The following is a 461,373-nucleotide window of genomic DNA, read 5'->3' as shown; positions in this document are numbered from 1 at the left end:
ATTAAATAATCCAGATGATCCTGACGTATATCGTGAATTTATTTCTACAATAAATTATCTTACAGTTAAGTCTGGTACTAATGCTTTTGGTAGTTTGGCTTATTATGATGATTATCAGACAGAGACAAAAGAGTCTGTCTGGCAAAAAATTACTAAATTGTTTAATAAACCAGCCTTTGCTTTTGAAGATGGTGTGCTTTTATGCGGTCCAGTTACGCCACGTAATTTTGCCATCACATTTGATGGTATAAATGCGCATTTATCTTGGAATCAACCAAACTATGATCCAGATCTTAATGGACCGACCAGCGGGTTTTTAGTTCAAAGAATGTTGATTGGTGATGATGTTGATTGGCAAAATTATGCTACAGCACCAGCTGGTGCTAACTCTTGGACTGATCCTGAAGATTTGGAACTGGATAGAGAATACCGCTATAGGATAGCGGCCACAAGCAACACTTGTGATGATTTTCCATCGTCGAATTGGGCTGGGCCAATCACCTTATATACTAATGCCAGTCATTCCTTGGTGGATATTATTGGTATTAGAGTGATACAAAATTCAGAGCACTTATCAGTAATGGATTGGTATTTGAAAAACGCCCCAAATCCATCTGATACAGGCTCTCTAGTATCAATTGATGGTTATGAGGCACTGAAAGTGGGCAACACTTTATATATTGCTGCTAGTAACGTAACTACAAATATATACACAAATATTTATATAATAGCTCACAATATAGGGGCTAGGCCAAGTACTATAAATATTTTTAATCAAATGGTTTCTAATTTTAAACTAAATATAAACATTACAGAAAATACAGCTAATATATGTAATATTTCCGGTTTATCCTGCTCTACAGATTATGATTGTCCAGGAGAAAATGATTATTGTGAGGCTAGGAAATTAAAATTACGACGTGACACCAAGAGGCTTTCAGATTTGATAGCTATACAAAGATCTATTATGTCATACGGTGAGGCGCATGCCAGCTGTAGCTATGATAGTAGTATATCCTGTAATGACTCTACGGATTGTCCAGGGGGAGAATGTATAAAACAATACCCACCATTGAACGCTGGTTCATATTTACAAGGGTTGACAAATAGTCGCTGGCCGTCCTGGACAGCTACATTAGGAAGTGCTTTGGGTATGTCTATCCCAAGTGACCCTATAAATCGTTTTAATATAGATGGTTGTAGTGATCCGTATAATACAGATACCTGTTGGTCTGAATCAACTTTAGAATTTTTCTGTCCGACAAATTCTTTAATCTATTATTATAACTCGCTTGATTTTGGTAGAGGTTTTACTCTACGAGCTAATTTTGAATATGATATGTATGATACTGGCGGTGTTACTTTTGCCAGTAGTCTTGTACCGTCAGGCTGGTCTACTCTTTATGGTTTAGCGTCCGATTTGGGTATATATTGTGATGATGCAGTACAAAATTCTCCAGGAGCAGCTGCTTGGCCAAACTGTGGTAATGGCATTGTTGATACAGAACCATATTGTACAATTTCTTGCCCTAATTGTGATAATTCTGTTGATTGTGTCAATTCTGGCGGACGTTGGGTTCAAGAGGAGTGTGATGGTAACTTTTGGTCTTATGCTTGCTCTCAAGATGCTCCCAACTCTAATCCGGATATTCTTACCAATGGCAATCATCCTTGGTGGAATGAGCAGACTATTGGTTGCTATCCTCCTGGTTCACTTGACTCAGTCGGCAACTCTATTGGTTGTCAGTGGTATCCTATAGATAGATCCCAAGCACCATTTACTGCTAGCCAGTGTGGAGGTTATTGTGGCGATGGCGCAGTACAAACTTTTTATGAAAATTGTGATGGCAATCTGCCGTCTGGGTATTCTTGTGATGATGGAGATTCTATCAGTTGTAGTGGTTGTCAAGTGATGTGTACGGGTGATGGGGGCTCATATCCGGCGGCTTTATGCGGAGATGGAATTTGGACACCCGGCGTAGAAGAGTGTGATAATAGTGCCAATCCTAATGGCTTGGACACTTGGGATTGTACAGAGGGCGGGGCTGTGCGTTGTAGTAATAGTTGTGTGGTAGAATGTACTGTCGGTGATCCTTATACTGGAGCCTGTGGCGATGGTGAAGTAAATTTTCCAGAAGAGCAGTGTGATTATGCTGGTTATGTGGCGCCCGGTCCAGATACTTCTGGTCCGGCCAATACATACACTTGCAGCAATCAGTGCCAATTTACGGGTGATTATTGTGGTAATGGAATATTAGAATATGCTTTTCAGGAAATATGTGATACCAACTATGAAACGCCTCTGCCAGAATATTCTTCAAAATTTAATCAATATGAGTGCCGTATGTCTGGTATTTTTTGGGATTTTGACACTGGCAATGATTATGGTCGCTGTACTGCCACTGAAGCGGGTTGGTGTGGTGATGGTTTTATTCAAGATATTTATGAAGAAACCTGCGATCCTGCTATAGCTGGCGACCTCTATTCTCCAAATGAGACTTCTCTAATAAATCAGTATGTCTGTGATGATTATGATTGTGACGGCCGTGTTGGTGGCTACTGTGGAGACGGCGAAGTACAGAGTGATTACAATGAAATTTGTGATGGCCTTGATTATCCCGACAGGCCGACTCCGGCAGAATCTGATTTCACCCGTACTTATACTTGTGATATGACGAGTAATAATAGATGTCAACAGAGTGCTTCAGGTGGTGGCTATTGTGGAGATAATATCCAACAAACTCTATTTGGTGAAGGCTGTGATTGGAATGTGGCTGATCCAGAATTTTCTTATCCATGGCCACGTCAGAGAGATAATATTACTATATTTTCAGACCCCAGCTTCCAATATGAGTGTAGTGACTGTCTAAATACCGGGGGATACTGCGGAGATGGTGTAGTCCAGAGCTATGAAGACTGCGACACTGGATTTGATCCAGCTTATGAAATAGAAAAAAATATTGATTTAGTTTATGTTTTTGATATGTCTGGCAGTATGAGAGGTGATGCGCAAGCATTGTGTACTGCTACTCAGGGAGTGGTTGCAAATTTAGAGGAGGATCATCAGGAGATTGACTATCGTATTACTATATATGTACTGGGTGACAATGATGGAGGAGTGGCTTATGACGATAGTGATGGTACCGACACACCAGATCGTCCATATACACCTGTGTATCTGACGGATGATGATGCTGATGATATTGAATCTATATTCCCTAATAACGGTGGCTGGCTGGACGAAGCTTTGCAGGTATTTAGAGCTCTTTATACAGACTGTGCATTAAATGATAATGTAAATTATCCAAAGGTTAGGTATTTGAGCTTTTATGACAATACAAGTAATGATATAAATGTGCCAGTCACTATAAATGGTGATATACCAGATTTTGATGAAGCATGCCATAGCAATAATTCTGATCAGTTTGCCGGACGTTTGGAAAACTGGGGTTATGCTATTAGTAAAATTATAGAGGGGTATAATTGGAAACCTGGATACCAGAGAGTGGTACTTCCAGTATCTGATGAAGCCGCTTATTGCGGAGGAAATTCAATTATTCATGAAAACGAAGATTATGATGCAAGTTTACCTGATGTTCTCTATTCAGCCTCACAAGCGGCCAGATTATCTGATCCGGCTGTACATATTAGTCCAGTTCTGAGAAGATTTACTCCTATTTATGATATTGGACAAAGATTAGCCGATGACACTGGTGGTTTATTTACCAATGAGGTTACAGGTTGGGCTGCTCAGACTATCAAGGTTATCAACTCTAGTTTCTGTGACGGAAATGGTGATGCACATATGGATTGTACTTTAGAACCATAATTAATAAATAATTATAATATTTTAAATTATGTTTGATGATTTAAAAGACAGTAGTCAAACTGGGCAGACACCTGTTTCATCTCCTAGTCAACCAGTCATGCCTGAGACACCAATTGTTTCCCAAACAGCCAAAAATAATACCCCAGTTGCACCATCTATGGCAGGAAAAATTGATGACATGTTTGGCGATGTTGATCCTACACCCGAAAGACCAAGTCCGGCAGTGGAAAAACCAAGTGCTGTAGCATCTGGCAAAATAAAACCTCTTTCACAGACCAGACTGCCTTCTAGCAGTACAATGCCAACTACTCAAGAGCCTTCAAAATCGGCCGAAGCTCCTTCACCACTAGCTGGGCCACCACAATCCATAAATGCCGATTATAATTCGGGACCAATGAGAAAAATAATAGTGATAGTTTCAGTTGTTTTGCTTTTGGCAATTATTGGAGGGGCGGTGTATTATTTTGTGATTATGCCTAGATTAAATCAGTCTGTTATTGTAAGCAATGAAAATATCAATAACAATGAAAACGTCAACACCAATGAGGTGATGGTCAATGAAAATATCAATAACAATGAAAACATCAACACCAATGAGGCGGTGGTTGATGAAAAAAATTTGGACGATGACTCAGATGGCCTGACTAATAAGGAAGAAGAAGAATTGGGTACCAACCCGTTTGATCCAGATACTGACAATGACGGAGTATTTGACCAGGATGAAGTAGAAATTTATTTTACCGATCCACTATCAGATGATTCAGATATGGATGGCCTGACAGATTATGAGGAGGTTCGTATTTGGAAGACCGACCCAAACAATATTGATACTGATGGTGATGGTTTTGCAGATGGTTCGGAAGTTTTAAATGGTTATAATCCTAATGGAGAAGGCCGTTTAAATGAGAATGCCACCAGCACTAATGAAAATAGTAATATAAATAATAATACAAACACAAACACTAACCAAAGCTAAATTAAAAAAAATTATGAATGATCAAAGAGAGTCAAAGGGTCGGGTATTTAGCCACTTGGCCAATAAAGATGATGTAAAGCCAATGACAACTGGTAATTTAGACAATGAAAAAGCCACTATTGATGATATAAAAAGAGAAGTGGGGGCAAAAAAAGAGATTATTACTGTCCATGCTATGCCGGGTAAATTTGTTGCTCAGAACCATACCAACCCTGGAGGTCAACCCAGAAAAAAAGGCATGGGTAGTGGCCAGAAAATAGCTTTGATTTCTATTATTATTCTTATGTTTGTGATAGCAGTGGTAGCCGGAGGTTTGTGGTTTATTAGTCAAAATAGAGCAAACACCAACGTCAACACCAACGTCAATACAAATACCAACGTTAACACCAACGTCAATCAAAACCAAAACACCAACGTTAACACCAACGTCAATCAAAACCAAAACACCAACGTCAATCAAAACCAAAACACCAACGTCAATACCAACGTCAATACAAATACCAACGTCAATATCAACCAAAACACCAATACAACGGTTATTATCCCAGAAAATATAGATGCTGATGATGATGGATTAAGTTATGAAGAAGAATTGACTTACAACACTAACATCAACCTAAAAGACACTGATCGTGATGGTTTCAGTGATGGACAAGAAATAATGAATTTGTACAATCCATTGCTACCAAATCAGAAATTAGTAGACTCGAGCTTGGTTACTAAATTTATAAATAATCCTTATGATTATACTTTTTTTAGACCAAGTAAATGGTTAGCCGAAGGTTTGGCTGGCTCTCTTGACCAGGTGACCGTAATACCGGATTCAGAAAGCGGGGAATCATTTTTGATATCAGCTACGGCAAATGACACTAATTTAACTTTGGAGCAGGCCTATCAGGAGCTGGTACCGACTATAGGTGGAAATTTGAATTTTGAAAATTATAGTTTGGGCGGGCGCCCGGCTTATAGGCTTTTGGACGGAACTATGGTTTTATCAGTTAGTTCGGATTTTATATATTTGATATCTTATGATTTGGGTCTTGATGAAGAATCAAATTATTTTGATAGTAGTTTTGAAATGATGTTAAATAGTTTTGTCTGGTTGGAAGATGAAAACTAATTTAATAGTTATTGATAAGAGAGGATTGTCAGCTGATTTCTCATGGCTAGCAAATCTGGAAAAGATATTTAAAAAAAGATTTTATTTAAAAAAAGAAATTTCCATTGCTTTATTGTCGCCCTTAGAAATAAAACAGCTTAATCATGTTTATAGAAACAAAAATAAAGTAACTGATGTTTTATCTTTTCAAATAAATAGTAAAGATATTTTGGGTGAAGTTTTGATTTGTCTAGACCAGGCCAAAAAGCAAGCCAAAAAAACCATCAAATCAGAACTACAGCTTTTGACAGTCCACGGCATATTACACCTTTTGGGTTATGATCATGAAAAAAATCTAGCTGAAGAAAAAAAACAAAATAAGGAACAAGAAGAAATATTGACTTTGTTAAATAAGTAGAATTTATGAATAAGTTGGATTGGCAGTTTTATAGAAATTTTAAATTCGCTTGGCGTGGCTTAAAGACAGTTTTTAGAACAGAAAAAACTTTTAGGTTACATATTTTGATAGCTATCATTGTTATTGCCTATAGTTGGTATAAAGATTTGGACAAAGTATATTGGGTAGTAGTTTTGATGATAATAGCTCTTATTATGTCCTTAGAGATATTCAATTCGGCGATTGAAAGACTTGTGGATATGCTGGCTCCTAGGACACATAATTTTGCCAAGGAAATAAAAGATCTTTTGGCCGCTATGGTGCTTTTAGCTAGTCTTTTTGCGGCTGCTATTGGTTTGATAGTATTTTTATGGTAAAAATATTTGGCAAAAAGACATTATTTAGTTATAATTAATCATTATAAGTCTTAATTTTTAATCTATAAATGGCCACTAATCGAGATATTATTACTAGCCTGGATGTCGGTACAAATGCCGTCAGGATTGTCATGGGTCAACGTTTGGCCGATGGTCGTCTCAAGATAATTGGCGCGGCTGAAACTCCATCTCAGGGTGTGATACGAGGCTCTATCAATTCGGTTGAAGAGGCTGTTTCGGTTATTTCCGAAACAATTGAAAAATGCGAGAGGATGACCGGATTAAGAATAGACAAAATGGTGGTCGGTATGAGTGGCGCTCACATCAAGACTATTGCTAGTCGGGGTGTGGTGGCAGTGGCTAAGGCCAATGAGCAAGTAGAAGATTCTGATGTTGAGAGAGCTTTAGAAGTGGCCGAGAGCACTACGACCTTGCCAAACTATGAGATATTACATGTATTACCGATTAGCTACAATTTGGATGATCAAAAAGGAATAAAAGAGCCCCAGGGTATGAGTGGCGTAAGGTTGGAAGTAGAAGCACAGGTAGTAATGGCTATGTCTTCACAAGTCAAAAATTTGACCAAAGTAATATACAGGACTGGCGTTGACATAGATTTTATAGTTTTTTCAATCCTAGCCACAGCCGAGGCTGTTTTAAATGCCAAGCAAAAAGAATTGGGTGTTGTAGTGGTCAATATTGGATCCTCTACTACTTCTTTGGCTATATTTGAAGAGGGTAATATTTTGCATACTGCAGTATTACCTGTTGGAGCGGGGCACATTACCAATGATTTGGCGATTGGCCTAAAAACTTCTGTAGAAGTAGCCGAGGCAGTCAAGATTGATCATGCTCAGGCTATTAGTGAAAGTGTATCCAAGAGAGAAGAAGTTGATTTGCACAAGTATTCTGAGAATGAGAAAAAAGGCTCTTATGTCTACAAAAAAGATATTTCAGAAATTGCTGAGGCTAGGCTAGAAGAAATATTTTCCATGGTTGCCGATGAGCTCAAAAAAGTTGATAGAGATGGCAAGTTGCCCTCTGGTGTAGTTTTGACTGGTGGAGGAGCCAAAATGCCGATGATTGTAGATTTAGCCAAAAATATTCTCAATTTACCTGTATTTTTGGGACTGCCAATTGGCAGTAATTTCCCAATTGATAAGTTAAATGATTCTGAATATACTACTGCTTTAGGGCTTGTTATTTGGGCAGAAAAAAATATAGAATCAGGTGGTAGTTTTATGCCAGGATTTTCAATGTTAGGCAAAACCGGCGACAAGATGAAAAGATGGGCTAAGTCGATATGGCCGTCTTCATAAATTAAAAATATTTATTTAAATTAAAATAAATGACAAAGAAGAACTTAAAAGAAGTGATACCTCCGGTTGAGACATTTGCCAATATCAAAGTAATCGGCGTTGGTGGTTCGGGAGGTTCGGCTATAAATCGTATGGTAGCCTCCAAGATAAGGGGGGTAGAATTTATTGCAGTCAACACAGACGCTCAGGCTTTGCATACTTCGGTTGCACCAAAAAAGATTCATATTGGCCGTAATACTACTAGAGGTTTAGGAGCTGGTATGGATCCGGAATTAGGTTTAAAGAGCGCCGAAGAAAATGAACAAGATATTATTAGCCATTTGGAAGGCGCAGATATGGTTTTTATTACTTGTGGTTTGGGTGGTGGTACTGGTACCGGGGCGGCTCCATTGATTGCTGATTTAGCTCGTGAATCTGGAGCTCTGACAGTTGCTGTTGTGACCAAACCTTTTACTTTTGAGGGAGTACAGAGAAAAAATATTGCTCAGCGTGGTTTGGAGCGTTTGGCTGATAAGGTAGATACTATTATTACTATACCCAATGACAGGTTGCTCCAGATTATTGATAAAAAAACTTCACTTTTGGAAGCTTTTTCTATAGTTGATGAGGTATTAAAACAGGGCGTACAAGGAATATCAGAAGTTATTACAGTACCGGGGTTGGTCAATGTAGACTTTGCTGATGTCAAGGCAATTATGAATCAGGCTGGCTCAGCTTTGATGGGTATTGGTAGTGCCAGTGGAGAAAATAGAGCTAGTGACGCTGCCAAAGCAGCTATTGATAGTCCGTTGTTGGAATTATCTATCAACGGAGCTACAGGAGTCTTGTTTACTATAGCTGGTAGTAGTGATTTGTCTATGTATGAAGTTAATGAAGCAGCCGAAGTCATCACATCTAGTTGTGACCCGGAGGCCAAGATAATTTTTGGTACAGTTATTGATGAAAATTTAGGAGAAGAGGTGAAAGTGACGGTGATCGCCACTGGATTTAGAGGAACTGAAGATACTCCGGCCAAAAGTAACATCTCTGAGCCAGCTATGGGCTATCCAGAGGCTTTTGCCAAAAAAGAAGAAGAAAGGAAAGTTAAAAGAGCTTTTGAAAAACCAAAGCAAGAGACTGAAGAAGAAATCATTGATGTGCCAAAATCTAAAGAAGAAGAGGAGCTTGATATTCCGGCATTTTTAAGAAAAAAATTAAAGGGCCGATAGGCCTATGAATTTCTAATTGGATGAATTGTCCTGTTTGTAATGCAAAAGATACCAAAGTAGTAGACTCCCGTTTAGGTGGCGGGGGTTTTAGTATTCGTCGCCGTCGGGCTTGCCAGAAATGTCAGTTTAGATTTTCTACCATGGAAGACATGGAAATTCTTGATTTGGCAGTAATAAAGCGTGATGGTCATCGTGAAAATTATAGTAGAGACAAGTTGATTCGGGGCATGAGAACATCACTGGAGAAAAGACAATATTTAGAAGAAGATTTTCATAAATTAATAAACGAAATAGAAAGGGACATACAAAAGAAAGCCCACGGAGAGATAACCTCCAAGCAAATAGGAGAAATAGTAATGAAAAGGTTAAAAAGTTTTGATCAGGTGGCTTATATCAGGTATGCTTCAGTTTATAGGTCATTTAAAGATGCCAAGACTTTTCAAAAGGAGTTAAACGAGCTCTTAAAAAAGAAGGGTAAGAAATAATTATGAGAATTTCTATTTTGATTATATTATTGGCTATTATAGCCTTTTTATTTTATCAATATATATCCAAAGGCTGGTGGAATGACCCTATTTTAATACCCGAAAATGTAGAAACACCTGCAGACAATATAAATTATGTTAACGAGACTACTAGAAAATTTGGTTTAGAAAATTGTCTTAGACTTTGTATTATGTCCGAACAAGAGGATCAATCAAGCTGTCAGGCTAGTTGTAATGATGAATTTAGCCAATAACTTATCAACAATGTATAAGGTCACAGACAGTTGTCAATCGTTTTACTCTGTGTTAAGATAAATTCACTTTGACAATTCAATCAGGGAAGTGAGGTGCAAATCCTCCGCAGTCCTAGCTACGGTAAGTCTCCAATGTAGGGAGAACAAGTCCGACACCTGAGTTTTATTCTTTGCCTAAGGAGCAAAAGGATGAATTTATTAAAGCTTAATAATTTTGTCACCACTCTCCTTAGTGAGAGTTTTTTTGATAGTTTCAAAGTTTGTTCTTTTCAAGGAGGTAGATGGCATGTACAGGCGAAAGTTTCTGACTCTTGTGGCGTTGTTTTTTTCGGCGCCTTTAGTCGGTTGCGGTCGTAGAATTTTAGAACCGGAGGCATCAGACACCTCTGAAACCAAAGCACAGATTCAGGATTTTATAATGGCTGGCAGTATAGCGGCTTTTATGCAATCCGAATCTTTGGATCTAGTGTTTGACCATAACACTGATTGGAGTTTTCCCCAGGGTGATTTCAGTGGGCTACTGTTTATCACGAATTTTGAGGGGCATGGTCTTTATGGTTATGAGGTGTATGTTGACGGACAATATATACCGACAGCCATAAATGTTGTGCCTTTTAATTCCTGCTTACAACGAATGAGAATTACCCGTTTCGGCCAGACAGTTTGGAGATACAGCCCGCCACCGTGTCTTGATATCAGAACACGTCCTCATATCACGAAACAGGAACGATAGTCTGGTTCTCAATGTGGGTAGTTAAAAAATTACCCACATTGAAAAATTTGATTAATAATTTATAAAATAATTATGAAAAATAAAATTTTATTTTTAATTCTAGTCTGTTTATTGGCATTTAGTCCTAACCTAATTTTTGCCCAATATGATGATAGCGTTGTTTATTTGCAGGGTCAAAATCAAAATGCTTGGATTACTCAAGCTTTGATAGCGGCTCAGGTAGTTGATCCAGATATTAGTTATATAGAGGTTGAGAATCAGGATTTGATGACAGTAGTCAAAAATATTTTAGTTTTGGCAGCAGTTGGCAGTCAGGAGACAGATAGCCTAAATACATTATTAAGTACCTTGGAAGCCAATATAAACAACGGACAAATTGGATCAATAGATCTTTTAAATGATGATTTTTGGGGATTGATGGCTCTGAGTTCTGTTGGGCATTCAAGTAATATAGAAACAATAAAAAGTTTTATTTTGAGTCATCAAAACAACGATGGGGGTTGGTCTTGGGCCACTACAGGTGCTTCAGATAGTAACGATACGGCTGCAGCTGTGATGGCTCTTTTGGATACTGGCTTAAATTCTTCTAGCGCTGAAATACAGAGTGCCTTGGCTTATTTGAGGAGTTTGCAGAATGAGGATGGCGGTATTGGATATGATGCTGGTAGTCAATCAGACGGGGCATCAACTGCTTGGCTCATCAGCGCTTTAAATAAGGCGGGTGAAGATGCTAATACTTGGCAAAAGGGTGAAAATAATCCAGTTATTTTTTTGGAAAGCTTAAGACAAGACAATGGTTCATTTTTATGGATGTCTAGCGATGAACAAGGTTCGGCCATGGTCACCGCCTATGCTTTGGTGGCCTTAACAAATAGCTCCTACCCAATAAATTATATTGAAATAACTGAAGAAGAATTACCACTAAGTGGCCATGATATACGTATAGAAGGGCCTAGTCAAACAATTTGTCTAGCCAGTAATTTGGAAGCTGAAAATGTTTTGGAGCTTTTGGAAGCAGCCTCTAGTGTTTGTAACTTTGAATATACTACAGAAAATAGTGCTTATGGAGTTTATGTTTCATCTATAGATGGCGTGGCAGCTCAAAGTATGGATGGCTGGCAATATTTTGTCAATGATTTGGGTGGAGCCGTGGCTGTGGCAGATTATCAGCTGACAGGCAATGAAAGAGTTTTATGGGGCTATGGTGCTTGGCCACTTTATGCTTCTAAGATAGAAATCAGTAGTAATCGTATAGAATTGGGAGGTCAGGCTACTATTGAAGCCTCTTACTATGATGGACAAAACTGGCAGCCTTGGTCGCAAGCACCTGTTTATATTGGTCAGGATCAATTTCAAGCAGATAGTGCCGGACAATTAATTGTTACTATGCCAATAGGTGGTGTTTATTCCATCTGGTCTGATGATGATATAGAGAGGATAAGGAGCAACAAGTTATATCTGACAGTTGGCAGTGGCATATCAGAGACAGTGGATTTGAGTGTCAATGTCCAGACAGACGGAGGAGAGGATAATGACAACGATGACACTATTGCTTTTTCTCTGGATCAGTCCAACATAAATTTTGGAGACTTATACCCTGGACAGTCGTCTGAGACAATTCTTACATTGTCCAATACCGGCAATGTCGATATATATATTGAAGCCAGTGTGATAGGTCAGGATATTTTTACTGATTATACTAGTTTGAATCATTTTACTTGGACAGAATATAATCTCAATTTGCCTGTTTCTCAAAATCAACCTGTCAACGTTGGTTTGAGTGTGCCTAGTAGCTACACAGCTAGTGGTCAAAAAAACGGCCAGTTGATATTTTGGGCGGTTAACCAATAGTTATGACAAATTTTATAGAATATTTTTTGTTTATATTTTTAATTTTTCCTTTTTCTTGTCAGGCAGTCGGAATTTCAGTTAGTCCTTCGTCTCTGGAAATGTTTTATCCTTCGGTGGGTGATAGCTATATTGATATCCAAAATATATCAGAAGAACCCATAGTAGTTTATATTTATACTGATGATTATAAGGATAATTTTGTGTTTAATGTACAAGAAATGGAACTTTACCCAGAAGAGATTAGTCGTGTTGCTTTGTCTGTAGATTTCAAAAATAGTCCCGAAGGTCTAAAATATACCAATATCTCTGTTCTTACTAAGGCTTTGGATAAAAAAAGTTTCAATGCTTTTTCCGGACTCAAGATTCCAACCACTGTCTATGTTACAAAGTCATTTTTTTATTGGACCAAGGAAGCAGTTTTTGTAGGAGTATTTTTTGGTATTTTACTTTTACTGGGAATATATAATTTGTTATTTATAATCATCAGACATTTTAAAAGGAAAAAACATTTTTTATCCTCCAATTTGTTAAAAAAACATAAAAAATGGTATAAACTTTGGTAAAAATCCCCAAAAAGACGGCAGTTAACTAATTGCTGTTTTTTTGTTATAATTTAAGAGAATTTAAATATTAATTTTGACATCATATGATTGATGAAGAGCTTAAAAAAGCAATAATAGAAAATAAAGAAACCTTAGCAAGGCTTGATCAGAGATTGCACAGAATTGAGAAAAAATTTATCTGGAATACTATTTTTGGATTTTTAAAATTTTTGGTAATCTGGGGTCCGATTATTGCGGGTATAATTTATTTTACCCCAGTCTTAAAAGACTATATTAAAATTTTTGATCCTCTATTGGATCCCTTTAAAGAAAGGGCAGCGGGAATAGTACCTATAAATAACTCCAATGCTAGTCAGAATGATTTTGCAATTGAAGTGTTTTGTGACCCCGAAGCTAGAGATGCGCTAATCAACCAGCTGTGTCAATAATATTGTGGAAGAACTCCGTCAAAAAATAGAAGAACTTAAAATAAAGATAGATAAGGCCTTGTCTATCCTGTCTTTAGACAAGAAGAAAAAAGATTTGGAAGAATTAAAAATTTATATGTCAGCTCCTGATTTTTGGTCTGATCAAGACAGGGCTAGGAATATTAGTACTAAAGCTAGTTTTTTGGAAAATTCTATACACGATTGGCAGGAGTTGTCCCAAGCTGTGGATAGTCTGATGTCTTTAGTAAAGGATAAAGATGCGGCTAGTTTGATCAAAGACATAAGTTCTGGTTTTGATGACCTAGAAAAAAAATATATAGATCTGTCAGACGAGCTTTATTTGTCAGGAAAGTATGATAATTTTCCAGCGATATTGACTATCAACGCTGGAGCCGGGGGAGTGGACGCTCAAGATTGGGCAGCTATGCTGGAGCGTATGTATTTTAGATTAGCCGAGCAAAAAGATTGGAAAACAAATATTTTATTCCGTTCGGCTGGTGCCGAGGCTGGTGTAAAAAGTGTTACTTTTAAAATAGATGGTCCACAGACCTATGGGTATATAAAAAATGAGGCTGGTGTGCATAGATTAGTTAGACTTTCGCCTTATGATGCTGATCATGCTCGTCACACTTCCTTTGCTATGGTGGAAGTATTACCTGAGTTATCAGAAGTTGATTTTATTATTAATGAAGATGATCTAAAGATAGACACTTTTAGAGCTTCAGGGCATGGTGGCCAGTCAGTCAATAAAAGTGACAGTGCTGTTCGTATCACTCATTTACCGACTGGTATTGTGGTTTCATGTCAAAATGAGCGCTCACAGATGCAAAATAAAAAACAGGCAATGAGCCACCTCAGGAGCAAGCTGCAAAAATATTTTGAAGCCGAAAAAGATGAAGAAAAAAAATCTCTAAAAGGTGAATATACAGAAGCTGCTTGGGGTAATCAGATTCGTTCTTATGTTTTACATCCTTATAAAATGGTAAAAGATCATCGAACTGGTTTTGAATCCACTGATCCAGATAAGGTATTAGATGGTGATTTGATGCCTTTTATAAAAGCCAAGTTGGAATCAGACGTCAAAATATAAGTAGTTTTTGTGTATATTTTGTGCTATAATATGATATATGTTTGAGCATCTAGGACCCACACCAGAAACATACAGACAAAAAAAAGTCACAAATTTTAAAGTGTATTTATCTTTATTATTGATGGCTATTTTTGTTTTTGTTTTTTCCCTCAGCCTCAAAGAAGGTCCGGTCTCCGGTGCTTATGGTGTAGACTCGGCTAGACTCTCAGCCAAAGTTTTAGCTAACACAGCAGACAAAAAAATAGTTTATCAGGCCAACAATTTTTCGGTTTTTGATTTTATTATTGAAACAGAAAAAGATAATATTTCTTTGCAAAAATTAGAAGTAAGAGTTGATGGTTTGTATGACCTTAGCCTTATAGACGATCTTAAAATTTTCCATGATGGTATGCAATTGGGTGAAGTAAAGGAAATTGATCAGAGTGGACATATATATTTTGACCTTGAAGATTATCCTCTTAAAAAAGGTCAAAATTTGTTTAGATTTTTATTACCAAATAATAATGTAGTAAATACTGGCGATGTTTTGCAATTAAGTATTGAAAATGATTGGGATGTTTTCTTGAGTTATCAGGAGCATTTATTTACTCCTGACGGACAATTCCCTGTTCAGAGTGGTTTGATATCTTTTGTAGAAAAAGGCCAGATACTGGCTAGTAATCAATATATTGACAACAATTTTTTGATAAATACTAATATACCCCAGCAGTTATCTAGATTTTCATTGACTACTGATAGTGAAACTTTTGATGTTTATAAAGTAATAGTAGCTTATGAAGCCCTTGGAGATACTCGGACTATAGATAAAGCTGACTTTGTTTTACTAAAAGATGGTCAGCTTCTATCCCAAGCTAGTCTCGATGATCAATCATCAGATATAATCTTTTATTTAAACAAACCGATTTTTATACAAAACAATGGTTTGGAGTATTTTGATTTGCACACTTTGGCTCTACCGACTGGTCAATACAAATTTTATCTAAAAAATGTCAGCGCTACTGGCTCAGTCTCTGGTCAGGATTTGAGTCTCCATAAAGATTTGTATTTAAGCACAGTTGATAGTCGGGACTACTTTTTACAAATCAATTCACCAGATCAAAATAAAAGACTTTCCCAAGGTTGGAACGAGCTTTATAGAATGAAATTAACAGCTAGAGGTGTTGATAGTTTGGAGTTAAATAAATTAACTTTTGCTGTAGATAAATATGGTTTGGATATTAGTCGGGTAGATGTTTTAATTGATGATGAACCATATATAGCTGATATAGTAATAGAAAATAACAAAATAATAATAAAGTCAGACATACAAAACCCAATAAAAATATCAGACAAAGGAAATGAAATTTCATTGCTTGTCAAAGTAGATAATCTAGATAGTTCAGCCAAGTTGAGTGCTAGATTATTGACTGACGATCAGCCAATTTCTGAAGATAGAAATGGTAATATTATATGGTCATCAGGTGATATATTTTTCAATTCTTATATGCTTCCATATTTGCCTTTAGAGCCGAGTATTTTGTCTTATTGATTTTGATTTCTCGGTCTATGTCCCTTCGGTCTCGAGCTTAGGGTCAAGAGGCCGGCACAGGTTAATTTTTGACAAATTTTTTAAAATAGGTTTAAATATAGTTCAGAAGAATTAAGCGATTTTGATGAGCAAAAGCCAAGGCTTTTTAGGGGTTAGTTTTATTTTTTTGGCACTCAATTTTGTTTGGTTGCTATATTTTGACAATCGGGAAAATAATCCCGGTTTTATTTTTGATAATTTTTATAGTTTTAAAGCTAAAGTAATAAATACCGACAAAAAGATAGATGGTTGGAATATATTAGTAGAGCCTTTGGATTTAGATAATTTTTCCGGAAATATTTTAGTCTATATTCCTTTGTATCCAGAGTATTATTATGGTGATGTTTTAGAACTATCAGGCAAAGTTTACAAACCAGAGCCAATAGAGGATGATGAAGGCAAAACATTTTTTTATGATAAATATTTAGCCAAGGACAATATATATGCTACTTGTTTTCGTCCAAAGGTAAAATATATTTCTCAAGATAAAGGTATTTCTTTTTATATTTTTCAAGCCAAAAATTATTTTTGGAAAAATCTTGACATTTATCTTCGTGAGCCGGCTTCATCACTAGCCAAGGCTATGCTTCTGGCCAGTCGTCGGGAAATACCTGGTGATACCAGAAATATTTTTGCTCAAGTGGGCCTGAGTCATGTGGTAGCTATTTCCGGACTGCATATGGCTATTATAGTTTGGCTAGTCAGGAGTTTTTTGTTTGCTATTGGTTTGTCTAGAAAAAAAGCCTTTTGGTTTTTAATTTTAATATTATTTTTATATTTATATTTGATAGGATTTCCAGCTTCGGCAGTTCGAGCCAGTTTGATGCTATCTATATTAATGTTAGGGCCTTTTTTGGGCAGGGATACAGAATCTATATATAGCCTTGTTTTGGCTGCTGATATATTTGTCTTACTCAATCCATATTTACTTTTATATGATATAGGTTTTCAATTGTCATTTTTGGCAGTCTTGGGTTTGCTTTATTATGTAAAATTTTTCCAGAAAGTTTTGTTTTTTGTACCCCAAAAATTTAAGTTGAGAGAAGTAATGTCTGTGACCCTAGCCGCTCAAATATTTACCTGGCCTTTGATTGTTTATTATTTTGGTATTGTGTCAATTGTAGCGCCCTTGGCTAATTTTTTGATTTTGCCCTTTTTGCCATTGGTTTTGGTATTTAGTCTGTTTTTAGCGGGGTTTGGTTTTTGGCCATTTTTGGCAAAATTATTAGCTTGGCCGCTTTTTATTATTTTAAAGATAATTGTTGTCTTATCTTTTTATCTTTCCCAATTACCCAGGGCTTATATTGAAGTACAAGATTTCAGTAGTTTTTATATGATTTTTTTTCTTTGTTTTATGTTTATTTTGACTTTTATAATTAAGCCTCAAAATTATGAATAAAGAATATTATGTTTATATTTTAACTAATCAAAATAATAATGTTATGTATATTGGTGTCACTGGCGATTTAATAAATAGGATAAAACAACACAAAAATAAAGATATTATTGGTTTTACTAAGCCATATAATGTTATAAAGCTGGTTTATTATGAGGTATATCAGCATATGCATGATGCTATTTGTAGAGAAAAACAATTAAAAAATTGGCATAGAGATTGGAAGAACAATTTAGTGGAATCGGTTAATAAAAAATGGGAGGATATTAGCGATGATTTTTTGTGATATTTTTGTTATGCCGAATTCCTGCCCGACATGCCTGACAGTAGTCATGGCAGGCGGGTATTTCGGCATCTCCAATCGGAGATCCTGAAACAAGTTCAGGATGACAAATATAAATTTGGTATAGTGGGTTAATTTATATAAACATATGAATAAAACAATATTTTTTATAACCCTAATAATTTTGTCAGCTTTATTTTTTTCTTTTTATAGAATAGAAAATAAACTAGCGATTAATTTTTTGGATGTTGGGCAAGGTGATGCAATTTTAATTCGTACTCCTGATGGTCAAAATATTTTGATAGACGGCGGGCCGGACAATCTGCTCTTGTCCCAAATGGCCGACAAACTTCCTTGGTGGGAGGACACGATTGATTATTTGATTATTACTCATTGGCATGATGATCATATGATGGGTTTTGTAGAGCTTTTAGAAAAGTACGAAGTAAAACATGTTTTGGTGAGTAATCACCAGCCCGATCATTTTTTGTATAATATCTTTACCCAAAAATTACAAGAAAATAATATCCAACCACAAATTGTACAAGCAGGCGAGAGTTTTATGTTTTCCGATGATTTATATTTTAGGGTTCTTTTAGCTGACTACTGGCATGAAGATTTCAATGAAAACTCAGTAGTTATAAAACTAAGCTATAAAGATAAAAATGTTTTATTGATGGGAGATTTGCCAATAGAAGGGGAACAAAAGTTATTGTCCGGTGGTTTTGATTTAAATTCCCAGTATCTAAAAGTCGGCCATCATGGTAGTAAATATTCTTCATCACTAGAGTTTTTGCAGGCTGTACAGCCCGAATTTTGTATTATTCAATCTGGCTTGGACAATAAATTTGGCCACCCGCATCAGGAAGCAATAGAAAGATTGAAAAAAGTAGGGTGTGAAATAGAAAATACTCAGGACTTAGGTACTATTAGTTTTAGTTTTTAAAATTTATTGACTAATTTAATAGCGATTGATATCTTAAGAGAGCCACTCCTGCCAGTAATGGTGGGAACGACGTATGAAGTGACTCGACGAAAGGAGCCATATCGTGGCTATCCGCATCCGTGGACGTCCCATCGGGGACAACGCCTGACTTCCTAAAGTTCCCAGCGTTAGTTGGAGAGGATGACCTTCGCTTACGAACCAGTCAACTCTCACGATCCCCTCGTAGGGGAATATTACCTGGGGTCAGGTGAGACTATCTACAGCGATGCAAGCCGGGCAAGACTTAGCTCCAAGAGCGAGTTTTGTCCGGTATTTTTTTGTTTAGATTATTATATTGACTAATTTTAGGGCACTTGGTATCATAAAAACAGCCGTTCTCGCTAGATCTGTTGGTCTATAGGGGAGGGCAGGAGCCCAGCCGATATTGGAAGGAGCCACATCTCCTATGCCGCTAATTTTGGCGGGAATTTTCTGAAGCGACTCGAGGAAGGAGTCTGATCATGAAGATTCGAAACACTGGACCCCCGAGGGAGACCGTCGCCGAGCTGCGTCGCCGTACAGCCACGAAGGCCGCATGAACCGCCTGACCAGCGAGGTCGCCGATGAAGCTTCGATTCCACCTTTAGCTCGGCCAGAGTAATCGGGCCAACTGACCGGGCACTTAAGCGACTCAAGGCCCATCTCCAAAAATCCCAATATTCTTTTCTTCGAGCCCAATGGCTCAAAAAATGATCGCACAGCGATCCGGTGGCCTTCGGGCCAACCACCTGACCGGGCGAGACAAGCTTCACATAGTGAGTTTCGCCCGGTTTTCTTTTATAGATTTTATCCAAAAGTGATGAAGATTAGCTATAAAACTTAGTAGCTTGGGTCAGGGTAGAATTTTTTATAGTTATTGACAGAATTTACAAAATATTGTATGTTCAAATATGTATTGTACAATTTCACGAGTATATTTCCTATGGAAGTATACTCATTATAGTGAGACCAAAAGCCAAGGAGGTTTTTTAACCGAGTATCATTCGCCGGCTACCTTAGGTAGTCATTTTAGTCCCCATTCAGGGAGGAAGACATGCATCACATTCGTGGACCCTCGCGTCTGATGATGGGCGCCGCTCTGGCTCTGGTGGCCGTCATCATGCTGCTTGCTTGCGGCGCGATGGCCAGCCAGGTCAGTTACGCGAAGAACGACCTGTGGTATGCGGTCACCGACGGCACGGACATCGCCGTGGCGATCGCCAATCACATGGACACGACGGCGAACACTACGACCGTCGTCCTGAAGAAGATCAACGAGTCCTGTAACATGAGCGCACTGTGTGTGGCGGCTTCGGCCGGTGATGCCGTTGGGCTCTACTACAAGAGCTCCAGCGTCGTCAGCAATCTGGATCCGGTATATATCAAGATTCCCAGCTCACTGAGCGCACTGTGTGTGTCGGCTTCGGCCGGTGATGCCATCTGGGACTACTACCAGGTGACGATGAACAAGAGCTCCATCCTCGGCCATTACGGCGGCAGGGAAGACGTCCCGCCCGGCAATAGGCCTGGCCGCCTGATGGCGGCCTAACACCAAAACCGGCGGGTCTCAGCGAGCTATAAAAGGGGCAGACACTGCCCCAATTGAACCCAAAGATGGGACGCTCGCCAGGGGGCAGCGCGTGCGTTGCCCCCTCTTTTTATTACCTTGATTTTTATATTCACTTAGCATATAATATAGGCATAAACATTAAATTTTTAAGCGTTATGGCAGATAATAAAACAAAAATTTTGCTTATTGAGGACGAGGAAATGCTCGCCAATATGTATGAAGTAAAGTTTAACAACGAAGGCTTTGATTTGACCAAGGCTCTTGATGGAGCAGACGGTTTGGAAAAAGCCAAAACTATTCATCCGGATTTTATTTTACTTGATATTATTATGCCAAAGATGGATGGTTTTTCAGTTTTGAAATCTCTCAAGGAGGATGCCGCTACCAAAGATATTCCTGTAATGTTGTTGACCAACCTAGGGCAGGATGAGGATATTGAGCGTGGTAAAGAGTTGGGGTCAGTTGGCTATTTAGTCAAGGCAAATATTACCCCATCGGAAGTAGTGGCAGAAGTTAAAAAGAAAATGGCTAAATAATTATTTTATAAATTTGTAAATATGAATGATAAATTAGAAAGAAGTTTAATATTACTCAAACCCGATGCTATCAACAGAGGCTTGATAGGGGAAATACTACATCGTTTTGAAAGAACTGGACTCAAAATTGCCGGACTAAAACTTGTCCTGTCTGATCAAGATACTGCCCTCAAACATTATAGTGAAGATTTGGCAAAGAGACGCGGACAAAAAGTAAGAGATATGATGGTGGAGATGATTACTTCCGGACCAGTAGTAGCCATTGCTATCGAAGGCGTGGAGGCAGTGACCATTGTACGCAAGATGGTCGGAGAGACTGAGCCAAAAAGTGCGGCTCCAGGTACTATCAGAGGTGATTATGCTCACTTGTCTTTTTCTCATGCTGACAAAAGCAACAAAGCAGTTTTTAATCTCATTCACGCCTCTTCAAGCGTAGAAGAAGCTAAGATGGAGATAAGTTATTGGTTTCAGGATTTTGAATTATGTGATCATCAGCCTGATTATACTAGGCATACACTGTTGGAAAAATAATCTCTCGACGAGTTTTAAAATAATCAATTTAAAAAGAGCTAAGTCTAGCTCTTTTTTTGGTTTGTTTTTGACCCGTTAGAAATAATATTTCTAACGGGTTTTGCAATGATTTTTAAAAGATGTTATATTATAAATGTAGCTTCTTTTTAACATATGTAACTCTACAACATTATTGCCTTGGTGCTTTATATTGTCTTGGGCTGGGGCCTTTAGTCTGCGAGCACCACCCTTTTACAAAGGGGTTATACATATAAAAAAGCAAAGCTACAATAGTCATTAATTACTAAGGCACAAATTCATGCAACAAAATGGCTAGCAAAAAGGTGTTTTATTAGTTTTTCAAACTATAACAACGCCTTTTTGTTTTTACCCCGAGTTTAGGCCAGGGGTTTTTATAATTGACCAAAATTGCAAAGAGTGGTATTGTAAAATATATTTTGTTCATCCCGTGGCTTTATCAGCCACATATATTGGCCCAAACAAACACTGGAGGTTACTTGTGTCGAAACAAGCTGGGGCGACGATTGACGGACGCCGTTGGGTGCCTTTTCCCAACAATTTTTCATCGGTTGAACTGGTGGAAGAGCAGAGCTATGATGGAAGAGACTATGTCTCGACCGGTCGTCTGCGCAGAGCAGGCCAACCTTGGCCCATCTGGGATACGCGGACCCGTCTGGTCTATCTCGATCCTCATGGTGAGGGAAGACACTACCAGATCATCGGCGATGAGCTGATCAGGGCTCACCCTGTCAGGAGACTGATCAAGAAGATCGTCATGGCCTGCGCTAGTAGCAGGTAGTTTGGCCCAAGACCCTTTTCCGGGCGCCACTTTTGCATCATGTATGTCATCAGGCGCCCGCTTTATTTTTATTCAAAAAATTAAAAAACCGCCCCCTGCTATGAGGGGACGGTTGAAAAAAATAATTTATTTTATAGTTTGATTTTTTCTAAGTTTGTTTAGAGTTTTCAAACAAGAAGTGCAAACAGTCATTTTGCTGTTGCCAATTTTTTTGGATTGCAAATTCAGCTTCATGGTTCTCTTGCTAGCAATATTGGAATGACTGCGGGTATTAGCACTTAGTTTACCTCTATTACAAATTTCACATACTTTGGCCATATACTTTGAATTTCTATGTTAATTAGGCTATAATACTATTATTAAGCTTTGATTATGCTACCATCAATTTATAATTTTGTCAATAATATATGTTAATTTCCACATTATTTAGCGATCCAAAAATATTTTTAATAGTTATTTTATCTATTATATATGCTTTAACTATTCATGAGTTTGCTCATGCTTTGGCGGCTCATTATTTGGGAGACAATACCCCTAGTCAAAATGGTCGTTTGACTCTCAATCCTTTGGCTCATATGGAGTTTTTGGGTACCTTGATGCTCCTTTTCGCCGGTTTTGGTTGGGGCAAACCAGTACCGGTCAATACTTATAATCTTCGTTGGCGTCGTTGGGGAGATGCTTTTGTGTCACTGGCTGGTCCGCTTTCCAACTTTATTAATGTAGCTTTATTTATAATAATTGCTAATTTTTTGCTCAAGTTTTTGCCTATTGATAATCTAGTTTTTATATTTTTGTTTTATTTGATATTAGTCAATCTTATATTGGGAGTTTTTAATCTTATACCTATTCCACCACTTGATGGCTCCAAAGTGCTTTTTGCCTTTTTGCCAGCTCATTTTGACGAATTTAAGCGTAAATTTACTATAAATGGGCCTTGGATATTGATAGTTTTGATAATTTTGGATAATTTTATGAACATTAATATTTTTGGGCATATTTTTGACTTTTTTATCAATTTTATTTCTAGATTTATATAAAATACCCATTTTTGGTATTTTTAAAAGGTTTGTCAGGGGCTCTTGACAAATTTTTTATTTGTGCTATAATACAAAATCGTGATTAAAAAATATTTTTAGTCGCCCGATCATTTCCTAGTGAATACGCAACAAGTCTAAGCAACGGAAAATGGTATCCCCAAGTGGGATGTAGCGTCCAGCTAGTCTGGACAAAACCTGCCATGATGCAACGACGGGAGGATCCCAATGTCGATCCACATCCGCGGCCGTCCGGTCGCCACTTACACGAACTATTTCGTGCTCATGGGCAACACCTCCACGACCGACGTCCGCGGCCGGCGGCGCGGCAGCTAGACCTGGGCGCCAGCGCCCCGGCGGCTAGCTAGCCGCACCATGTAGCTCCACTTCGGAGCTACACAACCAGTCGAAAGGAGAAGCAGTGCTCTACTGGCTCCTTCCCGACGATTCGGGTGCGAACCCGGCGACTAAGCTCGTCGGAAACAGTTCGTGCCACAGGTGGTACCGCGCCGTTGAGGCCGGCGTATGGACCGAGCGCTACAGACAACCTTCGGCAGTTGCCGGAAAGGAGCGATGATGCTCTTCTGGACCCTGCCCGATGTTCCTGCCGAGGCGTCCGACGCGCCTCCGATGACCACGCCTGTCACCCCTGGGCTGGAGACCCAGTAAGGTGACGCGCTTCGGCCTGTCGCCAGCGTCTTCACGGGCTATACGCCCATCGCCAAGCTGGCCAATCAGGCTGCTGGCCCCCGCGGGGCACCCTCTGCACGCGATCTCAGTATCGCGCCCAGTGAGGTGCTTCCGCGGGGGCTCTTTTTTATTGTTTGTTTTTTTTGCTTATGTTATTATAAATATACTCGCGTGCTGGCTATCATAGTCAGCACATTTGTCTGTCATTGTGATACCATAAGGAGGATTCCCAATATGAATCGACGAAGACCCAGTGTCCAGATGCAGATGAAGATGGTCGCCAAGAAGGCTACCAAGAAGAAGACCGTCAAGAAGACGACGGCGAGCGAGGTGACGATCGCCTGACCCAGGCCGCATTGGCCTCACGTGGTCGTAGAGTGATCGACAGGCCCCCACGGCTTATGCTGCGGGGGCTCTTTTTATTGACAAGAATTTATTTTTAGTGTATTTTTTATAATTGTTTGTAAAAGTTCGTTGCATTTTTTCCTGGTCACAGGATTAATTTATAGATTTCACGCAACTTTTGCTCGACAACTTGCCTTGAACATGGAAATTGATTTGCCTTGTAAAGGAGTTAAAAAGCGTTAAGGGGGGTTGCGCTACCCGTAAGAGCATGAACAGCAGTGTATTCACACCTGCAGTTTTTCGAAGCGCCTCAATGAGGCAAAACTATTGTATCTGAGACAAGGAGAAGTCTAACCATGAAGCGAATCATCGCAATCACTTTAATGCTGGTTTGCCTCGCCTGGCTGACCGGCTGCAGCAACATGGACCAGACCACGGCTCCGGAGACCTCGATCGTCGATCAGGTCAACGCGACCAACCAGAGCGGCGGCTTCGAGGATGTCATGAACGTGGCCTCTCGGAGTGCGGAGGACAGTTCGACCTGGCAGGGTATTCAGTCCGTTCTGAAAACTGCCGATCCTGACACAATCATTCTGACTCGCTCCCGTTCGCCCTACGGTTACGCCACTGGCTACTGGGCAGTGATGTTTTACCAGAAGGTCTATCCTTCTGGCGAAGCTCGGGGCTACCAGCTACCTTTCACCGTGACCACCAGCGATGTCAATGGCTGGACTCTCGTCGACAGTGGTTTAGGGGCTGTCTACAGCACTGAGCCGGGCTATCCTTGGGGCTACACGGGAGAATCGAATGGTGTGCCATTCGGTGATCACGTCAAGATCGGAGGGGATTACCCGACCTGGACTACTCGCGGCGAGTACGCCTGGTTTGAAGTGCGCAACAACACTCAGTTCGGCACGCCTCCGACCTTTGTCGGAGCCTGGGATGAGGACAATATCAAGGTCCGCGATGTCTACAACGGCGACATCACCGACTACGTCCTGATCGACTAGTCAGGTCTCTCATTAGGGCCTGAAACCCGCCCCTCCTCCAAAGATTCACAAAATCTAAGGGGGAGGGGTATTAATTTTGGCTATTATTCTTGACTTATATATTTTTTTATGCTATTTTATTGGGGACTTTTCCCGCGTAGCGGGATCCCGCTACGCGGGAAGAACAGTCGTATTTTTTATTTTTTAAGTTAAATATGCCAACAGTAAATCAATTAATCAAAAAACCTAGAAAACAGCAAAAGGCCAAGGGCACTACCCCGGCTTTAAAAACTGTTTTAAATAGTTTGAAAAGAAGAAAAAGAGAAATGCCACAAGGCTCTCCTTTTAAACGTGGAGTATGTTTAAAAGTTACTACCACAACACCTAAGAAACCAAACTCAGCTCTTCGAAAAATTGCCAGGGTTAGATTGTCAAATGGTATGGAAGTGACTGCTTATATTCCAGGTGAAGGCCACAATTTGCAGGAGCACAGTATTGTTATGATTCGCGGCGGTAGGGTAAAAGATTTGCCAGGTGTCCGTTATCATATTGTTCGTGGTATTTTTGATACTCAGGGCGTAGCCAATAGAAAGCAAGGTCGCTCAATTTATGGCGCCAAAAGAGAAAGAGCAGCTAAAAAATAAATTAATATTTTGATAAAATCATTATAAAATTATGAGAGGAAAACCAGCACCAAAAAGACCTATCAATCCAGATCCAAAATTTCAGAGATTAGATATTGCCAAGCTGATAAACAAGATCATGGAACGTGGTAAAAAAACCACAGCTCAAAAAGTAGTTTATGGAGCTTTTGAACATATATCAAAAAAAACCAAACAAGACCCTATAGCTATTTATGATGCTGCTATTAGAAATATTTCCCCAAACCTAGAAGTAAAAGGTAAGCGTATTGGTGGCGCTAACTATCAAGTACCAATAGTAGTGACTGGCGATAGAAAAATGACTTTAGCACATCGTTGGCTCATTGAAGCTGCCAAAGCTAGAAAAGGAGCTTCCATGGCTGTCCGCTTAGGTGAAGAGCTTATTGCTGCTGCCGGCGGTGAGGGTGCTGCTATGAAAAAACGTGAAGATGTGCAACGTATGGCCGAATCAAACAAAGCTTTTGCTCACTTCGCCTAAACAGTTATTAATTTAAATATTAGGCGCTTTAGCCGCCTTTTATTTTTTAAAAAATCTAAGTTGTAAACAAAACTATGCCTCGACATCCACTTGAAAAAATAAGAAACATTGGAATTATTGCTCATATTGATGCTGGTAAGACTACCGTGACGGAGCGTATTCTTTTTTATACAGGAAAAAAACATAAAATCGGTGAAGTCCATGAAGGGCAAGCTGAAATGGATTGGATGGAACAGGAAAAGGAAAGAGGTATTACCATTACTTCTGCCGCGACTACTTGTTTTTGGAATTTACCTGACTGGTTGGGTGGTGACAAAGCCAATATCAATATTATTGATACCCCAGGTCACGTAGATTTTACTGTAGAAGTAGAAAGATCATTGCGCGTGCTTGATGGTGGTGTGATTGTTTTTGATGGAGTAGCTGGAGTAGAACCACAGTCGGAGACTGTCTGGAGACAGGCTGACAAATATCATGTGCCCCGCCTAGCCTTTGTAAACAAGATGGATAGAATGGGTGCGGATTTTTATTATGATTTAAAAACTATTCATGATAGATTGACAAAATCTGCCCATCCAATGCAGTTGCCAATTGGAGCAGCTGAAACTTTTGAAGGCATTATCAATCTTTTAGAAAGAGAAGCTTGGTATTATCTTGATGAAGACGGTAAACAATTTGAAAAACGTGAAGTACCAGCTGACATGAAAGATAAGGTAGAAGAATTCCGTGGAAAACTTATTGAAGCGATTGTAGAAAACGATGAAGCCTTGATGGAAAAATATCTTGGCGGAGAAGAACCAGCTATTGAAGATTTGAAAAAAGTTTTGAGACAGGCCGTTATTGGCAACAAGATTGTGCCAGTTTTTGTCGGTTCAGCTTTAAAAAACAAAGGAGTTCAGTTTTTGCTAGATGCCATTGTTGCGTATTTACCATCTCCACTTGATGTACCAGAAATTGTCGGACACGAACCAAGAAATGAAGAAAATCATATCACGGTCTTGGCTAAAGATGAGGATCCTTTTGTAGGTTTGGCTTTTAAAGTGGCGACTGATCCTTATGTTGGTAAACTGACTTTTGTAAGAGTTTATTCTGGTACATTAAAATCCGGCTCTTATGTTTTTAATGCCAATACCGAGAAAAGAGAGAGGATTGGAAGAATTCTTAGAATGCACGCCAACTCTCGTGAAGAAGTATCTGAAATATTTACTGGTGATATCGTAGCTGTTGTTGGCCTAAAAGATACAACTACTGGTCAGACTCTTTGTGATGAAAAAAGAGAAGTAGTCCTTGAAAGTATGGATTTCCCAGAACCAGTTATTCATGTGGCAGTTGAACCAAAAACCAAAGCTGATCAAGAAAAGATGGGTATGGCTCTGGCAAAATTAGCCGAAGAAGACCCAACCTTTACTGTCCGATCAGATGAAGAAACAAATCAAACTATTATTGGTGGTATGGGAGAGCTTCATTTGGATATTATTGTGGATCGTATGAAGCGTGAGTTTTCGGTTGAGGCCAATGTCGGTGCCCCACAAGTCGCTTACAAAGAAACCATTACGGCTACTGCCGAGGCAGAAGGAAAATATATCAAACAATCTGGTGGTCGTGGTCAGTATGGTCATTGTTGGTTGAGATTGGAACCACTTGAAAGAGGTACTGGATTTGAGTTTGAAGAAGAAATCAAAGGTGGCGTTATTCCAAAAGAATATATTCCGGCTATTGAAAAAGGTATCAAAGAAACCATGGACAACGGAATATTGGCTGGTTATCAAATACAAGATGTTAAAGTAGCTGTTTATGATGGAAGTTACCATGATGTTGACTCTTCTGAAGCTGCTTTTAAAGTAGCTGGTTCAATGGCTTTTAAAGAAGCTTTCAAAAAAGCTACCCCGGTTATTTTAGAGCCAGTCATGGCGGTAGAAGTAGTCACTCCCGAACAATACATGGGCGATGTGATTGGTGATTTGAATTCCAAGAGAGGACAGGTTCATGAAATGAGCGATAGAGCTGGTGCCAAGGTTATTGATGCCGAAGTGCCACTATCTGAGATGTTTGGTTATGCTACCGCTCTAAGATCTATGACTCAGGGACGAGCTAGTTATTCTATGGAGTTCAAAAAATATGCTCAGGTGCCTCACAATGTTGCTGAAGAGATAATTAAGAAAAATTAGATTATATAAATTTACCCAGTTCTTCGTGCTTTGCCTATCGGTAGGCAGGAAGGACTGGGTTTTTTGTTTACCGCGTTAGAAAAAATTTTTCTAACGCGGTTTGACAGAAAAATATTTTATTGCTAATTTATAGCCAGTTTAGTTCTGTCCAGAGGTATATGGCACAAACGAGGAGGCTAGTCATGCAGGCAAGCAAGATTCATCGGGTCGGGGATGTGGAAATTTTCCATTTTTCTGACATGTCGTCAGCAGACGGGCGTGGCCTGGTTCAGCAGGCTATCAATGCTAGGCGTAATGCCTATGCTCCGTATTCCGGTTTCAAGGTGGGCTGTGCTCTGGTCAGTCAGAGTAACGTCGTTTTTTACGGATGCAATGTGGAGTACGCCCACTACAAAGTCACTCATGCCGAGCGTTCAGCTCTAGCGGCCATGGTAGTCAGCGGACAACTCAATATTAGGATGTTGGTTTTGGCTGGTGCGACTGCTGATCGTGAGTTCAATCTGACACCCAAAGACATTGATCTGGGCAAGATTAATGTCAGTAGTATGGTCACATCATGTGGCGATTGTCGTCAGATTATCAGCGAGCACTGCAACGGCGACAATAGAGTGCCGATTCTGTCGGTCAACACCGAGGGCTTTGTTTTTCGGGCAAGTATCGGGGTGCTTTTGCCTCATGTTTTCACCCTCAGGTGAGGATTCGGTCGGGAGCGGGCATCAGTCCGCTCCTTTTTTGTTACTTTTATTTTATTTTTTCGTTGTATATTATAGCTAATTAAAATATATGTTTATGCTAAAAAGAAAAATAAAAATATGGCTAAGAGGCTGGGATTTTTTTGCTGAAAGTAATTTTGAAAAGTATTACAAAAAGTCTTTACTCAAAAATTAAAATAAAAAAGAAACCCCGCCTCACGCTTGATAGCGTTCGGCGGGGCGAGACTCAGGCCATTTTTTGCTGATTGCAGTGTTCATAGCCGCAAGCGGCCATATTGATGATTTGTCTCAATACATTCTCAGATACAGGAAGATCATTCCAATTGATGTGACATTGCTGGATCTCCTCCATGATGCAGCTCAGTTTTTCCGCGTCATCAAAATTCAGCGGTGTGTACTCATTTTTGGCCAGGATGGCCTGAAGTTCACGTCTCACCTGGTTTTTGTGACAGACGCGCATCAGCGTCTGCATGTCGACTTGGGTCGTGCCAATTTGTGGCCAGCAAGCACCGGCCTTTATCTGGCACAGACACTGTACCAAGATACGAAACACAAACCCGGGATGAGAATTTTCGTTGAGCTGAGCCACGTATTGGCGTAGCTCAATCAGTGACAAAAGCTGAAATTCAAGTGGCATGAACTCACTCCTTTGAGTCTGAGGTTATCAATTGACAGGGAACATTACAGAGAGTTATCATAGTATATTGTATAGTTTTTGTCAACTAATAAAAGTTATTTTATTTAAGATATCTTCAAATATAAAACCACCCAATCTTCCGTGAAGTAGGTGGTTTTAGGTTGTTGGTAACATGTTTAGGCCTTTCTCCTTAGGGTAGCCAGGATAATAATTCAGCGTTGGTTGTGCCGATTTCTTGGAAATCATTTATTATATTTTCTCGGCGCATTTGCATAGCGTACAGGATAATTTTTTCTATCTGTACTGGATTAGTTATTTTTTTGATACGAATTTCTCGGATTTGCCTTGTCAGGCCTTCGATTAAACATTGTTTTTGTTTTATGCCCAGCATGGTTTCACCTCCTCAGGTGTGGGTGGTGGAAAGAACTAATTTTATTATATATTTTTTTAAAAATAAAATAAAGACCGGTAAATAATTACCGGGCCTTATTATATCCCTCCCAAATCTATAATTTTTTATAGACTTAGGAGGGGGCCTATTCGAGATAGGTCTTTGAAAGGTGGGATCCTGGCGGGTGTTGGTGTTGTGTTCAGATCTTTAGAGGTGCAGGGAGTAGATCATCCCTGCGATCATGGCGGACAGGAGAATCAGGGTCGGGCCGACCATGGTGCAGAGCATCAGGTAGGAGACCTTGGCCGCGGCTCGGGGAGCCTGCTTGCAGAGGCAGTAAGCCAGTACCAACATGGCGTTTCCTTCCTTGGATGGGTTGAGCTGTACCAGGAGTATTTTTCCAGGCACAAATTTGGAGGAGAGATGTCTAGCTTTTGGCCGAAGCCAGCTTAGACCAGATAATTAGGCTGAAATTGTTGAGTAGAGACCCAATAAAATCTAGCTAGTTTATCTGCTCTCCAACCTCCAAGTTTGTACCTGGGAAATCCCACTTTTAAAGAACTTTTTATAGTAATGTAATATTATATCACATATTTATTATTTTGTCAATAGAAAAAAGCAACCTTCGAGGTTAAATCTAACCTCGAAGGTTAGATTAAAATTTGACAAAAGCCTTAATTTTACTATAAAATACTAGCACTTTAATCAGTAAAAAGTTAAAAAGTTCAAAGTTAAAAAGTAGAAAAAATGACTTTAAATTTTATAACTTTCAAACTTTAAACTGAAAATATATGCCAAATTACAAACAAATAGACAAAGTTTTGGAACTAGCGGCCAAAACCGGTGACAAAGTTATTGTTTTGTCAGACAACCATGAACCCTATGTAATCATGACCGTCAAAGAATATGAGGCTTTGTTGGCTGGTCCGTCATCAGTCAAAGGATTGTCTGAAGACGAGCTTTTGGACAAGATAAATCGTGACATTGCCGTCTGGAAAGCTTCTCAAGAGCACTTAGATGACTATAGCCTGGAAAATTTCCGTGTGGACACTCTAAGAAAGGATGAAAAAAAGCCAGAAAATACTGATGACAAAACTACTGTTGATAAGTCAGCAGTGGGTGATGATGATAGGTATTATATAGAGCCAGTTGACTAGTTTTTTTGCTAATATTAGTCAATATAACAAAAAAATAGATATACTGCGCTTAGGGGCTTGCCAAAATCAAAAAACAGTGCTATAATCTGTGTGTTTTAAATAACGATAATTAAGTAATTTTAATCAAGATAGCTGGCTCACAAACCCCACATTTTTGCGGGGGGCTATCATAGGAGAAAGAATAAAAATGGCAGAAGCTTTTAAAAGAGAAAAGCCACACATAAATGTGGGTACTATTGGTCACGTAGACCACGGTAAAACTACCCTGACTGCCGCCATTTTGAAGGTATTAGCCGCTCATGGTGGTGTTGCTCAGCAAAAGGACGTTGATCAGATTGATAATGCTCCTGAAGAAAGAGAACGTGGTATTACTATTGCCACTGCTCATGTTGAGTATGAGTCAGAAAAAAGACATTACGCTCACGTAGACTGTCCAGGTCACGCTGACTATGTCAAAAACATGATTACTGGTGCCGCTCAGATGGATGGTGCTATTTTGGTAGTATCAGCTGCTGATGGTCCAATGCCTCAGACTAGAGAACATATTTTACTTGCTCGTCAGGTTGGTGTCCCATACATTGTTGTATTTTTGAACAAAATGGACCAAGTTGATGATCCAGAACTCGTAGATCTAGTTGAGGAAGAAATTAGAGATTTGTTAAAGAAATATGAATTCCCAGGCGATGAAACTCCAATTATCAGAGGTACCGCTTTGAAAGCCTTGGAAAATCCATCAGGTGATGATTCAAAACCAATTTTGGATTTGATCAAATCTTTGGATGAGTATATCCCAGAACCAAAACGTGATACTGAACACGCATTCTTAATGCCTATTGAAGACATCTTTTCAATTGAAGGTCGTGGTACTGTAGTTACCGGACGTATTGAAAGAGGAGTTGTCAAACTAAATGACGAAGTTGAAATGGTCGGTCTACAAGACACTAGCAAGACTGTTGTTACTGGTATTGAGATGTTTAATAAGCAGTTGGAAGAAGGTAGGGCAGGAGACAATGCTGGAATTTTGTTACGTGGTACCAAAAAAGATGAAATACAACGTGGACAAGTTTTGGCCAAACCAGGTTCTATCACTCCTCACACTGAATTTGAAGCTGAAGCTTATATCTTGAGTAAAGAAGAAGGTGGACGTCACACTCCATTTTTCAAAGGATACAAGCCACAGTTTTATATCCGTACTACTGATGTAACCGGTGAAGTTGAATTACCAGAAGGTACTGAGATGGTTATGCCAGGAGATACTATCAATTTGAAGATCAAATTGATAGCTCCAGTAGCTTTGGAAGAAAAATCCAAGTTTGCTATCCGCGAAGGCGGACGTACTGTTGGTGCTGCTGTAGTAACCAAAATTTTAAAGTAAATTTATTTTCCCAGCCCCTCGCGAGGGGCTGGGTTATAAAATTGTCCATTTAAGTAAATTTAATTCGTACAAATTAAATGTCAGCCAAAGATAAAGAAGTAAAAGAAGAAATTCAGTCTAGGATTCGTATCAAAATCAGAGCCTATGACCACAAAATCATTGATCAGTCTACCAAGACTATTATTGATACTGTTGATCGTAGTGGTGCAAAAGTGATTGGTCCTATCCCACTGCCAACTGAAAAGAAAAAGTTTACAGTGCTTAGATCAACTTTTGTCCACAAAGATGCTCGTGACCAATATGAAATGAGGGTTCATAAGAGGCTGCTGGATATAATCAACCCAACCTCACAGACTATTGATGCTTTGCAAAATTTGAATTTGCCAGCTGGTGTAGATTTAGAAATAAAAATGTAACCCCTCGACTTCGCTCGGGGTGTAACGAAATTAAGAAAATTATATTTGTCCGTGCAACCCTATTATTAAGGAAGTACACAGATAGATATAGTGTTCTAGAAGGATTAAAAATCGCAAAATAAACAAATCAGACAATTTACTATCATTTTGTATAGTAGTCGCGATTTTGTCCTTAAATTTTTTGAGAATAAAGTCGCGATTTTATTTAACAAAGATTAAATTATATGGCCAAGTTTATTTTAGGAAAAAAATTGAATATGAGCCAAAAGTTTAGCCAAGACGGCCGTGTTGTCCCAGTCACTGTAGTAGAAGCTGGACCATGTACAGTTGTCCAGGTAAAAGGTGAAAAGGACGGCTATCAAGCTGTTCAGTTAGGCTTTGGCACCAAGAAAAAAGCAAATAAACCAATGGCAGGTCATCTAAAAGGTTTAAATACTTTTAGATACTTGAAAGAATTTAGGTTAGAAAATGCAGAAGGTTTTGAAAGAGGCAAAGTAATAGATCTTACTAGCTTTGAAGCTGGTGATAAATTGAAAATTACTTCTACATCCAAAGGAAAAGGCTTCCAAGGCGTTGTTAAGCGTCATGGTTTTCACGGTTCACCAGCTAGTCATGGTCATAAAGACCAATTGAGGATGCCAGGTTCTATCGGCGCCACTGATTCAGCTAGAGTTTTTAAAGGTACTCGTATGGGTGGTCGTATGGGTGGTGATACAGTGACCGTAGCTAATCTAGAGTTGGTAGAAGTAGATAATGATAAAAACCTTTTATATATAAAAGGAGCAGTTCCAGGTGGAAGAAATGCTTTAGTATTTATTTTAGCTGATGGTGATATCAAATTTGCAGAATCAAAGGCTGTCAAAGAAGAAGTTAAAGAACAGCCAGTTGAGGCTAAACAGGATAGTGAAGTCAAAGAAGATAAACTAGCTGAGGATAAACCAAAAGAAGTAAAATCAGAAACCCCGAGCAAGACCGAAGGGGAAGAACCAAAGGCCGAAGAAGAACCTTCAACTAAAATTCAGGCTGATAATATAGCAGAAAATAAAGAATCAAAGACCCTGAGCGAAGTCGAGGGGGAAAAGAAATAATCCTTCAATAAATTCAGGATAATAATATGGCAGATATTAAAGTAAAATTATACGATTTCAAAGGAAAAGAAGTTGGTACCGAGTCACTTGATCCAGCATTGTTTGGATTAGAATTGGATCCGGTTTTGGTTCAGGAAGTGGTAATTGCCCAAGAGAAAAACGCTCGTCAGGTTTTGGCTCATACCAAAGGTAGAGCTGAAGTCAGAGGTGGTGGTAAAAAACCATGGCGTCAAAAAGGCACTGGTCGTGCTCGTCACGGTTCTATCCGTTCCCCGTTGTGGGTAGGTGGTGGTATCACTTTTGGTCCTACTAAAGAACGTAATTTTTCCGTCAAAGTGAATAAGAAAGTAAAAAGCAAAGCTTTGGCAATGGTTTTATCTGATAAGGTAAAAAATGAAAAATTAGTTTTGGTAGATTCATATAATTTACCAGAAGCCAAGACCAAGAGTCTGAAATCTTCCTTGGATGCACTGCCTATCAAAGGAAAATCAGTATTAGTAATTACCAAAAACGCTCAGGAAAATTTAGTTAAGGCTGCTAAGAATTTGACTAAAGTAGACACTATCAATTTTGGCAGTTTAAATGTTGTTGATTTGTTAAAAAGAGAATATTTGATTGTTAATAAGGAGCTACTAAAAAAAGTGGTTGAGCATTACAAGAAATAATATGGGATTATTTAATAAAAAAAATACCGAAGCCAAAAAAGAGGCTGATAAAAAACCAGAAAAAAAGACGGTTGTCAAAAAAAGTGACAATGTCAAAAAAGATATTGGTAAAGTAGCTAGGGCTGTTGACAATAAAGTTGCCAAGGCTGCCTATCGTGTACTTATTAAACCCGTTATTTCTGAAAAAGCTACTATTGGTGCATCTTTAAACAAATATACTTTTGAAGTAGCCGGATTTTCCAACAAAGTACAAATAAAAAAAGCAATTGAAGAAGCTTATGGAGTAATTCCGGTAAGCGTAAATATTGTTAATCAAAAAGGTAAGAGTGTCCGCTTTGGTCGAAAATTTGGTCGCAAAAGTGACACAAAAAAAGCTATTGTTACTTTGAAAAAAGGTGACAGTATCAAGCTTTATGAAGGAATTTAATATATCTAATCATGCCAATTAAAGTTTACAAACCAACCACTCCAGCTCGTCGTAGGACTAGCGTAGTAATCAATAAGGAATTATCCAAGAAACGTCCTGAGAGATATTTGGTTACCAAAAGAAAAAAATATTCTGGACGTAACAACCAGGGCAAAATTTCAGTTAGGCACAAAGGCGGCGGAGCCAAAAGGATGATTAGATTGGTTGATTTCAAGAGAGAAAAATTTGATATGCCAGCCAAAGTAGAACATTTGGAGTATGACCCAAACAGAAATGCTAATATTGCCTTGGTGCTTTATCCAGATGGCGAAAGAAGATATATTTTAGCCCCCGATGGTTTGAAAGTCGGCGATAAAGTAATCTCTTCACAAAAGAAAATTAGTATCAAAATAGGTAATAGATTAAATTTGAAAAATATACCAACTGGTACGACTGTCTATAATGTAGAAATGTCACCAGCCAAAGGCGGTCAGTTGGCTAGAAGCGCTGGTAATGGATTGGTGCTGATGGCTATTTTTGAAGGCAAAGCACAACTCAAAATGCCAAGTGGTGAGGTCAGATTTGTATCGGCAGACTGTATGGCCACTATTGGTGTGCCGAGTAATCCAGAAGCCAGAAATGTAAGAGTAGGTAAAGCTGGACGTAAACGTCATATGGGTATCAAACCAACTGTTCGTGGTAAGGTTATGAATCCGGTAGATCACCCTCATGGTGGTGGTGAAGGAAGTAACCCAATTGGTATGAAACATCCTAAAACCTACAAAGGTAAACCAGCCTATGGTGTCAAGACAAGAAAGAAAAATAGGCTTTCCGATCATTTAATTGTAAAACGTCGTCCATCAAAGACTCGTAGAAAAGTAAATTAAATAAGTTATGTCAAGAAGTTTAAAAAAAGGACCATTTACTGATCCCAAATTGCTCAAAAAATTAGAGGGCAAAAAACCAGAAAGCACTAAACCAATTAAAACTTGGTCAAGGTCTTCAGTTATTACTCCTGAGATGGTAGGTTTTACTTTCGCAGTCCATAATGGCAAGGATCATATAAATGTTTATGTAATAGAAAATATGGTCGGTCATCATTTGGGAGAATTTTCTCCAACCAGAAAATTTATTTCTCATGGTGGTAAAATGGCAAAGACACAGTCCAAGGCCAAATAAAATAATTTTAAAAAAGACAATATACAAATATGGTTGAAGTAAAAGCAAAATTGAAACATGTCAGGATTTCACCAAAGAAAATGCGTTTGGTGGCTGATCTTGTACGTGGCTTAACTGTCACTGAAGCTTTTGAGAAATTACCGGTTACATTTAAAAGATCAGCTCCTATAATCAGTAAGCTTCTAAAATCAGCAGTAGCCAACGCTATTGATAGATACGATGTAAAGGAAGAAGATTTACGTATCAAAAGCATCATTGTAAATCAAGGTGTTGATTTGAAACGTTGGAAGCCAGCGGCTTTTGGACGCGCTCATCCATATAAAAAACATTCTTCTCATGTAGAGATTATGCTTGTCACCAAAGAAGGTGTCAAAGCAACTCTAAAAGACAAAAAGAAAGAAGAAGTTGAGACTGTTGATCTGACAAAAACTGATAAGAAACCAACAACTAAAGTTGATAATAAAAAGAGCGCCAAGCCAAAAGAAGAAAAGAAATCATTCAAAGAAACCAAAATGGGTAAGGCCAAAGATAATAGTAAAGTAAAAAAAGGTTAATAGTATGGGAAAAAAAATAAATCCAACAGTATTTCGTCTGGGCATGAGTGAGAAATGGAGATCTCGCTGGTATGCTGGTCGTGATTTTGCCAAATTTTTGGAAGAGGATATTACTATCAGAAAGTTTTTGAAGGTTACTTTGAGAGATGCCTCTATTGACCGTATTGATATAGAAAGAAACCGTGGAGAACTCACTATCAATGTCTCAGCTGCCAAGCCAGGGTTAATAATCGGACGTGGCGGTAGTGGTATTGAAGATTTGAAGAAAAAGATCAGAGACAAATTTTTGGACAAGAATATTAAATTAAATATCAACATTACTGAAGTTTCTGTACCAAATCTATCAGCCAACGTAGTGGTAGATTCTATCAGAAATGATATTGAAAAACGTATACCATTCCGTAGAGTAATGAAGCAAAATATTGACAAAGTCATGAAAGCCGGAGCTAAAGGAGTAAAAATCATGGTAGCCGGAAGGTTGAATGGTGTTGATATTGCCAGAAGAGAAAAATTGGTAGATGGAAAAATTCCTCTTCAGACTTTGAGATCAAACATTGATTATAGTCGTGGTGTAGCCAGGACTATGTATGGAGCAATTGGTATTAAAGTATGGATTTATAAAGGGGAATACTTTGACAAAAAAGCAAAGACAGACTCTAAGGTCAAAGTGCCTACCAAGAGCGCCAAGCTTTTTGGGGCAAAATTTGAAGTTCAATCTATGGAAAAGCCTGGCGTAAGGAAAAGCAAAGAAAAGAAATAATTTTAGAGTAATTTTAGTATAATTATGTTAGCACCAAAGAAAGTAAAACACAGAAAATGGCAAAGAGGAGACAAGGTCAAGGGCAAAGCAACGCGAATGACCAAGGTTTCTTTTGGCGAATACGGATTAAAGAGCTTGACTACTGGTTGGGTTACAGCCCGTCAAATTGAATCTGCCCGTCGTGCCATGGTAGGTCATATCCAACGTGGTGGAGAAATATATATTCGCATTTTTCCAGACAAGCCTATTACGGCCAAAGGTAATGAAATGCCAATGGGTAAAGGTAAAGGCGCAGTTGACCATTATATTGCTGTAGTCAAACCAGGTACTGTTATGTTTGAGATGAAAGGTGTTGATGAGGCCACTGCTCGTAGAGCAATGCAATTGGCTGGTTATAAATTGTCGGTCAAGACTAAATTTGTAAGCAAAGAATTAATATAAAATCATGAATCCCGTTAGAAATTTATGTTTACTGGCGGGGCTAAAAATAAAGGACAAAGAGTTAATTTCACTATAATTTCTAACAGGATGAAAATCAAAGAATTAAGAAAATTGGATAATGCTAAGCTAAATGAAAAATTAGCAGAGCTGCGCAACAAAACCCGTGAGTTTAGATTTTCTATTGCCAACAATCAATTGAAAAAAGTCAGAGATTTGAGGGTTGCCAAACAAGATATTGCCAAGATTTTGACTGTTTTAAATGAAAAAAGGTTGGGTAAAAATGTTGCTCCAGCCAAAGAAGAAGTGTCAGAGGAAAAGAAATAATATTTTAAGATATGGATAAAAAAATAACTAAAAGAAAGCTGGAAGGAGAGATAATGAGTGACAAGATGGACAAAACTGTCGTAGTGCTTGTCACCAGTATCAAAACTCACAGTAAGTATAAAAAACAATATAAGTCATCCAAGAAATACAAGGCTCATGATGAAAAAAATGAGTACAAAACAGGTGATAAAGTTGTGATAGAAGAATGTCGTCCACTTTCCAAAGACAAAAGATGGCGTGTTATTAAAAAAGTAAAATAACAATACTGATATGATTCAAGAGAGATCCATGTTAAAGGTTGCTGATAATTCTGGTGCAAAATTGGTACAGTGCATCAGGGTTTTAGGTGGTTATAAAAAAAGATATGCCCGTATTGGTGATCTAATTACTATTACTGTGAAATCCGCTCAGCCACATAGCGCCGTCAAAAAAGGTCAGGTTTTACACGCAGTGATTGTCAGACAGAGAAAAGAAATACGTCGTCCTAGCGGTATTTATATCCGTTTTGATGATAACGCTGTAGTTATTGTAGATAAAAAAAATAAAGAGCTAAAAGGAACTCGTATTTTTGGACCAGTTGCTCGTGAATTAAGAGCCAAAGGATATACCAAACTTATTTCCTTGGCACCGGAGGTATTATAAAAATATGGATATCAAGATAAAAGTAAATGATAAAGTACAAGTAACTACCGGCAAAGACAAAGGTAAAACCGGCAAGGTTATTCAAATTTTGCCAGAAATGAAAAAGATTGTCGTTGAAGGTATAAATGTAATGTACAAACATATTCGTTCTCAAAAAAAAGGAGAAAAAGGTCAACGTATTCAGTTTAATGGCCCTCTTGATTTGAGCAATATAATGTTGATTTGTCCAAAGTGCAACAAAGCCTCCAAAGTAGGCGTAAAACTTGGTGAAAACAGAAAAGCCAAGGCTAGATTTTGTAAAAAATGTAAAGAAGTAATTGATTAATTTGATATATGGCTTATTTAAAAGAAAAATATAACAAAGAGATCAGAAGTGAACTCAAAAATACTCTAGGCCTAAAAAATATTATGGCTGTGCCTAAGGTAGAAAAGGTAGTTCTCAATATTGGTATTGGACGTGCTACTCAAGATAAGCAATGGATTGATATTGCCACTTCTATTTTGGAAAGAATCTCTGGACAAAAACCAATTAAAAATAAGGCTCGCAAGGCTATCTCCAACTTTAAAGTTCGTGAAGGAATGGTAGTTGGCACTAAAGTAACTTTACGTGGAGACAGAATGTATGATTTTTTAGAAAGACTGGTCAACATTACCTTGCCTAGAATTAGAGATTTCTATGGTTTGGATTTGAAAAAAGGTTTTGATAATCACGGTAACTATACCATTGGTTTTAAAGAACACATTGTTTTTCCGGAAATTAGTATGGATGATGTAGATAGAACTCATGGTATGGAACTGACAGTAGTCAGTAACGCTAAAAATAATCAGGATAATCTAGCGCTATTGAGAGCCTTGGGATTTCCTTTTAAAAAAGATAAGAAAAAATAATCACTATGGCAACAGAAGCACAAATTGTAAAATCCAAAAAAAAGCCAAAATATTCTACACGTGTCGTCAGACGCTGTTGGCGATGTGGTAAACAACGTTCTTATATGAGAAAATTTGATTTATGCCGTATTTGTTTTAGAGAGTTGGCTGACAAGGGAGAAATCCCAGGTATTAAAAAATCAAGTTGGTAATTAATTTAAATAAAATAACATGACAGATCCTATTGCAGACATGCTAACAAGAATCAGGAATGCCGTGGCAGTCAAAAAGCCAGAGGTGGTTTTGCCTTACTCAAATTTGAAATTTAATGTTGCCAAAATTTTAGAATCAGAAAATTATATTGGCAAAGTATCCAAAGTAAAAAACGGCAAATTTGATGAGTTAAATATTGAATTAAAATATACCAATCATGGCCCGACTATTCGTCACATCAAAAAGATTTCTAAGCCGGGACAACGTATTTATGCTTCTGGTAAAGAATTGCCACATGTATTAAACGGTTATGGTATCGCTATACTATCAACTTCCAAAGGTATTATGACCAACAAAGAAGCTAGACGCCAAAATATTGGTGGAGAATTAATGTGTGAAATATGGTAGTAAAAAGTTCTAAGTTAAAAGTTCAAAGATTTGTATAATATGAACTTGAAACTTTAAACTTTAAACTTTAAACTAAATTTTATGTCAAGAGTAGGAAAAAAACCAATTGAAATAACCAAAGGTGTAGAAGTAAAGGTTAGCACCAATGATTTGGGTAATGCCCAAGTAGCAATCAAGGGCCCAAAGGGCAACTTGAGTGTTGATTTGCCAAAAGGCGTTTCAGTCAAATCAGAAAATGACCAGATAATTTTTTCTGTAAACAATCCTGATTCCGGACAAGAAAAAGCTCTTTGGGGCCTGAGTCGTACTTTGGTACAAAATGCAGTATTAGGAGTTACTGAAGGTTTTTCTAAAGAACTGGAAATAAATGGAGTTGGTTTCAAGGTGGCTTTGCAGGGTAAAAATCTTGTTTTAAATGTAGGCTTTTCTCACCCGGTAAATTATCCGTTGCCAGAAAGGATTAGTGCCGAAGTAGAGAAAAACCGGATTAAAATTATTGGAATTGATAAACAGTTAGTTGGGCAGACTGCGGCAGAAATCAGATCAATTAAAAAACCAGAACCTTATAAAGGAAAGGGTATAAAGTATGTTGACGAGCAAATCAGAAGAAAAGCTGGTAAGGTTGTCAAATCATAATATTCCCTATAGAAATTAGATGATAGACAACGGGAGTAATAAATTAGGAAAAGTATATTTAGATAATATATAAAGAACAATTAGATATTTTACAAAAGTAATTTCTAACGGGATGAAAGATAAAGCCAAATTAAAAAAAGATAAATTTATCAGAAGACAGCGTCGTACTCGTGTCAAAATGACAGGTACTCCAGAAAAACCACGATTGTCAGTTTTTAGAAGTTTGATGCACATTAGTGCTCAAGCTATTGATGATATAGCTGGCAAGACTTTGACGGCTATCAGTGATAAAGAAATCAAGGCCAAGGGTAATAAGACTGAAAAAGCTGCTTTGGTAGGTGAAGCTATTGGCAAAAAATTGATGGACAAAAAAATTGATAAAATAGTTTTTGATAAAGGTGCTTATAAATATCATGGTAGAGTCAAGGCTCTAGCTGAAGGCATCAGAAAATCAGGTGTAAAATTTTAAAATATGGTAGATGATAAATCAAAGACCCCGAGTAAAGTCGAGGGTAATCAAACAATAGAAAAAAAGAGTCAGCCTGAATCTAGAGGTCAAAATTTTGTTGGTTCAGATAAAAGAGGGGCTAATCGTGGTAAACGAAACTTCGGTAATAAACGTGGCCCAAAGACCAGAAAGAGGTCAGACAAGCCGGCTGATGATTTTGAACAGAAGATAGTTGACTTGGCTCGTGTTACTCGTGTAATGGCTGGTGGCAAACGTATGAAGTTTAGGGCCACTATGATTATTGGTGATAAAAAAGGTAAAGTAGGCGTTGGTATTGCCAAGGGAGTGGATGTATCTCAGGCAATTTCCAAAGCTGTCTCCAAAGCCAGAAAAAATATGTTTGAAGTACCTATTATAGAAGGCACTATTCCTCATCAGGTAAATATCAGACAAAATTCGGCCAATATAATGATTAGACCAGCTAAAGCTGGTAGTGGTATCAAAGCTGGTGGTGTTGTTCGTATTGTTTTGGAGTTGGCTGGTATCAAAGATGTAGTTGCCAAAATTTTGGGCACCAACAACAAAATAAACAATGCTAAAGCTACTATCGAGGCACTGCAATCATTTGTACCAAAAGCTGTTGATGCTTCTAGGAAGAGGTCAGTCAAGGTAATTGATAATAAAAATGAAGTAAGAAAAACTGATAATCATAAGCCAGTTAAAAAAGATAAAATCAATAAATAACTATGTTGAGTCTGCATAATTTAGAAAAACCAAAAGCCAATCGTAAGCCCAAGAGAAGACTGGGACGCGGTAATTCTTCTGGTTTAGGAACTTATTCAGGAAAAGGTTTGAAAGGCCAAAAGGCGCGTTCAGGCGGAAGGGCAGGTATAGCTGGTAGAAGTATCAAGAGCTATTTGCTTCGTATTCCAAAAGTACGTGGATTTAAGTCAATCTACAAATCAATGGCTACAGTAAATATTGGTGATTTGGAGAAGGCTTTCAAAAATGGTCAGACTGTCAACGATAGGGCAATATTAAAAGCCGGAATTGTAGAAAATATTGACAAAGGTATTAAAATATTATCTTCTGGTAAACTCACCAAAAATTTGACAGTAGAAGCTAATGCTTTTTCTCAAAGTGCCAAAGAAAAGATTGAGTCAGCCGGCGGTAAAGCCATAATAGTTGGAAAGTTAAAAAGTTCAAAAGTTGAAAAGCCAAAAGATGAGGGTGTCTCTAAAGATGAAAAAAATAAATAATTTTGAAACTTTCTAACTTTAAACTTTAAACTAAAAATATGTTAGCTAAACTACAACAAATTTGGAAGGCCAAAGATGTCAGAAACAGTATTTTTTATGTTTTAGCCCTGTTGGTTGTTTTTAGAATTGCTGCTCATATTCCTGTGCCTGGTATTAATGCCAGTGATTTGGAGCAGTATTTCCAGGGCAATCAGGTTTTGGGTATGCTTGATTTGTTTTCAGGCGGTGCCATGCAGAATTTTTCTGTAGTTATGCTTGGGGTTGGTCCTTATATTACGGCCTCAATTATATTTCAGCTTCTGGTTATGATTGTACCAAAATTAGAAGCTATCCAAAAAGAAGGAGAAGCCGGATCACAAAAAATAAACCAATGGACAAGGATGCTTACTATACCTTTGGCTGCTATACAGGGTTATTCATTTATTAGACTTATTTCCAACCAGACTCAGGGCAGACTTTTGGCAGATATTACTGCTTTTCAATTGATAACTACTATAATTATTATTACGGCTGGCACTATATTTTTGATGTGGTTAGGTGAGCTTATTACTGAACGTCATATTGGTAATGGCATATCACTGATTATTTTTGCTGGTATTGTGAGTAGCTTACCGCAGTCCATCAGGAATACTTTTATTGCCTTTGACAATACCATGGTATTAAGTTTATTGGTTTTTGTTATTATCTCTTTGATAACCATTGCCGCTATTGTTATTATTACTGAAGGTACTAGAAATATCCCAGTGTCTTATGCTAGACACGTGGTCGGTCAGAGAAATGTGGGAGGAGTAAATACTCATTTACCACTTCGCGTAAACCAAGCCGGAGTCATCCCAATCATTTTTGCTATTTCAGTTATTATATTTCCGCCAATGGTTGCTCAATTTTTTGAGAGATCACAGGTTGCTTGGATAGCCAGCTCTTCTCTATGGATAAAAGATTTGTTTGCCAATGGTCTTTTTTATGGAGTGTTCTATTTTATAATGGTTGTATTATTTACTTTCTTTTATACTTCAGTAATATTCAAACCAACTCAGATTGCAGAAAATTTGCAGAAACAGGGAGGTTTTATACCGGGCATTCGTCCAGGACGTTATACTTCTGATTATTTAAACTCTGTCATGTTGAAGATTGTTTTGGCTGGGGCTATATTTTTGGGTCTGATAGCTATACTTCCTTTGATTGTCGGACCTTTGACCGGCATTGCCACTTTGTCTATCGGCGGCACTAGCTTGTTGATTACAGTCGCTGTAGTTATTGAGACAGTAAAACAAATTGATGCTCAATTGGTAATGAGAGATTACGAAGGATTTTAAAAATAGTATAAAACAACCTTCGAGGTTAGATTAACCTCGAAGGTTGTTTTTTTATTAGGACTTTGCTTTAGAAGCCTTTATTTGTTATAATTTTGGTTGGTAAAGGTAAAATAAATATATGGAAAAGAACTTAAAAAAAATAGTTTTAATGGGTCCTCAGGCTTCCGGAAAAAGCACCCAAACCAAAGTAATTACTGATTTTTTGGGTGTTCCAGCTATTTCAACTAGTCAGGTCTTGCGTGATGTGGTAGAAAAGGGTAGTGAAATGGGCAAAAAAATAGAAGTTATTATGGACAGAGGAGACCTGGTCCCTGATGAACATGTCATCAATCTAGTTTTAGGTCAGCTTAATGCACCGAGTTGTTTACGTGGTTTTTTGCTGGATGGTTTTCCTAGAAATTTGGTTCAAGCCAAAGCTCTGGATGATAGTTGTGGTGTAGATATGGTTTTTAGTATTGATATATCCGATAATGAAGCAATCCGTCGTATTTCGGGCAGGCGTATTTGCCGTGAAGGTCATGTATTTCATACTGAATACAAACCTTCTAGTCAAGGTGATATTTGTGATATTTGTCAGGGAGAATTATTTCAAAGAGAAGATGATAAAGAAGATGTAGTCAAAAAAAGATTGGCAATTTATCGTGACCAGACAGAGCAGCTTTTGGCTTATTATTCCAAACAAGGTAAACTAAAAGTTTTTGATGGTGAAAAGCCAATTGAAATGTTATCTCAAGATATATTAAACTATTTGAAAAAATATGTTGGATCAGAAAAGTCCTGAAGAAATAAAAATTCTTCGTCAGGGCGGAAAAATACTAGGAGATATATTAAGACAGTTGGCCAGAGAAACTAAAGTTGGTCAGACTGGCAAAAATTTGAATAAACTGGCCGAGGACTTGATCCACAAAGCCGGTGGTATTCCGGCTTTTAAAAATTATCATGGTTTTCCGGCTGCTTTGTGTGTTTCTGTAAACAGTACAGTAGTCCACGGTATTCCAAATGACACACCTTTTGCAGAAGGAGATTTGGTAGGTTTGGATATTGGTATGAAATATAGAAATTTATATACTGATACAGCTTTGACTGTCGGAGTAGCTAGGGTCAGTCCGGAATCAGAAAGACTTTTATTTGCTACCAAAAAAGCACTGGACATTGGTATAGAGCAGGTAAAGGTAGGTGGCTATATTTCCGATATTGGTAAAGCGATTGAAAAATTTATAAAGCCATATGGATATGGTATAGTGCGAGATTTGGCGGGACATGGTGTCGGTCGTGAGATTCATGAAGACCCGACAGTTCCCAATTTTAATCCTGGTAGAAAAACAGAAAAAATGTTTGCAGGTTTGGTCATTGCTATTGAACCAATGATTATATTGGGAGGAGATGGTCAGGTTACTACTCACCCAAATAGATGGGATGTTGTATCAAAAGATAAAACTATGACTGCCCATTTTGAGCACACAGTAGCTGTGACCAAAGACGGGCCTATTATTATTACCGAATGATATAATGCAAAAAAGACTTTTGGGCATTGACTATGGAGATAAGAGATTAGGTCTGGCGCTTGCTGATGAGCTGGGGCCAGCCTTGCCTTTTAAGATTCTAGAAAATAGCCAAAATATTTTGCAAAATATAAAAGATATTATCAAGGCAGAAAATATAGATATAGTGGTAGTTGGTTTGCCACATAGCTTGTCGGGGCAGCACAACGACAGATTGGAGATTACTCAAAATTTTGTTGATACTTTAAGAAATGATTTGGATATTCCTGTGGAAACAATTGATGAGCAGATGACTTCCAAGCTATATGAGAGGATGGGAGTCAAAAAAGATATAGATAAGCATTCGGCTACAGCTATACTTGATACTTATTTATCCAAAAATAATGCCAGTTAATATTGAAAAATTTTTTTTCGTTTTCTTTTTATCTTTTGTGCTATCTTTTATATTTTCCAGACTGTTTATATTTTTAGCCAATAGATTTAATATTTTAGATAGGCCACATTTGGAAAGAAAGATACATCAAAAACCCATACCTCTTTTGGGAGGTATGGCTGTTTATATAGCTTTTGTTTTGACTGTTTTGATTTTATGGCAAAAAGGCCAGCTTCTAGATCCTCGTATGGACATGAATTTAGTCTGGATTTTCCTTATTTCAGGCCTTATTTTGGCTCTAGGAGGCTTTTTGGATGATAAGATGTCTCTACCACCCTATATTAGTATTTTGGGGCCTATTTTGGCTTGTTTATTGATAGTGCTGGCTGGCTTAAAAATTGCCTATATTACCAATCCAGCTGGTGGGATTTTATATTTGGAGTATATATTTCCTTTGGATTTTATACCTATTGTTCTGACATTTATCTGGCTTTTGGGTATTACTTATACGACCAAGCTTTTAGACGGTATAGATGGTCTGGCGTCAAGTATTGGTCTGATAGCCAGTTTAGTAATTTTTATTGTTAGTCTTTCTTGGGATGTAGTCGGCTCTACTACTTCTATATTGTCTTTGGCTTTGGGCGGATCTATTTTTGGATTTTTGATTTTCAATTGGCATCCAGCCAAAATATTTTTGGGGGAAGGCGGTAGTACTTTTATAGGCTTTGCTTTGGGAGTTTTATCTATAATATCGGGCAGCAAAATTGCTACTGCACTTTTAGTCATGGGTTTGCCAGTTTTGGATATCTTTTGGGTTATTATTAGAAGGCTAAAAAGAAAACAAGCAATTTGGCAGGGTGATCAAGATCATTTACATTTTCGTTTACTTAGATCTGGATTTTCTCAAAAGCAGGTAGTTTTATTTTTTATAGTAGTTAGTCTCTGTTTTGGTTTGATATCAATTGTCTTTACTACCAAAGCAAAAATAGGAGCTTTGTTTATGATATTGGCTCTTATGTTTATATTATCAAGCTGGTTAAATTATAAATTGAATGGAGCTGATGAAAAAAATTAGTATTTTGTGGTTTTTGTTTATCTTTTTTGTGGTTGGTATATACTATTGGTCTGATTCTGATAAGTCAGAAGAAAATTTGCCCAAAGCTTATATAGCCGGCCAAGCCTTTGATCTGGAGATTGCCAGCGACAATCAAAGTCGCCGATTGGGTCTAGCTGGGCGTGATTTTTTGGCCGACAATCAGGCAATGCTATTTATCTTTCCGGAAAAAAGCAAACCAGCATTTTGGATGAAAGGCATGAAATTTGATATTGATCTTTTATGGATTGATAATCAGACAATTGTAGATTATGAAAAAAATATGCCGGCGGTGGCCAATGATTTTGAACTCAGGAGATATTATCCGGTTTTAGAAGTAGACAAGGTTATGGAGTTACCAGCTGGAACCATAGATTCTTTAGGAATAAAAAAAGGTGATATTATTAAATTTTCACCCCGTTAAATAAATTTAAATTTTAGTTATATTATTATGTATTTATATATAAAAAATAAAAATTATATTAATAAAATATTTGTTTAATTTAAATTTAATATTAAGCTAATGGCTTAATATTATTTAACGGGGTAAATATATGACCAAAGATCGTTGGAAGGAGTTAAAAATACAAATAAGACAAACTTTTGGTTTTGAAAATGAATATCAGGAGGATTTGGCTCCTGGTACAGTAGAGGTTATTGAATTTTCAGGTCCAAGCGGAAAAATGATGGTCAAATTTGTAACTCGGCCAAAAGTGTTGGATAAAAAAACCAGCTATTCCAACCGACCGGGTTCAGCTATTACAGTTGATTATGTATATTCTGAAGATGAATTTGTTTCTCATTTGGAAATATACCAGTGGCAGGAGTCATCAGAGTCTTGGGACAAGCTAAATAATGAGTCTTTATTTTAAAAACCTGACAAGGTATAATAAGGGTACGAAATTATGAAATTTTCAAAAACAAAAAAAGTTTTTATATTATTTTTATTTTTTATGGCCGCTGGGCTGATTATTGTTTTAGTTACGCACGAAAGTGGACAAGTTTTTAACAATAAAATAGAAAATTTGCCGCCTTTGGTTTCAGTTGAGGATTATGCAGAGCATATCAGACCGTGGTTGACCAGAATATCGCAAGATCCATCTTTGGAGAATATTTCTCAGACCAAGCAGGATCTTTTGGATTTTCGCTCAAACAACAAAGATATCGGTCAGGTGCATATCAAATTATTTTTGGCTATAGACGCTTGGGAGAATTATCTTTTGACTAATCAGGTGCAGATGAAGACTTTGGCGCAAGAAAATTTATTGGAGATATCAACTGCTTTGCCACAGTTGTCAGTAGAAATAGAAAATCTAAGAAATATTTTATCAAATGTTTAGATATTTAGCACCATTTTTTAGTCCGCTAGTAATCTTATTTACTTTTTGGTTGTTTTTTAAAAATCAAGATGGTATTTGGTGGTTTGTTGCGATTTCATGTTTGTCTATATTATTTGTCGGACGTATATTGGCTAGGTCTAGATTTTTTAATTTTAAATTGTTGTGGCTAAATCTACTGGTGGCTTATATTTCTCAGTTTTTGTTTTTAATTATTTTAGATTCAGATGCTTTACGTTATGTTTTATCTTTTATCTTATCTGCGGCCTGGCTTCTGGTGTGGCATATTTTAAAAAAATATTTTAGAGATATAAAAGATATACAAAGTAGGGAGTATTTAGCTGTCAACAAATTTTTCTATTATTTATCTTTCTGGTTTTTGTCCGCCAGTCTTTATTCGCTGATAATTTTTGTAAATTTTCCAGCTCTTTATGCTTTGGTAGTTGTATTTTTGGCGTCATTTTTTTGGTCTCTGGAGATTATAAGGACCAGAGAAGATTTTAATTGGTATTATGCTTTTTTTGCTGCCTTTTTGTCAGCTCAGCTGAGCTTTGCTTTATATTTTGCCCCACTTAGTTTTTATGTGACCGGCACTATTGCAACTTTGTGGTTTTTCTTTATAATAGATAACACAGCCAATCAATTGAAGTATTTTAAGCTATATTTGGGCTTATTTATGCTGTCAGTGACACTTTTATTAATTACTTCGCTAAGATAATTTAAGTATGGAAGAGAAAACAAAGCATTTTGAAAGGCCTACTACCAATCGTCCGCCATCTTTATTTAATCTGACTTTTTGGGCAGTTTTTGTGGGATTAATAGCTGGTTTTGGTGGTTATTTGGTGGCCAATTATTTTTTACCAGCAAATTCTGTCAATTATTTTAATTCATCAAATACGCCAACTGATATAAAAATCAATTTGGAGCAACCGTTGACCAATTTTGCCAAAAAACAATCAGCCAACGTAGCTGGAGTGTATAAGGCAGTCCAGCCAATTGCCGCTGTTGGTGAGCCGGTTTTTTCCCAAGCTGATTTTTTGGGTTCAGCGATAGTGGTGACTTCTGACGGCTGGTTGATGACTACCAACCAAGTAGTCAAAAACAGCCAAGCTAAAGTGGTCTTAGGAGATAGGATTTACGATATTGTTGATCTAAAAGAAGATAAATTTTCGGGAGTCGTTTTTATAAAGATTGATGGCAATCTGCTTAGTCCGGTCAATTTTCAGTTTACAGATGACGCCAAGGTAGGGGAAACACTTTTTAGTAATATAGATATACCAACTAGTATTGATCACGCTTTTTATGTCAGTACTTTAAGTAGTAATCATTTTATTTTAAATAAATACTTGTCTACTGACTCAATAGATTATTATCTAAAAATAGCTGATTCAAAAGCTAGTATGGGGGCACCTTATTTTAATATGAATGGAGAGCTTTTGGGCTTGGTATATAAAATAGGTGAAGATTCTTTGCTTATTCCAGCCGAATATCTAAAACAGGCTATCAAAAATTTGCTAAATGGTACAGAAAGAGTGATAGCGGGTATTAGCTATTTGGATATGGAAAACAACAGCGGTTTTAATAGAAAAGGGGTTTTGATATATAATCCTGGGCAAACTGCCTTGACCTATAATCTACCAGGTCAAAAAGCCGGTCTAAAAGTAAATGATCAGCTAGTAGCCGTCAATAATGATATTATTACAAGTACCAGGAGCCTGACTTCTATATTACAAAATTATCGCCCTGGGGATCAGGTGATAATTAAAGTATTGCGGGATAATCAAGAAATAGATATTAATCTTAGTTTATAATAAAAAAAACAACCCGACGGGTTATACGTCGGGTTGTTTTTTGTTTAGCCAATTCTAATAAATATAATTGCTAAAATAGCCAGAAATAATAAACTTATTTTGTATTTGGTGAGTTTTTCTTTAAAAAAGAAATAGCCAATAATTGATCCACCAAATATATAAAAAGAATGTATAGAATATACTAGTGTGAAGGGGCCTTTTGCTAAGGCATGCATAATAGCCCAATTTCCAAAAAAGGCCGGTATTGATATCATTAACCCTGATTTGTATGACCTAGAAAATATTTTTTTTGCCCAAGATTTTCGGTGGTACATTATATTGGCTAGCAATAAGAATAAACTGGCAAATAAAAATTGGTATATTATCAAAATTTTTATATCAATGACATGGTCTACGGCAATTTTTTGGACTACCTTGGAAAATACTGATAGAAAAATCATCACTAGACCAAATTTTAGAGTTCCTCGGGAATATTTTGCTCCTCTACTGCTAAATAGGAAAAAATACAGAGTGACTATGGCAATACTAATGCCTAGACCCTGTAGTATAGAAATTTTTTCTGCAAAGACCAAAAGTCCAAAGGCAACTACAAAAATCATACTGAGGATAGTGTTTATAGGAAAAAGGGTGTTTATTTCTATTCGAGACAAAAGATATATCTGAATTGCAGTAAGGGTGGCAAAGCTACAGCCCCAGAGTAGAGCAAAAAATAAAATTTCTGGGTTTACGCTAAAGGCTAATTTATTGAATATCATAATAGCCCATAAAAAAATAAAGCCCATCATCCAAAATGTAGTAGCTAGTCGGCTTTGATTTTTATACGTAGGGAGTTTGTAAAGCCCTGTCATACCGCTAAATAGCAGCATTGAGCTAATTGAATATATAAACCATTCCATAAATAATATTATATCAAAAAAATTGTACTAGGGCGATAGTTTTTCGGGCTTATCTTTTTTATTTTGTTTAGTCAGAGCCAGTTTAGGATTGGGGCTAAATTTTTTATTGGACATTTTCCATTTATCTATATATTGACCAATACCTTCTTTGGCTAGTTGGTTTTTGCGTCTGGTAGATTTTTGAGACCATTCTACCAGAGAAATAAAATTAAGCTTGTAGCGACCATTGACTACAATGTAGCGAAGCTCTTCATTTTTGATAGTTTGTCGGATGGTTTTGGAGGAAACCCCAAAGAGTCGGGCGGCCACAGATACAGATATACGAATTATATTTTCCATATCTTTAGCTTATTAATAAGCTTATTAATACAATTTAAGTATACACTATTCTACACCTTTTATCAAAAATGTGGATAAGTTTGGATTATCTAAACTGTAAATAAAACTATAAATAAGTCGGTAGTCTTGTAAGGAGAAAGACAATTTTACTAGGTGTGGATAACTATTTTTAGAGTAAAAAGTTACTAAAATCTAGAGTCAATGATTTTATCAGAAAAAGCCTGAATATATTGATTTTATACCTTTACAGTAGGTATAAAAAGTGTTATAATCGGTGGGATTTGATCTAAATTTTTACTAAAGCTCAAGTAAAATCAAGCGCGATAATTATTAAGTTACAGCTTATTTTTGCTAATATTAGCCAATAAATAAAGCTAGCAAAATCCAAAATTATCAAGCCTCGGCTTGGTGTAATATTTTGGCTATTTTTGCGTCTATATCTATGAAGACATTACGTAGTAGTTTACAAGAAAAAATAGCTTTTTTAAGGCTCAAATCTGGTGACTCAGAGGCTTTCGGTTTTTTTTACGATAAATACGTAAAAAACATATATAGATTTATCTATATAAAGGTAACTAATAGACAGTTGGCTGAAGATTTGACTCAAGAGGTTTTCCTTAAAGTCTGGCAACATTTGGTAGATAAAAAAAATATCAAAAGTTTTCAGGCCTTTATATTCAGAATAGCTCGTAATTCAGTAGTTGATCATTATAGAGCATCTAATAGTCAAGAATTACCCCTAGAATATATTAGTGAATTAGCTGATATGAGCAAAAGTATCACCACTGAAGTTGACAAATCCATTGATGCTGCTGTCCTACTCCAAGAGATTCGCAAGCTAAAACCTGAATATCAAGAAGTCTTGATATTAAGATATATAGAAGATCTTTCCATTGATGATATATCTGATGTAATGCAGAAAGACAAAAATAATATCAGGGTGACACTACATCGGGCTCTAAACAAGCTAAAGCAAATTATCCAAGAAAAAAATAATCGCTAACCTCTTCTCGTCATTCTCGCGCAAGCGGGAAACTAAAAGTTTGTAGATTCCGGAGCGAGTCCGGAATGACAAGGAGTGCATAAAATAATCGCTAACCTCTTCTCGTCATTCTCGCGCAAGCGGGAAACTAAAAGTTTGTAGATTCCGGAGCGAGTCCGGAATGACAAGGAGTGAATAAAATAATCGCGCATAAAAACTATGAGTTTAACTAAAAAAATCTCCCACATTAGAAATCTCAAGTCCATTCAACCGGATAAGAGATGGGAGTCCACAACCAAATTTGATCTGTTGTCAGAAATAGCTTCTCAAAACAGACTGATGCAGGCACAAAAGCTGGACCGCAAGGAAAAGCTGGATTTGTTTGCTTCCAGACTTTTAAATAAGTTGGCTCCTTCTTTTAGTAGAGCGGTAGCGGTTTTTTTGATCATAGTGATGGGTACAGGTGTTAGCTACACTGCTCAGGCTTCTGTGCCAGGTCAGGCTTTTTGGCCAATCAAGAGATCTATAGAAAAAGCCGAAATTACTTTGACTTTTAGTCCAATCAAAGAAACTGAAATCTATATCAAACATATTAATGAGCGTTTGAATGAAATTGATAAAATATTGGGCTCTGAAAATAGCACTCCAGAAAAACAAGAAAAAGCTATCAAACAAGCTGTGATTCATTTTACCAAAGATGTGGTAGCAGTTGATAGCTCACTAAAAATAGCCAAAGAAGAAAAAAAACCTCTAGAAGTAGTGGAATTGGTAAAAAAAGTCACTGATGCTAGTAAAGAAGTTGATAACAATCTAAAAAAGAAAAAAGAAGTTGCCTCAGCTGACCAAAATATTTCCGATGCTCTCAATAGTGCACAAGCAGCCAATAAGGTGTCCAAAGACAAAGCGGTTGCTCTAGCTCTGGAAGTTCACGAAGAAGTATTGGCCGCTAGTCATGCTGAGCAGGACAAGACTGATGTTGAAAATAATATAAACAATGAGACTACTACCAGTGAATTTGTTGGCAACACCAATCATAATACTACCAGTGAAAAAGATGCTGAATCAGTCAAAAATTTAGTCAAAGGAATAATTGCTTCAGAAATAGATGAAACTAGCCAAGAAGTTGATACTGTAAAGCAAATGGCTGAGGTAGCCGGAGCTGAAGATGGCTCCACTTTGAAAAAAGAAAATATGGCTGTCAATCAAGCTAGTGGTGAGCTGGAAAGGCTAGATATTAATAATTCAGAAGAAGTAGCTTTGATACTTGATGAGGCCAAAGCTTTGCTAGAAGATGGATTTTTGCGCAATGCTTATGAAATGATTGCTCAAATAAAAGAAGAATATCAAAGAGCAGAAGTGGTATTAAAAGAAATTGAGGATGCCATAAATAATAATAATATCTTGGGAGCAGATTTACTTGAAACAAGTGATGACAACACATCTAGTACAGATGAAAATGACTCAGAGACTGAAACCAAATCAGATGATGTGCCTCAAACTCCGGAGATAAATACTGATTTGCAAGCCTCGGCTATAAAGGTAGATCCACTTTTGGATCCCAAACAGGCTGTGACTGATAACGAACTTTACTAATTCAATATTAATAATTAACAAAGCTTAGGCTTAGTCGAGTCCGAGCTAAATAACTTACATAAACCCTATATTTGCCTGTGTCCACGTAGGACGCGTCGCGATAGGTTGTGGGTATCAGATTTTTTAAAACAGAAGTTTGATATCCCTAACTTATCGCTAATCGCGCGCGAATTAGGGTTTGTATCCCATAAGCGTACGTACGCTTATTGGGAAATTTAATTAGTGTTCCTAGATAATTTATTTTTTCCAGTTTGATTTGTAGGCCTATTACTTTAGTTGACCAGAAAGGTCGGCATGGCACATGCCGTGGGCGCTAAAGTCAATGGTTTTAGCCCGCTGATATATCGCGTACAGAGGGTGTCTATAATTCAACGGTTAAGATGGTATCTAGAGAACTTTTAAAAGGAGAAAACAAATGAGCTTAGTAAAAAAATTATTGGTGTTTTCTTTAGTGGTTACCACTGTCCTATGGTCCCTTGGTGGATTAACCGTAAAGGCAGAAGGTAACTATGGAGCAGGCTCACTGCTTGCTCTAGAAGGAGTTTCAGGTGCTGCTGTTTACTACATTGGTTCAGACGGCATGAAATATGTCTTCCCAGATCAGAAGACATACTACACTTGGTACGCAAACTTTGACGATGTTGTCAGAGTTCCAGTTTCAGAATTGGATATGTATCAAGATGGTGGTGCTGTTACCTATAGACCAGGTACTAAACTAATCACCCACTCTAATACAGCTAAAATTTACGCAGTAAGTCCAGGCGGAGTACTACACTGGATTCCAACTGCTGAAGTAGCTGAAACACTATACGGTGCAACTTGGTATACAAGAGTTTTGGATGCTATTCCAGGCTACTTTTCATCAAGCTACACTTCAGGTTCTGACTTATCAAACACCTATCCAGATGGTACATTGCTCAAAATGGGCAGTGACTACTATTATGTAGAAGGTGGAATGGTCAGACCATTTGCTGACGGAGATGCTTTTGAAGCCAATGGCTTCGTATACAGCAATGCTGTCACAGTATCAAGCGTATCAGGTTATTCAACTGGTGAATCTATCACCGGTGAAGAAGCCGCTTTGTCAGGCTATATGCCAGGCGAAACATCACAACCTCCAGTAGTTATTGGTGGTGACGTAAGTGTTGCTTTGTACAACACCCCAGGAGCTAGTCAGATTTTATCTGATAGTACAGCCAATGAATATCCACAAGCTTTAATTCCATTTACAACAGTAAAATTTACTGCTGGATCTGAAGCTTCACAAGTAAACACTCTTAAGTTTACTCGTACTGGAATTGCTTCTGATGCTGACTTAGGCACTTTGTATCTATATGAAGGTGATACTCGTTTAGCTGAGTACACTTCATTCAGTGATAAAGTAGTTACTTTCAGTAATTCAGCCGGTCTATTTACAGTGCCTGCTGGTTCAAGTAAAGTTATTACTTTGAAGGGTGATTTGGCCAGAGGCTCTACTTCTGTAGTAGCTGGCAAAACCATTGCTTTTGGTCTTAATAGCGCTTCAGATGTAGTTACTGCCGGTGGTGCTATTAATGGTAGTTTTCCATTGACAGGTAATGTCATGGAAACAACCGCTGTAGCTGACCTAGGTCATGTACATGCTACATCTTATAAAACTTATCCAACAACTGTTAAAGCCGACGAAGCCAATAGAGAGCTTTGGAGGATGAATTTGACAGCTACTGATCAGGATATGGAAATAAGTCGCATCAGAATGACTATGGTGGGCACTATTGCTTCTACTGATATTCAAAATTTGAAGTTAGAAGTAGCTGGTGTTCAAGTTGGTAGTACAGTTGAAATTGGCGCTGACAACTCAGTTGTCTTTGACTTATCTGGTGATCCATTAACAATCACTTCAGGTCAAACTAAAGTTTTGATTTTACGTGGTGATATGATGGGCGGTGCTGGTCGCACCTTTAAATTCACTATTCAGAAATCATCAGACGTTTCAGTCTATGACACTGAATATGGTGTATTTAATACCTTCACAATCACTGGCACTATTACTGCCTTTGGTGTAGTACAACCAACCACAGGTTCTGGTACCACTATTGATAGTGGAACCATTACTGTTGGTCTGGCCACTGACTCGCCATCAGGCAACATTGCTGATGCTGCCAGTGGAGTTACACTTGCCAAATACAGCTTTTATGCTGCTGGCGAGGATGTAAAGGTTGAGAGCTTAACAATTGATTGTTATAGTTCTGATGCTGTTAGTTATTTAGACAATGTAAAATTGTTATTGGATGGTTCACAGATCGGTACTACTGACTCCACTTTGAAGTGCGATGACGGTACTGATTCAACCACCTATAGTTTTGGTAATACTTTTGTAGTACCAAATGGTGAGTATAAATATGTTACTGTAGTAGCTGATACCAGCGATTCTACAGTTGGCGTAAATGATACTTATAGGATCGACTTGCAAGCTGGTTCATCCAATGCTGTTGGTCAGTCAACTTTGACTTCTTTGAGCACCACTGCTCAAGCTGGCCGTCTATTGACTGTCAAATCAGGTACAGTCTCTGTAGCTGAAAATACAGCCTTTGGTGACAAGAGCTCAAGCAATCCAACTGGTGTAGCTGGTGCTACTGGAGCAAAGATTGCTTCATTCACCATCACCGCTGGTTCTGGTGAAGCTGTTGATGTCACTCAAATTGCTATGTTGGATGCTTCAGCTGTTTCTCAAATGGGAGACAACTTCCAAAACTTGAAGTTGATGCATAGCAGCACTCAATTGGGTACAACCATTGGTAATTTGAATGCCGGTGGTACAGCCACTTCATATTCATTCTCACCAAGCCCAGCTGTCAGAATCGCTTCTGGCGAACAATATGTAGTTGATGTTTATGCTGACATTAAATCATCAGTCCAAGACTCGGCTACAGTTTTGAGTCCAGTCATCATAGTGGATTCTATCACAGCTACTGGTGTTAACACCTCTGCTGATGCTAGCTATTCAACTGATACAAATTTGCAAAATGGTTATATTGCCGCTGCTGGTAATTTGACCATTACTGCTGATCCAGATACAGCCATTGCCCAGCAATTGGTCATGGGTGCTACTGGTTATGAAGTAGCCAAGTTTAGATTGACCGCCGATGCTTCAGAAGCTGTCAATATTACTGAATTGGTAATCAGCGACAATGTTTCTGATGCTGCTACTGGTACTTTGAAGAACCTAAAACTTTATGTTGGTGGTGAGCAGGTTGGTAATACTGTGCAGTTAGACACTACCAGTGCTACATCTACTTATGTTCATGCCACATTTAGTAGTTTGGATATCAATATCCCAGTTTCTTCTACTGTTATAGTTACTGTGAAAGCTGACGTTTCACCATATAGCGACGGTGCGGTTTCTGCTTCCACACACACTTTGGCTATTTTGGCCAACTACAGTAGTGGCAATGAGGGCGTCACAGCCTTCGGCGTTGGTTCTGGTACTGAGTTAACTGGTGGTACTTTGGACTTCTCAGCTTCTCCAGATGCTGATGTCACTACTAACCAAATGACAGTATACAGAACCAAACTAACAGCTACCTTTGCCTCTGATTCTCCATCAGGTGCAAGCACAGGTGGTACTGGTAAAACAGTAGCCAAGTTTGTAGTAACAAATAGTTCTAACGTAGGAGCTTATTCAGCCACTATAGAGACTATGAATGTTGGTATGGATCAGACTGGTATTTCAATCCCAGCTGCTACTACCCGAGCTTTGACTATCTATAAAGACAGTCTAGCCACTACAGCTTTAGCTACAACCAATTTTGGTGGTGGATCTAATCAAAACTTTAGTGATACAGGCATTAGCACTTTCATTGATGTTGAGATTACTGCTGGTGCTTCTAAGACCTTCTGGGTAACCTTAGACACCAACGACGCTGCTTCAACTGATAGCTTGTCTATTAGTTTAGAAGCTGGCGATGTTATATGGACTGATGGTGTGACTTCTTCAATCACTACTGTCAATTCATTACCTCTAACACCTTATACTTTGACTTACTAATTTTAGCCAAGTTTTAGTATCTAGGTTGCTAGATAAAAGCCCCGCCCTCTTACGAGGGCGGGGCTTTATTTTTGTCTTATTTTAAGCTATTATATAGTTATGAATTTAGAGAAAATAAGAAACTATTTACTTCTAATACCGGCCATTTTGCCGCTTGTTTTTACTTCTTTTACGTTCCAGCCCTGGCATTTTGGCAAGACGATTTTGTTTGTTATTTTAGTTGATATTATTGTGGTTTTAGTTGTTATAGATTTTTTGAGAAGAAAGGAATTAGAAATTAGATCATTTGATAGATTGGATATATCCATTTCTATTTTATTTGGTATATTTTTATTGTCGAGTATTTTTGCTTTTGATGTAGAAAGAGCATTTTTTGGTACCATGGTTCGGGCAAACGGATTTATAATACTCATTCATTTTTATATTTATTATTTATTACTCAGGCAATTTTTTGTTATTCAAGACTGGATTAGGATTTTCAGGATCATAGCAGTGGTTGGGTTTTTATCTATTATCATTGCTTGGTTGGGGCCTATGATCCCTTTGTTTGAGGGCATAGTAGTTGGAGGATACAGTCGTTTAAATGGAATATTTGGTAATTCTATATTCTTAGCTTCTTATTTGTGGAGTTTTATCTTATTAATTTGTTTGGCTATATTCAAAGATAAATATTCCAAAAATTGGCAATACTTTTATTATTTGAATCTTATATTCAGTGTACCGACTATCTTTGCTTCTGGTTCCAGAGGCGCTGTATTAGCTTTTTTTGTAGCGCTATTATTTTTATTTATTGGCTGTATATTGCTTTTTAAAAATAAAAAGATAAAGACGGTAGGAATAGCGGCATTATTAATAATGGTTAGTATAGTAGCTTATCTTTATTCTCCATGGGGTAGTACGGTCAGACAGCATCTCCCAGCCACTATAGCTCAAATTTTTAATTTATCAGTAGACAGTTTAGGAGCCAATACCCGACTTATGGCTTGGGATATAGCTTGGCAGGGATTTTTGAATAGGCCTATTATGGGTTGGGGGCTTAGTAATTTTCAACATACTTTTGATAAATTTTACAACCCCGATTTTTTGGATTATGGCTTAGGAGAAACTGTTTGGGATATACCCCACAACGAATTTTTAGAAGTTATGGTCTCTGGTGGTATCTTTGCAATGTTGTCAGTTTTGTTTATTATAATATTGGTATTCAAAAGAATTTATACTCTTATTTTTAAGGAAAATAAATTTTTGTTTATTCTGATGGTATCAGTTGGTGTGGCTTACATAATTCAAGCTATGTTTGTTGCGGAGACATCAAATACTTTATGGGGGTTGACTATTCTTTTAGCTGGATTACAGTATGGGCAAGGAGAGAAAAAAGAATTTAGGAAGAATGTGTATAAGAATTTTTTAGGTGCAATCTTACTATGCCTCGCAGTATTGTCCTTATTTTGGAGCTGTAGCACATTAAAAATGTCCAATAATTTACTCGCCGTCAGAAATTATGCGGAAACTGGTGAGATTGTAAAATGGCAGAGCCAGGCAAAAAATGCTTTGGAGTATAAAGGTTCTTATGATTGGGAGCAATCCATTCATGTATCTGTAGACTTATTAAAATTTGATAGAAGCTTAAGATCTGTAGTAGATCTATCTGAAATAACTGATGATTTAATTTTAGTTTTAGAAGACAAAAATAATAGTTTGGGGGATAATTATTTGATAAATTTTTGGTTAGCTAGACTTTATGGCGATAAAGGGGAATATGGAGCAGGTAATATTTATTTTGAAAAAGCTTTAGAGCACTTAGAAAAGGCTAAAACTTTTAATAATGATCATCAGTATGTAGTTTTTCTTGAGTCCAGATATTTATTATCTTTACAGAGAATAGATGAAGCGGAGAATGTACTGCGTGATTTGATAAAACAGGATGATATGTTGGCCGAACCACACTGGCTCTTGGGAGCTGTTTTATTTGCTAAGGATGATTTGTCTCAGGCAGCACTTTTTTTTGAACAAGCCATTGATTTAGGTTTTGAACTAAGTAAGAAAAATAATATATTGTTTTTGATTGACATATACGCTGAACTTGAAGAATATGAAAAAATAGTGCCTTTATATGAGTTGTTGATACAGCGTGAACCAGATAGCGCGGATTGGTATGCTAGGTTGGCGGCTGTGTATGTAGCCATTGGCAATGAAGATAAAGTAGTGGAATATATATATAAGGCAGTGGAAATTGATCCAAGCTTAGTAGAGGAAGCGAAAGCTTTTTTGGAACAAAATAATATAAAATTATAATTAATTTAATTATGAGTATGAAAAAAATAGGATTTATATTGTTAGTATTAATAGTGGCTGTATTAATGGTATTTTTTATAATCAGAGATAGAGACAGTGGAATTATAGGGGAGCAGCGTATTATCGAGTTATCAGGCGATGATAGGACGACAGAATCTATAGCAGAGCTAAAAGAACTTAATAACTCCTCATATAATGAAGAGGAGGCTATTGGGCACTTTATCAAAATGGGTTTTTCCTGGAAATCAATAGCAGACGTGACCAAAGATAATCAGGATTATCAATATGCCATAGAAGCTTATAAAAAGGCAGAAGATTTGGCAGGCGACACTAATATTTTGCCTATAAATAATATAGGCCTTATTTATGAGATTTTAGGGGATTATGCTTTGGCAGAAGAGCAATATTTGAGAGCCCTTGATATAAGCCCAGCAGAATTTGATACCAATAAGAGATTATTTGATTTATATCGTTATAAATTGGATAAAAGTCCAGAAGAGATAATTGGTTTATTGGACAGAGCCTTGGCCAGAGCTGTAGAAAAAGCGCCATTATTACAATTGAAGGCTGGTTATTTAAAAGATACGGGTGATTACCAAGGAGCTTTGGATATTTATGAAAGTTTAGTAGATAATTATCCACAGTTTCAAGTATTTATAGATGAATTAGAAGATAAATTAAAATAATTTTTTGATGTTTAATAAGCAAAAAATTCTTTTGCTAATAAAAATTTTACTATTTGCTATATTAGCGATGCCTTTGATAGTGGATGCTAAAGTTATTTTTCCTTTTATCTTTACAAAAGTTATTTATTTTAGGGTTTTAGTAGATTTGGCTTTTATTTTTTATTTAATTTTAGTTTTAAAATACAAAGAATATTTACCGTGCTTTAATTTTTTTACTATTAGTGCTTCTTTGTTTTTACTATTAGCTATAATAGTCTCTTATTTTGGAGTAGATTGGAATTTTAGTTTTTGGGGTGGTCACGAGCGAATGGATGGCCTATTTTCCTTGCTGCATTATTTTATTTTTACTATTTTACTGATTACTATATTTGGTGAGAAAGACTGGTACATCTTTTTGCGTTCTCTTTTGGTAGTTTCTATTTTTGTACTACTAAAAGGATTTTATGAAGCTCAAACATTGGGAGTATCTAGAGTCTCTGGTACTCTAGGCAATCCAATATATTTTGGTGAATATTCTTTATTTTTATTTTGGTTTAGTATTTTGTTTTCTTTTTTAACCAAGATAAAATGGGAAAGATATAGCGCCTATGCCTTAGCCTTTTTATCAATATTGGGTATTTTTGTTTCAGGTAGCAGAGGACCATTTTTGTCTTTGGTTTTAGGGCTTGCTGTGTTTTCTTTGTTTTATATCTTTATAGCCAAAAACAAACAGATTAAGTTTTCCTTTTTGGGAATTATCATCATTGGCATATTTTTGGTTTTGGGAGGTATATTTTCACCAGAAAATGTTTTGATAAAAAATATTCCCATTGTAAATAATCTTTCAGATATAAAAAATCTTGGGGAAACAGTCTCTAATCGTATTTTGGCAGCTGATATTGCTCTAGAATCTTTCAAGGAAAGACCTCTGGGTTGGGGTTTTGCTAATTTTTCTACAGCTTTTCATCTGCATTACAAGGCAGAATTTTTGCGTCGTGGTTGGGGGGACACTTTTTTTGATTCAGCTCATAACTATTATTTGGATATTTTAGTGGGCTTGGGTATTTTGGGTGTTGCTTCTTTTTTATCTATTTTTGTTTTAGCTATTATCAAGTTAATTAGAGAAATAAAGCAATCGCAATATAAAATATTTTTTAGTTTACTTTTGGCTTTGGTAATTTCTATACTAGCTCAATTATTTTTTTCCTTTTTACATCCAGCTTTTTATTTTTGGTTATTTTTATCTTTGGCTTTTGTAGTTTATGCTAGCTATGGTCACAAACAAAATGAGATAGAGATGTCGCAGACAAAGATATGGTTAGTAAATATTTTGGCTTTATTACTAATAGTATTTTCATTGTGGTCACTTTTTTATGGTAATATCAAAACTTATCAAGCCAATCGTCTTGATGATAAAGTCAGGGTGTTAATTCAGTATCGAAATATTGTAGAGGCCATGGAGCTGACAGAAGATAGTTTGGATTCCATGGGGCCAATGCATAGAGAGATAGTTAGAGACTATATAAAATATTGGATAGGAGCTAGCGTCAGTGCAGAGCAAAAAGAAGACTATGTAAGTTTGTTGTATTCTTTAGAAGAAAGAGTAGATAATAATTTGCAAAACTATAATCCAAACAATACTTTTGATTATTTATTTTTGTTGCGGGTAAATATTATTTTAAATATTTTTGAAGACAGAACAAAAAAAATAGAATCGGTTTTTGCTAGAGCTAGTCAAGTCAGTGACAAAAAACAAGAACTCAATTTTTTGTATTTTAATTATTTAATACAAGAGGAAAGAATTGATGAAGCTAAAAGTTTAATGGAAAAAATTATTAATGATGATCCAGAGCTTTATTATGGCTATTGGTACTTAGCTAAAATTTATATATTTTTGGGAGATATAGAATTGGCCTATGATTACTACCAAAAGGCGGTTGATAGAGGATTTTTACCTGGTGAAGATGATCAGGGTATAGTAGATCTTTTATTAGATAAAATAGATTAGTACTATATCATATCTTTATTAGATAAAATTATCTATAAAACATAGAAACATGTTTAATGGGTTTGATAAAAATAGAGGAAGATCTAAGGAGTGGGCTAATGAATAATTTATAGAATTATGTTAGTAAAAAATTTGGATAATATGATTGAAAAGGTTATTAAATTACTAATGCCGATTATTTTCTTTTTGCCTTTGTTTATAAGTAGTGATTTTTATTTTCCTTTTATTGGACCACGCAATTTTTTGTTTAGAATAATGGTTACAGTTATTCTCGGTCTTTATCTTTTTCTTTTTATACGCCAACCAAAAAAATATAAACCACTTAAAAGTAATATCTTAGTAGCTTATTTAGTCTTGGCATTTATTTTGACAGTTTCCAGTCTAATAAATAGGGATTTTCTTTTTAGTTTTTGGAGTAATTATGAAAGGATGGATGGTCTGGTTACTCTTTATCATCTTTTGGCGTTTTTTGTTGTGATTTTGGGCTTATATTATCGCAAAAAAGGCTGGTTGCTTTTGCTTCGGACTACAGTCTTTGTCTCATTTTTGGTTTCTTTTGTAGCCCTTGGTCAATTTTTTAATTTTGGTTTTTTCTTTGCTCAAGAGTCTGGTAGAGTATCAGCTTTTTTTGGTAATCCTGCATATCTAGCTACTTATGCTTTATTTCATTTTTTCTTTGCCCTGTATTTTTTTCTAAAAGAGAGGTTGAGTATTTTGCGTTTTGAGTTGGTCAGTTTTTATATTTTAGATATATTGTTGATATTTTCTCTTTTTAGCAATATCGTTGGATCGGATAGTAATATTTTTTCCTTTTTGAAAAATTTTATGATGGCTATGTTTTTTATAATACCTCAGATATTTCTGAATATAAATTGTTATTATCAGGATAAAAAAATAAAAAAAATAAGTAGTAAATATTATTTTCTGGTAATAGCTTTTTTAAATTTTCTGGCCATATTTTATAGTCAAACCAGAGGAGTGATAGTGGGGTTGGGGTTGGCTGTTTTGTTTGTTTTATTTTTTTTACTTTTATCAAAAAAAGTTTCCACGCAATATAAAAGAATATCAGCCTTATCTTTATTGTTGTTGCTGGTGATGACCACTGTATTTTTTGTGTCACGGGATAGCAAATATATACAGCAAACTCCTACTTTAGGAAGAATTGCCAGTATATCTATCAATGATACAACAACCCAATCTCGTATTTTGACTTGGAGTGCATCTCTGCATGGCCTAGTTGAAAAGCCTGTTTTGGGTTGGGGGGAAGAAAATTATTACAAAGTTTTTAATAAATATTTTCCTACAGAAATACTTAGAGAGTCTGATTCCAGAGTTTGGTTTGATAGGCCTCATAATATATTTATTCAATACGCTATAAGCGGAGGTTTGCTTGGCCTACTGGCATATTTGTCTATTTTTATTTTTGCTTTTAAATCTTTATATCTTTATTACAAAAAAACCAATGATATTCAAACTTTTTTGCTTTTTAGTTCTTTGATTATTGCTTATTTGGTACAAAACTTTTTTGTGTTTGACAGCCTAAACAGTTATATACCATTGGTATTATTTTTGGCAATTATTATTTTTATTAGCCACAAAGAAAATAAAATAAATTTTGATTTGCAATTTCCCAAGAGGCGACCATATTTGCCCGCTATATTGGTTTTTATTTTGGTGATTTCACTCGGTGTTTATCTGACTGTGCCAAGAGCTATGGCCAATCGTAATTTTTTTACAGTTTTTAGTAAAATGCGTTATCAAGACGTTTTTTCATTTTCCTATCAAAATCATTTGGATTTTATAGAGCATATAAATAAGTATTATCTTGGGAAGTTTGAAGGTAGACAGCTTTATGGGGAATATGTGGAAAATCTTTTGTCTAAAGATAATATCTATATTAATGACAGACAAAAGGCACTGAATTTAGCCGAAGAGCAATTGCTATTAAATTGGCAGAGCCAGCCGGCCAGTGTGCGTTCTGATAGTTTTTTGATAAATCTGTATCTAAAGGCAGGTTATGAAATCAATCCTTTGTATAATCAGAAAAATATAGATTTTATAAACAAAGTATTACCATATAGCCCAAGCAGAACTAGATTATATTATGCTCTGGGTAATTCCTATATAGGGGTTGGTAATTATCCTGAGGCTGTAGCTCAATTTGAGAGAGCTAGAGATATGTCGCCATATATATTTGAGTCATACTTTCATTTACTTGTAGCTTATTTGTATGCAGGGGATTTGGAGGCGGCTAGTCAGTTGGTAGCTCAAATGGAAGAAAATCTAGCTCAGTTTTATACACAGGTATTAAAAAACACGCCCTTAGACGCTGATATAAAGGTATCTGCTCACTTGGGTCAATTGGCTGATGTCTATGTTTCCTTTGCTTATTTAGATGAGGGTATAGATTTATTGGAAGAGTCTTTGATAAAGTATCCAGCTCAGAGTAATTTTTTGGCCAAGCTAGCCCTCTATTATCATCAGCTTGGCCAAGAAGAAAAATCTGCCCAGTATTTGGGCAGACTTCGCGTATTGGATCCGCTGTATGCAGAGGAGATTAAAAAATTATATTTAAAATAGTTTAAGTATTGTTGGGAAAAGGCTCTAGTGACATAATAGTTTGAGTTTCTTTTTTTGATATTACCTTTTTATTTTCCAAAATTTTTACTAAAGTACCCAATTTTTTATCTTCTTTTCGGATGGTGACTATTAGATCGCCTTTTAGATCAAGTAGTTTTTCGTCCAAATATTCTTTGCTGACCATTGTTGTTTCAATTTTATTGAGCCGTTGGTCTATTTTCTCAAAACGTTGGTCTATTTTCTCAAAACGCTGGTCTATTTTCTCAAAACGTTGGTCTATTTTCTCAAAACGCTGGTCAATGCCATTGAAACGTCCTTCGTTGTCGTCGGCAAAAATATTAATAGCACCAGCTAATTTATCAAGATTTGCGCTATTTTTGTTGACCTTTTTATCCAATACTTGTATGGCCTTTAGTATCTGTTGATTAGTAATCTCACTTTTCTTCTTCATAGTTTTTTGTTAATTATTTAGGTTAATTCATTATAAGTCATAGCTTATTTACTTGTCAAATTAGAACAATCCTAAGTATATTTTTTCTGTTTTTTCCAGAGTATTTGTAAGGTTAAAATTGTTTTTTATATTCTGATAATTTTGATGAGCTATGTTATTGGCCAATTCATTGTCAGATGACATTTTTTCCATGGACTCAACCAGTGATAGGGGATCGGCTGGGCTGACAAGCAGACCTGTTTTTTGATCAGTAATTATTTCAGATATTCCACCTACTCGGCTAGCGATAGTAGGTACTTGGGCCAATCCAGCTTCCAAAATTGTAAATGGCAGACCCTCTTTGACTGATGGCAGAACAAAAATATCAAAAGCAGGAAGATATTTATAGGCATTATCAATTTGTCCCAAAAATTTTATATAATTTTCTACACCCTGGTCTTTGGCCAATTTTTTTATATTTTCCATTTCTGGTCCGTCACCAATTAGTGCCCAGTTATAATTTTTTATAATAGGTGAATCTTTGGCCAGTAGCATTTTGATAGCCTCTATCAGATATTGATAGCCTTTGGTCGGATAAAAACTGGCAATAGTACCAAAATATTTTTTGTCAGGATTCAGGCTCAGTTTTTTTAGGGCTTCTTTTTTTTCATAAAAATTGTATTTGTCAAAATCAAGTCCATTATGAATAGTAATCATCTTAGCGTCAGGAGTGATTTTGTTTTCTATGGCGCTTGCTTTGTCATAATCTGAAACGGTAATTATGACATTTTGGATAGCAGTAGAAAATTTTTCAGAAAATCTGTAGAGTTTTTTTCTGGTTTTGGAAAGTGGCTCATTGAAGACAAAACCATGGGCAGTATAAACAACTCTTATTTTTGTGTTGATTGGATTGCTAGCGTATAGTCTGGCAGCTAATGCGCCGAGTAGTCCGGTTTTGGAACTATTGAGATGTATGATTTCGTACTGTTCCTTATTGAGTAATTTATAAATGTCTATCATTGCTAGATAGTCTTTGCTCAAATCTATATTTCTGACCAGATATGGTAGTTCTATTGTTTTGATGTCCAGCTTTTTGGCACTATTTAAAAATCTTTGGTCATCAGTAGAGCTTTTCCCATGGGCAATGTGTATTTCATTGTGCTTTTTGAAATAGCCAGCCATTTGCAGGACATATTTTTGGGCACCGCCCCATTTGGTCTGGGTGACCAAATATAGGATTTTTTTGCCTTCTAAATGTGGTGTATTTTTAGCATTTTCGCTAATTTTAGTCATTTTTTTGGTTGATTTATTTTGTAAATACTGGTATAATTTTATAGTATTTATTAGTCTAAAGCAAGCGTTTTATGAAGAAAATTCTTATTTTTTCTCTGGCCTACCATCCATATGTTGGCGGAGCAGAAGTAGCAATTAAAGAAATTACTGATAGGTTGCCAAATTATGAGTATTATATGATTACCAATCAGTTTGATGCTACTTGGTCCAAAGAAGAAAAAATTGGCAATATTAATGTCCGTCGTATTGGTAATGGTAAAAAATGGGACAAATATATTTATCCTTTCAGGGCAACTATTTATGCTATCAATTTGAATAGAATTATAAAATTTGATTTTGCCTGGTCTATGATGGCTTTTTATGCCGGTCTGGCAGCTTTACTTTTTAAGTATAACACAAAAGTCCCATATCTACTTACCTTGCAGAGCGGAGACAGTGACGCATTTTTGAGAAAAAGAACTTGGTTTTGGGATTATTATTACAAACGTATTTATCGTGAACCAAAAGTAACTCAGGTAATTTCCAAGTGGCTTGGCGAAAGATCACGCCGGATGGGTAATAAAGGTGAAATATTACTCGTGCCAAATGCGGCTGACTTGAATGTTTTCAAAAACACTCTTGATCAAGACGGTATTGCCAAGATTAGAGAGGAACTAGGAGTGCAGATTGATCAGACTATGATTGTCACCACCTCTAGATTGGTTTTAAAAAATGGAATAGATGATTTGATAAAAGCTGTTCATTTTCTGGTTTACAAAATGGGTATCAATACTAAGCTTGTTATTTTTGGTTCTGGACCTGATGAGCAAAAACTTCGTAATTTGGCTGTTGAAAAAAAAGTCACTGACAATGTTTTGTTTATGGGCTATACCGATTACAAAAAATTACCGCCTTATGTAGAGTCAGCTGATATTTTTTGTCGTCCGTCATTGTCTGAAGGCTTTGGTAATTCTTTTGTAGAAGCTATGGCAGTTGGTACGCCCATCATTGCTACTAGAGTCGGTGGTATTCCTGATTTTTTACAAGACGGTCAAACTGGATTATTTTGTGAAGTCAGAAATCCGGCTTCCATTGCCGAGGCAGTATCTAAATATGTCAAAAATCCAGAGCTTTACAAATCAATTGTCCAGCGTGGTCAGGAATTAGTAAAAGAAAAATATTCTTGGGATAAAGTAGCTAGTCAGATGGATAGAGTTTATCAAAGAATGTTGGGAAAATAATTTACAATTAAATATGAAGAAAAGCGATGAGACAATATTTTGTTTATATTTTGGCTAATCATAAACAGGGTACATTATATACAGGAGTAACAAATGATTTAATTGTTAGAGTATGGCAACATAAAGAAAAACTAGATAATAAATCATTTACATCACGATATAGTATCAATAAATTAGTATATTATGAAATATATGAAGATGCTTATGAAGCTATATCTAGAGAAAAGCAAATTAAAGCGGGGTCAAGACAGAAAAAGATTGATTTAATAGAAAAATATAATAAAAATTGGGCTAATTTATATAATAAATTGTAATATTTGTCATTGCGAGCCCGAAGGGCGTGGCAATCTAAAAGCTTGTAGATTGCTTCGTCTCCGCCAGCTGGCGGATCCTCGCAATGACAAAAGGATAAATTTAATAATTAATTTCTAACGGGGTGAAAATAGTGATAGCAACAGGAATTTTTGTGCCAGAGCTTGGTGGCCCAGCTACTTATGCTCCCAATATTGCCAGAGAATTTATAAAAATGGGGCACAAAGTAGAAGTACTTACTTATTCTGACAAGGCTAGGTATGATTTTGACAGTGGTTTTGGCTACCCTGTTTTTAGGATAAAACGAGCCAATAAATTGCTTAATTATTGGAGATATTTTCAAAAGCTTCAAAAAATAGCCAAAAACGCCGATATTATATATAGTTTTGATCATTTTAGTGCCGGTATTCCTACAGCTTTATTTTGCCGTATTTATAAAAAGCCATTTTATATTAGGGTCGGTGGTGATTTTATTTGGGAAAGATATTTGGATATGACAGGTGCCTTGGTTACTTTACATGATTTTTATAAACGAGGTATTCATAAGCAAGCAGAAAATTTTAGGTTCAAAATCATAAGATTTATTTTCAGGCAGGCTACGGGCATTATTTTTACTACTAGTTTCCAAAAAGAAATTTTTAAAAAATATTATGAATTAGCAGATAACAAACTTTTTATTATCAAAAATCCAATTGTCTTATCAGATGCTATTGTCAGAGAGCAAGTCAGTAAAGAAATAATTTTTTCAGGACGCTTTATTCACAAAAATAATATATTGAATTTTATCAGAGCCTTTCATGATATTCATGATCATTCATACACTTTGGTACTCATTGGTGAAGGGCCTCTCAAAAAAGATATACAAAATTTAATTGCTGAGCTTGGTGCCGATAATATTCACATGGAAGAAAAACTTTCTCGTCAGGATTTGAAAAAAAGAATTGCCAATGCCTATCTGCTAGTCTGGCCGTCACTGACTGATATCAGCCCCAATTCAATGCTTGAAGCAGTCAGTCTCAATGTGCCAATACTAAGTACCAGTGAAATTGGTTTTTCTTGGTTGCGTGATAAGATTAGAACTTTTGATCCATTGAGTTATCAGGATATGACTAGGGCCATTGATGAACTGCTTGATGAAAAAGTTTACCAAGATTATACAAAAGTTATTTCAGAGCTTAATTATGATTATTCTTATAATCAGGCAGCCAGAGATACTATAACTATTTTTGCTAAATAAAATTTACCCCGTTAGAAATTCACTCTAGCAGGGGAGATTGGCAAAATAATAAATAAATGATTATATATTCCACTTTATGGAAAAAGTAGAGCAAAAAATAATTTCTAATGGGGTGATAGATTTGAAAGACATTTCAATATTAATGATTAGTTTTGATACTGGGCTCTTAAATAGCTCTAGTAGTGGGGACTCTATTAGCCGTCATCGAGAGTATGCCAAGAGCCTCAAACGTCTGGATATCATTGTCTTGGGTAAAACCAATAATTCCGGCAGTATTTTATCTGACAATCTTCAGGTCTATGGAGTGGGCAACAAATTTTTGTCTTTGTATCAAGCTTGGGTTTTGGCCAAAGATTTGATGAAAAAAAACAAATATGATTTGGTTGACACTCAGGATCCTCATTTGACTGGGCTTTTGGGCATGTTTTTAAAAAAGAAATACAAAATAAAATTTGAGCTTCATTTTCACGGTGATTTTTGGGACAATCCACGCTGGTTAGCCTTATCTTTTAAACATCGCATTTTCAATATTTTGCAGAAAAAAACAGTCAAAAATGCTGATGCTATCAGGGTAGTAAACAAAAAAATAAAGGAAAAGCTGGTTTTTTCAGGTATTAATGAAAGTAAAATACAGGTGATTAATACCCCGGTTGATACGGAAAAATTTGTATTGGACCTAGATAACCAGCAGATATCCGATATAAAAAATAAATATTCCAATAAAAAAATAATACTTTTTGTCGGTCGTCTGGTGCCAGAAAAAAATCTCACTTTCCTTTTGGAGCTCATTAAAGAACTGAAAGAAAAAAGAAATAATTTTGTTTTGCTTTTGGTTGGCGAGGGCACAGAGCATGACAAATTAATAAATTTTGTTAATCAAAATGATTTGCAGGATTTGGTATTTTTTTTGGGAGCCAAAGAGCATAATGAATTATTGGTTTATTACCAAGCCGCTTATTTATCTATTCTCTTGTCAGTTAGTGAGAGTTTTGGCAAAGTGATTATTGAATCAGGTTTGTCTGCTACACCTACTTTGGCATCCAGATCACTAGGTCCTTCAGCTATTATAGAAGATGGTCAAAATGGCTGGCTGGTGGATATAAATGATTTGGAAAATACTACTGCTAAATTAGTATACCTCTTGGATAATGAAGATTTGGTAAAATTAATTGGTATCAAAATCAAACAGGAGTTTGCCGATACTTATAGTCGTGGTCGGACATTTGGTCAGGTAAAAGACTTTTGGTTTAAAATAGTAAATAATCAGTTATGAAATACTTGGTAGTTATACCAACCTATAATGAAAAAGAAAATATATCTGATTTGATAATAGCTATCAAAAATTTGTCCTTGTCTTTGGATATTTTGATAGTTGATGATAATTCTCCAGACAATACAGCCGGCCTGGTAGAAAATTTGCAAAATAAATATAGTGATAGTTTATTTTTAAAAAAACGTCCTGGTAAGCTAGGTCTTGGTTCAGCCTATCAAGAGGCATTTGAGTTTGCTAGAGAAAAAAAATATGATTTTGTGATATCTATGGATGCTGATTTTTCTCACAATCCAAAAGATATTATAAAGTTGGTAGAGCAAAGTCAAAATTTTGATATAGTGCTCGCTTCTAGAAAAATAAAAGGTGGCCAGATTGTAGGTTGGAACGCTTGGCGTCATTTGACCAGTAATGGTGCTATGGCAATTTCTAGATTGATATTGTCATTAAATACAAAGGATGTCACTGCTGGATTCAAGTGTTACAATAGAAAGTTTTTGGATTTTCTGAAAGACAAAAAAATAAAAAGCAATGGTTATGCTTTTCAGATTGAGATGATATATATTGCTGAAAAAAATAATTTTAGGATAAAAGAAATACCTTCGGTATTTTTGGATAGAGAAAAAGGAAAATCAAAGTTGTCCGCCAAAGATGCTATAGAATTTTTTATTAACGTTTTTAAATTAAGATTTACCCCGTTGAATAAATTTAAATAACTGTAAAATATGTACTTGATATATTATTTATTATTTATAAAATTTAGAAAGTTGGATATATTTTTTAATAATTTAAATTTAATATTTAAGTTTAGCTTAAATATTATTCAACGGGGTAAAAAAATATGAGTCCCGTTAGAAATTCACGGGGCAATAGGTTATAATTATAAATGATTATTTATATAGTTGATAATAAAATAATTTGCTAATAGGTATTATTTTTTACAAAAGTTTAACAAAATAAATTTCTAACGGGATGAGACTACTGATGATTACTAGAAAGGTAGATAAAGACGATGGTTTGGCCGGTTTTAGTTTTAATTGGGTCAAAAAATTGGCTAATAATATAGAAAATCTGGATGTGATTTGTCTGGAAAAGGGGAATATAGAAGGCCTACCTGACAATGTGTCTGTATATTCTCTGGGCAAAGAAAACGGCAAAAATCGTCTTAGGGAATTTTGGCGTTTTCAAAAACTAGCTATCAAACTAGTACCTCATGTTGATGGAGTGTTTGCTCATCAAAATCCTGAATACGGGTTGCTCATTTCTTTTTGGACCAAGCTTTTTAGAAAAAGATTAATTGCTTGGTATGCTCATGGATCTGTATCAATGCGTCTTAGATTGTTAAATTTTTTGGCCGACAAAATAATAACATCTACCCCTTCTGGTTTTAAATTATCTAGTAATAAGTTAATTATTCTCCACCAGGGGATTGATACTGAAATGTTTGCTTATACAAATAAGGTCAGCGATGGTACTTTAAAATTTTTATCTGTTAGTAGAATATCTTCTACCAAGAATATTCATCTGATGATTGATTTGGTAAGGGAGTTAAAGTTAGAATATAACAAAAAAATTATTTTTAATATTATTGGTGAATCTAGTTTGGGTAGGGATAAAAAATATTTACAAAAATTAAAAAAACAAGTTTTAGATCAAGGTTTAGACGCTGATGTCAGATTTTTAGGTTCAGTAGCTAATTATAAAACACCTGAACATTATCAATGGGCCGATGTATTTTTGAATTTTAGTAATACTGCTAGTTTAGATAAAACAATTTTAGAAGCTATGAGTTGTGGTACTTTAGTACTTACTTCCAATGAATCAGCTAAAGTTATTCTTAGCAAGATAAATAAAGCACTATGTTTGGAAGATATGAGCAAAGCTAGTAGTAAGATATTAGAGATAGAGGTTTTAGATAGAGATGCTTTGGGCAAAAAATTGAGAGAAGTAGTAAAAAATGAACATGGCCTGGATGATTTAATGAAAAAAATTATTTTTCAGTTTAGATAATATTATGAAAATATGTTTTCTTACTAATAATTTAGATACTCAGAATGGAGGTGGGCGTTTTTCTTATGAATTGATTGAACATGTCAGAAAAAATATTGATGATGTTGTAATTTTGACTACCGTCAGTAGCGGCTACGACAAAGAGCATAGCATTTTATCTACCAGTAAAATAAAATTGTTATTTTCTATTTTTAAAATTAGGAAAATAATTAAGCAATGTGATATTATTTATGCTTTAGACGGTTTCCCTTACGGTATTATTGGGGTTTTGACTAGTTTAGGCTTGAAGAAAAAAATAATTATTACGGCTATTGGTAGTGGCTCTATTCGGCCTTTATATGGCAAATGGAATTTTCTACTTACTTGGGCTTATAGAAGGGCTGATGTTGTCACGGCTATTAGCAGCTATACAGTAAATGAAATTAATAAAAAGATAGATATAGATATAAAAATAATTACACCCGGTATAAGTTATCAGTATTTTCTTGATAGCTATAATCAGGTCGATGACTCGGCTCTCAAATATAAACCATACATCCTTACTGTCGGCCGTTTTAAGAAAAGAAAAGGGCAATTGTTGAGCCTAAAAGCTTTTGCAAAAATTGCCAAAGAATTTCCGGATTTAAAATATGTATTTGTAGGTTCCAGCCGTAGTGCTTATTATCAGCAGGTAGCGGATTTGTCTAGGAAGTTTAGTTTGGAAAATAGAGTTATATTTAAGGAAGCAATTAACGATAATGAATTAGTATCATTTTATAAAAATGCTGAACTGTTTATTTTGTTGCCTCAGAATGTAAATTTTGACATTGAGGGTTTTGGATTGGTATATCTTGAAGCAGCCGCGTTTGGTTTGCCAGTGATAGGCGCCTTGCGAAGCGGAGCTACTGATGCTATATTAGATAAGCAAAATGGTTTTTTAGTAGAACCACAGGACGTTGATGAAGCCGCCGAAAAAATGAAACTCATTTTGGAAGATTCTAAGCTCAGACATAATTTTAGCCATAATTCTATAGTCTTTGCCAAAAGCCTTGATTGGTCAACAATAATAAAAAAATATTTGAATATTTTGAAATGAATAAGAAAAAAATAGCAAATCTCCTCCAGAAATATTTTTCCAATGTTTGGTATTACTATTTATATTATAAAGCGGCTAAAAAAATTGGTTATAATAATAAACAGAAAAATGATGCTTTTGCCAGGTTGCTGGAATTAAGCAAAGATAAAAAATGTCTGCAGATAGGTGTACGGCGTAAAAAATTCAGCCAAAATTGGGTAAGTGTTGATTTGTATGACAAGTCTGATTGTATAGATTATAATTATGATATACATGATTTAAAATTTGTTGACAATACTTTTGATGCAGTAGTCTGCAATGCAGTTCTAGAGCACGTAGAGAATCCCCAAAAAGCGATTAGTGAGTTACACAGAGTTTTGAAGCCGGGAGGTTTAATTTGGGTAGAAGTGCCTTTTAATCAGCCGTATCATGGATCGCCAAATGATTTTTGGCGCGTTACACTTGCTGGGATTCGTATTTGGCTTTCGGATTTTGAAGAAATATCCGCTGGATATTTTTCTCCGACCAAGAGCCCAATTCACAACGGAGTTTATTTTAATGGAAAGAAATAAAATTATAAAATTATGCTAATAAGAAAAATTTTAAAAAAGATTGGTATTTTACCAAAACAAGCTCGTCGTTATAGTCAGTTGTATACTATAATTGATAAAATTCAACCTAAAAAAATAATGGAGATAGGTACTTGGAACGGTAAGCGGGCTATTTCTATGATTGAAGAAGCCAAAAAATATCATAATAAGGAGGAAATCCATTATTATGGGTTTGATTTATTTGAAGATTTATCAAATGAAGAATATGAGCGCGAGTTATCAAAAAAACCGCCAAGTAAGCAGATAGTCAATGATGCTATTTCACATAGCGGAGCTAATATACATTTGTATCAAGGCAATACCATGGAAGTTTTGCCGGCCGTAGCTTCTGAATTACCTAAAATGGATTTTGTTTATATAGATGGTGGTCATAGTTTGACTACTATAGAAAGCGATTGGCTCAACACTATCAAAGTTATGGATAAAAATACCGTAGTGGTTTTTGATGATTACTGGGTCAATAGAGAAGACGGCGGTTGTAAGCCTATTGTGGACAAAATTGACAGAACAATTTTTGATGTAGAAATTTTACCTATTACAGATAAATTCAATAATTCTGATTTTGGTAAATTGGTAATCAGGTTTGCCAAAGTTAGTTTCAAAAAATAAATGTCCGAGAGTAAAGATTTTTTTTATATTGCCAATGTCCGTTTACCTAGTGAACGGGCAAATAGTTTGCAAATTGCCAAGATGTGTGAATCTTTTGCCAAGGCAGGAGCGAATGTATGCCTTGTGGCTCCCAAAAGAAAAAATAACATAAATGAAGACGTTTTCTCTTATCACAAAGTAAAAAATAATTTTAAAATTATTTATTTACCTAGCATAGATTTGGTTGGTAAGGTTCCCAAGCTTGGTTTTTGGCTACAGAGTTTGACATTTTCCATATCGGTCAGAAAGTATCTTAAAAAAAAATATAAAGGATCAGTTATATATACACGCGATGAATATTTGCTTCCTTTTTTGCAAAGATTGAACTGTAGAATTTTTTGGGAGGCACATGCCTTGCCCAAAAATATAAAATTTTACCTTAAATACTTGAGTAAGTGTGAAAAAATTTTTGTTTTGACAAAAACAATAAAAAATAGATTGATTAGTTTGGGCATTAATTCTACAGATATTTATGTCTCTCCTGACGCGGTGGATTTGTCTATTTTTGATATTCTTTTTTCCAAAGATAAGGCTAGAGAAAAATTTAAGTTGCCCCAAGATAAAATTATTTTAGGATATACAGGCAGTCTCACTACCAAAGATATGGATAAAGGTGTTTCGTGCATTCTTAGAGCGTTGTCTTATCTGCCACACGAAATTTTGTTTTTAGCAGTCGGAGGAAATGGAGAAGATATAAAAAAATATAAACAAAAGACAGCGGACTTAGTTATAGATGAAAGGGTAATTTTTTTACCCAAAGTAAGTCAGTATGATTTAGCTATTTATCAAAAGGCTTTTGATATATTACTTATGTCCTTCCCTAATAAGGAACATTTTGCTTATTATATGTCTCCACTAAAAATGTTTGAGTACATGAGTGCTAAGCGTCCCATAATCACTTCTGATTTGCCTTCAATAAGAGAAGTATTGACCGAAAAAAGCGCCATTTTTTTTAGACCGGACGACCCAAAAGATTTGGCTGAAAAAGTCAGTATGATATTGTGTAATAGCAAATTAGCTGAAGAAATATCGGAGCGGGCTTATCTTGATGTACAAAATTATAGCTGGGATAAAAGGGCAAAGAAAATTTTGGAAGTTATTAATTTTTAGATTGACTAAGAGCTGCAAAAATGGTATTTTTTAACTTATATTATCAATACATTCAGACTTATTTTATATAATAAAGTTGAGGGATAAAAGTAAATAAAAATTTATGAAAAAAGCGTTGATTACCGGAATTACCGGTCAGGATGGGGCCTACCTAGCAAAATTTTTATTGTCCAAAGATTATAAAGTCTATGGTTTAATTAGGAGGATTGTCAATCGTGATTTTTCCAATTTGGTTTATTTGGGCATTGATAAAGACATTGACTATATTGACGGCGACCTCACCGATGAAGCGTCGCTTATTCACGCTATTAAAACAATCAGACCGGATGAAGTTTATCATTTGGCCGCTCAATCTTTTGTTGGCACTTCTTGGGATCAGCCAATTGTGACCTCAGAAATAAATGCTATTGGCACTTTAAAATTATTGGATGCCATTAAACATCATCATCCTTCGGCCAAGTTTTATCACGCCGCTACCAGTGAAATGTTTGGCAACAGCAATTTTGACGGCATTCAAACTGAAGACACACCATTTCACCCGCGCAGTCCTTATGCCATTTCCAAACTTTTTGCTTATTGGATGACGGTAAATTATAGGGAAAGTTTTAGTATGTTTTGCGTCAATGGCATTTTGTTCAATCATGAATCGCCCATTAGAGGCAAGGAGTTTGTTTCTAGAAAAATTACCGACGGAGTAGCCCGCATCAAGCTGGGCTTGGCAAATGATATTAAGTTAGGCAATTTAGATAGTAAAAGAGATTGGGGCTTTGCTGGCGATTATGTAGAAGCAATGTGGTTGATGATGCAGCAGGATGAGGCCGATAATTATATAATCTCTACCGGTCAAACGCACAGCATTAGAGATTTTTTGGATATTGCTTTTAAATGTGTTGGCATTAATAATTGGCAGCCATATGTGAAGATAGATCCCCGCTTTAAAAGGCCAGCTGAGCTTTTTACTCTGCAAGGTCAAAATAGTAAAGCTAGGGAAAAATTGAGTTGGAAACCAAAAGTGAATTTTGAGGAATTGGTCAAAATGATGGTTGAAGCTGATCTTGAGAGGCTAGGTAAAAAATAAAATGAAAGTCACTGTTATTACCAATAATATAGATAGTTTCAGCGGCTGGGGAGTTTATTCTTTGGCTATTGTAAATGGTCTCAAAAATCTTGGTTTAGATCTACGGGTAATAACCGAGAAAAAAAATATGCGCCCGCTTACGGGGGCGTTTAGTTTTTTTTATAATATATATAAAATCAAAAAAATGTCGTCATCAAGTGACGTGGTGCATGCTTTTGACGGATGGCCATATGCGGTTTATGCTTATTTTGCAGTTTTAGGGACAAATAAAAAATTTTTTATAAATGGCGTTGGTACTTATTCAGTAGCACCTATGGGCAGTTTTGTAAAAAGATTTTTTTTAACTTTGGCTTATAAAAGAGCACAAAAGATTTTTTGTATTAGTAACTATACTAAAAGGAGAATTTTGGAAAAAATAAAGTTGGACAATTTAGAGGTAATACTTTTGGGCAAGCCGCAGATAACTGGAACGTCCGAAGAAATTATTGGCAAATACAAAATAAGATATAATTTAATAGAAAAGAATTACCCTATTTTTTTGACAGTAGGCGCCGTCAAAAAACGTAAAGGCCAATTGTATACTTTGAAGGCTATTTCAAAAATTATAAAGCAATACCCTGATTTCCGTTATTTTATTTTAGGATCAGGACAAGACAAAATTTATGTTGATTCAATAAAGCAATATATTGAAGAGAAAAACATATCAGATAATGTTTTATTTATTAATAATGCCGATGAGGAAGAGTTACTATTTTTTTATTCCATAGCTGACATATTTTTGTTAAATTCTATAAATGACAAGGAACATTTTGAAGGATTTGGTTTGGTTTTTTTGGAAGCGGCTAGTTTTGGTTTACCGGTTATTGGGAGCAAAGGTTGCGGAATCGAGGATGCTTTGTTTGATGGTTATAATGGATATTTGGCAGAGCAGAAAAATAGTGAGGATATTTATGAAAAAATAATAAAAATATTGGAAGGGGATATAAAAAAAATTGGTGAAAACTCCAAGGAGTTTGCTTCCAGATTTTCCTGGGAAAATACAGTAAAGGAATATTATAGATATTATAAAGCAAATGGATAAAGATAGAAAAATCAGCATCTCAGTATGTAATATAGTCAAAAATGAGGAAAAACAAATTGGCGGTTTTTTATCATCTTTGGTTAATTTTGCTGATGAAATAATAATAGTGGATACCGGTTCTACAGATAATACTTTGAAGATAATCAATAGTTTTATGGCTAGTCATGGCAATATAAAATTATATGAGTACAAATTACCTGGCGTTTTTCATTATGGCAAAGCTAAAAACTATTCAATTAGCAAAGCGACTAAGGACTATATAATTATTTTAGATACCGATGAAAGATTATCTGAAGATTTCAAGTCTAAAATAAGAGACTATTTGTTGGAGCATGATAATAAAGTTTTTAGGATAAAAAGAGTTGATGAATCAGTGACGCATTTGATAGATAACCCGGAAAGAATATTAAAAAATAATTGTGGGATTTTGTATTGTGAACAGGAAAAAAATAGGGTGCATGAAAATTTGAATTACACGGGGGAGGAAGTAGAAATTTTTGAAGAAATAGTATGGCATCAACAAAGATGGCAACATTATATTTATCGTCCACAAAGAATTTTTCCTCAACTTGAATTGCAGATTGAGAGAACGCCAAAGACAAAAAGTTTTTTTAGACATCTGATTAGGGGTATATGGTATTTTAATTATAGATTCAAGAAACTCTACTTCAAAAGAAAATTATATAAAGATGGTAAGGCAGGTTTTAAATATGCCTTTATTAGAGCTTTTGATGCATTCTTGATACAATTTTTTGTCGGGCTAAAACCACAAGACGGGCAAAAATATTGGAAGGATGAATCAGAAAAATAAGATTATGGCACATAAAAATATTACAATTTTTGCTAACATATTTGTAAATAATCAAAGAAGATTTCAACATTTGAAGGATTCATTTAATTCTTTTAAGGATATATCCGATAATTGGCTGATAAATGTACGAGGTGATCTAAGGGAGGATGTTATAGATTTTTTAAAACAGAGTTTGGGTAATAAAATGGTTTTATTTGAGCTCTTAGATGACAATAGACCTGGAGGTGGTTGGTTTAGAAATGCTTTGGATATGGTGGGCGAGGCTAAACATGATTATATTTTAGTTTGGAATGAGGATCATGTGAATTTAGCACCCCAGGAAGTCTATCCGGAAATAATAAAAGAAATGAAAGAAAATAATGTAGATTACATGATGTATTCCTGGTGGGTCTTTGGAGAATATCGTAAAAATTTTTTAGCTGATAATTTAGAAGAACATGAGTATATAGATACGGTTTATTTGACCAAAAAATTATGGAAACACCAACTAGATAAAGGATATGATAAATATATTATCTCTATGTCCGGTATTTTTAATAAAAAATTTTTAATAAAATTATTAAAGCAAGAGAGGTATAAATTGCCACGATGGATTACTACCAATCTTTTCAGGGTAATGATACTATTAGATAGGTTGGGTTTTAAGTTTAATCATCGCAAATATTACGATTTGATAAATAGATTGATTTTTGGTAAACTGACAAAATGGCAAAACAATTATCCCTTTGAATTGGAAAAGTCGCCTTATCGTTGGGATATTTTGCCAATTAAAATGGGTCTGGCAAAATATGAATTGTTTGCCTGTATAGATGATAATTTGGGTTATCCAGGTAGCGATTTAATTAGTAGAGGTTTATATAAAGAGGATAAAAAATATGATAAAAGAGATACAACACATTGACAAGCCTTGGGGTTATGAAGAAATATTAGAGACCAATGATAAATATACTGTCAAAAGATTAATGATGAAAAATAGTCATCAATGCTCATATCAGTATCACGAACATAAACTTGAAACCATAGTAGCTTTGTCTGGCAAATTAGTTATTATTTATGAAGATAAGGAAGTAATCTTAAATCCGGGAGAAGTTGCTACCATTGAGCCGTTTGAAAAACACCGTATGGCCGCTCGCGAAGGAGATGCTCTTTATTTGGAGTGTTCTACTTCGGAGTTGGATGACGTAGTGAGAGTAGAGGACGATTATGGCCGCAGTTAACTATAAAGTATTGATACCGGCTGCTAGTGCTAGCCGTCATTTGGGAGATTTAGTAAAATATACTAACCATTCTTTGATTAGGATTGGAAAAAAACCCACTTTATCATATATCATAGAAGCTTATCCTAAGGATATAACAATAGTTATAGCTATTGGTTATTTTGGCGAGCAGATAAAGGATTTTGTTAAACTAGCTTATCCTGATAGAAGATTTGAGTTTGTTGAGGTTGATAAATATGAAGGACCGGGCAGCAGCTTGGGTTATTCTATGTTAAAAGCCAAAGATAAACTACAGTGTCCTTTTATATATCATGCCGGGGATACTATAGTTAATGATGAAATACCCAAGCCAGATACTAATTGGATTGCCGGTTTCCAAAGTGACAATACTGCTAATTATGCCTCTCTAAATATTGTGGGTGAAAAAGTAATTCATATTAATGACAAAGGCTCCACCGATTATGGTTATATACATAGTGTGCATATAGGTCTGGTTGGTATTAATGATTATGTTAAATTTTGGACTACTTTGGAGAATTTGTATAGTCAAGATAAAAATAGTCGTACTTTAGGTGATATGGGGGTTATTAATGAAATGTTAGGCAACCAGTCCGTGTTTCATTTTAAGCCGTTTAATTCCTGGTTTGATGTTGGTAATATAGATGCTATTAATCAGGTAAGGAAAAAAATCCATGACCCATTTTTCATTTTGGATAAATTAGCGGAGTCAATTTTTATTTTTGATAATTTTGTTATTAAATTTTTTCATAATAAACAGGACGTAGAAGATAGGGTAGCTAGAGCCAAAATTTTGAAGGCGGTGATACCTGAGATAGAGGGTGTCCAAGGAAATTTTTATCGTTACAAATATGTCGACGGACGATTATTGTCAAGAGTTATTACACCACCGGAAATAAGCAAATTTTTTAAGTGGGCTGAGAAAAATTTGTGGATTGATAGCAATAATAAATTGAGTAGTGAGGAATTTAAAACAAAATGTTATGATTTTTATTATAATAAATCACTAGAAAGAATACAGCAGATGATCCAGAGCGCCAATATTGAAGATAAACAAGATATAATAAACGGCGAAGAAGTCCCCAGTATTAAAGAGATGTTTGAGCAGCTTGATTTTGACTGGTTGACGGATGGTAAATATTCTAATTTTCATGGTGATTTTGTTTTGGATAACATTCTCAAGACCGATAAGGGGTATTGTCTCTTGGATTGGCGTCAGAATTTTGGGGGGCTTTTAGATGGCGGAGACAAATATTATGATTTATCCAAATTCAACCATAATTTGGTGGTTAACCACGATGTGATTAATAATAATCTGTTTACTATAGATATTGATGAATTGGGAAAGGTTAATTGCGATATAATGCGTCGGCATAATTTGGTGGTTTGTCAGGAAACTTTTCATCGTTGGTTAGAAGATAATGATTATGATTTGAAAAAGGTAAAGGCGCTGACAGCTTTAATTTGGCTCAATATGTCGCCATTGCACCATCATCCTTTGAATTTATTTTTGTATTATTTTGGTAAATTAAATTTATGGAGAAGTCTAAAAAAATAATTAAAACACCTAAGTATTTTGTCGTAGATGTAGACGGAGTTCTGACCGACGGGCAGTATCATTATACCAGCGAAGGCAAAGTAATGAAGATTTTTGGTCCGGATGATAATGATGCCTTATGCTTGTTAAAAAGATATTTACAGATTCATATGATTAGTGGTGATAAACGCGGTTTTGATATTACAAAAAAAAGAGTGCAAGAAGATATGAAGTTCCCTTTAGATTTAGTCAGTACTTTTGAAAGAGTAGAATGGATAAAAGAGAGATATCCATTGGAAGAGACTATTTTTATGGGAGACGGGATATTTGATGCTATAGTATTTGATAAAGTAGCTTATAGTATTGCTCCAGCTAATGCTTTTTATACCACAAAAAATAAAGCAGACTTTGTTACTATATCTAAAGGTGGTGATAAGGCGGTTGCTGAGGCATGTTTGCATATTATGGAAAAATTTTTTGAGCCATTTGATCCCTTGAATGTCAAATTAGAAAAAGGAGAAGGGGTTTGGGGGAATAATTTATAGAATATGGCAGAATATAATTTTCAAGATCGTAGTTCTATATCTGGACAGGATGATCAATGGATAAAAGATTGTCAAGAGTTCGCTGATAATGATTCTTTTAAGGAATTTAGAAACCATCCGACAGTTTGTCGTATAGTAGAGGGCTCTCCTATCAGAGCAGGTAAATGGAATTTGAGAAGGTTAAGACGTAATGAAGTTTTTCATATGATGGCTAGAAAATTTTCTACATCAGATATAGTAGGTAACCCAAAAAATTTAATATGTTTAAAGTTGCGAGGGAATAAAATAAATTTTAATCCTACAACTTTGCGCTATATAAATAATATATTTAACTTAATGGATTTGTTTGGAGTAGATATTTTTGCTAAGCAGAATATTATTGTAGAAATTGGAGCGGGCTATGGAGGAGAATGTAAAATAGCCAATGATTTTTCTGTGGAAAAATTCCAAGAGGAAATTAGAGAGAGATGGAAAATATTTGATTTGGAGAGTTCGTTACCTTTAATATCTAAATGGTTAGAACAATTTGGCTATAAAGCATCTTTGAATCCAGAAATATGCTTTTCTGGTAATATTTCGTTAGTAATTTCTAATGCAGCTTTTTCGGAAATGTCACGTGATTTGCAAGAAAAATATTTTAAAGAATTAATTTTACCGGCATGCAGTGGTTATTTTGTGGAAAATTTTAGCATTTATAGCAGTCCTTTTGGCGGATTCAGTAGGGGTGAATTTATAGACAGATTAAAAAAGGCTGGTAAATATGTTTTTGATTTAGACGCTAGGACATGGCTTTCTAATTTTGATAGGGATGCTAAAAGTGGTTTAATAATTTTTTCTAATGAGGATATTGTGTTGCCAAAGCGTAATATGTCAATAGTAGATTCATCTCAGATATTATTTAGAAAATTTTTATATAAAATTAGGCTGGCAAAGTTTCCAGTATTAAAAAAATATTTAGATAAGATAGGATAAATGAAAATATATAGCAAATTAGGCGTTGGTCCTATGAGTAGTGAAATAATTGAAGCAGTTTTTCGTTACTCAGAGAACAAAAATGAGCCATTGATGCTCATTGCCTCAAAAAATCAAATAGATTGGGACAGGGGTTATGTAAATACCTGGAGCACCAATGAGTATGCAAATTATATTTCCCAACTAAAAAAACAATATCCCAGGTCTAAGGTGTATATATGCCGTGATCATTGCGGACCAGGCTTTAAAAATGATGACTTAGAGGATGTTTATAAAACCATAGATAGTGATATTGCAAATGGTTTTGATCTAATCCATATAGACTTTTGCCATTTCAAGGGTAACTATCAGGAAATTTTAGCAGAATCTAAAAAGGCAATTGAATATATACAAAAAAAGAATCCAAATATTTTGATAGAAATAGGCACTGACGAAAATGAGGGAGTTTTTTTGGATGATATTAAGAAGATTGAAGAAGAAATGGAATATTTTTCTAAATTTTCAAATTTGATATTTTATGTTTGTCAAAGTGGTAGCTTGATAAAAGAAATTAATCAAGTTGGAGATTTTAATATTGAATTTTTGAAAAAAGTAAGAAAATTAGCTAATAAATATAATTTATTTCTCAAAGAGCATAATGCTGATTATTTGGATGCTGATAGTATAACTTTACGTAAAGGTTTGATTGATGCTGTCAATGTAGCTCCTCAGTATGGAGTAATTCAGACCGAGCTGACTATCCAGAAAGCTTTGACATACGGGATTGATATCAGTAAATGGTTAGAGCAGAGTTACCAAAGTGGCAAATGGGGTAAGTGGCTACACAATAATAACAAAGATAATAAATTTTTGTGTTCTGTCATTGCTGGTCATTATAATTTTTCTTCGGATGCTTACCAGGATATATACAAAAAAATAAATAATTATGAAGATTTTAGGGAATTAATTATTGAAGAAGTAATGAATAACCTTGATATTTATCTAAACAACTTATAAATAATAAATGACAAATGATGACTATAAAGTATTAATTACAACCTCAGGCACTGGTTCACGTCTTGGCGCTTTAACAAAAAATAAAAATAAAGCACTGGTGGAGATAAATGGCCACCCGATTATTTATTATCTTCTCAAATCATATCCGATTGATGTTACGGTGGTCATTACCCTAGGGTATTTAGGTAGTCAGGTTAAAGAATTTTTGTTAAAAAGTTTTCCGGAGAGAAATTTTGAATTTGCCTTAGTGGATAATTATGAGGGTGCTGGCAGTAGTTTGGGCTATTCGCTTTTACAAGCCAAAGAAAAATTGCAGTGCCCTTTTATTTTTCAGGCCTGCGATACAATTGTAGTTGACCCTATACCACAGCCAGATAAAAATTGGATTGGTGGCTATGTGACCGACTGGGCAAAGACAGCCCTTATTCTTGATCAATATCGCACCCATACAGTCAAGGATAATAAAATTATTCAATTAAATGAAAAAGGAGTCAATCCTTTTGATTCTATTCATATTGGTTTGGATGGTATTTATGATTATAAATTATTTTGGCAAGCTTTGGAGAGTATTTATAACACAGATAAATTGAATTCCGGTTTATCAGAGGTCCATGTTTTGGAAAAAATGCTAGAGCAAAAGATTGATTTTAAGTGGATACCATTTCCAGTTTGGCTAGACACTGGCAATATCTCGGCTTTAGAAAATACGCAGAAATATTTGGCAAATTTAAATTAAAAAAGAGAGGCTCGCCGTTGTTGCGGAGAGCCTCTTGTTTTTCATCGAAGGACTTACTGACCATTGATGGCCAGGATAGCCTCGGTGAGAGTTTTGACAGTTTGTTGGCTGTTGCCAGTCACCAAAATGTCGTAGGAAAGAACATCCAGGGGATCGACCTTGGTGAGTTGTCGGTCGTGCCCCATGGACAGACCTTGGGCAGCGCCACCAGCTTGGAGTACCAGTAGTGCGCCACAGACATCCCAAGGACCACCGATAGCCGTGGTGATAGAGCCACCCAGCTTCTGTCCGCCATTGGCCACTAGTGCTTGATGCAGGCCGTTGGAGCCAGGCATGAGGATGGGTGCTGTCTGGTTGAGGTGGCGAAATAGCAGAGCGATTTGTTGGTCAGTCAGGATCTGTTTGCCACGACTTACGAAGCCATGTGACAGATCCCACAGAATTGTGCTCTGCATGTTCAGTGGCCCATCCCAGACGGTGGCGTAGCGCCAGAAGGTAGCTTCCCTACTGCACGGCTCGTCGAAGAGATGGACTTGAGTGAGTTGGCCAGAACTAGCTGTCCAGACTCGGCCGCTGATTGGTTCGCCGATGACACAGCTGACCAACTGCTTAATGTAGCGGTCGTAGATGCCGACAATGACAGTGGAAGTGGTTAGACCGTTGGTAAAGGCCCGAGTTCCGTCCAGCGGGTCAGGTAGAATAAGCAGGGAGCTTTGGCTGGAAAATCCATCCATGTCTTCACCATGGATAGCCAGTTCAGGCAGGAATTCCCGGAGCACTTCTCTGATAGCTTCGCCACTTTGGCGATCGGCCTGAGTGACGAGGGTCTGATCAGTGTCCTTGACTTCTGCCGGCGGTGCACCTCTTAATTGAAATTGGCGCACCACTTTCATGCCAGCCAGCACAGCATTTTTACTGGCTGTCAGTAGTTCCTGTTGCGAGTACATGACTCTTTCTCTCACTTTCCGCTTTACAGCAAGTAGGTTCCTGGGCTTGTGGGCGGGATAGGCGGGACCGTGCGTCCCACCAGCAGTATCATGGCTTGCCAGAGGAAGCTGAAGTAGTTGAACTTCATGCTCTGGCCGTATTGTTTCACGATGTCGGAGAGACTCAGCCATCGTTGGTTGCTGACCTCACCGTCGTTTTCGCTCACCCTCTTGGCTTGCGAAACATCGGCGAGGAAAAGCGTGAGAATGAAAGGGGCGGTTGGTTCGGCCTGCTCATTGGTGATGGTCAGCGTAAAGCTGGTAAAACCATCATCATGGCTCATGGTGGAGCGGTAAAGCTCTGGTCCCATAATGGAAAGGAACTGCATGTCGCTCGGCTCCAAAATAAAGCCGGTCTCCTCTCTGACCTCGCGTCTGGCCGCAGCCATTACATTTTGGTCGGTCGGCTTGATGAAGCCACCATGGTGGCTTTGCTTGTGACCCTTGACCGCGCCCTGCTGTCTGGTCGTGACCAGGAACTGGGTTTGGGCCAGCGTCTGGCCGCGTTTGCAGAGGATAGTTGCCACTACCGCGTAGGTGAGTGGGTCTTTCCAGCCAGCCTCTTTTTCAAGTTGCTTGGCTCGTGTGAGTTCCTCAAACATCTAGTCGCCTCCTTTTCGGTATGATTTTGCAGGTTTAGGAGTTTGGGAAAGACCTATAAATATAACATATAATTTTGATTTTGTCAACGCCAATTTTATTGTAAAGATAATATTGGTATGATAAAATATGTAAGCAAAATTAAACAAAATTTATGAATTATATTATTCGTGATAAGAGTTTGTTAACGGGGGAGAAAAATCTTGAACATCTTTATACACTCAAAAATTTTCCGGTATTTATGGGCTGTGTTGATACGCCAGCTGATGAAGATATTAAAGCCGATATGGTGTGGGATATTTGTTCTGATACTGGCTTAATTCAATTAAGAAAATTAATACCTTTGGATATTTTATATCTTGACCAGCACAATGATGGTGTAGGTAAAGTTTGGCAGGATCATTATCGGGCTTTTGCTAAATTTTTATACAAAAATAATCCCGGTAAAAATATTTTGGAAATTGGTGGAGCTCATGATATTATTGCTAATAATTGTCTGGAGCTTGATGATAAAATTAAATGGACTATCGTTGAGCCAAACCCTCAGTATATAAAAAATAAGCAAATCAAAGTTATTCAAGGCTGGTTTGATGATAAATTTAGCATTCACGAGTCAGTTGATACTATTGTTCATTCGCATGTTTTTGAACATACTTATGAGCCATTTAAATTTATCGAGCATATAGCCAAATTTTTAAAACTAGGTCAGAAACATATTTTTACTTTTCCCAATATGGAAGAGATGTTAAAAAATAATTTTACCAATTGTCTCAATTTTGAGCACACAGTTTTTTTGACGGAAGCTGTAACTGAGTATATTTTAGAGAAGTGTGGTTTCAAAATTTTATCCAAGGAGTATTATGGCTCCCCGCACAGTATTTTTTATGCTACAGAAAAAATAGCTTTGCCAAGCAACCCTTTGGTATTAGAAAATAAATATAATGAATACAAAAAACTATTCATGGATTTTGTTAATTATCACTTAAATATGGTTGCTGATTTAAACAAAAAAATTGATTCAGCAAAGGAACCGGTGTATATGTTTGGCGCCCATATTTTTTCTCAATATTTAATTGGCTTTGGTTTAAATACTAAAAAAATTGTTAAAATTTTAGATAATAGTGCTATAAAAAATGGCAAGCGTCTATATGGTACCTCTCTAATGGTTGACTCGCCAAAAATTTTGGCAGGCCAAGGTAAAGTCAATGTTATTCTCAAAGCCGGTATTTATAATGAAGAAATAAAAAAAGATATTTTGGAAAATATCAACAACAAAATATCTTTTTGGTAAACTTTATTTTATTTCCAGTTTTTTTATTTTATTCCAGATAATCAGACCGATTATGGTAGTGGTTAATGTTGCAGCCAAACGGCTGAGGATTATCCCCATAATGCCTATATAATTTATCAATAGGAATGCTGAAAAAATAAAAATAATTCCAGGTATGTTCCACAAATAGAGCATTTTTTTTGGTATTATTGTCAGTCGTGAGTTTAGAACAGGGCTGATGAAAGACTGTGCTAAGGTGAGTATAATGGTAAGAGAAAAAATTTGTGAATAAAAAATAGAGTCTAAATATTCGGGGAAAAATATTTTAAACAATATTGGTGACAAAAAAATATAAACTAGAGAAATAACTGCACCAATGATTGATAAAAAGATAACTCGGCGCCAGAATATCTGTTTTATTTCATAAATAGTTCTTACGGCCAATTTTGGTAGAGCTAATGTTGGCAATTTGTCAAATAAAGAACTAAATTGATTGACCGGCGATAGAGCAAAGGAATATATAGCCAATTCGGCGGCACCAAAATAATGGAAAAGTAGCAAAGCATCAATAGAACCGATAAATGAGGCCAGTACATTTATAGCTGTGGAATGCCGACCGTAGGAGATTGCTTGTGGCTCTTTTTTTTTGTTTGGCGGAAATTTTTTGATAGTTTTTATCAAAAAATATATTCTTAAAACACTCCATGAAAAGAAATAAACCAAAATAACAGTGAATATATTCGGTATAACAAATAAAGCAACAATCATTAATAGAGTTGTCAATATCTGGCTGCTTGATTTATAAATTGTTGATTGTCGGAATTTTTTTTTGGCCAGCAAATAGTTATGATAAATTCCCAAAGGCTCAAAAAAAGGAACGAATACGGATACAATAAAAAAACAAACAGATAGGATATTATTACCATTGACGTAATAGTAAACACCTAGTATAAAGCTAGCTAGAGCTCCAAAAAATCCGTATTTTATTTTTTCTTTTAAAATAATAAGGAAATCGCCCTCATAGTTTTTGGCTATAGATTGTGACAGAGGAGATTCTAAGCCCCTCAAAGTACTGATAGTCAATATGCCAAATATAGATAAAATATATTTGTATGTGCCATAAGTTTCTTTTGGTAATAAATTAGCAAAGGAAACAGCCAGGAAAAATGTAGAAGCAGAAGAAAGAATCTGACCACCAATTAACCAAAACTCTCCTTTAGCCAAATAGACCATATCAGTCTTTGTATATTTTTCACTTTTTTTGAGTAACTGGAAAGACCAGTTTTTTATTTTTTGGATCATTATATTTTGTAATATTCTTTGTACCAAGAGATAAATTTTTTAATGCCATCTTCAATACTTGTTTTCGGGCTGTAATTTAATTTTTCTTTGGAACTGTCAATATCGGCACAGGTTGAAGCTACGTCGCCAAGTTGCATATCCAGCATTTCTTTTTTAGCTTTGAGTCCAAGCTCTTTTTCAATCAGCTCTATAAAATAATTTAGCTTTATAGGTTTGTTGTTGCCGAGATTGAATATTTCGTATGGATATGATTTTTCCAGGCTGGCAATAATACCGCTTACTATATCATCAATATAGGTAAAATCTCTTTCCATATTGCCGTGGTTAAAAACTTTTATAGGCTTGTCTTCCAAAATAGCTTTGGTAAAAAGAAACAAGGCCATATCAGGACGGCCATAAGGACCATATACAGTAAAAAATCGTAAGCCTGTACAGTTGAGGCCGAATAAATGATGATAAGTGTGAGCAATGAGCTCATTGGCTTTTTTGCTGGCAGCATACAGAGAGATAGGATGGTCTACCTTGTCTTCTATTGAAAAAGGGCTTTTTTTGTTTTTACCGTAGACAGAGCTAGAAGATGCATAGACAAAATCTTTTATACCATGATTTTTGGCTTCGTCAATCAAATTGCTAAAGCCAACTATATTTGATTGTATATAAGTATGAGGGTGAGTGAGGCTGTATCTGACGCCGGCTTGAGCCGCTAAATTGCAGATTTTATCAATCTTGTTGTCGTCCAATACTTTTTTGACAAAATCAAGATCTTCTAGATTGCCTTTGTAAAATTTGTAATTTGAAAATTGGCTTAGTATTTTATGACGGTCTTCTTTTATTTGAGGATCATAATAATCATTGATATTATCAAGTCCAATGACATTAATATTATTTTCCAAAAGTTTTTTTGACAAATGAAAGCCTATAAAGCCGACGTTTCCGGTAACAAGTATTGTTTTTCCTTTTAGTTTATCCATAATTTACGTGTCTATTGCGAGCTAGATAAAATGAGGTGTTGTATTTTTATAATCTGTCATGCTGAATTTATTTCAGCATCTCCTATAATTATCTTTTTACATTGGAGATGCCGGATCAAGTCCGGCATGACAGTAGCATTATCTACCCAAGCTTTTATTAAATACAGTATTTATAGTTTTTAAAATTATAGAAATATCCAATGCTATGGATTGATTTTTGATATAAAATAAATCATACTGCAATTTTTCTTTGGCATCTTCTACACTAGCACCATAAGGAAAATTGATTTGAGCCCAGCCAGTAAGACCTGGTTTGACTAGATGTCTTTCATTATAAAAGGGGATAGACTCTTTGAGTTGGTTTACAAATTTTGGTCTTTCTGGACGCGGTCCAACAAAACTCATTTCTCCTTTTAAGATATTTATAAACTGAGGTATTTCGTCCAATCTGCTTTTTCTTATAAAACGGCCGACTTTGGTAATACGAGCATCATTTTCTTTGGCCCATTGGGCACCATTTTTTTCGGCATCTTGGCTCATGGAGCGTAATTTTAAGACGGTAAATATACGACCATTCAAGCCGACTCTTTCTTGTTTGTAAATAAGCGGACCTTTGGAATCAAGTTTTATCACAATAGCTAGCCACGGCATAATAAATATCAAGGAAATAAGTCCACCAAAGCCAGAAAAAAACAAATCAATTATTCTTTTGGCGGTATTAAACCATTGTTTGTTTTTTTGGGTGACATTTTGTAAAAACCAGTGCTTTTCCAAAGATGTAACTGGAACCTTACCAGTTATTTTTTCGTAAAAGTCGGTTAGATTAAAATATTGTATTTTTAAAATTATATTTTCAAAAAGATAGCGAGCTACCTCAGGGCTATAGCCAGCATTGGTCACTGAAACTACAGTATTGATTTGATATTTGCTGAGTTGATTTTTTAAATCAGGCATATCCCGAGTGCTATTTATGATCTGGAATTTTTCGGGAATAGGCGAGCCATCGGGATTGATGATCAGTTTCAATTTGTAACCTAATTGTGGGTTGGTGATTATCTCTTGAGCCAAAAGCAGAGATTCACCACTCACGCCTATGATGGCCAGATTATTGCCAAGTTTGTCGCTGGAAATGAGTTTGTAAAAAACTTTTCGCCAAGCAATAAATAGTATGGTAAATATTCCTAAAAGTATTATCAGTACTGTCTGAGGTTTCAAAGTGGTAAAATGTCCCAAAATAAGATAAAAAAACAAAACAGCCAACAGACCGTTTATAAAAATGTTTTGTACTAGTATCCCGTAAAATTTAAATCCCGGACGGGCTTTATTTATGTCATATAGTCCATTTATAAAAAAGACCATCAACCAGATAGCAAAAATAACAGAAAAAGGCATAAGGTGCCTTGTCCATAATTCGTTGTTAAAGTGGCCGTAACGTAAATAGAGGGTGAGAGCCAAACTGGAATAAAGCAGTACTATATCACCAAAAAGTAGGACTAATTTCTTCATTTTAATTTTTTAATGCTAGAATATATTATAATAAAAATTTGGTGTTTTTGTCAAATCTAAAAAAATCAACCTCCGAGGTTAATTTAAGCTCGGAGCTTGGGTATAAAGTTTTGTTTTTGAAGGCAAAATATGTTATAATTTATGAACTAAAACAAAAATAAATTTGGCATTGTGAAATTGTTTGAAACAAAAATTTATCTTAGATTTATTTCCTGGTTTGTTTTGGTTTCACTCCTGCCTTTGCTAGCTTTATTTGTAGCTGTTTATATATTTAGTCCTGAACAGTTTTTGTCCGCTAGCCTAGAATTAAAACAAGCAATCCTTTTTGCAATCTTTGTGTCTTTGGCCTTGGTGCTTATCTTGTCCTTGATAGCTACCAGAAGACTCAGTAAAAGCGTCACATATCCCGTCCATATTTCGGTTTTGGAGCTATCAAAGGTAGTAACCGAGCTTTTCAAATCAGTAGAAAAACTATTAGCTATTAGTAATCAAAATAGTGAATTATCTCAATTTTTGATTACTAGTAGTCAAAATCAGGATAAAGGCTTAAAAGAAGGTACAAAATCAGTAGATGATATAGTAAAATCTCTCAATAAAATTGCCAAAAAGACCAAGGCTTCTGCCAAAAGGACAAGTGATATCAATATTTTGGCTACTGATGGACAAGCCAAATCACAGCAGGCTCTAGATAGTCTCAATCAGGTAAAAAATCTGGTAACTGACAACCAAAAGTTGAGTCAGGCATTGGATAATTACGCTCAAGATGTAAAAGACATTGCCAATAGAGTAGCTACTTTAGCCGAAACAGCCAAATTTTTGAGTCTAAATGCTTCTATTGAGGCCAGCAAAAATTCTTTTAGTGAAGATTTTTCTTCTTTGGTATCACAGATTAGGGAATTAAATATTACCAGTGAGCAAGCTGCCTCGGCCATTACTGCTTTGGCTGATAATATGCAAAAACAAATAGAAGAGTCGCGGGAGTCTTCAGTCAATCAATGGGAAGAAACCAACAAAACCATTAAAGTGACTGGACAAAATATTCAGTTTTTGACTCAAATAGTCAGTGATATAGCTCAAGTCTCATCTAGTATGCAGATTATAGACCAAGAGACTCAGGAGACTAGAGAGGATGCCGGCACTATAAATACCATGATCAAATCACTAAACAAAGAATCCAGGTCTTTGGTCAAGCACGTTGATGATATTTCTAGGATTATAAATGAACAAATGGTCATTACTCGGGCGCTTAATCGTTCTTCAGAATCTTTGACTAGCGTGACCAAAACCCTTGATGATTTGGTAGGAAAAAATAATGATTAAAAAATCTTCAAAATTTGTTTTGTTTTCTTTGGCAGATTATACATATGCCCTGCCTTTGGCTACAGTTGCTAAATTTGTGGAGTTTGATTCGTTTTGTGCTATCCCAGGAGCTGACAAAAACATAAAAGGTTTGATTTATTATGAAGGCAAAATAATTACTATATTTGATAGCGCCAAGCTACTTGGCTTGAGTATAAAATATCCGGATAAGTTGCAGACTTTGTTATTTTCTCATCAGGACAAGTCATATGGTCTTTTGGTATCAGAAGCTTTAGAAACTGTGAAATCTGCCCAAATTTTTGTTGATAAAAAGAAAAAACAGTTTAAAAAATATATAAAAATAAAAGATAACAAAATATATATTTTGGAACCGGAAGAAATTATTCAAATTTTAAATATCAATGATTAGCGAAAAATACAAGGATTTATATTTGAGCACAGTCAAAGAACAAATGAAAAAATTGGCTGATTTGCTTTTGTATCTGGAGAAAAAACCAAACAGTCAAAATGTCATTGAAAATATTTTTAGGCTCATTCATTCCATGAAAGGAGCGGCTGCTACCATGTCTTACAAAAAGACAGTTGATCTTTTACATAGTATGGAAAGTGTAATAGATGCTGTTTATAATGATCGTTTGGAAATAAATAAAAAAATACTGGCTATGTTTTTTTCGGCGATGGATGTTTTGCAAGATAATTTTGAATCCATAGAAAAAAAAGGCAAAGAAATAAACTTGAATAAAGAAATCAAAAATTTTAGGACATTGGTTTTAAAAAAGGGTAAAAAAGTGAGCAAAAACCAGCTGGTAAAAAAGGAAAAACATATCTTGGGTAGCCTACCTTCGGTGGCTGAGATTTCTGTTTCAACTGAAAAACTAGACAAGATGCAAAACTCTTTGGAAGATTTGCTTATAAATTCCATGGAGATAAAATCCAGAGTCAAGTCTCTGGGCGATGGTGAGCTTTTGAAGTTGTGTGTTTCTAATGATAAATTTTTGGGAGATTTGCGTCGTCAGTTGGAAAAATTAAGGATTGTATCTTTGTCTCAGGCTTTTTCCTCATTTCCATATTTGGTCGGTGAGATATCAAGAGACCAAAATAAAAAAGTAGATTTTATAATAAAAGATAATAATTTATCTTTGGATAAGGCGATTTTGGATGAAATAGTAGAGATTTTGATACAACTCATAAAAAATGCAGTCTCACACGGCATTTCAGACAAGCAGAAAAAAGGTACAATAACCATTGAAACAGCCCTGATAAATGATAAATTGCAAATTAGTGTAGAAGACAATGGTCAGGGTATTAATTGGCCAGATATTGTCCAGATGGCTGTCAAAAATAAGATTATTAGCGCTGCTGAGGCCAAGCGTATCAAGCCTGAAAAAATGCATAATTTGGTATTTGTTCCGGGTATTTCCAAAGGTAAAGCCTTGACTACTACTTCCGGTAGAGGAGTGGGTCTGAGTCTGGTAAAGAGTAAGGTCAAAGAATTGGAGGGCCATATACACTTGGATAGCCGACCAGGTAAAGGGACAAAATTTATCATTATGATACCACAACCTTTGTCTATATTTCGCAGTATGACTTTTAGAGTTTTAGATTACAACCTAGCGATACCTTTGTCGCAGGTTGAAGGTCTCGTCAAAAGTGAAGAGTTAAGAGATTTTTCTAAACAAAAATATTTTTCTTATCAAAAGAAAAAATATAAATTATTGAGTATGGAAAATTTTTTGGGCTTAAAAGGTCTCAGTAAGTTAGTAAAGTATATAGTAATTCTAAAAGATGAAAATAAAAATTTGGCTCTTCCTCTGGCGTCCAATATTAGTGAGGATGAATTAATTATGAAAACCAGGCCGGATGTTTTAAAAAATAATAAATATATAAAAGGAGTAGCCATCTCTGCTAAGGGACAGCCAGTTTTGGTGATGGACACAAGTAATTTAGAATAAAAATATGGAAGGAACAAAAGCAAAAATACTTTTTGTAGATGATGACAATTTTTTGAGAAAAGTATATCAATCCGAGCTTAGTGAGCAGGGTTATGAAGTGATTTTGGCCGCTGATGGTGAAGAGGGCTTGGAAAAAGCTCAAATCAGTGATCCAGATTTGATAATTTTGGATATGATAATGCCCCAGAAAAATGGTTTTGAAGTCTTGACTGAGTTGCAGAGTAATCCGTCTACTCAGGACATCCCAGTTATTATTTTGTCCAATTTGGGTCAGGATGATGACATTAAAAAGGGCTTGGATTTGGGTGCAGTAGACTATTTGGTCAAAGATAATATTACTTTAGCTACAATTGTAGAAAAAGTCAGTCATTATTTACACTCCAAGACTCAGAGTAAAGAAGCCAAAAAAAATGGCAACAACCATAATGCTAATGGTCAGAACAGTGAATATTATAAGCCAGAGCCACATAGAGAATAAAATTATTTTACTAGAGTATAACAAACTAAATTTCTAACGGGATGAAAGTCATCAGTGACGAAAAAATTTATAAAATAATTACCAAGATAGGCTTGATTGAGCAGAGTGTCTTAGATACTGCTCTTAGTGCTGCCAAGGAAAAGGGAGAGGACTTTGTGACTTTTTTGATCAAACAAGACTTAATCAAATCTCATGAAATCGGACAACTTATTGCCAATGATCTACACATAAAGTATGTCAATTTAAGTAAAGAAAGTATTAGTACTGATGTGCTCAATCTTTTGCCTGAGGTAGTAGCCCGTCGCCAAAATATGGTTGTTTTCAAGCGTGACAAAGATGGTATAAAAGTAGCTATGGCCAATCCTTTTGATTATGAGATGATAAAGATGCTAGAGAAAAAAGTGGGTGACAAAGTGATACCTTATTTTTCTACAGAATTTGATATAAAAAATAGTTTTGGCTTGTATAGAAAATCTATCCAGCAGGAATATGCCACCAATATTCAAAAACAGGCTATCCGAGCTCAGGGAGAGCAGGCTGAAAGTGTCTCGGTAGTCAAATTGGTGGATGATCTTTTTAGTTATGCCTATACCAATCATGCTTCCGATGTACATATTGAGCCAGAAGAAAAAGATATCAAGATTCGTTTTAGGATAGATGGTTTGCTTTATGATGTGCTCACTTTAAATAAAAATATTTTGGATATTATAGTTACTAGGATAAAAATTCTTTCTCAACTTAGGACAGATGAAAGCCGAGCTGCTCAAGACGGAAAGATTGTGACCAATGTAGAAGGTGAAAAGGTAGACATCAGAGTTTCGGTTGTGCCAACTACTCATGGTGAAAAAATAGTAATGCGTCTTTTGTCATCAAAGGGAAAACAGTTTAGTCTGGAAGACTTGGGTATGAATGAAAGAGATTTGGAAATTGTCAGGCAAGCTGCCAAGCGTCCTTACGGCATGATACTATCTACCGGACCTACCGGTAGTGGTAAGACTACTTCTTTGTATGCCCTTATAAAATTGTTGAATAAAAGAGATGTAAATATTTGCACAATTGAAGACCCAGTTGAGTATGATTTGGAAGGTGTCAATCAGATTCAGGTAAATAGCAAAACAAATTTGACTTTTGCCAAAGGACTGAGGTCACTACTTCGTCAGGATCCGGATATTATCATGGTTGGTGAAATTCGTGATGAAGAAACCGCCGGCATAGCCGTCAACTCAGCTATGACAGGACACTTGGTCTTGTCAACCTTGCATACCAACGATGCTTCTACTTCACTACCTAGGCTTTTTGATATGAAGATAGAGCCTTTTTTGGTGGCCTCTACGGTCAATGTCATTATTGCTCAGAGGCTAGTCAGGCGAATTTGTATGAAATGTATTGTCTCTTATACTTTGAATGATAAAGAAGTTTTTGATTTGAAAAAAGAAGTACATCTAGATAAATTTTTAAATACTCAGAATATATCAGATATTCGTTTTTATAAAGGCAAGGGATGCGAAGCCTGCAATCACAGTGGCTATACTGGACGTATTGGTATTTTTGAGGTTTTGGAAGTGATAGATAATATCAAAGAGCTTATTTTAGCTAGAGCTGATGCTGACAAAATTAGGAATATGGCAATCAGCAATGGTATGACTACTATGTTTGAAGACGGTTTCAACAAAGCAGTATCGGGTAAAACAACACTCGAAGAAATATTTAGAGTTACCAAACAGTAATATTTATTTTAAAACTTTAGACTTTTAACTTTTGACTAAAATATATGTGGTTTTCTTATCAAGCATCCGACAAAGAAGGTAAAATAAAAAATGGTACGATTGAAGCTACTAGTCGTGAAGAAGCTAGAAATAAACTCACCCTTAGGCTCAAAGATGATGTTTTGATTTCTCTGGCTGAGGGTAAGACTAAACAAAAAAAGAAAAAGGGCGAAGAAATAGTATTTGGTCGGGTAAGGCTTTTGGAAAAAGTAATGTTTGCCAAGCATTTGTCAGTCATGGTCAAAGCTGGTATGTCTATTGATAATGCTTTAGAGACTCTAGCTGGCAATGCATCACCTATCATGGCCAAGCGTCTCAAATCAGTTTTGGATCATGTCAGGCGTGGTCATACTTTATCCTCGGCTCTGAAGGCCCATCCCAAAGATTTTGATATGCTTTTTGTAAATATGGTGGCGGCCGGAGAAAAAGGAGGTAATCTGGCCAAAAATCTGGATTTACTTTCTATCCAACAGAGAAAATCATATGAACTAAAAAATAAAATAAAAGCAGCTGCTATGTATCCGACGATGGTTCTTATTGCTATCGTTGGCTTGACGGCTGTCATCTCAAAATTTGTCCTGCCAAAAATAGTCAATTTTTTTGACAGCTTGAGGATAGATCTGCCGACAACCACTAAAATATTGATGGCCGTGGCCAGTTTTTTTGCCAATTATTGGATCTGGGTGATTTTAGGTCTTGTTATTTTAATGCTTATATGGAATTTTATGTTAAAAATCCGACCTAGTCGTTTATTTTTACATAAAATAATAATAAGCTTGCCAATTACTGGCAAAATTACAAAGAATATGAATTTGGCTCTTTTTTGTAGGACATTATCATCACTACTTAGTAGTGGTATTACTATTGATCAATCTTTGCAAATTGTAGCTGAGACTTTGACCAATGATGTTTTCAAAAATGAAACAATTGCTCTTTATCATAAAGTGTTAAAGGGAAATTCACTGGCTGATGCTCTGCGAAGTAAAAGTCATTTTCCTAGTATTGTATCGCGCATGACCAAAGTAGGCGAAGAATCCGGTAATTTGGGTGAAGTTTTAGACTATTTAGCGGATTTTTATGAACTAGAGGTTGATACTGACACCAAAAATCTTTCTACTCTTTTGGAACCAATACTTTTGGTAGTGATTGGTTTGGGTGTTGGTTTTGTAGCTATGGCTATTATCAATCCAATCTATGATTTGACTAGCCAAGTTGGCAGATAATTTTTTTAAATAAAAAGTGGATATAAAGAAAAAAGAAAAAAATGGATTTACACTTATTGAAGTTCTACTTATAGTAGCTGTATTTGTGATTCTTTTGGCTGGATCGGTTTCTTTGGTAAATAATAGAGTAAACCAGGAGGATTTGACTTACAAAGTTAAGCAAGTAGCTGATATGGTAGCCAAAGCACAGAATTATTCTATGACCGGTTATCGTGACGATGTCTGGGGCATCAAGGTGCTTGATTCAGACTCTCACTGTGCTGATAGTGCTGATTGTGTGGTGATGTATAAAGGGGTTATTTATTCGGATAGAGACGCTAGTTTTGATCAGGTGGTAGAATTGTCAGGTACTACGGGAGTATATCTTGAGGCTAGTCAGGTAAATGAATTTTATTTTGCGCCTTCATCAGGCTGGTTAGCGACTACGACTGGCACTTCTACTGACCAGTGGATAGTTTTGAAGAGTAATTTTGGAGATCAAAAATCAGTAGTAGTAAATACTAGCGGAGTCACATCAATATTTAGCTGTGGAGAAAGTCAAATGTTTGATGATCAGGGTAATGCCTATGATACAGTTAAAATTGGCAGTCAGTGTTGGATGGCACAAAATCTTAATATTGGTACAATGTTGGCCAGTGCAGCTACTGATCCAACTGACAATGGCTTGATAGAAAAATGGTGCAATGGAGATTCAAGTGCTAATTGTGCTGTGACAGGTGGTTTGTATCATTGGGATGAGGCCATGGGCTATGTTACTACTGAAGGAGCGCGGGGTATTTGTCCGGCTGGCTGGCATATCCCTTCTGATTCTCAGTTAGATATTCTTGAGGCAAATTATTCGTCTGCGTCTGACGGTACGGAATTAAAAATTGGTGGTAGTTCAGGATTTAATCTATTGGAATCAAATGAAATGAATACTGTTACCGATACTTATGACGATGCTGATATAAGTGCGCTTTGGAGCTCGACTGATAATGATGCCGCGCCCACAGAAGCTTATGTACATTATACTGATACTTTGACAGCTACTATGGATGAGACTAGTAATAGTCAGGCCTGGGGTTTTTCAATCAGGTGTTTAAAAAACTATTAAAATGAATAAAATATACAAAAATAAAAAAGGTTTTAATCTGGTAGAAGTCATACTGGCTGTTGGTATTTTTGTAATTTTAGCTTCTGGTGTTTTTTCAGTGGTGACCAATTCTTATCGTAATTATTCTGGTAAGGGTGACAAGCAGACTGTGGTTGAGTTTGCTCAAGAAGGTATAGAAATAACCAAAGCAATTCGTGACAATAGCTGGCAGAAGATTGAGACAGTCTCGGGCACTGGCAATCAAGGCGTAGCTCAAAACGCCAATGGTTATTGGGAATTTAGCGGTACCAGTAATACTTTGGGAGATTTGACTAGGACTATTGTGATAAGTGATGTTGAGAGAAATAGCACTTGGGAAATAGTTGATTCCGGAGGCACAGTAGATCCCAACACCAAAAAAATTATAGTCACAGTCTCGGCTACGGGAATGGCTGATTATGTACTTACTACTTATATTACCAATTGGTCATACAAGACTTGGGAGCAATCAGATTGGTCAGGAGTGGGAGATAGGGAGTTTTGGTCAAGTTTGACTATGGCTTCTTCATCATATAGTAATGTCAGCACTACAACTGTTGGAGAATTGGTTTTGTCACAGACAGCTGCTCCGGGGGCTATATATGGAAATTTGACAAGCTTTGCTACTACTACTCAGTATGATTTGGGAGCTTGGCGGCAAATGCATGGATATGTAGAATCACCAGACGGTGATACTCTGTATTCTTTTGGTCAAACAAATGTTGATATAAAAGCTTTGGATATTACAAATATAAGAGAAAATATATTCAATGCTTTATTATGGGAAAATGCTATGCCTGAGCAGGTAGGAGCTATGACCATAAACCCAAATGGTAGGTATCTTTATGCTTTAAATTATGATCTTGATAATGCTGAAATCGCTACAATACCTTTTGTATGGGTAATAGATACTAGCGATGGTAGCATAGTAGATTCTGAGTTATCTGATGATTATATGTCTGGTGATAGTCTAGTTGGTAAGGATATAATATTGAGCTCAGATGCTAGCATGCTTTATGCTATCAGTAGTTATGGCGGATTTTATGCTTATGAGGTATCGGCAGATGGCTCTACCTTGACTGCCAAAAGAGATGGCGGTGGTGGAGACGATAGTCTGGTTGTACCATCTTGGAATCAGTGGGGCACTGCACCAAATAGAATGTGGCTAGATGATTCGGGAGCTACTCCTTATATGTATATTGTGACTGATTATGCATCTTATGCTCTAGCTAAATGGGATATCTCATCAAGTACAGTACCAAGCTTGTCATATGCTTATGAAGGCTCGGGGGATTGTGATGACCTAGAATCTTTGGGTGATAATGGCAGTGGAAATGAATTTGTCATAGTTTGCGCTGACTCGACATCTGAAATAAAAACAATAAGAGATACAGGTAGTGCTTTGACTGTATTGGATACTATTGATCCGGGTACTTTCAATGATACAGCTGAATTAGAATATGATGGCGATGGTGAGGTTTTGGTGTTAGCCAAAACATCTGGTAATCTGGCTATTATTGACGTATCTGATGTTTCAAATCTAAGCCAAAGTTTGACCGAGGATTCTACTACTATTGAAAGTATACTTAGTACTTTGCCTCATCATTTTTTACAATATGTTTCTTCCAAAGGGGGCTATCTTTTCCAAGATTATGGGCAAGCGGCAGTAGCTGACGGTATTAGCTGGTTGCCCCGTCCAGAAACCAGAAATACTGGTTCTGGTTATGATTATAAAAGAACTATTACTATTGATTCTGGTGGTACCAAAGTAATCAGCGGTCCTCACAGCAATTTTCCGTTTTTGTTTGCCGAGACACAGGATTATCTAAAAACAACTACCAATGGCGGTAATGTAGAAAGTGATAAGGGTTATGATATTATATTTACCTCTGATTCAGCTGGGACTACAATCTTGGATCATGAAATAGAAAAATATAGCTCCAGCACAGGCGAATTTGTTGCTTGGGTAGAAGTACCAATCCTAAGTACTAATAAAGATATTTATATGTTTTATGGCAATAGTAATATAGAGAACACCCAAGAAAGGATGGAGGGCGTTTGGAATAATAATGATTATAAATATGTAAATCACATGCAAAAGCACCATGAATTATTAAATAAACAAGGAGACAGTTCGGCTTTTCATAATTATTTGACCAATTATAACAATGTCGCAGAGAATACTTCTGGTAAAATTGGTACAGCTTTTTCTTATGATGGGGATGCTGATTATGGCTATGCTGTCCATTCTGATAATTTTGGTTTTGTTGATCAGTTTACTTGGTCTTTTTGGGTAAATATAAGTGGTGTTAGTGCTAGTACTTTGAATGGTTTAGTAAGTATAGCTGGTAGTAGATTTTTTGCTAGCGAAGCAGACCCCTCTTATTTAAGATTACAAATATGGGATGATACTAATACTCTTAATAGTTATGGTCCTTATAATAATGTATTTAATTGGGGAGAGTGGACAAAAATAGATGTGGTTTTTGATAGACCTGTTACTACAGTTTATAAAAATGGATCATATCTTACTGAATATGCTACTGATTATAATTTATTAAATACCACAGGCGGTATTATCACGGGAACTATTCAGACAAATGCGTATTGGATGAACGGCTTACTTGATGAAGTTAGGCTGGCTAATACTGCCAAAACTGCCGGCTGGGTAGAAACTGCTTATAATAACGAAAATACTACTTCCACTTTTTATAGTATTGGCAGTCAAGCTTTGGCCAGTGGTTATGAGAGCCCAGGTAGTCTATATTCTTCTATTTTAGATTTGGGGTCATCTGATAAAGAACTCAAGAGTATTACAGTAGAGCAAAATTTGCCTACTGGCTGCGCTTTGCAAATTACAGCTGAGGTGAGTGATGATTCTACTTTTGCCTCTGGCAATGTCATCAGCGAAGTATATAGTGATACTAGCGTAAGCTACTATACCAGTAGTACGGATGCTACTTTAAATGGCAAAAGATATTTGCGCTACAAAGTTGATATGACAGCTTGCAATAGCAACACGGAAACGCCTACTTTATATGGAGCAAAATTTAATTATCGCTAATGATAATAAAAAATCAAAAAGGAATATCAATTATTGAGACAATTATTTATTTGGCTATTGTGGGGATACTTTTGACTGCAGTGGTAAATTTTTATTTGACTTTGGCCAATACTTCTTCCAAGCTAGCGGCCAATGTTGATGTGTCACGCAATCGTCGAGTGGCTCTTAGTGCGGTTGATTATCTGATGGCCAATTCAGATGGCCTACTCAAGGATACTGATGGCTATTGTTCGGACTTTGGAGCTTCGCCGCCTAGCTTGGCTCTTTATTTTAATAATGATAATTATCTACCAGGCAATTGTGTAGAAACTGGCGGGGGAGTGAGAATTACGGTAGATGACAGACGTCTAGCTATGACTTGCTATCCCAATATGAACGGCAACGGCCATCACAAAAATTGTGACACTACTGTGTATCCGGCAGTAAACACTTATTATCTGACATCAATGGATGTGGATATATTAAATGGCAGCTTGGTATTTTCTAGCTCTACAGCTACCTCAACCTCCAATCCCTATACAAGTGTTACCACTTTATTATCAGTTGGTACTTTATCTGGCGGACAAATAAATAAACGAGCTACTTCCACGGCCTCTAGTACAGTAGTTATGTACAGTGAACCGCCAAGTGGGCTGGTGTCTTTTTGGTCTTTTGAAGAAGGTAGTGGCACTACGCCGACTGATTATCAGGATAGCAACGATTTGACTTGTGCGCCTGGTGGAAGCGAGGCAGCTTATATTACCGGTATTGTAGACGGAAGCAGTTATGGTCTTGATTTTGAAGCAACCAATAGCAATCTTTGCACACCAACTAGTCCGACTAATCCTAACAATCTTAATTTTTCCGACCAGTTTACTATTTCATCCTGGATGAAACCGGAATCATTACCAACTGAAGGAGACATTGTAGCCAAAGAAACCGGCGCTAGCAATCTGGGCTACAAGCTTTGGATAAATAGTTCAGGGGATGTTTATTGTCGGGTTTATGACAGTACTGCTTCTCAAGATACAAATACTTCAGCTACTGTAGCAGCCGATGGTAGTATATATTTGGTGACTTGTGTGTATGATTATCCCAACAATCGTTTTCAGGTTTATGTTTACAAAAAAGCCAACAGTGGCGTGGCTACTTCCACTTCACCAGGTACAGTGTTAAACTTGGTAAATGATTCGGGAGATTTCAATGTATCACTAGGTAGTGCAGCTTTTGACGGTATCATAGACGACTTGCGTATTTATAACCGGGCACTTAGTGAAGCAGAAATCTGGGCTCTGCAATCACAAGGGGATTATTAATAAAAATTCATGATAAATAATAAAGGAGCTATAGCCTTGATATTTGTGATAATGATTACTACTTTGACGATTGTAGCTGGTTTGACTGTATCATTATTGAATATTTCTGATTTGACTTCCAGCTATCATGTCAGTGAATCAGAGCAGGTATCAGTAGAAAACAATGCTTGTATTGATGATGCACTATATAGGATAGCATCAAGTACTGATGCCACAGGCACTTATTATTTGTCTGAGCTTGGTACAAAATGTTATTATGAAATAAGCTCGGTTATAGATGGAGGCTTAAAAACTGTGACGTCGACTGCCAGTACCACCTCTGACGTGGGTTATTGGGAAGATACGGTGATTGTAATGGTCAATGTTTCTACTACACCTGTTTCTATATATTCTTACAAAAATTCAAACATGTCTTATAATTCTTTTACTTATTGTGGCGACAGCTCTTGTAATGGTATTGAGACTTGTTCAACCTGTGGAGCTGATTGTGGAGTTTGTGCAGTCTGTGGCAATGGTACTATAGAAGGCGATGAGGCTTGTGATGATAGTAATACAGTGACAGAGAGCTGTGGTGATGGTGATACTACTGTAGGTGGTTGTAGTGCCGACTGTAGTGCCAGTTTGGGTCTCAATGAAACTTGCGATGACGGCAATGTAGTGACAGAAAGTTGCGGTGATGGTACGCTACAATCAGGAAGTGGCTATTGTAATGCTACCTGTAGCGCTGCTTATGCTGGCGGGGAGGCCTGTGATTATACTGGAGTAAGTTGCGGTGGTTCTAATCTGACTTTTACCTCTCCGGTTGGGTGTACAAGAAATCCATATTGCGCCGTTGATTGTGGTAGCTGTGTTTCGGAGTGTTTGTAATAAAATAAATTTTTAATATGGCAAAAAATACAATAGGTATAGATATTTCAGATTTTTCTATTGAGGCTGTGGCAATAGACAAGTCCCGAGGGCATTTTGATATAGATGCTTATTCTCGTTTTCGTCTTTCTCCTGAGATTGTAGATGATGGTAGGATTTTGGATAAAAATAGATTGAAAGAGGCCATCTTAAAAATGCTCAAAAACGGGCAGCCACATTCAATGGAAAGTTACAAAAAAGTGGCACTGTCTGTTCCAGAATCAAAAATCTATTCCAAAGTTTTTACCTTGCCAAAAAATCTCAAAGACAAGGATTTGATAAGAGCAGCTAGCAATAAAGCTGAAGAATTATTTCCAGAGAATAGGGCTAGTTTGGTATCAGCAGCCAAAATTCTCAAATCAAATGGAGAACAGAGAGAGGTTTTTTATTCGGCGGCTGAGATAGATATAGTTTATGATTTGGTAAAAGTTTTTTCAGAGCTTGGTATTGATATTCAATTTATTACTTCAGAGGCTGTCAGTTCATTTGCTGGATTAGATGATGAGTTCAAAAAAAATATCACTTTACTTTTGGATATTGGCGCCAGGACAACCATTGCTTCTGTCTTTGATGATAATGGTATTTATTCCAGTATAAACATAAATATTGCCGGAAATAATCTGACCAGCGCTATTGCCAAAAAACTCAATATATCTCATAGCACTGCTGAAGAAAAGAAAAGAGACATTGGCTTAACTCCAGATGGCAATGGGGAAATTATGCTTATTATTCAGGGTCAATTTCAACCGCTGATAGATGAGCTAAAAAGATTTATTACGCATTTTGAGGATAATTCTGGTAAAAAGATAGAGCAAGTTGTCTTGGTTGGCGGTCTGGCTCAAATGAAGGGCATTGATCAATACTTTGGCCAGAATTTAAATTTGCCGGCATATATAGGCCAGCCTTTTGTGCATAGTAATCTATTTAAGCAAGGAATATCACCAAGTAAATATATCAATGCTATTGGTCTAGCTAGGTTAGCTCAGGAAAATACAGAAATAGACTTTTATAGTAATTTGCCAAAAGATAAATCATCTGAAAATGATAAAACAAGCAAAAATAATAAATCAGAAGATAGTAGTAAAGATTCTGGAAAAAAACAAGCAAAAAAATTAAAATTTAACTTCAAAAAGATTTGGCTGTTTTTGCTAATGGCCTTGTTGATTGTTGGTGCTTTGGCTATATATATTTTCAAAGATAATATCTCTGGTTATTTTTCCAAGCCAGTTGAAGAAATATCGGTTGTGCCAACAGAGCAGGCTAGTCCAGTAGACAATATTCAGCAGACAGAAAGTATGACCCGTCATATTTTCGTCAGTAATGCTAGTAGAGGTGATATTGACAATTTTGTTTTAGGTGAATATTTTAATATAGATTTTGAATATGAAATACTTACTGACGCTGATTATGAGAGCTCTTTGGACTCATTGGAAAACCAAGCTGGCGAGGCAATACTGCCTTATCTAAACCAGCAATATGCCAGAGAAGGGTATTATATTATCCCTCAGGTATTGTCCTCCTCACTTATATCAGCTGACCCTCCGGCCGAGGAGTTTGTGCCAGGAGACACACTAAAAGCTACTATAAAATTTATATTTTTGATGGCTAAAGATGAGTATATATTAAATATTTTATCTAATATTAGCCAAATAGATAAAGAAAAAATACAACTTCAGGGCTACCAAATTTTTAGTTACACCATAGAAAACGGTGCTGATTTATTTGATATAAATGTCAAATTTCAGGGTATATAGAGAAATCTAAATATTTATGATATAATATAAGCTGTTGATATTTCCTATTTTTTTTGGCGAAAGTATGCTATAATAATATTAATATAAAATATTAATAAATAAAATTATGAGACAAAAAGGTTTTACTCTGGTAGAGCTCATCATCGTAGTAGCCATTATTGCTCTACTAGCGGCCGCTACCTTTGTAGCTTTAAATCCTGCCAAGAGAATTGGTGAAGCTTACAATGCTCAGCGTTGGGCTGATGTCACAGCTATTGCCGATGCCTGGAATACTTATGTTGCTGATAACAATGGTACAAATCCTACCAGTTCAGCTACTTGTATTGATGGGCCAACTCCATGTATGGTTGCTAATTATGCAGGTACTGATACAGGCTATGATTGTTCTGCTTCAGCTACCACTACCAATGGGCTAATTTGGTTAGATCCTTTGGTGACCGCTGGATATTTGCCAGCCATACCTTATGATCCAAAATCAAGTAGTGCGGCTACTACCAATACGGGGTATTATCTTATGAAGGATGCTAATGGTGCTCTGCATGTGGGAGCTTGCGAAACTTACAACAGCCAGACAATCAAGGTTTTGAGGTAAGTTTGATATTTTTTAGAAAAAAAGCCTACTCAAAATTTTTTTGAGCCAGGCTTTTTTGTTGTTTGGAAAACATTTGTTTTTGAGGTATAATTATAATATAAGGTAAAGAAAAATAATTTTAAAATTATGCTTAAATTAGTAAAGAAAAAATGGTTTTGGGCTATAATTGTTGTTTTAATTATCGTAGCAGTTGTAGTTTTTAGCCGTTTATCCAAAACCGAGGTTAATTATGTGACCGAAACGGCCTATATAGGTGATATTAGGCAGACTGTAGAAGTGACTGGCTCGGTTGAAGCAGCAGATGATATTGACCTAAATTTTAAGACAGCCGGCACTTTGCAGGAAATGTTGGTAAAGGCGGGCGATGAAGTGAGATCTGGGCAGACTCTGGCTAGATTATTTGCCGGAAATGTGTCATCCCAAGTATCTGATGCCAGAGCCAGCTTAGAGATAGCACAGTTGGAGCTGGACGAGCTTTTGGCTGGAGCCAGTCATCAGGATCTCAAAGTTACCGAAGAGGAAGTAGCTACAGCTCAAGTTAGCTATAATACAGCTATTGATAATTTGGCAAATCTAGAATCAACCAGAGACAACGAGCTAAAAAGTTTGAGACAGATTGCCATCAATGCCTTAAATGATAAATATTCTATTATCTTGTATTCTTTGGAAACGGTTTATGACGCTATTTTAGATGACGATGCAGATCGTGATCTTTATGTCAGTGATATTGTGGCTTTGACTGAAGCCAAAAATAATTATTATATTGCCAAAGCAAGCTATGATGAAGATGTAGATTTGATTGCTCAGGCTGAAGAGACTAGTAGTGATGAAGATATTTTAGCGTCTTTGGATCATTTACAAAGCACTTTGTCTTTGACCCTTGATGCACTCAACAAATCATTTGATTCTATGGTAGCCGCTTTGATTTATGGGCACTACTCAGACACCAATATTGACGCTTATAAATCAAATATTAGTACCAAAAGTACAGCTATTAATACTGGTATAGCTGTGATTCAGAGTGCCGCATCTGATATTAGAACCAGAAGCTTGTATTATCAAAATCAGATTGTAGATGCTAATAATGCACTTTCTAGCGCTCAAGCTAGTCTCAATTTAGCCGAGGCTAAGCTAGATTTCAAAAAAGCGCCACCGCGTGATTTTGAGATAGAAGCTACCAAGGCTAGAATCAAAAGAGCTGAAGCAACTTTAAATAGATATCTTAGTGATTGGTCAGAGACTGTCATCAAGGCACCGGTAGATGGCCTAGTTACCAAAGTAAATTTTGATGTGGGTGAGCAGACAGCAATGTCTACGCCGGTTATTTCTATGATAGGTATGAGTAATATGCAGATTCAGGTAGATGTGCCGGAGTCAGATATTGTAAAATTGGCAGTCGGGCACCAAGTAGATGTAACTTTAGATGCTTTTTCTTCAGAAGACAAATTTTCTGGTACGGTTACTTTTATAGATCCGGCCTCTACAATTATTGACGGAGTGGTTTATTATCAAGTAAAAATTTTTTTTAATGAAAAAGATGAAAGGATAAAATCTGGTATGACCGCTGATTTGGCGATTGGTACAGATAGTCGTGAGGGTGTGCTCATTGTGCCTTCAAGAGCAGTGATCTACCGTGAAGGCAAAAAATATGTCCAGATATTTGACGGCAAGAGTCTGTCAGAAGTAGAAGTTGAGACAGGATTGAGGGGAGATGGAGGCTTGATAGAAATAACTTCTGGTTTAAATGACGGTGACCAGGTAGTAACTTATATAAAAAATGGTCAATAAACTATGATAGAATTAAAAGACATATATAAAGAGTTTGTAAATGACGAAGTAAAAACCAAAGTCCTACACGGTGTAAGTCTCAAGATTGACCGTGGCGAGTTTATTGCTATTATGGGTCCCTCTGGATCTGGTAAATCAACTTTGATGCATATCCTAGGGTTTTTGGATACTCTGACCAGTGGTAAATATTATTTTGACAACAAAGATGTCAGTATTTTGGATGATGACACTTTGGCAAATTATAGAAATAAACGAGTTGGTTTTATTTTTCAAAGTTTTAACCTGTTGCCCAAGACTTCTGTCTGGGATAATGTCAAACTCCCTTTGCTTTATAGTAATAGTAGCAGAGACACTCATGTGGTAGAAGAGGCAATCAAAAGTGTCGGTTTGGAACATAGGCGTGATTATTTATCCAACCAGCTTTCAGGTGGCGAAAAACAACGCGTGGCCATTGCTAGAGCTTTGGTCAACAAACCAGATATTATTTTTGCCGATGAGCCGACTGGAAATTTGGATTCAAAATCAGGCATACAGATTATGTCTATTTTGGCGGAGCTAAATAGAATAGGTAAGACAGTAGTATTGGTAACTCATGAATCAAATACAGCCCGTTATGCCAGACGTATTATTACTATGATGGATGGTAAAATTACCACTGATGAAAAAAACAAAGATGTTGTAAGAGCCGAATCTATACATGGTCAATTAAAATAAAATGCGTCCCGTTAGGAATTTAAAATCTTCTGCGGGATTGTAAAATAATTAATAAATAATTTTTGCCCTAATTTCTAACGGGATGCGCATTGATTTCAAAACTTATTTAGGTACTATTGCTGCGCTGAAGGTAAACAAGATGCGCTCTTTTTTGACGTCTTTGGGAATTGTAATTGGTATTTCTTCAGTAATTATTATTATGTCAGGTGGGGCTGGTGCACAAAGTCTTATTACCAATCAAATTAATGGTATTGGCAGTGACCTTCTAGGTATTTTACCAGGTGGTAGTGATGAAGATGAGCCACCTGCTTCAGTGATGGGTATTAATATCACTACTTTGGTCCAAGCCGATATAGAGGCTATAGAGGAGCAAGTTGATAGTGTGATAGCGGCTGCCTCTTATGTCAGAGGAGTCTGCACTACTTCTTGGCAAAGCAAAACATCAGACACTAGTTTTTTAGGCACAACATCAAATTATTTATCTGTAGAAACAGGAGCAGAGATTGTCTCTGGTCATTTTTTTACAGCCGAGGATGATAAGACCATAAGTAGAGTGGCAGTATTAGGAAGCAAAGTAGCCGATGATCTTTTTGGTGGTACATCTAATCCAATTGACCAGCGTATAAAAGTAAATAAAGAGTCTTTTAGGGTAATAGGAGTCATGAAGGAGAGGGGCACGGTAGGATTTCAAGATCAGGATAATCAAATCTTTATTCCCCTTTTGACCGCTCAAAAATTGATGTTGGGTATTAATTATCTCAGTTTTGCTAGAGCCAAGGTAGACCCAGGAGCTGATGTAAACTATGTGATGGAAGAAGTCAAATCAGTACTTCGTAGTCAGCACAATATAGATGATCCTGAGCAGGATGATTTTTCGGTGCGTAGTTCTGAAGAAAATCTTAATACTTTGACTGACATTACAAATGCTTTAAATTATTTTTTGGGTTTGGTGGCGGGCATATCTCTGATAGTAGGGGGTATTGGTATTATGAATATTATGCTTGTTTCTGTTACTGAAAGTACCAAAGAAATAGGACTGAGGAAAGCAGTCGGTGCCACTCGGCGAGATATTAGTATGCATTTTCTGATTCAGACTATTATTTTGACTTTTTTAGGTGGTCTAATAGGCCTTATTTGGGGTGTTTTTATATCATTTTTAATAAGTATTGTAGCCAATACTTTGGGCTATGATTGGGATTTTGTGATACCAGTATCATCAATATTATTGTCAGTATTTTTTACGGTTTTAGTGGCTTTGACTTTTGGTTGGTATCCAGCTAAAAAGGCAGCTTCTTTGCAACCAGTAGAAGCTTTGCGTTATGAATAAATTATGAAATTTTTAGGTGCTATTTATATTGCAACCAACGCACTGAGCAAAAATAGGCTTAGGACTTTTTTGACTATTTTGGGTGTGATGATAGGTATTACTTCAGTTACGGTCATAGTTTCGGCTGGTGATAGTATAAAATCTTTTGTTTATGATCAGGTAGCTAGCTTTGGTGCTGATTTTATACAATCTGAAGTCAGGGTTCCAAAATCAGGAGGTGGCAGTTTTAGCCAAGCTCAGGGAGTGGTGATTACCACTATGACTGAAAAAGATCGTTGGGATATTTTGGATTTACCGTATATAGACAAGGCTTATTCTGCAGTGACGGCACAAGAAATTGTCTCTTGGCAAGGTAATATCAAAAAATCTTTGATATACGGAGTGACCGAAGATTTCATTGATATTGATGCTACTGAAATAGCTGAGGGAAGATTTTTTACTCAGGAGGAAGATGACAATTTGTCTCAAGTAGTAGTTTTAGGTAGTGAGGTCAAAGAAAAATTATTTGGTGTTTCACCATCAGTGGGCGAAAACATAAAAATAAATAAACAGAATTACAAAGTAATTGGAGTAGCCGCACCACGAGGCACTGTGTTTTTCTTTAATATGGATGAATTGGTTTATATACCACTACAGACCACACAAAAGAAACTTTTGGGCATTGACCATGTGATGTCTATTACTTCCCATCTGACTGATCCCAATCGTGAGGATGAAGCCGTAGATACTATACAGAAAATTTTTAGAGAAAATCATGACATTAGTGATCCAGATAGGGATGACTTTGAAGTAATGTCTATGGCTGATACTCAAGATCTTTTAAATACTATCATTGGTGGTGTTACTTTACTTTTGATTGCTTTAGCCGCTGTATCACTGGTAGTGGGAGGAGTGGGCATTATGAATATTATGTATGCTACAGTAGCTGAGCGTACTTTTGAAATAGGATTGAGAAAAGCAGTTGGTGCCAGTAAATCTAGTATCTTAAAACAGTTTTTAGCTGAGGCAGTGGTAATTACTGTTCAAGGCGGATTTTATGGGGTAATTTTTGGTATTGTTTTAATTTATTTTGTTTATTTGGTAGCCAATTATTATAATTTTGATTGGGCATTTTCTCTTTCTATACCAGGTATATTTTTGGCGCTTGGATTTTCAGTAATAGTTGGTCTGATTTTTGGCCTTTATCCAGCCAAGCGAGCAGCTGACCTTGATCCAATCACAGCTTTAAGAAGAGAATAATAGCTAAAATTAGATAAAATTTATTTATTTGTTAGCACTCCTTGACGGCGAGTGCTAATTTGTTTATAATGTATTGTACGTGTCCCGTATAAAATTTAATAAAATTTTTCGGGATAAAAGTAGAGTTAATGAATAATATTAAATTTTTGTACGGGATGGAAAATAGAAGTCAAAAACTGCTCAAGGCAATTATTGATATATATATAAAAACTGCCCGTCCGGTAGCATCAAAAACTTTGTGTGACGAGGAGAGCTTTGAGGTGTCATCGGCTACTATCAGAAATGATATGTATGAATTGGAGTCTCAGGGTTATATTGCACAACCTCATACGTCTGCCGGACGTATTCCTACTATTTCTGGATATAGGTATTATCTGGACAATTTGTTGTCTATAAAATCTCCAAATAGCAATGAACAAAAGGAATTGGAAAAAGCTTATAAAAAGGATATTAGAGATTTGGCCAAGCTTTTGGTAGATAAGACAAATCTAGCTACTATCGTAGGACTAGCTCCGAATGATTATTATTTTACTGGTCTTTTCAATTTGTTTTCTCAACCAGAATTTGAAGATTACAAAATGGTATTGTCTATGAGTCAGGTAGTAGACAGTTTGGAAAAAGCTATTTCAGAAATTTATAACAATATAACTGCTCCAGAGATATTGATTGGCCCTGACAACCCATTTAGTGAAGACTGCTCAGTGGCCATTGCACCCTTGCCGGATAATATGCTTTTAGCTATTTTGGGACCAACTAGGATGGATTATAATAGAGTATTGGGATTATTGGAACAAACAGTAAAAATTATCAAGTAAAAAATTTACTATAACTTGGGTTTGGATATAAATTGAAAGATAAAAATATTTATTTAATTAATTTTTAATGGGTCTAACGGGATGAAAGACAAAAAACATAAACATGAAAAAATAGACTACAAATTGATGGCTGATGAGAATCTAGCTGGCTGGCAAAAAGCTCTGGCTGATTATCAGAACCTTCAGAAAGAGACAGATAAGCGCCTAAAAGATTTAAGTATATTTGTCAGATCAGATATTATTTTGCAGCTTTTGCCCATATTTGATAATTATCAGACAGCTATCAATCATATTCCGAAGGATCAAAAAAATGAATCATGGGCAGTAGGCCTAGAACATATCCTGAGGATGTGGGACGGCTTTCTAAACGAACGCAACGTTAAAAAAATAAAGGCTGTCGGAGAAAAATTTGACGCCAATTTACACGAATCAGTCGGACAAGTAAGTGATGACAAAAATGAAGATCACATAATAGTGGAAGAAAAGCAAATAGGTTATAAAATAGATAATATGGTCATCAGACCAGCCAAAGTGATTATCAATAATATATAATTAATTTAATAATAAATTAAGAACCCGTAAATTATACAAATATAACAACGGGTTAGGAAGGAGAAGATAATTATGACATTAATACCATGGAGTCCATTATTAGACACTTTTGAAAATTTGGAAAATAATTTCCAAAATTTTGTACCAGCCATTGATGTGTATGAAGAAAAAGACAATGTTGTAGTTGAGGCAACACTGGCCGGCATTAAGCCTCAGGATGTGGAGATAAACGTCCACGATGATGTTTTGACCATTGAGGGCAGACGCGAGACTTCTTCAGAAATTGATGAAAAAAATTATTACCGCAAAGAAGTTAGGAGTGGATCCTTTCATCGCAGTATAGTTTTGCCAAGCTCTGTCAAAGCTGACAAGGCACAGGCTGATTTTGAAAATGGTCTCTTAAAAATCAGTCTGCCAAAAGAGATTGATGCTAGAGCAAAAAGTATCAAAATAAATGTAAATAATAAAAAATAAATGATAAATAACCTAAATTCGCCTCTCAATCTGCGGCTGATAAAAAACTGTCCAATTTGTTCGTCAGAGTATAGGCAACCAAATATACAGGTTTTGGATGAGTCAGAATATAGTGTTTTGACTTATGCCAGTTGCCATAGTTGTGGAGCAAACCTTTTGACAAAATTTGCCGGCTTGCCACAAGGAGTGATAGGCAACGCAATTTTGACAGATTTGAGTCCGCAGGAAGTAATGGATTTTGCTTTGTTAGACGATATGGATGCAGATGATGTCTTAGATATCCAACATCTCTTGTCAAAAAAAGAATTAATAAATAATTTAAAGAAATTAATATAATAAATAATAATTTGTCATCCTGAACTAGTTTCAGGATCTCTAATGAGGAGGTGAGATTCTGAAATAAATTCAGAATGACAATATAGAGGAATAAAATAACATGTCAAAAATTATAGGAATTGATTTGGGTACAACCAACTCAGCAGTAGCTATTGTCGAAGGGGGTAAGCCAAAAATTTTGGAAAACAAAGAAGGTAATCGTACTACTCCTTCTATAGTAGCCCTGTCAAAAAATGGAGAGAGATTGGTCGGTTTGCCAGCCAAAAGACAGGCAGTCACCAATCCAAAAAATACAATTTTTTCGGTCAAGCGTTTGATTGGCCGAAAATATAGTGACGGTGAAATCAAAAAAGATATTGATACCGTGCCTTATGAAATTAGTCAATCAGGCGAAGGTGTAAAAGTCAAAATGGGGGACAAGCAGTACAGTCCGCAAGAAATATCTGCTATGATTTTACAAAAGATAAAAGCTGACGCCAGTGAAAGATTGGGCGAAGAAGTCACTGAAGCAGTTATCACTGTACCAGCTTATTTTGATGACTCTCAGCGTCAGGCTACAAAAGATGCCGGTAAAATTGCCGGATTGGAAGTAAAGCGTATTATCAACGAGCCAACAGCCGCAGCCTTAGCTTATGGCTTTGACAAGAAAAAAGATCAGCAAATAGCGGTCTATGATCTGGGTGGTGGTACTTTTGATATATCTATTTTGGATGTTTCCGCTGACACAGTAGAAGTAAAAGCCACCAACGGTGACACTCACTTGGGTGGTGATGATTTTGATCAGGTGCTTATCAATTGGATATTGGATGAATTCAAAAAGCAAGAAGGCATTGATTTGAGCAAAGACGCTTTGGCTATGCAAAGGCTCAAAGAGTCTGCTGAAAAAGCTAAAGTAGAACTTTCTTCATCAATGGAAACAGAAATCAATCAGCCATTTATTACTACTGATGAATCAGGCCCAAAACATTTAGTCATGAAAATGACCAGGGCCAAACTAGAAGAATTAGTAGGCGATTTGGTAGCCAAGACTTTGGAACCATGCAAAAAAGCTCTGACTGATGCCAAATTGTCTGTCACTGATATTGAAGAGGTGATAATGGTCGGTGGTATGACTAGGATGCCTTTGGTACAAAAGAAAGTAGAAGAATTTTTTGGCAAAAAACCAAATATATCTGTCAATCCAGATGAAGTAGTGGCTCTTGGAGCAGCTGTCCAAGCTGGAGTATTGCAAGGGGATGTCAAAGATGTTTTGCTACTTGATGTCACTCCGCTTACTTTGGGGATTGAGACTTTAGGTGGCGTACGAACACCGCTTATTGAGAGAAACACTACTATTCCGGCTTCCAAGACTCAGGTTTTTTCTACCGCAGCTGATCATCAGGATTCTGTAGAAATTCATGTACTTCAGGGTGAGCGTCCAATGGCTCAAGACAATAAGACGCTTGGCAGATTTACACTATCAGGTATCCCGCCAGCTCCCCGTGGTGTACCACAGATTGAGGTTTCTTTTGATATTGACGCCAACGGTATTTTAAATGTCAAAGCAGTAGATAAGGCTACTAGTAAAGAACAATCTATCACTATCAAGTCTTCTTCAGGACTTTCAGAAGAAGAAATAGAAAAAATGAAAAAAGATGCTGATCTTCATGCTGAAGAAGATAAAAAGAAAAAAGAAGAAGTAGAAGTCAGAAACAACGCTGATAATATCATTGCTCATACAGAGAAATTCATCAAAGAGAGTGAAGCTAAACTCAAAGATGAAGATAAGAAAAAAATGGAAGAGAAAATGGAAGCTTTGAAAAAAGTCAAAGATTCTGCCGATATTGAAGCTGTCAAATCGGCTATCAAAGAAATGGAAGATACTGTCCAGGCAATTGGGGCAGCTATGTATTCCGCCTCCGCTAACGCTTCGGCGGACGCGCAGCAAAATGATGAACCAAAAAAAGATAAAGGTCCAGTTGAAGGAGATTTTGAAGAGGTAAAAGACGACGAAAAAAAAGATAAATAATGCCCAAAGATTACTATAAAACATTGGGAGTAGAGAAAGGTGCGACTGATTCTGAGATCAAGCGCGCCTTTCGTAAATTGGCTCACCAATATCATCCCGATAAAAACGGTGGTGAAGAAAATCTAAAAAAGTTTAAGGAAATAAACGAAGCTTATCAGGTACTGTCCAACAAAGAAAAACGTCAGCAGTATGACCAGTTTGGCGCCAACTTTGATCAAACCGGTGGATTTTCCGGCGGAAATCCTTTTGGCGGCGGACAGGGTTTTGGTGGTTTTGATTTTTCTGGCGGGCAAAATATGGATTTTGATCTGGGAGATATTTTTGGTAGTTTTTTTGGTGGCGACAGCCCTTTTAGGTCTGGTCGTAATCAAAGAGGCGAGGATATTCAAGTTGATATAAATATTAGCCTCAAAGATGCTGTTTTTGGATTATCTGAGAGCCTATCTTTGCGAAAAAAAATAAAGTGTCAGTCTTGTGAAGGCACTGGTGCTGACAAAGGTACATCTTTTGAGGAGTGTAGAACTTGTGGTGGTAGTGGGCATATTACTAGTACAGTACTTGGCACATTTCGCACTCAGACAGTTTGTCCGGATTGTCGGGGTAAAGGTAAATCCATAAAAAATAAGTGTGGAGCCTGCCATGGTCAGGGCTTTGATACTGAAAATGTAGATATCAAAGTAGAAATTCCAGCCGGTATTGATGATGGACAATCTATCCGTCTGTCTGGGCAGGGAAATGCTGGTAAAAATGGAGCTGTGTCTGGAGATTTGTATGTCGTAGTCCATGTATTGCCGGAGAAAGGTTTTGAGCGTCAGGGTGATGATTTGATAACTGAATATGATATTCCCTTTACCATGGCAGCTCTAGGCGGACAAATAGAAGCTAGGACTATAGATGGTAAAGTCAAACTAAAAATTCCGTCTGGTACACCTAGTGGCAAAAAATTTGTTTTGTCAGATAAAGGTGTGGCTCACCTCAAAGCTAGGGGTAGAGGAGACCAAATAGTAATAGTCAATGTAGATGTACCGAGTAAATTGACCAAAAAACAGAGGAAATTGTTAGAGGAATTAGACAAGGAATTTGATAGTAAATTGTAATGCTTTAAGAGATATATCCTTTGGCTTACTTATTTTGTTCAGATCGCTTTTTGGAAGAGTTAAATGAAAAATTTACTAAAATAAATTTTGGTTTTATTGACTAAAAATAATTTTTATGGTATTGCTAATTTATAAGTTTTAAAAATAAGTTCCCTGTCACTAATAACCATAGCCTCAGGAGGAAGTCGTGGAAACAATTAGGGGCACTATCTGCGGTGAAGTTGTTGTGGTCGATCAGGCAGGTCATCGTCTGCATGGCCAGAGGTTGAAGATTATCTACAAGGACCCCAAACACAACATCGGTGAGGGGGCCCAAGTAGTCTGCGAGTGTATAGATCATGGTGCACACGGCTTGAGTGCCTTTGATCCCAAGCTCAGACATCCCAAGGCCTCTACCGGCCTGTAAGGCTAATAGCGCACCCTCACTTTGCGGAAAGTGGGGGTGTCTTTTTATTTTATATTTGTTATAATTTTGGTATGCCAGACGATATAATACTCGTAGATAAAAATGATCAGCCAATTGGTACTGGTCAGAAGATGGAAGTACACAAAAAAGGTCAGCTTCATCGAGCTTTCTCTATTTTGATTTTCAACAGATTTGGTCAACTGCTTTTACAAAAAAGAGTAGACAGCAAATATCATTGTCCTGGTATGTGGACAAATACTTGTTGTAGCCATCCCAAGCCAGAGGAAGATACTTTGTCAGCAGCTCATCGTCGTCTCAAAGAAGAGCTGGGGTTTGATTGTGATTTGGAAGAAAAATTTTCTTTTATTTATAAAGCCGAGTTTGACAACGGTCTGACGGAACATGAATATGACCATGTGTTTTTTGGATACTATGATGACCCAGTTGATTTTGACAAAAATGAAATATCTGATATCAAATGGCTTGATATCAAAACTATAAAAGATCAAATCAAAAACCAGCCTGATATATATACTGACTGGTTTAAGATAATTATTTCTAAATATTTTTAGGATTCTCTGAGGTAGCCCCAGTTGTGCAGTTTGTCGCTGTCTTCAAACCAGCGGTCGCCTATATCATCCCGGTAAAACATATTTGGTATTAATATATTTTGAATTCTATGATAGACCTGTTGCTGGGCTTGCTTCATAGTAGAACCAGTGCCGACTACTATCAAAGCCACTCCGTGATCGCCAGTTACTATCCATTCTCCGTTTATCAATTTGGTCTCTACAATGTGAATACCTTCCGAAGCTGGTTTTTTAAATATTATAAGGGCATTTTTGTATTCAGCTAGCTCAGTTTTGATGCTTGAGCCATAGGGATAAGGAGGGACTACCAGTCTGACTCCGACTTGAAAGCCGGTTTTTGTTTTGAAATTTTTTAGTGTGCCAGTAGCCATTTCATAGAGCCATTGTCCAATAGGCATAAGTATGCCATCCATTTGTATCTGGATAGTTGGATAGCCAAAGCGAGCAGTAAATTCTAGGGGATAAATACCATTACCATTTACAATACAATTGAGATCAATATAGCCGGTGTATTTTTCACGACGCAGAATCGGCTCCATTTTTTTCAGAGTATTATTAAATATTTTATTTTGGCCTGACCAAAACATAGATGTACCCATTTCCCCAGTAGATGGGCCAATATTGCCAGGAAACATTTTTTTGTGCTCAAAGTTGATATTTATTGGAAAGACAAATTCATAACCGTTAAAAAATGCTCCGACGGCTACTTCTACTCCTGACATTCTTCTTTGTAGTTGAAATTCTTTTATCTTCTGACTCCAAACTTTTTTGTAAGCCTCTAGCATCTGGATGACGTCTTTACCGTCTTCTTCTTGACCGACAAAAAGAAAATGTTTGGTATTTTGAGCTTCGCCGCTAGGTTTGATAACATAACGATTTTCATTTTTTTTGACATAATCAATGGCAGCATCAAAATCAGTAAATGTTTCGTAAGGGATTATAGGAATGCCAGCCTTTTTTAATTCCTCCTGACCAAAAGAACGGTCGTCTTCTAATTGGTCGGTATATGGTGTGCCACCAATGACTGGAATACCGCGCTTTCTGACTTTTTCAGCCATAGTTCCCATACCAAGGACATCATCAAAAACAACAATGTCTGCCCAGTCTAGGTCTTTTTCCCAATCATCGCTTTTTGGCACAAAGCCGTCGGCTACATCTTTGATAGCTTGATTTTTTATAAAATATTTAGCTTCATGACCCTCTTTTAGGACTTGCCAGGCCACGTCACTTATCAGCGCATCAAAAGAAACAAAAAGAAATCTTTTCTTTTCAAAGGGCGCCGATGGAGGCTTTTCGTTATTCATTTTCTTAGTTTAGGTTTGTTAATAATATTATTATAGCACTTTTTTGGAATTTGCAAATATCTATATTTATATTGACAATGAAGCTATTACATAGTATCCTGACTAGTTAGAGGTTGCTGGTGTACACTTTTCATAAAGGAGCAGGTCATGTCCAACTGGCAAAAAGTCGTCAAGACCATGTCCGGAGATTTCGTTTTCAGTAGTTTGGGACCCATCAACGGTGACTTAGGAGCGCGTCTCAAACGCGAAGTGGACAACACAATCCAGGGTCAGGTGACCATCGTCGGCTTTTTTGATGCCGACTACAAAGATCTTTTGGTCAAGGCTTTGGAGACAAATCATGCCAAATAGGCATGAAAAAACACCCTCGTTCTAGTAGCGAGGGTGTTAAATTATTTATTTAATAAAAATTTTTGAGGATCAAGCCATTTTTTTAATTCATCCTGGCTTTGTGCGTAGCCTTGGACATTGATATCAGTGCCGGTATAAATGGCAAAATGAAGGTGTTTTCTTTCGCCATCAGTATCATAGCTGTATCCCTGGCCTAATAGACCAATCACTTGGTTTGATTTTATATCAGATTCATTTTTTTCTAAAGTATCTGGCTTGAGGTGTCCATAAATAACTATATAATCTTTCCCTTCTATATTGTGCCTGATAGCAATCATACCACCATAGCCACTGACCCAGCCGGAGCGGACAACTTGGCCGTCAGCTATGGCATGGACTGTTATGTCAGCATCTGGCATATCTGAATATTCTACATCAGCTCCCGTATGATAGCCAGTGAATTTTTCTGGCTGAACAGGCGAATCTTTTGGTGTGATATATATGCTAAATGGTTTTTTGCTAATTCTTTTGTCAAACTCAGCTATTGGCTGGATGAGTTTGCCTATTTCAGGACAGGGAGCAAAATTACAATCAGGCGCAACTCTAGAAACATAAGTACCGTCCGGACAAAGCATCGCATCCATAGTGCAGACAATATCTTCATTTTTTGGCTCATTATTTTTTTCTGGTGTAGTATTTGTTTGATTGTCGTTGGCAGTATTAGTATTAATTACCGTTATATTTTGGGTGTCATTAATAGGGGCTTCTATTATTTGGCAACCGTATAAAAATATAGCTAGCAAAAATATAATTATTTTTTTCATATCAGATTATTTGTTGGAAAAGTTAAGCATTTGTTTATACAATCGAATATTGGAAAAATTATGCAAAGGAATAAAATTTATTTTTATTTCTTCAAAAGGAATATTTTTGATTGATTCATATTGGCTGATAGACAATACATGTTCTATATATTTATCATTTCTTTTTTCTAGCACTCCTGTACCAACCCAAAATCTGACTACAGAATTTTTAGTGACTCCTATAGGGACTACTGCAGAAAGCGGTGTAGTAAAGATAGCTATTTTATCAGGAGTAGATGACCATTGCCTTATAGTGGGCATTTGTACCAGGGCATCGTGATAGAGGACACTCTGTTTTATCTTTTCTTCTTTTTCAGAATCTGACAGTTTGGTCAAATCTTCTACGCCGTTCCAATTTATATTCATTTCGGATGTTTTGAGGGCGGCTTCTAGAGGTTGGCTTTGGCGTTTGATGTCCCAATTTTCTTTTTTGGCTGCATTTTTGACAGATTGATCAAATTCAAGCTCAAATTCTTTTCTGGATTTAAACAGCGAACTATGCCTTATCATATCCACTTCAAAATTTTTGGGAATATATTTTCTGAATTGATTTAGTAATTTTTGAAAACTTTGATAGTAAGCTTCAGTGTGTGATTTGGGTATGTTGTCTAGGCGTTCTACAAATACATCATCTGAAGCAAAATAAAGTTTTATACCAGGCTTGTAGGCGGCTATGATAGGAGCTAGATACTCAATATAGTGGCAGAGCATAAAAAATTCTGCCCAATCTACTTCGGGAGTAGTCGGAAAACGCCATAATTTGTAGCCACCGAAACGAGAACGAAAAATTATTGGCTTATTTTCAGCCAGACAATAGTCAAGCGCTTTGTCTATTTTTTCACGAGCTGGATCAGACAATTTCCAACGCCTAAATTTTTTTCGACTTATTTCTTTGAAAAGAAAATCTTTTAATGAGTATTTTTCAATATACTCTTGGTCTTCTTTTGTTAGTGCATATTGTGAACAGTTTTTTAGCTTACTTTCCAAATATTTATGTATTTCCATGTTTTTATTATAGCAGATTTTGGGAATTAAAAAACAGCCAAAAGAGGCTGTTTTTTAATTTAGTTGCCTGAATTTATAGAAATAAGTTTGACAGTAAAGATCAAAGTTGCATTAGGTGGTATCGAACCGCTACCGTATGAACCGTACGCTAGATCAGAGGGGATAGTGAGCTTTCTTTCTTCGCCAACTTTCATACCAATCAAGCCTTGATCCCAACCTTGGATAACTTGACCCTCGCCAATAGTAAAGGTAAATGGATCTTTGCCAACACTAGAATCAAACTGTGTGCCATCTTCTAAAGTGCCGGTATAATCCACAGTGATATTGTCACCGGGGGCGACTAGTTGATCACCGCTACCCTCGTTTAAAATTTCTGTTTTTAGTTCCATGTTGTTTTGGTTATTAGTTCCTGAGTTTTCCTGAGCTAATTTTTCAGTCAGCTCATCAACATCTATGGCTTCTGGGAAAAATAGCTTACCATCTCTGGTCAGATAAGTATTTATGTTAGTGCCATCTGGCAGAGAGATTGGTATTTTATACATCCCGTTTTCTTCCACAGCTTGGCCGATTTCGGCGCTAATGCCCGGTTGTAGTAAAATCTCGTTGACTAGTTTGCCAGTTCTGGTACTAGCATTTTCCAAACCAATACCTTTATTTTGTGAACTGATAAATCCAACATATACAGCCAGAGCAGCTGAGATTACAGCTAATACCACAATGATGATATTTTTGTTCATATTTGCTTTAGTTTAATAATAGTTTGTTAATTATACTATATTGAGAATTTAGGTCAAATTAATATTATTGACAAAAAAGCTATTTTATGCTATATTAATTTAATGCTAAAAATAGCCAATTCCGGCTAATAGCTGTACACAAACAAGGAAGGATGCCATGTCTGGTATGTTGCAGTTCATTCTCGCGTTGTTGATCTGCCCTTTGGTCACCAACATCATCGACAGGAAGATCGTCCAGATCAACTGGGACGAGCATCCGGAGTGGCATCAGCCGCTCTACAAGGTCACTTACGTGATCATGGGGGTCCTCCTCGGTATCGCTGGTGTCCATGCGGGGATCTATCACTAGTTTGGCTCCACGAGCCGGGTAAGGCCGTCCACCTTCAAGAGACGGTCTTTTTTTAATCAAAAAACACCAATTTTTGTAATCGGTGTTTTTTGGCAGGGACTGTGGGTTGGTGTTTGAACTTTTTTTGATAATAAGGATTGACAAAAACAGTAAAGTATATTAATATAATATGATTTGTTCGTACGTTGACCATCAACCCTTTCTGGAGGTACAAGAATGGGAATCATCGTCTTAGCCCTGCTTATGTTCGTGGTTTGGGTGGGTATTGTTTTGGATAGTAAGAGAGGCGCCTCATCTAGACAGGGCAAAAACATCACACTTTGTAGTAAAGGCATTTGTGATAAATGCAAAAAGAAAAAAGAAACAATCTTCACCAATTTTCACGGGAAAAAACTATGCCCTAAATGTTTTGACAAACAGCTTAGTGAAGAAGTAAAGAAATATGACATAATAACAAAAGAACGGGAAGTAAACAGAGAAGAGCGTTATAGATTAGAAATGGAAAGGATAAATAAAGAGTCATTAAAAGCTCAGAGAGAAGCAAAAGAAATAGCCTTAAGAAAAGAAAGGAAGGTAAATGAAGCAAGAGAGAAGGGTATATGTCTAAACTGTGGCAATCCAGCAACAAAGTTAGATAGTGATGGCTGGTGTGATGAATGCGAATATCAATGTCGCATTTACAATGATGATGATTAAGGAGATTTATGAATTCAAAATTCGTGAGTCTCCTTTTCTTTTGCAAACAAAAAAACCATCTCAAAAGATGATCTTAAGCTGGCAGGGGAGGTAGGAATCGAACCCACGCTAGAGGTTTTGGACCCAGCCTCTCGCGAGCGGCTGGGTGGAGACCAGAAATTTTTAATTAAAAAATTCACTAACAAATGGCAGGGGTGCTAGGATTCGAACCCAGACTTACGGTTTTGGAGACCGACGTGCTAGCCATTGACACTACACCCCCTCCAACTGTTAGCGAATTTTTAACCTTTTTAATAATCCATGATAAGCTGATCCGTATTGTTTGAGTTTTTTCTCTCTTTCTTGAGCTGGGTATATCTCATTATAAGCTTCAAAGTAGATTAATTCAAAACATTTTTCTCGGCCAGTTATGTAAGATTTTTTTCTTTTGTGTTCAGATAATCTTCTTTTTATATTTTTCGTATAACCTATATAAAATCTGCCGCTATTTAATTTTAAAATATACACATAATAAATAATCGCTTTTCTTGTTTTAATTATGCTTTTTTAGGTTTTGGACCCAGCCAACAATGGTGGCTGTGGTGGACCCAGCCCTTCGCGAAGGGCTGGGTGGAGACCCCTGTCCCAGCTGCTCGCGAGCGGCTGGGTGGACTACCACTATACTACTCCCCCTCAAAAGACCAAATTATTTAGTCTCTTTGTGCATAGTATGTTTCTTGCACTTTTTGCAATACTTTTTCATTTCCAGTCTTTCTTTGACTGTTTTTTTGTTACGATGACTGTGATAATTGATAGTTTTGCAATCAGTGCATTCCAGTTTGGCTAGATTATCTTGTGACATAAAAATTATTAGGTTAATTGATTAATAGGTTAATAGTATAATAGTTTTTTGTCTAATATCAATTATTCAATTAAACAATTATACTATTAGGCAATTATTATATGGAGCCGGGAAGAGGATTTGAACCCCCGACCCACGGTTTACAAAACCGTTGCTCTACCAACTGAGCTATCCCGGCGGATTTTTTAAATACGGGGTAAATTATAAACAAAAAGGCTGCAAATGTCAATGTTTATTGTGTTTATATAAAAAAGTAGGCCGGAGTCCCATATGTGGGACCCCGGCTGTCTAGGTATGAACTCCATCAGTCGAGGTTCTAGATGTGTTCATCGACGAACGGATAGGAGTCCATCATGTCGTGGGTCGGGATGGGACAAAAACATCGGTTGTGGTGCTGATCATCATACCGAAGTCAGACTCCTGCAGTGCCTTTATGATTTCCTGGATCATGTGGCTATCATCACATTGAATGATCAGGCGCCCCCAATCGTGAGGGTAGGCCGAGGCGTTGTTCAAATTGATTAGGCACTTGACCTCGATGATCTCCAGAGTAGCCTCGCGAAGTTCCAGTTTTTCGGCGACGTCGGTTATTTTGAACTGTATTTCTGATTTGAAATGGCCGAGACTGGACGCCAGCAGGTGCAGCTCAAAGTGAATCATGGCAGACTCCTTGTTTTAGACCTTTTTTGGCCTGTTGTAATGGCTAAGGCTCTAGAGCAGTGAGGCGGCTCTGGCCAACTGCTCTTTGCTCAGGATGTTCTCAGGATCCATCAGCCAGAATTGGCGGTCATCGTGGGAGACCTGGTATTTGATACCTTGACAAGCCGGCGTCACTGCTTGACGCAGAGTTTTTTCTTCGATCGGCGAGCGAGGCAAATCATCCGGAATACTCAAGACCTCTTCGGGTCTATCCACGATCAGCGCGAAACTATGCAGATTGGGTGCATCCACTTTGATGACGATGATGCATTCGCTGATTCGCGGCTCGCCAGTGCGGAATTCAAAGACCGGTATGTTGCGACCTCGCAATGCGAACACGCCCAGCAGACCGTCGCCAGCGTTGGGTACCAGATGAATATTTTGCATATCAGAGATTTCTTTAATTTGCAGAACCCATAGTGCAATGATCTGTCCGGACATTTCAAAAGTCAGGTATTTCCGTTCCATGTACTTTCCTCCAGGCTTGTGTGAACAATTTAGCAAGTTAGCATATAGCTTTCTTGCGCTTGGAAAACAATATATAGTATAATTTTTTAGATTTTTTGTCAATATATGAGATTTTTGACAATATTTTATATAGCAGGTTATAATTTAGATATATTTGGCTAACAATTGCTTTAAATATATGAAAAATAACAAATCTTTTGTTTTAATGGGCACCTTATTTTTGGCCCTTTTTGTTTTTTCCGGCTGCAGCAAAGGAAAAATAGAAAAATTTCAAAAACCAGATATCAAAGATGATTTTTGCGGGGTGGTGATGAATTTTCAGTATTGTAAGTGTGCTTTTCACAATGAATATTGTGACAATATTGGCTTGGATAAGTCAGCAGCCAATAGCTATGTCCAAGATGAATACGACAAATGGGCACAGGGTCTACTTGATACTTTTGCCGACAATTGTGAGCTAGCTGGCGGTATTTACAAAAATAAACAGTGTAATTACTGTGAAGATCCTTATATCAAACAAGGAGACAAATGTGTAAAACCAGAAGAAAATGATTCCAAAGAACCCCCAGATGCTGATACAGCTGGTTTTGTCCCAGACGGTCCATTTGATAGTGATTGCAATCTGATAGAAGGACAATTTGATACTGATTGGAAAAAGTATTCTGATTTTGATTATCGTCTAGAGCCAGGTGTCAGAAGCTGGGAAGTGCAACAACACACAGCTACTTATGAAAAAATAATTGAATTGATGGCTAGAAATGCTGAGCTTGAAAGAGATATGGAAATTGATAGGGAGATGCGCCTAGCTTTGCGGGAATATAAAATGGCTTTGGTGCAAAATATGAGAAACAATTTGATAAAAGCCACTACCCGTTTGGCTTATATTACTTATACTACAATCAAGTCTGGCATTGGCACTGGTCAGTCATATAGTAAGGTATTGTCTGGTACTGAACAGATTGAAAGAATTGGAGCGGCATTAAAGGTATTTCAAGCCAGTGTTCCGGCTAATTCCAAACTAGCAATAGACACTAGTGATGCCAAAGGTAAAGTAGCTTCTATAGGAGTCAATGCCGCCTTAGAAGCTCTAGAGAGCATAGGTGATCCTACGTCAGTAGTAAAACAAATAGCCACTGATTCTCGCAATGCAATTTTGCCATCAGCTGATATTAGTCAGGAGGAATTTGATATTTTGCGTGACCAGCGTATTACCAATCAGTTTTTGACCGAGGCTATCGCTGATAGTTATCGGGAAAATGCCGCCCGTCGGGCAGAGCTTTTGGCCAATGAAAAAGAAATAGCTAGATTGCAAGCCGAAGCAACTGGTTGGGAAGCCAAAGAAAAGACCAGAATAAAAGATATTTTGGAAAGTCAGTGTAATGAGCAAAAAGCTAATTGGCAAAAGGACAAAGATACTTCTTGGCATTTTCTAAATAGTGCTTTGGCTCAGACTGAAGAAAATCCGGAACAGACAATTGTCTTTGCCAGCTCCAATATAAATTATGATAGATTGGAAGAAGAGGACGGTAGTAAATTGTATTATAATGGTGATAAATTGCTTTTGGCAGTCTACGATAGCGACAGTAATAGTCAGGATGATACTTGGCTTAGATTTGATGATGATTTGTATCTTATGACCGAGGCTCATGATACTACAGGTGACGGTCAGCCAGATACTTATGTGGAGTTTGATAAAGATGAAAACATAAAAAGCATTACTGAGCCAGAGCAGCTTGTAGATAATACGCCAATAGATAATCAAAATACTGATAGTATTTTTTTGGAAGATAATTCTTCAAGTAATAATAAAAATATGATTTGGGGAATAGTAATTATTTTGTTGGTGGTTGCTGGATTTATTTTTAAAAGAAAGAGAGCTTAGGTTTGACAGATAAGCTTTTATCAACTAGTCTATTCAATTAAGTCCTAGTATTTACTAGGACTTTTGATATAATACAATTATGAATTTAGAAAATTTATATGAAGTCTTGGCAGAACAGCCTAAATATAGGGTAAAACAGGCCAAAGAGGCTATTTTTGAGAAAATGGTCACCAATTGGTCTGAGGCTAGTAATATACCCAAGGATTTGAAGGAAAAATTAAATGAAGTTTGTCCTTTAGAAATTGATGGGCAAATTTTTGCTTCCAAAAACACTCAATCTACCAAAGCTTTGATTACTTTGTCTGATGGTTTGAAAATAGAGACTGTACTTTTGGGGCACAAAGACGGGCGCTTTACAGTCTGTGTGTCTACTCAAGTTGGCTGTCCTTTGGGCTGTACTTTTTGTGCTACCGGTAAAATGGGTTTAAAAAGAAATCTTGATTATAATGAAATCATAGAGCAGGTTTTATTTTTTAGCAGATATTTGGCCAAAAGTAATGATCGTGTTTCCAATGTGGTATTTATGGGGATGGGGGAGCCATTTTTAAATTATGAAAATGTGATCAAGGCTATCAAGTATCTTAATGAAGATTTGCACATTGGAGCCAGACGCATTTCTATTTCTACCAGTGGTGTAATTCATGGTATCAAAAAATTAGCTAGTGAAAATTTTCAAGTCAATTTGGCAGTGTCGCTTCATGCACCAAATGACAAATTGAGAAGTGAACTCATGCCTATAAATCGTGGTTTTAATATTACTAAACTACTAAAAGAGGTTGACGAATATATTGCCAAAACCGGTCGTCGGGTTATGTTTGAATATTTGATGATCAAAGGAGTAAATGATCAGCCAAAACATGCTGAAGAATTGGCTCGGTTAATGAAAAAACCTTTGTATATGGTCAATCTTATTTCTTATAATCCGACAGATGTCTTCAAAGCCAGTGACGTCAAAGACATACAAAAATTTCGTCATCTTTTGGAAAGAGAAGGAATATCAGTTACTCAGCGTTATAGTTTTGGTAGAGATATAGAGGCAGCTTGTGGACAGCTGGCTACTGATAAAAAATAATTCCAACACAAAAAGGGTTTTTCTTTTGACAAAAAAAAGAGCCCGACCCACACGTTTTGTTCCATTGTGTAGTATCGGGCTCCAAGCAGGAGCGGGGACTTGAACAGGCGATGTGCTAGTTCAAATAGCTATCCCAGGTGACCTGATTTGCTGCGCGAGGTGTCAACAATCCCGCAGTGTTTGAGCACTTAAGAATTGGACAGCGCTAGCGAGAGCCGCGCGGCAATCTATCACCTAAATTTTTCTCCTGCGAATTGAAAGAAAAGTTATTATTAGTTGAACCTTGCTATATTAACATATATTTAGTTTTTTGTCAATAGCATTGGGAAACTAATTATTTATATTTTGCATATTTTTGTGTCTTGTATTATTATATATACTCACCCCAAAAAAACTTGGGGCCTTTGTGCTATTTATATAAATTTATGAAGGATAAAATATTTAAAATAAAGTCAAAATTTGAACCGGCTGGTGATCAACCACAAGCTATAACCAAGTTGGCCGGTGGCTTAGAAAGAGGTCACGACTTTCAGACACTTTTGGGAGTGACTGGATCTGGTAAGACTTTTACCATGGCCAATGTAATTCAAAAATTCAATCGGCCTGTTTTGGTGATTGCTCCCAACAAAGCACTGGCCGCTCAGCTTTATCATGAATACAAAATGTTTTTCCCTGAAAATTCAGTGAATTATTTTGTTTCTTATTATGATTATTATCAGCCGGAAGCTTATATGCCGATTACTGACACTTACATTGAAAAAGAGGCAATGATAAATGATGAGATTGATAGATTGCGCCATCAGGCTACTAGTGCGCTTCTGACTAGAAAAGATGTGATTATAGTGGCTTCGGTTTCTTGTATTTATAATTTGGGAATACCACTAAATTATTTGGAGCACGCTTTGCGTCTGGCGGTTGGTCAGCCTATTGTCCGTGGTGATCTTATTAGGCAACTTATCAAAATGCAATTTGAACGCACACCCGGAGAACTTGGTCGAGGTAAATTTAGAGTACGAGGTGATGTATTTGAGATAATGCCGGCCTCTGAGGAGACTGTCTATCGTATAGAATTTATTGAACAAAAAATTAGTTCAATAGATTTGTTGGAAAAATTGAGCAGAAAAATATCTAGTAGCCTAAAAGAGATAGTAGTTTTTCCGCCTAAACATTTTGTTTCTTCTCAGCCCGAGATTGAACAGGCTATCAAAGAGATAAAAGATGAGCTCCAAGAACGTTTAAAATATTTTAATAAAAAGAAGCTTTATCTAGAAGCTGAAAGACTAGAGCGTCGTACACGTTTTGATATGGAGATGATGAAATCTTTGGGCTACTGTCATGGTATAGAAAATTATTCTAGGCATCTGACTGGTAAGTTGCTTGGGCAAGCACCGGATACACTTTTGGCTTATTTTGATAAAAAAGATTTTTTGACAATTATTGATGAATCACACATTGCTTTGCCACAAATCAGGGGTATGTATATGGGGGATAAAAGTCGTAAGGAAATATTATCTCAATATGGCTGGCGTTTGCCGTCAGCTTTGGATAATAGACCACTCCGTTTTGAAGAATTTTTGGATAGAGTGGGGCAGGTTATTTTTACTTCGGCTACTCCCGGTAATTGGGAAATAGAACACTCCAAACAGATTGTCCAGCAGCTTATCCGACCCACTGGCTTGATTGATCCACCAGTAGAAGTGCGACCAATTTTTGATAAAAAGAAAAATCGCACCCAGATAGATGATATAGTATCCGAGATAGGAATATTGGTAAAAAGCCATGACAGGACAATAGTAAATACTTTGACCAAGAAGCAGGCCGAAGATTTACACAGTTATTTAAAATCTAAGAAAATTAAGTCAAATTTTCTTCATTCTGATATAAAAACCGTAGAAAGAGCCGATATTTTGATGGATTTTAGGAGCGGAAAATTTGATGTATTAGTTGGCGTTAATTTGCTAAGAGAAGGATTAGATTTGCCGGAGGTTAGCTTGGTGGCCATTCTTGATGCTGATCGTGAAGGATTTTTGAGGAGTGAGACATCTTTGATGCAAATTATGGGTAGAGCAGCCAGAAATGTAAATGGCAAGGTCATTTTGTACGCTGATAAAAAAACTGGTTCTATAAAAAGGGCTATGGCTGAAGTGGAGAGAAGACGGGAAAAACAAATTGCCTACAATAGAAAGCACGGCATCAAGCCAAAGACAATTAAAAAAGAAATTTCCAGATTTTTGGATATTGAGAATAAACAAAGAAAATAATATGGATGAAAATATAATAATCAAAGGTGCGCGCATGCACAATTTGAAAAATATAAATTTAACTATACCGCACAATAAGCTGGTTGTTATTACTGGTGTGTCAGGCAGTGGTAAGTCATCTTTGGCTTTTGATACTATCTTTGCCGAGGGGCAACGCAGATATATTGAATCTCTTTCCCCTTATGCTCGGCAATTTTTGGGACAGATGAAGCCGGCCGAGGTTGATGAGATAATTGGTCTAGCTCCATCTATTTCTATAGATCAAAAATCATTGAGTCACAATCCGCGCTCTACAGTCGGTACATTGACTGAAATATATGATTATTTGCGTGTCTTATTTGCTAGGTTGGGTGAGGTATATTGTCCAATTTGTAAGACCAAGATAGAAAAACTGTCGGTGGATGAGATGATAGACATAATAAGTAAAAAAGCTAAAGACCGAGGTGATAAGTATATTACCATCCTAGCTCCAGTAGTTCGTGGCAGAAAAGGAGAATATTACCAACTTTTGTATGATTACTTGTCTTTGGGTTATTCTCAGGCTAGAGTAGATGGCAAACTTCATAATTTGCACGACAAAATAAATCTGGCTAGGTACAAAAAACATGATATTGATATTGTAGTAGATAAAATAATGCTCAGTGATCGTACCCGTCTTTATGAGGCAGTAGAAAGTGCTTTGGACTATGGTCAAGGAGTAATTACAATCCTGTTTGACAGTCAAAAGAAAAAATCCGAAGAAATGCTTTTATCAGCCAATTGGACTTGTCCCAAAGACAATTTTTCTTTTCCGGAAATAGAGCCAAGACTCTTTTCTTTCAACAGTCCACACGGTGCTTGTCCAACTTGTCATGGCCTAGGTATGGTATCTTGGGAAGATGAAGATACTTGCGGTGATTGTCATGGTCTGAGGCTTAGACCCGAGACTTTATCAATCAGAATAAACAAGGTTAATATTGCCGAGATTAGTGCTTGGTCAATTGATAAGGCGCACAAATTTTTTGAAGATTATTTTACTAATATGCCGGATAATCATCGGGTTATTGCTGAGCCGGTAGTGGTTGAGATTATTAGTCGTTTGGAATTTTTACTCAAAGTTGGTTTAAATTATCTTACTTTAGACAGACGAGCTCATACATTATCTGGCGGCGAGGCACAGCGTATCAGACTGTCATCCCAGATCGGATCACATTTATCCCGCACTTTGTATGTTCTTGATGAGCCAACTATCGGCCTTCATGAAAGAGACACTTCTAGATTGATTGAAACTCTAAGATCTTTGCAAAGCAAAAACAACTCAGTAATAATAGTAGAGCACGATGAACAGACTATCATGTCATCAGATTATCTTGTGGATCTTGGACCGATGGCCGGAATACACGGCGGTGAAGTCATGATAGCTGGTGAGACTAATAAGATTATAAATGTGGCCAATAGTAAAAAATCATTAACCGTTGACTATTTGGTCGGCAAGAGGCGAATTCACATTCCTGATAAGCGTCGGGAAAAAAGTACCGAGAGTCTAAAATTGATAGGTGCTAGAGCCAATAATCTAAAAAATTTGCAAGTAGAGATACCTTTGCGTAAACTAGTGGGCATTAGTGGTGTGTCTGGTTCTGGCAAATCAAGCTTACTTTATGATGTGCTTTACAAAAATCTCAGTGCTATCAAAAATCGTCCTGGCAAATTTAAGCTCCAAGATGTAACTAGGATAGAGGGTAGTGAATATATCAGTAAAGTCATAGTGATAGATCAATCACCAATTGGCAGGACGCCGCGGTCTAATCCAGCAACTTATACTGGAATTTTTACACCAATTAGAGATTTTTTTGCCCTGCTGCCAGAAGCTAGAGAAAGGGGATATTCACTTTCCAGATTTTCTTTTAATCGTCCGGGTGGACGGTGTGAGGCCTGTGACGGAGCGGGTGCCAAATTGATAGAAATGCATTTTCTGCCGGCAGTTTATGTAGAGTGTGATGTCTGTCGTGGTAAAAGATTCAACCGTGAGACTTTGCAGGTAAAATACAAAGGTAAAAATATTGCCGAAGTGCTAGCCCTGACAATTGATGAAGCTATAGATTATTTTGATGCTAACTATCGTATCGCCGACAAACTCAAAGTTTTGCAAGAGGTGGGTTTGGGTTATCTACAGCTAGGACAAAGTGCCACTACTCTTTCTGGCGGTGAGGCTCAGCGTATCAAATTAGCTCGTGAGCTGACTCATACTTTAGGTAAACGCAGTCTATATCTTCTGGATGAGCCAACGGTGGGTTTACATTATCATGATGTGGAGATGTTACTTCAGGTGCTAAATAAGTTGGTGGTCAGACAAAATACCGTAGTAGTAATTGAACATAATCTTCATATGTTAAAATCTATGGATTATTTGTTGGATTTGGGTCCAGAGGGTGGCGATGAAGGTGGAAAATTAGTGGCCTCTGGTACACCTGAGGAAGTAGCTAATAATCAAAAATCAGTGACGGGTTATTATTTGAAAGAGCAAATAAAAAATGATAAAGTTAAAAGAAAAAATTAAAAAATTTCCTGATAGTCCCGGAGTTTACCATTGGCTTGATGATAAGGGTCACATTCTTTATGTCGGTCGAGCTGCATCTTTGAAAAAAAGAGTGGCACAGTATTTTAGAAAAGATATAGAAAATAGAATTGCCGAGATGGTAAATCTGGCTAGTGATATAGAATATCAAAAAACTGACAGTATTTTGGATTCAGTTGTTTTGGAGGCTAATGATATAAAAAAATATTGGCCAAAGTACAATGTCATTCAGCGTGACGATAAGTCGTTTTTGTATCTGGTAATAGCCAAGACTGATTATCCACATCCTATACTTATCCGTGGTCGGGATTTAAAAAAGTTTCCCCAAGGCAGTGTCAGAGTTTTTGGGCCATACCAGGCCGCGGCATTACTCAATAATGCTCTGAAGATTATCAGGCGTATTTTTCCTTACAGTAAATGCCGTCCTGATCAGACTAGGCCATGTTTTGATCACCAGATTGGCTTGTGTCCAGGAGTATGTGTAGGGAAAATTAGCAAAAAAGATTATCAAAAAAATATAAATAATATTATTTTGCTTTTGTCCGGTCAAAAGACAAGGTTGATGGCTAAGCTGGCCAAAGAAAATCCGGAGCAGGCAAACAGCTTAAGGCATTTGCAGGATGTGTCGCTTTTGACCAATGAAGATTCTGTGCTGGGTGGCATCAATAGAATAGAGGGTTATGATATTTCTCATTTTTCGGGCAAAGAAACTTATGCCTCTATGGTAGTATTTTCTGCCGGGGTGGCTGACAAAAATCAATATAGGCTTTTTAAAATAAAAAATTCTCCGGCTAATGATGATTTGCGTTCTTTGGAAGAGGCCTTGCTAAGAAGACTTACTCATAAGGAGTGGACTCGGCCTGACCTAATGATGATTGATGGCGGTCGTCCGCAAATAGATTATGTTGATAAAGTTTTTAAGGCTCAAAATATAAATATTCCTATTGTTGGTATTTCCAAATTTTCTGGTGATAAATTGGTGTATCCAAAAGGAACTAAAAAAGAATTTAAAGAGATGACTGAAAATATAAAAAATACCTTACTTAAAGTAAGGGAAGAAGCCCATAGATTTGCTTTGTCAGCCGGCCGTCGTCGTCGCAATAAATATTGACGGGTATAAAAAAAGAAGACCCCGTCGTACAAGTTTGCGCGACGGGGTCGAAAGGAGTTGGCGAGAATCAGGCCGAGGCCTGATTGTGAGCAAGTGATTCGTTGAGAGACCTCACGACTGAGGAGAGTATCGGATCGTTGTCGGGAGCGATCTGGTCCATCTTGGCGACCATGGCTGTTGCCAAATGGTGACAATGGTCACCATTCATCCGAGCCAAGCGCCCAGCTTCGTGGCGACTTGCTGGCAAGTTGCGATGGGCAGCTGCCAGCAGTTTGCTGTTTTTTTGCCAGACGTGGACCAGTTGCATACCGAGTCTTTCGGCCTGCTCATTGTTGAGCGGCCTCTGTCGGCTCGGCACTCCCAGCGTGTCGAGGAGCTGATTGAAAATAGCAGCACTTGCTTGCATTTTGGAACTCCTGTTCCTAGGGTTTGTTTTGTGCTAGCTTCAAGAGCTAGCGTTCATCCTTGAACTGTCAAAACCTCCTTTCTATGTTGCAAATGAAAAGGGCCGAGATTATTTAAATAATGTAACCTAAAAACCACCTTTAGTCAATATTTATTATATTTATCTGTAAAATATGTTATAATTTAATTATGAATATAAAAGTATTTATATTTACAGCTGGCCTTTTTTTATTTTTTCCTGGTTTATGTTTGGCTCAAGTTTTGGCGGATAGTGACGGTGATGGTTTAAATGATTTATATGAAATCCAGATATATTATACTGATCACAAAAATCCAGATACTGATGGAGATGGTTTTTCTGACGGTGAAGAGATAAAGTATGGTTATTCGCCTCTCAAAGGCGATGGCGCTCGTTTGATGCAGATTGACTCAGATGGTGATAATCTCAATGATAATTGGGAGCTTTTATTGGGCACTGATTTGATGGACACTGATACTGACCATGACGGCTATAGTGATGGACAGGAAGTACTCAACGCTTACGATCCTTTAGATATGCGTCCAATACAGATAGAGAAGCTTATCAAAGTAAATATAAAAGACCAAAGTCTATCTTATTATTTTGGTGATAAGATGATGGATTCATTTAAGATATCGTCCGGAGTAAGAGGGATGGATACTCCAGTTGGAGATTTTGAGGTTATGCAAAAATTTCCCACCAAACATTATGGAGGTATAGGCTATGATTATCCCAATACCAAATGGAATTTGCTTTTTACCAAGCGTATCTACGGATATTATATCCACGGAGCTTATTGGCACAACAATTTTGGTCACCCGATGAGCCATGGTTGTGTCAATGTAGCCTACGAAAACATGGAACCCCTATATTGGTGGTCCCAGGTTGGTACAAAAATAGTTATTGAGTAAATTATTTTTTATTTATTTTTTTAATAAAAGGAAATTGAGCTTGACGATCTAGGAGAGAGATGGTCGTTTTTTTTCCTTTTGGAGTAAGTCTGACTTGGTTGATAAACAATTTGTGTTGGGTTTTTTCGCCGAGTCCTATTAGTAATCCGCGATCAATCAATCTTTCAATACTCTTGGTAATAATATTGGCTCTTATCTTGGCAGCTGGTGGATTTTTTTTAGAACTATAAAACGAATCAAAAATTTGTCGGGAAATTGTATTTTTTTTATTTTCCCAAGTTTTAATGAGGATAAACTTTTGTAAAATTGACAGCTGCACTTTTATTTTATTACTAGGGATGGTTTTTTTAATTTTTGTCCATAATTTGTTTTATTCCACATCCTTTCGTGTATATAATAGAAAAGAGCTTTTAATATTTGTACAAAAATAGCCTCCCATAAGCCAGTACGCCAATCTTGATTCAATATAGACAAGATAACGAAAGTAATTATAAAAGCCAAAATAAACCAGGTAATTGATTTTAGTAGACTTCTTGAATAATGTTCATGAAACATATTTTATTTTTTACTTTTTATAATTATATTATAGTCATATTTGCCATTTTTAGCAAAATGCCTTATACTACTTGTAGTAAAATTTAATATAAATTATCAAGAGAACGGGGAGAGATTTGGCTCTATGATCCGTCAGCAACCTACTTTTAGAAAGGTGCTAAGTCCAACCCTATTTGGAGGGAAAGATGACGAATCTACTCTCTATAATAAAAAGAGAGTTTTTTAATTAATAATTTAATTATACAAAAATGTTGAAAACTGCAGAACAAATTACTTATGGACATCCTGATAAAGTATGTGATCAAATATCGGACGCTATTTTAGATGAATGTTTGCGTCAAGATCCTACTAGTCGGGTAGCAGTGGAGGCTTTAGGTGGTCATGGAAAATTAGTCATAATGGGAGAAGTGACTACAACTGCCAAATTTGATGCCGCTCAAATTGCCAGAGATGTATATAAAGATATAGGTTATAAAGAAGAATTAGAGATATTGGTAAATATAGTAAAACAAAGTCCAGATATTGCTCGTGGTGTTGATACCGGTGGAGCAGGTGATCAGGGTATTATGGTCGGCTATGCTACCAGTGAAACTCCTGAAATGTTGCCTATAGAACATGTTTTAGCCACAAAACTAGTCAGAAAACTAGAAGAAATTCGCAATGAAGCTAAAACAGAATTATCTCAATATCTTATGCCTGATGCTAAAGCTCAGGTCACTTTAAATGACAATCAAGTAGTGGATACAGTAGTAGTTTCCACTCAACACAAGGCTGATGTTGATTTTGAAAAACTAAAACAATTAATAGAAGAAGAAGTAGTAAAACCTATAATCCCAGAATACAAAAATATATTTATCAATCCGGCTGGCCCTTTTGTCCAAGGAGGTTTTGAAGCTGATACTGGCTTGACCGGTAGGAAAATAACCGCTGACAACTATGGCCCTCAAATCCCAGTTGGTGGAGGTTGTTTTTCAGGTAAAGATTCCACCAAAGTAGATAGATCCGCCGCTTATATGGCTCGTTATTTGGCAGTAGAGTATCTCAAAAAATATAATGCCAAAGAGGTCTTGGTAAAATTAGCTTATGCCATCGGACACCCACAACCAGTCATGGCCACAGCTTTAGTTGACGGCAAGTCCATAGAAATAGAAGGTTATGATTTGTCCCCTAAAGGTATTATAGAAAAGTTGAATTTGAGGAGCCCTCAATTTAGAAAAAGAGCTCATTATGGTTTTTTCTTGGATTTTGATGTTAAAAATTAAAAAACATTTGACAAGATATTTTAAGCTATGATAAGCTAAATTCAATATGATAATAAATTTCACAAAACTAAATCACACCTATATTCGCATTTCATTTATTTTGGACGCTCAGACGACCTAGTTTTGTGTAATCATATATTTCAAAATTTATAAATTATACAAAATAAAGGTCGCCTAACAGCGGCCTTTTTTGATAGAGTTCATTGACATAAGCATTCAACCGCACTTAGTGCACAAAGGAGGGTGGTCATGCGTCAGAAAATCCCACATCCCAGCGGCGGATTTATGGAAATCTGCTATTGTCGAAACTGTCTGCGTGGCCGCTATGATCAGTGTCTGTATCTGGAAAATACGGATAAAGAGGCGCCGACAGTTGCTCAGGAAATTGTCTCCAATTCCAGTTTGCCTAACGGGCAGATAAAGGGGGATGGGTTTTGATACTATTGACTACTAAACTAGGATAGGAGGAAATCTCTGATAAAACTGGGGGAGCTCCAAGATGAGCTCTATCATTACAATCACGGAGGTGTTGACATGGCTAAGAGGCTGGCTCTTAGGTCAGGAGAGGGAGTCTGTACAATCTGTGATCAATCGGGCGTCAGTCGTCCGGCAACGGTTCGCTACCAGAAAGGGTGGAGCATTATTGATGCTTGTGCAGAACACGAGTGCCAGGCCAGCTTAGATGTTGAGTCTGGAGATCCAGTGTTGGGGGTTTCCAACGAGAATATTCTCAATACTCCTGCCCTGGGATTTTGGCGCGGTTAGCAGTGCTTTGGCGGCTGGTTTTCCAAAGGAAAACCAGCCGCATCTAAATATTGACAGTCTTTTTTAGTGGTGATATTATTATTTATATAAATATATGTTTAGAAGTTTGATTATCATTATTAGCATTATTTTGTTGACGCCTTAGGCGATTGCTTTTTTGCTAGTAGTAATTATTTAACTTCTAAACATCAAAAAATGCAGGTCGCCAATAAGGCGGCTTTTTTGGTGTTTTAGAAGTGTACATTCCACCACAAGTCACTAACCATCAAACAGAGGAGTTCTGACAATGAGCAACAATTTTTTCGGCTATGACGCCAGCGACGACGAGCTGTTTGACAGCTACTTTCCCACTACCTTCGGCTGTTAGTCGGAGAACAATCAAGGAGGATGACTGATTTGTCCAAGGAAGCAGAAGCTGGGGACGATTGCCAAGGCAATCGAAATCTGCCAAAAGGGAAATGGCGTTGTAATTTTTGCGGGCAGGAATTTTGCACGCCAATTTCTTGCCTGGAGAGGCTCAAAAAACTCAGACAAGAGGAGCTGGAAGCAGCAAAAATCGCTGCGGTATCTGTGGATGCGGCAAATATTTAGGAGGTAGGCTGATGTCCAACGAAAGAAGGTACAATATGAGCGACAAGCGTGAGGACACTACTGTTACTCAGGAGGAGCGTCAGGCAGCAGATACGAGACGAGACATCTGCCAGGAGTGCAAATGCACAGATGGTCAGCACAGACGCAAGTGCAGCTACAACATTGCCAACCTGATCTGAATTGGCACTTCTCTCTGTTATTGATGATGGTGATGGCCCCGTAGTCTTTTTGACTCCGGGGCCTTTCTTTGAAATAAAAATAAAAAGCAAAAAACCCAGTAATTTGACAAATTTTTGTAACTGTGTATAAGTTTTCCCCCATTTTTATTGACAAATATTCACAAACTTTTTTAAATGTGCTATATTTATTGATGAAAAATAATAATTAATAAGTTAATATTACGCTTATGGCAAAATTAACCAAGTCACAATTGTTTAATGTCTTGTCAGAAAAGACTGGACTAAGCAAAAAAGATGTAACCAGTTTAATGGATACATTAGGAGAGTTAGCCTACAAAGAGGTCAAAACAAGTGGTGAATTTACTGTCCCAGGTTTGGGTAAACTAGTAAAAAAACACCGTGCTGCCCGTGACGGCCGCAATCCGGCTACTGGCGAAACTATCAGAATCCCAGCTAAAACTGTAGTAAAATTCCGTGTAGCTAAGGCTTGTAAAGACGCTGTACTTTAAAGCATCTAAAGCTTAAAACAAAAAAAGGCTTCCCATAGTGGGACAGTCTTTTTTTGTTTTCTATATTTTTTAGCGATTATAGATAAACACAGTATTTATTCCATTATCTATAGATAATTTCTTGTCAGCAGTCTCTTCGGCCTGCTTAATGGCTTGTTTGGCGCTGTGCCAATAGTTGTTGACTACAAAATAAACTTTATCCACACCGGCTTTATCCATCGCCATAACCACTTCTTCTACGCTAGCCTCATTTTCTATCATATTGAGAAAATTTTGGTAAATATTATCTGAACCAAGCGGCATAGAATAATAAAAATTTTCATTATAGTAATTTCGGAAACCATATTGGTATATAGCCGCTGCTCCTAACATTTGATTGGCTAGTACTATATAGTTTTGACCTTGAGCATCATTTTCTATAGCCTGGACAGTTTTTAGGTCAGTAGAAGTGATATTAAAACTTTTGCTGTTGGCATGTTGGTCATATACAGGATAACTAAAATAAGTGCTGACAGATATCACCATAGTAGTTAAGACAGCAATAAAAGTTTTTTGGCTTAGTTTGTTTTTCTTCAAAACAGAACTCCACCAAAAATAAACAGCAGTTAGAAATATAGGTAAAAGCATAATAGCCAGCATAAATACTATTCTGTTGATGTAGTCATGTTTTTGATAGCTAATTTGTAGATTAAAAGACAAAAATATGGAAGCTAGTAGATAATTAGCCAATATAAGACCGGAAAATATCAGGAGTCTTTTGAAAAAAATATATTTGTTTTCTCTGAATATGGCATAAACGCCCAATAATACTATCAGAGAGTATATCCAAAACTGGTTGGCTCCAATATTGTGGATCATATCAAGGGGAAAGCTATAGCTTTTAAACCAAAAAATACGAGGTAGATTTATGATTGGCCACCAGTTTATCTTTATTATTTCCTGCCAGCTAAATTGATTTATTTTTTGATATATTGCAAACAAAACTGGCAATATCATAATTGATGATCCGTAGGCAATGACTTTTAATATAAGGTTTGTTTTTTTGTGTTTTTTTAATTTCCAGATAGCTAAAATAGTCGTAAAGAAAAGCATTGGTATACCCACTAAGGGGTGGATAGTAAGAGCCATGAGACTTAATAACAGGGTAAAATAGAGACTAATAGTCTTTTTGTTTATTTCCGGCAGTATGAAAACAAAAATAGCCAGCAGTAAAAAAGTCAAAGATTGGGGAGTGGTCATGATAGCAAAGTTGAAGCCAATAAATAGACTCCATAAAACTGCTAGGTAGCTAGCTTTGTATGACCAGTTAAATCCGTATCGTAAACCATAATATAGACTGGTTGGCCAAAAAATACTAAATAGAGCCGGCATCAACAGTTTGTTGGCAGTAGCAATAGATATTTGCAATATATTGCTAAGGAAAAATGTCAAAGCATATTGTCCAATATAAAGAAAAAGACGTGGTTCTATAGTGCCTGTCTGGTTGATATTTTCTAAAACAGCTAGATGTATAAAAGAGTCATAGCCATAGCCTAGGGGATATAAAATAATTCCAATACTAGAAATAAGGAAAAAATGCCAACAAATAAGTATTATATTTTTATAAGATTTTTGGTCAATAATACTGGCGGCCAAACTGAAGTTTGAAAGGGCAAACACCAACCAAAATCTAAATCCAACTAGCTCCCAAGGGGATCGTATAATGCCCAGACTGGCTTTTTTAAATAGAGCTGAAACAAGTATTATATCCAAAACAATTACAGCTAAAGGTAAAATAGTTTTTCTGATATGACTGATTTTGAGAAAACCAAAATTAGTATTGGTCAAAAAATAGTGTCGGCTATTTTGGTAGTAAGAAAGTATCTCAACAGCTAGTGGTATAGATAAGAAGACAAATAGCCAGATATAAATGTTTATTTGCCACAAGTGGTAGGCCATGGTGTATACAAGTGATATATAAGCTAAGATAGTCAAAAGCCCCATCACATTTTTTAGGCCTTGGTGGATATTGGAGGCATACATATCGGCTATCTTTTTACTGTTTAGCCATAGATAAAATAGACCAAAAATAAGGCCTATTTTAGTATTGTGGAATAAAAAAACGTTGCCCAATATAACAAGAGCCAATAAAAGTTGAGAAAAAATATTTTGTATTCTACTGAAACTAAGCATAATCTTGACTTTATTTTAGCAAATACTTTGGTAAATAGTAAAGTTTCTGCTAAAATATATATATATGACTTTAGATAAAAATTCAATAGTTAAGGTTTTTCGTTATATTTGGCTGATTTTTTCCCTTCTTTTACTTTTGTTTATATTGAATAAAGGGATTTATACAAAGCGTGATTTGAAATATCATTTGGATTTTTCGCAATCTCTTAGCCGTGATATAAGAGGCTGGTATCCGGAATCTAGATTGACTCCAGTTTTTGATCGTTTGGAAGGTCAAACTTTTGATATCCTAGGCGAACCAATTTATATGAAAATTTATACACCAGTTGATTTTGATATGATGACTATAGAGGGTAGTTTTTATTTTGATGAAGCGACAGAAATAAATATTGGTCTACGCCAAAAAGACGGATCTTGGCAATGGAAAAATATAGCCAACAATAATTTTTCTTTGACTTTTGCCCTAGCTGATGCTCTGACAAAAAATAATCAACTGGAGATTATTTTATCTTTACCTAATATATCAGATACTTCGGTAGTAAGTCTAATAAACAATTGGCAAATAATACTTAAAAGATAATTTCTGTTGAATTTAGAAATAAATTAAAATATAAAAATACTTATTTAATTAATTTTTAACGGGTCTAATGGGATGAAAACTTTACATCTTATTTTAAATGATTTTTTTCAGATAGCATTTTTTACATGGATAATTCTTTTATTCATGGAAGTTTTTAATACTGGTATGGTAAATCGTTTTATAAGTTTAGAATATTATTTTTATGGATTAATTTTTGTTTATATTTTAAATAAGATAACTGATAAATAATTTTTTGGTTTATGATAGTAATTTGTGGTATAATAATACTATAAACCTTAGAGGGGCTACTTAGAAGTCTATTTTTTAACGCCTTTTAATTAATTTTTAACAGGTCTAACAAAGTGAATAAGAAAAAGAAATTAGCCAAGAAAAAACACCGCCGCAAAGCTGGTAAAGAAATATCTAATATTAGAAATTAGACGAATCTTTTTAGTAGGAGAGTAAATAAAAATAAAAATGTCAAAACAAAAAGAATTGATGCACGTAGTGGCAGTTGATATGGGCTACGGTCATCAGCGCGCGGCTTATCCTTTTTTGGAGAGTGCTTATCGTGGTATTACTAATGCCAATCATTATCAGGGTATTAGTAGAAGCGAGGAAAAACAGTGGAACAGCGGACGCAGATGGTATGAAATAATATCTCGTTTCAAAAAAGTACCATTTTTGGGCACTACGGCTTTTAAAATAATGGATAATTTTCAAAAAATAGAGCCGCTTTATCCACAAAGGGATTTGTCCAAAAATTCTCAGCAACAAAAATATTTTTTCAATCAAGTCAAAGGTGGACTGGGGCGTCATTTGGTGGAAGAGCTCAATCAGCGTATTCCCAAAAATTATGACAAGCCATTGCCATTTTTAACTACTTTTTTTGTACCAGCTTACTTTGCGGAGCATCATGGTTACAAAGGAGATATATATTTGATAGTTTGCGATGCTGATGTGGCTCGTGCTTGGGCACCTTTTTATCCGGGTAAAAGTAGGATTAAATATTTGGTTCCAAATAAGCGAGTGAAGCAAAGATTAAAACTCTATGGTGTGCGTCCAGAAAAAATTTATGTGACAGGTTTTCCCTTGCCAAAAGAAAATATCGGTGGCAGCGCTCAAAAGATACTTCGTAGTGATTTGAGCGCCAGAATATTTAAACTTGACCCTAGGGGTATTTATAGAAAAAAATATGCCAAATTGATAGAAGATTATCTTGGTCCTGTCAAAAATATAAAAAATCCCAAACGGCCATTGAGTATTACTTTTGCTGTCGGTGGAGCTGGTGCTCAGCGTGATATTGGAGTAATTATTTTAAAAAGGCTACACAAATACCTCAAAGCAGGAGAAATAAGGCTAAACCTCATTGCCGGAGTTAGAAATGATGTTTATATTTACTATCAGAGTGTAGTCAAAAGTTGTGGTCTAGGGAATTGTGAAAATGTCCAATTGATTTATGCTGAGGACAAAATGGATTATTTTAAAATATTTAATAAACTCTTGAGAAAGACAGATATTTTGTGGACCAAACCGTCAGAGCTTACTTTTTATAGTGCTTTGGGATTGCCTATTATTATGACTGAGCCGATTGGCTATCAGGAAAGGTACAATCGAGGTTGGTTGTTGGCTATCGGGGCGGGTGTAGACAGCATGGATCCAAATTATGTGGATGAATGGCTGTTTGACTGGCTCAACTCTGGCTGGCTGGCTGAAGCGGCTATGGAAGGATTTTTAGATGCTCCTAAAATGGGCACCTATCATATAGAAAATATAGTATTACGTAATAAAATAAGTGAGATAGACGAAGTACACCTCTTGTAGTATGACTATAAAAAAAATAACCATCAATTATTATAAAAGCATCAAAGAGCCGATGATTTTAGATTTTAATCAGGTGGCTATTTTTATTGGGCAAAATAATAGTGGTAAGAGTAATATTTTAGATGCTATTGAGTTTGTTTTTGATGGGGCATTTACGGATAAAAATCTTGTTTACGACAAAGCTGATATAGAGCTTGATTTGGAGTTTGACAGCGATGAGCAAATCAAAAATCAATTTCCGGAAAAGTCAGCTAGATTTATTTTAAAAAACGGTCAGCGACATCTAAGATTTGTTGACAAAGAAATAACTTACAATAAAGCTTTGTCTGTTTTGTTGTCTTCACAGGTCAAGAGATTGGACTATGTTAATTTTCATGACTACCAGCAAATAGAATTGGATTATCATTCACTTTTTAATTTCCCCAGTAATCTGGAAAATTTTCGGTCTTATCTTAAACATCATTTTCCCAAAATATCAGCCACCAAAAATGCCATGGATGTTCGTTATGAAAATGAGGGTATTATTGAAGGCAAGAGAAAAGCCACTATTGATAGACTTGGTTCCGGTTTCCGGCAGATTTTTACAATCTTGCTTTATATTTTTCATCCAAAATATTCAGTGGTAATGATAAATGAGCCGGAGACTCACCTTCATCCGGCTATGGTAAAAAAATTACTTTGGGCTATTCAAAATGCCAATGCTGGACAGATAATTTTTTCTACCCATAGTCCCTTGTTTATAACTCCGGCCACTTTACCCCAACTTGTCAGAGTAGAAAAAGATAATAATAATCATACCAGAGCTTTTACTATAGAGGGGCATTACAATTATAAGCGTCTTATCCAGGAGCTCAATGCCGATAATCTAGAGATGTTTTTTACGGATAAGGTAATTTTAGTAGAAGGAGTATCAGATCGCTTGCTTTTTAGAGGTTTGATAGATAAGTTTTATCAGGGCAGCAAAGATGTCAAAGTAATCCAGACTGACGGCAAGGGTAATATGCAAATTTATATAGATATTTTGACTACTTTTAAAATACCTTTTATGGTAGTTTTGGATCGTGACGTCATGAAAACCCAGCACCTTAGAGATTTGATGAGAGATCTGAATATAAAATTGGCGCCTTTACATGATACAGAACTAATTCGAGCACTTAAGCAGTATGATATTTATGTATTGGATAATGGGGATTTGGAAAATAATTATCCACGCAAATACCAAAATGAAGACAGTAAATCTCTCAGTGCTCTCAAAGCGGCTAGTTTTATCAGTTGGCAGGAATATGATTCTAAAGTGATGCGAAATTTAAAAGAAGTAATAGATAATATATGAGTTGGCTGCTAGTTGCCATTTTAGCTTATTTTGTACTGGGTTTGGTCAATGTGGCTGATAAATTTATTTTGGAAAATGTCATACCTGGTCCGAAGACTTATACATTTTTGGTGGGCGCTACCGGAGTAGCAGTGGTCTTGCTAGCACCTTGGTTTTTGACTTGGCCGGGCTGGGGTTTGTTTTTCTTTGACTGTTTGGTGGGATCTTTTTTTGCCGGTGGTTTGTTTTTTTTGTACCGTGGTCTCAAAGGTGGTGAAGCCAGTCGGATTTTTACTTTGGTAGGCGGTATGGTACCGGTTTTTACAGTGTTATTTTCTCTACTTTTGTTTGCAGAAAAATTCAGCAATTATCAATGGCTGGCTATTTTATTTTTGATATCAGGTACTATAATAATTTCTAGGACTTCGGTTCATCATAATATTTGGTTTAATATTAGAAAGTTTTTAAATATTTTAGATCCATATCAACTACCGAGTATTTTTTCTACTATTATAGCCGCTTTATTTTTTGCTCTTTTTTGGGTTGGTACCAAGCAAGTTTATAATACTCAAGAATTTGTCAGTGGATTTATCTGGGTCAGAATCGGTACATTTTTGACGGTTTTATTTTTACTTATAAAACAATCTTCTCGGCAGGAAATATTTTCAGAAATAAAAAAATCAAATAAACAAAAAAATAATAAATTTATTTATGTAGGTACGCAGGGTATGGGAGCGTTGGGCTCTGTTTTACAAAATTATGCTGTAGCTCTGGGTTCTGTAGCTCTGGTGACATCCCTACAAGGTTTACAATATGCTTTGGTGTTGCTATTTAGTGGTCTGCTTACATTTTTTTATCCTAAGATAGCAAAAGAAGATTATGGTCATGGGCGTCTGTCCAAAAAAGTGCTAGCCATTATTTTTATAGCTTTGGGTTTATACTTTATGGCTATTTAATTTTTATAATGAAAAAGATAAAAATAAAAAAAAGATATTGGATACCACTCGTAATTATATTGATATTATTGTGGTCTTTTAAGATAGATAGTCATTATCCGACTAAGATTGATTTGGAGGCCAAAGAAAATTATTGGGGGCTGACTTATTCACCAAAATTTGCTACTGAGCTGGGTTTGGACTGGAAAGAGGTATACGTAGAAGTTTTGGATGATTTGGAAGTGAAAAATATACGCATACCTATATATTGGGACCAGATAGAAAAAGAAGAGGGTGTCTTTGTCTTTGATGATTATGATTATATATTTGATGAGGGCGCCAAAAGAAATGTAAAGTTTATCGCCAATATCGGCTGGCGTTTGCCACGTTGGCCGGAATGTCATAATCCGGTCTGGTTGAACAACGATGAAATAAATGATATCAAAGGGCAGACTTTATTGTTGCTTGAGAGGCTGGTGAATAGATACAAAGACCGGCCGGAAATTGTGGCTTGGCAAGTAGAAAATGAACCTTTGCTTGATTGGTTTGGCAAATGCCCAAAAGGTGATAAGCAGTTTTTGAAACAAGAAATAGAATTGGTAAAAAGTTTGGATGACCGACCAATCATTATCTCTGCCTCCGGCGAGTTGAGCTCTTGGCGTCAGGAAGGGCAGCTAGCTGATATATTTGCCACTACGATGTATCGGGTAGTATGGAATCCCTGGTTTAGATATGTCAGGTATCCAATTCCTGACTGGTTTTATGGTTTTAAGGCTGATTTGTTTGGTATAAATAAGCATTCGTCAATTATTAGCGAGCTTCAGACTGAACCATGGGTACCAAATGGTACTTTGGCTGATCTTGATTTCAAGGAATATAACAAGTCTTTTTCAGTGGAGCAATTTGAAGCCAACTTACAATTTGCAATAAATACAGATTTTAGGCAAGCTTATTTGTGGGGAGTGGAGTGGTGGTATGTCCAAAAAGAAAAAGGGCATTCAGAATATTGGTATCTTGCCCGATCTTTATTTAGAAATGCTAATTAATAAAATATAGCACTTGAATATTTTGTCTATCCATAATATAGTATGGATAGTTTTAAAAATATAATATTTATATATGGAAACTTTAGAAATGAAATCTCAAGAAATAAATGCCCAAGAACAAGAAAAAACCTTTGAGACAATAAATTTTCATGATATAAAAGGTCGTTTTCATGAAGTTGTACATCCACGTATATTGGGGGAATTTTCTGCTATTCCACGTGAAAATGATGAAGTGGAAGTAGTCTTGTCCGCCAAAAATCAGACTATGACTTTTGGTGAGTATTTACAACGTATCGGGGTAAAGTACGATTGGTTTTTTAAAACCAAAAAAGAGGAGCCGGATAAAAATCTACAGGATCTTTTGAGAGATCTTCATCAAAAGTCAGTTGATAATCGCACAGCAGCTTCTATACGCCAACACCAGAAATTTACTCATGAAGGGGCTTCGTATGATAATCTTCAGCAGGAAACAGCACGTAACCATAGCCCTGTGTTTACAAAAATAATCAATGATTTGGGTATTGATGGTTTGGAAGCTAAGGAGGCAAGACCAAGGCAGGATTATTTGGATGGTATAGATGAAATATTGGAGTTTGATTCTACTAGTTTATCCACTCAAGGAGATGAAGAGGGAGAAAAAATAATAATTGGTATTCAAAGATCTTTTTCTGATAAAAAAAGACATATTACTAAGGATCCGATTAGATTTTTTCCTGAAAATCCAGAGGCAGGCGCTATTTTTAGAGTTTTTATTCAGGAAGATTTGGATGATTATATAGACAAGTTGTCAGGTATGAGTTATATGCAAAAACTTTTGGAAATCAGAGCTCAAAAAGCCAGACAAGCTGGCCAGAGTCCTAATCAATATGCCAAATCCCAACGAAATGATGGATTAGCTCCTATATCTCAAGTTTTGCCAAAAGGGGAAAGAGAACAGATAAACAGGACTCTCAAGGTTTTGAAAGAGATAAAAGAACAAATGAATATTTATATAGAATCTGATGATTTTGCCGGACAAACTCCTTTTATGCAAGCGGAGATAAAAAGAAAAATGGAGTTATTAGATATTGATAGTTTTATAGGGGAAATAGAAAATTTGAAAGCGGCAGCTTAGAAAATTAAAATAAGAAAAGGACCTCGCTGAAGCGTGGTCCTTTTTGGCATGTTGCCATAGTTGTCTGGCTGACGTATGTCAGTATTCAGCCAGGATGTTGTCAATGTTCTCTTGTGAGAACGTGAACGTACCCGGTTGTCCGTCCTGCGTGAACTGCAGACAGATCACCTGGGGGTCGGTAGCGGCGATGCCGAACTCGATGAAGGCCCAACAGCCGTTGAATTTGCGCCCGCTGATAGCGGCGTTCAACTTTTCGACTACTTCGTCGAGGTCGTATCGTTTGCTGATCCTGAGTCGGATCAACTCCTCCAGAAATACCCGCCCCTGTGGCAGCAGTCTTACCTTCGAAGTTGTCACGATTATTTTCCTCCTGTTGTGTGTTGTAGGGAGTTTCAGGACAACTTGGGACTATTTTTTATATCATATATTTATGATTTTGTCAATATCAAATAATCTAGTATTTTTTGACTTTATAAATACAAAAATCATCTTGTTATTACATTTGAATTCTGTTATAATTTAGTAAGCCAATTTAGAAATTATAGTAAAAATAATACTCAAAAAAATGGTGATATTTTACTATATTTAGTACCATAAATTTTTAAATTTGGTAAAATAATTAATCAAAATTTACTTGTGAAAACAAATAAAAAAATTGCTGTTTTTGCCATATTTTTGTTATTTTTGGCCAACACAGTGCAAGCTTTTACTCAAGATTATACACCAACAGACCCCAACTTGGTTTATCAATCATATTTGAACTATATAAATATAGGCCCATCTTGGTCTAATGAGCTAAAAACTAACAAAGAAGTAGTAGTAGCAATTCTTGATTCAGGTGTTTATTTGGAGCACCCTGATTTGAAAAATAATATCTGGATAAATCCGGGTGAGATACCTGGTGATGGGATAGACAATGACAATAATAGCTTTATTGATGATGTCCATGGCTGGGATTTTGTTTCTTCTGACAACGATCCAGAGCCAACTTTGGATAAAGATTATGACTACACAGCTATAAATCATGGCACCGTGGTGGCAGGAATTATTGCGGCCGGAATAAATAATACCGGTATAGTAGGTATTGCTCCAAATGCTAAGATTATGCCGCTTCGCATTTTGGATGCCAAAGGAGTAGGTAATACTCTGGTTTTGTCTCAGGCCATTGATTATGCCGTAGAAAATGGTGCAGATATAATCAATCTTAGTTTGGTTGGCGAGTTTTTGGGCGAGCCACTCAATACTTCTATCATTAATGCTTACAATAAAGGTGTAATGATAGTAGCGGCTTCTGGCAACGAGGAAAGTGTTGGAATAAGCTTAGATATTGATCCTCGTTATCCAGTCTGTGATATAGATGATGTTAACCGTGTTTTAGGTGTCGCGGCAGTAGATGAAAATAAGCAGATGACCGAATTTACCAATTATGGTGAACAGTGTATTGATATTTCAGCTCCGGGTACAGATTTTTATTCTACGACTTATTATAATTCTTCAGACAGAAATTTTTATCATAACTATCAGGGAGGCTGGAGTGGAACTTCAGTCGCTGCTCCGATTATTTCGGCAACAGCAGCTTTGATAAAAAGTCAGTATCCTGATCTGAGGCCTTATGATATATATAGTATTATTCTAGCTAGTGCTCAAGATTTACGCGAATCCAATCCACTTCATCATATAGATTTGGGCGCCGGCTTAGTCGATGTAGGGGCTGCTCTTAATCTGGCTGATCATTATTATAATGATTCTATAAAAATTGTAGTTACTCCTTTGAAAGGTTTGCCGCCGGAAGTCTTGATAATGGATACTGAGGGCAATTTAGAAAGTTGGTTTTTAGCTTATAATGCTGGTTTTCGAGGAGGTGTAAATGTGCTGGTATCAGATGTAACAGGTGATGGTCTGGAAAATATTGTCACTGCGCCTATGGCTGGTGGCGGGCCACATATCAGAGTTTTTGATATTCATGGTAATGTTCAGTCAGAATTTTTTGCTTATGATGCCAACTTTACAGGGGGAGTAAATATTGCTACCGGAGATGTAGATGGTAATGGAACACTAGAAATTGTCACTGCGCCTATGGCTGGTGGCGGGCCACACATCAGAGTTTTTGATTATCAAGGTAATTTGCTTTACGAATTTTTTGCTTATGATGCTGCTTTTGCCGGTGGGGTCAATGTCGCTTTGGGCGATGTCAACAACGACGAAAAGGATGAGATTGTCACCGCACCAGCTAGCAATTATATACCTGAAATAAAAGTTTTCAATTATGAAAATAGACAAAAAGCTAGCTTTTTAGCCTACGACAAAGATATGACAGCGGGTGTAAATATTTCTATTGGTGACGTCAATGCAGATCATTGGCCGGAAATTGTCACCGCACCAGCTAGGTTGTATCCTCCCCAGATAAAACTTTTTAGTATGAGGGGCACCTTAAAGAGTGAATTTTTATCTTTTAGTAAATATTTGTTTAGTGGGGTAAAAGTTTTGGCCAAAGATATTTCGGGAGATAATCTGCCGGAGATATTGGTCTTACCTGGTCGGGGTAGCTCCGCACTACTTCGTATTTATGACAGTGACGGTACTGAAAAGAGTAATGTTTATCTCAGAAATGAAAACGACAAGACCGGTTACAATTTTGATATTTTAGCCAGATAAAATGAAAATCAGTGTAGTTATACCGGCTTACAACGAAGCCAAGGTAATTTTACTTACCATTTCTCAAGTCAAAGATTATTTGGAAAAAAATTTTTCTAGTTTTGAAATAATAGTAGTTGATGATTGTTCTCGTGATAGTACTTTGGAAATTTTAAAATCTTTTGAAGGGATTAGAATCATTAGAAATTTGAGGAACCACGGCAAGGGTTATACGGTTGCCAAGGGAGTAAAAGCAGCTCATGGAGATTTGATACTGTTTATGGATGCCGACAACTCCACTCAAATATCAGAGTTAGATTCTTTTTTGCCTCAAATAGCCGAATATGATTTGGTGATTGCCTCTCGAGCCCTAGCAGACTCTAATATAAAAATAAAACAAAATTTTTTGAAGATATTTTTGGGGCGTTTGGGCAATTTGGTCAGTCGGATTTTTATACACAAAAGTATCGGTGATACCCAATGTGGGTTTAAGCTCTTTAGCAAAGATTTAAAGTTTATTTTTGAAAAGCTGACTATTTCAGGATTTTCCTTTGACTTTGAGTTGATTTTTTTAGCTAAAAAGTATAAATTCAGAATAAAAGAAATGCCTATTACTTGGGAAAATAACTTTGATTCTACGGTGAAGTGGCATGATTATCCCAAGACTTTTATGGATATAATAAAAATTAATTTAAATAATTTGTTTGGAAAATACAATTAAGATAAAAATATTATGAAACCATTTATTGAAAATAAAAACATTTTGGTTTTGGGTGGAGCCGGTTTTATTGGATCGCACCTTTGTGAAGAGCTGGTTAGAAGGGGAGACAATGTTGTCTGCGTGGATAATTTTATATCATCAGATGTAGAAAATATACGTTCACTTTTGGAATACCCAAATTTCGAATTTATCAGACACGATTTGGAAGAACAAATAGATTTTTCTATTCAGCCTGGTTTGGGCAAATTTAAAGTCGAGGTGCAGGGTTTTCAGGAAATCTACAATTTAGCTTGTCCGACTGCTCCGAAAGATTATACAAAATTTCCTGTCAAAACAGCCATTGCCAATTCGGTAGTGGTAGTAAATAGTTTAGAAATGGCCAGAAAATATAAGGCTAGATATTTATTAGCCTCCACTTCAGCTGTTTATGGTAAGCCGCCCGAAGATGGTACACCAGTCAGAGAAAGCTATTATGGTTTGCTAGATTTTTTGGGTCCTCGTGCTTGCTATAATGAAGGTAAGAGATTTGCCGAAACACTGGTTGTCACTTATCGGGATGTTTACCAACTAAATACCAGTATTGCTAGGATATTTTCCACCTATGGACCAAGGATGCTCCAACACAGCGGTCGTCAAGTGCCGGATTTTATTAGGAGTGCAGTTGACAACAAAGATGTAGAGATTGCCGGTGATGAAAATTCGGTTATTAGCTTTTGTTATGTCAAAGATATTGTAGAGGGGCTCATTGCTTTGATGGTCTCAGAAATATCTGAACCAATAAACTTAGGAACCGAACAACAATACACTATGACAGAAGTTGCCAAAAAAGTTATTGATTTAGTAGGCTCAAGTTCTTCTATAACTTATACCAATAAATATGCCTATACCATGCAGCCAGCTATACCAGATATTAGTAAGGCCAAAGAAGAATTAAATTGGTTTCCTCTGGTATCAATAGAAGACGGGCTCAAAGAAGCTATTGATTATTACAAGGCTACGGCATTTTTGCATCGCCCTGTATTTGAAGGAAAAATAGAAGAATAATTAAAAATTTATGAAAATATTGGTCACAGGCGGTGCGGGGTTTATTGGCTCACATTTGGTAGATAGTTTGGTTAAAGACGAACATCAGGTATTGGTGGTGGATGATTTGAGTACTGGCAAAAAAGAATATATAAATCCACACGCTAGATTTGTCCAGTTTGATGTACGGGATGAAAAATTGGGTAATATTGTAGCTGATTTTATGCCAGATATAATATATCATCTGGCTGCTCAAAAAAATGTGCGTACTTCTTTGGAAAATCCAATGCTTGATGCCAGCATCAATATATTGGGCTCTCTAAATATTTTGGATCAAGCAATAAAGCACAAAGTAAAACATTTTGTCTTTGTCTCAACCTGTGGTATATATGGTGACACTGATCAGTTGCCTACCACTGAAACTGGGCCAGAACAGGCTCTTTCTCCATATATATTAAATAAACTGACTTTTGAAAAATATCTGGCTATTTTAGGTCAGGAAAAAATAAAGTGGTCAGCAGTTAGGCTGTCAAATATTTACGGACCAAGGCAAGATCCATATGGTGAAGCCGGAGTGATAGCTATATTTTTGGATAATGCTATCAAAGGAAAAGATTTGAATATTTTCGGTGATGGAGAGCAAACCAGAGATTTTATGTATGTAGCTGATGCCGTAGATGCTTTGCTCAAGGTAAATCAAAATGTCACAGGCATTTATAATATTGGTACCGGCCAAGAAACTTCTATTCTGAATTTGGTGGATACTATTTCTAATATTGCCAAAGAAAAAGTGTCGGTCAAACACAGTGATCCGGTAGTGGGCGAGGTGAGAAGGAGTTGCTTGGATTATTCCAAGGCTAGTCGAGAGATAAGCTGGCAGCCCAATTATGATTTGCATCAAGGATTAGAAATAACCTATCGTTGGTTTAAAGAAAAAAGATAATTAATTTTGAATTGGGTGAATATTTTTGTCATTATACCAACTTGGAATGAAGCCAAAAGAATCGGACAGGTGTTAAGTGACCTGTCTGCTTTGCCTTATAAATTGGTGGTAGTTGATGATGGCTCTACAGATGAGACTTTGGATATAGTCAGAAATTACAAAGTAGATATTTTGAAGCACAAAATAAACCGTGGACAAGGGGCAGCCCTAGAAACCGGTAATCAATATGCCATCAGAAATGGAGCAGATATTATAGTGCATTTCGATGGTGATGGTCAGTTTTTGGCTGAAGAGATAAAAGATATAATTGATCCATTATTGGGCGGCCAAGCTGATATTGTGTTTGGCTCTAGATTTTTAGGTAAAAAGTCACAGATGCCATGGCTCAAAGAGAAAATCTATATGCCAATGGCTAGACTGGTAAATAGAATCCTTTTGGGAGTAAAATCATCTGATCCTCAAAATGGTTTTCGAGCCATGACCAAATCAACTGCCCAGAAGATCAGGATAGAAAATGACGAATATGCTCATTGCTCAGAAATTATCGCCAAGTCTTTTGCTTATCGTATGCGTATCAGAGAGATACCAGTTACTGTGATTTACCGTGACTTTGGTCAAGGATTAGGTGGTGGGGTGAGAATTATAAAAGATTTATTATTTAGTAAAATAAGCAAATGATTTACTTACAAATCATAATTACTTTATTTGTCTTGGTTATTTTGTTTAAGCTTTTTGTGCAAAAGCAAAAAAATAAAATATCACTTTTTTCTTTTATTATTTGGTTTTTGCTCTGGCTGGCAGTATTAGTCGTTTTTTGGCAGCCTGATACCACTACTTATTTGGCCAATGTTTTGGGTATAGGCAGAGGGGCAGATTTGGTTGTTTATATATCAATTGTTGTAATATTTTATATGCTCTTTAGAATTTTTGTACGATTGAATAAAATTGAAAATGAAATTACTAAAGCCGTCAGAGAGGACGCCATAAAAAATGCTGAAAAAAGATAAATCCCGTACTATTTTATTTATGGATGTCGTGTGGGTAAAAGTTAATATATGGTAAAAATGCTGCGTGATAAAGTTGTTGTTATAATAGTTTCTTATAATGGTCGTGAGTACCTACCGGCCCTTATGCCACCTTTGGTACAAGAAAAGTACCATGATTTTGATGTGGAGATTTTGGTGGTAGATAATAATTCTAGTGATGATTCAGTAGAATTTATAAAAAATAATTTCCCCAGTGTTGATATTATTGTTAATAAAGAAAATACAGGTTTTGTCGGAGGTAATAATATTGGTTATGATTGGGCCAAGACTAGAGGAGCGGATTATATATATCTTTTGAACCAGGACACTGTAGTCAGTCCAGGTTTTTTGGAGCCGCTTTATAAATTTGCCAAGCAAAACAAATTTGGTTCTCTGCAGTCAAAACTTAGATTATGGTCCAAAAAGGATAGGATTAATACGGTGGGTAATGCTATACATTTTTTGGGATTTGGTTATGGTACAGAATCCGGCAAAATTGATCGCAATGATCACAAAATAAAAAAAATAAATTATTCCTCCGGAGCTGGTGAATTTTTGTCTATGGCTGCTTTGGCAGAGTTAGGATATTTGTTTGATGAGACTATGTTTATGTATTTAGAGGATTTGGATTTGGGTTGGAGTTTGTCTATGTTGGGTTATGATAATTATCTTATTCCAGAGAGTGTTATTTATCATAAGTATGAATTCAAAAGAGGCATGAAGCATTTTTATTATTTTGAAAGAAATCGTCTTTGGGTAATGCTAAAAAATTATAAAATAGCCACTTTGATAATTATTTTCCCAGCCTGGTTGATTATGGAATTTGGGCAATTGATGCTAGCCATGATAAACAGAAGAACAAAAGATAAAATAAAAGCGTATTCATTTTTATTTTCAGTCAGTGATATGAAAATGCTAGCCACCAAAAGAAAATATATACAGTCCAAAAGAACTCGATCTGATCGTCAAGTAATTTCAAAGTTTACTGGATTGATTTTATTTCAGCCACTCAATTCGCTGGCTCTTAAAACGGCCAATGTTTTATTTTTTATTTATTGGCAGTTGATAAAAATATTTATTTTTTGGTAAATTCATCGCGTTAAATAAATTTAATTTTTAGTAAAATAAAAATAATTTTCAAATAAACAATATGAATAATAAATATAAAGAAATTAACAAAATAAATTTATAACGGGATGAAAATAGCAGAAGTTACATCTACTTTTCCTCCATATAAGGCCGGTATGGGCAATGTTGCTTACTACAATGCTTGGTCTCTTAGTACGCTTGGTCATGATGTCACAGTTTTTACACCTCTTTACAAGATCAATACTCCGTATCGTGATGAATATCCTTTTGAGGTGCAGAGATTAAGGCCGTGGTTCAAATATGGTAATGCCGGTATCCTGCCCCAGCTTTTTTATAAGCTGTCTGCTTATGATATTATTCATCTGCATTATCCTTTTTTTGGTGGGGCAGAGATAATATATTTTTTGGATAAGATAAAGGATCTGCGCTTACTGGTTACTTATCATATGGATGTTCAGGGCAGGGGGCTGTTGTCGAAGTTTTTTAATTGGCACACCAATAATGTCACGCCAAGAATTTTGGATTCAGCTGACAAGATTATTGTTACTTCTTTTGATTATGCCAAAAATTCCAGCTTGAAAGAGCGTCTACAGGCCGAGCCGGAAAAATTCGTAGAAATACCATGTGGAGTTAATCATCTTCTATTTAAGCCTCGTATCAGAGATAAAGGAGTAATAGATAAATACGGTTTGCACGACAAAAAAATAATAATGTTTGTCGGAGCCTTAGATAAAGCCCATTATTTTAAGGGCATAAATGTGCTTATTCAGGCTATCAACAAGATAGCCAGTAGTGATGATTTTAGGTTATTAATTATTGGTGATGGTAATTTGCGCTCTACTTATGAGAGCATGGTAGATAGTCTGGGCTTGTCCAAAAAGATTATTTTTACTGGTTTTGTGCCAGATGATTTTTTGCCAAAGTTTTATAGTGTGGCTGATATTTTTGTCTTGCCGTCTATTGATAGATCAGAAGCCTTTGGTATAGTATCTCTTGAAGCCATGTCATCAGGTGTGCCGGTTATTGCTTCTGATTTGCCGGGAGTCAGATCGGTAGTAGATAAAAGAAAGACTGGTCTTTTGATCAAACCAGGTAATGTAGATAATCTGGCTTCTATGATTGATTATCTTTTAAGAAATCCCAAAGAAGCCAAGGCCTATGGTAAGGCTGGTCGCGAAAAAGTATTGCGTCAATATACTTGGGAAAAGATAGGCTATAAATTGGATAATATTATAAGAAGTATTTAAATGAAAATTGCTGTAATATCAAATTTATATCCGCCATTTGTGCGTGGTGGGGCAGAGATAGTGGCTGCTATGGAGGCTCAGGGGCTCAAAAAATCATGGCAGCATGTCTTTGCAATTTCTACTCGACCAGCTAAAGTAAAGTTTATTGGCGCTCATATTTTTCGCACGGGACTTTGGACAACCAGTGTCGATACTTTTGAAGAGGTTGATGTCTATCGTTTCAATCCAGTTAATCTTTATTATTATTTAGATGATTTTAAGTTTCCATCTTTCTTACGTTTGTTTTGGCATATTTTTGATATCTTCAATATTTTTTCTTATTTCAAAATAAAAAAGATTTTGTTAAAAGAAAAGCCGGATGTGGTGATTACTCACAATCTGATGGGTATTGGTTTTTTGGTACCAATGCTTATTAGGAATTTAAAAATAAAACATCTTCATACTGTCCATGATGTACAGCTAGTCACACCCTCTGGTTTGATTATCAAGGGCAAAGAAAATGCCTTTAGCCATCGTTTTTTTCGATATATTGGTTATGTAGCTTTGATGAGAAAGTTGATGGGTAGCCCTGATGTGGTAGTTTCTCCTTCCAAATTTTTGATGGATTTTTATACTAAAAATGGGTTTTTTAAGCATTCAAAAAAAGCAGTTATTCCCAACCCTATTCGTTCACTTATGAAAATGCCCAAGACACCAACGCCAAATTTGGAATTGGTATATCTGGGTCAGATTCATCGTGCCAAAGGAGTATTGGATTTGATTGACTCTTTTATAAAAATAAAATTGCCACACATGCGCCTGCATATTGTCGGAGTAGGGGAAGATCTACCCAGAGCAAAACATAAAGCCAAAGATGATAAAAGAATTATTTTTCATGGTTGGCTACCCAATCACAAATTATTGCCCCTTTTGTCATCTATGGATGTGATGCTGGTGCCATCTCTTTGCTATGAAAATTCCCCAACTGTTATTTACGAATCACTATCTATGGGTATGCCAGTGATTGCATCGGACATTGGCGGAGCTAGTGAACTGATAGTAGAAAATATAAATGGCTGGTCTTTTCCGGCGGGAGATTTTGATATTTTAAATAAAAAAATAGTCGGCCTTTATAAGCAGAGAGAAAAAATTGCCAAAATGGCTGATAATTGTCGGATTAGTGTAAAACAACATAATTTAGAAAATTATATTAATAAAATTTTAGAACTTATCAATAGACCTCATTAATAAATTAAATTTCTAACGTAGTGGAACTAACTAAAGAACAAAGATATCAATTTTTACTGGTTTTTTTATCAGTGATATTTTTGATTATATATAATTTTAATAATATTACTGTTTGGTGGCCCAAATGGATGCAATTTGAGCATTTGATTTTTAACTGGCCTGATGCAACAGCCAACCATTTTTTTGCTTCTAGCTATGCTAATACCCGTTTACTATTTGTCTATGAGCCGCTCAATCTAATAACTAATAATCTATTACACGCTAGAAGTGTCAATGTACTAGAGGGCTCTTTGGTGCCGATGGCTTTTTTGCCATCCATAGTGGTTTTTTCCTTGTTTTATAAAATATTAGGAGCTTATGGAGTATTATTTATTACTCCTTTGATGGCTATGTTTAGCGCTTGGCTAGTTTATAGATTAGTACTGTATTTATTCAAAGACTTGGACATTGCTTTTATTAGCACATTATTATTTTTGTCTTTAGCCCCATGGGTATTTTTTGCCAATGTTGTCATGGTGCCGACGGTCATGTTTGTATTTCTTGTACTTGGCGGTTGGTGGGCAATAGTAAAAAGTTTTAAGTCCAAGCACGAACTATGGTGGATACTGGGTAGTTTTCTATTATCTTTGGCAGTTGTCGTCAGGCCAACCGAAGTAGTTTGGCTAGCTCTTATTAGTTTATTTGTTTTGTATATTAAGCGTGATATTTTGAGTGCCAAAAAAATTGTTTTTGGTCTTTTGGTACTAGTGGCAGTCTTATTTGGATTTTTTTCACTTAATAAAGCTACTTATGGTGGCTATTTTACATTTGGTTATCTCAATTTACAGTCCGGTCAGGTTGATTCTGAGATACAGCTTCAATCAAGGGGTATTTTTTCTTATATAAAATTATTGATTGCTCCTTTTGGTTTTAATTTTGTTTTGATATTAAAGAATTTTTATAAGTATTATATTGATATAATACTGCCACATTTTGTATTGGCGGTAGCTGGATTTGTACTTTTGATCAGCAAGTACAAAAAAAGATCATTGGCCTGGAAAAAATATTTATTGATTAGTCCTTTTATTTTTATTTTAATACTTCTTTATTATGCTTCTTGGAATTTGGCAGATCCATTGGTCAAAGAGCTAAACACAATTTCTATTTCTTATGTCAGATATTTTATGCCTTTATATATCTGGATACTTCCTTTGGTAGCTTTAGCTATCAAAGAATTGTTTATGGGTAGTAGTACAACAAACAAGATAGCCTCTTATGTAGTAGTTAGTATTATTGTAGTTTCATCTCTCAAGTTGGCGTTTATGTCTGAGCATGATGGGCTCTTGGAAAATCGTAAGACCTTAAATAATTATTATGCTCAATATGAGAGAGTGAGTTCTCTAGTGGAGGATGATGCTGTTATTATTTCAGAGAGATCTGATAAAGTATTTTTCCCAAAATATAGAGTGATAGCTTTTCAGGGTGATTTGCCTTTGTGGGAGAGGGTCAAAAATATTGTAGATGTAGTGCCAGTTTATTATTATAGCAATGAGAGTGAGGAAAAAATTCAAGTTGACCGGCAAGCAGCCAATGAGCTAAACTTAGATTTAGCAGAGCCTAGCCAAATATGGGATAATTTTATCTTATATAAAGTACAAAAGATGCCATAATTCGTCATTCTCGGGCTTGACCCGGGAATCCAGCAAAGAAGGAAAGTGATTATGTACAAAGAGTATTATATTTATATTTTAGCAAATAAAAGAAATGGTACATTATATATAGGCGTTACCAATGATATAGTTAGGCGCGTATTTGAGCATAAAAATAAGCTACACGACGGATTTACAAAAAGGTATGGAATACACAAGTTAGTTTATTATGAAATAATATATGATATAACTTTGGCTATAATGAGAGAAAAACAACTTAAAAAATGGAATAGAAAGTGGAAGTTGGAGCTTATAGAAAAAGAAAATCCATATTGGGACGATCTTTATTATCGTATAATTTAATTTTTAATTGCTAGATTCCCGCTTTCGCGGGAATGACTAGCTGTAATGTTATGGAAGATTGTATTTTTTGCAAAATTATCAAAGGAGAAATACCTAGTTACAAAGTTTACGAAGATGAGACTACTATGGCTTTTTTAGATATTAGTCCGGTAAATCATGGGCACACTTTGGTGGTGTCTAAACAACACTACGCCAATTTGGAAGAAATCCCAACCAATGAATTACAACAATTGATAATTACGGTAAAAAAAGTGGGACAGGCTATCAAAAATGGTTTAGAAGTTGAAGGTTATAATGTTTGTGAAAATAATGATCCAGTGGCTGGACAATTGATTCCCCATATTCATTTTCACGTTGTGCCACGACATGAAAACGACGGCATCAAGATGTGGCCACAGGAGCCATATCCAGAAGGCAAAGCAGCTGAAGTATTAGAAAAAATTAAGATTAATTAAAAACGTCATTGCGAGCCCGAAGGGCGCGGCAATCCAAAATTTTTAGATTGCAACCTATTATAAAATAAATTTATTTTTAAAAATGTGTTACAAAACTATAAAAATTACGATAAAATTATGAAAAATATTTTGGTGACAGGTGGTGCGGGGTTTATTGGTTCCAACTTCATACACTATATTATAAAAAAATATCCAGATTACAAAATAATTAATTTGGATGTTTTGACTTATGCCGGAAATTTGGCCAATTTAAAATCATTGGAAAATAATCCAAATTACAAATTTGTAAAAGGAGATATCGGAGATTATGATTTAGTTTCTAAAATAGCCAGAGAGGATAGTGTAGACTTGATAATAAATTTTGCCGCTGAAAGCCACGTAGACAATTCTATCACCGGCCCAGATCCATTTATTATTACCAATGTATTGGGTACTCATACCCTGCTTAAAGTTGCCAAGGAAAATAATATTCGCTTTCATCATGTTTCTACTGATGAGGTATTTGGTGAGCTCAAAGATAATCAGGAAAAATTTTCTGAAAATACCAAGTATGATCCGCGCAGTCCCTATTCAGCCAGCAAGGCCTCTTCTGATCATTTAGTCCGAGCCTATCACGCTACTTATGGACTGCCAATTACAATTTCTAATTGTAGTAATAATTATGGACCATACCAACACGTAGAAAAATTTATTCCACTTTTTATTACCAATTTACTGCAAAATAAAAAAGTACCTCTTTATGGTGAAGGCAAAAATATTCGTGACTGGCTCTATGTAGAAGATCATTGCCGAGCCATAGATTTGATAATGCATCGTGGTAAGATTGGTGAGACATATCTGGTAGGCGGTGACAGCGAAAAAAGAAATATAGATATTGCCAAGCTTTTGGTCAGTAAATTGGGCAAAGATGAGTCGATGATAGAACGTGTAGAAGACAGATTAGGCCATGACTACAGGTATGCCATAGATTTTTCTAAAATAAAAAAAGAACTAGGCTGGCAGCCGACTGTCAGTTTTGACGAGGGTCTGGACAAGACTATAGAGTGGTATAAAAATAATTCACCCCGTTAAATAAATTTAAATCATAATATGAATCATTATGTATATATATTAAAAAGTAAGAAAGATAATTGGGTTTTTATGTGGAGTAGTATTCCAATAATGTCTAACTATTGGGCTACCTCTAAAGCTCTTTTGTATAGAGGAGATATATACTCTTTTGGTAAAATTTTTTGTTATTTTGATGGCAAAATTATCACTGCTTATATGCAGGAAAGTCAGTTAGATAAGTTTAAAAAAGAAGGAGAAAAATATTTAAATCCCCATTATTATAAAAAATATAAAATTAAATATAAAAAAGAATCTATCAACTGGTGGAAGTGGATTAGAAAAATAGAAAAAATAGATTATTCAAAAAGAAAAAATTCAAATATTATTATAGATCATAAAAAATTTATTGAATACTCTATAGACTCTATTGCTTATTTTGGTAGTACACGCATGGAATTTACTTACGCAGCAGAACAGAGATTAAAGGAGATAACTAAGAAGTATTATAAGGATAAATGGTTAGATATTTTTGGAATTTTAACAACGGCTGTATCTTTAGACGATATACAAAAAGAAAATATAGACTGGCTAAGATTACTTTCTAAAAAAGAGAATGATTTAAATTATTTAAAACATATTTCAAAATACCCGTGGCTTGTTTTTGGTCAATTCGATGATAATAAAATTTTGAAGTTCTTAAAAACTAGAGCAAAAGAAGAAAAAAATATTTTTAAGAAAGAATTAAATAGGTTGAAAAAACTAAAAAATGATTTAAAAAATCAACAGAAAAAGATTTTTATTAAATTTAATAAAGATAGTAATGAAGCAAAATATTTAGCAATATTTCTTCAAAATCAAGCAGTTGAAAGAATGAATATTAAAGCTTACTGGTCAGGATCTTATTATTTAGCTAGAAAAATGTGGCTAAAAATAGCTGATGAAATAAATATACCACTGGAAGATTTGTTGGGATTTATGACTCCACTAGAAACTGAAAAATTATTAAATAAACAAAAAATTAGTAATATAAAAGATATTGTTAATGATCGTAAAAAATCTTTTGCACTTAATATTTATTCTAACGAAAAATTAGAAATAATTGGATCGAAAGAATCAAGAAAAATTTTTAATCAAAGAATCAAGAAAATAAAAAATACTAATAGTCTGATAAAAGGACAGGTTGCTATGCATGGATTTGCTCGCGGGAGGATAAGAAAAGTTATAGCCGGTAATCTAGACATGCTTCAAGAGAGTATTAAAAACTTTAAAAAAGATGAAATACTTTTAACTAGCATGACTCAGCCAAATATGATGGTTGTAGCTAAAAAAGCTGCAGCTATTATAGCGGATGAAGGTGGTATTACATCTCATGCTGCTATTATTTCTAGAGAATTAAAGATTCCTTGTATAGTAGGATGTTTAAAAGCTATGCAATTTTTTAAAGACGGGGATATGGTAGAGGTAGATGCTGATAAGGGAGTAGTGAGAAAAATATGAAAAAAATAGTTTTGGAAAAAGAATATACCAGAGATTATCCTTTGATTATTGAACAGATGTGGGATAAGGCATTGAGTTTTGGTCTATATGATAATGAAAATCCGCACAAAGTAAAAAATATTTATTATATCAACGACGGCATGATGGAGGTCTGGGAAAATAGACAAGCCATCAATTGGTACAAAGAAGAGATCTTTAGAAAAAATAATAGCGACAAAAATTGGTTTGCTTCCAGAATGGATGAATATGAGGGGCTACTTGGTAAACTGGAAAATATCTGGTCTCAGGACAAAAGCGATTCTGTAGAGCTATTGAAAAATTTTATCAATTTGGCCACTACTGGTATGAAGTATTTTGTTATATTCTATTATACAGCCATGGATGATAGAAATGATAAAAAAATATTGAAAATAGCCAACAGGATACGTAATAAGGATGTATTTTTTGACAAAGTAGACAATTTTGTTCGCCGATCAATAGAATTTATCTATCCTCAATCCAAGGGACTGGCCAATACTTTGTCCATAGAAGATGTAGATAATATGCCGACAAGAGAGGAAATGGAAAAAAGAAGTCATAATTTTGTGGTAGACATGGGTAGATTTGCTTCAATTGTCTCTTTGGAAGACTTTGCCTTGCAAAACAAAAATTATCAATTTGTTTTTGAAAATTTTGATGATAATCAATATGTAAAAGGTCAAGTTGCTTTCAGAGGTTATGCTAAAGGCAAAATAAAAATTTTGAAAAAGAAAAATAAAATAGTAGATTTTAATGAAGGTGATATTTTGCTATCTCCTATGACCACGCCGGATTTTGTATCGGCCATGAAGAAAGCTGCAGCCATTGTCACCGATGAGGGTGGTATAGTCTGTCACGCTGCAATATTAGCTAGAGAGCTTAAAATTCCTTGTGTGATTGGCACAAAATTTGCTACCAAAGTTTTCAAAGACGGTGATATGGTAGAGGTGGATGCTGAAAAGGGAATAATAAGGAAAATATGAGTTACAAAAATTACAATTGGGAAATAGTCGGCCGGGATTACAACTCTCCTTTTTTTAGAAATTATATTTGGACCAAAGGCCTTTTTCATTACCCAGAGGTAAATGGTACAAAAAATACTTTGGTAGCGGGGATAATATCCAAAAACAATGATTTAGAATACCTGGCTGACATGAAGATTTGGCAGGAACTTCACGAGGAGTTAAAAACTAAGGCGCTGGAGGATAAAGATTTTTTTGAAAATTTAATTGACCAATCTCATCAGATGGGTGAGAAATTCAATAATTGGACTGAAAATAATATTTATAAACCTGATTTGAGTAAACTATCTGGGGAAGAATTGATATTGCTTTTAGAAAAATTTGATAATTATCAGGGTAAAATTTATGCTGTAGGTACAGCCTTACCAGTTCTTGATTGGCAAAAATTTACTTATGTAGAAAATTTTTTAAATGATTATTTGAAAAAAAATGTAAACGAAAAAGAGTATCAGGATTACTATACTTTATTTACTGAACCACCAGCCAATTCATTTGCTCAGGATCAGGAAGAGGCTTTGTTAAATATAATGGTTAAGTATTGGGATTATGACAATTGGCGTAAAGATATAGAGACAAAAAGTCTAGATGATCTAAAGGAACTGCATAAAGATTTTTATAGAGATTTGGAAGAACATACTAATAAACATGCCTGGGTTTATTATGCTTACAATGGTCCAGAGTCAACCGAAGAGGATTTTTTGAGTTTTATACGTGATTATTTGATAAAGTTGGAACACCCAGAGAAGCTACTAAAAAATTTGGGTAGTAAAAGAAAAAATCTAGAAAAAAGGAAACAAGAATTTTATAAGAAATATAAGCCGACAGAACGTGAAAAAAATATGTTGAATCTAGCCGGCAAATTTGTCTGGGGTAAGCCTCGGAGAAAAGATTATCAGGCCAAGTCATATTATCATGCTAAGAAATTGCAATCGGAAATAAGCAAGCGTCTGCATCTTTCTCTCGAGCAGGTTAGAAATACGCCATTTGATATGATAAAAGAATGTTTGGTAGATGGTAAAGAACCAGATAATAAAATTATAAATAGTATTAAAAAATATCACATTATAATACCAAATCAGGATAAGACAGTGTCTATCTTGATTGGTCAAGAAGCAGAAGAATTTGAAAAAGCTATCCATCGTGAAGAAGAACAGGAAATAAAAAATATCAAAGAATTGAGAGGCACAACTGCTTGCCCTGGCAAAGTCCAAGGCACAGTCAAGATAATCAATAATCCAGCTGATATGGCAAAGATGGAATACAATGATATATTGGTATCAGTCAGTACTACACCAAATATTATAGCCGCTATGAAAAAAGCCAGCGCCTTTGTCACTGACGAAGGCGGGTTGACTTGCCATGCGGCTATTGTGGCTCGGGAATTATCTACGCCTTGCGTGGTCGGTACAAAATTTGCTACCAAAGTATTTAAAGATGGAGACATAATTGAGGTGGATGCTGAAAAGAGAATGGTAAGAAAATTGTAATTTAAAAAAATACGAGGCCAGTTGCGTATAAACGCGAACGGACCTCGTAAGGGTCGAAGGATTTGTCAGCCCTTGTTGGTTATCTCCTTGGCCAGCCCCCTGGTCATCTCCATGGTCAGGTGCTTGACCACGACCTCAGCCTTACCGGCGCAGTGTATGCGCAAGTACTCAGCACTTTTGATGGCCGTCGTGACCGAGCGCTGGAAGCCCCCAGTGCACACGAAGATGATATTGAGGCATTCGAACTGCTTATTTTTCAGGAACGTTTTCAGGTAGTTGGTGTAGAGCCAGTCGTTGGTGCGCTCCAGCCATTCGGCGTAGCCGGGAGCTGACATGATGTGATCCTGACAGACCTTCTCGGTGCCGTCGATCGGGCCAATCTCCTCGAGGAGATCAGCAATGGCACCGCGGATGTCGATGATAACCTGTAGGGTGTAACCGGTCGGGCAGAGGGGATACATGTCGTGCCAGAACTGGCCGACAGAGTAGACCTTGATTATCTTCATTTCTTGGAAACCTCCCTAAGATTGGTGTTGTCAAGGCGGAACGAATATTGTATGATTATATCATATTTAGATAAAAATGTCAATATAAAAAATTAAGTTAAAATAGTGTCATGCTGAATTTATTTCAGCATCTCCATTAATTATTAGCTAGATCCTGAAACAAGTTCAGGATGACAAAATAAATGAAAATACTTATAATAGGCAAAGGATATTTAGGCATTCGTTGTGCCCAGAGCTGGAACGACGCAGTCATAACTGACAAGATTGTTGAAACTGTGGAAGATGTCGAAAAATTAATAGACGAGCACCAACCCGACGCAATTTTAAATGCAGCCGGAATTGTTGGTAAACCAAATGTAGATTGGTGTGAAACTCACCAATTGGAAACCTATCAGGGCAATACCATACTGCCACTTATCATTGCCGAGGCTTGTCAGAAAAAAGGAGTATATCTTCTTCATATGGGCACTGGCTGTATATTTTATGGTCAGGCTCCTGATGGTCAGGCCTGGACAGAAGATGATTATGCCAATCCAGTGGCAGTCTATACTAGATGTAAATATGCAGCTGATTTGGTCTTGGCCAAAATGCCAAATGTCGGTATTGCCCGTATCCGCATGCCACTTGATGACAGGCCTCATCCAGCCAATTTGATTGATAAATTATCAAAATACGAAAAAATAGTGGATGTAGAAAATTCTTTGACCGTTGTACCAGACATGATAGATGTCTTTTATCAGCTCTTAGAAAAAAAAGCAGAGGGCATATACCACGTGACCAATCCAGGCTCTATCAAACACAAAGAAATCCTGGCACTGTATAAAAAATATATAGATCCTAATCACAAAAATGAATGGATAAAGGAAGAAGAATTGGTCAGGCTTGGTTTGGCTGACAAAAAAAGATCAAATAATATTATGACTTCTCTTAATCTTCCAAAGCTGGGTATCAAAATGCGTCCAGTCAAAGAAGCAGTAGAGGACACTATAAAAAAATACGCAGATAATAAAAAATAAATTAAAAATGTCATTGCGAGCCCGAAGGGCGTGGCAATCCAAAAGCTTGTAGATTGCTTCGCTACGCTCGCAATGACGCAACAATAAACTATATGAAAGGAATTATACTTGCTGGCGGAGCCGGCACTAGACTTCATCCACTTACTAAAGTGACATCAAAACAACTCTTGCCAATTTATGATAGGCCGATGATTTATTATCCTTTAGAGACTCTCATTGACGGTGGTATCAAAGATATACTGATAATCTCTGATCCGGACAATATTCACAAATTTTCCAAGTTGCTGGCTAGTGGCAAAGATTTTGGCGTCAAGATCACTTATGAAGTGCAAGATAAACCAGAGGGCATTGCTCAGGCTTTTTTACTAGGAGAAAATTTTGTAGGTAGCGACAACGTTACTTTGATACTTGGTGACAACCTGTTTGTCGGTGACGGTGATTTTCTTGATGAGGCTATCAGGAGTTTTCAATCAGGTGGTCGTGTTTTTGCTAAAGAAGTGCCTGATCCCAATAGATTTGGTGTAGTAGAGTTTGATGTTAGTGGCAAAGCAATTTCTATAGAAGAAAAGCCAACCAAGCCAAAGAGCAATTTTGCGGTAACTGGGCTTTATATTTATGATAATACTGTGGTAGACAAAGCCAAGAGTCTCCAGCCATCAGCCAGAGGAGAATTGGAAATTACCGATATCAACAATCTATATCTCAAAGAGGGGCAACTTGATGTCAAAAAATATGATCATTATTGGTTGGATACGGGTACTTTTGATGCCTTACTGGAAGCTGGCAACACTATTGCTAAATTAAGGAAAAATGGAAGATAAATTTTTCAAATACAAATTTTTTAAATGGGCTACCCGTCCTTATGGTATAGCCAGAGAATTTTATTATCTAAAAGCAATTTATGATGCTGGTATGAAATTTTTTGTGGTCATACCAGAAGAGGATGGTGTGATGGGTTCATATTATTTTGATGAGCCTTCATATAAAAAAGTTTTAAAAAAAACTTACCAAAGAGTATTATCAAACTACAAGAGTCATTTGACTGATTATATTCCGGCCAGGGACAGAATTTTGGAGAGTTCGAAAATATTATCTCAGGGAGTAGGCAAGGTATCGGATAAAGAACTTTTTGTATTATTTAAAAATTACATTTCCTCAGTTTATGATTTTTTTGATTACATCCTTATACCCTTTGCTTTGATAGAATATGCCGAGCCGGAGCTAATTAGGTTGTTCCCCGAAGATTTTGAAAAAATTATTAACTCTGATAAACCGACTCAGTATCAATTGATGGAAAAAATGCTTTTGGAGGAAGGGCCACAAATGGCCTTGGAAAAGTACGGCTGGTTAAAAAGCTATTACATTGGTGAGGGAATATATACTATTGAGGAGTTAGAGAAGATGTCCAAAGAGCTGGATAGAGATAAGGTAGAAAAAATATTTGCTCAATTTTCTCGACATAAAAAAGAGTTTGATAATTTTATTTCCAAGCTAGACGATGAAGAAATAAAAGCCAAATGCATATTATTTCATGAATATATATTTTTAAGAAATGATCGTGTGGATTCTTGGAAACATAGTTTGTTTATTATTAGTAGATTTTTTGAGTATCTTAAGGATAAATTTGAAAATATTAGTTTAAAAGCAGTGGCGAATTTGAGCTATGAAGAAATTGAAGACATTTTAACCAAAGCTAAATTACCTGAGGCAATTGACTTGGCCAAAAGAGAGAAAAACTTTCTTTATTACTATGATGGGTCATTAAATATTGTCACAGATAAAGTTCAGATAGAAAAGATAAAACAAATTGTCAAAAAACAAATTAATTATATTGATCAGCTTCAAGGCATATCAGCTACGAGGGGCGTAGTTAAGGGTAAAGTTAAGATTGTTAATTCTTATAAAGAAATTTCAAAAATTGAAAAGGGGGATATATTGGTCGCTCAAATGACTGATCCGCGTTATACTCCAGCCATGCGTCTGGCAGCGGCTATTGTGACTGATGAAGGTGGTATGCTTTCTCACGCCGCCATAACCAGTCGTGAGCTAAAAGTGCCCTGTGTGGTTGGTACTAATTATGCTACCAAAGTTTTAAAAGATGGTGATATGGTAGAGGTGGACGCCAATAATGGTATAATAAAGAAATTATGAGTATTGTTGATTTATACTTAAAAGCTCAAGATGGTTTAGAGATATCTCCTCCTATTTTGAATTCAGCTTTGATATATCAAACACGGGGGTGGAATCAGAGTAAATATTTTAGATCTCTTTATAAAAATAATTATTCTTTTCCTTTATTAATTTCGGTCAAAGGAGATATTGGTCTAATGTATATTTCTTTAGGTCACTCAAAAGCAGCTTGTTTGGAAACAATGTATTCGGTTTGGGAAGACAAAAAACATTTGTCTAAAATGGAGGATAATTTTAAAAAGTTTTCTCAAAAGATAGAAAATATTTATAGTAAATTAACTTATAAATATATAAAAAATAATAATGATTTAGGAGAAGACTTAAATAGCATAGTTGATAATGCTTGGAGTTTGAGTGCTTTGACGTTTTTTACTATTGGTTTAGATAAAGATGTATTTGATCGTTTTGGTAAGCTAGACGATTCTTTCTGGAACAAGGCTTCAATTTTAAATACGGAATCTTTTTATGATCGCGGATCAAAAAAATTAAAGAGATTAGTGGAGGCAGATTATAATTGGGATCAAATAACTGAAAAATGTCAGTATTTGGAGGCAGCCTATGACCGGATATTAAGTTTTGAGTTTACTAAAAAACAACTACAAGAAAAGTATAAAAATTTATTAATACATAAAAAAGTAAACGGCAAAAGTACTAGTTGGAAAAATGATTTATCTGAAAAGGAGAGAAGAATGACTGATTTTTTTCAATGGGCTATAGACAAGCGTGATCAGAGAAAAGATTATTTTGGCATGCTTCTGTCAATCATGGGTCGATATGCCGAACATATTTTTGAGACGGCTAATCTGTCCAAAGATTTGATAAATTTTTGTTTGTTTGAGGAAATAGAAAAAGGGACAAAATATTTAAGAAGTAATATTACAGAAATAGCAAAAAGGAAAAATGGTTTTTCAGTTTTGTTATACCCTGATGGAGCAAAAAAATTTGAATATAGATTTTATGATAATATTGGAACAGATTATCAGTTTGATAATAAAATAATAGGACAGTCGGGTTCTCTTGGATACGCCAAGGGCAAGGTAAAAATTATTACCAATGTATTTTTAGAGACAGAGAGTTTTAAAAAAGGCGAGATACTAGTGACAGGTATGACTAGGCCGGAATATGTACCTCTAATGAAAAAAGCTGCTGCTATAATTACCGATGAAGGCGGCATTACTTGTCACGCGGCTATTGTTTCAAGGGAATTGGGAAAGCCTTGTATAATTGGTACTAATTATGCTACTAAAGTTTTAAAAGATGGCGATATGGTTGAGGTAGACGCTAGCCGCGGCATAGTTAAAAAATTAAGTAAGCATTAGAATAGCTATATCCCGCTTCGCGGGATGCTCGATTTTGCAGCCAATCGCTGCGCTCTTGGGCAAAATCGGCAGAAGTTGATGCCAATAATGGTATAATAAAGAAATTATGATCATATTTCTATTTGGACAACCTGGCGCAGGCAAAAATTTTGTGGGCGATGTGATAGCCAAAAATTTTGATTTTTATCATTATGATGCTGATAGCGATATTCCTCAGTATTTGATAGACAAAATTAAAAAAAAATGATATAGCCACTGATAAGAACAGAGAAGATTTTTATAACATTGTTATAGCTAAAATAAATGAATTAAAACCAAAATATAAAAATATAATTGTTAGTCAAGCTTTTATAAAAGAAAAGTTTCGTCAAATGATGTTGGACAATTTTCCAGAAGCAAAATTTATTTTACTCAAGGCTGATAAAGATATAATGGCCAAACGTCTTGTTGGTAGACAGCATTTTGTATCCAAAAAATATGCTGATGAGCTAGAAAAAATATTTGAAGAACCAAAGATAGACTGCTATACTTTATATAATAATAACGGTGAAGAAGAAATAATAAGTCAGTTTAAAAATTTTTATAAAAATTAATTCACCCTGTTAAATACTGCAAAGCAGTATTTTGCGGGGCAAAATATTTAACAGGGTAAATTTACATATATGCCAAAAGCAAAAACAAAAGCCAAGGCAAAGCCTAAGGCCGCGTCAAAAAAACTCAGTGATGAGGACAAATTAAATAAAATACTAGATCGTATTCGTCCGGCTTTGATGCGTGACAATGGCAATTTGGAACTAGTGAGTTATGACAAGAAAAAGGGGATTGTAGAGATTGTACTACAAGGCGCTTGTGCTCACTGTATTTTAGCTGATGTGACTCTAAAGCATTTGATAGAAGCAGAAATCAGAGGGGCTATGCCCGAGGTAAAAGAAGTTCGGGCGGTTTAAATTTTTAATAAATATATAGTATATGTTTTTTATAGTCTTAATAATATTATTAAAATTTGCCTTCCCGGTTTTGATTTTGAAATTTCCATTTTTTGCCGGCTGGGCCAATTTTATTTTGGACTCAGTAGATGGAGATATACTTATTCCTCTGGGACTGGAAGATAAAAAATATCAATTAATAGATAAAATAGCTGATTATACTACTTATATTTTTATAGTTATTTGGGGCTGGAAGAGAGTGATAAAAAAAGAAGTCATTGTCACATTTTTGATTAGGACAATCGGACAATTTTCTTTCTTTTTTACTCGCGATGAAATGATGCTGTTTTATTTTCCTAATCTGGTAGAACCATTATTTTTAATTTACGCTACAGCCGAGTTGTTCAAAGGGCGGGAAAAGACAGCCCAGTGGTACAAGAAAAATATTGTCTGGATTTGGTTGTTTATCTTGGCTTACAAATTTCAAGATGAATGGTTTACTCATGTAGCCAATGTGGACAGGACTGAATTTTTTAAAAATTTGTTTAAAAGATAATATATGGATAAATTTGACCAAAAAATAGAAAAATTATTAAAATTACGACATCCTAAAATAGCTTTTGGCCTTGATAAACCTGATGAGCTCATTTTAACCAGTTTAAGAAAATCTCATAAATATGCGGATATTAATATTGTTGGTCCAAAGAAAATAAGCAGTATAAAAGGATTCAAATTAAATATTAGTAATAATCCCGAAAAGAAATTGGTGGAAATGTTGGTAAATGGAGAGGTAGAAGGAATGGTAAGAGGAACAATTGATGATTTTAAAACTTACGAAGTTTACAGAAAATTAACAGGAGAAAATACATTAGCTAATCCTGTGTTAATGCAGCTGCCCAATAAAAATAAAATTTTTATTGCTTTTGTCAGTAATCCAGAGGCTTGGACAAAAGAAGATCGTTTTTCTAAAGCACTTATTACGGCCAATATGATGATAGGGTTTAATATTAAACCTAGAATTTGTGTGCTCAGCGGAGTAAGGCATGATACTTATAAGCGTAAAAGAAATATAAAAAGTGGTATTGTTGCCAAGTTAAACAAAACTTATTCTGACGCCCAGTGGATAGTAAAAAAACTAAACAAAGAAAGATTAATTGTCAAAAATTGGTCTATTGATTCAAATATAGCTATAGAAGAAGGTTATAATTTATTGATTCCACCAAATGGTATGGTCGGTAATCAGATGTTTAGGATGATTTTAGCTTCTGGTGGTAAGTTGCTAATTGGTACTAAGTTAGGTTTATCTCATTACTATGAAGATAATAGCCGCACGGAAAAAGATTTTGAATTTCATATAAAGTGGTTGGTAGCTATGATAAATCAAAAGAAAAATGGTAGATTATAAAAAAGAATTATTTAGGTGGGGACCGGCAGATGCTAGAATTATTTATGCAGATCTCACAATGTATGCTGTTCAGAAATATCCAAAAATAGCTGGTGTAGGCTGGCCTGATTTTTTGTTGTATTTCAAAGATAAACGACTTTTATTTTTGGCCGAAGATAAAAAATTGAGAGATAATGGAGAAAAATTATTTATAAAATATGTCTTAAATAAAAAAAGGTTAAAAAAATTATATAAAGATTGGATTTTAATTTTAAAAAAATTTAATTATTATGAAAAAATAATAAACAGAGGATTTGATAATTATTCTAACAAGGAATTCATAAAATTTTTTATTAGCTGGTATGATTTTTATGAAGAGTTTTGGCTAAAATCATGGCTACCGGAACTTGGCAACTGGGGAGGGGAAAGATTATTAAAAAATAAAGTTTTGGAAAGATATCCAAAAAATTATTTGGAAATTTTAGAAAGCTTGCCAGCTCCAGAAAAATCGTCTTTTTATCAAAAAGAAGAGTTTAGTCTATTGAAAATAAAACTACTTAAAAATAAAAAGGATATTGAAATTGCTCTGGTAAGACATGCCAAAAAATATTACTGGCTGGCCAATAGTTATTTTGAAGTAAGAGTATTAGATAAAAAATATTTTAAGAATAGATTAAGTAAGATTTCACAAGCCGGCGCTCGTAAAAAATTAAAAGAAATTGAAAATTATAGTAAAAAAATAAAATCCGACAAAAAAAATGTTATAAAAAAATTCAAAATAAATTCAGAAATTGTATCAATAGCAAATGGTGTGGCATATTGTTTGTGGTGGCAAGATTATCGCAAGCAGTATATACTTATTTCAGATTATTTTATAAATGAATTTATAAAAGAAATATCTAAGAGATTAAAAATTTCTCTCCAAGATTTATATTATTATAGTTATCCTGATTTAATTACTCTTCTTAAGAAAGGGAAGGTTGTTGATACAAAAAAAAGGAAAATGGCCTTGTTATCAATTTATAAAGAAAATAACGGTTATAAGCACATAGACGGGAAACAGGCATTAAAAATTATCAAGCCTTTTTTAGCAGAACAGACTATTAAGGGAGTTGATTCAGTCAAAGGTTTGGTAATTAGCAGAGGCCGAGGTAATGTAAGTAGTCGTGCTCGTATATTGTTTGGTATTAAAGAAATAAATAAAATGAAGCAAGGAGAAATTTTGATTACTACGATAACTACTCCGGAGTTTATTGTGGCTATGAGAAAAGCTAAAGCTATTGTCACAGATGAAGGAGGACTTACTTCTCACGCTGCTATTGTTTCTCGTGAATTAGGTATACCTTGTGTAGTGGCTACAAAAAATGCAACTAAAATTTTTAAGACAGGTGATAAAATAAAAATTGATATAAAAACAGGACTTTGTAAAAAAATATGAAACCAAAAATAAAGCTAATTATTATAGATCTATATGGTGTGATGAGTGTCGGCAGCTACAAGGAAACTTGTCGGTGGATTAGTCGCAAATACAAAATAGATTTTGATATTTGCTATGATATTGTCTATCACAAATATTTTACTCCGGCATCCCTCGGCAAGATAACTGAAAGACAATCCTTTGAGCTAGCCGCCAAAGAAATTGGTATGAAAGAAGATTGGAAAATATTTAGATCTAAACATCTTTCTTTTCAACATATCAATAAGTCAGTTTTTAATTTTGCTAAATCACTTCAAAATAAGGAATATAAAATACTACTTCTTTCTAAAAATACAACCGGTCAGTTCAAATATGTCGTAAATAAATATCAGCTCAAAAAACATTTTGATTTGATAAACACTTATGATCTAAAATTATCAAAAGGATCTGCTAAGACTTTTAAGTATGTCTTGAAAAAATACAAAGTCAAAGCAGACGAGGTATTTTTTGTAGATGATCAGTATTTTAATCTGCCAAATGCCAAGAAGCTGGGTATTCATACTTATCTGTATAAAAATTTTAAGGATTTTAGAAAATATTTGACCAGTTTGCTCAATGACTAAAAACAGAGAACAATATATTTATATTTTTAAAGACAGGCCATACACTCCAAATCTTATGTATGTAGTTGGTTTGGGGACAGTCAGAGATTTTACCGAGGTTTTTCCTGACAATCAAATGACGAAATCTATAAGTTTTTTTCAAAATGGTCGTTCAGCTTATATTTATTCCATGAAAGAGATAATAAGTACTATGGACGATTTATTTAGGCGCTCGCAAAAAGATTCGGATTTCTTGTATAATATTTTTAAAACAGCTTACAAAAAAGCCAAAGAATTGAATATTCTAACAAAAAATATTTTGCAAAATAATTTGGCTGATAAAAATATAAGTGATTTGGTAGATTATTGCCGCCAATTTGATAATAAGTTTGTTGATTTTTATAAATACGGCACGGTGCCGACTTTAATGGGTTATACTGACCAGGCACCTATTTATCAACAAATGGAAAATATATTAAAAGATAAAACCAAGGATAATCCGTCCGGGTTCGCTGATTATCTTATGTATTTGACTAGCCCATTGGATAAAATGAAGACACAAGACTTGGAAATAAAAATTTTGGAGCTAGCCAAAATCGCCAAGGATAAAAATTTTGCAGAAGCTAAGGATATTTTGGATAATTTTGAAAATCAATTGAATCAAATACATCAAGAACACGGATATTTATCTTACAATTTTGCTGGAGAGTTGGGCTGGGACTTGGATCATTATATCAATATGATTTTGGAGAAATTAAACACAAATATATTCAAAAGATTGGACTACCTAAAAAATTATGATGAATATAGTCAGAATAATTTTGTCAAGGCTGTATCGGAACTGGGTCTTAATAAACAGGAGGAAAGAATTTTTAAGTTAGTGGCTGATATTGGTTATTATAAGTGGATTAGAGAATATGAATTTCAGGAAGCTTGTTATAATATTAGTTTTATTTATAAAGAGCTAGGAGAAAGATTAAACTTGTCCACTCTGGAAGTTATGAATCTTTATTCAGATGAAATAGAAAATAAAAAAGATTTGAAAACATTGGCTCAAAAAAGAATAGCTAATTATTTTTTGATTGTTCATAGAAGTGGCGAGCGTGAGGAATACTATGATCAGGCAGCAATCAAAAAAATGAAGTTGTTTGAGTTTCCTGAAGATAAAAAAATAAACAAAAATATATCAGAAATAAAAGGTATGCCAGCTAAAGCAGGGCGGGTAAAAGGGCGGGTAAAAATTGTAGATAAAATGGAAGATATGAAAAAAATGAATAAAGGTGATGTGCTGGTATCACAGGCTACAACCCCTGATTTAATGCCAGCAATTAAAAAAGCGACTGCTATTGTCACTAATGAAGGGGGGATTACATGCCATGCAGCTATAGTTTCTCGAGAATTGGATATTCCCTGTGTAGTAGGGACAAAAATTGCTACTAAAATTTTACAAGACGGAGATATGATAGAGGTGGATGCTGACCGAGGAATAATTAAAAAACTATGAAAAACAACAAGTTCAAATTAATAATTGAAGAAAAGGAAGTTAATTATTTTGTCTGGTGGACAATTTGCCGTGATTTTACAGTCTCTGAAATTTTAAAAAAATATCTGGGCAAAGCTTATAAAAATCAATTGGTTTATTATGAAAATGGCGATGGCAATTGGGCTACTGATTTGCCAGCCTGGAATAATCTGGGTTCAAAATTAGTTGATAATATCTTCAATAATACTTTTGATTTAGATGCTTTGGTAAATGAGCATTTGTTTTATGGTAAGAAAATAATAAGTAGTTTGGACAAAATCATAAAACAAGATTTTAGTAAATTAAAAGCCAGCGATTTTAATATTTGGTTTGATGAGGTTGTATATAATTATTTAAAATTAAATGAATTAGGTTTTGTAGCAGTAATAAGTGATGTAGAACACGGATTTTTGACTAGCAGATTGGAAGATATTCTCAAAGACAAAATCAGCCAGGATCAAATTTCTAAAACATTAAATCAACTGATTACCAGTGAAAAATCCAATATATTTTGGCAAGAAGAAAGAGAGTTTATAGCTTTATTAGTTAAATATTCAAAAATAGAAGATCTCAAAAATTCTATAGAATTTAAAAAACATACCAAAAAATATAATTGGATAAACTTTGGATATATTGGGCCATCTTGGACTGAAGATGATTTTGTCTTAAGGGCTCAGGAAATATTATCCAAAGGAGATCCAGACAAAAGTCTAGAAGAACATGAAGACTATTTATTAAATATAAAAAAAGATCGTGAAAAATTGGAAAAACAATTAGTATTGGAAAAAAATCAAAAGTTTGCTTTTGCGGTAGCTAGGGATTTTTCATATGTTAAAAATTATCGTGTAGGAATTAGATATTATTTTTGTTATGTGATAAACCTACTATTTGAGGAGTTTAGTCAAAAGTTAGATATACCAAAACTCGCTTTTTATTATTCCGGCCAAGATGAAATCAAAGATTTAGTATTTGGCAATTTGTCTGATTATAAAAATATTTTAAAAAGAAAAGATTTTTTTTGTCAGTATTATGAGGCAGACAAATTATCTATTTTATCAAAAAATGAATTAGATATATTGAGGAAAGATTTTATTAAGGATAAGATAGAGGACAGTGATCAGCTCAAAGGGCAGGCGGCTTTTCTTGGTAAAGTGACTGGTGTGGTTAAAATAGTCAACGGTCCCAAGGATTTAGACAAAGTAGAGGAGGGCGATATTTTGGTGGCTATTTATACTGACCCTAATCTATTACCAGCTATGAAGCGAGCAGCAGCATTTGTGACAGAGCAAGGAGGTATTACTTCCCATGCGGCAATAGTTGCCAGGGAAATGAAAAAGCCGTGTTTGATAGGCACCAGAATTGCAACAAAAGTATTTAAGGATGGTGATATAGTAGAAGTAGACGCAAATCAGGGAATAATAAAAAGATTAAAATAAACAAATGAAAAAATTAATTATCACACAATTTTACATCCTACTGGCAGGCACATTATTTGCTTGGGGAAATTTTGGCTACGAATTAAAAATTTGGTTAGCTGATCAAAATAATGAGTTTGGCTGTACACCGGGGATCACCAATCCATTTTTGAAGCCATGTTTTTATGGAGCAATATTTTTTACCATTGCTTTTATTTTGTCAGCTATGATATTTAAGAAATCTAAAAAATAAAAAATCCCGCTTTGCTTTGCTTCGCGGGATGCTCAATTTTGCACCAATCGTTACACTCTTGGGCAAAATTGGCAAAAGAAAGAGCGGCGGTTCGCACACTTGCGAACCGCCGCTTGTTTGTCAACCGCCGATGAGGGGCGGCTAACGGAGGAGGCGGTTGTCGAAGACCAGGTAGTGCTCGAAGTTGATGTTCTGCTTGTCGTCGAAGCTGAGGAAGCAGATGGCGCCCTCGGGCATCTGGCAGGGGTAGCCACACTGATCGCGGCCGACGAGCGCTGCGATCGTGAGCTCCAGGCGCGAGCCACCGTGGCTGGTGACCAGGAAGGTCTTGCCCATGTGGCCGTCGACCATCTCCAGAACCGCTTCGGCGCCTTCGTTGCCACGCTGCTTGCGCAGGTCGGTGAGCTCGACGCTCTCCAGGATGAAGGTCTCGGGGGTGACGCCGAGGCTCTTGGCGCCGGCCTTGATCTGGGCCAGCAGTTCGGGATCGGCGCCGGACAAGGCACCCAGGCGGTCATCGGTCCGGATCGGCACGCGCTTGGTGTGCTTGTTCTGGAAGGCGAGCGCCGCCTCGATGGCGCGGGGTTCGGGGCTCGACATCGCGCAGGCGAGCGGCAGATAGTCCATCATGGCACCGATCTTGCGGGCCAGGCGGATGTACCGGCGCCGGCTGACGTTGGCCGTGTGGGGCCAGTGGCGCTGCAGGATGACGATGTTCTCGAGAGTATGGATGTGCCAGGGCTTGCTGTGCTTGATCTGGTTGAGATCGGTGATGGTCTCGATGGTCGGCTTGATAATCGTGCGCTGGGCCATGAGGCTCCTCCTCGAATGTGTTGTAGTGTGCGTGCCCTCCAAAGTGGAGAGCGGTGGTTCCGAGCAAAACTTAAGCTCAGAATGTAATATTATATCATATTTTAGTAATTTTGTCAATGATAAATAAACAATCTAAAATATTGACTTTTTTGTTGATAATTGCTGAAATAGCGGGGTGGTTTTTTATAGTATTTTGTGGTAAAATAAATATATTATATGGCAATACTACGTACGGCTAAGGTCTTATATAAAGACAAACTAGCTTTTTGGCTGATAAATGTCTCTATTTTGTCTATTTTAGCCAACTGGAGTTTGTTTTTATTTAGAAAAGTGGCCAGAGATCAACTATCTGTTTTGCACTACAATGTATATTCTGGTATTGATATTTTGGGCTACTGGTATTGGCTTTATATTATCCCGGGTATTTTTTTAGTCTTGGCTCTTATCAACATATTTTTAGCAGTTTTTCTGTGGACCCGTTTTCGTATTCTGAGTTATTTTTTGATTTTTACCATTTTTATTTGCCACAGTTTTTTATTTTTTTATTTGTATAATATTTTATAATTTTTAAATAAAAATAAATCATGCCCGCTTTAGACATTATCAAAGTTTTGACACTAACTACTATATCATTTGCTCTAGCGATGATGCTCACTCCTGCTTGGACTCATTTTTTGTATAAATTTAAACTTGTCAAAAATATCCGTCAAGATGGAGCTACACCAATTTTTTCACAAATGCATCAGACCAAGGCCGGTACGCCAACTATGGGCGGAGTGCTGATTTGGATGACAGTGCTGATTTTGGCAGGAGTATTTTTTATTATTTCCCAAGTTTGGCCAGATTCTATTTTGGCTTCATTCAATTTTTTGACCCGTCGAGAAACATATCTGCCTTTGGGTGCTTTGGTGGCTTCTGCTCTAGTGGGTTTGGTTGACGATTGGTTCAATGTCACTCGTCAGGGTGGAGGTAAAGGTGGAGGATTGACCGTCAAACATCGTCTGCTTATCTATACTTTGATTGCTATGTTTGGTGCCTGGTGGTTTTATTACAAATTGGAATGGGATGTTGTCAGAGTACCTTTTTTAGGAGTTTTTGAAATGGGCTGGTGGTTTATTCCATTTTTTATTTTTATTCTTGTTGCCACAGCTTTTTCAGTCAATGAAGCTGATGGTTTAGATGGCTTGGCCGGTGGTATAGTTTTGGCAGCTTTTGCTGCTTATGGCACTATTGCTTTTATCCAAGGTGATTACAATTTGGCAGCTTTTTGCGGAGTGATATCAGGAGCTTTACTTTCTTTTCTGTGGTTCAATATAAATCCAGCTAGATTTTTTATGGGCGATACTGGTGCAATGTCTTTGGGGATAGCACTTGGTATAGTCGCTATGTTGACCGGATATCCTTTGCTCTTGCCAATTATCGGTTTTTTGCTGCTTTTGGAATCCTTGTCAGTTATTATTCAAATATTATCAAAAAAAATCCGCAAGAAAAAAGTATTTTTATCAGCCCCTCTTCATCATCATTTTGAAGCCAAAGGTTGGCCAGAAACAAAAGTAGTTATGCGTTTTTGGGTAATCGCTGGAGTTTTTGCCGTATTAGGTCTTATCTTAGCGGTTATTGATTTGAGTTTATGGTAAAAAGATTTAAAGATAAAAAAATATTAATAATGGGTTTGGGTCTTCACGGTGGTGCTTTGGCTGTGGTTAAGTGGCTTTTAAAACACAAGGCAATACTAACTATCACTGACATCAAAACTGCCCGTCAACTACGCCCTACTTTAGAAAAAATTAAAAAATTTCCCAATTCTCTAAATATAAAATATAGATTAGGTGGACACAATCTTGTTGATTTTAAAGATCAAGATCTGATAGTCCAAAATCCTGGCGTGGCCACTAATTCACCTTATCTTTTGGCCGCCAGAAAAAATAATATTCCAATTGTCAATGAAGCGGTGATGTTTTTTGGTCTTTATCCAGGCTCATCAATTGGTGTGACAGGTACTCGTGGTAAATCCACTACTGCCAGCCTGATACACAAGATTTTGAAGACAGAAATAAAATCTAATGTAGTGACCGGCAATATTGCCACCAATCCAATGTTTGAGGTCTTGGGCAAGCTAAAAGTAAAATCCTTGCCTGTAGTAGAGCTCTCCAGTTGGCATTTGGAGAGGATGGGTGATTACAAAGTCTCACCACATATTGCTGTGGTGACAAATGTACTTGTAGATCATCTTGATAGATATGGTAATTTTTATGCCTATAAAAAAGCCAAACAAAATATAGTAAATTTTCAACTAGAAGACGATAAGGCAGTATTAAATGCTGACAATCCGCACAGTTATTCTTTTAGAAAACATTGTCCAGGTAAAGTATATTTTTATTCCCTCAAAAAGAAAGTTAAGGGCGCTTATATTGATAAGGACAATATTTGTTTTTCCAAAGGAAAGGGAAGGCAAGTTGTAATGCCTGTCTCTGATATCAAGTTGCCAGGGCAGCATAATCTATCCAATGTGTTAGCCGCTATCACAGTGGCCAAGATTGTGGGTATCAAAAATGAAAATATTATCAAAGCAGTTAGAAATTTTTGGGGGATTGATTATCGTTTGGAATATAAGGCTAGCATAAATGATTTAGATGTTTATAATGATTCTACCTCTACTACACCAGACGCTACTATAGTGGCTATTGATTCTTTTAAGGATAAAAATGTAATACTAATAGCTGGTGGTGAAGACAAAAATCTCGATTATAAAAATTTGGCCAAGAAAATAAAAAAACAAGTAAATTTTCTGTTATTGCTAGAGGGTAGCGGCAGTCAAAAACTTATCAAAGAACTCAAAAAAATAAATTTTAATAAAAAAAGAGCCGTCTTTAATATTAAAAGTCTTAAACAAGCTTATCAACTGGCTATGACCAAGAGTGTTTGCAATAATGTTTTATTGTTTTCTCCGGCTGCGGCCAGTTTTAATATGTTTGTCAATGAATTTGATAGGGCTCGACAATTTGATAGCCTGATAAATGCTGATAAAAAAAAGAAGAAATAATTTTTTACATTGGCTGATAAAGCCATTTCTCTCCAATCGTGGACATGATCACCAGCCTGATTTTGTGCTTTTGGTTTGTGTGGGATTACTTTTATTTTTTGGTATGATATTTTTATCATCAGCTTCTTCTACTTTGGGTTTTTACAAATATGGTGATACTTATAAATTTGTAAAACAGCAGATTATACATGGTTTGCTGCCAGGGTTATTTCTTTTTTATATAGCTATTAGGATAAAATATGAACGCTATCTGGGTATTGCCTGGTTGGGGTTATTTGGCTCTTTTCTTTTGTTAATTTTGGTTTTTTTTACTAGCCTAGATGGTGAGTATAGTGCTCAATCATGGATTCGATTGGGTGGTTTTGTTTTTCAGCCTTCTGAGTTGGTCAAGCTTTTTATGATTATGTTTTTGGCTGGCTGGTTTAGTAAAAAGGGTAAAGACATAAAAAATCTTTCTACTACTATACCTTTTGTGGTTATTTTATTGATTATTAGTCTGATGATTATCAAACAGCCAGATATTGGTACGCTTAGTATCATTGCTTTGACTTCACTGGCTATGTATTTTGTAGCTGGTGCTAGTTGGAAACATTTTTTGACAATTATTTCAGTTGCTAGTTTGGCTTTTGTGGCCATGGTCAAGGCTGCTCCTTATAGGATGAGTAGAATTAGTGCTTGGATAAATCCTGACCTTGATCCTCAGGGTATTGGTTGGCAAATCAAGCAGTCTTTGATCGCCATTGGTTCTGGTGGATGGTTTGGCTTGGGACTTGGTGCATCTAGACAAAAATCATACTTACCTCAGCCGGCCAATGATTCTATTTTTGCGGTCATTTCCGAAGAAATTGGTTTTATATTTACTCTGGCTCTTATTATATTGTTTGCTGTATTGATGTATCGCGGGTTTCAGATTGCCAAAAATTCTGATGATAGTTTTGCCAAGTTAATTGCCATTGGTATTACTATATGGGTATCTTTGCAGATTTTTATAAATATTTCTGGCATGCTCAAGCTGATGCCACTTACCGGAGTGCCGCTGCCATTTATATCACTAGGTGGCACCAACTTAGTGGTTACTTTATTGGCTATGGGTATTTTGGCAAATATTTCTAAATATACTAATAGATGATTTGATAAATCAATTCGTCGTCCTGAATTTATTTTAGGATCTTAGTAAAATATATAGATTCTGAATCAAATTCAGAATGACAATAGAAATGGAAAATAAAAGAAAAAAAATAATATTAGCAGGTGGTGGTACACTGGGTTCAGTCAGTCCGCTTTTGGCAGTAGCCGACAAATATTTGGCTGATTATCTTTTTGTCTGTACTGAAAATGGGCCAGAAAGAAAAATAATTGCTAAACATAATATTGATTTTGTAGCCATTAAAAGTGGTAAGCTTAGACGCTATTTTTCTTGGCAGAATTTTGTAGATATTTTCAAAATAAAATTAGGATTTTTTCAGAGTATAAAAATAATTATAAAGTTTCGTCCAGATATTATACTTACTGCTGGTAGTTTTGTGGCCGTGCCAGTTGCTTGGGCTGCTTGGTTGCTGAGAGTGCCAGTTATTGTCCATCAGCAAGATATCACTGTTGGTCTGGCCAACAAACTCATGGCGCCAGTAGCCAAAAAAATTAGTGTGATTTTTAAAGAGCAGGAAAAAGATTTTAAGCACAGCAAAGTAGTAGTGACTGGCAATCCGACGATTGAAAATCAAACAGAGACCAGACAAAAACCTGTAGTAGTGATTACTGGCGGAGGAATTGGTGCTCGTGGTCTAAACAAGTTTGTAGCCCCTTTTGTACCCAAGCTGCTTGAGTATTATGAAGTGCATCATGTCTTGGGCGCTAGTAATTGGGATCAGAGATTAAAATTTGATAATTATCTTCCTTATAAATTCATAGAACAGGGCATGGTCAATCTTTTGTCTCAAGCTGATATTATAATATCGCGTGCTGGGATGTCGCTTATTTCAGAAGCCGCGTCCTTAAAAAAAGCTTTGATACTCATCCCCATGCCGCATTCACATCAGGAGAGAAATGCCAGCTTTTTGGCCAAGCGTAATGCTTCTTTGATGGTTCGCGAAGGCAATCCGCAGATTATGGATAGGTATTTGGACAAGATTTTGACCAAAGAGGAGTTGCGCCTTGGCTTGGGTCGCAATTTGTCAGGCCTCTTCCCAAAAAACGCAGTTAATGATTATATAATACTAATTGATAAGATAGTTGATAAATGATATGAAAAAAATAGTTATTACACATGATTTAGGTCTGTCTTCTGAAGATATGGGAAGATTAAAATCTCTTGGCGATGTCGTTGTTTATGACAGTAGGCCAAGTTCAGTTGATGAGTGGTTAGAAAGGGTTAAAGGAGCTAATATTATTTGTAGTGGCATATCAGGATTAAAAGACGGTTATAAAGATTTAAAAAATGTATTTATATCACTTCCTATGGTAGGCTATTCTTATTTGGATAAAGAAATTTTAGAAAAAAATAATATTAAAGTTGCTAATAGTCCAGGGTGTAATAAAGATGCTGTAGCTGAATGGATTGTTGGTATGGTTATTAATTTATTAAGAGATCTTTTATTTTTTGTAGATAATAATAGTTTACCAAAAGATAAGGCTCCACAAGCAACACGCAGTTTGGTTGACAGAAAGATATTAATTTTAGGGAAAGGTAATATTGGCACAAGAGTGGGAGAGATATGTGAAGCTTTAAAAATGAAAGTAAGTTTTTTCAAAAGAGGGGATAATTTGATAGATAAAGTTAAGGGACAAGAAATAATTGTGAATTGTTTGAGCGCTAATGATAGTTCTGTCAATTTGTTGGATGAAAATTTTTTTAATGCCTTGGAAAAAGGGATATTCTTTGTATCTGTAAGTAATAATACAGTATATAATGCTAAGTCAATGTTTAAAGCCTTAGACAATGGAAAAATATATAGAGCGGCTATAGACGAAGGCACTATGCCAGCCGGAGCTACTGATGATGAATATTATCAAAAATTATTAAATCATCCAAAGATATTAGCTACACCCCACATTGCCTATAATACAGATTATACTGACAAGCTTGGTAATAAAATCATGATTGATAATATTGAGGCATATTTGAATAATAAGCCAATAAACTTAATTTATTCTTAAGTAAAAAAATGACCATAGATTTACAAAAAATAAATAAGGTATATCTTTCTGGCATTGGCGGCATTGGATTGTCTGCAGTGGCTTATTATTTTTTGGGACAAAAAAAACAAGTTCTTGGTTCAGATTTGGTCAAATCAGAAGTGACCAAACGTTTGGAAAATGCGGGAGTAAATATTTTTTTCAAGCAAAAGGCCATTAATGTACCAAAAGACATTGACTTATTTGTCTATTCCTCAGCTTTGCCTGACGATCATCCTGAACTGGCCAAAGCTAAAAATCTCAAAATTCCTGTTATGACTTATTTTCAGTTTTTGGGCTGGCTATCAAAAAATTATAAGACTATTGCCGTGTCCGGTACCAACGGAAAGACCACAACTACTGCTATGTTGGGACTTTGTTTGGAAAAAGCCGGTCTGGATCCAACGGTGATTGTTGGCTCTTTAGTGCCACAGTGGGGTAGTAATTTTAGGCTGGGAGAGTCTGATATATTGGTAGTTGAAGCCTGCGAATGGCAAGCTCATATGCTAGAGCTTGATCCCAATATAATTGTTATTACCAATATTGCCGAAGATCATTTGGATTATTATAAAGATTTGTCGGATATCAAAAAACATTTTCAAAAATTTGTGGCCAAGTTGCCGCCTGACGGCTTGCTAGTCAAAAATATTGATGACAAAAATAGTCAAAATATAAAATATAGCGGTCAGACTTTGACCTATGGTAAATCAGAAAAAGCTGATTACTTTTTCAAAAATTTGGAGATAGAGGATGGCAAACAAATATTTGATACTAATAAGTTAGAAAAATTAGAATTGTCAGTGCCAGGACTCTACAACGTCTACAACGCCCTGTCAGCTACAGCAGTGGCTGATTATCTGAATGTAAACAAACATCAGATTTGGAATTGTTTGAGTGATTTCAAAGGTACTTGGCGGCGTTTTGAAATAATTGGAAATATAAAATCAAATATTGTGGTATCAGATTATGCTCATCATCCTGATGCAATCGTTGGTTTGCTACGCGGAGCCAAAGATTTTTATCCGGACAAAAAAATAATTGCTGTTTTTCAACCTCATCATCACAATCGAACCAAGACACTTCTGGATCAGTTTGCCAAGGCATTTTATCTAGCTGATCAGGTGATAATTTCTGAGGTCTATCATGTGGCTGGCCGGGAGGATAAAAAAATAGATAAAGTATCTGGTCAGGATATAATTGACAAAATGCTCAACTCAAAAAAATATTTTGCCCGTGATTTCAAAGAAATAAAAAATATTTTGAAAACCATCAATCCTACTGACAGTGTGATTTTGTTTATTGGAGCAGGGGATATTGATAATCTAGCTAGAGAAATAATTGATTAATTATTATGGGCAAAAAAATTTGCATCTGGGGAGATAGTATAGCTTATGGAGCCGGTGATATGGAACTTGGTGGCTGGGTTAGTAGATTGACTACATATTTGCGAAAACAAGATAGAGATCATCGTGTTTATAATATGAGTATTTCCGGTGACATATCAGGAGAAGTCCTAGATAGATTTAAAGCAGAAGCAGAGGTTAGGAATCCAGATATTATAGTTTTTGCTATTGGTATAAATGATAGTCAATATTTAAATAAAGAAAAGAAAGTTAGAGTATCTAATCTGGATTTTAAAAATAATATTAAAGAATTGATTTCCCAGGCTAAATATTTTACTAATAAAATAATATTTTTAAGTTGTACGCCTGTTGATGAAACAAAAACAAATCCAATACCGTGGCACATTAATAGAAATTATAATAATAATCGTATTGAGAATAATAATAAAATTATAAAAGATATTTGTAAGCAAAATAATCTAAGTTATATAGATATATATTCTGAATTTTTAAAACAAAAAGATTATAAAAAATTATTACACGACGGATTACATCCCAACGCAGATGGACATAAATTAATGTTTGAGATTATAAAAGAAAAACTTGGTTTATGAAAAAATTATTTATCAAAAATCGTCAAGGAGAAAAATTATCAGTCATTGTAGAGATAGCCAAAAATCAAAAAGGCTTAGTTTTCATTTGTCATGGATTGGGAGGTTTTAAAGAACAATCTCATGTCCAAATTATCAATAAAGCGTTTATAGAAAATAATTATACTACTATTATCTTTGATGCCGCCGACAGCATTGGGGAGAGCGAAGGTGATTTTTCTACGGCGACGCAGACTTCTTATTATCAGGATTTGGAAGATGTAGTTAACTGGACTAGTAAACAATTGTGGTACGAGGAGCCTTTTGTCCTGGTGGGACATAGCGCAGGAGCGGCCAGTGTTATGATCTATCTTGATAATTATACAAAAAAAGTAAAAGCCATAGCGCCCTTAGCTGTAGCTTACAACGGTCAAAAAGTTTTGGAAAGATTTTTGCCGCCAGACAAAGTAGCCGAAGTAGAAAAAACAGGTTGGCATATTGGTAATTATATTTCTAAAGATCCCAACCAGCCGGAAGTCAGCTTGAAGTTAAATTGGCATAATTTTAAAAATGACATAGTTTTATATGACATTTTACCAATATTACCAAAAGTGACTATACCAATACTAATGATAGTCGGCAGCGAAGATCCATTGATGATTCCCAAATATCAGAAAATTATCTATGATAAGATAAATAGTGACAAAGAATTGCATATTATCCAAGGTAGTAGTCATACTTTCAGAGAGTCAAAGCATCTAGAAGAAATTTATCATATTTTTGACAAGTGGATAAAAAATAAATTATGACCAAATATATTATCAATTCCGGTGGCCTGAGAAACAATCCGGACAAGCACAAAAAATATTTAGCAGAAATAGTCAAAGATTTGGGTAACAAGCCAAAAATTTTATTATGCTTTTGGGCGCAAAAAAGAGAAGACTGGGAAATTTCTTTTGCTGAAAAATCAGAATCATTGGCTCAGCTTATGCCAAAAGGCATAAAAGCAACTTTTGAAATGGCGACCCCAGATCAGTTTGAAAAACAAGTTGCAAATAATCAGGCAATTATCATACACGGAGGTGATGATACTTTGGTCAAATATTGGTTGTCAAAGTTTGATCTAAAAAATTTATTTGTCGGCAAAGTAGTAGCTGGTTCTTCGGCTGGCGCTGATGTCTTGGTCAAACATTTTTGGACTTGCGATTGGCGACAATGTATGGACGGTTTGGGGATTTTGCCAATTAGGTTTATACCGCATTATAAATCAGATTATGGTATAGATGACCCTCGCGGGCCTGTGGACTGGGACAAGGCGTATCAGGAGCTTGAGAGCTATGGTGACAAAAATTTACCCATCCATGCTTTGCAAGAAGGAGAATTTATAGTGATAGAAAAATAATCAGTATTAAGCTTTTGTCATGCCGAATTTCTGCCCGACATGCCTGACGGTATTCATGGCAGGCGGGTACTTCGGCATCTCCAGATGATGAAGGCTAATAAATTAGAGATTCTGAAACAAGTTCAGAATGACAAATATAAAAATATTATTTTATGAAATTAGAAAAAAACGTAGTCTTAAAAAAATATACAACTTTTAAAATTGGCGGTCCGGCAGAATTTTTTGTTAATGCAAAAACTATAAAAGATTTGACTGAAGCTCTCAAATGGGCAAAGGAAAATAATCAGCCGGTCAAAGTTTTGGGTGGAGGTAGTAATATGTTGATTTCTGATCAAGGCTTAAAAGGTCTGGTGCTTAAGCTGACTTTGGACAAGTTGGAGTTTGATGGAGAAAAAATTATAGTTGGTTCTGGGGTAGTCTTGGCCTATTTACTCAATCAAGCCTTGGATAATAATTTGATAGGTTTGGAGTTTGCCGCCGGTATACCGGGCACAGTGGGCGGCGCAATCCGTGGTAATGCTGGCACTTATGGCCTGGCTATGGACAGTGTGGTCAATAAAATACAATATATAGACCAAAACTTTGAACTCAAAGAAATGGAAAAAGACCAAGCCAATTTTTCCTATAGGCATAGTATTTTTAAAGAAAATCCTTATATTATAGTAGAAGCTGAGCTTAATCTTAAAAAAGGTGATGTGGCGGCCGCACGGGCACTAGTAGCTGAGAGATTAAAATATAGACAAGATACCCAACCAAATTTGCCATCAGCTGGTTGTATTTTTAAAAATATCCGTTTTGAAGATGTAGACTTAGAAGCCTTGAAAGCTAGAAATATAGATATTGAAAAATTTAGCCAGTACAAAAAAATACCAGCCGCTTACATGATAGAAAGAGCTGGTTTAAAAGGGCACAAGATAGGGGATGCTCAAATTTCAGAAATACACGGTAATTATATTGTTAATTTGGGTTCAGCTACAGCCGAGCAAGTTATTATGCTTATTTCTTTTATCAAACAACAGGTTCGTGATAAGTATGGCATTCAATTAATGGAAGAAGTCCAACTTATTATCTAAGCCTATTAGAAATTAATTTTAGTAATTTTTTATATCTAGAAGCAAAATAGTTGTTCATCAGTTTATAGATATTAGTTTAGATTAGTTGTTATTAAATTTCTAAAAGAGGCTAACATTAGCTAAAAATATCAAAAAATAGATTTTGACCTATAAATCATTGACTTTTTGAAAAAAATCTGTATAATATAGGGGCGTTAATTATATATCAATAAATAAGCATTTTTGCTGATTTTAAAGAAAATTCTAATGACTTATTAAGAGTCATAGATGAATTTCTTTTTTTATAAAATAAATGGCAGAACAAGAGCCAAAAGTAAACAAAAAAGGGTTTCTAGAAATGGATGGGGAGGTTATTGAACTTTTGCCCAATGCCAATTTCAAGGTGGTCTTAGATAATGGCCATGAGATTTTGGCTCACCTAGCCGGTAAGCTTCGGATGTACAAAATTCGTATTTTGCCAGGTGATAAAGTAACTATTGAGATGAGCCCTTATGATATGACCAAGGGAAGAGTAACATATAGGAAATAAAATATGAAAGTTAGAGCATCAGTAAAAAAAATGTGTAAAGACTGCAAGATTACCCGTAGGAAAAATCGTGTAGTTTGTATTTGTAAGAACCCTAAACATAAACAAAGACAAGGTTAATATATTTTTATGGCAGTAAGAATTTCAGGTGTAAACATACCAAATGATAAAAGAGTAGAAATAGCCCTTACCTATATTTATGGTGTTGGTCTTACTTCTTCTCAAAAAATTATCAGACAAGCTGGTATAGACAAAAATTCCCGCGTTAAAGATTTGAAAGACGAAGAAGTCAACAAACTTCGTAAGCTTATTGAATCTATGAGAGTAGAAGGTGAATTACGTCGTGAAAAATCCGCAAATATAAAAAGATTAAAAGAAATAAAAGCTTATCGAGGCGTCAGACACGCCAAAGGTTTGCCAGTCAAAGGTCAGAGGACCAAGACTAATTCTCGTACAGTACGCGGCAACAAACGTCTGACCATGGGTAGTGGACGTGCGCCATCTGCTCAAAAGACCTAATTTTAGATTATAGATTATTTTTATAATATGGTAACAAAAGTAAAATCCAAGAAAAAAGTTAAAAAGAGTGTTAAGAAAGGCCAGGCTCATATCCAGGCTACTTATAATAATACTATTATTACTTTAGCTGATGCTCAGGGCAATACTTTGGCCTGGTCATCTGCCGGTATGAACGGTTTTAAGGGTCCTAAAAAAGCTACTCCTTATGCCGCTGGTATTATTGTCAAAAACGCTATTGAAAAAACCAAAGATTTTGGACTTCAAGAAGTAGATGTTTTTGTCAAAGGTGTAGGTGCTGGTCGTGAGGCTGCTATTCGTGCTTTGCATGCCAATGGTTTGACTATTGGTTCAATCAAAGACGTCACTCCTATTCCACATAATGGTTGCAGACCTAAGAAAACAAGAAGAGTTTAATAATTGTATAATTGCATAATTGGCTAATTGATTAATTGCTCTATTATCCTATTAATCAATTAAGCTATTAACCTATTAATTAAGATGGCAAGAAATCTAAAACCCCGACACAAAGCAAGTAGAAGATTTGGCGAAAACGTAGCCGATACTTTGAAAGATCCAAGGAAAAATTATCCGTCAGGCATGCATGGTCAAAAAAAGACCTTTGCCAAGACTTCTGAATATGGACGTCAATTAATTGAAAAGCAAAAAGCCAAAGCCATTTATGGTATTTTGGAAAAACAATTTAAACTGACTTTTGATGATGCTCATAAAATGTCGGGTGATTTGGGACAAAACTTTCTAGTGCTTTTGGAAAGTCGCTTGGACAACGTAGTATACCGTGCTGGTTTGGCTCAGACCAGAAGATTGGCTAGACAGCTTGTCAATCATGGACATTTTACTGTAGATGGCAACAAGACTGATATTCCGTCATTTCGTGTCAAAGTTGGTCAAGTAATCAAAGTAAAAGATAATAAATTAAATAAAGGGTATTGGAAAACATTGGCTGAAAAGATAGATAATGTTGAGCCAGCTGCTTGGTTGGCACTGGACAGAAAAGCCGTGTCTATTACTGTAAATAGCTTGCCAAACAAAGATGATTTGCCACAAAATATTGATACCCCATTAATAGTAGACTTTTATTCACGTTAATAAAAACTAAAAATAGGGCTATGATCAAACAAATTAGTTTACCAGAGGAAGTCAATATCAAAGACCTCAAAGATAATCGCTACCAAGTAGTGATTGAACCTTTTTTTCCAGGCTTTGGTGTGACTGTAGGCAACGCTCTTCGTAGAGTGCTTTTGTCATCATTAGAAGGTGCAGCTGTCACTGCCTTCAAGATTGAAGGCGCACAGCACGAATTTGATTCTGTTGATGGCGTCAAGGAAGACCTGGTCGAAATAATGCTAAATTTGAAGCAACTTAGGCTAAAATGTTTTTCTGAAGAACCAATAAAATTATCTATTGATGTCAAAGGAGAAAAAGTAGTCACTGCCCAAGACATAAAAAAGAATTCAGATGTAGAGATTGTAAATACTGATTTGGTCATTGCTACTATTACTGAAAAATCTGCCAAATTTGAAATGGAAATTACTGTAGAGCAAGGTAGAGGCTATGTCACTGTAGAGCAGCGTGATGAGCAAGAGAAATTGGAAATTGGTACTATAGCTATTGATGCCAGTTTTTCACCAGTTTTGAACGTTGGTTTTGAGATGGCTCACGTTCGGGTTGGAGAAATGACCAATTATGAAAAAGTCACTTTGGATATGCTGACTGATGGTACCATTGATGCCGCTACTGCAATCTCTAGAGCCGCTGATATACTTCGTGAACAGTTCAATTTTTTTGTTCAAACTGAAGAGGTGGAAGTGGTAGAGGAAAAACCAAAAAAAGCTGCCAAAAAAACAGCTAAAGCTAAAGAAGATAAAGAAGAAGAAAAATAATAGTTTGTTAAATTCAGTATAATATGAGACATAATAAAGTAGGTAGAAAATTTGGTAGAGAAAAAGCACCACGAAAAGCTATGTTGGATAATTTGGCTACTTCTTTGGTTCTTTATGAAAAGGTAGTTACTACCGACGCCAAGGCCAAAGAAATCAGACCAATTGTAGAAAAGCTTATTACCCGTGGTAAAGTAAAATCCGTCCACAATAAGCAACAAATCAACAAAACTTTGCATGATACCAAGGCTACTCAAAAGATTTTGGATGTCTTGGGACCAAGATATAAAGAAAGAAAAGGCGGATATACTAGAATAATAAAAATTGGACCTCGCCAAGGTGACGGAGCTCCTATGTCTCAAATTGAATTTGTATAAACTCAGTGTAAAAATATGGAAAGAATGACACACAAAATTGATGCCAGTGGCCAGATTGCCGGTAGATTAGCCAGCCAGATTGCTGTTTTGCTACAAGGTAAAAATAAAGCCTCTTATCAGCCACATATTGATGGCGGTGATATTGTAGAAATTGACAATGTCAAAGATATGAAGTTTTCTGGCAAAAAATTGGAAACCAAAGTTTATTATAGAACCACTGGATATCCAGGAGGAATTCGTACCAAAAATCTCAAGGACATGATGGCTAATGAACCAGCCGCAGTTTTAAAGAGCATGGTTTATGATATGCTCCCAAAGAACAAACTCAGGCCACATATGATTAAAAGATTAAAAATAAACTAACTATGGCAGTTAAGAAAGAAAATAAAGATTTCACCCCAGCTACTGGTAAAAGAAAAAGCGCTATTGCCAGAGTTAGGATTATGAAAGATAATTCAAAAGGTATCAAAATTACCATCAATGATAAAGACTATAAAGAATACCTAAATTATATTGAGTGGCAAGAAGAGATTCTCAAACCTCTAAAACTAGCTGGACGTGAAAATATTAATATTTCAATCAAAACCCATGGTGGAGGAGTGCGAGGGCAAGTAGACGCCATTAGACATGGTATTGCCAAGGCACTTTTAGCCACTGACGAAGAATTACGTACCAGTTTACGAAAAGAAGGATTTTTGACTCGTGATTCCAGAATCAAAGAAAGAAAAAAACCAGGCTTGCGTAAAGCCCGTCGTGCTCCACAATGGTCAAAACGTTAAATTAACCCCTCCGTCGAGCTAAGCTCGGCGCCTCCCCTTAACAGGGGAGGTTTTTAGTTTCAAAAAGTCCCCCTGTAAAGGGGGATTTAGGGGGTTAAAAAAGCCGCCCCAGTTGTGATGCCGGGGCGGCAGTCGGAGGCCTCGATGGTGGAGGCTATCCTCGGTAGTAGCGGCGGACGAACTCGTCGCTAACAACGTACATTCCGCAGACGCGGTTGAGCAGACCATAGCTCTGCATCCAGTCCAGGTCAGTCACACTGACCCGAGGAAAGGCAGAAGCACCTTCCGTAGATTTGACGAACTTGATCAGATCGTCATAGGTGAAATGCGCCCAGCTGTTTCCATTGTGGCGGCAGTATCTGACGATCCGAGCTGCTAGGTGCTCGCGCTCGACCTTCATTAGGCCAGAGAAGTCGAACTTGGCGCTGGGGGCTACATTACCCGTGTGCGGGTTGTTGATGGCCTGGGGCCACAGGATGTAGCGTTTCTCGTTGCTCATGTGGTAGGCGGCGCCGAGCAGGAGGCCGAAGACGATCAGGATGGCGTTGACCCACCAGGGCAGCTGCCAGAATATGTTGCCGATGCCGAAGGAGGTCAGGAACAACGAGGCCTGGGATCGGGGTCCGAATTTCAGTTCCATTGTATACTTCCCTTCTGGTGGATTAGCCACCGTTGTGAGTACGATTTTCCTTGCCGATGGTGTCCTGGAGGACCCAGATAATCGAGTGGATGATGCTCGTGATACCACCCATAAGCATTACCATGATCAGGATGCTCAGGAAATTCTCCAGCGGTTTATCGATCTTGTCCGTGGACATAATCATCTTGCACAGGGTGCAGGCACAGATGAAGTTGGTGGCTCCAGAGATCACGTTGGTAATGAGAAGTACGGTTCCGATTTTTATGACACGTACCTTCCGTTGCGGTGAACAATTTTAGGAGGAGGGTGTCTCCGCCGATAGATATCATCTATACTATATCATAATATATCATTTTTGTCAATAGAGATAAAAACACCAAAAAGATTTATTTTTGTTGGGTTTTCTGATATAATGTGGCTATATCCCGTTAGAAAATTAATGGGACAAATGTCTTAAATATACTCAATAATTAATTGCCTAATGGGTATGGTAAGCGCCCAAAAAATCACTGCCAACACTAGTTTTTTTATGACAGCTCTTATACTGCAAAAGGTGCTGTCTTTTGTGTATTTTACTCTTTTAGCTAGAGCTCTGGGAGTTGGGGCTACTGGGCAGTATTTTTTTGCTATTTCTTTTGCTACTATGTTTGCAGTTATCTCTGATCTAGGTATGTCGCCACTACTTATCAGAGAGACTGCCAAAGAAAATAATGATACCAAAAGGTGGTTTGATCAGATTTTTACTTTTAAGTTATTGCTTGCTTTAGTGACGGTCATTGTGATTTATTTTTTAGATACTATTATTTTTTATAATGACGCTGTCAGAAACCTTATTTATCTGACTACGGCAATTATTGTGATAGATAGTTTTACTTTATTTTTTTATGCGTATATTCGAGGCAAGCAAAGTCTAAAATGGGAATCATGGGGTACTATAATCTTTCAAGTTATTGTGATTGTGATGGGTCTTAGCTTATTGCAATTTACTACTGATGTTTTTATATTACTCACAGTTTTGTTGACAGCTAGTTTGTTTAATATGATTTATTCCTTCCTGATACTTTTGAATAAATTCCATGTCAAACCAGCAATATATTTTGACAAAGGATTGGCCAAAAAAATTATCAAGGTAGCCTTGCCTTTTGCCTTAGCGGCAATTTTTGCCAAGATTTATGCTTATATGGACACATTTTTGTTGAAAATATATCTTGGTGATGAAGAAGTAGGTTTCTATAGTATTGCCTACAAGATAACTTTTGCTTTGCAATTTATACCACTGGCATTTGTGGCCGCTCTTTACCCGGCTTTTACAGATTTTTTCAAAAATGATCAGGCCAAACTAAGGCAAGTTTTTAGTAAAGCTTTTAATTATTTAGCCTTCATTTCCTTGCCCATTAGCTTTGGCATTATTGCTTTAGCTCATCAGATAGTGCCATATCTTTATACTTCCGAGTTTAGCTTTTCTGTTTTTCCACTACAGGTGCTTATTGCCTCCATTCCGTTTTTGTTTATCAATTTTTCTCTGTCCAGTTTTTTGAATGCCTCAGGACGTGAAAAAACAAATACTAGGAATTTGGGTTTAGTCATGGCCTTTAATGTAATTTTAAATTTATTTTTCATCCCACGCTTTGGTATCTGGGGGGCTAGTCTGGCTTCTACCATGAGTACAGTATTATTATTTTCTCTAAATTTATTTATTGTGGCGCATATTGCTCAGTTAAAATGGCGTTATTTTTTGCCTATTTTAGGCTCATTTTTGTCTTCTTTGATAATGTATTTTGTAGTTATATATTTAAAAGATTTTATGAGTTGGTATTTTACAATTGTCCTAGGGGCGTTGGTTTATATAGTTATTATGTTTACAACTAAGACCATGTCACAAGCTGATATAATGAGTTTGAAAAAATCATTTTTTAAGACTTCATGATTTTTAAGGGAATGAAAAAAACTTTGGTTTTAACTCACGAATATTATCCTTTCAAAGGGGGAGTGGCCCGCTATGTTTATAATTTATTTAAGGATTATAATAAAGATGATTATTTGGTATTAACAGATCATAAAGAAGTAAAGTCACATGATAATATTATAAACACGAGATTGCGTTGGCCGCTAGTCAAACCAAGTTGGGGATTATCTATTTTGAAATTAAAAAAAATTATAAAAGAAAATAGTATAGAACAAATTTTTACGCCAAATATTTTGCCACTCGGCAGCGTAGCATATTTTCTGAAAATACCTTACATCATATCTTTGCATGGTCTGGATATAAATTTGGCTTTAAAAAATAAGCCAGAATTAACCAAAAAGATATTGCACAATGCAAAACACATTATTGTAAATAGTCAGAGTACAGCTTTGTCGCTAAAAGGTCTTGATCTGGATGAAAAAAAGATAAGCCTTATTTATCCCAGTGTTGATTTGGTTGATAAGTATGATACTAGGGTATTGGAGGCTTTTAGGAAAAAATTGGATATCAAAGATGGTGAAAAAATATTGTTGACAGTTGGCCGCTTAGTCAAGAGAAAGGGGCATGATTTAGTCATAGATGCTATCAGTCAGTTAAAAGACGAATATAACATAAAATATTTTATTGTTGGTTCTGGTCCGGAAAAAGATAATATTAAAAAATTGATAAAAGAAAAAAATTTGAATAAAAAAGTTTTTCTCTTTGAAAATATTAAAGATCAGGAAAAAATATATTTTTATAAAATGTCTGATGTATTTGTGATGCCTCATAGGTCAGAAGAAGGTGATATAGAGGGTTTGGGGATTGTTTATTTGGAAGCGGCCAATATGCATATTCCCATCATTTGCGGAGCCAGAGGCGGAGTGACAGAAATATTTAGTCCAGATGATGTATTGATGGTTGAAAATGCTGATGTTCGTCAGCTAAACAGACATTTGAGATATTTGTTGAAAAATAAAAAAGAAGCTGATAAACTGTCAGATAGAGCTTATCAAATAATACAAAATTTTAATAATGTTAGCAGAAAAAGCGACATTTTAAAGCAGATTTTACAATAATATATGAAAAAATTTGATTTAGTCATATTTAATATGTCCAATTATTCCGAATGGGATGAGGGCGTTTCCAACCGTAATTATCATATTTTATGTGAGCTTAGTAACCGTGAAGAAATTGGCAAGATATTGGCGGTTGATTATTTGCCCTTGAATCTAAAGCGATCAATCCGGGCTTACAAAGAAGATTTGGTACTCAATATTAAAGATTCAAAAACAATAAAAAGGGGTTTAACTTACAAAGTTTCTAAGGTTTCTGAAAAATTATATATTTATACTGATATTGATTTTTGGCTTAGACCAAAAAATACTATCAAGCGTGTCAAAAAAATGGCAATTGACCTCAACTTTGGTAATTTAGTGTTGTGGTCATATTATCCTTTCATTGCTCCACATTGGGACAATTTTGGTCAGAAGCTGACAGTCTTTGATGCAGTTGACAATTGGTTACTTCATTCTTCTTATAACAAATATACAGATAAACTCAAAAAATCTTATGAGACAATCAAGGATTCAGCTGATTTGATATTTGTAGTGTCAAAAAATCTGACCAATTTTTTTGATGATCAGCCAAATGTATATTGGATGCCAAACGGAGTTGATATCAAACATTACAATAAAAAATTTGCTCTGATTAATCGTGATATTGCTGATATAAAAAAGCCAATAATTGGTTATCTAGGCGTGATTCAGGATAAGGTAGATCTTGATTTGGTAAAATATTTAGCTGAGCATAATCGGGACAAATCTGTTGTATTGGTCGGTCCGGTCTGGGCTGAACAGGAAAGCAAAAAAGCAGAGCTTGAAAAAGAAGAAAATATATTTTTTTTGGGCTACAAAAAATATAGTGATGCCCCTATATATATACAGCAATTTGATGTGGGTATTATACCGCACAAGACAGCCGGATTTTCAGCTAGTACCAATCCTATGAAAATGTATGAATATTTAGCTTGTGGCAAGCCAGTGGTGGCTACCGAAAATATTGGTACAGAAAATGTCCAAGAAATAATTTCAACCGCCAAAGATTATGCTGATTTTAATCAAAAAATGAATGATGAGTTGTCATCAGACAATGCAGAAAAACAAGCTGTTCGTCAGGAATTCGTAAAGAAATTTTCTTGGTTTAATACAGTATCAAAAATGTTGGATCTTATAGACAATAAGCTAAATTAGATATGACAAGACCGGATGTATCAATAATCATAGTTAATTGGAAAGTCAGGGCATTATTAGAAAAATGTCTCAATTCTATTTTGGCTGAGACTGGCAACAAGCAATTAGAAATAATAGTGGTAGACAATGATTCTGCAGACGGTACTTCAGAGATGGTAATGATGGAATATCCAATGATCAGAATGATAGCTCTACCACAAAATATTGGTTTTGCCGCGGCCAATAATTTAGCTTTAGAGCAGGCGCATGCGGATATAATTTTTTTGCTCAATCCAGATACAGAAGTTACTGATGGTTTTTTTGAGGAAGCATTAAAATATTTTAAAAATAATCCTAGTGTAGATATAGTAGGGCCAAAAATTATCAACCCTGATGGATCTAATCAGTCCTCAGTTAGGCGTTTTCCTGATTTATTGTCTCAGATATTAATTATGTTAAAGCTCAAAAATATTTTGGTAGACAATAAGTTATTGTCCAATTATTTAGCCAATGATTTTAATTATAGCAAGGAGCAGGAGGTGGAGCAGATAATGGGGGCGGCAATGCTTATCAGGCGAAATGTCTTTGAAAAGATTGGAAAATTTGATGAGAAATTTTTTATATGGTTTGAAGAGGTTGATTTTTGTTTGCGGGCTGTACAAGCTGGACTCAAGATAAAATATATACCTTATGCCACTATCATTCACAAGGGTGGAGAAAGTTTTAGCCAGAGAAACAGTTTGCGCAAACAGATAATATTTAATAAAAGTATACTCAGATATTTTTTCAAACACAAACCTTTCATAGAGTGGTTAATTATTTTGTTGATTATACCTATAAATATTTTGTTGACAGTTTTTTATGTCATTTTTCTCAAAAATAAATACAAATAATAAATATCTATACTATCTTTCCGGATTTATAATTTTGGAATTTTTGTCTTGGCTGGCCTATAATTTTAGCCAGCTTAATCTTTATATTTTAATTTTGACGGCACTAGTCACTGTGATTTTGTGTTTCAAAGATTCTAGATATTATTTTTATATACCGATTGCCGAGTTAGCCTGGGGCTCATTAGGGCACGGCTTTGAATATGGTTATTTTAATTTACGATTGTCTATATTTTTGGCGGTTATTTTTGTCTGGTTTGTCAAAAATATAAATTTTAGAAATTGGAAAATACTAAAAGACGGAACCTTATTATTTATTTTTTTATTTTTATTGGTGTTTGTTGCCGCCGGAGTTTTAAATGGCTACTTGAAGTCTTATCCAATAGCCAATATATTTTTTGATGCCAATGCTTATTTATATCTTTTTTATTTACCAGTTTGGTATCAGATTTTTGAAAGTAATTTTGTGGCAGAGTTTTTTGAGATTATAAAAGCGGCGGCCATTATCATAGCCCTAAAGACTGTTATTATTTTTAATATTTTTGTGGCAGATTATTCTTTTTTGAATACCAATTTGATATACAAGTGGATCCGTGATACTAGGACAGGTGAGATTACACCTTTTGGGCAGGGATTTTTTAGGATATTTTTCCAATCACAATTTTATCTTTTGTTGGCCTGGTTTTATATGTTTTTGTATCAGATAAAAGATTTTAAAAACAAAACAAATTTTTTGTTACTTAGTTTGATTTCGGCGGCATTATTAATAAGTCTATCGCGTAGTTTTTGGCTGGGTGCATTTGTTGGACTGGTGTTTTTATTGATCAATATTTTCTTTTACCAAAAAAAACATTTATCGGTTTATATTTTTGTTTGGCTTTTTGTTTTACTTATTTCAAGTAGCTTGATAGTTTTATTTTTTTATAATACACCAAAATATCACGGCTTTAATATATTTTATCAGAGGACTGTAGATAGTAGCGAGGCAGCAGCTAGTAGTCGTAGTCAGCTTTTGGGTCCTATGAAAAAGGCGATAGGGGAAAATATTATTATTGGCTCTGGTTTTGGCCGTGAATTGACCTATCAGTCATCTGACCCTAGGATCAAAAATGACAATAATCCTGACGGCACATATACCACCTATGCTTTTGAATGGGGCTGGCTCGATATGTGGCTCAAAGCAGGTTTGGGTATTATCCTTGTATTTTTTATATGGCTCTGGCAAATATATCAGAGAGGGTATAAAATACTCAATAAGGATCCAATAAGCGTGCTTTCTATATTGAGTGCTATTACTAGCCTAATAATAATTCATATTTTTACTCCTTATATAAATCATCCTTTGGGTCTGGGATTATTAATGATCTCTATAGTTATATTTACTACATATGCAAAAGAAAAAAAAAGTTATTATTAGTTTACTGACCTATAACGGCGAGCGTTATTTACCATGGCTTCTAAAAAGTTTGCATGAGCAAAATTTTAAGGACTGGGATCTTTTGGTATTAGATAATGCCTCAAGTGACAATTCTGTGGCTATAGTCAGGGAGCATCATCCGCACGCCAGAATAATAGAACAAAAAAAGAATCTTGGTTTTGCCAGAGGGCATAACTTGCTTATCAATTGGTCAGACTCTGATTATGTTTTTGTCATAAATCAAGATATTATTTTGGAGCCCGATTATCTGAGTAAATTAGTTGAATTTTTAGATACTAATACCAAAGCAGCCAGTTGTGCGGGAAAATTAATGTATTGGGATTTTGATAATGGTTTAAAGACCAAAATAATTGATTCATACGGCCTCAAAATAGACAGAAAGAGGCAAGTAGTTGATGCTTATCAGGGTAAAGAGGATTTTAGTTTACCTAGTCAGGAGGTGTTTGGTTTGTCAGCGGCAGCTACTTTGTATCGTCGTCGGTCTATTGATCAGGTTGCTTGGCAGGCCAAGGATAATCATTTAGAATGTTTTGATGATTTTTTTTTCGCTTATAAGGAAGATGTGGACTTGGCTTGGCGCCTCAGGCTTTTTGGCTGGCAAAATTGGTTGATTGCTACTACCAAAGCATATCATCATCGTTCTGTATCCAAAGGTAAAGATTTGCGCCAGAGCAGAAAGAGTAGGGGCATGGCCAATAAACTTTCTTATCGTAATCATTTTTTGACAATATATAAAAATTCATATTTAAAAAATTTGTGGCGTGACTGGCCATATATAAAATGGTATGAGTTTAAAAAATTTATGTATCTTTTGTTTTTTGAAAGATCTACATTGTCAGGATTATCAGAGTATATAAAAATGATACCAAAAATTAAAGACAAAAAAAAATATATTGCCAAACATAGAAAAATTGAGGCAGACGATATTTATAAATGGTTTGAAAAATAATTATGGATTTATCAATAATAATTTTAAATTATCATAATAAAAATTTAACCAAAGAGCTCTTGAAAAATATTATTCATGAGATCAATATTCCCTATGAATATGAAATAATCGTAGTGGATAATGCTTCTTATGATGGTATAAAAGAAATTATAGAGGAGAAGTTTCCTGAAGTCCATTTTGTGCAGTCTGATATTAATGGAGGTTTTGCAGCCGGCAACAATCTGGGTATCAAAAGAGCTAGTGGAAAATATATTTTAGTTATGAATCCTGATTTGGCAATATTATCAGATGCAATTGATAAGATGTATCAGTATATGGAAAGACATCCTGAGGTAGGACTGGCTGGACCTAGGCTAATTAATGCGGATAAGTCTGTTCAATACTCTTGCACAGAGTTTCCTGACTGGAAATTGCCTTTGTACAGACGTACTTCTCTTGGAGATACCAAGTCTGGTCAAAAATGGCTTCACAAATATCTGATGAAAGATTTGGATCACAGTAAAAATAGCTATGTGCCGGCTCTTTTTGGCGCTTGTTTGATTGTTAGGAAAGAGGCTTTACAAACTGTCGGTTTGTTGGATGAAAGATATTTTATGTATATGGAAGATCTTGATTGGTCTAGACGTTTTTGGGAAAACAATTATAAAGTTGCCTATATTGGTCAGGCCGAAGTAATCCATCTTCATCGTCGTCAATCAGCTTCGGAAAGTCTGCCAAAGACCTTATTTTCCAAATCAGCCAGAAATCATGTTATAAGTTTTATAAAATACCTTCGTAAATTTAAAGGTAAAAAATTGCCAAAAGTGGCTTAATTTTGCCTTGATTTTTAACCCGATTTTGGGTATTATTATCATGTAATTATTTTTTAATATTATGCTGAAAAATCAAGAAAAAAGCCCAAATATCAATGATCAATATAAACTGCGTTTGTCCAAACTATCAGCTATAAAAAAAGCTGGTTTGGAGCCATACCCAGCCAGGACTTCAGTCAATATGTCCACCCAAGAATTTTTGGATGATTTTACCAAGCTTTTAAAATCGCAAAAAAAGATTATTCTAAGTGGTAGAATAATCAGTCTCAGAATTCAGGGTGGTTCTTCATTTTTTCATTTTCGTGATGGCAGTGCAACTGTTCAGGCGTTTTTAAGAAAAGACAATGTTGGTGAAAAAGAATATGCTTTTTTCAAAACAGATATTGATGAAGCAGATTTTGTAGAGCTGACTGGCTGTGCTTTTGAAACTAAAACAAAAGAGCCGACTATTTTGGTATCAAAAATTACTTTACTTTCCAAAGCCTTAAAACCAATGCCAAATGAGTATTATGGTCTCAAAGACCCTGATACCAGATTTCGCAAAAGATATCTTGATTTATTAGTCAATCCAGAGGTCAAAAAAGTTTTTGATTTGAGGAGTAAAATCATAAAATATACCAGAGAATATTTTGACAATATGGCTTATACCGAGGTAGATACTCCTGTTTTGCAGCACATCGCCTCCGGAGCAACTGCCAAGCCATTTATCACGCACCACAATGCTTTGGATATTCCTTTGTACCTTCGTGTGGCACCAGAATTGTATCTCAAGAGACTAATAATTGGCGGTTATGACAAAGTCTATGAAATTGCCCGTTGCTTTAGAAATGAAGGTATTGACCATCAGCACAATCCTGAGTTTACCCAGATTGAAGCTTATGAAGCTTACAAAGACTACAATTATTATATGGTCATGGTAGAAAATTTTATGGCTTGGCTGGTCAAGAAAATAAATAATAATAGTACCAAAATAAAAAATGGCCAAGACACTCTGGATTTTAAAGCTCCATATCCGAGAATTGATTTTAAAGAGTCACTGGAAAAAGCTCTAAAGATTGATTTGGAAAAAACTGATGATAAAGAGCTCTTTGATATAGCCAAAAAAGCTGGCCTAAAGCCTGACAAAACTTGGGGCAGAGGAAAACTGCTTGATGAATTGTATAAAAAGTTTGTACGCACCAAATTGATTCAGCCTGTATTTTTGATTAATCATCCGTTAGAGATTTCCCCACTAGCCAAAAAAATTCCTGATAGACCAAATTATGTAGAAAGATTTCAATTGGTTGTTAAGACAGCAGAGCTTTGCAATGCTTTTTCTGAGCTCAATGATCCGCTAGATCAAGAAAAAAGATTTGCCGAACAAAAACAGCTTAGAGAAGCAGGTGACGAAGAAGCACAGGGTGCTGACGATGATTTTGTAGAAGCTTTGAAGCACGGTATGCCACCGACCGCCGGACTAGGTATTGGAATAGACAGATTAGTCATGATGTTGGGCGATATTGAAAATATAAAAGAAGTTATTTTATTTCCAACAATGAGACCAAAAAATGAATAAAGACCAAAAAGGAAATTTAAGACCGGGTGTTGGCACGGCAGTAATTGTGAGAAAAGATGGTAAAGTTTTATTTTCAGAAAGGTTAAAGGATCCTGGAAAAAATCTTTGGCATTTTCCGGGAGGTAATATAGAAATTGGCGAAACTATAGAAAATTGTGCCGCCAGAGAGGTAAAGGAAGAAACTAATGTTGATGTTAAAAATGTAAAAATTTTAACCTTGACTAACGATATTTATCCTAATAATTCAGATCATTTTATTACAATTTTCTTGGTATGTGATTATGCTGGCGGAGAAGTCAAGGATATGGAGCCTCATAAAGCCCGTGGTTGGGATTGGTATGAATGGGATAAATTACCGTATCCTCGTATGATACCTGTAGATAATTTTATGAAACTAGGCATTAATCCTTTTGATAATGAAAATAAATAAACTACTCATTGCCACCCACAATTCCGGAAAATTTGAAGAAATAAAAAAACAACTTAGTTCTTTAAATATTGAACTATTATCATTAAATGATTTAGATATTAATGAAGACCCTGAAGAAACCGGCCAAACTTTTGAAGATAATGCTTTGCTTAAAGTAAAATATTATTATCAGTTGGCAAAAATGCCAGTATTAAGTGATGACGGAGGATTGGAGGTAGATGCTTTGGGTGGTCAGCCTGGAGTAGAATCTAGACGCTGGGGCGGTCAGAGACTGAGTGACCAGGAGCTCATAGACAAAATGTTTGTTGCTATGAAAGATATTCCGACTGAAAGAAGAATAGCAAAGTTTGTAGATGTAGTAGCAGTTTATGATGGTCAGGAAATAATTACAGAAAGAGGGGAGTGCCAAGGTATAATTGCTACAGAATTGGTCTGTCCAATTAAGCCGGGTGTACCCTGGAGTTCAATATTTTATCCAGAAGGTAGTGACAAAGTTTTTACTCAATTGACGCCAGAGGAAAAATCAAGACTGAGTCACCGCGGAAAAGCACTAGAGAAGGTAATTAAAAAATTAAAATATGGATAAACGAAATACATATATAATATTTGGGGCAGTTTTAGTAGCCATACTTTTGATGATGGCCTACCCTGGGCGAAAAATCACTATGGAAGAAGCAATTATAAAAACTAACAAAGGTGACATTAAGGTAGCTTTGTTTTATGATAAAGTACCTGTTACGGTAGAAAATTTTGTAAAGTTAGCTGACAAAGGTTTTTATGATGATGTCAAATTTCATCGGGTGATAAAAGATTTTATGATTCAGACTGGCGACCCCCAAACAAAAGGTAAAGCGGGTAAAGATTTTGTTTATACTCCAGATGATAGTGGTTTGCCAATCGCTGGCACTGGCGGACCAGGTTATACTATAGCTGATGAATTTCATCCAAATCTCAAGCACAATGGGCCAGGTGTACTATCTATGGCTAATACTGGACCAAATACCAATGGTTCACAATTTTTTATCACCCACAAAGCTACGCCGTGGCTTGATGGCAAACACACTATATTTGGACGAGTGATTGAAGGTCAGGATGTGGTAGATAAAATCACTCAAGGAGATTATATAAAAAAAATAATAATAAGATAAAATTTATGTTGGATATAAGGTATATTGCTGAAAATAAAAAAGCTGTAGAAATAGCCCTACTTAAGCGTATGGACAAAAAAAATCTGGATTTGGATACTATTATCAAACTTGATGAAAATCGCCGACAGCTTTTGGCGGACAAAGAAGATTTACAAGCCAAGCGTAATCAGGCCTCAAAGACAAAGCCTGATAAAAATACTATTGAGAAGATGAAATCATTGGGTATTAAAATAAAAAAATTTGATGATGATTTGGCTAAACTAGAAAATGAACTAACCGAACGTTTGTCCGCTTTACCAAATCTACCAGCCGATGATGTAGTATCTGGTGGTAAAGAAAATAATAAAATTATAAAGACTTTTCAAAAACAACCAAAATTTGATTTTGAAATAAAAGACCATGTAGAATTAGCCACTAGTTTAGGCCTGATAGATTATAAAAGAGCCGCCAGAATGTCTGGGGCTGGTTTTTGGGCTTATACTGGAGATGGAGCACTTCTTGAGTGGGCGCTTCTAAATTATTTTATTGATTTTCATCGTAGTCATCCAGAATACAGTTTTATGATTCCGCCATATCTATTAAATAAAGATTCCGCTTTTATTTCAGGTCATTTGCCAAAATTCAAAGAAGATTTGTTTTGGACAGAGGACGATAAGTTGTGCCTCAATGCAACTAGTGAAATGATGCTTGGCAATTATCATGTCGGAGAAATATTAGAGGTCAAAGATTTACCAAAAAAATATTTTGCATTTTCAACTTGTTTTAGACGTGAGGCCGGAGCTTATCGGACAGAGGAGAGGGGTATGATCCGTGGTCATCAGTTCAACAAAATTGAAATGTTTCACTTTACCAGACCAGAAGATTCTTGGAAATCTTTTGACGAGCTAGTAAGTTATGCCGAACAGTTGGTAGAAGGTTTAGGTCTTCATTACAATACAGTCCAGTTGGCAGCTGGTGACTGTAGCTCAGCCATGGCTAAAACCGTTGATATAGAGGTGTGGATACCAAGCATGGGCATATATAAAGAAGTTTCCAGTGTATCCAATGCCCTAGAATATCAAGCTAGACGAGGTAATGTTAGATTCAAAGATGCAGATGGCAAAAATAAATTTGTCCATACTTTGAATGCCTCTGGCTTGGCTACCAGTCGAATCTTTCCGGCAATTTTGGAGCAGTATCAGAAAAAAGATGGTAGTGTTGAAGTGCCAAAAGTTTTGCAGAAATATCTGAATAAAAAAGTTTTTAAAAAATAATGATAAATTGGGTAGAAATAAACAAAGAAAATCTTTATCATAATATAGCTCAGTTTAAAAAAATAACTCCTGATTCTCAAATATGGCCAGTAGTAAAAAGTAATGCCTACGGTCACGGCCTCAAAGAAATAGTCAGCCTTTTAGATAAAGACAAATTTACCACCGGATTCATGGTGGTAAATTTGTCCGAGGCATTGGAAGTAAAAAACATTTCTGATAAACCGGTTATGGTGCTTAGTTATTTTGATAGAGTAGAGGCAGATTTAGTAAAGGCTAGTAAATATAAAATATCATTACCAATTTATGATTTTGAAACTATTGATTATCTCGATAGCTTCGCTAAAGAATTTTTAGTTAATTTAAAAATTGACACTGGGACATCGCGTTTAGGATTTTTAGAGAACGATGCAAATAAAGCAATTGATTATATTAAAAATAAAAAAAATCTTAAGCTAAATAGTATATATACCCACTTTGCAGAATCAGAATCAGAAGATTTGGCCTTTTCAAATGAGCAGTGGAACACATTGTCATCAATATCTCAATCTGCACCAGGTCTGAAAATTCACGCTGCTTGTTCGGCTGCTAGTATTAGTATGCCTCATAGTCAAGCTGATATTATCAGACTTGGACTGTCTACTTACGGTCTATGGCCAAGCAAGGCTACTTATCAGCGTGGCAAAAAACTAGGATTAGAGCTCAAGCCAGTTATGTCAGTAAAGACAAAAATAATTCAAATAAAAGATTTACAAGCTGGGGATACAATCGGCTACAATCGTACATACAGATGCGACAAAGATTGCCAGATTGCTGTCGTGCCCTTTGGCTACAACGAAGGTTATAGTCGCTCATTATCTAATCAGGGGCAAATGTTAGTAAATGGTCATAAATGCCTCATAAGAGGTAATATATGTATGAATCTAAGTATGGTTGATATTAGTGGCTTAGAGGCTAAAATAGGGGATATAGTGACGGTTTTGGGTGTAGACGGTCAACAAAGTATTAGTGCTGAAGATATTGCCAAACATTCTCAGACTATTAATTATGAAGTGGTCACTAAAATAAATAATAAATTACCGCGCATAATAGTTTAAATTTAATGTTTTACGACACATATATAATGACTAATTTCAGAGGAGAGTAAGATGGTAGGTCAAATTAAGACAAAAAAAACATGGCAAAGGCATTTACCAGGGCGTCCTAGTAGGGTCCAACGGGGCTATTATAGTGAGCAAAAAAATGTCAGTCGTAAAAAAGTTGTCAAAATTATTTGGATAATTCTGGTAATATTACTTATCCAAAGTATTTTTCAAGCCCCATATTTAAAAATAGATAATATAGAACTAAGCGGTAATAATGATTTGAGCTATGACGAGGTCTCAGAAGCATTAGAACCGGCATTATCTGGTAATAAGTTTTTATTTTTTAAAAATAATAATTATTTTTTATTAAATACCGAGCCGCTAGCTGGACAGCTAATAGAAAAATTTAATTTAGATCAAGCAACAGTTCAAAAAAAGTTTCCGGACAAGCTACTGGTAACGGTTAAAGAGAAAATTTCATACTTTATTTGGTCCAAAGATGACTCATTATACCTATTGGATGCCAAAGGCATCTTAAATCGCCAAATAAACGCTTTGGATGAAAAATACCTTATTTTAGAGGATAAACGTGATTATAGGCCGCTTGATGATAAAATATTTACAGACCAGGAGGTAGATATTGTTAATCAGCTATATTTGGGCTGGAATGATATAATAGATGCCAATATCAAACTCAACAAAATTGTTATATATAATGATTGGTCTATAGAGTTGTATACCAAGCTTGGTTTTTATGTCAAAGTAGATAAGGACGAAGACATAGCTGGACAGCTGGATAATTTGAATAAAGTACTGACAGAAAATATAGCAGGTGTAGATATAGATTATATAGACATACGCTTCGGGGATAAGGTTTATTTTAAATAGCTGTTTTATTATTGATATTATGAACTGAGTATAATAACTCTTACACTCAATTTGACATAGTAAAACTGCTAATATATAATATAAACATGGCAAACAAGAAAAACAAACACACCCTTCCCCTCTTGGACGAGTTTCTGATAAATATTCAGAGCAACAACTACTCTGCTGAGACAGTCTACAATTATGAACGGGACTTAAATACTTTTGAAAATTTTTTGTCAGACGATGTCAATTGTGCTTTTAATAAAATTAGCAAAAGGGAAATACTAAAATTCAAAGCCTACCTCTCCTCTACTTCTCGTCATACCGCTTTAGACCATAAGGGTCACGGACAATTATCAAGTTATAGTATAAATAGAATTTTGTCATCTCTGCGCGCATATTTAAAATTTTTGGTGGACATGGATTATAAAGTACCAGTGACCGCTGATGCTATCAAGCTTCTTAAGACTGAAAAAAAACACGGTCAGGTGCCAGAAATGGCCGAGCTTATTAAATTGATAGAAGCTCCATCCAAATTTGAAAAAGATGCCAATATTGCTTTGCGTAACCGCGCCATGCTAGAAACTCTATTTGCTACTGGAATGCGTATCTCAGAATTATTGTCTCTCAAGCGTCAGCAGCTTGATCAAACTGGACGAATTTATATTATGGGTAAAGGTAAGAAACAGCGTTTTGTCTATTTGACAGCTCGAGCCATAAATTTTATTAATGCTTATCTTAAAACTCGTCATGACGACGCGCCATATCTATTTATACCCTACCGCGGCCGCAATAATAGTGATAAACACAAAAAAATATCTACCAACTATTTGCAGTACAAAATAAAACGCTATCGCGAACTCCTCTCTATCAATATACCAATTTCAGCTCATTCGCTCAGACATGCTTTTGCTACCTATTTGGCAGAAAATGGTGCCAATCCAGCAGCAATTCAGATACTACTAGGTCATGAGTCACTCGACACTACTACTCGCTATGTTCATGCCTCAGATAGATATGCTGAGAAGGTCCACACTAAGTTTCACCCTCTTAAAAAATAGCTAATTCTAGCTAAAATAGGATTATAAATTTGACAAATATTATAATATATGCTTAAATATATAAGCTGTGGACCTTTGATGGTCCTTTTTTGGAACCAAATGGTTCTAAGAGGTCTCGAGGTCAGAGCAATCACAAGTCCTGTCTGAAGGGCAAACTAGGAAGGTGTGCCTATGACGACCTGACTTGGGGGTCGCGAACGAGTCAATCTCGATCGCGACCCCCCTTTTTTTATATCAAAATTTAGCAAAAAAATAGGGAGAGCTTTACGCACTCTCCCAGCACATCCGTGTGACTGATGTCAGACAAAGATGTTGGCGTCCCGCAAGCGGGATTATGGTGAATCCTCGTCAAGCCGCGATTCTAGCTACAGTTTGTCTTCTGAACAAATTCAGAAGGTCTATAGGAGAATAGCACGAGCCACAAAGATTTGCACCCGAAACGAACGTTGACATTGCCCTGAAGAGTCAGAGCAAAAAGTAAGGTACCATAAAAAAAGCCCTTTGTCAAGGGCTTTTCTTTTCTTTATATTAAGTAAATTTATGGTAGATAATTAAGTGGATTGACTGGTACGCCATTTAAACGAATTTCCAAATGAAGATGAGGCCCGGTGGTAAGAGGTCCAGAACCGTTGGTGCCTGGCATACCGCCACTATAACCTATGATATCACCTTTGGATACAAATTGATCTTCAGTACAAGATATAATATTTATGTGTCCATATACAGATGATAAACCATTACCATGGACTAGCATAATATAGCTATAGCCGGTCTTTCCGCCGTCCCTTGTCTTGGCCACATAGCCTGACTCCACTGCTCGGATAGGTGTTCCTTGTGGAGAGGCAATATCAATAGCCGGATGTTCAAAAAGATTACGGTATGGATAATCTGGATCATGAAAATAAGATGTCACACGTCGTGAAGCAACCGGCCACATCAGGCCATCACTACTGATACCTTCAAGTTGTAATTGACGATTAAGTTTTTCTCGGGCTACTTTTTCTAAATAAACAATGTCGTTATTTACTTGATCCTGATCTTCTTTGGCTTGTTGTAATAATTGTTGATATTTTGATTCTTGTCCGCGAGTAGCAATCATCAGCTGATTTTTAGCAACTTTTTGGTCATCCAAAGAGCCTATTTTGTTTTCTAGTATACCTCTTAGAGCGTCAAGTTCTGATTTTTCACCTTCCAAATTCTGCTTATCAGTATCTAAGGCTATCATTATTTTTTTTAAGTCCTCTACTCCGGATACAATGTTATCCTGCATATTTTCCAAACGATCCAAATCAGCCAAAAAATCGCTAAAGCTATTATTTAGGACTAAAATTTCTATAGTAGAATTTTTTTGCTGTTGGCGATGGAGCTGTCTCAATATCTCAGACAATACTTCTTTTTGTTCGTTGATTTCATTTTCTTTGGCTTGGATTTTTAACTCGGTATTTTCTATTTTTAGATTGTAAGTTTCAATCTCTAATTCTGCAGCATCAATCTCTAAATTTATTTTAGCAATACTGTCATTTAGGGTGCTTATTTGGTTGGAAAGGCTACCAATTTCACGCTGTTTGGCAGCTATATTTTTTTCATAAATTTCTACCTGTCGTTTTAGCTCTTGTATTTCAGATCTTTTTTCATTGATATCCTGGTTAATTTGCCAAGTTTCCACAGATTCTAGGTTATCTAGAGTATATTCAACCGCTAAAGTGTTGTTTTTTGGGAAAAAAATAACACCAGCCAAAAAAATGGCTAGGCCAAAGTAAATAATATTAATGGTTTTTATTTTTGTCTGTAGCATGGTTTTATCAGCATGTTTATATTATAACACATTCTACTGATATTTTCTAGGACATTTTTTTTATGGCTAATTTTATCCTAGACAAGCTTTCCTCTTTGCCCAAAAATTCTAATATCTCGGTTGGCGACGGGCTTTTGTCTAAGCCTGATGTAGCCACCCTAATTGGCCAGAAAATATCACCGGGTGAAAGATTATGTTTTTTGGCTATATTTTCCAAGGCATTGTTAAGATTATCTAAGTACCAGTCACTGTGAGATATTTTACCCAATACGCCCAGCGATAAATTGAGTCCATTTTTGGTTTTTTCCCAGTCACTTTTTTTAAATACCAAAAGCTCGGTTTGATATTCTGGCAATTTAAATAAAAATTTGGACATATTGCCAAGTTCGGCAAGATTGTTTATACGGCTGCCAAATAATTTTAAAATATCCTTGCTACGATCAGGATGGTCCAAAAAATTAGCAGTTTGCTCTAGTAGCTGTTCGTATCTTTTGCCAGCTTGTTTGATAATCAGGCGAATATATTCGGCATTAAACCAATTTAGTTTATTTACATCAAATATAGCGCCAGATTTATTTACTTTATCCAAAGAAAAATTTTTCACTAGCTCACTGAGCACAAAAATCTCTTGGTCGTTACCGGGGTTCCAACCTAACAAAGAAACATAATTTAATAGCGCTTCCGGCAGATAGCCTTTTTTCAGATAGTCCTCTACTGCCACATCACCTTGTCTTTTGGAAAGTTTTGTTTTGTCAGGGTTGAGCAAAAGCGGTAAATGGACAAAATTTGGTTTTTCATAGCCTAGAGCATTATATAGCAAAACATGTTTTGGCAAAGAAGGTAGCCATTCTTCACCGCGAATAACATGAGTAATTCTCATATCATGGTCATCTACTACATTGGCCAGATGATAAGTCGGGAAATTATTTGATTTTAGTATTACAAAATCATCTAAATCTTGAGTTTTCACAGAAATTTTGCCATATACTTTATCTGTTGCTTCCACAATCTGCTTGTCAGGTATTTTGAACCTTACTACTGGCTTTATTCCGGAATTAATTTTTTGTTGAATTTGTTCGCTAGTCAGATTGCAGCAAGCCCGGTCATATTTTGGTACTTGTTTTTTGGCGCTGAGATCTTCACGTAATTTTTCCAATCTTTCTGGTGAGCAAAAGCACAAGTAGGCTTGGCCGCTTTCAATTAACTTATCGGTGGCTTTGCGGTATAGTTTTAATCTAGTGGATTGGACTACTATTTCATCATCAAAATCAAGGCCCATATTTTTTAGGACTTCAATTAATTTTTCTTGGGCGCCTTCTACTAAGCGCTCGCGGTCAGTATCCTCTATTCTCAAGAAAAATTTTCCCTGTTGATTTTTGGCAAATAAAAAATTGTATAGGGCAGTGCGCAAGCCGCCGATGTGTAAAAATCCAGTTGGGCTGGGGGCAAATCTAGTTCGTACTTTTTCCATGTTTTTTTTGTTTATTCTTTAAAATTCTGTCTTTTATTATAAGATAAGGAAAGACCATTACTGCACGATTTATCCTAAAAATTCGCGAAGGTTGGCGAAGTAATCGCCAAAACCATTCTAGTCCTAGACTACGAAAAATTTTGGGTGCCCGCTTTATTTTACCAGACATATAATCAAATGTCCCGCCTACACCTACTGCTATTTTGACACTAGGAATTTTTGAGATGTTTTTATTTATCCAAATATCCTGTTTTGGTGCCCCGAAGCCTACTAGGATTATTTGTGGGCCGAATAATCTGGCTTTGTCCAGGGCAGTTTTTTCATCAGCTACTTGAAAATCTAAGGCTGGGTATTTTTCATTTATTTTCATAAAAAATTTGTCGGGTTTGGTCATGCCTTTACTGTACAGACAAAACAAAATTTTATAATTTTTATTTACGGCCATGTCAATCAATATTTCACTGAGTCTGACACCAGTCAGTCTGTCGTCTAAAGAAATATCATATCCCAAAAACTGCAGGGCCATAATAATACCAGAACCATCAATTGTGCTGAGACTGGCGTTGTTTATAATATCTTTGAATTGGTCATTTTTGCGACTAGCCACCACAAATTCCGGATTGGCGGTTACTATCTGATGTTGCTGGTAAGAAGTCAAAAAATCCTGGAGCTTTATTTTTAATATGTGCTCTGGTATAGTCTGAACTTTTATATCTAAGATTTTATATTCTTTCACCTAATTAGAGCAGTTAAAAATTAATTAAAATTGTGTGTTTATAAATTAAAACTTTGTAAGACAGTATATTCTGGTCCCAAACGACTCAGGGAGCTTTCTTGTAAATCAAAATGTGAGCAATTAAAAGATTTTTGTATTTGCCAGCTCAAAAAATCTTCAAATTCAGAAAAATCAGCACTTTTTTTGACACGAGCGACAGTAACATGGGGTCTAAAGTTTCGGATTTCTTTGTGAGCTAAGCCAGCGTCAAAAAGGCGCTCCTCTATCTCTTGGTATAATCTAGTGAGATTTTCATTTTCTTTTAGGGATATAGCCAGTATTTTTGGCTGGCGTTCGTTAAATATTATAGTTTTTTCTATTTCTAATTCTAAAAATTCAAAATTTGTCTCTATATTTTCCAAAACGTCTATCAAGGCCGGTATATTTTGTAGTGGTGTATCCCCCAAAAATTTGAGAGTTAAATGTAGCTGTTCTTCAGGTATAAATTTTATTTTATCCCCAGGCAGATTTAGGTTTTGTATTTTTTTGCTAATATCTTTGGCAAGTACCGGGTCTAGGGGCAAAGATATAAAAAGTCGTTTGTTTTCCATGCCCATTTAGAAATCAATAGTTATTTTATTTTATCCCAGTATTAGCTAGTATTAGAATTTTTTACTGGACATACTTTGATTTTAGCTTATTGGCCTTTAAAAATCAATGGTCAGATGTTGATTTTTTTGCTATAATAAATAAACTAAAAATAATAAATAACCTAAAAACATGACTTATTTTTTCAAGAAGAAAATACCAATTTTAGCTTTGTTTTTCTTTATATTTCCTATTTTTGCTCAAGCGGCAGTAGATTATAATAATATTGTCTCAGATGCCGAGTTCAACAATTATCAGACAATGGATACTGATGATATACAAACTTGGCTAGAGTCAAAAAATAGTTATTTGGCTGATTATACATATATGGGTAATAATCCTTCACCTAGTCAACTGGCACTTGATCCTGATAAAAAGTATTTTAAGACTAGGACAGCGGCCGAGATTATATATAATTCTGCCCAAGAGTCAAAAGTAAATCCACAATTTCTCTTGACTATGCTAGAAAAAGAAATGAGTTTGATAACCGACCATGATATTGTGGAAAACCAACTTAAATATGCTATGGGTTATGCTTGTCCTGATAGTGGAGGTTGTGACTTTCGTACTAGCGGATTTGGTAAACAAGTCAGAGCAGCTGCTCAACAATTTAGGTGGTTTGTAGACAATATCTATAGTTACAACTGGAAACCTGGTCAGCCGGCTTGTGCTGATGACCCAAATCCATTTTTGCCCTGTACTTCAAAAGGTACAGTAGTCACTCCGGCAAATGCCATCACAGCCGCTATGTATCTTTACACTCCGCATGTGCATGGCAATAGTTTGTTTGCCACTTTATGGTCTCAGTTTGGTTTTGGTGGTGAGCCAGGTGAAATAATTCCTCCAATCATAACATTACTTGGTATTTTCCCTGACGGGGCTTTGGTAAAAGCCAAAGATAGCCAGGACGGCACAATATATTTAATTGAAGATGGCCAGAAAAGAGCCTTTGCTGATATGAGCTCGCTTATCTCCAGATATGACCCAGCCAAAGTCTTATTGATTGACGGGCAGGATCTAAACAATTATGAAAACGGAGCCCCTATTGCCCATGCTAATTATTCTGTACTTGAATCACCAGCTAGTCAAAAATATTTGATAGATGGTTTGACTAAACGCTTGATAGTGTCTGACGAAGCTTTCCGTCAACTAGGTTTTAATCCAGCTGAGGTAGAACCAGTCACTGATATTGAATTAGCTTATTATCAAAACGGTGAAGATCTAGCAACTAACGCCAGTCCGTTTGAAGAAATATGGCAGGCCATGGACAGTGAAACTTATTATTTAGTAAAGGACGGTAAAAAACACCAGATAATAGATGCGGAAATAATAGGTTTGAACTATCCAGAACTGGAAATAAAAGTAGTGACTGCTAAGACTTTGGAAGAAACTCCATTATCTACCCCAATAAAACTGGCTGATGGCACCTTGATTAAAAAAGATACTGACAGCAGTGTATATGTAATATCAGATGGCTATAAACGTTGGATACCTGATGCTTATACTTTTGAAAAACTAGGCTATTCTTGGGTTAATGTTAAAACTGTATCCACCAAACTGATGAATTTACACAAAATTGGTGAGCCATTACCAAGTCAAGAATTAACCTCTGTTAAATAAATTTAATGATTAGTTTTGCAGCCTTTGTCCCTCATTCTCCGGTTTTGATCCCAGAGGTGGGCAAAGAAAACATTGATAAATTAAAAGATACTATAGAGTCTTTGAAGCATCTAGAGAATGATTTGTATTCTGTAAAACCGGATGTTTTATTGGTAATATCCCCACATGCCAACAAAAAAGGTGGAGATTTTTTTACTATCAATCAGTATCCAAATTTAACAGTCAATTTTAAGGACTTTGGTGATTTGGTGACCAAAATAGATTTTGGCAATGAGATTGGCTTTGGCTATAAAATTAAAGAATCATGTGAAGAATTTTTTCCTTTGATTTTGACTGCCGATAGGGATCTTGATTATGGAAGTTCTGTGCCACTGTTTTATCTGGCTCAACATTTACCCGGAGTAAAAATAGTTAGTGTGGGATATTCTAGCTTGTCATATGAAGACCATATAAAGTTTGGAGAAATAATTCGTCGTCAGATTAATCTATCTGATAAACGAATCGCTGTAATTGCTTCTGGTGATTTGTCTCACAGGCTTCATCAGGATTCTCCGGCTGGTTATTCACCAAGGGCGCAAGAATTTGATCAAACACTTATCAAACTTTTGGAAGAAAAAGATATAAGTGGTGTGATACATATAGACCCTGAGCTTATCCAAGAGGCTGGTGAATGTGGACTTAGATCTTTGATTATACTTTTGGGAATAATAAAAGAGCTCAACTATCAACCGGAAAAACTGAGCTATGAAGCGCCGTTTGGTATAGGATATTTAGTTGAGCATTTTAAATTCTAATTTAAAACCCGCCGAGAGAAGCTCGGCGGGTTTTTTGGTAATATAATTTCAAAAATCAAAAAGTAAAATATAAAGAAAAACCCATACTGCGACCAGAAAACTAATAACGACGTTAGCTCGTAGCTTATCAATACTTAATTGATCATGCATTTTTCGGTCATATGTTTTTATAAGAGGAATAATGAGAAAAATTTGCAAAATTAGAATCACCAGTTGAACTTTTGTAAAAGGCCCCATTTCAGACCAATCAAAAATTTCAAAATGCCTTATTAACAGGTATGGAAAAATACCAAGGACTAAACTAATTAATAAATACCAGATTATTTTTAAAATTTTTCGTTCTTGTTCTTGAGTCATTTATTTTTTATTAGCAATTAATTTAAAAAAATATTTCCATTTGTCGCCTCCTTGTGCCAACTCTTTGGTGTCATCTAGACATTTTTCTACAAATACTCGGTCATAGTCTTTGCAAATTTTAAAGACCGAATTGCGTTTGAAATTTGGCACGCCCAATTCCTCTATAATTTTGAGAGCAAAATCTTGCCACTGGTAGGCCGGGGCTTTTTTTATGTCTTTTTTATCTTTGAATATATCAGCTATTTGTTGCATATTAATATATTAGCAAATAAATGTTTTTTAGTCATTAGTGGTCTGTCCTGTAAGTCATATAAATAGTTGTTTAGGATTGACAAAAAAGCAATTTTATATTATAGTATTAGATATGCTAAATATTGCTAAATATCCAGATTCAATTTTACGTAAAAGAGCTAAGGAAATTAGTGAATTTAATGATGATCTGAAAAAATTGGCTGAGCAAATGTCTGAAGCTATGTATCAAGACGATGGTATTGGCCTAGCTGGTCCGCAGGTGTCTAAAAGCCTAAGAATAATTGTATTGGGTCTTGGTCAAGGAAAATATAAGTCTTATATAAATCCTGAAATCACCTATCGCTCTAGAGATAAGGCTAGTAGTGAAGAGGGCTGTTTGTCGCTGCCTCAAATATTTGGCTTTGTATCTCGTCCTAAAAAAATTCATGTAAAATATCAAGACCTAGATGGTAATGTTGTCAAAGAAAAAGTAAAAGGTATGGATGCGGTAGTCATACAGCACGAGGTAGATCACTTGGACGGAATATTATTTATTGATCGGGCTAGTAAAATTACCAAAGGTCAGGAAATATTAGATGATCTAAAAAAGAAAATTGATGCTCAATCAAAATAACACTTTAACTTCACTTAGTACAAAAATAATTTTTTGGGGCACGCCAGAGTTTGCGCTGCCTTCTTTAAAATCTGTTCATGATTTGGGATTTTTGTCTTTGGTCATTACTCAACCTGATCGTCAGACCGGACGTGGTAAAAAAATGGCTAGCTCCCCTGTCAAAGAATATGCTTTGGAAAACAATATAGCTATTTTGGAACCAGAAAAACTGGATCAATCTTTTACTAATGCTCTCAAGAAATATTTGCCGGCTACTTTTTTGGTAGTAGCTTATGGTAAAATTATTCCTCAAGAAATACTCGATTTATCTCAGTTGCCAGCTATTAATATTCATCCTTCTATGCTCCCTGAGCTACGCGGTCCTAGTCCTATTCAAACGGCTATTTTAAGAGGTTTTGAGTCCACTGGGCTATCACTTATGCAACTGGACAAAAAAATGGATCACGGGCCAATTTTAGGCCAAATTCAGGTCAAAATAGACCCTAATGAGAGCTATATTGAACTATCGCAGCGATTGGCTATCATAGGAGCTCAAATATTGTCAGAAAAATTACCAGATTATTTGGCTGGTAAAATTAGTCCCCTACCTCAGGATGACGATAAAGCAACATATTGTAAAATGATTAGCAAAGAAGACGGGCGTATTGACTGGCAAAAATCTGCTCAAGAAATTCATAATCAAGTCAGAGCATTTTATCCTTGGCCGTCAGCTTATACCAAGCTGGGAGATTTGGATATCAAAATACTAAAAACAGAAGTAGTAGATATTGCTTTGACACCTGGTGAAATAAATAATGATTTGGTAGTTGGTACAAGTGAAAAATCATTGAAAATTTTGGAACTACAGCCAGCTAATAAAAAGATACTAAAAGCCGCAGAGTTTGTCCGCGGCTACTTTAAATATTTGTCTCAAAAATTTAGTTAGATTTGTTCATAGGGCATTCCAGATTCTTTTTTAGTATTTTAAATTATATGTTTTCATTATGATAGTAAATCGGGCAAAAGCCTGTTGAATATTTTCATGAGTTTTTTTAGCGCTAGCTATATCGTTGGGGTTGTAGTCAGACATATCAGCTAATACTTGGTCAATAATAATTTGTATTTTACCTGCTATAAGTTGTTTATCAGCGTCAGAAAATCTTTTTTTTATCAAAAAGTCTCTTCCCTCTAAAAATTTTTGGAGCTTGTGTCCAGTATTTATCAAACTTTGGACACTTTCTAAAATATTTTTACGATATTGTAATAGATCGGCAGATGTTTCTTTATTTTCGCTAGCTTCGCTTTCAATTTCAGCTCTCGGTAGTTTGGTATCGGCAATTCTTTGAAGATCATCAAGCACATTTGCAAAATAAAATTCCTTTTCCCGCCCACCCAAATCAGCCATCTTTTTTTCTTCGGCTATATTTTCAGACAGTGGTTTCATTTGCTCTAAAAGTGCGGATTTTTGCTTTTCATAATCAGCTGAAGTTTTATCTAAAGCCTGCAATTGATCGAGTAAAGTGTCCATTTCAGATTTTTTTGTTTCCAGTGGTACTTGTTCAAGGCTCATATAAAAAATATTAATTTTTTAGATAGCTAATCTTATTTTAGCAAATCCAGAGCTTTTTGCAATTGTAAATCACTATAAGGGTTATTTTCTACAATGTAATCAGGAGTAATGCCAACATCTTCTATAGAGTTTCTTTTGGCGGTTAACCATTCAAAGATAGTGTACTTGAGGGCGCTGCCATCAGCAAAATTTTGTAAACTCTGACCAGTACCTTTACCAAAAGTAAGCTGACCCACCAATTGAGCTCGGCCATTTTCCTGTAAAGCGGAGCTAAATATTTCTGCCGCTGAGGCAGTGCCGCCATTGACCAAAATTACAGTTGGTATATCTATTTCTTTGTCTATACGTGAAGTATATTGATAACTTATATTTGGAAATTCTTCAAAAAATATTGGTACACCTTCAGGCAAAAAGTAATCGGCTATATTTACCGAGGGGTCAGTGTAACCACCTGGGTTATTTCGCAAGTCAATAATAATTCCACGAGTATCATCTTTGATAAAATTATTTTTGATGTTGTCAAATTCAGACTTAGTGTTTAGCGAAAACATATTTATCTTTATATAGGCAATATTATTGTTTAACATTTTTGCGCTCACATTTTGAACTTGTATTTTTTCCCGGGTAATAGTCAAATCAAAATATTTGTTTTCACTTGGTCTATAAACATTAAGAGTTACTTCAGTGCCGGCGGGACCTTTGATAAGTTCGGTGGCATCTTCTAATAAGTATCCACTGATATCTACACCATCTACAAATAGAACTTGATCGTCAGGCAACAGCCCAACTCTTTGAGCTGGTGAGCCCTCTAAGGGGCTAATAATAGTAAATAGGCCATTTATGGTGTCAACCATAGCGCCAATACCCTCTACCTGGCCTTCTAGTCTTTCTTTAAATTGAGTATTTTTATTGGGTGTATAAAATGTGGTATATTGATCGCCCAGAGAGTCGGACATGCCTTTTAGTGAGCCATAAAAAAGATCCAAATCTTTTACTTTATCAGGTTTGAAAAAATTATTTTTTAGGGTTTCTTTGACAGTGTTATACATGCCAAAATTAATATCAAAGTCTGAGTTTAAATCAAATTCAGGATCTTTGGTAATTGGTATAGCATTGAGTTTGACTGTCGAAATATCTAAAGCTAATTTTTGGATAGTAGCAAAGCCATCTTTACCATTTTGTAAATAGTATTTTTTTAAATCTATAGGATTGATATACCAAGCTTCACCCTTTTCATCAACTTGAATAAGTATTTCACCTCTATTGTCATAGGCCTTGTTGTAGTCAGATGATATTTTATCTAGCTCGATGTTGTGAGTGGCTTCGCCGATTTTTTTGAGTAGTTTGGAGACACTGACACCATCTTTTATTAAATACCTTTCTTGACTAGTGGGCTCAATATACCAATAGCGGTGTTGGAAATTATTGTCCTCTACCAAAAAACTGCCGACATAAGTTTGTTTTATCTCACTGGCATTTGGACCGATAGCAACAGTAACGGCTTTGGCAAATTGTGCAAAGACTATTAGGCCAAAAAAAGATAGTGAAAAAATAAAGACTTTTTGTTTTATTTTAATCATATATTAAAATTAATATTTATAAATTTTTAATTATCAAGATGATTTTTTTCAGTTACCCAAAAACCAAGATATTTGCCAAGCATCAGTCTGGTCTGGGCATCAACAGCTGGGATAGAACCAAAAATTATCATGGTCACCGGAAATATCAGCCACTGGACAAACATCAGTAAATATCTAAAAATTTTTGAACTGATTTTTCTGTCAAAGTTTTTTGGCATGGGCGGCAATATAATAACACTCATAATAGCGATTAGGAAAATACCAATCATACCAAAACGCATAATTTGCTCCAGTACTATTGGGGCATTTTGGGTCAGGACATTAGTCAGGTTTTGCTTTTCAGCTACCCAGAGCGGTAAATAGCCCATAAACATTACAAGGATTGGTACTGTTGCCCAAGAATATATTCCTTCAGTTTGATTCCACACATATATCCATTTTTTACTGGCGGGTATCATTTTATTTTGTCTAAACCTCCAGACCATATAAGGAAAATGCTCTACTCCGTAGGCCCAGCGACGCATTTGTTTATATTGATTTATCAAACTGCGTTTTATCTGGCCAACATAGACTGTATTCATAGAAACTGGTATATGCATAGGCTCTACTTTGTAGTCACCATTATATTTTATCAAGCACTGCAAAAATATACGCGAGTCTTCCGTGACAATATTGTTTTGCCAAAATCCGATATCTACTAGTGCTTGCCAGCTCATAGAGTGAGAAGAAAAAGTAAAAAGTCTGTCAGGACGAGCTAGATCTGTCAGCAACCAAAAAGTAGTGGAGTTGGCTACCACCCGAGTGATAATATCAGACTGCCAGACGTTGTTGTGATAAAAAGCCATAGGCTGGAAACTGACTTTATAAGGGTTTTTGTGGGCTAGAAATTTATGGGTCAAATAAGCAAAATAATCCGGATGAGAAATAGTATCAATGTCAAAAGTAGAAACAATTAACTTTTTATAATCAAATCCCTGATCATCAATATATTTTTTGGTTTCATATCCAGCATAATATAAATTGGATCCCTTGCCTTTTATCTCCCCTTCTACATTGTCAGGGTGGATAGTGACAAGTATTTTGTGAAAATTTTCAGAATATTTTTGGATTATTTGGTCAGCAATTATTCTAAATTGGTTTTCATATCTTTCTTCTCCGGCTAAGACAATAATCATTTTTTTATGGTCATATTTTGTCTTGTTGACCAAGTTGTCAAAAGTAGTATCTACTATTTCAAAAGGCTCACCGGCTGTCGGCAGAAATATAATATGATAATACTCGGGCCAGTGTTTGTGGGTGGTTTGTAAAAATTTCCACCAGTCAGTCCTGATTGCCTGGCGATATTTGAACCAGCTCATCAGCAAAAATATCAGCATATAAAGGACTCTCAAGACAAAGTAGACATCAAAAACAATAATAAAATAAATAGCCTTGAGCGGTGCTAGAAAAGACAGGGATATAGCAACTATAAAAGTTGTCCAAACCAAAAAGCCTGGTAATATTTCTAAGGCGCGGTATTTATAATAATCCTGATATTTTTTATTCATATTTGTAATTTTTGGCTTCTATACCCACGGCTTGAGAAATATGTTTAAAGTTATTTTTAGCCAAGAGCTTATCCAGGCCCAAATTTATATTTCGGATTGTAGTTGGCCCTCCGTAGATAAATCCGGTAGCTACTTGCAGGAGCGAAGCGCCGGCTTTTATTTTGGTATAAGCATCTTGAGCATCAAAAATCCCGCCAGTGCCGATTATTTTAAATTTATTTTCGCAGTTTTGGTAAAGATAGGCAATTATCTTATCGGCCTTTTGCTGAATAGGAAGACCAGAGACGCTGCCCGGCTTGGACTGATTTGGTGATTTCAAAGTAAGTTGGCTTTTATCTTTGGAAAGATTAGTAGCTACTATAGCATCAATTTTATATTTTTTAACCAGACTTATAATTCCGTCAAGTTCATCTTTGTTTAGGTCAATGCCAATTTTTATCCAGATTGGTTTTTTATGGGTATTTATTTTGGTGATTTTTGTCAAAATTGGTTCCAAGAGTTCGGGCTTTTGTAAGCCACCAAAATTTTTGACATTTGGACAGCTCAGATTGATAGTAATTATATCAGCATATTTCCCCAGGATATTAAATGATTTTTCATAATCTTGGGCTGCTTGTTCCATAGGCGTGTCATTGCTTTTGGCAATACTAATTGACCATAGTCCTCTACTCTTTTTGACATTAGCCAAAATCTCGGCTGATTTTTTGGCTCCCAAATTTGATAAGCCATAATTTATAACTAGACCTTTATCCTGTTTTAGACGCCATAGTCTGGGTTTAGGATTGCCTTTTTGGGGCATATAAGTAATGGAACCGAGTTGGCACCAAGCAAAACCAAAACTAGACCAGGTACGCGGGGCCTTGATATTTTTGTCCATTCCAGCTGGTAGCCCTATAGGAGTACGGAAATACAAACCAAATAATTTTTGTCTCAAACGCGGTGTGGTCGTACCTAAGACATGGAATAAAATATTATTTAAAAAATTTACTTTATTATAAATTGACAGATAAAAAAGCGCCAAATCATGAGCAAACTCAGCTGGGGTCAAAAATAGTATTGGTCTGATTATTTTTTTGTAAATCATATTAGCTGTTTACCATTTTCATGATAGGCAATTGTTTTGTTTTTTATAGCTTTACTACAGGCGTTCAATTTACTGCCCATTGTTAGGCTGAGTAATTTTTTGGCACTATTTATATTGACAAATTTAAAATCTAATAATTCACTATAGGGAAGTTTTATTTTGTTTATTTGTTTGGTTGATAACCTGCCGCCATAAAACAGAAAAAATAAAGCTTCATTTTTGTAGATATCAAATTTTTTGTATTCTACGGATATTAATCTCAAATTTTTGACAGTTAAGTCTAACTCTTCTTTTGTTTCTCTAATGGCAGCGGTCAGGGGTGATTCATTTTTGTCTACAGTGCCACCTACCAGAACCCAATGATCTTTATAAGTTGGTTTTACAAGTAAGAGTTTGTCTTGGCTATCAAAAAATAAAGTACCAACAGATATTCTCTTCTTATCCAAAGAGTTATAGTATTTTTTATTTTGCTGGTAAGTATATTTTTTCATATTTATATATATTCTTTTATACCCACAAATTGATAACCTTGTCTTTGACTGTCTTCAATGTACCTTTTGATCATCTTCAGAGTTTGTTCTGGAGGATATACTTCTCCATTTTCAATATCTACTTCGTCTTTGCTCAAAGGTATGCCTTGATCAGTCATAGCCCCGATGTGAAAGAGCCTGATTTTGCCGTGGCCATTATTTTTTAGAGCTCGGGAGAGTAATTTTTTGGAGTCTATTTTTTTACTTGGCGGTATAAACAAAACATCGTATGGATCGGCATGTATGATATCCAGATTCATAGCTTGGAATTCACGCAGACTATCGACAGTCGCATGCACTCCGGCCATTCTACTTAGTTTTGGTTCTTGACCACTAACTTTGGTTATTAGGTCTTTGGTTTTTTTGACATCCCCCAAATCTTGTCTGGGACCGATAAATCTTTTGGCGTATTCACGCGGATTTTTCATGGCCTCAGGCGTTGGTAGACCTTCTTGCGACCATTCATGTACTCCTATTTCATGGCCTTCATCAACAATTCTTTTGACAATATTTTCTCTGGCTGGTATTTGTGAACCAACAAGAAAGAAAGTAGCTTTGATATTTTTTTCTTTTAAAATATCTAGGAGCTCTTCTGTTTCTTCGTTTGGACCATCATCAAAGGTAAGGGACATAGCTTTTTGACCGGCCTGCTCAATATCGTGTAATTTTTCCGGATTTAATTTCCAGTGTATTCTTTCTCCTTTTAGCCATTCAGGCAGTGCGCTCCTCTCCAGAAACCAGCTGATTTTTTTTACCAGAGCGCCCAGACCTAGAGCTTTGAGCATCTTCAGTCTATCTTGGCTTGCTTCAAATTTGCCGGGCTTACCTAGAATAGCTTTTATGGTATCAGGATCAAGTTTGAAAAGATTACTGATTTGTATCTGATTATTTTTCGGTGAGTAGACAATATCCTCTTTGAATGTTTTTGGATCAATAGTTTCGAAATCTTCCCAGCCTTCAGGAAAGTCTATATTATTGTCCTGTAAAAAAGCTAATATTTTTTCCTGGATAGCAAGTAGTTTTTCTATCAGCTCTTGGGAAAATTCATTGGAGTTTAGCTCATTTATTTTTTTGTAGCTGCTGTCATTTTGATTTTCAAAATGTTGAATTACATAAAATGACCGACCGGCTTGTGTTGTATCTGACGGCATACCTTCAACAAAAAATGTTTTTGGCAATAAATTTTCAAGTTGAGCCTGCATTGATTCATAAAATCTTTTTAATTCCACAAAGCTTTGATGGTTTCTGCCTTCGGCGTTAAAATATTCGGTGATAATATTTTGGGAATCTGAAAATTCTTTTTGTTCCGTCTCTAAAACGTCGCTAGTTTTGTCAGGCGTCCCTAAATTATGTAAACTAAAATCAGGATCTTGTTTGATGCTATTGAGCTCCCCTCTAAATGGATGTTGTATTTCGCTGTTATTTTCAAAACTCATATTTATATATTTTCTAAAGTATAAGTATCTATTGCCGGCTCTTCATAAGGATGAACTGATTTAATGGCTTGGATCACATCTCTAGCTTTATCATAAGTACAAATTACCTCAATCCGCTCCTCCTCTACTTCTTCCAATTTATCAATTTGCCCTATGGCAGGTTTAGCATTTTTTAGAGGCTTAAATCTGCCAATGCCACTGCTAGAAAAACTGGTATGACTATAATTACCAATTTGACCGGCGCCAGCATTGGCCATAGCCTCTCTTATTTTATCAGTCGAGCCAATGGGTGTAAAAACTATTATTTTGACATTTTTAGGCATTTTTATATTGACAAATTTTATTATTTATAATAATACTATACTGTTAGTAACCATTGGTCAGTTAACCAAGGAAAAAGAGGTGAATCATGCGCTGTAATTACTGTCTTTGGTCTGATGACAAACATCATGATGCTTGCCCAGCAGTCCTGCTGACTGGTAAAGAACGTTGGGACTCTGGTTGGAACGACGGTCGCGATGGTCTACATAAGGCCTCACAAGATTTGACCTACCTGTTGGGTTACAAAGTTGGTGAGATTGCCAAGGAAGAAGCCAAAAATGGCCATCCCAAGTAGTAATTTCTTAACTGATGTGTACATTGCATTAGCATTCGGTGCCTTGCCGTTTGGTGGGGCACTCTTTTTTTATTTTAATTTACGCTCATAATAGTTTTTATTTACCGTGACATTTTTTATACTTTTTACCACTACCGCAAGGGCAAGGGTCATTGCGCCCGACTTTTTGGCCTTCATCATCACGAGGTTTGGAAGTTTTGAGGGGTCCCTGCTTATCCCTATTTTGGACTTGTTTGGCATAAGCACTGTAGCCGGATTTTTGCTCATCAAAATTCTTTTGAGCTTCACCTGGTCTAGTTTTAGCAAACGAGCTTCTGGCTAAATTTATTTTGTAAATTGAATAAACAATTTGTTTGCGGATTGAATCAAGTAGGTTATTAAATAAGTTAAAAGCTTCACGTTTGTATTCTACTAAAGGATCACGCTGTCCATAGCCTTGTAGGCCAATGCCCGTACGCAACTTGTCCATAGCCGTCAAGTGTTCTACCCACAAGCTATCAATGCTGCGTAGCACTATACCGCGTTCTATCAGCTGCATAGCTGTCCAGGTGTCATCTGTCATTTCTACATTTTGATTGATGGTGTCAGTCAGGTTTAGATATTTTTCTTTAGCAATATTCTGGATATATTCAATCAGTTTGTCGCGAGTTTCATGAGAATGGTCTTTTTTATTTGATTCCAAAAGTTCTCTTATTTTATTTTCTTCAGTACTTTCGATTTTAAATATTGAATTGAGTGTTTCCAAAATTTCTTTGGGATCAAAATCGCCGTTGTTTTTTTCGGCCAAAGTATGGAAGGAAACAACACTTTCAATTTCTTTGTTTATATAGTCTAAAACAATATCTTGCGAAGTAGTTTTATTTTTGTGTTCTTTGTCAGAAAATATTTCCAGTAGCTCCTGACGGGATCGATAGACAACTTGACGGTGTTTGTTTATTACGTCATCATATTCTACCAAATGTTTTCTAATATCAAAGTTGTGACCCTCTACTTTTTTTTGGGCAGATTCAATAGAACCAGAGATCATTTTATTTTCTATCGGGGTATCTTCGGCAATACCAAGTCTGTCCATGATAGATTTCATTCTATCCGAGCCAAAGATACGCATCAGATCATCTTCCATAGAAATATAAAACTGGGATGATCCTGGATCACCCTGACGTCCGGCTCGTCCTCTGAGCTGATTATCAATTCGGCGTGATTCATGTCGCTCGGTACCCAAGACATGTAGACCACCTAGGGATTTTATTTCTTCATATTTGCTCTGGTTGTAAGGAGTACCACCGAGTATAATATCCACTCCGCGTCCGGCCATATTGGTGGCTACTGTGACCGCTCCTTTGCGACCAGCCTGAGCAATTATCTCGGCCTCTCTTTCGTGGAATTTTGCATTTAAGAGTTCGTATGGTATGCCAGCTTTATTTAAAAGTTCAGATAATTCTTCATTTTTTTCAATAGAAATTGTACCGACTAGAACTGGTTGTCCTTTTTCATGGCATTCTTTTATTTCTCTGACAATTGCTTTTAGTTTGCCGCGACGACTTTTGTAAATTCTGTCACCCATGTCATTTCTAGCAAATGGACGGTTTGTTGGTACAACAGTTACGTCCATGTGATATATTTTGGCCATTTCCTCTGCTTCAGTAGCGGCAGTTCCCGTCATGCCAGATAGCTTGTCATACATCCTAAAATAATTTTGAAATGTAATAGTGGCTAGTGTCATACTTTCACGTTGTACCTCCACTCCTTCTTTGGCTTCAATGGCCTGGTGTAGACCTTCGCTATAGCGACGGCCGGGCATCATGCGTCCGGTAAATTCATCAATAATTATAACTTCATTGTCTTTGACTACATAGTCTCTATCTTTTACAAATAAGGTTTTGGCTTTCAAAGCAGATTCTATATGGTGGACAGTTTCCAGTCCGTGAGTTTCGTAAATATTGTCTACTCCTAGGATTTTTTCCATTTTTCTGATGCCTTCTTCAGTCAAAGTGGCAGCTTTCATTTTTTCATCAATATTGTAATCCTCATTTTCAATAAGACTAGCAACCATTTGGGCAAATTGTTGATATTTACCGGTAGAGCTTTCAGCTGGAGCAGAAATAATCAGTGGAGTTCTAGCTTCATCAATCAAAATACTATCTACTTCATCTACTATGGCGTAGTGCAGGCCGCGTTGGACTTGCTTTTCTCGGTCCTGAGCCATATTATCGCGCAGGTAATCAAAACCAAATTCATTGTTGGTGCCATAGGTAATATCGGCTTGATAGGCTTCTTTTCTGGTGACTGGTCTCAAATAATCCATTACTACCTTGACACCCTGATCACGAGTTTTATCATCTTCTTCTGATTTGGGACTAGGGTCATAAATAAATGATGAATCGTGTCCTATCACACCGACCGACAGTCCCAAAAAATTAAAAATCTGGGCCATCCAAACCGCATCACGCTTGGCTAGATAATCATTGACAGTAATAACATGGACTCCTTTCTCCTCTAGAGCATTTAAGTATATTGGCAAAGTAGAAGTCAGGGTTTTACCTTCGCCGGTTTTCATTTCGGCTATTTGGCCTTGATGCAATACTATACCACCTAAAAGTTGGACATCATAAGGCTTTTGGTTGAGGGTTTTTTGGGCGGCTACTTTTACCAAAGCAAAAGCCGGTGTCAATACATCATCTAGCTTGGCGCCGTCTTTGATTTGTTTTTTAAGTTCTAGACTTTTTTCCTTTAGCTCATGATCAGATAAGCTCAGGAAGTCATTTTCTAGATTATTGATTTTATCTATTTGCGGTCTTAGGCTTTTGAGAAATTTCTCATTGGCATCCCCAAACAATTTGTCTAAAAATTTCATATTTATACTGAGTTAGGCCAAGTATTATTGGTGATTTTTATTCCAGAATTTTAATGATTTAAAGTAACGGGTGGTTTTTCTAAGACGTGAGACTTTTTTTTCTTTGCTTTTTACAATTTGTCTAGCCATTTTGTCTTGGACAATATCTACAGCTCTTCGGGCATCACTGTCAGTTTCTTTGACTATAATATTTTTTTGTCCAGGCATAGAAGCTATCACCTCTACTGAATATACTTCACCTTTTTTGTGGTGAGTATCACGACCTAGGTATACTTGAAAACTAATAATATTTTCTTGGTATTTTTCTAGAGCAGAAATTTTTTCTTCTAAATATTGTTGAAATGCTTGGGTTAGATCAAAATTTTGATTATGAATTTGAATCTTCATATTCCTCCTCTCCTCGTCTATCCATGATTTTTTTTACAATCAAGACGATAATTAATATTAAGGCGCCACCGGCCAACATTAAAAATGTTTTATCTTTCCAAAATGGCACTGCTTCAGCAACTGGGGTCGCTTCTTGAGCCGAGGCAGATTGAGCTAGTAGCAATAAAAATAAAATTTTTAATTTGTTCATAGTTTTTATTTTTTAATTTTTTATAAAATTAATTTAAAATTGCTTTGATACGCCTGACTCCAGCCGATGATGATTCTTCTTTGTTTATTTTGAAACCGCCCAATTCTTCAGTGTTGTCTACGTGTGGGCCACCGCATATTTCTTTGGAAAAGTCACCCATAAAATAAACCTTTACTTTATCGCCATATTTGTGTTCAAATACTCCGGTAGCCCCTATTTTTTTGGCTTCAGCTACACTCATTTCTTCAAAATGGACAGGTAGCTTTCTTTTTATTTGTTCATTGACTATGTCCTCTACTTGTTTTTTTTGCTCGTCAGTCATTTTGTCAGGATGGGAAAAATCAAAGCGTATTCTATCTTCATTGATGTTACTGCCTTTTTGCTGGACATGGTCGCCTAGTACTCGGCGTAAAGCTTCAAGCATCAAGTGAGCAGCAGTGTGATGACGTTTGGTATTGTGGCTGTCATCAGCCAAGCCGCCTTTAAACATGCCAGCAGAAGCTGTGCGTGATAATTCTTGGTGTCTTTTAAATTCGGTCTCAAATTCTTCTTTGTTTATTTGAATATTATTTTCTTTGGCCAATTCTTCAGTCATTTCCAAGGGAAAGCCATAAGTAGAAAATAGGACAAAAGCTGTTTTGCCATCAATATTTTTTTGTTTGTCAAATTCACGTAAACCCTTGTCTAAGGTATTACGAAATTTATTTTCTTCTTTGGCAAGCTCAGTAATTATAAATTCTTTATTTTGAGATAACTCAGGATAAGAATTTTGATAATTTTCAATTACTACTTCCGCTAATTTTTGAGAAAAATTATCTTCAATACCTATTTTTTTGCCAAGCCTAATAGCTCGTCTTATCAAACGTCTTAAAACATAGCCTTGGTCTTTGTTTGATGGACTAATTCCTTTGGGATCGCCTAGCAAAAATACAGCCGAGCGAATATGATCGGCAATTATTCTAAAACTCCTCTTGTCATCGGCGTATTTTTTACCAGATATATTTTCAAGTTGTTTGATTATAGGCTGAAAAAGTTCTGTTTCGTAATTATCATTTAAGCCGTTTATTACTGCCAAGGTTCTTTCTAGACCCATACCGGTGTCTATATTTTTTTGAGCTAGTTTTTCAAACTGACCATCAGCAGTTTTATTGTACTCCATCAATACATCATTCCAAATTTCCACCCAGCCTTTTTCTGATTCGTGAAATTCTGTAGGAGCATCTCCTGGGCCTGTCCAATAAAACATTTCAGTATCTGGTCCACAAGGTCCTGTTGTGCCAGCTGGTCCCCACCAATTGGCTGGAACCTTATCAATCATTTTTGGATCAACGCCAATCTCAATCCAGTATTTTTCTGATTCTTGGTCATAATCTTTTATTTCATCATTACCACCAAAAATTGATATGCCAATTTTTTTTGGGTCAAGTTTTAGAACTTTAGTCAAAAATTCCCAGGAATATTCTATGGCTTCTTTTTTAAAATAATCACCCAGTGACCAATTGCCAAGCATTTCAAAAAAAGTATGATGAGTAGCATCGCCTACTTCATCAATGTCTCCAGTTCTCAAGCATTTTTGAACATTAGCCAGTCGTTTACCTTCAGGATGTTTTTCACCCATCAGATAGGGCACCAAGGGGTGCATGCCAGCAGTAGTAAAAAGCACAGTTGGATCATTGTCTGGAACAAGTGAAGCAGAATCAATTATTTCATGGTTCTTACTTTCAAAATATTGGAAAAAATTGTCTTTTAATTGTTTGACTGTCATAGCAAAATTTAGTTTAAAAAACCATTATTTTCTAATGGTAAATCATTTTAAATTCTACTAAATTTAGGCCTAAAAGTCAACCCAGTTAAATGCCAAAAATTGGCAATTTTGCTAGCAAAATTATTTAACTGGGTCAATATTTAAAATTTGACAAATTGTACTGTTTTTGTTATATTTCTTTGTTGTTTATTGTCCTTATTCACCAAACCCTGAAGGGAGTCATAATGAAAGTCGTAGTGGCCGGAAATTTGATGGAAAAGCACACTCAAGTCTGTGCTCAGCTGGCTCTGCTTGATGATAATCTGGAGATTGTTATTTGTTGCGATGCTGACTGTACCAGAGCCTATATTGCTCATCATGCGGTGGACATGCTGTTTGTCACTCACGTTGATGGTTTTGCAGACCTACCTTTTTTGGCTATTAGGGCTGGTGTGCCCAGTGTGATAGTCCTGACCAATGGATTTTTCAGGCGTGAGTACACAGCGATTGCGGATCATTTTCCGCTAGGCTGTCTGCCAGATTCTGGTAACCAAGTACATTTTTTACGCATTCACACTGAGCCACACGTCTGTAATTGGCGTGAACTCTTTTATCAGGCCCAGATTGCCAGCGCTCACTAGTGCTGTAGTGAACCACCTCTATTGGGAAAGCTCAACAGAGGTGGTTTTAAATTTATAAATAAAAAAAGGCCCGGCCGAGCCCTTCAGTGAGATTGCCACCTGTTATAGGTCGCAATGTGCATGGAAAAGGCCCCGGCCGGGGTATTGGGTGGGTGCGTTCAGGTTTCCGCTCAGATCAGCTCCGCTCGGTTGAGCACTGTGGTCTATTTGACCTGATACGCACCCATCTAGTGGGGTGCCGCCGGCGGGTGGAGAGATGAACCTCCAACGATTTTCCGGAAAGAAGATTAGAATCCGGTTGTCGTTAGGTGCGTGGCGGTCCACTTGAGGCCCGCCGGCGGGCTTTTATATTGAAAAGATGTACAAATATTATGATATTATAGTCTAAAATATCTATTTTGTCAAGGATATGAAAAGACTCGCCAATGATTGACGAGTCGTGAGGTCGAAGGGGGTCGCACAAGGCAAGTCCATGCCGGCCGGCATGTGGTTGTGATATTTGCTGCCAGGATTGACAGCATACTAGCACAAGTGCGACCCCACATTGGTGGGCTCGTTCAACGCTTACGAAATCCTTGAACACCAGAGGGTTTGCCATCCTTGGCAGTGATTTGTATTGGCGCAGAAGGAGCCCATCTTTTTTTGTTAAAGCTTGTACGAGCTTGATAATATAATTGTAGAATATAAATAAATTAATTGTCAAGTTTTGATTTGACTTTTTAAGCTTCTTGAGGTATATATAGTACAAAATTTAGTACATAACACGTCAAAACTCTCAGCACTTTAAGGAGGTGCACCATGAGTAGCCTACTCTCGTCTAGGCAGTATGATGCTAGTCATTATTATGCACAGAGCTATGAAGCTTTTGTGCCTGAAAGTGACTTGTATCGCATTGCTTTGGCCTACCGGATTGCCAGTTTTGTCCATCGGGGCAAAACTCGTTGCGACAAGAAGACACCTTTTTTCCATCATGTCTTGGCAGTGACCGACATCAGAGTCAATGATATTGGCTTGCGGTGGACTCCCCTGAACCAACGGGTTGACGCCATTGTCAGTTGCCTTTTGCATGATGCTCGTGAAGAATGTCCAGATCTTGTTACCGAAAAATTTGTGACCATGGTTTTTGGCCAGGCGGTCAACAATATTCTTAATTTGGTAACCAAAACCCCTGGTTACAAAAGGGAGGTCTACTACAATAGTCTAATGGCCTGTTTGGATCCGGAACCAGTCACAGTTAAGCTGTGTGACAACCTGCACAATAGTCGCACTTTGGGTATGTGTCCGGAAAATTTTCAGCTCCGGCAAATCATGGAGACCGATCTGCACTACGTTCCTTTGGCCAATCATCTGATTAGCCTCTTGCCAGAAGACCGTAAATGGATTGGCTATTATCTCCTGGAAAGTCTGGAAGCGGTTTGCCGCTCCTACAAACGGGAGTATGGACCCCATGTTTTCCCCTAACGGGATGGCACAACCCGCCTAGCGCATGCTAGGCGGGTTTTCTCTGAAAATTTATATTTTGAGTATTGACCTAATGATAAGATATTAGTATTATTATAATAATCTTTGTTCTATCATCCACCACCACCGCAGAAAAAGGAGCTTGTAAGATGCCACACTACTATTGTAGGCATTGCAGTCACTGGGTGTGGCTAATCAACGAAACTTGCAGCAATTGTCTTTTAGCACCAAAGGTTGGTTGGTTGGCTTATCCAATAGCTACCAGAATTCCTCGTTTACCGCGTGATCTACGTCTCCTAGTCGAACAGACTGACGCTCAATCTGCTTGAAAGAGCGCTGTTTCCAAGAAATAGCGCTCTTAAGTTTGTGGTAAATATTTTATAAACAATCTTTAGTCTTATATAGATCAAGTGGGCTGGGTGCCTGACCAGCTATTATTTCATTTACTCTATCTTGACCCAATTTTTGTACAAAACAACTCTGCATCTCGGGCGTAATAGATGTAGGCAATTGGCTGACATCAATACCCATATTGTAAAGAGTTTGTTCTTGTTGATCATTCATATATGGATGATCATAATTTGTATTAGTATTTTTATCCACTGGTTTGTAGTCAGGGATATTTTGGCTGAGATAGCTATTTATCAATGAACCAAAAAATTTGTCTCGCAAACCGCCTGGGTTAGCAAAAAATATAGCTAGGGCAACCAAAATTATCAGCAAAATTAAGATTAATAAAGATTGGATGATTTTTTTCATAGTTTTTATAGTTTTATAGCCACTTTTTTTTATAAAATATATATAAAAATAGACTTATTATAAAAGCCGATATCAGTAGAATATAGCTAAAAGCAAAAGGGCTTTCAGCTAGTGGAAGTTTTACATTCATACCGTACAAGCTGGCAATGATTGTTGGTATAGTCATTATGATAGTAAAGGCGGTCAAAAACTGGATGACTTTGTTTAATCTATTGGTAAAGACTATCTGATATGATTCTCGTAAGCTGCGAATGCTTTTTAGATTGACCTGACAGATATCTACTGACTGATGGATGTTGTTTATCATATCATCAAATAAGGCTTCGTCATCTTTGTACATGTCTAGGTAAGTGCCAGTCATAATATTTTCAAAAACATTTCTCATAGGTATCAAAGCTGCAATATACTGATTCAAAATATCTTCATATTTAACCAGAGCACCAATGTCAGAATCTTTTATACTGTCAATGTGTTTTTTTCGGGAAATGACAGCGTTGTTGATTTCTTTTATTCTGACGGTATATAACTGGGCAATTTTGAGAAGTAAAGTTATCAACAATCTAGCTCTTTGAGTAGTAGCTGAGGTCAGACCATCTTTGATGATGGATTTTATAGCTGGGTTTTCTGCCGGAGAAATAGTAATAAAATAACGACTAGTTATGACAAAGGTCATTGATTGGGTATATAAAAAGTCAGATACAGTACTTTGATCCTTTGGAGTCCTGACAAATACTATCAAACTATCTTTATGTCGTTCTATACGAGGCAACTCATTGATGTCCATGCTATCTTGGAGATCTATGATGCCCAATTTTGTCAATTTGGCAATTTTATTAAGATCATTATGATCAGTATTAACCAAATTAAGCCAAGCTCCCTCGCGGATTTTTTTAATTTTAGTAATGCGATTACTGTGAGCAGTTGAATAGTATATTTTTATCATATATACATTATACCAAAAAAATCAATTTATTGAAAAAAACAAAAAAAATGGTATAATTATATTATGTCAAAATATAATAAAAGTCGTGGTTTTACTTTACTGGAATTATTAGTAGTAATTGCTATTATTGGTATTTTGTCTACTTCAGTGGTAGTCAACCTTGGTATCACCAAAAAAAAGGCGCGGGATGCTGAGAGAGTCGCTGAAATAATTCAGATTCAAAAAGCTTTGGATATATTTTATTATGAATATGGCTATTATCCTAATCCGGAGTGTTATGGTCCAGCAGCTACAGTTATATGTAATTCTATTCAAGCTAAGATAAATAATGAATCCTGGATTCCTAACTTATATACTTACATGCCCGAAATAAACATCCCTTATGAACCATTAAATACAGGTGTTGTAGCAAATGACTATACTGGAGAAGCTTATGCTTATATTTTAACTCGCCATGGCTTTAATACTTTGCCAGCATCAGTAAGAAATGAAAAATATAAACAATTCTATTATCTTCTTTATAAGAGAGAAATTGGTCCACAAACAGATGATTGTAATGGCAATAACCTCTATTCAGCTTGGTCATGTGTGGGCGGTGGCAATATACCCGATATGCCCTAAAATATAAAAATTAGATAAAGTAAAGACCGGCTCCGAAGAGTCGGTCTATTTTTTGGGAGAGGCGCCGTTGTGGCGGTTGGTTGTTCGCGGAAAGACCAGTTCTCAAAGACTACCCAAGGGCAGTCACTCGGCTTGGTGAGAACGTTTGAGTCCCCAGCTGAGATTGTAGCAGTTGTCGGTCTTTCGTTGAAACCATTCCAACCATACAGCGCCTCAGTGAATTGTGCAATATATTTTAATATAGTATAAAAATCTAAATATGTCAATATCTATAACAGACCAGAATAAGCCCCACTTATAGTATTTATCATACTTGGCAGCATAAATATCAAGATAATTAGTGGTATTACAAAAAACAATAATGACAAAATCATACTCCAGATAAACATTTTTTTGACAGTCATAGCCAACTTATACATTTGATCAACCTTACTTTGTAAGTCCTCTATTTTTTGTTGTAGTTCTTTTTCCATATTTTTTTAATTATATTATTTATATTATAGCAATAAAATAGGTTCTAGACTACCATTGACAGATTATACAAAATAATATAATATAAATAATTATGAGAATAAATAATCATCAATTTAGCCAATTTTACTTTTGGTTTAGCCACTTATTTGCTAGGCGGTGATTTTTTATTTATATTTTGACTATTTAAAATTAATATAAATAACAGTTCGTCGCCTATCAAAGGCGGCATTTTTGTTCTCTTCAGATGGAGTTAGCAACAGGAGGCTAAACTATGTCTTGCCCCTTCGTCAAAAAACAAAAGGTCAAAAGCAACATCACTGGACGCATTCACGTAGTTACTGGTATTAGGCGTGATCCACCTCGGGAAAGAACCCTGGGTTGGGGCACGGAGATTACCCAGGATGTGTTTATCCAGGTGGATAATCAGCGTGATCGCAACGGTCAACCGCTTTGGCAGGGTTGGGGTTGCTTCAGGGAAGTCTGAGGCATATATAAGCCTCTGGTATTCATCTACCAGGGGCTTTCTTTTATTTAGTGGCTGTTATGACCCATTGACCAGATACATCAGTTTCCATCTTTATTTTTGAAAAATTTTTAAACATTTCAAGTATTTCTTTTTTAGTATAGAAACTATGAATTATTCCCTTTTCTGGCCCAATTAAAGGTGTTACAGTATTTTGGTCTATAATTTTATGTTTTTTGAAGGTCTGCCAGTTTTTAATACATTTTTTATCAGGAATAGTAATGAATGTTTTTCCTCTAGGCAATAGAGATTGATAAATTTCTTTTATTAGTTTATCTACGTCTTTTTTATAGCCATGATTGATAGTTGAAACAGATAATATAAGATCATATTTGTTTTTGATTATTTTCATATTAAACATGTCAGCTTTTTTTATTGTAGCTGATTTGTCACCCAAGATTTTTTTTGTCATTTTTACAGATGTGCTGCTGGCGTCAATTCCATCTGTATTGAAGTCTTTGGAAGCTAAATAAACTAAATATTTACCATAACCACAACCAATATCAAAAGCATATTTTTTTCTAAATTTTGTGTTCTTTAAAAGCTTTTTAAAAGTAGGATTAATCCCATTTATAAAACATTGCGGAATTACCCCGTCATTTATATCTCTCCAATTTTTTCCATTGGAGAAGTATTCTTTGTAAATTTTATCCCAATCAGGCATGATTTTATATAATAATAGCTTATTTTAACAAAAAATAAAATACCTAAGATTTTGTTTTGAAAATTAAACAGCTATCTATATTATATTTTTTAAAGTATAATACTAGCATATTAAATATATATATTATGCGTGTACCAATTAGAAAAGGCGGACAATATACTTTTATGAAATCAGACCCATTTATGACAGCCGAAAAATTAGCTGAACTTAAAGTCAGCTTGGAAAAATTGAAAAAACATATCCAACCAGAGCTGGCCAAAGAGGTAAAAAGACTGGCTCTGATGGGTGATTTTTCTGAAAATGCGGCATATCAGATTGCCAAAGGTAGGCTTCGCTCAACCAACGAAAGGATCAGTAGATTGACCAAACAAATTAGTAGCGCTCAAATAATAGAACCAAATAAAAAAAACCAAGTTGTCCAAATTGGTTCTGTAGTCACTGTAGAAGTAAATACTCAGACCAAAAACTTTCAAATACTCGGTTCCCTAGAAAGTGATCCAGCTAAAGGAGTGATATCACACGTCTCCCCTCTTGGTCAGGAGCTTTTGGGTAAAAAAATTGGCGATATAGTAGAGCTAAAAAGGGAAGATCAAACTATAAAATATAAAATTATAAAAATAAATTGAAAAAGTTTATTTGATTAATTTTATTACTTGACTATCCTCTACCAATAAGCCCTCGCCATCATTTAAAAAATATACCTTATATGGAGACAAAGAGGCGTATTTTTTTATTTCTTTTTCCTGTTCCTGATGTCTATTTAGGTGACAAAATACTTGAAACGGTACAAAACCAAAAGCAGTCAAATCTGTAATGCCATTTTTGTTGAAACGACTAGAGTCTTTCCAATTCATCATATCAGTATCAGGACACATTATGTATGAACCGGCACTAGTGCCAACATATACTTTGCCATCAGCCAAAAATTTTTTCAACGCTTCTTTAAAATTTGATTGTCTTATCTGTTTTAATAAATAATAAGTATTGCCACCCTGCATAAAAATAGCGTCTTTGTCTTTTAAAAATTCCGATATTTCATTGTCTGATTTGCCACTAATATCATACTCATGATAGTCCCAAGTTTTATTGTCTAAGGCCGCTTTGGTACGGACAAGATAACTGTCATCAGGCACGTCATTGCCGGCAGTGGTAATATAGGCCCATTTGACTTGAGATTTATCTTGGCCATTGATTTGAAAGTTAGTGTCTAATACAAAACTAGAATCCGAACCTAAAATTATTGTTTGTTTCATATATTTTATATAATATTTGCACTGGCAATTAATTCTCGGCCTTGGTAGACTGCCAAAATTTGGCCACTAGCTACGCCTTTTTGGCCAGTTTTAAATATAACTTTGTCTTTGTATAGAGTGACGTTTTGGGCAGCTTGACGGTATCTGATTTGAGCCTTGGTTTTTAATGGTAGTTTGTATTCTTTAGCCAGCCAATGAATAGCAGATATCTGGACAGTTTTGGTGAGTAGTTCTTCGTCATCACCTTTGGCCACAATTAGTTGGTTATTTTTTATGTTTTTTTTGGCTACATACCATGGTCCCCCAGCTAGATCCAATCCCCTTCTCTGACCAATGGTAAAATACCAAACGCCAGGGTGAGTTCCTAGCTTATTTCCTTTGGTGTCTACAATGTCCCCTATCTTTGATTTTATTTTTTGTTGCAAAAAAGTCTTAAGATCAATTTTGCCAATAAAGCAAATACCTTGGCTGTCTTTTTTTTCAGCATTAGGTAGTTTGGCTCGTTTGGCAATATGTCTGACTTCTGATTTTATAATATCACCAATTGGGAAAATAGCCTGAGACAGTTGCTCTTGAGTCAGACCGGACAAAAAATATGATTGGTCTTTGTTTGGGTCTTTGCCTCGCAGTAAATGATAGCCATTTTTATCTTCTTTTATTTGAGCGTAATGACCAGTAGCAATTTTATCAAAGCCAAGTTTTTTGGCCTGCTCTAAAAATAATTTAAATTTTATTTCATTATTGCACAGTACATCGGGATTTGGTGTTTGGCCTTTTTGGTAAGTTTTAAAAATATAATCAACTATTTTATCGTGATATTGTTTTTGAAAATCAAAAGTTTGGATGGGGATTTTTAGGTAAGTGGCCACTCTATAAGCCATTAGTCTGTCTTCTTTCCACGGACAATCACCTTTGATATTTACTTTTTCAGAAAAATTTTTCATAAAGGCGGCAGATACATCATAACCTTGTTTTTTTAAAAGATATAAAACAACGGCTGAGTCTACCCCGCCAGATAAGGCTACTAATATTTTGTCTGTTTTTTTGATCATAAACAAAAAAACTATACCATAAGGCCTAGTTTTTTGGCAATCCTTTGCCTCGGTCTTGACTAAAAAATATAGAAAATATATGCTATTACTTAGCTCTTGGTACCCTACAAAACCTTACAAGGAGGTCATAATGGCTCACTTGGACTACTCTGGTACAGTTTGTATTGACCCAGTTGCTTTTCAAGCGACCATCACTCTCAACAACATATCAGCCGAAGGCTTGGTCTTATTTCTAGCCAAGCGTGGCTGGCAAGTAGCTTGGCATGATTTGGATTATGATTGCCAAGTGGAGTGTCCTAGGGTGGTAGTTTCTATCAACCCTAGATACCCTCATCTTCAGGCCAAGCTTGAAGAAATGCTTGCAGACTTCATTGGGCTAAATACCAGCCTTTAGAGGGTGCCCGAGAGGGACAGGCAGCGTTTTTAGCTGATAGTGATACCAAACCACCTCTATTACTGATCAAACAGTGATCAGTTGAAAAAGACCCTTGCAATCACAAGGGTCTTTTTTCTTATATAAATTTAAAATGTTTTAAGGTGGGTATTATGTTTGGAGCCAAATTATCCGGCAGATTATCCAGATCAAACCACTTCCAATCACGTATTTCTTTATTAGGGAAAATATCTTCAATTCTTTTGGCCAAAAAATGCACCAAAATCACGTCTTGGCCATCTTTTTTTGTGTGAAACAAAAATGGTTTTTCATCCAGTATGGTAATATCAATTCCCATCTCTTCCTTCACTTCTCTTTTGGCCGCGGCTATAAGGTCGCTATCAAAGCTTTCTACTTTGCCACCGCAAAATTTCCAAAAGTTAGTATCACCATGGTTATTTAGGAGCACTTTATTGTCCTCTACTATCACTGGACCAGAGGCAATGATTATTTTTTGAGCTAGCATTTTTTCTTGGTTATTTTAAAGATCAATAATTTTTCTAAGGCTTTGTCCGCTAGAGATATTCTTTCTTTGGTGCGTCCATAAAGAGTAAATAGTCTTTCTCCTTTTTTGACGTGATCGCCATATTCTTTGTTTAGATAAATACCGGCTAGCTTATCTGCTGGAGCACCTAAAATACGAGCAATGGTATTGATAGCTTTATTGTCAGTAAAGGTAATACAGCCTGATTTTGGAGAATTATAATATTTTTTGTGAGCAGCCAAGACAATATCATTTGGGTCAACTTCTGGATTACCACCTTGAATTTTGATAATTTCTTGCATTTTGCGCCAAGCAGCGCCTGATTCTAGGCTTTTCCAGGCCATTTGAGCACCTTTACCCTTCTTGGCCTTGCCAGCTAATTCTAAGAGCTCTCCGGCCAAATGAATGGCCTTATTGGCCAAATCAGCTGGGTAGTTGTCTTTTTGTTGGAGGACTCTAAGTACATCTCTAGCTTCTAAGGCCGGACCTACGCCCATACCAACTGGGTCTTCGGTTTCTATTATTATTACTCTAATTTTTATATTAAATTTTTTAGCCAAGTATTTAAATTTTCGAACCAGCTCTTTGGCTATTTTCATATTTGGTATTTTGGTAGTAGGACCAACAGGCATGTCTATCACCAGATGAGTGACACCGCTAGCTACTTTTTTAGCCATTATTGATACCAGCATTTTATCGTAGGGCTCCATAGACAGTGGATAGGATACTTGTAATATTTTGTCATCGGCTGGTGCCAAATTTAATCCGCCTCCCCAGACTAAACAACCGTTGGTTTTTTGGACAATTTTTTTTATCTCAGCCGCTGAAAAAGAAACCGGCGCTAATACTTCCATAGTATCTGCCGTACCAGCTGGTGATGTGATAGCTCGGGAAGAATTTTTGGGAATGGTTAAGCCAAGGCTGGCTATGATAGGAATTACTACCATAGTAGTTCTATTTCCCGCTAGTCCGCCGACCGAATGCTTATCAACTACAATTTTAGAATTAAATTTAAGCATTTCCCCTGTCTCAGCCATAGCTTTGGTCATATAATAAAGCTCCTGGTCATCATAATCTCGTATAAAACTGGAAGCCACAAAATAAGTGGTCTCAGTTCTGGTCAATATTCCATTGGAAATATCAGAAAATATTTGATAAAAATCATCATAAGTAAGTTTTTTGCCCAAAAGCCTTTTTTTAATAGCCTGAATAGATTTGGCGCGTTGTAGAAAATCAATTTGAGCTATGGTGTTAGTTTGTATATCAACCTTGTCCCAAATATCTTTGTAAAGCCCTATTGAGCCAGGCTTAACTCTTTTGTGGCTGGTATTTGCTTCAGCAATGACAGATTTATTTTGCCAGCTTATTTTGATTTTATCACCAGCTTTGATACCGTAGCGCATTGCCTCATCCACATTGAGCAAAGCTATATTAGATTGGCCGGTTTTAATGTCTAGTTTTTTTATTTTAAGGTAGTATGGCATATTAAAATTTTATTATTTGGCCAGGTTCTACTACATGGCTTTGGTTATTAGCTTGCTGTTTTTGCTCTTCTTGTTTAGGTTTTTCCTCTTTTGGCGCTATATCCTTTTTTTCAGGTTTTTTTTCTTCTTTCTTGTTTTCTTGTTTTTTTATCTTAGATTTTGCTCCCGCCAGGGCATCAGCCAAAGAAGTAAATTCTTTTTCGGGTTCATCATCAGATATTATTTTGATACTAGCTGGTGAGGGAACCAAACCTTTTCTTGATAAGTCCAAACATTCACGACAGTATATAGGCTTAGATGGATCAGGATCAAAATTTAGCTTAGTATCTTTTCCACATAGAGTACAAATAGCATCATAGGTCTTTCCCGATCTGTCCAATTTTTTATTTATTGGCTTTGTTTTTTTATTTATTGGTTTAAAATCCGGCTTTTCTACAGGTTTTTCATCCAATACTTCTTCTCCCTTGTTTTCGCTCCAACGAATAATTTTATCTTCAATTAATTCACGTGATTTTGCATATCTTTCTCTAGTTACTTTGACTACTTTTGCTTTTATATCAATACCGTGATCTTCCAAATTTGCTGGAGCTAAAGTGCCGGCAGAAAAAGCGCCGGAAGTCACGCCATCAATCATTAATTTTATATAAATATCAAATTTGGATAAGTTGACCAAATCTTCCTGAGTAAAGATAGGGAAAAATTCTTTTTCTAAAAATTCAGCGTCAGCCGCACCTACTCTAAAGGCCACTAATGTGCCGACGTTGCCAAAAACTGCGGCCGCTACTTTTTCATCAAGCTGCTCTATGTATTGATGAGCCAAGATTAGATTTAGGCGATATTTTCTAGCTTCTGATAATATATTGGCAAAAGATTCAGTGGCAAAATTTTGGAACTCATCAACATAAAGATAAAAATCTTTTCTTTCTTCTTCGGGGGTATCTACTCTACTCATAGCGGCCAATTGTATTTTGGTAATCATCATAGCTCCTAAAAGAGCCGAATTATCTTCTCCAACTCGTCCTTTTGATAGATTTAGGAGGAGTATTTTTTGGTCGTCCATGATTTCACGCATAGTAAAAGAAGATCTGACTTGACCTAAAATATTTCTGATTAAAGAAGAGGACAAAAATCTACCTACTTTATTTTGTATTGGAGCAATTGCTTCAGCCTGAAAACGATCAGGATATTTTGAGTACTCTTCCACCCAAAAAGCTTTTACTACAGGATCAGTTATTTTTTCTACGACTCTTTTTCGAAAGGCCTTGTCAGTCAAAATACGCATGATTCCCAAAAGGGTTGAGCCAGGGTATTCCAATAAAGCGGAAATAGCATGATGAAGCACATATTCCAAACGAGGTCCCCAAGAGTCTGCCCAAATTTTTTGAAATACACCGATTAGACCTGATACAACCAAATGCCTTTGGCTAGGATCTACACTTTCTAGCACATTAAAGCCAATAGGGAAATCAAGGTCTGAAGGATTGAAATATATAACGTCATTGATACGATGTGGTGGTACAAAATTGATGACTTTTTCTACCAGATCTCCATGAGGATCAACTACACAAACGCCTTTGCCAGATTGAATATCCTGAATAATCATATTTTCTAAAACAGTAGATTTGCCCATACCGGTTTTTCCAATAAAATACATATGGCGGCGGCGGTCGTCATTTTTTATACCAAACTTGACATTAGAATTGCGATAATTGGTCTGGGCAAATATTGTAACTTTCTCAGTAGGCATGTTTAAACTGTAGGTAAATTAGGCGGTGGAGTGCCTTTGTGTTGGGGCGCTTCCACAGTAGATGAGTCTTTTTTAGCAAAACGTTCTTCAAAGTGTTTATCTTGTAAGTTTACACTGAACTCCGTATTCTTTAATTGATTTCTAAGATCTGATGATAATTCATCTTTGGCCATATCACTGACAATACCAATAGGCAAGCTGGATGGAGCTTCTGATTTTTTGGCTTCAGTACGTTGGAGAAGAGGTACTTTGATGAATTTGCTTGGAAAATGCCAGACAGTGGCCAATTCTTCTGTATTAAGTATAAAAGAACTATGTCCCATGACAGTACTTCTGGCTTTGTAAGCTCGCATAATCTTGCTGCGACGGTAGTTTACTCGCCGTTTTGGGAAAAAGTATTCGGCTTTGGTTTTGGTTCTTTTATCAGGCTTGAAGGCATTGAGATCTAGGGTATTAAATTGCTTTATAGATCCAAATACAGAAGCTACTACTCTACTTGGTTGGTATTGCTCAGGCGGAGATATATAAATTAGCCTAATTTTGCATTCAAAGCCGGTTTTACTGGCTTTATTTTCAATAGCTTCTATGCCACTTTTTTCTCCTGGAGTCAGATGCAGCATCAAACTTGGCATATCATCTTTTTTGGAGCTAGAAGAGGCTGTATTGTCATTTGGCCAAATCATAGGCTCGCCAGTAGAAAGAAAGAATATCCCAAAAATTGGGCCAAACATTCGACTGAGTATACCTTTGCTCTCAGGCGCTTTTTTACCGGCTATTTTATAAGCCTCTTTTAAACTTTTTTTTATCCAATCAAACCCAGTAGGTTTTACAATAAATTGCAACCAAACTTGTTCACCAATCTGGATTTTACTCATAGTCTCAATAAGTGATGATAAAGGATCTTTGAATTCTCCAGAAACAGCGTCCTCAAATTGAGTATAAGTCCTAATTGGGTAGACATCTTTAGCAGATAATATTACTTCAGTCCCCCAAATATTTATATTATCATTGGGGAAACTATCAGGGACATCTTTGGTATAATCTTCTACTTCTGTAATTTCAGCGTCAGGATATTGAGAATAAATAGAGCTTTCTATCAAATCTCGCCAATGGCTTGGAGTTCTAATTAAAAATTGAACATAGCCATCAATAGAGACAATTTCAAAAGCAAAAGCTAATTGAAATTTGCCCAAGTAATACATTTCTTTTTTACTTAAGGGTTCGTGAGCACCAGAAACAGTAGAAAATAACTGTTCTACAGCTTTGGGAGTTTGTTCAGTGTCTTTTGGCGCGTCAATTGCCAATAGTATAAACTTGTTGGTAGAAAACCATTTTGTCTGTTTGCTCAATATCCAAACTTGGTATCCGCCCCAGACTATTACCCAAATATAAACAAGCCAAGCGCCTCTAGTAAAGAAATATAAAAATAATTCCAAGCCACCTTGGTCTGCTACCCTAAGTAATTCTGAAAAATCAACTACAATTTCCATATTATGTATTTATATTATACCCTTTTTAGACATTTTTTTAAAGTCTACAAATAAAAACACCCTCTAAAAATATTGTGGAAGGTGTTTTTATAAAGTTTTAGTTTAAAATGTTACTGTTTTAGTATGTATCTACCTTTTTCATCTCGGCTAAATCTTTTTTTGTCCATCAAGGCCAAAGTGATAGTAGTTTCTTTGATCATTCTTTTTTTGAGCACTTCAGCAATAATTTCTTTCTTACTCATTGCTCTATCAGCTTCTTGGAGAATTTCGGCAATTACATCGGCTACAACGCCAGGCTTATATCCCCAATCTTTGAGAGCATAAATACCGCGGCCTACTAAGACATATTTATTATCCAAAATAAGTTCATTATGTATAGTAGCTGGATAGGCTTTTCTATGGTCAAACTCCATGTCATTGATAACTTTGGCAATTTCAGTAAAGTGCATTGGTTTGCCGGTTTTTTGCAAAACAATAAATATTTTATCATTCATGCGACGTGGAGTGATGGTATTCCACTCAGCTAAACCCCATTCGCCATAAGGATTGGCTTTTAACTTTTTGGTAACGTTGATGTAGTTGATAACTACTCGGTCAGTTAAGTCGTCATTGTTTGTATAAAAATCAGAATTTTTAACTTTTTCAATCAAATGTTCCAAGACAATTGGTTCACCGTGGTTATCTACCAAAACCCTAATTCTGTCTATAGTATCATGAAACACATCTTCATTGGCTTCTGGAGTTTTCCAATAACTATAATAGTGTTTGTTTCCTTTGACAAAATAAAACCTATGGCTTAGTAATTGATTTAGTATAAAAGCAATTGCTGATCTGTTTGCCTCGTTGTCGCCTGGTATGGAAAGCAATTCAGCTACCAAATGATCTTCTGACATCAAACCACCGTGTTCGGAAAGAGTAGAATTAGCAATATCCTCAATTTCTTTTAGTATAGTCTGATTAAAGTTTTTGTTGATTTTTTTCAGTGAGCTATTTTCAATCTGGCGGATTCTTTCACGAGTGACATTATATTTACTGCCAATATCCTCCAAAGTTTTTTTATCGTATCCGGACAAACCATGGCGTAGTTTGATAATTTCTTGTTCACGTTCAGCTAAAGCAGTCAAAATATTCTGCAGAGTTTGATGAGGATCAAAATCAGCCAGCTTTGACTGGTACTTTGAGCTAATAACTTGGTCTAAAATTGAAGACATATGCTTATCTTTACAATTTATTGAAAAATTTGTCTAATTAATAAATCCCCTATAAAGTAACATATTTATTAAAATAAGTCAAGCCCCAATACATAGATATTGAGGCTTGGCAAATATTGTCTATTTTTAGCTATTTTTTTACTTTTTGCGGAAGGCTAATAAAAGTGGTGCCGCAATAAATATTGAGGAGTAAGTACCAATCATTACACCTAAAATAAGAGCCAAAATAAAGTGATTTATACTCTTACCACCAAAGAAATAGATGGCCAAGAGCACCAAAAGGGTCGTAAATGAGGTGTTGATTGATCGGACGATAGTTTGATTGACACTAATATTTACTATTTCTTTAAATGTTTTATCTTGATTTTTAAATAGGTTTTCTCTTATCCTGTCAAAAGTAACAATGGTGTCATGAACTGAAAAACCTAATATAGTAAGCAAAGCGGTCACAAATAAGCTATCAATTTCTACAATACCAAAGTGACCTAAAGCGGCAAATATACCGGTAATAATCAAAATATCATGGGCTAGCGCAACAATGGCTGACAAGCCATATTTCCAAGAAGCCACTGGTTTTGACACTTTTCTAAAAGCGTAGGCAATATATAAAATAATAAACACCAAAACTATAAGAATAGCTTCAATAGCCTTATTTTTTAGTTCATTACCAATCACTGGTCCAATAGCCTCAAACCTTTGTTCAGTTAATTTATTTTCGCTGAGATCCTCTACTTGTATGTCTGATAATTTGTCTATAATTTCTTGGTGAGTAGTTTCATCTACTTCTTCAAAACGCAGTAAGTAATCTTTCTCAGCGCTAGGTTGGATTTTTAGACCATTTAAACCAATATCGGCCAAACTATCTTGGATTTGCTGCATACTTGGTCTTTGATTTTCATAAGAAATTTCCAAAATACTACCACCAGTAAAATCAATACTAAGCCTTAAACCCCAGATTATTAATATAATAATCGAGGTAGCGGCTAATATTCCGGAGATTGAATACCAAATTTTTCTTTTTCCAATAATGTCGTACATATATTTATTTATTCTTTTTTGATACACCAAATAATGCTAGTTTTCCTTCTAATTTTTTATTTACCGTCATCCTTAGCAATGTCCTAGTGACAGTAATAGCAGAAAACATAGACACTAAAATACCTATAGCTAGAGTTATGGCAAAACCTTTGACAATAGAAGTACCAAACCAAGCCAAAATCAGACAGGTGATAATTGATGATATATTTGAATCACGGATTGAAGACCAAGCTCTTACAAAACCATTTTCAATGGCTGAGTTTAGGCTGCGGCCATCACGTAATTCCTCTTTGGTGCGTTCAAAAATAAGAATATTAGCGTCAACGGCCATACCAATAGATAGGATAAATCCGGCTACACCAGCCAAGGTCATAGTAACGGGGATAATTTCAAATATTGCCAAACTTAAGACCGTATATATTACCAAAGCCAGCACAGATATAAAACCAGGTAAGCGATAAAATACGAGCATAAATAAGGCAGCTGCCAAAAGACCAATAATACCAGCAAAAAGGCTTTTTTGGACTGATTCAGCACCCAAACTAGCGCCAACAGTAGTCTGACTGATTAATTCAATTGGCACAGGTAAAGCACCTAAATTTAGATTTTTTACCAATTCACGAGCTTCAGTTATGGTAAAATTACCAGATATTTGAGCTTGACCATCACGAATTGGCTCCTGAACTACTGGACTAGATATCAATTGACCGTCCAAAAATATAGACACTGGCTCACCTACATGCTCAGTAGTAATCTGGGCAAACAATTCTTTTCCGGTGTCATTGAAGTTTAGGATTACCAAAGGTTGTTGGGTAGTACTTTCAAAAGTAAGTTGAGCTTTTTTTACATCCCGACCAGTCAGTCCGGTATCTTCCCAGACAATATTTGATAAATCAGCATCATCTTTTCTAAACAAAATATGGGCGGCATGGACTTCTATTTCACCTTGGTCATTTAGTCTTTCATCATACTTTTTGATAATATGATAACCATATTGCGATTCTACAAGCTCTGGAGATATTTCATTGGGCTTTAAATCATCAAAAATAGCTTTATCAAATTCTGGTACAAAAACTCCGCGTGAAACATAATCAAGGTCTCCTCCATTTACTGATGAGCCGGGATCTTCACTATATTCCTTGGCTAATTGGGCAAAATCTTCACCAGCCAAAGCACTGGCCAATACTTCATTGGCTTTTATCAAAATTGGATCTTCAGCCTGATCAGTATTTTCATCGCTTGGGATAGGAGCGGCTTCACCTTGTATTTTAAATTCCAATAAAGGTGTTTTGTCAATTATAGAAATTGCTTCATTGACATCTTTTACACCAGCCAGCTCAACTATAATACGATAGTTATCGCCACTATAGTTGGTTTGAACAACTGGTTCGGAAACTCCAAAAGCATTGACACGACGCTCTATTACTTCTCGTAGTGCCTCTACACCATCTTTTTTTTCGGCATTATCAAGAGCTGATACATCAGCCTGATAGACCAAATGAGTACCCCCTTGTAAATCTAGGCCCAAGTGGACCTTAAATTTACCAAACCAGCCCGGGGAACTAGGCCAGACAATCATAGCGCCAAATAAAGTAAGTAAAAAAATAAAGACAAAGGTTATCCTTACCTTTGTGGTTGTTACTTGGCCAATGTTTGAAACTTTACTGTATTTATTCATATATTCTTAGGTAAAATCACAATGTCAGTATTTTAGCACAAATAGCAGATTTGGCAAGATAAGACAGTAAAAAAACAAGAATTAGCGTGGACTAGAATTTAATATCTATTTTATTACGGAATTTAACCACATATCCAGTAAATGGCCAAAATCTTTATTAGCCGCTTTTATAGCTTTTGGGAGCAAGGATTCATTAGTCATTCCCGGTATAGTATTTACTTCTAAAAAATATATTTTATTGTCCGAAACTATAAAATCTGTGCGGCTAATATGCCTTATGCCGATAGCTTGGTGGATTTTGATAGCCTGGCTTTGTAGCTCTTTGGCTAATTTTTCACTGATTGGTGCCGGACATATTTCCTCAGCTAGTGTGGCGTCATATTTACTTTCATAATCAAAAAAATTATTCTTTGACCTGACCTCTATAACTGGCAGAGCAATTGTTTCATCATTTTGATCAATGACCGCTACAGTTAGTTCTTTTCCCTCTATATAATCCTCTATCAATACCTTATCTGAGTAATTAAAAGCATTTTTCAGAGCTTTGTCCAAGGAATTTTTGTCATGAACAATAGATATGCCTATGGAGCTACCGCCGACCAGAGGTTTGACAACTACTGGCTTGGTAAAATCTAAATCTTGATAATTATAAATAATTTTATAAGCTGAGGTAAGCAAACCAATTTTTTCCGCAATAAATTTGCTAAGACCCTTGTCCATAGCAACCGCATGAGCCTCTACATCAGAAAAAATAAAAGGAACTTTTAGGGTGTTTAAAAATCCTTGGATTTTCCCATCCTCTCCTCCTGGGCCATGAAAAACAGGTACGGCGGCATTATAATTTTTATAGTTGTTCAAAAATTTGTCCAGATCAGTTGGAAAATCATATATGTCTACTTGATGTTTTTTGCTCAGCGCTTCAACAACATTTTTTGATGAGGCTAAAGCAACACTTCTTTCTGAGCTTTCTGATCCTGTCAAAACAGCTACTTTCATAATTTACCCCGCACCTTTTGTGCGATTAATTATTATCTTTTATTATTTTATCCCCCGGCAAAAGGTGCGGGGTTAATTTTTTAATAGTAAAAGCTTGAATGGCCATACCAAGGTATGGAAAAATTTTGGCAATTGTTTTGTTTTCAAAATTTAGGTATGAGCGATATATTTTTAGCCAGAGTTTGTTGTTTGACCTATTGAAATAATCATAAGTATAAAAAGCGTGGGTGTAAAACCCAGCCTTTTGTAGTTGTTTTTTTAAAAGCCAAGGTTTATAACTCTCCGCATCAGGCTCTATAATTTCATTATTAAATTTTTGGCCAAAGAGCAAACTAAATATTTTTGCCACTAATCTATTTAAAACCCAAAAATAAAAAAACGGATTATAAGCTTTTAAAAATTGAGAACTAGGCTCACCTAGCAGCACAAATGCCCCGCCTGGTTTTAATACACGGTAAGCTTCTTGAAAAGTTTTTTCTACAGCAAAAAAATGGTGCAAAGATCCGTTTATAATGACCAGATCAAAAAAATTATTCTGATAAGGTAAATTTACCACCTCGCCACAAGTCAATTTTAATTGGGGATATTTTTCTTGGGCTATTTTGAGTACTGCTTCGGAAGCGTCTATACCATACACATTTTTAGCTATCTTAAATAGATTATTAGCTAGACGTCCTGTACCAGAACCAAGTTCCAAGGCCTTGGTAATTTTTTTATTAGCCAAAAATTTGGCTAAATTATCAAAATTCCATAAATCAACCACTTTAGCGCTAGCTGGATCAATATGCCATCTATCATAAGATGAGGCTGTTTGGTTGTAATAGTCCTTTTGTTCTTGGCTTTTATTTAGGTATATTTCATCCGACATTTAGAAATCAATTTCATTTACTTTTTCCCAATTGTTTTCATCAAGTATGGCCATATATTCATCAGCTACAATATACATATAATCCTCCAGATACAAAGCTCGCTTTACATTATTTACGCTGACTGCTCTGACTAGCTCCAGTTTGTCATTGGCATAAGAAAATACGTAGCCGCCTTTGTAAGAAGGTAAGAAAAATACTTGGTGTTTTGAATCTAATAAAAAGGCATGGTGATTATAAAGAGCATCAGAACCATAATCACTCAGACTATATTTGTCAATTTCTTTTGGTTCTGTCGGATTGGAAACATCAAAATATGATATTTTTACCTGTCCACCTTCCATGCCAATTCCAAGTATTTTAGTATCAGATATTGGATGTAAGTACGATGAATAACCAGGAATTTTTAATTCACCCACCATTTTTGGATTTTTGTGGTCACTTAGATCAATCACATAAAATGGATCGGTCTGTCTAAAGGTGACTAAATATCCATTTGGACCTACAAAACGAGCTGAATATATCCTCTCTGATAATCCCAAGTCAGTGACAGATCCGACTGTCTTAAGATTTTTATCTAGCACATAGACATCATTAGCTTCTTCTACTGCTCCAGACATACCAAATCCCCAACGATTGCCGACTGTAGTAGCTACTCGTAGATGGTCATCATATTCATCCAAAGAAAATTGATTTAACAAAGTACCGGGAACTCGTCCATTAGCTTCAATAGCTAGTTTATTCAAACCAATTTTTACAATACCTGTGCCGTACATTTGGCGTTTATGTTCCTCAAAATATTTATCAGCTCTATTTTCTAGTTCACTTTCTAATTTTAGTAATTGATCATCATTGGTAGAAGACAGCCATTCTTCCAAAAGTATTTGCATTTCAGTCATTTTGGAATTTGAACTAATATCATAAGTATTAATTTTATTTAATTTGGCTAGGACACTTTGTGGTAGCAAATCTTTAACTTCTGTATTTAAAAATTCTAGCATAAACTCAAACATATCAATTTGGTCATTATATGTCACATATAGATTTTTTTGGGACATATAGACAGTTGAGGAATAAGTCGAACCCAAAAAGGATACTTTATTTTCTACCTGGCCATTTTCAGGATTGATGACCATAGCCACAAAAGTCGCATCAACTGGACTGGGGTTTATAGGGTGATAAATATCAGTACAGGCAATTTTTAAATCACTACCACCAATAGATAATGGCATAATAGGACAAGGATTATAGCGATTGAGAGGATTCTGCACTATCAAATATAATTTGTTATTGTATAATCGTGAAGTCACAATACTGCTACGGCTATCAAGCTTTAATTCCCATTTTTGTTCGGGATTTTCCTTATTTGAAACATCAAAGGTATCAACCCTTTGTCCAGAAAGTATCATTAGATTGTTGTCAGATAAAAGTAGATTTCCCAATAGATTAATTTCTGAATCAAGCTTTAGATCATTAGGTGGCCAAGCATTAAATAGTTTGGTTGTATAATATACATCCGGCCTAGGCAAAATAGCATCACTTTCTACATCTAGGATCGCCTCAGGCATCATACGCCAGTAGTAAGTATCAGCATTTGAAAAATAGATTTCTTTTCCATCTGTTTTTAGGATATCAGGCTCATCAATGCCAGAAACCTGGACATTTGTCTCAGAAATCCTATTAGGCATTGATGAGGCGCCACCAGTGCCTATAGCTGAATCAGTTTTTACAGCCGAATCCATGGCAAACTCCTCCATCATAGGCATGGCTATATTTCTGATACCCATCATATTGTAAGAGCCACTGATATCTTCACTGCTTTGTAGATAATCTTCAAATTCTTCAGCTGAAGCAAATTTTTTGAGTTCAGTGTTATGATTGTTATTTAAAATAGGGAAATTTTTTACAATACTTTTAGTCGAGTCATTGTCAACATTTGATATTATAATCACCAAAGCTACGGCTGATAAAAGGATCAAAAACATCAGATATAGCGGTGTAAGTCCAAATTTATTTTTTAAAAGGTTTAGCATACCTTTATTTTTAGTATTCTCTCTTTTTTTTCTTTTGATTTTTGCCATAAAATTATAGTTATTTTTTATATTTGTTATTATAACACAAAATTAATTAGCCCCAAAACGTCTTTGTCTTTTATTATATTCTTCTAGGGCTAAGTCCAAATCTTTTTCGCTAAAATCAGGCCAAGTGACTTTTGGGAAATACAGTTCACTATATACAGATTGCCAGGTCAAAAATCCAGAAAGTCTCAATTCACCAGAAGTACGTATTATCAAGTCAGGATCTGGAATGTTGGCTGAATCTAGATTTTGAGAGATTAGTTCTTCTGTTATTTTATTGGCGGGTATATTTTGCTCTACAATTTTTTTGACAGCCCGCACAATCTCATCTCTACCGCCATAGCTGATGCAAATATTTAAAATGGCCTTGTTATTTTTTGAAGTTTTATCTTGAGCTTGGACAATCAATTTTTTTAACTTATCATCAAAATCACTAATACGTCCAAAGATATTAATTTTTACCCCCTCTTTATTTAAGGCATTGATTTCTTTAGTTAGAAGTAACTTAAACAATCCCATTAGGTAACTCACTTCTTCTTTGCTACGATTCCAATTTTCGGTAGAAAAAGCATAAATACTTAAAATTTTAATACCTTTTGAGTATGTATATCGGGTTATTTTTTTGACATTACTAAAACCCTGACGATGACCTTCTAGGCTGGACAAATTTTTTGCTTTGGCCCAACGCCGATTGCCATCTAAAATAATGCCTATGTGTTTGGGAACTTCTTGCTTCATATACTATAGTATAGCGTAAAATCATAAATTTGGTAACTAATAATAAACACCATCCCTATAGGGATGGTGTTTGAATAAATAAATTATTACTCTAAAGCCTAAAAGGTAAAAATAAGCAGCTTGCACATAAATGCTTATAGCTAGATAGTCTCGTTGTACAAGGATTGCAATACGAATCTTGAAATTGCATATGCAGTTAGGATAATAACTAATCCTACCACACCGGCGCCAATAATTTTTTTGGCCTGATCAACCTGCTCAGAGTTACCTTGAGAAGTCATCCATTTAAAACCGCCCCATAAAATAAGTAATGTGGCTAAGATGCCTAAAAAACCCAAAGCAATATTGACGACCCCACCAATTGTCTCACGTAGTGGTTTACTGCCCAAAGCAATATTAGTTTAGGAAAAGTCATTGATGCCCCATCGGTCAACTGCTAAAGCTGTAGATGGCAGAAATAATAACCCTAGTATGAAAATTTTTTCATAATAAGAGTTTATTAATTTTATTAAATTAAATTTTTATTTTATACACCTTCAACAGTTTCTTTACGTAATTCTATCAAGACATATCTTGAAATAGCATAAGCACTCAATACAATAATCAATCCAATGACACCGGCACTAATAATTCTTTTGGCCTGATCAACCTGCTCAGAGTTACCAGCAGAAGTCATCCATTTAAAGCCGCCCCACAGGATAAGTAAAGTAGTCAAAATTCCTAAAAATCCTAAAGCAATATTGACGACCCCACCAATTGTCTCACGTAGTGGTTTACTGCCCAAGGCAATATTAGTTTTGGAAAAGTCATTGATGCCCCAAGGGTCTGAAGGGTCTGAGGGTGGCGTAGAAGCACTAGCTAATTTTGGCGCAAACAGCAAAAGTAATAATAGTATTTTTTTCATGGTTTTAGATTAATTTTTATCTGCTTATATATTAGCATAAATATATTAAAAATACTATAATCTCACTTCTGCCCGTTCGAGTCCCTACTCGTTTTTTAATAAACAAAAAAGGCGAAACAATATTCGTCTTTTTCTAGCTGGCTCGGCTATGAACCGTAACGGTTCATGGCTCGGGGCGCTGTGCCATTGCACAGCATCTTAGGAACATCGTCTCCGACTCGGATTTTTTTAACCCGAGCCCGCGCTCACTTTGTTCGCTTGGCTCGGGGATAGGGACTCGAACCCCAATTGACGGGACCAGAACCCGTTGTCCTACCATTAGACGATCCCCGAACATATTAATTTAAAGTAGCTCGCCACCAAAAGTATCTAGCGCCTCACCTACTCCATTTTCATTTTTACCCTTAAAATTCTGGTGATTTTCTTTATAATTATTATCTATCTCAAAGCCAATTGAGAATTTTTTGTCGAATATATCTTCAAATACCTTAGCTAAATGGTTTTTTACCATGGGTTTATCTAGTTGTTCTTTATGGAAACTATATTCAAGACCGATAATAATAGAATTTTGCTCAATTGTCAAAGGGTGGCTGGTTATCAAAACAGTAGAAATAGAATGATTTAGTTCTTTGGTACTTTCTACAACTTGTGACCATAGAGATTGTATATCTTTTATGTCATTTCCAGAAGCGATTTTTTTTGGCAACTGATTTGGTTTTTCATCTTTTTTGACATCTGTATTTTCTATTTCTTTATCCAATAAAAATTCCACACAAGCCAACTCTAGAGGAAGTTGATCTATAACAGAATCTTTAATTGCCAATCTACGCAGTAGTATATCTAATAGTTTTGATAGACTTTCCAAAGGAAATTCTTGGGCGTGTTTTTTTATGGCAGTACTTAAATTATCATCAAAATCAAGATTATAGCTAGGCCCGATAATTTGATAAAGCATAATCTGTCGGAGATAATCTATAAGATCACTGGTAAATGTAGCTAGGTCTATCCCCTCATCCACTAATTTGTTTAGTTGATTGAGAGCGGTAGACAAATTATTCATTCTTAGTGATTCTACTAGAGCATCTACTTCATGCCAATTGCTGCGTGGTAATACCAATGAAGCCATCTCATCAGTAACTTCTCCTGAGCTAATAGAAATAACTTGCCCCAAAAGAGATTCGGCATCACGTAAACATCCTTCACTACGTCTAGCAATCTGACCCAATACATTATCAGATACACTGACTTTTTCCCATTCTATAATTTCTGACATTCTCTTGACAATATCTTTTAGGGGAATTTTTTTAAAATCAAAACGCTGACAACGAGATATAATAGTCTCTGGTACTTTATGTATTTCTGTAGTTGCCAATATAAAAATTACGTTTTTTGGCGGCTCTTCCAAAGTTTTTAATAGCGCATTAAAGGCTGACTTGGAAAGCATATGCACCTCATCGATAATAAAAACTTTAAAACCTTTATTGTTAAAGGGAGGCACCTGAGAATTGGCAATAATATTTTCTCGTACATTATCAACACCGGTGTGAGAAGCCGCGTCTATTTCTATAATATCCATACTTTGCCCAGATAGTATAAGTTGGCAGATTTGACATTCATTACAGGGCTCAGCTTCTTTGTTTGGCCTATTTAAACAATTTAAAGAACGGGCAAACAATCTAGCTAAAGTTGTTTTACCAGTGCCACGAGGTCCGACAAATAAATAAGCGTGGGCAATATGCCCACTTACTATTTCATTTTCTAGGGTAATTTTTATCGGCTTCTGACCAACGACCTCTTTGAAAGTTTTAGGTCGGTACTTTCTATAAATTACTTCAGACATAATTAAGTTACAAACTAAGTTCGAAATCGTCAGTAGAAGTTGTTGTATTATTATTTTTGACTATATTTTCCACAGCCGCCCAGTTACTATCAGAGTCCTTGGGCGCCAAAATAACCACTTCATCACCTTCTTCACCTTTGAAATAAGTAACGGAAGCCATTAATACTTTATAAATCTTGTCTCCAGACAATACCACAAAATCATTGGTTTTTTTGTCTTTGATCAAATGGCCAACCATTCGCCTTCTTTCCACTGGCGATATTTGTTTGAAAATAAAAGAACCGTCGTTTATTATAGTAAGTTTTAGTATATCTCCTTCAACTAACTTGGATTTTGAAGCATAATTGGCTGGCACACTATATTGTTTGCCATCTGGACCAATCATTATCTGCCCGTTGAAAACTCCTTCAATAATCAAACCATTATCAGTGTCTTTTTCACTGCCTAGTTCAGCCGCCCGTAATGAATAATCAATTGACTCTCGGCCGCTTTTTCCGCTCAGCTCACCCAAAACTTGTTTGGTTTTTTTGAGTTCCAATTCTAGATTATATACCAAAGCTTCTAAATCTTTGATTTTTTTTGTGTTTGCCATTTTTGTTTTTATTTATCGCTTTTGCAAACTTATTTGCCCTATAAATTTATCATAAATTATACCTCTTGGCAATGTAGATAAATTAGGCCACTTTTGGTGGATCAGCTACAATATTTGAACGTATTCTGATCTCATTTTCCACTACTTGTTTATCTCTACCATACTTTAAGCGAGACAACTCTTTGATTGTTTTGGCTAATTCATAATTTCCTTTTTCAGGTAAAACAGGCATAAAATTGAAAGCTGGTGGATTTTGATTATCTATCAAAAGTTTTACATAACAGGTATACTTGGGCATGTTTAACAGATCATATTCTGATACAACTGGAGCCATTTGTTTGGCTATTACCTCAGCATCATCTACACCTATCCTATAGGAAATTATAGTGCCTACATTTCCAAACACAGCATCCTTGATTCGGGTATCATTATTTTTGACCAACTGAGCCAAAAATTGATGAGCCAAAATAAGATTTAATTTATATTTTCTAGCTTCTGATAAAATTACAGAAATACTATCGGTAATATAATTTTGAAACTCATCAATATAAAGATAAAAATCTTTTCGTTGGTCTTCTGGCATGTCTACTCTGCTCAAAGCAGCATATAGTATTTTACCAATCACAATCATACCCAGCAAACTACTATTCATATCACCAATCTTACCTTTAGACAGGTTGACCAAAATAATCTTATCTTCATCCATGGCTTTTCTGAAATTGAAAGCGCTCTTTTCCTGAGAAACAATAGGACGAATAAGGTCGTTGGAAAGAAAAGGTGTCAGCTTACTGGTGATATAAGGTACCATATTGGCAAGTGATGCTTCACCACCAGCTTTTTGGGCTTCTTTTTCCCAAAAATCACGAACTAAATAGTTTTTTACTTTTTCTAATTTTTGTTTCCTATATAAACTATCCGATAAAACTTTGGGGATTTCTAAAAGTGTTGCCCCGGATTCTTTGTCTTCCATAATAAGCAACATGGCATTTCTCATATACTGCTCAAACATAGGCCCACCTGTTGCTTTGAGATCATATAATTTATCAAAAATAGCAATCATTTCATTGATCACAAAACTTTTTTGTTCTTCAGTCTCAAATTCCAACATATTCATACCCATTGGTCTACCAACATCAGAGGGATCAAAAAGAATTACATCTTCAGCTCTTTCTTTTGGAATATGGGCCAAGACTTTTTCTACTAGGTCGCCGTGTGGATCTAAGACACAAACGCCTCTGCCAGCTTCTATATCCTGAATAACTAGACTTTCTAAAAATACGGATTTACCAGTGCCCGTTTGACCAATCTCATACATATGACGACGCCTATCCTCATCTTTTATACGCACTACAGTCTTTTTACCACGATAAGTATTTAAACCTAAAATAATACCCTCAGTAGGCATATTGGTTGGTGGGGCAGCTTCCACTGCTCCTAACCAATCAATGTTTGGAGTATGAGTGCCAGGTATAGGTAAGTGGACAACGCTGGTCATTTCTTCAGAATTGAGAAGCATACTGTTTTGAGGAACAAAATGTCTGTATATAAAATGTTCTACATAAGTATCAATATTTCTCGGTAAAAAAATTTTGAAACTATTACCAAATTCATATATATTGTATTGGGAAAAACTATTCATTATATCTGAAAGAATGGCTGTAGATCTTTCCTTAGATGGTGTAGAAACAACCATCCGAATATTGACATCCAAACCTGATTTGGCAGTTTTTTCTTCCATACCTTTGGCTCTTTCTTGCTCCATAGCAGATAATGGCTGTGGTTCTGGTGTTTTTTCTTTTTCTTTATTAGGATCACGAGTTGTAAAGAAATCTATAAAAAAACCAAAAATTTTGGCGCTAGTATTAAAAAATCCTCCCCCTCCCCCCGCTTTTTTCAAAGCCTCATTATAAGTCAAGCCCCGGTGCATATGCTGAGCTATTTTTCGGCCACGAGAATGCCATTTTGACTTAGACGAACGGAAAACATATTGAATTGCCGCGCCTTCATTTTCATTTAGCTTACTCAAAGCATTAGTAATTGACTCCATTGGGTCATTTTCAAACTTACGGTAAGTCCTAATAGGTAGACTATAATCCCTAGCAAAACGAAGAGATCCGGCAAGTATCACGCCATTTGGCTGAAATATATTATAATCACTCACTTCTTCATAATGTATATGTGGGTAGACAGATTGCAAGTGTTCCACAAAAAAATCCTTTAAAGATGGTGGCATAGCAGCATATATATTTATAATACCACTATCTGAGACCAGCTCTATAGAAAATAAATCAGTTCGTCTTATTTTGCGCTGAGCCTTTAAGCCACTTAGCACTGTAAAAAAATTTTCAATTTGACCTAAACTATTTTGGATATATTCCTTATTTTCTTTGTCTTTTTCTTGAGTAGAATATTGGGGAACCTTTATACGTAAAACAACAAAGGATACTCCTTTGTTACTTTTGTCACCCCAACGTATGTAAAGCCAGCGTAATAGAATAGTTATTACGGTTAAGAAAAATAATATTATAAACCCTATAACAATGTAATCTAGCATGATTTAATTTTGTTTTTCTTTATGAAGTTTTAATATATTATCAGTTTTTATTTTTGCTTCTTGCTCCAAAAAATGCTTATTAATTTTAGGGACAATACGTAACCATTCAAGTATAAGGGATAAGATATCTTTTGTTTTGACACTGGTATTTCTTAAAAGTCCAGATATTTTTTTGGCCGTTTCTTCACCTTTGATTTTAAATCTAGTCTGCATAGAAATATCTAGTGACAAAAATACTTTATCCATATTTGCTGATAAAATATTTTCCACTTTTTGCAAAACCATTTCATCATCTGATACTATGGCCTGGTTTGTTGGAGTTTGTGGCAAAGAAATTTCTGATACTTGTTGGCTTTCTTTATCCAAAGTCGGCATTTTTTCCGAATTTTTTTCAGAACTAGAAATTTGCTCTGGAGATGTTTCCGGAGCCGGCATTTTTTCAACTTTCAATATCTTTGGTTCCAAAACTTCTGGCATGGCTATATTATAACATTTTTTAGGCTACAATCATAGCTATAAAATTTTGGACTTTATAAAATTATATACCTTGTCAGCTTTTTCAATGTTAGTAAGGTAATATTTTTTGTTGTTTATAAAAATTTGTATAGTATTATTTTGTTTTTTTATATTTTCTATTTGATTTATTTTTACCGAGCCAGCAGATTTGTAATCATCTTTAGTATATATTTTTAGGTGGATTATACGCCGGTTAGTGATTAAATACAGACTTTCCTTGTTTAAAATTTGTGTGATTAATAAATAAATCAAAAAAAATACTAAAAAAATCCATAGCCAAAATCCCTGCCTACCTACTTTCCACATAGGAAATAACATAAAAAAAGCTAATAAAATAAGGCTAATAGTTAAAAAAATATTGTATGAGGCTGATTTTGACCTAACTATCGTTACTAGCTCTTCCCCTGAATGTAAAAATTTGTTAAAATTATCCATATTATGCACCCTGAAAGAAAAATTATTTGATAATTAATTTTTAGCCAGATGAAAAGAAAAACTCAAAGAATTATTTGGATTATTTTTTCAATATTTATCATATTTTCTATGATAATGTGGACTTTAGGATCTTCTATTGGCTCTGGTAGCTACTAACGATTGTCTTTTTTAAGGACTGCCAGATAGGCTTCCTGGGGTATTTCTACTTTGCCAATTTGGGCCATTTTTTTCTTGCCCTTTTTTTGTTTTTCCAAAAGTTTTCGCTTACGAGTGACATCACCGCCATACAGTTTTGCCGTAACATCTTTTCTCAGAGCTGAGAGTTTTTCACCGGCCACTATTTTCCCTCCCACGGCAGCTTGCAATTTGAGAGCAAACTGTTGGCGAGGCAATACTTCTTTTAGTTTGTTGACAATCCTTTTACCAATCTGATGTGCTTCGTCTTTGTAGACCAGCGTAGTCAGAGCTTCTACTGGCTGTTCGGCTACCAATATATCCATTTTTACAATTTCACACTTGCGATAATCTGCCAAATCATAATTTAAGGACGCATAGCCGGATGAAATACTTTTTATGTTGTCATAAAAATCCACCAAAATACTAGCTAGAGGTATATCAAAGCGTAAAATAAGTCTACCCTCATCAATAAACTCTGTGCTTTTGGAAATACCTTTTTGGGAAATTATATATTCCATTAGTGAACCCATATATTTTTTGGGACTAATCACTTCAATATGCATATATGGCTCTTCTATATAAGCTATTTTACTGTGCTCCGGCAGATCAGATGGAGAGGTCAAGACTTGAGTTTGTCCGTTTGTCAAAAATATTTTATAAGCTACGGTTGGCGTAGTGACAATAAGATCTAATTTGTGTTCTCTTTTTAGTCTTTCTTGAAATATTTCCAAATGTAAAAGCCCAAGAAAACCACACCTAAAACCAAAACCAAGAGCCACAGAGCTAGCTGGCTCAAACACCAAACTGGCGTCACTGAGTTTTAGCTTTAAGATAGCCTCTCTAAGTCTCTGATATTGACTGCCTTCCTGAGGAAATATACCAGCATAAACCACCGGCTTGATTTGTTTATAGCCAGGCAAAGCGGCTGTATTCTTATCATAAGAAACTATAGTATCTCCTACTTTGGCTTTTTCTAAGTTTTTTATACCAGTTACCAAATACCCAATTTCACCATTTTCTAGTTTACCGGAGCTTTGCCAGCTTGGTACAAAATAACCCACATCCAAAACTTCAGTTTCTTCTTGATTGGCTACAAATTTTATTTTGTCACCTTTTTTTATTCTACCACCAAAAACTCTAGTATATATAACCACACCCCTATATTCATCATAAGCCGAATCAAAAATTAAAGCCTGCAAATCCGGATTATTGTCCTGAGGTGTTTTAATTTTATCTACAATTTTATCTAATACCTTATCTACCCCCTGCCCTGTTTTGGCCGACACATGTAGGATGTCATCTTTTTGACAACCCAATAGGTTTATAATCTCGGTAGTAACCTTTTCGACATCAGCAGCTGGTAAATCAATTTTATTTATTACTGATATAATATCCAGGTTTTGATCAACAGCTAAATAAAGGTTGGCTAGAGTCTGAGCTTCTACACCTTGAGTAGCATCCACCAATAATATAGCTCCTTCTACCGCCGCCAAAGAACGTGATACTTCATAGCTAAAATCAACATGCCCCGGTGTATCTATCAAATTCAAAATTTTACCTTGCCACATCATTCTGGCCGGCTGAAGTTTGATAGTAATACCCCTTTCTCTTTCTAGGTCCATCTGATCAAGCAGTTGAGCCTTCATTCTTCGTTTTTCTACTGTACCGGTAATCTCCAACATTCTATCTGCTAAAGTAGATTTACCATGGTCTATATGGGCAATTATGCAAAAATTACGTATGTTTTCCATTTTTAAACAATAATAATGACCTCTTTAATAACTGTTTTACAATTGCTAACTCATCTAGTTTGAATACTATACCTAAAACTAAGTAAGTTATCAAGCCCAGTGAGCCGGCGGCCAAGCCTTGCAAAAATATACCTAAAAAGGTACGCATATCTACCAATGGAGCAAACAAATGAAGGCCGGCGTAGGTTACTGAAGCGGCAAAAAATGAATTAAATAAAATTTTAAGTAATGAATTAACTATTTTATTAGTATCAAGATTTTGTACTTTCAAATTTAAAGTCACGTATAATAAGAACATATTTAATATACTACTGATACTAAATGACAATGCTAGACCAACTACTCCATAAATTTTGGCCAGATACCAAGATAAAACAATATTTAAAGCAATACTAAAAATACTAATTGTCATTGGCGTCTTGGTGTCCTCATATGCATAAAAAGATCTAGCCAAGAGTGGTATAAGCCCCTGAGCAAATATAGATATGGCAAAAAAGCCCAGCGCTTGAGCTGTATCAGCAGTATTGGACCAGCTAAATGCCCCGGTGCCTAATATGACACGCACTATCTGAGCTCGTAAAATAACTAATAAAACTGAAGTGGGAATCAATAAAAATAATATCCGCCTAAAACTTTTGGAAAAATTTTCAGCAAACATAGCATCATTTTTTTCACTAGCCGCCTGAGTAAAAGTCGGAAATACTGCCACTGCCAATGACACAGCAAATAAACTGACCGGCAAACTTTGCAAATTATTAGCTAAATTAAAAACGGCAATACTACCAACACTAAGAGTAGAAGCAATCATGGTAATGGCAATCAAATTGACTTGACCGGCTGCCAAACCAATTGTCCGAGGCAACATTAGTTTTAATATCTTAAAAAGATTTTTATCAAAGGTTAAAACTAATTTATAACGCCAACCATTTTTTATAATTTCTGGCAGTTGAACTAAAAGATGAAGTACAGCGCCTAATAAAACTCCATAAGCTAAACCCAAGAGGCCATATATCTTATAAAAATACACAATTCCGATGATAATACCAATATTGTAAAAACTAGCAGCCAAAGAAAAACTAAAAAATCTTTTCATAGAATTCAATACTCCACCCACTACATTGGAGATTACAAAAAATATAACGGCCAAAAGCATAATTCTGGTCAATCTTATAAGCTCGGTCATCTGCCATTCGGAAAACCCTGGTGTAATAAGAGGCATTATTCTATCAGCAAAAATAATCGCCAATATAACCAAAACCCCAACAAACAATAAGAAAAAATTCAAGACTGAATTTGAAAGATAAATCCCCTCTTCCTTATCTTTGCGCCAGACTTTTTGAAAGACAGGGATAAAGGCCGAGGTAAGAGCTCCTAAGACCAAAGTATTGAATATAAGATCAGGCAGACGAAAAGCTGCGTAGTAAACATCAGATATCTCACTGGCGCCAAAATTGTGAGCAATAAGTCTCTCTCTAAACAAAGCAATTATTTTGGCCAAAAAAGAAAAACAGGCGATTATAAATGCACCCCCTGTGACTGTGTTATTGATTTTGTACCACAGCTTCCGCCACATGATATAAAAAATTATTTACTAGCTACAATAAAGCCAAAATATTGATCTCGGACAAGTTCGGTACTATATGTTATCAAGTCATTGGTAATATTGAGACTATCACTGTCTGTAGCATTATTAAAAATTACTTTTAAATTATTTGGTAACAGGATTGAGGAATAAAATATATTATTTTTTAAGCCAGACTGTGACTGGACCAAGAGGCTGTAATTATCAAGACGAATATCTTTTTTCAAAATTTTCTGCCACCAATCGTTGATCAAAGGATCAGATGTATTGAGTTTAAAAGGTAATTTATATTTGATAGAAACTGTTTTTGTTTCTCCGGGCTTTAAAGCTGTCCAACCAGCAAAAACTGTTTTGTCCAAACTAGAAAATATCTCAGTTGATGACTCACTATCAATCATTTTATATTCTTCTTGGGCAATATCTGGATCTAATTGAGCATTATTATCAGCTTGGATATAAGAAAATGGCCTACTATCAAAACCAATAGCTTGGATAAAATCACTGCCTAAGGGTGTATATACCCTTATATAACTAAAATTACCTCCGTCTAAGCCGGCAAAAGGGTTATCTTTATCTCCACGATGTGATCTGGTGATACGCACTGTATCAATAATCTCACCGTTTGGCATTATCTCAGCTTGGTGGTCAATAGTTTGGTATATATAATTATCTGTTTTACCACCACCAATATTGGTATTGATGACCGCCAAATAATCACGATTGGTCGATAAGGCCTGACCGGCCCAACCAAAGTCAGCAATTTGTGATTGAATATCAGGATGATTACTATAAATTTGTATATCTTTTTTGGCCAAGGTCTGGACCAAAACTGAGACTATTTCTTTTTGCTTTTCAGTATTTGACAAAAGCCTTTCTAAAACTATTGGCACCAAATCTGCTACTACGGCTTTTGGTTTATTTTCTTCTTTATCATAATTTAATTCTACTTCTTCCTGTAAAACTTCAAATACATTGAACTGGTCTATAGTAAGATTATATCCATCTAATCTAATAGGGCCTAATACAGCCAATAAATCTTGGAGGACATCTGCATTTATAGCTATCACACCATCTATAGAAGATTGCCCTGCTTGGTTATAAAACCAAGTAATTTTTTTGGCAGAGCTTGGAAAATCATACCACCAGTTGGCATCCCAAATATTAAAATGAGAATTTATAAGCGACAAAGCATCTGGGGCTTTGATGGCCGGACCTTGACCAGCTTCCAAATCATACAAACCCCCTTCTGGAATATCCAAATTTACAATTTTACCTCGGTAAACATCAAACATCGCAAAACTACCAACAAAACCACCAGTTGGTCTAAGCTCGTGATTGTTTTGGAAAAGTACTAAATATCTTTTTTCTGCATCATGACCCAAGAGTGGTAGTATAGTATCAAAAGTTTGATTTAAACTTTTTAGGCTCTCAATAGTAGAAGGTAAATAATCTTTCAAACTATCAAAATAAACTTGCATGTTGGCTGGTAGTATATTACTAGAGATGCCGTCCAAGTCTTTATTTGCCTTTTCCAAATATGGTAATGTTTTATCAATTTGTGTATTTAAAACTGCAATATAATCAGTTGGACTCTCATTATTTTGCATTTTTTGACTCAATATACCAGCGGCTTCAGAAATATTGCTAGCAATATTCAACATATTGGAACTCAATGATATTGGCTTGCCAACTATTGGTAGTACACCGGCTGCATTAAGCATCCATTTGTGGTATTCATCCAATACCTGACGAGCTTGAGAAAAATTGTCTAGAGCCTCATCAAAGTTGGATTGAGCTTCTTGATAGGAATTTTCTGAAGCCAATATCACACCCGATTCTAAACTCAACATGCCACGTTGCCCAAGATCAATAATTTTAGCCTTATCATCTTTTATTTGACCATAAAAGACTAGAGCTCGAATAGGCATCAATATCACAGCCAAAACTAGAACAAAGACCGCCAAACGGCTAGCTAAAGCTGATAAGCCAATAGCTGGCACATAAAAAGCTATTTTAGAAGTCTTATTAGTTGGTTCTTTAGGCACTATTTGTTGAGTTTTTGCTTTTTTTAATTTTGGGTTGTTTATTTTTTCAACTGTCCTCTGCCAACTGCCCTGATATTTTTTAAAGACAGATTCTTTGGATTTGGGAGAATTTTTATTACTCCTCAGATCTAAAACATGGTTAGATGGAGATGCAATAGAGCTATTGTTAGCTTTTGGCTCTGTGACTATCTCTTCTTTAACATCTTTTTTCAAAGCAGATAAAATCTGAGGATATGACAAATCCTGCTTAATAAGCTTATCCAACTCCTCTAAAGCTTTTTTCTTTTTTTCAGTTTTTACAAGCCCAACTAAATTTTCATCTACCAAAAAATCATCCAACTCCTCTAAAAGTTCTTGTTTAAGCTCATAGATATTTTTAGTATCTTTGATTGACATCAAAATATATTATAACAGAAAATATAACAAAAAACAAAGGATAAAAATTATTTTTGTTTATAGTACGGGGAAAGCACAAAAGTATTATCAATTTGTGTTAAAAGATGTTGGCTCATATCTAGATTTTTTATAAAGTCTTCATGATCACGAGAAAAAATATAAATCGTGTCAGTCTGTATAAGTCCGCCTTTTACTTCTTTTATCTCTTGTTCAATATGTTTGTCTAAATTTTCATCTTGGCGGGCAAAAAAGCCATTATTGATAGTCATATTATTATTAGCCGCAAAAATAGCATAATCCATATAGTTGCGATGCGGTACAAGTGGCAAAAAAGAAATATGTTTATAGCCTCTGGCAATAATAGGCATCTCTTTTTCTAAATACTGATTTTGCCATAGCTGACCTTCAAATTCCAAACCCCTATAATATACTTTGTGAGATAAATCATAGACCTGCATCAACAAAAATATTGCCATTAAAATTATTGACCAATTATATTTTATATTTTTTAAGATATAAAAAGAGCCCAGCATTAACAAATAATATATTGGCCAGAAAAGTCGTCCTGAGGAACGGAAAATACCCAATATATCTTCACTTATCATCTTTGGTAGCGCTACAGTCCATAATATTTTATCAGAAATCGCCACTGTATTGGAAATAGCTAGAAAAAATAAAATTAATAATACCAAAAATATAGGCCAGTATTTTCCCCCGGCTTTTTTATATTTTTTATTTTTGATAAAATAATAAAAAGAAAAAAATACTAATATCAAACTACCCAGACCCAAATAATTGAAGCCTTCTTCTTGATATCTTATCAAAGGCCAGTCTGGTAAAATTTTGGACCAGCCTAAAGGGTTAAATATTGCGTTTAAGTTCATGGAAAAATCTCCAAAACCAGGCGCCCCAGCGCTAGACAATGAAAACAATCCCAAGACATAAGTCAACAACAAGACAAATATAATCTGTAGAAATATGTATAAAAATAGCTTAAGGGTGTTTATATTTTTATCAGTCCAGAGTATCAGAGTATGAGCCAAAAATAAAAAGAAATTTATAAACAACAAATATGGATGGACTAAGAGTGACGCCATCAAAAGTGGCCACCACCAAATATAGGATTTTATTTGTTTTTTAAGTAGTAAATAGAGCCCAGCCAAAATCAAAAAATGACCACCCAGAGCAAAATGACCACCCAGCCTAAAAAGCATTGTTGGGCTAAAGACAAAAAATACACTTGCCAATATAGACAAACTATCATCTTTTAAAAAAATCTTGGCCAACAAAAATCCAAATATTGCCTGAAAAACAAAGCACAGCATTATCCAAAATCCAAAGTACTGAAAAGTAGTCGGCAAAAAATTTCTAATAACTTTAAAAGGTATAGCTAAAATTGGTATAGAATCAGCAGAGCTGATAGAAGCTCCTATTGGATAGGCATAATTTTTAGCTATACCAATTGGAAAGGTCCAGTCTGAATTGCGATACATAATCCAACCTACATAACTCTGAGTAGTATCATGCCCAGTAGTAAATATCCAAGCATCATATCTGGGATCAAGAGTTTCAGAATAAACAAACATAAAAATACCCAAACCTATCAAGCCTGATAAAAGTATAAATAATAAATTATTTTTATCTTTAAACATCTAATAATTTTTGTAAACTTCTAGTATTTTTTTGGTCATATCAGACCAAGAATATTTTTGTATTTGTTTGAGTCCGGCTTTTATAAGCTCGGCACGTAAAAGATTATTTGCAACTATCTCTTCCATCTTTTGGAACAAATCATTTTGATCATCAGGATCAAAATATAAGGCGCTATGTCCTAATATCTCTGGCAGACAAGATGCCTGACTAGATAATACTGGCAGAGAATGAGCCATAGCCTCCAAAGGTGGTAGGCCAAAACCTTCATACTTTGAAGGAAAGACATAAGCTCTAGCATTTTTATAATATGAGGCCAATACATCATCTGTAATATGGCCGGTAAATATAATATTTGGACACTTTGTCTCTGACTCTAAACGCTTGTAAAAATAATCCTTGCTACCGGCTAATACCAAATGATATTCCGGGTGTTTATTAAAAAACATTTCAAATGCGTTTATCAAAAATTCTAAATTTTTATGAGGATAGGCATTACCCACGTAAAGAAAAAAGTTTTTTGGTAGATTAAAAGCTTCTTTTTGACTGGGTTCAACTTGAGACACACCTTCATAAATAACTTGAATTTTTTTACTCTCAACATCAGTAAATTCAAAATATTTTATTATATCTTGAGCAGTAAATTTGGAGACAGCTATTATACTTTCTGAATTGAAAATAGCGTGTCTTATCACCTGCTGATAAAACCAATACTTTAACCTAAAAAATATACGACTATGTGTGCTAGCTCGCTGGCTGGGAAATTTTGTCATTATCAGATCATGGATAGTCACGACATATGGACTATTATATAAAATAGGCACATTGAAATGGGTAAAATGCACTAAATCTGGTTTTATTTTATATAAAATATATGGTAAGACAAACTGTTCTTTGAAACTATACCAGTGACAATCACAAATCTCAACTTGAAAATTTTTCGGCAAATCAAGTCCTGGATCTTCTTTGAAAATAAGAATATATTTGTTTTGAGAATCTATTTTTATAAGGTGACGTAAAAACTCATGATTGTAGCGTCCCAAGCCACCATATTTAGTACCAAATATTCTAAAGTCTATAGCAATTTTCACCCCGTTAGAAATTAATAATTAATTTTTACTTCACCCCTTAAGAAATTACGTGTTCAAATTTCTAACAGGGTTCATTTCTTTATATTATTAAATAAGTCTACTATTTGTTTGGCTTGTTCTGGCCAACTAGGCAATTTAAAATTCTTGGCTGAAGCAGTATATTGTTTGCTAAATTCTTTATCCTCAATGATAAATTTCATATTTTCATAAATATCTGAAATATTATAAGGATCCACATACAATGCCTGATCACCTAGGGTCTCAGGCAAAGATGTCTTGTAGCTGACAATAACTGGAATATTATAATACAGAGCCTCCATTGGTGGAAAACCAAAACCTTCATAAAAAGAGGGCCAAATCAAACCAAGACTTTTGTAATATAGAGCATTTTTGGCTGGTGAATCAACATAGTCAAGATAATGAACATAATTACGCTTATTAATATTTTTTAAGATATTTTTATAGACCCAACCTTTGCCACCGGCAATAAGTAAATATATATCCGGATAGTCAAGATGTAAACGATCAAAAGCTTTGATAATGCTGGCTATATTTTTTCGTGGTTCAAGAGTGCCTACGTAGACAAAATATTTTTCTGGAACATTATATTTTTTCAAAAGCTCAGTAGCTTTGGCATCATCTAAAGCCACAGTATGCACGCCCGGATTTATAACTTGTATCTTATCTTGGGTAGTGGGGAAAAAACGGACGATATCTCTTTTGGTGTTAGCCGAGACAGCAATTATCTGCGCCGCTTTTTTGACTAATCTATCTATCTTGAGCGTCTTATGCCAATATCTTCTCTTTAAAGAATAAAATTCCCTATCATGCAAAAATGACAAATCATGAACTGTCAAAACTAATGGCACTGATTTGTCAATCTGATAAAAATTTAAATTGGGCATCCATAGTACATCAATGTCTTTGGAAAACTGATGACACCATCTTTTACCAATACCCAGATAAAAAAATAAATTAAGTAATTTATTGGGTATACTTATATGACGATAAGATAAATTATCAGCATCAAATTTTAAATGACTATAAGCATTTTTTCGCACACCAGAACTTATCAAAATATATTTATTGCTTTTGTCATACAAAAGAATATTTTCTATAGCATAATAAATATACTTACCAATACCGGTCAGCTTTTTATTTGATAATGCTCGTATATCAATGCCTATTGTCATATATTCTCAACAAAATTTAATATTTTTTGTCTAAAGACTACTTCGTCAAATTTTTTGGCGTGTTCTCTTATCTTATTTTTGTCATATTGCCCATCATCAAAGCGCAAAATTTTGTGAGCCAATGATTCCCAGGTCTGATCGTCAAAAAAGGTACCACTTAAGCCCTCTATCACTGTTTCCAAGGCTCCACCTTTAGCATAAGCTATTACTGGCCGTCCTGATGCCATAGCTTCCAAAGCTGATATACCAAAGTCTTCTATCTGCGGATATATAAAGGCCCGACAGCGTGATAGATAATAATTTCTCTGCTTATCATCAAGCTCACCTAGAAATTCAATATTAGAATGAGCCATTTTTTTCAAACGTGTCAATTCTGAACCAGAACCAATAACTTTCAAAGGTAATTTTAGGTTATTAAAAGCCTTGATTGCTAAATCTACTTTTTTATATGGCCTGAGACGGCTGACAATCAAAAAATAATTTTCTATTTTATCAGCTAATTCAAATTCATTTACATTTATGGGGGGATAAATCACAAGTGAATCCCTTTTGTAATGTTTTTTTATTTTATCAGCTATAAAATTTGAATTAGCTATGAAATAATCAACGTCTTGTGCCTTAGAAAAATCCCAATTTTGTAATTTATTCAAAAAGTGTGGTAGAAATATTTTTAAAAACTTACCCTCCGGTAAATTAATAATATATTCCTCTTTGTCATCCCAAAGATACCGAGTAGGAGCATGACAATAACAAATATGTTTACTATTATTTCCTTTATAAAGACCTTTTACAAAAGCTGAGGAAGAAGAAATAATAATATCATAACGACTCAGATCAGTTTTTTCCCAAATTTTTGGCATGTACAACAAAAAAAGTTTAAACAAATATATAATTTTTGGGACATTCTGCAACTTTGAAGTCTCTATATTTTCTTGTGGCAAAATTTTTCTGCTTATTTTTTTGTCATTAATCAATGTAAAAATAGGTGCCTGATGATATATACCAGACAAGGTAGCTAGTACTTTTTCTGCGCCACCTATTTGAAACAAATGATCATGAGCTAAAGCAACCTTTTTCACCTCATTATAAATTAATAATCAAGCTTTATTACCCCCCCCCATTAACATATAAGTGGGATAATATATTAGACGCGGTCTCCTTCAAACATAGCTTTCGGAGTTTTTAACAAAATTATCAAATCCAAAAGCACAGACCAATTTTCTATATAAAAAATATCCAGTTTTGCCTCCTCAGTAAAAGGTAAATTGGAACGTCCAGAAACTTGAGCCATGCCGGTGATACCAGGTTTGATAGTCAAAAGTTTTTTGTAGCCCCTTTGATAGCGATCTACTTCCTGAGGCTCATGGGGACGAGGACCTACTAGACTCATATGTCCAGCTAGTACATTAAAAAGTTGAGGAAGCTCATCTAGACTGGTTCGTCTCAGCCATTTACCAAACTTGGTTATTCTAGGGTCGTCTTTTATCTTAAACAAAGGACCATCGGATCTTTCATTTAGGTCTAATATTTCTTTTTTCATTTTTTCGGCACCTTTTATCATTGAACGAAATTTGTACATTGAAAATGATCTGCCCTTAACGCCGACTCTTTGTAGCCTGACTATGACCGGTCCTGATGAACTAAACTTTACTATTAAGGCTAGAATTAACAATAATGGAGATAGCATAATAATCAATACTATAGCCATTACACAATCGAAAATTCTTTTATAAACTCTGCGCCAACCATCCAAAGGCGTGCCCTGTATCTCTATAATAGGTTGCCCAGCCAAGCTAATAATATTTAGGTTAAGACTCTGGGTCTGAAACAAAGAAGCAACATATTTTAGGCTAATATGATTTTCCTGAGCATACGTCAAAAGATCTAAAGCCTCAGTCTTACCAATTGAGGAATCAGTTTGTATAATACTGTCTACTTTTTTATTTTGGATTTTTTCTTGAATATCTAATGATTGTTTTAAGCTAGATAAATTGGTAAATTCCCCTAAGACTGTAAATCCCAACTGGGGCTTTTTTTTATATTCATCTACAAGAGTGTTTCTACTTTCTTCCGAACCTAAAACAATGATATTGGAGTGTCCGTATCCTTTTTTTAGAAAATAATTTCTAATAGAAAAAATAATAATTCTAGCCAAAAATAAATACACAATGGTGAGAGCCCAGGAAAATATTATTATAAATCTGGATGAAAATAATTCTCTTTGCCAAAAAATAGATAAAATAATTATTATACCCACGGTAGAAACACCACTAAAAATTTTGGGCAATTCCTTGGCTAGTTTTTTATCCCGCATAGTATAAAAACCCGACATGGCAAAAACTAAAATTGACACTAACGATACTTTTAAGGCCAAATCCAAAAACTCACTAAATGGTAATTCATAAAAAACTGGCCTTATCTCAGAAATATTATCTGAAAAACGTAAAAAATAAGCGGAAACAGCCGCTAATATCACCAATATAAAATCAATTGGCACTAAAGCAATATTTACAACAAAATTTGCTCTTTTCATAGTATAGATACTATAACATTTAGGCTTTATTTAGTAAATAAATATATATTGACAATTTACTAAAAATATGCTATAATGATATGTCTAAATAAAGAAGTGAAATCATCCTCTTCCCCATCGAGTACTGCCTCACTGTCTGGCGGCTACTTGCCCGGATCATCTGGGCATTAGCCAAGCCACAAATCATGCCTACCAAGGGCAAGAAGAGTGGCCGGGGACTGTTTTAGAACAGTCCCCTTCTTTTTTTACACAAAACCCGTTGGAGAATAATCTCCAACGAGTCAAAATAAAAAAGGCTTAAAAACCTAATAAGCCGAATTCTGTGACGTAAAACTCGCTTCGCTCGTCACGTCACGCGTGCAATATATCCATGGCGTGCCGCGTGGCGAACGAAGTGAGTTTTACGCCGGTAATCATCTATCTAGGTCTATAGTCGCCTATAGACTCAAGCAGTCTACCCGCTCTTTTCAGAGCCTATTTGACCTTTCACCAGCTAAAAGTTTACCTCTTTTAATGTGTCACCACACTAACGCGTGAGCTCTTACCTCACATTTTCACCCTTACCCCTCACAATGCTCAGGGCGGTTTACTTTCTGTTGCACTTGTTCTAACTGTAAAGTCACCCTTACAATCGGTTGGCGTTACCAACTAACTTTTTTATGGTGTTCGGACTTTCCTCCCTGAACCACTCACTCCGTTCGGGTATCAGGGCAAGCCCTTTTACTCTACGCGGCGTGAGCCGTGTACCCGAGCAAAGCGAGTGGTTCACGGCGATTACCTTGGTTTTTAAGCCTATGTTATGTATATACCAAATTTTACTATTTTTGTCAAGACTTATCTAAAATATAGTCTAGTGTTTCTTGGGCACATTTTTGCCAAGAAAAATTCCCAGCTCTTTTCAAACCTTTAGCTATTAATATTTCTCGTAATCTTTCTTCCTGATACACCTGAGTCATTTTATCTTTAATATCTTGTGGATTATCAGGATCAAAATAAACAGCTGCTTCACCTGCCACCTCGTGTAAAACAGGCATATCTGAACACACAACCGGCACTCCAGAAGCCATTGCCTCCAAAATCGGCAATCCAAAGCCTTCAAATTTGGAGGGAAAGACAAACATACTAGCACTAGCAATCAGCTTGGTATAATTTTTTTGACTAACATAACCAAGAATTATTACGTCATTTTTTATCTTGGTGTCTTTTATCATATTTTGGATTTCTTGATAGCCAAAATTACCCGGCCGGCCAGCCAACATAAGAGGCCATTTGAAATTGCCCATACGATATGCTCGTATAAGATTTTGGACATTTTTTTTAGTCTCAATCCGGCCAGTATAAAGTATGTACTTTTCCGGATGATCATGCTCGTCAACATATCCTAACTTATCCTCTCTTGAGATAGGGCCAAACTCTGAACTATCCCAACCAAGATAGATAACTTTTATTTTATCTTTAGCTTGAGGATAATACTTTATAATATCCTGCTTTGTGGCATTGGATATAGTTATTATCTTTTTGGATCTTTTGACAGCGATATTGTGTGACCATTTCTGATACCATCTTTCCAAAGGATGATATAAATCAGGATTTTTCAAAAACCCCAAATCATGAATTGTCACAATTATCTCACCTCGACCCATGATAGGTACTGCATTGGAGGCAAAAAACTTTTCCACCGGGTGAATAATCAGCTCAAAACCAAGACGTAAGTGAGTCCAAAATTTTGAAAATGGCCATTTAAGTTGTTTAAAATAAAAATTTTCCGGTGCATCCATAAGATCACCGGCAAGGTTTTGATTATAATAGACAAAAAATTTATTTTCTTTATCTAGTTTTTTGAATTGATTTAATAAATGCCAAGCATACCACTCTGTACCAGTTTTGTATTTTTTGTCCGCTCTGGTTGCCTCTAATCCTATCGTTTTCATCCCGTTAGAAATTTACTTCATAAAACATACAAGAAATATATACTACACTATCTTTATTTATACACAATATCCCGTGAATTTCTAACGGGATTCATTATTTGGCCGATAAAATACTTCGTTTATAACTTTCCAAATTTTCTAGGGCAATACCTGTGCCACGAGCTACACAAAGTAGAGAATCATCAGCTACATAAGCCGGTACGCCAGTGGCTTGGGATAGCAATTTATCCATGTTTCTAAGCAGTGAAGTGCCACCAGATAAAACCATGCCCTTGTCCATGATATCAGCTGAAAGCTCGGGTGGTGTTTGATATAAGACAGATTTTACAGCCGAGATCAAACTTTGTAATTCATTTTGTAAAGCTTCTGTCACATCATCTGAACTGACATTGATAGTCCGTGGCAACCCAGTAATCATATCCCGCCCTTTGATATCCATAAATAATTTTTCTTCTTTTGGTAAAAATTGAGCGCTACCAATTTTTATTTTTACTTCTTCAGCAGTTCTTTCACCAATAGCCAAATTATATTTCTTTTTTATAAATTCACCTATGGCACTGTCATATTTATTGCCACCTATTCTGACAGATGTACTAGCTACAATACCACCCAAAGAAATAACAGCAATTTCACTGGTGCCTCCCCCCATATCAACAATCATGTGTCCAGAAGCACTACCAATTGGAATATCGGCTCCTATAGCGGCTGCAATCGGCTCTTTGATAATATAAGCAGCTTTGGCACCGGCATTTAAAGTAGCATCAATTACTGCCCTTCTCTCTGTAGAGGTGATGCCGGCTGGTACGGCAATCATGACTTCCGGTCTGAATATTTTCATACCACCCACAGCTTTGTTTATAAAATATTTAAGCATGCTTTCTGTAGTACGATAGTCAGCAATTACTCCATTTTTTAATGGCCTAGCAGCTACAATAGAATCCGGTGTACGGCCAATCATTTCTTTGGCTTCATCGCCCACTGCCATTACTTTATTGTCCAAGATAGAAACAGCCACAACAGATGGCTCGTGTATTACAATACCGCGTTTTGGAATATAAACCAAAGTATAAGTAGTGCCCAAATCAATTCCTATCTTTTTTATAAACATTATAGTTTTATTTTATTTCTAAAATCTTACACTTTACTTTGCCACCTGGCAAATCAACTTCTGCTTCATCACCAACTTTTTTGTTTAATAAAGCTTTACCAAATGGAGATTCTAGAGAAATACGGCCACTTAGTGGCTCGGCCTCGGTACTACCAACTATAGTAAAATCTAAAATCTGACCATCTTTATCAATCTTTACCTGTGAGCCAATATAAACTTTATCGCTATCTGCATTGGTCTCTGCGACAACGGCTGTTTTTATCAAATGCTCCAATTCTAAAATACGGCCTTCAACAAAAGACTGCTCTTCTTTGGCATCTTGATATTCAGCATTTTCTGATAAATCGCCTAGCTCTTTGGCTGTTTTTATCCTCTCAGATACCTGAGGTCTTTTTTCAGTTTTGAGGTGTTCGAGCTCATTTTTGAGCTTGTCCAGCCCAGCTTGGCTAAAAACTTTTTTATCCATAATCTTTCTATACTTTTTAATTTTTGTTAATTTATTATTAATAAATTATATCTTAGCAAATTATTGGGAAAAATACCACTCCATAAACTCTCGAGTTATAGCAACAGCCCAACCAACATCGCCGCCTTCTTCCACCAAAACAACTGTCACAATTTTGGGGTCATCATAAGGTGCAAAGGCTGCCATCCAAGAATGCGGAATTTTATCTTTACGAAACTGCGCTGTGCCCGTTTTGCCGGCTACTTTGACTGGGACAGACTGAAGACTTTGAGCTGTGCCTTGGGTGACAGTTAACCTCAGAGCCTCTCTGACAGTACTTAAATTATCAGATGCTACAAGATTCGTCAAAATAGCTTTGGGCTCATAGGGAACAATTTTATCGCCTTGTTTTATTTCTTTGACAAAATGTGGTTGATAAGCTACTCCTTGATTGGCAAAATATGACATCATAACAGCAGTTTGTATTGGTGTGACTGTCAAAAATCCTTGACCAATAGATAGATTATAAGTATCCCCCAGATACCACCTTTCACCAAAGGTATCTTCTTTCCAATCTTTGGAAGGCAAAAATCCCACAGCTTCAGATGGTAAATCAACACCAGTCTTGTTGCCAAAGCCAAATTTTTTGGCATAGTCAATAATTTTGTCTACTCCCAAGCCACGACTGAGCCATTCATTGTTGCCACCGCCAATAGAATAAAAAAATGTATTTACTGAATCAGCTATTGCCCAATAAATATCTGTCATGCCATGGCCGCCAGCTCGCCAGTCAGGAAAAAAACTACCGCCAACACTCACTCCTCCCGTACTATTTACTTTAAAATTTTTATTTATTACTTTTTCTTCAAGGGCAGCTGAAGCAACCACTGTTTTAAAGACAGAACCCAATGGGTAAGTCCCAGAAATAACCCTATTCAATAAGGGATTGTTTTCATCTTGAATAATCTCTTGATATTGCCCAGTATTTAAAACACTGGTAAAAATATTACTATCATAATCGGGCAAACTATTCATAGCCAATATTCCGCCATCTTTAGGATCCAAAACTATAGCCGCCATTTTTGGTTTATCATAGTTAGCCGCATATTTTTTCATTATTTCAGCTAGTTTGGCCTGAGCCTTATTATCTAATGTTAAATATAAATCATCCCCGTCAATTGGATCAGTTATAGACAGCATATTTTTTTCTCTAAATAAAGCGTCTACCTCTACCTCCTGACTGCCATCTTTTCCCCTGAGTACATCTTCATAGATCAACTCCAAACCGCTTTTACCTATTCTATCATGATAATTATACTTAGCATCTTTAACATCTTCTTCACCGACTGCTCCCAAATAACCCAAGATATGAGCTGAACCCAAATCAGCAAAATATTGACGGCGAGGTTCAAAAGAAATATTAATAGCTGGATAATTTTCTGACATGATAATTAGCTTGATAGCTGTCTGATAAGAAATATTTTCATAAATCAAAACCTGATCTGAGCTATCAGACTCCTCTTGAATACGAGCTTCAATTTCTGTTTTATCTATTCCCAAAGTTGAGGCTACTTGATTGAGTATTTCATCTCTGATCTCAATCTCAGTCGGCAAAAAATCAGGAATAAGATATAAAAAGAAATATGAAACATTTTTGACCATCAAATTTCCAAAACGATCATAAAATAAACCACGATTGGCTTTGATTATATTGGATTTAATCCTATTTCCCTCAGCCACATTCCTAAAATATTCCCCCCTGACAACTTGCAAATAAAAAGCTCGGCCAAATAAAATAAAAAGAATAAATAAAAATAAAATAAAAAGATTTCTGATTTTTCTATCGGCAAAAAACTTACCAAGCCTCTGATGCTTTCCCAACCAACCCAACTCTAAATAATCACCGCTTTTTTTTTGTTTTATAAAGCCGCTGACCTTTGAATCCTTGACTGACCCCTCTTGAATTTTAAAAGGATTGCTTTTTATCATGGTGTTTGGCCCAAAAATTATAATAAAGCAAATGAACTAAGATAAGTATAAACAAATTTATACCCATCATCTTGATCACCTGCAACATCATATCAAAATTTATAATATATAAGTTCCAAGGGAAAATAAAATTTGCTGTCAAAAAAAACAGCCAAAACATGACAAAGGCAGACAAAGATAAAAGTATAATAGTCAAAATATTTTTTGAAGTTAAAATTGTAAGTTGTAAACTAGCTAAAATAAAAATAATGAGCATAAAAAATATTGCATGAAGTCCAAACACACCTGTAAAGGAATCTACAAACAAGCCGGCCAGACCAGCATAAGCATAATAAATCCAAGGGTTCTTCTGATTGTAATACACTAAAAGACTAGTGACTAAAAATGGCTGCAAAAATTGCCAACCATTATCATAAAGATTCAGAACAATAAAAGAAAAAGCAGACAGAAGATAAATAAAAATTATAACTAAATACTTCATAAACTAGTAATAATTGCTAACATACTTAAATTATCATAATTTATAAGCGGGCTAATAGACGCATTTTTAAATAGCTCCTCCTGAGAAAATTCTACTTCCTCCACCTTACCAATCACCAGACCGCTAGGAATCTTGGCATCTATATCGGCACTTACTACCAGATCTCCTTTTTTTATCTCCTGCTCCTGTGGTATATAACTCAAGTCCATCACCAAACCCAAGGAGCCAGTCAAAATACCAGAAATATTTTGTTGATCACCTACTTTGACAGCTAATTTGCTAAAACTATCAGTCAAAAGACGCACCTTTGAAGAATCCTGCCCAACATCTATTACCTTCCCTACAATAATACCATTGTTTACTACAACCGCCTGACCCAACTCCACATTTTTATTTTTTCCAATATCAATAATCAAAATGTTTCTATTGACCGGATCACGACCCAATATATCGGCAATAGCTAAGGTATAATTTTCTTTTTCCTTTAGCGCTAATAATTCACGAAGTTCTTGATTTTCTTTGGCTAGAGTTTTTAGTTGATTATTTTCAACCAACAGATTTTTATAATCCTCTTCCAGATCACTTGGCTGATCATAAAGCTGATTTACCGATCCCTTGGGACCAAACCAACTACGAAACAAAATCCCTACATCAAAAATTTGACCATTTTTAAATAAAATTAAAAAAATCACAACCAATATGAAAAGCAAAAAAACTCTTAGATTTTGTTTTAGCATAAATTGTGGTTTTTTAATTTAGTCCCAAATCTTTAGTAGAAGGTAAAATTATATCTTGTAAATTATCTAAATCATCCAATATTTTTCCGGTACCTCGGACCACTGCCGTCAGTGGTTCATCAGTAATATGAACAGGCATTTTAGTTTCTTGTGAAATAAGAGTATCCAAACCCCTCAGTAAGGCCCCACCACCTGATAAGACCATGCCTTTTTCATAAAGATCGGCGACAAGCTCCGGGGGAGTGTTTTCAATAGTAGCCTTAATATTTTCTACTATCAATTTCACCGGCCGTATAATAGCCTCACGAATATTAGCATCAGTAATTTGAACCTCTTTTGGCAAACCAGTCAAAAGGTCACGACCACGCATGGTAGTTTTTAATACCTTGTCCATTGGCAACACCGAAGCTACCTGTATCTTAATCTTTTCCGCAGTCCTCTCCCCTAAAAGCAAATTAAATTTATCACGAGCATACTGAATAATAGCTTCGTTTAATTTATCACCGGCCAGTTTGAGAGATTTCCAAGAAACTACTCCTCCTAATGAAATAACCGCAATCTCTGTAGTACCACCTCCAATGTCAACTATCATTGATCCTGAAGCCTCCAAAATTGGTAAACCAGCTCCAATGGCAGCTGCCATTGGCTCTTCTATAAGCAGCACTTCTGAAGCACCAGCCCCCATCACTGAATCTTCTACTGCCTTTCTTTCTACTTCTGTCACATCAAGAGGGAGACCAATCACTACTCTTGGTCGAGGCATAAATGTAAATGATTCACGATGGACTTTTTCTATAAAATGCTTGAGCATTTTTTCAGATACTTCAAAATCAGAAATAATCCCGTCTACCAAAGGACGACTGACAGTAATATGCTGAGGAGTCTTACCCATCATGATTTTGGCATCTTCACCAACTGCTACAATTTTTTCGGTACGATTATTTATTGCCACTATAGATGGCTCATTGATAATAATTCCCTGATCTTTGACATAAACTAAAGTATTGGCCGTTCCCAGGTCAATACCAATGTCTTTAGAAAAATTTCGAAATAGTCTTTTAAACATTATTTATAAAATTTATCTAGAGCATTTATGACTTGTTTGATATCCATCATTTCTTTTTTATGATCAAAACGGCTAATAAGTTCTAAATCCTGATTTTTGTCAGAAATTACTAATTGATAAGGTATACCAATCAAGTCAGCATCTTTGAGTTTTTTACCAAAAGAAATTTCCCTATCATCATATAAGACATCAAATCCAGCTGACTTTAATGATTCATAAATACTGTCACTTTTCTCATCTGTCTTACCATTTTTTGCAAAATTTAGCAAATGTATATGGTAAGGCGTAGTAGTCTTAGTCCAAATGATTCCGTCTTTGTCGTGACTAGCTTCTACCACAGTGCCCATTACTCTGCCTAAACCTATACCATAAGATCCCATTAAAACATCATGCTTTTTACCTTCTTTGTCGGTGTATTGCAAAGCAAGTGAGCTAGAATACTTTGTACCAAGTCTAAAAATATTACCTGCCTCTACAGTCTTGGCTTCCTCTAGTTTATGACCACACTTTGGACATTTGTCGCCTGCTTTAGATTGTGCTATTTCTTTGTTTTGTGCCCAAAAACATTTTTTGCAAAGTACAGTCACATCTTCCCCGGCCTCGGTAATTACCATAAACTCATGAGAAAATTGTTTACTCATAGTGCCACCAGATGCCTCTACTGAAAATGCCTCCAAACCTAGACGTTTAAAAATTTTAAGATAAGCATCATGCACCAACATATAATATTTATCCAAATCTTTTTCATCAGCGTGAAAACTATACAAATCTTTCATAGAAAATTCACGACCACGAAGTAATCCTGACTTAGCTCTCTTTTCATTGCGAAATTTATCCTGAATCTGATAAATATAAATTGGTAAATCTTTATAAGAGTTTATTTGTTGCTTTGCTAATTCTGTGACTACCTCCTCATGAGTAGTAGCTAAACCAACTTCATTGCCATGACCATCAGGAAACTGATACATAATATCTTGCATCTCATCCCAACGGCCTGTTTTCTGCCACAAATCTTTTGGTTGAAGAGCAGTCATGAGCATCTCCTGCCCATCCACTGCATTCATTTCATCTCTGATAATATTTTCCACTTTTCTAAATACTCTTAAACCAAGTGGCAAATAATTATAAACACCAGCCATGTGCTTTTCAATAAAACCGCCACGGATAAGCAACTCCGCATTGATACTTTTTTCATCCTGACTAATATCACGTCTAGTCTTACCAAATAATTTTGATTGTCTCATACACTAATTTTTTAATTGCTCTGTTATACGTCTTTTCTCGTCTTCCAAAATCTGACCATCATATTCACCGCTGTGAGCTGTCTGGTCATTATGACAAGCTGCTTTTTGATCCAAATGTATAGAAATCTCTAGAGAGTCTCCTTGATCATTCATATACACGTGTAGTCTGGGAAATTCATCATGCGTCAAGCGACGGGCAAAGCTCATCGAAGAGCCACGATGTGGATGATATCCCAAGCGCCTCATCATAGTCAAAGGATTTTCTTTTATATCTGCTGTTTTTATGGAAAATTTCATATCTTAAAATAAATTTTTGATAGAATTAAATATCATTGGTCCATAATTCTTAAAATCTCTAACAGTAATAATAACTAATAAAGCCACCAAAATGATAAAACCGCTATTATGTATCCAAGCCTCTACTTTTTCATTTAGCTTTCGCCTGGTGATGGCCTGCAAACTAATAAATAAGGCGCGACCTCCATCCAGAGCCGGGAAAGGGAAGAAATTTATAACCCCTAGATTGATAGATAAGACAGCAGCAAAATATACAATACGTAAAAATCCTAATTTTATGACTTCGCCAGTCACCATCGCTACTGCTACCGGCCCACCAAATCCCTCAGGCACAGCACCTTTGGTAACTAAGTCAGCAATTAGATAATACAAAGCTTGGATAATACGAAATATCATAATGCCCGTGACTTTCAAACCCTGCCATATACCGCCAAAAAATCCATAATTTACAACACCAGTATTAATAATACCAATACCAATCATTGAAGCCTCTTCGCCATCTAATTGAGCATGTTCTATCTTGTATTGTTCGGTCTGTTTGTTTGATTTTTCTACGATAATATCAACTGTCTGACCCCTTAGGCTCTCTATTTTATCATGAGCAGCATTATAATCATCAAATACCTCGCCATTTATAGAAACTACTTTATCGCCTATCTCAATACCCGCTTTATCAGCTGGGCTGTTTTTGACTATTTCCAAAACCGTTACTCTTTTATCAGTTATTTTGTCAGCCGGGATACTACCGTCTAGTTCTTGTGGAAATCCAGATACAAAAATAATTGATAGTAAAATAAAAGACAAGAGAAAATTCATAAATACACCAGCTGAAACAATAATAAGTTTTTTCCAAGCCGGCTGGACAGCAAAACTATTTGGATCGTCAGTATTGTCTCCAGACTCCCCTTTAATTTTTACATAACCGCCCAGTGGTATCCAGTTGATTGAATATTTCACTCCATTTTTCTTTTTGGAAAAAATCTTGGGTGGAAAACCAATCGCAAACTCCTCCACATCTACTCCCAAACGACGCGCACTAATAAAGTGTCCTAGTTCATGAACTAGGATTAGCAAACCTAAAATTAATATAAATGTTATAATTGTTTCCATATTTTAAATTGTCATTATTTCTTTTTCTTTTTCATCGCCAATTTGTTTGATTTTTTCATTATACTCTTTGATCAGCTCATCAAGATCATTAAGAGCCTGAAATTTACCATCTTCAGCGATTTCTCCACTTCTTTCTTTGGATATTATGTCCTCTCTTATTTTTTCACGCTGTCCGCGAAGGGCAATACGTGATTCTTCTAATTTTTTATGTAATATTTTAACCAAATTTTTTCTACTTTCTTCTGTCAAAGGAGGAAAATTTAATCTTACCAAATCCCCATCCACCACCGGATTTACATTCAAATCAGACTGGTTAATAGCTTTTTCAATACTACTAACCACTCCCTTATCCCAAGGCTTTATAGCAATGGATTGTGGCTCCGGCGAACTAATAGCCGCCAATTGTAAAAGTTCAGTTTTTACACCGTAACTTTCAACCATTATTTTTTCTACCAAACTTGGTGAAATACGTCCAGTACGAAGTGAACCAATATCTTTTTTTAGAAAGTCAATGGTTTTATCAAAGTGTTCTTTATTTGTCTCTATTAAATTATGCATATTATTATTTTTCCTCAATTTTAAATGCTCCTAAGTATAAATATTTATTATCCAATGAATAAGCTAAACCACGAGCTGTAAAATCAGTCGGCAAACTATCAATAGACCAAGTACTACCGTTGTCCAGTGAATGATACAAAGCTTTGGAAGTACCATAAAAAATCTCTTGAGTATTTTTGGGATTGACTAGAACTGAATAAATAATTTCTTTACTACTTGGTGGAGTGAGCAATTTAATTTGCTTCCAGATACGACCATCAGTCAAGCGATATATAGTACCACGAGATGTAAATATAATACCATCTTCTATACTTCGGTCTATACTAGCTGTAACAATACTAGTAGCTCCTTTTATTTTGTATAGGCTTAAATATTTTTTTTCTTGCTCCAAATCATATTTTTCTTGATTGGTAAGTTTTCGTCCCATTTTCTTTTCTTCATCTTCTATAATTGTTATAAATGCCTCATCTTCATCAATCTCGGCTCTATCAACACGCAAATCCATAAGATTTGTCCAAATTTCTGCTTCATCTTCACTCTTATAGATTCCTTTATCTTGCACTACAGCATAAACTATAGGACTATCTTCTTTTTCTAAAACGAAAATATCCGTTATTCTAGCGCCAAATCTGTCTAATACATCCCAAGTCAGACCACCATCATTACTTCTTAAAAAGTCTCCACTGGAATTACCAGCATAAATTATTTGATTATCCCGAGGACTAATGTTGACCGCGGTTATATATTGGCCTTTTCTGGTTTCAAAAAACATCCTATTCCAAGTACGAGAGCAATCTGTAGTTTTATATATTTTATTATGTGCGGCTGCATAGATTGTACAGTTTTGAGCCTGATCAACCACTATATCATTGATTGTGCCAATACCACTAAGCGTATTGAACCAACCATCTCCATAATTGTAACTATAAAATATACCATCATGCTGCGTACCCAAATAAATAGCTGAGTCATCCAAATGATCAAAAGCCATCACGGTAATACTAGCTGCATCAAATGTAGCTTTTTGTCCACCAGTGGTATATAAAGTAGTTACCTTTTCCCAAGTCTTGGCCTGATCACTACTTCTAAAAAGACCGCCGCTAGTTTCAGTGCTGGCTGGTTTTTTCTGATTTACACTCAAAATGCAACCAGATAAAAATACAGGTAAAATCAGAAGTAAAATAAAATATTTTTTTATTTTCACCTGCTTAGTCCCGTCTATAGCTAAACCTCTAACGGGATTAGAAATTTTTATTTGTTTTTCTCTGCTCATAAAAATAAATTATTTTATTATTTGATACTTAAAAATAAATTTTCCCACAAAAGCTGAGGAGACACATTATGTTTTATTTTCTGCTTAACACTGTTTAATGATAAGAGATTATTTAATAATTTTTTCAAATCAAAATTTTTGGCAATTTTTTCCAAATCTGTACGATAAATTTCATTGGCAATAGACTTGTCAATCTTGATCCATAAAATATCGCGCAAAAATATCTCCAACAAATCTAAATATTGAGAAGTTAATTTGCCCAGTTCATAGACCTTGTACCCCGGATATTCTTTTTTTAAAATTTCAAACCATCTGTCTATAGCTTGCATATAACTAAAAGTATCAGCTGATAATAGTTTGATTATAAAATTACAATTTTTCTTAAAACTAGCTAAATTGTCTCCCATTAGACGCAGCGCTACGCCCGGTTTACCAAAAGATAAATTGATAATAGTATCTTTTTCTTCACGACTATAATCATAGCTTGCCAACCACTCTTGCATATCAACCCTAGATAAAGATTGAAACTTTAGCAATTGGGCACGAGATATTACTGTGGCCGGCAAATCTACTATTGAATCAGCTATCATAATGATAGTAGTATTGGTTGGTGGTTCTTCCAAAGTCTTTAAAAGAGCATTGGCTCCAAATAAATTGATTGTTTCGGTGCCATAGATAATAGCAATCTTGTGATTACCCTCAAAATTGGAAAGAGACAGCTTGTACAAAAATTCACGTATATTTTCTATAGACAAATCTTCTCTGTCTCCCAGTTTGTATACATTTAAAAAAGTGCCTTTATTTATCATCCGACAATGATCGCACTTGTCACAAGGCTTGGCTTTGGTATCCAAACAATAATAACTTTTGACAAAATAATCTACTACCATTTTTTTGCCCAAGCCGGCTGGACCATAAAAAAGATAAGTATTAGGCAATTTGTCTTGCAAAATTGCCTGTTGAAGAAATTTTAGCTGATTTTTATGACCATAAATAGGCCATTTGAATTCATATGGCATTACATATAAAATACCATTTTTGCTATTAAAAATCAACTGTTGATATCTAAATAAAAACCGCCTACTTAGGCAGTTCTCATCTTATTGTCCAACGCTTGATTGACCAATTTATCAGCTTCTTTGTTTAATTCTCGCCTGACATGAGAAAAAGTAATTTTTTTGAATTTTAATGTTAGATTCCAAGCTTGGACAAAAATTTTAGCCAGTTCTTTATCCTTTACTTTATATTCTTTATTCAGCTGCTTGACTACCAATTCACTATCCAAAAAACAAGACAACTCAAACACATCCTTTGCCAAAGCTGTTTCCAGCCCTTTGATAAGCGCTTTATATTCGGCTTGATTATTGGTAGTCTCACCAATATATTCGGAAAAAGAAGAAATTTCTTGTTTATCCTGATACAAAATCCCGCCAATAGCAGCTGGCCCTGGATTGCCACGTGCTCCGCCGTCTGTAAATAATCTATAAGTCATGTTTTTTTCACAAATATAATATATTTAAATTTATTTCACGGGATGAATATCTAAAATATTTAATTGAATTTCTCGATTGCCATTCCATTGATTGATATTTAAATTATATACTATATCAACCATATCACCAATTTCAATCTCCCTATCGCCAAGACCAAAAGCAATTGCCCCCTTGGTTTTATTTCCTTTGGCTAGTTCCAATTTGAGATGACGATTATCGTTGCCAACTTTTCTAACACCAGTTACTTTGACCTCTTTTGACATAAAAACCGGTTCAGGATTGGCCTGTCCATAGGGATCAAATTTGTCCAACATATCCACTATAGACCAATTTATATCTTCAAAATCTATCACTAGTTCTATTTCTAATTCGGGTTTTAGATCTTGGCCGGCCAGATCACGGGCAGCTATTTTTTTCAAACCTTTACAAAATTCGTCCAGATTTTTTTTATCCATAGCAAATCCGGCCGCCTGCGGGTGACCACCATATCTTTCCAAGAATGATTCTAGTTCTTTTAAGGCTTTGGAAATATTAAATCCTTTGACGCTTCGACCAGAACCGATTATCTTGCCGTCTACTTCCGTCATGACTATCGCTGGTTTGGCAAACTCTCTGACCAGGCGGCCGGCTACTAAACCAGTCAGACCAACTGACCAATCTTTATCAAAAAATGTATAAAGATAATCATCTTCATTAATTTCTTTGGTTCTAGCTGATTTTATAATCTGTTCGGTGAGTTTTTGTCTTTCAATATTTGAGCTATTAAGATCACGAGCTAGCTGCGTGGCATTGTCTTGATCTTTTTCTATCATCAGATAATAGGCCAAATTGGCATGATCCATTCGTCCAGCAGCATTGATACGTGGGGCAATAGAAAATGCAATAGTTCTGGCATCTAATTTTTCAACATCAAGATTAGCTACTTCTATCAGCTTTTTCATACCTAGGCGCCTATTTTTTTTCAAGACTTTTAGACCATATTTAAGTAAAGTCCTATTTTCTCCCAACAGAGGTACCATATCGGCTACAGTGGAAACAGCTACTAAATCAAGCAACCATTTTTCATGTAGTTCTTTTTCATTGTCGGACTGCTTGTTTTTTAAATTGATAATAAGTGCCTGAGAAAATTTAAAAGCCACTCCCCCGCCAGCCAAAAATTTGAAGGGATATTTTTCACCTTCTACCTGAGGATGAATAATCGCTTTGGCTTTTGGCAAATTTTCCGGTATGGCATGATGATCCGTCACTATAACGTCCATAGCTTTTTTGTTGGCTATATCAACCTCCAAAGCATTACTAATGCCACAATCACAAGTAATAATAAGTTTAGTATTATTTTCCGCGAGCTCTTCTATTGCTCTAGCATTGAGCCCATAACCTTCTTTTTCTCGATGGGGTAAATATACCTCTACTTTGGCGCCAATGATTTCTAAGGCTGTTTTTAAAATAACTGACGAACATACTCCGTCGGCATCATAATCTCCGTAGATAGTAATTAATTCATTTTTGTCTACTGCCTGATAAACCCTGTTACAGGCTTTTTCCATATCTTTAAATAAATATGGATCATGTATATCCTGACTATAGTCAGGCTGTAAAAACTCATCAACCTGAGCCTGGCTAGTCAGACCACGATTAAAAAGCAACTGAGCAACAGTTTGATCCAGCTCAGGAAAATTTTTGCTAAAGTCTATATTATTTTTTTCAGGTAATTTCCAAGTATATGACATAATTTTAGATACTTAAACCCCCTTTATAATTGGGGGTTTAAACACGAGTCATTTTAACAAAACTATTTTACTTTGACAACTTTTATTTTGACTGATTTTTTCTTTTTAACTGGTGGTATGTCTTTCTTTTCTTCTTTAGGACTAGGCTGGCTTGGCTTTGACGGTTCAGTTTGTGGCCTTGTCTTTGCTTTGCCAGGAGAATTTTTTAATTCCAGATACAAAAACCACAAGCCAATAGCTAGAAGCGTCAAACCTATCAGAGTCACCAGAAAAAATGGATTAGAAAAATCAAAAAATGAGGAAAAACTATGGGAATTTTTGTCATAATCGGACAACATAATATTTACTTCATTATTTAAGTCTATTAATTCCTGCTCTGTCTGATTAAGATTTTTTAAAATCTGATCATCGGCCTGAGCAATTAATTTTATTTTATCAAACATAAGATTGTTTTTTTAGCGATATTTTCTATTTCTCCTTCTGGAGCAAATAAAACTTTTGTTTTTTTATCTATGTTCAAACCCGCTAAAACCATTTTTCTAATCTGAGGATTGGCTCCGACTGCCCCAGTAAAAACAATAGCGTCTAGATTTTTACTCATACCAAGATATGAGGCCAAATATCTTTTAATATCATATATATAAATATGTAAAGCTAAGCGGGCGGATTTTTTTTGAAGGGGACTAAATTTTTTCTTTGATTTGTAGCCTTCTACCTTGTAACCACTGGCCAACAAAACCTCTCTGAGATCGGCCATACCAGATAAACCTAATAGCCCTGATTTTTTATTTAATAATTTATTTATTTCTATCAAAGTCATTTTGGCAGACTTGGCCAAATAAAATACAATGTTGGCTGGTATATCACCACTTCTGGTAGCCATAGTCAGTCCTTCATTGGGTGAAAAGCCCATAGTAGTGTCCTTGACCAAGCCATCCATATACCAAGTAATACTACTGCCTGAGCCCAGATGACAAGTAATCAGTCGTAGTTTATCAGGTTTTTTGTGTAAAAGCAGTCCGGCATAACTGGTGGCCGCTTCGTGACTCAAACCGTGAAAACCATATTTTCTGATTTTGTGTTCAGTATAATATTTTAAGGGGATTGAATACAGATAAGCTTCTGGCTCAAGATTTTTGTACCAAGAAGTATCAAAGGAAACTGACATTTTGACTCTAGGTAAGCTAGTTTTGACCAATCTGATAAGAAGTAAAGTAACTGGATTGTGAAGTGGCGCTAATTTATTATATTTTTTTATTTTGTTCAAAAATAAACTATCTACTTTTGTAGTGCTGGTAAATTCTTCACCACCATGGACCATCCGAAAACCAACATATTGTATATCAAACTGACCAAGTAAGTCATAAATATACTCCCACCAAAGCTTAATATTGTATCCGCTTTGATAATTTATTTTATATTTTTTTCTTTTTAAACGATATGACAAAACACTCTTGTCGCCGCTAAGAGAGACAGCTCCTGATAATATTTCTTTACCAAGCTTCTGACCGACAGTTTCAAAAACCGCAAATTTCAAACTACTACTTCCATTGTTTAAGACGAGTAAATGTTTCACCCCGTTAGAAATTAATTATTAAATAATTTTTCCCCATTAGTAAAATATAATTTTGTGAATTTCTAACTGGGTTCATAAAATCAAGTCTATTTTGCTACAACTCAGTAATCCGGCGGCGTTGCCTTCGTCGGTATCCAGATGAATACTAGTACTAAAGTTGCCAACTCGGACTACGATATTTTCCAGTATCAATCCGCGGGGACCACCTACTTTGGCTTTTACTTTTTGGCCGGTTTTTAATTGCCATTTTTTGGCTTCTTCAGTTGATATATGCAGATGTCTAAGTGGCACTATCACGCCAGTTAGCAATTTGACTGAGCCTTTTGGCCCTTTGAGTGTCACACCACCTGGCGTGCCTTTGAGATCACCAGATACTCTAAATTCAGGTCTAATTCCTAGAGTTCTGGCATCAGTAGCGGCCAGCTCAATCTGAGTCTTATCTCTTATCGGACCAACTATACGCATCATTATACTATTTTTTGGACCAATTACCTCTACTCTTTCTTCGGCCCCAAATTCACCAGGCTGTGACAATTCTTTGATTGATTTTAATTGGTAGCCTTTACCAAAAAGCTTGTCCAAATGGGCTCTGGAAATATGAATATGTCTAGCGGAAATTTCAGCAATTACTTTTTTCATATTTATAAATTATATTTTTTTAAATCCCTGACTGTCAGCAAACCCTCTTGAGCACCAATTTTCATAATTACTGCATTACTGTTTATAATGGCCAGCTTGAGAGATTTTTCTACATTACCTTTGTATCTGATAAGACCGGCTACAAAACTGGAACCAAAAGAATCACCAGCTCCGGTAGTATTGATACCACGTTTTTTAGAAGCTGCCCGAAAATATGTCTTTTCGCCGTCATAAACATAAGCGCCTTTGTGTCCATCGGTAATGACTGTTATTTTTTGACCATAACTATGCAAAAATTTTAAAAGCTGATTAATATTATTTTTAATGTTTTTGCCTTTGATACTAATTACTAATTCCAAAGCTTCATCACGATTGACATCAAAAATAGTGGTATGTTTCATATATCTAGCCAGTTTTTTTAGGCCCATTTTGAGCTGATTTGACCCAGGATTCCAGGCTATTTTTATATTTTTCTTTAGCGCCTGATCAAAAATATTATCCAAACCCGCTTTAAAATTACCAGAAAGTGAAGTCAAATAAACCCAGTCTGTATTTATCTTTTTAATAACTGCTTTGGATAAATCCATTTTTTCATTGGCACCACGGTAGGCAAAGATAACATGTTCATTGAAGTGGCCAACATTGACAATAAATGAGGTGCCGGTATGAATATTTTTTTGAGTTTGGACAAATTTGGTAGAGATTTTTTTATCCTTCAGATATTTGATTATTTCAAGTCCCACCAAATCACTACCCAAAGACAAAACCGTCTGAGTGCTGATGCCCAAATTAGCAAAATTGACTGCCGTATTCATACCCCCGCCACCAAAAGTCAAGTAAACATCTTTACTATAAATCTTGGCGCCGTATTCAAAAGCAATCAGCTTTTGACGAAGCAAATCGGCTTTATTATCCAAAATAAGCATATCATCAGTATAAAACATTATATCGCGAGTTGCTCCGCCAATGGTAGTAACTTTATTTTTTATCATATTTTGAACTTTCAACTGATCTCAAGTTGAAGTTAAACTTAATTAGATATAGCGATTATAATCTTTGATGCGATCAACAATCATCTTCATGATATACATAAAAATTGCAAACATTCCACCGACAAAAATAAATTGTCCGGTAACTCCCACATCAAAATAAGATAATTGTTGGACTATAGTAATACCTACTAATACGCCCAGCACTATAATAGCCAAAAATAAAAGTATTACCAATGTAAATATTAACTCAACAACTTTATGCAGTGACATAAGTTTTAGTTAAAAGTTAAGCCCATTTAAAGTCCAAAATCTAAAGCCAGAGAAGCTTTATAACCTGAAACTTAAATTTATTATACCAAAAATAAACAATCTATGCCACTAGTTTTTAAACTGACCAATATAATAACCAGCCACTGCCATAGCCACACCAACATTGAGAGATTCTTTGATGCCATGCATTGGTAGCTCTATTATGTAATCAGCGTTTTTGAGAGTTGATTTTGATATCCCTCGTACTTCATTACCTACTATAAGAGCTAGAGGAAATTTTGGTTTAAAATCTAGATAGTTGATAGATCTTTTGTCAGTCTCCAAAGCTACGATAGACACTCCTCTGCTTTTTAATTTTTTTATTAAATAAGAAATATTTTTATAATACTGCCAAGATACAGACTCTTCGGCACCTAGGGCTACCTTAGATATTTCTTTTCTGGGCGGACGACCACTATAACCTGTCAAAAACAGCTGACTAAGCCCCAAGGCATCAGCTGTCCTAAACATAGTCCCAATATTATATAAACTCCTAATATTGTGGCAGATTATATAAAAATCTTTAGTTGTTGTCATGAAATACCTCTTCTTTCTTTTCTCTCATAAAGCCCAACCAATCTTCAAAAGCAGCTACAAACAACTTGAATGGTGCCTCAATAATATAGTCCATAATAAAGGCAAATAAGTTAATTTTTTTAAATTTGGTAGACATCCATCGTCCGACTGATACAATTGGCAAAGCAAAAAAGTTCATCAACCAAGAAAATATCCCTTCTTTGTTTTTTTCTATGACCAGCTCTTTGGCTGTGGAGCGTATTCTGATAGCAAAAAAACTAACTGCCGTCAAAAAGAAAATAAAGATCGCCCCAGAAAGTATATTAAAATCCATACGTTTGAGCCAATAGATGATACCGCCAAAAACAACTATATACAAAACTGTGTACATAAAATTATAAAAAATCTGGTAGCCAATGTTTTTGTTGTATTTGGTCTTGAGTTGACAAAGGATTGACTGCTCGGCCTCATTGTATACAACTTTATGAATATTTTCCAAAATTCTGTCGGTATTTTTTTGACTAGGAGGTTTGATAGTCAAAGTTACAAAAAACATTAAGAGCGGTGGAAAGACAACATTTATACCAAGATTAAAATAATTAAGATGTTTGATTATATACATCTCATACGGAAATTCCAAAATAAAAGCCAGCATTACCTTGGTGATAAAAATATAAATAATAGCTCGTACGGAAGCGTTGGAAATTCTTTTGCGGATTTTTTTGTATTTTTTGTTTATCAAAAGCTTGGCCTCAGCTTCTAGCCTATCAGGGTCAACCAATAGCTCGGATATTTCTTTGCCCTGCTCTATAATCAACTCGTGCAAAATCTTGAAAGTCACAACTGGTTCTTTGATGGAATTTAAAATACTTCTTTGATAGGGATGCTTCAAATGATGTTGAATGGTCTTATAAATTTCCGGCAAATGTGTGGCCATAGTTTTGATGGCCTGACTACCTGGATTTTGCCAATCACTATAATACAAATTCAATAAATGATAAGAAATAATAATATCATCTGACTTGACCAAAGATTTATGTATAGAAATATAAAGCTGAATATTTTTTTCTTTGATACTCAACTGATCGTCCCCTTTTAGCTTTACCCTAGATTTGGTAATCTGATACATTGCCTCAATGACTGCATCAGCAATATCCTCTGGATGAAGTAGTATATCTATCTCACAAGCCTCAACCGCAATCAGCCAGTCAAAGTATTCTTTTATTTCATCACCATGATAAAGATCGTTCATTAATAAAAACAATTCATTATACTTGGTGATAATTTTTTCAACTTCTTTGATCTGATATTCAGGGATTGACCTATTTGGCAGATATCCAGATCTAACCAAATCCTCCACCAGTCCTTGGGCGATTTGCGGCTTGAGAACTTCCATAATAAAACGCCTCTTAAGATTGCGTTCTATAGCATAGCGGCGCAAAAGATGAACTTCTTTAAAATCTACGGTATTTCTAAGCTTTTCATATAAAGCCGAAAAATGACTGGTAATTTCATCAACCTCTATTTTGTTTTCTTCTTTGGACCGAGACTCCTGATGTTTATAAATTTGCTCCAGTTTTTTGTAAAGCAAAATTATTTCTGGTGATATTTTCATCCCGTTAGAAATTTAAGTAAAATTATTAAAACACTTTAAATATTTTATCCCATCAAAAGTTTGTAAATTTCTAACGGGATTCATATGGCTCAAATATACCACAAAATGGTCTTTTTTTCAATTTGTCTACTCTTGACAAATATTTTATTATGTGCTACTATGTCATAAATTTACAATAAAATACCAATGGAGCAATGAATGACTGTCTGTAATTTGGACGCTTGTGCCCGGTAAATTATTCTAAGGAATAAATCCAACCGAGGCTAAGGGCAGTCGGGAGCTAGTAGCGTAACCGACATTAACAAAGCAACAGATGCTTGATTTGTCGGAACGCCTCAAAAAGGTGTTTTTTTGATAAATCAAGCTCTTTCAAAACAGAAAGGATTCTATAAAATCAATGAGACGAAGAACCGTTGCCTATTAATTGGGCGCTTAGTCCGACTTAGTGTCGAGACAAGGGCAATGGGGAGTCAGTAGCGCAACCGGCATTGACGCTGGTTTGGCGTACACAAAATGTCTCATTGTTGGGACGTTTTTTTGTTTTGCCAAATCAGAACATAGGAGGTCCCAACATGTCTCGCATTTTCATCTACGACGACAACGCCGACACCATCAAGACCCTTCGTCACGCTCTGGAAACCAGTGGTGCTGGTCATGAAGTACTCGCCAACATCGTCTGGTCCAATCAGGACAAACAAGCCAAGTTGGTCACCAGTGCAGTCGATGTCATCGGGTTGTTGATCCAGACACGACCTTTCCCGGACGTGGTCATCGCCGAAGCCGAGCGTATCGACGGAAACTGGCTCTGCGGTCTTATCTACGACATGGAGCTGGGCAAAAATTGTTCGGTGATCCTCGTCGGCCACAAAAAGACCAAGAAAATCGAACACCTGTTGAAGCTCTACGGAGCGCATTTTTTCCCCAAGCCCTTCAATGTCCTGCACTTTGTGGAGTACATTGAAACTTTCCTGGCCGTTTCCTGCTGATTGTTGGCTAGGGGAAAAATAACCCCAGACACACGAAAGGAAATGCGGCATGCATTATGAGATGAGTCTGGCGCTCATTTATCTGTTCTGGTGGCTCAGGAAGTAGCCCACCAGAAAAAATGTTCATTTATCCTCTGCGCAGTTAGTCAATACTTAACTGCTAATAATGCTGCCTCTAGAGGGTAGCACAGGGACTCGCCATTTGTAGCCAATTCCCCCCGGCTACGGCGAGTCCCCCTTTTTTTAAATATTGACAAAAAACAAAGAAAATGATAAAGATATAAGTGAATGGTCCTTTGAAATAACTCTCTAACCCTGAAGCAAAAGGTTCTTTTTGGGACCTAAGAGGAGCTAAAATGAAACGCCTTCTACATATCATCCTGCTGGCAAGTGTGTTTTTGGTCTCGGCCTGTGCTGTGACCAATCAACAAATTCAAACACAGGCAACCACCAAGTCCCACCACAATGAGCTGGTCAGCACCAGCTCCTTCAAAATCGTCAAGGGCGGTTGGTTCAACATCGCCAAGTTTGAAAGCCAGATGGCAGACAAAAAAGAAACTCTGCGTGGTATGAACGCACCTAGCGATGTGCTCGCACAGTTTGATGCTACGTTACCAAGGACCCGCCCCTTGGAAATCATGATGGGACGGGAAATCAGAAAGCAAAATTTTGCTTTCTATGTCCTAGGATTTTTCATCAAAGATGGAGTAGACATCAATATCTCTCAAAAAGCCTTTCACTTCCGATTTTTGACGCCAGACAGCTCTATTGTGGAAACCGATGACCTTGGTTGTCTAGCTGTTTACTATGAAGGCAATGTGGGCAAGCCATACGATTCAAGGCAAAGCACTATTGTCTTCAACCGGCAATTCAACAATAAACCGGATTACAATAAACGGCCCAATGCTGTTTATGTCCGTTTACCCAAAAAGTACAGCCAATACCAACTCATTGGCTTGGACATAGACCCAACTAGAATAGGAATCGTTGGTACACTGGCCGCAAAAACACCCTAGGATTACATTGTGGCCGTCACTCTAGAACAAAGGAGACTTATAGTAAATTCCAAGTAACCGCCAACCCCAAAGGGAAGAGAGGAAGAGATGAAGAAGCTCACCACGATGGCACTCATCGCCTTCTTGGCGATCGGTGTCATCATCATGATCATGCCTCAGACCAGTGAGGCCGCTGTTGTCTCCTCGGAGACCCAGGAGCAGGATTTGCTTCCGGTCGCTTGCACAGCAGCCGAGGAGCACAACTGGGAGTCCTGGGGCTGGAACGCGATGTGTCTGGCCTACATGCAGCTGGAGGGCCAGGAATGGGAATGGGACTTCGTGCAAGGTCCCGCGGAGAACGTCGAAGAAACGACTATTATCGAGGTCGACGACGCCGGCGACACCGTGACCACCTATCATCTGCGCGCCTAAACACCAACTCGGCGCCAGACACTTCTTCCGGGGACTCGTCACTGTTACAAACGAGTCCTCTTTTTTTGATCAAAAAAAATGAGAGGCCAATATACTTATTGACCTCTCTTGACCTCCTTTCTCTATCACCTTGATAGAGAGTAGCAAATAATTTCCAAAACATCGGCATCCGGATACGCGCCAAAACTCAATATATCTTTTTGGCCTTTGACCACAATGAGCTGGTCGTCAGAAATAAAGTAAACTATGTCTTTTTCTCCGTTGGCCGGCAAAGCTAGCGCTACCCGATGGGAAAACTCGCCACTTGGCAGGAAAATGTCGTAGGTTTTGAATATGCCCTCGGGCTGATTCTTTGCGCTACGACTGGTTTCCACCCAAATCCTACCATCAGAGTGAATGGTAATGTCAAAGATATTTGGCGCAATATCTTCAACTACACATTCACCGCCCAAGCTCTCCATCATCTTCAAGTCCTCGACACCGCCCACAAGTGAAGCCTTTGCCAAGCGTTTCTCCTCATTTGAACGCTCGTATGGCTCAAATTCATGACTGATCTCTCGTAGCTTTTTCCCCTGCGTGTCATATACATTGAAGTGATATTCATTTTTACTCTTATCACCCCAATAAGGAGCAAGATAAAGATTGCCATCTTTATCAAGATCCCAAGGTTTGTAAGAGTAAAAATAGGTATCCTCTTCCACTAACTTTTGTTCAAGAAACAAGGAACGCAAAGGATAGTTGACATAACGAAACTTCTCACCATACTCAACGTATTGGCCGAGCCAAGTTTCTCCGGGAATAGAATTGCTTCCGGCAATAACCAATATACCATTTTGCCATTTGGCAAAGGTAGAGAGAAACATGCCAGAAGGATTCTCATTCAAGTAAATGCTTGGCCCAGGTTTCCCTTGGTAATCAATATAGACGATTTTGGCCGGAGTGGTCCGCAAAAGACCAATGTGCTCATCACCCATCAAAAACATATTGCCGGAAAAACTGAGCTCACCTGGCCCTTCGCCAGAAATGCTGATGGTTCTTTGGTGCTTGCCATCGGCAACAGCAACAACATAAATCTTGGAACTTCTGCCATCCAAGATGTACAAATTGTTGTCATGACCCAAAAGCACCTTGCTAATTGAGGCGAAGATAAAACTCTCGTCTTCTCCGCCCAGACGCCAATCCTCTTGCCAGTGCCAAATTTCCATCACCTGTTCATCGCTTCCAAAGCCAGAGCCAAAACCAATGGCCATGACCAAAAAAACAACAAACAAGGCGACAAACTGACTTTTCTTTGTGCTAGCGCGCATTTTACTGCCTCCCTCTGTTTTGAAAACACTCACTTTTCAAAGTGCCTAAATTAACATTTAACTATAATATAAATAACTTATTATGTCAATATAATAGGAACAAAAAACAGAGCCCAAGAGCTCTGTAATTTATTTTCCTAAAAAAATCTTTATTCACTACAACTTACTAATTTCTTTCAAATCTTTATCAGGCAAATACAATATCAACAAACCCAAAACAACACCACCTAAAGCTGTCCAAGAATGATTACCATTGAAAATTAACAAATCCAATGCATCCAATATATACCAAACGCCCCGCCAAATTAAAACAAGACCAACTACAATAAAAAGATTATCCACCAAATAACTCAAAGTTAATTTTTTCTTAGCCATAAAATAATATAAGAATTAACAATCTTGATTTAAATTTTATCATCTAATAAAAAAATATACAAATAAAAAAATGAAATATAAATTTCATCTATTTTTTAACTCGAGCCTACACTCACCTTGTTCGTTTGGCTCGGGGCGCTGTGCTATTGCACAGCATCTTAGGAACCTCGTCTTCGACTCGGATTTTTTTAACCCGAGCCTACACTCACCTTGTTCGTTTGGCTCGGGGACAGGGAGTCGAACCCCGATTGACGGGACCAAAACCCGTTGTCCTACCATTAGACGATCCCCGAATAGTTCAAAATACGCAGATATAATACTATAAAATTAGTTTATTGTCAATTTGCAAAAATAAACAATATAACACAATAGTAGCTATAGTTTATAATAAAAAACAGGGCACCTACTAGCTAATAGGTGCCCCGGTTGGATTGATGCCGGCTCTAGAACAGCAGGTAGAAAATCACCTGCCACAGATATACCGGTCCGTCGTTTCCGTCGATGGGTTCGCCGGCCACAGACGTGGTCGTAGCAGACCTCATCGGATGATCGTTGCCGTCGATGGGATCGCCGGCCACAGACATGGTCGTAGCAGACCTCATCGGATGATCGTTGCCATCGATGGGATCGCCGGCCACAGACGTGGTCGTAGCAGACCTCATCGGCTCGTCGTTGCCATCGATGGGATCGCCGGCCAAGGCCAGCGAATATGAAAACAGCGCGAAAATGACGATGTACAACACTTTCTTCATGGTTTTCTCTCCAGGTGGGGTGGAGGGTTTAAAGCGGCACTGTCTTCTGACAAAATCCTCCTTTCAAAAAAAGAGTTGCTTTAACCTAGCCACCTTGGCTAGATTTTCTTAATATATCCTATTATAATGATCTAATCTATTAAACATAGTAACATATATCATTGATCTTTTCCATATTTTCATTATACTCCCCCTGATTTTAAAAAGATATCCACAAATAACCCAAAAAGTATTGATATTTTAAAATCTTTCTGCTAAAATTATCAAACATTTAATTAACTAAGCTTTTAGCATTTTATGTAAAAGAGATGAATAAAAAAATCTGGGGACAGCTTTTGTCCATTGATCTTTACGACTGTGACAGGGAGCCAATTACTAATAAAAAGGGATTGGGAAAATTCTGCCTGGATCTGTGTAAAGAAATTGATATGGTTCCTTATGGAAAACCAATAGTCAAAAGGTTTGGCGACGGTGACCTAGAAGGCAATACAGCTGTACAGCTGATACAAACATCAAATATCACTGTACATTGTGACGAAATATACAATCGGGTCTTTATTGATATCTTTAGCTGCAAGAAATTTTCTACACCAAAAGCCAAAAAGTTTTGCCGAGATTTTTTCAAAGGTAAAAAAATGAAATTTCATAATATATATAGAGGATAAACAACAAAAAAACAACCCGACGGGTTGTTTTTTATTTTTTTATCAAAGCTAAACTACCATATAATCCAATATCATCTCTCAAGTCCGAAAACAAAATCTTTGGCTTTTGGATATTAGATAAAGCCCTGACAAATCTATCTTTTTGTTTATCTATCATACCACCACTTAAGATAATATATTTTACCGACACTCTACTAGACAAATCTTTGATACAATCGCTAAAATCATCAGTCACTATTTGCCACTGGCTGTCTGACAAATTTTCAGCTGATTTGCCAAATATGTTTTTTATATTCTTGCCACCAAATTTTTGCTCCCAAGTCCTCAAAAACTCCCTATCAAATTTTATAGAGCCCGCTTTTTTACTTTGACCATCTACTATAGCTCCTCCCAAGCCGGTACCTAAGACCAGATACAAAAATTTTTCTTTTAAGCCGTGACCAAAATAAACTTCCGCCAAACCCTGAGCCACAGCGTCATTGGCTATATAAACCGGACAATCAAATTCATTGTTTAGTCTTTTGACTAATTTTTTATTTACCCAATCCGGCAGATTAGTAGAGGCCTCCAGTTCACCCTCAGACACCCGACCAGCAATCCCAATACCAATTGCTTCAGGATGTTCTGAAATTTTTTTGATTTTTATTATAATTTCTGAGATACCAGACTCAAAAAATTGATTGGTCGGGAAAATAGTTTTAGCAGTCAACTGGACATCATCTAGAGATTGACTAGCTGCCATACGGGTATTGGTAGCACCGATATCTAGAGAGATATACATAATTTTATTCTTTATTTATATTTTATCTTGTTTAAAAATTTAATAACCCAATTCATAGAGTAAAAGCTCATGACCAGCCTGAACCCAAAAATCTTCTCCATAATATTCCATTTCCAAAATATAATCACCAATTACTGCCTGGCGCTCACTAGCCTCCTCCATCGTATCTAAATAAGCTACTAGTAAATCGTATTGATTCTGATAGCGCAAATCTTCATCATCTATTTGCTGCCAAAGATAATTTTGATAAGCCCAAGTGACAAACTCGGGATTATCTTTTTGGTCTGTAATACTAGCTAGCAATTTTTGCTGCACCGTCTCCTGATCCAGTCCTTGATAGTCAGCCACTGACAATAAATGCTTTATTGGCTCCAGTCTTGAATCCAGATAAGCGCCTAGATTTTCCGGATCATAGCTAATATCATCTACTACATAAGGTGGCTGCATAGCAAGTTTGATATTGTCTGGATTTTGCGCCAAGCCCATTTCTGAGAGCGCCCGCACTATTATTTTTACTTGGTCAAAACTCAAATCAGTCTGCACTTTTTTGTAAAGTAAATACTGCCAAGCCAAATCTATTTTAGAAATATCGTTACTTAGATATTTGAGAGCCATTTGCTTGATAAAAGTGGAATGATTATGGGCTCTTTGAGGCTCACCAACTGCATAACTCTGACGATGGCGTAGCCAACGCAAAGTATCCACTGCCGGCAATTGCAAATTACGCAAAATACCTAGAGTTTGAGAAAAACCAACTATAGCCAGATAATCAGCCTTTTTGCCCAATACTTTTTCAATTTGTTTGATACCATATTCCAAACCACCCAGATCACAGGCATTAGAAATATAATAATCAGATGAGGTCGCGCCCTTGCCCAGTGGCAGAGGCGAATAAGTACCCCTTGGCACAGCTGTTATCATCACTTGATTAATATTTTTATCAATTTCTATCAGCTGGATAGCATCACAATGTCCAGAATTGTCATCGCTTGCTCGCTTGTCCAAACCAATAAAAAGAATACTAACTCGGCCATTATCATTAAAAGGATTATCCTGACTATTAGTCAACTGCTCTTTCCGACGTAAAACAAGCAAATCCTCTACAGCCTGAGCCTGAGCTTTTCCCAAAGCGCGCTCTGGAGCACTTTTGATATACCAATAAAGTGCTTGACCGCCAAAATAAGCGGCCAAGGAAAATATTATTATCAAAACTGTAACAACTATTTTTTTTAGCATAAAGAAAAACTGATTTTTTAAGAAATCTCCTATTTTAGCAACACTAATACTTCTAATATTTTCCCATTTATAAGAAAAAAAATCAACTCAGCTTACTATTATATTGACAAAATAGACAAAATGTTATAGAAATAATAATTATTTATGTACCAACCACCACACCAAATCACCGGAAAGGAAAGACGTGGACACCTACAACTGTGGCTGCACCAAACAGTGTGGCCGTACAATCAACCAGCGCGATTTGGCGCCTTCAGCCACCTGGCTACTTGATCGGAATCTACGCATCATTATTTCCAGTAGTTGCCACAACCAAGCGCCCGAAGGCTACCGTAAATGCATCAAGTACGCTGGGGGTACTACCTGGAAAAAGGTCTGACCACCAACCAAGAAGGCTATACCATCAACATCAAGGAGCTATGTCCCCTGACCGGTGATGAAATCAGCCGAAATATCGCTGAAATCTTCGGCAAATAAACACCGCCCTCAAACAACGGGAAAAACCGTTCTTCTTGTGAGGCGGTTTTTTCATTGACAAAAAGTATTAAATAATATATAAAAAGATATACAAAGTTCCCTCCCACCCACAAACACCCACCAAGGAGATCACTATGAAAGTAATTCACACTTACGAACTGCTCCGACAGGTCGGAACCAACGAAGAACTCTCCACCTCCATCAACCTGGTCCATATCATGAGGATACTCCGAGATGTTCGGAGTGTCATTGGTCCGAGTTGCACGGTCGAGATGCTGGCCAACTACTTGGAAGACTTGAGCGAGCAAGCTCTGATCGTCCGCCAGCGACTGCTGGACAACAAAGACCAGCTCATGTCGGAAACTCCCGAGAGCTAACCCAAGTAGATCTCTCACCAACCGTCGTTGTGAACAAGAAAAACCATCTTGTTCATACAAGACGGTTTTTCTTTTTATATTATTTATCATTGACAAAATAGACAAAATATGATATAGTCGCTAGTCCGTTTTGTTTCATTACCAACTCAAAGAGAAAGGCCAAAGTCATGACTAGAATCCTCTTTTGGATCCAAGTCATTGCGGCTTGGACCTATGCTCTGTTTCAGACTATACAGGTCTTTAGTGGTCATACAAAAGGGCTGACCCTAGCCTTGTGGCTGCTATTTGTCGCCTACCTGTGTTTTAGCCTAGTTCTGTCTGTGTCTTCCTACCGTAACAATCCCACGGTAGATCGGCGCCGAATCATCAGTATTTTTATTCAATTTATCGCCATTTTTACCTGATTGTTTATCATCGGAATACGATCTATTCGCTGGCAACACGGAGACACAATAGTTGTCATATTAGTCTCTGGACTATCTATGACAACCATCTACAAATTTGGCAGTTATAAAGATGATGTTGCCAAAGGTTTTTTGTCGATGTGGTGCAAAGGCATCCCTCAACTATGGATGGCCTATGTCATCTACCAAGCCGGTAGTTCCGAAGGTCTACCCACTGTTTCTCTGATAGCCAGTCACATCACTTCTTTCCCCAGATTTTTACAAGTCTGGATAAACGCCCACCAAGGAGGTTGGGATAGGAGTACCAAAGGACTATTTATTGGCGAGCTAGGCAATGTCATCACTTGGGCAATAGTCACTGTCATGTGGTTTATAATGAGATAAACCACATGATGTGACCACACTCATGGACTAAACGTCCGCTTGCGGGTCGGGAATCACACGATTCCCGACCCGTTTTCTTTTGTCAATTTTTATCCAAAATAAAAACGACCCTGCACCGTGATGGTGCAGGGTTGTTTTTAAATTTATTTTACAGCTGCTTTAATAAAATCTCGAAATAGTGGATGTGGTCTTAGTGGTCGGGATTTAAATTCCGGATGAAATTGAGATGCCACAAAATATGGATGGTCTTTGTATTCTATGATTTCTACCAGCTTGCCATCTGGACTCATACCAGCAAATCTCATACCAGCTTTTTCCAGTACTTCTAGATAATCATTGTTGAATTCATAACGATGGCGATGACGCTCGGAAATCTTAGTCTCCCCATAAGCTTTGTAGCTCAGCGAATCTTTATCCAAGACACAAGGATAAGCACCGAGTCTCAGGGTGCCACCTTTGTCTTCGTCTTCAGTGTGCCCTGGCAATATGTGTATAACTGGATTTTTGGTATTTTTGTCAAACTCAGTACTATTAGCATCTTTGGTGCCCAAGACATGGCGAGCAAATTCAATAGTAGCTACCTGCATACCAAGACAAAGACCAAGATAGGGTTTTTTGTTTTCACGGGCATATTTAGCAGCCATAATTTTGCCTTCTACTCCACGATGACCAAAACCACCTGGTACAATAATACCTTTTACTTTTTTGAGTTTGTCGTATTCTTTTTTGTCACCTTTTTCCAACTTACCGGAATGAATCCAAACCAAATCTAATTTGACACCATTGTGATAACAGGCTGATTTGATAGCTTCTATCACACTGATATAAGCATCTATATTTTCGTTGTACTTGCCGACCAGGGCAATAGGCAATTTCTTTTTGGTAGTTTTGATACGCTTGATAAGTGCCTCCCAATCGTCTAGCTTTGGTTTTCTCTTTGGCAAATTCATTTTTTTGAAAATTATATCAGAGATGTGACCATGTTTTTCAAAATTGAGCGGTACTTCATAGATGCTACTGACTGTCAGCGCTGGTATGACCGCTTTGGGATCAATATCAGCAAACATAGCAATTTTATACAGTTCATCTTGACCAATTTTGAGATCACTTCTAGCTAATATAATATCCGGCTGAATACCCCGACGGTGTAATTCTCTGACAGACATTTGAGTTGGTTTGGTCTTGAGTTCCATTGAAGCTGTCAGATATGGCAAAAGTGTCAAATGCACAAACATGACATTTTCATCACCCATTTCATTGTGAAACTGACGCAAAGCTTCCAAAAAAGGCTCACCTTCAATGTCTCCGACTGTACCACCAATTTCGGTCAACAAAAAATCAGCTTTGGATTCTGTAGCGGCCCTTCTGATATAATCTTTTATTTCATTGGTAATGTGCGGCACAATCTGTATGGTTTTGCCAAGATAAGTACCACTTCTTTCACCTTGCAACACTTTTTCATAGACCCGACCAGTTGTCAGATTGGAAAGCTTGGAGAGAGACGTATCTATAAATCTCTCATAGTGACCCAAATCAAGATCAGTCTCTGTACCATCGTCTGTCACAAATACTTCCCCATGCTGATAAGGACTCATGGTACCCGGATCAATATTAAGATAAGGATCAAGCTTGCTGGTAAAAACAGAATAACCGGCTGACTTGAGTATTGCCCCAATTGAGGCAGAAGCAATCCCCTTACCCAATCCTGAGCAAACACCGCCGGTTATGAAAATGTATTTTGTTTTGGCCATATTGACTATGCTGCGTTAACCCCGTTAAATAAATTTAATAACGGGAAATTATAATTAATTGAATATATAAAATTATAAATCATATTCTCTCTAATCACAAATATAAATTAAATTTAATAAATAGCCATAGCTATTTATTATTTAACGGGGTTAATATTAATAAAAAAACTAATTAATTTATTGTTTGGTAGTCTCAAAAAAACAGAATGCCTACCTGTCGTTTTGAAATGTTCTGATTTTACAAACCATTTTTCATTGATATCAAGATTAAATTTTTCCTTGATACTTGTGACGATGTCCTTGGGTGATATCCCTTGAAATAATATATCTTTTTCCGATACTTTACCCGCAAAAGTCAAACTTTGTTTGTTGAGAGTCTTGGCAATCTTATCATAATTTTCCTGACGCAAATCTGTATTTTGCTGAATTTGTTTTTCCTGAGCCTGCCACTTGGCGATATTTTCACTGGTAGCCAAAACTACCAGGCCATGTGGCAACAAAAAATTGGCCGCATAACCATCGGACACATCTTTTATATCCCCTTTCTTGCCCAGAGAATTTATATTTTCAATTAATACTACTTTCATTGTTATTCAAAAATCATTTCTTTGGCCTTGTCTAACTGTGGATCAAGGTCGTTGTTGTAATCATCAGTAGTCAAATCTATTTCCACATCTGGCACCACTCCTTGACCTTCTATAGTCCGTCCATTTGGTGTCAGCCAACGGGCAACTGTAATTTTGACTGATGAGTTATCTGACAGGCTTACCAGCTCCTGGACTGAACCCTTACCAAAAGTAGTCATACCCACCACTTTAGCTATACCATAATCCTGAAGTGCGCCGGCAACAATTTCCGAAGCTGAAGCTGAGCCTTCGTTGACTAGTACCACGGTCTTAAACTGAGCCAGACTAATAGCATTTTCTGCTTTATAATCATTGTCTTTTCTCTTGTCAGAAAAAGATTCTCGGACCACAACTTGACCTGGCTCCAGCCAATAACTGGCAATGGACACAGAGGTTGCCAAATAGCCCCCTGGATTGTTCCTCATATCCAAAATTATTCCTTTTGGATTATCATTGATTATCTGTTGAGCTACTTTGGAAAAACGCTTATCAGTATCATCATTAAAATTGGTCAATTCTACAATAGCAATATTATTTTCCAGTTTGTAAACCACGCTTGGTATATCAATCTTATCTCTGATGATAGACACCTCACGAGCTGCCTCATCATCTTCAGAATAAATAGTCAATATTACTTCTTTACCTTTGTCTCCTCTAATGAGACTGACTGCCTTATCTACTGATATGGTAGTAGCATCAATGCCATCAATAGCCAATATTTTGTCTCCCGCTTTTAAACCAGCGTTATCAGCTGGTGTGTTTGGTAGCGGCGCTACTACTACAATCCAACCATTTTTTCGTCCTATCTCAGCACCAATGCCATAAAAACTACCCTCAAGCTCCTGAGAAAACTCACGAGTGATTTTGGGATCAAAAAATGTAGAATGAGGATCACCCAAACTATCTACCATGCCAGCTAATGCTCCATAAAATAAATCTTTATCATTTATCTGATTTTTATCCAAATAATCATTGTGTATAATATTCCAAACCTCAGAAAATAGTTCTACATCTATATCATTATTGTTATCTGAAAATATATTTTTTAATTCATTGGCTGTATATTTGAGTACTTGACCTGAATCTTTAGGAGACTGACTAGTGCTTTTGCCCAAGGCTAAGCCAAAAATAAAAATAGCCAGAATAAATAAGGCAAGAGCATATATTTTGGCTAATTTAATCCATAAAGATTTCTTTTTTTCAACCGAAAACTGATTACCAGTGCTAAATTGGTCCATATATTTTATATTTTTAAATTCTTAATCTTGGTCAACTCTTTGTATTTTGGCTCCCAATTGTGACAAACGATTATCAAGCATTTCGTATCCTCTATCTACCTGATAGATATTAGTTAGTTTGGATTCTCCCGAAGCTGATAAAGCGGCAATAATAAGTGTTGCTCCAGCTCGTAAATCAAAACTGGTTATTTCCTTACCAAACAAAGGCGAAGGACCTATCACTACTATCCTGTGGGGATCAGACACGACAATATTAGCTCCCATTTTTTTGAGCTCGGCTATATACTTGAGCCTTCCGTCATACATCCAATCATGTATCAATGAAGTGCCCTGAGCCTGAGTCATCATAACTGTAAAAGGCTGGATAAGATCTGGGGCAAAGCCTGGATGAGGCATGTCATGAAGCTTTTTGATAGCTTTTAGCTCTACTTTGCCGTCCACCGTAATATTGGCCAGTCTATATTTACCGTTTGGTTTTAGGTCAATATATTTAATATCCATCTTCAAACCAACTTCACGATATTTTTCAATTTCCAAAGCAATAAAATCAGGAGCCACATTTTCTATGACAAACTTAGAACGGGTAGCACCAGCTAGTGATATAAAAGTACCGGTCTCAATCGGATCTGGCATTACGTAATATTCGGCGCCTTTGAGCTTTTTGACCCCTTGTATAACCAAAGTATGAGTGCCCACACCTTCTATATCTGCCCCCATTGATTGCAAAAACCAGCACAAATCCTGGACTGAAGGCTCAGCCGCAGCAATATTTATTTGTACTTTGCCTTGGTTTAATACCGAAGCCAAAATCATATTTTCAGTACCGGTCACAGAAAATTCACTCAAAGTGATTTCTTCTTCCGCTGGACGTTTTTTTTCTAAAGTATAAAAACGGTCATCTTCTTTGTCTCTGATCACATCAATACCTAATTTACTAAAACCCAAAAAATGGGCGTCCAAAGGACGAGACCCAATGTTGCATCCGCCCGGCTCTTTGGTAGTCAGTTTTCCAAAGCGGCCGACTAATGCTCCCATAAGTAGTGTGGAGGATCTCATAGTAGAGACCAGTTTCATATCCATTTTAGATGGATCAACATCCGCACAATTAATCTTGACGCTATTTTTGTCACTCCAAGTGACTTTAGCTCCCATAGAGACCAAAATCTGGATCATTCTTTTGACATCTTCAATAAGCGGCACATTGTGTAATGTGATTTCTTCTTTGGACAACAAACAAGCGGCAATAATAGGAGTAGCAGCATTTTTAAAACCTGCTACTTTGATTGATCCTCCTAGGCTTTTTCCACCTTGAATAATAAAACTAGACATAGTATAGTAATATTAAATTTACAATATAAATAATACCTCAAAACCGGATTTATAACAAGGCGTGTCTCATTATAGATTCACTATCATAATTCTAAGGGACAAAGTCAAAAATTAGCTAAAATTTTTACAAAAAAACTAATTAATTAATTTCTATACGGGATGGAAAAAACACTGCGTAGACTTACATATTCTTTCTTTTTTCTCTTATTTTTTATAATAGCCCCATTACTAACGGTCTATTCTTTAGGTTATCGCTATGATTTTGATACTGGCAATATTGAAAAAAATGGCGCTTTTTATATTAAGTCATACCCCCGAGGGGCTGATATCTATGTGGATGACCAAAAAAGTAAACGTCAAACCCCCAGTCAGGTGCTCAACATAAAACCAGGCAAACACAAAATAGTGGTCAGTAAAAATAAATATGTTAGTTGGCAAAAAAATCTTGACGTCTCCTCAGGCGAGACTACTTTTGCCGAAGATATTGTTTTATTTTTGGAAAACAGAGAAAAAACTCTTTTGGGTCAGGGCAGTGACAGATTTTTGATAAACAAACAAAAATATCAATACGCTTATATTGACGAAAATAAATTGATAATTACTGATGTAGAGCAAGGTAAAAAATTTGATGTCTTCAATCTGGAAGAAGACTTTGACCTAGTAGACTGGTCAGCTGACAATCAAATGATGCTTTTAAAAAATCAAAGCGAATATTTTTATTTTGATATCAACCAAAAAACTCTAACTCCTCTGCTCTTGGACAAAATCCAAAAAATACTTTGGGAAGAAAATTCTTCTACCTTTATATATCTCAAAGATAATAAACTATACCGAAAAGAAAGACGAGAGCCTTGGGACTCTTCTGCTTATCCTGATAAGCTCTTGGAAATTGATCAATCTATAAATGACTTTGATATAGAAGGCAACTGGCTGATTGTCCAGTACACTCTGGATAAAGAAAATTATATAGAGCAGTTTGACCGCTACACCCTAGAATCAAAACAATTTATCAATGATGCCAGTATCGGAAATTTGAGAATCCTACTAGCAGACAATAATTATCTTATTTTCTTGATGGGCTCCAAGCTATACATAAAAAATACTTTTCAGGATCTGGTCACTATCCCAGTGACTTTGGCAGAGCTTCACGACGAGAGACTACTTCTTTCGAATGGTCATGAAATAATCCTTTTTGATTACAAAAATCAGTGGCAAAGCCTGATTGATAGGTCTTCCAATCTAGTTTCGGAGATTATGTGGCATCCCAATGGTAGTTATTTTATCTCTGAGATAAATGATCGCACCAATCTGATTGAAATAGACGGACGTGACCAGCGTAATACCATCAATCTTTTGGAAAATCCCCGCAAGAAAATGTATTTGTTCAACAAAAAAGGAGATAGACTTTTTATTCTCACTCCCGAAGAAAATTTTTATTTGACTATACAATAAAAATGGATTTACCTAAAAAAATCAAAATCATCAATTGGCCAAAAAACAGTAAATTACCTATAGGAATATCTATAGGAATATCTATATTTGCTTTAATAGTTTCTATAGGCACTTCTATCTATTCTATATACTGGTCGTCAAAACTCAACCCTCTAAATGAAGCTAACTTAGTATTACTTACACCATCCATAGAATTATCCGATAACGAAGAAGATAATAATTTTGAGAATATGGACGTGAATTTTTTCCTAAAAAATATAGGTCATGATCAGGCCACAAATATATCATTCTCCTTATATACTACCACTTTAAATAAAGAAATTGATAATTCTGCATTTACAACTAACAAACTATATGAAGACTCTTTAGTAAATAGTATGTATCAAGAAAGTATCAATAATATTGGAGCTGCTCATTTTAAAAGAAACCGTGAAGTTGCATCAGGAGATTTGTTTTTTATAATAAATATAAAATATACAAGTAAAAATCTAGCTGCACAAAAAGAAGAATGGTTGTGGTACAGATATCAAGCTAAAACTAAGACTATGTTTGCCTTATTAAAGAAAGAATTAAACGAAAATGAAAAAGAGTACATTAAAGAAATCCTAGAAAATAACGCCTATATAGTAGATAAAATGCTTAATAAATAACCGAACTTTAGAAAAATTGCCAGAATTTGGCCGCGGATAGTCGCGGCTATTTTTGTGTTGTTTGAGCTACGAGCGTAGCGAGGGCGAGTTCACAAAAATAGCGACTAGTAGCAACAAATTCCAAAATTTTTCTACTGTGAGGCAGTTTTTGCGCCACTTTTTGCTGCCAAAAAGTGGCAAAAGAAAACAAAAGAAAAAGGAGCCTGCTATGATAGCCTATGCTCCTTTTTCGCTTTTCTTCCTAGGCCTATACAGCCTGCTCTAGCCTAGATGACAATTGACGATCACCTGTTTTATTTAGATCAGTCTGCTTCAGTTTTCCAATACTATGATATCACCTAGCGATTCAACAGTACCTTCGGCCGCCAACATGTCAATGGCTTCTTCAGAAATGCAGTCGTTACACTGACTGCTGTGAACTGTACGCATCCACATGACCAGATCACGACGCTCAAACTTGAGCAAACACTGTTCCTGCATATGTTGCAAGATGAGTCTGGCCGCTTCAGCTGTGCTGTACATCCATGACCTCCCTAGACTATGACAACCATGCTTTCTTCACCGCCAAAGGCGATGACACCTTCTCTGACCAGCTGCCCAAAGGCCGCGTCAGCCACTTTGTAGCTGACATGTTCATGCCAAGCGACCTGTCCCACTAGAAAATCGCGGGTATAACGATGGCTAACACCACCTTCTCTGACCAGCTCCATGATCTTGGCTTTTAGCTTCTCCATGTCTGACATGACTAGCTCCTTACTTTTTTGATAGGGGTAATCACCTCAGCACCAGGAAAGATATGCCAGATGTCTGCTGGCGTGAGGCTTTCCATCTGAAAAGCCCTCTCCACCTTGGACTGAAAGTCCTCAGGCAAGCCAGCCAAGGCCTTGGCCAAGCTCTTGGTCACATTCAGACCACCCTGACCACGACCAAGCCAGTTGGTAGTAGTGTAATAGCGTGTTTCTGAGAGCTTCTCAATCATGATCTTGCAAAACCTGGCTCTGAGCCCTTCTTCCCAGAACTCAACTGCTGTAATTTTGCCGTGTTGTAGCTTGACTTTGTAAGACACCATTTTACACCTCCATGTCGGATTTGTGGACTCATGACAAAGGGAACAATTAGCTTGCTATCTTAAAATAAATCACATTTTTTGTCAAAAATCAAAGTCCTCAAGATAAAAAAGGGCCCCGACACACGCAGTAGTGTGTTGAGGCCCCGACACAGCGGCTCTAGCTGATGCTGAGCCACGACTTGACGTGTCTCTTGTCGGTGATCTTGATGTCGCCGTAACTGGCGGCCTTGTTGATCATCCGTTCACAGAGATCGTAGCCCATCCGAGGATCGGCCATCATCACCTGCTGCCGAAGCTCCCGGCTGGTCATGACACCATCAAGCTGAGAGTCCTGCCAGACACGGACAATGAGATCCATCGCCCGAAACTCGATATCGTCGATCAGCTCCTCAATGCGACCAATGTCATCGGTCACGATCCAGCTGATCTTGGAATCACGCATCTTGAGAAAGGCAGTACCCCAGTTGATCAGAGGATTTTCCGAGTCCATCATAACAATCCACTTGTAGTGCAAGGACAATACGCCCTTACGCAACAGATGCAGCACAGAAGTCAGCTGCTGGGCCGTACCATCCTGTCCAGGAAAGAAGACCCAGATGTCGGGACACATAACCAGTTTGCTCAGGTTGCCGAAGTAGTCGTTCTCGTTGGATTCTGAGGGGAAGTAGTTGGATGAGTCCCCGATGTCAGTGAGCACCCTGAGGTGAGAAAACTGACCAGGCACAGGCACCTGATGAATCTGCCGCACACCAGCTGCCGCCGCCGAGGCAATACCATTACTGCCGGCCGAGATAATCTGGTGCCATCCACCAGAGAGCATGGCCGCCATGTCCCTGGCCTTCTGCCAGTTGGCAGTCTCATGGCTCTCCTGGCTGTTGCCGAGAATCGCGATTTTGAGCATGTCAAACTCCTTTGGAAAGACCTATGGTCTTGTAATTGCCTATTTATCTATAGGCTGGCTAGGGTGAATAGAACTATAAAATATCAATAAAATATAATTTATATAATCATTTTTGTCAATTATAAAAACTGTGAAAATACTTATCCACATACCTTACTTGACTTTCGGTTTTTGTTCGGTATATAATAAAGACATAAGAAATAAACAACAATTTTATGCCTGAGTTAACCAAAAGACAAAAGCAAATATTAGACTTTGTCACTCAATTTATCCAGAGCAATGAATATGCTCCCAGCTATAGAGAGATTGCTGAGTACTTTGGCCTATCCTCTACTGCTACCATCCACGAGCATATCAAATCACTTGAAGACAAAGGCCTCATAACATCTTCGCACAATGCTGCTCGCTCACTGGAAGTTATCCACCATAGATTTGGTAAAGCAATTGAACTGCCCCTAGCTGGACTGATTACTGCTGGAGAGCCGATTGAGGCCATACAAAGCAATGAGACAATTGCCATTCCTCAGCATTTAGTCCGTGACGAAAACAGCTTTGTCCTCAAAGTCAAAGGTGAATCCATGATTGAAGACGGAATACTTGATGGAGACTACGTGGTAGTAGAAAGAAACTTCTATCCCAAAAATGGTGACGTAGTAGTAGCACTTCTGGATAATGAATATGCCACACTCAAAAAATATTTTCGAGAAAAGGATCGGATTAGACTACAGCCTGCCAACCGCACTATGAGACCTATCTTTGTTAAAAATCCGGCCATTCAAGGTATAGTAAAAGCGATTTTGAGAACTTTCTTATAATATAAAATTAAAGAAAAGCGATATGTTCAAAATAAAAAGAAGCACCAAAGCCAAGTACCGTAAATTTTTTGAAGAATATTTATTCAAAAAATACTCTAGCAAGATAAACTACTACAAATGCCCCACTTTGGTATCTAGAAAAGAGCAGTTAAAGCTATTTTAACGATAAGTACAAACCCTAAAAATGTCGAAAAAACCCTTAAAAATGCCTGTTATTAAGGGTTCTAAACCCTGAACCAGAGACTCAAGCGGATGGTTCAGGGTTGACATATTTAGATATTTTGGCTATTATTCACCCTGTTAAATGGCCTCAAAGGGGCTCCTGCAAAGCAGGATTTAACAGGGTAAACTGTTTTAAAAGAATAAGACTAAAAACATGGCACATAAGAAAGCAGGAGGTTCCACTAGTTTAGGCCGAGATTCCCAGAGTAAAAGACTCGGCGTCAAATTGTTTGCCGGTCAAAATGCTAAAGCGGGCGCTATTTTGGTACGCCAAAGAGGCACCAAATTCCACGCTGGCAAAAATGTCGGTCAAGGCAATGATGATTCTTTATTTGCCAAAATATCTGGAACAGTCCAATTTAGAAGACTAAAAAGAAAGAAATTTGACGGGTCACTAAAAGAAACAAAATACATTGACGTAATCCCTGAGTAATATAATTCAAAACACCCAGCCTTTCGTAAAAGGCTGGGTGTTTTTTATTTATAAAAAATATTTTAAACCCTCAAATACCTACGTATAGCTACCGCCGTACTGAGCATATTTAAAAAGGCTAGCACTAAAAATTGATAAACAAAGATAGATACAAAATTGTTTTTAAAATAACCAATCAAATCAATGACTTGAGTGCCTTGGAAATAATTATTAAAATATGGTTGGATAAAATTGACTAAAGGAAATATCAACAAAAGCACCACAAGAATAGCTACTAAGGCATAAAAAATACTTTCTACTACAAAAGGAAACCTAATAAACCAATTACTAGCGCCGACTAATTTCATAATCATTATTTCATCACGACGGGTATAAATACTGATTCTGATAGTATTGAAAATAACTACAACTGATATCAACAAGAAGACACCGGCCAAGTACCAACTGTATTTGTTGATAAAATCTGCTGCATTATTGACAGTATTTATAACTTCTTCGTGAGTGTCAATATCGCTAGTCTCGACAATACTGGCGTACTTTTCATTATCCAAAAAATCTATAATATTGGAATATTGACTTAGCTTGTAGGCTTTGACAGCCAATGAGTAAGAAAATGGATTTTCATCATTGTTGTAAATATCCAAAACTTCCTGAACTTTTTTATCTTTATTATTGATGACAAAAAGTTCTTTATTTTGTTCAGGGCTAATAATAGATATATCTTTGATTTCCTCCAAATCTTCCAAATCAGCAACAAAATTCTCTACCTGTTCACGACTAACATTTGGTCTTATCTCCACCAATATATCTACCTGATTTTCCACTGTTTTGATAGTAACATCCTTTACATAATTCATCCCGAAAAGCAGAGTAATAGAAAATACCGCCATAAGCATCATAGTCACTGTCACTACCGATAGCCAAAAATTTCGGAAAAACCCCTGCAAAGCAAACTTAAAAATTCTCAAAATGTTTATCATATATTTTTGTTTTTACTCCCTTGGAAATAAACGAGAAAGTAATATAATATCATCTTATTAATAATTTATAACAGCATTTATAATAAATATCTACCCTCTGATTGATCAGAAATCACCAGGCCATTGTCCAGAGTGATGACTCTGTGACGCAAATTATTGACTACATCTTTATTGTGAGTCACCAAAACTACAGTGGTTCCCATGTTGTTTATTTTTTTCAATAAATCAATAATTTCCCTGGTGTTTATAGAATCCAAATTTCCAGTTGGCTCATCGGCTACCAAAAGTTTTGGTTTGTGTACCAAAGATCTGGCAATAGCCACTCTTTGCTGTTCACCACCTGATAGCTGAGTAGGATATCTATCCTCTTTTCCTTTTAGACCTACCAAAGCCACAATCTGAGATACTGTTTTCTTTATTTCTGAAGGTTTAAAACCACAGGTCTGCATAGCAAAAGCAATATTTTCAAAAACGGTTTTTTTTGGCAAAAGCTTAAAATCTTGGAAAATAACACCAAGTTGACGACGCAAAGTGGGTATTTCTCTGTCTTTGATACCAATGATATCCCAGCCACCAATAATTATTTTACCTGCATCTGGTCTTTCTTCAGCAATAATAAGCTTTACCAAAGTTGATTTGCCCGATCCACTTTGACCGACAATAGAGACAAACTCTCCCGGCTTGATATGAAGATTGATACCTTTGAGAGCTTGAACTTTTTTATCGTAGCTTTTGTTCAAATCAATAATTTTAATCATAGTATTTTAATACTTCTTTTTTATTTCTGTTTTTTCTAAATATTCATCAAAAAAATCTTCTATGTCTTTACCCATCACAAATATAGCTCTGGCCTGCCAGACAGCTTCTTGGCCACTATTATCTATATCATCCAGCTTCCAAATAATATAACCGAGCGGGGTTTTGACAATTTTGCTAAATTCACCAACCTGCAATTCTTTTATTGGTTCATAAAAGCTGACTAATTCACTTTCTTTGAGCCATAAACTATCTTCTACATAAGTCTGGTCATCCGAATACATTTTGGCTACTTCAGACCAAGTAGCCCCACTATCCCTCTCTAATAATGCATAAGCTTCTTGAATCTTAGACACTCCATCTACATCCTGATAATTGGACAAAAGATAATCATGCACTTTAGCTTCCAATATACTTGGCTTGACTACCAGCTTCTCATATTCTTCAAAAGATATATTAAAATTTGTTTTTGATACTTCCATCAATTTTTCTTTACCACCCAAAAAATCCAAATACTGTTCTATCTCATCAGGTTCAACTTTTATATCATTCTCATCAGCCAAAGAGTTTATCCAGGTATTTTTTACTAGCTTTTTCCAGACAATCTCTTTGATCTGTTCATCTGATGGCATCTCAGTATTACCAGAATTGTCCTGTTGGGACTCTAAAAAACTTATTATAAACTTTTTATTTTTAAAATAATCATTAAGATAAATATTAAGTGTTTTATTTTCTTCTTTGATAGAGCCCGCCTTGAGATTATAAAATCCAGCCACTGATTCTGAAAAGTTTTGGTTGAGCTTGCCGGCATAGACCATTTTGACAATTACTAGCTGGCTCAAGAGAACTACCAATAAAACCAACAAAGCTATTTTTATATTTCGACTAAGTTTTTTAATAAATTTCAAAATTTTCATATTTAATTAAAAAAATAATTAAACCACTTCCCTACATTTGTAGTATTATCCTCCTCTTGATAAACAATACTCTTTTCGTCTGGATTAGCCAAATTTATTTGTTTCTCACCAGGCTTACTGAGATTAAGTTTTAATCTGGCTTCTTTTTCTATGTATTCATCTGTTTGCAAATAAGATATAAGTTGCTCCATTTTTTCAGTTTTATCCTGCAAGTCACCAAGTTGTCTTTCCAAATTATTTATTTCTTTATTGATTTCATAACGCAACAATACTTCTTGACTTACTTTGACAAAAGAGGCTATCAAAAGTATCAATAAAAATATAGAAAAAACATTGGATGTCCATATTTTGGAACGCCAACTTTGTTTGCCGGATCTATTGGATGATGATTGTCTACGATATATTTTGCCTGTCATAAACAGATTGAATAATAAAATAATTATAACATAAATCTTTTCTTTTTTCCAAAAGTCTTTGCCTTATGAGAAAAAAAGTATTATAATATATACAAATAAAAACAAATCATGAAAATCAATAAAGTCAAAACAAAAAAATTTCTTTGGATTCACATAGAAAAAGCTGGGCGTGAGGAAATTGATTATTTAAAAAAAGAGTACGATTTTCATCCCCTTGATCTGGAAGATTGTCTAGTAAAAGTACAGCGTCCACAAATAAGTGAATACTCAAACTATATTTTTTTCATACTTACCTTCCCCGCTTACAACCGACAAACCCGAGAAATAGAATCAAGTGAAGTAGATTTTTTTATAGGTTCCAAATATCTTATCACCATCAGCGACGGATATATTCCGGTACTTAGAAACTTTTTTGAAGAAGTAAACACCAACGAATACAGCAAAGACAAATATATGATGACCAACCATCCGGTTTTTTTGCTTTATGAAATACTCCATCGTATGCAAAACTACGCCATGCCGATGCTTGACCATATTACTCAGGAAATAGAAAGTATTGAAAAAAGAATTTTTAAAGAAAAAGAAAAAGAACTAGTAGTGGAAATCCTTCACACCAAAAGAAATATAGTAGATTTCAGGCGTATAATGCAAGCCCACAAAAATATCATCAAAAAATTGATGAACACCCACAGTAAATTCTTTATGCCTGATAAGACAAATATTTATTTTAGTAATATCTTGGATCGTACCAAAGATATCTGGGATATTTTGGAAACACTCAAAGAAAATATCAACACTTTCCAAGAAACCAATGAATCACTGATAAATCACCGCCTCAATGATATTATGAAAACCCTAACTATAGTATCTGTTATTATGATTCCCGCCAACCTTATAGCATCTATTTTTGGCATGAATGCCAAGTATATGCCAATAATTGGTAATACACATGATTTTTATTTTCTAATATCTATTATATTTTCTTTTATAGTACTTTCCTTGTTGTATTTCAAAAAAAGAAAATGGCTCTAAATATTTGATAAAATCCTACTTTTTTGCTATAAATAAGCCCACCTATAGCTTTTGCTTTGGGTGGGATTTAAGTAAACAATGACAAATTTTTGGCAACAATTAAAAAAACCCTTACTGACTACCACGCCTATGGCTGGCATTACTGACAGTGCTTGGCGTCAAATTTGTAAGTCCTGGGGAGCTGATGTGGTCCATACTGAGTTTGTATCTGTGGACGCGCTTTATTATGATAGCCAAAAAACTATCAAAATGCTTGATTATAAAGCTAATGAACAGCCCGTCGTAGTCCAAATATTTGGACGTAGAGCCGAGCTTTATCCCAAAGCAGCTAAAATGGTGGCTGCTACCGGAGTAGCTGGCATTGATATAAATTTTGGCTGTCCAGCCAAAAAAGTAGCTGGCCACGGCGGTGGAATATGTCTATTGCGTGATTTGGATACTGTCCGAAAAATAGTAACAACCACTATAGAATCTGTTGATCTACCAGTATCTGTAAAGACCAGAATTGGTTTGAATAAAATCCAAGGCGAACCTAGTCATGGAAAAATAACTGTTTTTGATTTTATAGATAAATTATCAGATTTGCCCATTGCCGCTATGATTGTTCATGGACGAAGCTATGAGCTACCTTTTAGCGGACCAGTAGATTTAGAAGCTCTCAAAGATGCTTGTCAAAAATTCAAACAAACATTCAAAAATTCCCCTTTTCTAATCAATGGATCTTTTCAGACTGTAGAATCAGTGGTAGAAGACCTCAAATATACTGGCGCTGACGGCATTGCTCTATCACGAGCCCTTTATGGCCAACCTTGGCTATTCAAACAAATCAGGGATTATATAAATACTGGATCGTATCAAGAAGTAGACTGGCAAACCAAAAAAGAAACAGCTATCAAACATGCTAATCTACTATGGCAAGCCAAAGGAGCTAAGGGTTTTAAAGAAATGAGAAAGCATCTTTTATTTTATGTCAAAGGACATCCTAATGCTTCGGACCTACGACAGGCTCTGGTCAGTGTAGAAAAGCCGGAAGATGTGACCAAAATATTAAGCCCGCTAAACTAGCGGGTTTTAAAATTGGCAATAAAAAACCGGGGCGCTCCTTTCGGACGCCCCGGCGTGTTGTTTCCCCGATGATGGGGGAAGGTTTTAGGTTTTAGGCAGCACGCGGACTGATCAGGCCTTCGATCATCCCCTGGATACCAGAGGACAACACAAAGGTACGATCGTCCTTACGCTCCATGAACATGTAGACGAACCAGTCGTGGAGAGCCTTGCGACGCTCCTCGACGGTGGCGTCGTCGCGCATCTTCATTGCAGTCTGCATGCCACCCAAGATGGCCTGCAGCTTGGCGATCTCAGCTTCGCCAGCCTTGGTGTTGGACGCCGTCAAGAGAGTGAATTTCTTGATATCAAGCTGAACCAGCTTGATCTCGGCATATTTCTGAATCAGCTCCTTGTCAGCCGGAGTCATGTCCAGAATCTCCAGCTCCTTGAGCTCGACGCCGGTCTGAGTACGCAACTCGTGAGCCACATACTCAAAGAAGCTGACCTTCCTGTCGATTTTGTAGACCCTGCCGAAGATGACCTTCTTGACGCGCACAATGCTGAGGTGTTCAACATCGCACTCGTATTCGTTGGCCAGCTTTGCCAAAAACGCCATGATTGAAGGATACTCAACAGCGCTCTTGTCCTCGCTACCAAGATATGCCTTCAGTTCAGTTTCGTCTACCACTTCGCTGATCTTCATGACCAGCCAGAGAAGCAACGGCCGCGAAAGCTGCCACAGCTTCTCGCCGGTCCACTTGGCAGCCTTGCCGAGCGGACGCAGGAAGTGACGAACAAAACGATTGCCCGACACGTCCTCAGCTTCAGTCAAGTCCTCGGGAAACACGGGGAGCTCGGACACATCAGGAGCTTCGGCCAAGGTCAGCCAGTTGATCAGTCTGTCATGCATCTTGTTGGAGATGAGCTTCAGACGGAAAATCCTGGTAGTGATCTTGAGAAGATCCCTGTTCTCCCTGTCCTCGAAAATATCCTTGGACATGGCTGCTTCCATGCTCAGCTGACGAACGATTTTAGTAAAAGCCGTCAGCACATGACGCTTCATCACACCCTGGATACCACGAGTTTGGTCCTGACTACTGTCAATCGCCCTGTCCTCAGCGGAGAGCTGGAGATAAGGCTTAGGGTACTGCCGGATGACTGACATCTTGACCCGACCAATGATCTCGGGACCGGGGATGACATCTCCGTCATCACTAACCGTCGTATCAGTGGGCACGGCTTCCGTGTCCCAGGGGTTGACTTCCAAGAGCTCATGCGGAATCACGATTACTCGCGTTTCCCAGAACCAACTTGGTACCATACTGGGCCACACACCGTTCTTCAGGTGAGTCCTGAAAAAAAACAGGATGCGCCAGTACACGGGCTTGCGAAACACAGTGACAGCCCAGAGCTCACGCAGATTGATTACGTAGATGCTGCCAATCACCCAGGCGATGCAAACCGCCAAGATAGACCAGAACGTCCAGTAATCAAAAAAACTAAAAGCTGCCATCAGACCGTGGAAAAGCACACAACCCCAGATACCCCAGATGTGAGGCTTGGGATCGCCCACGGCATTGCCTTCCTCATCGACATCGCGATTCCAGTGTTTGGGCTTGAATGCCGAAACACTGAGTCTCCACCAGCCGTGGCCGACAAAGACCAACATCAACACAACATTAATCCAAGTAACTTTCTCGGAGAAAGACGTCAAAATCATGAAACCCCAGTAGGCCACTGCTGCCAACAAGGCAGACGCCAACCCGCCAATCAAATAATTCCTCCAGACCCAACCACGTCGCTTGGTGTAGACAGTAGTCAGGATACCAACTAGGAGGGCAATGACCAACGAAACGATGGCGTTAGTCAGCCAGTTGTCCTTCCAACTGGCTTCGGTTGTTTTGTTATCGTCTTCGACTTCGACGATGACGATCGCCGGCCTCTTTTGAGCTACCGGCTTAGCCTTGACGGTATTTCCTCCGATCGGACGGTTGACTTCCTCCTGCCAGGACTCCCGAGTGTATCCCTCAGGGATTTCCTCGTCTTCGCCCACAACATAGAAGCTGTCAGCCGTAGTTTCCTGACCTTCAAACTCGTAGCCCTCGGGCACAGGAATCTTGCTGATCATCTCTCCGAGTTTACCGGAGCCACGCTCAACCACTTCCATGGTCGTGTCATAGCCCAAGTTGAACCAAGGCCTGATATCCACCGTCTGGTGGAAATACACAAAATGCATGCAGAAGAAGGCCATCATGACCAGTACGAAGCGGTGACCCCACTTGCCGAAGCGCCGCTGCGGGCTGGTGGAGGGGTAGATCTGCTCACTACCCTCGAACTCGTGCCAGGCCATGCGAACCAGCCGACACCAGATCAAGAACAGGCTACCAAGAACCAAGATAGTGACCACATTATGGGGCCAGATCCAGTGATAGATCGGCTCAATAACATGGTTTTGCCACTGATGAGCATTGTTCTCTTCCACGCCTTTGAAGTAACGACTCATGACAAGACCTCCTTTAGGTCTATTGGGAAAACCTTGACTTTGCTTCTCTTTACCTAAAAACCTATTTTCAAAGATCGGCCCTAAGGCGCAATCTTAAAGACACAATTTGCCTACCTTAGTAAACATTATATTATATCATATAATAAAAATTTTGTCAATACTAAATACTAGCCAAATTATGGCTAGTATTAGCAAAAATATTAAAATTTAAGTTCCTTATTTACTGCTATCCTCTTTTTTATAAAGCCAATATGAATATCCATAAGTACCCAAACTCACCAAGATAATAATAGCTATTATATAATAAGAAAAATACTGAACTGGTAAATAAGGCAATGCTATAAAAATAAAACCACAAAAAATAAAAATCTTTTGGGCAAACATATGAGTTTTTTTCCAAACATTTTCGTTGGATAAGGTCCAAGGAGTACGAATACCCATAAACCAGTTTTGTTTTATATCTTTGATTATAAAACCTATAAAAATAAACAACACTCCTATCATACTTGAAACAGCCACAGACATATTGATTTGATAACCAATATTAATAAAAGATGTAAGGGCAAACATAGCTACGAAAAAAAATATCATAACTAGGCGAAAGGCATGATAGCTAATATCAAACTGTTTATAATTTTTACGCTTAGGGTCTATCTTTGGTAAATACTTAAAAAGTAAATATAAAGCTATTGTCAAAAACGGGAAAAAATAAATATGAAAATTCTTACTACTATAACCATCAGCTTGACCATTTGCTCCCCAATGGCTAATCACTCTATCTGGAAGCTGACCATAAAAATAAAAAGCCATAACTATCATCGCTAATATCAACAGTAAAGATAGTTTGTCCATTAATTTTACCCCGTTAGAAATTTTTTGTCGTTGTTTGTTTTCCATAAAAATAAATAAAATTTATTAATTAACAAATATATTAAGACCTAATCCATATTTTCCACACATATTCATAGCCACAAAAATAAATTTCTAACGGGGTGAATATAAATAATTTAATAATTATTTCTGACAATTGGGACAATAATGCGTCCCCCGACCAGCTAATTTTATTTTTTTAATGTCCTCTTTCTTGCAACGAAGACATTTTTTACCAGCCCGACCGTATACTTTTAAAAATCTGACAAAATTACCTTTTTGATTATCACTATCCCTATAGTCACTAAAAGTCGTACCACGATTAACTATAGCTTTGTTTATAATATATTGGCAAGCTTGATAGAGTATTTTTATTTCACTTTCCGTCAATGTATCTACTGTCCTATCAGGCAATATTTTAGCTCGAAAGCATATTTCATCGGCATAAATATTTCCAATACCTGATATAATCTGCTGATTCAAAAGAATGGCTTTTAAAACACCTTTTCGTTTATTAAATATTTTTTTAAACTCCGACCATTTAAAATTTTCTTTTCCTGGTTCCAGACCATATTTATTTTCTATTTTCTGTCTTTGATTTTTATCAACTATTTGCCAATAGCCAAATTGACGCAAATCATTAAAAAACAAATGCGAATTGTCGGAAAACCTTATTATAATATGTGAATATTTATTGGGTAGATTATCAACTTGAGGAAAATTGTGTCCACCAGCCAAATAACTATCACCCAAGACATATATTAATTGACCCGTCATCTTGAGATGTACCAAAAGATACAAATCATCTTTAGCTAGATTAAATATCAGTAATTTACCAACTCTATCAATATCAAATATATAATTATTCTTCAAGGTATTCAAAAAATAATCCATTTTGTTTCGGATAAGCTTTGGCTTAATAACTTCAATATTTACAATCTTTTTGTTGATTATTTTTTTCTGCAGACCACGTCTAATAGTTTCTACTTCTGGTAATTCTGGCATATCAGCTAAATTATACAAAATAAAACAGACCCCTGCAATCGGGGCCTGTTTTTATTATATTTAATCAAAGCTAGATTTAGTATTGACTAAGTACAGGATAATCTACATCAATAATCGGCTTACCAATATATTGAAAGAGTCCTTGAAGATTCTTTATATGATATTTTTTAGAGCCTGATATTACATAGATTTTATGATCAGGGGTACGGAGCAAAGTGCCATCGGCATAGATTTTGGTGCCTAAAACACTACCACTCCAATCCTGATAAGCATCCAAAACTGAGGTTAAGACATTATAAATTCTTTGGCCTCTATAATTATCATTCAAGTATTGCCAGTTTGGAACATGCCATTTTTTTTGATCTCTGAGTAAATATACATACATTTCTTTATTACAAATATCACGGAGCAATGATCCATTTGGAAATTCAAATACTCCTTCAATATCTTTGTCTGGCCCATGTGATCCAGAAGGTCTCAAGAAATTACAGGTCATTTCTTTTTCACCCAAGACTTGTGGTTCTGGCTCAGTTGGTTCTTCTTCAATCTTTTCACCCAAGACTGTGCCACATTGCTCAGCTGTCATAGTAGTAAATGTGTGGTCATAATCTGTTTTTTGTGCACCATCAAAGTCTTGTGTTTTTACAATATAGTGATAAACACTACCCGGTGTTAAGCCGCTTAAAGCGACTGAATGACTAGAATCAAAATCAGTACCTTTATTTTCATTACCATAAGTGTCTGTCTCACCATATAGCATCCAGGTCAAAGAGTCTTCTGATGTATCCCAACTAATTACCACCTCCTCGCAGCTGACAGCTGCTTTTATATTGGATGCGTCAGCTGGATTGTTGCCTCCCCCACAATTTACAGTACAACCACCGCCATTATTTCGTACCACTACAGTTCTAGTGACCTCGTCAGCCGGATTACCGTCTGAGTCAGTCACATTATAAGCTACTGTGTAGCTTCCAACAGTATTGATATCAACTGAATTTGAAGTGACTATATCTTCAGTGATATTGCCGTCTTCATCATCATCAGCTGTAGCGCCTTGATCAGTATATGAATCTCCAACATAGATATAAACTGTAGCATCACCAATCAAAGTAATAACTGGTGGATTACCCTCTTGCTGACACATTTCAAACGGTGGTACATAGTGAGCATAGCAAGCTCCTTCATCACCAACAATCAATAGTTGAGCCATCATACCTACGTCACTTAAGTTGATTAAACCATCATCATTTAGATCAAAAATTTCTGAATAATTTGACCCTTCAACATCAGCTTCGCCTCCCACAGAATCTTTTATTCCTTGGTAAAGACCTTCACACCAGCCGACATTTGTATCTTCACATTGGAATTGATAGCCACCTTCGGGATGGTCAAACTCAATATAACAAGCTTCATCATAACCATTATAATACATATCCGCTAGAATGCCCTCGTCAATTAGACTTATAGAACCATCATTATCTAAATCAATAACGCTATTATAGACTAGATAATTCGGTGAATTTTCATCAGAGTATGCCTTAAAAGCGCCCAATAAAGCGCTACACCACGGAGCATAAGGAATTTCCTCTTCCTGACAATCTTCTACAATTAACCAATCAGAATAATATCCGTCATCAGCCGTGGTAACAGTCAACCAGAAATGTGACATATTATCAGCTGCCCATACTTCGTCATTAGCAGGATGATATGTGCCTACGCCAGTACCATCAAAACCATTTTCCAGCCTATTGTTACCTGGGTAAGCTGTGGAATTATCAGTACTTTGATTGACTAGAGAAGCATTCCAGAACTCAATATACCCATCTACATGCTCTCTATCTTCATGAGTATCTGCTGTACCGTGCATCACCACTCTGAGACTATCTTCTAATCTTTGAACAGCTAGTCCAGGCACATCTTCATAAGTAGCTACATGTGAATCCAAAAAGTATGAACCATTCCAGTAAAGTGGAAACCACACATCGTGCGGTATCTTATATGATGATGAGCCTAGAAATAAATCACTAGTCATATCGCCCTGCCCCCAATTGCGGACATCATCAATATGTATTTTAGCTAATGTCAAATCATTACACTCCTGTGGAACTACAAATTGACATTGTTCGCTACAACCAACTGAATTTGAAGGAGATAAAGCAACTTCTCTACCCAAATCACACTGCTCCCATTCTTGGTTTTTTTCTCCGTCTCCACAATATGGGTTATATGACTCTTCTTCACACATCATAAATGGCGGGGCATAATAAGCATAACAAGCAACATTATCATTTCCATGCTGGGCGACCAAACCTACATCACTAATATCTATAATACCATCATTATTTAGATCAAAAACATAAAAATATTTGTCATCTCCTACACTAGAATCTAAACTATCAGTGATTCCCTGAATAAGTCCTTCACACCAACTGACATTTGGATCTTCACATTGGAAATAAAATTCTCTTTGTTCACTAGTTGGATTTTCAAAATTAGCATAACAGCCATCATTATCATTATTACTATAAAGCTGTGCTATCATAGAAACATCCACCAAATTGACTAACTGATCGTTATTTAAATCAGCCACATCATTGTAAATATCTGAGTTTAAGGATTCGCGAATAATACCTAATAAAGCGCTACACCATGGAGTATAAGAAGTCTCCGGCTCTGGATCAGCTATTTTACAAAGACGTACATTGTCAACAAATGTACCAAAGCTGTCACTTGGACCTATGTCTAAAAATGATACTTCTGTACTGGTACTATTGGCAGTAAATGAATAATTGGAGTTTGTCCAATCACCTTCTAACAAAGGAGCACTAGCTGTAGCCGGTCCGTTGGTGGCTACTTGAGATCCATCCAATTCTACTGAAAGATGGTTTTGTTCAGCGCTTATATCTTGACGTGGTGCAAATGACCAAAAAAGTTTGTATTGTGCGCCGAGTTCTGTAGTCACATTTTGAGAAATACGACTTGAATAATCACCATCAAGCTCTGCGTACTGCCAATCATCAGAGGCAATGTTGCCACTCCAGCCTCGATGTAATTCCAAGGTAGCGACTGAATTGTCAGATACTTTTTCAATAAACCAGCCCAAAACTGAAGTCATTTTTTGCCAAAGAGAACTGTCTGTTACCACTGGCTCTTCAAAGCTACCATTTACAATAAGATTATCCTCATCTGAACATTCTTCTGGAATTAATATACATTCTGAAGTGCAAGATCCTGATCCGCTTGAACCATCATCACACTGCTCATTCAATAAAATCTCAGCCGTACAGTCAGCATTACAATAATTACCACTTTGGATGGTTCCATCACCACAATATTCAGTGGTGGTATTATTGTCATCACAAGCTTCCTGACCGTCTATTATTCCATCTCCACATAATTGAGCACCAACACTTGGTACTAGCTGTGGTATAGACTGCCCTTCTGGACATTGTAAAACATTCTCGTTGTCTAGACCCAAATAAATATCATCCTCATGGTCAGCCACAGGTGTATCATTATTTTCAAAATGACCACCCAAAGCACTTTCGGAGATATTCAGTCTATTAAACGTTCCGCTACCGGTAGCGTGACAAACAGTATATTTGTCAGACTCACCTGCAACTTTTAGCTCTTTCTCATTTGCTGCTGCCCTAGCTGATGGAATAGAAAAAGACAGGGATATACCTGTATTTCCTATTATCATACTCAGGGCTACAAAAAGAAAGAAACTCTTCCTAAAGACTTCTCTCATATGTTTGATTGATTTAGATTGTTTAGCTATACTGATACATCAGCTTATATTTAAACTAACATATATTTATACCATAAATTCTTGACACAAGTCAAGGATTTTTTATAAAGATTACCCTACAATTTAACCTTACACTATTATTTAGAAAATAGTCAAGCAAACAAGCAAACCTACAACTCCCAAAGCAGAGGCAATGGTTTTTAGCCTTTGTTGCCTAAACTCTACAAATATGGTCAAAAGTATTGTAATTATAAGTAACCCTAGTAAAATTTTGTAATAAATTGAACCTAAATTAAATAAAGGCTTAATAGATTCTGATGGATTTTTCTTGACAAAAACATACTGATTTACTGTAGAGCCTACGGCTGGTTTGATTTCCTGCCACGCTACATCTTGAATTGTTTGATTACCAGCTTTATCACCAACTGTGACTGTGGCCAATACAACTGGATTAAAATACTGATTATAATCTACATCAACCATTATTTTATTCCCTATCCATTTTCCAACCTCACTGAGATCTCTTTGCATATCAATAGTCTGGTCAGCAAAGGCAACATTGACAAAATTAGCGTCTTCGCTGACATAGACAGTAGCTTTTACTACTATATCATCCTGACCAGTCGGTTTATTGACCAAAATCTTAGTTTTTTCATGGTCAATTAGTGGCGCTTGGCTATCCACAGTTAATAAATAATCAATTGAACGACTCTCTTGACCAGAAGCTTTAGATATCAAAGAAATATAATGCTGTCCTTGATCTAACCTTAGAGCTATTTCTAAATAGCCATTTTCCAAATATTTAGTAACTATTTCTTCATTGTTATCCACAATAGTCAAGGTCTGAGCACCCAAAGCAGAAATTTTAAATAAATTTAAGTCATTATCCAAAATAACCTTGTTCAAAGGTGTTAGTAATACAGGCGTAGCCAAATTCACTTGTTCTATTTCCTCAGCCAAGACTTCCTGAGGTTCTGGCTCTGGTATAGTAGGCTCTTCTGCTAATACTTCTGGTTCTGGCTCTAATTCAGGCTCAGGTTGCAACTCTGACAGGTTTTCTACAGCCGCCTGCTCTATTTTGGCATCATAAATATCAGTTTTAGATGGTAATACTTCTGGTTCTGGCTCTGGTTGTGGTTCAATAAGGGTTTGGGTGCCAAAATATTGAGCAATAAGGGTGGTATCATAACCTTGATAATCACCACTGACTACCCCAACACCAATATCTGTAAATTCCGGATCAATCAGATTGGCATAATGAGTTTCAGAATTGGTCCAAGCTGTTACTACTTGGTCAGCCCCAGAAAATCCCATAGCCAAATTTTCTCCAGCTACATGAAAATTGTAACCAACACTATACAGCCAGTTTCTCAAGGCTTGGTTGTCAGGGCCTACATGAGCAAAATACTCGTTGATAAGCATGTCTTGAGACTTATTTAAAGCTGCCTGAGTTAATAGCTCGCTTTTAACCAATGGTTTTAATTCTAAATTCAACCTAATATCATTGGTAAGATCTATAATTTTATTGGCCTGATCCGTCAAAATATCCGGAGAAAGCCAAGCCTGAACAGGAAAAGACAAAGCAAAAATGACCATTAAAGCTTTTATTACTACAGCTGAAACGGCATGAAAAACTAATCTTCTTGGATGTAGAGCATTTGGTCGGTAATTGTTACACGGGGTCGGCAAAAACAAATCCCTCAAAGTGCCACGACCTCTTGGATTTCTGCCCATTTTTACTTCAGTGCCGTCAGTGATATTGTCACAGTCTGTGTCTCTATCAAGCGGATCAGTACCATAGACTTTGACTTCCTGATAATCTCCCAAACCATCATGATCTGAATCCTGATCAAAAGGATCAGTGCCCAATTTTTTTTCTTCTTCGTCGGTCAAACCGTCGGCGTCTGAATCTAATATTTTGTTGTCTTTGTCAGACATAATAAATAGGCAAAATATTTAATAATCAATTAAATCACAAATAACCAATTTTGTCAATACTAACTATAAACTATATATAAATTATAGCATAAATAAGCTATAAAATATATTAATCATCATGTAACTATCTTATAGCTAGCCAGGATAGATGTGAGCAAATATAGTTAGTGACATTGTAAACATTATTAAAAGATGTCACCCAACCGGTAAATAAATTTTATTTTACTAGACTACTGGCATAAAAAAAGCTAATAGCAGCCCAAAAAATAAATACGACAATAATAACAATCTTGTTCATAACTTTATTATATTATAATAATCTAAAAGCTTCTATATTAATGGACTTTTTAGGGACACTTTCTTTCCTCAAAGAATTTACAAAATACTCTATCATATTTGTCGGGCCGCAGATAAAAAAATCACAAGAATTAAAATCACGGATAAAAGACTTGAGTTTATCAACATCAAAACGCCCTTCTTGACCTGATACATGGGTAGTTATTTTAAAATTTGGACAATTAGACTGTATCTGAGCCAGATAATCAGCATCTACTAAATCATCTGGTGAGGCTACTACATAAAAAAGATCTACTTGCCCTTTTTCATCGGGGCAACTGGTAAAATCTTTGGCCATAGAAATAAAAGGCGTAATACCAATACCACCCGCAATCCAAACTTGTCGCCTGCTTTTATCGGCATTTTGACCAAAAGTCCCATAAGGACCATCCACCATAGCCCGCGAGCCTAATTTTAATTTTGACATCTTACTAGTATAATCTCCCAATTCTTTGGCAATAATAGCCAAGCGTCCATCTGGCAAAATTGAAGCTATAGAAAACGGATGTTCTTCTTTTTTATCTATATCGTCAAAAGACACAAAAATAAATTGTCCCGGCTCACAAGCTAGAACTTTTTTACTAGGCTTCAATAATACCTTTATTGTGTTTTTGGTCGGTGCTTCTACAGACTCTACTACAAATGGTCTAGCTTTTATTTTGTATTCTATCAAAAACAATCTAAGCAAATATGCCAAAACACTAATAGTAATCAATATAATATAATACCACGCCAGTCCCGAGATTCTCTTTACATCGCTATCAATAAGTAGAGCATGGACACCGCCTATCATCAACGGCACAGCCAATAAGCTATGTAGTGATTTTAACCTTTCATAACGCATACGCCAAAAAAATGTCATAACAATCAAAAACATAAATATTAGCATAGCAGTATAACCAAAAATATAAGCTGCCTCGGTCCAGTATAAAAATATACCCAAAGAAGCCTGATTAGACACCGGTAGTAGCCTAAATGCTAAAAATAAGGGGTGAAGTATTATAAAAGTAAAAGAAATAGTGCCCAAATAACGATGGATATTTAAAACCTTGGGCAAACCATTAAAAATTTTATCCAACCAAACAAAACGAGCCGATAAAAGTAAAGCAAAAGCAAAAGTTGACAAGCCAATCAGGCCCGTTAGTTTGCCCAAACTGGTAAATAATACTGTCCAGGGCCAAAATACCTTATTAAAAGGGACATTGCTATATAAAATAAAAACTGGCATTAATATAAGTAGTCCTAACACCAATAAACTAAAATATGACTTAATCTTTCTATTTAAGGTCATAAAAATAATAAAATAATTTTACTATATTATATCATAATTAAAAACAAACAAAAAACTAGAGCCAAGGCCCTAGTTTTTTTGTCTTAGCAATTTAGAATAATGCTAATATGTCATTAGTTACATTGTGAATCCTCTGACCAATGTAGTTAAATAATTCTTCCAAACTCTTTATATGACGTTTTTGCTGATCTTCAACAATATATATTTCTGGACCACAACCACGGAGTAAAGTACCGTCAGCCCACTGAGTCTGACCCAATACATCTTGATCTGGAGTCATATATTCACAGGTCTGAGTTTCCTCATCGCCGACTACTGGCTCTTCGTTTTCAATTTTTTCACCTAAAACTAGGCCACATTGCTCAGCAGAAGGGGTGGTAAAAGTATAATCATAATCATCTTTTTGATTTCCAGATACAGCTATAGTCTTTACCATATAGTTGTAAGTTGTATCATATGGCAATTCAGTCAATGAAACCAAATGGTTTGAAGTATAATCTTCGCTCTTGTATTCCTGGCCGTAGTTTGAGCTTTCGCCGTATACCAACCAAGTCAAAGAATCTTTAGAAGTATCCCAACTGATATCAACATTATCACAGCTGACTTTAGCTTCTATAAGAGAAGCATCAGGGGCTGGAATACCAGCTCCAGAACCAACACTTTGTGGAGTGTTGTCATTTTGTGAAGTACTATTGTCTGGATTGCAGACAAAAGTATTTTGACACCAATAGGTATCACTATAGTTTGTGGCATACAAAGCAATATCAGCCAGCTCATGAATACCGTTTCCATCAGCATCAAAAGTATCCTTACACTGAGCAAACATACCAACGTCTGACAAACTGGTAACACCATCACCATTGTGATCACAAATTGTCAAAGGATCAGACACTACTACCTCATCATCTGGGGTAGGGTCTACTGGTTGTGGATTGCAGACAAAAGTTGCCATACATGTCTCACTCTGGCTATTGGCATAATACATAGCAACGTCAGTTAGACTATGTACATTATCACCATTGAGATCATACGTGTCTGCACATTCGGCAAGCATGCCAACGTCAATCAAGCTACGACGACCGTCGTTATTGTGGTCGCAAACATCTAGAACAACAACTGGCTCGGTAGAGCTAGTATTGACTTCGGCATTCGCAACTAATGCGCTAAAACTAGCTAAAATAACTAGTGAAGTAATAATAAATAGTTTTTTCATAATTTCTTAGAAAAATTAATTAATTAAACCGCTTTTTTTATAAAGCAATGCTATACTATATATATAATATGATTATTTGTCAATAGTACGTAGTAGTATACCTAAAACAAAAACCCTCAGATATTTGGGGGTTTTATGGAGCCGTCATGCGGACTTGAACCGCAGACCCCTTCCTTACCATGGAAGTGCTCTACCAACTGAGCTATGACGGCACGTAAATAATTGTCTAATAGGATAATAGTTTATTTAATAATAATGAATTATCAATTAATCCATTAGGCAATTATACAATTAGACAATTAACAATGGTGGGCCGGGAGGGATTCGAACCCCCGAAGGCTGATGCCAGCAGATTTACAGTCTGCCCCGTTTGACCGCTTCGGTACCGACCCATATACAAAAAAATAATGGGCAGATCTCTCTTAAAGAAGCCAACTGCCTATTATATCTAATAAAAACTATTTTAAATTATCAATGCGCTCATTAAAATCCAGTATTTTCTTATTGTCTGGATTAACCTCTTTCAACTTATCCAGATATCCAGAAGCCAATTCTTTATCAGACATTATTATACTAAGATTTATCAAAAAGTCAAGAATTTTAGGATTGTTTGGAGATAAGAGTAAAGCCCGTTGGGCTGACTGCATAGCTTTTTCCTCTTCTTCCAAATCTAGATATACTTCTGACAAGGCCAAAAAATATAAATAATTATCTTCGGAAAGTGATATAGATTTTTTATATTCTTCTTCAGCTTGTTTGAGATTACCTCTTTTGCGAGCCAAATCTCCCAAAGAATAATAAACAGCCGCGTCTTCATTGTGAGTGAGTTTCAGCAAATATTCTAGTGTTTCCTTGGCTTGGACAAATTCTTTCCTAGCCCGATACACTTCCGCCAAAAGGGTATAAGCTTCTATATTATGCTGATCAATATTTAAAACATCAAGTAGAGTCTCCTCTGCTTTTTGATATTCTTCACTATTTATAAACTGTTTGGCTTCTACCAATATTTTATCCACTACCTGTGATCTATCGACAGAAGATGTCAGCCTCTCAAAGCCACGACGACGAATGTCCTTTTCTACACTTTTTAATCTTTGATAATACTGACTAAAAACATCACCTACTTTGCCTTTGGCCGGCGTAGTCAAACCTTTTAGTCTAAACCAAACATCAAGCCATTCTCTTTCCAGTCGGCTTTTTAAAATAGCTTCTTTTTGTTTGCGGCTTCTGACTTCCGGCAAATTATCCACATTTACATTTTTCAAACGAGGAATTTTGCGAATCATCAGCCAAATTATAAAAGCTAGGGATAAAACTATTAATACTATTAGTATTATATCAATCATATCTTAGGCTTTATTTTTACTGCCAAATATATTTATCATTTTTTCGACTTCCTTTTGCATAGCCTCAGTTGACGGCGCCAAAATACTCCTAGGGTCAATCATATTACTGTCTTTACTTAAACTATTTTTTAGAGCCTTTTTAAAAGCCAGACGCAGATTTGTATCAATATTTATAATACTAACACCATTTTTGATGGCTTTTTTAAATATCTTTGGTGACAAGCCTGAACCACCATGCAAAACAAGAGGTATATTAACCAATTCTCTTATTTTTTTCAAGCGTGCTTGATCTACTTTTTCTATACCCTTAAAAGAGCCGTGAATTGTACCGACCGATATTGCCAAGGTGTCAACCTTGGTCCTGCTTACAAAATCCTGAGCTTTGTATGGATCGGTCATCAAATCCTTCATGTTTATTTCACCAGTTTCTAATTTGACCAGACCCTCTTTGCCCAAGATAGAACCCAGCTCAGCTTGCACCCAAATCTTCTTTTTGTGCCCATAATCAGCAATCTGGCGACTAAGATGAATATTGCTAGCATAATCCTTTTCTGAGGCATCAATATGAACCGAATTATAACCAATATCAACACATTGTTTAATAACTGGTATATCTTTACCATGATCTAGATGGATAGCCACCGGAACTGTTTTACCAATAGTGTTAGCCAAATTGGTTATTAGGTTAAACAAGGTCGGCAAGTTGGAATATTTAATAGCTGAATGAGAAGTTTGAATAATAACCGGGGATTTCATTTTGACAGCCGCTCTTACAATAGCTATGGTTATTTCCAAATTGGAAGTATTAAAAGCCCCGACTGCATATTTTTTATCCTTGGCTTTATTAACAATTTGTTTGATTGGCACTATCATATATTTTTACCCCGTTAGAAATTAACTACAGTTTTTTACTTTTACCCCTATAGAAATTAGGTGTTCAAATTTCTAAACCCGTTAGAAGCTAGACTTCTAAGCGGGTCTAACGGGGTTTATGTTAAGAATTTTTTATCAGTTCAAAAAATCCTTTGGCTTCTAAACTAGCCGAACCGACAAGCACTCCGGCAAAATTTTTGGTAAAATCTTTTACTGTACTGGCATTGACACTACCACCATAGATAATATCAAAATCTCTGAGATGATTTGGTATAGCATTTTTTATAAGCTCAATTTGCTTGGCAGCTTCAGAGGCTGTGATAGTTTGACCACTACCGCTGGTACTAATAGCCCAAACCGGCTCATAAGCCAATATAAAATATTGACCCGGTTCTACTTCAGATAAAGCTTTTTTGACCTGATTAGATATGACTTCTTCGGTCTGAGCCTTTTTTCTTTGGTCTAGTTTTTCTCCCACACAGACAATGGGCGTCATATCATATTGCAAAACTGCTCGGGTCTTTTTGCCAACTTCTTCATCTGTTTCACCCATAGCTCTTCTTTCACTGTGTCCGACAATCACAAATTGACAACCAGCTTGATGAAGATTTTCAGATGACACCTCACCTGTAAAGGCTCCTTTGGCTTCATAAAAAACATCCTGAGCTCCCAAAGCTATCATGCTGCCTGACAAAACTTTTGATAAATCATAAATAGACAAAAAACTAGGACAAATCACCACCTGTTTTTTATCACCAATATCATTTTTTTCCAACAAAAGATGAAGCTCTTTAGCTGTGTCTATAGACTGATTGAAACCAAGATTCATTTTCCAATTGGCAATTATTATTTTTTCGTATTTCACCCAATTAGCCATTAATTATTAAAATTATCTATATGTTTATTGTATTTTATATTTTATATAAATTCAAAAATTGAAAATGCCCCCAAAGATATTAAAGTAACCAATATACCAGCAACAAGTGCCCCCAAAGCTATAAAAATCAGGGCGTCTGTTTTTTTGATATTAAACAACCAAGCGGCAAGCGATCCGGTCCATACTCCGGTCATAGGCAAGGGAATAGCTACAAAAACAAGCAAAGATATTTTACCCCAAAGACTATACCTCTCATCAAATCTTTTTCTGGTGCGGGCAAAAAGCCAGACAAAAAATTTATCAAAAATTTTTACTTTTCTCAGCCATCTTGATATTGGCCCCAAAAAATAAACAATCAAAACTGCTGGGATAAAATTGCCAATTACTGAAAGATAAAATGCCTGATAAACTGGCAGACCAAAATTTCCCAAAGCAATCGGAATAGAAGCTCTTAGCTCAGTAATGGGCAACATAGCCAGAAGAAAAGTAGCTAATCTAGGGTCAATATTATAAATCCAAGAAATATCCATTATCTTATATAAATAAGTATAAAACAAAAGGCTCTTTAAGACCAGACAAAATTGTCCAAAATCCAACCAGACAAAATTTTTAAATCCTGAAAACGTCCGTCGTGTGATTCAGAACCTAGCACCACCCCAAAAATATTTTGTCCGTCATTGCCGGCAATCTCCAAAACTAGACAATACCCCGAAGCACCAATATAACCTGTCTTACCGGCTAATACATCCAAATAACTATTAAAAAGTAAATTAGTAGATTTTATATGATGAGCCTTACCTGATTTATCAAAAAAATTATAATCTTTTTGACTGACAGCATTTTTTATATCAGCTTTGGCAAAAGCGGTCTTAGCTAAAGTCAAAACTTCTAAGGCAGTCGATACATTTTGTTCTGACAAGCCTGTCAGCTCGGAAAATTTTGTATTTTTCATACCTAGACTAGCGGCTTTTTTATTCATAAGATTTACAAACTCCTGACGACTCAGGCCAGTACTTCTGACCAAAGCATTGATAGAGTTGTTGTCAGAAGCTATCAAACTGGTATAAAACAAATCTTTGACTATCACTGTCTCACCTCTCAGTATATGCCTAGTGCCACCATTGACTTCATCTACTTCTTCCATTGTTACTTCTGTATTCCAACCAGGATTATGCTCCAAAAAAACCAAAGTAGTCATTAACTTGCTAATACTAGCAATAGGCCTAATTTCTCCGGCATTCTTTTGCCACAAAATTATACCACTGTCTTTGTCCATGACAGCAGCTGCCTGAGCGCTTATTTTGACACCCAGAGACTTATTATCTACCTTATGTGGGATTTTCTTACTATCATCTAATATCTGCTCCTTAAAGCTCAATTTTGAGCCGGATTGCGTCTGCTCTAGTATAATAGTCGGCAAATGATAAAGCTGCGAGCTGGTCAAACTCAATGACAAAATTACAGTTGATATAAATGTCCACAAATTCATTTATTTTATTTAATATCGTTTTTATTTAATACCTTATATTTACCAATTGGTAAATTGCCCAATTTTAGATTAGCCTCAGATATACGACTCAGTTCAATCACCTTATAGCCAAGTTTTGCCAGCATCCTTCTTATTTGCCTGTTCCAGCCCTGATGAATAACAATCTCCAATTTCTTGCTGGACAAAATTTTCAGTTTATCCACTTTGGCCAAACCTTCTTCCAAACTGATACCTTTTTTTAATTTTGATTCAATATCTCTAGTCAAAATTTTATCTACAGTAACCAAATAAGTTTTTTTTACTTCAAATTTTGGATGAGTCAACTGGTGAGCCAAGTCTCCGTCATTGGTCAAAAGTATTAATCCTTGCGAATCTTTGTCCAAGCGTCCGACTGGAAAAACTTTTGGCTCTTTTGGTACCAATGACATGACTGTTTTTTTATTATGCGGATCTGAGACCGAACAAACATATCCAGTCGGTTTATTCAAAAGATAATAAACTTTTTTTTCTAAAATTACAGCTTTATTATTTACAAAAATGTCCTGACTATTTTCGGGGACACTTGTAGCCAGATCTTTGACTATATGAAGGCCAATTTTTACTTTGCCCTGTTTTATCAAATTTTCTGCCTTGCGACGAGAAGCAACTCCGGCCTGAGACAAAAACTTAGCTAGTCTAATTTTCTTCTGTTCCATCTTCAAGTAATTTTTGTAAATTATCGTCACTATTTAATTTTTCATAATCAGGTAATTCCTGGACCGAGTTGATACCCAAATGACGCAAAAAATCCATGGTAACTGAATATTTGGCTGATAAATCACCCTTTTGAGTACTTTCTTCCACCAAACCCCTGATGAGTAAATTCCTCAAAATTAAAGAACAGTTGACTCCTCTTATTTGTTCCAATTCTTCTTTGGAAATAGGCTGACGATAAGCAATGATAGTCAGCGTCTCCAGAGATGGCTTGCTTAGCTCACCGCTTAATTCATCATTAAAATATTTACGCAAAGTGGTGACATTTTTCGGATTAGAAACAAATTGGGCTTTTTTGTTATTTATATTGATGTGTAATCCACTCTCGTCATTATTGAATTTTTGCTTTAGAGATTCTAGCATCTCCTCCAGTTCTCCGGTTTTGGCGGATAAAAAATTTTCTAACTCTTTGAAAGTCATTGCCTTGCCTGATGCAAAAAGTAAACTTTCGAGTTCTGATAGTTTATTTTTTTCCATATTATTTATTGTTTTTTGAAATATTTAAATCACCAAAAAGAGCCTCTTGATCTACATTAATTTCTTTTCTTTTTACCAATTCAAGAAGCGCCAAAAAACTGACTACAATCTCTGTCTTATCGTTTTTTTGCAAAAGCTTTTTAAAATTAAATTTGGTATTACTTTTTATCATCTCCTGAATATGTGATATTTTTTCTCCTATAGAAATAGCCCTAGCAATAACCATCTTGGGCAAGTTGACCACTCTTTCAATTTTGGATAAAACCAATAAAAAAACCTCTTTCATAGAATATGGATCAGCATTTTGTGGTGGTGAAAATCCTTGGTCTTGAGGCAGTTTGTAGCTAGCCATACGATGATAAGCAAATTTCTTTTTACTCAAAAACATTTTATTGATAGCCAAGCTGGCTTCATAATACTGACGATATATTTTGAGTTGTTTTTCCAGATCACCAGCACCCTGCTCATCTTCTACATCAAGATCAGGTAAAAGATATTTTGATTTTAGATAAATAAGTTTAGAAGCAATCAACAAAAAATCGGCCACTTCAGTGGAAGCCAAGTTGTCAGTATTTTCTATATATGAGAGATATTGATCAGTAAGCTTAGCTAAAGAAATTTCTGTGATTTGTAACTTATTTTTTTCTATTAGTTTTAGCAGGAGATCAAGCGGCCCTTCAAATTGTTCAAGCTGAATTTTATGCATTGGCTATAATAAAAAAATTAAGAATTTCACAAATATTATAACATTTTTAGTTTTTATTTTCAACAAAAAAAGAGGGGTTCGACGATTGCCGAACCCCTGGGTGCCATCGTAAGAGGCGTCTCGAAATACTCTTGTGGAGCACGCTTCTAGTACGACGGCCATGCCGTCAGGATTGGAGCTGGGGATCCAACTCTGCAGCATGATGCGATGAAATGAATAGGAACTGAATTCTTGAGAATTATAATATAAAAAATTGATTTTGTCAAAAAAAAGAAAGAGTCCCCGCCAAAGAGCTCTCCAGTCTGGTAGATTGCTGAGGCATAGCTCTTTGGCGGGGACTTACGAGTTGAGGACAATATATTAATTTTATCTATATTTTAAAATTATCTCTTCAATTCTAGACCAAGTTCATCAAGTTGAGACTTGTCTACTTCTGATGGAGACTCCATCATCGGATCCCGCCCATCTGAAGTCAAAGGAAAGGCTGTTACTTCTTTGAGGTTTTTTTCACCCAAGAGTACCATCAAAAGTCTTTCCAAACCAGGCGCAATACCACCATGTGGTGGGACACCATATTTGAATGCTTCAAAATAGTGTCTAAATTGTTCTTTTTGTTTATCTGTAAAACCAATCAAATCCCAGACTTTTTCCTGAATTTTCATATCATGAATACGAACTGCTCCCCCACCTACTTCAAAACCGTTGAGTACCAAATCATGTTGGTATGATCTGACTTTGCCTGGATCAGAATCTAGCAAAGCAACATCTTCTTCTTTGGGTGCTGTAAACATATTGTGAGCCGGGCCCCAAGTGTCCCCGGCGCCGACAAATCTGTCTTCATCAGTCTGTGGCATAAATAGTGGAAAATTTACTACCCAGGCAAAAGCCAATTCATTTGGATCATTTTTGTCTTTTCTCAAATCTGGCTTATCAGAGCCATATTTTTCCATTACTTCACTGTAGTTTAATCGTGGCCAAGGACTAAAAGTCATTTTCTTTTCTGGAAATATCTCCTCTACCATGGCAGTAAACATACTCTCTACCAGATTAAGAATATCTTCTTGTTTGACAAAAGACATTTCCATATCTAGTTGATAAAATTCACCTGGGCTTCTATCAGCTCTGGCATCTTCATCACGAAAACATGGAGCAATCTGAAAATATTTTTCCATACCAGCCACCATGAGTAGCTGCTTGTATTGCTGTGGGGCTTGTGGCAAAGCAAAAAATTTGCCCTTATGCAAACGACTCGGTACTAAATAATCTCTAGCTCCTTCCGGAGTTGATTTGGAAAGTATAGGAGTCTGAATTTCAATAAAATCATTGTCATGCAAATAATTACGTAAATAGGCAAAAACCTTGTCTCTGACTAAGATATTTTTTTTCATGCGCTCGTGTCTCAAATCAAGATATCTATATTTGAGTCTCAATTCTTCATTGGCCTGACGTTCTTCATTGTCTATTTCAAAAGGCGGTGTCTCGGCACTGGACAATATATTTATCTTTTTGGCCAAAACTTCCACCATACCAGTTGGCAAATCTTTATTAATCTGTTTAGCTCCTCTACTTTGAACCAAACCTTGAATAGATAAAACATATTCAGGTCTAATATTAGCCAAAATTTCTTCAGAGTCTTTATCTAGCTCAGATGGTACAACTACTACTTGTAGTATGCCCCAACGATCTCGCAAATCAAGAAAGACAATTTTACCCATATTACGGCGGACATTGACCCAACCAAAGAGCTGGACATTTTCACCTATTTTTCCAACTGTTTCAATAGTTTTGCTTCTTTGCATATTTTTATTTACTTATTTAAAAAATAATGGAGCCGAGAACAGGAGTCGAACCTGCGACCCGCGGTTTACGATACCGCTGCTCTACCAACTGAGCTATCTCGGCAAAAGCCGATTATGGCCTGAGCCTATAAATCGTCCTTGGAAATGGTATGGTTTCTCTGACATGCTGGATACCACTTACCCAAGCTACAATCCTCTCCAAACCAAAACCAAAACCACCATGTGGTACGCTACCGTATTTTCTTAAATCCAAATACCACTGAAATTCTTCAACTGGCAAATGATGCTCTTTTATTCTCTTTAGGAGCTCATCATAATCATCTTCACGCTGACTACCACCAATTATTTCTCCGTATCCTTCTGGAGCAAGCAAATCAGCACATTCGGCCAGGCTATCATCTTTAGCATTTCTCTTCATATAAAAAGCCTTTATCTTGGCCGGATAATTGGTCACAAATATTGGATTGTCAAATTCTTTGGTCAGCATTGTTTCATCATCAGCTCCCAAATCCTCGCCATCTTTGATATCACTTCCCATAGCTTGCAATTTTTTGATAGCTTCGCTGTGTGTGATTCTATGAAATGGCTTGCTAATATTTTCCAGCGGTTTGATGTCTCTCTCCAGTATCTGCAAATCAGCTTGGTTGTTTTTCAAAACTGCTTGCACCATAAAACGAATCAAATCTTCCTGAATTTTTAAATTGTCATCAAGATTTACAAAAGCCATTTCAGCGTCCATCATCCAAAATTCTGTCAAATGACGTCTGGTTTTGGATTTTTCTGCTCGAAATACCGGACCAAAATCATAGACTCTATTGTGAGCAAAAATAGCTGACTCCAAATATAGTTGACCAGATTGAGAAAGATAAGCTTTGGTATCAAAATAATCCATTTCAAAAAGCTCAGTTGTTCCTTCGCAGGCATTTGGTGTAAGAATCGGCGAATCAATCTTGATAAAATTATTATTTTTCATGTATTGATATGTCGCCTGAATCAGAGTATTTCTCACTCTCTGGATAGCCCACTGCTTGGAAGAGCGAAGCCACAAGTGCCTATTGTCCATCAAAAATTCTGGCCCATGTTCTTTGTTTGATATTGGATAATCCTGGGCAATTTGATAAAAATCAAAATCTTTGACATGCAGTTCATACTCTTCTTTTTTGGGATGTTTGGCTACAACGCCCATTATTTTGACTGACGTTTCCAGAGTTACTTTTTGAGATTCCACCCATTTGTCCTCAGAAAAATCAGCCTGATTGAGTATAGCCTGAGTATAACCCGAACCATCTCTCAATTGCCAAAAAGAAATCTTGCCTGATGAGCGAAAATTGGCTACCCAGGCATTTATTTCTACCTGTTTATCAACATATTGTGATAAATCATTTATAAATACTTTTTCCATAAATAAAAAAATTAGCTTATTAAATAATAGCTAAAATACAAAGATTTTACAAGGTATTAATTATATAATATTGACAAAATAGACAATATATTGTATATTACAAAGTTAAAGTTCACTGACAACACCCAAACCCTGGAGGGTCTACAATATGTGGAATCCTGTCGTGATAGACACGGCCCTTCGGGGCTATCCTATCGAAGTAAGGCTCTTTGGCCTACTATCCTTTGTCTTTTCCGCGATAGTGCATTTGCGCTTTATCGTGGCCATGGTCAAGGGTACACTGCCACCGCCTCCTCGCTCGTCTTGGTTTCTATACATGGCGCTCGACGTTGTCATTCTGGGCAGCCAGCTCAGTAATGGCATCCTTGACCCGATGATGATTGAGTATAATATTGGCACACTGGCTGTAGCCCTTTTCACCCTGAAATACGGATACGCCACTTGGTCAAAGCTGGAAACAGGCTGCAGTATATTTGTGGGCATATCTATTGCCCTCTACTTGTCTGTCGGCCCTCTGGCTGCTACTGCTTGCGCCTTGGCGGGTATCAGTGCTGCCTCCTTACCCATCCTCAAAAAGGTCCTTGTGGAAAAAAAACAAGAAGACCTCTTGGCCTGGGCATTGGCCGTCACTGCTACTTTTTGCAGCCTGCTCGACGGGCACCTGATCACCGGCATCTGGCTGATCCTGCTACAGGGTACTATAGCGATAGCTGTAACCAGACTACGCTTCAACCAAAAAACCAGAGGTTAGTCCTCCGGCATCAGACCTGAGCAAGTCACAACTGCTCACCTGCCGCCCCGGCATAATACTGGGGCGGCTTTTCTTTTTTATTTAGAATATTGTACTTCAGGAATATCTGCCTTGTCTTTCTTATTTTTTTTCTTGCCTTCAAATCTGACAAAAAGCATTGGTATGACAAATAGCTGTATGACAGTAGCAAAAGCCAAACCAAAAATTATAGAAATAGACAGTCCTACCCAAAATTCATTGGCAAAGGCCAAGGGTATTACACCCATAATAGTAGTAATGGTAGTCAACAAAATAGGTTGAAGTCTTGTATCCCCAGCATCAGCCACTGCTTCAAGTGGCGTCATATTTTTTTCTTCAATATTTCTTTTGGTCTTATCCATTAGCACTATTGCATCATTGACTCCAATACCAGCTAGTGACACCAGTCCCAAAAATACCATAAAGCTAAATGGCAGACCAAATATACCCATACCGACTACCACACCAATCAGCATCAAAGGCAGTGACATTAGTATGATACCAGTGCGTATAAATGAATCAAATTCTAAGACCAAAATAATCAAAATTAGTATTACCGCCACAATCATGGCATTCCATAATTCAGTAAATGACTGTTGGATATCCTCTACTTCTCCTCCAAAATCTACTCTGTAGCCATGGGCTATATTTTCCTGAGCTACTAATTCTTCTATCCCTGGCACAACTTTGGCCGCCGTATATCCTGATGCCAAATCAGCACTGACACTGATTGTCCTTTCAAAATCACGATGACGAATAGTAGCCAAAGCCGGCTCCAGTGAAAAATCAGCCAAATAAGAAAGTTTTACTTCCTGACCATAATTGTTTATTAGTGACAGATTTTTTATTTGCTCTACTGAATCAATTTTATTTTTATCAAGTTTTACTACTACATCAAGATCATTATTGTCTTGAGAAATTTCTGTAGCAGTCACACCGAAAATAGCAGTCCTGAGTAAATTTGATACATCAGCCACGGTCAAGCCTGATTTAGCTACTGTTTCTTTATTTAATGTAAAAGTCAAATCAGCCGGTGATAGGTCTTGATTACTACTGACATTGATGACGCCTTCGGTATTTTCCAAAATATTTTTTACCTTATTTGATATACTATCAAGTACCAACAAATCTTCTCCACTTATTCTAGCTTCAATTGGAGAACCAGTTGGTGGACCACCTGACAATTCAGTGATACTTATATCACCTTCATTGATTGTCTTGATATCTTCTCTGATACTATCTACAATATCATAGCTTTTTTTGCTTCTTTCTTTTTTGTCTACAAAATCAATAGAAATATTGGCCAAATGTTCACTTGACCTACTTGGGTCAAATGATCCAATACTAGATGACTGACCAATAGTGCTGACAAAGTTTTTTATTTCTGGATATTTATACAGTTTTTCCTCTATTTGAGAAACTAGCTGACTAGTTGTTTCCAGATTAGTACCAATCGGCATTTTTATATCAACATAAGCAAAATCGGCATCCATCTTTGGGAAAAGCTGTACTGGTATAGTCTGGGTTACCAAAAGTCCCAAAGAGGCTACAAACAAAATTGTCAGAATTATAGAAAACCTAAATTTTGATTTTTTGCTTCTCAAAAAAATAGTAATATTTTTACGATAAAGTCTTCTGAGTTTATTGGTGACATATTTTTCCAAAATACTTTCTTTGGCTGTGCCTACAAACTGACTTTTCTTCAAAAATATAGAAGCAAAAGAGGGCACTAAAATCAAAGATACAAATAAAGACGCCGTCAAAGTAATGCCAATTGTAATTGGAAATATTTTTAAATATTCTCCCAAAATACCACTGACCAGAAGCATAGGGAAAAAAGCCGCTACAGTAGTAAGCATGCCCGATGTCACCGGACCGCTATAGTGAGCTACTGACAAAAGCGCGGCATCCTTGGAAGAATAACCTTCGCGAATATTATGAAATATTCCTTCAAGTACCACTATAAAAGCGTCCACCAAAAGTCCCAGTGACAACACCAGAGCATAAAGAGACATACTGTTTAAGGTATAACCAGAAAAATATAAAGCTATGATAGTAATCAAAAGACTGAGCGGAATAGCCAATAGGGCAATAATAGCTTCCTTAAAACTCAAGGCTATAAACATGATAATAAATATCAAAATTGTAGCCTGTATTCCACTGCTTCCCAAAGTATGCAAATCATCACGGATAAAAGAAGAATAGTCACTGTTTATTTCTATTTTTACATTGTCAGGAATTACTTTCTCATCACTTAGCATATTTACTTTGGCCTTGGCACTATCAACAATGTCCAATATATTCCCACCAGTCTTTTTGTAAATCTGCAAAGATATATTTTCTTGAGTCGTTTCACCAGCAATAGAAATCCTAGAAATATTGCTACGGTCTACAAATTGTTCATTGACCTGTGCAATATCCTTCAAAAGCACAATCTGACCATTGTTGTTGGCTACAACGACGTTTTTTAGATTATCAATATCATTCAATTTACCAACAGATCTGATATTATAATGCAAATCATCTATATCAATATTGCCCAGCGGCATATCCAGATTAGAAGCTCTGATTGCACCAACTATTGTTGATAAAGACAAATTCAAACGGGACAAAGCAGTCTTATCAACCAAGACTGAAAATTCCTTGTCTCTGACACCAAGTAAAGGCACTTTGGAAACTCCAGAAATACCCTCTAGTTCATCTTGAACTATTTCCCCCAATTGTTTGAACTGATTATCAGTCAAATCACCAGAAAGAGAAAATGTAATGATAGGGTAATCATTGGCTCTTATTTGGGTCACTACTGGATCTTCCGCATCCCCTGGCAAACCAGTGACTTCGCCTACTTTATCTTTTAACTCTCTGATACTGTCATCAAGATTTGCCTCGGCCTCAAACTCTACAGTAATTGAGGAAATACTATTTCTAGAAGCTGAAGTAATAAGTTTGACATTATCTAGTTCCTCCAGTCTATTTTCTATCTCATCAGTCACTAGATTTTCCACATCAGCTGGACTGGCTCCGGGATAAACAGTTGTCACAACTGCAATAGGAATTTTGACTTCTGGATCTGATTCGCGAGGAATACTTGCCAAAGCCAAAGCACCCATAATCACAATAGCCGAAATCATCAAAATTATTACCCTAAAATGAGTAATAAAATAACCCTTAAAACTCTTACGAGTTCTAATAATAGCTTGATGAGCAAATTTATTCTTTGCTTCGTCTTTTTTATTTTCTATATTATTCTCATTCATAAATATTATTCAATGACTTCCACTTCTTCTCCACTGGAAACAAATACACCATTTAAAATCACCAGATTTTCACCTTCTTCCAGACCACTAACTACAGATACTTTGTCACCATATATTTGACCCAAAGTCACATTTTTTCTGACAATTTTTCCGTCCTCTACTGTATAAACATAATTTCCAGAAGCTTCAATAGTAGCGGATTTTATAGGAATGACCATGGTATCAAGCCCCTCATAGAGAAGATTGAATTCTACTTCAGCAATACTACTAGCCACTAGACCATCACCGGCCTCCTGGCTTTGCACTGTGACGCTGATTTTGCCACTTTTTAGATCACCAATCGGCTCAATCTCTGAAACAATGCCTTTATATTTTTGATCAATAGTTACTTCATCGCCAAGTTTTATAGCTTTGGCAAAATCTACATCTACATCAACGCTAATTTCTACCAAAGAAAGATTACCAATTTCCACCAGCTCTTTTCCGACTGATACTTGCTCACCCTCAGTGACAAAATGCGACAAAATTGTACCACTAAAAGGTGAGGGCATTGATAAATTATTATAGCTATAAGCGGCCATATCAAACTGTGATTGAGATATGCTTTGCTCCAAGTCAGCTCCATCTTTGGCATTTTGTAAAGCAATTTCAGAATTTTTATATTCTATTTCTGCCAAATCAAGCTGCGCTTGAGAATTATTTATGGCTAGACTATTTGTTATTTTAATATTTTCTACACTATTTATAATACTAATAATATTAGATAAATGTTGATTAATAGATGTTTGGTAACCAGCTATAATTAATTTATCATTTTCTATACTTGTTGATGTAAAATTAGCGCCTGGTATAGCATTTTGTAATAAAATAATAGTATTATCTACCGACAACTTACTTTCTAAAAGTACTTTGTGCATTTTAAATAAATCACCATCCAAATTTTCCAAACTTATCTGAGTAGCTAAAGTTTTATATTCATTAACAGACTTTAAAAACTGCCATCTAGTATCTACTGAAAATTGATATTGAGCTGTCAATATATTTTCATAAATATATACTGGATTATCAAAGCTAACACTACTATTTAAAAACAATAAAAACTGGCTTAAAGTATTATAAGCTGAACCATAGGCAACAATAGCCGAATTTTCTATGTTGCCAGTATTCTGTTCAGTTTGAATAACAGTATTATCGTATTGAACTCTAGCTAAATCCAACCTAGCTTTAGCATTATTTACACCCAGCTCGGCTTGTTGAATACGCTGATTACTAGTTATCTGAGTTTGTTGAAAATTATTTAAACTATTATAATAATTATTTTCTACTCCCGAATCTTTTATAGAAAATAGCGGCTGTCCGGCCACTACTTCCGAACCCACCGGAGCTAAATATTCTATGGTTCCAGGAGTAAGAGAGCGAATCAAGCTATATTCTTTTGGGACTACTGTACCACTAGCCAAAAGCTTGGATGAAACCTGATTTTGTTTTACAACCTGTTGTACTTCTACTTTCTTTTTAATAGTAGTTTCTGTCTGTTCATCATTATTTTGTCCACATCCAGCCAAAAAAAATGGCAAAATCAACAAAATTGATAAGAAACGAATTTTTAGTGAATAAGTCTTCATATTTAGATTTTAATATTATAATAAGTCTGCCCAAATTAGCATTTTTTAGCTTTTTTGTCAATATATGTTACCTTTTTACGAAAAATTCGTTATAATATAGTGAGATAACAAAAATATGGAAGAAAAACAATTAATCCTAAATTGTCAAAATGGCGACAGCGCTGCCTTTGGTCAGCTCTACGACAAATACTTTCAAAAAATTTACCGTTTCATTTATTACAAAACTAGCCACAAAGAAACTTCCGAAGATCTAACCAGTCTGACTTTTAGCAAGGCCTTAGAAAAAATACAAAGCTTTGATACGTCCTCTAGCTTTTTTTCAGCCTGGCTATATAAAATTGCCAGAAACAACCTAATAGATTATTACCGATCAAACAAAGAAACTACTAGCCTAGAAGAAAATTTTATGACTTATGATGACAAAAAATTAGAAGAAAACATCAGTCAAAAACAAGAGCTAGAAAAAATAACTGAAAAACTTGACAGCCTAAGTCCTCAGCAAAAAGAAATAATTATAATGCGTGTCTGGAATGAACTGTCATACAAAGAAATATCTCAGATTGTCGGCAAATCAGAAGGTAGCTGCAAAATGACATTTTCCCGAGCCATAAAACAACTCAAGTTGTCTCTAACAATTCTCATATTATTTATTACTCTAATCATCAATTAAAAATATGGACAAAAATATACAAACAATTTTAGACGAGCTCTACTTGGCTGACAAAAGCCTAAAAAAATATGAACCAGAGCTCATAAAAATAATAGAATCACTGATTGCTTCTCGTCCAAAAGTAAAATTTGACGAATCATTCAAAAGCCAGCTGCGCAGTGAGCTTTTGGAAAAATTTAATCAAATAAAACAACAGGATGATATGAAACAAAAATTAAAAACTAATAACAATTTTATGAATAAATTATTTTATGCCCTTGGGGGCGCTGCCTTAGTCGTTCTTTTAATAGTTCTACCAAATTTATCAAAAGATACTCCTGGCCAACTCAAACTAGCCAATAAAACTGAAAAGGCAAATTTTTCTTTTGAAGTACTACCAATACAAGATAGAGCTTTTGGCTCTTTAACTGATAATTCAGGAGGCACTGCTCCTACTGCTGAGGCCGCAGGCTTGGGTGGAGGTGGCGGTATCACCGGCACAGATTCTGCCATGGCTGACAGCAAAATGATTGCTCCTATGCCTGTATCATACAAATATATTTATGATGGTGAAATTGATTTTGATCAGTCACAACTGCCAGTATACAAAAAAATAAAAGGCTCCAGTGCTGCTTCATCACTAGCTCAAATGATACAACAGACAAAATTTGAAGATCTCAATATGAGTTCATTCAAAAATACCCAGCTCAGAAACTTCAATATTACGGAAGATAGAGACTACGGATATTCACTATATGTAGATTTATATGAAGGTATAATTTCTATTTCAGAAAACTGGGAAAGATGGCCACAACCTCAATATAATGAGCCTATAAAAATAGAACAAATACCAAGTGACGAAAAATTAATAAGTATTGCCGACAAATTTTTGGCTGATAAAAAAATAGACATCAGCCAATACGGCGAGCCAAGCGTGGACAATCAATGGAGATTATATTATGAAAACTCACCAGAAAAGGACTATTATTACATACCTGAGATGATATCAGTAGTTTACCCACAAATTATAAATGAACAGGAAATATACGAAGAATATGGTGGAAAATTTGGTCTAAGGGTGAATATAAATATCCGTGAAAATAGAGCATCAGGCGCCTGGGGTATTAGCAGTCAAAAATACCAAAGCTCCCTTTATGACATGGAAACTGACACCAACCGACTGAAAAAACTAGCTGAACAAGGTGGTGGATGGCCAATATATTATGCCCAAGATTCAGAAATCGTAGAAGTAAAATTAGGCGAACCAAAACTAGCTTATACCAGCGCCTGGCACTACGATGGAATGCAATCATATCAATTGTTTGTGCCAGCCCTAGTATTTCCAGTCCTAGAACAACCGACTGAGGGATATTACTACAAAGAAACAGTAGTAGTACCCCTGGCCAAAGATATTGTAGATAGCCGACTCACACCTATAGATCAACCTGGTGTTCCTATGCCACTAATAGAAAGATAAAAAAAATTATTCCCCGCGAAGCTTCGCTTCGCGGGGAATTTTTTTCAGCCTGCTGTCTTGTCCAAGACAGAAATCCCTAATTCTTGACCGATCTCCTTGATCTTCTGGTAACATGCCCCTCTGGACATGACCTTGAGGATTATGCGTATGTGCGCCACCTCCTGATCCTGATGACAATTGTTTTGATCAAGAGTGTAAGACTCGCACTGACTTAGTCGGTCACGAATTTCCTGGGCAAATTCGACAGGCACTGTGATGTCGATGAAGGCTCCTTCCCTGTCGATACTACCCTGACTCATCTAAATCACCTCCTTAAGCTGGTGGGTAAGGACTGTTGTGGGGTATTTAAAATCTGTAATTTATATTTTCTTGATGCTTTTCAAAAATCCGTAGGCAATCACTCCTCCTAAAACTGCCGTTACAAACTGTGGCCAGCTCATCATAGCTGAGACATTGGTAGCTAATTCTTTTTTTATAAGTAAATTTATTACAACAAAACTGGTTGACCAAAGAAAAAGGTATTTCAAGAAACTAGCAACTATCACACCAAGCCAAAAGTTTTTGTCCCTCAAATAAGAAAAACCTAAAATCAGAATGGTATTACTAATTATTATAAAAGGAATCATCGGTGCCAAAATTGCCGGCAACATACCGACTGACAAAGCAATAGTACTAGGTAGCAGCGCCAAAAAAATTGCGCTCTCTGTACCCAAAAGTGCTACGGCTATCAAAAACATGGCATTGACAATCGGCCCGGTCAGCCACTGCTGATGAAAAAAGGGCGCAACTGTAGCAATACTTAACAAGGTAACAAATTGTATAATAGCGATTGTTTTGGCTCTATCCAAAGCTAAAGTTCTGGTAAATGTCATATTTTTGTCTTGTTATTTTTTAGGATATACCTCTTTTTTCTTTTTGACAAATGAGGTATGGCAAATTGAATGAGTAGTAATGTGATCTTTAAAAAATTCTTTGTACAGCTTTTGTATAATAGGATTGGCTTCGGCACTACGTACTTTTTGTCTGTCATCAACTCCATACAAAGCTTGGGAGCGCTTTATTCTGATTTCATCATCTACTGGTACTGGCTGACCACCACCACCAATACAACCACCAAAACAAGCCATTACTTCTACATAATCATAGGCTTTGGGATTGGCTTCTAGCTCCTCTAAAATTCGCTTGGCATTACTAATACCGTTGACTACTCCTACCTTCAAAGTCTTTTTTCCTATTTTAATATTGGCTTTTTTAAAACCCTTAATCCCCCTGACCTGTTTGAGTTGCAAATTTGGCATTGCTTTGCCGGTAGCCATGCGATAGGCTGCCCGTAAGGCTGATTCCATCACACCACCTGACGCTCCATAAATTACTGCTGCCCCACTGGAAGCATGAATCGGAGAGTTGGGTTTGACTGGTTTGATATTTTTAAAATCTATTTTCTTTTTTCTAAAAAGATAAGCCAGCTCACGAGTAGTCAGTATCTGGTCAACTGGCTTGATGCCATTTATCTTGACCTGACTTCTTTCTATCTCATATTTTTTGGCTACACAGGGCATCACACCTACTACTATAATATCCTTGGCTTTGAGTCCCATTTGTTTGGCCCAATATGTTTTGATAATACCGCCCATGATAAGTTGAGGACTGCGGACAGTGGTCAGATGAGGAATCATATCAGGACGAAAAAACTCTACATATTTTACCCAAGCCGGACAACAAGAAGTAAACATCGGTAGTGGCTTATCATTTTTTATTCTATCAAGTAATTCTTTGGCCTCTTCCATAGTGGTCATATCCGCTCCTACACATACATCAAAAACATGTTTAATCCCCAGTGCTTGAATAGCCGCTATCAATTTGCCAGTAACTACTGACCCATATGGCATACCAAATTCTTCTCCAATAGTAGAGCGTATTGACGGAGCAAACTGAAATACTACTGTTTTGCCTTTGAAATCAATATATTTATCTACATCTTCAAATTCGCCCACTCCTTCAAAAGCTCCCACTGGACAATGAGTCAGGCATTGCCCGCAATATATACAATCTTTAGAAATTTTAGCTGACGGCAAGACTTCATAAAACTTGCCTTTTTTCTTAAACTCCAAAAAATCTACACCTTCTTTTTTGCAAATTTCTACACACAGTCCGCAATCAATGCACTTGGAAGAATCAAATTCTATGGCTGGTCCGAATTTGTGGACTGGATAGCTTTTTTTTCTGTCAGGAAATCTGGTAATTTTTGCTTTGCTATCTTTAGCATATTTTTTTATATTGCAATCCTGAAAATACAGACAATCATTACATTCCTCACAATGTTCAGAAAAAACCAATTCTAAATTTACTTTTTTTGCCCGATAAATATTTTCTGAATCTGTAATAATTTTCATCCCTTCAGACACCGGAGTAGTACAAGAAGCCTGCAAACCCTTTTGCCCCTCTACTTCTACCATACACATACGACAAGATCCCTGAATTTTGACATCCGGATGATAACAGAGAGTAGTAATATGAATATTATTGCGTCTGGCCACATCCAAAATAGTCTCCCCTGCTTGGGCTGTATATTTTTTGCCGTTGATTGTTAAGTTTATATTTTTATTTTTCATAATAATTTTTTAACTGCCGACCTAAATGGCATAGCTACTGACTTGCCCAAGGCACAAAAACTAGTATTTTCCAAAACAAATAAAAGATCATCCAAAATCTGCTCATCAAATTTTCTGTCTCTGACCATTTGCATCAAACGATAGGTACCTTCACGACAGGGTGTACATTTGTCACAATTTTCATTCATAAAAAAATCCAACCAATTTCTCATAAGATCCCAAGGATCTGTTTGATTTTTGTCATAAACAACTATTGAACCACTCCCACCGGCCAGTTGTTTTGTTTCATTGGCCAAAAGTATTTCACCGCTGGCTCCACCGCCTACTTGTAAAAAAAATTCAAATTTTGGCCAGTTGCCAGTTTCCTGAAGTATTTTGGCTATTGGCCAGTTGATAGGTAATTCAAAAACTCCTTTATTTTTTACTTTGCCCAAGATAGTATAAAATCTATTTTTTTTGTATTTATCTTTGGCAATTTGAGATATATAATAAAAAGTCTCAATATTATTTATCAAAGTAGGCATACCAAAAATACCGGCCTGACCTGGATATGGTGGCCTCAGTCGTGGACGACGAATCTTTTTTTCTATCTCCTGACAAGCTGTTGTTTCTTCACCAGACAAATAACCACCTTTTTCTCGGACAACTGTAATCGGCAAATCACCAATCAATTTTTCCAATTTTCTTTTGTATTTTTTGAAATAATCTTTGCGTAAATAAATAAAAGCTTGACTGTTTTTGAAGACGCCCAAAGCAATCTTGATGCCGTCAATCAAATCCTCAGCATAATTTTCAATAATATAAGCGTCTTTCATGGTAGCCGGCTCTCCTTCACTACCATTGGCCAAAATATAAGTAATTTTACCTTTTGCTTCCAAAACAGTCTGCCATTTTATATAAGTGGGAAAATTAGCGCCACCTCTACCGCGTAAATCAGCTAATTGTAATTTTTCTATTATGTTTTTGTTTGCCATTTTACTCTTTAGAATTTTTTATAAAAAAAATACCACGTGTTTTATAAACCGTGCTAAAAAACTAATAAATTTTTATATATAATTTTATAAACACCTAAAAGAATAAATATATTATACAACATTTTAACAAAAAGTTCTACTACAACCTGCGAGGTTGACCCAAGCTCGCAGGTTGACAAAATAGTTTATTTATATTAAAAACTTTTTATAAAAAACCGTATCAAACACGGCTGAGTAAAATATTAAAGCAATTTAATTTTAAACATTCCTTGCCCACCTTGAGCAAATTTTCCTTCAGCAAAACTGAGAACCAAGGGATGACTTCTAAGTAAATCTTCAATTAATGGTTTTATGACCGGACCATTTTTGGAATGTATACCTACACCCGTAATAATAGCTATAGTCCTACATCCCTCAGACGCTGATTGATGAATAAATTTATCGGCCAAATCAACAATCTGCTGATTGGTCATTGGGCCACGATTATGAAAATCTAGCTCAGCCTGGGCATTATTAAAATGTTGATATTTGTTAGACATAAAAATAACTAATTAATTTTTATAATAAAATATCAAAGCCATTTTTATATCCTCATAAGGAATTTCTTCGCCCAAAGCTTCAAAAATAACTCTCAATTTTACAGTGCCATCCGCCAATAAATTATCTTTGTTATTTTCTGCTTCAATTTTTTTTGTTGTTTCAAAAATCCTGTCCAAAACTTTCTTTTTGGGCTTCAAATAATCCAGCTCAAAATCTGGCCAAAATTTGGAAATCTTTTTTATGTGATCTAAAACAGTATTTTCAGATATCCCTCTTTCTTTTGAAATTTCTATTATACTTTTCTTTTTGGCTAATAATTTTTTGGTAACTTCCAAAGTTTTTTCTTTGGTTGATGTATTTATATTTTGTGATTTACTTTTAAATTTCTTTTTATTTTCTTTTATCTTGTCTTCCTGCACAGTGCCTTCATTTCTAATAATAAAATCTTTGAACATTTTTTCTTTATCTTTTTGAGAAAATTCAGCAAATTTTTTTTCGTATGAGTCTGATGCTTCTTTGATTTTTTTATCAACACTCAAAATAATTTTATCAACTTTGAGAGCCACATCATTGAGTCCCATGAGTCTCAAACCTTCAATAGATTTTATTCTGGATAAAGCTACATAACCTTGACCTGTTTCAAAAGTCTGCGACAAATCAATTTCGGCAGCATCTAGGGTCATGCCTTGCGATTTGTGGATAGTCAAAGCCCAAGCCAAACGCAAAGGAATCTGTCTAGCTATTGCCTTTATTTCTCCTTTGGCATTTTCTAATTTCCATTCTTCATGCTCTACTACAATTTTTCGGCCAGAAAAAATCCTAACTACAGGTAAGCCAGTGTTTTTATCAAAATCTATCACCTGACCCAAAGTGCCATTTATATAACCAGCTTCATAATTATTCTTAATAAAAATAACCAAAGCTTTCTTTTTGAGTACCAACTCTTCACTTACCAAAGAAGTGCTAAAAATTTTCTCTAGATCTTTTTTGGCCCCTTTATTTCTAGCCTGAAAAAATATATGCTGACCTGGCAACAAAGCTAATTCTTGTTCGTTTATTTTATCTACATCTCTATTGTGAGTATAAAGTTTGGTGACTTTAAAATCTACTTTTAATTCTTTTTTGTAAGAAGTCTTAAAAACTTCCATAGACTCTGGAGATACCTGACCTGAGCGAATTTCATCTAAAATATTTATCAGTGTCTCATCACTTTGTCTGAATTTTTCTGTAAGATAGCAAGATTTCAGGTCTGCTTCTCGCCAAGCATCTACCTGCCAAGCAAACCTCAAATCACTTGTACTTTTGCTAACTGGCGGTAATTGAAAAAAATCTCCCGACAATACCAATTGAACTCCCCCAAAAGCTTGGTGTAAATTTTTGAAATTACGCAAAATCTTATCCATAGATTTAAACAGCTCGGGCGATACCATTGATATTTCATCAATAATGAGAACTTTTAATTTTTTGAAACGATTGAACAGATATTCTTTTTGCATTAAAGAATCCAAAAAATAATCATCTATATTTTCTCTAATACCAACACCAAAAAAAGAATGAATAGTAATACCACCTATATGAGAAGCCGCTATACCTGTCGGTGCAGTAATAGCTAATTCTATATCTCTTTCTTTTAGATAATTTATATATTGATTCAAAAGATAAGTTTTGCCAGTTCCGGCTGAACCGGTCAAAAAAACATTAGCTCCTGATTTCAAAATTTCTAAGGCTGTCTCTTGTTTCATAATTTTATTTAAAAGTTTAATAAAAAAAGGCACATTGATGCCTGCAATTTATTATATTTAAATTATAACACAAGCTTAATGTTTCGTGTAGAATATTGATATTTATTAGCCATATTATCTTATGCAATAAAACCGCCCACTTGCTTTTCCCAAAGTTTTTTATACAAACCGCCTTTTTTATTGATCAACTCCTGATGAGTACCTTGTTCTACAATCTTACCTTTATCAAGGACAACTATCCTATCCATCTTCATAATAGTAGACAAACGATGAGCAATGACCATTACTGTTTTATCTTTCATCAAATTAGCCAGTGCGTCTTGAATCATTTCTTCGGATTCAGAGTCTAAAGATGAAGTAGCCTCATCAAGTACCAATATCGGCGCGTTTTTGAGAATAGCTCTGGCAATAGCTACACGCTGTCTTTCACCACCCGAAAGTTTGACCCCACGCTCGCCTACATATGTTTCATATTTTTCAGTAAAATTATCAATAAAAACATTAGCGTGGGCCAACTTAGCAGCTTTTTTAATTTCCTTATCACTAGCATTTGGTTTTCCGTAACGTATATTTTCTTTGAGTGTCCTATGAAACAACACCGGATCTTGATTGACCAAAGCTATATTTTGCCACAAAGACTCTTGTGTGACACCGATAATCTTTTGCTTATCAATCAAAATACCACCCCTATCAATATCATAATTTCTCAGCAACAAATTTACTAAAGTGGATTTGCCACTGCCCGATGGACCAATTAAGGCTATTTTTTCTTTAGGCTTAATATCTAGATTAAAATCAGAAATAATCTCCCGAGTTTTGTGGTAAGAAAAATCTACTTCTTGAAATTGTATTTGACCACCACTTACTTTGAGTGTTTTGGCACTCTTAATGTCTTGAATTTCGTGTGGAGTTTCCAATATTTCAGTCATCTCTTCTGCCTCAGCCATAGCTTCATAATATTTTCTAATAATACGGCCAAAATTCCAGAGCCTCATTATTATACTGATTAAATAAGTCTGAATTAAAACAAAATCTCCAATACTAATAATATTTTTTTGCCACAGAGAAATAGCATAATACATCACACCAATTTCCAAAGCAGTCATCAGTAATGTTTGGAAAGCTTCAAAATAATTGGCCAAATTCCAAGTAAATTGATGCATTTTTTGATACTCACTATTTACATCTTTGAAGCGCTTTCTTTCTCTACTATAAGCACTAAACAATCTGACATTAAGATGATTGCTAATAGTATCGGCCAATACTCCAGTAACCTTGGAGTTGAGACTAGCCCTTTCTACATCGTATTTTAATTTATATAAAGAAAAATAATAATTAATCAACATATAAATTATAGTCCAAGTCAAAATACCAAGGCCTAACCATATATTTCTTTTGCCCAGCACTATAATAATCAAAGATATATTTACCAAAATTGGCAAAAAATCCCAAAATATTAAATCAGTGATAACCTCAAAAGCCCTAGAAAATCTATTTACTTTTTTGACGAGCGATCCTACAAAACTATTATTAAAAAAAGAAATGGAATGTTTGTGTAAATATGCAAAAGAAGAATTGGATATATCGGCCATAGCATGAGTCTGAAAATAAGTGGTCAAAAAAGTAGAGACCCTCCAAAAAAACCAACTTATCATATACACAGCTAGTACCTTCATCAGAATGATTTTGAGCATTGGTACTTTATCAATACTATCTCCTGAACTACTCAAAATATCAAAAAAATCTTTATACAAAAGTGGCCCAATAATATTGCCAATTGAAGCGAGTGTAATAGATGACAAAATGAATAAAACCTGCCATTTATACTTTAGCAAGTGTTCCCAAAAAATTTTAAATGTTTGTTTTGTCAAATACTGCATAAGTTTTATAATTATAGCACACTTTTATTGAGCTGAGCTCGGTGGCTCCGGGGGCAGGACTCGAACCTGCGATATCCACGTTAACAGCGTGGCGTTGTACCAACTCAACTACCCCGGAAAGCGATAAAAAAATCGGCCTTCTGTGACCGACAACTTTGAGATATTTTCTTTTTTAAATCAATATATAAAAAGTCCCCGGTCACAACAATCGGTTAGCGTTATTTACATTATTTAAGACTTTTCCAAACATAAATTCTTTTAAATTTATTAGTATTAATTATATTTAACCAAATATTAGCCAATCTGTCAAATCAGAATAAAAAAATATCCCCGTCGGAAGTGTTTGGCACTTCCGACGGGGACTTGTCATCAGGAGTCCTTGTCGTTCTCCTTTTCCTTGCGCTTGGCCGCGCGGTTGCGACGAATCTTGCGCTTGGTGTTCTTCTTGCGTTTGACGGCCGATTCGCCATCAGTCTTGGTGCTGTCGCTGGCCTTGTCCCCGGCCAAAATCTGACGATGATTTTGTCCGAAAGTAGGCAGATAGCGCGCAACCTGACTAATGCCTTCATCAGTCAGCTGAGTATCGCCCTCCTCGTTGAGATCCAGCTCCGCCACCGCCAGGACAGCCTCATTGTGCTGCTGATCACTCAAATATCTGACCAGCATCAACATCTTGAGTCTATCCTTGGAGGTGAGCCGACGCTCTCCTCGGAAAAGCTCTCCAAGATCATTCAGATTGCAGCCCATGCGCTGAGCCACCTGTCCGAGACTGATCTTGTCCTGGATAACAGACTCAATCAGACTACGGGCGTAGTCCGGCAGCATGCTGATTTCGTGGGACACATATCCTTTGAAATACATGAAGTACTGCAGAGCCAGCCAGTGGAAGAGCCCGGGTTCGGCCTTCAGGCTAAACCAACGACGGACAGATCGCTTGCTGACCCTGGTGCGATCAGCCAAATCCATGATCAAGGCCTTGCGGCTACCAGTCTTCTCGGCTTGCCTGATCATGCGTCGCAGGCAACAGCGACTTGGTCCGGAGTAGATCACGACCTCCGGCAAGAGACGAAAATCGTAGACAAAAGTCGGTGATAAATGACGACTACCGTAGCCGCCAACCAGAGAACAAGCTTCCTGCTCATCCAGAGACAACTTACTCAGGTGAGCATTGATCCGCTTATCTTGAGCCATTGCAACAACTCCTTTGTTCAGTGTACTACTTGCTTCCTCCGTGAATTATCCTCATAATTCCGGAAACTAAAAAACATATATGTTTAACATAAATATATATATTTGTCAATAAATTAAGTTATTTTGAAAACTTTCTATTATATTTGATAAATATGAACTTTGATATTTCTATTAAAACTATCAAAAATAAGATAGATAAAATAATAACCTGCCACTCATAAAAGCCTATTGGTTTTGTCCTTAAAAACTTATTAAAAAAAGGAAGATAAACAGCTGCCAATTGAGTAATCAGTCCTATGAAAACAGCTCCATTTAAATATTTATTATTAAAAGGATGAGACCTAAAAATATTATTTTCCAGGCTCTTAATAGAAAATACATAGCACAAAGTACTAATTGCCAAAAAAGTAAAAGTAACTGTCCTAGCTAAATCCTCATCATGTGTATTTTGAGAAATAAACCAAAATATCAACAAGCTAGCACTACCAGTCAAAAAACTGATCATCATAATAATAAATTTGCTTTCAAAATCTAATAAAGAGCTGCCTCTATCCGGTTTTTTGTTCATGATTTCCTCTTCTTCCGGCTCCATGGTTAAAGCCAGAGCTGGAAAACCATCGTCAACCAAGTTTACCCACAATATCTGAGCAGCCAAAATAGGCAAAGGCATACCCAATATAAAACTACCGGTAATTAATATAACCTCTGAAAATGCATCTGACAAAAGATATAATATAAGTTTTTTGAGATTTGAAAAAATAACTCTACCCTGTTTGACTGCCATTACTATGGTGGAAAAATTATTATCCAAAAGCACTAAATCCGCGGTTTCTTTGGCTATATCAGAACCGCTTGATACAGCCACACCTGTATCAGCTGCCTTAAGAGCTGGCGCATCGTTGACTCCGTCGCCAGTCATAGAAACTACCTCACCTTTACTCTGCCAGGCTTTGATAATCCTCAATTTATCAGCTGGAGTGACCCTAGCATAAAGTTTGATATCTCTAATTCTTTTGCTTAATTCTCCATCCGTCATTTGAAGTAGCTCGTCACCTGTGACAATACTATTATCGCTGACTGGTAATCCGAGTTCCTTGGCAATACTTTTGGCTGTAAATTTGTTGTCACCAGTAATTATCACCGTATTAATACCAGCCGCCAAAGTTTTTTGTAAAGTTTCTTTGGCCTCGGGCCTCAGTGGATCAGACAGACCCCAAATACCTACAAAAATAAAATTATTAGGATTATCTTTACATTTTTCAAAATCTTTAAAATCCTTAGGTACCAATCTATATGCTCCAGCCAAAACCCTAAGCCCCTCTTTGCTCAAATTCTGCCAATCTTCATCAAAACGCTTCTTTAGCGAACTTGAAATTTTGGTAACTTTTTTATCATTTTGATAAAAATCTGAAAAAGACAATATCTTTTCCGGTGCTCCTTTGATAAATATGATATCACGCTTAGTATCAAAATGATGACGGGTAATCATAAACTTTCTACCAGAATCAAAAGGTATTTCTTGAACTCGCGGATGCTCTTTGCTCAAATTTCTGACATTACTATTGTTTGCACTAAATATAATTAACGCTTTTTCAGTTGGACTGCCAATAATAGACCAATCGTCAGCTGCCTGATCTATATTTTGTATTGAGCTATCATTACACAAAAAAGAAATTTTTTCCAAAATATCAATTTCAGTTTTTGAGAGAATATCTTTTAATGAGCCGGTAGACAAATCAAAACGGTGGCTGCTGGTAATTATACTAGTCACTCTCATTTCGCCTTCGGTTAGGGTGCCAGTTTTATCTGTACAAATCACAGTCGTTGATCCCAGTGTCTCAGCTGAAATCAGACGCCTGACCAAACCATTGTGTTTTAGGATTCTCTGCATACCTACAGTTAGAATCATAGTCATACCTATTATCAATCCTTCTGGAATTGCCGATACGGCCACGGCTACCGCCAATGTAAACATATGAGACCATTCCTGACCTTTTAATATCCCAAAAATAAACAAAAAAATAGCAATAACAACTATTATTTTGGTAATACTTCTGGCAAAATTGTCTAATCTTTCCTGTAAAGGTGTTTTTTCATCCTCTGTTTCTTTCAACAACACAGTAATCTTGCCCATTTCAGTAGTAAAACCAGTATTTACTACCACTGCCTTAGCCCTACCTTCAACGACCAAGGTCCCCATAAAAACCATATTTGTCCTCTCGGCCAATACAGTACCTATATCAATAGAGTTCAATTTTTTTTTCACCGGCCAAGATTCTCCGGTAAGAGTAGCCTCATCTACCTCCAAATCATTTGCTAAAATCAAACGTGCATCAGCTGGCACACGGTTACCTGATTCAAGAATTATAATATCCCCCACTACAATATTATGAGATTCTATTTTTAGCTCCTGCCCATCTCTAAAAACTATTGTTTCTTGCTTGACCACTTCATTTAATTTTTCCAATGATTTATTGGCTTTGAATTCTTGAATAAAACCAACAATAACATTTATGATAACCGCCAAAAAAATAACATACGAATCTATATATTCACCAAAAAACAAAGAAATAAATCCCGCTATTATCAAAACATAAACTAAAGCACTTTTAAATTGTGAGAAAAATAAAGCCCCAGCAGAAAAATGCTTGGATTTTGCCAATAAATTAAAACCATATTTTGTTAGACGTTTTTTTGCTTCTTGGGAACTCAAGCCCTTTTCACTAGAGTCTAGATTTTTCAAAACTTGGGCTGAACTCAAACTATGCCAAGCTATTTCTTTTTCAGACATGCCTATATTATAACATAAATATAGACAAATAATAAATATGACCACGCTTGAATTTTATTGAAATTACCCTGTTAAATAAATTCAAGTTTTGATATAATAAATTCAAATAATAGAAGAATATAATAAGCTAAAAAACTAATAAACAAAATAAGAAGAAATTTGAATTTAATATTTAAGTATGCTTAAATATTATTTAACAGGGTAAACATATGACTGCCTTAGAACAGATAAAAGAAAATATAAAAGAAAATGTCCGGTCAATATTATCTATAGAATTGGATGATTTTGATTTGGATTTACCGCCCGAAGACAAACTAGGTGATTATGCCTTTGCTTGTTTTGAGCTGGCCACTAAAAGCAAAAAAAAACCAAATGACATAGCTAGTCAACTAGCCAAATCATTTGTTAAAAATGAATTAATAAAAGAAATAAAAAACATTGGTCCGTATCTCAATATTTTTGTAAACCGACATTTTGTCAAAAAATCACTGGAAGAAATAGCTGACAATAAAAAATTTGGGCAAAACAAAATCGGAAAAGGCCAAAAAGTACTGATAGAATTTTCTGGACCAAACACCAACAAGCCTCAACATGTCGGACATGTCAGAAATGCCTGTATTGGCCAAAGCCTAATAAGTATATTCAAAGCTAATGGCTACAAAACTATTGCTGTAAATATTATAAATGACCGAGGTATACATATAGTAAAAAGCATGTTGGCCTGGCAAGAATTTGCAGATGGTGAAACACCTGAAACGAGCAATATGAAAGGCGACCACCTAGTGGGAAAATATTATGTAAAATTCGGCCAAGTTTTAAAAGAAGAACAAGACAAATATTTTAAGAAAAAAAATATTGATTTGGCTAAACTACCAAATCTAGAGAGAAAAAAAGCTGAAGAAGAATTTTTGAATCATTCCCAGTGGATGAAAAAAGCTCATGCTATGCTGATTGCTTGGGAAAACAATGACCCAGATGTCAGACGCTTGTGGAAAATGATGAATGATTGGGTTTATATTGGCTATGAAGAAACCTACAAAAATCTAGGTGTAGAGTTTGACCATCTGGATTTTGAAAGTGATACTTATCTTTTGGGCAAACAAATTGTTGGAGAGGGCCTAAAGAAAAATACCTTTTACAAAAAAGATGACGGTTCTGTTTGGATTGATTTGACCAAAAAAGGACTGGACGAAAAAATCCTCCTAAGAGCTGACGGTACTTCTGTATATTTAACTCAAGATTTGGGTACAGCCGTCAAAAGATATAAAAAATTCAAATTTGACCAGGGTATTTATGTAGTTGCCAATGAGCAAGACTACCATTTTAAGATATTATTTTTGACCTTGGAAAAATTGGGTTATAAATGGGCTGATAATCTTTATCATCTTTCCTATGGCATGGTATCTCTACCTGGCGGCAAAATAAAATCCCGCGAAGGCAAGACAGCTGATGCTGATGATTTGATGGCTACTATGACTGATGTTGCTAAAGAAGTAATGAACAAAGCTGAAAAAAAAGTTGAAACCAGCGATGATCAAAAACAAAATATTGCTAAAATTGTAGGCTTGGGAGCACTCAAATTTTTTATGCTTTCTGCCAATCCGCAAAAGAATATAGTATTTAAACCAAGTGAATCTATTTCTTTTGACGGTTACACTGGTACTTTTATACAATACACCCATGCTAGAATTTCTAGTATTCTAAAAAAATCCGGACAAATAAAAAAAATAAAGAACCTCGAAACCAGTCATTTTAATACTGAAGAAAAAAAACTGGTCAAAACTATCTTACAATTTCCTCATATCACTTTAAAAAGTGCCAAAGAATATAATCCCAGTCTGATCAATCAATATCTTTTTGAATTAGCCAAAAGTTATAATAATTTTTATCAGCATCACTCTGTCTTAAATGCCGAAGATGATAATACTAAACAAATTAGGCTAAATATTTCTCTATTAACCCAAGAGACCTTGGCTAAAGGCCTAAAGTTATTGGGAATTGAAGCACCTGAGCAAATGTAGATATTGACAAAACAGCCAAAATACCATATACTAAGCCTCGTAATTTTGCTTTTGCGCCTATAAGCTCCCCGCTACGCTAAAGCTACGGGGCAGGCAGCCTTCCAGGCTTCGCTAATTAGCGATATTAGGCTCTCTAGTATTTATTTACAATCAATTTCAATTTTCATACGCGCCTATAGCTCAGCCTGGTAGAGCAGCTGCCTTTTAAGCAGACGGTCGTAGGTTCGAATCCTACTGGGCGCACCACTTATAATATCAGCCAATCGGCTGTTTTTTTATTTACCCCGCACTGAGCTGACTCAAGGTGTTTATAAATTGTCAATAAATAAGCCTTGAAAAATAAGCCCAGATAAGGTAAGCTGATTTTACAAGTAAAAAAGCATGACCAAAATTCCCCCGCAAAATCTAGAAGCTGAATCCTCACTTTTAGGAGCCTTACTCCTAGATAAAGAGGCCGTCATAAAAGTTGGTGATACTTTGCGTCCTACTGATTTTTATAAAGATGGTAATGGTCTGATATATCAGGCTATTTTGGATTTATTTGAAAAACATGACCCAATTGATATCTTGTCGGTTGGTAACCGCTTGGATGAAAAAAAACAACTGGAGAGTATTGGTGGTAAAGCCTATCTGGCCGAGCTGACTGCTTCAGTGCCCAACTCTTCTCATGTAGAATCATACGCCGATATTATACAAAAGAAATCCACTCTGCGTCGCCTAGAACAAGCCGCGGCAGAAATATCTGAATTTAGTTTTTCTCAAGACGAAGATGTAGCCAAATTGCTGGACAAAGCTGAGCAAAAACTTTTTGCTATTTCTCAAGAATCTCTCAAAAAAAACTTTATACCAATCAAAAATATTTTGACCGATACTTTCAATCGTATTGATGAACTACACAAATCCGGCGGCAAAGGTACTAGAGGTGTCCCGACTGGCTTCCGTGATTTGGACAACAAACTATCTGGTTTTCAAAATTCTGATCTGATAATACTAGCTGCTAGGCCATCACTGGGAAAAACTACTCTGGCTCTAGATTTGGTCCGAAATGTAGCTATCAGAGCCAGAGTGCCTGTCGGTATATTTTCACTGGAAATGAGTAAAGAACAACTAGTGGACAGACTGCTATCTGCTGAAGCTGAGGTAGATCTTTGGAAAATGCGTACCGGCAAATTGTCCGACAGAGAAGAAGATGATGATTTCCCTCGTATTGGTCGAGCCATGGGCATACTATCTGAAGCGCCAATATTTATTGACGATTCTCCAAATGCCAATGTTATGGAAATACGTACCAAGGCTCGCCGTCTAAAAATGGAACACAATCTAGGTTTTTTGGTGATTGACTATCTACAACTTATGGAAGGTAGTACCAAGACTGAAAATCGTGTCCAAGAAATATCAGCTATCTCTCGTTCTTTGAAACAAATTGCCCGTGAACTTGATATTCCGGTACTTGCCTTGTCACAGCTATCTCGTGCGGTAGAAGCTAGATCACCAGCTATACCAAAACTAGCTGACCTAAGAGAATCAGGGTCTATTGAGCAGGATGCTGATATCGTAATGTTTATCTACAGAAAAGCCAAAGATAAATCCCGTGAGTGTCCGGAGGAAGAACGACACATCGCTGAGATTCATATTGATAAGCATAGAAATGGTCCAACTGGTATGAGCAGACTATTTTTTGATGAAAACAAAGTCTCCTTCAAAAATCTAGATACAGAATATCAAGGAGCTGATATATCTACTCCTAGTGGCGATGAAATACCAGTCCCAAATTTTGACAACAAATCACCTTCCCACAAACAAAATGACCAGCAATCTGATATGGGCTGGCAGAACATACCATAATTAATTATAAAGACTATTTGTCATTTTCGGACTTGCTCCGGAAATCCAGCAAAATTTGCTAGATTCCCGAACTAGTCGGGAATAAAAAAATAAATAAAATTTTAATATTAAAATTAAATTCATGTTTAACAAACTAAAACAATACAACGACCTAAGAAAACAGGCTAGCACTCTAAAAAGTGCCATGGCTCAAGAAACAGTCGAAGTGGAAAATCGCGCTGTAAAATTAACCATGGATGGTAATCAGGATATTAAATCTTTGGATATCAAAGAAGAGTATCTAAGTAAAGATAAAAAATCAGAGCTGGAAAAAGAAATTATCAATGCCATCTCCGATGCTATCAAAAAAGTCCAAAGAAAAATGGCTATGAAAATGCAAGAAATGGGTGGCCTAGACAGCCTATTAAAATAATTTCATGCAACATTTGCCCGATTTTATCCAAAAGCTTATTGCTGAATTTGACAAACTGCCTGGTATTGGACCAAAAACTTCCACCAGGTTAGTTTTTAATCTACTCCATAGAAAAGATGATATCAAAGAAATGGCTGATGCCTTATATCAGGCTTATCAAAATATAAATTTATGCCCCGAGTGCCAAAATCTGACTGATGACGGCTTGTGTAATATTTGTGCCAATCCCCAAAGAGACAAAACTCTTATCTGTGTGGTGGGTGGTAATCAAGATCTCGAAGCTATAGAAAAAACCGGAGAATTCCCTGGAGTATATCATTTACTAAACGGATTATTAAGTCCTTTAGAAGGTATTACTCCTGAAAAAATAAAAATAAAGGAGCTTTTGGATCGTATTAAAAAAAATAGCGTCAAAGAGATAATCCTAGCACTTGATCAAAGTATGGAAGGAGAAGCTACAACTATATATTTGTCCCGATTATTGACTGACCACCCTGTCACTATCAGCCAGCTGGCCCGAGGCATACCAATGGGTGCTAATATAGAATATACCGATGAAGTGACTCTATCCTCGGCTCTAAAAAATAGAAAAAATATCTAAACAAAAAACCCCGCGAGCGCGGGGTTTTTATTAAACTACTATATTATCAATCTTGACTTCGCTTCTTTGGTGGCGATGACCAATTACTCTTTTGTATCTGGTCTTATTTTTATATTTAGTAACATCTACTTTTTTATCTTTGAGATTTTTGAGCAGTGTAGCTTCTACCTTAGCTTTGGCTATCATTGGCTTTCCCAAAGTAATCTGATCTTTATCAACTAAAGCTAAAATTTGATCAAAAACTACTGGTTTACCGACTTCGGCGTTGGGTAATTTTTCAATCTTAAGGACATCTCCTTTGGCTACTAAATATTGTTTTCCACCTGTTTTTATTATTGCTTTCATAATACTGACATAATTTTAAAACAATAAGATAATAGCAATAATTAGTATAATTGTCAACTATTATTGGGTCTAAGTCTATAAAATTGACAAAAAAGATAAAAGATGCTATAATTATATGATTGCTCAAAGCAAGTTCGTTTCCAAAGAAGTGCTCAAAAAGCACTCACATATACAGACAATTCGCTAGTCAAGTCACTGACACCCGACGAAAGGACGCGTCATGAAACTGTTCGCCACCATCCTCCTCCTGCTGGTTGCCATCTCGACCGTGGGTTGCTCCAAGAGCGACATCACCAAGCCCGAGAAGGTGACCATCAAACTCAAGGACAACCCCTACTCGGAGGTTCCCGAGCCCCCCAAGACGGAGCTCAAGGACCTGCGCCATGTGGTCTTCCACTTCAAACCCCAGGGTGACAAGCCCAACTTCGTCGAAGACATCGTGACCGCAAGCTCGGTCAACGAGCTCATCCGGCAGAAAGCGACCCTGTACCTCAACGGCGGTGTCGACCCCGACACCGGCGAACAGCTCCGCGAGCTCGTTCGTATCCGCGTCGGTGTACCGACGATAGTCCAGGACATTTCCAACCCCAAGATCGAACGCCTCGACTGGGCCTACACCAAGTACTGGAACAAGGAAGGGCACTAGCCCTATGTCTGTTGTTTCCGCCGCGCGTTGCATGCAACGCGCGGCGGTTTTCTTTTTGGCTACAAAAAAACAGGCTTTTATAAAAACCTGGCTAGCTCCTATACCTGGAATTCCATCAACAACAAACCCAACAAAATATATAAAAAATTATTTGAAAAATATTTTATTTAACCAACTTTCATTCTTTATCTTTACATAATATAAAATTATAAAAAAAGAAACAACGGCTGTAATAAACATAAAAGCTATCAAAACACGAAAGCCAAAAAAACTCGCTATAATACCACCCAAAATAGCGGCTATGCTATTAGCTATGTCTTGTATACCTTCAAAAATTCCCCAAGAATAGGACTTACTTTTTCTATTAATACTATCATCTAACTCAGCATCAAAGGCTGGATTAGCTATGGCATTTCCAAGAGCCACCACAATCTGGATTCCAAACAATGTATAAATATTAGAAATAAAAAAATATCCCCCTATGCCAATAACCCACAACAACCAACCATATACCATGAGTTTGATACGATGTTTTTGGCCCCAATCTGAACGATGAATTAAAATAGTTGTTAACCCAGAAACAAATAAAAATATAGAAATTGCGCCCGAAGCTTCTAAAATATCTCCACCTATCCTTTGCACAAATATAGCATAAATAGGCATTAATACTCCTTCTGAAAAAGTAGCAATACCATAAGAAGCTATAAGTAGTTTATGAAAATTATATAATTTCATATTAGTATTATAATTATAACAAAAAAATATCTATTTGGACAATTATATTATTAAATATTTTGATTATTTTTATTCTACTAATATATTATCAAGGCATAGCTAATATCTCAAATTTAACAAAAACAACTTGAGCAAGTTGTTTTCTAACATAAGCATATAATAATAAAAATTTATAAAGCTAAATAGAGTAAAATGGTGGGCATGGAGGGACTCGAACCTTCGACCCCTACAATGTGAATGTAGTGCTCTAACCAACTGAGCTACATGCCCCCGCTAACTAGCTGCCTGTCCCGAACGAAGTCCTCGAGTAGAATCGAGAGGGTCTAGTCAAAGGAAGTCATGCGACCGCATATATGAGCTGCCCTTCGACTTCGCTCAGGACATTCAATATAAGTTATTTAATTTGTTTTTCTGATCGGAGACCATGAGTGGAGTTCTGCAAAGCAGAACGGAATCGAATGGTGACCCCACGGAGAATCGAACTCCGGTTGTCAGGATGAGAACCTGATGTCCTAGCCGCTAGACGATGGGGCCTGGTAATGTCCTAGCCGCTAGACAATGGGCTATAGACGAAACTATTTTTAACAAAAATAAACAAACTAGTCAAGTTTACTTAATTACTTTGGCAACCAAAAGTTCGCCTGCTAGCCATGGTCTGGCCATAATTTCATAAACCACTTGCTCCATTTTTGAACCACGTGAGCCTTTTATTAATACCACATCATTTTCCTGCAATCTTTCCTGCAAAAATACACCTGCCTCCATAGTATAGGGGAAATGATATATTTTATCTTCTTCCATACCAGCTTGTCTAGCACCACGAGCAATATCTCTTGACCTCTCCCCTATTACAAAAAGATAATCAATTCCTAATCGGACAAGCTCCCGCCCTACTTCCTGATGCCCCTGTTCAGACAAAGCTCCTAATTCTAACATATCTCCAAATACAGCAATTTTACGGCCAGCAATTGGCATTTCAGCCAAAATATCTAACGCTACTTTAGAAGATTGTGGCGAGGCATTATATGTATCATCTATTATCCAAGTATTTTTTACACCCTTTATCAAATTTGTTCTACCTCTGGCCGGACGATAATCTAGAAGACGTTTACCAATTTCTACCAGATTGAGCCCCATTGATAAACCAACGGCTGCTCCGATTGCTGAGGCTTGAGCGTGCTGCCAACCCAAAACATCGGGCAAAAACATCGGCACTTCCGAACCTTGATGAGCTAGCTTAAAAACTGTACCATACTCATCCCCTTTTTTGGTAATTTTGACATCAGACAATCTGACATCCGCCCCTTCTTTCATACCAAAAGTCTTTAACTGAGTCTTGCAGCTTGAAATAACTGCTTTTAGATTTGAGTCATCATTATTTAAAATAGCCCATGAATCTTCCCCCAAACCTTTAAGAATCTGACTCTTTTCATGAATAATATTTTTTATACTTTTAAATTTTTCTAAATGACTTGGGCCAATGGCTGTAATCACACCAATTGATGGCCGGGCAATAGAAGTAAGATAAGTTATATCCCTTGGTTTATCCGCTCCCATTTCCAAAATCAATACTTGAGGATATTTTTTATCCTTTATCAAAACTAATTTTAAAGCTAAAAAGAAATACCAAACCCATAAAAAAAGATTTTTACCTGGACTTTTGTCAAAACCAAAGATAGTAAGTGGTGTACCTATCTCATTGTTAAAATTTTTGCCGTTTCTGCGCACATTAAAATGACCATCTAAAACCGAAAAAATTGCTTCTTTAGCGGAAGTTTTGCCCACTGATCCAGTCACACCAATAATTTTTGGTTTATATTTGGCCAGTACCATTTTGGCCAAAATTTTAAGTTTAAAATATAATATTTTTTTCATTCTCTATTATTTATCTAGTTGGAGCTATTTGATAATATTCTAACAGAAATTTGGCAATTTCACCAAATAATGGGGCTGTGGTATCGGCTGCAAAATTAGCAGCACTGGGAAAGTCTAACTTGGTAATCATAGTAAATTTTGGATTATCATTGGGAGCAAAACCAACAAAAGTATGAATAAATTTATCAGCATAATACCTTCCGGTATCCGGATTAGCCACTTGAGCAGTGCCGGTTTTGCCAGCTACGTAATAGCCATTTACTCCTGCTTTGGTAGCATGACCATTATCTACTACATTAACCATCATAGCTGACAGCTGGGTAGCGGTAGATGTATCTATCACCTGACGTAATATTTTGGGAGAAAAAATATTTTCTTTGCCATTTGGATAAATAATCTTAGACACAATATATGGTTTTACCAAATTACCACGATTGGCTATGACATTTATAGCACTCAACATCTGCATTGGTGAGACTGTAATACCTTGCCCATAAGAAGCCGTAGCTTTAAATATATCACCACTTTTGGCCAAAGATGAAATATTGCCGTCTGAGTCCTGACTAATCATCAAACTGGTTTTTTCACCAAAACCAAATTTTTTCATATAGTCTTCAAATATCTTATTGTTGATGTCTTTGGTGGCAAATATAATACCGGTGTTTAATGACAAGGCCAAAACATCTTTCATATCCACCACACCGTGAGCCTTGAGATCTGAATTTCTAATAATCTGACCACCCGCAAATTTTATTTCACCCTCATCTTCAAACAAAGTATTTGGCGTGACTTTGCCCTGATCAATCGCAATGGACATACTAACAGCTTTCATGACCGAACCAGGTTCATAACTATCATAAACAGCTAGATTATTAAAAACATGGCCGTTATCTATATCACTATAATTGTTTGGGTCAAAACTAGGATAATTACACATTGCCCTGATTGCACCACTTTTAGTATCCATAACAATGACCGTGCCTGATTTGGCTTCATACCTAGCTACTGCTTTTTCTAGAGATTTACAAGCAGCATATTGAACTGTACGATCTATAGTCAAAACAATATCAGCTCCATTTTCAACCTCCTTACCGCTACTTTCCGCCAATAGCCTACCAGCTAAGTCAGTTTCACCAACTATCTGTCCAGTAAGACCAGCTAGTTCGTTTTCAAAATAGGCTTCCAATCCATATTTTCCCACTCTTTCCAAACCATCATCATTATAACCTAAAAATCCCAAAATATGGGCTCCCAATTCTTTGTCTGGATAATAGCGCAAAACATTTTTTATAAAATTTACTCCCAGCTCTTCTAAACTATCTATTTTCTCATCCTCATTTTTACTTTTATTGATATCAAATCTAAGTTCTTCAAATTTTTCTTTCAAAGTATCTACTTTTTCTCTAGGTACTTCTCTGGCAATTAATTCATAAAATCTATTATCTTTTTTTACCTTACCTAGTATTTTGGATTTGGCTTCATCATCTAACTCCAATACTTCAGCAAAAATGTCTGTTACATTTTGTGGGCGGATTATTTTGCTAGGATCTACACTAATCTCATAATATACAGTATTGACCGCCAAAGGATAAAACTCATCTCCGTCCTGTTCACTGGCAATAGCAAAAATTCTACCTCTTTCTGGTTTGACATCTTTTATTATAGAACGCTGAGCCAAGCCCGCCTGAAAATATTGTTTATTTTGCAATATTTGGACATAAAACAATCGGACAGAAATAATAGCCACCAACAAAAAAATAGCCCACTCTAGGGCATTTATTCTAAAAGCAGAGATCTGATGATTTTTAGATCTAAATATGTTCATAATTTACCAGAGCATTAGCTATTTCAAAGCCACTCTATCAGCATTAGCGGCCAAGTAATAAATGTCCTCTGCCTGTATCTTTACCAAATTTAGCCTTTGACTCTCTTCTTCAATTCTACCGGTTGTCTGAAGCTCGCTGATTGAAGCATTTAAAAGCCTCAATTCATCTTCTAGAGCCTTGATTTCTTTACTTAGATCTGTCCTTTCTAGATTCTGACTATTGGCATAATTGGTAGAAATCAGCATAGTCATTAGCATACCCACCAAAAGTACTACCGTAAAGGCATTAATCTTTTTGATAGTCTGCCAAATGTTCGTTATTTTTGTTTTTGTTTTTGTTTTCATCCCGTTAGAAATTATAGTGAAATTTATTTTTATTATTTTACTTATATATCCCCGTTATGACTTTGTGAATTTCTAACGGGATTCATCGCTATTTTATATATCAAATTTTTTCTATTACTCTTAGTATAGCGCTACGACTACGAGGATTAGCTTTTATCTCCTCCGAGCTTGGCTTGATGCCCTTTTTGGTAATTATCTTGACCCGTGGTTTTTGATTGCATCTACATATAGGTGATTCCGGAGGACAAATACAGCCTCTGGCCAAATCTTTAAAGTAATTTTTGACTATTCTATCCTCCAAAGAGTGAAAACTAATGACCGCTAATCTTCCAGCTGGTTGTAATACTGAGAAGGCCTGAGGTAAGGTCTTTTGGAGACTGCCCAACTCATCATTAACGGCAATGCGAAGAGCTTGAAAAATTTTAGTAGCTGGATGTATACGATATTTTTGTAAATTAGTTTGTTTTTGCTCCGAGCTATACTTGGAGCTTATATTCAATATCCGGAGTATGGCGACGACAAGCATGGAAGTTTTTATGGCTTTTTGTTTTTGTTTATCCAAGTTTTTTCGCCAAGTCACAATGTTCCTGGCCAGCCTTTTGGGCTGATAAACTTCGCCATACTCTCGGAATATTTTAAAAAGTTGGTCCTCATTATAATTAAGGATAATATCAGATGCCGTCAAAGCCTGACCAGTTGGGTCAAAGCGCATGTCCAGTGGTCCATGGTCTTTAAAAGAGAATCCCCTATCCGCTTTATCCAACTGATCAGATGACAGCCCCAGGTCAAGTACTATACCTGAGATATCTAATTGGTGTTTTTTTACTTCTTCTTCTAAATGAACAAAATTCTTATTTACTATAATTAGTCTGTCTTTGAATTTTTTTAATCTTTCTTTACTGGCTCTAATGGCTCTACTATCTAGCTCAAAAGCTATCAATTTGCCCTTTGGCCCAATTTTTTCTAGTATCATGAAGCTGTGTCCGCCTCCGCCTAAAGTACAATCTACAAAATTCTGATTACTTTTTGGCTCCAGATAATCTATGACTTCTTTAGCTAGCACACCTTTGTGCTGATACTCATCTGGCATATTAAATTCCTAAGTCAACCAAGCCTTCGGCAATTTCATTAGAGTCTTTTTCAGAAACCTGCTGATACTTGCTCCACAGTTTTTCATCCCAAACTTCCAGCCTGTTATACAAACCAGCAATGACAACTTTTTTATTTAAAGTGGCAAATTGCTTGAGATAATCAGGTAGCATTACCCTGCCTTGGGCATCTAACTTCACATCCATAGCGCCAGCCAACATCATACGGGAAAAGGCACGTGATTTGGCCTGAGAAAAAGGCAAATTAGCCAACTTATCCGCTAATTTTTTCCATTCTTTGGCAGTATAAATAAAAAGACAGCTATCCAAACCTTTGGTAATAACTGCTCCTTCTTTAAAAAGCGCACGAAACTTGGCTGGCATTGCCAAGCGATTTTTGTCGTCCAAATTGTATTTATACTCACCAATAAACATAAGTTTCAAACTTATCCACAGGGATTGTTGTTAATTCCCCATTTTTTCCCACTTTTTTAATACGTAACTACATTATACCCCACCATTAGCCAAAATGTCAATCAAACAAATAAGATACTTATCCACACCACAAAACAACCTAAGTCAATTTTTGTGTATAACTAAAACATAAAACACTACTTTCTTTCAAGTAGTGTTTTTATTGATAAATTTAGTAATTTATTTGGCTATTTTGTACTTTGGCTGTTTTTTACTCAAAGTAATTTCGGCCTGTCTCCTATACTCTACTTTAATGGGTTTAAATTTTTTTATCTTGGCAATTTCACGGCTAGATTTATTAATGATTTGCTCTTTATCTTCATTAAAATAAAATTTGCCTAAAGTCGGCAAATCAAAGCTCCAAGCTAAAGTATTTAAGGTAGTCGTAAATACTTTGAGCTGAGTAAGACTAGCATCTTTGACTAGCATAATCAAAGCATCTATTTTTTTAAAATTAACTTTCAATTTATCCAACTCCAAAAGCAAATTATCCTGCCCTGGCAACATTTCAAAATCCCGGACCTTGTCTCCCAAAATCCAGGAAGCTTTGTTTCTATCTTCTACAAAGAGTATCAACAACATAAATTACTTTGGTTGGCACCAACTATAACCGCCCTCACAGTCCAAATTTTTTACTACATATCCTTCAGCACAAGCCCCATTATCTGATAATTCAAAACTACCTTCAGTAATAACCTCAACCGATCTCAGACAACAACCATCATCTCCGCCTGAAGTACAGTTGAGCATCAGGATATCTACTCTCTCCTTTGGCACTTCAAAAGGCTCGTCAGTCTGGCCTTGCTGTTGACCCTGCTGATTCTGTTGTTGATTTTGATTTGTGTCTTTTGACTTACATCCCCAACCCCAGAGCAAAGGCAAGATAAGTAAAAGTAAAAATACGTTTTTTATCCCCCTAGTCCCGTTTAGAGATGAATCTCTAACAGGCTTGGAAATTTTTATCTTTTTTTCTTTATTATTCATAAAATTTTATTAATCCCCTTTAAAGTGCTTAAAATTAAAGTCATCCCAGATATTTTTTTTCAATTTGTCAGAAATTTTGTCTACTACGATTATTTTGTTGTGAGCCCAGATATCGTAGATAAATTTATCAGTAATTTCTATACGATACAGATAATCAGACAAAGACAAAAATGTATAGCGTAGTTCTGCCGGTAATCCCTCGGCAATTTTACCCAAATATTTATCAAATTGTGTTTTATTAACCTTGCCGACAATAAGAACATCTGTAGCGGCTGGCGACTCTGTCAAAATCCCCGTAAATACCAAAAGTTTCAAACCAGGCACTTTGGACATCTTACCAGCAACATTCATCTCCTCCAAGGCCAAAGATTTGAAAACTAAATTTTTGATTTCAGAAAATAAGGGAAAATCTGTATTGGCATAATAGTATTTCTTACCACCTTCATTTTCACTATGTAAAAAACCAAAATTTTCTAGGTTGTCCAGTTCACGCCTAATAGAATTGAGCTGTACACCCAAACGCCTTGCCAGCTCCCTGACAAAAAATTTCTCTTGATAATGGACACAAAAAAATTTTAGTATCTTGGTCCTAGCTACTGAACTAAAAATTTGTTCAAGCATATGAATAAAAATGGAGTTTGTTTACTTGATAGCTTAATTATAGTATAATATTTATTGATAGAAATGTAAAATCATGAGCCTAAAATACCACAAAATATTTACTCATGATCATCTTAATGCTAGAGAAGTGTCAGAAGTATATATGAGCGACTCTTCTGATCATGGACGCATCTTTATAATCCTGGAATTGCCTAAGCATAAAATTGATCAACAACCTTACGTAGACGAACTAATAAATCAGGCGGCTACTTATTTTGATACCAGTGGCCAGGAAGATCCAGAAACACTTTTGGAAGAAATACTCCAAGAAATAAACCAACTACTCCCAGAAATGGCCGGCTCTATCAAAATCCGCAACTGGATAAACACTTTGGATCTAGCTATTGGCATTATGAGCGGTGACAATATATATATATCCAGTATTGGCAGTATAAACGGCCTTTTGATGCACAACAATCAAATAACTACGATTGTCAGCAAAAACACCGATATAAACCCCGCCAAAGCTTTTTCTGATATTATCAGCGGTCAACTTGACGAAGGAGATTCTTTGATAATTTCTACCAATTCTTTATTTGATTACATATCAAAAGAAAAAATAAAACAAATTATCGGCAAATATTCCCCTTCTGCTGCCGCTATAAAAATCAATGAACTCTTGGAATCTGTACCAGAATTTGTGACCTTTAATTCTATCTTAATAAAAAAACCAGGCTTAGGAGATATGGACATCAACCCCGAACAAGCCCGACAAGCAAGCCATATACAACAAGAGCTTGATATAAAAATTAGCGATACTATAGAAAAAACTCCCCAAGACACCATAGGTAAACCCAAAACCAAACTGGTGGTAGATGTCAAAGGTTTTAAAAATATAGGTATTTTCCAAAAAATAGGTAATCTTTTTTCCCTAGCTGGTACATTTTTCCAAATGGTAGCCAGTATTTTTGTCTATATTTTCCAAAAAATCAAAGCTAGTATACTATTTTTGACTTCCAAAAAATACCGCAAAGCTAAAGAAGAAAAAACTATAGATAGTATAAAAAATGTCACTGATAAAAAATACTATTGGTTCAAAAATCTAAGTATTAAGAAAAAAATAGCCGTAGTAACTCTCTTTGTAATTTTATTGATATTTTTGCAAAGCCTAATATTTTTGACCCAAGAAAAAGCTGATGAAGAAAAAAATCAATACTATGATAATACTCTCATAAGCATCCAAAATAAATATGATGAAGCAGACGCCAAACTGATTTATAATGATGAAGAAGCGTCTGAAAATATACTCTTAGAAATAAAAGACCTGATAGACAGCCTCAAGGCCAGCTCTCCGGAACAACAAGAAAATATAGACCAGCTCAACGAAACATTGTTCCATAAACTAAACAAAGTCCGACATATTCACGTGGTAGATATGCCAATGGAGCTTTTTGACATGGGCTCTTTGGTCTCTGTACCACAAAGTATTGTCCAAAAAAACGGGATTTTTTATATCCTAGGCGACAATAAATTATATGAAATAAAAGATAATACCTTAAATACCTTATACGACTTTACAGAAAATCAAACAGTCCAATCCATGACCAACTGGCCAGACACTGAAAAAATAGTAATCTATACCCAAGACAGTGAAAGTCAAGGCTCATACAAAGTGTTTGATATAAGCCAAAAGAAAATAGTCGGCGAACTAAAAAAATCAGCCGACAACCAAGCAGTTGGTGATCTGGCTATATACGGCAACAATTTATATGTCTTAGATCAGTCCAGTAATCAAATATTTAAATATCCTGAAAGTGGCAGTTCTTTTGCCGGTGGTATAAAATGGCTACAGGAAGAAGCTGATTTATCACAAACCAGCAGTTTGACTATTGATGGTGGTATATATATCATAGACAACAGCGGCAAAATCCAAAATTTCCTCAAAGGACAAGAAGAAGATTTCAACTATCATGAACCCAGACCAACTATCGGCCAATCAGCCAAGATAAAAACCTTCAGGGATTCTGCTTATCTATATATTATTGACCCACAAAACATGAGAATAGTAATATTGGACAAAGATGGCAATATTAAGGATCAATATACCTCACAAAAATTTGATAATTTACTTGATCTGGCTGTGGATCCTGATGAAAAGGCTATTTATCTTCTCAATGCTAATCATCTATATCTCTTAGCAATAAATGAATAAATAAAAACACCCCCCACAAAATGCGGGGGTGTTTTTTAATATAATTTATTTCAAAGTTACGGTAGCACCGGCTTCTTCAAGTTTTTTCTTGATTGTTTCAGCTTCTTCTTTGGCTACACCTTCTTTGATTGGAGATGGAGCACTATCAGCCATATCTTTGGCTTCTTTTAAGCCCAATTGGGTGATTTCGCGGATTACCTTGATGACACCAATTTTGTTGCCACCAGCGGCAGTAAGCTCAACGGTAAATGAAGATTTTTCTTCTTGGGCTTCAGCAGCGGCTGGCATAGCAGCCATAGCTACTGGTTGAGCAGCTGAAACACCAAATTTATCTTCCAAGATTGATACCAATTCTGATAAATCCAAAACTGACATTTTTTCAATCTCTTCAACAATTGCTTTAAATTTGGCAGGAACTTCAACGTCCTTTTTTTCTACTTTTTTTTCTTCTGACATATTTTTTATCCTTTCTTCACCCCTGTTAAATAGCTCGCTTTGCGAGCTCCTGCGAAGCAGGATTTAACGGGGTAAAATTATAAATATATAAAATTAATTATTCTTTTTGATCTTTAATAGCTGATAAAACTCCAACAAAATTTCTCTGTACACCAGATAGTACTCCTACTATACCGGCCATTGGAGAATTGAGTGACCCCACCAATTTGGCTAGTAATTGCTCTTTGGATGGCAAATTGGCTAATCTTTTGACCATATCAGCCATGATGAACTTACCTTCCAAAATACCACCGTCAAGCTGCAAGGCTTCATTTTCTTTGGCATATTTGTTTAGTAATCTGGCTCCGGCCACTTCATCTTCATAAGAAATAGTCAAAGCTACCGAACCGGTCAAACTGTCCAAATTAACATCTGATATATCTTCGGTGGCCATTTTGACCAAAGTCTTTTTGGCTACCAAATATTCAGCATTGTTTTGCTTCATTTCTTTTCTGATGCCTTCAATGGTTTTGACAGATAGACCGTTGTCAGAACTAAAAACTACTGATTTACTTTTGGCTAATTTATCTTTCAAATTGTCCAAAATATCTTGTTTTTGTTGTCTTGTTTTTGGCATATAATTTATATTAATTGTCATTCTGAATTTAATTCAGAATCCTCCTGATAGATCCTGAAGCAAGTTCAGGATGACAGGTACAAAAAAATCTGCGCAATATACCGCAGACGATGAAAAAATAAGCTATTCCTCGGTAGGATTTATATCTGACCAAATGATCCGAAACCCACTGTCTACGGTCTATATTTAATTGATGAAAAAATTATATATTATAATGGCAATATTGTCAAGTCCGCCTACCCGACGGGTCAAGGCAAAAGAAATAGGCCCCGAAAGGTGGTAAAAACCACGTTTTTCGGGGCCTAGCAGCCTAATCTGTCAAGTTGGGGATCAGATGCAGCCGGAAGAAGAACTCCGGCTTCCAGCCCGCGTCCGGCACGTCATCGAGGTCACGGTAATGGACCGCCAGATCGACGTTGATGTTGTGCGGTCCACGGCGGAAATGCAGGATCAAGTTCGGACCGAGACCGATGGATTTGCTTTGGCCGTCCAAGCCTCCCCAGCCTTCAGACTCCAATCCGAATTCGACATACTCCAAAGCGCTGTACTCAGCCTGGGCAAAATAGTAGGTGCCCTGCCCATTGGGGGTGTATTCCAGATCCAGCCAAGCATAAGCCCGGCTGTAGGCCATGGACTGGCCGTCATACAGACTGAAGCGCGTGGAGGTGATCATCGTCTCCTGACGCAGGTTGTAGCCAATAGCTGGCTCGACATCCAGATGTGACATCGATTTGAAGTTGAGACCCAGATACGCCAGGAAGTTGAGCCGACCTTCGAGGTTGACGTTGGGGAACAAGCAATGGATACGCCGCTCCAGCCCAGGCGAGACTTCCTCGCTGTTGTGAAACAGGATCCTGGCTCGCGGAGCGTGCCAGGAGTCTGACCACTTGATGTTGTGCTGCCACTGAGCCGCAGCCGGCAGCGCGAAGATGGAAAGGGACATGGCGATGAGGGCAACGAGTTTGAACAGACGAGTCATTGCAGCTTCTCCTTGCTTGGGCTTATCACTAGCTAGCAACTTAAAACAAGTCGCATTCCACCTCAAAGTAATATACTATTATATCATATTTTTATATTTTTGTCAACATGTAAAGCTCACTACGTTCACCACGTGTTAAAATATAAAAACCCCCTATTTTAGGGGGTTTTCTGGGTAAAATTTCCTATTTTTCTAGTCTAAATAACGGGCTTTATTTTCCAAATGTTCTTCATAAGTACGACTATATATCACTTTGTCGTCATCGCTAGTTAAGAAATAATAATATTCATTGGCAGTCGGATAAACAACCGCCTCTATACTATCAATACCTGGATTAGAAATTGGCCCTGGTGGCAAGCCTTTATATTTATAGGTATTGTAAGGTGAGTCAATAGTTAAATCATCCAAAGTAGGCTGTTCCATGCCTTTACCAGTAATATAATTGATAGTAGCATCAGATTGCAGGCCAATACCAGCGTCAATCCTTTTTAAAAATACATCCGCTATCATTTTTTTATCAGCATAAACAGGCACTTCCCTCTCAATGATTGAGGCTAAAGTAACAACTTCAAAAATAGTTTTGCCCTGACGATTTATTTCCTCGCGAAGAGAGTCACTAAGCTTGCGGTTAAAATTGTTGAGAGTTTTTTTGATAAAAAATTCTTCACTGGTAGAGCTATCAATAAAATAAGTGTCTGGAAAAATATAACCTTCCAAACTGGCATTACTAGGAGCATCAAGCAAAAAATCATAATCGTCCTGCCAATCAATCTTTTCAGAGCTAAGCTCCATAAATTTTTGACCAGACATACCGTGTCTGTCTAGTGCTTCGGACATCAATTTTCTGGTCCAGCCTTCTAAAAGCGTGACTGATTCCTGAGAATCCTGCGGTCCCAAAATCAAAAGATTGGTCAACTGTCGGATAGAAACACCAGCTGGAATATCATAAACTCCAGCAATTAATTTTGACTCGGCCTGTTTGATCCACAACCACGATTCAAAGACAAATTTACTTTTTATCAGGTTATCATTGTATAGTCCATTACTAATCTGATTCACACCTTGGCCATCTTGAACCAAAAATGTTTTATTTTTTGATAGACCGTTGTTGGAATTTACTATAATAAAAAACCAAGCTAGCAAAACTACCAAAAATATTAAAATTAACTTAAAAATAAATTTTTTCACCCCGTTAGAAATTAATTATTAAATAGCTTTTTCCAAGTGTTTATAAATATTTTTCCAAACCATTATTTTTTATTTGCTCTAAAAGCTTTTTTACATCCTGAGCACGATCTGCCGGACACAAAAATATAACATCTTCAGTCTCTACCAATACCATATTCTCTACCCCAACTGTAGCAACGAGCTTACCACTAAAACTATACAACAAATTGTTTTTGCTATCAACAGTAACGCTGCTTGTATTGGTGACATTGTCTTTACCATCAAGTAAAATATCACGCAAACTCCTCCAATGACCCACATCAGCCCAAGTAAAATTTATGGGCATTACCAGCATATTATCCATTTTTTCTAAAAGTCCATAATCAATGGAGATGTTTTGTATTTTCTCATACTCCTTGGCTATATTATCCGGTGACTTCTCTATCCTTAAAAGAGCTTGATATTGCCCTGGCAAATATTTTTTATACCAATCAATCAAGCTAGCCGCTTTAAAGACAAAAATTCCCGGACTCCACAAAAATTTACCTGATTTTACATAAGCCTTGGCCGTAGCCAGATCTGGCTTTTCTTTTAGGCTGGCTACTTCATAAATATCGCCTTTGGAACCCTTGGTCTCAATGTAGCCATAACCAGTCTCAGGATAAGCTGGTTTGACCCCAAAAAGAAGCATCTTGTCTGGGTTTTTTTCTACTACCTTTTCAGCTTTTTTTAAAGCTTTTGTGTATTCTTTTTCGTTTTTTATAAAATGGTCGCTATTTACAGTTACTATGATTGCCTGAGGATCAATATTTTTTATTTTAAGAGTTGCTAGGGCAATAGCAATAGCTGTGCCCTTTGCCTGTGGCTCAATTAAAATATTTTCCGGCAAGATATCTATCTGCTGCCTGATGTTGTCAACAATATTTTGACAAGAGACCACAAAAATATTTTTTTTATCAAAAGAGCTAGCTACCCTATCATAAGTATTCTGTAGTAACGTCTTATCCGACAAAAGTGCTTTGAATTGCTTGGGATTATTTTGGTTGGATACTGGCCACAAACGCGTGCCCAATCCACCGGCTAATATCACTGGGTACAGCATCAATTTAATTTAATAATAACTGCTAAGACTAAAGTATAGATAAAAAATAAATAAAAATAATCACGTTTTAAAATAACTTTTAATAAAGAAAGAGATAAATAACTAACCACCATAGTCACTAAAAAAGCGGCTAGATATGTCCAATTAAAACCTATACTCGCCTCAGAGCCCACTGACGAAAACATAGCATAAATATCTTTGATAGTTAAAAGAAATGAACCTAGTATAGCTGGAATAGCCACTATAAAACCGTATTCAAAAGCCTGATCTTTTTTTATCTTCATAGTCAGAGCCAAAGCAATGACTGCTCCACTTCTAGACAAGCCCGGAAGTACCGCAAAACCCTGAGCAAGCCCTAGCGCAATAGCGTGCCAAATATTCAAATCTTTTTCCCCTTTGGAAAATTTGGTAGCTAATAGCAACATTGAAGTAACCAGTAGCCAACCACTGACAGAATCAACAGTCCGAAAAGTATCTATTTGTTCATAAAATATATAACCTAATATAGCAGTAAAAAAACTACTAACCATAATATATAGCCACCATCTTTTTTTGTCGGACTCTGCCTTGCCAAATGGAGCTAAAATAACTTCTTTTATCTGACTCCTAAAAAACCACAAAATGACTAATAAAGTAGCTAAGTGTAAAAAAATGTCAAAAGACAAATCAACATCAATATTTAACCACTTTTCAAACAGCACTAAATGGCCGGAGCTGGATATAGGCAACCATTCAGTTATACCCTGAACAATGCCCAAAAATATAATTTCTAGTACATTCACCTCGTTAAAAATTAATTATTATATATTTTACCATTTATTTTAACAAAATTTTCTGTTATAATGACTTTATATTATTATTTTTAAAAAAGCAATATGGCTGATTTCAAATTCTTTATTATTCCCCTATTAGTATTGTGTATAAATCAAATAATCAAGCTCCTTGTCCATGGATTCCAAGGCAATTTTAGCTGGGGTAAAATATTTTCTTATGGTGGTATGCCATCTTCTCATACAGCTCTAGCCACCTCTCTGGTTCTGGTAATTGGGTATTTTGAAGGTTGGGCTTCAGTCAGTTTTGCCATTGCCCTGATAATGGCTATAGTGATAGTCAAGGATGCAGCTGGCATCAGACGCAAGCTAGGCAAACAAGCTCAGATAATCAATCAAATGACCAAAAAAATGCCAAGTAAAGAAAAATATAAATTTCCGGTACTCAACGAACGCTTTGGTCATACCAACACAGAAATAATAGTTGGCATGATAATCGGCATTGTACTAACAATGTTGTTAATCTATACCTGGCCAAAGTAAAATTTTATATCAAAGAGCTGCCCGTCATTTCGGGCGGTTTTTTGAGTCCCATAATCTTGAGTATTGTCGGTGCTACATCAGACAACACTCCCACTGGCGTGACATGACTAAGATCAGTACCGGCTACACCGGACAAAACTGCCTTACCAGCAAAATCTTTTCCAATAATAAATAAAGGCACCGGATTGTTGGAATGTTCTTTGTTTATCTCACCGGTCTGCAGGTCATAAAGACTCTCGGCATTACCATGATCAGAGGTTATTAAAACTACACCCTCATACGACAAAGTAGTTTCTACTGCTTCCCCAATCAACTGATCTAATATTTCTATAGCTTCAATAGTAGCCTGGATATTGCCAGTATGGCCAATCATATCAGGATTAGCATAATTGAGCACTATAAAATCATAAGTGCCTTCTTTGATGGCCTGAGTAACCTTGGCTGTCAAATCTCTGGCACTCATAGCTGGTTTTTGGTCATACGAAGTAACCTGAGGTGATGGCACCAGTACTCTGTCTTCGCCTTCATATATTTTTTCTTGACCACCATTAAAAAAATAAGTAACATGAGCATATTTTTCAGTTTCGGCAATATGAAGCTGACGCAATCCGGCTTCAGAAATAATTCTAGCTAAAGGCGTCTCTATGACCAAAGGAGGAAAAGCCACCAAAACCGGCAAATCTTTTTCATATTCAGCCATAGTAATCATCATCAAATTTTTGAAATAGTCTCTTTTGAATTTTTCAAAACCAGGCAAAACCAAAGCCTTGGTCAGTTGTCTAGCACGATCTGATCTAAAATTAAAAAATATTACCCCATCCTTGTCTTTGATGGTGCCTCGTGGTTTGCCCATGTCATCGACAATCACCACTGGAACAAACTCTTCATCATAAACTTTTTTTTCATAGGATTTTTCTATAGCCACTAGGGGATCTTCAAATTTTTCATCAGACACGCCGTCTACCAAGGCTCGCCAGGCTTTTTCCGTCCTGTCCCAACGATTGTCTCTATCCATTGCCCAAAAACGACCACTAAGTGTAGCAATAGCCCCCAAACCTACTTTTTTTAATCTTTCTTCCAGTTTAGTAACAAAATTTAAAGCACTATTATAAGGTGTATCGCGACCATCTAAAAAAGCATGCACATAAACCCGCTCTACTTTTTGTTCTTTGGCCAAATCTATCAAAGCATAAAGGTGTTCATTATAGCTATGCACACCTCCAGAGCTAAGCAAACCAATAAGATGAAGGGCGCTGTTATTTTTTTTGACATGATCACAAACTTTCAAAAAAGCTTCGTTTTGTAAAAAATCACCATCAATAATTGACTTGGAAATCCTAGGCAAATTTTGATATGGGATAACACCTGAACCCAATGATAAATGACCCACTTGGGAATTGCCCATTTCTCCCCAAGACAAACCAACTGCCTCACCTGAAGCAGCCACCGGCATGACCGGATAATTGGAAGAATATTTATCAAGATTGGGCGTCTTGGCCAAAGAAATTGCATTGGCTCGAGACGGTGGAGCAATACCGAATCCATCTAATATAATTAATACCACTGGTTTTGGTCTGTTCATCCCGTTAGAAATTTACTTTATTAAACTATTGTCTTTCATTAATATTGGTTTATCTATCCCCATGATATCCAAAATAGTCGGTGCAATATGGGAAAGACGGCCGGTTTTTTTCAATTTATATTTTTTATCTGAAACAATTATAAAAGGGACTGGATTTATGGAGTGTTCGGTATCAATCTCCTGTGTCTTTAAATTTATCATTTCCTCTACATTTCCATGATCGGCCGTAACTATTACTGTCCCTCTGAATTTCAAAAATTCATCCACTATTCTACCCAAATGTTTATCTACTGCCTCCACTGCTTTGATACCCGCTTTGAGATTGCCAGTATGGCCAACCATATCAGGCGCTGCAAAATTGATACAGAAAAAATCATATTTATCATTTTTTAGACATTGTATTACTTTATCAGTTATTTCCTTGGTACTCATTTCTGGCTTTTTATCATAAGAAAGCACATCTTTGGAAGGAATATCAATCCTATCCTCTCCAGCTATAGGATGATCATAACCACCGTTTATAAAATATGTAACATGAGCATATTTTTCTGTTTCCGCTATATAAAGTTGTCTGACATCTTTAAGAGCTATCGGCAAAGTATCTGGTATATCAATACCTGGATAAGCAGTGAGCACCCCACCCAAATCAGGACCAAAGTCGGTCAAAGCTACAAAAATAAGATTTTTGGGCACTACTTGGCGCTTGAAAGTGCCTCCGTTTTTCTTTTCAAAGTCTTTTTGTACAAAAGCTTTGGTCAACTGCCTAGCTCTATCAGAACGCAGATTAAAAAATACAACGCTATCATTATCATTTATTGGCCCAAGAGGTTTTTTATTTTTACTAATAACTGTCGGCAATATAAATTCATCGCTCTCTCCTCTATTGTAGGCTTGATTGACAGCTTCGACAGCGCTCTTAGCTTTATATCCTTTACCTATAACTATAGCCTCATAAGCTTTACGGGTTCTATCCCAAGCTTTTTTTCTGTCCATCGCATAAAACCTACCCATCACTGAGGCAATTTTTACCCGATCACTGTTGAATACAGTATTATACTGAGCCAATATTTTGAGAGCCGAATAAGGAGGACTGTCACGACCATCAGTAAAAAGGTGTAAATAAATATTTTGTTTTGTCTTAGAAATAAAAAAACTCAAGAGAGATAATATGTGATCATCATGGGAATGAGGACTGGTGCCGTTGGAAAGTAGGCCTATCAGATGTATATCTGATTTGTGTTTTTCCGCATGGCTAGCAGCTTGCAAAAAAGCTGGATTTTTAAAAAAAGTACCATTATTTATAGAGCGTGATATTGTCACTGCATCCTGCTCTATCACCCGTCCCGCGCCAATATTCATGTGCCCCGCCTCAGAATTTCCTGGTTGACCGTCAGGCAAGCCTACATATTTTTCTGAAGCCTGAATCTGAATATTGGGATATTTTTTGTACAATTTTGCCATAACCGGAGTATCAGCTTGCGCTATAGCATTGCCCTTTTCTTCTCCCCACAAACCCCAACCATCCAAAATAACAAGGGCTAAGGTCTTTGCTTTTTTTTGTATATTAGACATAAAATATTATTTAATTTTTTGTTCTATATTTAATAATCTATTATATTTGGCTGTCCTCTCACCTCTGGCAGTAGAACCAGTCTTGATATAATCGGAATTGACAGCTACTGCCAAATCGGCAATTGTCGTGTCGCTAGTTTCTCCACTACGATGAGAAACTATTAGTTTATAATTATTTTCTCGTGCGTAACGGATAGTGTCCAATGTCTCGGTCAAGGTGCCAATTTGATTTGGCTTGATTAGGATTGTATTGGCCACTTTCATTTCTACACCTTTTTTGAGTCTAGCCTTGTTGGTCACAAACAAATCATCACCAATCAGACAGACATCTTGAGATTGGATAAAACCATCGCCTGTAAAATCCGCCCAAGATGACCAGTCCTCCTGATCAAGTGGGTCTTCCAAAAAACGAAGTGGATATACTTCCATCAGATCCAGATAAAAATCTATCATCTCATCACTACTAAATTTGGCCTTCTCCAAGTCCAAAATATATTTTTTTTGCTGGTCATCATAAAACTCAGAAGCTCCAGCATCAACACCCAAAAGTATATCTTTATCAGGCTGATAACCACTACTCTCAATTGACTGCATCAAAAGCTCAAAAACCTGACGGTGTGAGTTGACATTTGGTGCATAGCCACCTTCATTGCCCAAATCAGTATCTAGACCTATCCCGTCCAATAAAGTACCTAGTTTATGAAATATCTCACTGGCTTGACGCAATTTTTCGGCAAAAGTCGCTGCCTTGACGGGCACTATCCAAAACTCCTGAATATTGATATTGGTAGAAGCATGAGCTCCACCGTTTATGACATTGACCACTGGAGTCGGTAAAATATAAGATCTAAGTCGCGGATTATAAATCTGTCTAATATATTCATAAAGCTGGACATTGTTGAACTTGGCCGCCGCATGAGCCAAAGCCAAAGAAACTGATAATATAGCATTGGCGCCGAGCTTGCTTTTATTTTTGGTGCCATCAAGCTCAATCATTAATCTATCTAGTTTGCTTTGCTCATTGACTAATAAACCAGTTAATTCTTTATTTAAAATGGTATTTACATTGTTTACTGCCTTGAGCACTCCTTGGCCGCCGTATCTTACCTTGTCACCATCTCGGAGCTCATGAGCTTCAAAGCGACCAGTCGATGCTCCCGAAGGCACCGCCGCCGTAGCTGATATACCACTTGATAATTCAACTGTAGTCTCTAGAGTTGGATTGCCGCGGGAATCAAGAATTTCTATAGCGCTAATTTTTTTTATTTTATCCGGCATATGTTTTTTAAATATTGAATTACCTTATTTTCAATCTATCTAACGACGGCATCTTACTACCCCCCAAGTATGTGAGCATTGCTCCACCGCCCGTAGAAATAAAATCAAATTTTTTGTCAAAACCAAGCTCTTTGGCCAGTTCTACTGTCTCACCACCACCGATAATGACTTTGGCTGGCAGTTTGGCCAGATACTTCATAATCTCCCGAGAACCCTGTACAAAATTTTTGTTCTCAAAATATCCAAAAGGTCCATTCCAAACAACCAGTTTGGCTGACTTTAAAATACTTTCATATTCCTTGATTGTAGCCGGACCAATATCCAAAATCATGGCATTTTTGGGAATATTATCAATTGTTTTGGTTTGATACTTTTTTACTTTTAGGCTGGTGGCGACATTGACATCAATGGGCAAGTGGATATTATTTTTCAAAAGTGTCTTGGCGCTGGCTAGTGACTTGTCATCCACCAAAGACTTGCCCACACTGTATCCAGAAGCTTTGATCATTGTATTGGCTAACGCTCCACCTAGGAGTATTTTATCAGCTTTGACTGATAGTTTTTTGATAAGCTTTATCTTGGTAGAAATCTTGGCGCCACCAAACATAATGACCACACCATCTTTGGCGTCCAGTATCTGAGAAAGGTGTTTTATCTCGTCTATGATCAAAAATCCGGCATAAGCTGGCAAATATTCAGTAATAGCGTGCATTGAAGAATCCTGCCTGTGTAAATTGCCAAAAGCATCATTGACATAAATATCAGCCAATTTACTCAGATCTTTGGCCAAGCGCTTGCAATTTTTCTTTTCCCGAGGCTCAAAACGGATATTTTCCAGCATAGCTATCTGAGAAAACTCCATAGACTGACTGTCTTTTACATAATCACGAAAATCATCAGCCCAAAATTCTATTTTTTGCCCCAACTTTTTGGATAAAGATTTGGCTACTGGCAAAAGCGAAAATTTTTCTTGCCTTTGACCATCTGGCCGACCCAAATGAGCCACGATAATTATCTTGGCCTTATGTTTGATAAGATAATTGATAGTTGGCAAAGATCGATCCAAACGCCAGTCCCCAGACGGGTCTACTTGATCACCTTTGAGAGGGACATTAAGGTCTAGGCGTAATAAAACCCGTTTTCCTTCTAAAGTCCTTATTTGCTCGAGATTTCTAAGCTTCATTTTATTGTAACAAATTAGTATCTTCTTTTGTTTCTGGATTAAAAATTGATACGACAAAATCCAGCTGAGCTAAATCACAAAGTTTTTCAGTCGGTATTTCTACTCTGACATAATCAAAAATAGAGCTAGCCTCATCCAAAAATACACCCAAGTCGCTCAATTTGTCTTTGTTTTCTTGCGAAATAGGCTGTTCTTTTGTCTTTATCATTGCTCCAATACGACTGGTATTACCACTAAGTCCGTAGATAGAAGCCTCTATCTTGTCGCTATCACAGCCCACTTTATATCTGACTATATCTGGTTTGTTTTTTTCTTTGTGATCTACAAACAAAAATATAGAAAATCCTACTAAGAGGATAATTACAAAAAAGACTATTGAATGGCTAGTTTTCATCCCGTTAGAAATTTAATTTTATTATACACCTGTACAAGTATTATACCATTTTTGATTATTTTTTAAAAGAAACAACCTCGGAGGTTAATTAACCTCCGAGGTCACATTTATTTAATTGTTACCTCTTTTTGTCCAGTCAAATAGCAGGAAAATGTCTCCGCAAAAAGCATGCATACACAACTATCAGCGATCAAATTCTGAGGATTTTTCTAGGGCTCGGAGATTATTTTATCCAATATACTCCACCTTATTATCAACTATCTTAATCCAATCACACTTTCCTTCTAATATACCTTGCATAGAACCAACTATAACATAATCTTGCCATTTTCCATCGTTATCTATCCCTTTCAAATTTGCCTTAACCTTTAATTCCTTTTTAATTTCCATCAAAATACTTTCTGCCATAGTATAAAAAACATAAAAGTAATCATCCTCATTTTTCGGCCCATTAAAAGTATTAAATAAAAACATAAACTTGTCATTAACCTTATCCTTTCGTACTATAATTGTATAAAATCTTAAATCTATCATATTATTTAACTATATACTTATTAATTTCACTAACAATATTCTGATCGCGAACTATAATATCTTGAGAATATGGTAAATTTGGATCACTTACATTATTTATTATAATAGAACCATTATGGTGCTCACCTGCTCCAGCAAAATGAGACAAATGCGACAGTATAAAAAGGGTTTAGAAAGTGTCGCATTTTGTTTATTTATTAATGAAATGAACTAAATTGACGGATTGGGTGATTTATACCCTGATATTATTATTTCCGTGATAATTCAGCAGCTCTGTTTTCTGCGTCTTGTATAGCTGATTTAACTTCTTTCTCTATGATCTTATCAATACGCTCTAGTGAATTAAGATTTCTGGAAAATTCTTTCTGTTTAACTTTACTACGAAAATATCTAAAATTAATTCCTTCACATTTCCATAAAAACCATTTTCCACTCCTTTTACGCAAATGGTCATTATATATCTTGACTTGCGTCATGATTTCTATACCGTGTTTTATAAATTTATTTATAAATTCATCTATGGAATTAGCAAATCCCTGCAGATTATAGGCATAGTCTTCTCTCTGTTGATCCGAATTTAGATTTTGATTTTGCCTTATCAAAGCTATATGTAGTTCGTTCTTTCTTAGTAAATCTGCAAAATCATTTTTAAGACCCGCTACGGCCTCATTTGTCTCTTTAATGCCAGAATCTGTCCATAAAAGTTTATTATGTAAGTAATAACTTTTTATCTTAAAATTTGGTGCTTCTATGTCACGATAGACATCTCTTATAGCTGGATAATTTGTGGTCTCAAGAGAAAAATGGTGCTTATCTGTTATGGCTCTTATTTGATTAACCAGAATTCTTAATCTAGAAACAAAATCTTGTAGTTTTTGGCGTGTTTTATATGTATCATCTAAACTTCGTGTTATACTAATTTCTATTCGCCGTAGATGCTCCTTACGCTCTTCTTTCTTACTCATTACGCCCTTAAGCCAAGCACCGAGCCCCAAAAGAAAGGGACCAAGTGCAGCTCCAATAAGAGTTTGCCATTTTAATAAAAATTCTGTCATAAGTGTAATTTCACCGGTGGCTTAAAAAATCACCAGTGAAATAAATTATATTAAATCTTTAAAACTCTGATATAGTTTCAAAATCTCTGGTAGCTCATCAGATATATAGCTATCTAATTCTACTGGATTATCCATTTTTGGATTTATAATTTCATCCATCTTACTATTTATTAAATCTGCAGTTTGATTATATAACTCATCATTGCTAGACCAAAAATCCTTTTCAACTTTTAATAAAGTTGATAGTAGACGAAATCCGGTGTCTTCAGTCTCAATGAGTATATTCTCATTTAATTTGCTTAAAGATAACGGTACCACAAAACCTAAACTAATCTGCTGCCTTAACAATAATGCCAAATCATCCACACTTAAATCTTTTAACCTCTTTTTCCTAATATCTTCTACCTTTTTAACAAGAGAATCATTGGGATCACTAGCGTCCATAGAGCCATCTAGCTCATTTAGTGACTTTTCTAAATTTTCTATCATACTAATGTGATTTTAATATATTATCTATTCTGTCTATGTGACTTTTAGCTGTATCAATAGCTTTGTTAACGCTGTCGACTGTTTTCTTATCTAAATTATAATTATCTAAATATCTTGTAAGCTTTGATACATTATTTTGCAAACCTTTATAGGCGGACATAACTTCATCATAATGGTCAAAATTCCTGCCTAAATTATTGCTCCAAACTGGTGCCTTACTCAGATCTCTTATAAAGCCTGCATAATCCATTTTAGTAAGATGATCTGACACTGTATTACCAATTTTATTTACAGCGTTATCAATTGATTTGCCAATTGTTTTATCGACCGTTTTTAATACATCAACACCTTCATCAATGTGCCCATACCCACCACCAGGTAATGCCAACCCTACTAGTAGGAATCCACCAGATGATGTCTTTTCTTTTGAACTAGTATCCTCACCAAACCACGCATTACCAGCATCATAAGCATCCCACGCACTAAAACCTACTTCAGCAGCAATCCAAGCAACGGCGACTACAGCCAAAAATGCAAACTCACCAGTATCATCCTTCATTATCACTGGATTATTCAACGCATATGCATAGCTATTAAGGTTCTGCGGATTAGCCAACAATCTCTCTAGATCACCTCTGGTAATCTCTTTCAACTTCTGACCATCGTGAAGTATAAGAGTAGCCGGATCCACCGTCGTAAATCGTCCAGTCTGGTTATCCATATACCTCGCCCCAAAGTATTGCAAGGCATTTTCTTCATCAATTTCCTTGCCGGTAAATTTGAAGTTGTTTTCTGAAGAACCTGTTTCATAGTTTATTTTACCATAAGGCTCATAATCACTCAATTCAAGGGTATTGCCCGAATTGTCAGTAATAATATTATTGGAGCTTAGATGATCAGATATATAATAATATGGATTATCATTATTTTTTAAACTAGCCACTCTGGTACTACCTAGGAATAGGTGGCTTTTTTCATTATCAGACAAGTCTTTTTCAAAATACTTATCTACATACTTATCTTCTTTGACACGTCTGAGTTCATAAGTACCTCCACTAGTGTCCATAGATAAAGACATCATTCCCACAATTGGTGGATCTTCCAAATCTGGAGGAATAAATACATAATCTTCAGTGTATTTCAAGAAGCGCTGATTGTTGTGGTCATATTGATAATAGCTATTTTTGGTGGTAGCAATGTCATAGCTGTTTTTGAGTCTATTTCTCCAGTCCCAAGAAAATTTGCTAATACCACCATTTAAATACATATTACCAGCGTCGTCATAACTAAAATTGCGACTACCATAGCTGGACAACTGGTGTGGATTGTCAAAGGCATAATTCATTGTACCTAGTTCTGAGTTGTAGGTCATATTGCCTACCTGATCATACTGATACTCTCGTGAATAATTGTCAGCCGGATGAGTGACATAGCTGACTGTACTCGATGCCAGTCTGTAGAAGTCATCGTATTCATAATCCACGCTCTTGGCCAAGTCAGTGTCAGAGCTGTCAGTGATATTTGTGATATTACCGATATTGTCATAAGTATATGATATGTCTTGCAAAGTTGTAGCACCTTGAGTGCTAATCAAATCAGTTAAACGGAAATTTTGCTGAGGATCATAAGTATAATCACTAACTACGCCATTGGCGCGCTCCAGATGAGTCATCTGGCCATTTTGGTTGTAAACAATATTATTTACTATACTCATTGGACCCTGACCTTTATCAAGAGACACACCATTTACTTGGCCAATGGAATCAAAACTATAAGCTACTTTCCAAGCATTTGGATATTGTATTTCTTTGATGTCACCATTTAAATTGTAGTCATATTTCATGACAAAGACTTCATTTTCAATAGTTGTGGTAGCTGTGGTAAGTCGTCCTAGTATATCATAGTCATAGGCCTTGGAATTACCTCCACCATAATCTACAAAAGACAGCTGACCAATGTCACCATTTTGATCGTAGGCATAACTAATAACTGGACTATTATCTAATTTTTCATACAACACTCTATTTAAACTATCATACTCATAGGAAATAGCGTCTCCCTTGAAGCTAGTCTCAGTCAGCACATTGCCATTTTTGTCATGAGTGTACTGTATTTTCTCAGGATCGGCTACTGATGATAAATGCACCATATCCTGCCAGTCTAGATTGTCTAAGGCGTCGTAGTGGAAATTTCTAATATTACCCTGACTGTCAGTGATTTTTTCCAATTTGTTGGTCAAAGTATAGTCATAACTAGTGGTATATATATTAGAATCATTATGCTCTTTGACTTCCACCAAATTGCCGTAGGCGTCTTTGGTTAGCTCTTTGATATTGCCGTTTGGATCAGTGATAGTAGTCTTGAAGCCATCATATTCATAACTGGTCACGCCAGTTGGAGTAGCTTCTGACAATACTCTATCTAAGGCATCATAGGTATAGGTCTTGGCTGGTTGACTAAGATTTGCTGTTGTATATTCCAAAGTAGAAGTAATATATGGCAATGACTGCCTATCTACTCTACCCTGAGAATCATAGCTGATATCTACTGTAGCATACTGATTGGCAGTAGCAGTTTGAGATTTCTTTTGCACTACTCTATATAGGCCATCGTAGTATTCACGAGAAATGATGTAGCTAGTGGCATCAAAATAGTCTTTGGTTTCTTTGTAGCCTATCTCAGTATTTACACCATAATAAACCTTAATTTTTATATCATCTAAAAACCAAGTAGTATCCCCACCATCAAGCCGAGAACCAGAATAATTTACTGAAAAATTATCATTAATAAAATCAGAGCTTACGGGGTTTAATGCCCAAATATCATCGGAACCTCCCACTGTATCTACATGATCAATAGTAGAAACTGATAAAAATCGGGGATCTGACCAAACCCCATTACTAGCAGAATAGTACCTTATAGATTCATCAACATCGGTAGTATTATCTACTAAATGTTCACTCATTACTTCAAAGCCAATTATTTCAGAGGCAGCTGGAAGATTTATATTAAATCCTTCGTATGATTGAAATCTTGATGAACCACCATTACCAAAATCTCTGGCTGTAGTATAAATATCGTCACTAGCATAAGCATTACTTGGATTATAAAATTGATTATAGTATTTTCCGGTTTGTGTTGGAGACAACCAGCCTGTATCGTCACTATATCTAAAAAATACAAAAGGATCTTGGTATTCAATTTCTTGTTTAATAAATGTTGTAGTGGGATTATCTGGGTCCGAAATTTTTACCTCTACCAGCCGACCAAAAGCGTCAAAACTATTAATCGTCAGCATTCCATTAGGTGCAGTGGAGGTGGCAAGTTGCCCATTAAGCAAATTGTATTCCGTATAGGTAGTTTGATTAAAGACGTTGGTAATTTCTGATGGGTAAAGATTTAAGCTATCATAAACAATAGCAGTAGAATCACCCTCTGGACTAATTTCTTCAGACACCAAGCCATAACTGTTAAAATTTCTATTTATTTCTACGCCTTGTTCTATATAGTCCTCTTTAGTCAAATTGACTTTTTCTATTTGACCTAATGGTAAATTATCATAGTATAGATTTTGTTCCTTACTATCAGAAGTGTTCGATATAATTTTAGTTTTTGGAGCTGCTAAAATATGTTTGGTTGTATTTTGGGCGTAATCATAATTTGTGTCTTTTTCATCGCCAATTACTTGATCCAAAATTTCACCAGTTGCAGTATCTACCTGCACTTGACCCAAACTATGCTCAGTAAGTAAATTTCCCGTGCTAAAATCATATTCATTTTGCACAGCTGTTGATTGAATGCTTTGCGTAAAATCAGTAGACGCCTTCTGAGAATTATATACAAATTTATTATTATGCCCTAAGTCGGTTTCTTCCCATTTGTAAATATTCTGATTCAATAATCCATTGGTATTATTATCATATATTTCTTGGCGATATGGCTTACCAATCTTATAGTAGCTATCTTGATATTCTCCTTGACTAGAATCACTAACATTACCTTGGTGATAGTAAGTGGTGGTTTTCTGATTACCAATTGTTTTTTCTACTTCTGCAAAGCCAGCAAACTTTTTATCATATGGATCAGCATAATAGTAGTCTCCCCCACTATAGCTATAGGTAGTAGTGGCAATACCTCCCAAACCATCGTCTATAACAATATTTTTGACTGTCTCTATATTAAATGGTAAGTCGGGATTAGGTAGATTGTCTGGGCTGTCTATATATTGAGTAGCTGACTGATATTCCAAATTAATTTGACTGCCACGAGAATTATTAACTGTTTCTAAATTTTCTTTATTTGCTAAACTTACATGAACATATCTGGGATAAGCCTCTTTAGCTCTTATAAAATCATCTTGCCCGTCACCATTGATATCAAAAAGTCTAACCCCTTGGTCTATCATAAATGACCCTCCTAAAAAATGACTCAATATGTAATAATTATTATTTAAATGCCAACCTTGACCCGTATTAATATAAACCTCGGAAGTATCAGGATATATATCACGAAGAATGTCAATCAAACCATCCCCATTGATATCTGATAATCTAGTACCATAATCTGTATACCAACTACCATCAAAATTTACAAAATAAGTGGGCAGACTATAATTTAAATTCAGTTCCCAACCATGCCCATTATTAATATAAACTTCATTATGTTGATTTCCACCTCCTGCACCATAAGCATTCACTCCTCTGACAATGTCTATCAAACCATCACTATTAACATCCATAAAACGAGTGCCCGCGTCCTGATCCGAATCTACAAAATAAGTAGGTAAAGTATAATTTGTTTCCAAATCCCAACCATGTCCATTATTAATATAAATTTTGTTTGTTTCTATATTTGAACCCAATACCACATCAACCAAACCGTCACCATTGATATCGGCCATACGCGTACCCAAATCAAAACTTCTTATACCCGCACCCGAATCATCATGCCTGACAAAATTCAAAGGAAAAATCCAAGAAGGATCCAAAACCCAGTTTGTACCATTATTGATATAGACCGCTCTGATTTCTCTAACTTCGTCCTGAAGATATACAGCTTTTATCAAGTCCACTAAATTATCCCCATTCACATCGGCCAATCTCAAACCATCATCAAAATTGTCCCCCGAAATAAAAGAATCTGGCAATGAATAAGTGGTACTAGTACTCCAATCGGGGTAATGATTAATATAAATTTCTTTTATATCTCTATAACCTTTGACTATATCGGTCAATCCATCGCCATTGATATCAGCCATGCGTACGCCCAGATCAAAAGACTGATAGCCATTGTCACTAATAAAACCAACTGGAAAATTCCAATCTATTCCACCTTGCCAACTTTCTAAATCCTGGCTATAACTCATATCATCACTGGGTAATGTTATCACTTGTCCACTTGTTTCATCTCTACCACTTTCCACAATGTTGTCCAAAATTGATAAAGACCCATTTTCCCCAACTGTATAATTAAAATTATATTTTTTGACCCAAGAGCCATTCACTTTTATTTGTATTTCAGAAATACGATAATTATTCTTGACCAAAAACCTACTATCATAAGATTCCAAATCATCTAGACGAGACTCTCTGATAAAATCTATTTCGAAAATCCCATCGGTGCTACCGTGCCCTGTATAAAATATCTTGGCTGGATAAATCTGCCCCTGATCCTTATAATATTCATAGCGAATATAATTGTCATTTGTATCTCTTACCTCTTCTAGCATCCATTTATATATCATACTCGGTCCTTCAGGGTTATCCTGACGACTAGATAAGCTGGATCCAAATTTATAAACTATCCCCTGTTTATCGGTCGCTGTCCAAGCATTAGTAATACTAGAAAATTCATATTGTAAATAGTCGCCGTTTTCAACCCGAGCGCCATAATTACCATACGGAGTGACAGCGCCCACCGGCACCAACTCACCACTCATAGATGAGATATAATCGTAATTACTATACATATAATAAACGCCCCGTTTAGTGCTTACCTCTATACTGGGAATGTTTACCGACCATCCTAAACCAAATAAATTATGTGTCTCTTTATCTTGGCTATTATAAGTTAAACTGATATCTGTCTGAAAATTATTACGGCCTGAAGGAATTTGAATAGGATAATTATAAATTAAAGCACCTGTATTATTATCAACATCTATATTTAATTTCTTATTAGCCAGTTTTTTCTCATCTTTATCCAAATAAGTTATATCGGCTGGCGGATCTTCTAAAAGTGTTTCCAGTCGCTCTTCTGGTGACAAAACCGGCTCATCAATAATTGGCTCAATATCTACAGGCTTATCATTAATAGGATATTCCTCTACTGGCAAAGGCAAAATCTCCACCACAGGAATACCTGTTTCTTTTGAATCTTCTACTGGCACTACTTCCACTGGAGTGAGTATTTCTCTAGCCTGTGCCAAACTTGGCGCTACACTAGAAAAAACCAGACTAAACATCAAAAATAATATTACTAGTCTGGATTTATTAATTTTTCTCATGCTTGTCATATGCTTTGTGATTAATTTATGAAAATATATTTAACGGGGTAAAATTATCTTATTATTTCTTCTAATTTTTCTTGAGAATCAATGTAGGGCAATGTTATAATCTTTGTCATACAATTATTAAATTTTTTATAAAAAAGACCATAATAATTTTCACCATATTCATTATATACTAGCGGCTCCTTTTCTGCTTTTAATAATTCTTCTTGGTCAACGACCAAAGAGCATAGATCACTCTCGTCATAAATACTTATGTCAGGATAATATACAATTTGTTTATCTAGACCTGAATCATATTCCTCCATGATCCTATCTATAGGATAACAATCCACTCTTTTATCATAAACCACTTCGCTGCATTCCCAATCATTTTTATAAAAAAAGATTAATTTTTCATTTTGAGAAACAAATTTTTTATACCCTTCAGGAGATTCTTGATTTTCTGACTGAAAATTTATGACATTTATGTTATTAGAACCAATGGGCTTTTTATTATTTTTATAAAAATTTAAATAAAAATAAATTATAGCTGCCAATACGATAATTATAATTAATATTGTTTTTTTACTATTCATAAATATAATTTCCCGGAGCGGGAGTATATAATATATTACTATATGGAATACTAGTCTGCTGACTATAGCGTGCCCATCCTTGAACTTTTAATCCACCTCTATCATTTACTGTATATTCTGGCTGACCACTATCATTGTATGAACGAACAAATGATTGACTATATAGTCCCTGTTTACCGCTATAATTCTGCTCTAATGTATAAACATAACCTATATTAGAATTTCCATCAAAACTTACTTCCGCAATTATACCTACGTGTCCATAATCGCCACCTGACCAAGTCAAAATATCATTTTCTTGAGGCATTATACTGCTATTATTTTTATAAACAGTATATTGTCCGTCGTGACTCTTATTAAAATCATTAAAACTTGATTGTTTACTATAAAAATTGGCGTTACCTATGCTGCCTAATTCAACTTTATATTGGTCATTCACAAATTTTTTAACCCAATCGACACATTGATAATCATGCCAACCTTGTCCCGAATACTCGCCAGCACTTACCAATTCCATACCTCTATATTTACCATAATCCTGCCTGTATTCATAAAACCCGCTACTACTATAATATGGCTGAAACTCAGACACTTTTTCCCCTGTCTTATCCACTAAGCTAATTGGATTATTACGACTGTAGCTATAGCTATTGAGCTGTTGCGGATCAGACAAAAATTGATTTATCTCAGATATAAGCAAAGGATCAATACTAGCAAATCTGCCAACATCACTATCATAATATCTCTGACCAAAATATTGCAAGCCCGTTTCTGTATCAAACTCCTTACCAGTGAATTTATAATCATTATTTATTGATGATTCACTGTGTATAACACTGCCATAATCATCATAATCATTTGTCTCTACTATTTGACCCGTCGGGTTGGTAATAATGGTATGTGAGCTCAAATGGTTGTCCAAATTGAAATAATTATCATCATTATCTATAGTAGCAATTTTTTGATCTCCTAAATAAACATACAATTTAAATTGGCCATTTTGATTAACCTCAAAATACTGATCTACATATTTTGTTTTATCAGTTATTTGTTTGACTGCGTCCCCGACAGCCAAGATCTGCCGGGGAACAATCATTATCAAAGTGCAAAACATAAAAATTATGCTCCCAAAATCGCTTTTTTTCATTCCTTTGCAAACTAATTATTAGCTTGCCTGTTTTTATTTTACCAATATACTGCGTACTGCTCTTCTCTGGTGATTACATTCTTTATTCCTGAAAATACCCACCAGGGAACAGCCAATATCAAACACCCAAACAATATCAGAATAATAATAAACAACCATGCAATCTGATAAATTAAATTGTGTTTTTTATTTTTCATATATATCTATTCTATACCTTTTGATTCTGATACATAATCTCTATACGGAAGATCGGCTTTTTCTAAACCAACTTCTCTAAAATTATCAATAAATTGATTCAGCTTATTTTTTATTACATTTTGATCTGATATATCTTTATTTTGAGTTATAATCTCAAACTCCACAAAATTACCGACTCCCTCTACATTATCAAACATAACATTCTTGGTATAATGCCCATCAACTTGAGTATACACCTCTCTTTTTTTAATAACCGTGACATATTTATAAAAACCCAGTGATTCTAAAAATCTTATTTTCTCTTTATATTCGGATTGGTCCATTTGTATATTATATTCGTTTTTAATAAAAAGATTAGAATCTGACTCCGATTTACCCTTATACGTGAATTCCTTCTTTCCATTTTTATCACGGAACCTCAAACATACTCTATCTCTTATAAAAGTTTTTTCTTTGTCGGTAAAATAATCATCTATTTCTTTGATTAAGTCTTTTTTTCGAAAATTATACTTCTGGCACAAAGATTTCAATTTATCAATATCTTTACATCTAAATTTTGCTTCTGCTTCTAATATATTACTTTTATTAGGCATTTCTTTTGGATCATTTTTTATATTTCTAAATCCTCCCAATCAATGTATTCACCTTCTTTTATATGATATTTACTCAATGAAAACCCCGGTTTAGTTATATCAAAGGCCACAAACTTTCCCTGATCTAATAAATATACTTCATTCCAAGCATGTCTCATATTTGGATTATCTTTTATATATTTTCCATCGATTAGCTTGTTTGGCACACCTAAAGTTCGAAGGATAGAAGCAACCAATGTTGCTAAAGAACCACAAGAATATTGTCTTTTACTATATAAATCTTTAGCCGAAATAAATCGGGATTTTGCAAGATCATTCACTATTTCAACCTTGTGTAATCTTGGATCAAACTCTTGTCTAATAAGTTTAAAAATTTTATGAACAGTGTCTTTGTCTACTTTATCTAAATTTAAAGTTTTAATTTTACCTAAAAGCTCCTCCGAGCAATTAGCTGTGTATTTGCCAAATTTTAAATATTTTTTATTTTCTTCGGTCATATCTAAAATTATAATTTCTTTTCCATGTTTATCACTTTACCAGTTTCCTTAAATCCAAACTTTTTATATATATGAACTGCTGGATTATTATCTTGGAAAACTCCTAATCTTATCTTTTTGGCTCCCAATTTTTTGGCTTCATTTTCTATAATCTCCATTATCTGTTGGCCATAGCCCATACCCTGGTAAACCTTATCAACTATCATACCAAAATTTACTCTGCCCAAATCATCGGACTGGACTAAGTTGAACCAGGCAATTTTTTTACCATCTACAGTAGCAATAAAATTATGTCTATATTCTGACTGACCTGACTTCATCAAATGTTTATAGTCTACCTTTTTGGTCAACATATATTCCGTATGGTCTGGACTAAAAAGTGAAGCTATAAATTTGAAATCACCTTCTGTTTTTGCTTGATAGTAATTCATATTATATGATATTATTTATATATAAATTAACTCAATATTATGAATAAGAAACTAAGTAAAAATATTAAATTAGTTTTGGATATACTGTCAGATGAAGTAAAAGGTGATGTAAAATCTTCTTTGAAAAAAATGCATCGCGACTATACTATGACCTGGGTCTACCAAAATAGAAAAGGTGTGTTGTTTCCCAGATCGGAGAAAATATCCCCCAAAGACCTATCAGAAGTATATGTGATAAAAGATCGACATTATGATATAAAAAACATCGCGGAAGGAAAAAATCTAGTAATAGTAGAGATGATAGAAAGCTATACTGATCCAAAAACCAAGAAAAAATTTCGCACTCCTTTAGTAATAGTACTAGAGTTTAAAGATGGTAAGATAAAAACTGGTAGACACTACTGTGACCCAAAACTCTCATATCTATATCTTAGTAAAGAACAAGTAAATAAGGCTTTTAAAAAATAATTTCTCCTCGGTGGTTTTTATACTATTTATTAAAGATCAATTTCTAAACCGTCGTATGAAATAAAATGGTTTTCTGACAATTTTTCTTGCATTTCCTGATGGTTCAAACTGGTCAAATGGGAAATACTATGAAAATAAACTTGTTTTGCCTGAATTTTATCAACTAACTGCAATATATCTACATTATGCAAATGATTTAGTTTTATTCCTCTGAACTTATCAGTAAAAAGATAAGTGCCGTCTGCAATCAACACATCAGCTCCTTTGATTTTATCCAAAACTTTCTGCGGTACTTTATAATAATCTGATAAATAAACTACTTTTTTTCCTTCATGCCCCAGCATATATCCAAAAGTGTTATTAATATCATTTTCTGAAAATTCTTCATCTATTGTAAATGCATGATATAAAGGCAATGGTGTTATATCTACCCCGAAAATATTAAATTTTTTATAGGGCTCTAACAACTGAAAATCAAATGGCAAATAACTAAATTCTTTATCTATTTTATCTTTTGTGGCAACAGATCCGTATAACAATGGCCTAGTCTCCAATCCCTTTGACCAAGTCAAAAGTTCATGCAAACCATACATGTGATCAAAATGCCAATGACTTACTAAAAAATTATTAACGTTTGGTAAAGAAAACCTGGTGGATTGCAGCCTTATATCAGGGCTTATTTCCATCAAGAAAGTCCCCTGTTTGGTCTCAACCATAAATTGTGGACGAGTACGAGCGTCTTTAGTATATAAATTTTTGGATGCCTTCTGACAAATATCGCAGTTACAAAACGATGCTGGAATACCTTGCCAAGCTCCTGATCCTAATATCTTTATTTTCATACATTTATTATAATAATTTATCAAACAACTAACAATATTGGATGCCCCTGCACCTTGTGGCACAGGGGCTATAAACAGAGAATATATTCGATTGACTTTCCTCCAGAGCCTCTTTTTACAGGATCGTCGTAGATACGACTTACAACAAAACCTGAATCGGCAGCCATCCTCTTGATGGCTTCATTATCAGGCGTACTGTCCATCCTCACGACTTTGGGCTTATACCGATCACGAGCTAACTTGACCCCTTGTCGGAAGATAAGCATCCCCAAACCAATCCCCCGATAACTAGGGTCAACAACTGTGGTGGAAAACTCCAAAATATCCTCCTTTTCGTCAACAATTCCTTTGCAGCCACGGCAGCCAACTATTTTGTTTCCATGTATAGCCAGCAACCAAAAACCTTGCTTTTGTATTTTTACCACCCTTTCTCTAATGCTAATGTCCCTACTAGACAATGGTAGGACAAAAGAACGGTCTATGTCCTCCCGACTCAAAAACTCACACAACTCGACGATTCTACTGTCTTCAGCTACTACTAGCTGAATATAGTCTATCAGAGACATAGCCTCCTCCATCCTTGCAGACCAACTTACGAATGTAATCTGGTGGTCTTTCGACTACCAAATACTCCTGCCCTCCAAAAGATCCTCTCCGAGCTGATAGCTCTATTAGGTCACCAGATGCAAAGGCTCCATTATACAAATAAAGCCAAGTGAGTATCTGGTACGTCTGCCCATCGCTTTCGAATGGAATGACATAAGGAGAGTAATAGGAGCCTTTCCCATCTATTACCCTACCTCGCAAAACAAGACGATCTCGGCAATTGTCAGTATCGCAAAGGTGGTCAGCGCGTACAGCCATATCAACAAAATTAACTGATATGTGCAGACCGCAAAACCATAGATACTTCCACTTATTGCCAAAAATCAAATCTATGTCCTGCTTAGACAGCACCTCAAAGACATGATACTTTCGATAAGCGTGTTGCATATCGAAAGTCAACATCCTAGGGACATCAACTACCCTCTGTTTAACTGACCATAATTGATTGGTATACAAAACCCAATCAAAGTCAGAGTCAGAGAGCCGACAGCCCGATGCACTACTACCAGTCAAACCGTGAAAATTGTAATCTAGACCCAGATAGTCCATGAACAAACGCGTCCTAATTTTATCCTGAAAGGACAAAGAGTCAAAAGCTCTCCTTGCAGAATACACTCTGACGATGCTGTTCCTGTCTACCAAAAACTGCTGCTGACCAGGTAAATCTAATATCTTCCTGACGTAGGGAATCTTATATCCCAACTCATAAGTTGCTTTCTTATATACACGGCCGTCTATAAGCCTATTCCCCATAGAAGAGGGAAACAAGCTCAAAGTAGCACGGCAATATTCTCCATCAAAGTTACCATTTATTGTGAGTATTTCGCCCGACCTGACCATAATCAAATCGTAGCAACACAAAGTTTGCTGAGTCATGATTTCCTCCTTTCTCTTAGGAAGTCAATTACCTTTCTCTCTTTATTTTAAAGAGCTATGTTTAGAGCCGTCGCTATATTTATAGCCGTCTCTAGCTTCTACTCTAAATATATAACAACAAAAAAAGACTGTCAAGTAAAAAAACAACCTCGGAGGTTGATTAACCTCGGAGGTTGTATTTATTTTGCCAGTTTCTTTGAAACCTGCTTTTTTATATATTTAATAATTTTTCTTTATCAAACCTGATAATAGCTAAATCTACTAAACGACGAATAAGCTCTGCTGATCCTATTCCGCTTGCTTCCCATAACTTTGGATACATACTAATTTTTGTAAACCCAGGAATAGTATTTATCTCATTTACAATTAACTTGTTTTCTTTTGTGAGAAAAAAATCTACCCTTCCCATTCCATAACAATTCAAAACTTTAAAAGTCTTAATTGCTAAATTCTGAATTTCTTCTGATAAATCTTTATTTAATTTAGCGGGAATTTCAATGATCGTGGTGCTACTATCATTATATTTCTCATCATAAGAATAAAATTTATTATTAACTAACTTAATTTCTCCTGGTAAAGATGCTTCAGCTATAATGTCATCCCCCAAAACGGAGCACTCTAATTCACGACCATTTATAAACTCTTCTATTATTATTTTATTATCATAGTTAAATGCTGCATCAAGAGCACTACTAAGTTGAGATTCGTTATCGACCATACTTATGCCCACAGATGATCCCATGTTAGCAGGTTTTACAAAGAATGGAGTTTTTAAAACATCATTAATTTCATTATAATTAATATCTGATTTTTGGGGTTTATTAAAATATAAAAAATTGCCTACCGGAATATTAGAATCTCTTAATACCTTCTTCATAATTACCTTATCCATGCCTATAGATGAACCTAAAACATCCGCTCCAACAAAAGGTATACCCAATATCTTTAACAAACCTTGGACTACACCGTCCTCTCCCATAGGGCCATGCAAAACTGGGAAAGCAATATCTATTTTAATTTTAAATAATTTATTAGAATTTGCCCCTTCAAAAACTAGAAATTCTCCCTTGCCCTGAGGTATAGGTATAATTTTTCTCATGTCGCTTAATTTGATATGGCCATTTGAAATACCATCAAAACTTTCATTATCTACTAATCTCCAATATCCTTCTTTATCAATAACTATCAAAATAATTTCAAAATTATTTTGTAATAAAGCTTTTCTTACAAAACCAGCCGACATGATTGATATATCATGTTCTGCTGATTGACCTCCAAAAATTAAACCAATAATATTATTATTCATTTTAATTATATTTCTTTTAAATATATTTTTATTTCCTGCCCTTCCAATCACTATTTACAATCCACTTCATACTAGTAAGCGCCTTGAGACCCATAGGACCTCTGGCGTGCAATTTTTGAGTAGAAATACCTACTTCAGCACCCAGACCAAATTCAAAACCATCTGTAAAACGAGTGGAAGTATTAACATAGACTGCTGCGGCATCAATTGTCCTCAAAAAAATTTGTCCCAGTTTGGCATTTTTGGTCAAAATTGCTTCTGAATGTCCCGAACTATACTCTTGTATAAAATCCATAGCTTGTTTAGCATTATTGACTGTTTTGATAGACATCTCCAAACCCAAAAATTCTTTGCTAAAATCTGACAATTTAGCTTTTTTTAATAAACTGTTGGGATAATATTTTTTTAATATATAATAGCTGACCGAATCGGCGCGCAGTAACACACTGTGCTTTGACAGCTCCTCTGACAATAACGCCAAAAACTTTTTGGCAATCTGACTGTCTAGTACCAAAGTATCCAAAGCATTACAGACACTTGGCCGCTGGGTCTTGGCATTCACCACAATCCTTACGGCTTTTTTCAAATCAGCACTTTTTTCTACATAAGTATGGCAAACTCCTGCTCCGGTCTCAATCACAGGCACCGAGGCATTGTCTCTGACAAAATCAATCAGTCTCCTGCCTCCACGAGGGACTATAACATCTATATATTTATTCATCCTTATCATATCAGCCACCAAACTACGCTGATTTGTGCCGATAAGCTGAACAGTATATTTAGAAAATCCATTTTTGACCAAGGCTTTTTGGATAATCTTTACCAAAATCTGATTACTATTTATAGCTTCTTTACCACCCTTGAGTACAATAGCATTACCCGATTTGAGCCCCAAACTAGAAATCTCTATAGTCACATTTGGTCTAGCTTCATAAATAACTCCCAATACACCCAAAGGCACTCTCATACGGGACACTACTATACCGCTAGGACGACGTTTTTCATCTGATATTTCTCCTATTGGATCAGGCAATTTGGCTACAGCCAACAAACTACGTCTAATTTCATCCAGACGCTAATCATTGAGCATTAGACGATCAAAAAATGGATGATCTTTAACATAATTTGATAGATCTTTTTTGTTGGCATCAAGAATTTGCTTTTTATAAAAGGCTATCATAGATGCCAGAGTAGTCAGCAACGCATTTTTTTGCTGACTACTTGCAGTAGCAAATTCCCGAGAAGCATCCTTAGCTCTCTTTCCAATAATGATAATATCTTTATTCATCCCGTTAGAAATTATAGTTAAATTATATATTAATTATTTACTATTATATCCTGTCAGAATTTTGTGAATTTCTAACGGGATTCATATTTCTTGGAAATTACTTTTGCCCTTTGATGAGCTGCTTTTAGAGCTCGACGCCACATAGATAAAAAATCTGTACTTATTTCTCTAATAGCTGCTTCGGTAGTGCCGCCTTTGGAAGTGACTGCTTGACGCAACTTTTTATTATCTCTCTTATCTACCTGTGCTAGCTTGGCTGCCCCAATGAAAGTATCTTTGGCTAACATAGCTGCCTGTCTTTTGTTGAAACCAAAATCTAAAGCAACACTTTCTAAGGCCTCGGCTGTAAAAAAGAAATAAGCTGGCCCGGAACCACTAATGGCTGTCACCTTGTCTATCATATCTTCTTTTTTTACTTCTAGAACTGCCCCGAAAACAGACAATAGACTATTGGTAGTACTTTTGACACTTTTAACAAATGCCCTAGGAGTATACCAAGCCGTGACACTATGCCCGACCTGTAATGCCAAATTGGGCATGGCTCGCACTACTTTTTTATGCTTTATACTTTGACTAATATGTTTATAGGAAATACCGGCCATAATAGAAACTACTAATTGATTTGGTTTTAATCGTCCTTTTATTTGTTTTGCTATATCATTAAACTGTTGTGGCTTTATAGAAAAAATAATAATGTCAGCATTGTCTATAGCTTTATTAAGATCACCGACCATATCTATATCATACAGCCCCCTTACTTTTGCTCTATTTTTTGCTTTATCAAAACCAGCTAAATATTTTCGGGAGCTAAATCTGCAATCCAAAAGCTGACTGATTATCGCTTGTCCCATATTGCCGCAGCCGACTACTAAAATTTTTTTATTTTTTTTCATATTAGTCTAAAATTATCTGCATGTATTATTTCTTTATCCAAAGATCTGGGGTTGTCCAAGGCTGCTTTTAAGCTTTCTGAGTCATAATTTACTACCCCATATCCCACTATACGATCAGTATCATCTATTACTTCTATTATCTGCTTGGCTTCAAAAAATCCTTTAATTTTATGAATACCTACCATCAAAAGACTTTTTCTGTCAGTCAAAGCTTTGACTGCTCCGGCATCTACATAAACACCTGTGGAAGCATTCTTGGCACAAAGAATCCATCTAGACTTAGCTGTCAAAGTAGTTTTTTTTGGTACAAAATATGTACCTATTTTTTTACCCTGTACAATATCACTTATATTGGCCGGTCTCAGACCACTGGCAACCCAGGTGGCTACTCCCGCACTGGTTGCAATCCTGGCAGCATTGACTTTGGAAAACATGCCTCCTATACCGCCAGAAGAAGGCAGACCATCCGATATTACAGAAAAAATTTCTTTAGCATCCTCTACCTTGTCTATCAATCTGGCGTCTGAATTTTTATTTGGATTATCTGTCATCACACCTTCTTGATTTGTCAAAAAAATTAGTTTGCTAGCCCCTATGGCTATTGCTGTGGTAGCGGCCAAGACATCGTTGTCCCCAAATGATAATTCATTAATAGTTACTACATCATTTTCATTAATAACAGGGATGATTCCACTGTCTAATAATCCATGAAGAGTTTGTAAGGCATTATCATATCGGGCTCTATGACAAAAATCATCATGAGTCAGTAGTGCCTGGCCGATATTGAGCCCGTGCTCGGCAAAAAAATTCTCATACTTGTGCATCAACCGAGCCTGACCAACCGAAGCATAAACCTGCCTCTTTACAATCGTATTATCACCATTTGATAAATACAGTGCCTCCTTGCCAGCCGCTACTGCCCCTGAAGTTACCAAAACAACCTGGTAACCCTGTTCATGGAGTTTTGCCAGTTGTTTTACCAAATTAGCTATCAAATCATTATTTAGATTTGAGCCATTGGCGGTCAGGGTATTTGTACCAACTTTTACTACTATTATTTCTTTCATATTCACAAAAAACTCTTAGCCGCTGCCAAGAGTTATTACTTAATAAAATTTATACTTAATATATTCAAAACAACAACATCCCTTAGCGGGCGCTAAAATCTATTTCGCGAGGATGCGGGGCTTGGTTGTTGCTGAATAATTTTTTCATAACTATCAAAAATTATAAGGCATCCTCAAATTGTTGTCAAACTACAATATATAAAACTATATTATATATAAAGTGTGGAGGCAGACATATCAGCAAGATGCAAAATACGTCTGCCCCCTAGGAAAATCAGATGTACTGAGCCTCCTTTCTGGCGTAAAAATCACGATTGGCAGCGAAAGATGCGTGGGACAGAGTTGCCGAGGGCTGGAATTTACCCGGCAAAGCGATCTTTCCATCGTTGTAAAAATTGTTCTCTTTCTTCAAAAAATTTACTCCAAGCCTTGTCCTCTTTTTCCATAATATCTTTGAAATAAATATTATTTACTACTGTAAAAATCTCTTTAGCCTCTTCTATATCTTTATTTGGAAAATATTTATTTTTATAATCACTCTTTCTAAACATATAGTGATTGGCCTCGTGGCAAACAAGCATTATCATTACATTGATAGATGAGGCTGAAATAGATATTCCGTCCTCTATATCCATAGAATAAGGCGTGGAATTTATATATACTGTAAAATTTTCTGGAATTGATTTTTTAAATATTTTATATATACCAGCTACAAAATATTTATCAATTTCTTCTGTCCATTTATCATTAAACTGTTTGACAATCTCTTCGGTCACTGGGTAGCTGCCAGTTTTTTTGACTTCACCAAAAATACTATCATGAGCTGACAATCTATCATGACACTGCTGGTCAATTTCTTTGTTATATATAAATTTCATAAACTTTATTGTGGGGGCATGCTACAGACATACCCCCGTAAAATCACGAAGAGCTCTACGAGCTACATTCGCAATCGCCATCTCCGCAGTCGCCACAGATCATCTCTCCTGCCACAGCACCACGGATGCTGAAGCCACTGAGATCTTCTCCCGTCTCGATACGCTTGTCCAGCATATCATCGACGATCTGCCGAAGATCAGACTGGTTGTTGTTCATTTCTCCATCCTTTCAAAAGCTTGGGGTATTAATTCACTAGGAGAATACTGCAGGTGTTGTACCAAGCAGCCTCCACCACACCTTGTTCGCAAATCGCAAGACAAACATTTTTCGTGTGGAAAACCGCCTGTCTTACGATAAAACCTTGATATTTTACCTCCTTCCATAAAGGTATCAAATTCCGCAGCGGTAGTAAAATCCTCTCCAAGCTTCCCGAGCTTGTAGTCAAACAAATGATGACAAGGGATTAGACTACCATCTGGTTCAAAAATGATACCTGTATGCTTCTGAAGTTGACAGATTGTTGAGAGTTCATTCCTTGAGACTAGCAAGTCAATAAACTCCCGCGGCAACAAACACAGCGGCAACAAGAAAGAAAAGGTACAGCGTACTCCGCTTTTCCTGATCAGCTCGTAACTCTGCACTGTCCTTTCTGCCATCTCTACGGGGCTAGGAACCCCCTGTGCACTGATTCTACCGTCGACTACATAAGGTCGGCAATAGTTTATAGACATACTTTGAGCATTGGATGATTGCATCCAATCCAATATCATCGGCAACGAATCCATGACACTATCTGAAAACGTAACCGAAATATTGTACTGCATGCCCAAAGCATTCATATTAGCTACCGCCCGTTCTACCTTATCCAATCCTGGCACACCAGTGTTTTTTAGGTACTCCGCTTGATTTGCCCCTTTCAAAGAAAGAGCTACTACATCCAAACCACTCTCCTTGAGATTGAACAAATATGACATATTTGCCAATCTCAAACCATTACTTACCATCATTACTCGTGATGGCTTGAGGCGCTTGATGAAAGACGATAGATCTTTGTGTATGGTTGGCTCTCCACCAATAAGTGTAAAAACGTTTATTGGTTTATTAGCCACCACACTCAATATTGACTCCAGAACATCTAGAGTCATACTAGAAGAACTATCAATCTTTTCTTTAGCGTAGCACCAATGGCAACGCATGTTACAAGATCTGTTAACGGTAAGCCAGCAAAACATAATATGCTCCTTTCTAAGCACCAAGGTTTCTAGACCAAAAAGACAAAATTGTGAGAGGACATTTTCTAGAGCCGTCGCTATGTTTATAGCAATAGAAATAACTTGTCAATAGAAATAATAAAAAAACCGCCGCGGCTTTGCCGCGGCGGTAATAAAACTAATATTATTTACTCTTACTATCCTCTGCCTCTTTTTTATACTCCGGTACTTCATGTCCGTCATATATTGGTATTTCAAATTGAAATACTGAGCCTTTACCCTTGCCTTCACTCTCTACCCAGATATTACCGCCGTGTTCTTTGATAATCTTTTGAGCAATAAATAATCCTAAACCGGATCCGCCGGTGTGAATCTGGGCTACACCACTACCTCGGACAAACTTTCTAAACAAAGTCTTGGCCTCCATTGGATCTATACCAATACCAGTGTCTTTGACCAAAAACTTTAGATTGGCCTTGTCATATTCTACCATCACATCAATCTTGCCCTCTGGAGTATATTTGATAGCATTGTCTACCAAGTTGAGTACTACTTCGCGCAGCTTGTCGGCATCAGCCAATATAAGTGGCGGAGCTTTTTTGGCTTTTTTGTATTTGAGTTTTACGCCTTTTTGATTGGCCTGATTGACAAGTTCCATCATCACACTTTCTATCATATCATTTATCTGGATGGGTTTTTTCTCCAGCTTGAGACGTCCTGATTCAATGCGTGATACGTTCAAAAATATATTTATCAGCCTGGCCAGCCTGGCGGAACTCTCAAAAAGATTGGCTATCACAGCAGAGATGCTTGGTGGTATTTTACCAAAATCACCGTCTATCATCATAGACAAATACCCTTTGATAGCTGATATAGGAGTGCGTAGCTGATGAGAAGCAATGGACAAAAATTCACTTTTGGCTTTGTCCAGCTCGCGCAAACGGATATTAGCATCCTGCAAATCCATATTGGCTTTTTGAAGATTTTTGTACAATTTCAAGTTGCGAGATACTATACCTACTTGGTTGGTAAGTGCTGTCATAATTTCTATATCAAGAGCTGATATTTTATCCTGTTTGACTGGCAGATAAAATTGAATCACACCGATTATCTTGGCTTCAGAAAATATAGGCACACCAACCACTGTCTTGATACCCAAAATTTCTTGAATTTTGTCTATTGCCTCTTTTTCTACCGGCGGGGACAAAAAGTCTGACATCTTATCGGAAAAATTTATCTTTCCATTGAGAAATGTTTGGGCTGACAAATTATAATTATTTTCTAGGTTTGTTTCATATTCACGTGGCTCTTGAGCAAGCATCCGAAAAGCTTTTTGAGCATTTTCATTGGACGTAATAGCCCCTACACGCAAAACTTTTTTTTCGCTGTCTACAAAACTCAAAATACCGCCAACATAACCAAGCTCTTTGGCAATAGAATCGGCGATCATTTGATTGACTTTTTTAAGATCTAGAGTGCGACTAACCATATTAATAACTACTTGCATGGTAGTCAAAAATTTGTTTCTATCCTCCAACGCCAGATTGACCTGCTTGAGATCTTTGGTCCTATCCTCTACTTTTTGCTGCAATTCTCTATTGAACTGCTCCACTTCCTCATAAAGCTTGGACTTTTCTATGGCATTGGCCACCTGAGGAGTGAGTACTTTGAAAAAATTGACATCATCATCATTGTAAAGGTCACCCGATTGCTTGGCGCTGATAAGAAATATAGCAGTAATATTTTCTGACTCTACTATAGGGACCACTACTTCTATTTTTAAGTTTTCTGCTTCTTTTATAAAATCTTGAGTTTGTTGGCTGATTTCTCCTTCCTTACTACCGCGGATAATTTCCTCTATTATACACAACTCTTTATTATTATTAAGATAAGCAACAAAATTCTGCGAAACACTAATTCCTGGATTATTTTTTTCAGACAACACAGGCTTTACTGAATAAAAAATGCCATTTTCTGGAATTAATACAGCTATATTTTTTATTTTGAGCCTAATGGTCAAGAGTTTAGATAATTTTTGCAATAATTTTTGCAAGTCAATTTCTCTAGCCAATATAGTACTAGCCTGCTGCAAAGCATCCTGATAATCTATTTTGTCTTTATAAAATATTTTATCTGTCACTTTGGCCCAAGTGCGCTTAACTGGATCCAAAAATACAACCACTATAAATGAAGTAATAATATAGGTAATTATTTTGCTAGTTTTGGTATTGCCCCCAACAGCCTCACCTACTACCAATACCGATAGGGCAAAAAAAGCAGCTACAGCAGCTACTAAGACACCGTACAATATACTACGGGTAAGGATTAGACGGATATTCATTAAACGATACTTAATTATTGCATAAGTAATCGCTAAAGCATAAAATCCTACTAAATAATTACCTATGGGATATATATGTGAAAATTGTGGCAGGAAGTTGAAGGCTCCACCACCAAAACCAATAAAAGCCGAGTATAAGACATACTTTATTTGTTGCCTTTTAAGACCTAAAGACATTTTCCGATTGCTAATTAACAAAAATACAGAAAATATTGCTAATACCATAAAAAATACTGGAAATACAAAATATAATGGTCCTGGATTTATCCAATACTCAAAATTAAATACTGACTTTAAACCTGTCTTAAAATATGGGGTCAAGCTAAATAATGATAAAAATATTGCAAATATATAATTAAATCTAATGAATTTCTTGTATTTATTCCCCTCCTCTGTTAAATTTGCTACAAAATCTACAAAAAACACTGGCAAAAATATAGCACCTATATCTAGAATTATTTGTGACAAATAGGCATATTGATAATTTTTAAAAAATGTTACACCAAACAAACCCATGCTCCAAAATCCGATAGACACACTGGTTCTAGCCCATAAGATACTTGATCTATTCTTATTCTTGATAAAAACAAAACTAGCTAATACAAAGCTCCAAATACTAGTAACTAAACTTGAAAAAGCAAAAGCATTCATTATTTCTTATATTTTAATATTTCCCAGTTATTTTTTATTGCCTCTCTATATAAAATATTATCTGGATTAACAACATGCGGACTATCAATTAATCTCAAAATTGGTATATCTGAATAATGATCTGTATAAAAATGTGTTATTAATTTATCACTGTCGAACATTTTTATGTATTCTTTTATGGCATTTAGACGAAAATCTCCTTCTATTATATACCCTAAAATTTTTCCAGTATAAACCCCATTTAATATCTCTAGATTAGTGGCTACAACATAATTAACTTTTAAATACTCCGCTATTTTTTCTACTATTGGTTTTAAACTCATAGAAACAAATACAACATTGTGTCCATTCTTCAAATGATATTTAACATCTCTTAATGCCCCTAAAAAAATATGATTTTTTATTTTACTTTGGAAAAAATCATCAACAATGTTCCGTAGTTCTTGTTCGCTTAGACCATTCAATAAACCTACATAAAATTTTATAGCTCTGTTTGTATTTTTTATAACTTTTAATTTATATAATATAAACCAAATTGCTAAAAATAATAAATATTTTTTACTTATCTTACCTTTATTCATCAAAAATTGAATAAAATATTTCTGTGTATAACCATCCACTATTGTATTATCTATATCAAAAAATACTAAAATGTCCTTATTATCAATCTTCATATACCTCACCTGAAAGTTTTGCTATTTTGTTCATTAATCTGCTAGTTTCTATATCATAATCTGTACTATCTAAATAAAACGACTCACCTATATTAATTATACATCTAACCAACCTCGGCTTTTTGCTATGCGGAGGAAAAGCATCAAAGGTATTTATTAGACCAATAGGAATGATAGGCACTTGATACTTAAAAGAAAATTTAACAGCTCCATTATAACCCTTGTGTAATTTGCCGTCTCTAGACCTAGTTCCTTCTGGGAATATACCTAAAACCCCTCCTTTTTTAAATAACCTATCAACATTTTTATACACTTCCCCTTTATTAGGGGATTCCCTATCAACTTTTATTTGCCCCGTGATTTTCATTATTGGGTGCCATAGTTTACTTTTAAAAAAAACTTCAGCTGCTAAAAAAGATATTCTTCTTGGTATAAAAGTAAAAAGTAATATAAAATCCAAATAACTTTTATGGTTAGCTACTATTATAAAAGAGCCTTTTTTAGGTATATTATTAAGACCACTAATTTTATCTAACCAGAACAGTTTGATAAATGGATAGAATAAATATTTCAAAATATAATATCCCATCTTATAAATATATTTTTTTAATCTTATACCTCTTTAATTTCAAAGTAGGAGTCAACATTCCATTTTCTTGGCTAAATTCCTCTTCCAATAATTTAAAATCACCTATTTGTTCTACTTGGGCAAAATGAGCCAATCGACTAGTTATCTTATCTCTATAAAAGCCTTGTACTTTTTGATCGTTTAAATCAAATTCTATTTTATTTTCTTCACACCATTTTTTTAATTGTTCAAAATTTGGGACTATCAAAGCAGATATATGTTTTTGATTGTCTCCGTAAACCATACTTTGAACAATAAATCTACTTTCATTTAATGTATTTTCTATAGTCTCTGGAAAAATATTTTTACCGGTAGAAAGCACTATAACATCCTTGGCTCTACCTATTATGGTCAAAAAACCTTCTTTATCTAAGAAACCAAAATCTCCTGTATGCAGCCACTTGTCTTTGTCTATAATTTCACTAGTTGCTCCATCATTAGCATAATATCCCAACATTACATTTTCACCTTTTATCAAAATTTCCTTATTTTGAGCCACGACTATCTCATTACAATCTAAAGCTTGGCCTACAGTACCAGGTCGGCTATTATTTACTTTATTTACAGCAATCACAGGTGAAGTCTCGGTCATACCATATCCTTCTATAATATCAATGCCCAAATTTTCAAAAAATCTCAAAATTTTTATATCTAAAGAAGCGCCGCCTGATATTGCCAATCTAAGTCTACCCCCCAATATCGCCCTGACTTTTTTTAATACCAATAAATCTAAAATAAATAAAGATAATTTGCTTAAAAAATCCAGTTCATTTTTTCTTTTCAAAACCGATAGCTTGAGAGATTTGAAAAACAACTTTTTTTTGAAATTACTACCTGATTCTACATTGTCAAAAACCTTGCCATAAATCCTTTCAAAAATACGGGGCACACTGTTGATCATAGTCGGCCTAGCTTTTTTGATATCATCTACTATGCTTTTACTGCTTCTGGCAAAATAAATGCTTGATCCAGTAAAAATTGGACAATAATAACCAGCTGTGCGCTCAAAAGCGTGAGAAAGGGGTAAAAAAGAAAAAAATCGATCTTTATAGGTAATATTGACACTCCTTTTGGCTGACTCTGCATTTACTATCAAATTTTTATGAGTCAACATTACGCCTTTTGGATCACCCGTAGTACCAGATGTATATATTATAGTGTGCACATCATCCTCGTCCACATTTATCAAGATATCCTCCAATTTTTTCTGTAAATCCAGTCTTGGCCAGCCAATAATTTTTTCATCCTTTAAATCTAGACTACCACCTACTATAATTATTTTTTTTAAGTCAAAAGATAATATTGTATTTTTGTGTTTATCAAAATACTCACGATTTATAATTAAATACTTGGCGCCCGAGTGCTCCATGACCCTTTTAATATATTCACCATTAAAGGTAGTATGAATTGGCACAACTATAAGACCCAAAGTCGCTGCCGCTAAATCACTGATTACCCATTCTGGAGAATTATCCAGCATCAGAGCTACCTTTTCACCTTTTTGCCAGCCAAAACTTTTCCAATTATTTGCCTGATATAAACGACGTCTATCTAGCTCCCGATAGCTTATTTTTTTGTATTGTTCATCAACTAAATAGGCCAAGGCTGTATGCCTGCCAAATTTATCCACTATCTGCTTGAATCTAACAGCTAAAGTCATATTTGTTATTATATTTTACCACAAAAAACGCTTTTTTAAAAATAAATATTAATTATGATTACCTATAAAATTTACTATTTTTTTGAACAAAAAATCTCGTCTAGTACTCTGGAGAAGACCATGGTCGCTTTTGTCCAAAATAAACAACTCCTTGTCCTGACTGGCAATATTTTCAAACAAAAACTGAGAGCTATAAGGGTGAGACACCTTGTCGTACCGAGAATGAACGATGAGTATCGGCGCTGTAGCCTGCGCTATTTCTTTTTTTGTATGGGTATCAATAAACTTATAAAGCTGATCAACTGATTTTATAGGGATATTGGTTCTCCCTCCCCTTTTTATTATGAGCTCAGCTTCTTCTGGCTTGAGCCACATTTTTTTCAATTTTTTTATACCAAAAAACTTGTACCAGGGCAAAAAAAATCTTTGCCAAAATTCACCGCGCAAATATATAGATGCTCCCAAAGATACAATGCCTTTTATCTGAGGATATTTGACCGACAAACAAATTGAAATATTGGCTCCCAAAGAATGACCTATCATATAGATTTTTTTGTATTTATCCAGATTTTTCAATAAGACACTTTCTACCGAATCAAGCCAATCATGATGACTGGTTTTTTCCAAAGCCTGCTCGGAAGATCCATGGCCGGCCAAAAGAATAGTCTCCACGTCTATACCGCGCTCGGCCAAATACTCAGCCAAATGACGCAAATGATATGGCGAGCTGGTAAAGCCGTGAGTAATTATGGCCAAAGTCTCATTGCCGGATTCAATACGAAAGGGCAAGGCATCTTTGACCACTTCCGGTACTTCAAAAAAAGTTTTTTTGACTTCATTTTTAGTCATCTTTTTTAGCCAGCCTTAAATTTATTTTTTAAAAAATCCTGATATTTCTCATCATTTTTCATCAAATCCTGTATGTTGTCCCTTATCCAGTCGGCTTTTTTGACAGATTTTTCTCTGGCTTTCCAATTGAGATAATCATTTATCTTGCCCGATACTCTCAAAGTATATTTGATATTAAACAAATCCCGGATAGTTTTTTTGTCCAATTTGGTCAAAAATTTTTCCAGTTTATCTGACAAGTCACTATCAGTATAAAATTCTACCAATAAATGCTTGGCCAAATTCCTATTATCTCTCAGGCTGGCCAACGAGCTATCAATTTTGCTACCACTAGGCAAAAGACAAAGCACCTCTTTGCTCTGCGCCAAAGCTAGAGCTGTCAAATATCCAGCCTTAGTATCAAATTTTTGTCCCTGAAAAACAAAAGCATCCACTCTTTCAAGTTGCGTATCTGAAGAGCTACTCAAGCTACTAATGACCTCAATATCTGCCCGCCTCAAGTGATTGATAATTTCTTTGGCGTCAGTGTTATTTAGCTCCTGATTGGTATAAAAATAAATTTTCATATTTACCCCGTTAAATAAGATTTAAGCCTTTTCTTGATATAATATCTACCAAGATATGTTTTTAAATATTTTTCTCTCTTAGTAGCATCTTGTTGATTTAAACAACATTCATAATATATCAAATTTAATGGTCTTCTGTTTTTAGTTGATTCTACTTTAGCTTCTTGGTGTTGCTTAAATCTTAAATTTAAATCTTTAGTATAACCTACATAGAAGTTATTATCTTTCTTACTTTTTAATATATATACATAATGATTCATATTATGATTTAAATTTATTTAACGGGGTGAATTAAACTCACCAATTATATTTTGCTTCATCACATTTTCAAAATCTGGTAGTTTCTTTTTGTTTGACAAGGCCCAAATAGTTTTGATAAGAGCTGAGTTAAAAGTACAACCTGATACAGATACCGCTCCTTTTACAACTGGTACATATCGTGAATTAAAAATTACTGTCGGTATTTTCCAATTATTTATTTTTTTTATTTTGACATTTTCAAGGTTTTGAAAGGGAGATATTTTGATAAATAGCCCGTCGTATTTAGCCATATCAGTTTGCTCAAACTGCCAATCAATACCTGGGATATCATAGATTGCCAAAACTTTGGCTGACATACTGGGATAAATCTCTGTTTTTTTGGTGGAATATTTGAGTCCCGATTTCAAATTTATACCAAAATCAATTTTGGCTAAATAATTACCTTCCACACTGATAAAATTGTTTATACTATCCTGAAGATCTACTATTGCTTTGGTAGAAGCGATTAACCTAGTACCAAACAAAACAGCTGTCTGTGGAAGAGGCTCACAAGCAATTTGAATAGCGTTTATCAAATTGGTCCTTAGGCCTAACCCACCGTGTTTTGATTTTAGTTTATTTATTACTTCTTTTTTGTCTACAAAACTACTGCCGCTGACTTGGGAACTGGTAAAAATAATAGACTTTTTAAAATTCTGCAACAAAAAATTAATTGCTAAAGAGGTGTTGACAAGTTGGTCTATTTTTGTCACTACTACAAAACCATCGGCTGATTTTTCTCTGTCTACAATACTCTTGGCAATTTTCTGCCAGACACTAGTGTCTACTACTTGGTCTTCGCTAGAAATCAAAACTGTTTCTATGTCAGCCAAAATACGCAGCTCTGGCATTAAATCAAACCAATAATCAATGTCTTTTTTTTCATTAATTGCAAAAATACGGCTATCTTTATCCAAAATACAAGTACCGCCAGCTAAGAGTAAATATATTTTTTTATTTGCTTTGGCCATAAAAAATTATCTTTCTTTGGAAAGGCTGATTAATCTAAAAACATAAATATTCATAAAAGCCGTAAATATTGGCCCAAACCATATATAATCCCAATTTTGGAAATAACATAATATTAAATTGAAATAAGAGCCAAATATCAAGCCCATTATTATGGTAAATAATAATATCTTAATCTTATCCTTTAAAAATCCCTCTATTTTATCTAGCTTGTCTACTAAAAAATAAATTGCAAACAAAACTAAAACAAAGAAGAAGATACTATAAATTATGTAAAATGGCTTATAATAATTCATAAACCAATTTGCCAAGTTTGCACTTCTTTCAAAACTAATTATATGAAATTTAGTATAAATTAGTATAGATATTAATATCGAAAAAAACCAAATAAAGTACCTATAATACTTATTTAAATCCTTAATTTTATAAGGAAAATTTAGAGTAAAATAAAATAAAAATACGGCTATCCAAATAGCGGCAAAATACGCTGTTCTATAAAGCAATTGAGCGGTAAAATCATCCACTAAAATCCTAGACAAAAATAATCCCAAAGCCCACAAAAAATTAAAAAAAGTCAGCAGACCAAAATATAAATTTACTTTGTTTTTAAGCCCGCGCGACAACACAAATATACTCATGACTATATTTATGATAGCCGCAATTAACAAAGTTAAATTTTGTAATTGTAAAGTTGTGATCACCATAGTATTTATGATAGCTGTTTAGATTTTTGACTAAAAAATATAAAATAAAAAACTACAAAGTTGATAAATAAAGTAAATAAAGGACCTAGGTGATTATACTGACAATTATAAAAATACATCATAAATAAATTGGAATAACTCCCAACTGCTGTACCAATAATAACCGCGATTAAAATTAATTTTAATTGCACTTTAAAAATACCCTCGGCTTTTTTAATCTTTGAAAATAAAACAGCTATACCAAGAATCATTAATATAACCAACAAAATACTATAAGATGTATAGCTCCACATTTCATAAAAAATCGTAACACCTTGATTAAAAGAAACATCTTGGACAAAAATCTTATAGGCTCCTATACAAAATAAAGTGACTAGACCCACAAAAAAAGTAATTAAATTTTTATAAAGCTTGGGCAATTCAAAAGTTTTATAAGGGAAATAAACAATAAAATAATAAAGACTAACTACTACCATCAAGGCCACCGGATAAACAAAACTGGCAAAAAATCTAGTAAACTCATAGCTAATAGCCAAATTCACCAATATCAGCCCAAGCGCCCATAAAAAATTAAAAAAAGTCAGCAAGCCAAAATATAAGTTTACCTTGTTTTTTATACCGCGAGAAAAAACAACAATACTCATAAGCAAATTGACTATAGCGGCTATCAAGAGAAAAATGTTTTGAATACTCATCCCGTTAGTAAGTTAAAAAATTAAAAGTTGAACAAATTATATAACCATATTATTAAAAATTACGCAAATTTTATATGTTAATACTTTTCAACTTTAAACTTTTGGACTGTTTTCCGCCATATCCTGTTGATGCAAGAGCAGACTACCAATAGCAATGTCTAGATATTTATTTAGCTGTTTTAGAAAATGTATTTTTTGGATAGATACCAGACCATTGTTGTTATTTATAAGTATTGCTCCCAAAAGCTGACGATTATAAAAAATGGGCAACACCAGATCTACTTGCTTTTCGGACAATTCTGACAGCAGGCTTTTCTCAGCGCCTATATATTCTAATTCTGCCTTATTTATAACTTCTCGTTTGCGAGCAAGATAAGAAAGCATCTCACTATTTGTCTTGCTCATCAGTCTCTCGCCTACCGGAAATACCTGATAAAACATATCGACATTTTTTCTTTTGGAAAGAAAAAAATAAATGTCCTGATAGTCCACTATTTTACTTATCTCTCTAGCCAAACGTGAAAATAAAACATCCAGATCACGACTGGAGCGCAAAATATCGGCAATTTTGTTTTCTGAATTTTTGATGTCATTTTCCGGATAGACCAGATAAGCTACAAAAAATTTATTTATCAAGCGAAACAAAAATGGCCCAACTAGAGCAATCATAACCAAAAACAACAAGACATTGCTAGTCACTGAAAAATCCAAATCTGCTACATCAAAAAGCAAAATATAAAGAATATAAAAGATCAAACCTGTAAAAAATAAACGCACAAAATCAATCAGTAAACGATAAAAAGAAATATACAAATCAAAGAATCTATACCTAAAAAGTGCATAAGTAAGAATAGCTGTAAAAAATATAGTGCTATTTACACCCAGATAATATAAGTTGTTCAGACCAAATATTGGCAATAATATGTTAAATATCAATCCGCAAGCAGCTGTCAAAAAAGTCCCTATAAAAATATAATCTATTTGCCGCCTGACTATAGCCTTGGCTTGTTTTCTGTTTTTGATCAAAAAATACATGCCATAACTCATCAATATGATAAAGTAGGCAGCAAAAAACCAATAAATCGGCCCGCCAACATAATATATCCTCTCATCCTCAAATACTACCTGACTGGTATTAAAATCTGTAAACGCAAAAGGCGACATAATAATAGCCGGTAGAAAATACAAAAATTTGCGCCATGGTTTGAAAGTCTGCCATTTATCAAACAAAGAAAAAACCAGCCACAAAAAAGCTGGCGCTAGATAAAGAGTCGGCAAAAGCCCGGCTCTGACAGCAAAAAGAAGAAGGGTTTCTCCTTTGTCAACAAAATATATAATACTAAATAATTCTGTACTCTGCCATAAAATCAACAAAAGCAACATCCAAAAAAACGGCCAGCCTTTTTTTTTATTTTTGGAAAACAAAACATATACTAAAAGACCTACGTTTACTATATATACCAAAAGTAATAATAATGTTGATAAATTCATCCCGTTAGAAATTATAGTTAAATTATTTTTTATTTACTATCTCCCGATAAAATCTCGTGAATTTCTAACGGGATTTATAAAAAAAATTTTAGCCGTCAGCAAATATGCGCCGTCGTATAATTTAATATAGTAATTTTAAGGGTTTTTGTCAATGATTTTATTTTTTAAACAAAAAGAAAAAGGAGGGGGAATTGTCTTGCCACAAGCGCAAGACTCAACCCCCTCCCCATCGCTGAGAAGGACACTGTCAGACTCGAACCGACAACGCTTTCCGAACGAACGGAGCGCTCTGTCCGATTGATGTCTCCCCAGACGATAGTGTGGCGCGGGCTACAGGATTCGAACCTGTGCGACTCCATTTCAAGTGAAGTGCTCTAGCCAACTGAGCTAAACCCGCGACCGAAATTGTGGTACCCCGTATAGGATTTGAACCTATATTACCTGACTGGCAGGTGTCCTGTCCAATTGGACCAACGGGGGGCACAAAAGTGCATTATGTAAAAAAGTACAAAGCTTCAACAAGGTGTCGGAGGCGCCCAATGCCTCGATTGTCAGCCTAGGGACTCGTAAACCCCGGCTAAAAATCCTCCCAAAGGAGCGACACCTCGTTGTGAGGCAAGAAAAATCATCGGGTACCGGGGAATCCACTTTTTCCCAGTCTTTTTGCGCAAGACCTTCTCGCCAGTTAGCCTTGCCGACTCGCTCCCAAAAGAGCACGGTACCCGAAACAGTGGTGGACTGGAGGGGACTTGAACCCCTGTCCTCCTGTCTGCCAGACAGGCGCTCTAACACTGAGCTACCAGCCCACCTATACGGTGACTTCTCAAAAAAACATACCCTTTTATTAAGCGTAAAAATTATCATAGCACATATTTGGCTGTTGTCAAGACCCAACAAAAAAACAGCCTAAAAAGGCTGCCTCAACAAAAATACTTATAAATTCAAATATAATGGTTTTTGACCCTCTGGACTATCTTTGACTTCTATACCCAATAATAACAACTTATCTCTCAATTTGTCAGATAACTCCCAATTTTTTTCCTCCCGTGCTTTTTGACGCTCGGACAAAATAATCAAAGCGTCATCGGGAATATCTAGCGCTTTGGCTGACAAGTTTTCCAAAGACAAGCCCAAAACTTCGTCCATCTTATAAATAGTAGCCAGCTTCTGGCCATCATCCATATCTGAGTCAATCACACTTTGTAATATAGCCAATCCTTTGGCAGTATTGAGATCATCAGACAAAGAATGATAAAAATCCTCCAATATCTGCTTGTCAGCTTTTTTTGGTTTTGGATAATAAGCTATTTCTTTTATAATATTTAATAATCCATTTTTGGCGGCTAGCAAAGATTCCCAAGAAAAATTGAGTGGAGTACGATAATTGTTTTGCAAAATAAGATAACGAAAATACATTGGCGAGAATCCCTTGGCTTTCAAATCTTCAAGAGTAAAAAAGCTGCCTTTGGATTTGGAAATTTTGCCGCCTTCATATTTTACAAAAGCATTGTGTAGCCAATAATTAGCTTGCAACTTACCAGTCACTGCTTCCGATTGTGCCATTTCATTGGGATGATGGACAGTAAGATGATCCATACCACCAGTGTGTATATCAAAAGTATCTCCTAGTTCTATCTGACTCATGACCGAACATTCCAAATGCCAACCTGGAAATCCTAGTCCCCAAGGAGACTCCCATTCCATATCACGAGTTTTATCCTCTGGAGAAAACTTCCAGACCGCAAAATCAGTCGGATTTTTCTTTTCATTATTTTTTTCTACTCTAGCCCCTTCTTGCAAATCTACGTCTTGCAAATTAGCCAATACTCCGTAGTCACTAATCTTGGAAGTATCAAAATACATACCATCTGAAATCTTATACAAATATCCCTTTTCATCCAAAATTTTGGCAAAGGCAATCTGTTCTTTGATAGTCTCAGTTGCTCGCAAAAATTTGTCCGGCTCAAAGATGTTTAGGTTGTGGAGATTGTTGCGAAAAACCTTGAAGAAAAAATCAGCAATTTGCCAGGCTGATTTGCCTGACTGACGCTTAGCTTTTTCCATCTTGTCTTCACCATCATCGGCATCTGATGTCAAATGTCCAACATCAGTGACATTCATAATATGTTTTACCTTGTAACCTTGAGAAATAAATAAGCGCTTCCAAATGTCCCAGATAACATAGGCTGCCAAGTTGCCAATATGTGGATAATCATAAACAGTCGGACCGCAAGTATAAAGACCGAGCTTTTTCTTGGCGATTGGCTCAAATTTTTCCTTTTTTTTGTGTAAACTGTTGTATAAATAAATATCCATATTTCTTATATTTCGGTCATTTTATTGTATCTAGAAAATATACTTTTGTCTATATACTAAAAACCAGCCCATCTTTGGACCGGTTTTTTTGATTATTTCATTTGACCTATCATTTCTACCAAACGATTGGAGTATCCCCATTCGTTGTCATACCAGGCAATTACTTTGACCATATTGCCACCTACTACCTGAGTAAGATTGAGATCCACTATAGATGAACGCTTGTCCCCTATAAAATCAGAAGAAACAACTGGCTCATCAGTCACGCCCAGTATGCCTTTGTACTGCTTGGACTGACTAGCCTTGGTCAAAGCATCATTGACCTGCTTGACAGTGACATTTTTTTTGAGCACAAAAGTAAAATCTGAAAGTGAAACAACAGGTGTTGGCACACGCAGTGACAGACCATCAAAAAGACCCGCTAGTTCTGGCACAACTAGACCAGTGGCAATTGCCGCACCAGTGGAAGTCGGGACAATATTTTGGGCAGCACTTCTGCCTCGGCGCACATCTTTTTTGTGTGGAGAATCAACCAAGCTCTGATCGGCAGTATATGAATGAATTGTAGTCATCATGGCTTTTTCCACACCAAATTTGCTGACCATAATCTGAGCGACTGGGGCAATACAATTGGTCGTACAAGAGGCATTGGAAATGACTTTTTGATTTTTGTAATTATTTTCATTGACGCCCAAAAGGAATGTATCCACTCCTCCACCTTTGGCCGGTGCTGAGATAATCACTTTTTTGGCACCCGCTTTGATATGATCAGCTGCTAATCCATCTTTGACAAAACGCCCGGTGCATTCCAATACTACATCAATTCTCATCTTTTTCCATGGTAATTTTTTTGGTTCAGGTTCGGCTGTAATCTGATATTTTTTACCATTTACATAAATATCATTACCCTTGGCTAAAACTTTTTTATCATATCGCCCATAGACTGTATCGTATTTGAGAAGGTAGGCCAAACTCTCGGCTGAGGCCAAATCATTTATAGCTACTACTTCATATTTGTTGCTAGATAATATAATCTTAAAAGCCGCCCGACCAATACGGCCAAAACCATTGATAGCGACACGAATTTTCTTTTTTACCATATAAATTAGTTTAAAAAGTTAAAAAATCAAAAGTTCAAATTAATAAAAAGTTTTTAGAATAATTAAATATTAATAGGAAAACTAATTAACTAAACTACTTTATAACTTTCAGCTTGAAACTTTCAACTTGCTTATATTATAACAAAAAAGTCATTATTTGACTAACGACCTTTTATATCTAAAAATAAAAATTACCTTTCTGATTCAGAACAACTCTTTTCACATAACTTACCTTCTAGGTAAGGATACTCCACACGAGCCCCATCAATCTCCAACTCCACGGTATGCTTCATAGGATGGACAGATACTACTCTGCCTCTCCCAGCACCAGTTTTAATAATGTCCCCTTCCTTTGGCATTTTTTCCAAATTGTATTTATAAGCCTCTTCTTCAAAACGCAAGCAACATTTGAGTCGGCCACAAGGACCAGTCAGACGGTCAGCCCCACGATGACTAAGCTCCTGATCTTTTATAAAATCCGGAGATACATTGCCGACATCTTCTAGCCACAAGCTGCAACACAAAGGCAGACCACAAGGCCCAAAACCTCCACAGATTTTGGTGGCATCACGCACTCCAACTTGCTGTAACCTAATCTTTTTATGATAAATCCTAACCAGCTCTTTGACCAAATCACGAAAATCAACTCTGGAATCAGACACAAAATAAAAAGTCAATCTTTTTCTATCAAAAGACTCGGCTGCATCTATGAGCTTCATTTCTTTGAGTCCAAGCTTGCGACAAAGTTCACGGCACTCTGTCAAATATTTATGATATAAATCTTTTATATTTTCCCAATCTTGCAGATCTTTTTCCGTAGCTTTTCTGGTCATTTGTTTGACATCTGATATGCTATTTTGGACAAGCTGAGGAGTATTTTTGGAATTATCTTCACTATTATCCTTGGCTCTTGATTCAAATTCATCCCAACCGGTAATCTGACCTATATCTTGACCAAGACTAGTATCTACTACTACAAAATCCCCTACCTGTATATCGGAACTGTCATCGCTAAATTCAGGCAGAAAAAAATATTCTTTGTCTAATCTATGAAATTGTATTTTGACTACTTTCACCCCGTTTTTAATTACTAATTTTTGTACCAATATTATTTTTAGTGACTGCCTTGATCAAATTTTGTGGACTGTATTTGAATACCGTAATTTTGACCTGGTTGTCACGAGCCAAAGCAAAAGCAGTCTGATCCATCACCTCTAAACTTTTTTTGAGAGCTTCATCATAAGTCAAGGTTCTGTACAATTTTGCATTTTTGTACTTAAGAGGGTTTTTGTCATAAACTCCCAAGACATTGGTGGCCTTATACACAACTTCCGCTTGTATTTCCAAAGCACGCAGTATCATATTGGTATCCGTAGTAAAATAAGGATTACCAGTACCGCCCGCAAAAATAACCACTGTCTTTTTTTCTAAATGTTCAATCGCTTTTTGGTAATTTATAGGCCTGACAATTTTTGGCACATAAAAAGGAGACATCACTACTGATTTTTGACCAATACTATTAAGCATTGATTCCAGCGCCAAAGCATTGATATGAGTGGCCATCATGCCCATATGATCAGCTGTAGTTTTGTCAATTTCCGCTCCTTTGATCATCCGGCCACGAAAAATATTGCCACCGCCAGCTACGACAGACACTTGATAGCCAAGATTGACTAGTTTTTTCAGAGATTGGGCTAGACTTTTTATTTCTTTAAAATCCAAATTTGATTCAGAACGGGCATTGCCCATAGTCTCGCCTGATGTTTTGATAACTATTCTTTTTTTCATACAAATAATACTTATATTTTTATTTAATATTATTATGGCAAATTGATTGGATAATAGCAAGTATCAAAAAACCCCGCTTTATTGCGGGGCTTTATGGTTTATTATAATGAAAAATACCCAAACTTTTCTATCACTGCATTATTGTCTTGAGCAAACTGCTCTATAGATTTTTTATCATCTTTTACATAAGGCTGTTTGAGCAAACATACCTCACTATAAAACTTGTTTACTTTTCCAAGACTAATTTTGGCTATCATATCAGCCGGCTTGCCTTCATTTTTGAGCTGCTCAGCATAAACTTCTTTTTCTTTGTCCAAGACATCAGATGGGACTTCTTCCGGCTTTAGATATTTTGGAGCAAGGGCGGCAGTATGCATAGCAATTTCTTTGGCAATTTCTTCTTGGCCACTGGACAAGACTACAACCGAAGCTACTTTTTTATTGGAATGAAGATAGGTACCAATGGTATTGCCTTCAAAAATTTCTGAAAATACCAATTGCAGATTCTCACCAATTTTTACAATCAATTCATCTTGAATATATTTGGTAGCCCAATCTGAAAAATTATCTTTTCCCATTTCTAATAGCTTGGCTGACAATTCAGATACAGCGTTTTGAAAATCTTCATTTTTGGCTACAAAATCTGTTTCACAACCTAGTCCTACCAAAGCCACTTTTTTGTCACCAGAAGAAATAGCAATTACACCTTCTTTGATTTCTCTATCAGATTTTTTGGCAGCAATCTTCTGTCCTTTTTTTCTAAGGATTTCAATAGCCTTTTCTCTATCACCGCCTGCTTCGTCCAAAGCAACTTTGACGTCGCTCATGCCAGCGCCAGTGATTTGTCTTACTTCTTTGATAAGTTCAAGTGACATAGTTTTGTTTCAAATTAAAAGTTAAAAAGTGTAAAATCTTTTACTACACTTGATAGCATTTTACAAAATCTCATTAAACTCTAGCTTTTTTGACAGCATCAGCCAAGAGGCTAGTAATAATTTCAATTGATTTGAGTGCGTCGTCATTGGCCGGTATTGGATAATCAACCAGTTCTGGATTGACATTAGTATCAACCATAGCAATGACCGGAATTTTCATCTTATTGGCTTCGGCAATAGCGGTTTTTTCTTTTTTGATATCAACTACAAAGATTGCTTTTGGCAAATTTTTCATTTGTTTGATACCACCGACATTCTCCTGAAGCTTTTCCATTTCTTTTTTGAAAACTACTTGTTCTTTTTTAGTATAAAGATCCCAAGTACCATCTTCTTCTTCGCGCTCCATTTTTTCCAATTTTTTGGTAAGTTTGACGATATTTTCAAAATTGGTAAAAGTCCCACCCAACCAGCGACCAATAATGTATGGCATACCACAACCAATGGCCTGTTCTTTTACAATTGCCTTGGCTTGTTTTTTGGAGCCGACAAATAAAATAAGGCCTCCTCCTTTGGTCAGCTTGGTCACAAAATCAATAGCTTTTTGCAGACCTTCTACGGTTTTTTGCAAATCAATGATATGTACTCCGCCACGCTGGCTGTGGATATAAGAAGCCGCTTTTGGATATCTTTTGGAAGTCTGATGACCAAAATGGACACCACTCTTCAAAAGTTCTTCTAGTGTTGGTAAACTCATATTTCTTTCCTTTCTAGCCTCGCCAAAAGCGGGCTTTACCCGTATTTTACTGATTTTAGCGCCCCAAAATGGGGAAGGATGCCAAAATCACAGGCAAAATACTTGTTGACCCCGTTAAATAATCCGCCTAGCGGATTAGCCCGTTGGGGATTTAACGGGGTGAATTAAAATTAAACAGACATTAATTTAACATAAAAATTCAAAAAAAGCAAGGCCTAAATACATCATTGACAAAAAAGACAAAATTAGTTTATATATACTAGTTAAAGTTATTTTACATCCGCATAAGATAAGGGGTAAAAACATAGGTTACTTTTCCGGAAGACATCAACACCTTCTGTACCCTCCGCATCTGCTAAAACCCTGACTCAAGGAGACAAACCATGAAATCCGTTCTACTGACCATCCTGTCGGCTTTTACCATGCTGGCTATAGCCTTATTCAACAGCCAGCCTGTCGTGGTCGGCTTGGGCCTGACCATCGTCGGGCTAACCTTTGCCCGTCCGCTGACCAACTGGCGCGAAGTACTGGCCATGGTGCTTTTGGGCATCAGTGGTCCGCTGATGCTCCTAGACTACAATTGGTTGTCTATTCTGCCCAGTCTGGCCGGCATAATGTTGATCGTAGCCACTATTGGCCAGCAAAATGATGGCTTTGTACTGCTAAAAGTATCCATCGGGGTCACTTGGGTCAGTTGGCTTTTTGTCAATTCATCTTCGTTGGCCGTGCCTCGGGTCTGTGTACTATCCGCTTTTCTCATGGGGCTGATGAGTTTAGTCATGTTTTTAGGGTTATCCCTACCAGACTACCCGACCGAACACTACTACACCGAACAAGGAGATTGAGATGTGCCAAAGCTGCCAGGCTTTTAGTCCTTCACTGAAAGCCAAACCCTGCCTGATTCAAGGACAGTGGTGCAAAGTGCACCAGTCCCACGCCGAAGACGGCGACACCAAGTGCCGTCATATCCAACTCCAGACCTCGAAGGCCGACCAAAACCCCGCCACCAAGATCCGCGTCCAGAACAACTAATCAAGGAGGAAAGACTTGGAAAAAAGAATCCCCGTTGACGGCAGCTTCTGGCGACAGAAGATCACTTTTGTCGAGGACTATACTGTCCCCGGCAACGATGGTGACATCAAGATCCCGGTCGGTACCCAAGGCACCATGCTCAGCGTACCCACCGTCACGCACATCATCATCGACGAAGCGAATAGCAACTGCGTAGTCGGCTTTGACCTGATGGTGCGGGTGGCCGTTCCCCTGGTCCCCCGCCCCTTTGAGGTGGACATCAAAAACCTCGTTCTCAAGAGGATTTGATGACCATACCTTACCAGCCCCCGCCGCGCCAAGCGCGGCGGGGGCTCTTTTTTTTCATACCCCCAGCTTACCAGCAGACAGGTTGACTTTTTATGGACTTTCTGCTATTGTGTTGTAGTATCAAATTTTAAAAATACTATGAAAAAAGATATTCACCCAACTTATTATCCAGATGCAAAAGTCAGCTGTGCTTGCGGACATGTATTTACTATTGGCTCTACTGTCAAAGAAATACACGTAGAAATCTGCTCTCACTGTCATCCTTTTTATACTGGAAAAGAAAAACTGGTAGATACTGCCGGACGTGTTGATAGATTCAAAAAAATCAAAGAACAGCAAGTCAAAGCAGCTAAAACTAGAAAAGGCAAGGCTATCAAAAAAGCCAAAGCAGCTGAAAGAAAATTGGAAAAAGAAAAAGAAAAAGTAAAAGCTGAAATCAAAGCCAATACTGAAGCTTCCAGCAAAAAGAAACCAGCTGCCAAAAAAGTCAACAAATAACTACACAAACTTTTACAAAAAAGCTCTCTTAGATTTATAGGGGCTTTTTTGTTATAATAAAAGCGACAAAAACATCCTGAATCAGGAACAAAAATATATGACCATAGATATAAAACAAATTGAGGAAAAAATAAGCGAACTAGAATCTCAAATGCAAAAACCTGAGATTGTTTCTGATAACCAAAAAATGTCACAACTTGGCAAAAAATATTACGAAGCCAAAGAAACTCTGTCTCTTGCTCAAAGTCTAGAAAAAACTAGACATGATTTGGAGAGTCTACACTTGTCTCTACAATCAGAAAGCGACGAAGAAATGATTGCTCTGACTCAAGAAGAAATAAATGCCTTGGAGAAAAAAATACAAGATGACGAAGAAAAATTGGACGAAATAATAAATCCAGATGATCCAAATGACAAAAAAAATATAATCTTGGAAATCAGAGCTGGCACCGGTGGTGATGAATCAGCCCTTTTTGCCGCCAATTTATTTCGCATGTACTCACGCTTTTGTGAAAATATGGATTTTAAAATAAAAACTTTGTCATCAAATCGTACTGAGATTGGGGGCTTCAAAGAAATAATTGCTGAAGTAAGCGGTACTAATGTCTACAAACATTTCAAATACGAAAGTGGTGTCCACCGCGTGCAACGTGTACCAGAAACAGAAAAAGCCGGACGTGTCCACACCAGCGCCGCTACCGTAGCGGTCATGCCGGAGGCTGAAGAAATTGATTTAAAAATTGAAGCTAAAGATATCAGGATTGATACTTTCTGTTCATCTGGGGCTGGTGGACAATCGGTCAATACTACCTACTCAGCTGTACGTATCACTCACCTACCAACCAATACTGTAGTATCCTGCCAAGACGAAAAATCTCAAGGACAAAACAAAGAAAAAGCCATGTCAATCCTCCGCTCACGTATTCTAGCCAAACTAGAAGAAGAAAAACTGGCCAAAGATGCCGCCCAAAGAAAAAGTCAGATTGGCACAGGAGACCGCAGTGAAAAAATTCGTACTTACAATTATCCTCAAGACAGAGTGACTGACCACCGCATCAAACTGACACTGCATAATATGGATAGCATCTTAAATGGTGACTTAATGCAAATTATACAACCACTATGGCAAGCAGCCAAAGATCAAAAAAAACAATAAAAGAAATACTGCAAAAATCAGCTGGCCAACTTGAGCCAGCTGAACTTGATGATCTTTTAGCTTTGTCTCTAAAAAAATCCAAAGAATATATCTACAAAAATCCTGATAAAAAAATAGGCCCCGCGGCTGTCAGAGCTTTTTATAAATTAATCAAAAAAAGACAAGATAATTGGTCACTAGCTTATCTAAAAGGCTACAGAGAATTTTATGGGCTCAAATTTTTGGTCTCCAAAAATACTCTTGTCCCCCGCCCTGAAAGTGAATTGATAGTTGAAGAAGCGCTAAAAAATATAAAAAAAGAAAATAGTATACTAGATATTGGCACAGGTAGTGGCTGTCTGATTTTGTCCATAGCCAAAAATAATCCAAAAACCTCCTCTTATACAGCTGTTGATATATCTGATAAAGCTCTTAAAACTGCCAGAACCAATGCGCGCAAACTTGGTTTAAGTAAAAAAATCAAATTCCTAAAATCCAATTTACTCAAAAATATAAAAGCTCAAAAATTTGATATTATAATAGCCAATCTCCCTTATCTGACACCAGAACAACTCAAAGAAAAATCTATAAAAAAAGAACCAAAAATAGCTCTCTTGTCAGGCAAAGATGGATTAGATCATTACCGAAAAATGTTTGGCCAAATAAATACCTACTTAGCCAAAAAATATCTAGTGCTTATAGAAATAGATCCCCAACAAAAAAAGGCTATAGAAGAAATCATAAGTGAAAACATGCCTCTTGTAAAAATCAAATTTATCAAAGATCTGGCTGGCCACTTCCGAGTAGCCAAAATCACCAACTAGTTGACAAAAAACAATAAAAACACTATACTCTTTCGTTCTAGTGTTTTTTTCTTTTCCTCGAGCAAGGAGGCTCTCCATGCATATTTGGGTAATCTTCTACGGCTCGCCAGTGTCTACTTTCAGATACGATTCTGAAACTGACCTGTCAGTCGGCCAGGAAATCAAAGTAGAAAGGCTTGGAAAATTCCGTATCACCAAGGTCCATAAAAACGAAGGCAGCCATGTACATTCGGCTGCCGCCAAAAAGATCGACCCCGCATAGGCAAACTGTGCGGGGTCTAATTTTTTTTATTCTTCTGTCACTTCTTGAGATTCTATATCACTTATTGCTTTTGGTGCTAGAAATTTAGTATCACTAGAAAAAAATACCAATTTTGATCCACCATCAGCTAATTTGATAGTCAATCCGCTATCATTAATTGACAATATCTCACCATTGATACGAGCGTTGCCACCAAGTCCTGCTCGATTAACATTGCCAGCAGTAGCACCACTATCCATAAGCTGTTCTCTCCTAGCTTGCCTCTCCTCTTCGCTCATATTTTGAAAATCTGGACGACTTGCCCTATCAAAATTTGGCTGGTCAGTATTATTAATGTTGTTAGTAGGAAAGTTTTCTTTATTTTGATCAGGCACATTGTTTACCATATCAGGCGGGTCAAAATTTTGAAATTCCTGTCCATTGGGTATTAAAATAATACTAGTTGCTACAATACTTCCCTCTGAATTTTCCTCCCCCATAACACTTACTCGCTCACCCAAAACAAATTCGCCAACTGATACCTCATCAAAATTTTCCTGCCAGCTATTATCTGGTTGAATGTTGGTATTTGTCTCAGAATTATTTATTTTATTTTTTGAACAACCAGAAAGAAAAAATAAACCTAATAAAATAAAAATGTAAATAAAATGATTTTTCTTCATATTTTTTAAAATAAATTATTCATAACGCAAAGCTTCTATAGGATTTAATTTAGCAGCTCGTCTAGCCGGATAATAGCCAAAAACAATGCCAATAAAAGCTGACACACCAAAAGCCAAAAGTACTGAGAATAAAGTAACTGCTGTAGTAGTACCGCTCAACTTGGTAACTATAATTGAAGCCAGCCAACCTATAAAAATTCCTATAACACCCCCAATAAAAGTAAGAGCAACGGATTCAGCTAAAAATTGAATACTAACATCATTATTTTTCGCACCCAAAGATTTCCTAAGCCCTATTTCTCTGGTTCTTTCCGTGACAGTAGTAAGCATCATATTCATAATACCAATACCACCCACTAAAAGAGAAATACCAGCTATAGCCCCCAAAAGCAAAGTCATAGTATCTGTCACCGAAGTAGCAGTATCTATAATATCCGCCTGATTAACTATACTAAAATCAGCCGCTGTTGGATCAACAATATTGTGTCTAGCAAGTAATAAACTATTAACTTGTTCTTGGGCTGAGGTCATTAAATCACTCTCCGTTATCTGAATATTTATATTACTTAGTGATTCGCTACCAGTGATATATTTCATAGCAGTGGAGAGTGGCACATAAATAATATCGTCCGCATTGGTAAAACCACTACCTCCTTTTGATTCAGTCACACCAATAATAGTAAATTCTGTATTATCAATTCTGATTTTTTGTCCTGTTGGGTCTACATTCTCACCAAATAAATCATCTCTAGTAGTCGGACCCAAAACAGCTACCTTTGATAATTTTTTATCATAATTATCATTGATAAAATTACCAGACTCCATGCTAATACTCTTTATAGTGCCATAACTTTCTGTCACCCCATAAATACTAGTATTGGTATTTGTACCAGTCGTGGTCTTGATCTGTTTTCTTGAAGTAACTGTCGGAGCGATAGCATCAGCCGAACTGATAGCTTCAGCAATTGCTGTAGAATCATCCAAAACCAAAGTAGTAGCTGAACCAGATCCACCTCTGGCGACTTGACCAACTGAACGCTGCGATCCGGGCATGACAATTAAAAGATTTGAGCCTAGCGACTGAATATTGGCTTCAATATTTTTTGCCGCACCCTGACCGATAGAAATCATAGTAATAACAGAACCAATGCCTATAACAATACCTAAGATAGTCAAAATTGATCTTGATTTGTTTGACGAAAGGGAAAAATATGTTTCTTGGCTTAAATCAGAAAATAACATAAAATTATTTATCTTTTAATAATTCATTATTAGTACTTTTATCAGATATGAGCTCCCCATCTCTTATTTCTATAATCCTATCAGCATGTTCCGCTACATAACGTTCATGAGTAATCAATACAATAGTGTGGCCTTTTTCTTTATTTAATTTTTTGAAAGTTGAAAGCACAATATCTCCAGTTTTAGTATCCAAATTACCAGTCGGCTCATCAGCCAAAATAATGTCCGGCTCATTGACTAGCGCCCTGGCAATAGCTACTCTCTGCATTTGTCCACCTGACAGCTGATTTGATAAATGGTGCCAACGATCTTTATCAAGACCAGATGCCATCAAAGCTTCTTCGGCCATTTTTATCCTTTTACTCTTAAGGATTTTAGTATTATATATCAAAGGTAATAGAACATTTCTGAGCACACTTGCCCGAGATAGCAAATTAAAACTCTGAAATACAAAACCAATTTGTTGTGACCTAATATCAGCCAAATCATCATCACTAAATTCCAAAATATTTTTTCCGTTCAAAATATAGCTACCGCTACTTGGTCTATCTAAAGCTCCCAAAATATGCATCAAAGTAGATTTACCAGAACCTGATGGACCAATAATAGCTACAAATTCACCTTTTTCTATTTTAAAAGATACGCCTTTCAAAACTTTTAGCTCACTATCTCCAGTTTTGTATATTTTTACTATATCTTTACATTCAATCATATATTTTAAAATGCCCTAAGCATCATCCTCTCATCTGGTCCGGATTGACTACCACTGGTATTGCTAGATGAACCACCTGAACTGATTGTCTGGGTCACTACTTCCTGAGTTTCTTCCAAACCATCAATAATTTCTATCATCGTGTCATTACTTAGACCAGTGGTTACTGTCTGACGCTTTATCTGACCATTATCCATTATCTCCACATAACTACTAGATCCTTGCGTTTTTACCGCCCCAATAGGTATTAACAAAATATCTGTTTTAGATTCTATAATTATATTTACACTAGTACTCATACCTGATTTTATTCTATCATCCTGAATATCAAAAACAATTTTTACACCATAGCTCACTACTCCCTGATTCACTTCACCAATAGCATCTACTTCAGCTACTTCACCTGTTACTGACAAATCCTCCACCGCATCAAAAGTGAGTGTGACTTTTTGACCGACCTTGACCTGAGCGGCATCAATTTCATTCAAAGTAATTTCCGCAATATTTTGTTTGGTTATCAAAGAAGCTATAGCTGAAGAACCAACGGTATCACCAACTACCACATCAACTGAGGCAATCACACCATCAAAAGGCGCTTTGATAGAATGATCAGCTAAATCCGAACTAGCCTCCAAAAAAGAATTATATTTTTGTTGAACGCTTAATTGTTTATTTTTTATTTCTAGAGTTGTAGCTCCAGCCAAAAGATCATCTAAATTTTGTTGCTTGGCGACTAAATTTCTCTCAGCAGATGCTAAATCAAGAGGTTGGTTTTGTTTCAATTCCTCAAAATTTTCCTTGGCATCATCAATACTTTGTTTAGCATTGTCTAAACTACGCTCTACAGATAATAAACCGCTTAAATGGCTATTAGCTTGAGAAGTATAGCTAGCTAGCGCAGATTGATATTGAGTAACTTGACTATAAACGGACAAGTTTTTATCAATACGATACTCTACCCAAAAATCAAGCATATTTATTTGACTTTTCAAAGCATCAGAAATTTTCTTAGCTGTATCTATGCTCTCACTTAATAGATTTTCTATAGTATCCTTATTAGAATAACGGCTAATATCTCTATAGTTATCAAAGCTAACATCATAACTATCTTTGGCTGATTGATAATTGTTTTCAGCTACATCTATGTAGCTTTCAAAACGCGATCTTTCATCATAATGATTGTTGTTGAAAGCATTTTCTAAGGCATAATTATTGGAAATATTATTTATAGTCACTTCACTGTCAGCAATTTCATCACTAAAAAGTACCGTATTTAATTCCGTCAAAATATCTGGAAAATCCAAAAAAGCATCAGATATGTCATTGTATATATCATCATATGAATCCTCAAGATCTTTTTCAGCGTCTGTAATATCTTTTTGCGCCTGATTATAATCCTGTGTTTGATTAAACTCTAATTTGATCAGACTATCCTGGGCATCAGCCAAAGAATTTTTGGCTGAGAGTAAATCAGAATCATCAGGCGGTGCCAAAAGCTCATCCAATTCCAACTTAGCATTTTCGTAGGTGATTCTAGCATCATTATACTGTCTATAAGCATCGCCGCTATCTATTTTGGCCAAAACATCGTCTTTTTTTACTTCCTGACCAACTGTCATGCTGACAGCTATCACATCTCCCGATACTTTTGGCTTAATATCTACCTGGTTAGATGAAGATACTTGACCACTGCCACTGACACTAGAAACTAACATGCCTTTTGAAGCAGTTTGGGTCACATAATTTATACTTGCTTCGGTCTTGTGTAAACGACCATAAAAAAAATAACCGCTGCCTGATAAAACGACCAAAACAAGTAAAGAAATAATCTTGTGTTTCCAAATAAGGATAAATGGATTTTTAAATTTCATAATTTTGATTAGCAAATAAAATTAAAAGGGCCAAAGGAGGCGGTTGAGTTTCTCATTCTGACCCTTTTAATTTTACTCAACCTCTCCTCTTATATACTATACTACGCTAAAATTATAAATTTATTTCAAAAAACCCCTAAACATTGATGTTTAGGGGATAAATTATTCTATAATAAAGGATTCTGTACTAGGCACTACCTCTATCCAGGTTTTACCTGGTACAAATTCCATAGGATTTCCATCATCCTTATAAAAATAAGTATAACCATCTTTGTACTGCCAAGTGCCAGTCTGGTATCCGTACGGATTGACTAGATAGGCTATTCCGCTAGTTTTATTATCCATACTGCGTCTTTCTTTGTCATCTATAATCCTAGATTTGGCCACTTGAACAAGCACATTTTTGACAGCTATCTGCTGACCATTTTCATAAAGATGTTTTTCATCACCCTGCCATCTCTGATACACATTGAGTGCTTCATTGAATTTCCATTCTACTTTGTAATCATTGGATGAAAAATCTACTATAAATGACAGTGGTGGCATATATGATCTTTCTTTGGGATACTGGTCCGGAAAATCTACATAAGTAAAAAATGTTTCTCTGTCTATATTGGCCACATCTTTTATCTCCCCTATTCTCAACCAATTTGAAGATGAGGTAAACACATTATGAGGTGCGTCAAGATTATTGTCGCGCCAAAAATAAATTTCACTAGCCCCAATCTGATCAATATTTATAAAATCATATTTGGAAATATTAGTCAGTGCCTCTGGACTGCCACCAACATGCATATAAACTCCACCATACTCCCCGGCCCAGTCCATAAAATATGGTCTAGCCGACCTAACTGGTCCAATCTTTTCAAGCGACTTAGTGCTATCAAAAACTCCCATTATTCTGGTGATGTTGCCTTCAGCTAATGCCTCATAGACGATATCTGCTCCAGACAAACCCTGCTGAGGTCGGACATTATATGAATTGTCAAACATGATAGAAATAGGAAAAAAATCAGCTTTCTGCTCCAATCCAGTCAAAGGATTTCTCTTAAAATCAGACCTATTTTCTTCCTGTTTTTGCTCTGTTGGCATAGAGACAGCTTGTTGGTCTTTAAATAAGTCTCTCAAGCCCAAATATAACAAAATAACTGCCATAAAAATGACAGTTATTAATAAATATATTTTTATTTGATGATTTAACATTTAACCCGTCAAATATTTGCCCTGCAAATACCACAAAATGGTATTCAACGAGGCTATTTTTTATCTTCACCTTCTTTAGTTTCGCCTTCTTCACCTTCTTTAGTTTCGCCTTCTTCACCTTCTTTAGTTTCGCCTTCAGCACCAGCAACAGGAGTAGCCACTTCTTCAATTTTAATTTTCTTCGGCAAAGTAACATCAACTACTGGATCATTTGGGTTATTCAAAATATTTACTTTATCATCTACTTGTAGATCTGAAATAATCAATTTCTGACCAAGCTCTTTCAATAAACTGACATCCACATCTATCTTAGCTGGTAAATCAGCTGGCAAACATCGCACATTAACTGAAATATTTTTGGTATTTACCTGACCACCTTGCTCACGCACAGCAGTCGAGATTCCTACAAAGGCCAATGGCACTTTGGTAGTAAGCTCTTTTTTCTCATCAATAGCCATAAAATCAACATGTGACAAAGTGTCTTTGACAGGATCCTGTTGGTATTCACGGACAATAACTTTGATGGTTTTATCTCCAACTTTTATAGAAATAATATTGCTAGTTCCAGCTTCTTTGAGCACTTTTAGTAGCTCCAAATAAGCCAAATCAATAGATATTGGCTCCTGAGAAAAGCCATAAATAACTCCTGGGACTCTTTTTGAATCACGGATTTCTGTCAACTGACCTTGAGTGCCAGTCTTACGTTCTTTTGCTTCTAGTACAAATTCTGCCATATTTTTTCTTATAAATTAAAAACACAGTGGCTCTATTTAATCATAAAAAGGGTCCACTGTCAAGAACTTATTATCCATTCCTCAAATGCACACTTTGTGCTATACCCAAAGCGATCATTACAGCCCAGACTGAACTACCGCCAGCTGAAACTAAGGGTAAAGGAATACCTGTAACCGGTGATATTCCCATATTCATACCAATATTTATAAAAGTCTGTACCAAAAGCATAGCTGCAATACCCAATATCAGATAAGCTCCAAAATCATCCTGACTTTTCCTCATTATCAAAAATAATCTATAAAATATAAAAGCAAATAAGGCTAACAACAAACCTGTTCCCACCAAACCTAAATCCTCAGCAATTACGGCAAATATAAAATCTGTGCCCGGCTCAGGCAAAAATCTCAAGCTACTTTGTGAGCCTAGAGCTAGACCTCTGCCAAAAGTTTGTCCAGAACCAACAGCAATTATTGACTGTATGACATTGTAGCCCTCACCTTGAGGATCAAGACCTGGGTTGAAGAAAGTTAATATTCTAGACTGTTGATAAGATTGTAAAAGGAAAAACCAGCTTATTACTACCACTACCAAAAATACTGCCAAGAGCCACCAAAAATGCTGACGTTTAATACCGGTAAATAAAAGCATTATTATCCAGGTACCCAAAAGCACCAAGGCTGAACCAAGATCAGGCTGCAGAGTAACTAGTCCGACAAAAGCAAGCGTAAGTAAACCAGAAATAAAAATATGTTTAAACATAAAAAACTCATTAGCGTAATGAGCAAAATATCTGGCCAGAGCTATAACCAAAGCAATTTTAGCAAACTCTACCGGCTGCAAAACAAAAGGACCGACGGACAACCAACCAGTCGTACCTTTTATCTCTACACCAAAAAATAAAACAAACAAAAGAACCAATACAAATAATATAAAAATCAATTTGGCATAAGTCAACCAAACATTATAATTTATACTGGCTAAGAAAAAAAATAAAACAAAACCTGATAAGGCAAAAAGTATTTGTTTTTTAAAAACAGCGAAATTTGCCGTATCAGTATTCAAACTAAGACTATATAAAATGCTAATTCCTAAAACTAGCAAAATTAGAACAGCAAAAAATAACAACCAGTCTATCTTTTGCCATTTGGCTAAAAAAATCCTCATAAATTTATCAAATCGCCGCTCGGGTTGTCCACATAAATATCTTTAATATTGCCTTTGTCCATTTTATTTATGACCGGCAACACTTCTACTTTAGTCACTCGGGGCAATTTGTCAAGCCAGACCACCTCCAGCTCTCTCTTTTCCAAAGCTAAAAAATCATGAGTCAAAAGATAATTAACACCAATTATTTTATCACCATTATACAAAACTACCTGCCAGCCCACATCCCAAAAATTATTTAAGGTCATATTTTGGGCTTGCCAAATTACTCGGGCAGGAACATCTATCACCTCTTTGCCAACTTCCAGCCTAGTAGCAGCCTGAAATTTTACATTGGATACAGAAAAATTTATATCATAAAAATTTGGTCCAACCCTCTGCCAGTCTTGCTCGCCCAATTCCACATCCAAATCAACTACACCCTTACTTGATTCATGAGAAAATAAAATTAATAATTGTGTTTCATCCGGATTTAGAAAAGTGCTTTCTTCGGGTAAAGTCTCACCATTGACCACAAAACTATATTTTAACTCACGCAAAGCCCAGTCTGTGTTATGGTTTACAATTGGCACCACCAAATTATATTTTCTTTCTCCCAACGAAATAAATTGAGGTTTACCTATTGCCAGATTTATAGGCGCGCGCTTTATATGATAAGTCTCCCAATCAAAAGACGCGTTCTCCAAATTGGCTGCTGCTTTTTCAAAATTACCACCCTGTAGGTAAGTAATAACACGCCAAGCCAAAAAAATATATAAAATAGCTAAAACTAATATGGATAAACCATAAAATACTTTTATAATTTGAGGTCTATGCGTAACGAAAAAATAACCTCGTTCTAATTCTTTTTGACTAATTGGTTTGTATTCGTCCATACTTTAATATTATACAATATTTTACTCTCAAAAGCCAGATTTGGCATTATATGAACTACTATGTTATAATAAAGACGAAATAAAAAAATAAAAAAAATAAAATGTTAGAAAATTCAAAAGATTTATTAAATTTGCTCCTGGGATTTTCGGTAACTCTAGTGGCCATACTATTCTCTTGGGTACTGTATGAAATAGCCAAAACAATTAAAGGCCTCAATAATACCCTAAAAGTAATAGAAAATATTGCCAATGGCATTGATGAAGGAGTTCAAAATTTCAAAAGTAAAGCTGGTAATGCTTCCGCTTTTTTGACTGTATTCGTCAAAAGCGCCCAATCAATCATAAAAACTATCAGCGAAAAAAAAGGCGCCAGAAAAAATTCCAAAAACAAAAAATAATAAAAACCCCTCGATTTAATTCAATTACGCTCACCACAAATCGCTCGGGCAAACAAAAACAAAAACAAATTATTTGATTTATTTTTTATAAATCAACATCCCGATAAATTTTAATCTCCCTAACGAGTGTTATCGGGTTTTATTATTCATCCCATTAAATATTTACTCCCGTTAAATCCCGAAAAGCGGGACTTAACGGGGTAAAAACAAATTATGCTTATTCACCTCCATAATCACTCTCATTACAGCCTACTTGATGGCTTGAGTACTATAGACCAACTAGTAAAAAAGGCTAAAGAGCAGGCAGTCAATGCTTTGGCTCTGACTGATCATGGTGTTATGTATGGAGCTATAGAATTTTATCAAAAATGTCTGGCTAGTGGCATAAAACCGATCATCGGTGTTGAATGTTATGTTGCCCCTGGTTCAATATCCGACAGAAACCACAAAGAAAAACCATATCATCTTATTCTCTTGGCAGAAAACAACCAAGGATACAAAAACCTTCTCAAATTGACTACCATTGCTCATCTGGAAGGTTTTTATTATAAACCAAGAATAGATTGGGAAATATTAAAAAAACACAAAGAAGGATTAATAGCCGCCACAGCCTGTCTAGGTGGACCATTGGCTCGCCACATCAAAGCCGGACAACACCAGACTGTCCAAGAAAATCTCAAGACACTCTTAGATATTTTTGGAAATGATCATTTATATTTGGAATTACAACACCGAAATGATAGTGAACAAGAAATAGTCAATGAAGAATACAAAAAAATTTCCAAGCAACATAATATACCCCTTATTATCACCAATGATGTCCACTACATAAATTCTGATGATAATGAAGCCCAAGATATATTACTCTGTATACAAACAAAGCATAAGCAGTCGGATGAAGATAGGATGTCATACCTAGGAGACGATTTCTCTATGATTTCTGAAAATAAAGTCAAAGAATTATTTGGCGACGAAATACAAACCGCAATTGATAACACTCAAAAATTAGCTGACCGTTGCAATATAGAAATAGAGTTGGGCACTATTCAATTGCCTGAATACCAGTTACAAAATGCTAACAGTGCCGAGGAAGAGCTAAAACAATTATGCCTCTTGGGCGTAAAAAAACGCTACGGATACGAGATAGACCAAATCCCGACCAATATCAAAGAAAGATTGGATTATGAGCTCTCTATCATAACTAAGACTGGTTTTGCGGCCTACTTTTTGATAGTGCAAGATTTTGTCAATTGGGCCAAAGAACAAAAGATAGTAGTCGGCCCAGGTCGTGGATCAGCTGCTGGATCGCTGGTATCTTACCTGATAAATATCACCAATATCGACCCCATCAAGTATGAGCTTATTTTTGAAAGATTCCTCAACCCAGAACGTATATCCATGCCTGATATTGATCTTGATTTTGCCGATATCAGACGTGAAGAAGTAATCCGCTATGTTGAAGAAAAGTATGGCAAAGATCACGTAGCCCAAATCATAACTTTTGGTACTATGGCTGCTCGAGCAGCTGTCAGAGACGTAGGACGTGTGATGGGTTATAGTTATGGCTACTGCGACCAACTGGCCAAAATGATTCCAATGTTTACTTCTCTGGAGGAAGCTTTGGCCAATGTCGATGATCTAAAAAGAATATATGAAGAAGATCCTGAAGCACAAAGACTATTGGACATGGCCAAAAAACTAGAAGGTCTAGCTCGCCACTCCTCTACCCACGCCTGTGCCGTACTAATCACCAAAGAGCCACTGACAAACTACACCCCTTTGCAATATGCCTCCGGTGACGATAAAACTATTATATCCCAATACTCTATGCACCCAGTTGAAGACCTGGGCTTACTCAAAATGGATTTTTTGGGCCTCAAAAATCTGACCATCTTAGAACAAACTATCGAGATAGTAGAAGCTACCAAAAATACCAAAATTAATATAGATCATTTGCCACTTGATGACCAAAAAACCTTTGATCTTTTCCAAAAAGGTGAAACCACCGGCGTATTCCAACTAGAATCCGGTGGCATGAAAAGATACCTCAAACAGCTCAAACCAACTGAGCTAGAAGATATCATTGCTATGGTCGCCCTATACCGCCCAGGACCGATGGAGTTTATCCCAGATTTTATTGCCGCCAAACATGGATTAAAAAAAGTAAACTACTTGCATCCCAAGTTGGAACCGATCCTAAAAAATACCTATGGTATTGCGGTATATCAGGAACAATTGATGAGAATTGTCAGAGACCTAGCTGGTTTTAGCTACGGTCAGGCTGATGTATTAAGAAAAGCGGTAGGTAAAAAAATAAAAGAACTGCTCGATGAGCAGGAGGAAAAAGTAGTATCAGGCTTGATAGATAACGGCGTAGACAAAAAAACTGCCAACAAAATATGGGAATTTATTGTGCCTTTTGCCAGATATGGTTTTAACAGATCACACGCTGCCTGCTACGCCATGATTGCCTATCAAACTGCCTATTTAAAAGCTAACTATCCAGAGGCTTTTATGGCCGCCCTTTTGACAGCCGACCAAGACAATATTGACAGGGTCACTATTGAAATAAAAGAATGTCGCAAAATGGATATAGATGTCTTACCGCCTGATGTCAATGAAAGTTTTTCTAATTTTTCAGTGGTAGAAAGTACTGATCCAAACAAAAAAGGAAAAATTCGTTTTGGGCTAAATGCTATTAAAAATGTTGGACACAATATTGCCAAAGTCATAATCTCTGAAAGAAAAAAGAACGGTCAGTACAAATCTCTGGAGGATTTTCTCTCTAGGATAAAAGATAAGGATCTAAACAAAAAATCACTCGAAAGCCTAATAAAAGCCGGCGCCTTAGATTCATTATCTAATCGCGGACAAGCTTTGGGAAATTTGATTACTATTTTGGAATTTAACAAAAAAATACAAAATGAACATAAAAGCGGACAAAATAATTTGTTTGCCGATTTACCACTAGCTAATACCACTTTTTCCCTCAAACTAGAACACTTTGATGATATAGACCAAAATACTAAACTTTCTTGGGAAAAAGAGCTAATGGGTCTTTATATATCCGACCACCCTTTCAAAAACGATCTGGAAATACTCAAAAAATATATTATCCCGTTGGATAAATTAAAAAACAAAGACGGAAACAATGTCCGAGTAGCTGGTATTATTACTTTTGTTCACAAAATAGTCACTCACAAAGGTCAGGCTATGCTCTTTGTCACTATAGAAGATTCCAGCTCTAGTATTGAAGTGATTGTCTTCCCTTCCATGTTGGAAACTACTTTCAATCTATGGAAAGACGAAAATAGAGTTTTGGTAGAAGGCAAGGTCTCTGAAAAAGACGGCCACCCCAAGGTGATTGCCGAAAGAGCAGAAATTATAAACCCAGAAACAATCAAAGATTTTAAAGCCAAAGGATTGTCTGAAAAAAAGCTTTGGCTAGTTTTACCCGAAGGTTTTGATAAAGATAAAATGGCTGAGCTCAAAAAAATATTGGACCAACATCCCGGACTTAGCCCAGTTTATCTGGAAATACATAATGGCCATATACGCAAGTTAAAAACCGACCTTAAAGTGCTACCGGATGAAAAACTAAAAGAAAAAATAAATAAATTTTTAGGGCCAAATAGCTGGAAATTAAAAACTAATTGATATTAATTTGATATCTCTGCTATAATAAACCCAGTTAGACCTGCTAAGGAGCTAGGCTTCTAACGGTTTAACTAGCTAAAAGTAATTAAATTGAAAAAATATGACAAATCCATCCAGAGCCAAAGGCAATATATATTCCAAAGTAGTTATTTTTTTCTTTTTTCTGACTCTTGTAGCTATTTTAATGATTGTCCACTTTGCTCTGGCTAAAGTAAAAATAAAAATATATAACAATCTGGAAAACAAAACTGGCTCTGTTTTGGTGGAAATGCAATCTGAAGATACTACTGAAATATCACCAGATGCTATATTGGGTAAAATCATAAACACTGAATTTGAAATATCAGCCAACATAAAAAGCAGTCAAGAAATGAGCAGCAGTGAAAAAGCCGGTGGCTATGTCACTATCTACAACAATTATTCTAAAAGTCAACCATTGATTAAAACCACTCGCCTACTGACACCTGATGGTAAATTATTTCGTATCAGTGAAGGTGTGACTGTGCCAGCTGGCGGACAAGTAGAGGTATGGGCCGAAGCCGATCAAACAGGTGCAGAATACGTAACCGAGGCTACTACCTTTATCATACCAGGACTATGGGAGGGCTTACAGGACAAAATATATGCTGAGACTACAGAAGGAATGAAACAAACTTCAATTCCTCATTATAGTGTCAGCCAAGAAAATCTTGACAAAGTAATAGCTGAATTAAAAACTAGCGCCGAAAAAAAAGCTGTAGAAAATATAAATAATATTTTACCGGAAAACCTATCAATATCCGCCAAACAAATAATATTTGAATTTGAAGTCGTGGAGTCCAGCGAGCTGGGAGATGTATCCGAAGAAACATCTGTGACTGAAAATGTGACGGCTCATGCCCTAATTTTTGACCAACAAAAACTATTTGAGCTTGCCCAAGAAAAATTCCAAAAAGAACTGGCTAGTAGTCAGACACTAATCAAATTCAACCCTGACAAATTTGATTATAAAATATTGGATATTAATTTTGAAAAAGAAGAAGCTGTCATAGAAGTAAGTTTGGAAGCGGAAATAAATAATGGCCAAAACGCTCTAAATATAAATAAAGAAGATTTGGTTGGTCTAGATGAAAACGGCTTACGTCAATATTTCCAAGATTTTAAAGCACAGAGAATTGATATAGACTTTTCTCCATTTTGGGTAAAATCTGCTCCCCGATTTAAAGATCATATAATAATCGAATAAAAACCAACCTTCGAGGTTAACCTCGAAGGTTGGTTTTCACCAAAAGCCCCCCCCCTGCCGAATAGGAGGGGGTTTTGAGGATTTTTAGATAATAAAAAACTCCGTCTCGCACCCTGATGGGAATATTGAGACGGAGTTTTGCGATCTGACCGAGGCCAAGTGTTTCCGCCTACGCTCTTGCGAGCTCCGGCGGACAAGCAAGAGACAATCAAGTCCCGAGGACACAAGTAGCCAAGAACCAGTTACTTGCGGACAGCGGCGAAACGAAAGTGGTCGTACCAGTCATCGTCGATCCAGTCCAGGCCGAGCTCGCGCTGACCATCAACGGAGTAGAGGAAACCGACAGAGCGGTCGCCATACGGATCCTGAGAGATAGAACCGAGGGCGACGATAGGAAACTGCTTCTGCAATTCGGGATAGCAAATGCCAAGCTCGAGTAGCTCGGACATAGTTGCCGGACGTAAGCCGTCGTCATCCAGAGCTTTGAGCACGGCCTTCGTGCTCATGTCCTCGCCGAAGTGCTTGAAAATAATGATGTTCGCTTCGTGCGGAGCATCAGCAGTGAAGTAGTCATCATTGATGTTGGAGTTGGTCCAATCATAATTGCCTCGACGAACCATATCACTGATGCTGTCCCCGGAAACTTCCAGTCGGTAGACACCACCCTCATGCCTGTTGACCAAGATCGTGGTCAAAGCAAGCAGAGTCAACACCAAAGCGAACAGGATGGTGAGCTTCTTCATGATTTTCCTCCAATTCTAGAGTTTTACTACGTCCGTGTTACATTATAGCCGTAGCAGTCAGACCAGATGATTTATATCCAAACTAACTGCTAAGGCCATATTTTTTGACCTAATTTAAAGTTCAAAATAATATCTAAGTATATCATGTATTTACTATTTTGTCAATAGTTTACAACAAATATTAAAATGAGCTATAATTATAAACGCCTTAGATGATTGGAATAGCAACCAACTATTCTTCCAGCATATGGAATCCCTCAAAACAGGGACTAAATCTCAATAAAATAAATGAGTTGCCTCCTTTTATAGGAGGAACTTGGGTGGAACCGCCCGTTTGACTCCTTAGGAGTCACTCAGGGTCCCAAGACTTAACTAGTCTTGGGTTATTTTAATTTTCACCCCGTTAAATACTGCTTTGCAGTGTTCGCGGGGCGAACATTTAACGGGGTAAAAATATGGACAAACAAGAAAAAATGCACCGCGTAAGACACTCTCTGTCTCACATCATGGCTATGGCAATACTCAAAAAGTTTCCTGATGCCAAACTAGCAATTGGGCCAACTATAGAAAATGGTTTTTATTATGATTTTCTATTGCCTGATAAACTATCAGACAATGATTTGCCAAAACTGGAAAAAGAAATGAAAAGAATCATAAAACAAAACATTAATTTTTCCAAACAAGTAGCGGCTAGAGACTCTGCCCTAAAAATGGCTAGCGATCAAATATTTAAGATTGAACTAATCAATGACTTGCCAGAAGACGAAGAAATTAGTTTTTACAGTTCCGGTGAATTTACTGATTTGTGCGCTGGACCACACGTGGAAAAAAGCTCAGAGATAAATATTGACGCCTTTAAGCTCACTACTACTGCCGGCGCTTATTGGCGTGGTGATGAAAAAAACCAAATGCTCACTCGTATCTATGGCGTAGCTTTTGAAACAAAAGAAGAGCTGGATGATTATTTGGAAAAGCTAAAACAAGCCAAAGAAAGAGACCATCGCAAGCTTGGTAAAGAAATGGATCTATTTACTTTTTCAGAGCTAGTCGGTGCTGGTATGCCTCTTTATACTCCCAAAGGCGCTCATGTCAGACGCCAAATTATAAATTTTTCTAATGAATTACAAAATAAAATAGGCTTTCAAGAAGTCCACACACCACAGATGAACAGAGCTGAACTTTTTCATGTTTCCGGACACTGGGAAAAATTCAAAGATGATATGATTTCAGCTAGCTCTCACTATAGTAAAGACGAATTCTTTCTAAAACCAATGAATTGCCCTCAGCATACTCAGATATTTGCTAGCAAAAAAAGAAGTTATCGTGATTTGCCTATCAGATACTCTGATTTTGCGAATCTTTTTAGAGACGAAAAGCCAGGAGAATTGTCTGGCCTGACCAGACTAAGGTGTTTTTCTCAAGACGATGGACACAGTTTCTGCCGTGAAGATCAAATAGAGTCAGAATTCAAAAATGTCTTGAGCATTATAAATGAAGCTCTAAAAACTTATGGTCTAAATTATTATGTCAGGTTGTCACTATGGGATCCCGAACAAAAAGAAAAATACCTCGGCGATGAAAAAGTTTGGGAAAAATCTCAGACACTCTTAGAAAAACTACTCAAAGAAAATAAAATAGAATACGAGTCAGCTACAGGTGAAGCGGCTTTTTATGGGCCAAAAATGGATATAATTGCCAAAGATGCTTTGTCACGTCAGTGGCAGATATCCACCATTCAATTGGACTTTAATATGCCAAAAAGATTTGAGCTCAGTTATACCGACCAAGACGGTACAGAAAAAACTCCCGTTATGATTCACCGAGCCATTATTGGCTCTCCCGAAAGATTTTTAGGGATTTTGATTGAGCATTATGGTGGTGCCTTTCCTTTATGGCTCTCCCCTGTCCATATCAAAATACTAACTGTCAATCAAAATCATATTGAGTTTGCTAAAAAAATTGCCGATGAATTTGCTGAAGAAAATATAATAACTGAAATTGATATGTCTGATGAAACCGTCGGCAACAAGATACGCAAATCGGCCAAAGAAAAATCTCCTTATACTCTAGTCATTGGTGACAAAGAAATGAATTCTGACAAACTATTTGTCAGAGTACGCGGCAAACAAGATCTTTTGGAAATAGACAAAAAAGAATTTATCTCAAAAATAAAAACCGACATCAAAAATCGTAGCCTGACTCTTTTATAATCCCGCCAAAGGCGGAGTCCCCGAATGGGGATCTAAAAGATTATAAATTTGTATTCTCATATTTAGTTTTAACCAATTAATACTAAGCTTATGGAAATCAAGACAGCGCTTACTTACGATGATGTTTTATTGGTGCCTCAAAAATCTGACATAAAATCCCGACAAGATGTCGATGTATCAAGCAGACTCAGTCGTAATATCAGTCTAAAAATTCCTATAGTCTCCGCCAATATGGACACTGTCACTGAAAGTCGTATGGCTATTGCCATGGCTATTTATGGCGGCATTGGCATTATTCACCGCTTTTGTGATATCACCACTCAGGCCAAAAAAATATCTCAAGTAAAAAGAAAACAAAATATCATCATAGATAATCCATTTTTTGTCTCACCAAAAAATACTCTCAAAGAAGTCAAAGAAAAAATCCTGGAATTCAACTGCAAAAGTTTTTTGGTAACTGACAATGACCAAAAACTACTAGGCATACTAACCAACCGAGACATTTCATTTATTGAGGATGCCGATGTATTGGTAGAAAAGCTCATGACGCCAAAAGAAAAGCTAATTACTGCTCACTTTGGTATTAGTATAGATGAAGCCAAACGTATAATGAATGAAAATAAGATAGAAAAATTACCTCTGATTGATAGTGATTTTAAAATAAAAGGCCTGATTACTGCCACAGACATCGCCAAAAATTACAATGAAAAAAATGCCAGCAAAGACAGTCGCGGCCGACTCTTGGTTGGGGCTGCCGTGGGAGTGCGTTCAGATTTTATGGACAGAGTTGATGCCTTGGTGCAAGCTGATGTTGATGTACTGATACTTGATATTGCCCATGGACATTCTGACAACGCTCTCAACACTATAGGAAAAATCAAAGAAAAATATCCTAATGTAGAAATAATTGGTGGCAATATTGCTACCGGCCAAGGTGCCAAAGATCTTATAAAAGCCGGTGTAGACGCTGTCAAAATTGGTGTCGGTCCAGGCTCAATTTGCACCACAAGGATTACTACTGGTTTTGGCGTACCCCAGCTGACAGCGATAATGAATGCTTACCAGGTGTGTAAAAAATACGATATTCCTATGATTGCAGATGGTGGCATCAAACAATCCGGTGATCTGGTCAAAGCACTAGCTGCCGGAGCTGATACTGTTATGATGGGTGGCCAGCTATCAGGCACCACCGAATCACCAGGTCCAACTATCAATTATCATGGCAGACAGTACAAAGTTTCGCGCGGCATGGCTTCACTCACTGCCGCATTATCACGTCCTGACTCCAAAGAAAGTATGGACAAAATTACTCCAGAAGGAGTAGAAGCTCGTGTCCCCTACCGCGGCCCTGTGAAAAATATTTTAAATCAGTATGTAGGTGGCTTACGGTCAGGTATGAGCTACGCTAATGCCAGAAATTTAGAGGAACTAAAAAAGAACGCTCAGTTTATCAGAATAACCGATTCCGGAATGCGAGAATCAAAATCTCATGACAATGAACTTTTGTAACTTGTCTTAAAATGCTATAATAAACCCAGTTAGAAATTCACAATTATAAACCAGAATAAAATATTATTATTTGTAAAAATATTTTTCTATAATTTCTAACTGGGTAAAAAACGACTAAATATTAAAATTAAAAAATCATGAAAATTTTTAAATTATTTAGTTTATTTCTAATAAGCGGATTATTTGCTGGGTTATTTTTTTCAAATAGTGCCTTAGCCCAAACAAACGATAATTTAGCCAACGCTCTAGCTGAATATGAAGCTGATGAAATAGACGCTCCCGCCTTGGGCACTTCTGATCCTTTGGTCTTACCAGGTGATGGCGGCTATTGGTGGCAAAATCTCAAAGAAAATGTCGGTCTATTTTTTACTTTCAACCAAGAAAAAAAAGCTGAAAAATTACAAGAAATAGCCAGTCGTCGTCTTTTGGAAGCTAAAAAACTAGCTGAAATAGGCACTGATAACGCTGCTACAAGAATAGAAGATGCTTTGGCTAAATACCAGATCCGAATGGAAGAGTTGAGTCAAAAGCTTAAAGACAATCCTAATATCTCTGAAGACATTCTGACCAAATTTGATACCAATCAATTGAGACATCAACAAATACTAAGTGACGTCGCCGAAAAATTGAGAAATAAAGCACCAAATAAAACTATTGACGAAATCCAAAAAATAAAAGATGAAAACGCCCTAAACTGGTACAATACAAACCCGGATCAAATCCAACAAAGACTGGAAAATTCCATCCAAAATAATGACCTGGGCAGCAAATTTAAACAATTAAGAAACATTGCTACCTTAGAAGAATTAAAAAATGTGTTACCAGAAGAAGCCGGTGACAAAATAACAGCCGCCAAAGAAATAGCTGAAGAAAGACTCAATCAAAAGTTAGAAAATTTGGACAGACAAGATCAAGAAAAAATAGAAAAATATATCAATAACATAAAAACGACCGAGGTAGTCAAACAAAAATTTATAAGTAACCTGAAAGATAGTCCAAATTTGTCTGCTCAAACTAGGCAAACCATCGCTAATTCTTTTGAAAGATACAATAGCCAATTAAGAACACGCTTTGAAAGCCTAAGTGATGAAGAAAAAGAAAAGTTTTTGGACCAATTTGAAAACAAATTACGTAGTCACCCAGCCAATCTAGAATTTTTGCAAGGTCTTGATATGCCACAATTTAAAGAGAGAATACAAAACTTAATTGAAATACAGCAAGAAGGCCTGAAGGAAAAAATCCAAAGCACTACTGATCCTGTCAAATTAAGAACACTAGAACAAAACCTACGAGAATATCCTGTACTAAGAAAAGAAATACAGGAAAGACAAAAAATGATGCCTACCAAACCCAATCTCAACATCCGCTCTTATCAGGCTCAACCAACTGATAGTAACCAATAAAAAAATAATCAACCCTGAGCGTAGTCAAAGGGTTGATTTTTTATAAGGAAAAATATACAATTTCTTCTATGCAAAGAAAAAAGAAATTTCATCTTATTATATTTGGCTGTCAGATGAATTATTCTGATGCCGAACGTCTGGCGACAGTTTTGAAAAAGCTCGGTTACCAAGAGACCAATCAGGAAAAAGATGCTGATCTTATTGGTATTGTAGCCTGCTCTGTCAGACAAGCGGCTGTAGATAGACTATATAGCAAACTAAGAGATTGGCAAATTATCAAAGAAAAAAGACCCCTAATAACTCTGCTATCAGGCTGCATTTTAGAGCGTGACCAAAAAAAATTGGCTGATAAATTTGATCTTTTTATTGATATAAAAAACCTTCACAATTTGGCCGATCAACTAAAAAATATTGCCCCCGAAGAAAAATTAGCTTTGCCAGATTTTTTTGATATCAGCCCTAGCTACAAATCAAAACATCGTGCCTATGTACCTATCATGACAGGCTGTAATAAATTTTGTTCGTACTGTGCTGTCCCCTATACCCGTGGACGAGAAGTATCTAGACCATCAAAAGCTGTAATAGAAGAAATCCAGGAACTACTAGCAAAAGGCTATACAGAAATAATACTCCTTGGACAAAATGTAAATAGCTATGGGAAAGATTTGATAAAACAAAATAAGAAAGAATTGGATTTCCCAGAATTACTAAAAAAAATTGATAGTTTATCAGATCATTTTTGGTTAAAATTTTTAACCAGCCATCCTTATGATATGAGTGACAAACTCATAAACATCATGGCTGAATGCAAAAATCTCAATGATTATCTGCATCTACCTGTACAATCAGGCTCAAACAAAATTCTTAAAAAAATGAACCGCCATTACAAAATAGCTGACTACAAAAAATTAATAAAAAAAATTAGAAAAAAAATACCAAATATAGCAATTTCAACAGATATTATAGTAGGCTTTTGCTCGGAAACAAATAAAGATTTTCAAGCCACACTCAAATTGGCCAAAGAGATGAAATATAATATGACCTACCTGGGCCAATATTCTAGCCGAGCTGGCACTGTAGCCTGGCGCCTATACAAAGATGATGTGCCAAAAAATACCAAAAAATCCCGCTGGCAAAAACTGAACACAATAATTGAACAGCAATCTTTGGAATTTAATAAAAACTTAATTGGTCAAAAGCGAGAAGTTTTGATAGATGCCGTCAACAAAACCGGAGACAATTATCTGAATATAGGCAAATTATCAAACTATGTGGCCGTACACATTGAAAGCAAAAAACCACTTAATGTCGGAAAATTTTACAATGCCAATATAATAGAAGCCAAACACTGGGGTGTCAAAGCAAAATTGAAAGATAAAATAGCTGTTATCCTTGGGCCCACTGCTGCCGGCAAATCTGACTTAGCTGTAAAAATTGCCAAACAATTTAATGGCGAAATAATATCGGCTGATTCCAGACAAATTTATAAAGGTATGAATATTGCCAGCAATAAAATCACCAAAGAGGAAATGAAAGGTATTGTCCATCATATGCTGGATATCACCACTCCTGATAAAGAATACAATCTTTATAACTGGCAACAGGACGCTTTTAAAACTATTAAAAAAATCTTGGCCAAAAACAAACTGCCGATTATTGCCGGTGGCACCGGACTTTATATATCTTCAATTTTACAAAATTATGATTTAAATCCAAAAAATCCACAGCTGAGAAAATGCCCTTATGACTTTGTTGTCTTCGGACTCTCCCCTGACAGAGACAAGCTATACCAAAAAATAAACAAAAGAGTTGATAGAATGTTCGGTGACGGATCAATACAAGAAGTCAAAAAACTCTACAAAAAATACCCGCACAAAAAACTAAGCTCATTGACTGGTATTGGCTACCGAGAAATCATAGAATATTTGGATGGCAAGATAAGCTTAGAAACTGCCATTGATAAAATCAAAAAAAATACCCGCCACTACGCCAAAAGGCAAATGACTTGGTTTCGCCGCATGGAAAAACAAGGTATAAAAATACACTGGAACAAAAATATTACTCAGACAAAAAAATCAATAAAAGAATTTTTGAAATAATTTTAAAGACCCGCTAGAAAGCGCTTGACGCAATCATGATGCGGGTCTTTAGTTTTACCCTCAGTATTGAAGGCTAGCCTACCTTATCCTTGGGCTGTTTGGAATTGAGGTCCTCGGTCTCGACGCTGCCATCCGGCTTGAATGTCTTCCTGATCTTGAGGTGAGTATTCTCAATGACTGTCCAGGCTTCCCAGCTGGGGTAGCCCACTGTCATCGCCACAATCAAACCATCGTGTTCGATAGCCACCCCGTTGTCCGGGACGAAGTGAAGCCTCTGCAGACTGCAGGGGCAGTGACAGGAAGTAGCCGCCCGAGCCACAACCGTGACATGACCAGTACATTCATCCACCTTACACTGGCTGGACACCAATTTCATGCGGGTCAAAACCCTCCCTCCTTGCAGATGGAACTGCAGCTCCGGCAATATGTGTCCTTCCTGCTCCAGTTGTAGCAGATTCCAAAGGGCATTACCTACAGCATTGCCCTCAAAGTGAGGTGCCGGCTTTTCTACTACCGGATAATTGATAATTACGGCCATCTTGAACCCCTTCCTAGGCTAGAGTAAAATAACAGCGAACCTGATAAAATAACCATAAAAATACTCTCCTGTCAACTATAAAACCGTCCAAAGCGAAGACTACGGCCAGTATATATTTTACAACTTTTTTATAATACCATTTATAGCATCTACACTGACCCTATCTCCGTCTTTGAAGACTTTGGTGGCTATTTTGGTACCCACTACACAAGGAATTTTAAGTTCCCTAGCTACTATGGCGGCGTGACAAGTAATACCTCCATCATTAGTCACTATAGCTGCCGCTTTTTTCATAGCCGGAACTAGAGATGGAAAAGTAGTGCGCGCTACCATGACATCTCCTTTATTCATCTTATGCATTTCCTCTGGTAAATTTACTATCTTTACCTGTCCGTTGATTTTACCGGGACGAGCCGAAGTACCCCTGATTTCATCTACTATCTTGATTTGTTCCTGCTCAAGATTTTGCGTAGCCAAAAATTTTTCCGCTTTTTCACTAGCATAAATTTTTGCTTTTAAGCCAGAAAATATATAAACACTTTTTTTAAATCTCTGGTTGAGAGTCCTAGTATCAAATTTGCCCTTTTTTAAAGCCAAGGCAACTTCATCAAAAGTCATCATCCTAAACTGCTTCAAAGACAAATGCAAACGCTTAGCCATTTCTTTATGAACAAATTCCAATAAATAACAATAATAAAACCAAGCATCTTTACGATATGACTTTATATATATAATATCTTTAGCTAAATCAAAATATTTTTTTTCCTTACCTTTTAGAGATAGTTTTTTGATAAGCTCTTGTCTAGATTTTTTGTTATCTAGCGTCTGTTTTCTTAAGACTTTTATATTTTGCTCTGCTTTTACTCTTTGTCTGAGCAAGCCCGACCACATACTAATATAATAATCTAGCTCATAAGCTGGCCCTATATATGTATAGGGCATCCATAGCCATTTTTTGTAATGCTTTAATATTTTATTTCTCAGTTTAACATCTATTTCAGATAAATTATCCTCTATATACTTTATATCTTGATTGGTAAATATTTTTTTGGCTTTAGGGTCTTTTTTTATAGCTTGTAAAATCTCTAAAGATTCTATTTCCTCCTGCATAGATAAACTCATCTTATCTGGTGTGGTAAGTAGAGAAAAAGCTTCTGCTACACTTATATCTATTTTATTTTGTTTTATCTTGTCCTCTACTATACTCATCAAAAATTTTGATAAATCTTCTCCGTCGGAATCTACAAACCAAGTAGTAAGTGTCAGCCTACCTTCCGCTTCAAAAAATTTTTTTTGTAATTTATCGTGAAATTTGACAAGCTGATCATCACTCATTTTGCCAAAATCATAATTTAAATTTTCTTTGATAAAATTAAATAATTTTTTGATATCAACAATCCCTTGTCTCTGAAATTTAAAGACAAAATCAGGCTTGGTTTTTATAATATCTAAAATAGCTTCTATAAAATTCCGTAATTGTTTGTCCGGTATATAAGCGCCAGTCAGATCATAATTTTCGCCAATCAATAAAAAATCTTTTAAAATATCTCTGCCAATTAGCTTCTTTTGATCACGTATAGCAGAAAAAACAGGTGGCCCAGTGACTATGACGGGCATCCTGTATATTTCAAAATTACGTCTCCAAACAAAACCACTCATATCAAGAGCTTAATTTTTCTTTGAGCATTTCCTCAGCTTTTTGCGGATTGGCTTTACCCCTACTCTCTTTCATAACCAGACCAAGTAAAAACTTGAGCACAGCTGCTTTGCCGGCCTGATATTCTTTGACTTGCTCAGGATTGCTCATTATTACTTTTATTACAATACCATCTAAAGTCATATCATCCTCAATCTGAGCTAGGTCAAGACGCTCGGCAATGTGAGAGGGGTCGTCATCAGCTCCATTAAACATTTCTTTTAGAATTATCTGTCCAGCAGAGCTGTTTATTTTCTTTTCATAAATAAGCGTCAAAAGCTCAGACATATTTTCGGCACTGATTTTCAAATCCTCTATCTTGAATTTGCCTTTTATCAGACCAAAAAGCTCACTAGTAATCCAACTATAAGCTAGTTTAGATAATTTAGCTTTATGTTCCTGCCAAAGAGTTTCAGCCTCTTTACTATCTTCTCCTAGCCCTTTGGACTTAAACATCCAAGCCCGCAAATCGGACATTACATTTTCATAATAATTTGCCCAGATTCTTTGATTGATAAGCTCCCAAGCATCTTTTGAGCTAAGGCGATATTCTGTAACAAAGCGGTCTTTTCTATGAAGCGGTAGTTCCGGCATCATACTTTGCACTTCAGTCAGCAAATTTTCACTAATATGCAAAAGGGGCAAATCTGGCTCCGGAAAATACCGATAATCAGACGAGCCCTCTTTGGTACGCTGAAGGATTGTTTCTTCTTTGTCTTCGTCCCAACCGCGAGTTTCTGTCTTTTGTGGTGGAGTCTTGGCCTCCCATAGTTTGGCCTGTCGTTTTTCTTCAAACAGCAAAGCTTTTTCTACAGCTTTAAATGAGTTTAGATTTTTAACTTCTGTTTTGGCATAATAATCATGATCACCCATTGGCCTTAGTGATATATTGGCATCACATCTCATGTGGCCTTTTTCCATATCAGCATCAGAAACTCCCAAATATCTGGCAATCAGACGAAGCTCAATTAAAAATTCTTTGGCTTCCTTAGGGCTCTTAAAGTCCGGTTGAGTGACAATCTCAGCTAGTGGTGTGCCACCACGGTTAAAATCTACCAAAGTCTTACCTGTGCTATGTATATTTTTGGCAGCGTCCTCCTCTAGATGTAGTCTCTCTATACCAATACTCCATTTTTGCTCATCTATTTCAATAACCAAGTGCCCATCATGAGCCAAAGGCTCATCAAACTGAGATATCTGATAGCCTTTTGGCAAATCAGGATAAAAATAATTTTTTCTGTCAAACTTTGATATTTTATTTATCTTACAATTCAAAGCCAAAGCCATCATCAAACCCATCTTGACTGCCTCTTTATTGACTGTTGGAAGTGTGCCCGGATGACCCAAACAAATTGGGCACACCAAAGTATTTGGCTCCTTACCATCACTGGCATTGGAACAATGACAAAACATCTTACTCTTTGTCTTGAGTTGCAAATGAATCTCTAAACCTATAATTGTTTGGTATTTAGCCACCCCAGTATAAAAATTTAAGAATTATTTATTGCCCCGTTTATTATTATAACAAATTTTTTACGGGGCAGGTACTATAACTATATATATTTTTTTAACTTCTGACAAACTTCATCGTGAATGCTATCTATTGTTCTCATATGTCCAGTACCATCATCACAGTCTATTATTTCCCAATTATATTTTTTGGCCACATATTGTCCAGCCTCAAGAGCATCACGTAAATGATTTAAATCATTCTCATGTATATCATTTTTTGATTTGAGATTGTCATGACGACCATCTTTGCTAAGTGCCAAATTTTGAGAAATCTCTGCTGAAACATTCATAAAAAATACTACATCTGGTCTAGGAATTGCAAAAATATTAAATTCCAACTCATCCAACCAATCCAAAAATATATCTCGCTCTTTTTGATCTTTGATCTTGCCGGCCTGATGGACCATATTAGATGTAGCATAGCGATTGGCTAGTACAATTTTACCATCTTCCAGCCATCTCTTCATATCAAAAGAAGCATCGTATCTGTCCATAGCATAAAAAATACTAGCCCGATAAGCCCCTACGTCTTTGGCAGCGCCAAAATCACCATTGAGGTATTTTTCTACCATGACTGCCGCTGGCTGTCCGTAACGTGGAAAATCTACGATTTCTATAAGCTGCCCATCTTTGATTAGCTTTTCTTTGAGCAAATTAAATTGAGTAGTTTTACCACTGCCATCACCGCCTTCTATGACTATTAATTTTCCTTTTGACATATTTTATAAAAACCAATAATTTATAATCCCTGATATCAAAACAATAGTGATTATTATAGTAGTTATCAAAATTCCGCTTTGACCAGCTTGTTTATACGCTTTCCAAGACGAATACAGCCAAAAAGGTTGGGCTAATAAATTAATTATTA

462 protein-coding genes, 14 tRNA genes, 1 other RNA gene and 3 riboswitches (2 of these 480 only partly in view) are annotated in these 461,373 nt (G+C 36.1%); of the genes, 245 read left to right on the top strand and 232 right to left on the bottom strand.

Features of this window, described 5'->3' with window-relative positions:
* The 22 genes from KKH39_05075 to KKH39_04970 all read left to right on the top strand — a co-directional run.
* Window positions 1-3,829 carry the 3' end of an Ig-like domain-containing protein gene (locus KKH39_05075; GenBank protein ID MBU1203385.1) on the top strand. It extends 6,128 nt beyond the left edge of the window, so only the last 3,829 of its 9,957 coding nucleotides appear in the window; its start codon lies beyond the left edge, outside the window; the stop codon is at window positions 3,827-3,829.
* 28 nt (window positions 3,830-3,857) lie between these two features.
* Complete coding sequence (locus tag KKH39_05070; protein MBU1203384.1) at window positions 3,858-4,805, top strand: hypothetical protein; 948 nt, start codon at window positions 3,858-3,860, stop codon at window positions 4,803-4,805.
* Between the two features lie 13 nt (window positions 4,806-4,818).
* A complete protein-coding gene (locus tag KKH39_05065; protein ID MBU1203383.1) occupies window positions 4,819-5,925 on the top strand; it encodes a hypothetical protein in 1,107 nt (368 codons plus the stop codon).
* Window positions 5,915-6,322 carry an rRNA maturation RNase YbeY gene (gene ybeY, locus KKH39_05060; protein ID MBU1203382.1) on the top strand — a complete coding sequence of 136 codons (408 nt, stop codon included), beginning with the start codon at window positions 5,915-5,917 and terminating at the stop codon, window positions 6,320-6,322. Before KKH39_05065 ends, ybeY begins: the two co-directional genes overlap by 11 nt.
* A 5-nt stretch (window positions 6,323-6,327) precedes the next feature.
* The gene (locus tag KKH39_05055) at window positions 6,328-6,678 is read left to right on the top strand and encodes a diacylglycerol kinase family protein (protein MBU1203381.1); all 351 of its coding nucleotides are present in this window, start codon (window positions 6,328-6,330) and stop codon (window positions 6,676-6,678) included.
* Between the two features lie 68 nt (window positions 6,679-6,746).
* The gene (ftsA, locus tag KKH39_05050) at window positions 6,747-7,997 is read left to right on the top strand and encodes a cell division protein FtsA (GenBank protein MBU1203380.1); all 1,251 of its coding nucleotides are present in this window, start codon (window positions 6,747-6,749) and stop codon (window positions 7,995-7,997) included.
* 29 nt (window positions 7,998-8,026) lie between these two features.
* Complete coding sequence (gene ftsZ / locus KKH39_05045; GenBank protein ID MBU1203379.1) at window positions 8,027-9,205, top strand: cell division protein FtsZ; 1,179 nt, start codon at window positions 8,027-8,029, stop codon at window positions 9,203-9,205.
* Between the two features lie 20 nt (window positions 9,206-9,225).
* The gene (gene nrdR / locus KKH39_05040) at window positions 9,226-9,690 is read left to right on the top strand and encodes a transcriptional regulator NrdR (protein MBU1203378.1); all 465 of its coding nucleotides are present in this window, start codon (window positions 9,226-9,228) and stop codon (window positions 9,688-9,690) included.
* 2 nt (window positions 9,691-9,692) lie between these two features.
* Window positions 9,693-9,944, top strand: coding sequence for a hypothetical protein (locus KKH39_05035; GenBank protein MBU1203377.1), 252 nt, complete (start codon window positions 9,693-9,695; stop codon window positions 9,942-9,944).
* A 44-nt stretch (window positions 9,945-9,988) separates the two neighbouring features.
* Window positions 9,989-10,123: riboswitch (cobalamin riboswitch) on the top strand.
* A 107-nt stretch (window positions 10,124-10,230) separates the two neighbouring features.
* The gene (locus KKH39_05030; GenBank protein MBU1203376.1) at window positions 10,231-10,677 is read left to right on the top strand and encodes a hypothetical protein; all 447 of its coding nucleotides are present in this window, start codon (window positions 10,231-10,233) and stop codon (window positions 10,675-10,677) included.
* A 72-nt stretch (window positions 10,678-10,749) separates the two neighbouring features.
* The gene (locus KKH39_05025; protein MBU1203375.1) at window positions 10,750-12,528 is read left to right on the top strand and encodes a DUF4430 domain-containing protein; all 1,779 of its coding nucleotides are present in this window, start codon (window positions 10,750-10,752) and stop codon (window positions 12,526-12,528) included.
* Between the two features lie 2 nt (window positions 12,529-12,530).
* A complete protein-coding gene (locus KKH39_05020; protein ID MBU1203374.1) occupies window positions 12,531-13,091 on the top strand; it encodes a hypothetical protein in 561 nt (186 codons plus the stop codon).
* Between the two features lie 83 nt (window positions 13,092-13,174).
* Window positions 13,175-13,519: a hypothetical protein gene (locus KKH39_05015; protein MBU1203373.1), complete on the top strand. Its 345-nt coding sequence runs from the start codon at window positions 13,175-13,177 to the stop codon at window positions 13,517-13,519.
* Between the two features lie 4 nt (window positions 13,520-13,523).
* The gene (gene prfB / locus KKH39_05010) at window positions 13,524-14,609 is read left to right on the top strand and encodes a peptide chain release factor 2 (protein ID MBU1203372.1); all 1,086 of its coding nucleotides are present in this window, start codon (window positions 13,524-13,526) and stop codon (window positions 14,607-14,609) included.
* Between the two features lie 37 nt (window positions 14,610-14,646).
* Window positions 14,647-16,137, top strand: a complete 1,491-nt coding sequence (locus KKH39_05005) for a hypothetical protein (GenBank protein ID MBU1203371.1) — start codon at window positions 14,647-14,649, stop codon at window positions 16,135-16,137.
* 124 nt (window positions 16,138-16,261) lie between these two features.
* Window positions 16,262-17,575 (top strand): ComEC family competence protein, encoded by a 1,314-nt coding sequence (locus KKH39_05000; GenBank protein ID MBU1203370.1) that lies wholly within the window; start codon window positions 16,262-16,264, stop codon window positions 17,573-17,575.
* Complete coding sequence (locus KKH39_04995; GenBank protein MBU1203369.1) at window positions 17,568-17,858, top strand: GIY-YIG nuclease family protein; 291 nt, start codon at window positions 17,568-17,570, stop codon at window positions 17,856-17,858. Before KKH39_05000 ends, KKH39_04995 begins: the two co-directional genes overlap by 8 nt.
* A 145-nt stretch (window positions 17,859-18,003) precedes the next feature.
* Window positions 18,004-18,801, top strand: a complete 798-nt coding sequence (locus tag KKH39_04990; GenBank protein MBU1203368.1) for an MBL fold metallo-hydrolase — start codon at window positions 18,004-18,006, stop codon at window positions 18,799-18,801.
* Window positions 18,802-19,873: 1,072 nt separating this feature from the next.
* The gene (locus KKH39_04985) at window positions 19,874-20,368 is read left to right on the top strand and encodes a hypothetical protein (GenBank protein MBU1203367.1); all 495 of its coding nucleotides are present in this window, start codon (window positions 19,874-19,876) and stop codon (window positions 20,366-20,368) included.
* Window positions 20,369-20,544: 176 nt separating this feature from the next.
* Window positions 20,545-20,925, top strand: a complete 381-nt coding sequence (locus KKH39_04980) for a response regulator (GenBank protein ID MBU1203366.1) — start codon at window positions 20,545-20,547, stop codon at window positions 20,923-20,925.
* 21 nt (window positions 20,926-20,946) lie between these two features.
* Window positions 20,947-21,456: a nucleoside-diphosphate kinase gene (locus tag KKH39_04975; protein MBU1203365.1), complete on the top strand. Its 510-nt coding sequence runs from the start codon at window positions 20,947-20,949 to the stop codon at window positions 21,454-21,456.
* A gap of 499 nt (window positions 21,457-21,955) precedes the next feature.
* A complete protein-coding gene (locus KKH39_04970) occupies window positions 21,956-22,255 on the top strand; it encodes a hypothetical protein (GenBank protein ID MBU1203364.1) in 300 nt (99 codons plus the stop codon).
* 126 nt (window positions 22,256-22,381) lie between these two features.
* Here KKH39_04970 and KKH39_04965 read toward each other — a convergent pair whose 3' ends face one another.
* Window positions 22,382-22,573 (bottom strand): 50S ribosomal protein L28, encoded by a 192-nt coding sequence (locus KKH39_04965; GenBank protein MBU1203363.1) that lies wholly within the window; start codon window positions 22,571-22,573, stop codon window positions 22,382-22,384.
* An 89-nt stretch (window positions 22,574-22,662) separates the two neighbouring features.
* Here KKH39_04965 and KKH39_04960 point away from each other — a divergent pair, with 89 nt between their 5' ends.
* The 6 genes from KKH39_04960 to KKH39_04935 all read left to right on the top strand — a co-directional run bounded on the left by KKH39_04960 (window position 22,663) and on the right by KKH39_04935 (window position 29,316).
* Entirely contained in the window at window positions 22,663-23,292 is a 630-nt protein-coding gene (locus KKH39_04960) for a site-2 protease family protein (GenBank protein MBU1203362.1), read from the top strand.
* Between the two features lie 1,388 nt (window positions 23,293-24,680).
* Window positions 24,681-25,334 carry a hypothetical protein gene (locus KKH39_04955; protein MBU1203361.1) on the top strand — a complete coding sequence of 218 codons (654 nt, stop codon included), beginning with the start codon at window positions 24,681-24,683 and terminating at the stop codon, window positions 25,332-25,334.
* A 194-nt stretch (window positions 25,335-25,528) separates the two neighbouring features.
* Entirely contained in the window at window positions 25,529-25,957 is a 429-nt protein-coding gene (gene rpsL / locus KKH39_04950; protein MBU1203360.1) for a 30S ribosomal protein S12, read from the top strand.
* 31 nt (window positions 25,958-25,988) lie between these two features.
* On the top strand, window positions 25,989-26,453 hold the full coding sequence (gene rpsG / locus KKH39_04945) for a 30S ribosomal protein S7 (protein MBU1203359.1): 465 nt from the start codon (window positions 25,989-25,991) through the stop codon (window positions 26,451-26,453).
* Between the two features lie 74 nt (window positions 26,454-26,527).
* Complete coding sequence (gene fusA / locus KKH39_04940) at window positions 26,528-28,621, top strand: elongation factor G (GenBank protein MBU1203358.1); 2,094 nt, start codon at window positions 26,528-26,530, stop codon at window positions 28,619-28,621.
* A 182-nt stretch (window positions 28,622-28,803) separates the two neighbouring features.
* Window positions 28,804-29,316 (top strand): hypothetical protein, encoded by a 513-nt coding sequence (locus KKH39_04935; GenBank protein ID MBU1203357.1) that lies wholly within the window; start codon window positions 28,804-28,806, stop codon window positions 29,314-29,316.
* Between the two features lie 244 nt (window positions 29,317-29,560).
* On the opposite strand, the gene KKH39_04930 is transcribed toward KKH39_04935, so the two are convergent.
* The 3 genes from KKH39_04930 to KKH39_04920 form a co-directional block, all read right to left on the bottom strand.
* The gene (locus KKH39_04930) at window positions 29,561-29,971 is read right to left on the bottom strand and encodes a hypothetical protein (GenBank protein ID MBU1203356.1); all 411 of its coding nucleotides are present in this window, start codon (window positions 29,969-29,971) and stop codon (window positions 29,561-29,563) included.
* Between the two features lie 190 nt (window positions 29,972-30,161).
* On the bottom strand, window positions 30,162-30,362 hold the full coding sequence (locus tag KKH39_04925; GenBank protein ID MBU1203355.1) for a hypothetical protein: 201 nt from the start codon (window positions 30,360-30,362) through the stop codon (window positions 30,162-30,164).
* Between the two features lie 207 nt (window positions 30,363-30,569).
* Window positions 30,570-30,770: a hypothetical protein gene (locus tag KKH39_04920; protein ID MBU1203354.1), complete on the bottom strand. Its 201-nt coding sequence runs from the start codon at window positions 30,768-30,770 to the stop codon at window positions 30,570-30,572.
* A gap of 383 nt (window positions 30,771-31,153) precedes the next feature.
* On the opposite strand from KKH39_04920, the gene KKH39_04915 reads away from it, so the two are divergent.
* The 32 genes from KKH39_04915 to KKH39_04760 all read left to right on the top strand — a co-directional run bounded on the left by KKH39_04915 (window position 31,154) and on the right by KKH39_04760 (window position 50,632).
* Window positions 31,154-31,519 (top strand): type II toxin-antitoxin system Phd/YefM family antitoxin, encoded by a 366-nt coding sequence (locus tag KKH39_04915; GenBank protein MBU1203353.1) that lies wholly within the window; start codon window positions 31,154-31,156, stop codon window positions 31,517-31,519.
* 187 nt (window positions 31,520-31,706) lie between these two features.
* Window positions 31,707-32,894, top strand: a complete 1,188-nt coding sequence (gene tuf / locus KKH39_04910; GenBank protein ID MBU1203352.1) for an elongation factor Tu — start codon at window positions 31,707-31,709, stop codon at window positions 32,892-32,894.
* A 77-nt stretch (window positions 32,895-32,971) separates the two neighbouring features.
* Window positions 32,972-33,310, top strand: coding sequence for a 30S ribosomal protein S10 (rpsJ, locus tag KKH39_04905; GenBank protein MBU1203351.1), 339 nt, complete (start codon window positions 32,972-32,974; stop codon window positions 33,308-33,310).
* 224 nt (window positions 33,311-33,534) lie between these two features.
* Window positions 33,535-34,398 (top strand): 50S ribosomal protein L3, encoded by an 864-nt coding sequence (rplC, locus tag KKH39_04900; GenBank protein ID MBU1203350.1) that lies wholly within the window; start codon window positions 33,535-33,537, stop codon window positions 34,396-34,398.
* Between the two features lie 26 nt (window positions 34,399-34,424).
* Window positions 34,425-35,063, top strand: coding sequence for a 50S ribosomal protein L4 (rplD, locus tag KKH39_04895; GenBank protein ID MBU1203349.1), 639 nt, complete (start codon window positions 34,425-34,427; stop codon window positions 35,061-35,063).
* Between the two features lies 1 nt (window position 35,064).
* Window positions 35,065-35,490 carry a 50S ribosomal protein L23 gene (gene rplW, locus KKH39_04890; GenBank protein MBU1203348.1) on the top strand — a complete coding sequence of 142 codons (426 nt, stop codon included), beginning with the start codon at window positions 35,065-35,067 and terminating at the stop codon, window positions 35,488-35,490.
* 11 nt (window positions 35,491-35,501) lie between these two features.
* Window positions 35,502-36,356 (top strand): 50S ribosomal protein L2, encoded by an 855-nt coding sequence (gene rplB / locus KKH39_04885; GenBank protein MBU1203347.1) that lies wholly within the window; start codon window positions 35,502-35,504, stop codon window positions 36,354-36,356.
* Between the two features lie 7 nt (window positions 36,357-36,363).
* Window positions 36,364-36,648 carry a 30S ribosomal protein S19 gene (rpsS, locus tag KKH39_04880; GenBank protein MBU1203346.1) on the top strand — a complete coding sequence of 95 codons (285 nt, stop codon included), beginning with the start codon at window positions 36,364-36,366 and terminating at the stop codon, window positions 36,646-36,648.
* Window positions 36,649-36,677: 29 nt separating this feature from the next.
* Window positions 36,678-37,202 (top strand): 50S ribosomal protein L22, encoded by a 525-nt coding sequence (gene rplV, locus KKH39_04875; GenBank protein ID MBU1203345.1) that lies wholly within the window; start codon window positions 36,678-36,680, stop codon window positions 37,200-37,202.
* 4 nt (window positions 37,203-37,206) lie between these two features.
* On the top strand, window positions 37,207-37,962 hold the full coding sequence (gene rpsC, locus KKH39_04870) for a 30S ribosomal protein S3 (GenBank protein MBU1203344.1): 756 nt from the start codon (window positions 37,207-37,209) through the stop codon (window positions 37,960-37,962).
* A gap of 24 nt (window positions 37,963-37,986) precedes the next feature.
* On the top strand, window positions 37,987-38,403 hold the full coding sequence (rplP, locus tag KKH39_04865) for a 50S ribosomal protein L16 (GenBank protein ID MBU1203343.1): 417 nt from the start codon (window positions 37,987-37,989) through the stop codon (window positions 38,401-38,403).
* Between the two features lie 87 nt (window positions 38,404-38,490).
* Entirely contained in the window at window positions 38,491-38,727 is a 237-nt protein-coding gene (rpmC, locus tag KKH39_04860; protein MBU1203342.1) for a 50S ribosomal protein L29, read from the top strand.
* A gap of 11 nt (window positions 38,728-38,738) precedes the next feature.
* Window positions 38,739-38,987, top strand: coding sequence for a 30S ribosomal protein S17 (rpsQ, locus tag KKH39_04855; GenBank protein ID MBU1203341.1), 249 nt, complete (start codon window positions 38,739-38,741; stop codon window positions 38,985-38,987).
* A 10-nt stretch (window positions 38,988-38,997) separates the two neighbouring features.
* On the top strand, window positions 38,998-39,369 hold the full coding sequence (gene rplN, locus KKH39_04850; protein MBU1203340.1) for a 50S ribosomal protein L14: 372 nt from the start codon (window positions 38,998-39,000) through the stop codon (window positions 39,367-39,369).
* A 10-nt stretch (window positions 39,370-39,379) separates the two neighbouring features.
* The gene (gene rplX, locus KKH39_04845; protein ID MBU1203339.1) at window positions 39,380-39,694 is read left to right on the top strand and encodes a 50S ribosomal protein L24; all 315 of its coding nucleotides are present in this window, start codon (window positions 39,380-39,382) and stop codon (window positions 39,692-39,694) included.
* Between the two features lie 8 nt (window positions 39,695-39,702).
* Window positions 39,703-40,257, top strand: a complete 555-nt coding sequence (rplE, locus tag KKH39_04840) for a 50S ribosomal protein L5 (protein MBU1203338.1) — start codon at window positions 39,703-39,705, stop codon at window positions 40,255-40,257.
* Window positions 40,258-40,262: 5 nt separating this feature from the next.
* Window positions 40,263-40,448 (top strand): type Z 30S ribosomal protein S14, encoded by a 186-nt coding sequence (locus KKH39_04835; GenBank protein ID MBU1203337.1) that lies wholly within the window; start codon window positions 40,263-40,265, stop codon window positions 40,446-40,448.
* A 19-nt stretch (window positions 40,449-40,467) separates the two neighbouring features.
* Window positions 40,468-40,857, top strand: a complete 390-nt coding sequence (gene rpsH / locus KKH39_04830; GenBank protein MBU1203336.1) for a 30S ribosomal protein S8 — start codon at window positions 40,468-40,470, stop codon at window positions 40,855-40,857.
* An 81-nt stretch (window positions 40,858-40,938) separates the two neighbouring features.
* Window positions 40,939-41,493: a 50S ribosomal protein L6 gene (rplF, locus tag KKH39_04825; GenBank protein ID MBU1203335.1), complete on the top strand. Its 555-nt coding sequence runs from the start codon at window positions 40,939-40,941 to the stop codon at window positions 41,491-41,493.
* A 112-nt stretch (window positions 41,494-41,605) separates the two neighbouring features.
* Window positions 41,606-41,962, top strand: a complete 357-nt coding sequence (gene rplR, locus KKH39_04820; GenBank protein ID MBU1203334.1) for a 50S ribosomal protein L18 — start codon at window positions 41,606-41,608, stop codon at window positions 41,960-41,962.
* Between the two features lie 3 nt (window positions 41,963-41,965).
* Complete coding sequence (gene rpsE, locus KKH39_04815) at window positions 41,966-42,685, top strand: 30S ribosomal protein S5 (protein MBU1203333.1); 720 nt, start codon at window positions 41,966-41,968, stop codon at window positions 42,683-42,685.
* Window positions 42,686-42,687: 2 nt separating this feature from the next.
* The gene (rplO, locus tag KKH39_04810; GenBank protein ID MBU1203332.1) at window positions 42,688-43,200 is read left to right on the top strand and encodes a 50S ribosomal protein L15; all 513 of its coding nucleotides are present in this window, start codon (window positions 42,688-42,690) and stop codon (window positions 43,198-43,200) included.
* A gap of 38 nt (window positions 43,201-43,238) precedes the next feature.
* Window positions 43,239-44,516 carry a preprotein translocase subunit SecY gene (gene secY / locus KKH39_04805; protein ID MBU1203331.1) on the top strand — a complete coding sequence of 426 codons (1,278 nt, stop codon included), beginning with the start codon at window positions 43,239-43,241 and terminating at the stop codon, window positions 44,514-44,516.
* Between the two features lie 118 nt (window positions 44,517-44,634).
* Window positions 44,635-45,297: a nucleoside monophosphate kinase gene (locus KKH39_04800; protein MBU1203330.1), complete on the top strand. Its 663-nt coding sequence runs from the start codon at window positions 44,635-44,637 to the stop codon at window positions 45,295-45,297.
* Window positions 45,275-46,021 (top strand): type I methionyl aminopeptidase, encoded by a 747-nt coding sequence (map, locus tag KKH39_04795; protein ID MBU1203329.1) that lies wholly within the window; start codon window positions 45,275-45,277, stop codon window positions 46,019-46,021. Before KKH39_04800 ends, map begins: the two co-directional genes overlap by 23 nt.
* A gap of 4 nt (window positions 46,022-46,025) precedes the next feature.
* A complete protein-coding gene (gene ruvX / locus KKH39_04790; GenBank protein ID MBU1203328.1) occupies window positions 46,026-46,412 on the top strand; it encodes a Holliday junction resolvase RuvX in 387 nt (128 codons plus the stop codon).
* The gene (locus KKH39_04785; protein MBU1203327.1) at window positions 46,402-47,466 is read left to right on the top strand and encodes an undecaprenyl/decaprenyl-phosphate alpha-N-acetylglucosaminyl 1-phosphate transferase; all 1,065 of its coding nucleotides are present in this window, start codon (window positions 46,402-46,404) and stop codon (window positions 47,464-47,466) included. Before ruvX ends, KKH39_04785 begins: the two co-directional genes overlap by 11 nt.
* A complete protein-coding gene (locus KKH39_04780; GenBank protein ID MBU1203326.1) occupies window positions 47,453-47,908 on the top strand; it encodes a DUF192 domain-containing protein in 456 nt (151 codons plus the stop codon). Before KKH39_04785 ends, KKH39_04780 begins: the two co-directional genes overlap by 14 nt.
* A gap of 130 nt (window positions 47,909-48,038) precedes the next feature.
* Window positions 48,039-48,356, top strand: coding sequence for a hypothetical protein (locus KKH39_04775; protein ID MBU1203325.1), 318 nt, complete (start codon window positions 48,039-48,041; stop codon window positions 48,354-48,356).
* 33 nt (window positions 48,357-48,389) lie between these two features.
* A complete protein-coding gene (locus tag KKH39_04770) occupies window positions 48,390-48,824 on the top strand; it encodes a hypothetical protein (GenBank protein ID MBU1203324.1) in 435 nt (144 codons plus the stop codon).
* Window positions 48,817-49,539: a hypothetical protein gene (locus KKH39_04765; protein MBU1203323.1), complete on the top strand. Its 723-nt coding sequence runs from the start codon at window positions 48,817-48,819 to the stop codon at window positions 49,537-49,539. Before KKH39_04770 ends, KKH39_04765 begins: the two co-directional genes overlap by 8 nt.
* A 7-nt stretch (window positions 49,540-49,546) precedes the next feature.
* Window positions 49,547-50,632, top strand: coding sequence for a S1C family serine protease (locus tag KKH39_04760; protein MBU1203322.1), 1,086 nt, complete (start codon window positions 49,547-49,549; stop codon window positions 50,630-50,632).
* Window positions 50,633-50,676: 44 nt separating this feature from the next.
* On the opposite strand, the gene KKH39_04755 is transcribed toward KKH39_04760, so the two are convergent.
* Both KKH39_04755 and KKH39_04750 read right to left on the bottom strand, forming a co-directional pair.
* Complete coding sequence (locus KKH39_04755) at window positions 50,677-51,498, bottom strand: EamA family transporter (GenBank protein MBU1203321.1); 822 nt, start codon at window positions 51,496-51,498, stop codon at window positions 50,677-50,679.
* A 57-nt stretch (window positions 51,499-51,555) separates the two neighbouring features.
* Complete coding sequence (locus tag KKH39_04750) at window positions 51,556-51,867, bottom strand: hypothetical protein (protein MBU1203320.1); 312 nt, start codon at window positions 51,865-51,867, stop codon at window positions 51,556-51,558.
* A 442-nt stretch (window positions 51,868-52,309) separates the two neighbouring features.
* Between KKH39_04750 and KKH39_04745 the strand changes: the two genes are divergently transcribed.
* From KKH39_04745 to KKH39_04715, 7 genes are all read left to right on the top strand, one after another.
* The gene (locus KKH39_04745) at window positions 52,310-52,870 is read left to right on the top strand and encodes an RNA polymerase sigma factor (GenBank protein MBU1203319.1); all 561 of its coding nucleotides are present in this window, start codon (window positions 52,310-52,312) and stop codon (window positions 52,868-52,870) included.
* A 198-nt stretch (window positions 52,871-53,068) separates the two neighbouring features.
* Window positions 53,069-54,442, top strand: a complete 1,374-nt coding sequence (locus tag KKH39_04740) for a hypothetical protein (protein MBU1203318.1) — start codon at window positions 53,069-53,071, stop codon at window positions 54,440-54,442.
* A gap of 415 nt (window positions 54,443-54,857) precedes the next feature.
* Window positions 54,858-58,469, top strand: a complete 3,612-nt coding sequence (locus KKH39_04735) for a hypothetical protein (protein ID MBU1203317.1) — start codon at window positions 54,858-54,860, stop codon at window positions 58,467-58,469.
* A gap of 99 nt (window positions 58,470-58,568) precedes the next feature.
* Window positions 58,569-60,761: an O-antigen ligase family protein gene (locus tag KKH39_04730; GenBank protein MBU1203316.1), complete on the top strand. Its 2,193-nt coding sequence runs from the start codon at window positions 58,569-58,571 to the stop codon at window positions 60,759-60,761.
* A gap of 17 nt (window positions 60,762-60,778) precedes the next feature.
* A complete protein-coding gene (locus KKH39_04725; GenBank protein ID MBU1203315.1) occupies window positions 60,779-61,447 on the top strand; it encodes a hypothetical protein in 669 nt (222 codons plus the stop codon).
* 7 nt (window positions 61,448-61,454) lie between these two features.
* Window positions 61,455-63,434: an O-antigen ligase family protein gene (locus KKH39_04720; protein ID MBU1203314.1), complete on the top strand. Its 1,980-nt coding sequence runs from the start codon at window positions 61,455-61,457 to the stop codon at window positions 63,432-63,434.
* A gap of 117 nt (window positions 63,435-63,551) precedes the next feature.
* Window positions 63,552-66,014 (top strand): O-antigen ligase family protein, encoded by a 2,463-nt coding sequence (locus KKH39_04715; protein ID MBU1203313.1) that lies wholly within the window; start codon window positions 63,552-63,554, stop codon window positions 66,012-66,014.
* A 1-nt stretch (window position 66,015) separates the two neighbouring features.
* Here the strand turns inward: KKH39_04715 and KKH39_04710 are convergent, their stop codons facing one another.
* Both KKH39_04710 and KKH39_04705 read right to left on the bottom strand, forming a co-directional pair.
* The gene (locus KKH39_04710; protein MBU1203312.1) at window positions 66,016-66,465 is read right to left on the bottom strand and encodes a hypothetical protein; all 450 of its coding nucleotides are present in this window, start codon (window positions 66,463-66,465) and stop codon (window positions 66,016-66,018) included.
* A gap of 60 nt (window positions 66,466-66,525) precedes the next feature.
* Window positions 66,526-67,737: a glycosyltransferase family 4 protein gene (locus KKH39_04705; GenBank protein ID MBU1203311.1), complete on the bottom strand. Its 1,212-nt coding sequence runs from the start codon at window positions 67,735-67,737 to the stop codon at window positions 66,526-66,528.
* A 71-nt stretch (window positions 67,738-67,808) separates the two neighbouring features.
* Between KKH39_04705 and KKH39_04700 the strand changes: the two genes are divergently transcribed.
* The 20 genes from KKH39_04700 (at window position 67,809) to KKH39_04605 (ending at window position 86,200) form a co-directional block, all read left to right on the top strand.
* Window positions 67,809-68,957 carry a glycosyltransferase family 4 protein gene (locus KKH39_04700; GenBank protein ID MBU1203310.1) on the top strand — a complete coding sequence of 383 codons (1,149 nt, stop codon included), beginning with the start codon at window positions 67,809-67,811 and terminating at the stop codon, window positions 68,955-68,957.
* 26 nt (window positions 68,958-68,983) lie between these two features.
* A complete protein-coding gene (locus tag KKH39_04695) occupies window positions 68,984-69,271 on the top strand; it encodes a GIY-YIG nuclease family protein (protein ID MBU1203309.1) in 288 nt (95 codons plus the stop codon).
* Window positions 69,272-69,393: 122 nt separating this feature from the next.
* The gene (locus KKH39_04690) at window positions 69,394-70,506 is read left to right on the top strand and encodes a glycosyltransferase family 4 protein (protein MBU1203308.1); all 1,113 of its coding nucleotides are present in this window, start codon (window positions 69,394-69,396) and stop codon (window positions 70,504-70,506) included.
* A 76-nt stretch (window positions 70,507-70,582) separates the two neighbouring features.
* Complete coding sequence (locus KKH39_04685; protein ID MBU1203307.1) at window positions 70,583-71,779, top strand: glycosyltransferase family 4 protein; 1,197 nt, start codon at window positions 70,583-70,585, stop codon at window positions 71,777-71,779.
* Window positions 71,776-72,492 carry a polyprenol monophosphomannose synthase gene (locus KKH39_04680; GenBank protein ID MBU1203306.1) on the top strand — a complete coding sequence of 239 codons (717 nt, stop codon included), beginning with the start codon at window positions 71,776-71,778 and terminating at the stop codon, window positions 72,490-72,492. The genes KKH39_04685 and KKH39_04680 overlap by 4 nt, the downstream gene beginning before the upstream one ends.
* Window positions 72,493-72,748: 256 nt before the next feature.
* Window positions 72,749-73,786, top strand: a complete 1,038-nt coding sequence (locus KKH39_04675; GenBank protein MBU1203305.1) for a glycosyltransferase family 4 protein — start codon at window positions 72,749-72,751, stop codon at window positions 73,784-73,786.
* Between the two features lie 4 nt (window positions 73,787-73,790).
* Window positions 73,791-74,861, top strand: a complete 1,071-nt coding sequence (locus tag KKH39_04670; GenBank protein ID MBU1203304.1) for a glycosyltransferase family 4 protein — start codon at window positions 73,791-73,793, stop codon at window positions 74,859-74,861.
* A complete protein-coding gene (locus tag KKH39_04665; GenBank protein MBU1203303.1) occupies window positions 74,858-75,412 on the top strand; it encodes a class I SAM-dependent methyltransferase in 555 nt (184 codons plus the stop codon). The genes KKH39_04670 and KKH39_04665 overlap by 4 nt, the downstream gene beginning before the upstream one ends.
* 12 nt (window positions 75,413-75,424) lie before the next feature.
* A complete protein-coding gene (locus tag KKH39_04660; GenBank protein ID MBU1203302.1) occupies window positions 75,425-76,060 on the top strand; it encodes a class I SAM-dependent methyltransferase in 636 nt (211 codons plus the stop codon).
* Entirely contained in the window at window positions 76,061-77,209 is a 1,149-nt protein-coding gene (locus tag KKH39_04655) for a glycosyltransferase (protein ID MBU1203301.1), read from the top strand. It abuts the gene before it with no gap.
* Between the two features lie 103 nt (window positions 77,210-77,312).
* Window positions 77,313-78,287: a GDP-mannose 4,6-dehydratase gene (locus KKH39_04650; protein MBU1203300.1), complete on the top strand. Its 975-nt coding sequence runs from the start codon at window positions 77,313-77,315 to the stop codon at window positions 78,285-78,287.
* Between the two features lies 1 nt (window position 78,288).
* Window positions 78,289-79,368 carry a glycosyltransferase family 4 protein gene (locus tag KKH39_04645; protein ID MBU1203299.1) on the top strand — a complete coding sequence of 360 codons (1,080 nt, stop codon included), beginning with the start codon at window positions 78,289-78,291 and terminating at the stop codon, window positions 79,366-79,368.
* Window positions 79,361-80,179, top strand: a complete 819-nt coding sequence (locus KKH39_04640; protein MBU1203298.1) for a glycosyltransferase family 2 protein — start codon at window positions 79,361-79,363, stop codon at window positions 80,177-80,179. Before KKH39_04645 ends, KKH39_04640 begins: the two co-directional genes overlap by 8 nt.
* Before the next feature lie 4 nt (window positions 80,180-80,183).
* Window positions 80,184-81,080: a hypothetical protein gene (locus KKH39_04635; protein MBU1203297.1), complete on the top strand. Its 897-nt coding sequence runs from the start codon at window positions 80,184-80,186 to the stop codon at window positions 81,078-81,080.
* Window positions 81,055-81,396 (top strand): cupin domain-containing protein, encoded by a 342-nt coding sequence (locus KKH39_04630; protein MBU1203296.1) that lies wholly within the window; start codon window positions 81,055-81,057, stop codon window positions 81,394-81,396. Before KKH39_04635 ends, KKH39_04630 begins: the two co-directional genes overlap by 26 nt.
* Window positions 81,383-82,972 carry a hypothetical protein gene (locus KKH39_04625; GenBank protein ID MBU1203295.1) on the top strand — a complete coding sequence of 530 codons (1,590 nt, stop codon included), beginning with the start codon at window positions 81,383-81,385 and terminating at the stop codon, window positions 82,970-82,972. The genes KKH39_04630 and KKH39_04625 overlap by 14 nt, the downstream gene beginning before the upstream one ends.
* The gene (locus tag KKH39_04620) at window positions 82,951-83,496 is read left to right on the top strand and encodes an HAD hydrolase family protein (GenBank protein MBU1203294.1); all 546 of its coding nucleotides are present in this window, start codon (window positions 82,951-82,953) and stop codon (window positions 83,494-83,496) included. Before KKH39_04625 ends, KKH39_04620 begins: the two co-directional genes overlap by 22 nt.
* 3 nt (window positions 83,497-83,499) lie before the next feature.
* On the top strand, window positions 83,500-84,468 hold the full coding sequence (locus KKH39_04615; protein ID MBU1203293.1) for a hypothetical protein: 969 nt from the start codon (window positions 83,500-83,502) through the stop codon (window positions 84,466-84,468).
* On the top strand, window positions 84,469-85,464 hold the full coding sequence (locus KKH39_04610) for a class II fructose-bisphosphate aldolase (protein MBU1203292.1): 996 nt from the start codon (window positions 84,469-84,471) through the stop codon (window positions 85,462-85,464).
* Between the two features lie 7 nt (window positions 85,465-85,471).
* The gene (locus KKH39_04605) at window positions 85,472-86,200 is read left to right on the top strand and encodes a hypothetical protein (GenBank protein MBU1203291.1); all 729 of its coding nucleotides are present in this window, start codon (window positions 85,472-85,474) and stop codon (window positions 86,198-86,200) included.
* A gap of 53 nt (window positions 86,201-86,253) precedes the next feature.
* Here the strand turns inward: KKH39_04605 and KKH39_04600 are convergent, their stop codons facing one another.
* Window positions 86,254-87,147, bottom strand: a complete 894-nt coding sequence (locus KKH39_04600; protein MBU1203290.1) for a hypothetical protein — start codon at window positions 87,145-87,147, stop codon at window positions 86,254-86,256.
* A 23-nt stretch (window positions 87,148-87,170) separates the two neighbouring features.
* Window positions 87,171-87,788 carry an NUDIX hydrolase gene (locus tag KKH39_04595; protein MBU1203289.1) on the bottom strand — a complete coding sequence of 206 codons (618 nt, stop codon included), beginning with the start codon at window positions 87,786-87,788 and terminating at the stop codon, window positions 87,171-87,173.
* Between the two features lie 152 nt (window positions 87,789-87,940).
* On the opposite strand from KKH39_04595, the gene KKH39_04590 reads away from it, so the two are divergent.
* A complete protein-coding gene (locus KKH39_04590) occupies window positions 87,941-89,077 on the top strand; it encodes a class I SAM-dependent methyltransferase (GenBank protein MBU1203288.1) in 1,137 nt (378 codons plus the stop codon).
* A 3-nt stretch (window positions 89,078-89,080) separates the two neighbouring features.
* On the opposite strand, the gene KKH39_04585 is transcribed toward KKH39_04590, so the two are convergent.
* The 3 genes from KKH39_04585 to KKH39_04575 form a co-directional block, all read right to left on the bottom strand.
* Window positions 89,081-90,358: an oligosaccharide flippase family protein gene (locus tag KKH39_04585; protein ID MBU1203287.1), complete on the bottom strand. Its 1,278-nt coding sequence runs from the start codon at window positions 90,356-90,358 to the stop codon at window positions 89,081-89,083.
* Window positions 90,358-91,329 (bottom strand): NAD-dependent epimerase/dehydratase family protein, encoded by a 972-nt coding sequence (locus KKH39_04580; GenBank protein ID MBU1203286.1) that lies wholly within the window; start codon window positions 91,327-91,329, stop codon window positions 90,358-90,360. Before KKH39_04580 ends, KKH39_04585 begins: the two co-directional genes overlap by 1 nt.
* Window positions 91,330-91,467: 138 nt before the next feature.
* Entirely contained in the window at window positions 91,468-92,835 is a 1,368-nt protein-coding gene (locus KKH39_04575) for a sugar transferase (GenBank protein ID MBU1203285.1), read from the bottom strand.
* A 171-nt stretch (window positions 92,836-93,006) separates the two neighbouring features.
* Between KKH39_04575 and KKH39_04570 the strand changes: the two genes are divergently transcribed.
* The 23 genes from KKH39_04570 to idi all read left to right on the top strand — a co-directional run bounded on the left by KKH39_04570 (window position 93,007) and on the right by idi (window position 119,624).
* A complete protein-coding gene (locus KKH39_04570) occupies window positions 93,007-94,155 on the top strand; it encodes a methyl-accepting chemotaxis protein (protein ID MBU1203284.1) in 1,149 nt (382 codons plus the stop codon).
* Window positions 94,148-94,564, top strand: a complete 417-nt coding sequence (locus KKH39_04565) for a chemotaxis protein CheW (GenBank protein ID MBU1203283.1) — start codon at window positions 94,148-94,150, stop codon at window positions 94,562-94,564. Before KKH39_04570 ends, KKH39_04565 begins: the two co-directional genes overlap by 8 nt.
* A complete protein-coding gene (locus tag KKH39_04560) occupies window positions 94,557-96,107 on the top strand; it encodes an Hpt domain-containing protein (protein MBU1203282.1) in 1,551 nt (516 codons plus the stop codon). The genes KKH39_04565 and KKH39_04560 overlap by 8 nt, the downstream gene beginning before the upstream one ends.
* A gap of 4 nt (window positions 96,108-96,111) precedes the next feature.
* Window positions 96,112-96,585, top strand: coding sequence for a response regulator (locus tag KKH39_04555; protein ID MBU1203281.1), 474 nt, complete (start codon window positions 96,112-96,114; stop codon window positions 96,583-96,585).
* A gap of 41 nt (window positions 96,586-96,626) precedes the next feature.
* Window positions 96,627-98,312 (top strand): GspE/PulE family protein, encoded by a 1,686-nt coding sequence (locus KKH39_04550; protein ID MBU1203280.1) that lies wholly within the window; start codon window positions 96,627-96,629, stop codon window positions 98,310-98,312.
* Window positions 98,313-98,356: 44 nt separating this feature from the next.
* Entirely contained in the window at window positions 98,357-99,574 is a 1,218-nt protein-coding gene (locus KKH39_04545; protein MBU1203279.1) for a type II secretion system F family protein, read from the top strand.
* A 16-nt stretch (window positions 99,575-99,590) separates the two neighbouring features.
* Window positions 99,591-100,667: a prepilin-type N-terminal cleavage/methylation domain-containing protein gene (locus KKH39_04540; protein ID MBU1203278.1), complete on the top strand. Its 1,077-nt coding sequence runs from the start codon at window positions 99,591-99,593 to the stop codon at window positions 100,665-100,667.
* 1 nt (window position 100,668) lies between these two features.
* On the top strand, window positions 100,669-103,749 hold the full coding sequence (locus tag KKH39_04535; GenBank protein ID MBU1203277.1) for a DUF2341 domain-containing protein: 3,081 nt from the start codon (window positions 100,669-100,671) through the stop codon (window positions 103,747-103,749).
* Window positions 103,749-105,044, top strand: a complete 1,296-nt coding sequence (locus tag KKH39_04530; protein MBU1203276.1) for a prepilin-type N-terminal cleavage/methylation domain-containing protein — start codon at window positions 103,749-103,751, stop codon at window positions 105,042-105,044. Before KKH39_04535 ends, KKH39_04530 begins: the two co-directional genes overlap by 1 nt.
* A 9-nt stretch (window positions 105,045-105,053) precedes the next feature.
* On the top strand, window positions 105,054-105,911 hold the full coding sequence (locus tag KKH39_04525) for a hypothetical protein (protein MBU1203275.1): 858 nt from the start codon (window positions 105,054-105,056) through the stop codon (window positions 105,909-105,911).
* A 17-nt stretch (window positions 105,912-105,928) separates the two neighbouring features.
* On the top strand, window positions 105,929-107,704 hold the full coding sequence (gene pilM / locus KKH39_04520) for a pilus assembly protein PilM (GenBank protein MBU1203274.1): 1,776 nt from the start codon (window positions 105,929-105,931) through the stop codon (window positions 107,702-107,704).
* Window positions 107,705-107,810: 106 nt separating this feature from the next.
* On the top strand, window positions 107,811-108,296 hold the full coding sequence (locus KKH39_04515; GenBank protein MBU1203273.1) for a prepilin-type N-terminal cleavage/methylation domain-containing protein: 486 nt from the start codon (window positions 107,811-107,813) through the stop codon (window positions 108,294-108,296).
* Between the two features lie 126 nt (window positions 108,297-108,422).
* Window positions 108,423-110,084: an efflux RND transporter periplasmic adaptor subunit gene (locus KKH39_04510; GenBank protein ID MBU1203272.1), complete on the top strand. Its 1,662-nt coding sequence runs from the start codon at window positions 108,423-108,425 to the stop codon at window positions 110,082-110,084.
* A 3-nt stretch (window positions 110,085-110,087) separates the two neighbouring features.
* The gene (locus KKH39_04505; GenBank protein ID MBU1203271.1) at window positions 110,088-110,798 is read left to right on the top strand and encodes an ABC transporter ATP-binding protein; all 711 of its coding nucleotides are present in this window, start codon (window positions 110,088-110,090) and stop codon (window positions 110,796-110,798) included.
* 82 nt (window positions 110,799-110,880) lie between these two features.
* Window positions 110,881-112,125 carry an ABC transporter permease gene (locus KKH39_04500; GenBank protein ID MBU1203270.1) on the top strand — a complete coding sequence of 415 codons (1,245 nt, stop codon included), beginning with the start codon at window positions 110,881-110,883 and terminating at the stop codon, window positions 112,123-112,125.
* Window positions 112,126-112,128: 3 nt separating this feature from the next.
* Window positions 112,129-113,364: an ABC transporter permease gene (locus KKH39_04495; protein MBU1203269.1), complete on the top strand. Its 1,236-nt coding sequence runs from the start codon at window positions 112,129-112,131 to the stop codon at window positions 113,362-113,364.
* A gap of 155 nt (window positions 113,365-113,519) precedes the next feature.
* On the top strand, window positions 113,520-114,179 hold the full coding sequence (locus tag KKH39_04490) for a DeoR family transcriptional regulator (protein ID MBU1203268.1): 660 nt from the start codon (window positions 113,520-113,522) through the stop codon (window positions 114,177-114,179).
* A gap of 81 nt (window positions 114,180-114,260) precedes the next feature.
* Window positions 114,261-114,731: a nucleotide exchange factor GrpE gene (locus KKH39_04485; GenBank protein MBU1203267.1), complete on the top strand. Its 471-nt coding sequence runs from the start codon at window positions 114,261-114,263 to the stop codon at window positions 114,729-114,731.
* A 72-nt stretch (window positions 114,732-114,803) separates the two neighbouring features.
* Window positions 114,804-115,205 (top strand): Hsp20/alpha crystallin family protein, encoded by a 402-nt coding sequence (locus tag KKH39_04480; protein MBU1203266.1) that lies wholly within the window; start codon window positions 114,804-114,806, stop codon window positions 115,203-115,205.
* Window positions 115,206-115,541, top strand: coding sequence for a Lar family restriction alleviation protein (locus KKH39_04475; GenBank protein MBU1203265.1), 336 nt, complete (start codon window positions 115,206-115,208; stop codon window positions 115,539-115,541). It abuts the gene before it with no gap.
* Between the two features lie 100 nt (window positions 115,542-115,641).
* Window positions 115,642-117,549, top strand: coding sequence for a molecular chaperone DnaK (dnaK, locus tag KKH39_04470; protein MBU1203264.1), 1,908 nt, complete (start codon window positions 115,642-115,644; stop codon window positions 117,547-117,549).
* A complete protein-coding gene (gene dnaJ, locus KKH39_04465) occupies window positions 117,549-118,646 on the top strand; it encodes a molecular chaperone DnaJ (protein ID MBU1203263.1) in 1,098 nt (365 codons plus the stop codon). Before dnaK ends, dnaJ begins: the two co-directional genes overlap by 1 nt.
* Window positions 118,647-119,123: 477 nt before the next feature.
* Window positions 119,124-119,624 carry an isopentenyl-diphosphate Delta-isomerase gene (gene idi, locus KKH39_04460; GenBank protein ID MBU1203262.1) on the top strand — a complete coding sequence of 167 codons (501 nt, stop codon included), beginning with the start codon at window positions 119,124-119,126 and terminating at the stop codon, window positions 119,622-119,624.
* On the opposite strand, the gene KKH39_04455 is transcribed toward idi, so the two are convergent.
* Window positions 119,621-120,946: a phosphoribosylamine--glycine ligase gene (locus tag KKH39_04455; protein ID MBU1203261.1), complete on the bottom strand. Its 1,326-nt coding sequence runs from the start codon at window positions 120,944-120,946 to the stop codon at window positions 119,621-119,623. The two genes, idi and KKH39_04455, sit on opposite strands and share 4 nt — an antisense overlap.
* Window positions 120,947-121,093: 147 nt before the next feature.
* Here KKH39_04455 and KKH39_04450 point away from each other — a divergent pair, with 147 nt between their 5' ends.
* Window positions 121,094-121,297 (top strand): hypothetical protein, encoded by a 204-nt coding sequence (locus KKH39_04450; protein MBU1203260.1) that lies wholly within the window; start codon window positions 121,094-121,096, stop codon window positions 121,295-121,297.
* A gap of 41 nt (window positions 121,298-121,338) precedes the next feature.
* On the opposite strand, the gene KKH39_04445 is transcribed toward KKH39_04450, so the two are convergent.
* From KKH39_04445 to KKH39_04435, 3 genes are read right to left on the bottom strand one after another with little or no spacing between them, the layout of a single operon-like run.
* Window positions 121,339-122,100 (bottom strand): M23 family metallopeptidase, encoded by a 762-nt coding sequence (locus KKH39_04445; GenBank protein MBU1203259.1) that lies wholly within the window; start codon window positions 122,098-122,100, stop codon window positions 121,339-121,341.
* A gap of 6 nt (window positions 122,101-122,106) precedes the next feature.
* A complete protein-coding gene (locus tag KKH39_04440; GenBank protein ID MBU1203258.1) occupies window positions 122,107-123,144 on the bottom strand; it encodes a hypothetical protein in 1,038 nt (345 codons plus the stop codon).
* Window positions 123,145-123,203: 59 nt separating this feature from the next.
* Window positions 123,204-123,686: an FKBP-type peptidyl-prolyl cis-trans isomerase gene (locus tag KKH39_04435; protein ID MBU1203257.1), complete on the bottom strand. Its 483-nt coding sequence runs from the start codon at window positions 123,684-123,686 to the stop codon at window positions 123,204-123,206.
* 352 nt (window positions 123,687-124,038) lie between these two features.
* On the opposite strand from KKH39_04435, the gene KKH39_04430 reads away from it, so the two are divergent.
* Complete coding sequence (locus KKH39_04430; protein MBU1203256.1) at window positions 124,039-124,230, top strand: hypothetical protein; 192 nt, start codon at window positions 124,039-124,041, stop codon at window positions 124,228-124,230.
* A 216-nt stretch (window positions 124,231-124,446) separates the two neighbouring features.
* A complete protein-coding gene (locus tag KKH39_04425) occupies window positions 124,447-124,926 on the top strand; it encodes a hypothetical protein (GenBank protein ID MBU1203255.1) in 480 nt (159 codons plus the stop codon).
* A 186-nt stretch (window positions 124,927-125,112) separates the two neighbouring features.
* Here the strand turns inward: KKH39_04425 and KKH39_04420 are convergent.
* The 6 genes from KKH39_04420 to KKH39_04395 form a co-directional block, all read right to left on the bottom strand.
* Window positions 125,113-125,188, bottom strand: a tRNA-Trp gene (locus KKH39_04420).
* A gap of 8 nt (window positions 125,189-125,196) precedes the next feature.
* Window positions 125,197-125,433 (bottom strand): GIY-YIG nuclease family protein, encoded by a 237-nt coding sequence (locus KKH39_04415; protein MBU1203254.1) that lies wholly within the window; start codon window positions 125,431-125,433, stop codon window positions 125,197-125,199.
* 178 nt (window positions 125,434-125,611) lie between these two features.
* Complete coding sequence (gene rpmG, locus KKH39_04410; protein ID MBU1203253.1) at window positions 125,612-125,767, bottom strand: 50S ribosomal protein L33; 156 nt, start codon at window positions 125,765-125,767, stop codon at window positions 125,612-125,614.
* Window positions 125,768-125,869: 102 nt separating this feature from the next.
* A tRNA-Thr gene (locus tag KKH39_04405) sits at window positions 125,870-125,945 on the bottom strand.
* 173 nt (window positions 125,946-126,118) lie between these two features.
* Window positions 126,119-126,427, bottom strand: coding sequence for a hypothetical protein (locus KKH39_04400; protein MBU1203252.1), 309 nt, complete (start codon window positions 126,425-126,427; stop codon window positions 126,119-126,121).
* Window positions 126,428-126,478: 51 nt separating this feature from the next.
* A complete protein-coding gene (locus tag KKH39_04395) occupies window positions 126,479-126,934 on the bottom strand; it encodes a chemotaxis protein CheW (GenBank protein ID MBU1203251.1) in 456 nt (151 codons plus the stop codon).
* Window positions 126,935-127,112: 178 nt separating this feature from the next.
* Here KKH39_04395 and KKH39_04390 point away from each other — a divergent pair, with 178 nt between their 5' ends.
* From KKH39_04390 to KKH39_04370, 5 genes are all read left to right on the top strand, one after another.
* Window positions 127,113-128,816 (top strand): hypothetical protein, encoded by a 1,704-nt coding sequence (locus KKH39_04390; GenBank protein MBU1203250.1) that lies wholly within the window; start codon window positions 127,113-127,115, stop codon window positions 128,814-128,816.
* A gap of 79 nt (window positions 128,817-128,895) precedes the next feature.
* Complete coding sequence (gene rlmN, locus KKH39_04385; GenBank protein ID MBU1203249.1) at window positions 128,896-129,888, top strand: 23S rRNA (adenine(2503)-C(2))-methyltransferase RlmN; 993 nt, start codon at window positions 128,896-128,898, stop codon at window positions 129,886-129,888.
* Between the two features lie 425 nt (window positions 129,889-130,313).
* The gene (uvrB, locus tag KKH39_04380; protein MBU1203248.1) at window positions 130,314-132,149 is read left to right on the top strand and encodes an excinuclease ABC subunit UvrB; all 1,836 of its coding nucleotides are present in this window, start codon (window positions 130,314-130,316) and stop codon (window positions 132,147-132,149) included.
* A gap of 1 nt (window position 132,150) precedes the next feature.
* Complete coding sequence (gene uvrA / locus KKH39_04375) at window positions 132,151-134,685, top strand: excinuclease ABC subunit UvrA (GenBank protein ID MBU1203247.1); 2,535 nt, start codon at window positions 132,151-132,153, stop codon at window positions 134,683-134,685.
* Window positions 134,660-135,814 carry a hypothetical protein gene (locus KKH39_04370; protein ID MBU1203246.1) on the top strand — a complete coding sequence of 385 codons (1,155 nt, stop codon included), beginning with the start codon at window positions 134,660-134,662 and terminating at the stop codon, window positions 135,812-135,814. Before uvrA ends, KKH39_04370 begins: the two co-directional genes overlap by 26 nt.
* 67 nt (window positions 135,815-135,881) lie before the next feature.
* On the opposite strand, the gene KKH39_04365 is transcribed toward KKH39_04370, so the two are convergent.
* Entirely contained in the window at window positions 135,882-136,220 is a 339-nt protein-coding gene (locus tag KKH39_04365) for a hypothetical protein (GenBank protein MBU1203245.1), read from the bottom strand.
* Between the two features lie 188 nt (window positions 136,221-136,408).
* Between KKH39_04365 and KKH39_04360 the strand changes: the two genes are divergently transcribed.
* A complete protein-coding gene (locus KKH39_04360; protein MBU1203244.1) occupies window positions 136,409-137,149 on the top strand; it encodes a L,D-transpeptidase in 741 nt (246 codons plus the stop codon).
* 1 nt (window position 137,150) lies between these two features.
* On the opposite strand, the gene KKH39_04355 is transcribed toward KKH39_04360, so the two are convergent.
* Together KKH39_04355 and KKH39_04350 are read right to left on the bottom strand one after the other, a co-directional pair.
* Complete coding sequence (locus tag KKH39_04355; protein ID MBU1203243.1) at window positions 137,151-137,468, bottom strand: hypothetical protein; 318 nt, start codon at window positions 137,466-137,468, stop codon at window positions 137,151-137,153.
* A gap of 2 nt (window positions 137,469-137,470) precedes the next feature.
* On the bottom strand, window positions 137,471-137,704 hold the full coding sequence (locus tag KKH39_04350; protein MBU1203242.1) for a DUF2061 domain-containing protein: 234 nt from the start codon (window positions 137,702-137,704) through the stop codon (window positions 137,471-137,473).
* A 90-nt stretch (window positions 137,705-137,794) separates the two neighbouring features.
* A riboswitch (SAM riboswitch) is annotated at window positions 137,795-137,896 on the top strand.
* Window positions 137,897-137,952: 56 nt separating this feature from the next.
* On the opposite strand from KKH39_04350, the gene metK reads away from it, so the two are divergent.
* The 4 genes from metK (at window position 137,953) to KKH39_04330 (ending at window position 141,010) form a co-directional block, all read left to right on the top strand.
* Entirely contained in the window at window positions 137,953-138,966 is a 1,014-nt protein-coding gene (gene metK, locus KKH39_04345; GenBank protein ID MBU1203241.1) for a methionine adenosyltransferase, read from the top strand.
* A 249-nt stretch (window positions 138,967-139,215) separates the two neighbouring features.
* Entirely contained in the window at window positions 139,216-139,404 is a 189-nt protein-coding gene (locus tag KKH39_04340) for a hypothetical protein (protein ID MBU1203240.1), read from the top strand.
* A gap of 714 nt (window positions 139,405-140,118) precedes the next feature.
* A complete protein-coding gene (locus KKH39_04335; protein ID MBU1203239.1) occupies window positions 140,119-140,322 on the top strand; it encodes a hypothetical protein in 204 nt (67 codons plus the stop codon).
* A 406-nt stretch (window positions 140,323-140,728) separates the two neighbouring features.
* Window positions 140,729-141,010, top strand: a complete 282-nt coding sequence (locus KKH39_04330) for an HU family DNA-binding protein (protein MBU1203238.1) — start codon at window positions 140,729-140,731, stop codon at window positions 141,008-141,010.
* 69 nt (window positions 141,011-141,079) lie between these two features.
* On the opposite strand, the gene KKH39_04325 is transcribed toward KKH39_04330, so the two are convergent.
* Complete coding sequence (locus KKH39_04325) at window positions 141,080-143,182, bottom strand: hypothetical protein (GenBank protein MBU1203237.1); 2,103 nt, start codon at window positions 143,180-143,182, stop codon at window positions 141,080-141,082.
* Window positions 143,183-143,246: 64 nt separating this feature from the next.
* Between KKH39_04325 and KKH39_04320 the strand changes: the two genes are divergently transcribed.
* From KKH39_04320 to KKH39_04295, 6 genes are all read left to right on the top strand, one after another.
* Window positions 143,247-143,762: a hypothetical protein gene (locus tag KKH39_04320; GenBank protein MBU1203236.1), complete on the top strand. Its 516-nt coding sequence runs from the start codon at window positions 143,247-143,249 to the stop codon at window positions 143,760-143,762.
* 477 nt (window positions 143,763-144,239) lie between these two features.
* On the top strand, window positions 144,240-145,586 hold the full coding sequence (locus KKH39_04315) for a hypothetical protein (protein ID MBU1203235.1): 1,347 nt from the start codon (window positions 144,240-144,242) through the stop codon (window positions 145,584-145,586).
* Between the two features lies 1 nt (window position 145,587).
* On the top strand, window positions 145,588-146,919 hold the full coding sequence (locus KKH39_04310) for an AAA family ATPase (GenBank protein MBU1203234.1): 1,332 nt from the start codon (window positions 145,588-145,590) through the stop codon (window positions 146,917-146,919).
* The gene (locus KKH39_04305) at window positions 146,916-147,854 is read left to right on the top strand and encodes an EamA family transporter (protein MBU1203233.1); all 939 of its coding nucleotides are present in this window, start codon (window positions 146,916-146,918) and stop codon (window positions 147,852-147,854) included. The genes KKH39_04310 and KKH39_04305 overlap by 4 nt, the downstream gene beginning before the upstream one ends.
* An 8-nt stretch (window positions 147,855-147,862) precedes the next feature.
* Entirely contained in the window at window positions 147,863-148,879 is a 1,017-nt protein-coding gene (locus KKH39_04300; protein MBU1203232.1) for a hypothetical protein, read from the top strand.
* A gap of 73 nt (window positions 148,880-148,952) precedes the next feature.
* Window positions 148,953-149,993, top strand: a complete 1,041-nt coding sequence (locus KKH39_04295) for a hypothetical protein (protein MBU1203231.1) — start codon at window positions 148,953-148,955, stop codon at window positions 149,991-149,993.
* 78 nt (window positions 149,994-150,071) lie between these two features.
* Here KKH39_04295 and KKH39_04290 read toward each other — a convergent pair whose 3' ends face one another.
* A complete protein-coding gene (locus tag KKH39_04290; protein ID MBU1203230.1) occupies window positions 150,072-150,350 on the bottom strand; it encodes a hypothetical protein in 279 nt (92 codons plus the stop codon).
* Window positions 150,351-150,629: 279 nt separating this feature from the next.
* On the opposite strand from KKH39_04290, the gene KKH39_04285 reads away from it, so the two are divergent.
* The 16 genes from KKH39_04285 (at window position 150,630) to KKH39_04210 (ending at window position 167,422) form a co-directional block, all read left to right on the top strand.
* Window positions 150,630-152,648, top strand: coding sequence for a S8 family serine peptidase (locus tag KKH39_04285; protein MBU1203229.1), 2,019 nt, complete (start codon window positions 150,630-150,632; stop codon window positions 152,646-152,648).
* A gap of 1 nt (window position 152,649) precedes the next feature.
* Entirely contained in the window at window positions 152,650-153,348 is a 699-nt protein-coding gene (locus KKH39_04280) for a glycosyltransferase family 2 protein (protein MBU1203228.1), read from the top strand.
* 12 nt (window positions 153,349-153,360) lie between these two features.
* Window positions 153,361-154,392 carry a GDP-mannose 4,6-dehydratase gene (locus KKH39_04275; protein MBU1203227.1) on the top strand — a complete coding sequence of 344 codons (1,032 nt, stop codon included), beginning with the start codon at window positions 153,361-153,363 and terminating at the stop codon, window positions 154,390-154,392.
* Between the two features lie 10 nt (window positions 154,393-154,402).
* Entirely contained in the window at window positions 154,403-155,314 is a 912-nt protein-coding gene (locus KKH39_04270; protein MBU1203226.1) for an NAD-dependent epimerase/dehydratase family protein, read from the top strand.
* A gap of 15 nt (window positions 155,315-155,329) precedes the next feature.
* Window positions 155,330-155,992: a glycosyltransferase family 2 protein gene (locus tag KKH39_04265; GenBank protein MBU1203225.1), complete on the top strand. Its 663-nt coding sequence runs from the start codon at window positions 155,330-155,332 to the stop codon at window positions 155,990-155,992.
* On the top strand, window positions 155,989-156,321 hold the full coding sequence (locus tag KKH39_04260) for a DUF2304 domain-containing protein (protein ID MBU1203224.1): 333 nt from the start codon (window positions 155,989-155,991) through the stop codon (window positions 156,319-156,321). The genes KKH39_04265 and KKH39_04260 overlap by 4 nt, the downstream gene beginning before the upstream one ends.
* Before the next feature lie 48 nt (window positions 156,322-156,369).
* Window positions 156,370-157,428 (top strand): glycosyltransferase family 2 protein, encoded by a 1,059-nt coding sequence (locus KKH39_04255; GenBank protein MBU1203223.1) that lies wholly within the window; start codon window positions 156,370-156,372, stop codon window positions 157,426-157,428.
* Between the two features lie 107 nt (window positions 157,429-157,535).
* Window positions 157,536-158,675 carry a glycosyltransferase family 4 protein gene (locus tag KKH39_04250; GenBank protein MBU1203222.1) on the top strand — a complete coding sequence of 380 codons (1,140 nt, stop codon included), beginning with the start codon at window positions 157,536-157,538 and terminating at the stop codon, window positions 158,673-158,675.
* Entirely contained in the window at window positions 158,676-159,902 is a 1,227-nt protein-coding gene (locus KKH39_04245) for a glycosyltransferase (GenBank protein MBU1203221.1), read from the top strand. It begins immediately after the preceding gene.
* Between the two features lie 20 nt (window positions 159,903-159,922).
* Entirely contained in the window at window positions 159,923-161,551 is a 1,629-nt protein-coding gene (locus tag KKH39_04240; protein MBU1203220.1) for a hypothetical protein, read from the top strand.
* A 51-nt stretch (window positions 161,552-161,602) separates the two neighbouring features.
* Window positions 161,603-161,893 carry a GIY-YIG nuclease family protein gene (locus KKH39_04235; protein MBU1203219.1) on the top strand — a complete coding sequence of 97 codons (291 nt, stop codon included), beginning with the start codon at window positions 161,603-161,605 and terminating at the stop codon, window positions 161,891-161,893.
* Between the two features lie 50 nt (window positions 161,894-161,943).
* Entirely contained in the window at window positions 161,944-162,348 is a 405-nt protein-coding gene (locus tag KKH39_04230; protein MBU1203218.1) for an HIT family protein, read from the top strand.
* Window positions 162,349-162,465: 117 nt separating this feature from the next.
* Window positions 162,466-163,419, top strand: coding sequence for a dTDP-glucose 4,6-dehydratase (gene rfbB, locus KKH39_04225; protein MBU1203217.1), 954 nt, complete (start codon window positions 162,466-162,468; stop codon window positions 163,417-163,419).
* Window positions 163,420-163,437: 18 nt separating this feature from the next.
* On the top strand, window positions 163,438-164,895 hold the full coding sequence (locus KKH39_04220) for a hypothetical protein (GenBank protein MBU1203216.1): 1,458 nt from the start codon (window positions 163,438-163,440) through the stop codon (window positions 164,893-164,895).
* The gene (locus tag KKH39_04215; protein MBU1203215.1) at window positions 164,892-165,896 is read left to right on the top strand and encodes a hypothetical protein; all 1,005 of its coding nucleotides are present in this window, start codon (window positions 164,892-164,894) and stop codon (window positions 165,894-165,896) included. The genes KKH39_04220 and KKH39_04215 overlap by 4 nt, the downstream gene beginning before the upstream one ends.
* A 263-nt stretch (window positions 165,897-166,159) precedes the next feature.
* Window positions 166,160-167,422, top strand: coding sequence for a hypothetical protein (locus tag KKH39_04210; GenBank protein ID MBU1203214.1), 1,263 nt, complete (start codon window positions 166,160-166,162; stop codon window positions 167,420-167,422).
* Between the two features lie 65 nt (window positions 167,423-167,487).
* Here the strand turns inward: KKH39_04210 and KKH39_04205 are convergent, their stop codons facing one another.
* Complete coding sequence (locus tag KKH39_04205; GenBank protein ID MBU1203213.1) at window positions 167,488-167,928, bottom strand: RNase adapter RapZ; 441 nt, start codon at window positions 167,926-167,928, stop codon at window positions 167,488-167,490.
* A gap of 182 nt (window positions 167,929-168,110) precedes the next feature.
* On the opposite strand from KKH39_04205, the gene KKH39_04200 reads away from it, so the two are divergent.
* The 14 genes from KKH39_04200 (at window position 168,111) to KKH39_04135 (ending at window position 179,972) form a co-directional block, all read left to right on the top strand.
* On the top strand, window positions 168,111-168,944 hold the full coding sequence (locus tag KKH39_04200) for a sugar nucleotide-binding protein (protein ID MBU1203212.1): 834 nt from the start codon (window positions 168,111-168,113) through the stop codon (window positions 168,942-168,944).
* Window positions 168,945-169,036: 92 nt separating this feature from the next.
* On the top strand, window positions 169,037-169,765 hold the full coding sequence (locus tag KKH39_04195; protein MBU1203211.1) for an NTP transferase domain-containing protein: 729 nt from the start codon (window positions 169,037-169,039) through the stop codon (window positions 169,763-169,765).
* A 91-nt stretch (window positions 169,766-169,856) separates the two neighbouring features.
* Window positions 169,857-171,095: a hypothetical protein gene (locus KKH39_04190; protein MBU1203210.1), complete on the top strand. Its 1,239-nt coding sequence runs from the start codon at window positions 169,857-169,859 to the stop codon at window positions 171,093-171,095.
* Entirely contained in the window at window positions 171,092-172,453 is a 1,362-nt protein-coding gene (locus KKH39_04185; protein MBU1203209.1) for a hypothetical protein, read from the top strand. The genes KKH39_04190 and KKH39_04185 overlap by 4 nt, the downstream gene beginning before the upstream one ends.
* 106 nt (window positions 172,454-172,559) lie before the next feature.
* Window positions 172,560-172,700, top strand: a complete 141-nt coding sequence (locus KKH39_04180; GenBank protein ID MBU1203208.1) for a hypothetical protein — start codon at window positions 172,560-172,562, stop codon at window positions 172,698-172,700.
* A 127-nt stretch (window positions 172,701-172,827) separates the two neighbouring features.
* On the top strand, window positions 172,828-173,046 hold the full coding sequence (locus KKH39_04175) for a hypothetical protein (GenBank protein ID MBU1203207.1): 219 nt from the start codon (window positions 172,828-172,830) through the stop codon (window positions 173,044-173,046).
* A 69-nt stretch (window positions 173,047-173,115) separates the two neighbouring features.
* Window positions 173,116-173,400: a NifU family protein gene (locus tag KKH39_04170; protein ID MBU1203206.1), complete on the top strand. Its 285-nt coding sequence runs from the start codon at window positions 173,116-173,118 to the stop codon at window positions 173,398-173,400.
* 22 nt (window positions 173,401-173,422) lie between these two features.
* Window positions 173,423-173,935 carry a hypothetical protein gene (locus KKH39_04165; GenBank protein MBU1203205.1) on the top strand — a complete coding sequence of 171 codons (513 nt, stop codon included), beginning with the start codon at window positions 173,423-173,425 and terminating at the stop codon, window positions 173,933-173,935.
* A 3-nt stretch (window positions 173,936-173,938) separates the two neighbouring features.
* Entirely contained in the window at window positions 173,939-174,784 is an 846-nt protein-coding gene (locus tag KKH39_04160) for a hypothetical protein (protein MBU1203204.1), read from the top strand.
* Between the two features lie 58 nt (window positions 174,785-174,842).
* A complete protein-coding gene (locus tag KKH39_04155) occupies window positions 174,843-176,201 on the top strand; it encodes a hypothetical protein (protein ID MBU1203203.1) in 1,359 nt (452 codons plus the stop codon).
* Window positions 176,198-176,803, top strand: a complete 606-nt coding sequence (locus KKH39_04150) for an HAD-IA family hydrolase (protein MBU1203202.1) — start codon at window positions 176,198-176,200, stop codon at window positions 176,801-176,803. The genes KKH39_04155 and KKH39_04150 overlap by 4 nt, the downstream gene beginning before the upstream one ends.
* 169 nt (window positions 176,804-176,972) lie before the next feature.
* The gene (locus KKH39_04145) at window positions 176,973-178,286 is read left to right on the top strand and encodes a hypothetical protein (protein MBU1203201.1); all 1,314 of its coding nucleotides are present in this window, start codon (window positions 176,973-176,975) and stop codon (window positions 178,284-178,286) included.
* Window positions 178,283-179,740, top strand: a complete 1,458-nt coding sequence (locus tag KKH39_04140) for a hypothetical protein (protein MBU1203200.1) — start codon at window positions 178,283-178,285, stop codon at window positions 179,738-179,740. Before KKH39_04145 ends, KKH39_04140 begins: the two co-directional genes overlap by 4 nt.
* A 4-nt stretch (window positions 179,741-179,744) precedes the next feature.
* On the top strand, window positions 179,745-179,972 hold the full coding sequence (locus KKH39_04135; GenBank protein MBU1203199.1) for a hypothetical protein: 228 nt from the start codon (window positions 179,745-179,747) through the stop codon (window positions 179,970-179,972).
* A 141-nt stretch (window positions 179,973-180,113) separates the two neighbouring features.
* On the opposite strand, the gene KKH39_04130 is transcribed toward KKH39_04135, so the two are convergent.
* Window positions 180,114-180,785, bottom strand: coding sequence for a histidine phosphatase family protein (locus tag KKH39_04130; protein ID MBU1203198.1), 672 nt, complete (start codon window positions 180,783-180,785; stop codon window positions 180,114-180,116).
* Between the two features lie 216 nt (window positions 180,786-181,001).
* Here KKH39_04130 and KKH39_04125 point away from each other — a divergent pair, with 216 nt between their 5' ends.
* From KKH39_04125 to rpsI, 20 genes are all read left to right on the top strand, one after another.
* Window positions 181,002-181,349 carry a hypothetical protein gene (locus KKH39_04125; protein ID MBU1203197.1) on the top strand — a complete coding sequence of 116 codons (348 nt, stop codon included), beginning with the start codon at window positions 181,002-181,004 and terminating at the stop codon, window positions 181,347-181,349.
* A 20-nt stretch (window positions 181,350-181,369) separates the two neighbouring features.
* Window positions 181,370-182,422 (top strand): phospho-N-acetylmuramoyl-pentapeptide-transferase, encoded by a 1,053-nt coding sequence (gene mraY / locus KKH39_04120; protein ID MBU1203196.1) that lies wholly within the window; start codon window positions 181,370-181,372, stop codon window positions 182,420-182,422.
* Window positions 182,416-183,828 (top strand): UDP-N-acetylmuramoyl-L-alanine--D-glutamate ligase, encoded by a 1,413-nt coding sequence (gene murD, locus KKH39_04115; GenBank protein MBU1203195.1) that lies wholly within the window; start codon window positions 182,416-182,418, stop codon window positions 183,826-183,828. Before mraY ends, murD begins: the two co-directional genes overlap by 7 nt.
* The gene (gene ftsW, locus KKH39_04110; GenBank protein MBU1203194.1) at window positions 183,803-184,957 is read left to right on the top strand and encodes a putative lipid II flippase FtsW; all 1,155 of its coding nucleotides are present in this window, start codon (window positions 183,803-183,805) and stop codon (window positions 184,955-184,957) included. The genes murD and ftsW overlap by 26 nt, the downstream gene beginning before the upstream one ends.
* 88 nt (window positions 184,958-185,045) lie before the next feature.
* On the top strand, window positions 185,046-186,068 hold the full coding sequence (locus KKH39_04105) for a UDP-N-acetylglucosamine--N-acetylmuramyl-(pentapeptide) pyrophosphoryl-undecaprenol N-acetylglucosamine transferase (protein ID MBU1203193.1): 1,023 nt from the start codon (window positions 185,046-185,048) through the stop codon (window positions 186,066-186,068).
* 1 nt (window position 186,069) lies between these two features.
* Window positions 186,070-186,981: a hydroxyacid dehydrogenase gene (locus KKH39_04100; GenBank protein MBU1203192.1), complete on the top strand. Its 912-nt coding sequence runs from the start codon at window positions 186,070-186,072 to the stop codon at window positions 186,979-186,981.
* A gap of 8 nt (window positions 186,982-186,989) precedes the next feature.
* Window positions 186,990-188,345 carry a UDP-N-acetylmuramate--L-alanine ligase gene (gene murC, locus KKH39_04095; GenBank protein MBU1203191.1) on the top strand — a complete coding sequence of 452 codons (1,356 nt, stop codon included), beginning with the start codon at window positions 186,990-186,992 and terminating at the stop codon, window positions 188,343-188,345.
* 5 nt (window positions 188,346-188,350) lie between these two features.
* Window positions 188,351-188,956, top strand: a complete 606-nt coding sequence (locus tag KKH39_04090) for a hypothetical protein (GenBank protein MBU1203190.1) — start codon at window positions 188,351-188,353, stop codon at window positions 188,954-188,956.
* Window positions 188,953-189,741 carry a lysophospholipase gene (locus KKH39_04085; protein MBU1203189.1) on the top strand — a complete coding sequence of 263 codons (789 nt, stop codon included), beginning with the start codon at window positions 188,953-188,955 and terminating at the stop codon, window positions 189,739-189,741. The genes KKH39_04090 and KKH39_04085 overlap by 4 nt, the downstream gene beginning before the upstream one ends.
* On the top strand, window positions 189,738-190,334 hold the full coding sequence (locus KKH39_04080; GenBank protein ID MBU1203188.1) for a Type 1 glutamine amidotransferase-like domain-containing protein: 597 nt from the start codon (window positions 189,738-189,740) through the stop codon (window positions 190,332-190,334). The genes KKH39_04085 and KKH39_04080 overlap by 4 nt, the downstream gene beginning before the upstream one ends.
* 152 nt (window positions 190,335-190,486) lie before the next feature.
* A complete protein-coding gene (gene murB, locus KKH39_04075; GenBank protein MBU1203187.1) occupies window positions 190,487-191,407 on the top strand; it encodes a UDP-N-acetylmuramate dehydrogenase in 921 nt (306 codons plus the stop codon).
* 292 nt (window positions 191,408-191,699) lie between these two features.
* Window positions 191,700-191,936: a translation initiation factor IF-1 gene (infA, locus tag KKH39_04070; protein ID MBU1203186.1), complete on the top strand. Its 237-nt coding sequence runs from the start codon at window positions 191,700-191,702 to the stop codon at window positions 191,934-191,936.
* Window positions 191,937-191,939: 3 nt separating this feature from the next.
* Window positions 191,940-192,053 (top strand): 50S ribosomal protein L36, encoded by a 114-nt coding sequence (rpmJ, locus tag KKH39_04065; protein ID MBU1203185.1) that lies wholly within the window; start codon window positions 191,940-191,942, stop codon window positions 192,051-192,053.
* A 9-nt stretch (window positions 192,054-192,062) separates the two neighbouring features.
* Window positions 192,063-192,452 carry a 30S ribosomal protein S13 gene (gene rpsM / locus KKH39_04060; GenBank protein ID MBU1203184.1) on the top strand — a complete coding sequence of 130 codons (390 nt, stop codon included), beginning with the start codon at window positions 192,063-192,065 and terminating at the stop codon, window positions 192,450-192,452.
* A 27-nt stretch (window positions 192,453-192,479) separates the two neighbouring features.
* Window positions 192,480-192,866 carry a 30S ribosomal protein S11 gene (gene rpsK / locus KKH39_04055; GenBank protein ID MBU1203183.1) on the top strand — a complete coding sequence of 129 codons (387 nt, stop codon included), beginning with the start codon at window positions 192,480-192,482 and terminating at the stop codon, window positions 192,864-192,866.
* An 84-nt stretch (window positions 192,867-192,950) separates the two neighbouring features.
* Window positions 192,951-193,559, top strand: a complete 609-nt coding sequence (gene rpsD, locus KKH39_04050) for a 30S ribosomal protein S4 (protein ID MBU1203182.1) — start codon at window positions 192,951-192,953, stop codon at window positions 193,557-193,559.
* A 20-nt stretch (window positions 193,560-193,579) separates the two neighbouring features.
* Complete coding sequence (rpoA, locus tag KKH39_04045) at window positions 193,580-194,353, top strand: DNA-directed RNA polymerase subunit alpha (protein MBU1203181.1); 774 nt, start codon at window positions 193,580-193,582, stop codon at window positions 194,351-194,353.
* Between the two features lie 23 nt (window positions 194,354-194,376).
* A complete protein-coding gene (gene rplQ / locus KKH39_04040) occupies window positions 194,377-194,727 on the top strand; it encodes a 50S ribosomal protein L17 (protein ID MBU1203180.1) in 351 nt (116 codons plus the stop codon).
* 15 nt (window positions 194,728-194,742) lie between these two features.
* Window positions 194,743-195,090, top strand: coding sequence for a 50S ribosomal protein L13 (gene rplM / locus KKH39_04035; GenBank protein ID MBU1203179.1), 348 nt, complete (start codon window positions 194,743-194,745; stop codon window positions 195,088-195,090).
* Window positions 195,091-195,092: 2 nt separating this feature from the next.
* Window positions 195,093-195,506, top strand: coding sequence for a 30S ribosomal protein S9 (gene rpsI / locus KKH39_04030; GenBank protein ID MBU1203178.1), 414 nt, complete (start codon window positions 195,093-195,095; stop codon window positions 195,504-195,506).
* 154 nt (window positions 195,507-195,660) lie between these two features.
* On the opposite strand, the gene KKH39_04025 is transcribed toward rpsI, so the two are convergent.
* Entirely contained in the window at window positions 195,661-196,146 is a 486-nt protein-coding gene (locus tag KKH39_04025; protein ID MBU1203177.1) for a hypothetical protein, read from the bottom strand.
* A 22-nt stretch (window positions 196,147-196,168) separates the two neighbouring features.
* Complete coding sequence (locus KKH39_04020) at window positions 196,169-196,324, bottom strand: hypothetical protein (GenBank protein MBU1203176.1); 156 nt, start codon at window positions 196,322-196,324, stop codon at window positions 196,169-196,171.
* Between the two features lie 309 nt (window positions 196,325-196,633).
* Between KKH39_04020 and KKH39_04015 the strand changes: the two genes are divergently transcribed.
* From KKH39_04015 to KKH39_03945, 15 genes are all read left to right on the top strand, one after another.
* Complete coding sequence (locus KKH39_04015) at window positions 196,634-198,073, top strand: flippase (protein ID MBU1203175.1); 1,440 nt, start codon at window positions 196,634-196,636, stop codon at window positions 198,071-198,073.
* An 11-nt stretch (window positions 198,074-198,084) separates the two neighbouring features.
* Window positions 198,085-199,170, top strand: a complete 1,086-nt coding sequence (locus tag KKH39_04010) for a glycosyltransferase family 4 protein (GenBank protein ID MBU1203174.1) — start codon at window positions 198,085-198,087, stop codon at window positions 199,168-199,170.
* 3 nt (window positions 199,171-199,173) lie between these two features.
* Complete coding sequence (locus tag KKH39_04005; GenBank protein MBU1203173.1) at window positions 199,174-200,343, top strand: glycosyltransferase; 1,170 nt, start codon at window positions 199,174-199,176, stop codon at window positions 200,341-200,343.
* Between the two features lie 2 nt (window positions 200,344-200,345).
* Window positions 200,346-201,215, top strand: a complete 870-nt coding sequence (locus KKH39_04000; protein MBU1203172.1) for a glycosyltransferase family 2 protein — start codon at window positions 200,346-200,348, stop codon at window positions 201,213-201,215.
* Window positions 201,184-202,629, top strand: a complete 1,446-nt coding sequence (locus KKH39_03995; protein MBU1203171.1) for an O-antigen ligase family protein — start codon at window positions 201,184-201,186, stop codon at window positions 202,627-202,629. Before KKH39_04000 ends, KKH39_03995 begins: the two co-directional genes overlap by 32 nt.
* A complete protein-coding gene (locus KKH39_03990) occupies window positions 202,601-203,599 on the top strand; it encodes a glycosyltransferase family 2 protein (protein MBU1203170.1) in 999 nt (332 codons plus the stop codon). The genes KKH39_03995 and KKH39_03990 overlap by 29 nt, the downstream gene beginning before the upstream one ends.
* Before the next feature lie 2 nt (window positions 203,600-203,601).
* Complete coding sequence (locus KKH39_03985; GenBank protein ID MBU1203169.1) at window positions 203,602-204,411, top strand: glycosyltransferase family 2 protein; 810 nt, start codon at window positions 203,602-203,604, stop codon at window positions 204,409-204,411.
* Window positions 204,412-204,472: 61 nt separating this feature from the next.
* Window positions 204,473-205,966 carry a lysine--tRNA ligase gene (gene lysS / locus KKH39_03980; protein ID MBU1203168.1) on the top strand — a complete coding sequence of 498 codons (1,494 nt, stop codon included), beginning with the start codon at window positions 204,473-204,475 and terminating at the stop codon, window positions 205,964-205,966.
* Complete coding sequence (locus KKH39_03975; GenBank protein MBU1203167.1) at window positions 205,959-206,396, top strand: NUDIX domain-containing protein; 438 nt, start codon at window positions 205,959-205,961, stop codon at window positions 206,394-206,396. The genes lysS and KKH39_03975 overlap by 8 nt, the downstream gene beginning before the upstream one ends.
* Window positions 206,383-206,982, top strand: a complete 600-nt coding sequence (locus KKH39_03970) for a non-canonical purine NTP pyrophosphatase (GenBank protein ID MBU1203166.1) — start codon at window positions 206,383-206,385, stop codon at window positions 206,980-206,982. Before KKH39_03975 ends, KKH39_03970 begins: the two co-directional genes overlap by 14 nt.
* Window positions 206,983-207,061: 79 nt before the next feature.
* Complete coding sequence (locus KKH39_03965; GenBank protein MBU1203165.1) at window positions 207,062-207,544, top strand: peptidylprolyl isomerase; 483 nt, start codon at window positions 207,062-207,064, stop codon at window positions 207,542-207,544.
* A gap of 5 nt (window positions 207,545-207,549) precedes the next feature.
* Window positions 207,550-208,797 carry a serine--tRNA ligase gene (gene serS / locus KKH39_03960; protein MBU1203164.1) on the top strand — a complete coding sequence of 416 codons (1,248 nt, stop codon included), beginning with the start codon at window positions 207,550-207,552 and terminating at the stop codon, window positions 208,795-208,797.
* Window positions 208,797-209,891: an alanine racemase gene (gene alr / locus KKH39_03955; GenBank protein ID MBU1203163.1), complete on the top strand. Its 1,095-nt coding sequence runs from the start codon at window positions 208,797-208,799 to the stop codon at window positions 209,889-209,891. The genes serS and alr overlap by 1 nt, the downstream gene beginning before the upstream one ends.
* Window positions 209,892-209,942: 51 nt before the next feature.
* Entirely contained in the window at window positions 209,943-210,767 is an 825-nt protein-coding gene (locus KKH39_03950) for an FtsQ-type POTRA domain-containing protein (protein MBU1203162.1), read from the top strand.
* A gap of 86 nt (window positions 210,768-210,853) precedes the next feature.
* Window positions 210,854-211,810, top strand: a complete 957-nt coding sequence (locus tag KKH39_03945) for a tyrosine-type recombinase/integrase (protein MBU1203161.1) — start codon at window positions 210,854-210,856, stop codon at window positions 211,808-211,810.
* A gap of 538 nt (window positions 211,811-212,348) precedes the next feature.
* Here the strand turns inward: KKH39_03945 and KKH39_03940 are convergent.
* The 4 genes from KKH39_03940 to thpR are packed head-to-tail and all read right to left on the bottom strand — an operon-like array spanning window position 212,349 to window position 216,402.
* Window positions 212,349-213,605, bottom strand: coding sequence for a peptidoglycan DD-metalloendopeptidase family protein (locus KKH39_03940; protein ID MBU1203160.1), 1,257 nt, complete (start codon window positions 213,603-213,605; stop codon window positions 212,349-212,351).
* Window positions 213,606-213,651: 46 nt separating this feature from the next.
* A complete protein-coding gene (locus KKH39_03935) occupies window positions 213,652-215,076 on the bottom strand; it encodes a glutamate--tRNA ligase (protein MBU1203159.1) in 1,425 nt (474 codons plus the stop codon).
* Window positions 215,057-215,812: a WecB/TagA/CpsF family glycosyltransferase gene (locus tag KKH39_03930; protein MBU1203158.1), complete on the bottom strand. Its 756-nt coding sequence runs from the start codon at window positions 215,810-215,812 to the stop codon at window positions 215,057-215,059. Before KKH39_03930 ends, KKH39_03935 begins: the two co-directional genes overlap by 20 nt.
* A gap of 38 nt (window positions 215,813-215,850) precedes the next feature.
* On the bottom strand, window positions 215,851-216,402 hold the full coding sequence (gene thpR / locus KKH39_03925; protein ID MBU1203157.1) for an RNA 2',3'-cyclic phosphodiesterase: 552 nt from the start codon (window positions 216,400-216,402) through the stop codon (window positions 215,851-215,853).
* Between the two features lie 169 nt (window positions 216,403-216,571).
* Between thpR and KKH39_03920 the strand changes: the two genes are divergently transcribed.
* Window positions 216,572-218,059, top strand: a complete 1,488-nt coding sequence (locus KKH39_03920) for a hypothetical protein (protein ID MBU1203156.1) — start codon at window positions 216,572-216,574, stop codon at window positions 218,057-218,059.
* Window positions 218,060-218,064: 5 nt separating this feature from the next.
* A complete protein-coding gene (gene amrB / locus KKH39_03915) occupies window positions 218,065-218,853 on the top strand; it encodes an AmmeMemoRadiSam system protein B (protein MBU1203155.1) in 789 nt (262 codons plus the stop codon).
* 48 nt (window positions 218,854-218,901) lie between these two features.
* On the opposite strand, the gene KKH39_03910 is transcribed toward amrB, so the two are convergent.
* Entirely contained in the window at window positions 218,902-219,210 is a 309-nt protein-coding gene (locus KKH39_03910; GenBank protein ID MBU1203154.1) for a hypothetical protein, read from the bottom strand.
* Window positions 219,211-219,462: a hypothetical protein gene (locus tag KKH39_03905; GenBank protein ID MBU1203153.1), complete on the bottom strand. Its 252-nt coding sequence runs from the start codon at window positions 219,460-219,462 to the stop codon at window positions 219,211-219,213.
* A gap of 112 nt (window positions 219,463-219,574) precedes the next feature.
* Between KKH39_03905 and def the strand changes: the two genes are divergently transcribed.
* Together def and fmt are read left to right on the top strand one after the other, a co-directional pair.
* Window positions 219,575-220,075 carry a peptide deformylase gene (gene def / locus KKH39_03900; protein ID MBU1203152.1) on the top strand — a complete coding sequence of 167 codons (501 nt, stop codon included), beginning with the start codon at window positions 219,575-219,577 and terminating at the stop codon, window positions 220,073-220,075.
* The gene (fmt, locus tag KKH39_03895; protein MBU1203151.1) at window positions 220,059-221,000 is read left to right on the top strand and encodes a methionyl-tRNA formyltransferase; all 942 of its coding nucleotides are present in this window, start codon (window positions 220,059-220,061) and stop codon (window positions 220,998-221,000) included. Before def ends, fmt begins: the two co-directional genes overlap by 17 nt.
* 30 nt (window positions 221,001-221,030) lie before the next feature.
* On the opposite strand, the gene KKH39_03890 is transcribed toward fmt, so the two are convergent.
* The 7 genes from KKH39_03890 to KKH39_03860 are packed head-to-tail and all read right to left on the bottom strand — an operon-like array spanning window position 221,031 to window position 228,124.
* Entirely contained in the window at window positions 221,031-221,624 is a 594-nt protein-coding gene (locus tag KKH39_03890) for a hypothetical protein (GenBank protein MBU1203150.1), read from the bottom strand.
* Window positions 221,625-221,656: 32 nt separating this feature from the next.
* A complete protein-coding gene (locus tag KKH39_03885; GenBank protein MBU1203149.1) occupies window positions 221,657-223,204 on the bottom strand; it encodes a PDZ domain-containing protein in 1,548 nt (515 codons plus the stop codon).
* Between the two features lie 26 nt (window positions 223,205-223,230).
* Window positions 223,231-224,751, bottom strand: a complete 1,521-nt coding sequence (locus KKH39_03880) for a glycosyltransferase family 2 protein (protein MBU1203148.1) — start codon at window positions 224,749-224,751, stop codon at window positions 223,231-223,233.
* Window positions 224,744-225,835 carry a quinone-dependent dihydroorotate dehydrogenase gene (locus KKH39_03875; protein ID MBU1203147.1) on the bottom strand — a complete coding sequence of 364 codons (1,092 nt, stop codon included), beginning with the start codon at window positions 225,833-225,835 and terminating at the stop codon, window positions 224,744-224,746. Before KKH39_03875 ends, KKH39_03880 begins: the two co-directional genes overlap by 8 nt.
* Window positions 225,832-226,326 carry an NUDIX hydrolase gene (locus KKH39_03870; protein ID MBU1203146.1) on the bottom strand — a complete coding sequence of 165 codons (495 nt, stop codon included), beginning with the start codon at window positions 226,324-226,326 and terminating at the stop codon, window positions 225,832-225,834. The genes KKH39_03875 and KKH39_03870 overlap by 4 nt, the downstream gene beginning before the upstream one ends.
* A 2-nt stretch (window positions 226,327-226,328) precedes the next feature.
* Window positions 226,329-227,801, bottom strand: coding sequence for a polysaccharide deacetylase family protein (locus tag KKH39_03865; GenBank protein MBU1203145.1), 1,473 nt, complete (start codon window positions 227,799-227,801; stop codon window positions 226,329-226,331).
* Window positions 227,802-227,803: 2 nt separating this feature from the next.
* The gene (locus KKH39_03860; GenBank protein MBU1203144.1) at window positions 227,804-228,124 is read right to left on the bottom strand and encodes a hypothetical protein; all 321 of its coding nucleotides are present in this window, start codon (window positions 228,122-228,124) and stop codon (window positions 227,804-227,806) included.
* Window positions 228,125-228,210: 86 nt separating this feature from the next.
* On the opposite strand from KKH39_03860, the gene KKH39_03855 reads away from it, so the two are divergent.
* Complete coding sequence (locus KKH39_03855; GenBank protein ID MBU1203143.1) at window positions 228,211-228,417, top strand: hypothetical protein; 207 nt, start codon at window positions 228,211-228,213, stop codon at window positions 228,415-228,417.
* Between the two features lie 97 nt (window positions 228,418-228,514).
* Here the strand turns inward: KKH39_03855 and secA are convergent, their stop codons facing one another.
* From secA to KKH39_03835, 4 genes are read right to left on the bottom strand one after another with little or no spacing between them, the layout of a single operon-like run.
* Window positions 228,515-231,271 (bottom strand): preprotein translocase subunit SecA, encoded by a 2,757-nt coding sequence (gene secA, locus KKH39_03850; GenBank protein ID MBU1203142.1) that lies wholly within the window; start codon window positions 231,269-231,271, stop codon window positions 228,515-228,517.
* A 24-nt stretch (window positions 231,272-231,295) separates the two neighbouring features.
* The gene (gene raiA / locus KKH39_03845) at window positions 231,296-231,658 is read right to left on the bottom strand and encodes a ribosome-associated translation inhibitor RaiA (GenBank protein MBU1203141.1); all 363 of its coding nucleotides are present in this window, start codon (window positions 231,656-231,658) and stop codon (window positions 231,296-231,298) included.
* Window positions 231,639-231,848, bottom strand: a complete 210-nt coding sequence (locus tag KKH39_03840; protein MBU1203140.1) for a hypothetical protein — start codon at window positions 231,846-231,848, stop codon at window positions 231,639-231,641. Before KKH39_03840 ends, raiA begins: the two co-directional genes overlap by 20 nt.
* A 28-nt stretch (window positions 231,849-231,876) precedes the next feature.
* Window positions 231,877-233,613, bottom strand: coding sequence for an alanine--tRNA ligase (locus KKH39_03835; GenBank protein MBU1203139.1), 1,737 nt, complete (start codon window positions 233,611-233,613; stop codon window positions 231,877-231,879).
* 224 nt (window positions 233,614-233,837) lie between these two features.
* On the opposite strand from KKH39_03835, the gene KKH39_03830 reads away from it, so the two are divergent.
* Window positions 233,838-234,233 (top strand): hypothetical protein, encoded by a 396-nt coding sequence (locus KKH39_03830; GenBank protein MBU1203138.1) that lies wholly within the window; start codon window positions 233,838-233,840, stop codon window positions 234,231-234,233.
* A 798-nt stretch (window positions 234,234-235,031) separates the two neighbouring features.
* On the top strand, window positions 235,032-235,694 hold the full coding sequence (locus KKH39_03825) for a hypothetical protein (GenBank protein ID MBU1203137.1): 663 nt from the start codon (window positions 235,032-235,034) through the stop codon (window positions 235,692-235,694).
* 378 nt (window positions 235,695-236,072) lie between these two features.
* Here the strand turns inward: KKH39_03825 and KKH39_03820 are convergent, their stop codons facing one another.
* Together KKH39_03820 and KKH39_03815 are read right to left on the bottom strand one after the other, a co-directional pair.
* Window positions 236,073-236,453 (bottom strand): hypothetical protein, encoded by a 381-nt coding sequence (locus KKH39_03820; GenBank protein ID MBU1203136.1) that lies wholly within the window; start codon window positions 236,451-236,453, stop codon window positions 236,073-236,075.
* A 13-nt stretch (window positions 236,454-236,466) separates the two neighbouring features.
* Window positions 236,467-237,396, bottom strand: a complete 930-nt coding sequence (locus KKH39_03815; GenBank protein MBU1203135.1) for a hypothetical protein — start codon at window positions 237,394-237,396, stop codon at window positions 236,467-236,469.
* Between the two features lie 63 nt (window positions 237,397-237,459).
* Between KKH39_03815 and KKH39_03810 the strand changes: the two genes are divergently transcribed.
* On the top strand, window positions 237,460-238,017 hold the full coding sequence (locus KKH39_03810) for a type II secretion system GspH family protein (GenBank protein MBU1203134.1): 558 nt from the start codon (window positions 237,460-237,462) through the stop codon (window positions 238,015-238,017).
* A gap of 269 nt (window positions 238,018-238,286) precedes the next feature.
* Here the strand turns inward: KKH39_03810 and KKH39_03805 are convergent, their stop codons facing one another.
* Complete coding sequence (locus KKH39_03805) at window positions 238,287-238,490, bottom strand: hypothetical protein (GenBank protein ID MBU1203133.1); 204 nt, start codon at window positions 238,488-238,490, stop codon at window positions 238,287-238,289.
* A 272-nt stretch (window positions 238,491-238,762) separates the two neighbouring features.
* On the opposite strand from KKH39_03805, the gene KKH39_03800 reads away from it, so the two are divergent.
* Window positions 238,763-238,975, top strand: a complete 213-nt coding sequence (locus KKH39_03800; protein ID MBU1203132.1) for a hypothetical protein — start codon at window positions 238,763-238,765, stop codon at window positions 238,973-238,975.
* Window positions 238,976-239,018: 43 nt separating this feature from the next.
* On the opposite strand, the gene KKH39_03795 is transcribed toward KKH39_03800, so the two are convergent.
* Complete coding sequence (locus KKH39_03795) at window positions 239,019-239,678, bottom strand: class I SAM-dependent methyltransferase (GenBank protein ID MBU1203131.1); 660 nt, start codon at window positions 239,676-239,678, stop codon at window positions 239,019-239,021.
* Window positions 239,679-239,803: 125 nt separating this feature from the next.
* On the opposite strand from KKH39_03795, the gene KKH39_03790 reads away from it, so the two are divergent.
* Complete coding sequence (locus KKH39_03790) at window positions 239,804-240,304, top strand: GreA/GreB family elongation factor (GenBank protein ID MBU1203130.1); 501 nt, start codon at window positions 239,804-239,806, stop codon at window positions 240,302-240,304.
* Between the two features lie 6 nt (window positions 240,305-240,310).
* Here the strand turns inward: KKH39_03790 and KKH39_03785 are convergent, their stop codons facing one another.
* Together KKH39_03785 and mnmA are read right to left on the bottom strand one after the other, a co-directional pair.
* Window positions 240,311-240,931: a peptidase E gene (locus KKH39_03785; protein ID MBU1203129.1), complete on the bottom strand. Its 621-nt coding sequence runs from the start codon at window positions 240,929-240,931 to the stop codon at window positions 240,311-240,313.
* Between the two features lie 5 nt (window positions 240,932-240,936).
* Complete coding sequence (mnmA, locus tag KKH39_03780; protein MBU1203128.1) at window positions 240,937-241,983, bottom strand: tRNA 2-thiouridine(34) synthase MnmA; 1,047 nt, start codon at window positions 241,981-241,983, stop codon at window positions 240,937-240,939.
* Window positions 241,984-242,113: 130 nt separating this feature from the next.
* On the opposite strand from mnmA, the gene KKH39_03775 reads away from it, so the two are divergent.
* The gene (locus KKH39_03775; protein ID MBU1203127.1) at window positions 242,114-242,377 is read left to right on the top strand and encodes a hypothetical protein; all 264 of its coding nucleotides are present in this window, start codon (window positions 242,114-242,116) and stop codon (window positions 242,375-242,377) included.
* Window positions 242,378-242,495: 118 nt separating this feature from the next.
* Here the strand turns inward: KKH39_03775 and KKH39_03770 are convergent, their stop codons facing one another.
* The 50 genes from KKH39_03770 to KKH39_03525 all read right to left on the bottom strand — a co-directional run bounded on the left by KKH39_03770 (window position 242,496) and on the right by KKH39_03525 (window position 296,594).
* Window positions 242,496-242,882 (bottom strand): NUDIX hydrolase, encoded by a 387-nt coding sequence (locus tag KKH39_03770; GenBank protein ID MBU1203126.1) that lies wholly within the window; start codon window positions 242,880-242,882, stop codon window positions 242,496-242,498.
* The gene (locus KKH39_03765; protein MBU1203125.1) at window positions 242,876-244,384 is read right to left on the bottom strand and encodes an AMP phosphorylase; all 1,509 of its coding nucleotides are present in this window, start codon (window positions 244,382-244,384) and stop codon (window positions 242,876-242,878) included. The genes KKH39_03770 and KKH39_03765 overlap by 7 nt, the downstream gene beginning before the upstream one ends.
* Window position 244,385: 1 nt before the next feature.
* Window positions 244,386-246,131, bottom strand: a complete 1,746-nt coding sequence (locus KKH39_03760) for a type IV secretion system DNA-binding domain-containing protein (protein ID MBU1203124.1) — start codon at window positions 246,129-246,131, stop codon at window positions 244,386-244,388.
* A gap of 2 nt (window positions 246,132-246,133) precedes the next feature.
* On the bottom strand, window positions 246,134-247,621 hold the full coding sequence (locus KKH39_03755; protein ID MBU1203123.1) for a hypothetical protein: 1,488 nt from the start codon (window positions 247,619-247,621) through the stop codon (window positions 246,134-246,136).
* Window positions 247,622-247,731: 110 nt separating this feature from the next.
* Window positions 247,732-248,832 carry a hypothetical protein gene (locus tag KKH39_03750; GenBank protein MBU1203122.1) on the bottom strand — a complete coding sequence of 367 codons (1,101 nt, stop codon included), beginning with the start codon at window positions 248,830-248,832 and terminating at the stop codon, window positions 247,732-247,734.
* Window positions 248,833-248,970: 138 nt separating this feature from the next.
* Window positions 248,971-249,870 carry a protein translocase subunit SecF gene (gene secF, locus KKH39_03745; GenBank protein ID MBU1203121.1) on the bottom strand — a complete coding sequence of 300 codons (900 nt, stop codon included), beginning with the start codon at window positions 249,868-249,870 and terminating at the stop codon, window positions 248,971-248,973.
* A 4-nt stretch (window positions 249,871-249,874) separates the two neighbouring features.
* Window positions 249,875-251,548, bottom strand: a complete 1,674-nt coding sequence (gene secD / locus KKH39_03740) for a protein translocase subunit SecD (protein ID MBU1203120.1) — start codon at window positions 251,546-251,548, stop codon at window positions 249,875-249,877.
* A 105-nt stretch (window positions 251,549-251,653) separates the two neighbouring features.
* Window positions 251,654-252,544 carry a D-alanine--D-alanine ligase gene (locus KKH39_03735; protein MBU1203119.1) on the bottom strand — a complete coding sequence of 297 codons (891 nt, stop codon included), beginning with the start codon at window positions 252,542-252,544 and terminating at the stop codon, window positions 251,654-251,656.
* A gap of 25 nt (window positions 252,545-252,569) precedes the next feature.
* A complete protein-coding gene (locus KKH39_03730; GenBank protein MBU1203118.1) occupies window positions 252,570-253,412 on the bottom strand; it encodes a class I SAM-dependent methyltransferase in 843 nt (280 codons plus the stop codon).
* On the bottom strand, window positions 253,413-255,491 hold the full coding sequence (locus KKH39_03725; GenBank protein ID MBU1203117.1) for a beta-propeller domain-containing protein: 2,079 nt from the start codon (window positions 255,489-255,491) through the stop codon (window positions 253,413-253,415). It abuts the gene before it with no gap.
* A gap of 42 nt (window positions 255,492-255,533) precedes the next feature.
* On the bottom strand, window positions 255,534-256,226 hold the full coding sequence (gene uppS, locus KKH39_03720) for a di-trans,poly-cis-decaprenylcistransferase (protein MBU1203116.1): 693 nt from the start codon (window positions 256,224-256,226) through the stop codon (window positions 255,534-255,536).
* A 140-nt stretch (window positions 256,227-256,366) separates the two neighbouring features.
* Complete coding sequence (locus tag KKH39_03715; GenBank protein MBU1203115.1) at window positions 256,367-256,615, bottom strand: pilin; 249 nt, start codon at window positions 256,613-256,615, stop codon at window positions 256,367-256,369.
* A 137-nt stretch (window positions 256,616-256,752) separates the two neighbouring features.
* A complete protein-coding gene (locus tag KKH39_03710; GenBank protein MBU1203114.1) occupies window positions 256,753-257,130 on the bottom strand; it encodes a pilin in 378 nt (125 codons plus the stop codon).
* Window positions 257,131-257,389: 259 nt separating this feature from the next.
* Window positions 257,390-257,463: transfer RNA gene (locus tag KKH39_03705), tRNA-Gln, on the bottom strand.
* 10 nt (window positions 257,464-257,473) lie between these two features.
* Window positions 257,474-258,970 (bottom strand): DNA polymerase III subunit gamma/tau, encoded by a 1,497-nt coding sequence (gene dnaX / locus KKH39_03700; protein ID MBU1203113.1) that lies wholly within the window; start codon window positions 258,968-258,970, stop codon window positions 257,474-257,476.
* 7 nt (window positions 258,971-258,977) lie between these two features.
* Window positions 258,978-259,562 (bottom strand): hypothetical protein, encoded by a 585-nt coding sequence (locus KKH39_03695; protein ID MBU1203112.1) that lies wholly within the window; start codon window positions 259,560-259,562, stop codon window positions 258,978-258,980.
* Between the two features lie 82 nt (window positions 259,563-259,644).
* Window positions 259,645-262,116 carry a type IV secretion system DNA-binding domain-containing protein gene (locus tag KKH39_03690; protein MBU1203111.1) on the bottom strand — a complete coding sequence of 824 codons (2,472 nt, stop codon included), beginning with the start codon at window positions 262,114-262,116 and terminating at the stop codon, window positions 259,645-259,647.
* A 3-nt stretch (window positions 262,117-262,119) separates the two neighbouring features.
* Window positions 262,120-262,593, bottom strand: coding sequence for a hypothetical protein (locus KKH39_03685; protein ID MBU1203110.1), 474 nt, complete (start codon window positions 262,591-262,593; stop codon window positions 262,120-262,122).
* A 36-nt stretch (window positions 262,594-262,629) separates the two neighbouring features.
* A complete protein-coding gene (locus KKH39_03680) occupies window positions 262,630-263,067 on the bottom strand; it encodes a hypothetical protein (protein ID MBU1203109.1) in 438 nt (145 codons plus the stop codon).
* Between the two features lie 152 nt (window positions 263,068-263,219).
* Window positions 263,220-264,995, bottom strand: coding sequence for a translation elongation factor 4 (gene lepA / locus KKH39_03675; GenBank protein MBU1203108.1), 1,776 nt, complete (start codon window positions 264,993-264,995; stop codon window positions 263,220-263,222).
* Complete coding sequence (murJ, locus tag KKH39_03670) at window positions 264,979-266,568, bottom strand: murein biosynthesis integral membrane protein MurJ (protein MBU1203107.1); 1,590 nt, start codon at window positions 266,566-266,568, stop codon at window positions 264,979-264,981. The genes lepA and murJ overlap by 17 nt, the downstream gene beginning before the upstream one ends.
* Before the next feature lie 11 nt (window positions 266,569-266,579).
* On the bottom strand, window positions 266,580-269,018 hold the full coding sequence (locus KKH39_03665) for a DUF4012 domain-containing protein (GenBank protein ID MBU1203106.1): 2,439 nt from the start codon (window positions 269,016-269,018) through the stop codon (window positions 266,580-266,582).
* A gap of 47 nt (window positions 269,019-269,065) precedes the next feature.
* Complete coding sequence (locus KKH39_03660; GenBank protein ID MBU1203105.1) at window positions 269,066-270,670, bottom strand: hypothetical protein; 1,605 nt, start codon at window positions 270,668-270,670, stop codon at window positions 269,066-269,068.
* Window positions 270,671-271,759, bottom strand: a complete 1,089-nt coding sequence (locus KKH39_03655) for a glycosyltransferase family 4 protein (protein MBU1203104.1) — start codon at window positions 271,757-271,759, stop codon at window positions 270,671-270,673.
* A gap of 71 nt (window positions 271,760-271,830) precedes the next feature.
* The gene (locus KKH39_03650; GenBank protein ID MBU1203103.1) at window positions 271,831-272,952 is read right to left on the bottom strand and encodes a glycosyltransferase family 4 protein; all 1,122 of its coding nucleotides are present in this window, start codon (window positions 272,950-272,952) and stop codon (window positions 271,831-271,833) included.
* Complete coding sequence (locus tag KKH39_03645) at window positions 272,949-274,031, bottom strand: glycosyltransferase (protein ID MBU1203102.1); 1,083 nt, start codon at window positions 274,029-274,031, stop codon at window positions 272,949-272,951. Before KKH39_03645 ends, KKH39_03650 begins: the two co-directional genes overlap by 4 nt.
* 65 nt (window positions 274,032-274,096) lie before the next feature.
* A complete protein-coding gene (locus KKH39_03640) occupies window positions 274,097-275,485 on the bottom strand; it encodes a sugar transferase (GenBank protein MBU1203101.1) in 1,389 nt (462 codons plus the stop codon).
* A 293-nt stretch (window positions 275,486-275,778) separates the two neighbouring features.
* An RNA gene (rnpB, locus tag KKH39_03635) (RNase P RNA component class A) lies at window positions 275,779-276,208 on the bottom strand.
* A gap of 104 nt (window positions 276,209-276,312) precedes the next feature.
* Entirely contained in the window at window positions 276,313-277,416 is a 1,104-nt protein-coding gene (locus KKH39_03630) for a glycosyltransferase family 4 protein (protein MBU1203100.1), read from the bottom strand.
* 94 nt (window positions 277,417-277,510) lie between these two features.
* Window positions 277,511-278,524, bottom strand: coding sequence for a rod shape-determining protein (locus tag KKH39_03625; protein ID MBU1203099.1), 1,014 nt, complete (start codon window positions 278,522-278,524; stop codon window positions 277,511-277,513).
* Window positions 278,525-278,531: 7 nt separating this feature from the next.
* A complete protein-coding gene (gene greA / locus KKH39_03620; protein ID MBU1203098.1) occupies window positions 278,532-278,990 on the bottom strand; it encodes a transcription elongation factor GreA in 459 nt (152 codons plus the stop codon).
* A gap of 60 nt (window positions 278,991-279,050) precedes the next feature.
* On the bottom strand, window positions 279,051-280,958 hold the full coding sequence (mrdA, locus tag KKH39_03615; GenBank protein ID MBU1203097.1) for a penicillin-binding protein 2: 1,908 nt from the start codon (window positions 280,956-280,958) through the stop codon (window positions 279,051-279,053).
* Window positions 280,936-281,439, bottom strand: a complete 504-nt coding sequence (locus tag KKH39_03610) for a hypothetical protein (protein MBU1203096.1) — start codon at window positions 281,437-281,439, stop codon at window positions 280,936-280,938. Before KKH39_03610 ends, mrdA begins: the two co-directional genes overlap by 23 nt.
* A complete protein-coding gene (gene mreC, locus KKH39_03605) occupies window positions 281,436-282,176 on the bottom strand; it encodes a rod shape-determining protein MreC (protein ID MBU1203095.1) in 741 nt (246 codons plus the stop codon). The genes KKH39_03610 and mreC overlap by 4 nt, the downstream gene beginning before the upstream one ends.
* A gap of 13 nt (window positions 282,177-282,189) precedes the next feature.
* Window positions 282,190-283,242, bottom strand: a complete 1,053-nt coding sequence (locus tag KKH39_03600) for a rod shape-determining protein (GenBank protein MBU1203094.1) — start codon at window positions 283,240-283,242, stop codon at window positions 282,190-282,192.
* Entirely contained in the window at window positions 283,242-284,486 is a 1,245-nt protein-coding gene (locus tag KKH39_03595; GenBank protein ID MBU1203093.1) for a hypothetical protein, read from the bottom strand. The genes KKH39_03600 and KKH39_03595 overlap by 1 nt, the downstream gene beginning before the upstream one ends.
* Before the next feature lie 3 nt (window positions 284,487-284,489).
* The gene (locus KKH39_03590; GenBank protein MBU1203092.1) at window positions 284,490-284,783 is read right to left on the bottom strand and encodes a hypothetical protein; all 294 of its coding nucleotides are present in this window, start codon (window positions 284,781-284,783) and stop codon (window positions 284,490-284,492) included.
* Window positions 284,784-284,786: 3 nt separating this feature from the next.
* On the bottom strand, window positions 284,787-285,893 hold the full coding sequence (locus tag KKH39_03585; GenBank protein MBU1203091.1) for a site-2 protease family protein: 1,107 nt from the start codon (window positions 285,891-285,893) through the stop codon (window positions 284,787-284,789).
* A gap of 3 nt (window positions 285,894-285,896) precedes the next feature.
* A complete protein-coding gene (frr, locus tag KKH39_03580; GenBank protein ID MBU1203090.1) occupies window positions 285,897-286,451 on the bottom strand; it encodes a ribosome recycling factor in 555 nt (184 codons plus the stop codon).
* Between the two features lie 4 nt (window positions 286,452-286,455).
* Complete coding sequence (locus tag KKH39_03575) at window positions 286,456-287,724, bottom strand: hypothetical protein (protein ID MBU1203089.1); 1,269 nt, start codon at window positions 287,722-287,724, stop codon at window positions 286,456-286,458.
* 17 nt (window positions 287,725-287,741) lie between these two features.
* Window positions 287,742-288,743 (bottom strand): hypothetical protein, encoded by a 1,002-nt coding sequence (locus tag KKH39_03570; GenBank protein MBU1203088.1) that lies wholly within the window; start codon window positions 288,741-288,743, stop codon window positions 287,742-287,744.
* 65 nt (window positions 288,744-288,808) lie between these two features.
* Window positions 288,809-289,216 (bottom strand): ribonuclease HI family protein, encoded by a 408-nt coding sequence (locus KKH39_03565; protein MBU1203087.1) that lies wholly within the window; start codon window positions 289,214-289,216, stop codon window positions 288,809-288,811.
* Between the two features lie 30 nt (window positions 289,217-289,246).
* Window positions 289,247-290,947 carry a single-stranded-DNA-specific exonuclease RecJ gene (gene recJ, locus KKH39_03560; protein MBU1203086.1) on the bottom strand — a complete coding sequence of 567 codons (1,701 nt, stop codon included), beginning with the start codon at window positions 290,945-290,947 and terminating at the stop codon, window positions 289,247-289,249.
* Window positions 290,948-291,009: 62 nt separating this feature from the next.
* Entirely contained in the window at window positions 291,010-291,390 is a 381-nt protein-coding gene (locus KKH39_03555) for a hypothetical protein (GenBank protein ID MBU1203085.1), read from the bottom strand.
* Window positions 291,375-292,523 carry a hypothetical protein gene (locus tag KKH39_03550; protein MBU1203084.1) on the bottom strand — a complete coding sequence of 383 codons (1,149 nt, stop codon included), beginning with the start codon at window positions 292,521-292,523 and terminating at the stop codon, window positions 291,375-291,377. The genes KKH39_03555 and KKH39_03550 overlap by 16 nt, the downstream gene beginning before the upstream one ends.
* A 72-nt stretch (window positions 292,524-292,595) precedes the next feature.
* The gene (gene pduL / locus KKH39_03545) at window positions 292,596-293,162 is read right to left on the bottom strand and encodes a phosphate propanoyltransferase (protein ID MBU1203083.1); all 567 of its coding nucleotides are present in this window, start codon (window positions 293,160-293,162) and stop codon (window positions 292,596-292,598) included.
* A 2-nt stretch (window positions 293,163-293,164) separates the two neighbouring features.
* Window positions 293,165-294,154 (bottom strand): carbohydrate kinase family protein, encoded by a 990-nt coding sequence (locus KKH39_03540; GenBank protein MBU1203082.1) that lies wholly within the window; start codon window positions 294,152-294,154, stop codon window positions 293,165-293,167.
* Between the two features lie 42 nt (window positions 294,155-294,196).
* Window positions 294,197-294,424 carry a hypothetical protein gene (locus KKH39_03535; GenBank protein ID MBU1203081.1) on the bottom strand — a complete coding sequence of 76 codons (228 nt, stop codon included), beginning with the start codon at window positions 294,422-294,424 and terminating at the stop codon, window positions 294,197-294,199.
* Window positions 294,425-294,532: 108 nt separating this feature from the next.
* Complete coding sequence (locus KKH39_03530; GenBank protein ID MBU1203080.1) at window positions 294,533-295,000, bottom strand: TrmH family RNA methyltransferase; 468 nt, start codon at window positions 294,998-295,000, stop codon at window positions 294,533-294,535.
* A complete protein-coding gene (locus tag KKH39_03525) occupies window positions 294,987-296,594 on the bottom strand; it encodes a hypothetical protein (GenBank protein ID MBU1203079.1) in 1,608 nt (535 codons plus the stop codon). Before KKH39_03525 ends, KKH39_03530 begins: the two co-directional genes overlap by 14 nt.
* 389 nt (window positions 296,595-296,983) lie before the next feature.
* Window positions 296,984-297,091: riboswitch (cyclic di-GMP riboswitch) on the top strand.
* Window positions 297,092-297,166: 75 nt separating this feature from the next.
* Here KKH39_03525 and KKH39_03520 point away from each other — a divergent pair.
* The 3 genes from KKH39_03520 to KKH39_03510 all read left to right on the top strand — a co-directional run bounded on the left by KKH39_03520 (window position 297,167) and on the right by KKH39_03510 (window position 299,007).
* Window positions 297,167-297,580, top strand: a complete 414-nt coding sequence (locus KKH39_03520) for a hypothetical protein (GenBank protein MBU1203078.1) — start codon at window positions 297,167-297,169, stop codon at window positions 297,578-297,580.
* A gap of 356 nt (window positions 297,581-297,936) precedes the next feature.
* Entirely contained in the window at window positions 297,937-298,596 is a 660-nt protein-coding gene (locus KKH39_03515; GenBank protein MBU1203077.1) for a hypothetical protein, read from the top strand.
* Between the two features lie 87 nt (window positions 298,597-298,683).
* Window positions 298,684-299,007: a hypothetical protein gene (locus tag KKH39_03510; protein ID MBU1203076.1), complete on the top strand. Its 324-nt coding sequence runs from the start codon at window positions 298,684-298,686 to the stop codon at window positions 299,005-299,007.
* Between the two features lie 125 nt (window positions 299,008-299,132).
* Here KKH39_03510 and KKH39_03505 read toward each other — a convergent pair whose 3' ends face one another.
* The 4 genes from KKH39_03505 to KKH39_03490 all read right to left on the bottom strand — a co-directional run bounded on the left by KKH39_03505 (window position 299,133) and on the right by KKH39_03490 (window position 301,441).
* Window positions 299,133-300,314: a 6-bladed beta-propeller gene (locus tag KKH39_03505; GenBank protein MBU1203075.1), complete on the bottom strand. Its 1,182-nt coding sequence runs from the start codon at window positions 300,312-300,314 to the stop codon at window positions 299,133-299,135.
* Between the two features lie 156 nt (window positions 300,315-300,470).
* Window positions 300,471-300,689: a hypothetical protein gene (locus KKH39_03500; protein MBU1203074.1), complete on the bottom strand. Its 219-nt coding sequence runs from the start codon at window positions 300,687-300,689 to the stop codon at window positions 300,471-300,473.
* A 219-nt stretch (window positions 300,690-300,908) separates the two neighbouring features.
* Window positions 300,909-300,982: transfer RNA gene (locus KKH39_03495), tRNA-Gln, on the bottom strand.
* Window positions 300,983-301,132: 150 nt separating this feature from the next.
* Complete coding sequence (locus tag KKH39_03490; protein MBU1203073.1) at window positions 301,133-301,441, bottom strand: hypothetical protein; 309 nt, start codon at window positions 301,439-301,441, stop codon at window positions 301,133-301,135.
* Between the two features lie 308 nt (window positions 301,442-301,749).
* Between KKH39_03490 and KKH39_03485 the strand changes: the two genes are divergently transcribed.
* Window positions 301,750-302,106, top strand: coding sequence for an S-adenosylmethionine decarboxylase (locus KKH39_03485; protein ID MBU1203072.1), 357 nt, complete (start codon window positions 301,750-301,752; stop codon window positions 302,104-302,106).
* Window positions 302,107-302,137: 31 nt separating this feature from the next.
* Here KKH39_03485 and KKH39_03480 read toward each other — a convergent pair whose 3' ends face one another.
* Together KKH39_03480 and KKH39_03475 are read right to left on the bottom strand one after the other, a co-directional pair.
* Window positions 302,138-302,887: an ROK family protein gene (locus KKH39_03480; protein MBU1203071.1), complete on the bottom strand. Its 750-nt coding sequence runs from the start codon at window positions 302,885-302,887 to the stop codon at window positions 302,138-302,140.
* 39 nt (window positions 302,888-302,926) lie between these two features.
* Entirely contained in the window at window positions 302,927-304,123 is a 1,197-nt protein-coding gene (locus KKH39_03475) for a hypothetical protein (protein ID MBU1203070.1), read from the bottom strand.
* A 336-nt stretch (window positions 304,124-304,459) separates the two neighbouring features.
* On the opposite strand from KKH39_03475, the gene KKH39_03470 reads away from it, so the two are divergent.
* The 3 genes from KKH39_03470 (at window position 304,460) to KKH39_03460 (ending at window position 305,765) form a co-directional block, all read left to right on the top strand.
* Window positions 304,460-304,600 carry a hypothetical protein gene (locus tag KKH39_03470; GenBank protein ID MBU1203069.1) on the top strand — a complete coding sequence of 47 codons (141 nt, stop codon included), beginning with the start codon at window positions 304,460-304,462 and terminating at the stop codon, window positions 304,598-304,600.
* 134 nt (window positions 304,601-304,734) lie between these two features.
* Window positions 304,735-304,977 (top strand): hypothetical protein, encoded by a 243-nt coding sequence (locus tag KKH39_03465; GenBank protein MBU1203068.1) that lies wholly within the window; start codon window positions 304,735-304,737, stop codon window positions 304,975-304,977.
* Window positions 304,978-305,459: 482 nt separating this feature from the next.
* Window positions 305,460-305,765 (top strand): hypothetical protein, encoded by a 306-nt coding sequence (locus KKH39_03460; GenBank protein ID MBU1203067.1) that lies wholly within the window; start codon window positions 305,460-305,462, stop codon window positions 305,763-305,765.
* A 143-nt stretch (window positions 305,766-305,908) separates the two neighbouring features.
* Here KKH39_03460 and KKH39_03455 read toward each other — a convergent pair whose 3' ends face one another.
* The 4 genes from KKH39_03455 to murA form a co-directional block, all read right to left on the bottom strand.
* Complete coding sequence (locus tag KKH39_03455) at window positions 305,909-307,516, bottom strand: CTP synthase (GenBank protein ID MBU1203066.1); 1,608 nt, start codon at window positions 307,514-307,516, stop codon at window positions 305,909-305,911.
* A gap of 137 nt (window positions 307,517-307,653) precedes the next feature.
* A complete protein-coding gene (gene rplI, locus KKH39_03450) occupies window positions 307,654-308,103 on the bottom strand; it encodes a 50S ribosomal protein L9 (protein ID MBU1203065.1) in 450 nt (149 codons plus the stop codon).
* A 2-nt stretch (window positions 308,104-308,105) separates the two neighbouring features.
* A complete protein-coding gene (locus tag KKH39_03445) occupies window positions 308,106-309,380 on the bottom strand; it encodes a S41 family peptidase (protein MBU1203064.1) in 1,275 nt (424 codons plus the stop codon).
* 21 nt (window positions 309,381-309,401) lie between these two features.
* Complete coding sequence (gene murA / locus KKH39_03440; protein ID MBU1203063.1) at window positions 309,402-310,709, bottom strand: UDP-N-acetylglucosamine 1-carboxyvinyltransferase; 1,308 nt, start codon at window positions 310,707-310,709, stop codon at window positions 309,402-309,404.
* A 159-nt stretch (window positions 310,710-310,868) separates the two neighbouring features.
* Between murA and KKH39_03435 the strand changes: the two genes are divergently transcribed.
* Both KKH39_03435 and KKH39_03430 read left to right on the top strand, forming a co-directional pair.
* Entirely contained in the window at window positions 310,869-312,161 is a 1,293-nt protein-coding gene (locus KKH39_03435; protein ID MBU1203062.1) for a PEGA domain-containing protein, read from the top strand.
* Between the two features lie 2 nt (window positions 312,162-312,163).
* A complete protein-coding gene (locus KKH39_03430; GenBank protein ID MBU1203061.1) occupies window positions 312,164-312,811 on the top strand; it encodes a hypothetical protein in 648 nt (215 codons plus the stop codon).
* Window positions 312,812-313,123: 312 nt separating this feature from the next.
* On the opposite strand, the gene KKH39_03425 is transcribed toward KKH39_03430, so the two are convergent.
* The 4 genes from KKH39_03425 to KKH39_03410 form a co-directional block, all read right to left on the bottom strand.
* Window positions 313,124-313,291 (bottom strand): hypothetical protein, encoded by a 168-nt coding sequence (locus tag KKH39_03425; GenBank protein MBU1203060.1) that lies wholly within the window; start codon window positions 313,289-313,291, stop codon window positions 313,124-313,126.
* Window positions 313,292-313,344: 53 nt separating this feature from the next.
* Window positions 313,345-313,554: a hypothetical protein gene (locus KKH39_03420; GenBank protein MBU1203059.1), complete on the bottom strand. Its 210-nt coding sequence runs from the start codon at window positions 313,552-313,554 to the stop codon at window positions 313,345-313,347.
* A 2-nt stretch (window positions 313,555-313,556) separates the two neighbouring features.
* Complete coding sequence (locus KKH39_03415; protein MBU1203058.1) at window positions 313,557-313,880, bottom strand: hypothetical protein; 324 nt, start codon at window positions 313,878-313,880, stop codon at window positions 313,557-313,559.
* Window positions 313,881-314,037: 157 nt separating this feature from the next.
* Window positions 314,038-314,781, bottom strand: a complete 744-nt coding sequence (locus KKH39_03410) for a hypothetical protein (protein MBU1203057.1) — start codon at window positions 314,779-314,781, stop codon at window positions 314,038-314,040.
* Between the two features lie 215 nt (window positions 314,782-314,996).
* On the opposite strand from KKH39_03410, the gene lexA reads away from it, so the two are divergent.
* From lexA to rpmA, 3 genes are all read left to right on the top strand, one after another.
* On the top strand, window positions 314,997-315,596 hold the full coding sequence (gene lexA, locus KKH39_03405; GenBank protein MBU1203056.1) for a transcriptional repressor LexA: 600 nt from the start codon (window positions 314,997-314,999) through the stop codon (window positions 315,594-315,596).
* Window positions 315,597-315,618: 22 nt separating this feature from the next.
* Window positions 315,619-315,759, top strand: coding sequence for a hypothetical protein (locus KKH39_03400; protein MBU1203055.1), 141 nt, complete (start codon window positions 315,619-315,621; stop codon window positions 315,757-315,759).
* Between the two features lie 213 nt (window positions 315,760-315,972).
* Window positions 315,973-316,251 carry a 50S ribosomal protein L27 gene (gene rpmA, locus KKH39_03395; GenBank protein MBU1203054.1) on the top strand — a complete coding sequence of 93 codons (279 nt, stop codon included), beginning with the start codon at window positions 315,973-315,975 and terminating at the stop codon, window positions 316,249-316,251.
* Window positions 316,252-316,313: 62 nt separating this feature from the next.
* Here the strand turns inward: rpmA and KKH39_03390 are convergent, their stop codons facing one another.
* From KKH39_03390 to KKH39_03375, 4 genes are all read right to left on the bottom strand, one after another.
* Window positions 316,314-317,231: a permease-like cell division protein FtsX gene (locus KKH39_03390; protein ID MBU1203053.1), complete on the bottom strand. Its 918-nt coding sequence runs from the start codon at window positions 317,229-317,231 to the stop codon at window positions 316,314-316,316.
* A gap of 77 nt (window positions 317,232-317,308) precedes the next feature.
* The gene (gene ftsE, locus KKH39_03385) at window positions 317,309-317,989 is read right to left on the bottom strand and encodes a cell division ATP-binding protein FtsE (protein ID MBU1203052.1); all 681 of its coding nucleotides are present in this window, start codon (window positions 317,987-317,989) and stop codon (window positions 317,309-317,311) included.
* Between the two features lie 6 nt (window positions 317,990-317,995).
* Window positions 317,996-318,904 carry a hypothetical protein gene (locus KKH39_03380; protein ID MBU1203051.1) on the bottom strand — a complete coding sequence of 303 codons (909 nt, stop codon included), beginning with the start codon at window positions 318,902-318,904 and terminating at the stop codon, window positions 317,996-317,998.
* Between the two features lie 2 nt (window positions 318,905-318,906).
* The gene (locus KKH39_03375) at window positions 318,907-319,320 is read right to left on the bottom strand and encodes a septum formation initiator family protein (GenBank protein ID MBU1203050.1); all 414 of its coding nucleotides are present in this window, start codon (window positions 319,318-319,320) and stop codon (window positions 318,907-318,909) included.
* Window positions 319,321-319,428: 108 nt separating this feature from the next.
* Here KKH39_03375 and corA point away from each other — a divergent pair, with 108 nt between their 5' ends.
* Both corA and KKH39_03365 read left to right on the top strand, forming a co-directional pair.
* Window positions 319,429-320,352: a magnesium/cobalt transporter CorA gene (gene corA / locus KKH39_03370; GenBank protein MBU1203049.1), complete on the top strand. Its 924-nt coding sequence runs from the start codon at window positions 319,429-319,431 to the stop codon at window positions 320,350-320,352.
* A 78-nt stretch (window positions 320,353-320,430) separates the two neighbouring features.
* Window positions 320,431-321,417 carry a tRNA-dihydrouridine synthase gene (locus tag KKH39_03365; protein MBU1203048.1) on the top strand — a complete coding sequence of 329 codons (987 nt, stop codon included), beginning with the start codon at window positions 320,431-320,433 and terminating at the stop codon, window positions 321,415-321,417.
* A 91-nt stretch (window positions 321,418-321,508) separates the two neighbouring features.
* On the opposite strand, the gene KKH39_03360 is transcribed toward KKH39_03365, so the two are convergent.
* The 20 genes from KKH39_03360 to asnS form a co-directional block, all read right to left on the bottom strand.
* Window positions 321,509-323,902, bottom strand: a complete 2,394-nt coding sequence (locus tag KKH39_03360) for a hypothetical protein (protein MBU1203047.1) — start codon at window positions 323,900-323,902, stop codon at window positions 321,509-321,511.
* Window positions 323,903-324,118: 216 nt separating this feature from the next.
* A complete protein-coding gene (locus KKH39_03355; protein ID MBU1203046.1) occupies window positions 324,119-324,799 on the bottom strand; it encodes an SdpI family protein in 681 nt (226 codons plus the stop codon).
* A gap of 117 nt (window positions 324,800-324,916) precedes the next feature.
* Complete coding sequence (gene mutM / locus KKH39_03350) at window positions 324,917-325,777, bottom strand: bifunctional DNA-formamidopyrimidine glycosylase/DNA-(apurinic or apyrimidinic site) lyase (protein MBU1203045.1); 861 nt, start codon at window positions 325,775-325,777, stop codon at window positions 324,917-324,919.
* Between the two features lie 76 nt (window positions 325,778-325,853).
* The gene (locus KKH39_03345; protein ID MBU1203044.1) at window positions 325,854-329,528 is read right to left on the bottom strand and encodes a DUF5011 domain-containing protein; all 3,675 of its coding nucleotides are present in this window, start codon (window positions 329,526-329,528) and stop codon (window positions 325,854-325,856) included.
* 141 nt (window positions 329,529-329,669) lie between these two features.
* Window positions 329,670-331,466 carry a hypothetical protein gene (locus KKH39_03340; protein ID MBU1203043.1) on the bottom strand — a complete coding sequence of 599 codons (1,797 nt, stop codon included), beginning with the start codon at window positions 331,464-331,466 and terminating at the stop codon, window positions 329,670-329,672.
* Between the two features lie 310 nt (window positions 331,467-331,776).
* On the bottom strand, window positions 331,777-333,093 hold the full coding sequence (locus KKH39_03335; GenBank protein MBU1203042.1) for a ferric reductase-like transmembrane domain-containing protein: 1,317 nt from the start codon (window positions 333,091-333,093) through the stop codon (window positions 331,777-331,779).
* Between the two features lie 91 nt (window positions 333,094-333,184).
* On the bottom strand, window positions 333,185-334,306 hold the full coding sequence (locus tag KKH39_03330; protein ID MBU1203041.1) for a hypothetical protein: 1,122 nt from the start codon (window positions 334,304-334,306) through the stop codon (window positions 333,185-333,187).
* A 136-nt stretch (window positions 334,307-334,442) separates the two neighbouring features.
* Window positions 334,443-334,518, bottom strand: a tRNA-Thr gene (locus KKH39_03325).
* Between the two features lie 94 nt (window positions 334,519-334,612).
* Window positions 334,613-334,698, bottom strand: a tRNA-Tyr gene (locus tag KKH39_03320).
* 66 nt (window positions 334,699-334,764) lie between these two features.
* Window positions 334,765-335,652, bottom strand: coding sequence for a tetratricopeptide repeat protein (locus KKH39_03315; GenBank protein MBU1203040.1), 888 nt, complete (start codon window positions 335,650-335,652; stop codon window positions 334,765-334,767).
* A gap of 3 nt (window positions 335,653-335,655) precedes the next feature.
* Window positions 335,656-336,525 (bottom strand): class II fructose-bisphosphate aldolase family protein, encoded by an 870-nt coding sequence (locus KKH39_03310; protein ID MBU1203039.1) that lies wholly within the window; start codon window positions 336,523-336,525, stop codon window positions 335,656-335,658.
* Window positions 336,526-336,646: 121 nt separating this feature from the next.
* Window positions 336,647-337,390: a triose-phosphate isomerase gene (gene tpiA / locus KKH39_03305; GenBank protein MBU1203038.1), complete on the bottom strand. Its 744-nt coding sequence runs from the start codon at window positions 337,388-337,390 to the stop codon at window positions 336,647-336,649.
* A gap of 53 nt (window positions 337,391-337,443) precedes the next feature.
* Window positions 337,444-337,932 (bottom strand): small multi-drug export protein, encoded by a 489-nt coding sequence (locus KKH39_03300; protein ID MBU1203037.1) that lies wholly within the window; start codon window positions 337,930-337,932, stop codon window positions 337,444-337,446.
* A 35-nt stretch (window positions 337,933-337,967) separates the two neighbouring features.
* Complete coding sequence (locus tag KKH39_03295; GenBank protein ID MBU1203036.1) at window positions 337,968-338,891, bottom strand: serine hydrolase; 924 nt, start codon at window positions 338,889-338,891, stop codon at window positions 337,968-337,970.
* Between the two features lie 5 nt (window positions 338,892-338,896).
* Window positions 338,897-339,586 (bottom strand): rRNA pseudouridine synthase, encoded by a 690-nt coding sequence (locus tag KKH39_03290; GenBank protein ID MBU1203035.1) that lies wholly within the window; start codon window positions 339,584-339,586, stop codon window positions 338,897-338,899.
* The gene (scpB, locus tag KKH39_03285) at window positions 339,567-340,121 is read right to left on the bottom strand and encodes an SMC-Scp complex subunit ScpB (protein ID MBU1203034.1); all 555 of its coding nucleotides are present in this window, start codon (window positions 340,119-340,121) and stop codon (window positions 339,567-339,569) included. The genes KKH39_03290 and scpB overlap by 20 nt, the downstream gene beginning before the upstream one ends.
* Before the next feature lies 1 nt (window position 340,122).
* A complete protein-coding gene (locus KKH39_03280) occupies window positions 340,123-340,827 on the bottom strand; it encodes a segregation/condensation protein A (protein MBU1203033.1) in 705 nt (234 codons plus the stop codon).
* Window positions 340,828-341,210: 383 nt separating this feature from the next.
* A complete protein-coding gene (aspS, locus tag KKH39_03275; protein MBU1203032.1) occupies window positions 341,211-342,626 on the bottom strand; it encodes an aspartate--tRNA ligase in 1,416 nt (471 codons plus the stop codon).
* Window positions 342,627-342,653: 27 nt separating this feature from the next.
* Window positions 342,654-342,729 (bottom strand) — tRNA-Thr (locus tag KKH39_03270).
* Window positions 342,730-342,738: 9 nt separating this feature from the next.
* The gene (gene asnS / locus KKH39_03265) at window positions 342,739-344,028 is read right to left on the bottom strand and encodes an asparagine--tRNA ligase (protein MBU1203031.1); all 1,290 of its coding nucleotides are present in this window, start codon (window positions 344,026-344,028) and stop codon (window positions 342,739-342,741) included.
* 265 nt (window positions 344,029-344,293) lie between these two features.
* Between asnS and KKH39_03260 the strand changes: the two genes are divergently transcribed.
* The gene (locus KKH39_03260; protein ID MBU1203030.1) at window positions 344,294-344,779 is read left to right on the top strand and encodes a hypothetical protein; all 486 of its coding nucleotides are present in this window, start codon (window positions 344,294-344,296) and stop codon (window positions 344,777-344,779) included.
* Window positions 344,780-344,856: 77 nt separating this feature from the next.
* On the opposite strand, the gene KKH39_03255 is transcribed toward KKH39_03260, so the two are convergent.
* Both KKH39_03255 and KKH39_03250 read right to left on the bottom strand, forming a co-directional pair.
* Window positions 344,857-348,054, bottom strand: coding sequence for an efflux RND transporter permease subunit (locus tag KKH39_03255; protein ID MBU1203029.1), 3,198 nt, complete (start codon window positions 348,052-348,054; stop codon window positions 344,857-344,859).
* A 5-nt stretch (window positions 348,055-348,059) separates the two neighbouring features.
* Window positions 348,060-349,679: an HlyD family efflux transporter periplasmic adaptor subunit gene (locus tag KKH39_03250; protein ID MBU1203028.1), complete on the bottom strand. Its 1,620-nt coding sequence runs from the start codon at window positions 349,677-349,679 to the stop codon at window positions 348,060-348,062.
* 115 nt (window positions 349,680-349,794) lie between these two features.
* Here KKH39_03250 and KKH39_03245 point away from each other — a divergent pair, with 115 nt between their 5' ends.
* Together KKH39_03245 and KKH39_03240 are read left to right on the top strand one after the other, a co-directional pair.
* The gene (locus tag KKH39_03245) at window positions 349,795-350,349 is read left to right on the top strand and encodes an RNA polymerase sigma factor (GenBank protein MBU1203027.1); all 555 of its coding nucleotides are present in this window, start codon (window positions 349,795-349,797) and stop codon (window positions 350,347-350,349) included.
* Between the two features lie 4 nt (window positions 350,350-350,353).
* Complete coding sequence (locus KKH39_03240; protein ID MBU1203026.1) at window positions 350,354-351,805, top strand: hypothetical protein; 1,452 nt, start codon at window positions 350,354-350,356, stop codon at window positions 351,803-351,805.
* A gap of 44 nt (window positions 351,806-351,849) precedes the next feature.
* Here KKH39_03240 and KKH39_03235 read toward each other — a convergent pair whose 3' ends face one another.
* The 10 genes from KKH39_03235 to KKH39_03190 form a co-directional block, all read right to left on the bottom strand.
* Entirely contained in the window at window positions 351,850-352,104 is a 255-nt protein-coding gene (locus KKH39_03235) for a hypothetical protein (protein ID MBU1203025.1), read from the bottom strand.
* A gap of 60 nt (window positions 352,105-352,164) precedes the next feature.
* Window positions 352,165-352,677, bottom strand: coding sequence for an iron hydrogenase (locus KKH39_03230; GenBank protein MBU1203024.1), 513 nt, complete (start codon window positions 352,675-352,677; stop codon window positions 352,165-352,167).
* A 12-nt stretch (window positions 352,678-352,689) separates the two neighbouring features.
* Entirely contained in the window at window positions 352,690-354,417 is a 1,728-nt protein-coding gene (locus KKH39_03225) for a [FeFe] hydrogenase, group A (protein MBU1203023.1), read from the bottom strand.
* On the bottom strand, window positions 354,414-355,391 hold the full coding sequence (locus tag KKH39_03220) for a hypothetical protein (GenBank protein ID MBU1203022.1): 978 nt from the start codon (window positions 355,389-355,391) through the stop codon (window positions 354,414-354,416). Before KKH39_03220 ends, KKH39_03225 begins: the two co-directional genes overlap by 4 nt.
* A gap of 242 nt (window positions 355,392-355,633) precedes the next feature.
* On the bottom strand, window positions 355,634-355,930 hold the full coding sequence (locus KKH39_03215) for a Smr/MutS family protein (GenBank protein MBU1203021.1): 297 nt from the start codon (window positions 355,928-355,930) through the stop codon (window positions 355,634-355,636).
* 12 nt (window positions 355,931-355,942) lie between these two features.
* A complete protein-coding gene (locus tag KKH39_03210) occupies window positions 355,943-357,673 on the bottom strand; it encodes an AAA family ATPase (protein MBU1203020.1) in 1,731 nt (576 codons plus the stop codon).
* 119 nt (window positions 357,674-357,792) lie between these two features.
* Window positions 357,793-359,553, bottom strand: a complete 1,761-nt coding sequence (locus KKH39_03205) for an ABC transporter ATP-binding protein/permease (GenBank protein MBU1203019.1) — start codon at window positions 359,551-359,553, stop codon at window positions 357,793-357,795.
* 42 nt (window positions 359,554-359,595) lie between these two features.
* A tRNA-Asn gene (locus KKH39_03200) sits at window positions 359,596-359,671 on the bottom strand.
* Window positions 359,672-359,922: 251 nt separating this feature from the next.
* On the bottom strand, window positions 359,923-360,744 hold the full coding sequence (locus tag KKH39_03195; protein MBU1203018.1) for a hypothetical protein: 822 nt from the start codon (window positions 360,742-360,744) through the stop codon (window positions 359,923-359,925).
* A 118-nt stretch (window positions 360,745-360,862) separates the two neighbouring features.
* A complete protein-coding gene (locus KKH39_03190; protein MBU1203017.1) occupies window positions 360,863-363,535 on the bottom strand; it encodes an HAD-IC family P-type ATPase in 2,673 nt (890 codons plus the stop codon).
* Between the two features lie 209 nt (window positions 363,536-363,744).
* Here KKH39_03190 and KKH39_03185 point away from each other — a divergent pair, with 209 nt between their 5' ends.
* The 5 genes from KKH39_03185 (at window position 363,745) to recR (ending at window position 368,414) form a co-directional block, all read left to right on the top strand.
* Window positions 363,745-365,556 carry an arginine--tRNA ligase gene (locus tag KKH39_03185; GenBank protein MBU1203016.1) on the top strand — a complete coding sequence of 604 codons (1,812 nt, stop codon included), beginning with the start codon at window positions 363,745-363,747 and terminating at the stop codon, window positions 365,554-365,556.
* Between the two features lie 169 nt (window positions 365,557-365,725).
* Window positions 365,726-365,802: transfer RNA gene (locus tag KKH39_03180), tRNA-Lys, on the top strand.
* 135 nt (window positions 365,803-365,937) lie between these two features.
* A complete protein-coding gene (gene dnaB, locus KKH39_03175) occupies window positions 365,938-367,401 on the top strand; it encodes a replicative DNA helicase (GenBank protein MBU1203015.1) in 1,464 nt (487 codons plus the stop codon).
* 121 nt (window positions 367,402-367,522) lie between these two features.
* Complete coding sequence (locus KKH39_03170) at window positions 367,523-367,813, top strand: YbaB/EbfC family nucleoid-associated protein (GenBank protein MBU1203014.1); 291 nt, start codon at window positions 367,523-367,525, stop codon at window positions 367,811-367,813.
* 4 nt (window positions 367,814-367,817) lie between these two features.
* Window positions 367,818-368,414 carry a recombination mediator RecR gene (recR, locus tag KKH39_03165; protein MBU1203013.1) on the top strand — a complete coding sequence of 199 codons (597 nt, stop codon included), beginning with the start codon at window positions 367,818-367,820 and terminating at the stop codon, window positions 368,412-368,414.
* Window positions 368,415-368,444: 30 nt separating this feature from the next.
* Here recR and rplU read toward each other — a convergent pair whose 3' ends face one another.
* On the bottom strand, window positions 368,445-368,759 hold the full coding sequence (gene rplU, locus KKH39_03160; protein MBU1203012.1) for a 50S ribosomal protein L21: 315 nt from the start codon (window positions 368,757-368,759) through the stop codon (window positions 368,445-368,447).
* 220 nt (window positions 368,760-368,979) lie between these two features.
* Between rplU and KKH39_03155 the strand changes: the two genes are divergently transcribed.
* Complete coding sequence (locus KKH39_03155) at window positions 368,980-369,405, top strand: hypothetical protein (protein MBU1203011.1); 426 nt, start codon at window positions 368,980-368,982, stop codon at window positions 369,403-369,405.
* A gap of 147 nt (window positions 369,406-369,552) precedes the next feature.
* On the opposite strand, the gene KKH39_03150 is transcribed toward KKH39_03155, so the two are convergent.
* The 11 genes from KKH39_03150 to KKH39_03100 form a co-directional block, all read right to left on the bottom strand.
* Entirely contained in the window at window positions 369,553-370,140 is a 588-nt protein-coding gene (locus KKH39_03150; GenBank protein MBU1203010.1) for an MFS transporter, read from the bottom strand.
* A 193-nt stretch (window positions 370,141-370,333) separates the two neighbouring features.
* Window positions 370,334-370,410, bottom strand: a tRNA-Val gene (locus KKH39_03145).
* A 189-nt stretch (window positions 370,411-370,599) separates the two neighbouring features.
* A tRNA-Glu gene (locus tag KKH39_03140) sits at window positions 370,600-370,674 on the bottom strand.
* A 75-nt stretch (window positions 370,675-370,749) separates the two neighbouring features.
* The gene (locus tag KKH39_03135) at window positions 370,750-372,015 is read right to left on the bottom strand and encodes a UDP-N-acetylmuramoyl-tripeptide--D-alanyl-D-alanine ligase (GenBank protein ID MBU1203009.1); all 1,266 of its coding nucleotides are present in this window, start codon (window positions 372,013-372,015) and stop codon (window positions 370,750-370,752) included.
* Window positions 372,016-372,025: 10 nt separating this feature from the next.
* A complete protein-coding gene (locus tag KKH39_03130) occupies window positions 372,026-373,840 on the bottom strand; it encodes a penicillin-binding protein 2 (GenBank protein ID MBU1203008.1) in 1,815 nt (604 codons plus the stop codon).
* Between the two features lie 18 nt (window positions 373,841-373,858).
* Complete coding sequence (locus KKH39_03125) at window positions 373,859-374,185, bottom strand: hypothetical protein (protein ID MBU1203007.1); 327 nt, start codon at window positions 374,183-374,185, stop codon at window positions 373,859-373,861.
* 100 nt (window positions 374,186-374,285) lie between these two features.
* Window positions 374,286-375,275 carry a 16S rRNA (cytosine(1402)-N(4))-methyltransferase RsmH gene (gene rsmH, locus KKH39_03120; GenBank protein ID MBU1203006.1) on the bottom strand — a complete coding sequence of 330 codons (990 nt, stop codon included), beginning with the start codon at window positions 375,273-375,275 and terminating at the stop codon, window positions 374,286-374,288.
* Between the two features lies 1 nt (window position 375,276).
* Entirely contained in the window at window positions 375,277-375,708 is a 432-nt protein-coding gene (gene mraZ, locus KKH39_03115) for a division/cell wall cluster transcriptional repressor MraZ (protein ID MBU1203005.1), read from the bottom strand.
* Between the two features lie 219 nt (window positions 375,709-375,927).
* Window positions 375,928-376,329, bottom strand: coding sequence for a hypothetical protein (locus tag KKH39_03110; GenBank protein ID MBU1203004.1), 402 nt, complete (start codon window positions 376,327-376,329; stop codon window positions 375,928-375,930).
* A 3-nt stretch (window positions 376,330-376,332) separates the two neighbouring features.
* Window positions 376,333-376,731, bottom strand: coding sequence for a hypothetical protein (locus tag KKH39_03105; GenBank protein ID MBU1203003.1), 399 nt, complete (start codon window positions 376,729-376,731; stop codon window positions 376,333-376,335).
* Window positions 376,732-376,740: 9 nt separating this feature from the next.
* Window positions 376,741-377,352, bottom strand: coding sequence for a winged helix-turn-helix domain-containing protein (locus KKH39_03100; protein MBU1203002.1), 612 nt, complete (start codon window positions 377,350-377,352; stop codon window positions 376,741-376,743).
* A gap of 73 nt (window positions 377,353-377,425) precedes the next feature.
* Here KKH39_03100 and KKH39_03095 point away from each other — a divergent pair, with 73 nt between their 5' ends.
* Entirely contained in the window at window positions 377,426-379,543 is a 2,118-nt protein-coding gene (locus KKH39_03095) for a hypothetical protein (GenBank protein ID MBU1203001.1), read from the top strand.
* A gap of 45 nt (window positions 379,544-379,588) precedes the next feature.
* On the opposite strand, the gene rplL is transcribed toward KKH39_03095, so the two are convergent.
* From rplL to KKH39_03065, 6 genes are all read right to left on the bottom strand, one after another.
* Window positions 379,589-379,999 (bottom strand): 50S ribosomal protein L7/L12, encoded by a 411-nt coding sequence (gene rplL / locus KKH39_03090; protein ID MBU1203000.1) that lies wholly within the window; start codon window positions 379,997-379,999, stop codon window positions 379,589-379,591.
* 97 nt (window positions 380,000-380,096) lie between these two features.
* Window positions 380,097-380,615 carry a 50S ribosomal protein L10 gene (gene rplJ, locus KKH39_03085; protein ID MBU1202999.1) on the bottom strand — a complete coding sequence of 173 codons (519 nt, stop codon included), beginning with the start codon at window positions 380,613-380,615 and terminating at the stop codon, window positions 380,097-380,099.
* Window positions 380,616-380,925: 310 nt separating this feature from the next.
* Window positions 380,926-381,594, bottom strand: a complete 669-nt coding sequence (locus KKH39_03080; protein MBU1202998.1) for a hypothetical protein — start codon at window positions 381,592-381,594, stop codon at window positions 380,926-380,928.
* Between the two features lie 192 nt (window positions 381,595-381,786).
* Complete coding sequence (gene mltG / locus KKH39_03075; protein MBU1202997.1) at window positions 381,787-382,782, bottom strand: endolytic transglycosylase MltG; 996 nt, start codon at window positions 382,780-382,782, stop codon at window positions 381,787-381,789.
* Window positions 382,783-382,822: 40 nt separating this feature from the next.
* Complete coding sequence (locus tag KKH39_03070) at window positions 382,823-383,863, bottom strand: mannose-1-phosphate guanylyltransferase (protein MBU1202996.1); 1,041 nt, start codon at window positions 383,861-383,863, stop codon at window positions 382,823-382,825.
* Window positions 383,863-384,645, bottom strand: a complete 783-nt coding sequence (locus KKH39_03065; protein ID MBU1202995.1) for an undecaprenyl-diphosphate phosphatase — start codon at window positions 384,643-384,645, stop codon at window positions 383,863-383,865. The genes KKH39_03070 and KKH39_03065 overlap by 1 nt, the downstream gene beginning before the upstream one ends.
* A gap of 93 nt (window positions 384,646-384,738) precedes the next feature.
* Here KKH39_03065 and KKH39_03060 point away from each other — a divergent pair, with 93 nt between their 5' ends.
* On the top strand, window positions 384,739-385,176 hold the full coding sequence (locus tag KKH39_03060) for a divergent PAP2 family protein (protein MBU1202994.1): 438 nt from the start codon (window positions 384,739-384,741) through the stop codon (window positions 385,174-385,176).
* 4 nt (window positions 385,177-385,180) lie between these two features.
* On the opposite strand, the gene gpmI (KKH39_03055) is transcribed toward KKH39_03060, so the two are convergent.
* The 14 genes from gpmI (KKH39_03055) to KKH39_02990 all read right to left on the bottom strand — a co-directional run bounded on the left by gpmI (KKH39_03055) (window position 385,181) and on the right by KKH39_02990 (window position 403,215).
* Window positions 385,181-386,758, bottom strand: a complete 1,578-nt coding sequence (gene gpmI / locus KKH39_03055; GenBank protein ID MBU1202993.1) for a 2,3-bisphosphoglycerate-independent phosphoglycerate mutase — start codon at window positions 386,756-386,758, stop codon at window positions 385,181-385,183.
* 12 nt (window positions 386,759-386,770) lie between these two features.
* Entirely contained in the window at window positions 386,771-388,330 is a 1,560-nt protein-coding gene (gene gpmI / locus KKH39_03050; GenBank protein MBU1202992.1) for a 2,3-bisphosphoglycerate-independent phosphoglycerate mutase, read from the bottom strand.
* Between the two features lie 6 nt (window positions 388,331-388,336).
* Complete coding sequence (gene eno, locus KKH39_03045) at window positions 388,337-389,608, bottom strand: phosphopyruvate hydratase (protein ID MBU1202991.1); 1,272 nt, start codon at window positions 389,606-389,608, stop codon at window positions 388,337-388,339.
* Window positions 389,609-389,627: 19 nt separating this feature from the next.
* Window positions 389,628-390,791 (bottom strand): phosphoglycerate kinase, encoded by a 1,164-nt coding sequence (locus tag KKH39_03040; GenBank protein ID MBU1202990.1) that lies wholly within the window; start codon window positions 390,789-390,791, stop codon window positions 389,628-389,630.
* A 1-nt stretch (window position 390,792) separates the two neighbouring features.
* Entirely contained in the window at window positions 390,793-391,185 is a 393-nt protein-coding gene (locus KKH39_03035; protein ID MBU1202989.1) for a hypothetical protein, read from the bottom strand.
* 228 nt (window positions 391,186-391,413) lie between these two features.
* Window positions 391,414-391,719 (bottom strand): hypothetical protein, encoded by a 306-nt coding sequence (locus KKH39_03030; GenBank protein ID MBU1202988.1) that lies wholly within the window; start codon window positions 391,717-391,719, stop codon window positions 391,414-391,416.
* 248 nt (window positions 391,720-391,967) lie between these two features.
* Window positions 391,968-392,774: a hypothetical protein gene (locus KKH39_03025; protein ID MBU1202987.1), complete on the bottom strand. Its 807-nt coding sequence runs from the start codon at window positions 392,772-392,774 to the stop codon at window positions 391,968-391,970.
* A 45-nt stretch (window positions 392,775-392,819) separates the two neighbouring features.
* Window positions 392,820-393,263 (bottom strand): hypothetical protein, encoded by a 444-nt coding sequence (locus tag KKH39_03020; GenBank protein ID MBU1202986.1) that lies wholly within the window; start codon window positions 393,261-393,263, stop codon window positions 392,820-392,822.
* Window position 393,264: 1 nt separating this feature from the next.
* Window positions 393,265-399,777 (bottom strand): VCBS repeat-containing protein, encoded by a 6,513-nt coding sequence (locus KKH39_03015; protein MBU1202985.1) that lies wholly within the window; start codon window positions 399,775-399,777, stop codon window positions 393,265-393,267.
* A gap of 44 nt (window positions 399,778-399,821) precedes the next feature.
* A complete protein-coding gene (locus tag KKH39_03010; GenBank protein MBU1202984.1) occupies window positions 399,822-400,349 on the bottom strand; it encodes a hypothetical protein in 528 nt (175 codons plus the stop codon).
* Window positions 400,342-401,496 carry a CHAP domain-containing protein gene (locus tag KKH39_03005; protein MBU1202983.1) on the bottom strand — a complete coding sequence of 385 codons (1,155 nt, stop codon included), beginning with the start codon at window positions 401,494-401,496 and terminating at the stop codon, window positions 400,342-400,344. Before KKH39_03005 ends, KKH39_03010 begins: the two co-directional genes overlap by 8 nt.
* Before the next feature lie 203 nt (window positions 401,497-401,699).
* Window positions 401,700-402,326, bottom strand: a complete 627-nt coding sequence (locus KKH39_03000; protein ID MBU1202982.1) for a class IV adenylate cyclase — start codon at window positions 402,324-402,326, stop codon at window positions 401,700-401,702.
* Window positions 402,305-402,784: a transglutaminase-like domain-containing protein gene (locus KKH39_02995; GenBank protein ID MBU1202981.1), complete on the bottom strand. Its 480-nt coding sequence runs from the start codon at window positions 402,782-402,784 to the stop codon at window positions 402,305-402,307. The genes KKH39_03000 and KKH39_02995 overlap by 22 nt, the downstream gene beginning before the upstream one ends.
* Before the next feature lie 8 nt (window positions 402,785-402,792).
* Window positions 402,793-403,215 carry a GNAT family N-acetyltransferase gene (locus tag KKH39_02990; protein MBU1202980.1) on the bottom strand — a complete coding sequence of 141 codons (423 nt, stop codon included), beginning with the start codon at window positions 403,213-403,215 and terminating at the stop codon, window positions 402,793-402,795.
* 39 nt (window positions 403,216-403,254) lie between these two features.
* Between KKH39_02990 and KKH39_02985 the strand changes: the two genes are divergently transcribed.
* Complete coding sequence (locus KKH39_02985) at window positions 403,255-403,683, top strand: nuclear transport factor 2 family protein (protein MBU1202979.1); 429 nt, start codon at window positions 403,255-403,257, stop codon at window positions 403,681-403,683.
* Between the two features lie 29 nt (window positions 403,684-403,712).
* On the opposite strand, the gene KKH39_02980 is transcribed toward KKH39_02985, so the two are convergent.
* The 31 genes from KKH39_02980 to rpsB all read right to left on the bottom strand — a co-directional run bounded on the left by KKH39_02980 (window position 403,713) and on the right by rpsB (window position 431,012).
* A complete protein-coding gene (locus tag KKH39_02980) occupies window positions 403,713-404,525 on the bottom strand; it encodes an MBL fold metallo-hydrolase (GenBank protein MBU1202978.1) in 813 nt (270 codons plus the stop codon).
* Between the two features lie 68 nt (window positions 404,526-404,593).
* Window positions 404,594-405,091 (bottom strand): GNAT family N-acetyltransferase, encoded by a 498-nt coding sequence (locus KKH39_02975; protein MBU1202977.1) that lies wholly within the window; start codon window positions 405,089-405,091, stop codon window positions 404,594-404,596.
* Window positions 405,054-406,007 (bottom strand): hypothetical protein, encoded by a 954-nt coding sequence (locus KKH39_02970; GenBank protein MBU1202976.1) that lies wholly within the window; start codon window positions 406,005-406,007, stop codon window positions 405,054-405,056. Before KKH39_02970 ends, KKH39_02975 begins: the two co-directional genes overlap by 38 nt.
* Window positions 406,008-406,218: 211 nt before the next feature.
* Complete coding sequence (locus KKH39_02965) at window positions 406,219-407,313, bottom strand: D-alanine--D-alanine ligase (GenBank protein MBU1202975.1); 1,095 nt, start codon at window positions 407,311-407,313, stop codon at window positions 406,219-406,221.
* A gap of 28 nt (window positions 407,314-407,341) precedes the next feature.
* Complete coding sequence (locus KKH39_02960; GenBank protein ID MBU1202974.1) at window positions 407,342-408,361, bottom strand: glutamate-5-semialdehyde dehydrogenase; 1,020 nt, start codon at window positions 408,359-408,361, stop codon at window positions 407,342-407,344.
* Between the two features lie 27 nt (window positions 408,362-408,388).
* Window positions 408,389-408,601, bottom strand: coding sequence for a hypothetical protein (locus KKH39_02955; GenBank protein ID MBU1202973.1), 213 nt, complete (start codon window positions 408,599-408,601; stop codon window positions 408,389-408,391).
* A gap of 71 nt (window positions 408,602-408,672) precedes the next feature.
* The gene (gene proC / locus KKH39_02950) at window positions 408,673-409,494 is read right to left on the bottom strand and encodes a pyrroline-5-carboxylate reductase (GenBank protein ID MBU1202972.1); all 822 of its coding nucleotides are present in this window, start codon (window positions 409,492-409,494) and stop codon (window positions 408,673-408,675) included.
* Window positions 409,491-410,561: a glutamate 5-kinase gene (gene proB / locus KKH39_02945; protein ID MBU1202971.1), complete on the bottom strand. Its 1,071-nt coding sequence runs from the start codon at window positions 410,559-410,561 to the stop codon at window positions 409,491-409,493. The genes proC and proB overlap by 4 nt, the downstream gene beginning before the upstream one ends.
* Before the next feature lie 359 nt (window positions 410,562-410,920).
* Window positions 410,921-411,439 carry a hypothetical protein gene (locus KKH39_02940; protein ID MBU1202970.1) on the bottom strand — a complete coding sequence of 173 codons (519 nt, stop codon included), beginning with the start codon at window positions 411,437-411,439 and terminating at the stop codon, window positions 410,921-410,923.
* A 55-nt stretch (window positions 411,440-411,494) separates the two neighbouring features.
* Window positions 411,495-411,656, bottom strand: coding sequence for a hypothetical protein (locus KKH39_02935; GenBank protein ID MBU1202969.1), 162 nt, complete (start codon window positions 411,654-411,656; stop codon window positions 411,495-411,497).
* The gene (locus tag KKH39_02930; GenBank protein MBU1202968.1) at window positions 411,653-412,636 is read right to left on the bottom strand and encodes a radical SAM protein; all 984 of its coding nucleotides are present in this window, start codon (window positions 412,634-412,636) and stop codon (window positions 411,653-411,655) included. The genes KKH39_02935 and KKH39_02930 overlap by 4 nt, the downstream gene beginning before the upstream one ends.
* 199 nt (window positions 412,637-412,835) lie before the next feature.
* Window positions 412,836-415,643 (bottom strand): hypothetical protein, encoded by a 2,808-nt coding sequence (locus KKH39_02925; protein MBU1202967.1) that lies wholly within the window; start codon window positions 415,641-415,643, stop codon window positions 412,836-412,838.
* On the bottom strand, window positions 415,643-416,317 hold the full coding sequence (locus tag KKH39_02920; GenBank protein ID MBU1202966.1) for an HAD-IB family hydrolase: 675 nt from the start codon (window positions 416,315-416,317) through the stop codon (window positions 415,643-415,645). The genes KKH39_02925 and KKH39_02920 overlap by 1 nt, the downstream gene beginning before the upstream one ends.
* On the bottom strand, window positions 416,307-416,906 hold the full coding sequence (locus tag KKH39_02915) for a 1-acyl-sn-glycerol-3-phosphate acyltransferase (protein MBU1202965.1): 600 nt from the start codon (window positions 416,904-416,906) through the stop codon (window positions 416,307-416,309). The genes KKH39_02920 and KKH39_02915 overlap by 11 nt, the downstream gene beginning before the upstream one ends.
* Before the next feature lies 1 nt (window position 416,907).
* A complete protein-coding gene (locus KKH39_02910; GenBank protein ID MBU1202964.1) occupies window positions 416,908-418,605 on the bottom strand; it encodes a long-chain fatty acid--CoA ligase in 1,698 nt (565 codons plus the stop codon).
* A gap of 48 nt (window positions 418,606-418,653) precedes the next feature.
* The gene (locus KKH39_02905) at window positions 418,654-419,454 is read right to left on the bottom strand and encodes an alpha/beta fold hydrolase (GenBank protein ID MBU1202963.1); all 801 of its coding nucleotides are present in this window, start codon (window positions 419,452-419,454) and stop codon (window positions 418,654-418,656) included.
* Window positions 419,455-419,459: 5 nt separating this feature from the next.
* The gene (locus tag KKH39_02900) at window positions 419,460-420,020 is read right to left on the bottom strand and encodes a hypothetical protein (GenBank protein ID MBU1202962.1); all 561 of its coding nucleotides are present in this window, start codon (window positions 420,018-420,020) and stop codon (window positions 419,460-419,462) included.
* A gap of 2 nt (window positions 420,021-420,022) precedes the next feature.
* Window positions 420,023-420,280, bottom strand: a complete 258-nt coding sequence (locus tag KKH39_02895) for a GIY-YIG nuclease family protein (protein MBU1202961.1) — start codon at window positions 420,278-420,280, stop codon at window positions 420,023-420,025.
* An 18-nt stretch (window positions 420,281-420,298) separates the two neighbouring features.
* Window positions 420,299-421,291, bottom strand: a complete 993-nt coding sequence (locus KKH39_02890) for an asparaginase (GenBank protein ID MBU1202960.1) — start codon at window positions 421,289-421,291, stop codon at window positions 420,299-420,301.
* 6 nt (window positions 421,292-421,297) lie between these two features.
* A complete protein-coding gene (locus KKH39_02885) occupies window positions 421,298-421,927 on the bottom strand; it encodes a hypothetical protein (protein ID MBU1202959.1) in 630 nt (209 codons plus the stop codon).
* A gap of 71 nt (window positions 421,928-421,998) precedes the next feature.
* Entirely contained in the window at window positions 421,999-422,688 is a 690-nt protein-coding gene (locus KKH39_02880; GenBank protein MBU1202958.1) for a hypothetical protein, read from the bottom strand.
* A 93-nt stretch (window positions 422,689-422,781) separates the two neighbouring features.
* Window positions 422,782-424,179 (bottom strand): hypothetical protein, encoded by a 1,398-nt coding sequence (locus KKH39_02875; protein ID MBU1202957.1) that lies wholly within the window; start codon window positions 424,177-424,179, stop codon window positions 422,782-422,784.
* Window positions 424,180-424,500: 321 nt separating this feature from the next.
* Window positions 424,501-424,576 (bottom strand) — tRNA-Ser (locus KKH39_02870).
* Between the two features lie 11 nt (window positions 424,577-424,587).
* Window positions 424,588-424,659, bottom strand: a tRNA-Leu gene (locus KKH39_02865).
* A gap of 251 nt (window positions 424,660-424,910) precedes the next feature.
* A tRNA-Ala gene (locus KKH39_02860) sits at window positions 424,911-424,985 on the bottom strand.
* A gap of 127 nt (window positions 424,986-425,112) precedes the next feature.
* The gene (gene cysS, locus KKH39_02855) at window positions 425,113-426,495 is read right to left on the bottom strand and encodes a cysteine--tRNA ligase (GenBank protein MBU1202956.1); all 1,383 of its coding nucleotides are present in this window, start codon (window positions 426,493-426,495) and stop codon (window positions 425,113-425,115) included.
* A 92-nt stretch (window positions 426,496-426,587) separates the two neighbouring features.
* Window positions 426,588-427,595, bottom strand: a complete 1,008-nt coding sequence (gap, locus tag KKH39_02850; protein ID MBU1202955.1) for a type I glyceraldehyde-3-phosphate dehydrogenase — start codon at window positions 427,593-427,595, stop codon at window positions 426,588-426,590.
* Window positions 427,596-427,786: 191 nt separating this feature from the next.
* Entirely contained in the window at window positions 427,787-428,671 is an 885-nt protein-coding gene (locus KKH39_02845; GenBank protein MBU1202954.1) for a hypothetical protein, read from the bottom strand.
* Window positions 428,672-428,678: 7 nt separating this feature from the next.
* Window positions 428,679-429,383 carry a UMP kinase gene (gene pyrH / locus KKH39_02840; GenBank protein MBU1202953.1) on the bottom strand — a complete coding sequence of 235 codons (705 nt, stop codon included), beginning with the start codon at window positions 429,381-429,383 and terminating at the stop codon, window positions 428,679-428,681.
* Window positions 429,384-429,484: 101 nt separating this feature from the next.
* A complete protein-coding gene (gene tsf, locus KKH39_02835) occupies window positions 429,485-430,258 on the bottom strand; it encodes a translation elongation factor Ts (protein MBU1202952.1) in 774 nt (257 codons plus the stop codon).
* A gap of 73 nt (window positions 430,259-430,331) precedes the next feature.
* Window positions 430,332-431,012: a 30S ribosomal protein S2 gene (gene rpsB / locus KKH39_02830; GenBank protein MBU1202951.1), complete on the bottom strand. Its 681-nt coding sequence runs from the start codon at window positions 431,010-431,012 to the stop codon at window positions 430,332-430,334.
* 383 nt (window positions 431,013-431,395) lie between these two features.
* Here rpsB and KKH39_02825 point away from each other — a divergent pair, with 383 nt between their 5' ends.
* From KKH39_02825 to KKH39_02800, 6 genes are all read left to right on the top strand, one after another.
* Window positions 431,396-431,857 (top strand): hypothetical protein, encoded by a 462-nt coding sequence (locus KKH39_02825; GenBank protein ID MBU1202950.1) that lies wholly within the window; start codon window positions 431,396-431,398, stop codon window positions 431,855-431,857.
* A 202-nt stretch (window positions 431,858-432,059) separates the two neighbouring features.
* The gene (locus KKH39_02820; GenBank protein MBU1202949.1) at window positions 432,060-432,332 is read left to right on the top strand and encodes a hypothetical protein; all 273 of its coding nucleotides are present in this window, start codon (window positions 432,060-432,062) and stop codon (window positions 432,330-432,332) included.
* A gap of 138 nt (window positions 432,333-432,470) precedes the next feature.
* The gene (rpmE, locus tag KKH39_02815) at window positions 432,471-432,830 is read left to right on the top strand and encodes a 50S ribosomal protein L31 (protein MBU1202948.1); all 360 of its coding nucleotides are present in this window, start codon (window positions 432,471-432,473) and stop codon (window positions 432,828-432,830) included.
* A 97-nt stretch (window positions 432,831-432,927) separates the two neighbouring features.
* Complete coding sequence (gene prfA / locus KKH39_02810) at window positions 432,928-433,986, top strand: peptide chain release factor 1 (protein MBU1202947.1); 1,059 nt, start codon at window positions 432,928-432,930, stop codon at window positions 433,984-433,986.
* Entirely contained in the window at window positions 433,953-434,789 is an 837-nt protein-coding gene (prmC, locus tag KKH39_02805) for a peptide chain release factor N(5)-glutamine methyltransferase (GenBank protein ID MBU1202946.1), read from the top strand. Before prfA ends, prmC begins: the two co-directional genes overlap by 34 nt.
* A gap of 109 nt (window positions 434,790-434,898) precedes the next feature.
* Window positions 434,899-435,051, top strand: coding sequence for a hypothetical protein (locus tag KKH39_02800; GenBank protein MBU1202945.1), 153 nt, complete (start codon window positions 434,899-434,901; stop codon window positions 435,049-435,051).
* 26 nt (window positions 435,052-435,077) lie between these two features.
* On the opposite strand, the gene KKH39_02795 is transcribed toward KKH39_02800, so the two are convergent.
* The 8 genes from KKH39_02795 to KKH39_02760 form a co-directional block, all read right to left on the bottom strand.
* Entirely contained in the window at window positions 435,078-435,713 is a 636-nt protein-coding gene (locus KKH39_02795; protein MBU1202944.1) for a hypothetical protein, read from the bottom strand.
* A gap of 15 nt (window positions 435,714-435,728) precedes the next feature.
* On the bottom strand, window positions 435,729-436,955 hold the full coding sequence (locus KKH39_02790; GenBank protein MBU1202943.1) for an ABC transporter permease: 1,227 nt from the start codon (window positions 436,953-436,955) through the stop codon (window positions 435,729-435,731).
* 4 nt (window positions 436,956-436,959) lie between these two features.
* Window positions 436,960-437,667: an ABC transporter ATP-binding protein gene (locus tag KKH39_02785; GenBank protein ID MBU1202942.1), complete on the bottom strand. Its 708-nt coding sequence runs from the start codon at window positions 437,665-437,667 to the stop codon at window positions 436,960-436,962.
* A 5-nt stretch (window positions 437,668-437,672) separates the two neighbouring features.
* Complete coding sequence (locus KKH39_02780; GenBank protein ID MBU1202941.1) at window positions 437,673-439,538, bottom strand: efflux RND transporter periplasmic adaptor subunit; 1,866 nt, start codon at window positions 439,536-439,538, stop codon at window positions 437,673-437,675.
* A gap of 162 nt (window positions 439,539-439,700) precedes the next feature.
* Complete coding sequence (locus tag KKH39_02775; GenBank protein ID MBU1202940.1) at window positions 439,701-440,741, bottom strand: DUF3048 domain-containing protein; 1,041 nt, start codon at window positions 440,739-440,741, stop codon at window positions 439,701-439,703.
* 53 nt (window positions 440,742-440,794) lie between these two features.
* The gene (locus KKH39_02770) at window positions 440,795-441,475 is read right to left on the bottom strand and encodes a 50S ribosomal protein L25 (GenBank protein ID MBU1202939.1); all 681 of its coding nucleotides are present in this window, start codon (window positions 441,473-441,475) and stop codon (window positions 440,795-440,797) included.
* A gap of 70 nt (window positions 441,476-441,545) precedes the next feature.
* Entirely contained in the window at window positions 441,546-442,640 is a 1,095-nt protein-coding gene (gene rodA / locus KKH39_02765; protein MBU1202938.1) for a rod shape-determining protein RodA, read from the bottom strand.
* Complete coding sequence (locus KKH39_02760; protein ID MBU1202937.1) at window positions 442,637-443,515, bottom strand: hypothetical protein; 879 nt, start codon at window positions 443,513-443,515, stop codon at window positions 442,637-442,639. The genes rodA and KKH39_02760 overlap by 4 nt, the downstream gene beginning before the upstream one ends.
* A 101-nt stretch (window positions 443,516-443,616) precedes the next feature.
* Between KKH39_02760 and KKH39_02755 the strand changes: the two genes are divergently transcribed.
* The 3 genes from KKH39_02755 (at window position 443,617) to KKH39_02745 (ending at window position 448,795) form a co-directional block, all read left to right on the top strand.
* Window positions 443,617-443,913, top strand: a complete 297-nt coding sequence (locus KKH39_02755) for a hypothetical protein (protein ID MBU1202936.1) — start codon at window positions 443,617-443,619, stop codon at window positions 443,911-443,913.
* 213 nt (window positions 443,914-444,126) lie between these two features.
* Window positions 444,127-447,570 carry a DNA polymerase III subunit alpha gene (locus KKH39_02750; GenBank protein ID MBU1202935.1) on the top strand — a complete coding sequence of 1,148 codons (3,444 nt, stop codon included), beginning with the start codon at window positions 444,127-444,129 and terminating at the stop codon, window positions 447,568-447,570.
* A 100-nt stretch (window positions 447,571-447,670) separates the two neighbouring features.
* Complete coding sequence (locus tag KKH39_02745) at window positions 447,671-448,795, top strand: hypothetical protein (GenBank protein MBU1202934.1); 1,125 nt, start codon at window positions 447,671-447,673, stop codon at window positions 448,793-448,795.
* A gap of 242 nt (window positions 448,796-449,037) precedes the next feature.
* Here KKH39_02745 and KKH39_02740 read toward each other — a convergent pair whose 3' ends face one another.
* Window positions 449,038-449,538 (bottom strand): hypothetical protein, encoded by a 501-nt coding sequence (locus KKH39_02740; protein ID MBU1202933.1) that lies wholly within the window; start codon window positions 449,536-449,538, stop codon window positions 449,038-449,040.
* 455 nt (window positions 449,539-449,993) lie between these two features.
* On the opposite strand from KKH39_02740, the gene thrS reads away from it, so the two are divergent.
* The 4 genes from thrS to miaB all read left to right on the top strand — a co-directional run bounded on the left by thrS (window position 449,994) and on the right by miaB (window position 456,759).
* A complete protein-coding gene (gene thrS, locus KKH39_02735; protein ID MBU1202932.1) occupies window positions 449,994-451,748 on the top strand; it encodes a threonine--tRNA ligase in 1,755 nt (584 codons plus the stop codon).
* A gap of 90 nt (window positions 451,749-451,838) precedes the next feature.
* Window positions 451,839-453,257, top strand: coding sequence for an IMP dehydrogenase (gene guaB / locus KKH39_02730; protein MBU1202931.1), 1,419 nt, complete (start codon window positions 451,839-451,841; stop codon window positions 453,255-453,257).
* A gap of 137 nt (window positions 453,258-453,394) precedes the next feature.
* Window positions 453,395-454,660 (top strand): hypothetical protein, encoded by a 1,266-nt coding sequence (locus KKH39_02725; protein MBU1202930.1) that lies wholly within the window; start codon window positions 453,395-453,397, stop codon window positions 454,658-454,660.
* Window positions 454,661-454,728: 68 nt separating this feature from the next.
* Window positions 454,729-456,759, top strand: a complete 2,031-nt coding sequence (gene miaB, locus KKH39_02720; GenBank protein MBU1202929.1) for a tRNA (N6-isopentenyl adenosine(37)-C2)-methylthiotransferase MiaB — start codon at window positions 454,729-454,731, stop codon at window positions 456,757-456,759.
* Between the two features lie 73 nt (window positions 456,760-456,832).
* Here the strand turns inward: miaB and KKH39_02715 are convergent, their stop codons facing one another.
* From KKH39_02715 to KKH39_02695, 5 genes are all read right to left on the bottom strand, one after another.
* Window positions 456,833-457,297 (bottom strand): hypothetical protein, encoded by a 465-nt coding sequence (locus KKH39_02715; GenBank protein ID MBU1202928.1) that lies wholly within the window; start codon window positions 457,295-457,297, stop codon window positions 456,833-456,835.
* A gap of 117 nt (window positions 457,298-457,414) precedes the next feature.
* Complete coding sequence (locus KKH39_02710; GenBank protein MBU1202927.1) at window positions 457,415-458,956, bottom strand: hypothetical protein; 1,542 nt, start codon at window positions 458,954-458,956, stop codon at window positions 457,415-457,417.
* A gap of 1 nt (window position 458,957) precedes the next feature.
* On the bottom strand, window positions 458,958-460,469 hold the full coding sequence (gene gatB / locus KKH39_02705) for an Asp-tRNA(Asn)/Glu-tRNA(Gln) amidotransferase subunit GatB (protein ID MBU1202926.1): 1,512 nt from the start codon (window positions 460,467-460,469) through the stop codon (window positions 458,958-458,960).
* Between the two features lie 77 nt (window positions 460,470-460,546).
* The gene (locus tag KKH39_02700) at window positions 460,547-461,224 is read right to left on the bottom strand and encodes a thymidylate kinase (protein ID MBU1202925.1); all 678 of its coding nucleotides are present in this window, start codon (window positions 461,222-461,224) and stop codon (window positions 460,547-460,549) included.
* Between the two features lie 3 nt (window positions 461,225-461,227).
* Window positions 461,228-461,373, bottom strand: partial view of a hypothetical protein gene (locus KKH39_02695; GenBank protein MBU1202924.1) — the 3' portion only. Its footprint extends 103 nt past the window's final position; 146 of the gene's 249 nt are visible here — the last part of the coding sequence; its start codon lies off the right edge, out of view; the stop codon is at window positions 461,228-461,230.

It is taken from the genome of Patescibacteria group bacterium, from assembly GCA_018819405.1.
Lineage (GTDB): Bacteria > Patescibacteriota > Patescibacteriia > UBA1558 > GWA2-36-10 > XYD1-37-29.
The sequence above is the reverse complement of the archived record's forward strand: the minus strand, read 5'-3'. Positions and strand labels throughout refer to the sequence as shown.

What these genes read in the sequence shown, in the direction of transcription:
- KKH39_05070 (MBU1203384.1), top strand. Translation starts at nt 3,858, where the DNA reads ATGTTTGATGATTTAAAAGACAGTAGTCAAACTGGGCAGACACCTGTT.
- KKH39_05065 (MBU1203383.1), top strand. Translation starts at nt 4,819, where the DNA reads ATGAATGATCAAAGAGAGTCAAAGGGTCGGGTATTTAGCCACTTGGCC.
- ybeY (MBU1203382.1), top strand. Translation starts at nt 5,915, where the DNA reads ATGAAAACTAATTTAATAGTTATTGATAAGAGAGGATTGTCAGCTGAT.
- KKH39_05055 (MBU1203381.1), top strand. Translation starts at nt 6,328, where the DNA reads ATGAATAAGTTGGATTGGCAGTTTTATAGAAATTTTAAATTCGCTTGG.
- ftsA (MBU1203380.1), top strand. Translation starts at nt 6,747, where the DNA reads ATGGCCACTAATCGAGATATTATTACTAGCCTGGATGTCGGTACAAAT.
- ftsZ (MBU1203379.1), top strand. Translation starts at nt 8,027, where the DNA reads ATGACAAAGAAGAACTTAAAAGAAGTGATACCTCCGGTTGAGACATTT.
- nrdR (MBU1203378.1), top strand. Translation starts at nt 9,226, where the DNA reads ATGAATTGTCCTGTTTGTAATGCAAAAGATACCAAAGTAGTAGACTCC.
- KKH39_05035 (MBU1203377.1), top strand. Translation starts at nt 9,693, where the DNA reads ATGAGAATTTCTATTTTGATTATATTATTGGCTATTATAGCCTTTTTA.
- KKH39_05030 (MBU1203376.1), top strand. Translation starts at nt 10,231, where the DNA reads ATGTACAGGCGAAAGTTTCTGACTCTTGTGGCGTTGTTTTTTTCGGCG.
- KKH39_05025 (MBU1203375.1), top strand. Translation starts at nt 10,750, where the DNA reads ATGAAAAATAAAATTTTATTTTTAATTCTAGTCTGTTTATTGGCATTT.
- KKH39_05020 (MBU1203374.1), top strand. Translation starts at nt 12,531, where the DNA reads ATGACAAATTTTATAGAATATTTTTTGTTTATATTTTTAATTTTTCCT.
- KKH39_05015 (MBU1203373.1), top strand. Translation starts at nt 13,175, where the DNA reads ATGATTGATGAAGAGCTTAAAAAAGCAATAATAGAAAATAAAGAAACC.
- KKH39_05005 (MBU1203371.1), top strand. Translation starts at nt 14,647, where the DNA reads ATGTTTGAGCATCTAGGACCCACACCAGAAACATACAGACAAAAAAAA.
- KKH39_05000 (MBU1203370.1), top strand. Translation starts at nt 16,262, where the DNA reads ATGAGCAAAAGCCAAGGCTTTTTAGGGGTTAGTTTTATTTTTTTGGCA.
- KKH39_04995 (MBU1203369.1), top strand. Translation starts at nt 17,568, where the DNA reads ATGAATAAAGAATATTATGTTTATATTTTAACTAATCAAAATAATAAT.
- KKH39_04990 (MBU1203368.1), top strand. Translation starts at nt 18,004, where the DNA reads ATGAATAAAACAATATTTTTTATAACCCTAATAATTTTGTCAGCTTTA.
- KKH39_04985 (MBU1203367.1), top strand. Translation starts at nt 19,874, where the DNA reads ATGCATCACATTCGTGGACCCTCGCGTCTGATGATGGGCGCCGCTCTG.
- KKH39_04980 (MBU1203366.1), top strand. Translation starts at nt 20,545, where the DNA reads ATGGCAGATAATAAAACAAAAATTTTGCTTATTGAGGACGAGGAAATG.
- KKH39_04975 (MBU1203365.1), top strand. Translation starts at nt 20,947, where the DNA reads ATGAATGATAAATTAGAAAGAAGTTTAATATTACTCAAACCCGATGCT.
- KKH39_04965 (MBU1203363.1), bottom strand. Translation starts at nt 22,573, where the DNA reads ATGGCCAAAGTATGTGAAATTTGTAATAGAGGTAAACTAAGTGCTAAT.
- KKH39_04960 (MBU1203362.1), top strand. Translation starts at nt 22,663, where the DNA reads ATGTTAATTTCCACATTATTTAGCGATCCAAAAATATTTTTAATAGTT.
- KKH39_04955 (MBU1203361.1), top strand. Translation starts at nt 24,681, where the DNA reads ATGAAGCGAATCATCGCAATCACTTTAATGCTGGTTTGCCTCGCCTGG.
- rpsL (MBU1203360.1), top strand. Translation starts at nt 25,529, where the DNA reads ATGCCAACAGTAAATCAATTAATCAAAAAACCTAGAAAACAGCAAAAG.
- rpsG (MBU1203359.1), top strand. Translation starts at nt 25,989, where the DNA reads ATGAGAGGAAAACCAGCACCAAAAAGACCTATCAATCCAGATCCAAAA.
- fusA (MBU1203358.1), top strand. Translation starts at nt 26,528, where the DNA reads ATGCCTCGACATCCACTTGAAAAAATAAGAAACATTGGAATTATTGCT.
- KKH39_04935 (MBU1203357.1), top strand. Translation starts at nt 28,804, where the DNA reads ATGCAGGCAAGCAAGATTCATCGGGTCGGGGATGTGGAAATTTTCCAT.
- KKH39_04930 (MBU1203356.1), bottom strand. Translation starts at nt 29,971, where the DNA reads ATGCCACTTGAATTTCAGCTTTTGTCACTGATTGAGCTACGCCAATAC.
- KKH39_04925 (MBU1203355.1), bottom strand. Translation starts at nt 30,362, where the DNA reads ATGCTGGGCATAAAACAAAAACAATGTTTAATCGAAGGCCTGACAAGG.
- KKH39_04915 (MBU1203353.1), top strand. Translation starts at nt 31,154, where the DNA reads ATGCCAAATTACAAACAAATAGACAAAGTTTTGGAACTAGCGGCCAAA.
- tuf (MBU1203352.1), top strand. Translation starts at nt 31,707, where the DNA reads ATGGCAGAAGCTTTTAAAAGAGAAAAGCCACACATAAATGTGGGTACT.
- rpsJ (MBU1203351.1), top strand. Translation starts at nt 32,972, where the DNA reads ATGTCAGCCAAAGATAAAGAAGTAAAAGAAGAAATTCAGTCTAGGATT.
- rplC (MBU1203350.1), top strand. Translation starts at nt 33,535, where the DNA reads ATGGCCAAGTTTATTTTAGGAAAAAAATTGAATATGAGCCAAAAGTTT.
- rplD (MBU1203349.1), top strand. Translation starts at nt 34,425, where the DNA reads ATGGCAGATATTAAAGTAAAATTATACGATTTCAAAGGAAAAGAAGTT.
- rplW (MBU1203348.1), top strand. Translation starts at nt 35,065, where the DNA reads ATGGGATTATTTAATAAAAAAAATACCGAAGCCAAAAAAGAGGCTGAT.
- rplB (MBU1203347.1), top strand. Translation starts at nt 35,502, where the DNA reads ATGCCAATTAAAGTTTACAAACCAACCACTCCAGCTCGTCGTAGGACT.
- rpsS (MBU1203346.1), top strand. Translation starts at nt 36,364, where the DNA reads ATGTCAAGAAGTTTAAAAAAAGGACCATTTACTGATCCCAAATTGCTC.
- rplV (MBU1203345.1), top strand. Translation starts at nt 36,678, where the DNA reads ATGGTTGAAGTAAAAGCAAAATTGAAACATGTCAGGATTTCACCAAAG.
- rpsC (MBU1203344.1), top strand. Translation starts at nt 37,207, where the DNA reads ATGGGAAAAAAAATAAATCCAACAGTATTTCGTCTGGGCATGAGTGAG.
- rplP (MBU1203343.1), top strand. Translation starts at nt 37,987, where the DNA reads ATGTTAGCACCAAAGAAAGTAAAACACAGAAAATGGCAAAGAGGAGAC.
- rpmC (MBU1203342.1), top strand. Translation starts at nt 38,491, where the DNA reads ATGAAAATCAAAGAATTAAGAAAATTGGATAATGCTAAGCTAAATGAA.
- rpsQ (MBU1203341.1), top strand. Translation starts at nt 38,739, where the DNA reads ATGGATAAAAAAATAACTAAAAGAAAGCTGGAAGGAGAGATAATGAGT.
- rplN (MBU1203340.1), top strand. Translation starts at nt 38,998, where the DNA reads ATGATTCAAGAGAGATCCATGTTAAAGGTTGCTGATAATTCTGGTGCA.
- rplE (MBU1203338.1), top strand. Translation starts at nt 39,703, where the DNA reads ATGGCTTATTTAAAAGAAAAATATAACAAAGAGATCAGAAGTGAACTC.
- KKH39_04835 (MBU1203337.1), top strand. Translation starts at nt 40,263, where the DNA reads ATGGCAACAGAAGCACAAATTGTAAAATCCAAAAAAAAGCCAAAATAT.
- rpsH (MBU1203336.1), top strand. Translation starts at nt 40,468, where the DNA reads ATGACAGATCCTATTGCAGACATGCTAACAAGAATCAGGAATGCCGTG.
- rplF (MBU1203335.1), top strand. Translation starts at nt 40,939, where the DNA reads ATGTCAAGAGTAGGAAAAAAACCAATTGAAATAACCAAAGGTGTAGAA.
- rplR (MBU1203334.1), top strand. Translation starts at nt 41,606, where the DNA reads ATGAAAGATAAAGCCAAATTAAAAAAAGATAAATTTATCAGAAGACAG.
- rpsE (MBU1203333.1), top strand. Translation starts at nt 41,966, where the DNA reads ATGGTAGATGATAAATCAAAGACCCCGAGTAAAGTCGAGGGTAATCAA.
- rplO (MBU1203332.1), top strand. Translation starts at nt 42,688, where the DNA reads ATGTTGAGTCTGCATAATTTAGAAAAACCAAAAGCCAATCGTAAGCCC.
- secY (MBU1203331.1), top strand. Translation starts at nt 43,239, where the DNA reads ATGTTAGCTAAACTACAACAAATTTGGAAGGCCAAAGATGTCAGAAAC.
- KKH39_04800 (MBU1203330.1), top strand. Translation starts at nt 44,635, where the DNA reads ATGGAAAAGAACTTAAAAAAAATAGTTTTAATGGGTCCTCAGGCTTCC.
- map (MBU1203329.1), top strand. Translation starts at nt 45,275, where the DNA reads ATGTTGGATCAGAAAAGTCCTGAAGAAATAAAAATTCTTCGTCAGGGC.
- ruvX (MBU1203328.1), top strand. Translation starts at nt 46,026, where the DNA reads ATGCAAAAAAGACTTTTGGGCATTGACTATGGAGATAAGAGATTAGGT.
- KKH39_04785 (MBU1203327.1), top strand. Translation starts at nt 46,402, where the DNA reads ATGCCAGTTAATATTGAAAAATTTTTTTTCGTTTTCTTTTTATCTTTT.
- KKH39_04780 (MBU1203326.1), top strand. Translation starts at nt 47,453, where the DNA reads ATGAAAAAAATTAGTATTTTGTGGTTTTTGTTTATCTTTTTTGTGGTT.
- KKH39_04775 (MBU1203325.1), top strand. Translation starts at nt 48,039, where the DNA reads ATGACCAAAGATCGTTGGAAGGAGTTAAAAATACAAATAAGACAAACT.
- KKH39_04770 (MBU1203324.1), top strand. Translation starts at nt 48,390, where the DNA reads ATGAAATTTTCAAAAACAAAAAAAGTTTTTATATTATTTTTATTTTTT.
- KKH39_04765 (MBU1203323.1), top strand. Translation starts at nt 48,817, where the DNA reads ATGTTTAGATATTTAGCACCATTTTTTAGTCCGCTAGTAATCTTATTT.
- KKH39_04760 (MBU1203322.1), top strand. Translation starts at nt 49,547, where the DNA reads ATGGAAGAGAAAACAAAGCATTTTGAAAGGCCTACTACCAATCGTCCG.
- KKH39_04755 (MBU1203321.1), bottom strand. Translation starts at nt 51,498, where the DNA reads ATGCTGCTATTTAGCGGTATGACAGGGCTTTACAAACTCCCTACGTAT.
- KKH39_04750 (MBU1203320.1), bottom strand. Translation starts at nt 51,867, where the DNA reads ATGGAAAATATAATTCGTATATCTGTATCTGTGGCCGCCCGACTCTTT.
- KKH39_04745 (MBU1203319.1), top strand. Translation starts at nt 52,310, where the DNA reads ATGAAGACATTACGTAGTAGTTTACAAGAAAAAATAGCTTTTTTAAGG.
- KKH39_04740 (MBU1203318.1), top strand. Translation starts at nt 53,069, where the DNA reads ATGAGTTTAACTAAAAAAATCTCCCACATTAGAAATCTCAAGTCCATT.
- KKH39_04735 (MBU1203317.1), top strand. Translation starts at nt 54,858, where the DNA reads ATGAGCTTAGTAAAAAAATTATTGGTGTTTTCTTTAGTGGTTACCACT.
- KKH39_04730 (MBU1203316.1), top strand. Translation starts at nt 58,569, where the DNA reads ATGAATTTAGAGAAAATAAGAAACTATTTACTTCTAATACCGGCCATT.
- KKH39_04725 (MBU1203315.1), top strand. Translation starts at nt 60,779, where the DNA reads ATGAAAAAAATAGGATTTATATTGTTAGTATTAATAGTGGCTGTATTA.
- KKH39_04720 (MBU1203314.1), top strand. Translation starts at nt 61,455, where the DNA reads ATGTTTAATAAGCAAAAAATTCTTTTGCTAATAAAAATTTTACTATTT.
- KKH39_04715 (MBU1203313.1), top strand. Translation starts at nt 63,552, where the DNA reads ATGTTAGTAAAAAATTTGGATAATATGATTGAAAAGGTTATTAAATTA.
- KKH39_04710 (MBU1203312.1), bottom strand. Translation starts at nt 66,465, where the DNA reads ATGAAGAAGAAAAGTGAGATTACTAATCAACAGATACTAAAGGCCATA.
- KKH39_04705 (MBU1203311.1), bottom strand. Translation starts at nt 67,737, where the DNA reads ATGACTAAAATTAGCGAAAATGCTAAAAATACACCACATTTAGAAGGC.
- KKH39_04700 (MBU1203310.1), top strand. Translation starts at nt 67,809, where the DNA reads ATGAAGAAAATTCTTATTTTTTCTCTGGCCTACCATCCATATGTTGGC.
- KKH39_04695 (MBU1203309.1), top strand. Translation starts at nt 68,984, where the DNA reads ATGAGACAATATTTTGTTTATATTTTGGCTAATCATAAACAGGGTACA.
- KKH39_04685 (MBU1203307.1), top strand. Translation starts at nt 70,583, where the DNA reads ATGGAAAAAGTAGAGCAAAAAATAATTTCTAATGGGGTGATAGATTTG.
- KKH39_04680 (MBU1203306.1), top strand. Translation starts at nt 71,776, where the DNA reads ATGAAATACTTGGTAGTTATACCAACCTATAATGAAAAAGAAAATATA.
- KKH39_04675 (MBU1203305.1), top strand. Translation starts at nt 72,749, where the DNA reads ATGAGACTACTGATGATTACTAGAAAGGTAGATAAAGACGATGGTTTG.
- KKH39_04670 (MBU1203304.1), top strand. Translation starts at nt 73,791, where the DNA reads ATGAAAATATGTTTTCTTACTAATAATTTAGATACTCAGAATGGAGGT.
- KKH39_04665 (MBU1203303.1), top strand. Translation starts at nt 74,858, where the DNA reads ATGAATAAGAAAAAAATAGCAAATCTCCTCCAGAAATATTTTTCCAAT.
- KKH39_04660 (MBU1203302.1), top strand. Translation starts at nt 75,425, where the DNA reads ATGCTAATAAGAAAAATTTTAAAAAAGATTGGTATTTTACCAAAACAA.
- KKH39_04655 (MBU1203301.1), top strand. Translation starts at nt 76,061, where the DNA reads ATGTCCGAGAGTAAAGATTTTTTTTATATTGCCAATGTCCGTTTACCT.
- KKH39_04650 (MBU1203300.1), top strand. Translation starts at nt 77,313, where the DNA reads ATGAAAAAAGCGTTGATTACCGGAATTACCGGTCAGGATGGGGCCTAC.
- KKH39_04645 (MBU1203299.1), top strand. Translation starts at nt 78,289, where the DNA reads ATGAAAGTCACTGTTATTACCAATAATATAGATAGTTTCAGCGGCTGG.
- KKH39_04640 (MBU1203298.1), top strand. Translation starts at nt 79,361, where the DNA reads ATGGATAAAGATAGAAAAATCAGCATCTCAGTATGTAATATAGTCAAA.
- KKH39_04635 (MBU1203297.1), top strand. Translation starts at nt 80,184, where the DNA reads ATGGCACATAAAAATATTACAATTTTTGCTAACATATTTGTAAATAAT.
- KKH39_04630 (MBU1203296.1), top strand. Translation starts at nt 81,055, where the DNA reads ATGATAAAAGAGATACAACACATTGACAAGCCTTGGGGTTATGAAGAA.
- KKH39_04625 (MBU1203295.1), top strand. Translation starts at nt 81,383, where the DNA reads ATGGCCGCAGTTAACTATAAAGTATTGATACCGGCTGCTAGTGCTAGC.
- KKH39_04620 (MBU1203294.1), top strand. Translation starts at nt 82,951, where the DNA reads ATGGAGAAGTCTAAAAAAATAATTAAAACACCTAAGTATTTTGTCGTA.
- KKH39_04615 (MBU1203293.1), top strand. Translation starts at nt 83,500, where the DNA reads ATGGCAGAATATAATTTTCAAGATCGTAGTTCTATATCTGGACAGGAT.
- KKH39_04610 (MBU1203292.1), top strand. Translation starts at nt 84,469, where the DNA reads ATGAAAATATATAGCAAATTAGGCGTTGGTCCTATGAGTAGTGAAATA.
- KKH39_04605 (MBU1203291.1), top strand. Translation starts at nt 85,472, where the DNA reads ATGACAAATGATGACTATAAAGTATTAATTACAACCTCAGGCACTGGT.
- KKH39_04600 (MBU1203290.1), bottom strand. Translation starts at nt 87,147, where the DNA reads ATGTACTCGCAACAGGAACTACTGACAGCCAGTAAAAATGCTGTGCTG.
- KKH39_04595 (MBU1203289.1), bottom strand. Translation starts at nt 87,788, where the DNA reads ATGTTTGAGGAACTCACACGAGCCAAGCAACTTGAAAAAGAGGCTGGC.
- KKH39_04590 (MBU1203288.1), top strand. Translation starts at nt 87,941, where the DNA reads ATGAATTATATTATTCGTGATAAGAGTTTGTTAACGGGGGAGAAAAAT.
- KKH39_04585 (MBU1203287.1), bottom strand. Translation starts at nt 90,358, where the DNA reads ATGATCCAAAAAATAAAAAACTGGTCTTTCCAGTTACTCAAAAAAAGT.
- KKH39_04580 (MBU1203286.1), bottom strand. Translation starts at nt 91,329, where the DNA reads ATGGATAAACTAAAAGGAAAAACAATACTTGTTACCGGAAACGTCGGC.
- KKH39_04575 (MBU1203285.1), bottom strand. Translation starts at nt 92,835, where the DNA reads ATGAAGAAATTAGTCCTACTTTTTGGTGATATAGTACTGCTTTATTCC.
- KKH39_04565 (MBU1203283.1), top strand. Translation starts at nt 94,148, where the DNA reads ATGATTAAAAAATCTTCAAAATTTGTTTTGTTTTCTTTGGCAGATTAT.
- KKH39_04560 (MBU1203282.1), top strand. Translation starts at nt 94,557, where the DNA reads ATGATTAGCGAAAAATACAAGGATTTATATTTGAGCACAGTCAAAGAA.
- KKH39_04555 (MBU1203281.1), top strand. Translation starts at nt 96,112, where the DNA reads ATGGAAGGAACAAAAGCAAAAATACTTTTTGTAGATGATGACAATTTT.
- KKH39_04550 (MBU1203280.1), top strand. Translation starts at nt 96,627, where the DNA reads ATGAAAGTCATCAGTGACGAAAAAATTTATAAAATAATTACCAAGATA.
- KKH39_04545 (MBU1203279.1), top strand. Translation starts at nt 98,357, where the DNA reads ATGTGGTTTTCTTATCAAGCATCCGACAAAGAAGGTAAAATAAAAAAT.
- KKH39_04535 (MBU1203277.1), top strand. Translation starts at nt 100,669, where the DNA reads ATGAATAAAATATACAAAAATAAAAAAGGTTTTAATCTGGTAGAAGTC.
- KKH39_04530 (MBU1203276.1), top strand. Translation starts at nt 103,749, where the DNA reads ATGATAATAAAAAATCAAAAAGGAATATCAATTATTGAGACAATTATT.
- KKH39_04525 (MBU1203275.1), top strand. Translation starts at nt 105,054, where the DNA reads ATGATAAATAATAAAGGAGCTATAGCCTTGATATTTGTGATAATGATT.
- pilM (MBU1203274.1), top strand. Translation starts at nt 105,929, where the DNA reads ATGGCAAAAAATACAATAGGTATAGATATTTCAGATTTTTCTATTGAG.
- KKH39_04515 (MBU1203273.1), top strand. Translation starts at nt 107,811, where the DNA reads ATGAGACAAAAAGGTTTTACTCTGGTAGAGCTCATCATCGTAGTAGCC.
- KKH39_04510 (MBU1203272.1), top strand. Translation starts at nt 108,423, where the DNA reads ATGCTTAAATTAGTAAAGAAAAAATGGTTTTGGGCTATAATTGTTGTT.
- KKH39_04505 (MBU1203271.1), top strand. Translation starts at nt 110,088, where the DNA reads ATGATAGAATTAAAAGACATATATAAAGAGTTTGTAAATGACGAAGTA.
- KKH39_04500 (MBU1203270.1), top strand. Translation starts at nt 110,881, where the DNA reads ATGCGCATTGATTTCAAAACTTATTTAGGTACTATTGCTGCGCTGAAG.
- KKH39_04495 (MBU1203269.1), top strand. Translation starts at nt 112,129, where the DNA reads ATGAAATTTTTAGGTGCTATTTATATTGCAACCAACGCACTGAGCAAA.
- KKH39_04490 (MBU1203268.1), top strand. Translation starts at nt 113,520, where the DNA reads ATGGAAAATAGAAGTCAAAAACTGCTCAAGGCAATTATTGATATATAT.
- KKH39_04485 (MBU1203267.1), top strand. Translation starts at nt 114,261, where the DNA reads ATGAAAGACAAAAAACATAAACATGAAAAAATAGACTACAAATTGATG.
- KKH39_04480 (MBU1203266.1), top strand. Translation starts at nt 114,804, where the DNA reads ATGACATTAATACCATGGAGTCCATTATTAGACACTTTTGAAAATTTG.
- KKH39_04475 (MBU1203265.1), top strand. Translation starts at nt 115,206, where the DNA reads ATGATAAATAACCTAAATTCGCCTCTCAATCTGCGGCTGATAAAAAAC.
- dnaK (MBU1203264.1), top strand. Translation starts at nt 115,642, where the DNA reads ATGTCAAAAATTATAGGAATTGATTTGGGTACAACCAACTCAGCAGTA.
- dnaJ (MBU1203263.1), top strand. Translation starts at nt 117,549, where the DNA reads ATGCCCAAAGATTACTATAAAACATTGGGAGTAGAGAAAGGTGCGACT.
- idi (MBU1203262.1), top strand. Translation starts at nt 119,124, where the DNA reads ATGCCAGACGATATAATACTCGTAGATAAAAATGATCAGCCAATTGGT.
- KKH39_04455 (MBU1203261.1), bottom strand. Translation starts at nt 120,946, where the DNA reads ATGAATAACGAAAAGCCTCCATCGGCGCCCTTTGAAAAGAAAAGATTT.
- KKH39_04450 (MBU1203260.1), top strand. Translation starts at nt 121,094, where the DNA reads ATGTCCAACTGGCAAAAAGTCGTCAAGACCATGTCCGGAGATTTCGTT.
- KKH39_04445 (MBU1203259.1), bottom strand. Translation starts at nt 122,100, where the DNA reads ATGAAAAAAATAATTATATTTTTGCTAGCTATATTTTTATACGGTTGC.
- KKH39_04440 (MBU1203258.1), bottom strand. Translation starts at nt 123,144, where the DNA reads ATGGAAATACATAAATATTTGGAAAGTAAGCTAAAAAACTGTTCACAA.
- KKH39_04435 (MBU1203257.1), bottom strand. Translation starts at nt 123,686, where the DNA reads ATGTATAAAATACCAATCTCTCTGCCAGATGGCACTAACATAAATACT.
- KKH39_04430 (MBU1203256.1), top strand. Translation starts at nt 124,039, where the DNA reads ATGTCTGGTATGTTGCAGTTCATTCTCGCGTTGTTGATCTGCCCTTTG.
- KKH39_04425 (MBU1203255.1), top strand. Translation starts at nt 124,447, where the DNA reads ATGGGAATCATCGTCTTAGCCCTGCTTATGTTCGTGGTTTGGGTGGGT.
- rpmG (MBU1203253.1), bottom strand. Translation starts at nt 125,767, where the DNA reads ATGTCACAAGATAATCTAGCCAAACTGGAATGCACTGATTGCAAAACT.
- KKH39_04400 (MBU1203252.1), bottom strand. Translation starts at nt 126,427, where the DNA reads ATGATTCACTTTGAGCTGCACCTGCTGGCGTCCAGTCTCGGCCATTTC.
- KKH39_04395 (MBU1203251.1), bottom strand. Translation starts at nt 126,934, where the DNA reads ATGGAACGGAAATACCTGACTTTTGAAATGTCCGGACAGATCATTGCA.
- KKH39_04390 (MBU1203250.1), top strand. Translation starts at nt 127,113, where the DNA reads ATGAAAAATAACAAATCTTTTGTTTTAATGGGCACCTTATTTTTGGCC.
- rlmN (MBU1203249.1), top strand. Translation starts at nt 128,896, where the DNA reads ATGAATTTAGAAAATTTATATGAAGTCTTGGCAGAACAGCCTAAATAT.
- uvrB (MBU1203248.1), top strand. Translation starts at nt 130,314, where the DNA reads ATGAAGGATAAAATATTTAAAATAAAGTCAAAATTTGAACCGGCTGGT.
- uvrA (MBU1203247.1), top strand. Translation starts at nt 132,151, where the DNA reads ATGGATGAAAATATAATAATCAAAGGTGCGCGCATGCACAATTTGAAA.
- KKH39_04370 (MBU1203246.1), top strand. Translation starts at nt 134,660, where the DNA reads ATGATAAAGTTAAAAGAAAAAATTAAAAAATTTCCTGATAGTCCCGGA.
- KKH39_04365 (MBU1203245.1), bottom strand. Translation starts at nt 136,220, where the DNA reads ATGCAAGCAAGTGCTGCTATTTTCAATCAGCTCCTCGACACGCTGGGA.
- KKH39_04360 (MBU1203244.1), top strand. Translation starts at nt 136,409, where the DNA reads ATGAATATAAAAGTATTTATATTTACAGCTGGCCTTTTTTTATTTTTT.
- KKH39_04350 (MBU1203242.1), bottom strand. Translation starts at nt 137,704, where the DNA reads ATGTTTCATGAACATTATTCAAGAAGTCTACTAAAATCAATTACCTGG.
- metK (MBU1203241.1), top strand. Translation starts at nt 137,953, where the DNA reads ATGTTGAAAACTGCAGAACAAATTACTTATGGACATCCTGATAAAGTA.
- KKH39_04340 (MBU1203240.1), top strand. Translation starts at nt 139,216, where the DNA reads ATGCGTCAGAAAATCCCACATCCCAGCGGCGGATTTATGGAAATCTGC.
- KKH39_04335 (MBU1203239.1), top strand. Translation starts at nt 140,119, where the DNA reads ATGACTGATTTGTCCAAGGAAGCAGAAGCTGGGGACGATTGCCAAGGC.
- KKH39_04330 (MBU1203238.1), top strand. Translation starts at nt 140,729, where the DNA reads ATGGCAAAATTAACCAAGTCACAATTGTTTAATGTCTTGTCAGAAAAG.
- KKH39_04325 (MBU1203237.1), bottom strand. Translation starts at nt 143,182, where the DNA reads ATGCTTAGTTTCAGTAGAATACAAAATATTTTTTCTCAACTTTTATTG.
- KKH39_04320 (MBU1203236.1), top strand. Translation starts at nt 143,247, where the DNA reads ATGACTTTAGATAAAAATTCAATAGTTAAGGTTTTTCGTTATATTTGG.
- KKH39_04315 (MBU1203235.1), top strand. Translation starts at nt 144,240, where the DNA reads ATGTCAAAACAAAAAGAATTGATGCACGTAGTGGCAGTTGATATGGGC.
- KKH39_04310 (MBU1203234.1), top strand. Translation starts at nt 145,588, where the DNA reads ATGACTATAAAAAAAATAACCATCAATTATTATAAAAGCATCAAAGAG.
- KKH39_04305 (MBU1203233.1), top strand. Translation starts at nt 146,916, where the DNA reads ATGAGTTGGCTGCTAGTTGCCATTTTAGCTTATTTTGTACTGGGTTTG.
- KKH39_04300 (MBU1203232.1), top strand. Translation starts at nt 147,863, where the DNA reads ATGAAAAAGATAAAAATAAAAAAAAGATATTGGATACCACTCGTAATT.
- KKH39_04295 (MBU1203231.1), top strand. Translation starts at nt 148,953, where the DNA reads ATGGAAACTTTAGAAATGAAATCTCAAGAAATAAATGCCCAAGAACAA.
- KKH39_04280 (MBU1203228.1), top strand. Translation starts at nt 152,650, where the DNA reads ATGAAAATCAGTGTAGTTATACCGGCTTACAACGAAGCCAAGGTAATT.
- KKH39_04275 (MBU1203227.1), top strand. Translation starts at nt 153,361, where the DNA reads ATGAAACCATTTATTGAAAATAAAAACATTTTGGTTTTGGGTGGAGCC.
- KKH39_04270 (MBU1203226.1), top strand. Translation starts at nt 154,403, where the DNA reads ATGAAAATATTGGTCACAGGCGGTGCGGGGTTTATTGGCTCACATTTG.
- KKH39_04260 (MBU1203224.1), top strand. Translation starts at nt 155,989, where the DNA reads ATGATTTACTTACAAATCATAATTACTTTATTTGTCTTGGTTATTTTG.
- KKH39_04255 (MBU1203223.1), top strand. Translation starts at nt 156,370, where the DNA reads ATGGTAAAAATGCTGCGTGATAAAGTTGTTGTTATAATAGTTTCTTAT.
- KKH39_04250 (MBU1203222.1), top strand. Translation starts at nt 157,536, where the DNA reads ATGAAAATAGCAGAAGTTACATCTACTTTTCCTCCATATAAGGCCGGT.
- KKH39_04245 (MBU1203221.1), top strand. Translation starts at nt 158,676, where the DNA reads ATGAAAATTGCTGTAATATCAAATTTATATCCGCCATTTGTGCGTGGT.
- KKH39_04235 (MBU1203219.1), top strand. Translation starts at nt 161,603, where the DNA reads ATGTACAAAGAGTATTATATTTATATTTTAGCAAATAAAAGAAATGGT.
- KKH39_04230 (MBU1203218.1), top strand. Translation starts at nt 161,944, where the DNA reads ATGGAAGATTGTATTTTTTGCAAAATTATCAAAGGAGAAATACCTAGT.
- rfbB (MBU1203217.1), top strand. Translation starts at nt 162,466, where the DNA reads ATGAAAAATATTTTGGTGACAGGTGGTGCGGGGTTTATTGGTTCCAAC.
- KKH39_04220 (MBU1203216.1), top strand. Translation starts at nt 163,438, where the DNA reads ATGAATCATTATGTATATATATTAAAAAGTAAGAAAGATAATTGGGTT.
- KKH39_04215 (MBU1203215.1), top strand. Translation starts at nt 164,892, where the DNA reads ATGAAAAAAATAGTTTTGGAAAAAGAATATACCAGAGATTATCCTTTG.
- KKH39_04210 (MBU1203214.1), top strand. Translation starts at nt 166,160, where the DNA reads ATGGGTGAGAAATTCAATAATTGGACTGAAAATAATATTTATAAACCT.
- KKH39_04205 (MBU1203213.1), bottom strand. Translation starts at nt 167,928, where the DNA reads ATGAAGATAATCAAGGTCTACTCTGTCGGCCAGTTCTGGCACGACATG.
- KKH39_04200 (MBU1203212.1), top strand. Translation starts at nt 168,111, where the DNA reads ATGAAAATACTTATAATAGGCAAAGGATATTTAGGCATTCGTTGTGCC.
- KKH39_04195 (MBU1203211.1), top strand. Translation starts at nt 169,037, where the DNA reads ATGAAAGGAATTATACTTGCTGGCGGAGCCGGCACTAGACTTCATCCA.
- KKH39_04190 (MBU1203210.1), top strand. Translation starts at nt 169,857, where the DNA reads ATGAAATTTTTTGTGGTCATACCAGAAGAGGATGGTGTGATGGGTTCA.
- KKH39_04185 (MBU1203209.1), top strand. Translation starts at nt 171,092, where the DNA reads ATGAGTATTGTTGATTTATACTTAAAAGCTCAAGATGGTTTAGAGATA.
- KKH39_04180 (MBU1203208.1), top strand. Translation starts at nt 172,560, where the DNA reads ATGATCATATTTCTATTTGGACAACCTGGCGCAGGCAAAAATTTTGTG.
- KKH39_04175 (MBU1203207.1), top strand. Translation starts at nt 172,828, where the DNA reads ATGTTGGACAATTTTCCAGAAGCAAAATTTATTTTACTCAAGGCTGAT.
- KKH39_04170 (MBU1203206.1), top strand. Translation starts at nt 173,116, where the DNA reads ATGCCAAAAGCAAAAACAAAAGCCAAGGCAAAGCCTAAGGCCGCGTCA.
- KKH39_04165 (MBU1203205.1), top strand. Translation starts at nt 173,423, where the DNA reads ATGTTTTTTATAGTCTTAATAATATTATTAAAATTTGCCTTCCCGGTT.
- KKH39_04160 (MBU1203204.1), top strand. Translation starts at nt 173,939, where the DNA reads ATGGATAAATTTGACCAAAAAATAGAAAAATTATTAAAATTACGACAT.
- KKH39_04155 (MBU1203203.1), top strand. Translation starts at nt 174,843, where the DNA reads ATGTATGCTGTTCAGAAATATCCAAAAATAGCTGGTGTAGGCTGGCCT.
- KKH39_04150 (MBU1203202.1), top strand. Translation starts at nt 176,198, where the DNA reads ATGAAACCAAAAATAAAGCTAATTATTATAGATCTATATGGTGTGATG.
- KKH39_04145 (MBU1203201.1), top strand. Translation starts at nt 176,973, where the DNA reads ATGAAAGAGATAATAAGTACTATGGACGATTTATTTAGGCGCTCGCAA.
- KKH39_04140 (MBU1203200.1), top strand. Translation starts at nt 178,283, where the DNA reads ATGAAAAACAACAAGTTCAAATTAATAATTGAAGAAAAGGAAGTTAAT.
- KKH39_04135 (MBU1203199.1), top strand. Translation starts at nt 179,745, where the DNA reads ATGAAAAAATTAATTATCACACAATTTTACATCCTACTGGCAGGCACA.
- KKH39_04130 (MBU1203198.1), bottom strand. Translation starts at nt 180,785, where the DNA reads ATGGCCCAGCGCACGATTATCAAGCCGACCATCGAGACCATCACCGAT.
- KKH39_04125 (MBU1203197.1), top strand. Translation starts at nt 181,002, where the DNA reads ATGGCAATACTACGTACGGCTAAGGTCTTATATAAAGACAAACTAGCT.
- mraY (MBU1203196.1), top strand. Translation starts at nt 181,370, where the DNA reads ATGCCCGCTTTAGACATTATCAAAGTTTTGACACTAACTACTATATCA.
- murD (MBU1203195.1), top strand. Translation starts at nt 182,416, where the DNA reads ATGGTAAAAAGATTTAAAGATAAAAAAATATTAATAATGGGTTTGGGT.
- ftsW (MBU1203194.1), top strand. Translation starts at nt 183,803, where the DNA reads ATGCTGATAAAAAAAAGAAGAAATAATTTTTTACATTGGCTGATAAAG.
- KKH39_04105 (MBU1203193.1), top strand. Translation starts at nt 185,046, where the DNA reads ATGGAAAATAAAAGAAAAAAAATAATATTAGCAGGTGGTGGTACACTG.
- KKH39_04100 (MBU1203192.1), top strand. Translation starts at nt 186,070, where the DNA reads ATGAAAAAAATAGTTATTACACATGATTTAGGTCTGTCTTCTGAAGAT.
- murC (MBU1203191.1), top strand. Translation starts at nt 186,990, where the DNA reads ATGACCATAGATTTACAAAAAATAAATAAGGTATATCTTTCTGGCATT.
- KKH39_04090 (MBU1203190.1), top strand. Translation starts at nt 188,351, where the DNA reads ATGGGCAAAAAAATTTGCATCTGGGGAGATAGTATAGCTTATGGAGCC.
- KKH39_04085 (MBU1203189.1), top strand. Translation starts at nt 188,953, where the DNA reads ATGAAAAAATTATTTATCAAAAATCGTCAAGGAGAAAAATTATCAGTC.
- KKH39_04080 (MBU1203188.1), top strand. Translation starts at nt 189,738, where the DNA reads ATGACCAAATATATTATCAATTCCGGTGGCCTGAGAAACAATCCGGAC.
- murB (MBU1203187.1), top strand. Translation starts at nt 190,487, where the DNA reads ATGAAATTAGAAAAAAACGTAGTCTTAAAAAAATATACAACTTTTAAA.
- infA (MBU1203186.1), top strand. Translation starts at nt 191,700, where the DNA reads ATGGCAGAACAAGAGCCAAAAGTAAACAAAAAAGGGTTTCTAGAAATG.
- rpmJ (MBU1203185.1), top strand. Translation starts at nt 191,940, where the DNA reads ATGAAAGTTAGAGCATCAGTAAAAAAAATGTGTAAAGACTGCAAGATT.
- rpsM (MBU1203184.1), top strand. Translation starts at nt 192,063, where the DNA reads ATGGCAGTAAGAATTTCAGGTGTAAACATACCAAATGATAAAAGAGTA.
- rpsK (MBU1203183.1), top strand. Translation starts at nt 192,480, where the DNA reads ATGGTAACAAAAGTAAAATCCAAGAAAAAAGTTAAAAAGAGTGTTAAG.
- rpsD (MBU1203182.1), top strand. Translation starts at nt 192,951, where the DNA reads ATGGCAAGAAATCTAAAACCCCGACACAAAGCAAGTAGAAGATTTGGC.
- rpoA (MBU1203181.1), top strand. Translation starts at nt 193,580, where the DNA reads ATGATCAAACAAATTAGTTTACCAGAGGAAGTCAATATCAAAGACCTC.
- rplQ (MBU1203180.1), top strand. Translation starts at nt 194,377, where the DNA reads ATGAGACATAATAAAGTAGGTAGAAAATTTGGTAGAGAAAAAGCACCA.
- rplM (MBU1203179.1), top strand. Translation starts at nt 194,743, where the DNA reads ATGGAAAGAATGACACACAAAATTGATGCCAGTGGCCAGATTGCCGGT.
- rpsI (MBU1203178.1), top strand. Translation starts at nt 195,093, where the DNA reads ATGGCAGTTAAGAAAGAAAATAAAGATTTCACCCCAGCTACTGGTAAA.
- KKH39_04025 (MBU1203177.1), bottom strand. Translation starts at nt 196,146, where the DNA reads ATGGAACTGAAATTCGGACCCCGATCCCAGGCCTCGTTGTTCCTGACC.
- KKH39_04020 (MBU1203176.1), bottom strand. Translation starts at nt 196,324, where the DNA reads ATGTCCACGGACAAGATCGATAAACCGCTGGAGAATTTCCTGAGCATC.
- KKH39_04015 (MBU1203175.1), top strand. Translation starts at nt 196,634, where the DNA reads ATGGTAAGCGCCCAAAAAATCACTGCCAACACTAGTTTTTTTATGACA.
- KKH39_04010 (MBU1203174.1), top strand. Translation starts at nt 198,085, where the DNA reads ATGAAAAAAACTTTGGTTTTAACTCACGAATATTATCCTTTCAAAGGG.
- KKH39_04005 (MBU1203173.1), top strand. Translation starts at nt 199,174, where the DNA reads ATGAAAAAATTTGATTTAGTCATATTTAATATGTCCAATTATTCCGAA.
- KKH39_04000 (MBU1203172.1), top strand. Translation starts at nt 200,346, where the DNA reads ATGACAAGACCGGATGTATCAATAATCATAGTTAATTGGAAAGTCAGG.
- KKH39_03995 (MBU1203171.1), top strand. Translation starts at nt 201,184, where the DNA reads ATGTCATTTTTCTCAAAAATAAATACAAATAATAAATATCTATACTAT.
- KKH39_03990 (MBU1203170.1), top strand. Translation starts at nt 202,601, where the DNA reads ATGCAAAAGAAAAAAAAAGTTATTATTAGTTTACTGACCTATAACGGC.
- KKH39_03985 (MBU1203169.1), top strand. Translation starts at nt 203,602, where the DNA reads ATGGATTTATCAATAATAATTTTAAATTATCATAATAAAAATTTAACC.
- lysS (MBU1203168.1), top strand. Translation starts at nt 204,473, where the DNA reads ATGCTGAAAAATCAAGAAAAAAGCCCAAATATCAATGATCAATATAAA.
- KKH39_03975 (MBU1203167.1), top strand. Translation starts at nt 205,959, where the DNA reads ATGAATAAAGACCAAAAAGGAAATTTAAGACCGGGTGTTGGCACGGCA.
- KKH39_03970 (MBU1203166.1), top strand. Translation starts at nt 206,383, where the DNA reads ATGAAAATAAATAAACTACTCATTGCCACCCACAATTCCGGAAAATTT.
- KKH39_03965 (MBU1203165.1), top strand. Translation starts at nt 207,062, where the DNA reads ATGGAAGAAGCAATTATAAAAACTAACAAAGGTGACATTAAGGTAGCT.
- serS (MBU1203164.1), top strand. Translation starts at nt 207,550, where the DNA reads ATGTTGGATATAAGGTATATTGCTGAAAATAAAAAAGCTGTAGAAATA.
- alr (MBU1203163.1), top strand. Translation starts at nt 208,797, where the DNA reads ATGATAAATTGGGTAGAAATAAACAAAGAAAATCTTTATCATAATATA.
- KKH39_03950 (MBU1203162.1), top strand. Translation starts at nt 209,943, where the DNA reads ATGGTAGGTCAAATTAAGACAAAAAAAACATGGCAAAGGCATTTACCA.
- KKH39_03945 (MBU1203161.1), top strand. Translation starts at nt 210,854, where the DNA reads ATGGCAAACAAGAAAAACAAACACACCCTTCCCCTCTTGGACGAGTTT.
- KKH39_03940 (MBU1203160.1), bottom strand. Translation starts at nt 213,605, where the DNA reads ATGCTACAGACAAAAATAAAAACCATTAATATTATTTACTTTGGCCTA.
- KKH39_03935 (MBU1203159.1), bottom strand. Translation starts at nt 215,076, where the DNA reads ATGGAAAAAGTACGAACTAGATTTGCCCCCAGCCCAACTGGATTTTTA.
- thpR (MBU1203157.1), bottom strand. Translation starts at nt 216,402, where the DNA reads ATGGAAAACAAACGACTTTTTATATCTTTGCCCCTAGACCCGGTACTT.
- KKH39_03920 (MBU1203156.1), top strand. Translation starts at nt 216,572, where the DNA reads ATGACTTATTTTTTCAAGAAGAAAATACCAATTTTAGCTTTGTTTTTC.
- amrB (MBU1203155.1), top strand. Translation starts at nt 218,065, where the DNA reads ATGATTAGTTTTGCAGCCTTTGTCCCTCATTCTCCGGTTTTGATCCCA.
- KKH39_03910 (MBU1203154.1), bottom strand. Translation starts at nt 219,210, where the DNA reads ATGACTCAAGAACAAGAACGAAAAATTTTAAAAATAATCTGGTATTTA.
- KKH39_03905 (MBU1203153.1), bottom strand. Translation starts at nt 219,462, where the DNA reads ATGCAACAAATAGCTGATATATTCAAAGATAAAAAAGACATAAAAAAA.
- def (MBU1203152.1), top strand. Translation starts at nt 219,575, where the DNA reads ATGCTAAATATTGCTAAATATCCAGATTCAATTTTACGTAAAAGAGCT.
- fmt (MBU1203151.1), top strand. Translation starts at nt 220,059, where the DNA reads ATGCTCAATCAAAATAACACTTTAACTTCACTTAGTACAAAAATAATT.
- KKH39_03890 (MBU1203150.1), bottom strand. Translation starts at nt 221,624, where the DNA reads ATGAGCCTTGAACAAGTACCACTGGAAACAAAAAAATCTGAAATGGAC.
- KKH39_03885 (MBU1203149.1), bottom strand. Translation starts at nt 223,204, where the DNA reads ATGATTAAAATAAAACAAAAAGTCTTTATTTTTTCACTATCTTTTTTT.
- KKH39_03880 (MBU1203148.1), bottom strand. Translation starts at nt 224,751, where the DNA reads ATGAATAAAAAATATCAGGATTATTATAAATACCGCGCCTTAGAAATA.
- KKH39_03875 (MBU1203147.1), bottom strand. Translation starts at nt 225,835, where the DNA reads ATGATTTACAAAAAAATAATCAGACCAATACTATTTTTGACCCCAGCT.
- KKH39_03870 (MBU1203146.1), bottom strand. Translation starts at nt 226,326, where the DNA reads ATGAAAAAATATACTTACCAGCAAAATAAAAAATACTATAACTCTTTG.
- KKH39_03865 (MBU1203145.1), bottom strand. Translation starts at nt 227,801, where the DNA reads ATGAGTTTTGAAAATAACAGCGAAATACAACATCCATTTAGAGGGGAG.
- KKH39_03860 (MBU1203144.1), bottom strand. Translation starts at nt 228,124, where the DNA reads ATGCCTAAAAATGTCAAAATAATAGTTTTTACACCCATTGGCTCGACT.
- KKH39_03855 (MBU1203143.1), top strand. Translation starts at nt 228,211, where the DNA reads ATGCGCTGTAATTACTGTCTTTGGTCTGATGACAAACATCATGATGCT.
- secA (MBU1203142.1), bottom strand. Translation starts at nt 231,271, where the DNA reads ATGAAATTTTTAGACAAATTGTTTGGGGATGCCAATGAGAAATTTCTC.
- raiA (MBU1203141.1), bottom strand. Translation starts at nt 231,658, where the DNA reads ATGAAGATTCAAATTCATAATCAAAATTTTGATCTAACCCAAGCATTT.
- KKH39_03840 (MBU1203140.1), bottom strand. Translation starts at nt 231,848, where the DNA reads ATGAACAAATTAAAAATTTTATTTTTATTGCTACTAGCTCAATCTGCC.
- KKH39_03835 (MBU1203139.1), bottom strand. Translation starts at nt 233,613, where the DNA reads ATGACAGTCAAACAATTAAAAGACAATTTTTTCCAATATTTTGAAAGT.
- KKH39_03830 (MBU1203138.1), top strand. Translation starts at nt 233,838, where the DNA reads ATGAAAGTCGTAGTGGCCGGAAATTTGATGGAAAAGCACACTCAAGTC.
- KKH39_03825 (MBU1203137.1), top strand. Translation starts at nt 235,032, where the DNA reads ATGAGTAGCCTACTCTCGTCTAGGCAGTATGATGCTAGTCATTATTAT.
- KKH39_03820 (MBU1203136.1), bottom strand. Translation starts at nt 236,453, where the DNA reads ATGAAAAAAATCATCCAATCTTTATTAATCTTAATTTTGCTGATAATT.
- KKH39_03815 (MBU1203135.1), bottom strand. Translation starts at nt 237,396, where the DNA reads ATGATAAAAATATACTATTCAACTGCTCACAGTAATCGCATTACTAAA.
- KKH39_03810 (MBU1203134.1), top strand. Translation starts at nt 237,460, where the DNA reads ATGTCAAAATATAATAAAAGTCGTGGTTTTACTTTACTGGAATTATTA.
- KKH39_03805 (MBU1203133.1), bottom strand. Translation starts at nt 238,490, where the DNA reads ATGGAAAAAGAACTACAACAAAAAATAGAGGACTTACAAAGTAAGGTT.
- KKH39_03800 (MBU1203132.1), top strand. Translation starts at nt 238,763, where the DNA reads ATGTCTTGCCCCTTCGTCAAAAAACAAAAGGTCAAAAGCAACATCACT.
- KKH39_03795 (MBU1203131.1), bottom strand. Translation starts at nt 239,678, where the DNA reads ATGCCTGATTGGGATAAAATTTACAAAGAATACTTCTCCAATGGAAAA.
- KKH39_03790 (MBU1203130.1), top strand. Translation starts at nt 239,804, where the DNA reads ATGCGTGTACCAATTAGAAAAGGCGGACAATATACTTTTATGAAATCA.
- KKH39_03785 (MBU1203129.1), bottom strand. Translation starts at nt 240,931, where the DNA reads ATGAAACAAACAATAATTTTAGGTTCGGATTCTAGTTTTGTATTAGAC.
- mnmA (MBU1203128.1), bottom strand. Translation starts at nt 241,983, where the DNA reads ATGATCAAAAAAACAGACAAAATATTAGTAGCCTTATCTGGCGGGGTA.
- KKH39_03775 (MBU1203127.1), top strand. Translation starts at nt 242,114, where the DNA reads ATGGCTCACTTGGACTACTCTGGTACAGTTTGTATTGACCCAGTTGCT.
- KKH39_03770 (MBU1203126.1), bottom strand. Translation starts at nt 242,882, where the DNA reads ATGCTAGCTCAAAAAATAATCATTGCCTCTGGTCCAGTGATAGTAGAG.
- KKH39_03765 (MBU1203125.1), bottom strand. Translation starts at nt 244,384, where the DNA reads ATGCCATACTACCTTAAAATAAAAAAACTAGACATTAAAACCGGCCAA.
- KKH39_03760 (MBU1203124.1), bottom strand. Translation starts at nt 246,131, where the DNA reads ATGCCTACTGAGAAAGTTACAATATTTGCCCAGACCAATTATCGCAAT.
- KKH39_03755 (MBU1203123.1), bottom strand. Translation starts at nt 247,621, where the DNA reads ATGGAAATTGTAGTTGATTTTTCAGAATTACTTAGGGTAGCAGACCAA.
- KKH39_03750 (MBU1203122.1), bottom strand. Translation starts at nt 248,832, where the DNA reads ATGTCTTCAATTTTAGACCAAGTTATTAGCTCAAAGTACCAGTCAAAG.
- secF (MBU1203121.1), bottom strand. Translation starts at nt 249,870, where the DNA reads ATGTACGACATTATTGGAAAAAGAAAAATTTGGTATTCAATCTCCGGA.
- secD (MBU1203120.1), bottom strand. Translation starts at nt 251,548, where the DNA reads ATGAATAAATACAGTAAAGTTTCAAACATTGGCCAAGTAACAACCACA.
- KKH39_03735 (MBU1203119.1), bottom strand. Translation starts at nt 252,544, where the DNA reads ATGAAAGTAGCTGTTTTGACAGGATCAGAAAGCTCAGAAAGAAGTGTT.
- KKH39_03730 (MBU1203118.1), bottom strand. Translation starts at nt 253,412, where the DNA reads ATGTCGGATGAAATATACCTAAATAAAAGCCAAGAACAAAAGGACTAT.
- KKH39_03725 (MBU1203117.1), bottom strand. Translation starts at nt 255,491, where the DNA reads ATGGCAAAAATCAAAAGAAAAAAAAGAGAGAATACTAAAAATAAAGGT.
- uppS (MBU1203116.1), bottom strand. Translation starts at nt 256,226, where the DNA reads ATGAAGCAAGAAGTTCCCAAACACATAGGCATTATTTTAGATGGCAAT.
- KKH39_03710 (MBU1203114.1), bottom strand. Translation starts at nt 257,130, where the DNA reads ATGAAAAAAATACTATTATTACTTTTGCTGTTTGCGCCAAAATTAGCT.
- dnaX (MBU1203113.1), bottom strand. Translation starts at nt 258,970, where the DNA reads ATGTCTGAAGTAATTTATAGAAAGTACCGACCTAAAACTTTCAAAGAG.
- KKH39_03695 (MBU1203112.1), bottom strand. Translation starts at nt 259,562, where the DNA reads ATGGCAAACACAAAAAAAATCAAAGATTTAGAAGCTTTGGTATATAAT.
- KKH39_03690 (MBU1203111.1), bottom strand. Translation starts at nt 262,116, where the DNA reads ATGCTAGATTACATTGTTATAGGGTTTATAATATTATTTTTCTTAACC.
- KKH39_03685 (MBU1203110.1), bottom strand. Translation starts at nt 262,593, where the DNA reads ATGCCAGAAGTTTTGGAACCAAAGATATTGAAAGTTGAAAAAATGCCG.
- KKH39_03680 (MBU1203109.1), bottom strand. Translation starts at nt 263,067, where the DNA reads ATGGATAATTTTAACAAATTTTTACATTCAGGGGAAGAGCTAGTAACG.
- lepA (MBU1203108.1), bottom strand. Translation starts at nt 264,995, where the DNA reads ATGGAAAACATACGTAATTTTTGCATAATTGCCCATATAGACCATGGT.
- murJ (MBU1203107.1), bottom strand. Translation starts at nt 266,568, where the DNA reads ATGTGGCGGAAGCTGTGGTACAAAATCAATAACACAGTCACAGGGGGT.
- KKH39_03665 (MBU1203106.1), bottom strand. Translation starts at nt 269,018, where the DNA reads ATGTCAATCAAAGATACTAAAAATATCTATGAGCTTAAACAAGAACTT.
- KKH39_03660 (MBU1203105.1), bottom strand. Translation starts at nt 270,670, where the DNA reads ATGTTTAAAGATAAAAATAATTTATTATTTATACTTTTATCAGGCTTG.
- KKH39_03650 (MBU1203103.1), bottom strand. Translation starts at nt 272,952, where the DNA reads ATGACAATAGGCATTGATATACGAGCATTATCAAATAAAAAGCTGACC.
- KKH39_03640 (MBU1203101.1), bottom strand. Translation starts at nt 275,485, where the DNA reads ATGAAAAGAGCAAATTTTGTTGTAAATATTGCTTTAGTGCCAATTGAT.
- KKH39_03630 (MBU1203100.1), bottom strand. Translation starts at nt 277,416, where the DNA reads ATGAAAACGATAGGATTAGAGGCAACCAGAGCGGACAAAAAATACAAA.
- KKH39_03625 (MBU1203099.1), bottom strand. Translation starts at nt 278,524, where the DNA reads ATGTTTATAAAAAAGATAGGAATTGATTTGGGCACTACTTATACTTTG.
- greA (MBU1203098.1), bottom strand. Translation starts at nt 278,990, where the DNA reads ATGGATAAAAAAGTTTTTAGCCAAGCTGGGCTGGACAAGCTCAAAAAT.
- mrdA (MBU1203097.1), bottom strand. Translation starts at nt 280,958, where the DNA reads ATGATAAAAAGCAATCCTTTTAAAATTCAAGAGGGGTCAGTCAAGGAT.
- KKH39_03610 (MBU1203096.1), bottom strand. Translation starts at nt 281,439, where the DNA reads ATGAAGTATTTAGTTATAATTTTTATTTATCTTCTGTCTGCTTTTTCT.
- mreC (MBU1203095.1), bottom strand. Translation starts at nt 282,176, where the DNA reads ATGCTAAAACAAAATCTAAGAGTTTTTTTGCTTTTCATATTGGTTGTG.
- KKH39_03600 (MBU1203094.1), bottom strand. Translation starts at nt 283,242, where the DNA reads ATGTTTAAAAGACTATTTCGAAATTTTTCTAAAGACATTGGTATTGAC.
- KKH39_03595 (MBU1203093.1), bottom strand. Translation starts at nt 284,486, where the DNA reads ATGAGACAATCAAAATTATTTGGTAAGACTAGACGTGATATTAGTCAG.
- KKH39_03590 (MBU1203092.1), bottom strand. Translation starts at nt 284,783, where the DNA reads ATGAAATTTTCCATAAAAACAGCAGATATAAAAGAAAATCCTTTGACT.
- KKH39_03585 (MBU1203091.1), bottom strand. Translation starts at nt 285,893, where the DNA reads ATGGAAACAATTATAACATTTATATTAATTTTAGGTTTGCTAATCCTA.
- frr (MBU1203090.1), bottom strand. Translation starts at nt 286,451, where the DNA reads ATGCATAATTTAATAGAGACAAATAAAGAACACTTTGATAAAACCATT.
- KKH39_03575 (MBU1203089.1), bottom strand. Translation starts at nt 287,724, where the DNA reads ATGAGCAGAGAAAAACAAATAAAAATTTCTAATCCCGTTAGAGGTTTA.
- KKH39_03570 (MBU1203088.1), bottom strand. Translation starts at nt 288,743, where the DNA reads ATGCCATATGAATTCAAATGGCCTATTTATGGTCATAAAAATCAGCTA.
- KKH39_03565 (MBU1203087.1), bottom strand. Translation starts at nt 289,216, where the DNA reads ATGACTTATAGATTATTTACAGACGGCGGAGCACGTGGCAATCCAGGG.
- recJ (MBU1203086.1), bottom strand. Translation starts at nt 290,947, where the DNA reads ATGTCATATACTTGGAAATTACCTGAAAAAAATAATATAGACTTTAGC.
- KKH39_03555 (MBU1203085.1), bottom strand. Translation starts at nt 291,390, where the DNA reads ATGTTTGATAAAATAAAATTAATTGCTCAGGCCGATGATCAGATTTTA.
- pduL (MBU1203083.1), bottom strand. Translation starts at nt 293,162, where the DNA reads ATGAAAAAAGTAATTGCTGAAATTTCCGCTAGACATATTCATATTTCC.
- KKH39_03540 (MBU1203082.1), bottom strand. Translation starts at nt 294,154, where the DNA reads ATGATAAAAAATAAAGTTACTACCATTGGCGGAGCAACTCGCGATATA.
- KKH39_03535 (MBU1203081.1), bottom strand. Translation starts at nt 294,424, where the DNA reads ATGTCACTGCATAAAGTTGTTGAGTTAATATTTACATTGGTAATACTT.
- KKH39_03530 (MBU1203080.1), bottom strand. Translation starts at nt 295,000, where the DNA reads ATGACAACAACTAAAGATTTTTATATAATCTGCCACAATATTAGGAGT.
- KKH39_03525 (MBU1203079.1), bottom strand. Translation starts at nt 296,594, where the DNA reads ATGAAAATATCACCAGAAATAATTTTGCTTTACAAAAAACTGGAGCAA.
- KKH39_03520 (MBU1203078.1), top strand. Translation starts at nt 297,167, where the DNA reads ATGTCTCGCATTTTCATCTACGACGACAACGCCGACACCATCAAGACC.
- KKH39_03515 (MBU1203077.1), top strand. Translation starts at nt 297,937, where the DNA reads ATGAAACGCCTTCTACATATCATCCTGCTGGCAAGTGTGTTTTTGGTC.
- KKH39_03510 (MBU1203076.1), top strand. Translation starts at nt 298,684, where the DNA reads ATGAAGAAGCTCACCACGATGGCACTCATCGCCTTCTTGGCGATCGGT.
- KKH39_03505 (MBU1203075.1), bottom strand. Translation starts at nt 300,314, where the DNA reads ATGCGCGCTAGCACAAAGAAAAGTCAGTTTGTCGCCTTGTTTGTTGTT.
- KKH39_03500 (MBU1203074.1), bottom strand. Translation starts at nt 300,689, where the DNA reads ATGGCTAAGAAAAAATTAACTTTGAGTTATTTGGTGGATAATCTTTTT.
- KKH39_03490 (MBU1203073.1), bottom strand. Translation starts at nt 301,441, where the DNA reads ATGAAGAAAGTGTTGTACATCGTCATTTTCGCGCTGTTTTCATATTCG.
- KKH39_03485 (MBU1203072.1), top strand. Translation starts at nt 301,750, where the DNA reads ATGAATAAAAAAATCTGGGGACAGCTTTTGTCCATTGATCTTTACGAC.
- KKH39_03480 (MBU1203071.1), bottom strand. Translation starts at nt 302,887, where the DNA reads ATGTATATCTCTCTAGATATCGGTGCTACCAATACCCGTATGGCAGCT.
- KKH39_03475 (MBU1203070.1), bottom strand. Translation starts at nt 304,123, where the DNA reads ATGCTAAAAAAAATAGTTGTTACAGTTTTGATAATAATATTTTCCTTG.
- KKH39_03470 (MBU1203069.1), top strand. Translation starts at nt 304,460, where the DNA reads ATGCATCAAGTACGCTGGGGGTACTACCTGGAAAAAGGTCTGACCACC.
- KKH39_03465 (MBU1203068.1), top strand. Translation starts at nt 304,735, where the DNA reads ATGAAAGTAATTCACACTTACGAACTGCTCCGACAGGTCGGAACCAAC.
- KKH39_03460 (MBU1203067.1), top strand. Translation starts at nt 305,460, where the DNA reads ATGACAACCATCTACAAATTTGGCAGTTATAAAGATGATGTTGCCAAA.
- KKH39_03455 (MBU1203066.1), bottom strand. Translation starts at nt 307,516, where the DNA reads ATGGCCAAAACAAAATACATTTTCATAACCGGCGGTGTTTGCTCAGGA.
- rplI (MBU1203065.1), bottom strand. Translation starts at nt 308,103, where the DNA reads ATGAAAGTAGTATTAATTGAAAATATAAATTCTCTGGGCAAGAAAGGG.
- KKH39_03445 (MBU1203064.1), bottom strand. Translation starts at nt 309,380, where the DNA reads ATGGACCAATTTAGCACTGGTAATCAGTTTTCGGTTGAAAAAAAGAAA.
- murA (MBU1203063.1), bottom strand. Translation starts at nt 310,709, where the DNA reads ATGTCTAGTTTTATTATTCAAGGTGGAAAAAGCCTAGGAGGATCAATC.
- KKH39_03435 (MBU1203062.1), top strand. Translation starts at nt 310,869, where the DNA reads ATGGAAAAAACACTGCGTAGACTTACATATTCTTTCTTTTTTCTCTTA.
- KKH39_03430 (MBU1203061.1), top strand. Translation starts at nt 312,164, where the DNA reads ATGGATTTACCTAAAAAAATCAAAATCATCAATTGGCCAAAAAACAGT.
- KKH39_03425 (MBU1203060.1), bottom strand. Translation starts at nt 313,291, where the DNA reads ATGCAGGAACAGTGTTTGCTCAAGTTTGAGCGTCGTGATCTGGTCATG.
- KKH39_03420 (MBU1203059.1), bottom strand. Translation starts at nt 313,554, where the DNA reads ATGTCAGACATGGAGAAGCTAAAAGCCAAGATCATGGAGCTGGTCAGA.
- KKH39_03415 (MBU1203058.1), bottom strand. Translation starts at nt 313,880, where the DNA reads ATGGTGTCTTACAAAGTCAAGCTACAACACGGCAAAATTACAGCAGTT.
- KKH39_03410 (MBU1203057.1), bottom strand. Translation starts at nt 314,781, where the DNA reads ATGCTCAAAATCGCGATTCTCGGCAACAGCCAGGAGAGCCATGAGACT.
- lexA (MBU1203056.1), top strand. Translation starts at nt 314,997, where the DNA reads ATGCCTGAGTTAACCAAAAGACAAAAGCAAATATTAGACTTTGTCACT.
- KKH39_03400 (MBU1203055.1), top strand. Translation starts at nt 315,619, where the DNA reads ATGTTCAAAATAAAAAGAAGCACCAAAGCCAAGTACCGTAAATTTTTT.
- rpmA (MBU1203054.1), top strand. Translation starts at nt 315,973, where the DNA reads ATGGCACATAAGAAAGCAGGAGGTTCCACTAGTTTAGGCCGAGATTCC.
- KKH39_03390 (MBU1203053.1), bottom strand. Translation starts at nt 317,231, where the DNA reads ATGATAAACATTTTGAGAATTTTTAAGTTTGCTTTGCAGGGGTTTTTC.
- ftsE (MBU1203052.1), bottom strand. Translation starts at nt 317,989, where the DNA reads ATGATTAAAATTATTGATTTGAACAAAAGCTACGATAAAAAAGTTCAA.
- KKH39_03380 (MBU1203051.1), bottom strand. Translation starts at nt 318,904, where the DNA reads ATGAAAATTTTGAAATTTATTAAAAAACTTAGTCGAAATATAAAAATA.
- KKH39_03375 (MBU1203050.1), bottom strand. Translation starts at nt 319,320, where the DNA reads ATGACAGGCAAAATATATCGTAGACAATCATCATCCAATAGATCCGGC.
- corA (MBU1203049.1), top strand. Translation starts at nt 319,429, where the DNA reads ATGAAAATCAATAAAGTCAAAACAAAAAAATTTCTTTGGATTCACATA.
- KKH39_03365 (MBU1203048.1), top strand. Translation starts at nt 320,431, where the DNA reads ATGACAAATTTTTGGCAACAATTAAAAAAACCCTTACTGACTACCACG.
- KKH39_03360 (MBU1203047.1), bottom strand. Translation starts at nt 323,902, where the DNA reads ATGAGTCGTTACTTCAAAGGCGTGGAAGAGAACAATGCTCATCAGTGG.
- KKH39_03355 (MBU1203046.1), bottom strand. Translation starts at nt 324,799, where the DNA reads ATGGAAAACAAACAACGACAAAAAATTTCTAACGGGGTAAAATTAATG.
- mutM (MBU1203045.1), bottom strand. Translation starts at nt 325,777, where the DNA reads ATGCCAGAATTACCAGAAGTAGAAACTATTAGACGTGGTCTGCAGAAA.
- KKH39_03345 (MBU1203044.1), bottom strand. Translation starts at nt 329,528, where the DNA reads ATGAGAGAAGTCTTTAGGAAGAGTTTCTTTCTTTTTGTAGCCCTGAGT.
- KKH39_03340 (MBU1203043.1), bottom strand. Translation starts at nt 331,466, where the DNA reads ATGTCTGACAAAGACAACAAAATATTAGATTCAGACGCCGACGGTTTG.
- KKH39_03335 (MBU1203042.1), bottom strand. Translation starts at nt 333,093, where the DNA reads ATGACCTTAAATAGAAAGATTAAGTCATATTTTAGTTTATTGGTGTTA.
- KKH39_03330 (MBU1203041.1), bottom strand. Translation starts at nt 334,306, where the DNA reads ATGAAAAAACTATTTATTATTACTTCACTAGTTATTTTAGCTAGTTTT.
- KKH39_03315 (MBU1203040.1), bottom strand. Translation starts at nt 335,652, where the DNA reads ATGATTGATATAATACTAATAGTATTAATAGTTTTATCCCTAGCTTTT.
- KKH39_03310 (MBU1203039.1), bottom strand. Translation starts at nt 336,525, where the DNA reads ATGATAGTGCCAATCAAACAAATTGTTAATAAAGCCAAGGATAAAAAA.
- KKH39_03300 (MBU1203037.1), bottom strand. Translation starts at nt 337,932, where the DNA reads ATGGATATTTCTTGGATTTATAATATTGACCCTAGATTAGCTACTTTT.
- KKH39_03295 (MBU1203036.1), bottom strand. Translation starts at nt 338,891, where the DNA reads ATGAATTTGTGGACATTTATATCAACTGTAATTTTGTCATTGAGTTTG.
- KKH39_03290 (MBU1203035.1), bottom strand. Translation starts at nt 339,586, where the DNA reads ATGGAACAGAAGAAAATTAGACTAGCTAAGTTTTTGTCTCAGGCCGGA.
- scpB (MBU1203034.1), bottom strand. Translation starts at nt 340,121, where the DNA reads ATGGAAAAAAATAAACTATCAGAACTCGAAAGTTTACTTTTTGCATCA.
- KKH39_03280 (MBU1203033.1), bottom strand. Translation starts at nt 340,827, where the DNA reads ATGCATAAAATTCAGCTTGAACAATTTGAAGGGCCGCTTGATCTCCTG.
- aspS (MBU1203032.1), bottom strand. Translation starts at nt 342,626, where the DNA reads ATGCAAAGAAGCAAAACTATTGAAACAGTTGGAAAAATAGGTGAAAAT.
- asnS (MBU1203031.1), bottom strand. Translation starts at nt 344,028, where the DNA reads ATGGAAAAAGTATTTATAAATGATTTATCACAATATGTTGATAAACAG.
- KKH39_03260 (MBU1203030.1), top strand. Translation starts at nt 344,294, where the DNA reads ATGGTCAAGGGTACACTGCCACCGCCTCCTCGCTCGTCTTGGTTTCTA.
- KKH39_03255 (MBU1203029.1), bottom strand. Translation starts at nt 348,054, where the DNA reads ATGAATGAGAATAATATAGAAAATAAAAAAGACGAAGCAAAGAATAAA.
- KKH39_03250 (MBU1203028.1), bottom strand. Translation starts at nt 349,679, where the DNA reads ATGAAGACTTATTCACTAAAAATTCGTTTCTTATCAATTTTGTTGATT.
- KKH39_03245 (MBU1203027.1), top strand. Translation starts at nt 349,795, where the DNA reads ATGGAAGAAAAACAATTAATCCTAAATTGTCAAAATGGCGACAGCGCT.
- KKH39_03240 (MBU1203026.1), top strand. Translation starts at nt 350,354, where the DNA reads ATGGACAAAAATATACAAACAATTTTAGACGAGCTCTACTTGGCTGAC.
- KKH39_03235 (MBU1203025.1), bottom strand. Translation starts at nt 352,104, where the DNA reads ATGAGTCAGGGTAGTATCGACAGGGAAGGAGCCTTCATCGACATCACA.
- KKH39_03230 (MBU1203024.1), bottom strand. Translation starts at nt 352,677, where the DNA reads ATGACATTTACCAGAACTTTAGCTTTGGATAGAGCCAAAACAATCGCT.
- KKH39_03225 (MBU1203023.1), bottom strand. Translation starts at nt 354,417, where the DNA reads ATGAAAAATAAAAATATAAACTTAACAATCAACGGCAAAAAATATACA.
- KKH39_03220 (MBU1203022.1), bottom strand. Translation starts at nt 355,391, where the DNA reads ATGGCAAACAAAAACATAATAGAAAAATTACAATTAGCTGATTTACGC.
- KKH39_03215 (MBU1203021.1), bottom strand. Translation starts at nt 355,930, where the DNA reads ATGTCTAACAAATATCAACATTTTAATAATGCCCAGGCTGAGCTAGAT.
- KKH39_03210 (MBU1203020.1), bottom strand. Translation starts at nt 357,673, where the DNA reads ATGAAACAAGAGACAGCCTTAGAAATTTTGAAATCAGGAGCTAATGTT.
- KKH39_03205 (MBU1203019.1), bottom strand. Translation starts at nt 359,553, where the DNA reads ATGCAGTATTTGACAAAACAAACATTTAAAATTTTTTGGGAACACTTG.
- KKH39_03195 (MBU1203018.1), bottom strand. Translation starts at nt 360,744, where the DNA reads ATGGCTCAAGATAAGCGGATCAATGCTCACCTGAGTAAGTTGTCTCTG.
- KKH39_03190 (MBU1203017.1), bottom strand. Translation starts at nt 363,535, where the DNA reads ATGTCTGAAAAAGAAATAGCTTGGCATAGTTTGAGTTCAGCCCAAGTT.
- KKH39_03185 (MBU1203016.1), top strand. Translation starts at nt 363,745, where the DNA reads ATGACTGCCTTAGAACAGATAAAAGAAAATATAAAAGAAAATGTCCGG.
- dnaB (MBU1203015.1), top strand. Translation starts at nt 365,938, where the DNA reads ATGACCAAAATTCCCCCGCAAAATCTAGAAGCTGAATCCTCACTTTTA.
- KKH39_03170 (MBU1203014.1), top strand. Translation starts at nt 367,523, where the DNA reads ATGTTTAACAAACTAAAACAATACAACGACCTAAGAAAACAGGCTAGC.
- recR (MBU1203013.1), top strand. Translation starts at nt 367,818, where the DNA reads ATGCAACATTTGCCCGATTTTATCCAAAAGCTTATTGCTGAATTTGAC.
- rplU (MBU1203012.1), bottom strand. Translation starts at nt 368,759, where the DNA reads ATGAAAGCAATAATAAAAACAGGTGGAAAACAATATTTAGTAGCCAAA.
- KKH39_03155 (MBU1203011.1), top strand. Translation starts at nt 368,980, where the DNA reads ATGAAACTGTTCGCCACCATCCTCCTCCTGCTGGTTGCCATCTCGACC.
- KKH39_03150 (MBU1203010.1), bottom strand. Translation starts at nt 370,140, where the DNA reads ATGAAATTATATAATTTTCATAAACTACTTATAGCTTCTTATGGTATT.
- KKH39_03135 (MBU1203009.1), bottom strand. Translation starts at nt 372,015, where the DNA reads ATGAAAAAAATATTATATTTTAAACTTAAAATTTTGGCCAAAATGGTA.
- KKH39_03130 (MBU1203008.1), bottom strand. Translation starts at nt 373,840, where the DNA reads ATGAACATATTTAGATCTAAAAATCATCAGATCTCTGCTTTTAGAATA.
- KKH39_03125 (MBU1203007.1), bottom strand. Translation starts at nt 374,185, where the DNA reads ATGAAAACAAAAACAAAAACAAAAATAACGAACATTTGGCAGACTATC.
- rsmH (MBU1203006.1), bottom strand. Translation starts at nt 375,275, where the DNA reads ATGCCAGATGAGTATCAGCACAAAGGTGTGCTAGCTAAAGAAGTCATA.
- mraZ (MBU1203005.1), bottom strand. Translation starts at nt 375,708, where the DNA reads ATGTTTATTGGTGAGTATAAATACAATTTGGACGACAAAAATCGCTTG.
- KKH39_03110 (MBU1203004.1), bottom strand. Translation starts at nt 376,329, where the DNA reads ATGTTGTTGATACTCTTTGTAGAAGATAGAAACAAAGCTTCCTGGATT.
- KKH39_03105 (MBU1203003.1), bottom strand. Translation starts at nt 376,731, where the DNA reads ATGAATAATAAAGAAAAAAAGATAAAAATTTCCAAGCCTGTTAGAGAT.
- KKH39_03100 (MBU1203002.1), bottom strand. Translation starts at nt 377,352, where the DNA reads ATGCTTGAACAAATTTTTAGTTCAGTAGCTAGGACCAAGATACTAAAA.
- KKH39_03095 (MBU1203001.1), top strand. Translation starts at nt 377,426, where the DNA reads ATGAGCCTAAAATACCACAAAATATTTACTCATGATCATCTTAATGCT.
- rplL (MBU1203000.1), bottom strand. Translation starts at nt 379,999, where the DNA reads ATGTCAGAAGAAAAAAAAGTAGAAAAAAAGGACGTTGAAGTTCCTGCC.
- rplJ (MBU1202999.1), bottom strand. Translation starts at nt 380,615, where the DNA reads ATGCCAAAAACAAGACAACAAAAACAAGATATTTTGGACAATTTGAAA.
- KKH39_03080 (MBU1202998.1), bottom strand. Translation starts at nt 381,594, where the DNA reads ATGACTCGTCTGTTCAAACTCGTTGCCCTCATCGCCATGTCCCTTTCC.
- KKH39_03070 (MBU1202996.1), bottom strand. Translation starts at nt 383,863, where the DNA reads ATGCTGTACCCAGTGATATTAGCCGGTGGATTGGGCACGCGTTTGTGG.
- KKH39_03060 (MBU1202994.1), top strand. Translation starts at nt 384,739, where the DNA reads ATGGCTGATTTCAAATTCTTTATTATTCCCCTATTAGTATTGTGTATA.
- gpmI (MBU1202993.1), bottom strand. Translation starts at nt 386,758, where the DNA reads ATGAACAGACCAAAACCAGTGGTATTAATTATATTAGATGGATTCGGT.
- gpmI (MBU1202992.1), bottom strand. Translation starts at nt 388,330, where the DNA reads ATGTCTAATATACAAAAAAAAGCAAAGACCTTAGCCCTTGTTATTTTG.
- eno (MBU1202991.1), bottom strand. Translation starts at nt 389,608, where the DNA reads ATGCCGGATAAAATAAAAAAAATTAGCGCTATAGAAATTCTTGATTCC.
- KKH39_03040 (MBU1202990.1), bottom strand. Translation starts at nt 390,791, where the DNA reads ATGAAGCTTAGAAATCTCGAGCAAATAAGGACTTTAGAAGGAAAACGG.
- KKH39_03035 (MBU1202989.1), bottom strand. Translation starts at nt 391,185, where the DNA reads ATGAAAACTAGCCATTCAATAGTCTTTTTTGTAATTATCCTCTTAGTA.
- KKH39_03030 (MBU1202988.1), bottom strand. Translation starts at nt 391,719, where the DNA reads ATGATAGATTTAAGATTTTATACAATTATAGTACGAAAGGATAAGGTT.
- KKH39_03025 (MBU1202987.1), bottom strand. Translation starts at nt 392,774, where the DNA reads ATGACAGAATTTTTATTAAAATGGCAAACTCTTATTGGAGCTGCACTT.
- KKH39_03020 (MBU1202986.1), bottom strand. Translation starts at nt 393,263, where the DNA reads ATGATAGAAAATTTAGAAAAGTCACTAAATGAGCTAGATGGCTCTATG.
- KKH39_03015 (MBU1202985.1), bottom strand. Translation starts at nt 399,777, where the DNA reads ATGACAAGCATGAGAAAAATTAATAAATCCAGACTAGTAATATTATTT.
- KKH39_03010 (MBU1202984.1), bottom strand. Translation starts at nt 400,349, where the DNA reads ATGAATAGTAAAAAAACAATATTAATTATAATTATCGTATTGGCAGCT.
- KKH39_03005 (MBU1202983.1), bottom strand. Translation starts at nt 401,496, where the DNA reads ATGAAAAAAAGCGATTTTGGGAGCATAATTTTTATGTTTTGCACTTTG.
- KKH39_02995 (MBU1202981.1), bottom strand. Translation starts at nt 402,784, where the DNA reads ATGACCGAAGAAAATAAAAAATATTTAAAATTTGGCAAATACACAGCT.
- KKH39_02990 (MBU1202980.1), bottom strand. Translation starts at nt 403,215, where the DNA reads ATGAATTACTATCAAGCAAAAACAGAAGGTGATTTCAAATTTATAGCT.
- KKH39_02985 (MBU1202979.1), top strand. Translation starts at nt 403,255, where the DNA reads ATGAATAAGAAACTAAGTAAAAATATTAAATTAGTTTTGGATATACTG.
- KKH39_02980 (MBU1202978.1), bottom strand. Translation starts at nt 404,525, where the DNA reads ATGAAAATAAAGATATTAGGATCAGGAGCTTGGCAAGGTATTCCAGCA.
- KKH39_02975 (MBU1202977.1), bottom strand. Translation starts at nt 405,091, where the DNA reads ATGTCTCTGATAGACTATATTCAGCTAGTAGTAGCTGAAGACAGTAGA.
- KKH39_02970 (MBU1202976.1), bottom strand. Translation starts at nt 406,007, where the DNA reads ATGACTCAGCAAACTTTGTGTTGCTACGATTTGATTATGGTCAGGTCG.
- KKH39_02965 (MBU1202975.1), bottom strand. Translation starts at nt 407,313, where the DNA reads ATGAATAATAATATTATTGGTTTAATTTTTGGAGGTCAATCAGCAGAA.
- KKH39_02955 (MBU1202973.1), bottom strand. Translation starts at nt 408,601, where the DNA reads ATGAATAAAGATATTATCATTATTGGAAAGAGAGCTAAGGATGCTTCT.
- proC (MBU1202972.1), bottom strand. Translation starts at nt 409,494, where the DNA reads ATGAAAAAAAATAAAAAAATTTTAGTAGTCGGCTGCGGCAATATGGGA.
- proB (MBU1202971.1), bottom strand. Translation starts at nt 410,561, where the DNA reads ATGAAAGAAATAATAGTAGTAAAAGTTGGTACAAATACCCTGACCGCC.
- KKH39_02940 (MBU1202970.1), bottom strand. Translation starts at nt 411,439, where the DNA reads ATGAAATTTATATATAACAAAGAAATTGACCAGCAGTGTCATGATAGA.
- KKH39_02935 (MBU1202969.1), bottom strand. Translation starts at nt 411,656, where the DNA reads ATGAACAACAACCAGTCTGATCTTCGGCAGATCGTCGATGATATGCTG.
- KKH39_02930 (MBU1202968.1), bottom strand. Translation starts at nt 412,636, where the DNA reads ATGCGTTGCCATTGGTGCTACGCTAAAGAAAAGATTGATAGTTCTTCT.
- KKH39_02925 (MBU1202967.1), bottom strand. Translation starts at nt 415,643, where the DNA reads ATGAATGCTTTTGCTTTTTCAAGTTTAGTTACTAGTATTTGGAGCTTT.
- KKH39_02920 (MBU1202966.1), bottom strand. Translation starts at nt 416,317, where the DNA reads ATGAAGATTGATAATAAGGACATTTTAGTATTTTTTGATATAGATAAT.
- KKH39_02915 (MBU1202965.1), bottom strand. Translation starts at nt 416,906, where the DNA reads ATGGGATATTATATTTTGAAATATTTATTCTATCCATTTATCAAACTG.
- KKH39_02910 (MBU1202964.1), bottom strand. Translation starts at nt 418,605, where the DNA reads ATGACTTTAGCTGTTAGATTCAAGCAGATAGTGGATAAATTTGGCAGG.
- KKH39_02905 (MBU1202963.1), bottom strand. Translation starts at nt 419,454, where the DNA reads ATGACTAAAAATGAAGTCAAAAAAACTTTTTTTGAAGTACCGGAAGTG.
- KKH39_02900 (MBU1202962.1), bottom strand. Translation starts at nt 420,020, where the DNA reads ATGAAAATTTATTTTTATACCAATCAGGAGCTAAATAACACTGACGCC.
- KKH39_02895 (MBU1202961.1), bottom strand. Translation starts at nt 420,280, where the DNA reads ATGAATCATTATGTATATATATTAAAAAGTAAGAAAGATAATAACTTC.
- KKH39_02890 (MBU1202960.1), bottom strand. Translation starts at nt 421,291, where the DNA reads ATGGCCAAAGCAAATAAAAAAATATATTTACTCTTAGCTGGCGGTACT.
- KKH39_02885 (MBU1202959.1), bottom strand. Translation starts at nt 421,927, where the DNA reads ATGAGTATATTTGTGTTGTCGCGCGGGCTTAAAAACAAAGTAAATTTA.
- KKH39_02880 (MBU1202958.1), bottom strand. Translation starts at nt 422,688, where the DNA reads ATGAGTATTCAAAACATTTTTCTCTTGATAGCCGCTATAGTCAATTTG.
- KKH39_02875 (MBU1202957.1), bottom strand. Translation starts at nt 424,179, where the DNA reads ATGAATTTATCAACATTATTATTACTTTTGGTATATATAGTAAACGTA.
- cysS (MBU1202956.1), bottom strand. Translation starts at nt 426,495, where the DNA reads ATGGATATTTATTTATACAACAGTTTACACAAAAAAAAGGAAAAATTT.
- gap (MBU1202955.1), bottom strand. Translation starts at nt 427,595, where the DNA reads ATGGTAAAAAAGAAAATTCGTGTCGCTATCAATGGTTTTGGCCGTATT.
- pyrH (MBU1202953.1), bottom strand. Translation starts at nt 429,383, where the DNA reads ATGAAAAAAAGAATAGTTATCAAAACATCAGGCGAGACTATGGGCAAT.
- tsf (MBU1202952.1), bottom strand. Translation starts at nt 430,258, where the DNA reads ATGTCACTTGAACTTATCAAAGAAGTAAGACAAATCACTGGCGCTGGC.
- rpsB (MBU1202951.1), bottom strand. Translation starts at nt 431,012, where the DNA reads ATGAGTTTACCAACACTAGAAGAACTTTTGAAGAGTGGTGTCCATTTT.
- KKH39_02825 (MBU1202950.1), top strand. Translation starts at nt 431,396, where the DNA reads ATGAAATCCGTTCTACTGACCATCCTGTCGGCTTTTACCATGCTGGCT.
- rpmE (MBU1202948.1), top strand. Translation starts at nt 432,471, where the DNA reads ATGAAAAAAGATATTCACCCAACTTATTATCCAGATGCAAAAGTCAGC.
- prfA (MBU1202947.1), top strand. Translation starts at nt 432,928, where the DNA reads ATGACCATAGATATAAAACAAATTGAGGAAAAAATAAGCGAACTAGAA.
- prmC (MBU1202946.1), top strand. Translation starts at nt 433,953, where the DNA reads ATGGCAAGCAGCCAAAGATCAAAAAAAACAATAAAAGAAATACTGCAA.
- KKH39_02795 (MBU1202944.1), bottom strand. Translation starts at nt 435,713, where the DNA reads ATGAAGAAAAATCATTTTATTTACATTTTTATTTTATTAGGTTTATTT.
- KKH39_02790 (MBU1202943.1), bottom strand. Translation starts at nt 436,955, where the DNA reads ATGTTATTTTCTGATTTAAGCCAAGAAACATATTTTTCCCTTTCGTCA.
- KKH39_02785 (MBU1202942.1), bottom strand. Translation starts at nt 437,667, where the DNA reads ATGATTGAATGTAAAGATATAGTAAAAATATACAAAACTGGAGATAGT.
- KKH39_02780 (MBU1202941.1), bottom strand. Translation starts at nt 439,538, where the DNA reads ATGAAATTTAAAAATCCATTTATCCTTATTTGGAAACACAAGATTATT.
- KKH39_02775 (MBU1202940.1), bottom strand. Translation starts at nt 440,741, where the DNA reads ATGTTAAATCATCAAATAAAAATATATTTATTAATAACTGTCATTTTT.
- KKH39_02770 (MBU1202939.1), bottom strand. Translation starts at nt 441,475, where the DNA reads ATGGCAGAATTTGTACTAGAAGCAAAAGAACGTAAGACTGGCACTCAA.
- rodA (MBU1202938.1), bottom strand. Translation starts at nt 442,640, where the DNA reads ATGAGGATTTTTTTAGCCAAATGGCAAAAGATAGACTGGTTGTTATTT.
- KKH39_02760 (MBU1202937.1), bottom strand. Translation starts at nt 443,515, where the DNA reads ATGGACGAATACAAACCAATTAGTCAAAAAGAATTAGAACGAGGTTAT.
- KKH39_02755 (MBU1202936.1), top strand. Translation starts at nt 443,617, where the DNA reads ATGTTAGAAAATTCAAAAGATTTATTAAATTTGCTCCTGGGATTTTCG.
- KKH39_02750 (MBU1202935.1), top strand. Translation starts at nt 444,127, where the DNA reads ATGCTTATTCACCTCCATAATCACTCTCATTACAGCCTACTTGATGGC.
- KKH39_02745 (MBU1202934.1), top strand. Translation starts at nt 447,671, where the DNA reads ATGACAAATCCATCCAGAGCCAAAGGCAATATATATTCCAAAGTAGTT.
- KKH39_02740 (MBU1202933.1), bottom strand. Translation starts at nt 449,538, where the DNA reads ATGAAGAAGCTCACCATCCTGTTCGCTTTGGTGTTGACTCTGCTTGCT.
- thrS (MBU1202932.1), top strand. Translation starts at nt 449,994, where the DNA reads ATGGACAAACAAGAAAAAATGCACCGCGTAAGACACTCTCTGTCTCAC.
- guaB (MBU1202931.1), top strand. Translation starts at nt 451,839, where the DNA reads ATGGAAATCAAGACAGCGCTTACTTACGATGATGTTTTATTGGTGCCT.
- KKH39_02725 (MBU1202930.1), top strand. Translation starts at nt 453,395, where the DNA reads ATGAAAATTTTTAAATTATTTAGTTTATTTCTAATAAGCGGATTATTT.
- miaB (MBU1202929.1), top strand. Translation starts at nt 454,729, where the DNA reads ATGCAAAGAAAAAAGAAATTTCATCTTATTATATTTGGCTGTCAGATG.
- KKH39_02715 (MBU1202928.1), bottom strand. Translation starts at nt 457,297, where the DNA reads ATGGCCGTAATTATCAATTATCCGGTAGTAGAAAAGCCGGCACCTCAC.
- KKH39_02710 (MBU1202927.1), bottom strand. Translation starts at nt 458,956, where the DNA reads ATGAGTGGTTTTGTTTGGAGACGTAATTTTGAAATATACAGGATGCCC.
- KKH39_02700 (MBU1202925.1), bottom strand. Translation starts at nt 461,224, where the DNA reads ATGTCAAAAGGAAAATTAATAGTCATAGAAGGCGGTGATGGCAGTGGT.